433 protein-coding genes, 3 rRNA genes, 9 pseudogenes, 4 riboswitches and 1 other annotated feature (2 of these 450 only partly in view) are annotated in these 461,373 nt (G+C 47.8%); of the genes and pseudogenes, 364 read left to right on the top strand and 81 right to left on the bottom strand.

Annotated elements, in window-relative coordinates:
* Together ctaF and ctaG are read left to right on the top strand one after the other, a co-directional pair.
* A protein-coding gene (gene ctaF / locus OF158_RS06065; protein WP_017552180.1) for a cytochrome c oxidase subunit IVB crosses the window boundary here: on the top strand, positions 1 to 250 show its 3' portion. It extends 80 nt beyond the left edge of the window; only the last 250 of its 330 coding nucleotides appear in the window; the start codon falls outside the window, past its left edge; the stop codon is at positions 248 to 250.
* Positions 251 to 589: 339 nt separating this feature from the next.
* Complete coding sequence (gene ctaG, locus OF158_RS06070; RefSeq protein WP_080738139.1) at positions 590 to 1,561, top strand: cytochrome c oxidase assembly factor CtaG; 972 nt, start codon at positions 590 to 592, stop codon at positions 1,559 to 1,561.
* A gap of 55 nt (positions 1,562 to 1,616) precedes the next feature.
* Here the strand turns inward: ctaG and OF158_RS06075 are convergent, their stop codons facing one another.
* Entirely contained in the window at positions 1,617 to 1,976 is a 360-nt protein-coding gene (locus OF158_RS06075; RefSeq protein ID WP_017552182.1) for a YugN family protein, read from the bottom strand.
* A 260-nt stretch (positions 1,977 to 2,236) separates the two neighbouring features.
* Here OF158_RS06075 and OF158_RS06080 point away from each other — a divergent pair, with 260 nt between their 5' ends.
* On the top strand, positions 2,237 to 3,256 hold the full coding sequence (locus tag OF158_RS06080; RefSeq protein ID WP_017552183.1) for a CAP domain-containing protein: 1,020 nt from the start codon (positions 2,237 to 2,239) through the stop codon (positions 3,254 to 3,256).
* 100 nt (positions 3,257 to 3,356) lie between these two features.
* On the opposite strand, the gene OF158_RS06085 is transcribed toward OF158_RS06080, so the two are convergent.
* Positions 3,357 to 3,836, bottom strand: coding sequence for a PaaI family thioesterase (locus OF158_RS06085; protein ID WP_014095587.1), 480 nt, complete (start codon positions 3,834 to 3,836; stop codon positions 3,357 to 3,359).
* A 179-nt stretch (positions 3,837 to 4,015) separates the two neighbouring features.
* Between OF158_RS06085 and OF158_RS06090 the strand changes: the two genes are divergently transcribed.
* The 5 genes from OF158_RS06090 to OF158_RS06110 all read left to right on the top strand — a co-directional run bounded on the left by OF158_RS06090 (position 4,016) and on the right by OF158_RS06110 (position 5,984).
* Positions 4,016 to 4,408, top strand: coding sequence for a YlbD family protein (locus OF158_RS06090; protein ID WP_017552184.1), 393 nt, complete (start codon positions 4,016 to 4,018; stop codon positions 4,406 to 4,408).
* A gap of 15 nt (positions 4,409 to 4,423) precedes the next feature.
* Positions 4,424 to 4,663 (top strand): YlbE-like family protein, encoded by a 240-nt coding sequence (locus OF158_RS06095; protein ID WP_014095585.1) that lies wholly within the window; start codon positions 4,424 to 4,426, stop codon positions 4,661 to 4,663.
* Positions 4,664 to 4,736: 73 nt separating this feature from the next.
* Positions 4,737 to 5,114, top strand: coding sequence for a hypothetical protein (locus OF158_RS06100; RefSeq protein ID WP_017552185.1), 378 nt, complete (start codon positions 4,737 to 4,739; stop codon positions 5,112 to 5,114).
* 60 nt (positions 5,115 to 5,174) lie between these two features.
* Positions 5,175 to 5,615, top strand: coding sequence for a YlbF/YmcA family competence regulator (locus OF158_RS06105; protein ID WP_014095583.1), 441 nt, complete (start codon positions 5,175 to 5,177; stop codon positions 5,613 to 5,615).
* 93 nt (positions 5,616 to 5,708) lie between these two features.
* A complete protein-coding gene (locus tag OF158_RS06110; RefSeq protein ID WP_014095582.1) occupies positions 5,709 to 5,984 on the top strand; it encodes a YlbG family protein in 276 nt (91 codons plus the stop codon).
* 139 nt (positions 5,985 to 6,123) lie between these two features.
* On the opposite strand, the gene OF158_RS06115 is transcribed toward OF158_RS06110, so the two are convergent.
* Positions 6,124 to 6,513 (bottom strand): DUF7147 family protein, encoded by a 390-nt coding sequence (locus tag OF158_RS06115; RefSeq protein WP_014095581.1) that lies wholly within the window; start codon positions 6,511 to 6,513, stop codon positions 6,124 to 6,126.
* Positions 6,514 to 6,922: 409 nt separating this feature from the next.
* On the opposite strand from OF158_RS06115, the gene rsmD reads away from it, so the two are divergent.
* Entirely contained in the window at positions 6,923 to 7,519 is a 597-nt protein-coding gene (rsmD, locus tag OF158_RS06120) for a 16S rRNA (guanine(966)-N(2))-methyltransferase RsmD (RefSeq protein ID WP_017552186.1), read from the top strand.
* Positions 7,485 to 7,970 carry a pantetheine-phosphate adenylyltransferase gene (gene coaD, locus OF158_RS06125; protein WP_017552187.1) on the top strand — a complete coding sequence of 162 codons (486 nt, stop codon included), beginning with the start codon at positions 7,485 to 7,487 and terminating at the stop codon, positions 7,968 to 7,970. The genes rsmD and coaD overlap by 35 nt, the downstream gene beginning before the upstream one ends.
* A 276-nt stretch (positions 7,971 to 8,246) precedes the next feature.
* Here the strand turns inward: coaD and ylbJ are convergent, their stop codons facing one another.
* Positions 8,247 to 9,467, bottom strand: a complete 1,221-nt coding sequence (ylbJ, locus tag OF158_RS06130) for a sporulation integral membrane protein YlbJ (protein ID WP_035181928.1) — start codon at positions 9,465 to 9,467, stop codon at positions 8,247 to 8,249.
* 125 nt (positions 9,468 to 9,592) lie between these two features.
* Between ylbJ and OF158_RS06135 the strand changes: the two genes are divergently transcribed.
* Both OF158_RS06135 and OF158_RS06140 read left to right on the top strand, forming a co-directional pair.
* Positions 9,593 to 10,384 carry a patatin-like phospholipase family protein gene (locus OF158_RS06135; RefSeq protein WP_014095577.1) on the top strand — a complete coding sequence of 264 codons (792 nt, stop codon included), beginning with the start codon at positions 9,593 to 9,595 and terminating at the stop codon, positions 10,382 to 10,384.
* Positions 10,381 to 11,430 carry a SepM family pheromone-processing serine protease gene (locus OF158_RS06140; protein WP_017552189.1) on the top strand — a complete coding sequence of 350 codons (1,050 nt, stop codon included), beginning with the start codon at positions 10,381 to 10,383 and terminating at the stop codon, positions 11,428 to 11,430. The genes OF158_RS06135 and OF158_RS06140 overlap by 4 nt, the downstream gene beginning before the upstream one ends.
* A gap of 332 nt (positions 11,431 to 11,762) precedes the next feature.
* Here OF158_RS06140 and OF158_RS06145 read toward each other — a convergent pair whose 3' ends face one another.
* A complete protein-coding gene (locus tag OF158_RS06145; protein ID WP_035181957.1) occupies positions 11,763 to 12,989 on the bottom strand; it encodes a nucleotidyltransferase in 1,227 nt (408 codons plus the stop codon).
* A 283-nt stretch (positions 12,990 to 13,272) separates the two neighbouring features.
* On the opposite strand from OF158_RS06145, the gene OF158_RS06150 reads away from it, so the two are divergent.
* The 3 genes from OF158_RS06150 to OF158_RS06160 all read left to right on the top strand — a co-directional run bounded on the left by OF158_RS06150 (position 13,273) and on the right by OF158_RS06160 (position 14,717).
* Positions 13,273 to 13,818, top strand: coding sequence for a YceD family protein (locus OF158_RS06150; protein WP_017552192.1), 546 nt, complete (start codon positions 13,273 to 13,275; stop codon positions 13,816 to 13,818).
* 52 nt (positions 13,819 to 13,870) lie between these two features.
* The gene (gene rpmF / locus OF158_RS06155; RefSeq protein WP_014095573.1) at positions 13,871 to 14,044 is read left to right on the top strand and encodes a 50S ribosomal protein L32; all 174 of its coding nucleotides are present in this window, start codon (positions 13,871 to 13,873) and stop codon (positions 14,042 to 14,044) included.
* A 160-nt stretch (positions 14,045 to 14,204) separates the two neighbouring features.
* Positions 14,205 to 14,717, top strand: coding sequence for an RsfA family transcriptional regulator (locus OF158_RS06160; protein WP_035181925.1), 513 nt, complete (start codon positions 14,205 to 14,207; stop codon positions 14,715 to 14,717).
* 84 nt (positions 14,718 to 14,801) lie between these two features.
* On the opposite strand, the gene OF158_RS06165 is transcribed toward OF158_RS06160, so the two are convergent.
* Positions 14,802 to 15,302, bottom strand: a complete 501-nt coding sequence (locus OF158_RS06165) for an N-acetyltransferase (protein WP_013858962.1) — start codon at positions 15,300 to 15,302, stop codon at positions 14,802 to 14,804.
* Positions 15,303 to 15,515: 213 nt separating this feature from the next.
* Here OF158_RS06165 and OF158_RS06170 point away from each other — a divergent pair, with 213 nt between their 5' ends.
* The 17 genes from OF158_RS06170 to spoIIGA all read left to right on the top strand — a co-directional run bounded on the left by OF158_RS06170 (position 15,516) and on the right by spoIIGA (position 36,710).
* Positions 15,516 to 16,394 (top strand): 2-dehydropantoate 2-reductase, encoded by an 879-nt coding sequence (locus tag OF158_RS06170; protein WP_035181923.1) that lies wholly within the window; start codon positions 15,516 to 15,518, stop codon positions 16,392 to 16,394.
* A gap of 150 nt (positions 16,395 to 16,544) precedes the next feature.
* Positions 16,545 to 18,164: a bacillithiol biosynthesis cysteine-adding enzyme BshC gene (gene bshC / locus OF158_RS06175; protein ID WP_014095570.1), complete on the top strand. Its 1,620-nt coding sequence runs from the start codon at positions 16,545 to 16,547 to the stop codon at positions 18,162 to 18,164.
* A gap of 339 nt (positions 18,165 to 18,503) precedes the next feature.
* On the top strand, positions 18,504 to 18,935 hold the full coding sequence (mraZ, locus tag OF158_RS06180) for a division/cell wall cluster transcriptional repressor MraZ (protein ID WP_013858966.1): 432 nt from the start codon (positions 18,504 to 18,506) through the stop codon (positions 18,933 to 18,935).
* A 27-nt stretch (positions 18,936 to 18,962) separates the two neighbouring features.
* Positions 18,963 to 19,892 carry a 16S rRNA (cytosine(1402)-N(4))-methyltransferase RsmH gene (gene rsmH, locus OF158_RS06185; protein ID WP_035181920.1) on the top strand — a complete coding sequence of 310 codons (930 nt, stop codon included), beginning with the start codon at positions 18,963 to 18,965 and terminating at the stop codon, positions 19,890 to 19,892.
* Between the two features lie 21 nt (positions 19,893 to 19,913).
* Positions 19,914 to 20,273 (top strand): cell division protein FtsL, encoded by a 360-nt coding sequence (gene ftsL / locus OF158_RS06190; RefSeq protein WP_014095568.1) that lies wholly within the window; start codon positions 19,914 to 19,916, stop codon positions 20,271 to 20,273.
* Positions 20,270 to 22,411 (top strand): penicillin-binding protein, encoded by a 2,142-nt coding sequence (locus OF158_RS06195; protein ID WP_035181919.1) that lies wholly within the window; start codon positions 20,270 to 20,272, stop codon positions 22,409 to 22,411. Before ftsL ends, OF158_RS06195 begins: the two co-directional genes overlap by 4 nt.
* A gap of 240 nt (positions 22,412 to 22,651) precedes the next feature.
* Positions 22,652 to 24,568 (top strand): stage V sporulation protein D, encoded by a 1,917-nt coding sequence (locus tag OF158_RS06200; RefSeq protein WP_026684691.1) that lies wholly within the window; start codon positions 22,652 to 22,654, stop codon positions 24,566 to 24,568.
* 268 nt (positions 24,569 to 24,836) lie between these two features.
* Positions 24,837 to 26,294, top strand: a complete 1,458-nt coding sequence (locus OF158_RS06205; RefSeq protein ID WP_035181916.1) for a UDP-N-acetylmuramoyl-L-alanyl-D-glutamate--2,6-diaminopimelate ligase — start codon at positions 24,837 to 24,839, stop codon at positions 26,292 to 26,294.
* Positions 26,295 to 26,299: 5 nt separating this feature from the next.
* Positions 26,300 to 26,740 carry a hypothetical protein gene (locus OF158_RS06210; protein ID WP_014095564.1) on the top strand — a complete coding sequence of 147 codons (441 nt, stop codon included), beginning with the start codon at positions 26,300 to 26,302 and terminating at the stop codon, positions 26,738 to 26,740.
* Positions 26,737 to 27,711: a phospho-N-acetylmuramoyl-pentapeptide-transferase gene (gene mraY, locus OF158_RS06215; protein WP_014095563.1), complete on the top strand. Its 975-nt coding sequence runs from the start codon at positions 26,737 to 26,739 to the stop codon at positions 27,709 to 27,711. The genes OF158_RS06210 and mraY overlap by 4 nt, the downstream gene beginning before the upstream one ends.
* Position 27,712: 1 nt before the next feature.
* Entirely contained in the window at positions 27,713 to 29,068 is a 1,356-nt protein-coding gene (gene murD / locus OF158_RS06220; RefSeq protein ID WP_035181914.1) for a UDP-N-acetylmuramoyl-L-alanine--D-glutamate ligase, read from the top strand.
* A gap of 77 nt (positions 29,069 to 29,145) precedes the next feature.
* On the top strand, positions 29,146 to 30,246 hold the full coding sequence (spoVE, locus tag OF158_RS06225) for a stage V sporulation protein E (protein ID WP_026684687.1): 1,101 nt from the start codon (positions 29,146 to 29,148) through the stop codon (positions 30,244 to 30,246).
* Positions 30,247 to 30,427: 181 nt separating this feature from the next.
* Positions 30,428 to 31,531: an undecaprenyldiphospho-muramoylpentapeptide beta-N-acetylglucosaminyltransferase gene (gene murG / locus OF158_RS06230; RefSeq protein WP_014095560.1), complete on the top strand. Its 1,104-nt coding sequence runs from the start codon at positions 30,428 to 30,430 to the stop codon at positions 31,529 to 31,531.
* Between the two features lie 28 nt (positions 31,532 to 31,559).
* The gene (locus tag OF158_RS06235; protein WP_014095559.1) at positions 31,560 to 32,315 is read left to right on the top strand and encodes a cell division protein FtsQ/DivIB; all 756 of its coding nucleotides are present in this window, start codon (positions 31,560 to 31,562) and stop codon (positions 32,313 to 32,315) included.
* A 319-nt stretch (positions 32,316 to 32,634) separates the two neighbouring features.
* Positions 32,635 to 33,924: a cell division protein FtsA gene (ftsA, locus tag OF158_RS06240; protein ID WP_014095558.1), complete on the top strand. Its 1,290-nt coding sequence runs from the start codon at positions 32,635 to 32,637 to the stop codon at positions 33,922 to 33,924.
* Between the two features lie 88 nt (positions 33,925 to 34,012).
* Positions 34,013 to 35,146 carry a cell division protein FtsZ gene (ftsZ, locus tag OF158_RS06245; protein WP_014095557.1) on the top strand — a complete coding sequence of 378 codons (1,134 nt, stop codon included), beginning with the start codon at positions 34,013 to 34,015 and terminating at the stop codon, positions 35,144 to 35,146.
* A 637-nt stretch (positions 35,147 to 35,783) separates the two neighbouring features.
* Positions 35,784 to 36,710 (top strand): sigma-E processing peptidase SpoIIGA, encoded by a 927-nt coding sequence (spoIIGA, locus tag OF158_RS06250; RefSeq protein WP_080738138.1) that lies wholly within the window; start codon positions 35,784 to 35,786, stop codon positions 36,708 to 36,710.
* A 169-nt stretch (positions 36,711 to 36,879) separates the two neighbouring features.
* Here the strand turns inward: spoIIGA and OF158_RS06255 are convergent, their stop codons facing one another.
* A complete protein-coding gene (locus OF158_RS06255) occupies positions 36,880 to 38,103 on the bottom strand; it encodes an IS110 family RNA-guided transposase (protein WP_013858393.1) in 1,224 nt (407 codons plus the stop codon).
* A gap of 410 nt (positions 38,104 to 38,513) precedes the next feature.
* On the opposite strand from OF158_RS06255, the gene sigE reads away from it, so the two are divergent.
* From sigE to OF158_RS06270, 3 genes are all read left to right on the top strand, one after another.
* A complete protein-coding gene (gene sigE, locus OF158_RS06260; protein WP_035181906.1) occupies positions 38,514 to 39,233 on the top strand; it encodes an RNA polymerase sporulation sigma factor SigE in 720 nt (239 codons plus the stop codon).
* Between the two features lie 155 nt (positions 39,234 to 39,388).
* Positions 39,389 to 40,165 (top strand): RNA polymerase sporulation sigma factor SigG, encoded by a 777-nt coding sequence (sigG, locus tag OF158_RS06265; RefSeq protein ID WP_014095553.1) that lies wholly within the window; start codon positions 39,389 to 39,391, stop codon positions 40,163 to 40,165.
* A gap of 168 nt (positions 40,166 to 40,333) precedes the next feature.
* Complete coding sequence (locus tag OF158_RS06270; RefSeq protein ID WP_014095552.1) at positions 40,334 to 40,612, top strand: YlmC/YmxH family sporulation protein; 279 nt, start codon at positions 40,334 to 40,336, stop codon at positions 40,610 to 40,612.
* Between the two features lie 41 nt (positions 40,613 to 40,653).
* Here the strand turns inward: OF158_RS06270 and OF158_RS06275 are convergent, their stop codons facing one another.
* A complete protein-coding gene (locus tag OF158_RS06275; RefSeq protein WP_035181903.1) occupies positions 40,654 to 41,190 on the bottom strand; it encodes a 3D domain-containing protein in 537 nt (178 codons plus the stop codon).
* Positions 41,191 to 41,463: 273 nt separating this feature from the next.
* On the opposite strand from OF158_RS06275, the gene pgeF reads away from it, so the two are divergent.
* From pgeF to OF158_RS06385, 22 genes and pseudogenes are all read left to right on the top strand, one after another.
* Positions 41,464 to 42,288 (top strand): peptidoglycan editing factor PgeF, encoded by an 825-nt coding sequence (gene pgeF / locus OF158_RS06280; RefSeq protein WP_035181900.1) that lies wholly within the window; start codon positions 41,464 to 41,466, stop codon positions 42,286 to 42,288.
* Positions 42,285 to 42,962 carry a YggS family pyridoxal phosphate-dependent enzyme gene (locus OF158_RS06285; RefSeq protein WP_014095549.1) on the top strand — a complete coding sequence of 226 codons (678 nt, stop codon included), beginning with the start codon at positions 42,285 to 42,287 and terminating at the stop codon, positions 42,960 to 42,962. Before pgeF ends, OF158_RS06285 begins: the two co-directional genes overlap by 4 nt.
* Before the next feature lie 26 nt (positions 42,963 to 42,988).
* Positions 42,989 to 43,438: a cell division protein SepF gene (locus OF158_RS06290; protein ID WP_013858990.1), complete on the top strand. Its 450-nt coding sequence runs from the start codon at positions 42,989 to 42,991 to the stop codon at positions 43,436 to 43,438.
* 5 nt (positions 43,439 to 43,443) lie between these two features.
* Positions 43,444 to 43,716 (top strand): YggT family protein, encoded by a 273-nt coding sequence (locus tag OF158_RS06295; protein ID WP_014095548.1) that lies wholly within the window; start codon positions 43,444 to 43,446, stop codon positions 43,714 to 43,716.
* Positions 43,717 to 43,776: 60 nt separating this feature from the next.
* Positions 43,777 to 44,553 carry a YlmH family RNA-binding protein gene (locus OF158_RS06300; RefSeq protein WP_035181897.1) on the top strand — a complete coding sequence of 259 codons (777 nt, stop codon included), beginning with the start codon at positions 43,777 to 43,779 and terminating at the stop codon, positions 44,551 to 44,553.
* A gap of 107 nt (positions 44,554 to 44,660) precedes the next feature.
* Positions 44,661 to 45,176 carry a DivIVA domain-containing protein gene (locus OF158_RS06305; RefSeq protein WP_026685108.1) on the top strand — a complete coding sequence of 172 codons (516 nt, stop codon included), beginning with the start codon at positions 44,661 to 44,663 and terminating at the stop codon, positions 45,174 to 45,176.
* Positions 45,177 to 45,225: 49 nt separating this feature from the next.
* Positions 45,226 to 45,446, top strand: a binding site (T-box leader).
* 93 nt (positions 45,447 to 45,539) lie between these two features.
* Positions 45,540 to 48,308, top strand: a complete 2,769-nt coding sequence (gene ileS, locus OF158_RS06310) for an isoleucine--tRNA ligase (RefSeq protein ID WP_035181910.1) — start codon at positions 45,540 to 45,542, stop codon at positions 48,306 to 48,308.
* 201 nt (positions 48,309 to 48,509) lie between these two features.
* The gene (locus OF158_RS06315; RefSeq protein ID WP_035181895.1) at positions 48,510 to 48,758 is read left to right on the top strand and encodes a hypothetical protein; all 249 of its coding nucleotides are present in this window, start codon (positions 48,510 to 48,512) and stop codon (positions 48,756 to 48,758) included.
* A gap of 216 nt (positions 48,759 to 48,974) precedes the next feature.
* On the top strand, positions 48,975 to 49,472 hold the full coding sequence (lspA, locus tag OF158_RS06320; RefSeq protein ID WP_080738137.1) for a signal peptidase II: 498 nt from the start codon (positions 48,975 to 48,977) through the stop codon (positions 49,470 to 49,472).
* Positions 49,444 to 50,355 carry an RluA family pseudouridine synthase gene (locus tag OF158_RS06325; RefSeq protein ID WP_035181891.1) on the top strand — a complete coding sequence of 304 codons (912 nt, stop codon included), beginning with the start codon at positions 49,444 to 49,446 and terminating at the stop codon, positions 50,353 to 50,355. The genes lspA and OF158_RS06325 overlap by 29 nt, the downstream gene beginning before the upstream one ends.
* Positions 50,356 to 50,525: 170 nt before the next feature.
* Entirely contained in the window at positions 50,526 to 51,068 is a 543-nt protein-coding gene (gene pyrR / locus OF158_RS06330) for a bifunctional pyr operon transcriptional regulator/uracil phosphoribosyltransferase PyrR (RefSeq protein ID WP_035181890.1), read from the top strand.
* Positions 51,069 to 51,551: 483 nt separating this feature from the next.
* Positions 51,552 to 52,961: a group II intron reverse transcriptase/maturase gene (gene ltrA, locus OF158_RS06335; protein ID WP_048339776.1), complete on the top strand. Its 1,410-nt coding sequence runs from the start codon at positions 51,552 to 51,554 to the stop codon at positions 52,959 to 52,961.
* Positions 52,962 to 53,195: 234 nt separating this feature from the next.
* Positions 53,196 to 54,095 (top strand): aspartate carbamoyltransferase catalytic subunit, encoded by a 900-nt coding sequence (locus tag OF158_RS06340; protein WP_026685101.1) that lies wholly within the window; start codon positions 53,196 to 53,198, stop codon positions 54,093 to 54,095.
* A gap of 59 nt (positions 54,096 to 54,154) precedes the next feature.
* Complete coding sequence (locus tag OF158_RS06345; protein ID WP_035181881.1) at positions 54,155 to 55,441, top strand: dihydroorotase; 1,287 nt, start codon at positions 54,155 to 54,157, stop codon at positions 55,439 to 55,441.
* The gene (locus tag OF158_RS06350) at positions 55,438 to 56,535 is read left to right on the top strand and encodes a carbamoyl phosphate synthase small subunit (protein WP_035181880.1); all 1,098 of its coding nucleotides are present in this window, start codon (positions 55,438 to 55,440) and stop codon (positions 56,533 to 56,535) included. Before OF158_RS06345 ends, OF158_RS06350 begins: the two co-directional genes overlap by 4 nt.
* A complete protein-coding gene (carB, locus tag OF158_RS06355) occupies positions 56,519 to 59,719 on the top strand; it encodes a carbamoyl-phosphate synthase large subunit (RefSeq protein WP_035181879.1) in 3,201 nt (1,066 codons plus the stop codon). Before OF158_RS06350 ends, carB begins: the two co-directional genes overlap by 17 nt.
* Positions 59,716 to 60,492 (top strand): dihydroorotate dehydrogenase electron transfer subunit, encoded by a 777-nt coding sequence (locus tag OF158_RS06360; protein ID WP_014095536.1) that lies wholly within the window; start codon positions 59,716 to 59,718, stop codon positions 60,490 to 60,492. The genes carB and OF158_RS06360 overlap by 4 nt, the downstream gene beginning before the upstream one ends.
* 251 nt (positions 60,493 to 60,743) lie before the next feature.
* A complete protein-coding gene (locus OF158_RS06365) occupies positions 60,744 to 61,679 on the top strand; it encodes a dihydroorotate dehydrogenase (protein ID WP_264302955.1) in 936 nt (311 codons plus the stop codon).
* Positions 61,672 to 62,379, top strand: coding sequence for an orotidine-5'-phosphate decarboxylase (gene pyrF, locus OF158_RS06370; RefSeq protein ID WP_014095534.1), 708 nt, complete (start codon positions 61,672 to 61,674; stop codon positions 62,377 to 62,379). The genes OF158_RS06365 and pyrF overlap by 8 nt, the downstream gene beginning before the upstream one ends.
* Positions 62,379 to 63,014, top strand: coding sequence for an orotate phosphoribosyltransferase (pyrE, locus tag OF158_RS06375; RefSeq protein ID WP_035181877.1), 636 nt, complete (start codon positions 62,379 to 62,381; stop codon positions 63,012 to 63,014). Before pyrF ends, pyrE begins: the two co-directional genes overlap by 1 nt.
* Positions 62,990 to 63,334 (top strand): hypothetical protein, encoded by a 345-nt coding sequence (locus tag OF158_RS06380; protein ID WP_035181875.1) that lies wholly within the window; start codon positions 62,990 to 62,992, stop codon positions 63,332 to 63,334. Before pyrE ends, OF158_RS06380 begins: the two co-directional genes overlap by 25 nt.
* Positions 63,335 to 63,470: 136 nt before the next feature.
* Positions 63,471 to 64,946: pseudogene (locus tag OF158_RS06385) on the top strand (IS1182 family transposase); the annotation flags it as partial.
* 402 nt (positions 64,947 to 65,348) lie between these two features.
* Here the strand turns inward: OF158_RS06385 and OF158_RS06390 are convergent.
* Positions 65,349 to 66,253: pseudogene (locus tag OF158_RS06390) on the bottom strand (nuclease-related domain-containing protein).
* 88 nt (positions 66,254 to 66,341) lie between these two features.
* On the opposite strand from OF158_RS06390, the gene OF158_RS06395 reads away from it, so the two are divergent.
* The gene (locus OF158_RS06395; RefSeq protein WP_035181868.1) at positions 66,342 to 67,451 is read left to right on the top strand and encodes a hypothetical protein; all 1,110 of its coding nucleotides are present in this window, start codon (positions 66,342 to 66,344) and stop codon (positions 67,449 to 67,451) included.
* A 177-nt stretch (positions 67,452 to 67,628) separates the two neighbouring features.
* Here OF158_RS06395 and OF158_RS06400 read toward each other — a convergent pair whose 3' ends face one another.
* The gene (locus OF158_RS06400; RefSeq protein WP_019721979.1) at positions 67,629 to 68,489 is read right to left on the bottom strand and encodes a helix-turn-helix domain-containing protein; all 861 of its coding nucleotides are present in this window, start codon (positions 68,487 to 68,489) and stop codon (positions 67,629 to 67,631) included.
* Between the two features lie 212 nt (positions 68,490 to 68,701).
* Here OF158_RS06400 and rhaB point away from each other — a divergent pair, with 212 nt between their 5' ends.
* The 9 genes from rhaB to OF158_RS06445 all read left to right on the top strand — a co-directional run bounded on the left by rhaB (position 68,702) and on the right by OF158_RS06445 (position 76,169).
* The gene (gene rhaB, locus OF158_RS06405; protein ID WP_043052576.1) at positions 68,702 to 70,210 is read left to right on the top strand and encodes a rhamnulokinase; all 1,509 of its coding nucleotides are present in this window, start codon (positions 68,702 to 68,704) and stop codon (positions 70,208 to 70,210) included.
* Complete coding sequence (gene rhaA / locus OF158_RS06410) at positions 70,176 to 71,441, top strand: L-rhamnose isomerase (protein WP_035181866.1); 1,266 nt, start codon at positions 70,176 to 70,178, stop codon at positions 71,439 to 71,441. Before rhaB ends, rhaA begins: the two co-directional genes overlap by 35 nt.
* Before the next feature lie 18 nt (positions 71,442 to 71,459).
* Complete coding sequence (gene rhaD / locus OF158_RS06415; RefSeq protein ID WP_035181864.1) at positions 71,460 to 72,296, top strand: rhamnulose-1-phosphate aldolase; 837 nt, start codon at positions 71,460 to 71,462, stop codon at positions 72,294 to 72,296.
* A 333-nt stretch (positions 72,297 to 72,629) separates the two neighbouring features.
* Entirely contained in the window at positions 72,630 to 73,052 is a 423-nt protein-coding gene (mgsA, locus tag OF158_RS06420) for a methylglyoxal synthase (RefSeq protein WP_013859011.1), read from the top strand.
* A gap of 122 nt (positions 73,053 to 73,174) precedes the next feature.
* Complete coding sequence (locus tag OF158_RS06425) at positions 73,175 to 73,318, top strand: hypothetical protein (protein ID WP_164931347.1); 144 nt, start codon at positions 73,175 to 73,177, stop codon at positions 73,316 to 73,318.
* Positions 73,319 to 73,385: 67 nt separating this feature from the next.
* Positions 73,386 to 73,709, top strand: a complete 324-nt coding sequence (locus OF158_RS06430; RefSeq protein ID WP_035181861.1) for a hypothetical protein — start codon at positions 73,386 to 73,388, stop codon at positions 73,707 to 73,709.
* Between the two features lie 99 nt (positions 73,710 to 73,808).
* Positions 73,809 to 73,916, top strand: coding sequence for a hypothetical protein (locus tag OF158_RS06435; protein WP_110139056.1), 108 nt, complete (start codon positions 73,809 to 73,811; stop codon positions 73,914 to 73,916).
* Between the two features lie 289 nt (positions 73,917 to 74,205).
* Positions 74,206 to 74,832 (top strand): 5-formyltetrahydrofolate cyclo-ligase, encoded by a 627-nt coding sequence (locus OF158_RS06440; RefSeq protein WP_035181860.1) that lies wholly within the window; start codon positions 74,206 to 74,208, stop codon positions 74,830 to 74,832.
* Positions 74,829 to 76,169, top strand: coding sequence for an MFS transporter (locus OF158_RS06445; protein WP_035181859.1), 1,341 nt, complete (start codon positions 74,829 to 74,831; stop codon positions 76,167 to 76,169). The genes OF158_RS06440 and OF158_RS06445 overlap by 4 nt, the downstream gene beginning before the upstream one ends.
* Positions 76,170 to 76,365: 196 nt before the next feature.
* Here the strand turns inward: OF158_RS06445 and OF158_RS06450 are convergent, their stop codons facing one another.
* The 7 genes from OF158_RS06450 to OF158_RS06480 form a co-directional block, all read right to left on the bottom strand.
* Positions 76,366 to 77,787 (bottom strand): DHA2 family efflux MFS transporter permease subunit, encoded by a 1,422-nt coding sequence (locus OF158_RS06450; protein WP_164931361.1) that lies wholly within the window; start codon positions 77,785 to 77,787, stop codon positions 76,366 to 76,368.
* Positions 77,788 to 77,879: 92 nt separating this feature from the next.
* A complete protein-coding gene (locus tag OF158_RS06455; protein WP_035181856.1) occupies positions 77,880 to 78,440 on the bottom strand; it encodes a TetR/AcrR family transcriptional regulator in 561 nt (186 codons plus the stop codon).
* 269 nt (positions 78,441 to 78,709) lie between these two features.
* Entirely contained in the window at positions 78,710 to 79,654 is a 945-nt protein-coding gene (locus OF158_RS06460; RefSeq protein WP_035181854.1) for a TauD/TfdA dioxygenase family protein, read from the bottom strand.
* Between the two features lie 208 nt (positions 79,655 to 79,862).
* Positions 79,863 to 80,231, bottom strand: a complete 369-nt coding sequence (locus OF158_RS06465; RefSeq protein WP_035181852.1) for a DMT family transporter — start codon at positions 80,229 to 80,231, stop codon at positions 79,863 to 79,865.
* Between the two features lie 24 nt (positions 80,232 to 80,255).
* Positions 80,256 to 81,026 carry an ABC transporter ATP-binding protein gene (locus OF158_RS06470; protein ID WP_080738135.1) on the bottom strand — a complete coding sequence of 257 codons (771 nt, stop codon included), beginning with the start codon at positions 81,024 to 81,026 and terminating at the stop codon, positions 80,256 to 80,258.
* A 65-nt stretch (positions 81,027 to 81,091) separates the two neighbouring features.
* Positions 81,092 to 82,135, bottom strand: coding sequence for a taurine ABC transporter substrate-binding protein (locus OF158_RS06475; RefSeq protein WP_035181850.1), 1,044 nt, complete (start codon positions 82,133 to 82,135; stop codon positions 81,092 to 81,094).
* A 26-nt stretch (positions 82,136 to 82,161) separates the two neighbouring features.
* Positions 82,162 to 82,950 (bottom strand): ABC transporter permease, encoded by a 789-nt coding sequence (locus OF158_RS06480; RefSeq protein ID WP_035181848.1) that lies wholly within the window; start codon positions 82,948 to 82,950, stop codon positions 82,162 to 82,164.
* A gap of 416 nt (positions 82,951 to 83,366) precedes the next feature.
* Between OF158_RS06480 and OF158_RS06485 the strand changes: the two are divergent.
* The 5 genes and pseudogenes from OF158_RS06485 to OF158_RS06505 all read left to right on the top strand — a co-directional run.
* Positions 83,367 to 83,739 (top strand): annotated as a pseudogene (locus OF158_RS06485) (IS1595 family transposase); the annotation flags it as partial.
* 93 nt (positions 83,740 to 83,832) lie between these two features.
* On the top strand, positions 83,833 to 84,378 hold the full coding sequence (locus OF158_RS06490; protein WP_035181846.1) for a GNAT family N-acetyltransferase: 546 nt from the start codon (positions 83,833 to 83,835) through the stop codon (positions 84,376 to 84,378).
* A 173-nt stretch (positions 84,379 to 84,551) separates the two neighbouring features.
* Positions 84,552 to 85,685, top strand: a complete 1,134-nt coding sequence (locus tag OF158_RS06495; RefSeq protein WP_035181845.1) for an AI-2E family transporter — start codon at positions 84,552 to 84,554, stop codon at positions 85,683 to 85,685.
* A gap of 81 nt (positions 85,686 to 85,766) precedes the next feature.
* Positions 85,767 to 86,636: a Cof-type HAD-IIB family hydrolase gene (locus tag OF158_RS06500; RefSeq protein ID WP_035181843.1), complete on the top strand. Its 870-nt coding sequence runs from the start codon at positions 85,767 to 85,769 to the stop codon at positions 86,634 to 86,636.
* Between the two features lie 541 nt (positions 86,637 to 87,177).
* Positions 87,178 to 88,666, top strand: a pseudogene (locus tag OF158_RS06505) (FAD-binding dehydrogenase).
* Positions 88,667 to 88,983: 317 nt separating this feature from the next.
* Here OF158_RS06505 and OF158_RS06510 read toward each other — a convergent pair.
* Entirely contained in the window at positions 88,984 to 89,238 is a 255-nt protein-coding gene (locus OF158_RS06510) for a hypothetical protein (protein WP_035181841.1), read from the bottom strand.
* A 469-nt stretch (positions 89,239 to 89,707) separates the two neighbouring features.
* A complete protein-coding gene (locus OF158_RS06515; RefSeq protein WP_013858393.1) occupies positions 89,708 to 90,931 on the bottom strand; it encodes an IS110 family RNA-guided transposase in 1,224 nt (407 codons plus the stop codon).
* A gap of 411 nt (positions 90,932 to 91,342) precedes the next feature.
* Between OF158_RS06515 and OF158_RS06520 the strand changes: the two genes are divergently transcribed.
* A complete protein-coding gene (locus tag OF158_RS06520; RefSeq protein ID WP_043052504.1) occupies positions 91,343 to 92,740 on the top strand; it encodes an MFS transporter in 1,398 nt (465 codons plus the stop codon).
* A 281-nt stretch (positions 92,741 to 93,021) separates the two neighbouring features.
* On the opposite strand, the gene OF158_RS06525 is transcribed toward OF158_RS06520, so the two are convergent.
* Positions 93,022 to 93,432: a helix-turn-helix domain-containing protein gene (locus OF158_RS06525; RefSeq protein ID WP_014095515.1), complete on the bottom strand. Its 411-nt coding sequence runs from the start codon at positions 93,430 to 93,432 to the stop codon at positions 93,022 to 93,024.
* A 603-nt stretch (positions 93,433 to 94,035) separates the two neighbouring features.
* On the opposite strand from OF158_RS06525, the gene OF158_RS06530 reads away from it, so the two are divergent.
* The 3 genes from OF158_RS06530 (at position 94,036) to queE (ending at position 96,881) form a co-directional block, all read left to right on the top strand.
* The gene (locus OF158_RS06530; RefSeq protein WP_043052472.1) at positions 94,036 to 95,397 is read left to right on the top strand and encodes an IS4 family transposase; all 1,362 of its coding nucleotides are present in this window, start codon (positions 94,036 to 94,038) and stop codon (positions 95,395 to 95,397) included.
* A 277-nt stretch (positions 95,398 to 95,674) separates the two neighbouring features.
* Positions 95,675 to 96,166, top strand: coding sequence for a 6-carboxytetrahydropterin synthase QueD (queD, locus tag OF158_RS06535; protein ID WP_017551483.1), 492 nt, complete (start codon positions 95,675 to 95,677; stop codon positions 96,164 to 96,166).
* Positions 96,156 to 96,881: a 7-carboxy-7-deazaguanine synthase QueE gene (queE, locus tag OF158_RS06540; protein ID WP_017551482.1), complete on the top strand. Its 726-nt coding sequence runs from the start codon at positions 96,156 to 96,158 to the stop codon at positions 96,879 to 96,881. The genes queD and queE overlap by 11 nt, the downstream gene beginning before the upstream one ends.
* Before the next feature lie 700 nt (positions 96,882 to 97,581).
* Here queE and OF158_RS06545 read toward each other — a convergent pair.
* Positions 97,582 to 98,556 carry a bile acid:sodium symporter family protein gene (locus OF158_RS06545; RefSeq protein ID WP_035181829.1) on the bottom strand — a complete coding sequence of 325 codons (975 nt, stop codon included), beginning with the start codon at positions 98,554 to 98,556 and terminating at the stop codon, positions 97,582 to 97,584.
* Positions 98,557 to 98,728: 172 nt separating this feature from the next.
* Positions 98,729 to 100,447 carry an Rqc2 family fibronectin-binding protein gene (locus OF158_RS06550; protein WP_035181827.1) on the bottom strand — a complete coding sequence of 573 codons (1,719 nt, stop codon included), beginning with the start codon at positions 100,445 to 100,447 and terminating at the stop codon, positions 98,729 to 98,731.
* A 141-nt stretch (positions 100,448 to 100,588) separates the two neighbouring features.
* On the opposite strand from OF158_RS06550, the gene OF158_RS06555 reads away from it, so the two are divergent.
* The 16 genes from OF158_RS06555 (at position 100,589) to spoVM (ending at position 117,574) form a co-directional block, all read left to right on the top strand.
* Positions 100,589 to 103,270 (top strand): cation-translocating P-type ATPase, encoded by a 2,682-nt coding sequence (locus tag OF158_RS06555; protein WP_017551487.1) that lies wholly within the window; start codon positions 100,589 to 100,591, stop codon positions 103,268 to 103,270.
* Between the two features lie 221 nt (positions 103,271 to 103,491).
* A complete protein-coding gene (locus OF158_RS06560) occupies positions 103,492 to 104,367 on the top strand; it encodes a YicC/YloC family endoribonuclease (protein WP_014095507.1) in 876 nt (291 codons plus the stop codon).
* 35 nt (positions 104,368 to 104,402) lie between these two features.
* Positions 104,403 to 104,669, top strand: coding sequence for an extracellular matrix/biofilm regulator RemA (gene remA / locus OF158_RS06565; protein ID WP_172653430.1), 267 nt, complete (start codon positions 104,403 to 104,405; stop codon positions 104,667 to 104,669).
* A 2-nt stretch (positions 104,670 to 104,671) separates the two neighbouring features.
* Complete coding sequence (gene gmk / locus OF158_RS06570; RefSeq protein ID WP_014095505.1) at positions 104,672 to 105,286, top strand: guanylate kinase; 615 nt, start codon at positions 104,672 to 104,674, stop codon at positions 105,284 to 105,286.
* A gap of 1 nt (position 105,287) precedes the next feature.
* Entirely contained in the window at positions 105,288 to 105,494 is a 207-nt protein-coding gene (gene rpoZ / locus OF158_RS06575; protein WP_014095504.1) for a DNA-directed RNA polymerase subunit omega, read from the top strand.
* 135 nt (positions 105,495 to 105,629) lie between these two features.
* The gene (coaBC, locus tag OF158_RS06580) at positions 105,630 to 106,841 is read left to right on the top strand and encodes a bifunctional phosphopantothenoylcysteine decarboxylase/phosphopantothenate--cysteine ligase CoaBC (RefSeq protein WP_017551489.1); all 1,212 of its coding nucleotides are present in this window, start codon (positions 105,630 to 105,632) and stop codon (positions 106,839 to 106,841) included.
* Positions 106,838 to 109,243, top strand: a complete 2,406-nt coding sequence (gene priA, locus OF158_RS06585) for a primosomal protein N' (RefSeq protein WP_035181826.1) — start codon at positions 106,838 to 106,840, stop codon at positions 109,241 to 109,243. Before coaBC ends, priA begins: the two co-directional genes overlap by 4 nt.
* Positions 109,244 to 109,262: 19 nt before the next feature.
* Complete coding sequence (gene def / locus OF158_RS06590) at positions 109,263 to 109,748, top strand: peptide deformylase (protein ID WP_035181825.1); 486 nt, start codon at positions 109,263 to 109,265, stop codon at positions 109,746 to 109,748.
* The gene (fmt, locus tag OF158_RS06595) at positions 109,745 to 110,698 is read left to right on the top strand and encodes a methionyl-tRNA formyltransferase (RefSeq protein WP_035181823.1); all 954 of its coding nucleotides are present in this window, start codon (positions 109,745 to 109,747) and stop codon (positions 110,696 to 110,698) included. The genes def and fmt overlap by 4 nt, the downstream gene beginning before the upstream one ends.
* Positions 110,691 to 112,034 carry a 16S rRNA (cytosine(967)-C(5))-methyltransferase RsmB gene (gene rsmB, locus OF158_RS06600; RefSeq protein WP_017551493.1) on the top strand — a complete coding sequence of 448 codons (1,344 nt, stop codon included), beginning with the start codon at positions 110,691 to 110,693 and terminating at the stop codon, positions 112,032 to 112,034. Before fmt ends, rsmB begins: the two co-directional genes overlap by 8 nt.
* 47 nt (positions 112,035 to 112,081) lie before the next feature.
* On the top strand, positions 112,082 to 112,834 hold the full coding sequence (locus OF158_RS06605) for a Stp1/IreP family PP2C-type Ser/Thr phosphatase (RefSeq protein ID WP_014095498.1): 753 nt from the start codon (positions 112,082 to 112,084) through the stop codon (positions 112,832 to 112,834).
* Positions 112,834 to 114,930 carry a Stk1 family PASTA domain-containing Ser/Thr kinase gene (gene pknB / locus OF158_RS06610; protein ID WP_035181809.1) on the top strand — a complete coding sequence of 699 codons (2,097 nt, stop codon included), beginning with the start codon at positions 112,834 to 112,836 and terminating at the stop codon, positions 114,928 to 114,930. Before OF158_RS06605 ends, pknB begins: the two co-directional genes overlap by 1 nt.
* A gap of 165 nt (positions 114,931 to 115,095) precedes the next feature.
* Positions 115,096 to 115,983 carry a ribosome small subunit-dependent GTPase A gene (rsgA, locus tag OF158_RS06615; protein ID WP_019722004.1) on the top strand — a complete coding sequence of 296 codons (888 nt, stop codon included), beginning with the start codon at positions 115,096 to 115,098 and terminating at the stop codon, positions 115,981 to 115,983.
* A 2-nt stretch (positions 115,984 to 115,985) separates the two neighbouring features.
* Positions 115,986 to 116,636 carry a ribulose-phosphate 3-epimerase gene (gene rpe / locus OF158_RS06620; protein ID WP_014095495.1) on the top strand — a complete coding sequence of 217 codons (651 nt, stop codon included), beginning with the start codon at positions 115,986 to 115,988 and terminating at the stop codon, positions 116,634 to 116,636.
* A 104-nt stretch (positions 116,637 to 116,740) separates the two neighbouring features.
* Positions 116,741 to 117,397, top strand: a complete 657-nt coding sequence (locus OF158_RS06625; protein ID WP_014095494.1) for a thiamine diphosphokinase — start codon at positions 116,741 to 116,743, stop codon at positions 117,395 to 117,397.
* Positions 117,398 to 117,493: 96 nt separating this feature from the next.
* A complete protein-coding gene (gene spoVM / locus OF158_RS06630; RefSeq protein ID WP_017551496.1) occupies positions 117,494 to 117,574 on the top strand; it encodes a stage V sporulation protein SpoVM in 81 nt (26 codons plus the stop codon).
* A 127-nt stretch (positions 117,575 to 117,701) separates the two neighbouring features.
* Here the strand turns inward: spoVM and rpmB are convergent, their stop codons facing one another.
* Positions 117,702 to 117,890, bottom strand: a complete 189-nt coding sequence (gene rpmB, locus OF158_RS06635; protein ID WP_013859045.1) for a 50S ribosomal protein L28 — start codon at positions 117,888 to 117,890, stop codon at positions 117,702 to 117,704.
* 269 nt (positions 117,891 to 118,159) lie between these two features.
* Here rpmB and OF158_RS06640 point away from each other — a divergent pair, with 269 nt between their 5' ends.
* The 127 genes from OF158_RS06640 to OF158_RS07270 all read left to right on the top strand — a co-directional run bounded on the left by OF158_RS06640 (position 118,160) and on the right by OF158_RS07270 (position 251,087).
* The gene (locus tag OF158_RS06640; RefSeq protein WP_017551498.1) at positions 118,160 to 118,522 is read left to right on the top strand and encodes an Asp23/Gls24 family envelope stress response protein; all 363 of its coding nucleotides are present in this window, start codon (positions 118,160 to 118,162) and stop codon (positions 118,520 to 118,522) included.
* Between the two features lie 15 nt (positions 118,523 to 118,537).
* Entirely contained in the window at positions 118,538 to 120,223 is a 1,686-nt protein-coding gene (locus OF158_RS06645; RefSeq protein WP_017551499.1) for a DAK2 domain-containing protein, read from the top strand.
* A 278-nt stretch (positions 120,224 to 120,501) separates the two neighbouring features.
* Positions 120,502 to 121,164, top strand: a complete 663-nt coding sequence (gene sdaAB, locus OF158_RS06650) for an L-serine ammonia-lyase, iron-sulfur-dependent subunit beta (protein ID WP_035181806.1) — start codon at positions 120,502 to 120,504, stop codon at positions 121,162 to 121,164.
* A gap of 120 nt (positions 121,165 to 121,284) precedes the next feature.
* Positions 121,285 to 122,172, top strand: coding sequence for an L-serine ammonia-lyase, iron-sulfur-dependent, subunit alpha (sdaAA, locus tag OF158_RS06655; RefSeq protein WP_017551502.1), 888 nt, complete (start codon positions 121,285 to 121,287; stop codon positions 122,170 to 122,172).
* The gene (recG, locus tag OF158_RS06660; RefSeq protein ID WP_017551503.1) at positions 122,165 to 124,213 is read left to right on the top strand and encodes an ATP-dependent DNA helicase RecG; all 2,049 of its coding nucleotides are present in this window, start codon (positions 122,165 to 122,167) and stop codon (positions 124,211 to 124,213) included. The genes sdaAA and recG overlap by 8 nt, the downstream gene beginning before the upstream one ends.
* Positions 124,214 to 124,321: 108 nt before the next feature.
* On the top strand, positions 124,322 to 124,903 hold the full coding sequence (fapR, locus tag OF158_RS06665) for a transcription factor FapR (protein ID WP_035181804.1): 582 nt from the start codon (positions 124,322 to 124,324) through the stop codon (positions 124,901 to 124,903).
* 115 nt (positions 124,904 to 125,018) lie between these two features.
* Positions 125,019 to 126,011: a phosphate acyltransferase PlsX gene (gene plsX / locus OF158_RS06670; RefSeq protein ID WP_164931348.1), complete on the top strand. Its 993-nt coding sequence runs from the start codon at positions 125,019 to 125,021 to the stop codon at positions 126,009 to 126,011.
* Positions 126,012 to 126,027: 16 nt separating this feature from the next.
* A complete protein-coding gene (gene fabD, locus OF158_RS06675) occupies positions 126,028 to 126,966 on the top strand; it encodes an ACP S-malonyltransferase (RefSeq protein ID WP_017551506.1) in 939 nt (312 codons plus the stop codon).
* 16 nt (positions 126,967 to 126,982) lie between these two features.
* Positions 126,983 to 127,726 carry a 3-oxoacyl-[acyl-carrier-protein] reductase gene (fabG, locus tag OF158_RS06680; protein ID WP_017551507.1) on the top strand — a complete coding sequence of 248 codons (744 nt, stop codon included), beginning with the start codon at positions 126,983 to 126,985 and terminating at the stop codon, positions 127,724 to 127,726.
* Positions 127,727 to 127,809: 83 nt separating this feature from the next.
* A complete protein-coding gene (gene acpP / locus OF158_RS06685; protein WP_014095485.1) occupies positions 127,810 to 128,043 on the top strand; it encodes an acyl carrier protein in 234 nt (77 codons plus the stop codon).
* 221 nt (positions 128,044 to 128,264) lie between these two features.
* On the top strand, positions 128,265 to 129,005 hold the full coding sequence (gene rnc, locus OF158_RS06690) for a ribonuclease III (protein WP_035181800.1): 741 nt from the start codon (positions 128,265 to 128,267) through the stop codon (positions 129,003 to 129,005).
* A gap of 19 nt (positions 129,006 to 129,024) precedes the next feature.
* Positions 129,025 to 132,597, top strand: a complete 3,573-nt coding sequence (smc, locus tag OF158_RS06695) for a chromosome segregation protein SMC (RefSeq protein ID WP_017551509.1) — start codon at positions 129,025 to 129,027, stop codon at positions 132,595 to 132,597.
* A gap of 156 nt (positions 132,598 to 132,753) precedes the next feature.
* A complete protein-coding gene (gene ftsY, locus OF158_RS06700; RefSeq protein WP_017551511.1) occupies positions 132,754 to 133,752 on the top strand; it encodes a signal recognition particle-docking protein FtsY in 999 nt (332 codons plus the stop codon).
* A 165-nt stretch (positions 133,753 to 133,917) separates the two neighbouring features.
* Positions 133,918 to 134,244, top strand: a complete 327-nt coding sequence (locus OF158_RS06705; protein WP_014095481.1) for a putative DNA-binding protein — start codon at positions 133,918 to 133,920, stop codon at positions 134,242 to 134,244.
* Between the two features lie 11 nt (positions 134,245 to 134,255).
* The gene (gene ffh / locus OF158_RS06710; RefSeq protein ID WP_014095480.1) at positions 134,256 to 135,599 is read left to right on the top strand and encodes a signal recognition particle protein; all 1,344 of its coding nucleotides are present in this window, start codon (positions 134,256 to 134,258) and stop codon (positions 135,597 to 135,599) included.
* 95 nt (positions 135,600 to 135,694) lie between these two features.
* On the top strand, positions 135,695 to 135,967 hold the full coding sequence (gene rpsP, locus OF158_RS06715; protein ID WP_026104868.1) for a 30S ribosomal protein S16: 273 nt from the start codon (positions 135,695 to 135,697) through the stop codon (positions 135,965 to 135,967).
* Positions 135,967 to 136,215 (top strand): KH domain-containing protein, encoded by a 249-nt coding sequence (locus OF158_RS06720; RefSeq protein ID WP_284739724.1) that lies wholly within the window; start codon positions 135,967 to 135,969, stop codon positions 136,213 to 136,215. The genes rpsP and OF158_RS06720 overlap by 1 nt, the downstream gene beginning before the upstream one ends.
* A 156-nt stretch (positions 136,216 to 136,371) precedes the next feature.
* On the top strand, positions 136,372 to 136,764 hold the full coding sequence (locus OF158_RS06725) for a YlqD family protein (RefSeq protein ID WP_013859064.1): 393 nt from the start codon (positions 136,372 to 136,374) through the stop codon (positions 136,762 to 136,764).
* 4 nt (positions 136,765 to 136,768) lie between these two features.
* On the top strand, positions 136,769 to 137,287 hold the full coding sequence (gene rimM / locus OF158_RS06730; protein ID WP_035181787.1) for a ribosome maturation factor RimM: 519 nt from the start codon (positions 136,769 to 136,771) through the stop codon (positions 137,285 to 137,287).
* A complete protein-coding gene (gene trmD / locus OF158_RS06735) occupies positions 137,284 to 138,018 on the top strand; it encodes a tRNA (guanosine(37)-N1)-methyltransferase TrmD (RefSeq protein ID WP_014095475.1) in 735 nt (244 codons plus the stop codon). The genes rimM and trmD overlap by 4 nt, the downstream gene beginning before the upstream one ends.
* Before the next feature lie 139 nt (positions 138,019 to 138,157).
* The gene (gene rplS, locus OF158_RS06740) at positions 138,158 to 138,502 is read left to right on the top strand and encodes a 50S ribosomal protein L19 (RefSeq protein WP_014095474.1); all 345 of its coding nucleotides are present in this window, start codon (positions 138,158 to 138,160) and stop codon (positions 138,500 to 138,502) included.
* A 170-nt stretch (positions 138,503 to 138,672) separates the two neighbouring features.
* The gene (gene lepB, locus OF158_RS06745; protein WP_014095473.1) at positions 138,673 to 139,224 is read left to right on the top strand and encodes a signal peptidase I; all 552 of its coding nucleotides are present in this window, start codon (positions 138,673 to 138,675) and stop codon (positions 139,222 to 139,224) included.
* Between the two features lie 54 nt (positions 139,225 to 139,278).
* On the top strand, positions 139,279 to 140,118 hold the full coding sequence (ylqF, locus tag OF158_RS06750) for a ribosome biogenesis GTPase YlqF (protein WP_014095472.1): 840 nt from the start codon (positions 139,279 to 139,281) through the stop codon (positions 140,116 to 140,118).
* A gap of 53 nt (positions 140,119 to 140,171) precedes the next feature.
* Positions 140,172 to 140,933, top strand: coding sequence for a ribonuclease HII (locus OF158_RS06755; protein WP_225620984.1), 762 nt, complete (start codon positions 140,172 to 140,174; stop codon positions 140,931 to 140,933).
* A 36-nt stretch (positions 140,934 to 140,969) separates the two neighbouring features.
* Positions 140,970 to 142,214 carry a hypothetical protein gene (locus tag OF158_RS06760; protein WP_035181785.1) on the top strand — a complete coding sequence of 415 codons (1,245 nt, stop codon included), beginning with the start codon at positions 140,970 to 140,972 and terminating at the stop codon, positions 142,212 to 142,214.
* Complete coding sequence (locus OF158_RS06765; protein WP_014095469.1) at positions 142,211 to 142,501, top strand: EscU/YscU/HrcU family type III secretion system export apparatus switch protein; 291 nt, start codon at positions 142,211 to 142,213, stop codon at positions 142,499 to 142,501. The genes OF158_RS06760 and OF158_RS06765 overlap by 4 nt, the downstream gene beginning before the upstream one ends.
* A 213-nt stretch (positions 142,502 to 142,714) precedes the next feature.
* Entirely contained in the window at positions 142,715 to 143,875 is a 1,161-nt protein-coding gene (gene sucC, locus OF158_RS06770) for an ADP-forming succinate--CoA ligase subunit beta (protein WP_014095468.1), read from the top strand.
* A gap of 65 nt (positions 143,876 to 143,940) precedes the next feature.
* The gene (gene sucD, locus OF158_RS06775; RefSeq protein ID WP_014095467.1) at positions 143,941 to 144,843 is read left to right on the top strand and encodes a succinate--CoA ligase subunit alpha; all 903 of its coding nucleotides are present in this window, start codon (positions 143,941 to 143,943) and stop codon (positions 144,841 to 144,843) included.
* A gap of 145 nt (positions 144,844 to 144,988) precedes the next feature.
* Positions 144,989 to 145,867 carry a DNA-processing protein DprA gene (gene dprA, locus OF158_RS06780; protein WP_014095466.1) on the top strand — a complete coding sequence of 293 codons (879 nt, stop codon included), beginning with the start codon at positions 144,989 to 144,991 and terminating at the stop codon, positions 145,865 to 145,867.
* Between the two features lie 270 nt (positions 145,868 to 146,137).
* Entirely contained in the window at positions 146,138 to 148,213 is a 2,076-nt protein-coding gene (topA, locus tag OF158_RS06785; protein WP_035181783.1) for a type I DNA topoisomerase, read from the top strand.
* Positions 148,213 to 148,425, top strand: a complete 213-nt coding sequence (locus OF158_RS06790; RefSeq protein WP_014095463.1) for a hypothetical protein — start codon at positions 148,213 to 148,215, stop codon at positions 148,423 to 148,425. Before topA ends, OF158_RS06790 begins: the two co-directional genes overlap by 1 nt.
* Positions 148,426 to 148,786: 361 nt before the next feature.
* Complete coding sequence (gene xerC / locus OF158_RS06795; protein WP_014095461.1) at positions 148,787 to 149,689, top strand: tyrosine recombinase XerC; 903 nt, start codon at positions 148,787 to 148,789, stop codon at positions 149,687 to 149,689.
* A gap of 42 nt (positions 149,690 to 149,731) precedes the next feature.
* The gene (gene hslV, locus OF158_RS06800; RefSeq protein WP_014095460.1) at positions 149,732 to 150,274 is read left to right on the top strand and encodes an ATP-dependent protease subunit HslV; all 543 of its coding nucleotides are present in this window, start codon (positions 149,732 to 149,734) and stop codon (positions 150,272 to 150,274) included.
* Positions 150,275 to 150,321: 47 nt separating this feature from the next.
* Positions 150,322 to 151,740, top strand: coding sequence for an ATP-dependent protease ATPase subunit HslU (gene hslU, locus OF158_RS06805; protein WP_014095459.1), 1,419 nt, complete (start codon positions 150,322 to 150,324; stop codon positions 151,738 to 151,740).
* 114 nt (positions 151,741 to 151,854) lie between these two features.
* Positions 151,855 to 152,634, top strand: a complete 780-nt coding sequence (codY, locus tag OF158_RS06810) for a GTP-sensing pleiotropic transcriptional regulator CodY (RefSeq protein ID WP_014095458.1) — start codon at positions 151,855 to 151,857, stop codon at positions 152,632 to 152,634.
* A 389-nt stretch (positions 152,635 to 153,023) separates the two neighbouring features.
* Positions 153,024 to 153,413, top strand: coding sequence for a flagellar basal body rod protein FlgB (gene flgB, locus OF158_RS06815; protein ID WP_014095457.1), 390 nt, complete (start codon positions 153,024 to 153,026; stop codon positions 153,411 to 153,413).
* A 1-nt stretch (position 153,414) separates the two neighbouring features.
* The gene (flgC, locus tag OF158_RS06820; RefSeq protein WP_013859084.1) at positions 153,415 to 153,864 is read left to right on the top strand and encodes a flagellar basal body rod protein FlgC; all 450 of its coding nucleotides are present in this window, start codon (positions 153,415 to 153,417) and stop codon (positions 153,862 to 153,864) included.
* A gap of 36 nt (positions 153,865 to 153,900) precedes the next feature.
* Positions 153,901 to 154,212 (top strand): flagellar hook-basal body complex protein FliE, encoded by a 312-nt coding sequence (gene fliE, locus OF158_RS06825; protein WP_017551517.1) that lies wholly within the window; start codon positions 153,901 to 153,903, stop codon positions 154,210 to 154,212.
* 151 nt (positions 154,213 to 154,363) lie between these two features.
* Positions 154,364 to 155,953: a flagellar basal-body MS-ring/collar protein FliF gene (gene fliF, locus OF158_RS06830; RefSeq protein WP_014095455.1), complete on the top strand. Its 1,590-nt coding sequence runs from the start codon at positions 154,364 to 154,366 to the stop codon at positions 155,951 to 155,953.
* A 12-nt stretch (positions 155,954 to 155,965) separates the two neighbouring features.
* Positions 155,966 to 156,979: a flagellar motor switch protein FliG gene (fliG, locus tag OF158_RS06835; protein ID WP_013859088.1), complete on the top strand. Its 1,014-nt coding sequence runs from the start codon at positions 155,966 to 155,968 to the stop codon at positions 156,977 to 156,979.
* Between the two features lie 176 nt (positions 156,980 to 157,155).
* Positions 157,156 to 158,517 carry an IS4 family transposase gene (locus OF158_RS06840; RefSeq protein WP_043052472.1) on the top strand — a complete coding sequence of 454 codons (1,362 nt, stop codon included), beginning with the start codon at positions 157,156 to 157,158 and terminating at the stop codon, positions 158,515 to 158,517.
* Positions 158,518 to 158,520: 3 nt separating this feature from the next.
* Complete coding sequence (gene fliH, locus OF158_RS06845; RefSeq protein ID WP_225620985.1) at positions 158,521 to 159,261, top strand: flagellar assembly protein FliH; 741 nt, start codon at positions 158,521 to 158,523, stop codon at positions 159,259 to 159,261.
* Positions 159,258 to 160,583, top strand: coding sequence for a flagellar protein export ATPase FliI (gene fliI / locus OF158_RS06850; protein WP_014095452.1), 1,326 nt, complete (start codon positions 159,258 to 159,260; stop codon positions 160,581 to 160,583). The genes fliH and fliI overlap by 4 nt, the downstream gene beginning before the upstream one ends.
* Positions 160,580 to 161,014: a flagellar export protein FliJ gene (gene fliJ / locus OF158_RS06855; protein WP_013859091.1), complete on the top strand. Its 435-nt coding sequence runs from the start codon at positions 160,580 to 160,582 to the stop codon at positions 161,012 to 161,014. Before fliI ends, fliJ begins: the two co-directional genes overlap by 4 nt.
* A 22-nt stretch (positions 161,015 to 161,036) precedes the next feature.
* Positions 161,037 to 161,660 (top strand): MotE family protein, encoded by a 624-nt coding sequence (locus tag OF158_RS06860; protein WP_014095451.1) that lies wholly within the window; start codon positions 161,037 to 161,039, stop codon positions 161,658 to 161,660.
* 32 nt (positions 161,661 to 161,692) lie between these two features.
* Positions 161,693 to 163,810 (top strand): flagellar hook-length control protein FliK, encoded by a 2,118-nt coding sequence (locus OF158_RS06865; protein WP_035181767.1) that lies wholly within the window; start codon positions 161,693 to 161,695, stop codon positions 163,808 to 163,810.
* A gap of 9 nt (positions 163,811 to 163,819) precedes the next feature.
* A complete protein-coding gene (gene flgD / locus OF158_RS06870; RefSeq protein WP_035181765.1) occupies positions 163,820 to 164,458 on the top strand; it encodes a flagellar hook assembly protein FlgD in 639 nt (212 codons plus the stop codon).
* Between the two features lie 11 nt (positions 164,459 to 164,469).
* Entirely contained in the window at positions 164,470 to 164,925 is a 456-nt protein-coding gene (locus tag OF158_RS06875) for a TIGR02530 family flagellar biosynthesis protein (RefSeq protein WP_035181763.1), read from the top strand.
* A gap of 27 nt (positions 164,926 to 164,952) precedes the next feature.
* A complete protein-coding gene (gene flgG, locus OF158_RS06880; protein ID WP_035181761.1) occupies positions 164,953 to 165,717 on the top strand; it encodes a flagellar basal body rod protein FlgG in 765 nt (254 codons plus the stop codon).
* Positions 165,718 to 165,756: 39 nt separating this feature from the next.
* Positions 165,757 to 165,972 (top strand): flagellar FlbD family protein, encoded by a 216-nt coding sequence (locus tag OF158_RS06885; RefSeq protein WP_017554476.1) that lies wholly within the window; start codon positions 165,757 to 165,759, stop codon positions 165,970 to 165,972.
* Positions 165,969 to 166,391, top strand: a complete 423-nt coding sequence (gene fliL / locus OF158_RS06890) for a flagellar basal body-associated protein FliL (protein ID WP_013859098.1) — start codon at positions 165,969 to 165,971, stop codon at positions 166,389 to 166,391. The genes OF158_RS06885 and fliL overlap by 4 nt, the downstream gene beginning before the upstream one ends.
* A 105-nt stretch (positions 166,392 to 166,496) precedes the next feature.
* On the top strand, positions 166,497 to 167,498 hold the full coding sequence (gene fliM / locus OF158_RS06895) for a flagellar motor switch protein FliM (RefSeq protein ID WP_035181760.1): 1,002 nt from the start codon (positions 166,497 to 166,499) through the stop codon (positions 167,496 to 167,498).
* Entirely contained in the window at positions 167,488 to 168,606 is a 1,119-nt protein-coding gene (fliY, locus tag OF158_RS06900; protein WP_017551523.1) for a flagellar motor switch phosphatase FliY, read from the top strand. The genes fliM and fliY overlap by 11 nt, the downstream gene beginning before the upstream one ends.
* A gap of 15 nt (positions 168,607 to 168,621) precedes the next feature.
* On the top strand, positions 168,622 to 168,984 hold the full coding sequence (locus tag OF158_RS06905) for a response regulator (protein ID WP_014095443.1): 363 nt from the start codon (positions 168,622 to 168,624) through the stop codon (positions 168,982 to 168,984).
* Positions 168,985 to 169,008: 24 nt separating this feature from the next.
* Positions 169,009 to 169,692, top strand: a complete 684-nt coding sequence (locus OF158_RS06910; protein ID WP_035181759.1) for a flagellar biosynthetic protein FliO — start codon at positions 169,009 to 169,011, stop codon at positions 169,690 to 169,692.
* On the top strand, positions 169,685 to 170,350 hold the full coding sequence (gene fliP / locus OF158_RS06915) for a flagellar type III secretion system pore protein FliP (protein ID WP_014095441.1): 666 nt from the start codon (positions 169,685 to 169,687) through the stop codon (positions 170,348 to 170,350). Before OF158_RS06910 ends, fliP begins: the two co-directional genes overlap by 8 nt.
* Positions 170,351 to 170,364: 14 nt before the next feature.
* On the top strand, positions 170,365 to 170,634 hold the full coding sequence (fliQ, locus tag OF158_RS06920) for a flagellar biosynthesis protein FliQ (RefSeq protein WP_014095440.1): 270 nt from the start codon (positions 170,365 to 170,367) through the stop codon (positions 170,632 to 170,634).
* A 3-nt stretch (positions 170,635 to 170,637) separates the two neighbouring features.
* Complete coding sequence (gene fliR / locus OF158_RS06925; protein WP_017551524.1) at positions 170,638 to 171,417, top strand: flagellar biosynthetic protein FliR; 780 nt, start codon at positions 170,638 to 170,640, stop codon at positions 171,415 to 171,417.
* The gene (flhB, locus tag OF158_RS06930; RefSeq protein ID WP_017551525.1) at positions 171,414 to 172,496 is read left to right on the top strand and encodes a flagellar biosynthesis protein FlhB; all 1,083 of its coding nucleotides are present in this window, start codon (positions 171,414 to 171,416) and stop codon (positions 172,494 to 172,496) included. Before fliR ends, flhB begins: the two co-directional genes overlap by 4 nt.
* Before the next feature lie 31 nt (positions 172,497 to 172,527).
* The gene (flhA, locus tag OF158_RS06935; RefSeq protein ID WP_014095437.1) at positions 172,528 to 174,570 is read left to right on the top strand and encodes a flagellar biosynthesis protein FlhA; all 2,043 of its coding nucleotides are present in this window, start codon (positions 172,528 to 172,530) and stop codon (positions 174,568 to 174,570) included.
* On the top strand, positions 174,567 to 175,694 hold the full coding sequence (gene flhF, locus OF158_RS06940; RefSeq protein WP_035181758.1) for a flagellar biosynthesis GTPase FlhF: 1,128 nt from the start codon (positions 174,567 to 174,569) through the stop codon (positions 175,692 to 175,694). The genes flhA and flhF overlap by 4 nt, the downstream gene beginning before the upstream one ends.
* Complete coding sequence (locus OF158_RS06945) at positions 175,691 to 176,551, top strand: MinD/ParA family protein (protein ID WP_014095435.1); 861 nt, start codon at positions 175,691 to 175,693, stop codon at positions 176,549 to 176,551. Before flhF ends, OF158_RS06945 begins: the two co-directional genes overlap by 4 nt.
* 59 nt (positions 176,552 to 176,610) lie before the next feature.
* On the top strand, positions 176,611 to 177,270 hold the full coding sequence (locus tag OF158_RS06950) for a CheB methylesterase domain-containing protein (RefSeq protein WP_014095434.1): 660 nt from the start codon (positions 176,611 to 176,613) through the stop codon (positions 177,268 to 177,270).
* A gap of 12 nt (positions 177,271 to 177,282) precedes the next feature.
* A complete protein-coding gene (locus OF158_RS06955; protein ID WP_035181755.1) occupies positions 177,283 to 179,337 on the top strand; it encodes a chemotaxis protein CheA in 2,055 nt (684 codons plus the stop codon).
* A 52-nt stretch (positions 179,338 to 179,389) separates the two neighbouring features.
* A complete protein-coding gene (locus OF158_RS06960) occupies positions 179,390 to 179,818 on the top strand; it encodes a chemotaxis protein CheW (protein WP_017551531.1) in 429 nt (142 codons plus the stop codon).
* An 11-nt stretch (positions 179,819 to 179,829) separates the two neighbouring features.
* A complete protein-coding gene (locus OF158_RS06965) occupies positions 179,830 to 180,468 on the top strand; it encodes a chemotaxis protein CheC (RefSeq protein WP_014095431.1) in 639 nt (212 codons plus the stop codon).
* Positions 180,461 to 180,961 carry a chemotaxis protein CheD gene (locus OF158_RS06970; protein ID WP_035181752.1) on the top strand — a complete coding sequence of 167 codons (501 nt, stop codon included), beginning with the start codon at positions 180,461 to 180,463 and terminating at the stop codon, positions 180,959 to 180,961. The genes OF158_RS06965 and OF158_RS06970 overlap by 8 nt, the downstream gene beginning before the upstream one ends.
* A gap of 54 nt (positions 180,962 to 181,015) precedes the next feature.
* Positions 181,016 to 181,789 (top strand): FliA/WhiG family RNA polymerase sigma factor, encoded by a 774-nt coding sequence (locus OF158_RS06975; RefSeq protein WP_035181750.1) that lies wholly within the window; start codon positions 181,016 to 181,018, stop codon positions 181,787 to 181,789.
* A gap of 9 nt (positions 181,790 to 181,798) precedes the next feature.
* Positions 181,799 to 182,344 (top strand): hypothetical protein, encoded by a 546-nt coding sequence (locus OF158_RS06980; protein ID WP_035181742.1) that lies wholly within the window; start codon positions 181,799 to 181,801, stop codon positions 182,342 to 182,344.
* 144 nt (positions 182,345 to 182,488) lie between these two features.
* Positions 182,489 to 183,244: a 30S ribosomal protein S2 gene (rpsB, locus tag OF158_RS06985; protein ID WP_014095427.1), complete on the top strand. Its 756-nt coding sequence runs from the start codon at positions 182,489 to 182,491 to the stop codon at positions 183,242 to 183,244.
* Positions 183,245 to 183,375: 131 nt separating this feature from the next.
* Positions 183,376 to 184,260, top strand: a complete 885-nt coding sequence (gene tsf / locus OF158_RS06990) for a translation elongation factor Ts (protein WP_014095426.1) — start codon at positions 183,376 to 183,378, stop codon at positions 184,258 to 184,260.
* A gap of 130 nt (positions 184,261 to 184,390) precedes the next feature.
* Complete coding sequence (gene pyrH, locus OF158_RS06995; RefSeq protein ID WP_014095425.1) at positions 184,391 to 185,116, top strand: UMP kinase; 726 nt, start codon at positions 184,391 to 184,393, stop codon at positions 185,114 to 185,116.
* Positions 185,116 to 185,673, top strand: a complete 558-nt coding sequence (gene frr / locus OF158_RS07000; RefSeq protein WP_026104623.1) for a ribosome recycling factor — start codon at positions 185,116 to 185,118, stop codon at positions 185,671 to 185,673. The genes pyrH and frr overlap by 1 nt, the downstream gene beginning before the upstream one ends.
* Positions 185,674 to 186,035: 362 nt before the next feature.
* Entirely contained in the window at positions 186,036 to 186,830 is a 795-nt protein-coding gene (locus OF158_RS07005) for an undecaprenyl pyrophosphate synthase (protein WP_014095423.1), read from the top strand.
* Entirely contained in the window at positions 186,827 to 187,630 is an 804-nt protein-coding gene (locus OF158_RS07010; RefSeq protein WP_014095422.1) for a phosphatidate cytidylyltransferase, read from the top strand. Before OF158_RS07005 ends, OF158_RS07010 begins: the two co-directional genes overlap by 4 nt.
* Positions 187,631 to 187,648: 18 nt before the next feature.
* Entirely contained in the window at positions 187,649 to 188,794 is a 1,146-nt protein-coding gene (locus tag OF158_RS07015; RefSeq protein ID WP_014095421.1) for a 1-deoxy-D-xylulose-5-phosphate reductoisomerase, read from the top strand.
* A 63-nt stretch (positions 188,795 to 188,857) separates the two neighbouring features.
* Complete coding sequence (gene rseP / locus OF158_RS07020) at positions 188,858 to 190,117, top strand: RIP metalloprotease RseP (RefSeq protein WP_014095420.1); 1,260 nt, start codon at positions 188,858 to 188,860, stop codon at positions 190,115 to 190,117.
* A gap of 333 nt (positions 190,118 to 190,450) precedes the next feature.
* Positions 190,451 to 192,160, top strand: a complete 1,710-nt coding sequence (locus tag OF158_RS07025) for a proline--tRNA ligase (protein WP_014095419.1) — start codon at positions 190,451 to 190,453, stop codon at positions 192,158 to 192,160.
* A gap of 192 nt (positions 192,161 to 192,352) precedes the next feature.
* Complete coding sequence (locus OF158_RS07030; protein WP_035181738.1) at positions 192,353 to 196,681, top strand: PolC-type DNA polymerase III; 4,329 nt, start codon at positions 192,353 to 192,355, stop codon at positions 196,679 to 196,681.
* 146 nt (positions 196,682 to 196,827) lie between these two features.
* Positions 196,828 to 197,295 (top strand): ribosome maturation factor RimP, encoded by a 468-nt coding sequence (gene rimP, locus OF158_RS07035; protein WP_017551543.1) that lies wholly within the window; start codon positions 196,828 to 196,830, stop codon positions 197,293 to 197,295.
* Positions 197,296 to 197,337: 42 nt separating this feature from the next.
* Positions 197,338 to 198,537: a transcription termination factor NusA gene (gene nusA, locus OF158_RS07040; protein ID WP_017551544.1), complete on the top strand. Its 1,200-nt coding sequence runs from the start codon at positions 197,338 to 197,340 to the stop codon at positions 198,535 to 198,537.
* A 12-nt stretch (positions 198,538 to 198,549) separates the two neighbouring features.
* On the top strand, positions 198,550 to 198,843 hold the full coding sequence (locus OF158_RS07045; RefSeq protein ID WP_014095415.1) for an RNase P modulator RnpM: 294 nt from the start codon (positions 198,550 to 198,552) through the stop codon (positions 198,841 to 198,843).
* Entirely contained in the window at positions 198,840 to 199,148 is a 309-nt protein-coding gene (locus OF158_RS07050; RefSeq protein WP_014095414.1) for a YlxQ family RNA-binding protein, read from the top strand. Before OF158_RS07045 ends, OF158_RS07050 begins: the two co-directional genes overlap by 4 nt.
* Positions 199,149 to 199,162: 14 nt before the next feature.
* Positions 199,163 to 201,691 (top strand): translation initiation factor IF-2, encoded by a 2,529-nt coding sequence (gene infB / locus OF158_RS07055; RefSeq protein WP_014095413.1) that lies wholly within the window; start codon positions 199,163 to 199,165, stop codon positions 201,689 to 201,691.
* Positions 201,688 to 201,966 (top strand): DUF503 domain-containing protein, encoded by a 279-nt coding sequence (locus tag OF158_RS07060; RefSeq protein WP_014095412.1) that lies wholly within the window; start codon positions 201,688 to 201,690, stop codon positions 201,964 to 201,966. The genes infB and OF158_RS07060 overlap by 4 nt, the downstream gene beginning before the upstream one ends.
* A 14-nt stretch (positions 201,967 to 201,980) precedes the next feature.
* Entirely contained in the window at positions 201,981 to 202,328 is a 348-nt protein-coding gene (rbfA, locus tag OF158_RS07065) for a 30S ribosome-binding factor RbfA (RefSeq protein WP_014095411.1), read from the top strand.
* A gap of 92 nt (positions 202,329 to 202,420) precedes the next feature.
* The gene (gene truB, locus OF158_RS07070) at positions 202,421 to 203,323 is read left to right on the top strand and encodes a tRNA pseudouridine(55) synthase TruB (RefSeq protein WP_014095410.1); all 903 of its coding nucleotides are present in this window, start codon (positions 202,421 to 202,423) and stop codon (positions 203,321 to 203,323) included.
* A 68-nt stretch (positions 203,324 to 203,391) separates the two neighbouring features.
* Positions 203,392 to 204,354 carry a bifunctional riboflavin kinase/FAD synthetase gene (ribF, locus tag OF158_RS07075; RefSeq protein WP_014095409.1) on the top strand — a complete coding sequence of 321 codons (963 nt, stop codon included), beginning with the start codon at positions 203,392 to 203,394 and terminating at the stop codon, positions 204,352 to 204,354.
* 112 nt (positions 204,355 to 204,466) lie between these two features.
* Positions 204,467 to 204,736 carry a 30S ribosomal protein S15 gene (rpsO, locus tag OF158_RS07080; RefSeq protein WP_013859138.1) on the top strand — a complete coding sequence of 90 codons (270 nt, stop codon included), beginning with the start codon at positions 204,467 to 204,469 and terminating at the stop codon, positions 204,734 to 204,736.
* Between the two features lie 230 nt (positions 204,737 to 204,966).
* Positions 204,967 to 207,081 carry a polyribonucleotide nucleotidyltransferase gene (gene pnp / locus OF158_RS07085; protein WP_014095408.1) on the top strand — a complete coding sequence of 705 codons (2,115 nt, stop codon included), beginning with the start codon at positions 204,967 to 204,969 and terminating at the stop codon, positions 207,079 to 207,081.
* A complete protein-coding gene (locus tag OF158_RS07090) occupies positions 207,081 to 208,187 on the top strand; it encodes a polysaccharide deacetylase family protein (protein ID WP_014095407.1) in 1,107 nt (368 codons plus the stop codon). The genes pnp and OF158_RS07090 overlap by 1 nt, the downstream gene beginning before the upstream one ends.
* A 24-nt stretch (positions 208,188 to 208,211) precedes the next feature.
* A complete protein-coding gene (locus tag OF158_RS07095) occupies positions 208,212 to 209,450 on the top strand; it encodes a M16 family metallopeptidase (protein ID WP_035181733.1) in 1,239 nt (412 codons plus the stop codon).
* A gap of 66 nt (positions 209,451 to 209,516) precedes the next feature.
* Positions 209,517 to 209,762 carry a YlmC/YmxH family sporulation protein gene (locus OF158_RS07100; protein ID WP_014095405.1) on the top strand — a complete coding sequence of 82 codons (246 nt, stop codon included), beginning with the start codon at positions 209,517 to 209,519 and terminating at the stop codon, positions 209,760 to 209,762.
* Between the two features lie 119 nt (positions 209,763 to 209,881).
* The gene (dpaA, locus tag OF158_RS07105; protein ID WP_257737691.1) at positions 209,882 to 210,790 is read left to right on the top strand and encodes a dipicolinic acid synthetase subunit A; all 909 of its coding nucleotides are present in this window, start codon (positions 209,882 to 209,884) and stop codon (positions 210,788 to 210,790) included.
* Complete coding sequence (locus tag OF158_RS07110; protein ID WP_035181731.1) at positions 210,781 to 211,386, top strand: dipicolinate synthase subunit B; 606 nt, start codon at positions 210,781 to 210,783, stop codon at positions 211,384 to 211,386. Before dpaA ends, OF158_RS07110 begins: the two co-directional genes overlap by 10 nt.
* 104 nt (positions 211,387 to 211,490) lie before the next feature.
* A complete protein-coding gene (locus tag OF158_RS07115) occupies positions 211,491 to 212,537 on the top strand; it encodes an aspartate-semialdehyde dehydrogenase (protein WP_026104627.1) in 1,047 nt (348 codons plus the stop codon).
* Between the two features lie 267 nt (positions 212,538 to 212,804).
* A complete protein-coding gene (gene dapG / locus OF158_RS07120) occupies positions 212,805 to 214,049 on the top strand; it encodes an aspartate kinase (protein ID WP_017551547.1) in 1,245 nt (414 codons plus the stop codon).
* 72 nt (positions 214,050 to 214,121) lie between these two features.
* On the top strand, positions 214,122 to 214,994 hold the full coding sequence (gene dapA, locus OF158_RS07125) for a 4-hydroxy-tetrahydrodipicolinate synthase (RefSeq protein WP_017551548.1): 873 nt from the start codon (positions 214,122 to 214,124) through the stop codon (positions 214,992 to 214,994).
* A 478-nt stretch (positions 214,995 to 215,472) separates the two neighbouring features.
* Positions 215,473 to 217,143: a ribonuclease J gene (locus tag OF158_RS07130; protein WP_035181728.1), complete on the top strand. Its 1,671-nt coding sequence runs from the start codon at positions 215,473 to 215,475 to the stop codon at positions 217,141 to 217,143.
* Positions 217,144 to 217,356: 213 nt separating this feature from the next.
* Positions 217,357 to 218,094 (top strand): ClpP family protease, encoded by a 738-nt coding sequence (locus tag OF158_RS07135; protein WP_014098516.1) that lies wholly within the window; start codon positions 217,357 to 217,359, stop codon positions 218,092 to 218,094.
* Positions 218,091 to 218,306 (top strand): YlzJ-like family protein, encoded by a 216-nt coding sequence (locus tag OF158_RS07140; RefSeq protein WP_013859150.1) that lies wholly within the window; start codon positions 218,091 to 218,093, stop codon positions 218,304 to 218,306. The genes OF158_RS07135 and OF158_RS07140 overlap by 4 nt, the downstream gene beginning before the upstream one ends.
* A 121-nt stretch (positions 218,307 to 218,427) precedes the next feature.
* Positions 218,428 to 220,779, top strand: coding sequence for a DNA translocase FtsK (locus OF158_RS07145; RefSeq protein WP_035181725.1), 2,352 nt, complete (start codon positions 218,428 to 218,430; stop codon positions 220,777 to 220,779).
* 197 nt (positions 220,780 to 220,976) lie between these two features.
* The gene (locus OF158_RS07150; RefSeq protein ID WP_014098513.1) at positions 220,977 to 222,041 is read left to right on the top strand and encodes a BMP family lipoprotein; all 1,065 of its coding nucleotides are present in this window, start codon (positions 220,977 to 220,979) and stop codon (positions 222,039 to 222,041) included.
* 163 nt (positions 222,042 to 222,204) lie between these two features.
* A complete protein-coding gene (locus OF158_RS07155; RefSeq protein WP_014098512.1) occupies positions 222,205 to 223,740 on the top strand; it encodes an ABC transporter ATP-binding protein in 1,536 nt (511 codons plus the stop codon).
* Positions 223,733 to 224,776 (top strand): ABC transporter permease, encoded by a 1,044-nt coding sequence (locus OF158_RS07160; protein ID WP_014098511.1) that lies wholly within the window; start codon positions 223,733 to 223,735, stop codon positions 224,774 to 224,776. Before OF158_RS07155 ends, OF158_RS07160 begins: the two co-directional genes overlap by 8 nt.
* 1 nt (position 224,777) lies before the next feature.
* A complete protein-coding gene (locus tag OF158_RS07165) occupies positions 224,778 to 225,737 on the top strand; it encodes an ABC transporter permease (RefSeq protein WP_035185109.1) in 960 nt (319 codons plus the stop codon).
* A 182-nt stretch (positions 225,738 to 225,919) separates the two neighbouring features.
* Complete coding sequence (locus tag OF158_RS07170; protein WP_035185107.1) at positions 225,920 to 227,194, top strand: EF-P 5-aminopentanol modification-associated protein YfmF; 1,275 nt, start codon at positions 225,920 to 225,922, stop codon at positions 227,192 to 227,194.
* The gene (locus tag OF158_RS07175) at positions 227,195 to 228,481 is read left to right on the top strand and encodes an EF-P 5-aminopentanol modification-associated protein YfmH (RefSeq protein ID WP_026683672.1); all 1,287 of its coding nucleotides are present in this window, start codon (positions 227,195 to 227,197) and stop codon (positions 228,479 to 228,481) included.
* Between the two features lie 37 nt (positions 228,482 to 228,518).
* On the top strand, positions 228,519 to 229,241 hold the full coding sequence (locus OF158_RS07180; RefSeq protein WP_017551554.1) for an elongation factor P 5-aminopentanone reductase: 723 nt from the start codon (positions 228,519 to 228,521) through the stop codon (positions 229,239 to 229,241).
* 183 nt (positions 229,242 to 229,424) lie between these two features.
* On the top strand, positions 229,425 to 229,685 hold the full coding sequence (locus tag OF158_RS07185; protein WP_013859159.1) for a DUF3243 domain-containing protein: 261 nt from the start codon (positions 229,425 to 229,427) through the stop codon (positions 229,683 to 229,685).
* Positions 229,686 to 229,882: 197 nt separating this feature from the next.
* Entirely contained in the window at positions 229,883 to 230,674 is a 792-nt protein-coding gene (locus OF158_RS07190; RefSeq protein WP_014098506.1) for a DUF3388 domain-containing protein, read from the top strand.
* Between the two features lie 16 nt (positions 230,675 to 230,690).
* A complete protein-coding gene (locus OF158_RS07195; protein ID WP_035185115.1) occupies positions 230,691 to 231,596 on the top strand; it encodes a helix-turn-helix domain-containing protein in 906 nt (301 codons plus the stop codon).
* 56 nt (positions 231,597 to 231,652) lie between these two features.
* Complete coding sequence (pgsA, locus tag OF158_RS07200; protein WP_035185105.1) at positions 231,653 to 232,231, top strand: CDP-diacylglycerol--glycerol-3-phosphate 3-phosphatidyltransferase; 579 nt, start codon at positions 231,653 to 231,655, stop codon at positions 232,229 to 232,231.
* Between the two features lie 163 nt (positions 232,232 to 232,394).
* Positions 232,395 to 233,627, top strand: coding sequence for a competence/damage-inducible protein A (locus OF158_RS07205; RefSeq protein WP_035185112.1), 1,233 nt, complete (start codon positions 232,395 to 232,397; stop codon positions 233,625 to 233,627).
* 267 nt (positions 233,628 to 233,894) lie between these two features.
* The gene (recA, locus tag OF158_RS07210) at positions 233,895 to 234,962 is read left to right on the top strand and encodes a recombinase RecA (protein WP_014098502.1); all 1,068 of its coding nucleotides are present in this window, start codon (positions 233,895 to 233,897) and stop codon (positions 234,960 to 234,962) included.
* A gap of 482 nt (positions 234,963 to 235,444) precedes the next feature.
* Positions 235,445 to 237,007 carry a ribonuclease Y gene (rny, locus tag OF158_RS07215; RefSeq protein ID WP_014098501.1) on the top strand — a complete coding sequence of 521 codons (1,563 nt, stop codon included), beginning with the start codon at positions 235,445 to 235,447 and terminating at the stop codon, positions 237,005 to 237,007.
* 86 nt (positions 237,008 to 237,093) lie between these two features.
* On the top strand, positions 237,094 to 237,894 hold the full coding sequence (locus OF158_RS07220) for a TIGR00282 family metallophosphoesterase (protein WP_014098500.1): 801 nt from the start codon (positions 237,094 to 237,096) through the stop codon (positions 237,892 to 237,894).
* Positions 237,895 to 238,268: 374 nt separating this feature from the next.
* Positions 238,269 to 238,529, top strand: coding sequence for a stage V sporulation protein SpoVS (gene spoVS, locus OF158_RS07225; protein ID WP_014098499.1), 261 nt, complete (start codon positions 238,269 to 238,271; stop codon positions 238,527 to 238,529).
* Between the two features lie 189 nt (positions 238,530 to 238,718).
* Positions 238,719 to 239,630, top strand: a complete 912-nt coding sequence (locus OF158_RS07230; protein ID WP_035185090.1) for a peptidase U32 family protein — start codon at positions 238,719 to 238,721, stop codon at positions 239,628 to 239,630.
* Between the two features lie 10 nt (positions 239,631 to 239,640).
* Positions 239,641 to 240,912: a peptidase U32 family protein gene (locus OF158_RS07235; RefSeq protein WP_014098497.1), complete on the top strand. Its 1,272-nt coding sequence runs from the start codon at positions 239,641 to 239,643 to the stop codon at positions 240,910 to 240,912.
* A gap of 331 nt (positions 240,913 to 241,243) precedes the next feature.
* Positions 241,244 to 242,605 (top strand): APC family permease, encoded by a 1,362-nt coding sequence (locus tag OF158_RS07240; protein WP_172653414.1) that lies wholly within the window; start codon positions 241,244 to 241,246, stop codon positions 242,603 to 242,605.
* Positions 242,606 to 242,726: 121 nt separating this feature from the next.
* Positions 242,727 to 244,862, top strand: a complete 2,136-nt coding sequence (locus tag OF158_RS07245; protein WP_014098495.1) for a sigma 54-interacting transcriptional regulator — start codon at positions 242,727 to 242,729, stop codon at positions 244,860 to 244,862.
* A gap of 291 nt (positions 244,863 to 245,153) precedes the next feature.
* Positions 245,154 to 246,653 carry an aldehyde dehydrogenase family protein gene (locus OF158_RS07250; protein WP_014098494.1) on the top strand — a complete coding sequence of 500 codons (1,500 nt, stop codon included), beginning with the start codon at positions 245,154 to 245,156 and terminating at the stop codon, positions 246,651 to 246,653.
* 13 nt (positions 246,654 to 246,666) lie between these two features.
* Complete coding sequence (locus OF158_RS07255; RefSeq protein WP_014098493.1) at positions 246,667 to 248,040, top strand: putrescine aminotransferase; 1,374 nt, start codon at positions 246,667 to 246,669, stop codon at positions 248,038 to 248,040.
* Between the two features lie 342 nt (positions 248,041 to 248,382).
* Positions 248,383 to 249,930 carry a tRNA (N6-isopentenyl adenosine(37)-C2)-methylthiotransferase MiaB gene (gene miaB / locus OF158_RS07260; RefSeq protein WP_026683679.1) on the top strand — a complete coding sequence of 516 codons (1,548 nt, stop codon included), beginning with the start codon at positions 248,383 to 248,385 and terminating at the stop codon, positions 249,928 to 249,930.
* Positions 249,930 to 250,358: a regulatory iron-sulfur-containing complex subunit RicA gene (locus tag OF158_RS07265; RefSeq protein ID WP_014098491.1), complete on the top strand. Its 429-nt coding sequence runs from the start codon at positions 249,930 to 249,932 to the stop codon at positions 250,356 to 250,358. The genes miaB and OF158_RS07265 overlap by 1 nt, the downstream gene beginning before the upstream one ends.
* Positions 250,359 to 250,547: 189 nt before the next feature.
* Positions 250,548 to 251,087 carry an outer spore coat protein CotE gene (locus OF158_RS07270; protein WP_014098490.1) on the top strand — a complete coding sequence of 180 codons (540 nt, stop codon included), beginning with the start codon at positions 250,548 to 250,550 and terminating at the stop codon, positions 251,085 to 251,087.
* A gap of 244 nt (positions 251,088 to 251,331) precedes the next feature.
* Here the strand turns inward: OF158_RS07270 and OF158_RS07275 are convergent, their stop codons facing one another.
* Positions 251,332 to 252,693 carry an IS4 family transposase gene (locus OF158_RS07275; RefSeq protein ID WP_043052472.1) on the bottom strand — a complete coding sequence of 454 codons (1,362 nt, stop codon included), beginning with the start codon at positions 252,691 to 252,693 and terminating at the stop codon, positions 251,332 to 251,334.
* 189 nt (positions 252,694 to 252,882) lie between these two features.
* Between OF158_RS07275 and mutS the strand changes: the two genes are divergently transcribed.
* Together mutS and mutL are read left to right on the top strand one after the other, a co-directional pair.
* On the top strand, positions 252,883 to 255,510 hold the full coding sequence (mutS, locus tag OF158_RS07280) for a DNA mismatch repair protein MutS (RefSeq protein ID WP_043052501.1): 2,628 nt from the start codon (positions 252,883 to 252,885) through the stop codon (positions 255,508 to 255,510).
* Positions 255,511 to 255,525: 15 nt separating this feature from the next.
* Entirely contained in the window at positions 255,526 to 257,442 is a 1,917-nt protein-coding gene (mutL, locus tag OF158_RS07285) for a DNA mismatch repair endonuclease MutL (protein ID WP_014098488.1), read from the top strand.
* A gap of 272 nt (positions 257,443 to 257,714) precedes the next feature.
* On the opposite strand, the gene OF158_RS07290 is transcribed toward mutL, so the two are convergent.
* The 4 genes from OF158_RS07290 to OF158_RS07305 all read right to left on the bottom strand — a co-directional run bounded on the left by OF158_RS07290 (position 257,715) and on the right by OF158_RS07305 (position 259,477).
* A complete protein-coding gene (locus OF158_RS07290) occupies positions 257,715 to 257,981 on the bottom strand; it encodes an excalibur calcium-binding domain-containing protein (RefSeq protein ID WP_017551563.1) in 267 nt (88 codons plus the stop codon).
* A gap of 247 nt (positions 257,982 to 258,228) precedes the next feature.
* Positions 258,229 to 258,633 carry a hypothetical protein gene (locus tag OF158_RS07295; RefSeq protein ID WP_017551564.1) on the bottom strand — a complete coding sequence of 135 codons (405 nt, stop codon included), beginning with the start codon at positions 258,631 to 258,633 and terminating at the stop codon, positions 258,229 to 258,231.
* 362 nt (positions 258,634 to 258,995) lie between these two features.
* Positions 258,996 to 259,205: an aspartyl-phosphate phosphatase Spo0E family protein gene (locus OF158_RS07300; RefSeq protein ID WP_014098484.1), complete on the bottom strand. Its 210-nt coding sequence runs from the start codon at positions 259,203 to 259,205 to the stop codon at positions 258,996 to 258,998.
* Positions 259,206 to 259,294: 89 nt separating this feature from the next.
* Positions 259,295 to 259,477 (bottom strand): hypothetical protein, encoded by a 183-nt coding sequence (locus tag OF158_RS07305; RefSeq protein WP_014098483.1) that lies wholly within the window; start codon positions 259,475 to 259,477, stop codon positions 259,295 to 259,297.
* A 259-nt stretch (positions 259,478 to 259,736) separates the two neighbouring features.
* Between OF158_RS07305 and miaA the strand changes: the two genes are divergently transcribed.
* The 6 genes from miaA (at position 259,737) to OF158_RS07335 (ending at position 266,223) form a co-directional block, all read left to right on the top strand.
* On the top strand, positions 259,737 to 260,690 hold the full coding sequence (miaA, locus tag OF158_RS07310; protein WP_035185093.1) for a tRNA (adenosine(37)-N6)-dimethylallyltransferase MiaA: 954 nt from the start codon (positions 259,737 to 259,739) through the stop codon (positions 260,688 to 260,690).
* 174 nt (positions 260,691 to 260,864) lie between these two features.
* Positions 260,865 to 261,095 carry an RNA chaperone Hfq gene (hfq, locus tag OF158_RS07315; protein ID WP_013859183.1) on the top strand — a complete coding sequence of 77 codons (231 nt, stop codon included), beginning with the start codon at positions 260,865 to 260,867 and terminating at the stop codon, positions 261,093 to 261,095.
* Positions 261,096 to 261,364: 269 nt separating this feature from the next.
* Positions 261,365 to 262,306, top strand: coding sequence for a stage V sporulation protein K (gene spoVK / locus OF158_RS07320; protein WP_014098480.1), 942 nt, complete (start codon positions 261,365 to 261,367; stop codon positions 262,304 to 262,306).
* Between the two features lie 283 nt (positions 262,307 to 262,589).
* A complete protein-coding gene (gene hflX / locus OF158_RS07325) occupies positions 262,590 to 263,840 on the top strand; it encodes a GTPase HflX (protein WP_014098479.1) in 1,251 nt (416 codons plus the stop codon).
* Positions 263,841 to 263,913: 73 nt separating this feature from the next.
* The gene (locus OF158_RS07330; protein WP_014098478.1) at positions 263,914 to 265,185 is read left to right on the top strand and encodes a methionine gamma-lyase family protein; all 1,272 of its coding nucleotides are present in this window, start codon (positions 263,914 to 263,916) and stop codon (positions 265,183 to 265,185) included.
* 138 nt (positions 265,186 to 265,323) lie between these two features.
* Positions 265,324 to 266,223 carry a 5'-3' exonuclease gene (locus OF158_RS07335; protein ID WP_035185078.1) on the top strand — a complete coding sequence of 300 codons (900 nt, stop codon included), beginning with the start codon at positions 265,324 to 265,326 and terminating at the stop codon, positions 266,221 to 266,223.
* An 87-nt stretch (positions 266,224 to 266,310) separates the two neighbouring features.
* Here the strand turns inward: OF158_RS07335 and sspL are convergent, their stop codons facing one another.
* On the bottom strand, positions 266,311 to 266,451 hold the full coding sequence (sspL, locus tag OF158_RS07340) for a small, acid-soluble spore protein L (protein WP_013859188.1): 141 nt from the start codon (positions 266,449 to 266,451) through the stop codon (positions 266,311 to 266,313).
* A gap of 141 nt (positions 266,452 to 266,592) precedes the next feature.
* Here sspL and OF158_RS07345 point away from each other — a divergent pair, with 141 nt between their 5' ends.
* A complete protein-coding gene (locus OF158_RS07345; protein ID WP_014098476.1) occupies positions 266,593 to 266,769 on the top strand; it encodes a zinc-finger domain-containing protein in 177 nt (58 codons plus the stop codon).
* A 235-nt stretch (positions 266,770 to 267,004) separates the two neighbouring features.
* On the opposite strand, the gene cspD is transcribed toward OF158_RS07345, so the two are convergent.
* Positions 267,005 to 267,208: a cold-shock protein CspD gene (gene cspD / locus OF158_RS07350; protein WP_013859190.1), complete on the bottom strand. Its 204-nt coding sequence runs from the start codon at positions 267,206 to 267,208 to the stop codon at positions 267,005 to 267,007.
* A 313-nt stretch (positions 267,209 to 267,521) separates the two neighbouring features.
* On the opposite strand from cspD, the gene mntR reads away from it, so the two are divergent.
* The 10 genes from mntR to OF158_RS07400 all read left to right on the top strand — a co-directional run bounded on the left by mntR (position 267,522) and on the right by OF158_RS07400 (position 277,179).
* The gene (mntR, locus tag OF158_RS07355; RefSeq protein WP_014098475.1) at positions 267,522 to 267,941 is read left to right on the top strand and encodes a transcriptional regulator MntR; all 420 of its coding nucleotides are present in this window, start codon (positions 267,522 to 267,524) and stop codon (positions 267,939 to 267,941) included.
* Positions 267,942 to 268,253: 312 nt separating this feature from the next.
* Positions 268,254 to 269,939 carry a formate--tetrahydrofolate ligase gene (locus tag OF158_RS07360; RefSeq protein ID WP_035185072.1) on the top strand — a complete coding sequence of 562 codons (1,686 nt, stop codon included), beginning with the start codon at positions 268,254 to 268,256 and terminating at the stop codon, positions 269,937 to 269,939.
* 14 nt (positions 269,940 to 269,953) lie between these two features.
* Complete coding sequence (locus OF158_RS07365) at positions 269,954 to 270,454, top strand: hypothetical protein (protein ID WP_026683684.1); 501 nt, start codon at positions 269,954 to 269,956, stop codon at positions 270,452 to 270,454.
* An 83-nt stretch (positions 270,455 to 270,537) separates the two neighbouring features.
* Positions 270,538 to 271,188, top strand: coding sequence for an HD domain-containing protein (locus tag OF158_RS07370; RefSeq protein ID WP_035185082.1), 651 nt, complete (start codon positions 270,538 to 270,540; stop codon positions 271,186 to 271,188).
* Positions 271,185 to 273,068: an ABC-F family ATP-binding cassette domain-containing protein gene (locus tag OF158_RS07375; RefSeq protein WP_014098470.1), complete on the top strand. Its 1,884-nt coding sequence runs from the start codon at positions 271,185 to 271,187 to the stop codon at positions 273,066 to 273,068. Before OF158_RS07370 ends, OF158_RS07375 begins: the two co-directional genes overlap by 4 nt.
* A 251-nt stretch (positions 273,069 to 273,319) precedes the next feature.
* Positions 273,320 to 274,444 (top strand): conserved virulence factor C family protein, encoded by a 1,125-nt coding sequence (locus OF158_RS07380; protein ID WP_035185069.1) that lies wholly within the window; start codon positions 273,320 to 273,322, stop codon positions 274,442 to 274,444.
* Between the two features lie 18 nt (positions 274,445 to 274,462).
* Complete coding sequence (locus OF158_RS07385; RefSeq protein WP_017550772.1) at positions 274,463 to 274,900, top strand: BrxA/BrxB family bacilliredoxin; 438 nt, start codon at positions 274,463 to 274,465, stop codon at positions 274,898 to 274,900.
* Positions 274,901 to 275,010: 110 nt separating this feature from the next.
* Positions 275,011 to 275,589: a YpjP family protein gene (locus tag OF158_RS07390; RefSeq protein ID WP_017550773.1), complete on the top strand. Its 579-nt coding sequence runs from the start codon at positions 275,011 to 275,013 to the stop codon at positions 275,587 to 275,589.
* A gap of 310 nt (positions 275,590 to 275,899) precedes the next feature.
* Positions 275,900 to 276,694, top strand: coding sequence for a thymidylate synthase (locus OF158_RS07395; RefSeq protein ID WP_026104540.1), 795 nt, complete (start codon positions 275,900 to 275,902; stop codon positions 276,692 to 276,694).
* On the top strand, positions 276,691 to 277,179 hold the full coding sequence (locus tag OF158_RS07400) for a dihydrofolate reductase (protein ID WP_017550776.1): 489 nt from the start codon (positions 276,691 to 276,693) through the stop codon (positions 277,177 to 277,179). The genes OF158_RS07395 and OF158_RS07400 overlap by 4 nt, the downstream gene beginning before the upstream one ends.
* A gap of 39 nt (positions 277,180 to 277,218) precedes the next feature.
* Here OF158_RS07400 and OF158_RS07405 read toward each other — a convergent pair whose 3' ends face one another.
* Positions 277,219 to 277,857, bottom strand: coding sequence for a PAQR family membrane homeostasis protein TrhA (locus OF158_RS07405; protein WP_035185064.1), 639 nt, complete (start codon positions 277,855 to 277,857; stop codon positions 277,219 to 277,221).
* A 180-nt stretch (positions 277,858 to 278,037) separates the two neighbouring features.
* Between OF158_RS07405 and OF158_RS07410 the strand changes: the two genes are divergently transcribed.
* Together OF158_RS07410 and OF158_RS07415 are read left to right on the top strand one after the other, a co-directional pair.
* A complete protein-coding gene (locus tag OF158_RS07410) occupies positions 278,038 to 278,811 on the top strand; it encodes an SGNH/GDSL hydrolase family protein (protein WP_017550778.1) in 774 nt (257 codons plus the stop codon).
* A gap of 26 nt (positions 278,812 to 278,837) precedes the next feature.
* Positions 278,838 to 279,395, top strand: coding sequence for a YpmS family protein (locus tag OF158_RS07415; protein ID WP_035185060.1), 558 nt, complete (start codon positions 278,838 to 278,840; stop codon positions 279,393 to 279,395).
* A gap of 145 nt (positions 279,396 to 279,540) precedes the next feature.
* Here the strand turns inward: OF158_RS07415 and OF158_RS07420 are convergent, their stop codons facing one another.
* The gene (locus OF158_RS07420; RefSeq protein WP_035185057.1) at positions 279,541 to 280,917 is read right to left on the bottom strand and encodes an RsmF rRNA methyltransferase first C-terminal domain-containing protein; all 1,377 of its coding nucleotides are present in this window, start codon (positions 280,915 to 280,917) and stop codon (positions 279,541 to 279,543) included.
* A gap of 134 nt (positions 280,918 to 281,051) precedes the next feature.
* On the opposite strand from OF158_RS07420, the gene msrA (OF158_RS07425) reads away from it, so the two are divergent.
* The 3 genes from msrA (OF158_RS07425) to OF158_RS07435 all read left to right on the top strand — a co-directional run bounded on the left by msrA (OF158_RS07425) (position 281,052) and on the right by OF158_RS07435 (position 282,266).
* Positions 281,052 to 281,588, top strand: a complete 537-nt coding sequence (gene msrA, locus OF158_RS07425) for a peptide-methionine (S)-S-oxide reductase MsrA (RefSeq protein ID WP_035185054.1) — start codon at positions 281,052 to 281,054, stop codon at positions 281,586 to 281,588.
* On the top strand, positions 281,578 to 282,000 hold the full coding sequence (msrB, locus tag OF158_RS07430; RefSeq protein WP_017550782.1) for a peptide-methionine (R)-S-oxide reductase MsrB: 423 nt from the start codon (positions 281,578 to 281,580) through the stop codon (positions 281,998 to 282,000). Before msrA (OF158_RS07425) ends, msrB begins: the two co-directional genes overlap by 11 nt.
* Before the next feature lie 89 nt (positions 282,001 to 282,089).
* On the top strand, positions 282,090 to 282,266 hold the full coding sequence (locus OF158_RS07435; RefSeq protein WP_014098459.1) for a YjcZ family sporulation protein: 177 nt from the start codon (positions 282,090 to 282,092) through the stop codon (positions 282,264 to 282,266).
* Positions 282,267 to 282,315: 49 nt separating this feature from the next.
* Here OF158_RS07435 and OF158_RS07440 read toward each other — a convergent pair whose 3' ends face one another.
* Positions 282,316 to 284,112 carry a methyl-accepting chemotaxis protein gene (locus OF158_RS07440; RefSeq protein ID WP_014098458.1) on the bottom strand — a complete coding sequence of 599 codons (1,797 nt, stop codon included), beginning with the start codon at positions 284,110 to 284,112 and terminating at the stop codon, positions 282,316 to 282,318.
* Between the two features lie 178 nt (positions 284,113 to 284,290).
* Between OF158_RS07440 and OF158_RS07445 the strand changes: the two genes are divergently transcribed.
* The 7 genes from OF158_RS07445 to OF158_RS07475 all read left to right on the top strand — a co-directional run bounded on the left by OF158_RS07445 (position 284,291) and on the right by OF158_RS07475 (position 289,915).
* On the top strand, positions 284,291 to 284,509 hold the full coding sequence (locus OF158_RS07445) for a YozE family protein (protein ID WP_014098457.1): 219 nt from the start codon (positions 284,291 to 284,293) through the stop codon (positions 284,507 to 284,509).
* An 86-nt stretch (positions 284,510 to 284,595) separates the two neighbouring features.
* Positions 284,596 to 285,237, top strand: coding sequence for a hypothetical protein (locus OF158_RS07450; RefSeq protein WP_014098456.1), 642 nt, complete (start codon positions 284,596 to 284,598; stop codon positions 285,235 to 285,237).
* Positions 285,238 to 285,338: 101 nt separating this feature from the next.
* Positions 285,339 to 285,518, top strand: a complete 180-nt coding sequence (locus OF158_RS07455; protein WP_014098455.1) for a YozD family protein — start codon at positions 285,339 to 285,341, stop codon at positions 285,516 to 285,518.
* A gap of 375 nt (positions 285,519 to 285,893) precedes the next feature.
* Positions 285,894 to 286,688 carry a M15 family metallopeptidase gene (locus OF158_RS07460; RefSeq protein WP_014098453.1) on the top strand — a complete coding sequence of 265 codons (795 nt, stop codon included), beginning with the start codon at positions 285,894 to 285,896 and terminating at the stop codon, positions 286,686 to 286,688.
* A gap of 70 nt (positions 286,689 to 286,758) precedes the next feature.
* Positions 286,759 to 288,252, top strand: a complete 1,494-nt coding sequence (locus OF158_RS07465; protein WP_014098452.1) for a lmo1851 family serine protease — start codon at positions 286,759 to 286,761, stop codon at positions 288,250 to 288,252.
* A 108-nt stretch (positions 288,253 to 288,360) separates the two neighbouring features.
* Positions 288,361 to 288,798 carry a MarR family winged helix-turn-helix transcriptional regulator gene (locus OF158_RS07470; RefSeq protein WP_035185046.1) on the top strand — a complete coding sequence of 146 codons (438 nt, stop codon included), beginning with the start codon at positions 288,361 to 288,363 and terminating at the stop codon, positions 288,796 to 288,798.
* A 379-nt stretch (positions 288,799 to 289,177) separates the two neighbouring features.
* On the top strand, positions 289,178 to 289,915 hold the full coding sequence (locus OF158_RS07475) for a CAP domain-containing protein (protein WP_035185040.1): 738 nt from the start codon (positions 289,178 to 289,180) through the stop codon (positions 289,913 to 289,915).
* Positions 289,916 to 290,046: 131 nt separating this feature from the next.
* Here OF158_RS07475 and OF158_RS07480 read toward each other — a convergent pair whose 3' ends face one another.
* Positions 290,047 to 291,411 (bottom strand): MATE family efflux transporter, encoded by a 1,365-nt coding sequence (locus tag OF158_RS07480; protein WP_035185038.1) that lies wholly within the window; start codon positions 291,409 to 291,411, stop codon positions 290,047 to 290,049.
* Positions 291,412 to 291,595: 184 nt separating this feature from the next.
* On the opposite strand from OF158_RS07480, the gene OF158_RS07485 reads away from it, so the two are divergent.
* Positions 291,596 to 292,330, top strand: coding sequence for a hypothetical protein (locus tag OF158_RS07485; protein ID WP_014098448.1), 735 nt, complete (start codon positions 291,596 to 291,598; stop codon positions 292,328 to 292,330).
* 63 nt (positions 292,331 to 292,393) lie between these two features.
* On the top strand, positions 292,394 to 293,389 hold the full coding sequence (dapF, locus tag OF158_RS07490; RefSeq protein WP_014098447.1) for a diaminopimelate epimerase: 996 nt from the start codon (positions 292,394 to 292,396) through the stop codon (positions 293,387 to 293,389).
* A 58-nt stretch (positions 293,390 to 293,447) separates the two neighbouring features.
* Here dapF and OF158_RS07495 read toward each other — a convergent pair whose 3' ends face one another.
* On the bottom strand, positions 293,448 to 295,289 hold the full coding sequence (locus OF158_RS07495; protein WP_017550792.1) for a DNA ligase D: 1,842 nt from the start codon (positions 295,287 to 295,289) through the stop codon (positions 293,448 to 293,450).
* 90 nt (positions 295,290 to 295,379) lie between these two features.
* On the opposite strand from OF158_RS07495, the gene OF158_RS07500 reads away from it, so the two are divergent.
* The 3 genes from OF158_RS07500 to OF158_RS07510 all read left to right on the top strand — a co-directional run bounded on the left by OF158_RS07500 (position 295,380) and on the right by OF158_RS07510 (position 299,151).
* Complete coding sequence (locus OF158_RS07500) at positions 295,380 to 296,213, top strand: non-homologous end joining protein Ku (protein WP_014098445.1); 834 nt, start codon at positions 295,380 to 295,382, stop codon at positions 296,211 to 296,213.
* 91 nt (positions 296,214 to 296,304) lie between these two features.
* Complete coding sequence (locus tag OF158_RS07505) at positions 296,305 to 296,952, top strand: phosphatase PAP2 family protein (protein ID WP_017550793.1); 648 nt, start codon at positions 296,305 to 296,307, stop codon at positions 296,950 to 296,952.
* Positions 296,953 to 297,165: 213 nt separating this feature from the next.
* Entirely contained in the window at positions 297,166 to 299,151 is a 1,986-nt protein-coding gene (locus OF158_RS07510) for a lipoteichoic acid synthase (protein ID WP_035185033.1), read from the top strand.
* A gap of 114 nt (positions 299,152 to 299,265) precedes the next feature.
* On the opposite strand, the gene OF158_RS07515 is transcribed toward OF158_RS07510, so the two are convergent.
* Together OF158_RS07515 and OF158_RS07520 are read right to left on the bottom strand one after the other, a co-directional pair.
* Positions 299,266 to 301,335 carry a thioredoxin domain-containing protein gene (locus tag OF158_RS07515; RefSeq protein ID WP_035185031.1) on the bottom strand — a complete coding sequence of 690 codons (2,070 nt, stop codon included), beginning with the start codon at positions 301,333 to 301,335 and terminating at the stop codon, positions 299,266 to 299,268.
* A gap of 90 nt (positions 301,336 to 301,425) precedes the next feature.
* Positions 301,426 to 302,688: an MFS transporter gene (locus OF158_RS07520; RefSeq protein ID WP_035185028.1), complete on the bottom strand. Its 1,263-nt coding sequence runs from the start codon at positions 302,686 to 302,688 to the stop codon at positions 301,426 to 301,428.
* Between the two features lie 253 nt (positions 302,689 to 302,941).
* On the opposite strand from OF158_RS07520, the gene OF158_RS07525 reads away from it, so the two are divergent.
* Positions 302,942 to 303,625, top strand: a complete 684-nt coding sequence (locus OF158_RS07525) for a response regulator transcription factor (RefSeq protein WP_035185026.1) — start codon at positions 302,942 to 302,944, stop codon at positions 303,623 to 303,625.
* Entirely contained in the window at positions 303,622 to 305,052 is a 1,431-nt protein-coding gene (locus OF158_RS07530) for a HAMP domain-containing histidine kinase (RefSeq protein ID WP_017550799.1), read from the top strand. The genes OF158_RS07525 and OF158_RS07530 overlap by 4 nt, the downstream gene beginning before the upstream one ends.
* Before the next feature lie 147 nt (positions 305,053 to 305,199).
* Here the strand turns inward: OF158_RS07530 and OF158_RS07535 are convergent, their stop codons facing one another.
* Positions 305,200 to 305,649 (bottom strand): hypothetical protein, encoded by a 450-nt coding sequence (locus OF158_RS07535; protein WP_017550800.1) that lies wholly within the window; start codon positions 305,647 to 305,649, stop codon positions 305,200 to 305,202.
* Positions 305,650 to 305,947: 298 nt separating this feature from the next.
* On the opposite strand from OF158_RS07535, the gene OF158_RS07540 reads away from it, so the two are divergent.
* Both OF158_RS07540 and odhB read left to right on the top strand, forming a co-directional pair.
* Complete coding sequence (locus OF158_RS07540) at positions 305,948 to 308,782, top strand: 2-oxoglutarate dehydrogenase E1 component (RefSeq protein ID WP_035185023.1); 2,835 nt, start codon at positions 305,948 to 305,950, stop codon at positions 308,780 to 308,782.
* A 163-nt stretch (positions 308,783 to 308,945) separates the two neighbouring features.
* On the top strand, positions 308,946 to 310,253 hold the full coding sequence (odhB, locus tag OF158_RS07545) for a 2-oxoglutarate dehydrogenase complex dihydrolipoyllysine-residue succinyltransferase (RefSeq protein ID WP_026683484.1): 1,308 nt from the start codon (positions 308,946 to 308,948) through the stop codon (positions 310,251 to 310,253).
* 52 nt (positions 310,254 to 310,305) lie between these two features.
* On the opposite strand, the gene OF158_RS07550 is transcribed toward odhB, so the two are convergent.
* Positions 310,306 to 311,790: an aldehyde dehydrogenase family protein gene (locus OF158_RS07550; protein ID WP_017550804.1), complete on the bottom strand. Its 1,485-nt coding sequence runs from the start codon at positions 311,788 to 311,790 to the stop codon at positions 310,306 to 310,308.
* 304 nt (positions 311,791 to 312,094) lie between these two features.
* On the opposite strand from OF158_RS07550, the gene OF158_RS07555 reads away from it, so the two are divergent.
* Positions 312,095 to 312,649 carry a Rok-like winged helix domain-containing protein gene (locus OF158_RS07555; RefSeq protein WP_225620986.1) on the top strand — a complete coding sequence of 185 codons (555 nt, stop codon included), beginning with the start codon at positions 312,095 to 312,097 and terminating at the stop codon, positions 312,647 to 312,649.
* Positions 312,650 to 312,757: 108 nt separating this feature from the next.
* Here the strand turns inward: OF158_RS07555 and yidC are convergent, their stop codons facing one another.
* The 4 genes from yidC to OF158_RS07575 form a co-directional block, all read right to left on the bottom strand.
* Positions 312,758 to 313,534 carry a membrane protein insertase YidC gene (gene yidC, locus OF158_RS07560; protein WP_035185020.1) on the bottom strand — a complete coding sequence of 259 codons (777 nt, stop codon included), beginning with the start codon at positions 313,532 to 313,534 and terminating at the stop codon, positions 312,758 to 312,760.
* A 13-nt stretch (positions 313,535 to 313,547) separates the two neighbouring features.
* On the bottom strand, positions 313,548 to 313,856 hold the full coding sequence (locus OF158_RS07565) for a hypothetical protein (protein WP_014098428.1): 309 nt from the start codon (positions 313,854 to 313,856) through the stop codon (positions 313,548 to 313,550).
* A gap of 416 nt (positions 313,857 to 314,272) precedes the next feature.
* Positions 314,273 to 315,688 carry an ISLre2 family transposase gene (locus tag OF158_RS07570; protein ID WP_014095747.1) on the bottom strand — a complete coding sequence of 472 codons (1,416 nt, stop codon included), beginning with the start codon at positions 315,686 to 315,688 and terminating at the stop codon, positions 314,273 to 314,275.
* A 203-nt stretch (positions 315,689 to 315,891) separates the two neighbouring features.
* On the bottom strand, positions 315,892 to 316,782 hold the full coding sequence (locus OF158_RS07575; protein WP_014098427.1) for a YitT family protein: 891 nt from the start codon (positions 316,780 to 316,782) through the stop codon (positions 315,892 to 315,894).
* A gap of 360 nt (positions 316,783 to 317,142) precedes the next feature.
* Here OF158_RS07575 and OF158_RS07580 point away from each other — a divergent pair, with 360 nt between their 5' ends.
* A complete protein-coding gene (locus OF158_RS07580; protein WP_043052472.1) occupies positions 317,143 to 318,504 on the top strand; it encodes an IS4 family transposase in 1,362 nt (453 codons plus the stop codon).
* A gap of 181 nt (positions 318,505 to 318,685) precedes the next feature.
* On the opposite strand, the gene OF158_RS07585 is transcribed toward OF158_RS07580, so the two are convergent.
* Positions 318,686 to 320,773 (bottom strand): DNA topoisomerase III, encoded by a 2,088-nt coding sequence (locus OF158_RS07585; RefSeq protein WP_035185010.1) that lies wholly within the window; start codon positions 320,771 to 320,773, stop codon positions 318,686 to 318,688.
* A gap of 204 nt (positions 320,774 to 320,977) precedes the next feature.
* On the opposite strand from OF158_RS07585, the gene OF158_RS07590 reads away from it, so the two are divergent.
* The 8 genes from OF158_RS07590 to OF158_RS07625 all read left to right on the top strand — a co-directional run bounded on the left by OF158_RS07590 (position 320,978) and on the right by OF158_RS07625 (position 330,402).
* On the top strand, positions 320,978 to 321,952 hold the full coding sequence (locus OF158_RS07590; RefSeq protein WP_014098425.1) for an oxygen-dependent tRNA uridine(34) hydroxylase TrhO: 975 nt from the start codon (positions 320,978 to 320,980) through the stop codon (positions 321,950 to 321,952).
* Positions 321,953 to 322,332: 380 nt separating this feature from the next.
* Positions 322,333 to 323,007: an SOS response-associated peptidase gene (locus OF158_RS07595; RefSeq protein WP_014098424.1), complete on the top strand. Its 675-nt coding sequence runs from the start codon at positions 322,333 to 322,335 to the stop codon at positions 323,005 to 323,007.
* A gap of 57 nt (positions 323,008 to 323,064) precedes the next feature.
* Positions 323,065 to 323,165: riboswitch (TPP riboswitch) on the top strand.
* A 48-nt stretch (positions 323,166 to 323,213) separates the two neighbouring features.
* The gene (gene thiT, locus OF158_RS07600; protein WP_017550810.1) at positions 323,214 to 323,804 is read left to right on the top strand and encodes an energy-coupled thiamine transporter ThiT; all 591 of its coding nucleotides are present in this window, start codon (positions 323,214 to 323,216) and stop codon (positions 323,802 to 323,804) included.
* Between the two features lie 196 nt (positions 323,805 to 324,000).
* The gene (locus tag OF158_RS07605; protein ID WP_035185008.1) at positions 324,001 to 324,855 is read left to right on the top strand and encodes an MBL fold metallo-hydrolase; all 855 of its coding nucleotides are present in this window, start codon (positions 324,001 to 324,003) and stop codon (positions 324,853 to 324,855) included.
* 68 nt (positions 324,856 to 324,923) lie between these two features.
* Positions 324,924 to 325,394 (top strand): CBS domain-containing protein, encoded by a 471-nt coding sequence (locus tag OF158_RS07610; RefSeq protein WP_225620882.1) that lies wholly within the window; start codon positions 324,924 to 324,926, stop codon positions 325,392 to 325,394.
* 67 nt (positions 325,395 to 325,461) lie between these two features.
* The gene (locus tag OF158_RS07615; protein WP_017550812.1) at positions 325,462 to 326,991 is read left to right on the top strand and encodes an FAD-dependent oxidoreductase; all 1,530 of its coding nucleotides are present in this window, start codon (positions 325,462 to 325,464) and stop codon (positions 326,989 to 326,991) included.
* A 213-nt stretch (positions 326,992 to 327,204) separates the two neighbouring features.
* Positions 327,205 to 327,999 (top strand): 3D domain-containing protein, encoded by a 795-nt coding sequence (locus tag OF158_RS07620; protein WP_014098419.1) that lies wholly within the window; start codon positions 327,205 to 327,207, stop codon positions 327,997 to 327,999.
* A 237-nt stretch (positions 328,000 to 328,236) separates the two neighbouring features.
* Complete coding sequence (locus OF158_RS07625; RefSeq protein ID WP_035185002.1) at positions 328,237 to 330,402, top strand: DNA topoisomerase III; 2,166 nt, start codon at positions 328,237 to 328,239, stop codon at positions 330,400 to 330,402.
* Here OF158_RS07625 and OF158_RS07630 read toward each other — a convergent pair whose 3' ends face one another.
* Together OF158_RS07630 and OF158_RS07635 are read right to left on the bottom strand one after the other, a co-directional pair.
* Positions 330,403 to 331,764 carry an amino acid permease gene (locus OF158_RS07630; protein ID WP_035185000.1) on the bottom strand — a complete coding sequence of 454 codons (1,362 nt, stop codon included), beginning with the start codon at positions 331,762 to 331,764 and terminating at the stop codon, positions 330,403 to 330,405.
* 72 nt (positions 331,765 to 331,836) lie between these two features.
* Positions 331,837 to 332,469 carry a LysE family transporter gene (locus OF158_RS07635; protein WP_017550816.1) on the bottom strand — a complete coding sequence of 211 codons (633 nt, stop codon included), beginning with the start codon at positions 332,467 to 332,469 and terminating at the stop codon, positions 331,837 to 331,839.
* A gap of 191 nt (positions 332,470 to 332,660) precedes the next feature.
* On the opposite strand from OF158_RS07635, the gene OF158_RS07640 reads away from it, so the two are divergent.
* The 10 genes from OF158_RS07640 to hisIE all read left to right on the top strand — a co-directional run bounded on the left by OF158_RS07640 (position 332,661) and on the right by hisIE (position 341,197).
* Positions 332,661 to 333,608: a magnesium transporter CorA family protein gene (locus OF158_RS07640; protein ID WP_035184997.1), complete on the top strand. Its 948-nt coding sequence runs from the start codon at positions 332,661 to 332,663 to the stop codon at positions 333,606 to 333,608.
* An 809-nt stretch (positions 333,609 to 334,417) separates the two neighbouring features.
* On the top strand, positions 334,418 to 334,765 hold the full coding sequence (locus OF158_RS07645) for a CHY zinc finger protein (RefSeq protein ID WP_014098414.1): 348 nt from the start codon (positions 334,418 to 334,420) through the stop codon (positions 334,763 to 334,765).
* Positions 334,766 to 334,860: 95 nt separating this feature from the next.
* Entirely contained in the window at positions 334,861 to 335,985 is a 1,125-nt protein-coding gene (locus tag OF158_RS07650) for an ATP phosphoribosyltransferase regulatory subunit (RefSeq protein ID WP_035184995.1), read from the top strand.
* A complete protein-coding gene (hisG, locus tag OF158_RS07655) occupies positions 335,982 to 336,602 on the top strand; it encodes an ATP phosphoribosyltransferase (protein ID WP_014098412.1) in 621 nt (206 codons plus the stop codon). Before OF158_RS07650 ends, hisG begins: the two co-directional genes overlap by 4 nt.
* Positions 336,599 to 337,882 (top strand): histidinol dehydrogenase, encoded by a 1,284-nt coding sequence (gene hisD, locus OF158_RS07660; RefSeq protein WP_014098411.1) that lies wholly within the window; start codon positions 336,599 to 336,601, stop codon positions 337,880 to 337,882. Before hisG ends, hisD begins: the two co-directional genes overlap by 4 nt.
* A gap of 5 nt (positions 337,883 to 337,887) precedes the next feature.
* Positions 337,888 to 338,475: an imidazoleglycerol-phosphate dehydratase HisB gene (gene hisB, locus OF158_RS07665; RefSeq protein WP_035184993.1), complete on the top strand. Its 588-nt coding sequence runs from the start codon at positions 337,888 to 337,890 to the stop codon at positions 338,473 to 338,475.
* The gene (gene hisH, locus OF158_RS07670) at positions 338,472 to 339,083 is read left to right on the top strand and encodes an imidazole glycerol phosphate synthase subunit HisH (protein WP_014098409.1); all 612 of its coding nucleotides are present in this window, start codon (positions 338,472 to 338,474) and stop codon (positions 339,081 to 339,083) included. The genes hisB and hisH overlap by 4 nt, the downstream gene beginning before the upstream one ends.
* Positions 339,080 to 339,784, top strand: coding sequence for a 1-(5-phosphoribosyl)-5-[(5-phosphoribosylamino)methylideneamino]imidazole-4-carboxamide isomerase (gene hisA / locus OF158_RS07675; protein WP_035184991.1), 705 nt, complete (start codon positions 339,080 to 339,082; stop codon positions 339,782 to 339,784). Before hisH ends, hisA begins: the two co-directional genes overlap by 4 nt.
* Positions 339,781 to 340,542 carry an imidazole glycerol phosphate synthase subunit HisF gene (hisF, locus tag OF158_RS07680; protein WP_014098407.1) on the top strand — a complete coding sequence of 254 codons (762 nt, stop codon included), beginning with the start codon at positions 339,781 to 339,783 and terminating at the stop codon, positions 340,540 to 340,542. The genes hisA and hisF overlap by 4 nt, the downstream gene beginning before the upstream one ends.
* A complete protein-coding gene (gene hisIE / locus OF158_RS07685) occupies positions 340,532 to 341,197 on the top strand; it encodes a bifunctional phosphoribosyl-AMP cyclohydrolase/phosphoribosyl-ATP diphosphatase HisIE (RefSeq protein ID WP_026683473.1) in 666 nt (221 codons plus the stop codon). The genes hisF and hisIE overlap by 11 nt, the downstream gene beginning before the upstream one ends.
* Before the next feature lie 63 nt (positions 341,198 to 341,260).
* On the opposite strand, the gene yedF is transcribed toward hisIE, so the two are convergent.
* Positions 341,261 to 341,503, bottom strand: coding sequence for a sulfurtransferase-like selenium metabolism protein YedF (gene yedF / locus OF158_RS07690; RefSeq protein ID WP_014098405.1), 243 nt, complete (start codon positions 341,501 to 341,503; stop codon positions 341,261 to 341,263).
* A 16-nt stretch (positions 341,504 to 341,519) separates the two neighbouring features.
* Positions 341,520 to 342,755 carry a selenium metabolism membrane protein YedE/FdhT gene (gene yedE, locus OF158_RS07695; protein WP_026683472.1) on the bottom strand — a complete coding sequence of 412 codons (1,236 nt, stop codon included), beginning with the start codon at positions 342,753 to 342,755 and terminating at the stop codon, positions 341,520 to 341,522.
* Positions 342,756 to 342,954: 199 nt separating this feature from the next.
* On the opposite strand from yedE, the gene rarD reads away from it, so the two are divergent.
* The 3 genes from rarD (at position 342,955) to OF158_RS07710 (ending at position 346,066) form a co-directional block, all read left to right on the top strand.
* Entirely contained in the window at positions 342,955 to 343,866 is a 912-nt protein-coding gene (gene rarD, locus OF158_RS07700; protein ID WP_035184989.1) for an EamA family transporter RarD, read from the top strand.
* A 213-nt stretch (positions 343,867 to 344,079) separates the two neighbouring features.
* A complete protein-coding gene (locus OF158_RS07705) occupies positions 344,080 to 345,378 on the top strand; it encodes a TrkH family potassium uptake protein (RefSeq protein WP_035184987.1) in 1,299 nt (432 codons plus the stop codon).
* A 10-nt stretch (positions 345,379 to 345,388) separates the two neighbouring features.
* Positions 345,389 to 346,066, top strand: a complete 678-nt coding sequence (locus OF158_RS07710; protein WP_035184986.1) for a potassium channel family protein — start codon at positions 345,389 to 345,391, stop codon at positions 346,064 to 346,066.
* 137 nt (positions 346,067 to 346,203) lie between these two features.
* Here OF158_RS07710 and OF158_RS07715 read toward each other — a convergent pair whose 3' ends face one another.
* The gene (locus tag OF158_RS07715) at positions 346,204 to 346,956 is read right to left on the bottom strand and encodes a DUF1836 domain-containing protein (RefSeq protein WP_014098400.1); all 753 of its coding nucleotides are present in this window, start codon (positions 346,954 to 346,956) and stop codon (positions 346,204 to 346,206) included.
* A 473-nt stretch (positions 346,957 to 347,429) separates the two neighbouring features.
* Between OF158_RS07715 and OF158_RS07720 the strand changes: the two genes are divergently transcribed.
* The gene (locus OF158_RS07720; protein ID WP_225620883.1) at positions 347,430 to 347,885 is read left to right on the top strand and encodes a hypothetical protein; all 456 of its coding nucleotides are present in this window, start codon (positions 347,430 to 347,432) and stop codon (positions 347,883 to 347,885) included.
* Positions 347,873 to 348,166, top strand: coding sequence for a YxcD family protein (locus OF158_RS07725; protein ID WP_014098398.1), 294 nt, complete (start codon positions 347,873 to 347,875; stop codon positions 348,164 to 348,166). The genes OF158_RS07720 and OF158_RS07725 overlap by 13 nt, the downstream gene beginning before the upstream one ends.
* Positions 348,167 to 348,199: 33 nt before the next feature.
* Here OF158_RS07725 and OF158_RS07730 read toward each other — a convergent pair whose 3' ends face one another.
* The 4 genes from OF158_RS07730 to msrA (OF158_RS07745) form a co-directional block, all read right to left on the bottom strand.
* Positions 348,200 to 349,393, bottom strand: coding sequence for a CynX/NimT family MFS transporter (locus OF158_RS07730; protein ID WP_035184978.1), 1,194 nt, complete (start codon positions 349,391 to 349,393; stop codon positions 348,200 to 348,202).
* Positions 349,394 to 349,409: 16 nt separating this feature from the next.
* Positions 349,410 to 351,080, bottom strand: coding sequence for an ABC1 kinase family protein (locus OF158_RS07735; protein WP_035184975.1), 1,671 nt, complete (start codon positions 351,078 to 351,080; stop codon positions 349,410 to 349,412).
* 65 nt (positions 351,081 to 351,145) lie between these two features.
* Entirely contained in the window at positions 351,146 to 351,442 is a 297-nt protein-coding gene (locus tag OF158_RS07740; RefSeq protein WP_014098395.1) for a phasin family protein, read from the bottom strand.
* A gap of 96 nt (positions 351,443 to 351,538) precedes the next feature.
* Positions 351,539 to 352,069 (bottom strand): peptide-methionine (S)-S-oxide reductase MsrA, encoded by a 531-nt coding sequence (msrA, locus tag OF158_RS07745; RefSeq protein ID WP_035184972.1) that lies wholly within the window; start codon positions 352,067 to 352,069, stop codon positions 351,539 to 351,541.
* A 249-nt stretch (positions 352,070 to 352,318) separates the two neighbouring features.
* Between msrA (OF158_RS07745) and OF158_RS07750 the strand changes: the two genes are divergently transcribed.
* Positions 352,319 to 352,570 carry a hypothetical protein gene (locus OF158_RS07750; RefSeq protein WP_014098393.1) on the top strand — a complete coding sequence of 84 codons (252 nt, stop codon included), beginning with the start codon at positions 352,319 to 352,321 and terminating at the stop codon, positions 352,568 to 352,570.
* Between the two features lie 155 nt (positions 352,571 to 352,725).
* Here the strand turns inward: OF158_RS07750 and OF158_RS07755 are convergent, their stop codons facing one another.
* A complete protein-coding gene (locus OF158_RS07755) occupies positions 352,726 to 352,929 on the bottom strand; it encodes a cold-shock protein (protein ID WP_013859272.1) in 204 nt (67 codons plus the stop codon).
* 401 nt (positions 352,930 to 353,330) lie between these two features.
* On the opposite strand from OF158_RS07755, the gene folE reads away from it, so the two are divergent.
* Together folE and OF158_RS07765 are read left to right on the top strand one after the other, a co-directional pair.
* A complete protein-coding gene (gene folE, locus OF158_RS07760) occupies positions 353,331 to 353,978 on the top strand; it encodes a GTP cyclohydrolase I FolE (RefSeq protein ID WP_014098392.1) in 648 nt (215 codons plus the stop codon).
* Between the two features lie 17 nt (positions 353,979 to 353,995).
* On the top strand, positions 353,996 to 354,934 hold the full coding sequence (locus OF158_RS07765; protein ID WP_014098391.1) for an NAD(P)/FAD-dependent oxidoreductase: 939 nt from the start codon (positions 353,996 to 353,998) through the stop codon (positions 354,932 to 354,934).
* A gap of 152 nt (positions 354,935 to 355,086) precedes the next feature.
* Here OF158_RS07765 and OF158_RS07770 read toward each other — a convergent pair whose 3' ends face one another.
* A complete protein-coding gene (locus OF158_RS07770; protein ID WP_014098390.1) occupies positions 355,087 to 355,377 on the bottom strand; it encodes a DUF1292 domain-containing protein in 291 nt (96 codons plus the stop codon).
* A gap of 109 nt (positions 355,378 to 355,486) precedes the next feature.
* Between OF158_RS07770 and OF158_RS07775 the strand changes: the two genes are divergently transcribed.
* Positions 355,487 to 355,786, top strand: a complete 300-nt coding sequence (locus OF158_RS07775; protein WP_014098389.1) for a hypothetical protein — start codon at positions 355,487 to 355,489, stop codon at positions 355,784 to 355,786.
* Between the two features lie 95 nt (positions 355,787 to 355,881).
* Here the strand turns inward: OF158_RS07775 and OF158_RS07780 are convergent, their stop codons facing one another.
* From OF158_RS07780 to OF158_RS07795, 4 genes are all read right to left on the bottom strand, one after another.
* On the bottom strand, positions 355,882 to 357,825 hold the full coding sequence (locus OF158_RS07780; RefSeq protein ID WP_035184969.1) for an ABC transporter permease: 1,944 nt from the start codon (positions 357,823 to 357,825) through the stop codon (positions 355,882 to 355,884).
* Complete coding sequence (locus OF158_RS07785) at positions 357,815 to 358,576, bottom strand: ABC transporter ATP-binding protein (protein ID WP_088775938.1); 762 nt, start codon at positions 358,574 to 358,576, stop codon at positions 357,815 to 357,817. The genes OF158_RS07780 and OF158_RS07785 overlap by 11 nt, the downstream gene beginning before the upstream one ends.
* Positions 358,577 to 358,672: 96 nt before the next feature.
* A complete protein-coding gene (locus tag OF158_RS07790) occupies positions 358,673 to 359,677 on the bottom strand; it encodes a sensor histidine kinase (RefSeq protein WP_035184966.1) in 1,005 nt (334 codons plus the stop codon).
* Entirely contained in the window at positions 359,674 to 360,366 is a 693-nt protein-coding gene (locus tag OF158_RS07795; protein WP_035184963.1) for a response regulator transcription factor, read from the bottom strand. The genes OF158_RS07790 and OF158_RS07795 overlap by 4 nt, the downstream gene beginning before the upstream one ends.
* A 187-nt stretch (positions 360,367 to 360,553) precedes the next feature.
* Here OF158_RS07795 and OF158_RS07800 point away from each other — a divergent pair.
* The 10 genes and pseudogenes from OF158_RS07800 (at position 360,554) to OF158_RS07845 (ending at position 370,670) form a co-directional block, all read left to right on the top strand.
* Positions 360,554 to 361,471 (top strand): annotated as a pseudogene (locus tag OF158_RS07800) (ATP-binding cassette domain-containing protein).
* A gap of 53 nt (positions 361,472 to 361,524) precedes the next feature.
* A pseudogene (locus OF158_RS07805) lies at positions 361,525 to 362,219 on the top strand (ABC transporter permease).
* 11 nt (positions 362,220 to 362,230) lie between these two features.
* A pseudogene (locus OF158_RS07810) lies at positions 362,231 to 362,963 on the top strand (ABC transporter permease).
* Between the two features lie 365 nt (positions 362,964 to 363,328).
* On the top strand, positions 363,329 to 364,564 hold the full coding sequence (locus OF158_RS07815) for an IS256 family transposase (RefSeq protein ID WP_035184959.1): 1,236 nt from the start codon (positions 363,329 to 363,331) through the stop codon (positions 364,562 to 364,564).
* Between the two features lie 420 nt (positions 364,565 to 364,984).
* Positions 364,985 to 365,209, top strand: coding sequence for a DUF1672 family protein (locus OF158_RS07820; protein WP_128890955.1), 225 nt, complete (start codon positions 364,985 to 364,987; stop codon positions 365,207 to 365,209).
* Positions 365,210 to 365,734: 525 nt separating this feature from the next.
* Entirely contained in the window at positions 365,735 to 366,037 is a 303-nt protein-coding gene (locus OF158_RS07825) for an ArsR/SmtB family transcription factor (RefSeq protein ID WP_035184949.1), read from the top strand.
* Positions 366,038 to 366,168: 131 nt separating this feature from the next.
* The gene (locus tag OF158_RS07830) at positions 366,169 to 367,353 is read left to right on the top strand and encodes an MFS transporter (protein WP_014098378.1); all 1,185 of its coding nucleotides are present in this window, start codon (positions 366,169 to 366,171) and stop codon (positions 367,351 to 367,353) included.
* A 301-nt stretch (positions 367,354 to 367,654) separates the two neighbouring features.
* Positions 367,655 to 368,686 (top strand): polysaccharide pyruvyl transferase family protein, encoded by a 1,032-nt coding sequence (locus OF158_RS07835; protein WP_014098377.1) that lies wholly within the window; start codon positions 367,655 to 367,657, stop codon positions 368,684 to 368,686.
* A 194-nt stretch (positions 368,687 to 368,880) separates the two neighbouring features.
* Entirely contained in the window at positions 368,881 to 369,018 is a 138-nt protein-coding gene (locus tag OF158_RS07840; RefSeq protein WP_014098376.1) for a hypothetical protein, read from the top strand.
* A gap of 287 nt (positions 369,019 to 369,305) precedes the next feature.
* A complete protein-coding gene (locus OF158_RS07845; RefSeq protein WP_199772173.1) occupies positions 369,306 to 370,670 on the top strand; it encodes an amino acid permease in 1,365 nt (454 codons plus the stop codon).
* 27 nt (positions 370,671 to 370,697) lie between these two features.
* Here OF158_RS07845 and OF158_RS07850 read toward each other — a convergent pair whose 3' ends face one another.
* Positions 370,698 to 371,783 (bottom strand): DUF3900 domain-containing protein, encoded by a 1,086-nt coding sequence (locus OF158_RS07850; protein WP_026104549.1) that lies wholly within the window; start codon positions 371,781 to 371,783, stop codon positions 370,698 to 370,700.
* A 141-nt stretch (positions 371,784 to 371,924) separates the two neighbouring features.
* On the opposite strand from OF158_RS07850, the gene OF158_RS07855 reads away from it, so the two are divergent.
* Entirely contained in the window at positions 371,925 to 372,743 is an 819-nt protein-coding gene (locus tag OF158_RS07855) for a hypothetical protein (RefSeq protein WP_014098373.1), read from the top strand.
* An 840-nt stretch (positions 372,744 to 373,583) separates the two neighbouring features.
* Here OF158_RS07855 and OF158_RS07860 read toward each other — a convergent pair.
* Entirely contained in the window at positions 373,584 to 374,936 is a 1,353-nt protein-coding gene (locus tag OF158_RS07860) for an MFS transporter (protein WP_014098371.1), read from the bottom strand.
* A gap of 377 nt (positions 374,937 to 375,313) precedes the next feature.
* Here OF158_RS07860 and OF158_RS07865 point away from each other — a divergent pair, with 377 nt between their 5' ends.
* The 3 genes from OF158_RS07865 to OF158_RS07875 all read left to right on the top strand — a co-directional run bounded on the left by OF158_RS07865 (position 375,314) and on the right by OF158_RS07875 (position 379,563).
* A complete protein-coding gene (locus tag OF158_RS07865; protein WP_013859293.1) occupies positions 375,314 to 375,628 on the top strand; it encodes a heme biosynthesis protein HemY in 315 nt (104 codons plus the stop codon).
* Between the two features lie 165 nt (positions 375,629 to 375,793).
* Positions 375,794 to 377,545, top strand: coding sequence for an ABC transporter ATP-binding protein (locus OF158_RS07870; protein WP_014098370.1), 1,752 nt, complete (start codon positions 375,794 to 375,796; stop codon positions 377,543 to 377,545).
* Positions 377,545 to 379,563: an ABC transporter ATP-binding protein gene (locus OF158_RS07875; protein ID WP_014098369.1), complete on the top strand. Its 2,019-nt coding sequence runs from the start codon at positions 377,545 to 377,547 to the stop codon at positions 379,561 to 379,563. Before OF158_RS07870 ends, OF158_RS07875 begins: the two co-directional genes overlap by 1 nt.
* A 59-nt stretch (positions 379,564 to 379,622) precedes the next feature.
* On the opposite strand, the gene OF158_RS07880 is transcribed toward OF158_RS07875, so the two are convergent.
* Positions 379,623 to 379,898 carry an alpha/beta-type small acid-soluble spore protein gene (locus OF158_RS07880; protein WP_014098368.1) on the bottom strand — a complete coding sequence of 92 codons (276 nt, stop codon included), beginning with the start codon at positions 379,896 to 379,898 and terminating at the stop codon, positions 379,623 to 379,625.
* A 173-nt stretch (positions 379,899 to 380,071) separates the two neighbouring features.
* Here OF158_RS07880 and OF158_RS07885 point away from each other — a divergent pair, with 173 nt between their 5' ends.
* From OF158_RS07885 to OF158_RS07900, 4 genes are all read left to right on the top strand, one after another.
* The gene (locus OF158_RS07885; protein ID WP_014098367.1) at positions 380,072 to 380,467 is read left to right on the top strand and encodes a CidA/LrgA family protein; all 396 of its coding nucleotides are present in this window, start codon (positions 380,072 to 380,074) and stop codon (positions 380,465 to 380,467) included.
* Positions 380,436 to 381,116, top strand: coding sequence for an LrgB family protein (locus OF158_RS07890; RefSeq protein ID WP_035184945.1), 681 nt, complete (start codon positions 380,436 to 380,438; stop codon positions 381,114 to 381,116). The genes OF158_RS07885 and OF158_RS07890 overlap by 32 nt, the downstream gene beginning before the upstream one ends.
* 41 nt (positions 381,117 to 381,157) lie before the next feature.
* Entirely contained in the window at positions 381,158 to 382,777 is a 1,620-nt protein-coding gene (locus OF158_RS07895; RefSeq protein ID WP_035184942.1) for a long-chain fatty acid--CoA ligase, read from the top strand.
* Between the two features lie 104 nt (positions 382,778 to 382,881).
* Positions 382,882 to 383,490 carry a lytic transglycosylase domain-containing protein gene (locus OF158_RS07900; protein WP_014098364.1) on the top strand — a complete coding sequence of 203 codons (609 nt, stop codon included), beginning with the start codon at positions 382,882 to 382,884 and terminating at the stop codon, positions 383,488 to 383,490.
* Between the two features lie 32 nt (positions 383,491 to 383,522).
* On the opposite strand, the gene OF158_RS07905 is transcribed toward OF158_RS07900, so the two are convergent.
* Together OF158_RS07905 and OF158_RS07910 are read right to left on the bottom strand one after the other, a co-directional pair.
* Positions 383,523 to 383,774: a GlsB/YeaQ/YmgE family stress response membrane protein gene (locus tag OF158_RS07905; protein WP_013859301.1), complete on the bottom strand. Its 252-nt coding sequence runs from the start codon at positions 383,772 to 383,774 to the stop codon at positions 383,523 to 383,525.
* A 168-nt stretch (positions 383,775 to 383,942) separates the two neighbouring features.
* Complete coding sequence (locus OF158_RS07910; protein ID WP_014098363.1) at positions 383,943 to 384,089, bottom strand: small acid-soluble spore protein P; 147 nt, start codon at positions 384,087 to 384,089, stop codon at positions 383,943 to 383,945.
* Between the two features lie 98 nt (positions 384,090 to 384,187).
* Here OF158_RS07910 and OF158_RS07915 point away from each other — a divergent pair, with 98 nt between their 5' ends.
* Both OF158_RS07915 and OF158_RS07920 read left to right on the top strand, forming a co-directional pair.
* Positions 384,188 to 384,445 (top strand): hypothetical protein, encoded by a 258-nt coding sequence (locus tag OF158_RS07915; protein WP_014098362.1) that lies wholly within the window; start codon positions 384,188 to 384,190, stop codon positions 384,443 to 384,445.
* 125 nt (positions 384,446 to 384,570) lie between these two features.
* On the top strand, positions 384,571 to 385,815 hold the full coding sequence (locus OF158_RS07920; RefSeq protein ID WP_014098361.1) for an aminopeptidase: 1,245 nt from the start codon (positions 384,571 to 384,573) through the stop codon (positions 385,813 to 385,815).
* Positions 385,816 to 385,904: 89 nt separating this feature from the next.
* Here the strand turns inward: OF158_RS07920 and sspO are convergent, their stop codons facing one another.
* Positions 385,905 to 386,054 (bottom strand): small acid-soluble spore protein SspO, encoded by a 150-nt coding sequence (gene sspO / locus OF158_RS07925; protein ID WP_014098360.1) that lies wholly within the window; start codon positions 386,052 to 386,054, stop codon positions 385,905 to 385,907.
* Between the two features lie 244 nt (positions 386,055 to 386,298).
* On the opposite strand from sspO, the gene acnA reads away from it, so the two are divergent.
* From acnA to OF158_RS07955, 6 genes are all read left to right on the top strand, one after another.
* Positions 386,299 to 389,034, top strand: coding sequence for an aconitate hydratase AcnA (gene acnA / locus OF158_RS07930; protein ID WP_014098359.1), 2,736 nt, complete (start codon positions 386,299 to 386,301; stop codon positions 389,032 to 389,034).
* Between the two features lie 106 nt (positions 389,035 to 389,140).
* Complete coding sequence (locus OF158_RS07935) at positions 389,141 to 389,275, top strand: FbpB family small basic protein (RefSeq protein WP_014098358.1); 135 nt, start codon at positions 389,141 to 389,143, stop codon at positions 389,273 to 389,275.
* Between the two features lie 66 nt (positions 389,276 to 389,341).
* A complete protein-coding gene (locus OF158_RS07940; protein ID WP_014098357.1) occupies positions 389,342 to 389,485 on the top strand; it encodes an acid-soluble spore protein N in 144 nt (47 codons plus the stop codon).
* A gap of 27 nt (positions 389,486 to 389,512) precedes the next feature.
* Positions 389,513 to 389,743, top strand: a complete 231-nt coding sequence (gene tlp / locus OF158_RS07945; RefSeq protein WP_013859310.1) for a small acid-soluble spore protein Tlp — start codon at positions 389,513 to 389,515, stop codon at positions 389,741 to 389,743.
* 206 nt (positions 389,744 to 389,949) lie between these two features.
* Entirely contained in the window at positions 389,950 to 390,369 is a 420-nt protein-coding gene (locus OF158_RS07950) for an acyl-CoA thioesterase (protein WP_014098356.1), read from the top strand.
* 15 nt (positions 390,370 to 390,384) lie between these two features.
* Positions 390,385 to 390,687, top strand: a complete 303-nt coding sequence (locus OF158_RS07955; RefSeq protein WP_035184938.1) for a hypothetical protein — start codon at positions 390,385 to 390,387, stop codon at positions 390,685 to 390,687.
* Positions 390,688 to 390,740: 53 nt separating this feature from the next.
* Here the strand turns inward: OF158_RS07955 and OF158_RS07960 are convergent, their stop codons facing one another.
* The 3 genes from OF158_RS07960 to OF158_RS07970 form a co-directional block, all read right to left on the bottom strand.
* A complete protein-coding gene (locus OF158_RS07960; protein ID WP_014098354.1) occupies positions 390,741 to 391,034 on the bottom strand; it encodes a HesB/YadR/YfhF family protein in 294 nt (97 codons plus the stop codon).
* Positions 391,035 to 391,164: 130 nt separating this feature from the next.
* Positions 391,165 to 391,764 (bottom strand): glycerol-3-phosphate 1-O-acyltransferase PlsY, encoded by a 600-nt coding sequence (gene plsY / locus OF158_RS07965; protein WP_017550847.1) that lies wholly within the window; start codon positions 391,762 to 391,764, stop codon positions 391,165 to 391,167.
* A 317-nt stretch (positions 391,765 to 392,081) separates the two neighbouring features.
* Positions 392,082 to 393,305, bottom strand: a complete 1,224-nt coding sequence (locus tag OF158_RS07970; RefSeq protein WP_014095555.1) for an IS110 family RNA-guided transposase — start codon at positions 393,303 to 393,305, stop codon at positions 392,082 to 392,084.
* Positions 393,306 to 393,721: 416 nt separating this feature from the next.
* Between OF158_RS07970 and OF158_RS07975 the strand changes: the two genes are divergently transcribed.
* The 9 genes from OF158_RS07975 (at position 393,722) to OF158_RS08015 (ending at position 405,614) form a co-directional block, all read left to right on the top strand.
* On the top strand, positions 393,722 to 394,135 hold the full coding sequence (locus tag OF158_RS07975) for a CoA-binding protein (protein ID WP_014098352.1): 414 nt from the start codon (positions 393,722 to 393,724) through the stop codon (positions 394,133 to 394,135).
* Positions 394,136 to 394,392: 257 nt separating this feature from the next.
* Positions 394,393 to 396,372, top strand: a complete 1,980-nt coding sequence (parE, locus tag OF158_RS07980) for a DNA topoisomerase IV subunit B (protein WP_026683453.1) — start codon at positions 394,393 to 394,395, stop codon at positions 396,370 to 396,372.
* Complete coding sequence (parC, locus tag OF158_RS07985) at positions 396,369 to 398,816, top strand: DNA topoisomerase IV subunit A (RefSeq protein ID WP_014098350.1); 2,448 nt, start codon at positions 396,369 to 396,371, stop codon at positions 398,814 to 398,816. The genes parE and parC overlap by 4 nt, the downstream gene beginning before the upstream one ends.
* Before the next feature lie 108 nt (positions 398,817 to 398,924).
* Entirely contained in the window at positions 398,925 to 399,689 is a 765-nt protein-coding gene (locus OF158_RS07990) for a hypothetical protein (protein WP_151211036.1), read from the top strand.
* 113 nt (positions 399,690 to 399,802) lie between these two features.
* Complete coding sequence (locus tag OF158_RS07995) at positions 399,803 to 401,056, top strand: MFS transporter (RefSeq protein WP_014098348.1); 1,254 nt, start codon at positions 399,803 to 399,805, stop codon at positions 401,054 to 401,056.
* A gap of 228 nt (positions 401,057 to 401,284) precedes the next feature.
* Positions 401,285 to 402,106 carry a pyruvate, water dikinase regulatory protein gene (locus tag OF158_RS08000; protein ID WP_017550852.1) on the top strand — a complete coding sequence of 274 codons (822 nt, stop codon included), beginning with the start codon at positions 401,285 to 401,287 and terminating at the stop codon, positions 402,104 to 402,106.
* Positions 402,103 to 404,778 (top strand): pyruvate, phosphate dikinase, encoded by a 2,676-nt coding sequence (gene ppdK, locus OF158_RS08005; protein ID WP_014098346.1) that lies wholly within the window; start codon positions 402,103 to 402,105, stop codon positions 404,776 to 404,778. The genes OF158_RS08000 and ppdK overlap by 4 nt, the downstream gene beginning before the upstream one ends.
* 179 nt (positions 404,779 to 404,957) lie before the next feature.
* Positions 404,958 to 405,332 (top strand): VOC family protein, encoded by a 375-nt coding sequence (locus tag OF158_RS08010; protein WP_014098345.1) that lies wholly within the window; start codon positions 404,958 to 404,960, stop codon positions 405,330 to 405,332.
* Positions 405,333 to 405,494: 162 nt separating this feature from the next.
* The gene (locus OF158_RS08015) at positions 405,495 to 405,614 is read left to right on the top strand and encodes a DUF4023 family protein (protein ID WP_014098344.1); all 120 of its coding nucleotides are present in this window, start codon (positions 405,495 to 405,497) and stop codon (positions 405,612 to 405,614) included.
* 160 nt (positions 405,615 to 405,774) lie between these two features.
* Here OF158_RS08015 and OF158_RS08020 read toward each other — a convergent pair whose 3' ends face one another.
* Entirely contained in the window at positions 405,775 to 405,921 is a 147-nt protein-coding gene (locus OF158_RS08020; RefSeq protein WP_014098343.1) for a hypothetical protein, read from the bottom strand.
* A gap of 400 nt (positions 405,922 to 406,321) precedes the next feature.
* Here OF158_RS08020 and OF158_RS08025 point away from each other — a divergent pair, with 400 nt between their 5' ends.
* Together OF158_RS08025 and OF158_RS08030 are read left to right on the top strand one after the other, a co-directional pair.
* Positions 406,322 to 406,636, top strand: coding sequence for a YesK family protein (locus tag OF158_RS08025; RefSeq protein ID WP_205422006.1), 315 nt, complete (start codon positions 406,322 to 406,324; stop codon positions 406,634 to 406,636).
* 48 nt (positions 406,637 to 406,684) lie between these two features.
* Entirely contained in the window at positions 406,685 to 407,773 is a 1,089-nt protein-coding gene (locus tag OF158_RS08030; RefSeq protein ID WP_014098340.1) for an NAD(P)H-dependent flavin oxidoreductase, read from the top strand.
* Positions 407,774 to 408,535: 762 nt separating this feature from the next.
* Here the strand turns inward: OF158_RS08030 and OF158_RS08035 are convergent.
* The 4 genes and pseudogenes from OF158_RS08035 to OF158_RS08050 form a co-directional block, all read right to left on the bottom strand.
* A complete protein-coding gene (locus OF158_RS08035) occupies positions 408,536 to 409,084 on the bottom strand; it encodes a short-chain dehydrogenase (RefSeq protein WP_014098339.1) in 549 nt (182 codons plus the stop codon).
* Positions 409,085 to 409,146: 62 nt separating this feature from the next.
* Entirely contained in the window at positions 409,147 to 409,674 is a 528-nt protein-coding gene (gene lepB / locus OF158_RS08040; RefSeq protein WP_014098338.1) for a signal peptidase I, read from the bottom strand.
* 233 nt (positions 409,675 to 409,907) lie between these two features.
* Positions 409,908 to 410,993, bottom strand: a pseudogene (locus tag OF158_RS08045) (isocitrate/isopropylmalate dehydrogenase family protein).
* A 592-nt stretch (positions 410,994 to 411,585) separates the two neighbouring features.
* Complete coding sequence (locus OF158_RS08050) at positions 411,586 to 412,413, bottom strand: class I SAM-dependent methyltransferase (protein ID WP_014098335.1); 828 nt, start codon at positions 412,411 to 412,413, stop codon at positions 411,586 to 411,588.
* A 437-nt stretch (positions 412,414 to 412,850) separates the two neighbouring features.
* On the opposite strand from OF158_RS08050, the gene OF158_RS08055 reads away from it, so the two are divergent.
* Together OF158_RS08055 and OF158_RS08060 are read left to right on the top strand one after the other, a co-directional pair.
* Positions 412,851 to 413,081, top strand: a complete 231-nt coding sequence (locus tag OF158_RS08055; protein WP_035184928.1) for a hypothetical protein — start codon at positions 412,851 to 412,853, stop codon at positions 413,079 to 413,081.
* A 111-nt stretch (positions 413,082 to 413,192) separates the two neighbouring features.
* Positions 413,193 to 413,483 (top strand): hypothetical protein, encoded by a 291-nt coding sequence (locus OF158_RS08060; protein WP_014098333.1) that lies wholly within the window; start codon positions 413,193 to 413,195, stop codon positions 413,481 to 413,483.
* Positions 413,484 to 413,753: 270 nt separating this feature from the next.
* Here OF158_RS08060 and OF158_RS08065 read toward each other — a convergent pair whose 3' ends face one another.
* Both OF158_RS08065 and OF158_RS08070 read right to left on the bottom strand, forming a co-directional pair.
* Positions 413,754 to 413,936 carry a hypothetical protein gene (locus OF158_RS08065; protein WP_014098332.1) on the bottom strand — a complete coding sequence of 61 codons (183 nt, stop codon included), beginning with the start codon at positions 413,934 to 413,936 and terminating at the stop codon, positions 413,754 to 413,756.
* A gap of 20 nt (positions 413,937 to 413,956) precedes the next feature.
* Positions 413,957 to 414,700, bottom strand: a complete 744-nt coding sequence (locus tag OF158_RS08070; protein ID WP_017551306.1) for a type II toxin-antitoxin system SpoIISA family toxin — start codon at positions 414,698 to 414,700, stop codon at positions 413,957 to 413,959.
* 137 nt (positions 414,701 to 414,837) lie between these two features.
* Here OF158_RS08070 and OF158_RS08075 point away from each other — a divergent pair, with 137 nt between their 5' ends.
* The 14 genes and pseudogenes from OF158_RS08075 (at position 414,838) to OF158_RS17620 (ending at position 429,334) form a co-directional block, all read left to right on the top strand.
* Complete coding sequence (locus OF158_RS08075; protein WP_017551305.1) at positions 414,838 to 415,368, top strand: GNAT family N-acetyltransferase; 531 nt, start codon at positions 414,838 to 414,840, stop codon at positions 415,366 to 415,368.
* The gene (locus tag OF158_RS08080) at positions 415,368 to 415,862 is read left to right on the top strand and encodes a GNAT family N-acetyltransferase (RefSeq protein ID WP_017551304.1); all 495 of its coding nucleotides are present in this window, start codon (positions 415,368 to 415,370) and stop codon (positions 415,860 to 415,862) included. The genes OF158_RS08075 and OF158_RS08080 overlap by 1 nt, the downstream gene beginning before the upstream one ends.
* A complete protein-coding gene (locus OF158_RS08085; RefSeq protein WP_035184919.1) occupies positions 415,859 to 416,284 on the top strand; it encodes a GNAT family N-acetyltransferase in 426 nt (141 codons plus the stop codon). Before OF158_RS08080 ends, OF158_RS08085 begins: the two co-directional genes overlap by 4 nt.
* Positions 416,285 to 416,331: 47 nt before the next feature.
* Positions 416,332 to 416,443: riboswitch (TPP riboswitch) on the top strand.
* Positions 416,444 to 416,510: 67 nt separating this feature from the next.
* A complete protein-coding gene (locus OF158_RS08090; protein WP_014098324.1) occupies positions 416,511 to 417,272 on the top strand; it encodes a 3-oxoacyl-ACP reductase in 762 nt (253 codons plus the stop codon).
* A gap of 138 nt (positions 417,273 to 417,410) precedes the next feature.
* The gene (thiM, locus tag OF158_RS08095; protein ID WP_013859337.1) at positions 417,411 to 418,223 is read left to right on the top strand and encodes a hydroxyethylthiazole kinase; all 813 of its coding nucleotides are present in this window, start codon (positions 417,411 to 417,413) and stop codon (positions 418,221 to 418,223) included.
* 5 nt (positions 418,224 to 418,228) lie between these two features.
* Positions 418,229 to 419,035 carry a bifunctional hydroxymethylpyrimidine kinase/phosphomethylpyrimidine kinase gene (gene thiD, locus OF158_RS08100; RefSeq protein WP_017551863.1) on the top strand — a complete coding sequence of 269 codons (807 nt, stop codon included), beginning with the start codon at positions 418,229 to 418,231 and terminating at the stop codon, positions 419,033 to 419,035.
* On the top strand, positions 419,032 to 419,676 hold the full coding sequence (gene thiE / locus OF158_RS08105) for a thiamine phosphate synthase (protein WP_035184916.1): 645 nt from the start codon (positions 419,032 to 419,034) through the stop codon (positions 419,674 to 419,676). The genes thiD and thiE overlap by 4 nt, the downstream gene beginning before the upstream one ends.
* 353 nt (positions 419,677 to 420,029) lie before the next feature.
* Positions 420,030 to 420,686, top strand: coding sequence for an MOSC domain-containing protein (locus OF158_RS08110; protein WP_017551862.1), 657 nt, complete (start codon positions 420,030 to 420,032; stop codon positions 420,684 to 420,686).
* A gap of 400 nt (positions 420,687 to 421,086) precedes the next feature.
* Positions 421,087 to 422,640, top strand: a 16S ribosomal RNA gene (locus OF158_RS08115).
* A 165-nt stretch (positions 422,641 to 422,805) separates the two neighbouring features.
* A 23S ribosomal RNA gene (locus OF158_RS08120) occupies positions 422,806 to 425,738 on the top strand.
* 238 nt (positions 425,739 to 425,976) lie between these two features.
* Positions 425,977 to 426,092: ribosomal RNA gene (gene rrf / locus OF158_RS08125) — 5S ribosomal RNA — on the top strand.
* Together the 16S, 23S and 5S rRNA genes form the textbook arrangement of a ribosomal RNA operon.
* An 853-nt stretch (positions 426,093 to 426,945) precedes the next feature.
* On the top strand, positions 426,946 to 427,407 hold the full coding sequence (locus OF158_RS08130) for a GNAT family N-acetyltransferase (protein WP_017550364.1): 462 nt from the start codon (positions 426,946 to 426,948) through the stop codon (positions 427,405 to 427,407).
* Between the two features lie 211 nt (positions 427,408 to 427,618).
* Entirely contained in the window at positions 427,619 to 427,783 is a 165-nt protein-coding gene (locus tag OF158_RS08135; RefSeq protein ID WP_164931349.1) for a hypothetical protein, read from the top strand.
* Between the two features lie 438 nt (positions 427,784 to 428,221).
* Positions 428,222 to 429,334, top strand: a pseudogene (locus tag OF158_RS17620) (DUF6688 family protein).
* 36 nt (positions 429,335 to 429,370) lie between these two features.
* On the opposite strand, the gene OF158_RS08145 reads toward OF158_RS17620, so the two are convergent.
* Complete coding sequence (locus OF158_RS08145; RefSeq protein ID WP_014098317.1) at positions 429,371 to 430,018, bottom strand: TetR/AcrR family transcriptional regulator; 648 nt, start codon at positions 430,016 to 430,018, stop codon at positions 429,371 to 429,373.
* Positions 429,987 to 431,237: an MFS transporter gene (locus OF158_RS08150; protein WP_035184906.1), complete on the bottom strand. Its 1,251-nt coding sequence runs from the start codon at positions 431,235 to 431,237 to the stop codon at positions 429,987 to 429,989. Before OF158_RS08150 ends, OF158_RS08145 begins: the two co-directional genes overlap by 32 nt.
* A gap of 429 nt (positions 431,238 to 431,666) precedes the next feature.
* Positions 431,667 to 431,778, top strand: a riboswitch (TPP riboswitch).
* Positions 431,779 to 432,040: 262 nt separating this feature from the next.
* Here OF158_RS08150 and OF158_RS08155 point away from each other — a divergent pair.
* Both OF158_RS08155 and OF158_RS08160 read left to right on the top strand, forming a co-directional pair.
* Positions 432,041 to 432,805 (top strand): ABC transporter permease, encoded by a 765-nt coding sequence (locus tag OF158_RS08155; RefSeq protein ID WP_017550369.1) that lies wholly within the window; start codon positions 432,041 to 432,043, stop codon positions 432,803 to 432,805.
* An 11-nt stretch (positions 432,806 to 432,816) separates the two neighbouring features.
* On the top strand, positions 432,817 to 433,806 hold the full coding sequence (locus OF158_RS08160; protein WP_017550370.1) for an ABC transporter substrate-binding protein: 990 nt from the start codon (positions 432,817 to 432,819) through the stop codon (positions 433,804 to 433,806).
* Positions 433,807 to 434,101: 295 nt separating this feature from the next.
* Here OF158_RS08160 and OF158_RS08165 read toward each other — a convergent pair whose 3' ends face one another.
* Genes OF158_RS08165 through OF158_RS08175 form a run of 3 tightly spaced genes read right to left on the bottom strand, consistent with a single transcriptional unit; the run spans position 434,102 to position 435,957 of the window.
* Positions 434,102 to 434,500, bottom strand: coding sequence for a VOC family protein (locus OF158_RS08165; protein ID WP_017550371.1), 399 nt, complete (start codon positions 434,498 to 434,500; stop codon positions 434,102 to 434,104).
* Positions 434,484 to 435,269 (bottom strand): phosphosulfolactate synthase, encoded by a 786-nt coding sequence (locus OF158_RS08170; protein ID WP_017550372.1) that lies wholly within the window; start codon positions 435,267 to 435,269, stop codon positions 434,484 to 434,486. The genes OF158_RS08165 and OF158_RS08170 overlap by 17 nt, the downstream gene beginning before the upstream one ends.
* Positions 435,262 to 435,957 (bottom strand): 2-phosphosulfolactate phosphatase, encoded by a 696-nt coding sequence (locus OF158_RS08175; protein WP_017550373.1) that lies wholly within the window; start codon positions 435,955 to 435,957, stop codon positions 435,262 to 435,264. Before OF158_RS08175 ends, OF158_RS08170 begins: the two co-directional genes overlap by 8 nt.
* Before the next feature lie 173 nt (positions 435,958 to 436,130).
* Positions 436,131 to 436,231, top strand: a riboswitch (SAM riboswitch).
* Positions 436,232 to 436,351: 120 nt separating this feature from the next.
* Between OF158_RS08175 and OF158_RS08180 the strand changes: the two genes are divergently transcribed.
* The 15 genes from OF158_RS08180 (at position 436,352) to OF158_RS08250 (ending at position 454,760) form a co-directional block, all read left to right on the top strand.
* Complete coding sequence (locus tag OF158_RS08180; RefSeq protein ID WP_043052570.1) at positions 436,352 to 438,208, top strand: assimilatory sulfite reductase (NADPH) flavoprotein subunit; 1,857 nt, start codon at positions 436,352 to 436,354, stop codon at positions 438,206 to 438,208.
* A gap of 17 nt (positions 438,209 to 438,225) precedes the next feature.
* The gene (cysI, locus tag OF158_RS08185; RefSeq protein ID WP_017550375.1) at positions 438,226 to 439,938 is read left to right on the top strand and encodes an assimilatory sulfite reductase (NADPH) hemoprotein subunit; all 1,713 of its coding nucleotides are present in this window, start codon (positions 438,226 to 438,228) and stop codon (positions 439,936 to 439,938) included.
* A 197-nt stretch (positions 439,939 to 440,135) separates the two neighbouring features.
* Positions 440,136 to 440,654, top strand: a complete 519-nt coding sequence (locus OF158_RS08190) for a hypothetical protein (protein ID WP_225620885.1) — start codon at positions 440,136 to 440,138, stop codon at positions 440,652 to 440,654.
* A gap of 49 nt (positions 440,655 to 440,703) precedes the next feature.
* Positions 440,704 to 441,447, top strand: a complete 744-nt coding sequence (locus tag OF158_RS08195; RefSeq protein WP_017550377.1) for a MerR family transcriptional regulator — start codon at positions 440,704 to 440,706, stop codon at positions 441,445 to 441,447.
* 127 nt (positions 441,448 to 441,574) lie between these two features.
* Positions 441,575 to 442,954 (top strand): dipeptidase, encoded by a 1,380-nt coding sequence (locus tag OF158_RS08200; protein ID WP_017550378.1) that lies wholly within the window; start codon positions 441,575 to 441,577, stop codon positions 442,952 to 442,954.
* 63 nt (positions 442,955 to 443,017) lie between these two features.
* Entirely contained in the window at positions 443,018 to 444,004 is a 987-nt protein-coding gene (locus OF158_RS08205; RefSeq protein WP_017550379.1) for a DMT family transporter, read from the top strand.
* A gap of 159 nt (positions 444,005 to 444,163) precedes the next feature.
* Entirely contained in the window at positions 444,164 to 445,156 is a 993-nt protein-coding gene (locus OF158_RS08210; RefSeq protein ID WP_014098305.1) for a thiamine pyrophosphate-dependent dehydrogenase E1 component subunit alpha, read from the top strand.
* Between the two features lie 25 nt (positions 445,157 to 445,181).
* The gene (locus OF158_RS08215) at positions 445,182 to 446,210 is read left to right on the top strand and encodes an alpha-ketoacid dehydrogenase subunit beta (RefSeq protein WP_035184900.1); all 1,029 of its coding nucleotides are present in this window, start codon (positions 445,182 to 445,184) and stop codon (positions 446,208 to 446,210) included.
* A gap of 26 nt (positions 446,211 to 446,236) precedes the next feature.
* A complete protein-coding gene (locus tag OF158_RS08220; protein WP_014098303.1) occupies positions 446,237 to 447,448 on the top strand; it encodes a dihydrolipoamide acetyltransferase family protein in 1,212 nt (403 codons plus the stop codon).
* Positions 447,449 to 447,464: 16 nt separating this feature from the next.
* Positions 447,465 to 448,844, top strand: a complete 1,380-nt coding sequence (gene lpdA, locus OF158_RS08225) for a dihydrolipoyl dehydrogenase (RefSeq protein ID WP_035184897.1) — start codon at positions 447,465 to 447,467, stop codon at positions 448,842 to 448,844.
* Between the two features lie 150 nt (positions 448,845 to 448,994).
* A complete protein-coding gene (locus tag OF158_RS08230) occupies positions 448,995 to 450,827 on the top strand; it encodes a sigma-54-dependent Fis family transcriptional regulator (protein WP_014098301.1) in 1,833 nt (610 codons plus the stop codon).
* A gap of 57 nt (positions 450,828 to 450,884) precedes the next feature.
* Positions 450,885 to 451,943 (top strand): mechanosensitive ion channel family protein, encoded by a 1,059-nt coding sequence (locus OF158_RS08235; protein WP_225620886.1) that lies wholly within the window; start codon positions 450,885 to 450,887, stop codon positions 451,941 to 451,943.
* Positions 451,944 to 452,069: 126 nt separating this feature from the next.
* Positions 452,070 to 453,047 (top strand): MBL fold metallo-hydrolase, encoded by a 978-nt coding sequence (locus OF158_RS08240; RefSeq protein ID WP_225620887.1) that lies wholly within the window; start codon positions 452,070 to 452,072, stop codon positions 453,045 to 453,047.
* A 247-nt stretch (positions 453,048 to 453,294) separates the two neighbouring features.
* Positions 453,295 to 453,633 carry an SCP2 sterol-binding domain-containing protein gene (locus OF158_RS08245; protein WP_014098298.1) on the top strand — a complete coding sequence of 113 codons (339 nt, stop codon included), beginning with the start codon at positions 453,295 to 453,297 and terminating at the stop codon, positions 453,631 to 453,633.
* 221 nt (positions 453,634 to 453,854) lie between these two features.
* Positions 453,855 to 454,760 carry a R2-like ligand-binding oxidase gene (locus tag OF158_RS08250; protein ID WP_035184889.1) on the top strand — a complete coding sequence of 302 codons (906 nt, stop codon included), beginning with the start codon at positions 453,855 to 453,857 and terminating at the stop codon, positions 454,758 to 454,760.
* Positions 454,761 to 454,935: 175 nt separating this feature from the next.
* Here OF158_RS08250 and OF158_RS08255 read toward each other — a convergent pair whose 3' ends face one another.
* Positions 454,936 to 455,502: an O-acetyl-ADP-ribose deacetylase gene (locus OF158_RS08255; RefSeq protein WP_014098295.1), complete on the bottom strand. Its 567-nt coding sequence runs from the start codon at positions 455,500 to 455,502 to the stop codon at positions 454,936 to 454,938.
* A gap of 124 nt (positions 455,503 to 455,626) precedes the next feature.
* On the opposite strand from OF158_RS08255, the gene OF158_RS08260 reads away from it, so the two are divergent.
* From OF158_RS08260 to ltrA (OF158_RS08285), 6 genes are all read left to right on the top strand, one after another.
* On the top strand, positions 455,627 to 455,806 hold the full coding sequence (locus OF158_RS08260; protein ID WP_014098294.1) for an H-type small acid-soluble spore protein: 180 nt from the start codon (positions 455,627 to 455,629) through the stop codon (positions 455,804 to 455,806).
* A gap of 100 nt (positions 455,807 to 455,906) precedes the next feature.
* Positions 455,907 to 456,662 carry a 3-hydroxyacyl-CoA dehydrogenase gene (locus OF158_RS08265; RefSeq protein WP_035184886.1) on the top strand — a complete coding sequence of 252 codons (756 nt, stop codon included), beginning with the start codon at positions 455,907 to 455,909 and terminating at the stop codon, positions 456,660 to 456,662.
* Between the two features lie 250 nt (positions 456,663 to 456,912).
* Positions 456,913 to 458,064, top strand: a complete 1,152-nt coding sequence (locus OF158_RS08270; protein ID WP_035184884.1) for a thiolase family protein — start codon at positions 456,913 to 456,915, stop codon at positions 458,062 to 458,064.
* A 101-nt stretch (positions 458,065 to 458,165) separates the two neighbouring features.
* Positions 458,166 to 459,674 carry a class I adenylate-forming enzyme family protein gene (locus OF158_RS08275; protein ID WP_035184909.1) on the top strand — a complete coding sequence of 503 codons (1,509 nt, stop codon included), beginning with the start codon at positions 458,166 to 458,168 and terminating at the stop codon, positions 459,672 to 459,674.
* A 406-nt stretch (positions 459,675 to 460,080) separates the two neighbouring features.
* Positions 460,081 to 460,458 carry a replication termination protein gene (locus tag OF158_RS08280; RefSeq protein ID WP_014098290.1) on the top strand — a complete coding sequence of 126 codons (378 nt, stop codon included), beginning with the start codon at positions 460,081 to 460,083 and terminating at the stop codon, positions 460,456 to 460,458.
* A gap of 439 nt (positions 460,459 to 460,897) precedes the next feature.
* Positions 460,898 to 461,373, top strand: the beginning of a protein-coding gene (gene ltrA, locus OF158_RS08285; RefSeq protein ID WP_043052469.1) for a group II intron reverse transcriptase/maturase. 934 nt of this gene lie beyond the right edge of the window; the window shows 476 of its 1,410 coding nt (coding positions 1–476); it begins with the start codon at positions 460,898 to 460,900; its stop codon lies off the right edge, out of view.

Consider the following 461,373-nt stretch of genomic DNA (forward strand, 5'->3'; position numbering starts at 1 on the left):
CCAGGTCGTCAGTTTTATTTTGATGATGTTTTTGACTATTGTTGCATTCTGGGCCGTCCATGCCCATTTGTCCAAATGGTTTACCATTCCGGTTATCCTGCTTTTGGCTGCGATCCAGGTCGTATTTCAGCTGTTTTATTTCATGCATATGAACCATAAGCACCATGAAGGCCCGAAACTTTTCATCTTTGGCGGCACACTCGTCGCATTTGTCACAGTACTGGCATTCCTCACCATCATCTGGTGGTGAAAAGAAAAGCGGAGGGCGTTTGCCCGTCGGCGTATGAATTTCATAGTCCCCGAACTGAGATAAAGGAAACACGGCGAGGAACGAGCCGATGTTGACTTATCGTAGGGGAGGGGACTGGAAATTCACTAGCCGACAGCGCCCGGAGCTAGACAAAGAAAAGCGGAGGCGACTGCTTAGCCCCGACAGGCGAATGTTCCGGCCGGGATGAAGCCTTGGCTTCAGGACGGACGGGTTATTCGACCCGAGGGGCTAGGAGCCGCAGCTAGACAAAGAAAAGCGGAGGGCGTTTGATTATCGGCTGTTAGGAGCCAGAGCTAAAAGTAAAGCGGAGGGCGCTTCTTGGACGCCCCCGCTTTAAATCGATTTGCAATGGTGCGGAAAGGAGTGGTAATGGTGCCGCTTGAAATATTCGGATTTCGTGCACTGTGGAGCCCTTATTTTTTTATCACGATCTTACTGTTTGTTTTTCTTTATTTTCTGCTTGCGTCCTTATGCAAAAGGTCTTATTTGAACGCAATGCCGCCGAGTCCGGTGCAGTCTGTTTCTTTTTGTACAGCGATGGTATTGCTTTACATCGTCAAAGGCTCTCCTGTCGATCTTATCGGGCATATCCTGTTTTCCGTCCATATGCTGCAAATGTCTATCCTTTTTTTCATTGTCGCACCGCTGTTTTTGCGTGGGATGCCGGTGTGGATATTGGAAAAGGGGATGCAGCTTCCGGTTGTCGCGCCCGTTGTCCGGTTCTTTACAAATCCGGTGCTTGCCGTTATCACCTTTAATATCATTTTTTCCCTGTACCACATTCCGGCCGTTTTCGATCAGGTCAAGGTCACTCCGTTTCTCCACAGCATCTACACCATTGTGCTGTTTCTTTTAGCCATAGCGATGTGGTGGCCGATTTTGTCGCCATTGCCCGGGCAATATGCGCTGGGCGGCCTGAAAAAAATCGCTTATTTATTTGCAAGCGCCATGCTTTTAACCCCTGCATGCGCCTTAATCATGTTCGCCAATCATCCGGTTTACAGGAGCTTTTCCGACGGAACGATGTGGCTTTCGTCCATGCATTTATGTGTGCCTGCTGACATGCTCTCCGGAGTGGCGCGTTACGGCTCCCCGGCACTTTTCTCACCGCTTCCTGTACTGCAGGACCAGCAGCTTGGCGGTGTGGTGATGAAAATCATGCAGGAAATCGTCTACGGCATCATGCTTGCCCGCATTTTTTTCCAATGGGCAAGGACAGAACAGGAAGATGGCAGTACGGAAAAGAATCCGGTTGCCGGAGAACAGCGGAGGCTAATGGAACAGCATTAAAAAAAGGCCGCTCTCTATGGCCCACCGTTTTAAGGGGCCACAGGAGCGGCACATTTTATTCAGCAAATACAACCAAGTCTTCTTTAAGCGCTTCCAAAATTTTTCTGCAATACTTGACGAGATCATGCGGAAAATACTCGTCATCGCCGTATTCCACACCATGCGGATAATAATATTTTCCTAAAATAGGCGCCTTTAACTGAATCACGGCATCAAACGAATCCACATCCCCCTCGGTTGCAACTCCCTGCACGCGAAGATAATAGGTGCCTTCCTGAATCGTAAATTTTCTATCATATGTGACGCGTTCATAATCCCATTGCCCGGCACGTACCATCTTGTGCCGCTCCATTACATCATCCAGCCGCGTCAGATCCACTTTCATATTTTCCAAACCCGTGTCATCAAACCGCAAAAATACCCCTCCCGTCCGCGCAATTAAAATCTTTCAATTTTATCTTATCTGAATACAAACATTTATGCAATGCAAATGTTCATACCCGCAAAAAAACCGGCCGCACCGGCTGCCCTTCGAGGAGGTGATTGAAAAAATTGGTGCTTTTCTGCTTAAAACTGTAAAATATATAATAAAATGAATTAAAGGAGAAAAAATTTACGGAACATCAAGAGAGGTGAAGTCACCTGCGTACCTTTTTAAAAACAGCCGCGATCCTTGTGATCATATTTCTGATCGGACTTTATGTCCAGCTTCGTCCTGAAAACGGCGTACTGCAAAACCATTCCTCTAACAAGAAAATGGATAACAGTTCTGACATTCATGACCACAGCAAGGATCAAACGTACAGCCGTCCGGATCATGGCATGTCGGTATATATCGGGAAACCTGTGAAAACGTTGACCACACATTTCGGAAAACCACAAAGGGTGGATCCGTCTCCATATGGTTATGATTGGTGGATTTATAAGAAAAAATCGACCGGTTATTTTCAGGCCGGCGTGAAAAATGGCAAGGTTACGACCATTTACGCTGTCGGAACCCGTTTAGACGTAGCCCCGTTTGAGATTGGAGAAAATGTAGAAAAAATTTACAGTTCCATTTTAATGGATACGGATATGACGGTGCAAACAAATGAAGGCACATACCGCTTTGAATTGTCGGAAGAAGATTTGAATATCCGCCCGCTTGTCCGTCTTGGGGATATCTATGCCCAGCTGGCGCTTGATAAGTTCAGCGGCAAATTGCTGTTTATCCGTTTTATGGATAAAAACACACTGACGATGCTGCATCCATATGAAATGGTGTACCACGGAGAACTGCCCGAATCCGTTCCGGAGGATGATCCGAAATGGGTTGACGTAGAAAAGGCGAACGCCAGGCAAATTTTTGACCTTACAAACATTGTCAGGGCACGATTCGGTTTAAAAAAACTGGCCTGGAATACAGCTCTTTCCGAAGTGGCGTACAATCACAGCAAAGACATGGCTGACGACCATTATTTTTCGCATGTCTCCCCCAAATATGGAGACTTAAAAGAAAGATTAAAGAATGGGCATGTTTCTTATGCTGCGGCTGGGGAAAATATTGCCGCCCACTATACGGATGGTCCGGCTGCTGTGGAGGGATGGCTTAATTCAGAAGGCCACCGGAAAACATTGCTGGAGAAAGATTTCACCCATCTTGGCGTCGGGGTGTACCAGAAATACTATACCCAGGATTTCATGAAGGCACCATAGCCGGATACCGTTCCAGCCTAAGCTGGAGAGGGGTCCGGCTGATGTATGCATATAAGGCAGGCGGGCTGCCCGGGGCTTTTGAAAGGGTATTTCCGGCTTCTCATTTCAAAATGAAAAAAGAACCCGTGCAATGGGCGATCTTTGTCCCGTCATCCCGAAAGGCAGTTCCTTCCAGCACCATCGTTTGCGTGCCGCGGTGGATTACCTTTGCCTTCGCTTTTAAGCGGCTTCCCGTCCCCGGGGCAATATAATGAATGGTGAGATTGGATGTAACAGCCTGCTGACCCGCCGGCAACAGGCGATTTGCCATCACGCCCATTGCTGTATCAAGCAGGGTTGCCGTTACACCGCCGTGAACGATGGAAAAGTTATTGTAGAGTAACGGCGTAACTGGAATGGTCACCTCGCATTCTTCCCCATCGAAGTCCGCTTCCATCAAAAAGAGATCCTTGAAATATGTACGTTCGTTCCCGGCTTGTTTATTGGAAAGTCCATTTAACATTTGCTGCAATACGATTAAGTCTTCTTCCGTTGCCGCTTGGACCACTTTTTCAAAAGTATGGTGTATTTCTTCTTTCATCTCCTGATACCTCTTTTAACGCGTTTTTTTAAAAGCATACCCATATCGTATCAAAATTCACGGGAAATGAAAACCTTCACACCTGCTTACTGCCGGCATATGCTGGATATGAGGAAGGTATGTGAACGTAACAGAAAGCCAACGTTCGAAAAAAATGTTTTCTCGCGGGGTGAGCGGAAATGGGAACGAAAAAATTGCATCCTTCCGTAGAAAAGTTTAAAGCTTTTACAAAAACCCATCCTTTGATTTTAAAAGAAGTCCGGGGCGGAAAAAAGTCTTTACAGGATTTCTTTGAAGAATGGTATATACTGGGCGAAGACGACCCGGTCTGGGAAAAATACGCGGCAGAAGGCAGTGAAACGAAGGAAAAAACGGGCGGGAGAAGCAGCTGGCTGAACCAGCTCGGCGCGATGCTCGAGAACCTGGACCCAGCACAGGTCCAAGGCCACCTGCAGCATTTGACGGAAGCGATTACCGCCGTCCAAAATGTGATCACGCAGTTTACAGGGGGGCAGACGCCACAATCCCAGGCTCCCCAGCCGAAGGGCCCGTTTTCATTCAGAAAAGACTAGAGAGGGGCTGCACATATGCGGAACGAAGTAATGGAAGTCATCCGGCAGTCGAACGAATGGAAAACTTTTTTAAGGGAGCAGCCGGCGTGGTACCGGAAATTGTCAAGGCATCCCGAGGAACTGGAGCAATTTCAAATTGCCGCGCTCCATTATTACCAGAAAACGATCCCGCAGCGGGTTGAAAAGTTTGCAAACGGGTTGCAAATGGCACAAATGATGATGCATATGGTGCAGTCCATCTATGAACAAGGATGATTTCCGAAAAAATTTGCCTTTTTTGAGTAAATCAGCGCTTTCTTGCGGAAAATAACCGCAAGGAGTGATCGAAATGAAGATGGCTGCAGGATTCCTTGCTGTATGTTTGCTGTTTGCCGGCTGCAGCGGGCATATGCCGCGTAAAGAGCAGCGGGAAGCGGATGCTGCTTCCGCGGCAGAAAACCAGGCATCAGTCCGGTATTTTGTAAAAGATCGGGATTTGTTTGTGGAATGTATGATTCCAAGCGTCACCTTTTCAGGCAGCCGGCATGCCAAACCGGCAAAAATCAAAGTCTATGTGGATGGTGTATGGAAAGGCGAGTACAATACGGCTGCATTTGTTGTAAAAGGGCTTGATAAAGGGGTACATACAGTGCAGCTGGAAGTAGTGGACAAAAACACAGGCGCCCGCCTAGGCATTCACAGGCAGTTTTATATTTCTGTCAGCTGATCGGGCAAATTCGCAAAGCTTGCGGAAACATGGTAAAATCATCATGTGGAGGTGAGCTTTTTGCTTGCAACATTGGAAAGCGCGGAAATTTTGTCTGAAGCTGAAGCACTGGCGAAAATGGTCATTGCCTCGGATATTGCCGAAAATTACCGGGACTGCTATAACAGGATGTATCATGATCCAGCCACACAGCAGAAAATCCGGAAATTTGCACGCCTGAAAGAACAGTTTGAGGAAGTCCAGCGCTTTGGCAGGTATCACCCTGATTATAAACGCATCAACAAAGAAACAAGGGAAGCCAAGAGGGAAATGGATCTGGATGAGAACGTCGCAAGATTCAGGCGGGCGGAAAATGCCCTCCAGGATCTGCTCGACCAAATCAGCCTGATGATTGGCAAATCTGTTTCTGAACATATAAAAGTGCCGACCGGAAATCCGTTTTTTGATGCCTCTTGTTCCGGCGGCTGCGGAACCGGCGGCAGCTGCAGCTGTTCCGCATAAATCGTGATAAGGCCGCAATCCGCGGCCTTTCCTTATTGTTCCGTGAAAAAAGGTATGGTACACTCATTAAAAAAAGCACGAAGGGGAAACGCTATGTTATCAGATCGGCAGGGCCTCATCATTTGGCTGTATCAGATGAAGCATACGAAACATTTACGAAGATTTGGCAATGTCCATTATGCGTCAAAAAGGATGAAGTATGCCGTCCTTTATTGTGACCGCAAAGAGATAGAGCAGGTAAAAGCGAAAATTGAAAATCTTCCGTTTGTAAGGAAAGTGGATTATTCCATGAAGCCGTTTTTAAAAACGGAATATGAAAACGCAAAACCGGACAAAGCAAAAGAATACGATTATAAAATAGGGCTATAAAGGCGCCGGGTTTGCATGCTAGCATTCCCTGCGTGTGCATCACCGCAAATCCGCCGTGCCCAAAAAAGCGTTGCTGCCCGGAAGCTCCGTCCCGCGCATTTTAAATCAAGCACATCCGGCTGCACTCTGGCCGAAATATTTATTGCAGCGGCGGAATCAGCCGGTTCATTCTTAATATGCCGATTAAATATTGATAAAAAAGGTTTTTGTCGGAAAAAGACGAAGATGGCCGGACTTCGAGTTCCACAATGTCCGCTCCTAAAGCAGCTGCGGTTTCGGCAAACAGGCTGTACCGTTTGTTTGGCTGCACCCTCGGATCCGGAATCCCTTCAAGGCAAACGTATAACGCCTGAAATTCCCCCGGATCGGTCGGTTTTAAAATGAGCACGGGCGAAGTGACAGCTTGATCCGCAACGATGGTATGAAGGGCAAGCATGCCGTGCAGCCGGTGCCGGTTTGCTTTTGCCAGTTCGATCAGTTCAAATAAATCTGTATATCCGTTTCCTAGTTCAATAAATCTTTGTTGCATCTTCATTCCTCGCTTACAAACAAATTTGCTGCTTCTATTCTACTGCACTTCTTTTTATTCGGAAAGTATTTCTGCAAAATAAACCGGGGGAGATGCCGGCCGGCTTTTTGAAACGACGTGCCCGGCCTAGATGCGGAAAATAAAAAACCCTGCAGCCAATACTGCAGGGCCCTTCTATATCCTTATTCCGGACAGAAGGCAAAGGGAGAGGAGAAACCGGAGGAAGAACTTATGGGGAAACGTAAGTCTTCTCCGCGGTTGGCAGCAACATCTTTTGATGCTGCTGGTATCATTATGGCCAACTTTTCCTGAATTATACTTTTGCTTTAAATTTTGGTGAAAAACTTTTCCACCCGGCCGGAAAATATGGTAGGATAAGATGGAAATCTGATGATACGTGGTGACCAGCATGAGAGTCATTTCAGGCAGCCAAAAGGGCACTGTTTTAAAAGCCGTTCCGGGAATGGGAACGAGGCCTACGACAGATAAAGTAAAAGAAGCGATTTTTAATATGATCGGCCCGTATTTTGAAAAAGGCCTGGGCCTCGATTTATATGCAGGGAGCGGCGGGCTCGGGATCGAAGCCTTGAGCAGGGGTATGGAGAAAGTGATTTTCGTTGATAAGGAGATCCAGGCGCTGCAAACCGTCCGGGCCAACCTGGAAAAATGCGAATTTTTAGGCCGGAGTGAAGTATACCGGAACGATGCCGGCCGTGCATTGAAAGTGCTGGCGAAACGGGGGCTTGCCTTTGATACGGTATTTCTCGACCCGCCTTACAAAAAGCAAAAACTAACCGCGATGCTGAAATTTATCTCGGCAAACGGCCTTCTCCGTGAAAACGGTTACGCTGTTTGCGAGCACGACGCCGGACTGACCTTACCGGAAAAAGCGGGCAATCTTTTTACATATAAAACAGCACAGTACGGCATCACCGGCATCACGATTTACACGAAAAAGGGGGATGAAACCCGTGGGGAAGACCGCGATCTGCCCGGGCAGCTTTGATCCGATTACAAACGGGCATTTGGATATTATTAAAAGAGGGGCAAAAGTATTCGACAAAGTCTATGTGGCAGTGCTGAACAATATTTCAAAACAGCCGCTTTTCGATATTGAAGAAAGAAAAGCGCTGATCCGGGAAGTGACAAAAGAGATCCCGAATGTGGAAGTCGATTCCTTCCAGGGGCTTTTAATGGAATATGCAGAATCAAAAAAAGCGGATGTGATTATCCGGGGCTTACGGGCTGTTTCGGATTTTGAATATGAATTGCAGCTGACGTCCATGAACCGTGTGCTGAATGACAGAATTGAAACCTTTTTTATCATGACAAACAACCAGTATTCTTTTCTCAGCTCAAGCATTGTGAAAGAAATCGCCAAATACCACGGCAATATTGCGGAACTGGTACCACCAGTTGTGCATGAAGCATTGAAAAAGAAATTTCAGGGGCAATAGAAAAGCGGGCGGAACCGGACATTCCGGAAGAGCTGGACGAACACAGAAGTGTTGATACAATAGAAAAAGCAATGGGAACCGGACATACCGGCCGTACATAAAGTGCCGGAAAATCCCGGGCTGGGCCGGATGTACATTTTAAACCGGCTCCCCAAAACCGGACATGCCGTTTATACACCGCACTAAAAACTTTAAAAACAGGCCCGGTTTATTTATTGAAAAATTTGCGAAGGCATCAGAAAAAGCGGGAATGCTCCCCGCTTTTTTGCGCTTTTTTCAGGCCTGGTCCGCCCGGCAGGCACGATAATAAAGAAAAATGTACAGTACAAGACAGGACAGGGTAAACAACGGCCCGTAGATTTCAAGCCAATCTGTCACACGCGCGTACAAGCTGCGGCCTCCACCTGGCATACCAAAAGCTTCCTGCCACGCGCTTTTTTCAGCAAAAAAGCGTAAGTAGACCGGATTCCAAACGAGCCGGATGATCACAGCCGACAGAAAACCGTGCAGCAGGCGGGCAAGAAAAAACGGCCGGAAACGGATATCCGTCTGGGCAAGAATACTGGCCACCTGTGCCTGGATGCTGAATCCGCCAAACCCGAGGATGAAGCTCGCGGCGATGGCCTGCTGAAGCAGCGAGGATTCCTGCACTTCACTGATCATTTGGATTCCGAGCGTTACTTCGAAAAGGCCGGAAATGAGCGGGATGCTCAGCTTTTCCGAAAAATGCGCAAGGTGAAGCAGCTGGGAGACAAACATGCCGAATACGGACGTGACATGCATATACAGAAGCAATTTATTAAAGACTGAAAACAGGATGATAAATCCGCCGATCATCAGAAGCGTCTGGATGGCGGACATGACAGCGTCCCCGAGCAGCTTCCCGATCGGCTTGCTGTTTTTAATTCTTGTCGCATGCAAAACGAGAAGCGCTTCTTTTAAAAGAAAAGTATGTTTCTTTTTCGGCCCTCTTGTATCCTCGCCGGTTCCGTAAAAACGCATCACCAGGCCGACAATAATATTGCCCGCATAATGCGCCGCGGCAAACAGAAGGCCGAGAGAAGGATTATGGAAAAAGCCGACAGCGACCGCCCCGAAAATAAAAAGGGGGCTGGAAGAACTGGTGAACGCTACAAGCCGTTCTGCTTCAACCCGGTCAATCTGTTTTTCCTGACGGAGACGGGCGGTCAACTTCGCCCCTGAAGGATTGCCGGAAGCAAGCCCCATGGCCCAAGTAAACCCGCCAACACCGGGAACACGGAATAATGGCCGCATCAACGGCTCCAAGAGAACACCGACGAAGCGGACCACTCCGAAGCCGATCAGCAGTTCAGAAATGACAAAAAAAGGAAAAAGTGAGGGGAAAACGACTTCCCACCACATATTTAAACCTTGAATGGAGGCTTTAAAAGATTCATCCGGCAATACAATCATGGAAATCGCCATTATCGAAACGCTGAAGGCCAAAATGGCGCTTTTGAGTTTAGACTGGTACAATCTGTGTTCCTCCCCTGTCTTTCAATCCGCAGCACTTGCTCGCTTGTCCCTATAAATCAAATATACTCATAGGTCTGTAAATTAGACCATAAACTGTACGAAAGAAGGACACGAGGAGGGGGACAATGGCGGGTCGCCCAAAAATCGGATTGGCGCTCGGATCGGGAGGCGCCAGAGGCTTTGCGCATATCGGCGTATTGAAAGTTTTTGAAGAGGAAGGCATTCCGGTGGATATGATTTCCGGCAGCAGCATTGGGGCGCTGGTTGCGGCGCTGTACGGGGCGGGGCGGACTGTCCGCGAGATGGAGCTGCTTTCCGGTGCATTTAAACGCAAATATTATTTGGACTTTAAAATTGGCAAGATGGGCCTGATTTCGGGGAAAAGAATTGAAGATCTGATCCGTTTGCTCGTTCATGGGAAAAAACTTGAAGAATTGAACCCACCTGTTGCCGTTGTCGCCGCAAATCTTTCAAACGGCGAAAAAACGGTGTTCAAAAAAGGGCCGGTTCAAGAAGCGGTGCGCGCCAGCATTTCCATCCCTGGCATTTTTGTCCCGAAAAAAATTGGCGGCCATCTTTTTGTGGACGGCGGTGTGGTGGACCGCGTCCCGGTGTCCGTTGTAAAGGAAATGGGGGCGGAGCTTTTGATCGGGGTGGATGTTTCCGTCATGAAAAAAGAAGCGGAAATCCGCCATATTTATGATGTGATTATGCAAAGCATCGATATCATGCAGATGGAACTGGCCGAAAGCCGGAAAACGGAAGCCCATGTTTTGATCCGCCCCGATGTCTCAATGTACAGTTCAATGGCTTTTACAAATGCCGGACAAATCATTAAGATAGGGGAAGAAGCAGCAAAACAATCCGTAACTGAAATACAGCAATTGCTGGAAAAATGGAAGGAGCCCGACAAATGAAACACCGAAACATCCGGCGGCGCATATTGATTGTGGCAGTGCTGATTCTTGCCCTCCTGTCCTTTGTGCCGCTGCCTTATTATATTGAAATGCCGGGGAGTGCCATGCAGCTTGCCCCGCTGATCAAAGTAAAGGGCGGCTATCCTGAAAAAGGCCAATTGATGCTGACGACTGTCCGTATGGGCCGCGCGAATCCGTATACGTATCTTTGGGCAAAAATGAGAAAACACGAGGATGTCGTACCGGTTCGTGAAATTATGGATAAAAATATGACGGACGAGGAATACAATGTCTATCAGCTTTATTTAATGGAATCAGCAAAACATAATGCCATCCAGGCTGCTTTTAAGAAGGCAAAAAGGCCGTTCAGCTCCCATTACGAAGGGATTTATGTCCTGAATGTATATGACGGGATGCCGGCCGCAAAAGTGCTCAAAGCCGGGGACAGAATTACAAAAGTGGACGGCCATGCATTCAAGTCTTCCAAACAGTTTATGAACTATGTCGCAAAGAAAAAAGCCGGGGACAAAGTGAAATTGGACTATATGCGTCATAAAAAGGCGAAGATGGCAACCGTTGCACTTGCAAAATTCAAGGAAAACCATCATAAAACGGGAATCGGGATCAGCCTTGTCGATGACCGGACCGTCAAATCCGACCCGGCTGTGAAAATGGATACCGAAAAAATCGGTGGCCCTTCCGCCGGGCTGATGTTCACATTGGAAATCTACAACCAGCTGACCAAACAGGACATCACAAAAGGCTATAAAATTGCCGGAACCGGAACCATTTCGCCAAACGGGGAGGTCGGCCGCATCGGCGGGATTGATAAAAAAGTGATTGCAGCGGACAAAGCAGGGGCGGACATTTTCTTTGCTCCAGATGATACGATTACACCTGAAATGAAAAAAGCCGAGCCTGGCATCAAGCCGAATTACGAAGAGGCAAAAGCGGCGGCGAAAGAAATCGGGACGAACATGAAAATTGTACCGGTCAAAACACTGGATGATGCACTCGCCTATTTAAACGGCCTGAAACAAAAATAACCGGAAAGCCGCTTGTTTTAGCGGCTTTTCCCTGTAAAGAAGGGGGAAGGCTGTCACGCATCCCGGGCTTTTGCCTGCAAGTCTGAAATGTAATGTGGGTTCCGGTTTTCCGCCTGTAAAAAGCTGAAAATCATGCGTTTCATCGGTTTTTCGCTTGCAAAAAGGTGTTAGCCTGCATGCCTGCAGTTTTTTCGCTTGCAAAAAGGAGAACAGCCTAAGTATGCGGCTTTCTCGTCTGCAAAAAGCCGTTCTCATAAAATCATGCGTTTCATCCGGTTCTTCCCAGCCGCATGCCCGAAGCTTTTCCGCCTGTAAAAAGACAGCCTACGGATTCACGCGCCATCCGTTTTTTCGTCTGCAAAAAAAGGTGGCTTGCTGAATTCCCGGATCATTAAGTGTTCCCGTTCGTTTGCCGGAAGCGGGAGGGCATATATCCGCGCGGCTCTTATGTCCGGTGCAAGCGACGGGGCAGTTTGCAGCGAAAATTTTGAAATAATAGGAACCGGTACCGTTTTTTTCACGCTGTTCAAATAGCGCCTTCCCGTTTCGTTCATGGCGAGCAGCCGGATATACGCCGGCTTTGCCGCATGCTTTTTGATTTCTGCTTTTTTGGCATTGGTTAACAAATGGGTGCAAATTCGCTGCAGTCTTGTCCATGTGTATCGTTTTGTTTTCACTTTTTCCATGAAGTCGGGAAAACTGTTGGCAGATGCCGCGGCTTTTTTTAAACGGTATTCAATGCCTTCTTCCACTTCATAAATGGCGCGTAATTCTTCTTCAGATGAGGAAAGCAGCCGGTAGTGCAAAAAAGGCCAGTAAAGCGCCCAATGCAGGAAGTGCCCGTTGTTGTTGCGGTGCCGGCTCAGTACATGAAATGCTGGTTCCGGCAGCACCGGGCGGGCAGCGTGCAGATCTTCGGTTTGCAAGATGGTTTTTCTGATGGCGCTTGCACTTGCAATTTCACCGGTTATCGCGACGTCATGGTGCCCAGCCGCTTTTCTTTGGACGGTAAAAGCCTCCATCGCCGGGTTTTGCCTTGCTGCCGCGAGCATATAATGGAAGCCGAGAATATTATTGGGTGAGCTTAAATCGAGCGTACTGTCGCCTGGTGCGAGCTTCTGAAAGCTGTTTGATAGCGCTGCCGGATAGCTGATCCCTTTTTTGACCTCGCGCTTGACGGATGCGTTAAATGCCGCTTCGTTTTCAAGCAGGACGGCAGCCGCCTGGCGGAATGCTTCGATGTCGCCGGATTCGCTGCCGAAGCAGAAGCTTTTGCACTGCAAAGCGTCCAAAATGGCAATCCCGCCTGCCGCAAATTTTTCGGCGGGCTGGACGGCAAATGCATACGGCAGTTCGACAACGAGATCCGCGCCCGATAATACGGCCATCTCCGCCCGCGTCCATTTTGAAACAAGCGCCGGCTCGCCCCGCTGCATAAAATAGCCGCTCATTACGGCAATGATACACTCTGCGCCTGTCATCCGCCGCGTCTCGCGAAGATGGTGCAAATGGCCATTATGAAAAGGATTGTACTCCACAATGATGCCGGTACTTTTCAATTGTGATTCCCCTTTCCGGAAGATTTGGATGTTTAAAAGCACCCGTTTGGGATAAGTTATTTTTAACATAACCGGCAAAAAAAGCAATCCTGCCTGCTGCAAAATTTTTTTGAAAAAACGGGGAGTCTTGAAGATGAAAGCGTAAAAAGGACGCGTCTTAAACAAGCCCGGGCCGGTTTCTGGTTTGAAGAAAAATTTTCGTTTTGGACATCATGGTTGTAAAGCAAAAAATATTGACAAAAGGTATGAGGGAAGCTATAATTACCTTTGTTGTCTTGGGGTGATGAAAGTGAAATGGTCTGCCATTCAATTGCAAAAATTTCGGGACAAGCGCTTTGAGATAGATGAATCGGTTGATATTACAAAAGATTTAATGGAAACTGATTCCGAGATCCGCGGGGCTTCGCCTTTCCACGTAACGGGAACGGGGAGTGCTCAGCAGGGCAGGGTGACGTTTGATCTTCACATTGAAGGAACGCTTGTGCTGCCTTGTGCCCGGACGCTTGTTGATGTACATTACCCGGTAGACTTGAAATCGACAGAAACGTTTCTTCTTGAGCCTTCCGATTATGAAGGTGCTGAAGATGAAGAAGTGCATGTTGCCGAAAATGAGGTCATTGATTTGATCCCGGTTATGAAAGAATTGATTTTGCTCGACATTCCCATGCAGGTTTTCAGTGAGGAAGCCAAAAAAGGCGAACTGCCGCATACGGACAACTGGCAGGTGCTGACGGAGGACGAGTATTTGGAAATGGAGCAGAAGGCGGAAAAAGCGGTAGACCCGCGTATGGCCGACCTTGCGAAATTTTTTGACCAGGATTCTGAATAACCGCCATCTTCGGCTAAATGATATGCTGATCTCTTATAAGGAGGTGGGAAGAATGGCTGTACCTTTTAGAAGAACTTCTAAAACGGCAAAAAGAAAACGCCGCACACATTTTAAATTGCAAGTTCCCGGCATGATTGAATGCCCGCGATGCGGTGAAATGAAAATGGCACACCGCGTATGCCCATCTTGCGGTTATTACAAAAACAAAGTTGTGGTAAATAAATAATAAAAGAGCACGGCGCAAACCCGTGCTTTTTTATTTGCCTTCAAAACGCCATCCCTTTCCGCCAAAAGCTTCTCCCCGTTCCTCCTTTTTTTCTCGAAATTTCGTCTATCTTTTCTATCAACGGCATATGAATAGTATTAAAAAGGATGGGGGGAAAGATATGCCGGCAGTCAGACAGGATGCCTGGACACAGGAAGAAGATTTGCTGCTATCGGACATTGTGTTGCGCCATATTCGCGAAGGCAGCACGCAGCTCCGGGCGTTTGAAGAGGCAGGGAAGCGGATGAACCGGACCGCAGCGGCATGCGGGTTCAGGTGGAATTCTTATGTGAGAAAGCAGTACGCCTCAGAAATTGAAGCCGCAAAAAAAGAAAGAAAGGAAAGAAAGCAGCTCGTCCGAGATTCCGGGAGAGCACCGGCTGAAGAAGGGCAGCAGACAGAAGCAACGCTGTTTGATGCCATCCGTATCCTTCAGCAGCTTGCGGAAAAAAGCAGGCACGAGAGTGGGCAGTTGTCCGCATCCCGGCGCGGTACAGAGGAATGGAAAAGCAAATATGAGGCGCTGCTTCAAAAGTATCTTGAAGAAAAGGAAAAGCATGAGCAGCTGCAAAAAGAATACAGTGCGCTCCTTTCCATTATGGAAAAAGCACGGCAGTTGTCTGAGCAAGATTAAAACGGCGGCACATCCCCTGGACCTTAAAAGGCAGGGGACATTTTTTGTTCGTAAAAGGCAAAAAAAGAACCGGAATCCGGTTCTTTAAGAAGAGGTCGTTTTTTTATCCTGTTTTGCGTCTTTCAGCTTCACGCCGTGCGGCAACCAGACAAACGGGTTTTCACTCAAATCGCGTTCGACATTATAAGGAACAGGTTTGAACCCCATTTTTTCCCAAAATCCTCGCGACTTCAGGCGGGCGTTTGTTTTAATCGGCAGCCCGAAGCTTTTGGCAAAATCAACAAGCGCCCGGCCGTAATTCTTATATTGATAGTTCGGGAGCACTTCCAGCTTCCAAAGTTCCAAAAATGTTTGCGGGGGGTCAAAATAGAGATCGTATTTTGCATCCCGTTCGTAAAGGCTCATGCGCGCAACGAGTTTATCGGCAAAATAAATGCCGTAAAATGGCGAGTCGGCGTTGTCTTCAATAATATTGTCCTGCAAATCTTCAAGCATGGACAGTTCCTGCTGCCCGTACTCTTTAAACTGCTTGAATTCTTCGAGCGTTTTGTAGTTCACTTTCAGCCTTTCCACTTGATAAGCCATATCAATTCCCCCATCCCTCTTTATATGCTGTGTCGCAGCAGCATGGCGGCGATTCTTACATAAAACCGGTTGATATTATCATTATATAACAAACAATTGGAAGAATGAAAGAAATACGTGTAAACGGTCGCACACCATTTGTCTGGAATTTTCTTTTCCATTCCCTTATTGCCTGTTAAAATGGAGCAAAGAAAATGGAAAGGGGCGGGCAAAATGAAAATTGGGGTGATTGGCGCTGGTGCGATCGGTTTATTATACGGGGGTTGGCTTGGAAAGTTGCATGAAGTGACCTTGTTTCCAAATACGAAGGCGCAGGCCGTAGAGCTGAATGAAAAAGGGATTACCGTAAAAGACGGCGCATCTTCGTTCAGAACTTTCGTCAAAGCGGATGACACGTTCTCTTCGCTTTCCTCCCAGGATCTAGTCATTGTTGCCGTCAAGCAATATGACCTTCCTGCTGTGACAACCGTTTTAAAAAACGAAGATGGCGGGGTGCCGGTCTTGTTTTTGCAAAACGGCATGGGCCATCTTGTTCTTCTTGAAGAATTGCCGCAAAAAACGATCCTTGTCGGTACGGTAGAGCACGGCGCATCCCGGCTTGACGGCACAACGGTGAAGCATAATGGGCACGGCAAAACGAATATCGCCGTCTACCGCGGGAAATGGGATGAAAGCGTGCATTTGCATACGGATGCTTTCCCGTTCACGGTGCAGCCGGATTATGAGCTGATGCTTTTGCGCAAATGTTTTGCCAATGCCGTCATCAATCCGCTCACAGCCGTTTTAAAGGCAAAGAACGGGGAACTGGTCAAAAACCCGCATTATGCCCGTGTGTTCCGCGCCGTATTTGAAGAACTGGCGGCGCTTTTCCCGAAACTTTCGCGGGAAAAGATGTGGGAGGAAGTCACCGGCATTTGCAAAAATACGTGCGAAAATGAATCGTCCATGCTGAAAGATGTGAAAAAAGGAGCACGGACCGAGATTGACGCGATTCTCGGTTACATGCTGGAAACGGCTGCCCGTCAAAACAGCCAGGTTCCGCTTGCGTCCGCCCTTTATGAAATGGTGAAAGGGATGGAGGATAAGGGGTGAGGCACGTTCCGTGTGTTGCCGCCGTGCCCGCAGCGGCCGGAAACAAGGTTTCAGTTGTTGCAACGAGCAGGCAGGCTTTTTTTCTTTTTTTCACAAAAATGCTATACTCAATGAGAAAATCAATGAAAACGAGAAAGGAAGAATCATTTGATGGAACTGGAAAACTTTTCAATTCCAGCAACGAATCGGTTCGCTTCCCTCTATCTTGCGCAAAAATCTCCTGTAAAGGATTTTTTTCATTATGATATAACGGATGCTTCTGTTTTCCATAAAAGAGTGGAAGATTTAAAAAAACGGGCTTTTAACCGGGAAGGGCTGGCAGATTGTATCGGGCACTATATGGAAAAATTTGGAATCTCCCCGGAGACGGCCCATTCCTTGGAAAAATTAAGGCAGCCGAACGCTGCTGTTGTGATCGGTGGCCAGCAGGCAGGGCTATTAACAGGGCCGCTTTATACGATCCATAAACTGATTTCGATTATCCGGCTTGCCAGTGAGCAGGAAGAAGCCCTGCAAATTCCGGTTGTACCTGTTTTCTGGATCGCGGGCGAGGACCATGACTATTTGGAAGTGAACCATATTTATGCCGAACAGGAAAGGCGTTTAAAAAAATTTAGTTATGCTGAAGGGCCGCTTGAGAAAAAAATGATCTCTGATACCACACCGGATCCTGCCCATTTAAAAAAATGGATACATAAAGTTTTTGAAGCATTTGGCGAAACCGAACATACCAATGCCCTTCTTTCCAAGCTGGAGGCGTTTGCAGACAGGGCACAAAGCCTTTCTGACCTGTTTGCCTGCATGATTCACGATCTTTTCAAGGCATACGGGGTGCTGCTCATCGATTCGGCTGATGCACACTTGCGGAAGATCGAGGCGCCGTTTTTTGAACGGATGATCCAGGATTATGACAAGATTACGGAAGCGGTCCTCTGGCAGCAGCAGGAAATCGCGCAGTTTGAGTTTCCAAAAGCGATTGATATTTCCAGGCGGGCGCTGAATCTTTTTTATTATGACGGCAAGGAACGGATTTTGCTGGAGTACAGTCCGGAGCAAGGCGGATTTACCGGAAAAGGCGGCAGCCCCTTTTTTACAGAGGAAGCGTTGTGCGCGCTTTGTGCGAAAAGCCCTGAACGGCTGAGCAATAATGTTGTCACAAGGCCGCTTATGCAGGAATGGCTCTTCCCAACCCTTGCGTTTATCGGCGGGCCGGGCGAAATTGCGTACTGGGCCGAGCTGAAGCGGGTGTTTGAAGAAATGGGGATTCTGATGCCGCCTCTTGTGCCGCGACTCAATATCACGTTGCTTGAGAGAGCGGTCCAAAGGGATATCGAGGAACTGGAACTCGATATCGGGCATGTATTAAAATACGGGACCCGGAAAGAGCGGGAAAAATATTGGAATGACGCAAAAGATGAGAATATGGACGCGCTCATTGCAGAAACGGAAAACATGCTGAAAATGCAATACGATAAAATTTTTGCCGCAATTGGAAAGGGGTTGGAACCGCTTGCCCGCAAAAATCTCGATTTTCACCTGGGGCAGCTTGCGTTTTTGCAGCGGAAAGTGGATGAAGAGATTGCGGGAAAACATGAAAACATCCTTGAAAAATACGCGCGGGTCGAACGTGCCTTGCGCCCGGACGGCAATCCCCAGGAAAGGGTCTGGAACCTTTTTTATTTCCTTAACAAATATGGGGCGGACTTTATCCACACCCTTGCCGCCCTGCCGTTCACATTTGACGGCACACATAAACTCGTTAAAATTTAACCGGCTGACAGCGGCCGGCTTTTTTTATGCAAAAAAACAGGGGGTTTTGGTTCACGATGCTTTGTTGGAAAAATGAATTGTAAAGACGCTTCCCGCACGATACCGACGTGGTTTTGGTTCATGATGCTTTTTTGAAAAAATAATTGCAAAGCGAAAAAGCGGGTTGCCGGGACTCACCATGTTGGAACAAGGCTTTACGGCAGGCAAGTTTTAAATTGATTTTTTCTTGCAAAAAGCAGGAAAACGGAGCTGCGAGGAGAATATAAAAATTAAAGTGGTGAAAGGTGGGGGATTGTGGTAAATTATTAATATGAAGTGGGAAGCGGGGGGCACGCGCCAATGTTCATGGGAGAATACCGGCACAATATCGATGTAAAAGGCCGTTTGATTGTACCGGCCAAATTCCGTGAACAGCTTGGCGATACGTTTGTCATTACCCGCGGGCTTGACCGTTGCATTTTCGGTTACCCTGCGGATGAATGGAAACAGGTGGAAGAAAAACTGAAGTCCCTTCCGTTAACGAAAAAAGATGCCCGCGCATTCACACGATTTTTCTTTTCGGGGGCGACCGAATGCGAGTGGGACAAGCAAGGGCGCATTCTTATTCCCGCACCGCTCCTTTCCTATGCGAAACTCGAAAAAGAATGCGTGGTGCTCGGCGTTTCCAATCGAATTGAGATTTGGAGCAAAGATTTATGGGAAGAATATTTTCAGGAATCGGAGGCTTCTTTTGCTGATATTGCGGAAAACCTCATCGATTTTGACCTTTAACATGTTCGATTGGATAGGAGATTCAGTATGTTTCAACACAAGACCGTTTTGCTGAAAGAAACCGTTGACGGGCTACATATTAAACCGGACGGGATTTATGTTGACTGCACGCTCGGTGGCGGGGGCCACAGCGCCTATTTGCTTCAGCAGCTTACCGGCGGGCATTTATACGCTTTTGACCAGGATGAAACGGCGATTCAGCATGCCAAAGAAAAGTTTGCCCATGACCAAAACAGGATCACTTTTATTAAAAGCAATTTCCGGTATTTAAAATCAGAATTGAACGCGCGCGGTGTGCAGGCTGTCGACGGCATCTTGTATGATTTGGGCGTTTCCTCTCCCCAGCTTGATACACCGGAACGGGGATTCAGCTATCAGCATGATGCACCGCTCGATATGCGGATGGACCTCGATGCGCCGCTTACCGCTTATGAAGTCGTCAATGAATGGCCGTATGAAAAACTGGTCCGGATCTTTTTCCGGTACGGGGAAGAAAAATTTTCAAAACAAATTGCCCGCAAAATCGAGGCGTCCCGTGCCAAAAAACCGATCGAAACAACCGGTGAACTGGCCGATTTAATTAAAGAAGCGATTCCTGCACCCGCACGAAGAAAAGGCGGGCATCCGGCAAAAAGGGTCTTTCAGGCGATCCGGATTGCCGTGAACGATGAATTATCTGCTTTTGAAACGTCTTTAACGGATGCCATTTCGCTTTTAAAACCAGGCGGGCGGGTCTCTGTCATTACATTTCATTCCCTGGAAGACCGCATTTGTAAAAATATATTGAAAGAATACAGCAGTGCAGGAGATTTGCCGCATGGGCTGCCTGTCATCCCAAAAGAATACGAGCCCGTATTAAAACTCATTACGAGGAAACCCATTGTCCCGAATGATGAGGAAGTGGGCGAGAACAACCGGTCAAGGTCGGCTAAACTGCGCATTGCGGAAAAACGCTAAGAAAATAGAGGAGGGAGTTTTTTGAGTAATTTAGCAAGGCAGCCGAAACGTGCGCTGGAACAGCAACAACAGATTGAAAAAAGAGTAGCACCGGCCACAAGACGCGCGCAGATCACTTTAGGGGAAAAAATCATCGCAAGCCTTTTTGCTTTGTTCGTGTTGATTATGGCCGTGAAGATCGTATCGACGGAAGCTGCAATTTATAATGTCAACCGGTCGATTGAAGATACAAAAACCACGATCCAGAACAAAAACAAGGTGACCGATGATTTGAAAATGCAAGTAAGCGAATTGAGCCGCTACGACCGTATTTACGAAAAGGCAAAAAAACTCGGCTTGAAATTGGACGAGAATAATGTCAAGGTTGTTGAAAATAAATGAAGTCCAGAAAACTGAATACAAACAGGGGGGCAGCGATATTATTTATCATATTCGGTCTGTCCTTTTTTATTATCGCCGTAAGGTTTTTGACGATTGAAATCACAGGGCAGGCAGACGGGAAAGTGCTCGCGGCAAAAGCGGCGAAAAAATATTTGCGGACAAGCGCCATTCCCGCTTCCCGCGGCAATATTTACGATGCAAGCGGGGAAGTGATCGCCGAAAATGTTGTTTCGTACAATCTGGTCGCCGTTTTGGACCCGAAAGTCACGATTGATCCGGAACATCCGAAACATGTTGTCAACCCTCGAAAAACCGCCCAGGCCCTTGCGAAATATATTGACATGCCCGAATCAAAAATTTATTCGCTCCTGACACAAAAAGGGCGGTTTCAAGTGGAGTTCGGGAAGGCGGGGCAGGATATTCCGTATAACGTAAAAAATGAAATTCAAAAACAGAACTTGCCGGGCATCCAGTTCGAAGCCGTGCCGAAACGCACGTATCCGAACGGTTCGTTTGCCTCCCATCTGGTCGGCTATGCGCAGAAAAATGAGACAGGCGGCCAAATGGCAGGTGTAATGGGAATCGAAAAAAGCATGAATGCCGCTTTGGAAGGCAAAGACGGAAAAATCAGTTATGAAGGCGACTTTTGGGGATATATTTTGCCAAACGCGCATAAAAAAGTCACCAAACCGAAAAACGGGGAAAATGTCTATTTAACGATTGACAAGAAAATCCAGTCTTTCGTTGAAGATGCGCTTGGCAAAGTCCAGAAACAATACAATCCGAAAAAAGCGTTTGTTGTCGTGGCCGATCCGAAAACGGGTAAGATACTGGCAATGGGGCAGCGGCCGACATTTGATCCGGAAACGCGGAAAGGTTTGAGCGATGCTTGGCAGGACGATCCAGTCGAAACCGCTTATGAACCGGGCTCAACGATGAAAATTTTTACCTTGGCGGCGGCCGTCCAGGAAGGCGTTTTTCACCCGAATGCGACCTATAAGTCAGGAGAATTCCGGGTGAAAAATGTGCCAAACCCGATTAAAGACCATAATGGCGGGGTCGGCTGGGGCAGGATCACCTTTTTAGAAGGGCTGCAGCGTTCTTCTAATGTTGCATTTGCCACATTGCTGGATTATATTAAGCAGGATAAATTTAAGCAGTATTTGGAAGCGTTCGGGTTCGGGAAACAGACGAAAGTCGGCTTGCCGAATGAAGCTTCCGGCAAAATTTTATACGATTATCCGATTGAACGGTATACGTCGACATTCGGGCAGGGTACAACCGTTACCGCGATGCAGATGATTCAGGCGGCAACAGCTATTGCCAATGACGGGAAAATGATGAAACCGTATGTAGTCGAGAAAGTGGTCAATCCCGCAACCGGAAAAACGGAAAAAACAAAACCAACCGTTGCCGGCAACCCGATCAGCGCGGATACCGCGAAAAAAGTCCGGGATTATTTGCGGACGGTTGTGACGAATAAAAAAACCGGAACCGGCACGGCCTATAACATTCCGGGCTACGAGGTGACCGGCAAAACCGGTACCGCCCAGATCCCGAATCCGAACGGCGGCGGATATTTAACCGGTACCGATAATTATATCTTTTCTTTTCTCGGTATGGCGCCGAAAGACAATCCGAAATTAATCGTTTACGCCGTTGTCCAGCAGCCGCATTTAAAAGCCGGCGAGCTTGGCGGCGAACCGGTTAAAGCGCTGTTTAACCCGATTATGAAGAACAGCCTGCAATATTTAAACATTAAACCGGCAAAAGGAAAGACCGTACGCCTTGCCAAGCTTCCTGATTTTACGGGTGACAGCCGGTCAGAAGCGTCATCTGCCGTAAAAGCATTGGGCCTTACCCCTGTTGTGCTCGGCGATGGCGATGCCGTAACGGCCCAGGAACCCAGGGCACAGGGACAACTGCTGCCGGGCGCAAAAGTATTTTTGAAAACAAATGGCAATAAAGTAATGCCGGATATACGCGGCTTTTCGAAACGCGACGTGGCGGGCGCTGCCAAACTGCTCGGCCTCCGCCTGACCATAAGCGGGGAAGGTTATGCCGTATCCCAAAGCATTCCGGCAAAATCAAAAGTGAAATCCGGACAGGCCCTTACTGTAAAATTTAAAAACCCTTAGGCGGCCGGTAGAAGGAATACCGAAAAAAAGCAAGCACAAGGCTTGCTTTTTTTCATGCGTGTGAAAAGGTACTAGCCGGATGCGTACAAGCATATAAATGGGTATAAAGGCAACAAAGGGCATTTTATGCGCCCGGAGCGGATTTTTCAGGGTTAAAGGAAACCAAGAGAAGGCTGAAATCTTTCATCTTTCCTACCCAGGAATCTGCTGCTTTGAGATTTAAATGAAGGAGGCGCGCTCGTGAAACGTGTATCCAATGTTACGGTGAGAAAGCGGCTTGTTTTTATATTGCTTTGCGGGATTGTCATTTTCAGCATTATAGATGTGCGGCTCGGCTATGTCCAGTTCGGGCTCGGGGATATGCTGACGAACAGGGCAAAAGCGCTATGGAGCAGAAGCATCCCTTTTGAAGGGGAGCGGGGAAAAATCGAAGACAGAAACGGTGTGCCGATCGCCTCCAACCAAAGTGCCCCGACGATTTTTATCATTCCGAGGCAGGTCAAGGATCCGGCAAAAACGGCTGAAAAACTGGGGGACGCCCTTGATGCAGACAAAGAAAAGCTTTATAAAGAAATTACACAGGTCAGATCGATTGTCAGAATAAAAGAAGGGCGGAAAATCAGCAATGAAAAGGCAAATGCCGTACGCCGCCTTGGGCTTTCAGGGGTCTATATCGCGGAAGATTCCAAGCGGTATTATCCGTTCGGCCGTTACCTTTCGCATGTACTCGGATTCACTGGTGCCGACAATCAGGGGCTGACCGGGCTCGAACTGTATTATGATGATGCGCTGAGCGGAAAAAAAGGGGCAGTCGAGTTTTATACGGACGCAAAAGGGAAGAAAAAGATGAAGGATATGGCAGATGAATATGAACCGCCAAAAAACGGGCTTGACCTGAAACTAACGGTTGATACAAAAGTCCAGACGATTATTGAACGTGAACTCGATAATGCTGAAAAAAAATATCATCCGGACGGGCTGATTGCGATTGCCATGGACCCGGGCACCGGGGAAATTCTCGGGATGTCCAGCAGGCCGAGCTATACGCCTGACAATTATAAAAATGTGCCACAGGAAGTGTATAACCGGAACCTGCCGATCTGGAGCACATACGAACCGGGCTCGACATTTAAAATTATCACACTTGCCGCCGCCCTTGAAGAAAAGAAAGTGAATTTGACAAAAGACAAATTTTACGATTCCGGCGCGGTTGAAGTCGGAGGCTCGACGCTGCACTGCTGGAAAAGGGGCGGGCACGGCAGCGAAACGTTCCTTGAAGTCGTCCAAAATTCATGCAACCCGGGCTTTGTCGAACTTGGCGAAAGGCTCGGAAAAAATACATTATTCAAATACATCCGCAATTTCGGGTTTGGCACAAAAACGGGTGTGGATCTATCCGGCGAAGCTTCCGGCATTTTGTTCAACCTTGACCGCGTCGGGCCGGTTGAACTGGCGACAACGGCTTTCGGGCAGGGGGTTTCTGTTACGCCGATCCAGCAGGTGGCAGCGGTCTCGGCTGCCGTAAACGGCGGGATTCTTTACAAACCGTATATTGCAAAGGAACTCGTTGACCCTAAAACAGGGGAAACGGTCATGCGGAAAAACCCGGTTGCCAAAAGAAGGGTGATCTCGGAAAACACATCGAAACAAATCCGCCATGCGCTTGAAACAGTTGTCACACAAGGGAGCGGAAAAAATGCTTATGTGGACGGTTATCCGGTCGGCGGGAAAACCGGGACGGCGCAAAAAGCCAAAAACGGCCGCTATCTCGAAAACAATTATGTTTTATCCTTTATCGGTTTCGCCCCGGCCAATGATCCGAAAATCGTCGTCTACTTGGCGGTCGATAATCCGAAAAATACGATCCAATTCGGCGGCCAGGTGGCAGCCCCGATCGCGGGCACGATCATCGGCGACAGCCTGCGTGCCATGGGCGTCAAGCCGGTGAAAAACCAGGCGGAAAAAGAAAAAAGTTATTTTGAAACGCCAACGGTAAAAGTGCCGAATTTAATCGGAGAGACGAAAAAAGAGATGATGAACGATCAATATAATCTCAAACTTGATGTCAGCGGATCCGGAAACAAGGTGATCCGGCAGTCCCCTGAAGCAGGCGTGAAAGTGGAAGAGGGCTCAACGATCCGGGTTTACATGCAGTAAAATAGATTCACCAATTCCGGAATGGGCCCCGCTAGGCTCAACAATCCGGATTTGCATGCAGAAAAACAGGGCGGCGCCGTATGTCCGGCCGCCCGTGTTTTTGTTTCAAGAGGCATAAACAAGCTCTTTCGGCGTACATTTTAAAAATCAACAGGACTTCATAGCTTAATGGCCGTTTTTTTTGTACAATAGAAAAGGACTGTATTTACATGTATACACAAAGAAGATGCAGCAACAAGGGTTTGGAACAGGAAGGGTTGGAAGCAAAATGAAGTTACATACATTGTTAGAGGCATTACCATTTGTGAAAATGCCTGCAGTGAATCCGGAAATTACGGAACTTGTCCAGGATAACCGGCTTGTCACGAAAAACAGTCTGTTTATTTGTATCAAGGGCTATACGGTTGACGGGCATAAGTTTGCCGTTGATGCGGCCAAACGGGGTGCAGCAGCCATTTTAGCCGAAAAGCCGGTCGATGTGGATATACCAGTTATTATCGTCCGCAATACAAAACGGGCAATGGCGCTCCTTGCAGACCGGTTTTACGGGCAGCCGTCCCGCAAGTTTCGCCTTGTCGGAATTACCGGCACAAACGGAAAAACAACTACGAGCCATATTATCGAAAAAATATACCGGGATGCAGGCAGAACGACCGGCCTGATTGGCACGATGTATATGAAAATCGGCGATGAAACACTGGAAACGAAAAACACAACGCCGGACAGTCTGACATTGCAAAAAACATTCCATGAAATGAACGCGCGCGGTGTCACCGATTGTGTGATGGAAGTTTCTTCGCATTCGCTTGTTGAAGGCCGGGTGCACGGCTGCGACTATGATATTGCCGTTTTCACAAATCTCACGCAGGATCATCTCGATTATCATAAAACGATGGCGGAATACCGGCGCGCCAAAAGTTTATTGTTTTCGCAGCTCGGGAACTCCTGCCCGCAAGATAAGCCGAAATATGCCATCTTAAATGCAGATGACGCCGCATCAAAGGAATTTGAACAAGTAACCGCGGTGCCTGTCATTACGTACGGGATCGACCATGATGCGGATTTTATGGCCGAAAACATTGACATGCACGCCCGCGGGACAACATTCACGCTTGTGACGCCTTTTGAGAAACGGGAAGTTCGGCTCAAGCTCGCCGGGAAGTTCAGCGTCTATAATATGCTTGCAGCGATCGCAGCCGGAGTTGTTTCCGGGGTGCCGCTTGATTCGGTCATTAAAACGGCGGAAGCGATGGAAGGCGTACGCGGCCGGTTTGAACTCGTAAACGGCGGCCAGGATTTTTCCGTGATTGTCGATTACGCGCACACGCCCGACAGTCTGGAAAATGTCCTGAAAACGATCCGGCAGTTTGCCCGCAAAAAAATCTTTGTCGTTGTCGGCTGCGGCGGCGACCGCGATAAAACAAAGCGGCCGGTGATGGCGCAAATTGCTTGCAAATATGCGCATTATCCGATTTTTACATCGGATAATCCGCGCAGTGAAGATCCGCTTGCCATTTTGCGCGAGATGGAAAAAGGGGTAGAAGGTGAGCAATATGAATGCATCCCCGACCGGAGGGAAGCAATCAAAACAGCCATTTTCCGTGCAGAGGCGGGGGATGTTGTCCTGATTGCCGGAAAAGGCCATGAAACGTATCAAATCATTGGAAATGAAGTGCATCATTTTGATGACAGGGAAGTTGCACTGGAAATGATAAAGGAGCGGTGAAGCATATGTTATCATTCGGGGATACAGCCCGCCTTTTCAGTTTGGGCCGCGGCATGGAGATGGCGCTCGAATTTGCCACAGTCAGCGTGTTTGCGGATGTAAACCAGCCAAAGGGATTATACGTCCCTTTTTCTGAACCGGACATTAACCGGGCAATTGCACACGGGGCAATCGCGGCGCTTTGGAAAAACGATGCACCCGTGCCCCGCTATATACCGAATGATTTTCCACTGTTTATGGCAGAGGATGTTTCTGTTGCTTTTACACAACTGGTACAGTTTTATCTAAAAAAAATGGAAAGCAAGGATTTGGATATGAAGACAACTTTTATTTTTTACGGACCGGAATTGCGGGAAAAAAACCCTCATACATATGATTTGGCGGATGCGGAAAACAGGAAGCGGCTGCTTTGTGCATGCAGGCGCCACGGGAGGGAAAAAGCATGATCGAGCAAGTGATTTTTTTTACAACGCTGATGGCTTTTTTGATTTCCGTGCTGCTTTCGCCCGTTTTTATCCCTTTTTTAAGGAGATTGAAATTCGGCCAGAGCATCCGGGAAGAAGGCCCGAAATCGCACCAGAAAAAATCCGGGACGCCGACAATGGGCGGCTTGATTATTTTGGTATCGATCATTGCATCCACACTGATCATGGCCGGTAAATTCGCAGAACCGACTGTAAGAATTTACCTTTTGCTGCTTGTGACGATCGGATTCGGGCTGCTCGGATTTTTGGACGACTTTATTAAAGTGGTGATGAAGCGGAATCTTGGCCTTACATCAAAGCAGAAACTGCTCGGCCAGATTCTCGTTGCCATCATTTTTTATGTCGTTTTCCGCCACTTCCATTTATCTTCGGAAGTCTCGATTCCGTTTACGGACAAATCGGTCGATTTCGGCTGGTTTTACTTTGTTATCATTCTTCTCTGGCTTGTCGGGTTTTCCAATGCGGTCAATCTGACGGATGGGCTTGACGGCCTTGTATCCGGGACGGCAGCGATTGCTTTCGGGGCATTCGCCGTTTTGGCATGGAACCAGTCACAGGCGGATGTCGCCCTGTTTTCGGTTGCCGTTGTCGGGGCCGTGCTCGGTTTTCTCGTCTTTAATGCCCATCCGGCAAAAGTTTTCATGGGGGACACCGGCTCACTTGCATTGGGCGGAGCGATTGCCGCCATTTCGATTCTGACCAATCTTGAGATTCTTTTAATTGTGATTGGCGGCGTTTTTGTTATTGAGACTTTGTCTGTCATTCTCCAAGTGATATCATTTAAGACAACAGGAAAAAGAATTTTCAGGATGAGCCCGCTGCACCACCATTATGAGCTTTCGGGCTGGTCGGAATGGCGTGTTGTCGTGACGTTCTGGGCGGTAGGCCTTTTGTGTGCGATTTTAGGAATTTATATCGAGGTGTGGATGTAACATGAAAAATATCACGGAATATGAACATAAAAAAGTATTGGTACTCGGGCTGGCGAAAAGCGGGGTGAGCGCGGCCTCCCTGTTGCACCGGCTCGGGGCGTTTGTGACGGTGAATGATTATAAACCGCTTGAAGAGAACCCGGAGGCGCAGGGGCTTTTGGAACAGGGGATCAAAGTCATTTGTGGCAGCCATCCAATTGAACTATTGGATGAAGGCTTTGAACTGATTGTGAAAAATCCGGGCATCCCTTATTCGAACCCGCTTGTTGCGGGGGCGATTGAAAAAGGGATCCCGGTCATTACCGAAATCGAGCTGGCTTATAAAATTGCAGAATGCCCGATGGTCGGCATTACGGGAACGAACGGGAAAACGACGACTACCACGTTGATTTATGAAATTTTCCAGGCGGATCCGCATCTTGATCCGTTAATTGCCGGAAATATTGGCAAAGTGGCCTCCACGGTGGCGCAAAGAGCACGCGCGGACCAGCAGATGGTGGTGGAGTTGTCTTCTTTCCAGCTGATGGGCGTGCAAACATTCAGGCCGCATATTGCCATCATCACGAATATTTATGAAGCCCATCTCGATTATCACGGGACAAAAGAAGCTTATGCAAAAGCAAAATCAAATATTACCCGAAACCAGACAGAGGATGATTTCCTGATTCTGAACCATGCCCAGCCGGAACTGTGGGATCTGGTCTCCTTCACGAAAGCAAAAATTATTCCTTTTTCAACGAAGGAATATGTTGAAGACGGCGCATCGGTAAAAGACGGCAGCATCATGTGGAAAGGCGAAAAAATCATGGACCGCGCTGAAATTGTGCTGCCGGGAGACCATAACCTGGAAAATATTTTAGCCGCTGTCGCCGCTGCCAAGCTGATGGGAGCAAGTAATGATGCCATCCGCGGGGTGCTCGGAACGTTTAAAGGCGTTAAGCACCGGACGCAATATATCGGCGAAATCAAAGGACGGAAATTTTACAACGATTCAAAAGCGACCAATATCCTGGCCTGCAAAGCCGCACTCGCCGCTTTCCATCAGCCGGTCATTCTGCTTGCCGGCGGGCTTGACCGTGGCAACGGCTTTGATGAACTGATCCCGGCTTTGAAATATGTCAAAGCATTGATTACTTTCGGGGAAACAGCGCCGAAACTGGAAAGCACCGCGAAAAAAGCAGGCATTCCGGTCATCCGCACGGTGGAAAACGTGGAAGAAGCAGTCCCGGCCGCATGGGCATTATCCGAACCGGGCGATTGCATTTTGCTGTCGCCGGCATGCGCCAGCTGGGACCAGTACAAATCTTTTGAAATTCGTGGTGATATTTTCATCGACGCCGTGCATAAGTTAAGATAAGGGCTTGGACCGTTTTTGGCCGGCGCGGGTTGCCGGTTTTTGCGGGAAGCTCTAAATCTTTTCTGGGGTGGGCGCGGATGCCGTCGAAAAAAACGAATCCCGACTTTTTATTAATCATTGTGACCCTGGCGCTGCTTGCAACCGGGCTTCTGATGGTGTTCAGCGCGAGCGAGATCGTGGCGGAATACAAATTTAACGATGCATTTTATTTTTTGAAGCGGCAGCTGCTTTTTGCCGGGCTCGGCGTGGCAGCGATGTTTTTCGTGATGCGCATTGATTACTGGACGTGGCGGGCATGGGCGAAAACCATCCTGATCATCTGTTTTGTGCTGCTCGTTCTTGTTTTGATTCCCGGCATCGGGCTTGAACGGAACGGGTCGCGGAGCTGGATCGGGGTCGGCGCATTTTCCATCCAGCCTTCCGAATTCATTAAAATGGCGCTGATCGCGTATTTGGCAAAATTTTTATCGGAGAACCAGAAATACATTACGACTTTTAAAAAAGGCATGCTCCCGGCGCTGGCGCTCGTTTTTGTTGCTTTCGGGATGATTATGCTGCAGCCGGACCTTGGAACGGGAACGGTGATGCTTGGGACATGCATCATCATGATTTTTGTTTCCGGCGCCCGCATTGCCCATTTTGTCATGCTCGGGCTCCTTGGTGTGGGCGGTTTTGTCGCTCTTGTTTTATCGGCTCCATACCGGATCGCACGGATCACCTCTTTCCTTGATCCATGGTCCGATCCGCAGGGGAAAGGATTTCAAATTATCCAGTCGCTCCTTGCGATCGGTCCAGGCGGCCTGTTCGGCATGGGGCTTGGGGAGAGCAAACAAAAATTCCACTATCTGCCGGAACCGCAAAATGATTTTATCTTTGCCATTCTTTCCGAGGAGCTCGGTTTTATCGGCGGGACTTTTGTCCTGATTTTGTTTGCGCTATTGCTCTGGCGCGGCATCCGGATCGCACTTGGCGCACCCGATCTGTACGGAAGCCTGCTCGCAGTCGGCATTATTTCCATGATCGCGATCCAGGTGATGATCAATATCAGCGTTGTCATCGGCCTGATCCCGGTTACAGGCATTACGCTTCCGTTCATCAGTTACGGCGGCTCTTCTTTGACGTTGATGCTTGTCGCAGTCGGCGTGCTCTTAAACATCAGCCGCCATTCCCGGCTGTAACGGAAGGAGAACCTCATAAAGGGGTTCTTTTTTCGTTTGACAACAAGTTAACATTTTGGTAATAATCGTTTTACTGTGCACCCATTGTCGTTTAAAATATAGTAATATAGAAAAATGAATGTTTCAAACATCATATATTGATACCCGTGCAACCCAGCACGGCGTCCTGAGGTGGAAAAACATGAAAATCATTGTCAGCGGGGGCGGAACAGGCGGGCATATTTATCCGGCCCTGGCATTGATCAGAACGATCAAACAGAAACATCCTGACACGGAATGTTTGTATATTGGCACGGAAAAAGGGCTCGAATCCCGGCTTGTGCCGCGGGAAAACATTCCGTTCAAATCGATTCATATTACGGGGTTTAAACGCTCCCTTTCGTTTGAAAATGTCAAAACGGTTGTCCGCTTTCTAAAAGGGGTAAGCCGGTGCAAAAAAATCATCCGCGAATTCAAGCCGGATGTGGTCATCGGAACAGGCGGGTATGTATGCGGTCCGGTTGTCTACGCTGCCGCCAAACTGCACATCCCGACCATCATTCACGAACAAAACAGCGTGCCGGGGCTGACGAATAAATTTTTAAGCCGGTACGTTGACAAAGTGGCCATTTGCTTTGAATCTGCAAAATCTTTTTTTGATGAGAAAAAAGTGGTGCTGACCGGCAATCCGCGCGCATCGGAAGTGATCGGGGACAAAAGGCGCGGCGTCCTTTCCGGTTTCAACCTGAAAACAACGCTTCCAACCGTTCTCATTTTCGGCGGGAGCCGCGGGGCACGCCCGATTAATGAAGCGGTTGTGAAATCTTTTTCCAATTTTGCACAAAAAAATTACCAGGTCATTTATGCGACAGGGGATGTGCATTATGAGGCCGTCAAAAAAGAAATTGCATTGATCGGCGAAAAAGGAAATATCAAGGTGGTACCGTTTATCCACAATATGCCGGAAGTGTTGCGAGCGGTGGATCTTGTCGTCTCAAGGGCAGGGGCAACCACATTGGCCGAACTGACGGCGCTCGGTTTGCCAAGTATCTTAATCCCGAGCCCTTATGTGACAAACAATCACCAGGAAAAAAACGCGAAAACACTCGTGGAAAACGGCGCAGCTTTTATGCTGCTTGAAAAAGATTTATCTTCCGCAAAGCTCGTATCCTTGATTGATAAAATTTTGCTGGATCGGGAACAGATGGAGAAAATGCAGGCGGCCGCCCGCAAGCTCGGTATTCGTGACGCTTCATGGCGGCTTTATGAAGTGATGGAAAATCTGGCCGCAAAAGCCAAATCGTGATGCGGCAAATAAAAAAGGGAGGAACAAAATGGCGCGGTCTGACAAAAACATCGTTTCGCTGGAAGACCGGATCCCGAAATTAAAGCAGCAGCGCCGCCGAAAAACGAACCGGCGGCTCATCATGCTGCTGACGGTTTTTTTTATGCTGGTGATGCTGATCATCTACCTCGAGTCCCCGCTGAGCCGCGTCCACCGCATTCAGATAGAGGGAAATGAGGCGGTCAGCAAGCCGTACATTTTGAAAAAAAGCGGCATTGCCACGGGTGAGAATATATGGAATATCCGTAAAGACGCAGTCCGGAAAAGAATCGCATCCATCCCTGAAGTTGATTCGGTGAAAGTGGGCATTTCCTTGCCGAATACGCTTTACATAAAAGTGAAAGAGCATCAAAAAATCGGGTATTTACAGCAGAAAGGCGGTTTTTTGCCGGTTTTGGATAACGGTTCGGTCGTCAAAAGAACGGTGAAAGAAATTCCGGCCGCAAGCCTGATATTTACCGGTTTCAAACAGGATACGCATTTGCATGAAATGATCCGCCAGATGCAAAAATTGCCGGATTCGATCACAAATGCCATTTCGGAAGTCCGCTATACCCCTTCAAACGTTGACCGTGACCTTGTCACCCTGTACATGAATAACGGTTTTGAAGTGCGCGCAAGCATTCCGTCGTTCGCAGAAAAGATGGCGCATTACCCTTCGATCATCAGTCAGCTTGACCCGAAGAAAAAAGGTGTGATTGACCTCGAAGTCGGTTCGTATTTTAAAGCTTACGATTCGAAGTAGACATGAAAAAATTTCGCTTTTCTCCGTGTCCATCTTAGTGTAGACTTATGATGAAACCAAATTTTAGGAATTGCTATATTTTGAGACTGGAAATATTTTGATCACCAAAAGAAAATGAAAAAAGTCCGATTGAAAAAAAGGGAATTTGATTATGACGCAGAATACTTTGTTTATAATCACCTTTTTGAATGGAGGCTTCTGGCGGACTCACGGACGGAACGGCAAAAAGAGCCCGCCTCAGAAGAGACGAATTGGGAAAAATGGCGCTTTAACATAGGCGGATTGCGTTTGATCGAAAGGCAAAGGGAGGTGCCGCAGTATGAACAGCAGTGAAATATATGTGAGTCTTGACATCGGTACATCTGCCACGAAAGTCATCATTGCCGAAATGGGCAATGATTCATTAAATATTATTGGGGTTGGCAATGTCAGGTCCGAAGGCATTAAAAAAGGATCGATTGTAGATATAGATGAAACCGTCCTGTCCATCAGGCGGGCAATTGAACAAGCGGAAAGAATGGTCGGCATGAAAATTGACCACGTGATCGTCGGCATTGCCAGCAATCATGTGATGCTGCAGCCGTGCCACGGGGTGGTGGCGGTCCAGAGCGAGAACCGGGAAATTACGGATGGGGATGTACAAAGAGTGATGGATGCGGCGCAAGTGCTTTCTATTCCTCCCGAAAGAGAGATTGTGAATGTCATTCCGAAGCAATTCATTGTGGACGGTTTGGATGAAATACATGATCCTCGCGGGATGATCGGTGTCAGATTGGAAATGGAAGGCATCATTGTCACGACTTCCAAAACGATCTTACATAATACATTGCGCTGTGTTGAAAAGGCCGGCCTGACCATCGCGGAAATTGTTCTCATGCCGCTTGCAGCCGGTGCCATTGCGCTGTCAAAAGATGAAATGGAACTCGGGACGGCACTCGTTGACATCGGCGGCGGGTCGACGACGCTGGCTGTTTTTGAAAACGGCCATATCCGGACAACGAGCGTGCTGCCCGTCGGCGGGGACCATATCACAAAAGATTTGTCCATCTGTCTAAGGGCTTCAACGGAAGATGCGGAAAAAATCAAACTGAAGCACGGGCACGCGTTCAGCCAGGATGCGCTCGAAGACGATGTTTTTGATGTACAGATCATCGGCAGTGAACAAAAAGAACAATTTAACCAATTACAAATTTCTGATATTATAGAAGCTAGATTAGAAGAAATCTTTTTGTTTATCCAGCAGGAACTGAGGAAGATCGGCGTCCATGATTTGCCGGGCGGGATTGTGCTGACAGGGGGCACTGCAAATATGCCCGGTGTACCGGAGCTTGCAGAAACGGTCTTTCAAAACCGCGTAAGAGTTGCCATTCCGGATTATATCGGTGTCCGTGAGCCGCAATATACGACGGCGGTCGGCCTGATCCAGTACGCTGCGAAAAATGCGCGGCTGGAAGGGAAAAATGTCAGCTCCCGCCTGGTGGCAGCCGGAATGGAGTATGCGGAACCGAAACCGGCGAAAAAGCCGCAGTCCAAACCAAAACAAGCTTCCGGTCAGGAAGAAAAAATGTCATCGAAAATGAAAAAATTCTTTGGTTTGTTTTTCGAATAGCCTGCCGGCATCATGTGCGAAAAAACCGGAGCCCGTCCGGCAGCAGGACCGGGATAAGATACGCAATACGAATTAGGAGGATTAGTGAATGTTAGAGTTCGATACCAATGTAGACGCTTTGGCAACGATAAAAGTTATCGGCGTTGGCGGCGGCGGCAACAATGCCGTGAACCGTATGATTGAACATGATCTGCAGGGCGTTGAATTTATTGCCGTAAACACGGATGCCCAGGCATTAAACCTTTCCAAAGCTGAAATTAAAATGCAAATTGGCGCAAAATTAACGCGTGGCCTCGGTGCCGGCGCAAATCCGGAAGTCGGGCGGAAAGCGGCCGAAGAAAGCAAAGAACAAATTGAAGAAGCGTTAAAGGGTGCGGATATGGTGTTCGTGACAGCCGGGATGGGCGGCGGCACCGGAACAGGGGCGGCGCCGGTCATTGCCCATATCGCAAAGGAACTCGGGGCGCTGACGGTCGGTGTGGTTACAAGGCCGTTCACATTCGAAGGCCGCAAACGGGCAAACCAGGCGGCCGGCGGCATCAGTGCCATGAAAGAAGCGGTCGATACGCTGATCGTGATCCCGAATGACCGCCTGCTGGAAATTGTCGATAAAAGCACACCGATGCTAGAAGCATTCCGGGAAGCGGATAATGTGCTGCGCCAGGGCGTACAAGGGATTTCCGACCTGATCGCGGTACCGGGCCTGATCAACCTGGATTTTGCGGATGTCAAAACAATTATGACCAATAAAGGTTCAGCATTGATGGGAATCGGGATCGCTTCCGGGGAAAATCGTGCGACAGAGGCGGCAAAAAAAGCCATTTCGTCGCCGCTGCTTGAAACGTCTATTGACGGTGCACAAGGCGTGCTGATGAACATTACCGGCAGCGCAAATTTAAGTTTGTATGAAGTGCAGGAAGCGGCCGATATTGTCGCCTCCGCATCAGACCAGGAAGTCAATATGATTTTCGGGTCCGTTATCAATGAAAGCCTGAAGGACGAAATCGTGGTTACGGTCATTGCAACCGGCTTTAATGAAGAAGCGCAGACCCAGAGCAAGCAGCGCCCGTCGCTCGGACAATCAAGGCCGGCCTTGAACCAACAGGCAAAACGCGAAACAAAGCGTGAAGAACCCCAGTCTGAACCGCAACGCGCCGTTCAGTACAGTGAAGATACACTTGATATTCCGACTTTTTTGCGAAACCGGAACAGAAGAAAATAATGAAAGAGCCCGTCTCTGCTTTCCAGGCCATTGTCTGAAAGCAAAGACGGGCTTTTTTGCGTTTGAAAACACTTTTTAAACCCGTTTTGGATTGGCGAGATGTCGTCTGCATATTGAGAGCACCGCAGCTATGTTTATGTTGCTAAGTTGTTTTGAATTTGCGAGATGTTGTCTGTATATCCAGTCGGGGTTTTTTTCGGATGCATATCGGTGTGACAACAGAATCGAGCAAGCATGCTTGACACTTTTCGGCTAAAAAAATGAAAAGTTCTGTTTTTTTGCCAGCAGAAACTGACACACTTTAATGCTCCGCGTGCGTTATACTAGCCATAAATCTAATCAAAAGGACAGAAGCAGCAATCGGCAAAAGAGTTCGCCTGGAAGCCGGAAATTGGTTTGCACTATGTTCATTCACCGGATTGGCGTTCTTAAAGCCGCAGCAGATGCACCTTTCAGCAACAATCACCGGGTAAAGCCTTAGTCGATGTACCTTTCAACAACGTTACCGGGTTAGTATACGAAAACCGGCACAGGATGCATTGCGGCAAGCATTCCGCAGCCTCGGGCACGCGGCCCGGGCAAAAGCGGCCGTTTTGGCGGGACGGCTGCGGATTCATTTGAGGCGGAGACAGGGGGGATGCGTTTGGTTGTATATATGGATGCCATCTGGCTTTTGAATTTTCTTGCCGACAGCCTGCTGTTGTGGCTGACAAGCATTGCCTTAAAACGGCCGGCCCGCCTGCTCCGGATTCTTGCAGGCGGGCTCATCGGTTCAGCGATCATCATCATGGGCTTTATGCCGCAGCTTTCTTATTATGCCGGTAACCCGGTTGTAAAGCTGCTTTTTTCCGGCATCATGGTATTTGCAGTTTTCGGCTATAAGCGGTGGCGCTATTTTTTTTCAAATCTCCTAACCTTTTATTTTGCCACGTTTCTGATGGGCGGCATTTTAATGGGGGCCCACTACTTTTTAAGCTTTCACTTCGACATGCAGGTGAAAATGCTTAAAGCTGCGGCGGGGGGATTTGGCGACCCGGTCAGCTGGGCGTTTGTTGCGCTCGGTCTTCCGGCGGCATGGCTGTTTTCAAAGAACCGGATTCAGGGGCTTGAAATGGCGAAAATCAAGTATGACCAGCTTGTCGATGTTTATATTCGCATCGGGGAAAGTGATTTTACAGTAAAAGGGCTGGTGGATAGCGGCAACCAGTTATATGATCCGCTGACAAAGCTGCCAGTGATGATCCTTTCCATCCTGCCCGTCCGTGAGCATCTCCCCGAAGAAATTGCGGTGCTTGCGGAAGATGCGACCCGTCTTTTGGACGGAAGTGCTACACTTCCTGACGAATGGGCCGGCCGCGTCCGGTTCATCCCGGCAAAAACAGTCGGGAAACAATCGCTTCTTTTAGCGTACAAGCCGGATGAGGTACAACTGACGAGCGGAAACCGGACATGGCCTGTAAAAAAAGTGCTGATTTCTTTTTCGGCACAATGTTTATCCGGGGATGATGCATTCAGCTGCATTGTTCACCCGCAAATGATGGCAGAAGCTGCGCAATCCGCCTGATGGTGACTTTAAAGTCCTACGGTGTGATGTCAAGGGTTAAAAACAAGTGAATTGGAAATTTTGTTGGCTCTATGTCGTAAAAATGGCAATACTGAACTAAGCCTCCAGATAATTGGAATAATCTGGAAGTTTTCAAGTTCAGGCTATCGATGATGGTTACCTGGTTACCTCATCGCGTCACCTTCTTTTTCGGCGCATAAATTTGATCGTTGCGGAGCAGCGCATCGATCAGGCGCACCAGTTTTCTTGCCGTTAAGACGAGGGCGCGTTTGTGTGAGTGCTTATGCACCTCACGATATTTCTTTTGGTAAAAGGCGCGGTACTCAGGTTCGTGTCGCCGGACCAGATTGGCAGCCTCAACCAGGTAATACCGGAGATAACGATTGCCTGTACGCGCAAGCATTTTGTCATCAGCCTCAAAATCACCCGATTGGTGGCGGGGCCAGAACAATCCAGCAAATTTTGCGATCGCGGCTTGGTCGTCAAAGCGCTCAATGTCGCCGATTTCAGCGAGAATCCCAGCACAGCTCACCGGGCCTATTCCCGGAATGGTCTGGAGGGTATTCGGGATTCCATCAAGAACGCGGGCAATCGCCTTATCCAAATCCTTGATTTGGCGTTTAAGATGCCGGATGATCTCAATAGAACTGCCCAGGACCAAGTCAATCGAATCCTCCACACATTTAGAAAGCCGGTAAGAGGACCGGGCAGCTTTTTGGATGGATGCGGCCAAATCCTCGGGATCGCTAAAGCGGCCATGGCCTTTGGTCTGGAGATACATCGCTAAGTCCTCTAGAGGCATTTGGGCAATTTCATCGAGGCTATAGGCCTCAAGCAAAAATTCCGTTATGGCATGGCCGAAGACCGGTGTATCCACTTCAAGGTTAAAGGCACTGAATTTGAAAAACAGATGATTCAAAAATACCTGTTGTTCCCGGGTTAAACTTTGAATCAGGTGATAGCGCATCCGTGTTAACCGTTGAAGGGCAAGGTATTGTTCTGACTGAATCACGGATTTCGGCAATCTCCCGAAACGCAAGCGGTCCGCAATTACCCAGGCATCTTTGGGATCGGTCTTGTCCATCTCGGCATAAGCCTTTTTGAAATTTCTCACCAGCTTCGGATTCAGGGTAAACACCTTTGTACGACGCTGTTTCAGCTCGGGATCTTCATGGAAAAACATTGCCGGGTGCCAACTATACACAGATGTGGCCTCCATGGCGATCTGGATGGTGTCATCCGCCTCCGCATGTTGGAGGATGGCGTCTCTTAACTCAGAGGCACCGGGAAGATTGTTTGTCACCGTTTGGGTGGCCAACGTTTCCCCCATTCCATCCATCAGGCAGGCATCGAGGTTTTTGGAGCTCACGTCAATACCGACAAATAAGGGCATATGATTTCCTCCTCTCTGTATTGGGATCGATGGAATCGGACGCTTCGGGATATCCCCAGATGGCTTGCCGATCTGTCAGCCTCGCGTATGAGAACTCATCCGGGCCGTGGGCTGCCTGGAACTGCTCATTTCCAGCACGGAGATCCGGAGGAACGGCCTACGGGTTAGACGTTCAAGCAAGAACCTGGGGATGCAGACTTTTCGAGTAGTCAGGCTACAAGGAGGGGAAGCATTGACCCAAACGATCCTAAGACCATTATCCGGGAACATCGCGAAGCGTCCAAGTCCGAACTTGTATTCCGGGCGAGCCCGGAATACAAAATCTTATATTCACTTGTCAATGAGCAGCAGAATGAACTGGAAATTGACATCCACTTTGGATTTAAACTTATTATACGAGGAGGATGAATATGAAACATTTACGGTTAAAACTCTCTTATTTTTGGTACAAACTCCTATTCAAGCTCGGGCTGAAAGCGGATGAAATTTATTATATCGGCGGGAATGAAGCCCTGCCGCCCCCGCTTTCCAAAGAAGAAGAAGAAATGCTGTTAAAAAAACTGCCGGCAGGGGATAAGGCAGCACGTTCGATCCTTATCGAACGCAACTTGCGCCTTGTCGTTTACATTGCGCGCAAATTTGAAAACACCGGCATCAATATCGAAGACTTAATCAGCATCGGCACAATCGGCCTCATTAAAGCCGTGAATACGTTTAATCCGGAAAAGAAGATCAAACTGGCGACTTACGCTTCCCGCTGTATTGAAAATGAAATTTTGATGTATTTAAGGCGGAACAATAAGCTCCGGTCCGAAGTTTCGTTTGATGAACCGCTAAATATCGATTGGGACGGCAATGAACTGCTGCTTTCGGATGTGCTCGGCACGGATGATGATATCATTACAAGGGATCTTGAAGCGAACGTCGATAAAAAATTACTTTACAGCGCCCTGCACCGTTTGTCGGATCGGGAAAAGCAGATTATGGAATTGCGTTTCGGCCTTAAAGGGCAGGAAGAGAAAACACAAAAAGATGTTGCCGATATGCTTGGTATTTCCCAGTCCTATATTTCGCGGCTTGAAAAAAGAATTATTAAAAGATTGCGTAAAGAATTCAATAAAATGGTATAGCAGGAAAATTTGCAGGCGGGCGGGAAGCAGGAACGGCAATGTCCGGGCATCTTCCGCAGGCAATTCCCGCTTTTTGCGCAGTGCATAAATTTCCCACCCGGGGAGATACTGTTTTTTGAACAGCAGCTCCTGAAGTCCTGAAGGGGGGAAAAGATTTGAAGCGCAACAAAGTGGAAATTTGCGGGGTGGATACCTCCAAGCTTCCCGTTTTGAAAAATGAGGAAATGAGGGATCTTTTAAAGAAAATGCATGCCGGCGATGCGTCCGCAAGAGAAAAGCTGGTCAATGGCAATTTACGCCTTGTGCTGAGCGTCATTCAGCGCTTTAACAACCGAGGCGAATATGTGGACGACCTGTTTCAAGTCGGCTGTATCGGACTCATGAAATCCATTGATAATTTTGATCTGAATCAAAATGTCCGCTTTTCAACGTACGCCGTGCCGATGATTATTGGCGAAATCCGGCGTTATTTACGGGATAATAATCCGATCCGCGTATCGCGCTCCTTGAGGGATATTGCTTATAAAGCCCTGCAAGTAAGGGAAAAGCTGATGAGCGCCACTTCGAAAGAACCGACAACAGAAGAAATCGCCAGAGAGCTGGATGTTCCGCACGAAGACATTGTATTTGCACTTGATGCCATTCAGGATCCCGTATCACTGTTTGAACCGATTTATAACGACGGAGGGGATCCGATTTATGTCATGGACCAGGTGAGTGACGAAAAAAACAAAGATTCGCAATGGATTGAAGAAATCGCCTTGCAAGAAGGAATGCGGCGTCTGAACGAACGGGAGAAAATGATCATCCGCAAACGGTTTTTCCAAGGAAAAACACAGATGGAAGTCGCAGAAGAAATCGGCATCTCCCAAGCCCAAGTCTCCCGCCTCGAAAAAGCAGCCATCAAACAAATGAACAAAAATATACAGTAGTAAGAAAAGCGGAGGGCGCTTGCCCGTCGGCGTATGGATTTCCGCCCCTTTATTAAAGGGGGCTTTGAAATCCTTGTCCGGCAACGCCTCCGCTTTTCTATTCGTAAAATCCGCCCCCCGTGCATAAACTTGTATTACATGTCGGAAAGACAGCAGGGGGGAGAGCAGATGGTCCGAATTTCAGATTTTCAAGTGAAAGATGTTGTCAGCATATCGGACGGCAGAAAACTCGGAAACGTGGAAGATATTGATATCAATCTGGATAATGGCACAATTGAAAGCATCATTGTCGGCGGCTCGTCGGGGAAAATGTTCGGCTTATTTGGAAAAGAGGACGAAGTGGTCATCCCGTGGAGCAACATCGTCAAAATCGGCGCCGATGTGATCCTCGTCAGGTTTAAAGAGTCGGCCTATACCCAGCAGCAGCTGCAGGAACCGAGAAAATAAGCGCGGCCTGACAAAGAAAAAAACGGCCGCGCAGCCGTTTTTTACTTATACACTTTAATTGTCACCGTTTTTCGGCCCCACTGGAGGGCTTTCTTTTTACTTGAAATAAAGACATCAATTTTTTTCCCTTTGATAGCCCCGCCGGTATCACTGGCAACAGCCATCCCGTAACCCGGAACGTACACTTTCGAACCGAGCCGGATCACCTTTGGATCGACCGCAATCACTTTTGCGGAAGGATGTCTTTTTAAGTTGAAGCCGGTCGCCGTAATCCCGCCGCCGGAACCCGCTGTATAAGCCGTTGCTTTCACCGTTATCGTGCGGTAAGAAGAAGACGAAGATGAAACTTTTTTTGCAGGCGTTTTCGTCTGGATTTTCAGCTTCTGCTTCACCCGGATCATATTTGACCTCAAGTGGTTCCAGCTTTTTAACTGTGCCACAGTCACATGATATTTACCGGCAATTTTATATAATGAATCTCCCGGCTTCACCGTATATGTTGTTGTTGCTGCAAATGCATGGCCCGTCCCAATAGACAACATACAAACAGTCAGTAGTGATACTAAAGTTTTTTTCAAATTCATTCCCTCTGTTATGTAAGTTTTTGTTATTGATAGAATAGCAGTCTTATATAACAGAGAGGTAACAGCAGTTTATTAGTTGCGTTACAAACCTGTTACATCTGAGGAATTTCTGAATCATCCTCGTTTTTAAGCTAAAAAGTAGAGAATTTTGATGAAATTTGCTATAAATAAAATCAGTACGGAAAAAACGGATTGAATGCTAAAATCTATAGAAGACATATGGATAAAAAGGTATAATAGTACAAAAGAGAAACCGGGTGAGGCGAGATGAGAGAACCGTTTATAAAAACACAGGACGTGTATTATTCTGTCGGTGCCTGGCAAAAAAACGGGTTATGTGCCGGATTTACAGTGAAAAACGGCGGCACAAGCACAAATTTTCCCGGCACTTTAAACCTTGCTTTCCATGTGAACGATGACCCTGCAGCGGTGAAGAAAAACCGAGAGATCATTGCAAGTGCGGCCGGATTCCCTTTATCAAACTGGATCGGGGCCGAACAAACGCATGAAGACCATGTGCAACGGGTCACGCATAAAGATGCCGGCAAGGGGGCGGCTGATTATCGTTCCGCTTTTCCGCATACGGACGGATTGTATACCGATGAAAAAGACATATTGCTTGTGCTGGCGTTTGCGGACTGTGTGCCGGTTTTCTTTTTCGCACCGAAGTACGGGCGCGTCGGGATCGCACATGCCGGGTGGAAAGGAACCACCCGCGGGATTGCGGCTAAAATGGTTGAAAAATGGGTAAAGGATGGCGTACCGCTTGATGAAATAGAAGCCGTTATCGGGCCGTCCATTTGCGGCGAATGCTATCTTGTTGATGACCGTGTCATCCAGGCTGTCCGCCCTTGGACTGGCAAAGAAGAAAAATTACCGTACGTGGAAAAATCACCCGGCCAGTATGCACTTGATTTAAAGCAGTTAAACAAAATCATATTACAGCAGGCAGGCATTCCGGAAAGCCGGATCGCAATCAGCAGCCTGTGCACAAGCTGTTGTGAAGAAGACTTTTTTTCGCACCGGCGCGATCACGGCGCTACCGGGAGAATGCTTGGCTTTATTGGGATAAAAGGAGCACCGGAGAAATGAAAGTATCGGAAAACCTCGCGCGCATCAACGAAAAAATTGAAAAAGCGTGCCAAAGGGCAGGAAGAAGCCGCGGGGATGTGGAAATCATTGCAGTAACGAAATATGTCACAACAGAAAGAGCAAAAGAGGCACTGGAAGCAGGCATTCAGCATTTAGGCGAGAACCGCGATGACGGTCTTCTAAAAAAATACGAGGCGCTCGGAAACCGTCCCGTCTGGCATTTTATCGGGACGCTGCAGACAAGGAAAGTCAAAAACATTATTGATAAAGTCAGCTACATACACTCTTTGGACCGTCTGAGCCTTGCAGAGGAAATCGAAAAAAGGGCGGCAAAATTGGATAAAGAAATCAATTGCTTTATTCAGGTGAATGTTTCCGGGGAAGAATCGAAACACGGGATGGCGCCCGGGCAAGTGGTGGATTTTGTCCGCAAACTGAAGGATTTTCCGCATATTCGCGTTGCGGGTCTGATGACGATGGCGCCGCTTACGGAAGATGAGGACGTCATCCGGCGCACATTCCGCGGGCTGAAACAACTGCAGCAGGACATTGAATCACTGCATTTGGATTACGCTCCGTGCCGCGAATTGTCGATGGGGATGTCCAACGACTTTGAAATTGCAGTAGAAGAAGGGGCGACTTTTGTCAGAATCGGCACTGCGCTTGTCGGATAAGGGAAAACAAACGGAGGTGTAATGGAATGGGACTGAAAACGAAATTTAAGTCATTCTTTTTGCTTGATGATGAATACGAAGACCAGGAAGAAGAAATGATGGAAAAAGAGTATGAAGAACCCGAGCAGCCCGCTGAGAAACCGGTCCGGCATGCGCGGCAAAATGTGGTCAGCCTGCAAAGCGTCCAAAAGTCTTCAAAAGTCATTCTGGTGGAACCGCGGGTATATGCCGATGCACAGGAAATTGCCGACCATTTGAAAAACAGGCGCGCGGTGGTCGTCAATTTGCAAAGCATGCCGCATGACCAGGCGAAGCGGATTGTCGATTTTCTGAGCGGAACGGTGTATGCCATTGCAGGCGATATCCAGAGAGTCGGCAGCAATATTTTTCTTTGTACGCCGGATAACGTAGAAGTTTCCGGAAAAATTTCTGAATTCCTGCAGGGACAGGAATATGACGATACGAGGTGGCCATAAACCGGATGGATCCAATTTTATTTTCAATTTTAAAGATCATTCTGCTTCTCATGAGAATTTACTCTTACATTCTCCTGATTTATATCTTTATGTCGTGGTTTAATCTCAGGGACACCGACATCGGGCGTTTGTTTGCGCGCGTTTCGGAACCTTATCTCGACCCTTTCCGCAGAATCATTCCACCGATCGGCATGATTGATATTTCTCCGATCGTCGCTTTTTTTGTCCTGGATTTGGCAAGAGCCGGCATTGCGGAAATTTTTTCATGGTTCATGTAAAAAGAGCCATTTTCAGAAAAAGGGACTGTGCAGTTCCTTTTTTTAAAAGGAGTCAGACAAATGGAATCGATTTACCAGCATTTCCGGCCGGATGAAAAGGAATTTATTGACCAGGTGCTGACCTGGAAACAATACGTGAAAGATGCGTATGCCCCTGAACTGACGGATTTTTTGGATCCGCGCATGCAGCGGATTGTCAACACGGTGATCGGAAACCACGGCGCAGTCTCTGTCCGGGCTTTTGGCGGATACAGAGAGAGTGAGCGGAAAAGAATGCTGCTTTTTCCTGACTATTTTTCTCCGGATGAGGACGACTTCCATCTTGCCTTATTCGAAGTCCATTACCCTGCCAAATTTGTTTCCTTTGAACATAAACATGTGCTTGGTTCGCTGATGGCGCTCGGCCTGAAACGCGAAAAATTCGGGGATATTTTAATCGGGGAAGGGCGCATTCAGTTTTTCGTGGCAGCGGAACTTTCGGACTTTATTCAAATGGAATTCCGGCAAATTGGAAAAACGCCGGTTACCCTTACGAAAATGCAGTTGGGCGAGGCCATCGGGCAACAGCAACGCTGGCTTGAAAAACAGGCCACCGTCAGTTCGCTCCGCCTTGATGCGATTTTATCCGCCGTTTACAATATTTCAAGGCAAAAAACGCGGGCGCTGATTGAGCACGGGCTTGTAAAAGTGAACTGGAAAACAGTGGAAGATCCGGCATTCCAGTGCGAGGAAGGTGATACTTTTTCAGCTAGGGGGTACGGGAGAAGCCGGCTCATCCGCGTGGAAGGCAAAACGAAGAAAGAAAAGTGGCGAATGGTGGCAGGGATTTTAAAATAATTTGATGGATTAGCAGGATTTTCCCAAAAAATCGTCGAATTCCATTATAATATAAAAAAGAAGGGGAATCTTGCAATCGAAAGGCAAATTGAACAGGAGGTGGCCACATGCCTTTAACGCCTTTAGATATACATAATAAGGAGTTCAGCAAAGGGTTTCGCGGCTATGATGAAGATGAAGTAAATGAATTTCTTGACCAGCTGATCAAAGATTATGAAATGCTGATCCGCGAAAAGAAAAACCTGGAAGATAAGGTGGCATCATTAAACGAACGCCTGAGCCATTTTACTTCCATTGAGGAAACTTTAAATAAATCGATTGTTGTTGCCCAGGAAGCGGCGGAAGAAGTCAAGGGCAATGCCCAGAAAGAAGCGAAACTGATCATCCGCGAGGCGGAAAAAAATGCCGATCGGATTGTCAATGAAGCCCTTTCGAAAGCAAGAAAAATTGCGCTCGAAATCGAAGAGCTGAAAAAACAGTCGAAAGTCTTCCGGACGCGCTTTAAAATGCTGATTGAGGCGCAGCTTGACCTGATTGATAGCGACGATTGGGAAAAGCTGATGGAATTTGAAGTCGATGCCACGGACTTTGAGCTCGAAGAAGAAGAAGCAAACCAGACTTGACGAATCCGAAAAAGGTCAACTATAATGGAATACATTCAATACTGTATACGAAAAAACGATGACAGGGCAGTAGGGTTGTGAAAGCTTTCCAAGCGAGCCGGGGATAGTGCGAGCCCGGCAAAGCGCGCAGTCTGAACATCCCCCTTGAGTTCTTGCCTTGAACGCCGAAAAGGCCAGTAGAGTTAAGCGGGACCTTCCACGTTACGGATGTCGAGCGGGCATATGGAATGCCTACTAGGGTGGTACCGCGGGAACCTTCTCGTCCCTATTTTGGGGATGGGAAGGTTTTTTTATTGGATTTTTGGCAAGGCTGAACATAACGAAAAATTCAAAATACAATATGCAAAAGGCAGGAGGATCAGCATGGATTACAAAGATACACTTTTAATGCCGAAAACGGATTTCCCGATGCGTGGAAATTTGCCGAAAAAAGAGCCGCAAATCCAGGCAAAATGGGAAGAAATGGATATTTATCAAAAGGTGATGAAACGCACGGAAGGAAGGCCCTTGTTTGTGCTCCATGACGGGCCTCCGTATGCAAACGGCGATCTCCATATGGGCCACGCCCTGAATAAAACATTGAAAGACATCATCAACCGGTTCAAATCAATGACAGGTTACCATGCCCCTTATGTACCGGGCTGGGATACGCACGGGTTGCCTATAGAGCAGGAACTGACAAAAAAAGGCGTGGACCGGAAATCGATGTCGGTTGCCGAATTCAGGAAACTGTGCGAAAAATATGCCCATGAGCAAATCGACCGCCAGCGGACAGCGTTTAAACGGCTCGGCGTGCGTGGCGACTGGGGAAATCCGTATTTAACGCTCCGGCCCGCGTATGAAGCCGAGCAAATTAAAGTATTCGGGGAAATGGCGAAAAAAGGCTATATTTACAAAGGCCTGAAGCCGGTATACTGGTCCCCTTCCAGCGAATCCGCGCTTGCAGATGCGGAAATTGAGTACAAAGACATTAAATCGCCATCGATTTATGTTGCGTTCGACGTAAAAGACGGAAAAGGCGTGCTTGATACGGATACGAAAATCGTCATCTGGACAACGACACCTTGGACCATTCCGTCAAACCTCGGCATTGCCGTCAATCCGGAGATCAACTATGTTGTCGTAAAAGTGGACGGCAAGAAATACCTGATTGCCGAAGCCTTGCTCGAAGAAGTAAGCGGCGTTTTGGAATGGGAAAACGCGGAAGTCGTTCAAACGGTTCCGGGGAAAAAGCTGGAGTACATTGTCGCAAAACATCCGCTGTACGGCCGCGATTCGCTCGTCATGCTCGGCGACCACGTCACAACCGACAGCGGGACAGGATGCGTCCATACCTCACCTGGACACGGGGAAGATGACTTTCTCATCGGCAAAAAATACGGGCTTGATGTGATTTGTGCTGTAGATGACAAAGGCATGATGACAAAAGACGCGCCCGGTTTTGAAGGATTGTTTTACGACAAAGCCAACAAACCGATCTGTGAAGCACTGGATCAGGCAGGTGCGCTTTTAAAATTGAAATTTTTAACGCACTCGTACCCGCATGACTGGCGGACGAAAAAACCGGTAATTTTCCGGGCAACATCGCAATGGTTCGCATCGGTTGATATGTTCCGCGATGACATTTTGAAAGCCGTTGAAGAGGTCAAATGGACGCCTGTATGGGGCGAACTCCGGATGCATAACATGATCCGCGACCGTGGCGACTGGTGTATCTCCCGCCAGCGTGCATGGGGTGTGCCGATCCCTGTTTTTTACGCGGAAAACGGCGAAGCGATCATCACGGAAGAAACCATCCAGCATGTATCCGACCTGTTCCGCGAACACGGATCAAACGTCTGGTTTGAACGGGAAGCGAAAGACCTGCTTCCGGAAGGCTTTACGCATCCGGCGAGTCCAAACGGCGTATTTAAAAAAGAAACGGATATTATGGACGTCTGGTTCGATTCCGGTTCTTCCCATCAGGGCGTGCTGGCTGCACAGGAAGGCTTGAAACGGCCGGCTGATTTGTACCTTGAAGGTTCCGACCAGTACCGCGGCTGGTTTAACTCATCGCTTATTACCAGTGTGGCGGTAACAGGGCACGCTCCGTACGACGGCGTTTTAAGCCATGGGTTTGTGCTGGACGGCGAAGGCCGGAAGATGAGCAAATCGCTCGGCAATACGATTTTGCCTGGCAAAGTGGTTGAACAGCTGGGGGCTGACATTATCCGCTTGTGGGTCGCTTCCGTTGACTATCAGGCAGATGTCCGGGTTTCCAATGAAATTTTAAAACAAGTGTCCGAGGTCTATCGGAAAATCCGCAACACATTCCGCTTCATGCTCGGCAATCTGAACGACTTCGACCCTGCCCAGCACCAAGTTGCCTATGAAGATTTGCGCGAGGTCGACCGGTTTATGCTTGTCAAACTGAACAAGCTTGTAAAGGAAGTGCGGGAGGCTTATGAACGGTACGAATTTGCCACCATTTATCATGCGGTGAACAATTTCTGTGCCACAGACCTCAGTTCGTTCTATATGGATTTTGCAAAAGACGTGCTGTACATCGAACTTGCAGACAATCCGGAACGCCGTGCGATGCAAACCGTTTTGTATGAATGCCTTGTTGCCTTAACCAAGCTGTTGTCGCCAATTTTGCCGCATACAGCCGATGAAGTCTGGCAGTATATTCCGGGTGTGGCGGAAGAAAGCGTCCAGCTGACCGATATGCCGGAATATGTGGATTTGCCGGATGCTGCGGCGCTTGAGGAAAAATGGAATGCGTTTATGGCGCTCCGCGGAGACGTTTTGAAAGCATTGGAAGAAGCGCGGAACGCAAAAGTAATCGGAAAATCGCTAACGGCAAAAGTGACCTTGTATGTGAATGCGGAGACGAAAGCACTGCTTGACAGCATTTCGGAAAGCAAAAAGCAATTGTTCATTGTGTCGGGATTTGAAGTGGCAGGGGCCATTGAAGACGCACCGGAAAATGCGCTGAAGCTTGAGCACGCAGCCATTGTTGTCGAAAAAGCGGAAGGCGAAACATGCGAACGGTGCTGGGTTGTAACGCCGGAAGTCGGCCTGGACCATGACCATCCGACGCTCTGCCCGCGCTGTGCACAAGTTGTAAAAACATTGATGCGGGAAGTGTAAAGCTTTAAGCCGGGGCTTGCATGAAGACATGCAGCACCGGCTTTTTTAACGGATTTCAGCCCATTGCCGGCGCCGGATTTTAACTGGCAAAAACCGTTTGCTGCTGCATGATTTTGTTACTTTTAGAAATCGTTTTTCTGCAAACAAGCCTTGCCTGCGGGAATGCTATAACCAACAAAGACGCGGGGAGGCTGTTGGAAGATGCGTAAAGATCCGAAACTTTGGCTGCAATCGCTACAGGCTGAATTATCCGAGTACGAGGTGAAGCATGAACTCGTGCAACATCTGGTTCAGGAAGAATTGAAAGAGATTGAGGCGGCATTGGACGGGTTTCACGGCACCCGGAAAGTTGACCCGGGCCTTGCGGAAATCCCTGCCCTGTTGCCTGCGGACCGGCAAACCATCCTGTCATACGGCAAAGTAACCGTCCCGTACGATCTTATTCACTAGAAAAGGGCGAAAGAAATGTCAAAAAGGCATTGCTTTTGCGCAACTTCAATCAGCAAAAATGGTTTCCGCCTAAAAGAAGCTGGCAGGAACGGGCGGACCGGATCCAGCCGTCCGTTCTTTTCACTTCCTGCTGTTTATGCTAAAATGCAGGAAGAAATATATTCCGGACCAGGTGGCATTTTGCGCCTGCCGTAAACACAGGCGGAGGAAAAGCGATTGGTTATTTTTTATTATGTGGTTGCACTCATTGTGATCATCTTGGACCAGCTGGCAAAATGGCTCGTTTTAAAAGGGATGGCGCTCGGGGAAAGCATCGAAGTGATTCCGGGTTTCTTTTTTCTCACATCGACGCGCAACACAGGCGCTGCCTTCAGCATACTGGAAGGGCAGATGTGGCTATTTTATCTCATTACCCTAATTGTCATTGCCGGCATTCTTTATTACATACAAAAATATGCGAAAGATAGGGCGCTAGTCGGCATCAGCCTCGGCCTTATATTAGGAGGGGCAATCGGCAACTTTATTGACCGCCTGTTCCGCGGCGAAGTGGTTGATTTTGTCCATTTGCGTTTCGGCAGTTATGATTTTGCCATTTTTAACGTGGCGGATGCCAGTTTAACGATTGGCGTTGTATTGTTGCTGATTTCAATGCTTTTGGAAGACAGAAAGACAAAGGAGAAAACCGATGGAAAAAATGGATCACACCATTCTTGAACACGAAGCAAATGAACGGCTTGATAAAATGGTCTCTTCTATCCGGGAAGAATGGTCAAGATCACAAGTTCAGCAATGGATTAAAGATGGTGACATTACCGTAAACGGCAAAAAAGAAAAAGCAAATTACAGATTGCAAACAGGCGACTTGGTTGAAATTGAGGTGCCGGAGCCGGAATTGCCCGATATTGAACCGGAAGACTTGCATCTTGATATCTATTATGAAGATGCCGATGTGCTTGTCGTCAATAAACCAAAAGGCATGGTTGTCCATCCGTCGAATGGGCATTTTACAGGGACGCTTGTGAACGGCCTGATGTACCACTGCAAAGATCTATCGGGTATTAACGGCGTGCTCCGCCCCGGGATTGTCCACCGGATTGACAAGGACACATCCGGGCTGTTAATGGTGGCCAAAAACGATTACGCGCACGAAAAGCTGGCGGCGCAGCTCAGTGAAAAAACGGTAACCCGCAAATATTTTGCGCTTGTTCACGGCAATATTCCGCATGAAGCCGGCACCATTGACGCCCCGATCGGAAGGGACCCGGCTGACCGCCAGCGGATGGCCGTGGTCGATAACGGAAAAGACGCGGTGACCCATTTCCGCGTGCTGGAACGGTTTGACCGGTTTACGTTTATCGAATGCCGGCTTGAAACGGGGCGCACCCACCAGATCCGCGTCCATATGAAGTATATCGGCCATCCTTTGGCAGGCGACCCGAAATACGGGCCGAAAAAAACGATTGATTTCGGCGGCCAGGCGCTCCATGCTGGGGTACTCGGTTTCCGCCATCCGCGCACAGGAGAAACGCTCACATTTGAAGCACCGCTGCCGGATGATTTCGCGCATCTTTTAAACACACTCAGGCGTGGGTTGTGAGCATCATGATATAAAAAAGGATTGACAAACGGATGAAAAACGGGTAAGGTAAAAATAACTTCATAAGCCTTTTAAAGACAGTCCCGTGAGGCTGGCAAGGGAACGTTCATTTTACAAAGCCTTCCTGCCTTCGGTGCGGAAGGCTTTGATTTTTCTCGGGAGGAGACACCATGGCCCAAAAAGCGGTAGTAATGGATGAAATCATGATCCGCAGGGCGTTGACGCGGATCGCCCACGAAATCATTGAACGGAATAAAGGCATTGAAGATACGATGCTCATCGGGATTAAAACGCGCGGCATTTACCTTGCCGAGCGTCTGGCGGAAAGAATTGCGCAAATCGAAGGGCGCAAAGTCGAAGTCGGCGAGCTGGACATTACGCTGTACCGTGACGATTTATCGAAAAAAACGGCAAACGGCGAACCGGAAGTAAAAGGCGCGAACCTGCCATCTAGCATCACCGATAAAAACATCGTGCTTGTCGATGATGTGCTGTATACAGGCAGGACAGTGCGCGCGGCGATGGACGCGCTGATGGATATCGGCCGCCCGAGCCGGATCCAGCTCGCGGTGCTCGTTGACCGCGGCCACCGGGAATTGCCGATCCGCCCCGACTTTATCGGAAAAAATATCCCGATGAGCCAGTCGGAAAGAATCGTTGTACAATTGACGGATGTGGACGGGCGGGACCTGGTCACAATCCACGATGTGTAATCCTTTTAAGCAAGCCCTGTGAGGTTTGCAAAGGAGGTTTGAAAGCCCCTTTGTACCCTCACGGCAAAGGGGCTTTTTCAGTGCGCCGTGCATGGCGATTCGCTAGGCGGTGTAAGTCCGCTATGGGGGTAGGTAGCGACCAACCATTAGCCAAGAGCAAGGGTGTCCATCGTGAGATGGAATCTGAAGGAAGCTGGAGGCAAAATTCTGACCCGAGGAACACGAACATCATTAGGCGTACTCTCACAGGGTAAGGCTGCTGAACAAGTCAAAGCCCAAAAGCTATCCGGATGTGGAAACGTAAATGGTGCGGGTACATGGAATGAAAGTGAATCACCTTACCACGGGAGGTCTCACGGACAGGTGGAAACAGAGTATGAAACCTGGTTGAAACAAGATTTGCCGTGAGAAGTCAGCAGAGGCCATAGTACGGAGATGCCTGGAGCATCGAAGGAAGGGCTGAACTAAAGGAAGTGGAAGTCAATGAAAGTTACCGAAGAAACGAACAAATGCAGAAAACAGGAAGAAACCTGCTGTCAAAAAGATACTGCGGAACAGGAAGGATATGACAGAGGGCATAGTTTCAAGAGGATAACTGAAAACAACACCACTAACACCAACAGACAGAACGAATGGATGCTCGAACGAATCCTTTCAAGTAATAACCTGCACCGTGCCTATAAAAAGGTAAAGAAAAACAAAGGTGCGGGCGGTGTCGATGGAATGAAAACAGGTGAACTTTTGGCATACCTAACTGAACATCAGAGGGAGCTCGTCCTCTCCATTCGAAATGGGACATACAAGCCCCAACCCGTTAGAAGGGTAGAAATACCAAAAGACAACGGGAAAACAAGGAAACTTGGAATACCAACGGTAGTAGACCGAGTCATCCAACAAGCCATTTCGCAGGTCCTAGTCCCTATATATGAAAGAAAGTTCTCAGACAATAGCTATGGTTTCCGACCACATAGAAGTACAAATCAGGCACTTCTCAAGTGCCAAAAGAATGTAAATGAAGGATACCAGTATGTAGTAGACCTGGACTTAGAACAGTACTTTGACACGGTAAACCATAGTAAGCTTATCCAGATATTGAGTGAAACAATTCACGACGGACGTGTAATCTCCTTAATCCATAAATTCCTAAATGCAGGTGTTATGATCAAAGGAATAAGGACAACAAATGATTTCGGTGTTCCACAAGGAGGACCACTAAGTCCGCTTCTTGCCAATGTAATGTTAAACGAATTGGATAAAGAAATGGAAGCAAGAAATCACCGATTTGTCCGTTACGCTGATGATGTGATCATATTCTGTAAAAGCCGAAGAAGCTGCGAAAGAACATACCATAACATTCTCCCATTCATTGAGAGGAAATTGCGACTCAAAGTGAACCGAGAGAAGACGATGATCACACATATTAGAAACATCAAGTTCCTGAGTTATGGATTCTACCTTTATGAAGGAAAATGCAAATTCCGGGTACACCCGAAGGGTGTTCAAAAATTAAAGGAGAAAATTCGCAGAATCACAGGAAGAAGCAACGGATTAAGCGTAGAGGAAAGAAAGAAAAGGCTAAACGACACTGTCCGAGGATGGGTAAATTACTACAAGCTAGCGGATATGAAAAGTCTGGTAACCAGACTGGACCAATGGACACGAAGAAGAATGCGAATGGTAACTTGGAAAAGATGGAAGAGAGTACGCACAAGATTTTATTGGCTCAAGAAATTAGGGATCAATAAAAGAAAGGCGTGGGAATGGGCTAACACAAGAAAAGGCTACTGGAGAATCTCCGGCAGCCATATCTTAGCTAGAACCCTTACAAACGAACTCTTCCGAAGAGCAAGGTATATAAGTTTTCTGGATTACTATCTGTCTGTACGGTCGTAAACTTTAGAACCGCCGTGTACGGAACCGTACGCACGGTGGTGTGAGAGGTCGGCTAATCAAATAATGATTAGCCTCCTACTCGATTTGAAATGAATACGGAACACCTTTTAACTGCAAGTCCGGAGAGGCTTGGAAGGGTGCCGGCCGCGCAAGGCTTTTGACTTGCCGTGCCATTTCACGCACCCTGCCATAAGCAGGGTGCTTTTTTGGCTGAAAAACAAAGGAGGATGGAACATGCAGCATTTTCTGACGATATCCGATTTGGGCAATGAGGAAATTTTGGAACTTCTGGAAGAAGCCGATGCCTTTTCAAAAGGGGCCGTATGGAAAGCGCCGGAGCCGGTTTTTGCAGCCAATTTGTTTTACGAGCCGAGCACGCGGACAAAATGCAGCTTTGAAGTGGCAGAACGGCGGATTGGCCTTGAGCTGCTTCCGTTTGAAGTCGGGGCATCAAGCGTGCAAAAGGGTGAAACATTGTACGACACGGTGAAAACATTGCAGTCGATCGGCGTCAAAGTGGTGGTGATCCGCCACCAGGAAGATGAATATTACAGGCAGCTCGCAGGGTTGGCGCTTTCGATTGTCAATGCGGGAGACGGCAGCGGCCAGCATCCGTCCCAATGCCTGCTTGATCTTTTGACGATCAAACAGGAATTCGGCGGCTTCCGCGGCTTAAAGGTGTGTATCATCGGTGATATCGTCCACAGCCGTGTTGCCAGATCAAATGCCGAAGCATTGAAAAAGCTCGGTGCCACCGTCACATGTTCGGGGCCTGTAGAATGGTTTGATCCGACCATGCATCTCCCGTACGTTCCGATCGATGACGGCGTAGCGGAAGCAGATGTCGTCATGCTGCTCCGCATCCAACATGAACGCCATCAAGAAACCGCTCATCTGACAAAAGAAGCATACCACCGCGCATACGGGCTGACGGTGGAACGGGAACGGATGATGAAACCGGGCAGCATCATTATGCACCCGGCGCCGGTCAACCGCGATGTCGAGATTGCAACTAGCCTCGTGGAATGCAGCCGGTCGCGGATTTTTAAACAAATGGAAAACGGCGTGTTTGCACGGATGGCGATTTTAAAAACGATTTTACAGAAAGAAAAAGCGGTTTTCCAGACAGCTTGAAAAATGAAAATTGCTATGGATCGCGCTATTTTGACAAAACAGAAAAGGTGGTTTGCCAAGTGGACTGGTTAATTAAAGGCGGGATGGTTTTAGATGAAAAGGGAGAATCGGTAAAGCGGGATATCCGGATCAAAGATGGAAAAATTGCGGAAACCGGCTCGGAACTGAAAGAAGCGGGCGAACAGGTATATGATGCAACGGGGCTTACGGTTCTCCCCGGGTTTGTCGACTTGCATGTGCATTTGCGGGAACCGGGGTTCGAACAGAAGGAAACGATCCGCACCGGGACGATGGCCGCGGCAAAAGGCGGGTTTACAACGGTAGCGGCGATGCCAAACACCAAACCGGTTACCGACCGGCCGGCGCGCCTTTTGTCTCTAAAGGAAAAAATCAGCCGGGATGCAGTTGTGCGCGTGCTCCCTTATGCTGCCATCACCCTTGATGAAAAAGGCGGCGAACTCGTGGATTTTGCCGGTTTAAAAGCAGCAGGCGCCTTCGCGTTCACGGATGACGGCGTCGGCGTGCAGGAAGCGGGGCAGATGCTAGCTGCGATGGAACAGGCAAAAACACTCGGTATGGCGGTCGTCGCCCATTGTGAAGACAATTCGCTCATCCGGGGCGGCTGCGTGCATGACGGATCTTTCGCGGCGGCGCACGGGTTAAAAGGGATCCCTTCCGTATGCGAGTCGGTGCAGATCGCCCGCGACGTGTTGCTTGCAGAACATACAGGCTGCCATTATCATGTCTGCCATATCAGCACGAAAGAATCCGTCCGGGTTGTTCGTGACGCAAAACGGGCCGGCATTCCAGTGACAGCCGAAGTGACACCGCACCATTTGCTCCTTTCTGAAGACGACATCCCGGGCCCTGATGCCAACTGGAAAATGAACCCGCCGCTCCGGTCGAAAAGAGACCGCGACGCCCTTATTGAAGGCCTTTTGGATGGCACGATTGATTTTATCGCCACTGACCACGCTCCGCATACCGCGGAGGAAAAAGCAAAAGGCATTGAACAGGCGCCATTTGGCATCACCGGATTTGAAACAGCTTTTCCGCTTTTATATACACATTTTGTTGAAACCGGCATATTTACGCTAAAACAGCTTGTTGACTGGATGACAATAAAGCCGGCTAGCGTGTTCGGTCTTCCATACGGGACGCTGAAAACAGGGGCACCCGCCGATATCACGGCAGTTAACCTGGCAGAAGAAAAAACAATTGACCCGGATCGCTTTTTATCGAAAGGAAAAAATACCCCGTTTTTGGGGTGTGTATGCAAAGGCTTCCCGCAAGCCACATGGGGAAGCGGAAAACTGGTATGGGAAAAGGAGCTGGCATTGAAATGAAAAGGCAACTGCTCTTGGAAGACGGCACGGTTTTTAAAGGGGAAGGTTTTGGCAGTGAAAAAGCGGCTTACGGGGAAATCGTTTTTACAACCGGGATGACTGGTTACCAGGAGACATTAACCGACCCGTCTTTTTACGGCCAGATCGTCACGTTCACCTACCCGCTCATCGGGAACTACGGCATCAACTGGAACGATTTTGAAGCGGTAAAGCCGTATGTGAAGGGGGTCGTGGTGAAAGAAGCGGCTTCGTACCCGTCAAACTGGCGGAGCACCTTAACGCTCGATACCTTTTTAAAAGAAAAAGGCATCCCCGGTATATCCGGCATTGACACCCGGAAACTGACAAGAAAAATCCGCGCTTTCGGTACGCTCAGGGCCGCCCTTTGTGCCGAAGACGAAGATCCGGAAGCCGTGATCAAAAATCTTCAAGAGAAACGAGCTATTCATGATGCCGTTGCACAAGTATCCACAAAGAAGCGTTACGAAATGGAAGGGCCCGGCAAACATATTGCCCTTGTCGATTTCGGCGCGAAAAAAAGCATTTTAACCGAACTTTCAAAACGAAACTGCCGCGTTACCGTGTTGCCGTATGATACAACGGCGGCGGACATTTTACAGCTCCGGCCGGATGGGGTGATGTTGTCAAACGGTCCCGGCAACCCGAAAGATGTCGCTTGTGCGGTTGATATGGTAAAAGGCATACTCGGGAAAGTGCCGCTTTTCGGGATTTGTCTCGGGCACCAGCTGTTTGCGTTAGCGTGCGGCGCCGATACGTTCAAATTAAAATTCGGCCACCGCGGCGCGAATCATCCTGTCCAGGACATCGAAACAGGGAAAACGGTGATCACCTCGCAGAACCACGGCTATGCGGTCGATGAACATTCGCTTGCCGGAACAGACCTTATCGTAACGGAACGGGCATTGAACGACGGCACGATTGAAGGACTGGCACATCGCAAATACCCTGCTTTTACCGTCCAGTACCACCCGGAAGCATCGCCAGGCCCGCACGATTCGAACCCGTTATTCGACAAGTTTTTAACCATGGTTGAAAAACAAAAGGAGGAACAAACCTATGCCAAAACGCACTGATATCGAAAAAATTCTTGTGATCGGATCCGGCCCGATCGTGATCGGCCAGGCTGCAGAATTTGATTACGCCGGCACGCAGGCCTGCCTTGCTTTAAAAGAAGAAGGGTATCATGTCGTTTTGGTCAATTCCAATCCGGCAACGATTATGACCGATACGGAAATGGCGGATAAAATCTACATCGAACCGCTTACGCCGGCATTTGTCGCCCGCATCATCCGCAAAGAACGCCCGGATGCCCTCCTGCCGACGCTTGGTGGCCAGACCGGTCTCAACATTGCAATGGAACTGGCGAAATCCGGCATCCTTGACGAGTACGGCGTCGAAGTGCTCGGAACAAGACTGGGCGCCATCGAGCAGGCGGAAGACCGGGAAGCGTTCCGCGAACTGATGGGAAAACTTGGCGAGCCGGTGCCGGACAGCATGATCATCCATACACTCGAAGAAGCTTACCGTTTTATCGAAAAAGCGGGCTACCCGGTCATCGTCCGTCCGGCTTACACGCTGGGCGGAACGGGCGGCGGCATCTGCCGTAATGAAGAGGAGCTGATCGAAACCGTATCAGGCGGATTGCGCCAGAGCCCTGTCCACCAGTGCCTGCTCGAAAAAAGCATTGCCGGCTTTAAAGAAATCGAATACGAAGTGATGCGCGACAGCGAAGACCATGCCATCGTCGTCTGCAACATGGAAAACATTGACCCGGTCGGCGTCCATACCGGCGATTCGATTGTCGTCGCCCCAAGCCAGACGTTAAGCGACAAAGAATACCAGATGCTGCGCAATGTTTCATTGAAAATTATCCGCGCCCTCGGCATCGAAGGCGGCTGCAATGTACAGTTCGCGCTTGACCCGGACAGTTTTCAATATTATGTAATCGAAGTCAACCCGCGCGTCAGCCGTTCATCTGCGCTCGCTTCGAAAGCAACCGGATACCCGATTGCGAAACTGTCAGCGAAAATTGCAGTCGGGCTCACGCTGGCCGAGATGAAAAACCCGGTCACCGGCACTTCTTACGCCAATTTTGAACCGGCGCTTGATTATGTCGTCACAAAAATTCCGCGGTTCCCGTTCGATAAGTTTGAACAGGCATACCGCAGACTTGGCACGCAAATGAAAGCAACGGGCGAAGTAATGGCGATCGGCCGCACATTTGAAGAATCGCTGTTAAAAGCAGTACGGTCGCTTGAAATCGGCGTCCATCATTTGGAACTCGAGGAAGCATCCGGTATGGGCGTGATCGAAAAAAGGATCAAAAATGCCGGCGACGAACGCCTTTTTTACATCGCAGAAGCGCTAAGAAAGGGTGTCACGATCGGGCAGCTGCATGACTGGAGCAAAATCGACTTGTTTTTCCTTCATAAGCTGGAAAACATCATCCGCTTTGAAAACACGCTTCAGGAGGCGCAATGGGACAAAGAGGCGGCCCGGAAAGCAAAAGAAATGGGCTTTGCCGATCAGACGATTGCCGGGCTGTGGAAAACGACAGAAGAAAAAGTGTACGCATGGCGCAAAGAGAATGGCATTTTACCGGTCTATAAAATGGTCGATACATGTGCCGGCGAATTCGCATCAGAAACGCCGTATTTTTACGGTACATATGAAGAAGAAAACGAATCGGTTGTGACAAACAGAAAAAGCATCATTGTCCTCGGTTCCGGCCCGATCCGGATCGGCCAGGGAATCGAGTTTGACTATGCAACCGTCCATGCGGTGTGGGCAATCCAGGAAGCCGGGTACGAAGCGATCATCATTAACAACAACCCGGAAACCGTCTCCACCGATTTCAGCATCTCTGACAAGCTCTATTTTGAACCGCTGACGATTGAAGATGTCATGCATATCATCGATTTGGAACAGCCGGAAGGGGTTGTTGTCCAGTTCGGCGGCCAGACGGCGATCAATCTCGCGGAACAGCTCGCAAACCGCGGGGTGCGCATTCTCGGCACTTCGCTTGAAAATCTCGATCGTGCCGAAGACCGCGACAAATTCGACCATTTGTTAAACCGGCTCGGCATTAAACGCCCGCTTGGAAAAACCGGCACTTCGGCGGAAGAAGTCGTCCGAATTGCGGCCGAAATCGGCTATCCGGTGCTCGTGCGCCCGTCGTTTGTGCTCGGCGGACGGGCGATGGAAATCGTCTACCATGAAGAAGACTTGCGCCAGTATATGAAACACGCGGTGAAAGTCAGCCCGAACCAGCCGGTTTTGATTGACCGCTATGTGACAGGGCAGGAGTTTGAAGTCGATGTGATCGCGGACGGCCGGGATATTTTAATCCCGGGCATCGTGGAACATATTGAACGGGCCGGCGTCCACTCCGGCGACTCGATCGCAGTCTATCCGCCGCAGCGGCTTTCCGAGGCATTAAAAGCGGAAATGGTGGAGACGTGCCGCAAGCTTGCTTCAGAGCTTGAAATCAAAGGGTTAATGAACATCCAGTTTATCGTCTCGCACAATGAACTCTTTGTGATCGAAGTGAACCCGCGCTCAAGCCGGACGGTTCCGTTTTTAAGCAAAATTACCGATGTCCCGATGGCAAAACTCGCGATGAAAGTGATTTTAGGCGAATCGCTTGAAAATCTCGGCTATGGCACCGGCTTGAGGCCGGAAAAAGCGGAGGTGTTCGTGAAAGTGCCGGTCTTCTCTTTTGCAAAATTGAAGCGGGTGGAACCGACACTCGGACCGGAAATGAAATCGACGGGAGAAGTGATGGGTTGCGACCGTACATTTGAAAAAGCGCTGTACAAAGGGCTCGTTGCAGCAGGCATGAAGCTTTCGCCGGATGGCAGCATCCTGTTTACGGTTGCCGATAAAGACAAACCGGAAGCCCTGCCGCTTGCGAAACGCTTTGTCGAGATCGGTTTTACCTTAAAAGCAACGGCGGGAACGGCAAAATTTTTAAGGGAAAACGGCCTGGCTGTCGAAGAAGTGGAAAAAATTGGCGGCGAAGGGGCGACCGTGCTCGACTCGATCCAAAGGGGCGATGTGCAATTTGTCCTGAACACGATCACAAAAGGCCGGGAATACGAACGCGACGGCTTCCGGATCCGCAGGGAAGCAGTCGAATGCGGCATCCCGTGCCTGACTTCGCTTGATACAGCAGCAGCCATCGTATCCATTTTGGAATCGATAAGTTTTTCGATCATGCCGATGGTGCAGGGGGCAAAGCAGGCGGTGCACGCATGATCCAGGAATATATGATCGTGAAAAGCAACCGGCTCATTGCGCAGGATATTTGGGAAATGGTGCTTGCCGGCAGTTTGGTCCGGCAAATCGCCCGCCCCGGACAGTTTGTTCATGTGAAAGCGGGAAGCGGGTTTGATCCCCTGTTGCGCCGTCCGATCAGCATCGCGGCGGTGGACCGCAAAAACGGCGCGCTTACTTTGTTGTACCGGGTGCAGGGAAAAGGAACGCGCCTGATGGCAAACATGGCACCCGGCGCACGGCTCGATGTGCTCGGCCCCCTTGGCAACGGGTTCCCGGTGGACGCGCTTCGCCCCGGGCAAAAAGCGCTCCTTGTCGGCGGCGGCATCGGGGTCCCGCCGCTGTACGAGCTGTCCCGGCAGCTTAAAGCAGGCGGCGTTGAAGTCCGCCACGTGCTCGGGTTTGAATCGGCGGCCCACGCTTTTTACGTGGAGAAGTTTTCAACCCTTGCCCCGACATCCGTCGCAACGGTGGACGGTTCATGGGGGACGAAAGGGTTTGTAACGGATGTACTGGCGGCGGAGAATTGGGCATTTGACTGTTTGTACGCATGCGGCCCGGCTGCGATGCTGCGCGCATTGGAAGCGGCATACCCGGGGCAGCGCGGCTTTTTCTCGCTTGAAGAACGGATGGCGTGCGGAACCGGCGCTTGCTACGGGTGCGTCTGCCGCCCGAAAAATGACCCAACCGGCACCGCTTCGAAAAAAGTATGCAGCGACGGGCCTGTATTTGAAATGGGGGAGATCCTAATATGACCGAGTTACCTGAACACCATGATGAAAGACGGGAAGTAAAGCACCGCGTTCCCCCGGATTTGCCTGAACATCATGCTGCAAGACGGGAAATAGAGCACCGTGTTCTTCCAGATTTGCCTGAACATCATGCTGAAAGACGGGAAATAGAGCGCCGTGTTCCCCCGGATTTGTCTGAACATCATGCTGAAAGACGGGGAATAGAGTGTCGTGTTCCCCCGGATTCACCTAAAGACCATGCCGAAAGACGGGGAATAAAGCGCCGTGTTCTTCCGGATTTGCACGTCGAACTGCCGGGCTTGTCCTTGAAAAATCCGGTCATGCCGGCATCGGGCTGCTTCGGTTTCGGGCGTGAGTACAGCCGCTGGTATGATTTGAGCGAACTGGGCGCGATCATGATTAAAGCGACAACAACAGAACCGCGCTTCGGCAACCCGGTCCCGCGGATTGCGGAAACGGAAGCCGGCATGCTGAATGCAATCGGCCTGCAAAATCCGGGGCTGGAAAGTGTGCTTGTGGAAGAGCTCCCGTTTTTACAGTCATATGATGTTCCAATCATTGCGAATGTAGCGGGCTCCACTTTTGAAGATTATGTCTACGTGTCCACCCGCCTTTCAAAAACGCCGAATGTGCACGCGCTTGAACTCAATATTTCCTGCCCAAACGTGAAATCCGGCGGCATCGCATTCGGTACCGATCCGGAGATGGCGTTTGAACTGACACGGCAAGTAAAAGCTGTTTCGGAAGTGCCGGTGTATGTAAAACTTTCCCCGAATGTCACGGATATTGTGGCGATTGCCAAGGCAGCAGAAGCCGGCGGTGCCGACGGGCTCACGATGATTAACACACTCCTTGGCATGAAAATCGATTTGAAAACGGCGCGCCCGCTTCTCGCCAATGAAACAGGGGGGCTCTCGGGACCGGCCGTCAAACCGGTTGCTGTCCGGATGATTTACGAGGTGAGCCGGGAAGTGGATATCCCGATTATCGGCATGGGCGGTATTATGACGGCAGAAGATGCAGTGGAATTTTTATACGCCGGCGCCAGTGCAGTCGCAGTCGGTACCGCGAATTTTATTGATCCGCTCGCCTGCCCGCGCATCATCCGTGAACTGCCGGCTGTGATGGAACAGCTCGGCGCCGAAAGCATTCAAGACCTGATAGGAAGGAGCCACACGCAGCATGCATAAACCGATCATCGCCCTTGATTTTTCATCGGAAGAAGAAACGCTCGCTTTTTTACAGCAGTTTGGCGGCGAACCGCTCTATGTCAAAGTGGGAATGGAACTGTTTTACCAGACCGGCCCTTGTTTGATTGCTGCCCTCAAAGAAATGGGGCATGATATTTTTCTTGATTTAAAGCTGCATGACATTCCACATACAGTGGGGCGGGCAATGAAAGGGCTGGCACGGCTTGGAGTGGATATGGTGAACGTCCATGCCGCCGGCGGTTCGGACATGATGAAAGCCGCTTTGGCTGGTTTGGAAGCCGGCACCCCTGCAGGGAAAAAACGCCCGGCGATTCTCGCAGTAACACAGCTAACAAGCACCTCTGAAACGCAAATGCAAAAAGAACAGGGCATTTTAAAACCGCTGCGCGAATCAGTGCTGGATTACGCTGTGCTTGCTTATGATGCAGGGCTTGACGGTGTTGTCTGCTCCGCATTTGAAGCCCCTGATATTACGGCGCGGCTCGGCGGGGCGTTTTTGAAAGTGGTGCCGGGCATCCGGCTGGCCGGAGATGATGTTTCCGATCAGAAACGTGTCGTTACACCTGCGAAGGCAAGGGAACTCGGTTCGACCGCAATTGTCGTCGGGCGTTCGATTACGAAAGCGCCCGACCCGTACGAAGCTTATTTAAAAGTGAAACAACAATGGGGGAACGAATAATGGAAAAATACATTGCCGGACAATTGCTTGACATTGAAGCTGTTTTTTTAAAACCCGGTGAACCTTTTACATGGTCATCCGGAATCAAATCGCCAATTTACTGCGATAATCGCATTACATTGTCCTATCCGAACCTGCGGAAAGAAATCGCCATCGGACTGAAAAAGCTGATCGAAGCACACTTCCCGGAAACGGAAGTGGTGGCAGGCACGGCAACTGCCGGGATTGCCCACGCCGCTTTTGTCAGCGACCTGATGAATTTGCCAATGGTATACGTCCGTTCGAGTGCAAAAACACACGGCAAGGGCAACCAGATCGAAGGGCGGGTTTCCACCGGGCAAAAAGTTGTCGTTGTCGAAGATTTAATTTCAACCGGCGGTAGCGTGCTCACCGTTGTCCGCGCATTACGGGAAGCCGGCTGCGAAGTGCTCGGCGTTGTCTCGATTTTTACATATGAACTTCCGGCCGGAGCGGCAAATTTTGCAAAAGAAGGCATCACCGCTTACTCCTTATCGAATTACTCCACACTGCTTCAGGTTGGCGTAGAAAGGGGGCTGATCCGGGAAGAAGACTTGGCGACACTCGAGGAATGGCGGCGGGAACCGGAGAAATGGGGGAAATCCAAAAAGGGCTGAACAAGATACTTTGGTTTGCTATAAAATATGGCAAAAGTAAGCTTACTGTTGTTTCAGGGAGGCATTTAAAAACACAAATGAAATCGCGGGACCATAGCAAATTGTTTTTTTTGGAGTATTCAAGACAAAAAGGAGCCGCACCTAGGCCTGAAATGTTTTTTTCAAGCTGTCAAAAGGACAAAACACGCTGCATCCGGGCTCGAAATGTCTTTTTGAAGCTGCCAAAAGGACAAAACACGTTGCATCTGGGCTCGGAATGTCCTTTTGAAGCTGCCAAAAGGACAAAACGCGTTGCATCTGGGATCGGAATGTCCTTTTGAAGCAGTCGGGACCACTGAAAAAGTCAATCTGAAAATTCAAAATAATTATATGTACAATAAATTGAAAAAAAATGCCCCCAGTATTTGGTATAATAAAGTTATACTACAAACCAAAACCAAACTGGGGGTATCTATCATGCTTAAAGAAAAAGATAATCAATTAAGCATCTATTCCATATTATACGATAAAATTCCTGAAAATCATACACTTAAATTATTAAGAGATGAAGTGGATTTTAGTTTTATCAATAAAATGCTTGAAAAAACTTACTGTAAAGAATATGGAAGGCCAGCAAAAGAGCCCGAACTTATGGTTAAAATCTTGGTGTTACAAAAACTCTATGACTTATCTGATGAGAAAGTTATAGAAAATTGCTCATTAAACCTTGCATATATGTATTTTTTAGGAATCAATCCGGAAGACGACCTCCCTCACCCAAGTCTTTTGGCAAAATTTCGTAAAAGTAGATTAGAAGGCAATCTCACTATAGATGAAATTATTATTGAAATCATAAACCAATGCATTGAAAAAGGAATTTTACAAAAGGTTTCTGGTATAACGATTGATTCCACTCATACAGAAGCCAACACCAAAAAATATAGACCGGAACGAGTCATGAAACAATTAGCGAAAAAAATCTTTAAAACCGTTAAAGAAGAAAACGGAGAAATACCAAGTGAAATCAACCAAGAAATCCCTGATTATAAAGAAATAGAAAACCATGATGAAGCTAGAAAAACAATGAAGTCCTATCTTGAAGAAACGGTATCAAAGGTAGAAGAACTAGTTGAACTGGAGAAAGCACCTGAAACAAAAGCACTCGTTAATAATGCGAAAGAAATTTTAGCAGACCCGAAGTTTATGGAGCAAAAAGGGGTACGATCGATTGTCGACCAAGAAGCGAGAATAGGGTATAAAAGCAAAAATGATCCTTTCTTTGGTTATAAAACGGAATTTATGATGACAACAGAAGATCGAATGATTACAGCTGTTCATACTGGTAATGGAGCTTATGTGGATGGAACGAAGTTTGATGAATTATTAGAGTTAACCAAGAAAACGAGAATAAAAATGCCAGAAGTATATGGTGATAAAGCCTATTTTAAAAAGCCAATCTTAGACAAAATCTCTGAACTTAAAGCAAAGGCATACATCCCTGTAAGTGAAGCTGCATATCGCATAGACGAAGAAAGATTCAGTTATAACAAAGATTCTGACGAGTGGTTCTGTAGTCAAGGAAACAAAACAATCAAAAAGAAACACTATATAAGAAAATGTGGAAAAGAAACGTATAATTACTATTTTGACAGAGAACAATGTAGAAATTGCCCAATGCGAGAAGTTTGCATAACCGGAAAAACAGTCGGAAAAGTATTAGGGATCGGAATCAACACCCCAGAATTTTATGAGTATAGTCAACAACAGAAATCGGAGGGATTTAAAGAGAAGTATAAAAAAAGAGCATGCCAAGAAGGGAAAAATGGCGAAATGAAGAATTTCCACGGGTTAGATCGTGCCAAATGGTACGGTCTAAAAAGCATGGGCTTACAAGCCAAGCTAACAGCCTTGGCAGTAAATTTAAAGAGGATAGCCGCCATACTATCCTCTAAAAAGGCGAATTATAGCCAAACATTTGTCATTTTTACTAATTTCTATGGTAAAGAGTACCATTTACAGAAAATTTCTTACACTACACAGCAAATTTTACATAAAAAAATGGCTTTTTTCAGTGGTCACGAAGCAGTCAAAAGGACAAAAGGAGCCGTGAACTGAAACAAAATGTCCTTTTGAAGCTGTCAAAAGGACAAAAGGAGCCGTGGACCGGAGCAAATTGTTCTTTTGGAGCATCCAAAAGGACAAAAGGAGCCATTGACCGGAACAAAATGTCTTTTTGGAGTGTTCAAAAGGACAAAAATAACCGGGGAACTGAGCATATTTGGTCTTTTTGAAGTGTCAAAATACCAAATGCTTTTCCCCGGTAGAATTTGTAATTCATAAGTTTGTGATCATCAATTACTCATAGTAAGACCACCTTCCACCTCTGAACTTATTAAAATTTTTTGCCAGTATCCTGCTCACCCTTTTTTTCGATTCCACAATCCTGCACCAGTCAAAAATATCATTTGTTGTAATCTTCCGCTCTGGAAACAACATCCGAAATTCTCTGACACTGCGGAGGACCGCGGCCTCAACAGATTCAGCATGTCCACAATCCTCACAAATCATTGCATGCCCTTTTACCGCACAGGAAAAAAACCACAAGCGTCGCACACAATGCCTTTCCGCAATTGATCATACTCATATTTCGGCAAATGAAGAAAAGGCGATTCTTCTATATGCAGCGAAGATAGCTTTTCTGCCAGCCTTCTATGCTTTCCGCTCAGCTTTGCAGAAATTGCATTCAAATCTTTCATATACCGTTTTAACTGATTCGGGAAAATAAATGGCGCACTCAGGGGTGCCTGGTACAGGGTAAATTCGGGGTTTACAAAAACAACGGAAGCCGAGACCGGCATATTGAAACCGAGCGAGAGAATCAACTGCCGGAAAAGCGATTCGCAACGTTTGACCTGAAGCAGCGGATTGTTGATTTCAGACTTATTTTTTGTAAAAATTCTGTCCCGCTCGTAATAAAAATCGCCTTCATAATTTTTCACTTCAAACAGGTAAATGGTTTCGCCGGTAATCATGAGGGCATCAATCTGGAACGTAGCATTGTTGCAGGAAAGCCGCAAATCATTCAGTACAAAACAATCACATGTAAGTGCTGCTGTTAAAGAGTCAAAATACCGCTCGCCTTCGTCCCCTTTTTCCAAATTCCGGAGATACTGGATGTCTTTTTCATGGAGTTTCATCCGGTTGTTCAGCGACTTTAAAAGAGCACATTCAAGTGAAGTTTTTCTTTCCTTGAAAAGCATCGTTCACATCCTTTCTAAAATTCAGACTTCACACCCATTATAAGCTACTTTTTGTATAATATAAATATCAATTTTCGCAGGTGAGCAGATGAAAAATTTACGGATTGAGCAAACGAATGAAATGATATTGGATAAATTCGGAATGGGCATAGTAGAGTTCCTTATCAGCCAGACTCATCTCGCATCAAGGCTGAATAGCGCCAAGTCAGAAACCATTAAAAGGAATCCCGGCTATTCAAACGGGGACATCGCGAAGGCCTATATCGGGCTGCTTTGCCTTGGAAAAAATAAGTTTGCTGAAATTGAACCGTTACGGAGCGACTATGATTTCCGTACTTTTTTAAAATTGGAAAGGGTTCCCTCGCCGGCTGTTTTGGAGCACCGTCTGGACGAGGCAGCTTTATCAGAAGAATGGAAACAGATCATCCTTGAAGAGTCTCTTCACCTGCTTCGCAAGGCTGGTGCACCTATCAACCCGGTGACCATACAAGGCAAAAGTTTTATACCGGTGGATGTTGCAATGCCGTTTGCTTTTATTGGAAAGGAAGGGTACTGCCTTTCCTTTGGACAAGAAACGAGCGTGTCGGTCCGTGCGGCTGAACAATTGGCGGAAGGGGCTTTCCTTTGGCGGTTCGAGGCAAAAGAAGGATCCGAAATTGCGGCAAAACTGCTGGACCTTCACATCGATTTTGTGATGAAACTTCAGACAGATGCTGGCACTTGGGTAGAAACTGCACGGAAACACGGCACATGCTCATCCGAATGGGAAGGAAAAAACGTTTACTTTGGATCTGTTGCGGAAACCAACACGACAGCCGGGGCAAAAAAACCAGCCTATTATGTTTTTAAACTCACTGAAACAACCATTGATAAAAACGGGCAAATCCTTTTGATTCCAGAGTATGAAGCGGATGTGTACATGACAACGCTCGATATTCCGCCGGAAGCTGTGCCAAGGCTTTACGACGAACACCGGAAAGTCTGTAAATCGCTGAGACGGGAATTTATGTCTGATCTTGGTTTTAAACAGCTGCCTTCCCGGAATCAAAAAACGAATGAGCTTGCCCTGCATTTTGGCATATACGCTTACAATCTGCTTCGCTTTGCCGGTCAGGGAAAAGCCCGATTGAAACGAATACGTGAGACTATCAGGGATCTGCCAAAGATGGTGATTAAAGAAGTAGAGGCAGAAGAATAATATTGAACTTTAAATTTTTACATTGGGACAAATCGATCAATTTGCATACAGAATTTTCGCCCACCCGTAATACAGCCCAAACCGCAACCGAAGTATAACCCCGCCCTCGCTTGTGTGCCGGTAACCCTAACAGTAACGTCTTCTCTACGTTCCGGTAACGCAAACAGCATGGATTCGTCATCCATTCCGCCTGTACGCAAGCGGGGTCATCTCTGTTTTCCGCTTGAACAGTCGGTTGAAATAGGGAGGGTCCTCAATCCCGACGTCTAGGGCAATTTCTTTTACGCTTTTATTGGAGTAGCGGAGCAGTCTTTTCGCGGTGTTGATCCGAAAATGGATTAAGTACTCAATCGGGGGGATGCCGATGTAGTGCGTGAATTCCTTGCTGAGCTGGTACTTGTTCAGGCGGCACACCCGTTCCAAATCCTGCAGGGTAATTTTTTCTTTAAAATGGTCCTCCAAAAATTTTTTTGCTTCTATAATGTAACCGGGAATGTTTTCTTCCTCAAATGCAAGATCGTATTTCTGGATCAGCACTTCATTCAGCATTTCATGGATCAACAGCGAAATCCGGAACTCCGCCTTTGCATTCCGCGTTTCGACAAGCGCCATGATCTCATCAATGATTTGGGAAATGCGTCCGTTTTTTGCATGAAAAACATTGCTGCCGTTTTTCATAAATTCCCCGTAAAAAGCATCCGCATTCGGCCCGTAAAAATGGATCCAATCCATCTCCCACGGTTCATCGCTTATCGTGCTGTAATGCTGGTAATTCATGCAGTCGATGAAAAAAACATCCCCTTTTTCAAGCGTATATTCGCGCCCTTCATAAATCAATTTCCCCCTGCCGCCAAACGTATATTTTAACAAGTACGATTTCAAATGCTGCCTTTCTGTAAAATACGGTTTCATCGCTTTAAAATGGCCGATTTCCTGCACATAGTAAAACAGCTGGCGCGCCCGCTGCGACGGCGTGTTAAAACAGCGGATGGAGTCATCTGTCCAGGAATAGTCGGCTTTTTCCCAGTATTGTTCCATTTCGCTCCCTCTCTTCAAATTGATTATGCCATATCCTTCACAACCTTGCCAAGATCGTACAATGGTTTGCCAATAATGTTTCATGAAATCTTTTTTGATAACGTTTACGATAGGAATGTAAACGTTAAATTTTAATAGATGCAATGCTTCATAGAAGAAGCAGATGATGTAAAGATAATGCAATTTTGAAGGTGGAAAGGAGTGAGAAATTGATCCGGAATTACATCGCTATTGACATTGGCGCTTCAAGCGGACGGCTGATTGCAGGCACCTGCCGGCATCAAAAAATCGAAATCAAAGAAATTCACCGCTTCAAAAACGGTTTTACCAAACGGGACGGCCATGACCGTTGGGATATCGGCCGGCTGATTGAAGAAATTTTTACAGGCCTGGAAAAAGCCAAAAAGATGGGCATTGAAGCGTGTATGCTCGGCATTGATACGTGGGCGGTCGATTATGTGCTCGTTGACAAAAACGGCGACCGGCTCCAGGATCCGGTCAGCTACCGCGATCCACGGACGGTTGGCGCGATAGAAGCGCTGACGTCCAAATATTCAAAGCAATTCATCTATAAAAAGACCGGCATCCAGTTTCTTGAATTGAACACGCTGTACCAACTGTATGCCGAAGATAAAAATCTTTTGGAAAAAGCGGATAAAATTCTGCTCATCCCGGATTACATCGGGTATGTGCTGACGGGAAAGGCCGTTTCTGAAGTGACAAATTCTTCCACAACACAGATGCTGAACTTGCGTGACAAATTATTCGATAAAGACTTGCTCAACCATGTCCATGTCAGTGCCGATAAATTTGCCAAACTGGCCGATGCCGGCACGATTTTGGGCGAAATCAAACCAGAATGGTACCAAAAATACGATCTTCCGGCATGCCAGGTTGTCACGGTTGCAACCCATGATACCGCCTCCGCTGTCCTCGGTACGCCGGCAGAAGGCGATTCCTGGGCATTCTTAAGCAGCGGGACATGGTCGTTGCTCGGCATGGAATTGAATGTGCCTGTCACAAGCGAGGAAGCATTCAGGGAAAATTACACAAACGAGTGGGGCGCATATGGTACTTACCGCTTTTTGAAAAACATTATGGGCATGTGGATCATCCAGGAAATCGCCCGGCATTACGACTACCGTTATACCTATGCCGAAATGGCGGAACAGGCCGGAAAATGCAAGCCGTTTGCGCAATTTGTCCATGTCAACGACCCGCGCTTTAACAACCCGGAAAACATGGTAAAAGAGATCCAGGATTACTGCAGGGAAACCGACCAGGCGGTTCCGGAATCGATCGGGGAACTGACAAACTGCATTTACAGCAGTCTGGCGCTCTGTTACGCCGTCGAGCTGGAGAAACTCGCCGCGATCACGGGCCGGCCCATTGACCGCCTGTACATTGTCGGAGGCGGCAGCAATGTAAGCCTTCTGAACCAGCTGACGGCAAATCTCGCAAATGTCGAAGTGTCAGCCGGCCCCCAGGAAGCAACCGCTATCGGCAATCTCCTTGTGCAAATGATCGCCAAAGGGGACATCCGTGATATCCGTGAAGGAAGAAAAATCGTCCGGCAGTCGTTTGAAATCAAATCTTACAAGCCGCAGCAGGGCAATTGGAAAGCGGTAATCGGCCGTTACAAAAAGGCCTTGCTAAAAACGGCGAAAGGAAAGGGAGCGGAAAAGAATGGCAAAAAAAGAAGCGATCATCCGAAATTATGAAACCGCAAAACAGCGGTATGCCGAAATCGGCGTGGATACAGATGCGGCGCTTGAAAACTTGCAAAAGATTAAAATCTCGCTGCACTGCTGGCAGGGTGACGATGTCCGCGGCTTTTTAAATCCGGATGGCGACCTGACCGGCGGCATTATGGCAACCGGCAACTACCCGGGCGCCGCCCATACGCCTTCCGAGCTGCGCAAAGACCTGGAAAAAACATTTTCTCTGATACCGGGCAAGCATAAATTGAATCTGCATGCCATTTATGCGGACACGGATGAAAAAATCGACCTTGACACCATTGAACCGAAACATTTTGCTTCGTGGGTGGACTGGGCAAAAGAACAGGGGCTCGGCCTTGATTTTAACCCGACATTTTTCTCGCATCCGATGTATAAAGACGGTTTTACGCTCGCCTCTCCTGACAAAACAGTGCGGGATTTCTGGGTGGAACACGGGAAAAGGACGCGGAAAATTGCCGAGTATTTCGGAAAAGAAACAGGGCAAACGAGCATCAATAATTTCTGGATTCCGGACGGTTATAAAGACAATCCGGTAGATACGCTCGGTCCGCGCCGGCGTTTAATGGAAGCGCTCGATGAAATTTTTGCGGAACCGCTCAATCCGGCTTATACGGAAGATGCGGTGGAAAGCAAATTGTTCGGTCTCGGTGCGGAAGCCTATACAGCCGGTTCCCATGAGTTCTATATGGGCTATGGCATCTCAAGAAACAAACTGGTCTGCCTTGATGCCGGCCACTTCCATCCGACAGAAGTGATTTCCAATAAACTAAGCGCCCTTTCTCTCTTTAGCAAAGGGCTTATGCTCCATGTCAGCCGCCCGGTGCGCTGGGACAGTGACCATGTCGTCATCATGGATGATGAATTGGCGGCAATCGGCAGGGAACTTGTCCGCAACAACTTGCTTGAGAAAACGAATATTGGCCTTGATTTCTTTGATGCCACCATTAACCGGGTCGCAGCCTGGGTAGTGGGCGCCCGCAACACGCAAAAAGCTTTGCTGAAAGCGCTGCTTGAACCGACAGATTTTTTAAAACAAAAAGAACTGGAAGGCGATTTTACCACCCGCCTCGTCTATACAGAAGAACTGAAAGACTTCCCGTATGGCGATGTTTGGCACTATTTCTGCGAAACAAACGGTGTGCCGGCAGGGCTTGGCTGGCTGGAAGAAGTCCAAAAGTATGAAAAAGAAACGTTGCTTGTAAGGGCGTAAACAAGGAAGGGAAAGCACATGGCAAACATAAAGACGAAATGGGATATCATTGAAGCACCTTTTACACAAGAAATGATGAAAACGACCGCCAATTTGTACCGGCTTGGCTGGGACGAACGGAACGGCGGGAATATCAGCTATCTTCTAAAAGAAGAAGAAGTGGCGCCGTATCTCGATGTGAACGCCGTTATCCGGGCTATCCCGGTCCAATTCGACGCAAGGGCGCTTGCCGGCAAATATTTTATTGTCACCGGCTCGGGAAAATATTTTAAAAATGTGGCCGACAATCCTGCTGAAAACCTCGGTCTGATCCGTGTCGCACAGGACGGGCAGAATATTGAACTGCTTTGGGGGCTTGAAGGGGGCGGAATGCCGACAAGCGAGCTGCCGTCCCATTTTATGAGCCATATCGCAAGGCTTGAGGTTGATCCGGAAAACCGGATTGTTATGCACAACCATGCGACCCATTTGCTCGCAATGACATTTTCCCATCCGCTTGATGAAAAAGCTTTTACGCGCACGCTTTGGCAAATGTGCACGGAATGCCTCGTCGTATTCCCGGAAGGTGTCGGCATCATTCCATGGATCGTGCCGGGCACAAATGAAATCGGCGAAGCGACGGCAGCGAAAATGAAAGACTTTCGCCTTGTCATTTGGCCGCATCACGGCATTTACGGCGCCGGCCGCACGATGGATGAAACGTTCGGTCTGATTGAAACAGCGGAAAAAGCGGCGCAGGTTTACACCTATGTGCAGGCGCAGGGCGGCATAAAACAAACCATTACCGACCGGCAGCTGAAAGATTTGGCCGATGCATTCGGCGTCGTGCCGCGGGAAGGATTTTTGGGAGAATAACAGCCGGAATGGCACGGAAGTTTCGTGCCATTCTCTTAAAATTTTATATGATGAAATGAAAATGCCGGCATTCCAATTGCTTGATAACTCGGTGTCAAAGAAGAAGACATCCCGAATCTCGCAAAAGTTGTGTATGCAGATGTGTATACGGGCGGCAACCCGCGCGGCATAAGCGTGGAAGAAATCGAAGCATTGTACAAATCCATGCTGCATGATCCCAGTGAAAGCCTAGGGTAAAAAACGGGTGGTCCTGGAAAACGGGCCATTCGTTTTTTTTATAATATTATCGTATTATAGTAGTAACGTTATTTTTTGGAGAAGGGAGTTTTCCAGTTGAAAATTGCTTTTATTGCCCATGATAAAAAGAAAGAGGAAATTGTAAACTTTGCGGTTGCCTATGAGCCGGTATTCGACGGCCATGAATTGTACTCGACCGGCACAACCGGCAAGAGGATTATGGAAAAAACCAATTTGAAAATTACCCGCTTCAATTCTGGCCCGCTCGGCGGCGACCAGGAAATCGGCGCAATGATTGCAAAAAATGAAATGGATCTCGTTTTCTTTTTCCGTGATCCGCTCACGGCCCAGCCGCACGAACCGGACATTACCGCTTTACTCCGTCTTTGCGATGTCTATTCGATTCCGCTTGCCACCAACATGGGTACAGCTGAACTGCTCGTCCAGGGCTTAATGCGCGGCGATTTAAACTGGCGCATGATTGTGCATGAAAAGGAGAAGAAGAACAAGGGGGAATAAGAATTTCCGCCATATTCCATGCCAGCTTCCGGTGAAGGAAAATTAGGATTTCCGCATTTTGGGAATCCTTTTGGTTCCCCCGTCATTGGATTGGAATGCCAGGCACAGGCTGGGATAAATGGATGTTAGCCCCTGATGCGTTCCTGGATAGAGTGAAAGGGGGCTATCCGGGAACAGCAGGAAAGCGGTTCAGCAAGTACATTGAACGGAACCGCCGCGAATACTACGAAAATGCGGGCGGCAGAATGATGAGCGGGCCGTTCTAAGGGCAGGGTCAAATCGAAAAAACCTGCCGGCACCGAAAGAGGTTTCCCCGAACCGGAGAAATGGGCGATGAACGAGCAGGAAGTGCTTGACGCAATCAAAGAGTGGGAAAATTTAAGTGCCAATCGGGAAAACAAAGTATTGTACGAAGCCCGGCTGAAATTTTTGCGCGACCAGCTTGCGAATATCCGCGGGGAAAGAGAGGAAGGGCTCAAAGAAGGGATACAAAAAGGGATTGAAGAAGGCAGGCAAAAAGGAATCGAAGAAGGGGTACAAATAGCAATCAAAAAAATGCTGAGCAAAGGCACCGCACCCGAAACGATCGCAGATATGCTCGATTATCCGCTTGAAGAAATCAAAAAAATCCAGCGGGAAATAGAACGGGGCCATTAATGTTTCCCTGCAGTCCGGGTGGTGAAAAAAGGGGAGAAGTCAGGCATCAGTTTGCTGCAACTAGTCAACATTTGATCACAATGGCAATCCGGCTATTCTATGAAATTCGGCCTGATTGCCGTAAACCGAAAAACGCAGGAACGGATGATAAAGGAAAGCGGGCGCTATCTCGGAGAAATGGCACAACTAAATGCAGGAAAAAGATAAGAAAAAGCCCCCATGCCGTATGCAGCTTGGGGGCTTTTTCTGTTGCAGCAAAGGATGCTAAGCAACTGTCATTGCCAGCGGGGTTCAGGAGCTCCGGTATCCCGGAAAAGCTGCCTCTTGCACCCGTTGAAAGTGGAATTCAACAATAATCTCGAATCACTTTGGCGTGGATAACCGGGGAATTTTAAAAAGTAAAAAAAGTACTTGCCATTCCCAAGGGAGCGAATCAGAAAATCCCCTCTGGTCTCATACACCCGGGGGGCATTTTCGTTTCCACTTCAGCCCAAACATGGTAAGATGGAAAAGCGCAAATTTTGATGGGTGTTCCGAGGTGAAGAAAATGGACAAGGCGGAAATGCGAAGAGAAATGATCGGCTGGTTAAAGCGGCTGGATTTTAGCGAAAAGCAGGCCATAGAAGAAAAACTGCAACAAATTTTATTTTCCTCCGGTTTGTGGAAAAATGCCGGAACGGTTGGCGTGACGGTCTCCCAACATTTCGAATGGGATACGAAGCGGATCATTGAAACCGGGTGGGCGCAGGGGAAAACGATTTGTGTTCCAAAATGCGTGCCAAAAGAAAAAGAGCTCGTTTTTTACAGGCTGGATGATTTCGCGCAATTGGAAAAAAGCTTTTTTAACCTGCTCGAGCCGAAACCGGAAGAAACGGCAAAAATCGAAAAGCAGGCCATAGACCTGCTCATCGTTCCTGGCCTTGTTTTTGACAAAAAAGGTTTTCGTATCGGTTTTGGCGGCGGTTATTATGACCGGTTTCTTGCCGGTTTTCCCAATCAGACCGTGTCTTTGGTCCACTCGTACCAATTGAAGGAGCATGTCCCCAGCGAATCTTATGATATTCCGGTCCGGCAAATCGTGACGGAAACCGGAATGTTAAAAGGGAATGGAGGGATTTTATGAAGAGCAGAACGTTTGTCATGGTCAGTATTGTCCTGGCAATGCTTGTGTCATCGATTGACGCAACGATTATGAACACCACAATGCCTGTCATTGCAAAAGAACTCGGCCGCTTTGACTTGTACGCATGGGCATTTGCTTCCTATATGATCACCAGTACTATTTTATCCCCGGTTGCGGGCCGGTTGTCCGACTTGTTCGGGAGGAAAAAAGTGTTCGGGTCCGGGATCGTGCTTTTTTTCGCCGGGTCGCTTTTATGCGGCATGTCATCCGGGATGATTGAACTGATTGTCTTTCGGGCTATTCAGGGCATTGGGGCAGGTTTTATGGTCCCGTTCCCGGCCATTATCGCAGGAGATCTGTTTTCTGTTGAAAACCGCGGAAAAATCCAGGCATTGTTTACTGGCATGTGGGGATTATCCGCTGTCCTGGCGCCGCTTTTAGGCTCGTTTTTTGTAACGTATTTAACGTGGAGGTGGATTTTCTTTGTCAACCTGCCTGTCTGCCTCATTTCATTTTTAACGCTTTTGCCTTATAGCGAGCATTACGCGCCGAAAAAAGCGCGTGTCGATTACATAGGTGCTGCATTATTTGCGGTTGCGATCACACTCCTGCTTTTGGTCACGGTCGTACACCGCAACTACTGGTTGTTTGCGGCAGCCGGAATCCTTTTTCTTCTCCTTTTTTATTTTTATGAAAAAAGGCAGGATTCCCCGATTGTGCCGCTTTCCATGTTTAAAAATAAGACATTTGCCCGGATGAATGCCAACTCCTTTATCGGGACGGTGGCATTGTTTGGCGCTTCCAGCTATGTGCCGCTGTTTTTGCAGAAAGTAACAGGGCTGTCTCTGCTCATGAGCGGGGTTGCGCTGCTCGGGTCATCGATCGGCTGGATGGCCGCTGCAGTCCCCGCCGGAAAATGGATATTGCGGTACGGCTACCGGCGGCTGCTTTTAATCGGGAACGGGCTTTTGCTTGTTTCGGGTTTATGCTGGATCTTTTTAAATCCGGGCCACGGGTTCTGGTACGTCTTTCTCGTCATGATTGTCCATGGCGCTGCGTTCGGGCTGCTTTCGACGGTTGGAATTATCGGTTCCCAGCAAATGGTGAGCGCCCATGAAAAAGGAGTAGCCACTTCGTTTTTTATGTTTTGCCGGAACATGGGAACTGCGATCGGCGTGACTGTAATGGGCGCCTTTCTGACAAGCGGGTCTACTTATATGCAGGGCATTCACCATTTGTTCCTGTTCGGCTTTTGCGGCAGCATTTTGGCCTTTTTAACTTCTTTCCTGATTCATAATGATACGAGTGAAAGCGGAAAAACAGCAGCAAATCAATAGGGCTTGCTGAATCAGCCGGTGCCTGGCAGGGGATCTAGCAGCTCTGGGCGAACTTCACGTTTTACTCGAAAACAGGCTCTTTCGCAGATCCATGATTTGGTAATATTGAGGCAGAGCTTGCCGGCAAATCGGATTTAATCAGCAAACCTTAATAAACCCGTCTTAGCTTATCAGGCTAAAACGGGTTTTCTGCTCCTCAACAGGGGGAGTCCGTTTCTTTTTTTAACTGCATTTTCCTTTGCTGGTCCCGCGGCTTTTCCAATACACCAACGGTTTGGACGGTAAAGGAAAGGGCAAATCCGATGACTGCCAGGATGAGCGTGAACATAAAACCGTACTGGACGCCGTTTGTTAAGGCCGCTGCGGCACTTTGCCCGCCTGCCCCTGTATAAGCGTGTTCGCCTGCAGCCAGCAATGTGGCAGACAAGGCAGTGGCAATCGCGCCGCTCACTTGCTGGGCGGTATTCATAATCGCGCTGCCGTCAGGGGACATCTCTTTCGGCAATGCGTTCAGCCCGTTCGTTTGCGCCGGGGACATAACAAGCGGCGCGCCGACCATGAGCAAAAGATTCGCTGCAATCACAAAAAGAAAAGAAGATGTTGTTTGGACACAGATAAACATTGCACCAGCTGCGATGCAGATCAGAAACCCGATTCTGACAAGCCATTTTGCGCCGTATAGATCATAAAGCTTGCCCGAGACAGCCGACACAATCCCGTTTACAATTCCCCCTGGCAAAAGAAGGATGCCGGTAAGCGCGACAGCTACCAGTTTTCCGCTCTGCCAGTACATCGGCAGCAAAAGCATGGATGACATGATAATACTGAAGACGATCATAATCATCAGCGTGCCAATGGTGAACATTTTATGCTGGAAGGCACGCACATTCAGCATCGGCTTTTCCATTCGCAATTGCCGGATAGAAAAAATCGCCAGAGCCGCAACACCGATTGCAAGGGCCGCGATGACTTTTGCATTTCCCCAGCCTGCATCCCCCGCGGAACTGAAGCCGAAGACAATCCCGCCGAACCCGACCGTGGACAGCACGATAGAGAGCACATCGATTTTTGGCCGGGTGACTTCATTTACATTTTTACAAAAGATGGCGGAAATGATCAGGGCAGCAACCAAAAACGGCAGCATGACCCAGAAAATCCACTGCCATGTGAGTTTGCCCAAAATGAACCCGGCAGCGGTCGGGCCAATTGCCGGCGCAAACATAATGACAAGCCCGACAACGCCGAGTGCCGCGCCTCTTTTATGCGGCGGGAAAATTGCCATGACCGTATTAAAGATCAGCGGGATGAGAATGCCAGTTGCGATTCCCTGAACGAGCCTGCCGATGAGTAAAAAGGTGAAGGTATGGGACACGGCTGAAATGAGTGTGCCAATGATAAATGCGCTTAATGCGCTCAGCAGCAGCTGCCTTGTTGTAAACCATCTGATCATTAAGCCGGATACCGGCACCAGCACGCCGACAACAAGCAAATATCCGGTTGTAAGCCATTGGACGGTGGAAGCTGTAATGTGCAGATCTTTCATCAATGAAGTTAATGCAATATTTAAGGCTGTTTCGCTGAACATGCCGATAAAGCCGCCAATTAAAAGCCCGAGCATAATCGGAAATTTTTTAAAATCACTTTGCAATGGTAAAATCTCCCCTTTATTTTTAAGTAGACCGGTCAGTACAATTTGGAGAAAAAAGAACATCAAATGTTCTTTACTATTTTTGGGATTTGTTCTGCGACTAATTGAAAATAGGAAGCATCCTTGTATGTGATCGACATCGTCATCGCGCCTTCGATTAAGGTATGGAACAAAACAGCGGTTTGCCTTGCACTTTCCTTTGTGAAGCCTTTTTTTATCAGATAATCGGTATCGGTTGCGATCCATTCCTCATACGCATTTTTGCACGCTTCCCTGATATTTTCGTTAAGGCTTGCACTTTCCGAAGCGAGCAGGCCAATCCGGAAGTCCGGCTGATCGCCGAATATTTTTTCAGCGACATGTAAAAGCTGCGCCTGCATGGCTTCAATCGGATCGTCGCAACCGGCAAGCAACTGCTCCAGTTCCTGCCTCACTTCAACCTTGACACTGTCAATCGCGGCAATCGCAATTTCTTCTTTCCCGTTTGGAAAATGGTAATATAAAGAGCCTTTCGGTGCGCCGCTTTCCTCAATGATTTGATTGATGCCAGTCGCATGGTAACCCTGCACCTGGAAGAGCTGTTTTGCCGCCTGGATAATTGCTTCTCTTTTACTCTTTGCCATCTTATCTTATTCTCCTTAAATTGTACCGATCGGTCTATATATTATCATTAGCCGAGTAAATTTGTCAACAGAGCGGATTGCCTCAAATAGATGACTTTGCTTTTTTACGATATCCGTGGCCGCGTGGTTAAGCGGGGATAAGCAGAATTAATCTGATGGATGCGTAAGAGAGAAGGAAATTTCAGGATAAAATTATATCCCGCAGACCAAAACAGCTTACCGCGGGATATAAACGAAAAATGGAATCCATTTTTGGAGAAGTGGGACCGTTAGGATAAAGCTGTTTTAAAGATAGCCGGATCCAATATGGCCTTTTCTTTTTTCTTCATTTTACTTTTCTGGCCGTCTATACTGATCGGCACCTCTCCCTTTAGAGTGACTCGCCTCACAACGCGTTTCTGCTGACCATAATCGTTTACAGCATAATGCTGGGTTGCGCGATTGTCCCAAATGACAACATCTCCGGCAGACCATCTCCAGCGCACTGTATTTTCCAATTTTGTAATACGATCCTGCAGCAAGGAATAAAGATGGTTGGAGTCGGACAAAGAGAGTCCAAGCAACCTTTTTGTAAACTGTCCTAAAATCAGGGTGCGTTCCCCTGTTTCGGGATGGATGGCTACAACCGGGTGTGTTGTCTCATAAATGGTGGAAGTGAATACTTCTTCATGGTAACGTATATCTTCCTCACTGGCCTTTGAATGATAAGCACCATAATCATATTCGTTTGTGTGCAGCGCCCATAAATGGTCCGCAAGACTTTTCAATCCATCCGGCAGGTCCTGATAAGCAGCAGCTGTATTGGCCCAAACGGTATCACCGCCCGTTTCAGGAATCGTCACCCCACGGAGAATGGATATTTTCGGTATGGCGTCTATGAATGTGACATCAGTATGCCAGGCATCCGCTCGGCCACCGTGTGTCGAATCAAGTTCAAATATGCTGCCTGTTCCACTTCGTTTTGGTACAGTCGGGTGTGCGAAGAGCTCACCGAAAAGGCGGGCAAAAGCTTCTTGGCCTGCATCGTCCAGATGGGTCTGGTGACGGAAAAATAGCACTTTATACTTTAATAGAGCATTTTGTATGGCTGCCACTTCAGCAGGGCTCAAATCAGCAGACAACCGGATATCCTCAATTTCAGCGCCAATGCGCGCAGTAACCGGTTTAATGTTTAATACGGCATTTTTGGATTGCGTATGATTGTCGTAGCTCAATTTTGTTTCCTCCCTTTTTTGTAGTATTTTAGGAAAAGAAAGTTCAGAAAAATCAAAAAGGCCAGTCTACCGCGGGGGTAAACTGGCCTTCAGCTGACTGATCGGCACAAGTAAATTCCAAGTATTCTTATGAACTTTCTTTATTTAAGAACATTATAACGGTTTTTTATGGAAAGTCAACATTTAAAATTGCAGGGTAGATGACGTATTAGTTGTTTGGCCGTTGCATTTCCGGTACTTCAGATCCCTGCTCATGTTCGTTCCCGAAGCTGAAATTTAGGCCAATCACTCCTCCAATGATCATAAGAATGAAAAAAATTTTAGCAAATGTCATAGGCTCTTTGAAATAGTAGACAGAGACGGCTGTAATGAGTACAGTGCCAAGGCCTGACCAAACAGCATACGCAATGCTTACATCTATTTTTTTAAGCGATAATGTGACGAATGTAAGGCTGAGCCCATAAAAAAGAAATAAGAAGATAGAAGGCACCAATTTTGAAAAGCCGGCAGAGAATTTCATGGAAGTTGTACCGAGAATTTCAAAAAAGATCCCGAGTAAAAGAAAAATCCAACTCATCTGTACACCTGCTTTTGCTTGTTTTCATTTTTTTGTAAGTTTTTTAAAACTCCGAATGTCTGTCAGCAAACGTGCACTCCATTGATGGAAGTCACGGTCAGTTTTTATTTCCTCGATAGAGCGGTTTTCAGGTCGAAAAAGTGGGTTCGCAAAATCAGCTGAAAGGCTGCCGGGATTTGGTTTCATTAATATAATCCGTGTACCAAGCAGCAGAGCTTCTTCCACGTCATGAGTAATAAACAAAATGCATTTTTTCTCTTTTCTCCATATTTGAAGCAAATGGTTCTGCATAGATGCACGAGTCAATGCATCAAGCGCGCTGAATGGCTCATCCATCAAAATGACTTTTGGATTGGTTGCGAGTGTCCTTGCAATGGCTGCCCTTTGCTTCATTCCACCTGACAGCTGATACGGCAATTTTTTTGCAGCTGCCTCCAATCCGGTGAGTTGTAAATAATGTGCAATAAATTGTTTCCTTTCTTTTTTAACCATTTTTTTCATTTTTAATCCGAAAGCAATGTTATTTTCTATTGACAACCATGGGAATAAATTCGGTTGCTGAAAAACGACGCCAACATCCGGGCCCGGCTTGGCATGTCTGATGCCATCGATAATAACTTCCCCTGAATCCGGCGTCTGAAAACCGGCGATCACGTTCAGAAGGGAAGTTTTGCCGCAGCCGGAGGGCCCCAGTATACAAACAAAGTCATTTTCATAGATGTCAAGATTGATATGTTCCAAAATGTTCATCTCACGCGCGCCATACCGTAAAGAAAGATCTTTCACTTCAATCATTTTACGGGCTGAAGCAGGAATGTATGCAGATGGGTTTGGTTTTCCAGACATGTTGTTCCTTCTTTCTATTGATATAAATTGGTATACAACGCTTTCTGGTAAGTTTTTAAATCCGGGGCCGAAGGGATATTTTTTTGCTGAACCATATAATCTGCTGTATCTTTCAGGATCGAAGCTAGCTTCCCGGTTCGGCCCGCTGAACCGAAATATTCTTTTTGCTTTGCTTCATCAAGCCAAATGATTTGTTTCATTGTTTTTAAGCTCTCTTCCGGAGAAAGTCCGAGTTCTTTGGAGAGCAATTGTGCCGACTTTTCCGGATGGTTTTCATAATAATGTACAGACTGGTTCAATATTTTTACATATGCACGGATGACATTCGGATAATGCGCGGCAAACGTATTGCTTACAATTCCAAACTCCCCAGTGATGATTCCCTCTTTTGCAAGAAGTTTTGAATTAGTGATCATCTTTCCGCCGCTATTGATCAATTTTGTTTGAATGGGTTGCCAAATATAGGCAGCATCAATATCTTTTCTTTTCCAGGCGGCATAAATGTCCTGCGGCTGCATGTCAAGAATCGTAATGTTTTTTTTTTTCGGATCCATCTTTTCTTTTTCCAAAGCTTTTAACAAGCTGTAATGGGAAGTTGAGCTGAATGTTGTTGCAATTTTTTTCCCTTTTAAATCTGCTAATGTTTGAATGCCGGAATCTTTTTGTACAATCAATGCCTCACTTTCGCCGATAATATCATGCAAGTAATAGACTTTGTAAGGCAGTTTGTTGGCAATGCCGATGGATCCGGGGGGCGTGCCGACAAGGCCGAAATCTATGCTCCCGGACGCCATCGCATTGTTGACATCCCGCCCGGAATCAAATTTTATCCATTTGATTTTGACATCTGGATATTTTTTCTCAAGTAAGCCGAGGGCCTTTGCCAGCAGTTCACCGTTTGGGGAAACCTGGTAACCTAACCTGATTTCCTTTGGCAGCGCATGGCTTGGCCTAGAACTATTGGCTTCCCCTGTTCGGCTTCCAGAGCAGCCGGAAAGCAGTAATACAATCAGCAAAAGAAAAATTTCAATTTTAAAACATTTTTTTGTAAACAACATTTGTCATCCCCCTTTTTATTCGTTTCTCATTTTCCCACCCAAGAAAATTTTGCGTGCTGGAACCATCTGATTAGGCCATCCATAAGAATGGCGATCCCTGCCATAATGAAAATGCCGGCGAAGACAATGTCACTGCGCAGATATTTGCTGGCATCAAGTACCATCCAGCCTAATCCCGAAGTGGCAGCTACCATTTCCGCAGCGACCAGTGTGGCATACGTCACACCAATTGCGGTGCGAAGGCCGGTTACAATATCAGGAAGGGCAGAGGGCAGCATAATGTGGTACAACATTTTCCATTTCGATGCACCCAGTGTATATGCCGCATGAATACGGTCCTGCGGCACTTTTTTCACGCCTGAAACAGTGGCAAGAAAGAGGGGGGCAAAAGCGCTTAAATACAGCAATGCCACTTTCGAACGATCATCAATTCCCATCCATAAAACGAGCAGGGCATAGTAGGCCAATGGCGGAAGCGGCCTATAAAATTCAATGATTGGATCAAAAATAGCAAGTACGTATTTTGAATATCCACAAATTATCCCAAGCGGAACAGCTGTTAAAAAGGCAATTACTAAAGACGTGAATAGCCGGTATAAGCTAGCGGATATATGGGTTGTTAATGAGGACCCCTTATACCCGTCCCTTAAAAGCTCCATGAAAGTACTGAAAACACTTTGGGGGGCGGGAAGAAAAATAGGGTTGACCCACTTCAAACTCGTACTGACTTCCCAAAGAATAACCAAGAGCGCGATACTGATCACGGAAATGACTTTAGGGAGTAATACCTGCTGTAATTTTGTTTGGTTTTTCAAAATGATCCCTCCTTATATGTAAGAAAATGTAAAAAGGTTCCCATTTATTTTCTGTAGAAAATCAATGGGAACCTCCAGTAGACTGGTCGGATAGTATATTATTCACATCAACTTAGTAAGTATAATAGCAATGCTTTACATCTTTTGTCAACCTTTCATTTATCATTTTCCAACAGAAACACGTATAAAGCCGCAGCCCATGATTTTTGCTGGTAATAGCTAAGCTACCATTTATGATGAAATAAGGGCATATAATTGATTTGAGGGTCCATACAACACGGGTTGCACCCAATAAATCATGTTAATTTACTAAAATCAAACATTCTTCCTATAATAACAGTAAGGAGCAGGTCTGCGTTTTGGTTGCGAGGGATCGTCAAAACAAACCTTCTTTAACGTGATGAGGGTCGTATTTTAACCAAGCAATTGGTTCCAAGGTATCCGTTACGAATCCCCTTTTTACAGACGCCTGGAGAGCTTTCAAAGCCTATGCAAAAGAAAAAGGAATCGAACATTACCCGTTCAAATCCTGTGGAAAGGAACGGGTAAAAGGGCTTTACCATATCCAAAATGTTAATAACTATTACAGCCGCTTAAAGGGTTGGATGAACCGATTCAACGGCGGGGCAACCAAGTACCGCGACCATTATTTGAGCTGTTTTTGTATTTGAATACGATCCGCCTCCGAACGATTATCCAACTGTATGTAGGCTGATTGTCGACAGCTGCTTATTTCCGACAATGGCGACTTATGATAAATTGAGGTTATCTATATTCAGAGTTTCATAAGCATTATTCAACTATTGGGGCAGTCATGTTAAAGAGGGTAGGTATTTAGGCTTGTGCTAGAAAAATTCTTTTTCAGAATGGGAAGGTGCCAAAATGAATATTGCAGAAGAAATCATAATTTCTCCATTAAAGGATGAATTAATTGAGGACATCAATAAAACAAATGATTATTTCAACGTGTTTGGTAAGGTTGTACCCAGTCTTCAATCAGGAAAATGGTCTTTTGAAGAGATTCTATTTGATGAAACTAAAGAAATTCGTTTCCCAGATGATAAACTGGATTGGAGCCGTTATATAAACCGTGAAGATAAAGCTCTATTTTTAGCTTATAAGAATCATAATTGCATTGGGCAAATTAGAATAATTAAGGATTGGAATCGCTTCTGTTATATTGAAAATATCGCTACAAAAAAAGAATTTAGAGGATATGGAATCGGGAAGTTGCTTTTAACTAAAGCGGAAGAATGGGCAAAAAAAAGAAAACTTATCGGAATGTCTTTAGAAACGCAAGATGATAATCTTGGAGCGTGCAGGTTTTATGTGAAACAAGGATTCATACTAGGTGGAGTTGACACATTGAAACAGTCATATAATCCAAATATAGAAACCACTTTGTATTGGTATAAGCTATTCAAATAACGGGTGCTAATCTTCAATATGAATCTAAAACAGGGATCCCACATCGGGTCCTTGTTTTATGATCATTTATCCACAATATTATTTAACATAGCTTTTAAAATAAACCGGAAAAAAGTTTCCTTTTCAAGTATAATCAAGATAAGAAAATAAACAAAAAATGACGGAGTGGTTGGATGAAAGAAATGAAACTCGGTTTATGGGCTAAATACATACTGCTGGCGGTTGTGGCCGTGCTTGTTGTAAAATATTTCAGCACGATTCTGGGCGCGCTCGGGGCGGTTTGGCATGTTGCATTCCCGCTTGTGCTCGGGGCTGCGATTGCCTATGTGCTCAATATTTTAATGAAAAAAGTGGAACGCGTTTATTTTCCGAACGCGCAAAACAAATTCATCCGCGCAACACGGAGGGGCGTCAGCATTCTTTTTTCGTTTGTGGTGATTTTCGGCATTGTTTCCATTCTGGTTTTGATCATTGTGCCGCAATTGATCCAGGCTTTTACAGTGTTGATTGATGCCATTCCGCGCGTTTACACGAAAAGCTTGGACTATTTCCAGTCAAACAGCGGCAAGTACTCCAGTCTCGGAAAGTTCATCTCCAGCCTGCAGGTCGATCTGGATGCAGTCACAAAAAAATTGACCGCATCTCTTTCCAAAGTGGTGACCGGCATTTTGAATTCGACGTTTTCCATCGCCGGCGCCTTAACAAGCGGCGTAATGAACCTGGTCATTGCCATTATTTTTGCCATCTATATTTTGGCGGCAAAGGAGAAGCTGGCTATTCAGGCGGATAAAGTGGTCCGTGCTTTTTTGAAAAAGCAGACGGCGGACAGATTGTATTATGTGCTCAAGGTGGCAAACCGGACTTTTTCAAGCTTTATTGTCGGGCAATGTGTAGAGGCCGTGATTTTAGGCTGCTTATGTACGGCAGGCATGTTTCTTTTACATTTTCCATATGCTGCCATGGTCGGGGCATTTATCAGTGCAACGGCCTTGATTCCGGTTGTCGGCGCGTATTTGGGTGCCGCATTTGGCGCATTTATGATTTTAACGGTGGATCCGATGAAGGCGCTGTTCTTTCTGGTTTTCATTATTGTGCTTCAGCAAGTGGAAGGCAACATTATCTATCCGCGGGTAGTGGGTTCGTCGATCGGGTTGCCGGGTTTGTGGGTCCTGGCGGCGGTGATCATCGGGGGCGGCCTTGGCGGGATCGTTGGCATGCTTTTCGGTGTGCCGGTTGCCGCCACATTGTATAAGCTGCTAAGCGACCAGGTGGAGAAACGGCTGCAAACGCCACCAGGGAGTAGATGAAACAAACGGGGGCAGGATGTATAGAGACGGGAATACGCCTCTCGAAAAATTACCGTCCGGGTACAACAGGAAGGAGACAAAATGAAGCTGATTGCAATTGATTTTGACGGGACGTTATTATCTGATGACGGAACGATTAGCGAAGAAAATGCTGCAGCGATTCGGAAGGTACAGGAGCGGGGAGATATTGTGGCTGCCTGTTCGGGGCGTTCGCTTCATGATACGCGGCATATTCTTAAAAAGGCAGGCCTTGATTGCCCGGTGATAACGGGAAACGGCGCCATCCTCTTCTATTCGGATCAATGCATTTTAAAACTTGTAATTCCGGATAAAGTACTGGACGACATGCTTCCGGAACTGGAAGCGCAAGGATATTATTACGAGTTATATACCAACCAGGGCGTGTATTTGCTGCAAAAAGGGAGAAAGCGCCTTGAATCGGAAATGCGTTCCTTGCACGAAAAAGATGAAACATTTTCCTTGGAATGGGCTGCCGGCCAAATTGAGCTCCAGATGCGGCAGTACGGGATTCATTATTTCCGCCATTATGCTGAGCTGGACCTTGCGCGTTTGGAGGTTTATAAAATTTTTGTATTGTCCTTTCGTCCTGAACGGTTAAAGCAACTTCGCAGCCGGTTGGGCGGGAGGCAGGATCTTTCGATGACAACATCGGGACGCACGAAGTTGGAAATTGCCCATGCGGAAGCCAGCAAAGGCCATGCCCTTCAGTTTATGGCCCGCCATTTGAACATCCCGATGGAAAATACGGTCGCAATCGGTGACAATTTCAACGACCTGTCAATGTTCGAAGCAGCCGGCACCAGCATCGCGATGGGAAATGCGGAAGAAAAAGTGAAAGCACAGAGCACCTATGTCACAAAAGCCAATCATGAAAACGGCGTTGCGCATGCTTTGCGAAAGTACATATTGGGGGAAAACGAAGGGGAATAAAACCAAAAAAACAGCCACCGTTTGCTGCCCATCTCCTCATTTTGCGGCATGCTTTTTAAAACAGCCGTTAGAAAAATTGCGGGCATTCTCATCGGTGCCATCATCGAGCTTTTACAATTATCCTAGGGGTGATTGACATAAATGACGTGATTTTTAATTTTATCGGCACGATGGCTGGATATGGCTGTTTTATCGTTTTTTCAAAAATATTTAGGAGGATTGTAAATAAAAACAAGATACGGCTGAATCCTTTGTTGGAATACATTTATCACATAGCCAAGTAGACTTCTCTTACCTGGCTTCCCGGCCAGCGACGGGCGCGTTGGCCGGGAATTTTTTTATCTCCTGCTGTTTTTTCATCTCACTTAAAAAGGAAATTTCAATTTTTTGTCGAAATGTTAGCATACAATGTTATGCCGGCCGGGAGAAGAAAATGGTCTCCTTTTTGCCGGCTGCAGATACCCGCATCGTTGAAATACTTTACATAGGATATTTTCAATAATAGACATGGCCATGCTTTATGGAAAAGGGGGAGGGCTTGATGAAGTTCGATGCCATTGTCGTCGGGGCGGGGCTGGCCGGCTTGGTTGCAACCGCAGAAATGGCAGATGCCGGGAAAAAAGTGCTGCTTCTGGACCAGGAGCCGGAAAACAGTATGGGCGGCCAGGCCTGGTGGTCGTTTGGCGGGCTATTTTTAGTGGATTCTCCGGAACAAAGGCGGCTGGGGATAAAAGATTCCAGGGAACTGGCATGGCAGGACTGGCTTGGTACTGCCGGATTTGACCGGGAGGAGGATGAAGATTACTGGGGAAAAAAATGGGCTGAAGCTTACGTCGATTTTGCTGCCGGAGAAAAAAGAACGTGGCTGCACAAAATGGGCGTGCGCTTTTTCCCGGTTGTCGGTTGGGCTGAACGGGGCGGGCATTTAGCGACCGGCCACGGCAATTCCGTTCCCCGCTTTCATATTGTGTGGGGAACCGGGCCGGCACTGGTGGCGCCTTTTGAGAAAAAAGTTCGGGAATATATGAAAGCCGGTTTGGTCCAATATTTGCCCCGCCACCGGGTGGATCATCTTTTAAAAGAAAATGGCACTGTTGCAGGGGTAGCCGGTTCTGTTTTGATTCCCAGCACAAAGAAGCGGGGAGAGGATAGCGAAAGAGAGGTTATTGGCGATTTCGAATATAGGGCCGAAGCTGTATTAGTGGCCAGCGGGGGCATTGGCGGGAATCTTGATTTCGTTCGGAAAAATTGGCCGGAGCGGCTCGGAACGCCGCCTGCACATATGTTATCGGGCGTTCCTGCCCATGTGGACGGCAGAATGCTTGGCATTACGGAAGAAGCGGGCGGGCGGATTGTGAACCGCGACCGGATGTGGCATTATACGGAAGGCATAAAAAATTGGAACCCGATTTGGTCCAACCACGGTATCCGTATTTTACCCGGACCATCCTCCATTTGGCTTGATGCAGAAGGAAAGCACTTTCCCGTCCCTAATTTGCCGGGATTTGACACGCTCAGCACACTGGAAGCCATTCAAAAAACCGGCTATGGCTATTCGTGGTTTATTTTAACGCAAAAAATTATAGAAAAAGAGTTTGCGTTGTCTGGATCGGAGCAAAATCCGGATCTTACCGGCAAAAGTATCCGGAAAGTGCTGGGCAGAGCTTTGCCCGGCGCGCCTGAACCCGTCCAGGCCTTCATGGACAAGGGAGAAGATTTTATCATTGCCCATAACCTGGATCCGCGTTGCCCCGCCGCATAAAATCCTCGACCCTAAAAATGGCCCGCTCATCGCCGTGCGCCTTCATCTTTTAAGCAGAAAAACATTAGGCGGACTGCAAACCGATTTATCCGGGAGAGTATTGGATTCTGAAGGCCACACCATACCCGGTTTGTATGCGGCGGGTGAGGTTTCCGGATTTGGCGGCGGTGGTGTCCATGGCTACAGGGCCCTTGAAGGAACCTTTCTGGGCGGCTGCCTTTTCACCGGAAGAATGGCCGGCCGGGCGATCGCAGCGGCACGAAGTTAATTTGACAACATAACGGACCTCGTGATTTTTTCACTGGGTTCACATGCAAAATGCCGGTCCAGGCAGGATTCCGGGTGTTTAAACCTGGAATCCGGACTCTGAATGTCATACGAAACAGTCTGCTCTCTCGTATGCTGTCGCAACCTTCTATACGGCACCTAAATAGGGAATGGGCGAAAATGGCCCAGCATTACGGGGCAACCTTTACTTCAAACACAACCCACTCAGACATCAGCCGCCTCATCCCTTTATCTTCTTTGCGTGCATATACGTCAACGCTTTTTTCATTTATTTCGCCCACGGAATATTCCGCTCCGTCAGGCCTGATTCCTTGCATATCCGACAAATTTTGGTAGTTTTGCGCTCTTAGGAAGATTCTCAATAAAGCTGTAAGTTGTCTTATCGCCGGCAATTCTTTCTATTCTTGCTTTGTCTTTGTCATTGACCAGCTGGGACATTTGCGTTTCAATATCACTCGATGCTTTGTAAACGCTGGCGTAAATCCAGCCTGTGAAAATAAGGATCAAAGCAGCCGGCAAAAAAATCATGATTTTTCTTTTGGAAAAGTGCATCATTTTTCTCCCCTGAAAAAATAGTTGTCTTACAGATGCTTCCCAACCCATATTATGGCACAGACAAATGGTGAAAGCGAGGGCCAACTTTAACAAAATGGAGAAATAAAGATTATGAGAAAGCGCATGGGCATGTGCGCTTATTTTGATTGTTTGCGCTCGCATTCAAAACGGGTTATTTTGGCCGAAAATGCCCGCCAAACTTAATTTTTTTCGAAAAAAGATGGGGCCCGCATTCCTAAAAAATTATTTTGAAAAGAAAAAATGGAGATAAACAGGGTATATATGTTTTTACTTGGAAGATCATGAAAAAGTCCTACGGTGTGATGTCAAGGGTTAAAAACAAGTGAATTGGAAATTTTGTTGGCTCTATGTCGTAAAAATGGCAATACTGAACTAAGCCTCCAGATAATTAGAATAATCTGGAAGTTTTCAAGTTCAGGCTATCGATGATGGTTACCTGGTTACCTCATCGCGTCACCTTCTTTTTCGGCGCATAAATTTGATCGTTGCGGAGCAGCGCATCGATCAGGCGCACCAGTTTTCTTGCCGTTAAGACGAGGGCGCGTTTGTGTGAGTGCTTATGCACCTCACGATATTTCTTTTGGTAAAAGGCGCGGTACTCAGGTTCGTGTCGCCGGACCAGATTGGCAGCCTCAACCAGGTAATACCGGAGATAACGATTGCCTGTACGCGCAAGCATTTTGTCATCAGCCTCAAAATCACCCGATTGGTGGCGGGGCCAGAACAATCCAGCAAATTTTGCGATCGCGGCTTGGTCGTCAAAGCGCTCAATGTCGCCGATTTCAGCGAGAATCCCAGCACAGCTCACCGGGCCTATTCCCGGAATGGTCTGGAGGGTATTCGGGATTCCATCAAGAACGCGGGCAATCGCCTTATCCAAATCCTTGATTTGGCGTTTAAGATGCCGGATGATCTCAATAGAACTGCCCAGGACCAAGTCAATCGAATCCTCCACACATTTAGAAAGCCGGTAAGAGGACCGGGCAGCTTTTTGGATGGATGCGGCCAAATCCTCGGGATCGCTAAAGCGGCCATGGCCTTTGGTCTGGAGATACATCGCTAAGTCCTCCAGAGGCATTTGGGCAATTTCATCGAGGCTATAGGCCTCAAGCAAAAATTCCGTTATGGCATGGCCGAAGACCGGTGTATCCACTTCAAGGTTAAAGGCACTGAATTTGAAAAACAGATGATTCAAAAATACTTGTTGTTCCCGGGTTAAACTTTGAATCAGGTGATAGCGCATCCGTGTTAACCGTTGAAGGGCAAGGTATTGTTCTGACTGAATCACGGATTTCGGCAATCTCCCGAAACGCAAGCGGTCCGCAATTACCCAGGCATCTTTGGGATCGGTCTTGTCCATCTCGGCATAAGCCTTTTTGAAATTTCTCACCAGCTTCGGATTCAGGGTAAACACCTTTGTACGACGCTGTTTCAGCTCGGGATCTTCATGGAAAAACATTGCCGGGTGCCAACTATACACAGATGTGGCCTCCATGGCGATCTGGATGGTGTCATCCGCCTCCGCATGTTGGAGGATGGCGTCTCTTAACTCAGAGGCACCGGGAAGATTGTTTGTCACCGTTTGGGTGGCCAACGTTTCCCCCATTCCATCCATCAGGCAGGCATCGAGGTTTTTGGAGCTCACGTCAATACCGACAAATAAGGGCATATGATTTCCTCCTCTCTGTATTGGGATCGATGGAATCGGACGCTTCGGGATATCCCCAGATGGCTTGCCGATCTGTCAGCCTCGCGTATGAGAACTCATCCGGGCCGTGGGCTGCCTGGAACTGCTCATTTCCAGCACGGAGATCCGGAGGAACGGCCTACGGGTTAGACGTTCAAGCAAGAACCTGGGGATGCAGATTTTTCGAGTAGTCAGGCTACAAGGAGGGGAAGCATTGACCCAAACGATCCTAAGACCATTATCCGGGAACATCGCGAAGCGTCCAAGTCCGAACTTGTATTCCGGGCTCGCCCGGAATACAAAATCTTATATTCACTTGTCAATGAGCAGCAGAATGAACTGGAAATTGACATCCACTTTGGATTTAAACTTATTATACGAGGAGGTTTTTGCATGGATCATTATGCCAGCCGTTTGGAGGGCGATTATGCCGGGATCCAAAAGCCGGTAACGCAAACAGGAGAATTGCAACGAAAGGAAAAAATCGCATACGGCGCAGGGGATATCGGGTATAATTTTCTGTTTGACCTCGGGCAAATCTATTTGCTTAAGTTTTATACGGATACGCTCGGGCTTCCGGCTTCCATTGCAGGAATGGTATTTTTAGTGACAAAAATTTGGGACGCTTTTTCGGATTTTACGATTGGTACGGTTGTGGACCACCGGAAAAAAATCGGGCCAAAGGGGAAATTCCGCCCTTTCATTCTGTATACCGCAGTTCCGCTGGCGCTGATGACGGTGACGAATTTTCTTTCACCGGATTTTTCATTAAACGGAAAAGTGATTTGGGCCTTTGCTACATACATGGCTTTCGGCACCATCTACAGCATTTCCAGCATACCATACGGTTCAATGGCCCCGGCAATGACGAAAAAAGCCAATGAACGGGCTGAATTGTCCGCTTTCAGGCAAGCCGGCGCCAATCTTGGATTGCTCATTACAACAGTCAGTTTTATGCCGGTTGTCCTCCTGTTCGACAATCCGAAAATCGGATATCCGGTGGCGGCTGCGATTTTTGCAACGGCCGGTATATTGCTGCAAATCTATTCTTATAAGCATATAAAAGAGCGCCATGTCGAACTGGAACCGAAAAAAACAAACCACTCGGTTAAAGACAGCTACAAGGCGCTTGTCAAAAACGGCCCCCTTTTCATTGTCAGTCTGGTCAATTTATTTACCATTTCAGCCTACAATGTGAAACTGGCCGTCCAGGTGTATTACTGCCAGTATGTACTGCACAATGTCACCGTCGTTTCCTATATGGGATTTTTCAGCATGGGCTGCGCATTTTTCGGGATTGCCCTTGCCCCTTTTGCTCAGCGAAAAATCGGGAAAAAGTACACGTATATGTTCGGCTGTGCCATTTGGGCTGTTGCCGATCTGCTTGCTTTGTTTTTTGCCCATAATGCCGTCCTCTTTATTGTATTTGCCTGCCTCGCCTTTTTCGGAAACGCTTTTGTCAACAGCCTGAACTGGGCATTGATTTCCGACTGTGTGGAATACGGGGAATGGAAAACCGGAAAGCGGACGGAAGGCATTGTCTACTCTTTTTTTACATTCTTTCGCAAATTGTCGCAGGCTGTCGCCGGGTTTATTCCCGGGTTTGTGCTGGGCATTTCCGGATATGTGCCGAATGCCGTCCAGTCTGCAAGCGCCATTTTCGGTATCAAAGCGCTTATGTTCATCTATCCGGCAGCACTGTCCATTTTAACCATTGTTGTATTCGGCTTTTTCTACCGCCTGACGGAAAAGAAATATAAAGAAATCGTGGCGGAGATGAACAGCAGGTAATGCAGGTCAAGGGAGCAGTTTCAACAAGCAAACGTCCAATTTTGGAATGAACAAACAGGGAATTGGAAAGAAAAAATGCTGATTTGGAAAGAAAAATACAGATTTTGGAACAAAAAGGAAAGTCCGGAAAGCAAGATTTCAAGTTTAAATGAATTGTTCGGGAGGTAACAGGCACCCTCCCGAATTTGGAGTGAAAAGCCGCCTCTTTCCAATATACAACGCAAACTTTTCATCTGCAAAGTCTGCGTTGTATATTGGATAAAAATCACATAAAACTGTCGTCAATGAGACCGTTCTCCAGTTCCTTTTTCAACGCTGGAAAAGTGACTTCTTTGAACTCCTTGTTCGTCCGGATCAGCTTTTGCCAAAGTATACGTTGCCTTAGTGTAGCTGAATCCAAGCCTGTGTAACATCTTAGAAACACCCTTGGGAGTAAAAGACTGCTGAAACTCTTGTTGAATCCAGTCGGCAATTAATTGGAGCGTCCAAGTGTATTTTGCTTCGAAACCGACTTCTGCAGGTGTTTTATTCACGATGGTATCGGCCAACTGTTTCTGTTGTTCTTTACTTAACTTTTCGGGTTTACCTGTTGTTTTTTTCATTTGTAGCCCGGAAATTCCACCTTCTTCATAAGAATGAAAGTATGCCATAACCGTCTGCCGATTACGTCCTATAATCTTAGCGATATCCATATAAGTAGGGCTTGCTGAACGAATCCGGTTCTGAATTTGTACCCAATTTGTCTGCAAACTCCATCGCAAAATATATGCGAAAATGCGTGAGTTTGTCTTCTCCGGACGTTGAATCGGCTTTCGCGTGCAGGCATTTCCCTGGATTTGTTGTAAAACCTTTGCATTTAAATGGTTGCCAAAGCTGTCAGCATCCTTGCCAAATCTAGGAATTTCGCTTATTCAGCAAGCCCTAAGTATGGCCTTCTAGGTGTAATAGCACAGAAAGGTAACGCTCATAAAGACGTTTATCTTTTGTATTTTTCATTGCATTTCGTAAGGATTCAATTTCTTGTTTTACCATTTTTTCTCCATCCTTTTTGGTATCATTACAGACTTTATACCCGAAAAAGGACCAAAAAATTGAGCAAAGATGATTAGTTCATCTTATATAACTTAACTCAACTTTCGCACCTAGAAAATCATAATAAATTCAGTGCTGGCTAATGTCTATTACGTCTCAGATACAGCACTTGACAGTAAAATTAATATATGAAAAAACACCTCTACTTTTGGTATAGTTGATTTATCGAAAATCACTACCAAATAGAAGAGGTGTCTCCTACTATGATAGCGAAAAACAGCCTGAATAATCAACTACCAAATGAAATAAAATCAACATTTAAAGAGTTGAATATGTTGAAACACTTGCGAATCGCCGGTATTACGAAGTCCTTTGGTTTTTCTTGTGCCTACATTTTTCAATTGATTTTTTGTATGATCTTTGAAAACAAAAACTGGTTCAGGATGTTGGAAAGTAAGAAAGCTACAGACATTCCAGCCAAAGATACCGTTTATCGGTTTCTCAACCAATCAACGTTCAACTGGCGTCGTTTCCTCCTTTCACTGGTTGCCTCAGTGATTGGAAAAGTTTCGAAATTGACACGTCATGACCGTCCGAAAGTATTGATTTTAGATGATTCATCTTATGACCGGAACCGAAGCAAACACGTTGAGCTTCTGGCTCGCTGCTTTGATCATGCATCTCAAAAAATGCGTTTTTACAAAGGATTCCGCATGTTGACATTAGGATGGTCTGATGGCGCAACATTCCTACCCGTTGACTTCTCATTATTGAGTTCGAAAAAGAGCCAGATCAACGGCATATCCGAAAATATCGATAAACGCAGCTCCGGTTATAAGCGCCGAAAAGAAGCATTACAAACGGCACCAGAACAGATTCCTGGCATGATTGCCCGGGCGATGAATTCTGGTATCGATGCTTCCTATGTTCTAATGGATTCGTGGTTCACCCAACAACCTCTCATCAAGGAGATTACAGAACAAGGTCTTGACGTAATTGGTATGGTCAAAAAATTAAAACAACGCTATTTTGTCGATGGTAAGCGTGTTAGCCTAGATGAATTGTATCGTCTAGCTAAACCGACTAGTGGAAAGAAAGGAATCTTGCGTTCCATCCATACAACGCAGGCCAATGGCGTGCCAATTAAAGTTGTCTTTGTTCGCAACCGCAACAAGAAAAGCGACTGGTTGGCGATTTTGAGTACAGACTGTACACTGAGTGACCAGGAAATCATCCGTATTTACGGGATGCGTTGGGATATTGAGGTTTTCTTCAAAACAACAAAGTCCCTATTAAAACTACAAAAGGAATTCCAGAGTCGTTCATATGACGCGCTTATCAGCCACACGACCATTGTGTTTGCAAGGTATATTGTCTTGTCATGGCAAAACCGTTGCAGTGTAGATGACAGAACATTAGGTGGCATGTTTTATGAATTATGTGATGAAATAGATGACCTTGATTGGGCTGTTGCATTGCAGCAGTTAGTCGAGATTCTTGAAGATACTCTGGATAAAAGTAATAAGAAAATTCAACAACTGATCAAAAGTCAACTACAACAATGGATTGCGGGTCTGCCGAATTATATCAAGGTATACCTACCTGTTTCAGTCTGCGAAAGTTGAGTAACTTAAGTTTTATCAATGGACGGTTCAAAGAGAACTCGCTGTGGAAATTTCAACCGGAGTTTTAAAAGGCGCAGCATTTGGCCTATATGTTAAAAGCATTTCCGAGGAACAATGGGATATGCGAATGCCGGGCATTTTTTCATTTTAATGGATATAGACTAGTCTACGGTTTCCGAGTTTAGAAAAAGAAGAAGGTGAATTCCAAAATCTTTCTGGTTTTCCAGAATACCATTATAATAGAGAAATAAGCAATGATCAGGAGAGGATGTTAACGTTGAGTGAATATCACATTCCGGAGAAGGTCCAGATATTTGGAAAAGATATTCGGAAAGAGCAATTGAAGTATCATCATAAGAGAACAGCTGTAACAAAGGAATTTACTTTCGATGCTGCCCATCATTTGCATTTGTATGAAGGAAAATGCAAAAGCCTGCACGGCCATACATACAAAGTAAAAATAACATGCAGTGCGTACTTAAATGAAATTGGCATCAGCATAGACTTTGGCGATCTGAAAAAGATATTTCAGGAAGCGGTTGAGGAAAAACTGGATCACCAATATTTAAACAACGTTCTTCCGCCAATGAACACCACTGCGGAAAATATGGTGGTCTGGATGTGGGAAGAGATTGAAAACCGGCTTAACCAGCAAAAAGATTACAAAGACCGGGGAGCGAGATTGGAAGAACTGGTACTCTATGAAACACCAAAAAGTTATGCAACGATGAAACGGGAATGGATGGAGGAAGAAACAGATGGTAAGTAAAATTCCGGTGATCGAAATATTTGGTCCAACGATACAAGGGGAAGGTATGGTCATCGGAAAGAAAACCATGTTTGTCCGCACGGCCGGGTGTGATTATGCCTGCAGCTGGTGTGATTCTGCTTTTACCTGGAACGGGGAGGAAAAAGGCCGGATTGTGCTGATGACGGCAGAGGAGATCTTCCAGAAGCTGAAAGAAACAGGAGGAGAAAACTTTAGCCATGTCACGATTTCGGGAGGCAATCCACTTTTGTTGAAAGGCCTTGGTGAACTGGTTGATTTGCTTAAAACCCATCAAATCCGTACAGCAGTTGAGACACAGGGATCGCGCTGGCAAAATTGGCTTCCGGACGTTAATGATGTGACCATTTCGCCAAAGCCGCCGAGTTCCGGCATGCACACAGATTTTGAGACTTTGGATAGGATGATTGAACAGTTAACACTGGCGGGAAGCCATTTTTGCTTAAAAGTTGTCGTTTTCGACGAGAAGGATTTTGATTACGCCAAAAAGATCCATAAACGCTATCCTGCTGTTCCCTTCTATTTACAAGTCGGCAATCCGGATATTGCTTTGCCCGACCGGGATGCGTTAGCGAAAATGCTGATCGGAAGATACGAATGGCTGGTGAATCTAACCTTGCAGGCAGAAGAAATGAATGATGCTTATGTCCTTCCGCAGCTGCATGCATTGGTGTGGGGGAACAAGCGGGGCGTATAAAAAAGATGTTATTTTTATTATAGGATGCAAAAAAACGGTGAGACACGATTAATGGCGGTGTCTCGCCGTTTTTTTGTCAGCGGCTTCATTCAAATGTTAAGGAGTCGCGGAAAAAGAAAGTCCTTCCTTAACCTAGAGCCTGTCTACGTTAAGAAAGCAAGCAAAAACGAAGGCCTTCCTTAACATAAAATGCATCTATATTAAGTAAGCGTGAAAAAACGAAGTCCTTTCTTCACATAGAGGACGTCTACGTTAAGGAAGTGCGGAAAAAAGACGGCCTTTTTTCACCTAGAGCCCGTCTACGTTAAGGAAGCAAGCAAAAACAGAGTCCTTCCTTAACCTAGAGGACGTCTACGTTAAGGAAGCGCGGAAAAAAGAAGGTCTTCCTTCACATAGAAGGCGTCTACATTAAGAAAGCAAGAAAAAACAAAGTTCTTCCTTAACCTAGAGCGCGTCTACGTTAAGGAAGCGTGAAAAAACGAAGTCCTTTCTTCACCTAGAGCCCGTCTATGTTAAGGAAGCAAGTAAAAACGAAGGCCTTCCTTCACATAGCCCCCGCCTATGTTAAGAAACCGCGAAAAAACGAAGGTCCTTCTTAACATAGAACGCATCATCCTCTTCTTGTTGCTTTCGCTTTTCATCATGTGTCCTTGTCATCGGTATCACTTTACCTGTCTTCGCAGGCCGTCCCCTCTTTTTCTCACATATGCTGGCTTGCGGCCGGTTTTGTGTCGGGATTGACTGCCTTTTTGTCTTTCATCCGGCTGTAGATGTTTGCGAGCAACGAACCGGACAAATTGTGCCAGACGCTGAAAATCGCGCTCGGGACGGCGGCAAGCGGGGAAAAATGCGCGGTGGCCAGCGCAACGCCGAGCCCGGAATTTTGCATGCCGACTTCCATCGAAACCGCTTTTTGCTTGGCAAGGTCCATCCCGCACAAACGGGCGAAGAAAAAGCCGATGATAAAGCCAAGCAAGTTATGCAAAATAACGACAGCAAAAACGAGTAAAGCCGTTTGTGCGATTTTTTCGGCGCTTCCGGCGACCACTCCCGCTACAATCAGCACGATCGCCACAACCGAGACAAGCGGCATCGCCTTTGCACCGGCGCGCGCCTGTTTGCCGAAAAACCTTTTCACGATAAACCTGAGCAAAAGCGGCACAATGATTACTTGGACAACTGAAAGGAATAAAGACAATACACTGACATGCACCCATTTGCTGGCAAATAGCAAGATTAAAAGCGGTGTGACAATCGGCGCAAGAATCGTGGACACGGAAGCGATCGCAACAGCAAGCGCCACATTTCCACGCGCGAGAAACACCATCACGTTCGAAGCCGTGCCGCTCGGGCAGCAGCCGACAAGGATGACGCCGATTGCAATATCTTTCGGCAAGTTGAGCCCGACTGCAAGCAGAAAAGCGATAAGCGGCATGATGACAAAATGGCCGATCACGCCGAGCGCCACCTCGAGCGGTTTTTTAAAAACTTCTTTAAAATCTGATAATTCAAGCGTCAGCCCCATGCCAAACATGACAATTCCCAATAACGGTACGATATAATTCCCAATCCACGCAAAATGCTGGGGTAAAAAATAAGCGATGACTGCAAAAATCAGCACCCATACGGTGAACGTTTTTCCTGCAAACGCGCTGATTTTTTCTAAAGTTGCCATGTGAAGACCTCCAAATATAAATTGTTTTCTAAAATGATCTGACAAAATAAATTAAGGCAGTTATTTCAATATTTTGGGATTTATTTAGATCATTCACTCCCGAAAGCGTTTTTTTGCCAAAAAAAACAGCGCAGGCCCAGTCCTGCGCTGTTTACAACCTATTCCGTGTTTTTCATGCATCCTTCGTTTTTTTCATGGCCAGCACTTTGTCGACATCCGGTGTGACATAAACGGTTTGCTGGTTCTCGTAAATGACAAACCCGGGTTTTGCGCCGTTCGGTTTTTTCACGTAGCGCACTTTTGTATAATCGACCGGGACGGAAGCGGACTGGCGCGCTTTGCTGAAATAAGCGGCAAGTGTTGCGGCTTCCAAAATCGTTTCCGGCGCCGGGTTTTTGCTGCGGATGACAACATGCGACCCGGGAATGTCTTTTGTGTGAAGCCAGATTTCATCGCGGGCGGCGACCCGGTTTGTCAAATAATCGTTTTGCTTGTTGTTCTTTCCAACAAGCATTTCCGTACCATCCGATGCCTCGTATTTTTCGAGGGCGATTTTGTTTGCATTTTTCCGCCGGACGCGGATGTGCCGTTTTTTCAAATAACCTTCTTCTTCCAGCTCTTCGCGGATTTCCCCGATATCTTTCGGGGAGGCCGTTTCAAGCTGCTGGAGGAGGTTTTCAAAATACAGCACTTCATCCCGAGCCTTTTTGATCTGTTCACGCACGGCGACTTGTGCATGCTTTGCTTTCTGGTAGCGAGAAAAATAGCTTTGCGCATTTTCCGCAGGGGTTTTCAGCGGATCAAGCGGAATTTCAACCATTGCCCCGTCCTCATCGTAATAGTTTTGCACTTTCACTTTGTCCATGCCTTTTTTTACGGCGTACAAATTGGCTGTCAATAGTTCGCCGTACAGCTGGAACTGTTCGGCGTTTTGCGCTTCCGCAAGCGTGGCTTCCAGCTTTTTGATTTTGCTTTCGTTTTTCTCCAGTTCATTTTTCACATACCGCTCAAGATCGTGGCCTTTTTGCTTGACGCGGTCACGTTCGGCTTTACCGGCATAAAAACGGTCAAGCAGCGCGCTTAAAGTCGGAAAAGTTTTGACTTCGCCTTCAAGAGACGTAAGCGGGATCATGTAGAACGATTCTTTTTGCGTGCCAATGATCATCACTGGCTGGAGGTCAAACTTTTTAATCGGCTCCATAACAGACAAAAACGCGTCCGTGACTGCTTCCGGATTCGAAAACTTCGCCCGGTGCATGATTTCTTTCGCCAAAAGAGGAGAGACGCCGGCAAATTGCGCGACAATCTGCTTGTCCATTTTCCCGCTGTTCCAGTCAAGCGCTGCTGTGACATCCTCTTTTGCCGCTTCAAGTGGGTTCCGTTTGTGCTGCTCGGGGGGCATAACATATTCATGCCCGGGGAGAATCGTCCGGTACGTATTAACAGCCGGCGGGACATGTTTGATGCTGTCCATGATCAGGTTCCGCTCTTTGTCGACCAAGATGATATTGCTGTGGCGGCCCATGATTTCCACGTACAGCTGTTTAAAGGAAATATCCCCGATTTCGTTCCGGCTTTTGATGTCAAAGACAACAACACGGTCAAGGCCGGCCTGGTGAATATCCTCGATCACGGCACCTTCCAGATGTTTTCTTAAAAGCATGCAAAACATCGGCGGGTCCTGCGGGTTGTCAAACGGTTCATCCGTCAGCTGAATGCGCGCATAGGCCGGGTGTGCTGACAAAAGCAGCCGCCTGTTTTTTCCGTTTGCACGCACCACAAGGACCAGTTCATTCTGGTACGGCTGGTGGATTCTGTTAATCCGCCCACCTTTTATCGTATCAACAAGTTCTTTTACCATCGCTCTTGTAAATAATCCGTCAAATGACATATCGCATTCCTCAATTCTTTCGCGCATGCATAAAGCATTGCGTCAGTCGTTGGCATGTTAAATTATATCATTTTTTTGGACAGGGCTGAATATGTTGCTATTAAGACAATAATGGGCAGAAGCAGGGGAGAGTGTATTTTCATGATGTTTCACGAAATGAGTGAAAAAGAAGTAGAACAGGAATTCGGAACTGATCTGGAAAAAGGGCTCACCGAAAAAGAAGCGGAAAAAAGAATCAGGCAGTACGGCTTTAATGAACTGGAAGAGGCGGAAAAGGAATCTGCCCTTATGCTCTTTCTCAGCCAGTTTAAAGATTTTATGACGCTCGTCCTGCTTGCCGCAACCGTGATTTCCGGATTTTTAGGCGAATATGTCGACGCGGTCGCCATCATCGCCATTGTATTGATTAACGGGTTTCTCGGCTTTTTTCAGGAGCGGCGGGCCGAGAAATCGCTTGAAGCATTAAAAGAACTTTCCGCACCGCAAGTCAATGTACGAAGAAACGGGCGATGGGTAAAAATCCCTTCCAAAGAAGTGACGCTTGGTGATATTTTAAAATTTGAAAGCGGGGACCGGGTTGGCGCCGATGTCCGGATTGTAAAGGCCAATAATCTTGAAATTGAAGAGTCGGCGTTAACCGGAGAGTCCATCCCTTCCCAGAAATCAACGGAACCGATTCCTGTGGAAAATGCGGGCCTTGGCGATTTGCATAATATGGCGTTTATGGGGACAATGGTAACGCGCGGCAACGGCATCGGCATTGTCACCGGCATCGGGATGCAGACGGCAATGGGGGAAATTGCCGATATGATTCAAAACGCCGAAGCGATGGCGACCCCTTTGCAAAGAAGGCTCGAGCAACTGGGAAAAATTTTAATCGTGGTGGCGCTGCTTTTAACCCTCCTTGTTGTTCTTGTCGGCGTCTGGCACGGGCATGACTTGTATTCCATGTTTCTGGCGGGGGTTTCGCTCGCGGTTGCGGCGATTCCGGAAGGCCTGCCGGCGATTGTGACGATCGCATTATCGCTCGGTGTCCAGCGCATGATCCGGAAAAACGCGATCGTCCGGAAACTGCCGGCTGTGGAAACGCTTGGCTGTGCGTCTGTCATCTGCTCGGATAAAACCGGCACAATGACGCAAAACAAAATGACAGTCACTCATTTATGGAGCGGGGGAAAGACGTGGAAAGTGTCCGGGACGGGCTATGAGCCGAAAGGGATTTTTACGGACAATGGCGCGGAAATCCACCCGTTAAAGGAAAAAAGCGTCTACCAGCTGTTGACGTTCGGGCTATTATGCAACCATGCCGAATTGAAAGTGAAAAACAAAGAATATATCATAGACGGCGACCCGACGGAAGGCGCGCTCCTCGTTTCTGCCCTGAAGGCCGGTTTAACGAGGGAATTACTGCTGAAAGATTTTACGATTGAACAGGAATTTCCATTTGATTCAACGCGGAAAATGATGAGCATGGTGATCCGTGACAAACACGGCAAACGGTTTGTGATCACAAAAGGCGCGCCGGATGTGCTGCTCGGGGTAAGCCGGTCGGTGCTCTGGAACGGCAGGGAACAATCGTTTGATCCGGAAACACGGAGAAAAGTAGAGAAAGCGGTCGAATCTTTGGCTGCCCAGGCGCTCCGGACGATCGCCATCGCATTCAAGCCGCTTGCAGCAGGCGAAACGGCAAAAAACGAACAAGAGGCGGAGAAAAATTTGATTTTTCTCGGCGTCCAGGGAATGATCGATCCGCCGCGGCCGGAAGTCAGACAAGCCATTAAAGAATGTAAGGAAGCGGGCATCCGGACGGTGATGATTACGGGCGACCATGCTGTGACCGCAAAAGCAATTGCAAGACAGCTCGGGATTTTGCGCACAAGCCGTGAAAAAGTGGTGGACGGCGCGATGCTGAACGAACTGACGGTGGATGAGCTGGAAGACGTGATTGACGAAGTTTCCGTATTTGCACGTGTATCGCCGGATCATAAACTGAAAATCGTCAAAGCTTTCCAAAACCGCGGGGCAGTCGTCGCCATGACAGGAGACGGCATCAATGACGCACCGGCCATAAAAACGGCCGATATCGGCATCTCGATGGGCATAACCGGAACCGATGTCGCAAAAGAAGCGTCCTCGCTCATTTTGCTCGATGACAATTTTGCGACGATTAAAGCGGCGATCCAGGAAGGCCGCAATATTTACGAAAATATCCGGAAATTCATCCGTTACCTGCTCGCTTCCAATGTCGGCGAAATTCTGGTCATGCTGTTTGCGATGCTTTTGTCCCTGCCGCTTCCCGTCGTTCCCATCCAAATTCTGTGGGTCAATCTCGTAACGGATGGGCTGCCGGCGATGGCGCTCGGCCTCGACCAGCCGGAAGAAGATGTGATGAAGCGGAATCCGCGCCATCCGCGTGAAGGGGTGTTTGCGCGCGGGCTCGGCTGGAAAGTGATTTCGCGCGGTTTTCTGATCGGAATTGCGACATTGGCCGCTTTTGTGACCGTATATTACCAGCATCCTGACCGGCTTCCTTATGCCCAAACGATTGCATTTGCAACGCTTGTCCTTGCTCAGCTGATCCATGTGTTTGACTGCCGCAGCGAACGCTCGGTGCTTGCACGCAACCCGTTTGGAAACGTCTATCTTGTGCTTGCTGTTTTGTCATCGGTGTTGCTTATGCTTGCCGTGATTTATGTTCCGGCCCTCCAGCCGGTTTTCCATACGCTTCCGATTTTGCCGAAAGACTGGCTGCTCGTCCTCTGCATGAGTGCGATTCCGACATTTTTGCTTGCGGGGACCTATTATTTAAGAAAAAAACCTTAAATTATGCTATAATCTTAAAAGTAATAGGGGATCCTCTATTACTTTTTCTTTTGGCGAAGTTTCCCCCGGCGCTCCGGTTAAGATTTTCTTTCCTAATTGAACGGGGCGCGGTATAATCTCCGTAAAAGCTTTTTTGATTGAGCCAGGAAAAGGCGCGATGAAAGCCGTGAAGGTTAAAACCGGCGCGACGGTAGATGTAAGAAGAGATTGGGCGTGAGAAGATGGTCTTAAGCATGACGGGCTATGGCAGAGGCCGCCGAAAGACGCAGCAGTTCAGTGTGACAGTTGAGATCAAGTCTGTCAACCATCGCTTTTGCGAATATCAGATCAGGATGCCGAAGCAGCTTGTCAAAGTGGAAGAAGAGTTGAAAAAAATCATCGGGAACTATGTGCAGCGGGGTCGTATTGACGTGTTTGTCACCATTGCCGGTGAAGGGCTTGTCAAACGCAGGCTGCGGGTCGACTGGGATTTGCTGGACGAATACCACCGGTTTTTAAGCCGGATCCGTGAGCAATACGGAATTGAATCAGGTTTTGGCATTCGCGAGTTATTAAACCGCGAAGATTTAGTTACAATAGAAGAAATAGAGGAAGATAATGAAGAAATCCTCACCCTTGTCTTGGAAGCCTGCAAAGAGGCGGCCGGGCAGTTGCGGCTTATGCGCGAAAAAGAAGGTTCCCTGCTCAAAGCCGATTTGGAAAAACATCTCCAAACGATTTCAAAGCAGGTGGACGATATCAAAACAGAGGCGCAGTCGCTCGTTTCTACATACCGATTCAAACTTGAAAAGCGGATGCAGGAGCTATCAGGCGGCCGGCTGGATGAAGCGAGGCTCGTCCAGGAAGCGGCGCTGTTTGCCGACAAATCCGATATCCATGAAGAAGTAACAAGGCTTGAGAGCCACTTGATTCAATTTGGCGAAACGTTGGCGCTTGATGAGCCAATTGGCAGAAAACTGGATTTCATGATCCAGGAGATGAACAGGGAAGTGAACACGATCGGATCAAAAGCAAATGCTTCCGGTATTTCAACAGCCGTTGTTGAGCTCAAAACGGTCCTTGAGAAGATGCGCGAGCAAGTGCAGAATATAGAATGATTCGCGCGAAGTCAATTGTATGCGAGCGGGAGAGGATGCAGGTGGTAAAACTCATTAATATCGGCTTTGGCAATATCATTTCGGCAAACCGCATCATTTCCATTGTAAGCCCGGAATCAGCGCCGATTAAGCGGCTCATTCAGGATGCACGCGAGCGTGGCACTTTAATCGATGCGACATACGGCAGAAAAACCCGGGCAGTGGTAACGATGGACAGCGGCCATGTGATTCTCTCCGCAGTTCAGCCGGAAACAGTGGCGCACCGTGTTACGGACGGGGAAACAGATGGCGAGGAGGTATAGCGTTGAAGAAAAAAGGATTGCTCATTGTGTTATCCGGTCCGTCCGGTGTCGGGAAAGGGACCGTACGGAAAGCCATTTTTTCGCAGCCGGATACGAAATTTGAATATTCCATCTCAATGACGACGAGAAAACCGCGGGAAGGTGAAATCGACGGGGTGGATTATTTTTTCAAAGAACGCGAAGAATTTGAAGAACTGATCAGGCAGGGAAAACTGCTGGAGTACGCGGAATATGTCGGCAATTATTACGGGACACCTGTCGATTATGTGAAGGAAACATTGGAAGCGGGAAAAGATGTGTTTCTCGAAATTGAAGTGCAGGGCGCACGGCAGGTCCGCGAAAAATTTCCGGACGGCTTATTCATTTTTCTTGCGCCGCCAAGTTTGTCCGAACTGGAATTGAGGATTACGCAGCGCGGGACGGAAACAGCCGAAAGGATTCGCGACCGGATGGAAAAAGCCCGCAAAGAAATCGAAATGATGAATTTATATGATTACGTCGTGGAAAATGATACAATAGAAAACGCCTGCGAAAAAATCAAAGCCATTGTCGTCGCGGAACATTGCCGGACGACACGCGTTGCGAAGCTGTATAAAAAAATTCTGGAGGTTGAATAAGATGCTTTATCCTTCCATTGATGAACTATTGAAAATTATCGATTCAAAATATTCCCTTGTCACGATCGCGGCAAAACGCGCCCGCCAGCTGCAGGACGAGCATAACGAAGTACTTGAAAAATATGTTTCCGATAAAAATGTCGGCAAGGCGCTTGAAGAAATTTATGTCGGCGTCCTCCGGATCAAACACGATGGAACAGCTTCTTAAGGCATCCTGGCGCGATCATACGGAAAATCACAGAGCAGGGACTGGCGGATATGGCGTCAGCCCTTTTTCTTATATTTGCTTTTTTGTTAGAATGGTCGTAAGGAGTTTGACTGAGATTTTACAGGGGGCATATGGATGCTTGGAAAAAATATACTATTGTGCGTAACCGGCGGGATTGCCGTCTTTAAAGCGGCTGCGCTCACAAGCAAGCTGGCGCAGTCCGGCGCACATGTGAAAGTCATCATGACGGAATCCGCCTGCAAGTTTGTGGCGCCGTTAACGTTTCAGGCGCTTTCCCGGAATGAAGTGTACACCGATACATTTGATGAGAAACACCCGGAAAAAATTGCCCATATTGATCTTGCAGACTGGGCGGATCTTGTCCTCGTTGCGCCGGCCACCGCTAATATTATTGGAAAATTGGCGAACGGAATAGCGGATGATATGGTCTCGACCACGATTCTCGCCACGACCGCGCCGGTATGGGTGGCGCCGGCGATGAATGTCCATATGTATGGCCACCCGGCTGTCCGCCGGAACCTGGAAACGCTTGGAAGCTTCGGCTACCGGCTGATCGAGCCTGCGGATGGGCATCTCGCATGCGGCTATACCGGAAAAGGAAGATTGGAAGAACCGGAGAACATCGTGGCGCTTTTGAAAGATTTTTTCAGCGGTGGCGGACCAAAACCGTTGTCCGGGAAAACGGTTTTAGTGACAGCCGGCCCGACGATTGAAAAAATTGATCCTGTTCGCTTTCTTTCAAACCGTTCGTCCGGAAAAATGGGATTTGCGCTTGCCGAAGAAGCGGCCAATATGGGGGCAAACGTTTTGCTTGTCACAAGTGTGGACAATCTGACACCGCCCGCCGAAACGGAAATCATCAAAGCGGAGAGCGCAGAGGAGATGTATCATGCGGTTATGGGCCGCTACAAAGAAGCGGATATCATCATTAAAAGCGCAGCCGTGGCAGACTACACGCCGGTCCGTGTTTTTGATAAAAAAATGAAAAAACAGCCGGGCAACCTGACGCTGGAATTGAAACGGACAAAAGATATTTTAAAAGAACTCGGCGAAAGGCCGGACAAGCCTTTTCTCGTCGGCTTTGCCGCGGAAACCGATAATCTCGAAAACTATGCGCGCGACAAAATGGAACGGAAGCGTGCGGATATAATTGTTGCCAATGATGTGAGCCGGGAAGGCGCCGGCTTTGCCGGTGATACCAATATCGTGACCATTTTTAAACGCGACGGCTCGAAACGGGAACTCCCGCTGCTTTCCAAGCATGAGGCGGCAAGGGAAATTTTGCGCGAAATCTGCCGCGAGATCGAAAAGGGCGAAAAGAAATGAAGATTGCAAATGTGATTGTCGATATACCGGCAATGCAGACAGATAAATATTTTGATTACCGGATCCCGGAAAAATGGGAAACGGCCATTCAGCCGGGAATGCGCGTCATTGTCCCGTTCGGCCCGCGTACGATCCAGGGATTTGTTGCGGGCATAAAAGACCGTTCAGAAGTGAAGAACTTGCGTGAAATCATTGCGCCGCAGGATTTGGCCCCGGTTTTGAATGCGGAGCTGCTTGCGCTCGGGGACTGGCTTGCGAAGGAAACGCTTTGCCTGAAAATCTCCGCTTACCAGGCGATGCTGCCGGCTGCGATGAAGGCAAAATATGAAAAACGCATCAAAAGGCAGGACGGGGGCGCCAACCCTTTTCTTGACGAAGTGTTTAAGGGTCATGACGAAATCAGCTGGAAAGAAGCACAGCAAAAGGGCTTTCTGCCGTTTCTGCAAAAAGAAGCGAAAAACGGATCGGTGGAAGTCGTGTATGAAGTCAAAAGCAAAGCCAATAAGAAAACGGTCCGGCTTATTTTCTGCCCGCTGTCCAAAGACGAGCTTGAAAAACGGATGGAAGAAGTGCCGAAAAATGCACCGAAGCAAAAGCAGGTGCTGCAATTTTTCCTGGAAAATCCGGATGCTAAGATGGCTTCTCCCGAACTGGCAGAAACAGCCGGCGTATCGCGGGCGGTTATCAAAACATTGCTTGAAAAAGGATGGTTGGAAGAAAAACAGGAAGAATCGTACCGCGATCCGTATGCCGGCCGCCAATTTCAAAAGAGCGTGCCACATGCTTTAACTGCGGAGCAGAAGCAGGCAATCGGCCCGGTCCTTTCCGCTGTCCGCGAAAACAGAAATGAAACGTTTTTGCTTTTTGGCGTAACCGGTAGCGGAAAAACGGAAATTTATCTCCAGTCGATACAGGAAGTGCTGAACCAGGGAAAAGAGGCGATTGTCCTTGTGCCGGAAATTTCTCTTACGCCGCAAATGGTGAACCGTTTTAAAAGCCGTTTCGGCAAAGACGTGGCGGTTTTGCACAGCGGCTTATCGGTCGGCGAAAAATACGATGAATGGCGGAAAATTACCCGCAAAGAAGCGAAAGTGGTCGTCGGGGCGCGGTCGGCGATTTTTGCCCCGCTTGAAAATCTTGGCATCATTATTATTGATGAAGAACATGAAAACAGCTACAAACAGGAGGACAACCCGCGCTACCATGCGAGGGACGTCGCCCTTTTCCGGAGCAAAAACCACCATTGCCCGGTCATACTCGGCAGCGCCACCCCGTCGCTTGAATCATTTGCCCGCGCGCAAAAAGGGGTCTATACTTTGCTGAAAATGGGAAAACGGATGAACAACCACCCGCTTCCCGAAGTTTCAATTGTCGATATGCGCGAAGAATTGCGCGCAGGCAACCGTTCCATGTTCTCAAGAGAGCTTTTTGAAAAATTGAAAGACCGTCTGGAGAAAAAACAGCAAACTGTGCTGCTGCTGAATAAAAGGGGATACTCTTCCTTTGTCATGTGCCGGGACTGCGGGTATGTGCAGCAATGCCCGAACTGTGATATCTCGCTTACCTATCACCGCTCTACAAACGAAATGAAATGCCATTACTGCGGTTACGAGACGTTTGTGCCCGCAACATGCCCGGAATGCGGGAGTTCCCATATTCGTTATTTCGGAACAGGGACGCAGAAAGTGGAAGAGGAACTGGGGCGGCTGTTGCCCGAAGCACACGTGATCCGGATGGATGTCGATACAACCGGCCACAAAGGGGCACATGAACGGATGCTGCAAAGCTTTGCAAACGGGGAAGCCGATATTTTGCTCGGGACGCAGATGATTGCAAAAGGGCTCGATTTCCCAAATATTACGCTTGTCGGCGTGCTGAATGCGGACACGATGCTCCATTTGCCCGATTTCAGGGCGTCTGAAAAAACGTTTCAGCTTTTAACGCAAGTAAGCGGGCGCGCGGGGCGGCACCAGCTGGAAGGCGAGGTTGTTGTCCAAACCTATACCCCCGAACATTACAGCATCCAATTTGCAGGGGAACAGGACTATGAACGCTTTTACCGCCAGGAAATGAGAATGCGGAAAGTGGGCGCCTATCCTCCTTTTTACTATCTCACCCTGATTACGGTCAGCCATGAAAATGTGATGAAAGCCATGTCCGCAGCCGAAAAAATCGCAGGTTTTATGCGGAACCGGGTGTCGGGCGGAAGCGTGATTTTAGGCCCTTCGGCATGCCCGGTACCCCGTGTGAAAAATAGATATCGTTACCAATGTCTGATAAAATACAAACGGGAACCGCGGCTCAATGAAACATTATCTGTTTTGCTGGAACATTTCCAGCACCAGATTGCCTCGGAAGGATTAAGCATCGCGGTCGATGTCAATCCTAATATGATGATGTAACAGGAACGAGTGATTCGAAATGATGGAGATTGTAAAATATCCTGCCGCTATTTTGGAGGAAAAATGCAAACGGGTCACGGCATTCGGCCCGTCTTTAAAAGCGGTACTGGATGAAATGTATGAAACGATGCTTGAAGCGGACGGGGTCGGCCTTGCCGCCCCGCAAGTCGGCATCAACCAGCAAATCGCCGTTGTCGATACCGGGGATGAAACAGGCCGGATTGACCTCATCAATCCGAAAATCGTAACAAGGCGCGGGGAACAGACGGATGTCGAAGGCTGCCTGAGTTTTCCCGGCGTTTATGGGACGGTTTCGCGCGCCCATTATGTGAAAGTAAAAGCACAGGATGCAAACGGAAGGGCGTTCACCATTGAAGCGGAAGATTTCCTTGCCCGCGCTTTGCAGCATGAAATCGACCATCTGCACGGCGTTTTGTTTACGTCCAAAATCATTGATTATGTGGATGAGGAAGACTTGGTTTTTGAGGAGGCCGATGCCGAATGACGAAAGTGGTGTTTTTGGGAACGCCGGATTTTGCCGTGCCGGTTTTACAGACTTTGATCCGCGACGGGTACGAGGTCATTGGCGTTGTGACGCAGCCGGATAGGCCGGTTGGCAGAAAACAGGTTTTAACCCCTCCGCCTGTAAAACGGGAGACGGAAAAGCACGGCATTCCGGTTTTTCAGCCGGAAAAATTGCGCGAGCCGGAAAGCCTCGCCCGTATTTTGGCGCTCAAACCGGATGTTGTGGTTACATGCGCATACGGGCAGATTTTGCCGAAAGCATTGCTTGATGCGCCCCCGTTCGGCTGCATCAATGTCCATGCGTCACTGCTGCCGGAACTGCGTGGCGGGGCGCCGATCCATACGGCTATTTTACAAGGGAAGAAAAAGACCGGCGTCACCATTATGTACATGGCGGAAAAACTCGATGCCGGCGACATTTTCAGCCAGCGGGAAGTCGAAATTGAAGAAACCGATGATGCCGGCACCCTCCATGACAAGCTGAGCAAAGCGGGCGCTGTGCTTTTATCCGAAACGCTTCCGAAAATCTTGGCAAAAGAAGTGACGCCGGTGCCGCAGGATGAACAGAAGGCGACGTTTGCCCACAATATTACGCGCAGCCAGGAAAAAATCGATTGGAAAAAACCGGGGGAAGTCATTTACAACCAAATCAGGGGGCTGTGCCCGTGGCCGGTTGCCTACACCGTGCTTGGCGGAAAGACGTTTAAAATATGGAAAAGCGAAAAAGTGCCGCTTTCTGAGCAGGCGGAGCCGGGCACCATCGTCACGATAGAAAAAGACGGGATCGTGGTCGCAACGGGCAACACAACCGGCATTAAAGTGACGGAACTGCAACCTGCCGGGAAGAAACGGATGGCGGTTGCACAATTTTTAAACGGTTCAGCGGGCGGCCTTGCACCCGGAATGAAATTTGGAGATGAAGATGAGTAAAGATCGGAAAAATGTCCGTGAAGCGGCGCTTGAACTTTTGGAGGCAGTGGAGAAAAACGAGTCGTACAGCAATTTGCTGCTTGACCGCTATATTGAAAAATACCGGTTCCACGGTCCTGACCGGGCGCTGCTTACGGAAATCACTTATGGCACGTTGCAGAGAAAACAGACACTGGACTATTTTCTCGCCCCGTTTTTGCGCAAAAAAATTGAAAATTGGGTGCGGATTTTGTTGCGCTTGTCTTTATATCAAATGGTATACTTAGATAAAATCCCTGACCGCGCGATTATTTTTGAAGCGGTGGAGATCGCCAAAAAACGGGGCCACCGCGGGATTTCCGGAATGGTCAACGGCGTTTTGCGCGCCATCCAGCGCGGGGGGCTCAGAAGTTTAAAGGAAATAGAAGACCCGCTTGAAAGATTATCGGTGGCAACGAGCCATCCGCACTGGCTTGTGGCAAGATGGGCGGAAGCTTACGGCTATAAAACGACGAAAGAAATGTGTGAAGCAAACCTGATTCCGCCGTTACAGACAGCAAGGGTGAACCTGAACCGGGCATCCGTGGAAGAAGTCATCGAAAAACTGGAGCGGGAAGGGTTTACCGTTGAGCGGAGCCCGGTTATTCCGGAAGCTGTCCGCTCACGAAAAGGCAATCTTGCCCGCTCGGCATGCTTTAAAGAAGGGCTCTTCACCATCCAGGATGAAAGTTCGATGGCGGTTGCCTATGCGCTTTGCATCCAGGAAGGCCAGCGGATTCTGGACGCTTGTGCGGCACCGGGCGGAAAAACGACCCATATTGCGGAAAAGTTAGAAGGAACGGGAGAAGTTGTCGCGCTCGATCTCCATCCGCATAAAGTAAAACTGGTTCAGGAAAATGCAGAGAGGCTCGGTACCGGACAGGTCGAAGCGATTGCGATGGACAGCCGGGATGCAGGCGCCCGTTTTGAAAAAAATACTTTTGACCGCATTCTTGTCGACGCGCCGTGCACAGGTTTTGGCGTGCTGCGACGGAAACCGGATATCAAATATGCGAAAACCGTTGACGATATCCATGCGCTAAAGCAGGTCCAGCTTTCGATTTTATCGGGCGTGTCGGAACTGTTAAAACCGGACGGCATCCTTGTTTTCAGCACGTGCACCGTTGACCGGAAAGAAAACGAAGGGACGATTGAAACATTTTTGCAGGAACATCCGGAATTTGAACCGTATCCGCTGCACGTCCCGGAAGCAATGGAATCTTGCGTTGACGGATACCGGATGCAGATTTTTCCGCAGGACTTCGGCGGGGACGGATTTTTCATCGCCAGCATCCGCAAAAAGGCCGGTAAAGCATAGGTTTGCCTGATGATAAACACGTCAAAGAGTATGAAGGTGGGGGTATAATGGAATCTGTCTACAAAACGGACAAGGGCAGAGTAAGGCAGCATAACGAAGACAGTGGGGGAGTCTTTGAAAATGCCGGCGGTGATCTCCTTGCGATTGTTGCGGATGGCATGGGCGGCCATCGTGCGGGTGACATTGCGAGCGGCATGACGGTGCAATGTTTTAAAGAAGCGTTTGAAAAATTCGGCCCGGTTGCCGATGCGGAGTCCGCGGAGGCGTGGCTTTCCGAGACGATCGGCGAGGTGAATGCCCGTTTATTTGAACATGCCGCCCATCACCCTGAATGCGAAGGAATGGGCACCACACTGGTTGCAGCGGTCTGCACCGAAGGCTTTATTTCCATCGCCAATATCGGAGACAGCCGCGGCTATATTTTTAATGAAAACGGCTTCCAGCAGCTGACGGAAGATCATTCGCTGGTCAATGAACTGGTCAAAACCGGCCAGATTTCAAAAGAAGACGCCGAAAATCACCCACATAAAAATGTGATCCTGAAAGCGCTCGGGACGGAAGATTCGATCTCGCCCGACTTAAAAACGATTGTATTTGAAGAAAATGATACTTTGCTGCTTTGTTCAGACGGCCTGTCGAATAAAGTGCCGACGGAAGTGATGAAAGAAGTGCTGGAAAAAGATCTGCCGCTTGGGGAGAAAGCGGACATGCTCGTGGATTATGCCAATGAAAACGGTGGGGAAGACAATATTACGATTGTGCTTCTTTCGTCCGGCCGCAATAAAGGCGGGTGCCCTTAATGTTAATCGGAAGACGGATCAGCGGCCGCTATAAAGTCAAAAGCCTGATCGGCGGCGGCGGCACGGCAAACGTCTATCTGGCCCGCGATATGATTTTGGACCGTGATGTGGCCGTCAAAGTGCTGCGCCCGGATTTTGCAAATGAGCCGGAGTTTATCCAACGTTTTCACAGGGAGGCCCAATCGGCAACGAGCCTGGTCCATCCGAATATTGTCAGTATTTATGATGTTGGCGAAGAGGACGATTTAAATTATATCGTCATGGAAAATGTCGAGGGCATGACGTTAAAACAATACATACAGCAAAACGGCCCGGTTTCCGTTGAGAAAACGCTGGACATTATGGGACAGCTTGCAGCGGCGATCGCACATGCCCATGACAACCATATTATCCACCGTGACATTAAGCCGCAAAATATTTTAATCAGCCATGACGGCGTTGTGAAAATTACGGACTTCGGGATTGCCATGGCTTTATCCGCTACTTCAATCACCCGGACAAATGCCGTGCTCGGTTCGGTCCATTATCTTTCCCCCGAGCAGGCAAGGGGCGGTGTTGCCACATATAAATCGGATATATACGCACTCGGCATCGTGATGTTCGAGCTTTTAACGGGAAGGCTTCCTTTTTCCGGGGAATCTGCCGTTTCCATTGCTTTAAAACATTTGCAAAGCGAGACGCCGTCGCCGAAAAGGTGGAATCCCGATATTCCCCAAAGTGTTGAAAATATTGTTTTAAAAGCAACGGCGAAAGATCCGTTTTACCGTTATAACAGCACCGAAGAAATGGGGGAGGATATCCGCACCGCACTCCTGCCGGAAAGGCTGAATGAACCGAAATTTGTTATCCCGGAAGACGAAGATCAGACGAAAATTATGCCGGTGATTTCCGAAGTGGCTGCCGGCCCCGACCGGAATGAAGAAACCATTATCGCAAATCCGGCCGGAGAAAATGAAAAGGAAAAGAAACCGGACACAAAGCGGGACAAAAAAGAGAAAAAACGGCGGAAAAAATGGCCGTTCGTTGTCGGCACCCTTGCCTTTCTGGTCGTGCTTGCCGGCCTTGCCGCCTTGTTGCTGCCGTCCCTGCTCGGCCCGAAAACCGTCAGCGTCCCGTCAGTATCAGGCAAAACGGCGGATGCTGCTGCCGCCGTGCTTACGGCGCATGGTCTGAAAACCGGGGAGAAGATTAAAACAACAAGCGAAACGGTACCAAAGGGGCAGGTGATCAAAACGGATCCCGAAGCCGGGGAAAAAATCAAAGAGGGGACAAAAGTTTCCCTTTATATCAGCACGGGAAAAGAAACATTTACCCTGTCCGATTATACCGGCAGGCAGTTTGACGATGTCGTGAATTTATTGACTGGGGAACATTTTAAAGACATCGATAAAGAAGAAGTATACGATGACAGTGCGCAAGGGACCATTATATCACAGGATCCCGCGCCCGATAAAAAAGTGGTGCCCGAAAGCACGGTGCTTACCTTTACTGTAAGCAAAGGCCCGGAAATTTATGCAGTCGGGGATTTAACTGGATTTTCAAAAAAACAGCTGGACGCATATGAAAAAACATCCGGTTTTTCCATTGAATATGCCGGAAAAGATTATTCGGATACCGTGAAAAAGGACCATGTCATTTCGCAATCCCCGCAGCCGGGAACCGAGCTGAAAAAAGGCTCGGTCGTAAAAGTGACCATCAGCAAAGGACAGAAAGAAATGCCGCCAAAGACGGTCACAAAGGAAGTAACGATCCCGTATGAGCCGGACACGGATTCCGCCGGGAGCACAAATGAAAACAATAGCGAAAGTTCCGGGTCGGACGGAAACAGCCAGTCCGGTGACAGCAACAGCGAATCAAACGGAAACGATTCCGGCGGCAAAACAGATGCATCTGCACAAGAAAACCCGAAACAGGAAGTGCAAATTTTTATTGAAGACATGAACCATTCGATGTCCGCACCTGTTCAAACGTTTGAGATTACGAAAACGGTGAAAAAACAGCTGGAGTTCACGATTGAATACGGGAAAGAGGCGACATACAAAATCATGAGGGATGGCAAAGTCATCGCCGAAGAGACCGTTCCGTATCCAAATTAAGAAAACGCGGGCGTCCCATCCTTAGGCGAGAGCAGCGCCGTCGTTGCATTTATGCGTTAGGAAAGTAGAAATTGAAAAATTTATCCTTTCTTAACTGAGAAAGCGCCGGGCCGTAACCCGGCGCCTCCCCTGGTTTGAAAATGTCGGAGAGATGGAGGTGGATGTATGGCAGAAGGAAAAATCATCAAGGCTTTAAGCGGCTTTTACTATGTGAAAAATCGTGAAGACGGCGAAATTTACCAATGCAGGGGCAGAGGTGTCTTCCGGAAAAGGAAAATCACCCCGCTCGTCGGGGACCATGTCGAATTCCAAAAAGAAAACGGGCGGGAAGGTTATATTTTGGACATCGGCGAAAGAAAGAATGAACTCGTCCGTCCACCGATTGCCAATGTGGATCAGGCTGTTTTGGTTTTTTCCGCAAAAGAACCAGCCTTTTCTACGCTGCTTTTGGACCGTTTTTTAGTCCCAATTGAAAAGAACCTGATTCGGCCGCTTATTCTGATCACAAAATGCGATCTCTTGGGCGCGGATGAAAAAGAAAAGCTGCTCGAGACGCTTGCAGTATACCGGCAAATCGGTTACCCGGTTATTTTGTCGTCGGCGAAAGCAGGCGAAGGGGCAGATGCTTTGCTTTCGGCATTGAAAGGAAAAATCACCGTCTTTTGCGGCCAGTCCGGAGTGGGGAAAACGTCCATTCTCAACCGTCTGGACCCTGCTTTGGGTTTAAAAACAAATGAAATTTCCACGCATCTGGGCAGAGGGAAGCACACTACCCGCCATGTTGAACTATTGCCGGTCGGAGGCGGGCTCGTCGCGGATACGCCGGGTTTCAGCTCACTCGACTTCGCCGGCGTGGAATTCACGGAGCTCGGGGCCTATTTTCCGGAAATCAGTGAAAAATCGGCCGGCTGCAAGTTCCGTGGCTGTCTGCATGAAAACGAGCCGCATTGTGCGGTAAAAGCCGCTTTGGCCGAAGGGGAGATCGCTTCATTCCGGTACAGCCATTACATCCAGTTTCTTCAGGAAATTAAAAACAGAAAGCCGAGGTATTGACGATGGTAAAAATCGCACCTTCTATTTTGTCTGCAAATTTTGCAAAACTGGGAGAGGAAATTAAAGATGTGGAGGAAGGCGGGGCGGACTGGATCCATATTGATGTAATGGACGGCCATTTTGTGCCGAACATTACGATGGGGCCGCTCGTTGTTGGGGCGGTGCGGCCGGTCACAAAGCTTCCGCTCGACGTCCATTTAATGATTGAAAATCCGGACCAGTATTTGGAAGCTTTTGCGAAAGCAGGGGCGGATACAATTTCTGTCCATGTGGAAGCGTGCAGGCATCTCCACCGGACGATCCAGGAAATCCGGTCCCTTGGTGTAAATCCCGGCGTTGTCTTAAATCCCGCCACACCGGTCGAATGGATTGCGCCCATACTGGGGGATGTCGGCCTTGTATTGCTGATGACGGTCAATCCCGGGTTTGGCGGACAGGCTTTTATTGAATCCGTTGTCCCGAAAATTGAAAAACTGCACCGTTTAAAAAAAGAGCAGGGGCTTGCATTTGACATTGAAGTCGACGGCGGCATCCATCCGGAAACAGCGCAAAAATGCACACAGGCCGGTGCAACGGTGCTGGTTGCGGGCTCCAATATTTTTAAAAGCAAGAACCGGAAAAAAGCGATCCAGGCATTAAAATACGGGCAGTAAAACAACAGCCGGGGTTCATCCGGCTTTTTCTGCATGAAAAACCCGCGGGGAGTGGACAAAGCATCAGGTTGTCTTAAATCCGTCGTATAAAAGGGGAATGAGGCATGGAAAAGAAAATCTATATTTTAGCAGGCGGCCCGCCCGAAAATGTACCGGATCTTGCGCCATATGCGGAGGACAAACGAGCGGCATGGGCAGGTGTAGACAGGGGCGTGCTGCATTTGCTTAAACAAGGGATCATCCCGGAAATGGCCTTTGGCGACTTTGATTCTGTCAATCAGGAAGAATGGGACTGGATCAACCGGAAACTTGAGCATATTCGCAAATTCCAGCCCGAAAAAGATGAGACCGATATGGAGCTGGCCTTGATGTGGGCAATCAGCCAGGATCCGGATGTGATCCGCATTTTTGGTGCTACCGGCGGACGGCTCGATCATGCTTTTACCAATGTCCTTTTACTTGTACATGAAAAAGCTTTGCAATTTAAAGGAAAAATAGAAATGATCGACAGGCAGAATCTCGTGGAAATGTTTTTGCCCGGAACTTATACGATTGAAAAAATGGATGCGTATCCGTATGTTTCTTTTCTCCCGTTGACGGAAGAGGTAGAAGGGATCTTTTTAACCGGATTTAAGTATCCGCTTGAAAACCGGCATATTGTAAGGGGCACCACCCTTTGTGTCAGCAATGAACTAATCCGTGATTTTGGTACTTTTTCTTTTTCAAGCGGCATATTAATGATGGTAAGAAGCCATGATTAATGATATTTCATGAACAAGCAGGCTGTATCCTTTTCGCTTACGCATGAATATAATGTGCGGGAGACCCGGATTGTATTTGAATGGGGAGGGACATACATGAAATTTTATACGATTAAACTGCCTAAATTTTTGGGCGGTATTGTCAGGGCCATGCTGGGGACTTTTAAAAAAGGATAAGAGATAAAATGGACGCATGGCGGTTCGTGGGGCAGTTCATTCTACACAGCGGGAAAATCGGCGGCGCGCCGGTTTTTTTTGCCGCAAAAAAAACAGGAAACCGGATACCCGGTTTCCTGTTTTTGCATTATACACGTTCGACTTTCCCGGATTTCAAAGCGCGAGCGGAAACCCAGACGCGTTGCGGTTTGCCGTCCACCAGAATGCGCACTTTTTGCAAGTTCGCTTTCCAGGTGCGTTTGTTTGCGTTCATGGCGTGAGAACGTTTATTGCCGGATACCGTTTTACGTCCGGTAATTGCACATTTTTTTGGCATTGTATTCCCTCCTCCTGTTGCGAAGCAGAAATAGAACATATTTATGCTTTCATCTCTTCATTTTTCGTTAAAAATTCACTATAATAATTTATCATATTGGAAGACACAATGCAAGTCCTGCCGGTGAGTATACATGCAGAGCACCCTGTTTTGTGGTAAACTATAACAATGCAGTCCTGCTCTGCTTTCCATGTACCCTGTCTTATAGTACAATGGCGATAGCAGGTCAAATCCGGTTTGGAAACAGTGAAGATAAGGGGGAGCGATTTATGCCGATTGAAATAAATACGCATTACGGACAAATTGATATATCGAATGAAGTCGTCGCCACAATTGCAGGAGGTGCCGCCATTGACTGTTTCGGCATTGTCGGAATGGCCTCGAAAAATCAAATAAAAGACGGCATTACAGAAATCCTGCGCAAAGAAAACTTCTCGAGGGGCGTTATTGTGCGTCAACAGGATGAAAAAGTGGAAATTGACATGTATATTATTGTGGGCTACGGGACAAAAATTTCCGAAATCGCCCGCAACGTCCAGCAGAAAGTAAAATATACGCTGAATCAAACAGTCGGCTTATCAGTTGACGCCATTAATATTTACGTTCAGGGCGTGCGTGTCGCGAACCCGTAACGAGGAGGAAATTTTGTGGTTACATCACTGGATGGAAAGCGTTTTGCAGAAATGGTCATACAAGGGGCGAACCATCTTGCGGCAAATGCCAAAACGGTTGACGCCCTGAATGTATTCCCTGTCCCTGATGGCGATACGGGAACAAATATGAATTTAACGATGACTTCCGGTGCAAAGGAAGTGCAAAAAAATGTCCAGGCGCATATCGGGTCCGTTGCCGCAAGTTTTGCAAAAGGGCTGCTGATGGGCGCGCGGGGCAATTCGGGCGTGATTTTATCCCAGCTGTTCCGCGGCTTCTCCAAATCGATTGAAACAAAAGCGCATATTTCCGCAAAAGAGTTTGCAGCGGCTTTTCAGGCCGGGATCGAGAGCGCTTTTAAGGCGATCATGAAGCCGGTTGAAGGAACGATTCTCACCGTTGCAAGGGAAGCGGCCAAAAAAGGCGTGCAAACGGCGAAAACCGAAAAGGATCTGGCGGCAGTCATGGAAGCGATCCTCGGGGAAGCGAAAACGACGCTGAGCCGGACGCCGGACATGTTGCCGGTGTTAAAAGAAGTCGGCGTGGTCGACAGCGGCGGCCAGGGGCTTGTTTTTATTTATGAAGGCTTTCTTGCCGAGTTAAAAGGGGAAGAGCTGCCGGATACACCGTCCGTCATGCCGTCAATGGACGAGCTCGTAAACGCCGAACACCATAAGCATGTGCAGGACTTTATGCGTACGGAAGATATCAAATATGGGTACTGCACGGAAATCATGGTCAGGCTCGACCGCTCGAAACCGTCCGCCAAGACATTCTCGGAGGAGCGGTTCCGCAGTGATATGAGCCGTTTCGGGGATTCCCTCCTGGTCATTTCGGATGATGATATCGTGAAAGTCCATGTCCACACTGAGCGCCCGGGTGATGTTTTGAACTACGGCCAGCAATACGGCAGCCTCATTAAGTTAAAAGTGGACAATATGCGCGAGCAGCACAGCGCGATAGTGGGCGAAACGCATCATGCGCTTGTTGGCGAAAACGGAGCGGAACAGGAGAAAAAAGAAAAGAAAGATTACGGTGTGATTACGGTTGCCATGGGGGACGGAATCGCTGCGCTGTTTAAAAGCATCGGCGCCGATGTTGTCATTGAAGGCGGCCAGACGATGAACCCGAGCACCGAGGACATATTGAAAGCCATTGAAGAGGCAAACGCAAAACAAATCATCATTTTACCGAACAATAAAAATATTGTCATGGCAAGCGAGCAGGCAGCGGAACTAGCGGAAGAAAAAGTGGCTATTGTCCCGTCTAAAACCGTGCCGCAGGGAATGGCGGCGCTGCTCGCATTTAACCCCGGACAGCCGTTTGACAAAAACGTCCAAGCAATGGAAGAAGCGCTCGGCCGCGTGAAATCCGGCCAGGTTACCAATGCGGTCAGGGATACGAATATTGACGGCATCTCCATCAAAAAAGGGGATTATATGGGGATTTACGAAGGGAAAATCGTCAAAACGAGCCCTGCCCTGTTGGAAGCATCCGGGCAGCTGCTTTCGCACATGATCGGCGCGGAAGATGAAATTGCCACCGTCATATACGGAAAAGATGTCAGCAAGGAACAGGTAAACGAACTCGTTTCCTATATTGAAACCAACTGGCCGGAGATAGAAATCGAAGTCCATGAAGGCAGGCAGCCGTTATATTCCTTTATTTTGGCAGTGGAATAAGATTGCTTGCCCGCATATTATAAAAAGAGCTTGCTGAATACGAAAAAATGCACCATCCGCTGCTGTTTGTTTTCATCTGTTGCAGCGCTTTCAAGTGCAAAGCTTTCATCCATTCTTTTTTGGTAAAAAGGTTCCAGTTCGGGCGAGCCGGCCGAACCAACCCGGTTTTGCCCGGCAAACTTTAAAATCAGCACAACGGCGGGTGCGGCCTGAAAAACGGGGCGCACCCACCAAGATTGAAATCGCGAAAAAACACAATAATGTGGGTGTGATGCGCAATGAAATATAAAAGTGTTTTTGATATTATCGGCCCGGTGATGATCGGGCCCTCGAGCTCCCATACAGCAGGTGCCGCGCGCATCGGTCGGGTGGCGAGAAGCTTATTCGGCAGGCAGCCACAGTGGGCAGACATCCATTTTTACGGATCGTTCGCGACCACCTATAAAGGTCACGGCACAGACGTTGCCATTGTCGGCGGCCTGCTCGATTTTGACACGGATGATGAACGGATCAAATCTTCTCTTCAGATTGCGGAACAGCACGGACTTTCGGTAAAGTTTTTCGTGGAAAGCGCCGTCACGGATCACCCGAACACGGTAAAGATCCGGATGGGCGACGCATCGGGAGATATGGAACTGACCGGTATCTCAATCGGCGGCGGAAAAATTGAAGTGACAGAACTGAGCGGCTTTGAACTGCATTTATCCGGCCACCATCCGGCTGTGCTCGTCGTTCACCAGGATCGCTACGGGGCGATTGCGGCCGTATCCAATATTTTATCAGCACATGAAATCAATATCGGCCATATGGAAGTATCGCGCAAAGAAGCCGGAAAGATGGCCTTGATGGCTATCGAAGTGGACCAGAATCTCGATGACGCCGTCATTGAAGAGATGAAGCAGCTCCCGAATATTACCCAGGTTGCAAGAGTTGTAGATTAATAGTGAGAAAAAAGCGCAGCTGCTAAGCAGGTGGCGCTTTCTTTTGGCTGTCTTTAAAAAATGTGCGTGCATCCTTGCCTGTGCCAGGAGAAGCAGCATGGATATTGAAGGAGGGAAATTATGTTTCGGAATGTTGCTGAGCTTGTAGAACTGGCCGAACAGCAAAATAAAAAAATCTCGGAAATTATGATAGAGCAAGAAATGGAAGTAACCGGAAAATCGAGGGAAGCCATCATAAAAAAGATGGATGAAAATCTGGCTGTGATGGAAAAAGCAGTTGAAAAAGGGATTGCCGGCGTCCACTCCCACTCAGGGCTTACGGGCGGCGATGCCGTACTGCTGCAAAAATATATTGAAAAAGGCAATTTCTTATCCGGCGCCACCATTTTGGATGCCGTCAGCAAAGCCGTTGCGACAAATGAAGTGAACGCGGCAATGGGAACGATTTGCGCAACGCCGACAGCCGGTTCTGCCGGCGTCGTGCCGGGAACGTTCTTTGCGGTCAAAAACAAACTGCATCCGACGCGTGAAGAAATGGTCCGTTTCTTATTTACAGCCGGCGCATTCGGTTTTGTGGTGGCCAATAATGCGTTTATTTCCGGCGCAGCAGGCGGCTGCCAGGCAGAAGTCGGATCAGCCGCCGGGATGGCTGCCGCGGCTATCGTTGAGATGGCGGGCGGCACACCGGATCAATGTGCCCATGCGATGGCCATTACGTTGAAAAATATGATCGGCCTCGTATGCGATCCTGTTGCCGGTCTTGTGGAAGTACCATGCGTGAAACGGAATGCAATGGGGGCGGCCAATGCAATGGTTGCGGCAGATATGGCGCTTGCCGGCATTAAAAGCCGGATCCCTTGCGATGAAGTGATTGATGCGATGTACCGCGTCGGGCAGCAGATGCCGACTGCGCTCAAAGAAACAGCGCGGGGAGGCTTGGCGGATACGCCGACCGCCCGGAAACTGGAAGCCAAAATTTTCGGTATGCCGCTTGATCTGCATGAATAGCCCGCTTGATCTGCCGGTATCCGTTTTAAAAGGGATCGGCGAAGAAACGGAAGCAAGCCTCGGGCAGATGGGGATTTTTACCATCTATGACCTGCTTACTTATTTTCCTTTCCGGTATGAAGATGACCGGCTCAAAGATTTGCGTGAAGTCGGGCATGATGAACGGGTGACGGTGACGGGGAGGGTGCATAGCGAACCCTCCCTCATCTATTATTCAAAAAAACGGTCACGCCTGTCGATGAAAGTGTTCGCAGGCGATTTTCTCATTACGGTTGTCTGTTTTAACCAGCCGTATTTGAAAAAGAAAATCCATGTCCATGATGAGATTACGGTTACCGGAAAATGGGACATGCACCGGCAGACGATTACGGCCCAATCCGTAAAAACAGGCACGGCTGATCAAACGTCCGGATTCGGGCCCGTCTATGCGGTGAAAGGAAAAATGACGGTAAAAACGTTGCGCAAATACATTCAATCCGCCTTTCATGCTTATGGCAGTGAAATCGAAGAGGCGCTCCCGGCAGAAATGCTTGCAAAATATAAATTAATGCCGAAAAAGCAGGCCATGTTTGCGATGCACTTCCCAAAATCGGAACAAGAAGTGAAAATGGCGAGAAGGACCATTGTATACGAAGAGTTTTTGGCTTTTCAGCTGAAGATGCAGGCGTTAAGGAAATTCGAGCGCGAACATTCAAACGGCCGGGCCATCCGCTATGATGTGCGGAAATTAAGACATTTTATCGACTCCTTGCCGTTTTCATTGACGGCCGCCCAGAAAAGAGTGGTAAACGAAATTTGCGCGGACATGAAGTCGCCGTTCCGCATGAACCGTTTACTCCAGGGGGATGTCGGCTCCGGGAAGACGGTCGTTGCTGCGATTGCGCTATACGCTGCGGTGACGGCGGGATTTCAAGGGGCACTGATGGTCCCGACGGAAATTCTCGCCGAGCAGCATGCCGAATCGCTTTGCCAGCTGCTCGAACCGCACGGCGTCCAGGTCGCTTTACTGACGAGCACCGTAAAAGGGAAACGGCGAAAAGCGCTTTTGGAACAGCTTGGTACAGGCGGTATCGATATTTTAATCGGCACGCATGCTTTAATCCAGGAAGATGTGGCATTTTCCCGGCTCGGCCTTGTGATCACAGATGAACAGCACCGGTTCGGGGTTGAGCAAAGACGGATCCTTCGCGAAAAAGGGATGAATCCGGATGTGCTTTTTATGACGGCGACGCCCATTCCGCGGACGCTTGCCATCACCGTGTTCGGCGAAATGGATGTTTCTGTCATTGACCAGATGCCAGCTGGCCGGAAAAAGATTGAAACGTACTGGGTGAAAAACAATCTGTTCGAAAGGGTGCTCGGCTTTATCGAAAAAGAGCTCAAAAAAGGCAGACAGGCGTATGTCATTTGTCCGCTCATCGAGGAATCCGATAAGCTTGACGTCCAGAACGCGATTGATGTGTATGCCATTTTAAACCAATATTTTAATGGCAGGTATACAGCCGGGCTGATGCATGGCAGGCTGCCGGGTGACGAAAAGGAAGCAGTCATGAAAGCGTTCAGCCGCAACGAAATTCAAGTGCTTGTGTCGACAACGGTTGTCGAAGTCGGGGTCAATGTGCCGAATGCGACCATTATGGTCATTTATGATGCCGAACGGTTCGGCCTTGCCCAGCTTCACCAGTTGCGCGGCCGTGTTGGCAGAGGCGATGCGCAATCGTATTGTATTTTGCTCGCCGACCCGAAAACAGAAATCGGCAAAGAGCGGATGAAAATTATGACGGAAACGGACAACGGCTTTGTTTTGAGCGAAAAAGATCTCGAGCTTCGCGGACCCGGCGATTTTTTCGGAAAAAAACAAAGCGGGCTGCCGGAATTTAAAGTGGCCGATATGGTCCATGATTTCCGGGCGCTTGAAACAGCCAGGCAGGATGCGCAGCAATTGATCAGTTCCGATACATTCTGGCATGACCCGGCTTTTTCACACTTGCGGCGCCAGCTTGAAGCATCAGGTGTGCTCGAAGGGGAGAAACTGGACTAAAGGGAGTTTGCGTTTTGCCAGGGCAGCTTTGGCAATTCTTGCAAACTTCCTTTTCTTTCTATATACTACGATTAGTACCAAGTCCTAAAATTTCGGATGGTGTCACCCATGAAAATGAAAAAAAAGGACCGGCAGCAAAGTTTGCAGGAAACCATCAGGCAGAATCCTTTTATCACAGATGAAGAACTGGCGGAAAAATACCATGTCAGCGTGCAGACGATCCGCCTTGACCGGCTGGAGCTTTCCATTCCGGAACTGCGGGAAAGGATCAAAAACGTTGCTGAAAAGCGGTTCGCCAATGAAGTAAGGGCGCTGCCGATCGAAGAAGTCATCGGGGAAGTGATCGATATCGAATTGGATCGCAGCGCCATCTCTATTTTTGATGTCAAAAAAGAACATGTTTTTAAGCGAAACGCCATCGCCCGCGGGCATCATCTGTTTGCGCAGGCCAACTCGCTTGCCGTTGCCGTCATTGATGATGAACTGGCCCTCACGGCGAAAGCCACCATCCGGTTTTTGCGGTCCGCGAAAATCGGCGACCGCGTCATTGCCAAGGCAAAAGTGGCGAACGTCAATCAGGAAAACGGCAGAACGACTGTGCTTGTTGAAAGCTATGTTGGCCGTGACCTCGTCTTTAAAGGCGAATTTGAAATGTATCGGGATCATGCCGGAAAAGGCGGCAGTGCTTAACTATGCTTCGCGGACAGGTAAACCATTTTCCCGGGTACCGGCACCCCCGGTTGCGGCATGGCCGGGAAAACTTTCGCACGGGAAAAGCTTGATTTTAGAAACGGGGCTGAACAGAATGAGATTAGCAATTGATGCAATGGGCGGGGATTATGCCCCAAAAGAAATTGTACAAGGGATTAACCGGGCTGTAAACGCATTTCCGGACACGGCGTTTATCCTGTTCGGGGACGAAACGCAAATCAGGAAGGAACTGGAAACGTCTGACCGCGTTGCCGTTATCCATACCGATGAGGTAATATCTGGAACAGACGAACCTGTGCGGGCAGTTCGCCGCAAAAAAAATTCTTCCATGGTGCGTATGGCCCAAGCCGTGAAAGACGGGGAAGCGGACGCGTGCATCTCGGCCGGAAATACGGGCGCTCTAATGGCATCCGGTCTCTTTGTGGTTGGCAGGATTGAAGGTATTGAAAGGCCGGCCCTTGCCCCGGTGCTCCCGACAACGGACGGGCGCGGTTTTGTCATGCTCGATCTCGGCGCAAACGCGGAAGCCAAGCCGGAACATTTGCTGCAGTTTGCCATCATGGGCTCGCTGTATGCCGAAAAGGTAAGAGGCTTAAAAAATCCGCGCGTCGGCCTCTTAAATATCGGAACAGAAGAAAAGAAAGGCAATGAATTAACAAAAAAAGCATTTCAACTTTTAAAAGAAACTGATTTGAATTTTACCGGCAATGTTGAAGCCCGCGACTTGCTCGAGGGGGCGGCGGATGTCGTTGTCACAGACGGGTTTACCGGCAATATGGTGCTGAAAACGATTGAAGGTACGGCCGGATCCTTGTTTTCCATGATCAAAAAAGTGTTCATGCACAATCTGAAGACAAAACTGGCCGCTGCGATGATCAAATCAGAACTGTCAGGCCTGAAAAATATCATGGACTACTCGGAATACGGCGGATCGGGTTTAATGGGGCTGAATGCGCCCGTCATTAAAGCACACGGGTCATCAAACGCCAATGCAATTTACAATGCGGTGCGGCAGGCGCGTGAAATGGTACAGTCTGACGTCACCGGCAAAATCAAACACGCAATTCAACAACTTGAACAAAAGTAAGGATGGAGGAAAAGAGATGGGGAAAATAGCATTTGTTTTTCCGGGGCAGGGATCCCAGACGGTTGGCATGGGGCAGTCGGTTGCCGGTGCAAATGAAAAAGCGGCGGCTGTTTTTCAAAAAGCAGATGAAAAGCTTGGGATGGACTTATCCGGGCTCATTCAAAACGGCCCGCTGGACAAACTGACCCGTACCGAAAATGCCCAGCCGGCCCTTTTAACGGTAAGCACTGCGATTTTACAGGTGCTTCAGGAAGCGGGCATCCATGCAGATTTCACAGCCGGGCACAGCCTTGGCGAATATTCGGCGCTTGTGGCAGCTGGCGCTTTGTCTTTTGAAGATGCCGTATATGCGGTACGCAAACGTGGCGAATATATGGATGAAGCATTCCCGAACGGTGCCGGGGCAATGTCCGCCGTGCTCGGGCTTGACCGCGGCGTGCTAGAGGAAGTTGCAGATGAAGTGAGCCGTGAAGGGGAAACGGTCCAGCTCGCGAATTTGAACTGTCCCGGCCAGATAGTCATTTCCGGGACAGCTGCCGGAATTGAGAAAGCGGGCGCCCTTGCCAAGGAAAGAGGGGCGAAACGCGTCCTCCCGCTTCAGGTAAGCGGGCCTTTCCACTCCAAATTGATGGAGCCGGCAGCGGAAAAATATAAGGCGGTTCTTGACGAAATTGCTATCCGGGATGCGGCGGTTCCTGTGATCGCCAATGTTGATGCCGAAGTGGAAACGGGCGCTCAGGACATCAAAGCAAATTGTATCCGCCAGCTCTATTCCCCTGTTTTATGGGAAGATTCTGTCAAAAAAATGATCAGCCTCGGCGTTGATACCTTTATTGAAGTCGGGCCGGGCAAAGTGCTTTCCGGATTAATCCGGAAAATTGACCGCAGCGTAAAAACATATGCCGTCCAGGATATGGAAACCCTGGAAGCTGCGGTTGGCGCGTTGCAAAAATAATGGAGGAGGAGACCGAATGCTTTTAAAAGACAAAGTTGCGCTTGTGACCGGTGCGTCCCGCGGCATCGGCCACGAAATCGCGCTTGCGTTTGCCGCTTCCGGCGCGCATGTTGTGGTCAACTATGCAGGGAATGCTGAAAAAGCGGAAGAAGTGGTAAACGCCGTCCGTTCTTATGGTGTGGAATCCTTTGCCATCCGGGCTGATGTTTCGAATGAATCGGAAGTGCAGGAAATGTTCAGACAGGTGCTGGAAAAATTCGGCAAACTTGATATATTGGTGAATAACGCCGGCATCACCCGGGATAACCTTTTGATGAGGATGAAAGAAGCAGAATGGGATGCAGTCATCGATACCAATTTAAAAGGGGTCTTCCTGTGCACAAAAGCGGCGGCGCGGCCGATGATGAAGCAGCGGAGCGGCAAAATCATTAATATTGCCTCGGTTGTCGGCATCAGCGGCAACCCCGGTCAGGCCAATTATACCGCTGCCAAAGCCGGCGTCATTGGGCTTACAAAAACGGCGGCGCGTGAGCTGGCAAGCCGCGGTATTACTGTAAACGCCATTGCCCCGGGCATGATTGAAACGGATATGACCGATAAGCTGACGGAAGACATCAAAGAAGGCATGCTGGGCCAAATCCCACTTTCCCGTTTCGGCAAGCCGGAAGATGTGGCAAAGACTGCCCTGTTTTTGGCAAGCAGCAGTTCCGACTACATCACCGGGCAAACGATCCACGTCGATGGCGGAATGGTCATGTAACGGTTGCGGCAAAGCTTGTTTTTAAGTTTCACTTTATTAATTATAAAAAATCCTCTATAATACCTTGAGGGGAGGTGAACCGCATGGCAGACGTATTAGAGCGTGTGACAAAGATCATCGTTGACCGCCTTGGTGTCGAAGAATCCAAAGTTACACTGGAAGCGAAATTCAAAGAAGATCTTGGCGCTGATTCCCTTGATGTAGTGGAATTGGTGATGGAATTGGAAGATGAATTCGGAATGGAAATTTCTGACGAGGATGCTGAGAAAATTGTAACAGTGGGTGACGCTGTAAATTACATACAAAATCAGCAGTAATCGTCTTCATGTAAAATGTCCCGCCCCATAAAGCGGGACATTTTTCTCTAATCCGGCGTCAATCGTCTCCTGCCTGAGGATGGTAAATGGGCAAAAAAGCGCGATCCCTTTTTGCCTATTTACGACCGCCCGGGTCCTGGGAGATGCCTTTGCGTTCAGCAGTATTTTTCTATATATTTAAGTTAAGTTGAAACTATATCAAGATATCGGGTGGATGAACGATGGTAAAAAAAATAAAATCAGATGAAGAACATGTAGTAAACAAATTCGGCAAGCTGCAGGAACAACTCGGGATCCATTTTCAAGACGTAAACCTGCTGAAACAGGCTTTTACGCATTCCTCCTATGTGAACGAGCATCCGGAAAAGCGCAGGCACGACAATGAAAGGCTTGAATTTTTAGGCGACGCCGTCCTGGAACTGACCGTGTCCCATTATTTATTTAATCGGTTCCCGTCGATGAACGAAGGGGAAATGACGAAATTGCGGGCGTCCGTCGTCTGTGAGCCGTCGCTTGTCATTTTTGCCAATGAGCTGCATTTTGGCGAGTATATCCTGCTCGGTAAAGGCGAGGAAATGACCGGCGGCAGAACGCGCCCGGCTCTTTTAGCCGATGTGTTTGAAGCGTTTATCGGCGCGCTTTATTTGGACAAGGGGTTAAAGGCTGTTGTTTCCCTTCTTGAAAAAGTTGTATTCCCGAAAATAGACGAGGGGCTCTTCAGCAGCACGGCGGATTATAAAAGCAAGTTGCAGGAGTACGTCCAAAAAAGAACATCCGGTGTGTTGGAATACACGATTCTCGATGAACGCGGCCCTGCGCATGACAAGGAGTTCATCTCCAGCGTGTCGCTAAACAATAAAGCGCTCGGGACAGGAAAAGGCCGCTCCAAAAAAGAAGCGGAACAGCAGGCTGCGCAAACGGCTTTATCCAATTTGCAGAAAGAAGAAAAAAAGAAGCCGTAAAGAATGGAGGGGGAACGGATTGTTTCTGAAACGTCTCGATGTGATCGGATTTAAGTCATTTGCGGACCGGATTTCCTTTGAATTTGTTCCGGGCGTGACAGCGGTTGTCGGCCCGAACGGCAGCGGCAAAAGCAATGTGATCGACGCCGTCCGCTGGGTGCTCGGTGAACAATCAGCGAAAAGCCTGCGCGGTGGAAAGATGGAAGATGTTATATTTGCCGGCAGCGATACAAGAAAACCACTGAATTTTGCAGAAGTGACGTTAACGCTTGAAAACGAAGGCCGCGCCCTTCCAATTGATTACCAGGAAGTGAGCGTGACAAGGCGGGTGTACCGTTCAGGGGAAAGCGAGTTTTATATCAATAAACAGCAATGCCGGTTGAAGGATATTGTGGAATTGTTTATGGATTCCGGCCTTGGCAAAGAAGCTTTTTCCATTATCAGCCAGGGGAAAGTGGAAGAAATTTTAAACAGCAAAGCGGAAGAACGCCGCAGCATTTTTGAAGAGGCAGCCGGCGTTTTAAAATATAAGACGCGCAAGAAAAAGGCGGAAGTGAAGCTTGCCGAAACGCAGGATAACTTAAACCGTGTTAGCGACATTCTGTATGAACTGGAAAGCCAGCTTGAGCCGTTGAAAATGCAGGCATCGGTCGCAAAAGATTATCTGGAACAAAAGGAAGCATTGAAAAATTATGAAATTGCCGTTTTGGCGTATGAAATAGAATCATTGCATGGCGAGTGGGAATCGCTTAAATCGCAGCTTGAAGCACACCGGGATAAAGAAGCGGGGCTCTCTTCCGAAATCCGCAAACAGGAAGCACAGCTGGAAGAAAAGCGCAATCAGCTGGACGCGCTCGATGAATCGATTCAAGACTTGCAGAATGTGCTGCTTCAAGCGACAGAAGAGCTGGAAAAACTCGAAGGGCAAAAAGAAGTGCTGAAGGAACGCAAAAAGAACGCCAGCGAGAACAAAGCCCAGCTTGAGAAAAATATAAATGAAGCGGAGAACGCTTTAAAAGAACTGGAAGCCCAAAAGGAAAAGCTTTTGCAAACGGCGGCGGAAAATGAACAAGCCTTATCGTCCCTGAAAGAAAGCGTGAAAGAGAAGGAAGCGGGCCTTTTCCGCCTCAGCACGAATCTGGAGGGAAAAATTGAGTCTTTAAAAAGCGACTATATTGAACTGCTGAATGAGCAGGCAAGCGGAAAAAATGAAAAGCGCCTGCTTATGCAGCAGCTGCAAACGTCGTTAAACCGCCTCAGCCGGCTTGAAGCCGAAAACCGGAAATATGTCGAAGAACGGGAAAAAGTGCGGGAAAAGAAAAAAATGGCGACCGGCCGCCTTGCAAAAATCAAACAGGAGCTGGAAGCGGCAGCCGGTGCCTATATGGAAAAGCAAAGGCAGCTGGAATCCGTAAACAGTCGGTATCAAAAACAGGAGTCCAATCTGTATCAGGCATACCAATATTTGCAAAAAGCGAAATCACGGAAAGAAACGCTTGAAGAGATGGAAGAAGATTATACCGGCTTTTACCAAGGCGTGCGTGCAATTTTGAAAGCCCGCGGCAAACAGCTGGAAGGCATTGAAGGTGCTGTGGCTGAACTGGTCCGGGTGCCCGCGCCTTACGAAAAAGCGGTTGAAACAGCACTGGGTGCTTCGATGCAGCATATTGTGACAGAAACGGAACGGCATGCGCGGCACGCCATTGCATTTTTAAAAGAACGAAAGGCCGGGCGGGCGACTTTTTTGCCGCTCGATATTATTAAGCCGCGGGCCATTCCGGAAGCAAGCCTCAAACCGCTCCGCAATGAAGAGGCGTACGTCGGCGTGTGCGCGGAGCTTGTCCGCTTTGAAAGCCGCTACCAGTCCATTGTGTCCAATCTGCTCGGCCATGTCCTTGTAGTCCGTGATTTAAAAAGTGCAAACAAAATCGCCAAAATGCTCGGCTACCGCTACCGCATCGTGACGCTTGACGGGGATGTTGTTAATCCGGGCGGCTCGATGACAGGCGGGGCTTCGAAACAAAACAGTGTGTCACTCCTTTCGAGAAAAAGCGAACTGGAAGCATTAAAAGAAAAGCTTGCCGGCATGGAAAAAACAACGATGGCGCTTGAAACGGAAGTCAAAGCATTGAAAGCCGAAGCTTCCCGCATGCAACAGGAGCTGGATGAAGCGAGGAAAAACGGCGAAGCGCTGAGACTTGGAGAACAGCAGGCGAAAGCGGAACTGGAACGGCTTGCGGTTGAGGAAAAAAATCTGGATGAGCACCTGCTCGTCTACGATATGGAAAAACAAGAGGCGGAAAAGCAGCAGGATGAAGCCCGTAAACGGATCGGCGAACTGGAAGATATGCTGGCGCGTACCGGCGAAAAAGCGCAGCAACTGGAAGCGGAAATTGAAGCCCTGACCGTAAAGAAAAACGATGATTCGACGGCAAAAAGCAGGCTCCAGGGCGAACTGAGCGATTTAAAATCGACGCTTGCCGTAAAGATGGAACAGGCGGCGCGCGACCGCGAAGAGCTTGCGCGGCTCGACCGTGAAATAAAGGAGTGGGCGTCACGTAAAGCGCGTTACGATGAGCAGTACCACTTTCTTACGGACGAATCGAAGAAGCATCACATGTCGGAAAGCGAACTGGCAGAAGCGGCCGAACAAAAAGCGCGTGACAAAAACGATACGCTCGCCTTTATCGCCGTGCGCAGGGAAGAACGGGCCCGGCTGACAGCAGAGATGGAAGACCTGGAACGCGGCCTGAAGGAATGGAAACGGCAGCAAAAAGGGCTCCAGCAGGCCATTCAGGATGAAGAAGTCAAAGCAAACCGGCTGGATGTGGAACTTGAGAACCGGCTTCAAAGGCTCCGCGAAGAATACACGCTCACCTTTGAAGCCGCGAAAGAAGCCCGCCCGCTCAATGTTTCCCTGGAGGAAGCACGCAAAAAAGTGAAGCTGATCAAACTGTCGATTGATGAGCTTGGCGCCGTCAATCTCGGCGCGATCGAAGAATATGAGCGCGTATCGGAACGTTACCAGTTTTTAAAAGAACAGGAGACCGACCTGCTTGAAGCAAAAGACACCCTTGACCAGGTGATTACGGAAATGGACGGCGAAATGGTCCGCCGGTTCGATGAGACGTTTAACGCCATCCGGAACGAATTCGAACCCGTTTTCCGCGAGCTTTTTGGCGGTGGGAGAGCGGATTTGCGGCTGACGGATCCGAAAGATTTGCTTACGACAGGCGTGGAAATTTTCGCGCAGCCGCCGGGGAAAAAACTGCAAAATCTCGGGCTGCTTTCAGGCGGCGAAAGAGCGCTGACCGCGATCGCGCTTTTGTTTGCGATTTTGCGTGTGCGCCCGGTGCCGTTTTGCATTCTCGATGAAGTGGAAGCTGCGCTGGATGAAGCCAATGTATACCGGTTTAGCAAATATTTGAAACAATTCAGTGCGGAAACCCAGTTTATTGTCATCACCCACCGGAAAGGAACGATGGAGGAAGCGGACGTCCTCTACGGGGTTACGATGCAGGAATCCGGCGTATCGAAGCTTGTGTCGGTCAAACTGGAAGAATCAACCGACCTCGCTTTTCAAACGTCTTAAACAGGCGAATCAGCGCCGTGTTTAAAAAGAAGCGCCCGTGCCACAAGCGGGCCGGCAGGGATAAAAATCAGGCCGGCGATTTTTACGACTGCTCGTGCGGCTTTTATGCCGCACAAGCTGATACGCAAATTCAGGAAAGCCAAAGGAAGTGGACAAATGAGCTTTTTTAAAACATTAAAAGACAAATTCACCCGGCAAGCCGATACGGTAACCGATAAATTTAAAACCGGGCTTGCAAAAACGCGCGATAATTTCTCGAACAAAGTCAACAATCTTGTCGCGCGTTACCGGAAAATCGATGAAGACTTTTTCGAAGAACTGGAAGAAATTTTAATTCAGGCGGATGTCGGCTTCCAGACCGTGATGGAACTAATCGATGAATTAAAAATGGAAGTGAAACGGAAAAACATTAAAGACCCTTCTGAAGTCCAGTCCGTGATTTCCGAAAAACTGGTTGACATTTATTCGGCCGGCGAAGATGCCCCGAACCGGCTTAACATCCAGGACGGCGCCTTGACCGTTATTTTGTTTGTCGGCGTAAATGGCGTCGGCAAAACGACTACGATCGGTAAGCTCGCCCATATGCTGAAGCAGCAGGGGAAAAAAGTGATCATGGCAGCCGGCGATACATTCCGCGCCGGCGCGATTGAACAGCTTGAAGTCTGGGGAGAGAGGGTCGGCGTGGAAGTGATCAAACATTCGGAAGGATCCGATCCAGCCGCTGTCATGTTTGACGCCGTCCAGGCAGCGAAAGCAAGAAATGCAGATGTGCTGCTTTGTGATACGGCGGGCCGCCTGCAAAACAAGGTCAATTTGATGAAGGAACTGGAAAAAGTAAAGCGTGTCATCGAACGGGAAATCCCGGGCGCCCCGCATGAAGTGCTGCTCGTTTTGGATGCCACCACCGGGCAAAATGCGATGGTGCAGGCTAAGACGTTTAAAGAAGCAACAGACGTAACCGGGATTGTGCTGACAAAATTGGATGGCACGGCAAAAGGCGGGATTGTGCTCGCGATCCGGAACGAACTCCATATTCCCGTCAAATTCGTCGGCCTCGGCGAGAAAATGGATGACCTTCAGCCGTTTGATGCGGAAAAATATGTGTACGGGTTGTTTTCCGATCTGATCGATGAAGTGCCGGAAGAACAAGCCTGACCGTATGTGGGCCGTACTGCGAATCAGAAGGCCGCGGTATTAAAGCCCGCCGGGAGCGCTTCAAATCGGTTGTGGGGAAACGAACTTGTTTTCATTGACAAAAAACAGGAATCTTTGTATTCTGTGTTTATGTAAAGCATTTTCACTTAACAGGGGGAAGAAGCCATGCTGGAGAAAACAACGCGAATGAATGATTTGTACGATTTTTACCAATCGTTGTTGACTCCGAAGCAGCGCAGCTATATGTCCCTCTATTATCTCGACGACTTGTCGCTTGGCGAAATCGCCGAACAATACGGTGTGAGTCGTCAAGCGGTTTACGATAATATCAAACGCACCGAACAAACGCTTGAAGACTATGAAAAAAAGCTTGGTTTATTGGAAAAATTTCAAGCGCGCACACGCATTTTCCGGTCGATGCGCAATCTTTTGGCGCATGATGCCAATCCGGAACTGTTGCGGCTTGTCGATGCGCTCGAAAAATTGGAATAGGGGGCGGAAAAATGGCATTTGAAGGACTCGCAGAACGCCTGCAGGGCACGATGCAGAAAATCCGCGGAAAAGGCAAGGTCACGGAAAGCGACGTCAAAGAAATGATGCGGGAAGTCCGTCTTGCCCTTCTGGAAGCTGACGTCAACTTCAAAGTGGTAAAAGATTTTGTAAAAAAAGTGAGTGAACGTGCGGTTGGCCAGGATGTGCTGAAAAGCCTGACGCCCGGGCAGCAGGTCATCAAAATTGTCCAGGAAGAGCTGACCAACCTTATGGGCGGATCGCAGAGCAAGATTGCCGTTGCAAAGCGCCCGCCAACCGTCATCATGATGGTTGGCCTGCAGGGTGCCGGGAAAACGACGACATCCGGGAAACTGGCCAACCTGTTGCGAAAAAAATACAACCGGACCCCGCTGCTCGTTGCGGCCGATATTTACCGCCCCGCTGCAATCAAGCAGCTGGAAACGCTCGGCAAACAACTCGGCATGCCGGTGTTTTCGCTTGGCGACAAAATCAGCCCGGTGGAAATTGCCAGGCAAGCGATTGAAAAAGCAAAAGAAGAACATCACGATACCGTCATCATCGATACGGCCGGCCGCCTCCATATTGACAGCGAGCTGATGAATGAACTGAAGGAAATCAAGGAACTTGCGCATCCGGATGAAATTTTTCTTGTCGTCGATGCGATGACAGGCCAGGATGCCGTAAATGTCGCACAAAGTTTTAATGACCAGCTCGGCATCACTGGCGTCATCCTGACGAAGCTTGACGGCGACACGCGCGGCGGGGCGGCTTTATCGATCCGGGCCGTAACCGAAAAGCCGATTAAATTTGCCGGGATGGGCGAGAAAATGGATGCGCTCGAACCGTTTCACCCGGAAAGGATGGCCTCCCGTATTCTCGGCATGGGCGATATTCTGTCGCTGATTGAAAAAGCACAGGAAACTGTCGACGAAGAAAAAGCGCGCGCGCTCGAAAAGAAAATGCGGGACCAGTCATTTACGCTCGATGATTTCCTTGAACAGCTCGGCCAGGTCCGGAAAATGGGGCCGCTCGGCGACATTTTGAAAATGATCCCGGGGGCCAACCGGATGAAAGGGATGGATAATCTGCAAATTGATGAGAAACAAATTGCGCATGTTGAAGCGATTATCCAGTCGATGACAAAGCAGGAAAAAATCCGCCCGGACATCATCAATGCAAGCCGGAAAAAACGGATTGCGAAAGGTTCCGGCCGCCCGGTACAGGAAGTCAACCGGCTTTTGAAACAGTTTGAAGAAATGAAGAAAATGATGAAACAACTGCAGGGCATGAATCAAAAAGGCCGGAAAAAAGGCTTTAAATTCCCTTTTATGTAAAAAACGAGGGTGTTAAGAGAAAAGACTTTACACCATCATGATTTTCTGATATGATACAGTCTTGTGAGAAACTTTTTTGGAGGTGTATGATTAAAATGGCAGTAAAAATCCGCTTGAAACGCATGGGCACAAAAAAATCCCCGTTTTACCGCATTGTTGTGGCAGATTCCCGTTCACCGCGTGATGGACGTTTTATTGAAACAGTAGGAACTTACAATCCTGTTGTAGATCCTGCAGAAGTCAAAATCAACGAGGAAGCCGCGCTCCAATGGCTGAAAAACGGCGCCCAACCGTCTGACACGGTACGCAACTTGTTTTCAAAACAAGGCATTATGGAAAAATACCATAACGAAAAACACGGCAAATAATCATGGACCAACAGATGGATGATTTAATCCTTTCGATCGTCAAGCCGATTGTCGGCCATCCGGATGAGGTGCGAGTAGAGCGGGATGAACAAGAATCCGGAACGCTCTACCGCCTGATTATCCATCCGGATGATGCCGGCATGGTTATTGGCAAAAAAGGGCGTACCGCAAAGGCCATCCGTACGGTCGTATATGCTGCGGCCGGCGTGCACGGGCATAAAAAAATCCGTCTTGAAATTGCCGAATAACGGACAACGATGGATAGAACACCAGAGAAAGGGAGGCGCACACCTCCCTTTTTACATACATCTTTCGGGCTTTCCCCTCATCTTAACCGACATCCGCTTTTTCCGGCTTCTTTTATTTGGGTTGCTAATAAATGGCGAAAAGGAGGGCAGGGCATCTTGAAAATCCTTCAAAAAGTGACGGTCAAGCAAATCCTGACCGAAAAGAGCAAAGGGATGCTTTTGGATACATACCGGCAAAAGAAACAACAACTTCAAAAAGAATGTGAGCAGCTCCGGTTTGAAACGAAAAAACTGGAAAAACAAAAAAAGTTTTCGGGAACCAATTTAAAAATGCATTTTGAAAAAGAAATTGAAAGCCGGCAGGAGAAAATCAAACTGGTGGAGTTTCAAATTGAACAACTGCTTTTGCTTCCGATCGGGACGGAATTAAAAGAAAAAGAAATGCACGCTATTGTTGACGTCCGGGAAGGCGACGACTGGAGTGCGGTGACAAAAGAGAAATCGATTATTATAAAAGACGGCATCATCCATGAAATTCGCGAGAGGTGAGAATATGACACAATGGTTTAATGTCGGCAAAATCGTCAATACACACGGCATCCGCGGAGAAGTGCGGGTCATTTCCAAAACGGATTTCAAAGCGGAACGGTATAAACCGGGCAATACGCTTTACTTGTTTCTTCCCGGCTGCAATGAACCGGTTGCGCTTACGATTGAATCTCACCGGGTGCATAAGCAGTTTGATTTGCTGAAGTTTGAGGGCTTTGATTCGATTGAGGAAGCCGAGAAATGGAAAGGCGGCATGCTGAAAGTTTCCGAAGACCAGCTGGATGAACTTGGCGAAAATGAGTTTTATTTTCATGAAATCATCGGCTGCGAAGTCGTGACAACCGCAGGCGAGAAAGTCGGGACGGTAAAAGAGATTTTAACGCCCGGGGCAAATGACGTCTGGGTGGTGAAAACAGCGCAGCAGGAAGAGGCGCTAATCCCGTATATTGAAGACGTCGTCAAAAAAGTCGACAAAAAAGAAAAAAGAATTGTAATTGAACCGATGGAAGGGCTTTTGCCATGAAAATAGATATATTGACGCTGTTCCCGGAAATGTTTGAAGGCGTTCTCGGATCCTCCATTTTAAAAAAAGCAGAAGAAAAAGGGATCGTCCATTATCATCTGGTCAATTTCCGTGAATACAGCGACAACAAGCATAAAACCGTCGATGACTACCCGTACGGCGGCGGGGCGGGCATGGTGTTAAAGCCCCAGCCGGTGTTCGATGCTATCGAAGACCGGCTTGAGGGAAGCGAAAAAAAGCCGCGCATCATTTTGCTCTGCCCCCAGGGGGAAACGTATACGCAACAAAAAGCGGAAGCGTTTGCGGAAGAAGAACATCTGATCTTTATTTGCGGCCATTACGAAGGGTATGATGAACGGATCCGGACGCTTGTAACCGATGAAATCTCAATCGGAGACTATGTGTTAACGGGCGGCGAGCTGGGCGCAATGGTCATGATCGACAGCATCGTCCGCCTGCTTCCCGGTGTTTTGGGCAATGAAACCTCGCCTGTTACTGATTCTTTTTCGACCGGGCTGCTGGAACATCCGCATTATACGCGGCCGGCGGATTTTCGCGGAATGAAGGTGCCGGACGTGTTATTATCCGGAAATCACCGGCTGATTGAAGAATGGCGCGAAAAAGAGTCGCTGTACCGCACCTATACGAGAAGGCCGGATCTTTTACGCGGATATCCGCTCTCCGAAAAGCAAAAAGCGTGGCTGAAAGAATGGGAAGAAAAACGCGGATAGCTGTTGCAATCAGCATGCGTTTATGCTAAGATTGCTTTTGTGGTTTGCTTGAAAACAAGGCAGACCGCCGTAAAACGATGTTCCGCTGCAAATACGATGGAAGATTTGCAAGAGCATTTGTTGGAAGGAGTTGAATACGATGCACAATATTATTGACGAAATTACAAAAGATCAACTTCGCACTGATCTGCCTGCTTTCCGCCCGGGGGATACGGTCCGCGTCCATGTAAAAGTTATCGAAGGTTCACGCGAACGTATCCAGGTTTTTGAAGGTGTGGTCATTAAACGCCGCGGCGGCGGGATCAGCGAAACGTTTACAGTCCGGAAAGTTTCTTACGGTGTCGGCGTTGAACGTACATTCCCGCTCCATACACCAAAAATTGCGAAGCTTGAAGTCGTGCGTCGCGGTAAAGTTCGCCGTGCGAAACTTTACTACCTGCGTAATCTGCGCGGTAAAGCTGCCCGTATTAAAGAAATTCGCTAATTTGCTGCAACGGCTGTTCGAAAAGGGGCTATCATGGCCCCTTTTCTTCATACTTATACATAAATAACCCGGGTGTCTCTGAGGTTTTCAATCGGCAACCAATCCTGTTATAATGCAAAATATCAGGGAATATACGCTTATGGATACATGGAATGAGGCGGTGTAAATAAATGGCAAAACAGAAAAAACCAAAAAATGAACTGTTCGAATGGGTGAAAGCGCTGCTGATTGCTGTGGCACTGGCCGGCATTTTGCGCTACTTTTTCTTCGCCCCGATCGTGGTCGACGGCTCTTCCATGATGCCGACTTTGAAAAACGGCGACCGGATGATTGTGAATAAAATCGGGAGCCCGAAACGGTTCGACATCATCGTTTTCCACGCCCCGGAAGGCAAAGATTATATCAAAAGGGTCATCGGGCTGCCGGGCGACCGGATCGAGTATAAAAATGACATCCTGTATATTAACGGGAAAGCGTATAAAGAGCCTTATCTCGATAAATATAAAAAAGCCGTAGCCGACGGACCGCTTACGGAAGATTTTACCTTAAAAGACTATATCGGGCGCGACACGGTGCCAAAAGGGCAGATTTTTGTGATGGGCGATAACCGCCGGTACAGCAAAGACAGCCGCCAGATCGGGACGATTCCGCTCAGCAAGGTGGTCGGGGAGACAAACTTTGTATACTGGCCGGTGAAAGATGCCCATATGATCAATAAATAAGCGCCCGTTCGTTGCGCATTTTACGGAAAAAAGTAACCGTTATGGAGTTGACGCATGATGGCAATACAATGGTTTCCGGGCCATATGGCGAAGGCAAGGAGAGAAGTGACCGAAAAATTAAAACTGGTCGATATTGTTTTTGAATTGCTTGATGCAAGGATCCCGGTTTCCTCCGCCAATCCGATGCTGGATGAACTGATTCAGCAAAAGCCGCGGATCAAATTGCTGAACAAGGCCGATATGGCAGATCCGGCCGCTACAGCCCGCTGGCTTGAAAAATTGTCCGGCGGCAATACGCATGTCCTTGCCATTGACGCGCAAAGCGGAAAAGGGCTCGACAAAATGGTGAAACTGGCTGAACAGATTTTGGAGCCAAAATGGGAGAGGATGCGGGCAAAAGGCATCCGGCCGCGTGCGATCCGGGCCATGATTGTCGGAATTCCGAACGTCGGTAAATCGACGCTCATTAACCGGCTTGCCGGGAAAAATATCGCCAAAACCGGCAATACGCCGGGCGTGACAAAAGCGCAGGCATGGATAAAAGTCGGGAAAACGATGGAGCTCCTCGATACGCCTGGGATCCTTTGGCCGAAATTCGAAGACAAAGAAACCGGTTATAAGCTCGCTTTAACCGGTGCGATTAAAGACACGATCCTCAACCTGCAGGACGTTTCCGTATTTGGCCTGCGTTTTCTTGAAAAACATTATCCCGGCACATTAAAAGCCCGGTACAAGCTTGAGGATATCCCGGATATTGTCCCCCTTTTTGACCATATCGGTCGCCTGCGCGGCTGCTTGCGGGCGGGAGGGGAAATCGATTACGACAAAACGGCTGAAGTGATTATCCGTGATATCCGCGGCATGAAACTGGGGCCTCTGACATTTGATTTGTAATAAGCGCTCTCCGTAAGGGAGTGCTTATTTTTCGGGGAGGGGAAACATTGAAAATCAGTGAAATTGAAGCGCGTCTTCAGGAAATCACAAACCCGTCCGATCCGTTTATCCAGGCGCTAGGCCGGGACGAACGGAAAGGCGCACAAAAAGCGCTGGAAAAATGGATGAGAAAATTACAAAAAGAGCGTGAACAGCTTGAAAAATTCCGGGAGATGGGACGGTTTGAAGACGCCCTGCGCAGCCACGGCTGCCGCCTGATCGCCGGAATTGACGAGGCAGGCAGGGGGCCGCTTGCCGGGCCAGTTGTAGCCGCTGCCGTCATTCTTCCAGAAGATTTTTACCTGCCCGGCCTGAACGATTCCAAACAGCTTTCCGAAAAACAGCGGGAGGCCTTTTTTGCGCGGATCCAGGAAGAAACCCTTGTCGGCGTCGGCTTTGCCAGCGCAGAAGAAATTGACAGGATGAATATTTACGAGGCGGCCAAAAAGGCGATGCTTGCGGCTTTGGGCCATTTGCCTGCTGCTCCTGACCATTTGCTGATCGATGCGATGGAAATTCCCGCTTCGTACCCGCAAACTTCGATTGTAAAAGGGGATGCGAAAAGCATTTCAATTGCCGCGGCATCTGTGGTTGCAAAAGTAACGAGAGACCGGTATATGCAGGAAATGGATGAAAAATATCCCGGTTACGGTTTCGCCATACATAAGGGGTACGGGACGAAAAAACATCTGGAAGCGCTCATGAAGCTTGGCCCGTGCCCGATCCATCGAAAATCGTTTGCGCCGATTAAAGACAGACCGGCAATCCGCCGATAAATAAGCAAGAAGAAAGAAACAGGGCGGGGGAATAGCATGCAAATTTTTTTAGGCAAACAGCCATTTTCTATTGATGCCGGCTCAAATATCCGCACGTTTGCATTTCAAACGGGGCAGATTTTTTCCGGTGCCATCCAAAAACTGTTTCCAAATGACACCGCACTTGTCCAGGCAGGCGGGCGTACATTTGCCGCGAAACTCGAAGTGCCGCTTGAAGCCGGAAAAAACTACTGGTTTCAAACGGTTTTGGCCGACGGTGAAGTGCAGTTGAAAATGCTTTCGGAAGCCGATGCAAACGGCATGGCCGGGAAAGCTTTGCTCCCGCAAATGCAACTGCCGCCAGGAAAAACGTTCCAGTCCCTTGTTTCGTACTTGGCTGAACAGGAAATTCCGTTTACGAAAAATGACATTGCTGCGATCGGCGCATGGCTGAAGCATGTACCGGATCTGGCAAACGGGCTGGAAACGGCTGCCTTTATGCTCCAAGAAGGCTTTCCTGTGTCAGAGGGCGTGTTCACTTCGCTCCTTGCCGCAGGTCAAAACATACCGGCGGATCAGCTTTTAAACCGGTTGCAGCAGGCGCTCAAGCAGGGGGAACAGACGCCGGAAACGAGGCAATTGCTTGCACTTATCGGGGAGCTTGGGACAGGCAGCGAGCAGGTGACAGGAGAGGCGTTACGCCGGCAAATCAAAGAGAAGATTCAAAAAATGGGACTTTTTTATGAGGCGGGGCTTTTGCATGAGGACAAAGCCGCGGACAAGGACGGGCTGACTTTAAAAGCGCTGCTTGTTGATTTGCTGCAAAAAGGCGGGGGAACAAAAGCTGCCCGGGATGCAGCAGACGAAATCGTACAGAAACTGAACGGCCAGCAGCTGCTCGCGCTTTCCGGCGGGGTAGTGCAGCACATTTGGATGGAAATTCCGCTTTCATTCGCGCACTTTCAAACGAATGCCGTTGTACAATGGTCAGGCAGGCGGAAAAATGGCGGAAAAATAGACAGTAATTATTGTAAAATCATTTTTTACTTGAATCTTCAGTTTATGAAAGAAACATTGGTCGAGATGAATGTGCAAAACCGGATCGTTTCCATCCGCATTTCCAGTTTGAAAAAGGGTCTTCAGGAAGCCGTGAAGCCTTTTTTGCCGGCTTTAAAGGAAGGCCTTTCCAAAACCGGTTACACATTGTCTGACGTTCGGTTCGGGGAATTCCAGCCGGATGCTGTGCGTGCCACGCTCAGCCGGCCGGAGGTTTCCGGGAAAGGGGTTGATCTTAGGATATGAAGGATCCACAAAAGGACATAAAAGAAGCGGTCGCGCTCCAGTACAGCCCGGATGCGCATTCCGCCCCTGTCGTGAAGGCAAAAGGTAAAGGGGATGTGGCCAGGCGGATTATTGAAGAAGCAAAAAAAGCGAATGTTCCGATCCAGCAGGACCCGGATCTTGCCGCACTGCTCGGCCGGCTTGACATCAACGAAGCGATCCCGGAAGAACTGTATGCAGCTGTGGCCGAGGTGTTTGCCATGATTTACCGCCTCGACCAGTCGCTAAAAAACAAGGATAAAAAATGAACGAAAGCTGACCATTAAGCCTGGGCACCCATTTGCATAAAGGCTGCGGTGACAATAGGCCAACGACCAGTAAAATCACGTCCATTTTATACCGAAAAAAATATTCTTGAATAATAATAGCCATTTTAGTTCATTATGGTAGACATCTTTTCCGATGTTTATTAAAATGAAAGCGCAGTTAATTTTTTGAACAGTTTGATAGGAGGATGGAACATGAATATTCACGAGTATCAGGGCAAAGAGATCCTGAGAAAATACGGGGTCGCTGTGCCGAACGGGAAAGTGGCCTTCACCGTGGATGAAGCGGTGGAAGCAGCGAAATCGCTCGGTACACAAGTATGTGTGGTAAAAGCGCAAATTCATGCCGGCGGCCGCGGAAAAGCAGGCGGCGTCAAAGTGGCAAAAAATTTGGATGAGGTTCGTACATACGCACAGGAACTGCTTGGCAAAACGCTTGTGACGCATCAGACAGGCCCTGAAGGAAAAGAAGTGAAGCGCCTCTTGATCGAAGAAGGGTGCGACATTCAAAAAGAATACTATGTCGGCCTTGTTTTGGACCGTGCCACAAGCCGGGTTGTGCTGATGGCTTCTGAAGAAGGCGGCACGGAAATTGAAGAAGTGGCGGCGAAAACACCGGAAAAGATTTTTAAAGAAACCATTGACCCGGCAGTCGGGCTCTTGCCATTCCAGGCGCGCCGCATTGCGTTCAACATCAATATTCCTGCTAAACTTGTAAATCAGGCCGTTAAATTTATGACAGGCCTTTATCAAGTATTTGTGGAAAAAGACTGCTCGATCGCGGAAATCAATCCGCTTGTTGTAACCGGCGACGGAAAAGTAATGGCGCTCGATGCCAAATTGAATTTTGATTCGAACGGCTTGTTCCGCCAGCAGGATGTTCTGGCGTACCGCGATCTCGAAGAAGAAGATCCGAAAGAAATTGAAGCGTCGAAATACGATTTGAGCTATGTCGCCCTTGACGGCAATATCGGCTGCATGGTAAACGGCGCCGGCCTTGCGATGGCGACAATGGACATTATTAAATATTACGGCGGCGATCCGGCCAACTTCCTTGATGTCGGGGGTGGCGCAACGGAAGAAAAAGTAACGGAAGCGTTTAAAATCATTTTATCGGATGAAAAAGTCAAAGGCATTTTTGTCAACATTTTCGGCGGCATTATGAAGTGCGATGTCATTGCTTCCGGCGTCGTTGCAGCCACAAAACAAGTCGGACTCGACATCCCGCTCGTTGTCCGTCTTGAAGGGACCAATGTGGAACTTGGGAAGAAAATTTTAAACGAATCTGGGCTGAAAATTGTTGCCGCTGAATCGATGGCAGACGGCGCGCAAAAAATTGTCGAACTGGTCAGCTGACAGCAGCTGTTCATTCAGACAAAATGCGAACAAATATTCTTGAATGAAGAAGGCAGGGGAAAAAAGTGAGCATTTATGTAAATAAAGACACGAAAGTCATTGTCCAGGGGATTACCGGGAAAACGGCGCTTTTCCATACAAAACAATGCTTGGAATACGGGACGAAAATTGTCGGCGGCACAAGCCCTGGCAAAGGCGGGACTGAAGTAGAAGGCGTGCCGGTCTTTAATACGGTGAAAGAAGCCGTTGAAAAAACGGGCGCAACCGTTTCAGTTATCTATGTGCCGGCTCCGTTTGCGGCAGATGCGATTATGGAAGCGGTCGATGCAGAACTCGATCTTGTCATCTGTATTACGGAGCATATCCCGGTATTGGATATGGTCAAAGTGAAACGTTATATGGAAGGAAAGAAAACGCGCCTGATCGGGCCGAACTGCCCGGGCATCATCACGCCAGACGAATGCAAAATCGGCATTATGCCGGGTTATATTCATAAAAAAGGCCATGTCGGCGTTGTTTCCCGTTCCGGTACGCTGACTTATGAAGCCGTCCATCAGCTGACGCGCGCCGGCATCGGTCAGACAGGGGCGATCGGCATCGGCGGCGACCCTGTGAACGGCACCAATTTTATTGATGTATTAAAAGAATTTAACAATGATCCGGAAACGGAAGCGGTCATTATGATCGGTGAAATCGGCGGGACGGCGGAAGAAGAAGCCGCCAAATGGGTGCAGGCAAACATGAAGAAACCGGTTGTCGGATTTATCGGCGGTGTCACCGCGCCTCCTGGAAAACGGATGGGCCACGCCGGCGCCATCATTTCAGGCGGCAAAGGAACCGCAGCGGAAAAGATCCGCACGATGAACGAATGCGGCATCCAAGTAGCCGAAACGCCGGCTGTCATTGGGGAAACGCTCGTTCGTGTACTGAAGGAAAGAGGCCTTTACGAGAAATGTAAAAACCTTTAAGCGGCGGCACCGGCCGTCCCGGAACCCGCATTTTCCGGGACAGTCCGGTAAAACTGCCTGGATCCGGCTGCCATTTTTAAGCGTGCAGCCGGGTCCTAAATGTTTTTCTTTTTCAATGAAATACGGTTTGAAAGCGAGGCAAACAATGGAACCATTAAAAATCAAATACATTCATTTGGATCATTGCAGGGGAATTTCCCGCGTGCAAAAAATGAAAATCCTCGAATTTGATCCGCTGCTTGAAAAAATCTGCCGGATTCCCCCTGAAACACTGCGCGCCATGCTTCATATGCAAAAGGAAACATTTGAACGCTTTTATGAAGATCTTCTTCATCTTGACATCAAACCCTATTTAACCCTCTACCAGAAAAAACAGATCCGAATGACAGCCCGTTTTGAACCGGAATATCCGCCGCTTCTGAAAGAAACGTACCAGCCTCCTGCCGTACTCTATTCAATCGGAAATGTATCATTGCTGAAAAACCGTGCGCTGGCCGTTGTCGGGTCAAGAAAGGCCGGTTCCTATGCAGAAAAAGTCGCCGATCATTTGCTGCCACCCCTGATCGAAAAACAGTTTGCCATTGTCAGCGGGCTGGCGAGAGGGGCGGATTCGATTGCCCACCGTGCCGCCATGAAATACGGGGGGAAGACGATTGCGGTGCTCGGAAGTGGGTTTTTTCATATTTATCCGCGGGAAAATATACAAATGGCGGAAAAAATAAAACAGGGCCATTTACTGCTGTCGGAATATCCGCCGTTTACGCGCCCGGAAAAATGGCGTTTTCCGGAACGCAACCGGATCATCAGCGGCATTTCTGAAGGTGTGCTCGTGCTTCAGGCGGAAAAACGGAGCGGCTCCCTGATCACGGCAGATTACGCCCTCCAGGAAGGCCGGGAAGTTTTCAGCGTGCCGGGAAACGTGCTGGACAGCCTGTCGAAAGGAACAAACCATCTTATCCAGCAGGGCGCAAAATTGGTAACATGCAGCGGAGACATTTTGGAAGAACTGCTTCCGACAAGGTAAAAAATAGTTAGAGAAAATTCATAAATGGGCAGTGATTTTCCGATTTTGTGAAAAAACGCATGATTTTTGGATAAAATGGTTATAAAATAGAGAAAGAAAAGATAAAATTTTCAAAATGAAACCGCTTGCGATGTTGATTTTTCATCATTCGTGCTGTTACAATTGACAAATGCGGGCATCCATGCCCATAATTACAAATGATTTTGTTTGAAAAATGAAAGCAAAGTTGCTGCAAAGAGAGGGTATAAGCTCTCCAGGGAGGATTTTTGAATGTCAGACTACTTAGTGATTGTAGAATCACCTGCAAAAGCGAAAACGATTGAAAAATATTTGGGAAAAAAATATAGAGTGAAAGCTTCCATGGGGCATGTGCGCGACTTGCCGAAAAGCCAAATGGGGGTGGATGTGGACGACCATTTTAAGCCGAAGTACATTACAATCAGGGGCAAGGGGCCGGTCTTAAAAGATTTGAAAAACGCGGCCAAAAAAGCAAAAAAAGTCTATCTTGCCGCCGACCCTGACCGCGAAGGGGAAGCAATTGCCTGGCATCTCGCCAACAGCTTGAATCTGGATGTGCATTCGGACTGCCGCGTCGTGTTTAATGAAATTACAAAGGACGCGATTAAAGAATCATTTAAACATCCGCGCCCGATCAATATGGACCTTGTCGATGCCCAGCAGGCAAGACGGATTTTGGATCGTCTCGTCGGTTATAACATTAGCCCGCTTTTATGGAAGAAAGTGAAAAAAGGTTTGAGTGCGGGTAGGGTACAGTCCGTTGCCGTCCGCCTTATCATCGACCGGGAAAATGAAATTAAATCGTTTGTGCCGGAAGAGTACTGGACGATTGCCGGGTCCTTTAAAAAAGGGAAAGACACGTTCCAGGCATCTTTTTACGGTGTGGACGGGAAAAAAATGCAGCTGAAGTCAGAAGCGGATGTGAAAAAAATTACCGGCATGCTGAAAAGCGACAAGTTCCAGGTTTCTTCCGTCATGCACAAAGAGAAGAAACGGAATCCGGAACCGCCGTTTACGACTTCTTCCTTGCAACAAGAAGCCGCCCGGAAGCTGAACTTCAGGGCAAAGAAAACAATGATGGTGGCCCAGCAGCTGTATGAAGGCATCGACCTTGGAAAAGAAGGGACTATCGGGCTGATCACGTATATGAGAACAGACTCGACCCGGATTTCGGAAGTCGCAAAAACAGAAGCCAATCAATATATTCGGGAAAAATTCGGGGAAAACTATTTGCGCCAGGAAGAAAGAAAAGAGAAAAAACAGACAAATGCCCAGGATGCACACGAAGGGATCCGGCCAACAAGCATTTTCCGGGATCCGGGTTCGGTCAAGTCCTTTCTAAGCAGAGACCAGTATAAGCTGTACAAATTGATTTGGGAACGCTTTATGGCAAGCCAGATGGCCCCTGCGATACTGGATACGATGAGTGCCACGCTGGCAAACGGCACGGTTTTGTTCCGGGCGTCCGGGTCAAAAATCCAGTTTCCGGGTTTTATGAAAGTGTATGTGGAAGGTTCCGACGACCAGCAGGAAGAAGGCGAACGTTATTTGCCGCATCTCGAAGAAGGGGATGTTGTCCAATCTGAGTCGATCGAACCGAAACAGCATTTCACCCAGCCGCCGCCACGCTATACCGAAGCCCGGCTTGTCAAAACGCTGGAAGAACTTGGAATTGGGCGGCCGTCCACCTATGCGCCGACATTGGATACAATCCAAAAGCGCGGCTATGTGGCGCTTGAGAATAAGCGGTTTGTCCCGACAGAGCTCGGCGAAATCGTGCTCGAATTGATTCGGGAATTTTTCCCGGAAATCATAGATGTCGAATTCACCGCTGATATGGAAAAAGACCTGGACGAAATTGAAGAAGGAAAAGTACCATGGGTCCAAATCATTGATGCGTTTTATCAAAATTTTGAAGTCCGCCTGAAAAAAGCGGAAACCGAAATGGAAAAAATCGAGATCAAAGATGAAGAAACCGGGGAAATGTGCGAGCTGTGCGGAAGTCCGATGGTGTATAAAATGGGGCGTTATGGCAAGTTTATGGCTTGCAGCAATTTTCCTGATTGCCGCAATACGAAGCCAATCGTCAAAAAAATCGGCGTCACTTGCCCGAAATGTGGTAAAGGTGAAATCATTGAGCGGAAAACAAAGAAAAACCGCATTTTTTACGGGTGCGACCGTTATCCGGAATGTGATTTTGTCTCTTGGGATAAGCCGGTTGGCAGGAAGTGCCCGAAGTGCGGCGACATGCTCGTTGAGAAAAAGCTGAAAAAAGGGACGCAGATCCAATGTGTGCACTGTGACTATAAAGAGCAGTCGGTGAAGTAATGATCGACCTTGCCGGAACTTTGGCGGCCTTGCGTGGAGCGGGCGGCAAAGTTCCGGTTGATCAAAATGAATATTTACATTTTTACGAGAAAATGCATCTTATTCTTTTACTTCTTGGAGCAGCTGTTGTAAAATGCTTAAAGGACAGTTGCGACAAAAAACGACAGAATTCCCGAATCGTTGGCGGGCAGCGGCCAAAAGCTTTTCAATAAACGGCATTCCCGGCTTTTCACGGCAGGAAGCGCCAGTCAAAAGGACAATTCGAAAATTTATGAAAAATATGTAACATTCGTTGCAATCCGATCCGGAAATGTGTTATGATTTAACCGGATTTCCGAATGCCGTCCCTTGGCTTCGAAGCATATGAGCCGGCGGGAGACGGGGTTTCGGTTGGCGCAAGCCGGGGCTTACGGATACCCGGACCGGCGCAAAAAGCCCGGCTGGCGGGTTTGTCCGGGCCGTTTTACCGGCTGAAAAAAATGGCAATAACCCCGGAAAGCCTATTGTTGTCTATCAACGTGAAGAGTGGCGTAAAGCAGGCCCGTTTCCCCGCACATGTGAGGTGTTAAACAGATGAACGGCGAACTGTCCGGCTATTTGCTTTCTTTTATGGAATACATGCAAGTGGAGAAAAACTATTCCGCATACACAATCAAATTTTATCGCCTGGACCTGGAGGATTTTTTTGCGTTTTTAACCGCACAGGGGATTGCCTCGCTGGACGAGGTGGGGTATCCGGCAGGGAGACTGTATTTGACAATGTTGCATGAACACGGATACAGCCGCGCCACGGTAGCACGGAAAATATCCAGCATTCGCAGTTTTTTCAAATTCCTGATGCGGGAGAGAATCGTCAAAGAAAATCCCTTTGCACTTTTATCACAGCCGAAACAACATAAGCGCCTGCCCAAATTTTTTTATGAGGAAGAAATGGAGCAACTGTTTGCGGCATGTGAAGGCGATGATGCACTGTCCCGGCGCAACCGTGCTTTGCTCGAAATCCTGTATGCGACCGGCATCCGCGTGAGCGAATGCGTCAATATTCGGTTGCAGGATATTGATTTTGAATTCGAGACGATCCATGTAAAAGGGAAAGGAAAAAAAGAACGGATCGTGCTGTTCGGCCATTTTGCAGGGGAAGCCGTTTCGGATTATATGGCGCATGCACGGAAAACGTTGATGCGCGGTAAAGAAGACCATCCCTATTTATTTGTAAATGCACGCGGCGGCGCATTGACCGATAAAGGTGTCCGCTATATTTTAAATGAAATGATCAAAAAAGCGGCACTGACCGGAAAAATTCATCCCCACATGTTGCGGCATACATTTGCAACCCATTTGCTGAACCATGGGGCTGATTTGCGCACAGTACAGGACCTTCTTGGGCATGAAAGCTTGTCTTCCACGCAAGTCTACACACATGTAACCAAGGAGCATTTGCGGCAAACTTATATGGCTTACCACCCGAGAGCATAGCAATGCAAGGCGGTTCGCTTTGATTACATAGGAGGTGCTGATATGGGTGATTTTCACGCAACCACAATATTTGCCATCCGCCATAACGGAAAAAGTGCAATGGCTGGGGATGGGCAGGTGACGCTCGGAAACTCTGTCGTGATGAAAAATACGGCCAAAAAAGTCCGCCGGCTGTTTAACGGAAAAGTGCTGGCCGGTTTTGCCGGCTCGGTTGCGGATGCTTTTACGCTTTCCGAAATGTTTGAAGGAAAACTGCAGGAATATAACGGCAACCTGACGCGGGCAGCAGTGGAACTGGCCAAAATGTGGAGAAGCGATAAAGTGCTCCGAAAGCTCGAAGCGATGCTGATTGTCATGGATGAAAACAATTTGCTGCTTGTCTCGGGAACGGGGGAAGTCATTGAACCGGATGACGGCATCCTCGCTATCGGCTCGGGCGGCAATTACGCGCTCGCTGCCGGCCGTGCACTGAAACGGCATGCGGCAGAGAACTTCACCGCAAAAGAAATTGCGCGGGCTTCCCTTGAAATCGCATCTGAAATTTGTGTATTTACAAATTCAAACATTATCGTGGAAGAACTATAAGCGGAAAGGTTCCGGTACCGGTATATTTCCATAAAGGAGTGAGCGGATTGGCCAACACGTTTAGAAAAACAAACAGTTTGACACCAAGGCAGATTGTTGAGCGCCTGGACCAGTATATTGTCGGCCAGAAAGAAGCAAAGCGGGCTGTTGCCGTGGCGCTCAGGAACCGTTACAGAAGAAGCCTACTGTCTGAAAAAATGCGGGAAGAAATTATTCCGAAAAACATTTTGATGATCGGGCCGACCGGTGTCGGAAAGACGGAAATCGCAAGAAGAATGGCACGGCTTGTCGGTGCCCCGTTCGTCAAAGTAGAAGCCACGAAGTTTACGGAAGTCGGATATGTCGGCCGGGATGTGGAGTCGATGGTACGCGACCTTGTCGAGACGGCTGTCCGGCTTGTAAAAGAGGAAAAAATGAACGGCGTGCGCGATCAGGCGGAGAAAAATGCAAATGAACGCCTCGTCGATTTGCTTGTCCCGTCGCGGAAGAAGCAAGGGAATTTCAAAAACCCGTTTGAAATGATTTTTGGCGGCGGCGGGCAGCAGGACACGGCACCGGATGAAGAGGAGGAAGAATACTCCAAAAGGGAACAGAAACAGCGTATACGGGAAAAGCTCTTAAACGGTGAACTGGAAGATGAACCGGTTACCGTGGAAGTGGAAGAGCAGGCTTCGTCCATGTTTGATTTGTTCCAGGGTTCCGGCATGGAACAAATGGGCATGAGTGTGCAGGACGCGCTTGGCAATCTGCTACCGAAAAAAACAAAACGGCGGAAATTGCCGGTCAGGGAAGCAAGAAAAGTGCTTGCACAGGATGAGGCACAGAAACTGATCGACATGGACGAAGTGACCCAGGAAGCCATTTTCCGGGCAGAACAAACCGGCATTATCTTCATTGACGAAATTGACAAAATTGCCTCCAAAAACGGGAACGGGTCCCAAGCGGACGTATCGAGGGAAGGCGTCCAGCGGGATATTCTGCCGATTGTCGAAGGATCGACGGTTGTCACAAAATACGGCTCCATTAAAACGGATTATATTTTGTTTATTGCTGCCGGCGCTTTTCATATGGCAAAACCGTCCGATCTGATCCCCGAACTGCAGGGACGATTCCCGATCAGAGTGGAGCTTGAGAAACTGACCGTCAGCGATTTTGTCAAAATTCTTGTCGAGCCGGATAATGCCCTGGTAAAACAATATATTGCATTATTGGAAACAGAAGGTATACAAATAGAATTTTCTGACGAAGCTATTACCAGAATTGCTGAAATTGCTTTTGAAGTGAACCAAAATACCGATAATATCGGGGCGAGAAGACTTCATACCATCATGGAAAAACTGCTTGAAGATCTGTCTTTCGAAGCACCGGACATCCATTTGGAAAAAGTGTCCATCACCCCGCAGTATGTGGACGAAAAGCTCGGTGCGATTTCACAGAACAAAGATTTAAGCCAGTATATTTTATAACCGTTTTGAAAAATCGGATAAGGGTAGACGTGTAATGAAGGCTTTCTCTCTTTTGCGGCAGGTCCCGGCAATTCAATGCAGTTCAAATACCGAATCAATCTAGGAGGAATGGAAATGAGTTTGTTAGATAAAACAAGGAAAATTAATTCGATGTTGCAAAAAGCAGCCGGACGTCCGGTGAATTTTAAAGAAATGGCGGAAACGCTGAGCGATGTGATTGAGGCCAATATTTACATCGTCAGCCGCCGCGGGAAATTACTCGGTCTCGCCATCAACCAGAAAATTGAAAACGAGCGGATGAAACAAATGTTTGAAGACCGCCAGTTTCCGGAAGAATACACGAACAGCCTGTTTAACATTACGGAAACCTCATCCAATTTGACGATTGAAAGTGAGTACACGGCATTTCCGATTGAAAACAAAGACCTGTTTGAAAAAGGCCTGACAACGATTGTTCCGATCGTCGGCGGCGGGGAAAGAATCGGTACGTTGATTCTGGCTCGTCTTGAGCGGGAATTCGATGACGAAGATCTTGTTTTGGCAGAATACAGTGCGACGGTTGTCGGCATGGAAATCCTCCGCGAAAAAACAGAAGAAATTGAAGAAGAAGCGCGCAGCAAAGCGGTCGTGCAAATGGCCATCAGTTCTTTGTCCTACAGCGAGCTGGAAGCCATTGAGCATATTTTTGAAGAATTAAACGGGAAGGAAGGCCTGCTTGTCGCGTCCAAAATTGCGGACCGCGTTGGCATTACCCGCTCTGTCATCGTGAATGCGCTGCGTAAACTGGAGAGCGCAGGGGTCATTGAATCCCGTTCCCTTGGCATGAAAGGGACCTATATTAAAGTATTGAATAACAAATTCCTCGTTGAACTGGAAAAAGTCCGTTCTAACTAACGGATAAGCTTTACGGCAATTTGCGCCAAAAAAGGATACGATTCGTATCCTTTTTTTTATTGGTATTTAATTTACCATAAAAACACATAAATACCAATATATAGATACTGATAAAATTTAAGGAAATCCGACCTTCCAATAGTGTTTCCTAGTAATTGTAAATTTTTGTAATCCTAGGTGTATTAAGGTGCTTGAAAAATTTTTCGGCATCTTTTTCGCGGTGTGGGAGTAAGGGATTAATCCAAAAGTCCTACTATCAAAAAAATTTTTTTGTGATTTAAGAATATGTTCATTTACAGCCCGTTATGAAATAATTAAAATAAAAAATAGCAAACAATTTGTCGTATAAAAGAAAAAAATGTCAAGTTTATGTAATGAGGTGTCCATTGATGAGTCTCTCTTCCAATACGTTGCGGTCGCTTGAGCATGCATTGCAGTATGCTTCGCTCCGACAGAAAGTGATTTCAAACAATATTGCCAATGCGGATACACCGAATTATAAGGCGCAGGATGTCAGTTTTAAAAATGTGCTGGAGGATTCGGTCAATGCCATTTCAGCGACCCGGACCGACCCCCGGCACTTCCGTTTTTCTGCCGGGGATTCAAGTTCAGAAATCGTGACGGAATCCGGCACCACTTACAACAGCAATGGCAACAGTGTTGACATCGATACCGAAATGGCGAACCTTGCCAGCAACCAGATTTATTACGAGTCACTGATTGAGCTCGAAAAGGGAAAGCTCTCATCCTTATTAAATGTTGTGAGAGGAGGACAGTAAGATGTCCATGTTCACCGGAATGAACATTTCTTCTGAAGCCTTATCGGCACAGCGCCTGCGGATGGATGTCATCTCTTCCAATATTGCGAACGCTGATACAACAAGAGATACGTATGTAAATGGGAAATGGCAGCCATACCGCCGGAAAGAAGTGGTACTTGCTGCAGGAGGCGGTTCTTTTGCCTCCATATTTCGTTCGAAACTCGGAATGCAGGGTGCTGGGTCCGGCGTCCAGGTGGCCGGCATTGTCGAAGATAACAGCGATTTTAAAAAAGAATACAATCCGGATGATCCTGATGCGGATGCAAACGGATATGTGACAAAACCAAATGTGGATCTTTTAACGGAAATGACCGGTATGATCAGCGCCACCCGCTCGTATGAAGCCAATGTCACGGCGCTGAATGCTTCCAAAGCGATGCTGATGAAGACGCTCGAACTCGGCCAATAACAGAGAAAATTCCGCATATGAAAGGAGGGGAATGATGTGTCTGTTCAATCAATCAGTCAGACGCCGTTCGCAAGTTTGAGCGGGCTGTCGCCAAAATCAGCAGGCGCCGCTTCGTCCGCTAACGGCTCCGTTTCATTTTCGGACCTGCTGAAGCAGTCTGTCAATGAACTGAACAAACAGCAGAACCATTCCGACACCTTGATTACAAAACTATCGAACGGCGAAAATGTGGACCTGTACCAGGTAATGGTCGCCGTACAAAAAGCAAACCTTTCAATGCAGACGGCGCTCGAAGTCCGAAATAAAGCAGTCGAAGGCTATAAAGAAATGATGCAGATGCAAGTGTAACGTTCTGATCCGGCGTACATAAAAGCCGTTTCCCGGCCGTAACGCCCGGATCCTTTCCGTCTGCCCTAAAGGCGAAAAGGATGCCGGAACGTTTGCTGTCCGACTGTTCTATTGATGAAACACCGTGAATTTTTTATCCCGGGGGATAATGATGAATGAAAAGTTAAAACAATCTTTTCAAAACCTGAAGGGGTTTTGGAAAAGCAGGAGCAAGAAGCAGAAAACAATCGGCATATCCGCCGTTGCCCTTATGCTGGTACTTGCTGCCGGAATCACTTATTTTATGACAAAAACAAAATACGCGCCGCTCTACAGCGGGCTGGATGTCTCCGAAACAGGATCCATCAAGGACGAACTGGACCAGGAAGGCGTACCGTCCAAAATCACGGATGGTGGCAAAACGATCGAAGTGCCTGAAGACCAGGTGGACGATTTGAAAGTCACATTGGCTGCAAAAGGGCTGCCAAAGACCGGCAGCATCGACTATTCTTTTTTCAGCCAGAATGCAAAATTCGGGATGACAGACAATGAATTTAACGTCGTAAAGCTCGATGCGATGCAGACGGAACTGGAAAATCTGATTGAACAGATGGACGGCGTCGAAAAAGCAAAGGTGATGATCAATCTTCCGAACCAAAGCGTCTTCGTAGCCGACAGCCAGGCAAAAGCTTCCGCATCGGTTGTCCTGACGTTAAAACCCGGTTATGAATTGGACCAAAACCAGATAAAAGCCGTTTACAATCTTGTTTCAAAAAGCGTTCCGAATCTTCCTACCGATAATATCGTCATTATGAACCAGAATTTTGAGTACTATGACTTAAATTCTTCAAATTCTTCCGGAAATGCTTATACACAGCAGCAGGCGATCAAAAAACAAATTGAACGGGATATTCAGCAGCAGGTGCAAACGATGCTTTCCACACTGATGGGTGCAGGAAAAGCGGTTGTCACCGTTACAGCGGATATCGATTTTACGCAGGAAAAACGCGAGGAAGATCTCGTTGAACCGGTTGATAAGACGAATATGAAAGGCATTGAAATCAGCGCCAAAAAAATCCAGGAAACATACCAGGGTACAGGCGCAGCAGCCGGAACGCCATCTGGCAGTACAGATTCTGTCGGCTCTTCGTATGTATCCGGGTCGAACGGGAACGGGACGTATTCCAAAACAAGTGACACGATCAACTACGAAGTAAACCGGATTAAACGGAAAATTACAGAGAGCCCGTACAAAATCCGCGATCTCGGCATAGAAGTCATGGTCGAGCCGCCGGTCAGAACAAAACGGTCTTCCTTGCCCGCTTCCCGGTTAAAAGATATTAAATCGATGCTTTCTACGATTGTCAGAACGTCGATTGACAAGTCAAGCGGCACAAGGCTGACCAATCAAACGGTTGCCGATAAAATCGCAGTTTCCGTCCAGCCATTTGCAGCCAATGCGCCGGAGAAGGCGAAAAAAGCTTCGATTCCGTGGTGGGTATACGCGATTGGCGGAGGTTTGCTTCTCGTGATAGCCGGGCTCATCTTCTTCATGATCCGCAACAGAAGGCGGGCCGCTTCGGAGGCTGAAGAAGAGATGGCGGAAGAAACGCCGGAAAAACCGGCACCGCCCCGCATTCCGGACGTAAATGAGGAACAGGAAACCGACGCTTCAGCAAGGCGGAAACAGCTTGAAAAAATGGCAAAGGAAAAACCGGATGAGTTTGCGAAACTATTGCGGTCATGGCTTTCCGAAGAATAGGAGGGAAACAAGATGGCAAGTAAAGAAAAAACGTTATCCGGCAAAGAAAAAGCAGCCATTCTCTTGATTTCTCTCGGCCCGGACGTATCGGCATCCGTCTACAAACATTTAACAGAAGAAGAAATCGAAAAGCTGACGCTGGAAATCTCAGGCGTCAGAAAAGTCGACAATGAAACGAAGGAAAAAGTGCTGACCGAATTTCACCATATTGCTTTGGCACAGGACTATATTACCCAGGGCGGAATCGGTTATGCCAAAATGATTCTCGAAAAAGCACTCGGCCCGGAACAGGCGGCATCCATCATCAACCGGCTCACTTCATCGCTGCAGGTGCGCCCGTTTGATTTTGCTAGAAAAGCAGATGCGGCCCAGATTCTGAATTTTATCCAGGATGAACACCCGCAGACGATCGCCTTGATTCTGTCCTACCTGGATCCGGAAAAAGCCGGGCAGATTCTTTCCGAGCTTCCGCCTGAAATGCAGGGGGACATTGCCAGAAGAATTGCCTTAATGGAAGGCACATCCCCTGAAATTATCAGCGAAGTGGAAGCCATTTTGGAAAGAAAGCTGTCCGCGACGGTGACACAGGATTATACGCAGACAGGCGGGGTGGAATCCGTTGTCGAAGTGTTGAACGGGGTCGATCGTACGACAGAGAAAACGATCCTTGACTCGCTGGAACAGAAAGATCCCGAACTTGCCGAAGAAATCAAAAAACGAATGTTTGTATTTGAAGATATCGTCACCCTTGACAATCGTTCCATTCAGCGCGTCATCCGCGAATGCGAAAATGAAGACCTGCTTCTTGCACTGAAAGTCTCAAGCGACGAAGTAAAAGAAATTATTTTCCGCAATATGTCGCAACGGATGGCCGATTCCATGAAAGAAGAAATGGAATATATGGGCCCGGTGCGGCTGCGTGAAGTCGAAGAAGCCCAGTCGAGAATTGTGTCCATTATCCGCAGGCTGGAAGACAGCGGCGAAATCATTATCGCAAGGAACGGAGGCGACGACATCATTGTCTAATATTATTAACTCAACTTTCGCACCTAGAAAATCATAATAAATTCAGTGCTGGCTAATGTCTATTACGTCTCAGATACAGCACTTGACAGTAAAATTAATATATGAAAAAACACCTCTACTTTTGGTATAGTTGATTTATCGAAAATCACTACCAAATAGAAGAGGTGTCTCCTACTATGATAGCGAAAAACAGCCTGAATAATCAACTACCAAATGAAATAAAATCAACATTTAAAGAGTTGAATATGTTGAAACACTTGCGAATCGCCGGTATTACGAAGTCCTTTGGTTTTTCTTGTGCCTACATTTTTCAATTGATTTTTTGTATGATCTTTGAAAACAAAAACTGGTTCAGGATGTTGGAAAGTAAGAAAGCTACAGACATTCCAGCCAAAGATACCGTTTATCGGTTTCTCAACCAATCAACGTTCAACTGGCGTCGTTTCCTCCTTTCACTGGTTGCCTCAGTGATTGGAAAAGTTTCGAAATTGACACGTCATGACCGTCCGAAAGTATTGATTTTAGATGATTCATCTTATGACCGGAACCGAAGCAAACACGTTGAGCTTCTGGCTCGCTGCTTTGATCATGCATCTCAAAAAATGCGTTTTTACAAAGGATTCCGCATGTTGACATTAGGATGGTCTGATGGCGCAACATTCCTACCCGTTGACTTCTCATTATTGAGTTCGAAAAAGAGCCAGATCAACGGCATATCCGAAAATATCGATAAACGCAGCTCCGGTTATAAGCGCCGAAAAGAAGCATTACAAACGGCACCAGAACAGATTCCTGGCATGATTGCCCGGGCGATGAATTCTGGTATCGATGCTTCCTATGTTCTAATGGATTCGTGGTTCACCCAACAACCTCTCATCAAGGAGATTACAGAACAAGGTCTTGACGTAATTGGTATGGTCAAAAAATTAAAACAACGCTATTTTGTCGATGGTAAGCGTGTTAGCCTAGATGAATTGTATCGTCTAGCTAAACCGACTAGTGGAAAGAAAGGAATCTTGCGTTCCATCCATACAACGCAGGCCAATGGCGTGCCAATTAAAGTTGTCTTTGTTCGCAACCGCAACAAGAAAAGCGACTGGTTGGCGATTTTGAGTACAGACTGTACACTGAGTGACCAGGAAATCATCCGTATTTACGGGATGCGTTGGGATATTGAGGTTTTCTTCAAAACAACAAAGTCCCTATTAAAACTACAAAAGGAATTCCAGAGTCGTTCATATGACGCGCTTATCAGCCACACGACCATTGTGTTTGCAAGGTATATTGTCTTGTCATGGCAAAACCGTTGCAGTGTAGATGACAGAACATTAGGTGGCATGTTTTATGAATTATGTGATGAAATAGATGACCTTGATTGGGCTGTTGCATTGCAGCAGTTAGTCGAGATTCTTGAAGATACTCTGGATAAAAGTAATAAGAAAATTCAACAACTGATCAAAAGTCAACTACAACAATGGATTGCGGGTCTGCCGAATTATATCAAGGTATACCTACCTGTTTCAGTCTGCGAAAGTTGAGTTATTAAAACAAAGCAAGATGCAGGTGTTGTTTCCAAAATGCGCGTAATCAGCGTGCGCCGGCTCCCGGCTTTGCCCGAAGAAACGGGAGATGCAACCGCTGTGAAAGAGGATATTTTCGCAAAATATCAAACCGAGGCAGAGCGCCTGCTTTTAGACAGTCAAAAAGAAGCAGAAGCAGTACGCCGGCAAATTGCCGAAGAGAAAAAACAGTGGGAGCAGGAAAAAGCAAAGCTCACCGAACAAGCACAGCGCCAAGGGTTTGAAGCCGGTTATGCAGATGGCCGCAAGGAAGGGTTTGAAAGCATCCGCGACCATTTAAACGAGTCCATTGACATCGTCAACCGTTCCAAAGAGGCGTTCAAAAAACATTTAGAAGCATCGGAAAAAGATATTTTGGAAATTGCGATGAAAGCAGCGGGGAAAATTTTGCAAGACACACTTGAAACATCCCCCGAAAAAATGTTTGCCATCGTAAAAAACGTATTAAAAGAAGCGACTGGGTATAAAGAAGTCGATCTCCATATCCATCCGGGGCAGTACGCCTTCGTCATGGACAACAAGGAAGAACTGGATGCCCTCTTCCCGAACGATACAAAATGCTATGTCTACCCGGATGATTCGCTTGAACCGTACCAGGTCTATATTGAAAGCGGCAGCGGCAGGATTGATGCAAGCATTGACAGCCAGCTGTCTGAACTTAAGGCAAAGCTTTTGGAACTGATCGGGGAGGATGCGGAATGAAAGCAACCGATCTCTTAGACTATATACCCGAAATTGGGACGTTTAAACATTACGGAAAAGTAAAAAGAGTGATCGGCTTAATGATCGAATCACTCGGGCCGGAAAGCTCCATCGGTGACGTCTGTTATATTCATGTGGATAACAAAAAAAATACGAAAAAAATCATTGCCGAAGTTGTCGGGTTCCGTGACGGGAATGTTATTTTAATGCCTTATACGAACATCCAAGAAATTTCTCCCGGCAGCCTTGTGGAAGCAACAGGGAAACCGATGCGGGTGAAAGCAGGCCCACGGCTGTTGGGGAAAGTCATTGATCCTTTGGGCGTGCCGCTCGACCATTCCCCGCTTCCCGCCGGCCTAAAACCGATTCCGATCGACCGGACGCCCCCCAACCCGCTCAAGCGCCCGCCGATCAGGGAACCGATTGAGCTTGGCGTCCGCGCGATCGACAGTCTGCTGACGGTTGGAAAAGGCCAGCGGATCGGCATATTTGCTGGAAGCGGCGTCGGCAAAAGCACCCTGCTCGGCATGATTGCACGCAACACAAATGCCGATCTGAATGTGATCGCCCTAATCGGGGAGCGGGGCAGGGAAGTAAGGGAATTTATTGAACAAGATCTCGGCCCTGAAGGTTTAAAAAAGTCCATTGTTGTCGTGGCAACAAGCGACCAGCCGGCATTGATGCGGATTAAAGGCGCCTATACAGCAACAGCGATAGCGGAATATTTCAGGGACCAGGGGCTAAATGTCATGTTTATGATGGACTCGGTTACCCGGGTCGCGATGGCCCAGCGTGAAGTCGGACTGGCAACGGGGGAACCGCCGGCTACAAAAGGATATACCCCGTCCGTTTTCGCGATTTTGCCGAAACTTTTGGAAAGGACCGGAACAAATGAGTCCGGCACGATTACCGGGATCTACACCGTGCTTGTCGACGGGGATGATTTGAATGAACCGATTGCCGATACGGTGCGCGGCATTTTAGACGGGCATTTTGTTCTGGACAGGGATTTGGCAAATAAAGGGCAATACCCGGCTATCAATATTTTAAAAAGCGTTAGCCGACTGATGAGCCAACTTGCCAGTCCTGCACACAAAAAAGCCGCAGAAAAGATTCGCGAACAGTTAAGCACTTATTTGAATTCAGAGGACCTGATCAATATCGGCGCTTATAAACCGGGCGCATCAAAAGAAATTGATGAAGCGATCGAACGCTATCCGAAAATCGTTTCTTTTATCAAACAAAGCACCGACGAAACCTATAGTATGGAAAGCAGTATCCGGGCTTTAATCGGACTTGCGGAAACGGGTGAGTGGGCATGAATTATCATTATAAATTCGAGAAAATCCTTGATGTCAAAGAAAAGGAAAAAGACGAGGCGCTCAGTGCATACAAAAATGCGGTACAGGCATTTGAAAATGTGGCCCGGGAGCTGTACGCGCTTTTGAAAAAGAAAGAAGACCTGGAAGCCCACCAGGCTGAAAAAATGAAAGCGGGCCTTTCCGTCCAGGAAATCCGGCATTACCGGCGGTTTATTGATGATATTGAAAAATCAATCCATTATTATCAGAGCCTCGTCATGAATGCACGAAACCGGATGAACTGGCATCAGCAGAAACTGCAGGAGAAAAATATAGAAGTCAAAAAATACGAAAAACTGAAAGACAAAGATTATGGCCGTTTTCTGATGAAACTGAAAATACAGGAAGAAAAGCAGGCAGATGAAATTTCAACCCAGACTTTTTATCACTAAAGCCTGAAAACCGGGTGATGTTATGCGCAAACAAATGGAAGAAATCGAGACAGCAGCAGAAGAAAAAAAAGGCGGTAAACTGCAGTGGTTTTTTTACGTGATCCTGATTCCGCTACTGTTTGCCACCGCGATGGCGATCATTATCGCTACTATCTCGGGTGTCAATGTGATCAGTAAAGCATCGGGCCTCGCCCATCAGGTGACCGGGATATTTGGCACAGGCGGGAATGAAAAAGGGAAGAAGCAAAGCGGCACGTTCAGTGAAACACAGTATAAAAGCCAGATCCGTTCTTTACAAAAACAGGCGTCAGAAAAAGACAAAGAAATCAGCAAGCTGCAATCCGAACTGGACAAAAGCCAACAGAACAATTTGAAAATGAAACAAACCGTCTCTGATCTGAAGCAGCAATTGAAGAAAGCCCAGCAACAACAGGCAGCCAATCAGAAAAAATTAAAAGAAATCGCAAGCACCTATGAAAATATGAATCCGGAAAATGCGGCTGCCATTATTCAAAAAATGAGCGATCAGGAAGCAACGGGGATCCTTTCCCAGCTCAGTTCGGAAACATTGGCGAACGTCCTTGAAAAAATGAGTGCCGATAAAGCAGCAAAATACACCCAAATGCTCGGGCGTACAGGATCATAAGCCATCCATTAAACTTGAAAGGAGGTGAAAACATGAATGTAAATTCGGCTCTTCAGGCTGTACCATTTTCTCCGCCAAGTACGCAAACGGCTGGCGCACAGCTGCAGACGCAGCCATCCGGGTTTTTTCAGCAATTGAGCCTTGCCGGCCAGGACAGCGGCCGGATGCCGGAAAACGAGGAGGCAGTGGATGTTTGCCAAAAGCTTCAACAAAGGATTGTCGCGGTTTTAACGGAAAAGGCCGGGGCAACGGAACAGGCTAGAGAAGATGGAAGCCAGGAAGAAGGGGCTGATATGCAGACCATTTCCGCTCTTTTCAACCGGCTGGTGCGGTTTGCCGGCGCTGAAGACGAAAACAGCAAAAAAAAGATACAAGAAACAAAAACGGCCATCGAAACAGGCGATGCCGCAGCTGCCATCATGAATATGGCGCAAATGCTCGCCTCCATGCCAGTCCCGTCTTTAATAAAGCTCGGACTTGAAGATGCGGAAACATTGCTCAGGCAGGTGGGGGCTGTTCTAAAAACGTTTCCCGAAAATACAGCAGCAGGCATCAACATGATGCAGACAACGGAACAATTAGCCCAGTTGTCCGAAAAAATCGGCCGTTTTCTCAAGGCCATTTCAGCAGATGCGCTAAACGCGGGGCAGACGGTTTCAAGCGCGCCGCAACAGCCGGGCATTGCCGTAAAAGAAGAAATATTAAAAACTGCTTATTTGCATTTATCCGGCGGAAAGGCGGATCCATCGCTGTTTAAAAAAGCACCTGTTCTTCCTTTATCTCCAGCTGCCGCGGCTCTAGGAATGGCTTCCAATCCGGATCATGCCAACTCGGCGCAAAATGGACGGGAAAGTAACCAGGTATTGCTTCAAAACGGCCCAGTTTCTGCAAATGGGGCGATTCCGGAAATGAACGAAGCGGTATTGCCGGCAAATGAAAGAAGCGAACCGGCTGCTGCAGGCACGGGCACCACCGGAACAGCACTGCTACAAACAGACAACAATGAAGTGACGGAAGCCTTATCAAAGGATGGCCGCTCATCCCGGCAGGAAGGGGTGCCGTTTAGTCTGGCAGCAGAATCCGTCGCCGCGGATGAAAATGCTGGGAATCCGGCTGCAAAACCGCTGCAGGCGGGTACTTCAGGAGCGGACGCGCAAAATGGCAAAGCAGCGATTCGGGGCAATGCGCCAAGTGAAAGCAGGACAGGCGGGCCATTGCAAAATCAGGCGCCCAGTGTGCAAACGACCGCCCATCCAGAGGCAAATACCGGGCAGCCTGCAGATGGCAGCCAGCTCAAGGCACTAAAAGCAACGGCTGATGAGGTGCAGGCCACTGCAAGCCAGCATATTGAGCTCATGGAAGACGGGATACCGGGAAGCAACGGCAGGGTGAAGACGCAGGCAACAGCTGGTGAAAATGGCCGGATTGCTGTGCCAGGCCAAAATGCGGGTCCCCAGCAGGAAAACGGAAAACTAGAAGACAGCAGCCGGCATGCCGCATTGGATTTTTCCCGGGAAATCCAGCAGACAGGACAATCCGGAAACGATAGCACCGAAGATGGATTGGCAAACGGATGGGAAACCGGAAAAAGAAGCCCTGTTGCGCATAACAGCAGCCATCTTCAAGCAGCAGAAGAAATAAACGGGAACGGCAATACAGCCCCGGCATTTTCACTCTCGGGCAAAGTGGAACAGCTCGTCCTTTACACCGGCGAAAAACATAATCCGGTTTCGTACCGGCAGTTTGTCCAGGAATTCGCCAATATCATTCAAAAGGCGGCCTATTCCAGCCATAAAGGCGCAAACAGGCTGTTGATCCGGCTTGAACCTGAAAACCTCGGTTCTTTGCGCGTGGAATTGCTTGAGCAGGACGGAAAACTGGCAGCAAAGATACTGACAGACACTGGTGCGGCAAAAGATTTGCTTGATTCCCAGCTGCAGCAGCTTAAACATGCTTTGGCAGGCCAGCAGGTCCAGTTAACAAAAATGGATATTGAATACCGTGACACAGCGGCACAAACCGCCCACGGCCAGCCCGGGGACAGCGGGGGCCGCGAACAACGGCAACAGCAGCAAAAGCGGCGGGAAAACCCGGAAGCGGGACATTTTTCAGCCATGTTGGAAAACAATATGATTGATGCGGAAGCGTAGGTGAATGACATGACTTCTATTGACCCGAGCCTGCTGTTGAGCAATCAAAATACAGCTTCCGGCACGCGTACGGGAAGCAAGACGCTGGATAAAAATGCTTTTTTGAAAATATTGATTGCCCAGCTTCAAAACCAGGACCCGACCAACCCGATTGACGACACGCAATTTGTATCGCAAATGGCGCAGTTCTCCTCATTGGAGCAAATGACGAATTTGAAAGACGATATCGACAACCTGATCAAACTTTCGCAGCAATCGCAGCAAATTGCGTATACACAATATATCGGGAGAACGGTTTCCTGGAAAAAAACCGAAACAGCTGATGACGGGACGGCATCCGTTAAGTCGGGAACCGGGACGATTACCGGCATTTCATTCGGTGATGACAATGCGGCCACCTTCACCCTGGATGACGGGACGAAAATCAGTTTTTCCGATATGACAGGGATAGACAGCAGCACTTCAAATGAAGCAGCACTGATTCAGGCAAGCTATTTAATTGGGAAAAAAGTGACCTATACAAATGATGCAGGAGAAGAAGAAACAGCTTCGGTCAGTACCGTTGCCATCCAAAACGGCAGCCTGGTTTTTACACTTGACAACGGGAAAAAAGCCGCAAGCGGGCAGCTTACGAAAATTGCAAACTAGGAAGTGATTGAATGGATCAATCCTATCCGTCCATTCCATTGCAGCGAACCGCGCCTATGCGTTCTCTTAATGGAACGCAGAAATCCGGCCAAGGAAAAAACCAAACCGGCCATTTTTCGGATTATTTGCAGCAGGCATTGTCCGGGCAGTCTGAACCAGCCGCATTAAAAATCAGCAAACATGCCGGCGAAAGGCTGCAGGAACGGGGGATTGAACTGGACGATTCCACCTGGAAACAGATCAGCACAAAGGTGGCGGAGGCAAAGAAAAAAGGGCTGGATGAGACACTGGTCCTGGCAGATGATGCCGCGCTGATCGTCAGCGCAAAAAATGCAACAGTGATTACTGCAATGGACCGGAGTGAAGCCGGTTCCCAAATTTTCAGCAATATTAACGGCGCCATCATTTTAGAATCACCGGCCGGACCGGAAGGAAGGCCGCAGCTGCCGAATGACAGACGCAGCTGAAAACAAAAATGGAGAGGGGTTAATGCAATGTTACGTTCATTATATTCAGGTGTAAGCGGCATGAAAAACTTTCAAACAGAACTTGATACCATCGGAAACAACATCGCAAATGTGAATACTTACGGGTACAAAAAAGGGCGTGTGACATTTAAAGATGCAATCAGCCAGACGCTGGCCAGCGCTACGCCCGGCACAAGCGCCCAGCAGGTTGGCCTTGGGTCCCAAATCGGTTCAATTGATACCGTTGATACTTCAGGAAGCCCGGAATCAACGGGGCGTCCCCTTGACTTTGCGATTACAGGGGACGGATACTTCAGGGTACAGGATGGAAATGACACGTATTATACGCGTGCCGGCAATTTTTACTTTGATGATAACAGAAGGCTCGTTAATTCAGAAGGTTTTGCTGTGCTGGGCACAAATGGACAAGCAATCACCCTTGGAGCAAATGTAAAAAGCTTTTCAGTCGCAACGGATGGAACCATTTCCGATCAGAATGGCAATACAATCGGGACAATCAGCATTGCCACTTTCCAGAATCCTGCCGGGTTGACAAAAGCCGGCGGCAATTTATACACCACTGCGAATTCCAATGCGGGCCAGGTGACAGTAAGCCAGCCGGGACAGAACGGTGCAGGCACGATCAAATCCGGCTATCTTGAAATGTCCAATGTCGACCTGTCGGAAGAGTTGACGAATATGATCGTAGCAGAACGCGGGTTTCAGGCGAATACAAGAATTATCACGACATCCGATGAAATTCTGCAGGAACTTGTCAATCTGAAACGATAGGGGGAAGGGGGCCAGGGCTTTTCGCCCGGCCCGCACAATGTGATTGAAGTGACAAAATTAAACGGCAGGGCATTCTGGATTAACGCCATTCATATTGAAACGGTGGAAAGCATGCCGGATACAAGAATCATCCTGACAAACGGCCACGCCTATATTGTCAGGGAGTCGAGCAAAGAAATCGAGCAAAAAGTGACCGCCTTTTTCCGGGCTGTTTCTTTGCTTGGAAGAAATGCCGGGGAGGAGGGGCCGGAATGAATAAAATGGTGCGGATCATGCTTGTGATGATTTCCGTCATTTTACTGGCCGGCATCATCACCATTGTCGTCATTTATAAGTCGAACGAAGCAACAAACGCAACAGGGCCAAATATAGATGAAGTTGTCGACTCTTCCGTTGACATTGACACGATGACAACCAATCTGAAAGACAACCACATTGTCCAGATTGCCATCAAAATTGAAGGAAACGATAAGAAAGCAAAAGAAGAACTGACAAAAAGAGATTTCCAAATCAAAGACATCATGATTGACGAGCTGTCAAATATGAACATGCAGGATTTGCAATCTGAGCAGGGGAAGCAAAAGTTTAAAACAGACATAAAAAACCGGTTAAATAAAATGATGCAGGACGGCGAAGTTGTAAATGTATATATTACTTCCTTTGTTATCCAATAAAAGTATGCCGCCTGCCGGATCAAGGGCAGATTGCAGCAAAAAGGCAGTGCCGCAGCAGGCAGTCCGGCCCCTGTGCCTGTATGTATACAAAGGGGGTGGATAAAGTTGCCGGAAGATATTTTATCGCAGTCTGAAATTGATGCGCTGCTATCCGCCCTGTCAACGGGGGAAATGAATGCGGAGGAAATAAAAAAAGAGGAAACCCGGAAAGTCAAAGTATATGATTTCAAGCGGGCGCTCCGGTTTTCAAAAGACCAGATCAGAAGCCTGACAAGAATTCATGAAAACTTCTCAAGGATTCTCACAACCTTTTTATCTGCCCAGCTCCGGACTTACGTGCAGATTTCGGTTGCATCGGCTGACCAGATTCCGTATGAGGAATTTATCCGTTCGATACCGAAAATGACCCTTCTGACGGTTTATGAAGTTCCCCCGCTTGACGGGAATATTATTATGGAAATTAACCCGAACATTGCCTACACGATGATGGATCGAGTGCTGGGAGGGTACGGGGAAAGCATCAATAAAATTGACAAACTCACTGAGATTGAAAAGAAAATCATGACGAGAATTTTTGACCAGACCATCGACCAGTTAAAGGAAGCGTGGAGTGAGATCATCGAGATCAATCCCTTTCTGACTGAACTGGAAGTCAATCCGCAGTTTCTGCAGATGATTTCTCCGAATGAAACCGTGGTCGTTATTTCTCTCAACACGACAATCGGCGATACAAACGGCATGATCAATTTATGCCTGCCGCAAGTGGTGCTTGACCCGATGATGCCGAAATTGTCCGGGCATTATTGGATGCAGCACGCCGGAAAGGAACCGGATCCGGACAATATCCGCCTGCTCGAAGAAGGCATCAAGGAGGCAAAAGTGCCGCTCACCGCCGAACTGGGGACGGCAACGGTAAAAATTGAAGACTTTCTGAATTTAGAAATTGGCGACTGTATACGGCTGAACCAAACCATTGAAGAGCCGTTGGTTGTCAAGGTGGATAAAATTCCGAAATTCATCGGGCAGCCAGGCAAGCAAGGCACTAAAATGGCTGTCCAAATCCTTGATATCATAGAGGAAGGGGAAGAAGAACAGTATGAGCGATGATATGCTGTCGCAAGAAGAAATTGATGCCCTTCTTAACGGCACTGCAAATCTGGAAGACGCAAGCGCCAAAGATTCCCTCCGTGTGGAAGATTATCTCGATTCCATGGAAAGGGATGCGCTTGGGGAAATTGGTAACATTTCGTTCGGGAGCTCTGCGACGGCATTGTCCACCCTGCTTTCACAAAAAGTTGAAATTACAACGCCTGAGGTCAGCATTGTCCGGCACGACAAACTGGCGGATGAATTTCCGCATCCTTACGTGGCCATTCAGGTGAAATACACGGAGGGCTTTTCCGGCGTGAATGTGCTCGTCATTAAACAATCCGATGCCGCCATTATTGCCGACTTGATGCTGGGCGGAACCGGCGAAAATCCGAGCAGCGAACTGGATGAGATCCATTTGAGCGCGGTACAGGAAGCGATGAATCAGATGATGGGTTCTGCCGCTACCTCGATGTCTACGGTTTTTAATAAAAGAATCGATATTTCCCCGCCGGCCGTTTCACTTTTAAATATTTTGGAAGGCGAAGGCACGGACAAGCTTCCGGACCAGGATTTGCTTGTGAAAGTCTCGTTCCGGATTATGATCGGGTCATTAATCGATTCGCAGATCATGCAGCTGTTGCCGCTTTCGTTTGCGAAAAAACTGGCGCGCGATCTCATTCATCCTGAACAACCCGCCGAAGCTGAAAAAAAAGCAGAGGAAAAGCAGCCGGATCAAAATATGCGCGGCCATGCTGCGGAAAAACCGGCTGAGCCTGCTCAAAATGCAGCAAAACAGGAGATGTACCAAAATGTGCAGCCAGCTGTTTTTACGAGTTTTGAAGAAACAGCGCCGCGCGTTGAAACGAAAAATCTGGACATGCTCCTTGATATCCCGCTTGAAGTGACTGTTGAACTGGGCAGGACATCGAAAACAGTAAGGGAAATTCTTGAGATGGGCGCCGGCTCCATTGTGGAACTGGACAAGCTCGCCGGAGAACCCGTGGATATTCTCATCAACCATCAGTTAATTGCCATTGGGGAAGTGGTGGTGATTGATGAGAACTTCGGTGTGCGTGTGACAGATATCGTGAGCCAGAAAGACCGGCTGAAAAAACTGAGATAATGGGGGAAGATCCAAATGGCAAAGAAAATTTTGATTGTAGATGACGCTGCGTTTATGCGCATGATGATTAAAGACATTCTGACAAAAAACGGATATGACGTTGTCGCTGAAGCGGGAGACGGCGCACAAGCAATCGAAAAATATAAGGAACACCGGCCGGATCTTGTGACAATGGATATTACAATGCCGGAAGTGGACGGGATCAGCGCGCTGAAGGAAATTAAAAAAATCGACCCGGATGCAAAAGTCATCATGTGTTCGGCAATGGGCCAGCAGGCGATGGTCATTGATGCCATCCAGGCCGGTGCAAAAGACTTTATCGTCAAACCGTTCCAAGCTGACCGTGTAATTGAGGCCATCCAAAAAACGCTCGGCTGACGATGCCAGGAAGGTGACAATGATTTGCAAAGCCAAGTGACGAAGGGGCTTTTGCTGTTTGGGATTCTGCTGTGCCTGCTGTACGGGTTTTCGGCACCCGGCAATGCCCTCGCGGCTTCTTTTAACGGAAATGTGAAAGAATGTATCGACCATCCGAAACAGTGTCAAAAACAAACGGACGGAAAATCCGAAAGCCAGGCTACACAATCGGAAACGGCAAATCCGGCGGTAACCTTCGGGGATATTGCGCGGATGATCCTCGCACTTATTTTCGTGATTTGTTTACTATACTTTGTTTTAAAATTTGTCAACAAAAGAAGCCGTGCCTATCAAAGCAGTAAAATGATACAGAATTTCGGCGGCACGCCTTTGGGCGGAAATAAGTCGCTGCAAATTGTAAAAGCGGGCGACAGGATTCTTATTTTAGGTGTCGGGGACGATGTGCAGCTTGTCAAAGAAATTGATGACGAGGAAGAGGTCAGGCAGTTCGTTGACCAGTACAATCAAAAGCTCGAGGAGCAACTGGAACCGCGCGATATTGCGACAAGGCTCATAAAAGCGGTGAAAAACAGGGAAACTGGGGCAAAAACAGAAGCAACCCCGTTCGGGCATTTGCTGAAGTCGCAAATTAGCGCGATCAGGGAGGAGCGGGCGCAGGCGATGAAAGAACTGGAACAAAGGGAGAAGGAGAAACAGAACGATGAATGAGTTGTTGAATACATTAAGCAGCACATCCGGCGATACCGTTTCCCTTTCGGTCAAAATCCTTTTGCTTATGACCGTTCTTTCATTGGCACCGAGCATTTTAATCCTATTGACTTCTTTTACGCGGATTGTCATTGTCCTGTCTTTTGTCCGGACTTCGCTCGGCACGCAGACAGCCCCACCGAATCAGGTGATCGTAGGCCTTGCGCTGTTTCTGACGTTTTTTATCATGGCTCCGACGTTTCAACAGGTAAATAAACAGGCGCTCACGCCGTTGTTCCATGATAAACTGACGCTGGAAGAGGCTTATGACAAAGCCCAGAAGCCGTTTAAGGAATTTATGGCGAAAGAGACCCGGCAGAAAGACTTGCAGCTGTTTTTGGATTATGCCCATAAAAAGCAGCCTAAGTCGGTGCAGGATATTCCAATGACAACCCTTGTTCCGGCATTTACAATCAGCGAATTAAAGACGGCTTTTCAAATGGGCTTCATGATTTTCATTCCTTTTCTTGTCATCGATATGGTCGTGGCAAGTGTCCTGATGTCGATGGGAATGATGATGCTGCCGCCTGTGATGATCTCGCTGCCTTTTAAAATCTTACTGTTTGTGCTCGTGGACGGATGGTATCTTGTTGTGAAGTCGCTGCTTGAAAGTTTTTAAAGAAGGTGAATGGATTGAGTGAGGAAATGGTCATTTCACTGGCCGAAAAAGGCATCATGGTGACCTTTATGGTCTGCGGTCCGCTTTTATTGATTGCGCTTGTCGTCGGTATGATTGTCAGTATCTTCCAGGCTGCAACGCAAATCCAGGAACAGACGCTGGCATTTGTCCCGAAAATTGTTGCGGTGCTGCTCGGCCTTGTACTGCTTGGCCCGTGGATGCTAAGCCACATGCTTACATACACAAAAGAAATTTTATCCAATTTAACACAATATATAGGTTAACATATGGATGAACTGATTCCGTCATTCAGCATATTTTTACTCGTTTTCATTAGGGTCACCACTTTTTTTATCATGATGCCGTTATTTTCCCACAGGAGCGTACCGGCCCGGTTCCGGATCGGCCTTGGCTTCTTTTTGTCCGTCCTTGTGACATACACGATCCATGCCAAACCGTTCACCATGGATGGCGCCTATTTTATGCTGATGATTAAAGAAGCACTTGTCGGCCTGCTGCTTGGCTTTGTAGCCTATTTCATTTTGTCGGCCGTGCAATTGGCCGGTACGTTTATCGATTTTCAGGCAGGGTTTTCCATGGCCAATGTGATTGATCCGCAATCAGGGGCGCAAACGCCGCTTACCGGGGAATATTTGTACAGTTTTGCGCTGCTTTTATTGCTTTCCCTGAACGGGCACCACCTGCTTTTGGACGGGATTTATTACAGCTATTCGTTTATCCCGCTCGATCAGGCATGGGTCCATCTCGGGTCTTTCAATCTCGCAAAATATTTGGCAACCCTTTTGGCCCGTGTGTTTCTCGTCGCTTTTCAAATGTCGGCACCTGTTGTCGCCGTCCTGTTTTTAACGGACATTGCGCTTGGCATCATCGCCCGGACCGTACCGCAGCTTAATATTTTTGTGGTCGGCTTTCCGGTCAAAATTGCCGTTAGTTTGATCGCGCTGGCGGTGGCAATGGGCACGATTTATATCGCGGTTGAACATTTGTTTGAATGGATGTTTGTTGCGATGCGGAATTGTATGGCACTGTTGGGGGGATCCGTTTGAAGCACCTCTCACTCGATTTGCAGTTTTTCGCAGGGGAGAAAACAGAAAAGGCAACGCCGAAAAAGCGGCGTGATGCCCGCAAAAAGGGGCAGACAGCCAAAAGCCAGGATATCGTAACGGCTGTCATGCTTCTTGCGGTGTTTCTGTTCTTGTATTTCGGGGCCTCCTCGATCGGAAGCCCGATGATGGCACTCTTTCGCCAGGCTTTTTCAAAATATATGCTGCAGGATGTCACGGAGCAAAGCGTTGGCAAATTGATGACCGGCGTCATGAAACAGCTGGCTTCGATGCTTTTGCCGGTTATGGCCGTTGCCCTTTTGGCCGGCGTGGTCGGAAATGTGGCCCAAACCGGCCTCCTTTTTACCGGTGAAGGGCTGAAACCGAATATAAACAAAATCAATCCCGTCGCCGGATTAAAACGGATTTTTTCGATCCGGGCGCTTGTGGAATTGTTAAAATCCGTTTTAAAAATGGCGGTGGTCGGCGTTGTTGCTTTTTACGTCATTTGGGCCAATATCCAGGATATTTCAGGCCTGCCGTTTAAAAGCGCGGGCGATACGCTGGCTGCAGTCGGGCATCTCGCCGCCATAACCGGCATCAGCGCTTCTGTTGCCCTGTTTGTGCTCGCCGTTCTTGATTACTTGTACCAGCGTTTCGATTTTGAAAAAAATATCCGGATGTCCAAGCAGGAAATCAAGGAAGAATTTAAAAATATGGAAGGCGACCCGCTGATTAAATCAAAAATCAGGCAAAAGCAACGCGAAATGGCGATGCGGAGAATGATGCAGGAAGTGCCGAACGCCGATGTCGTCATTACGAACCCAACGCATTTTGCCGTCTGCCTCCGCTACGATGAAACAAAGAGCGATGCGCCCATCGTTGTGGCAAAAGGAGCGGACTTCCTTGCCCAAAAAATCAAATCGATCGCAAAAGAGCATGACATTGTCATGCTGGAAAACAGGCCGCTGGCAAGGGCGCTTTATGAGCAGGTGGAAGTTGGCGGACGCATTCCGGAACAGTTTTTTAAAGCAGTAGCGGAAATTTTGGCGTACGTATACAAAATCAAGCATAAAATTTAAGCTTTTTCATGCAAGTTAGGAGAGAAACCGTATGAGTGCAAGAGATTTGAGAGATATTCCCGTGATCGCAGGTGTCATTTTAATCGTCACTATGCTAATTATCCCTTTTCCGACATGGGCATTGAGCTTTTTAATTATATGTAATATTTCTCTTGCATTGATGGTACTTTTAATCTCAATGAATATGAAAGAGCCGCTTCAGTTTTCCGTCTTTCCGTCATTGCTGCTCATTTTAACCTTATTCCGGCTCGGGCTGAATATCTCAACCACCCGCTCGATCCTTTCCACCGGCAATGCCGGCGGGGTCATTGAGACGTTCGGATCGTTCGTTGTCGGCGGCAACATCGTCGTCGGGCTAGTCGTCTTTACGATTTTGATTATTATCCAATTTATTGTGATTACAAAAGGCGCTGAACGGGTGGCTGAAGTCGCGGCCCGGTTCACGCTCGATGCGATGCCGGGCAAGCAAATGAGCATTGATGCGGACTTGAATGCCGGCATGATATCCGATCAGGAGGCGCGCGCTCGCCGGGAAAAAGTCAGCCGGGAAGCAGACTTTTACGGCGCGATGGACGGTGCCAGCAAATTTGTCAAGGGCGATGCGATTGCCAGCATCATTATCGTTCTCATTAATCTTATCTTCGGGATCATTATCGGCATGACCCAGCTCGGCCTCTCCATTAGTGATGCCGCGAGCCAGTTTTCGCTGATGACCGTTGGCGACGGCATTGTCAGCCAGGTGCCGGCTCTGCTCATTTCGACAGCAACCGGGATCGTGGTCACGAGGGCGGCATCAGACGGCAATCTTGGCCAGGACGTAATGGCGCAGATGCTGTCCTATCCCAAAATGCTATATGTCGCGGGCGGCACGATCTTTCTGCTCGGCTTGTTTACGCCGATTAATGATTTTTTAACCATGACGGTGGCAGCGGCGCTGTTCATCGGCGGTTTCCGGCTCCAGCAAGTCCCGAAAAAGACGGAACAGGAAAGCGCGGAGAAAGCGGAAGAACTCCAGCCTGAGGAATTGAAAAGCCCGGAAAGCGTCATGAGCCTGCTCGATATTGACCCGATCGAATTCGAATTCGGCTACGGCCTGATCCCGCTTGTGGATGCCAACCAGGGGGGCGATTTGCTTGACAGGATTGTCATGATCCGCAGGCAGCTCGCCATCGAACTCGGCATTGTCATTCCGGTTGTCCGGATCCGCGATAATATCCAGCTTGAGCCGAATGAGTACCGGTTGAAAATTAACGGGAATGAACTTGCCAAAGGCGAGCTTCTTCTCGACCATTATTTAGCGATGGCGCCCGGCGAAGATGACGGCTCCGTTGAAGGTATTGAGACGGTCGAGCCGGCTTTCGGAATGCCGGCAAAATGGGTGACGGAAGAACAAAAAGAACAGGCGGAAATGATGGGCTATACGGTCGTGGACCCCCCGACGGTTGTCTCGACCCATATTACGGAAACGATCCGGCAAAACGCGTATATGCTGCTCGGAAGGCAGGAAACAAAAGCGTTGATTGACCATTTGAAAGAGTCGTACCCGGTGCTTGTGGAAGAGGTAACACCGAACCCGTTGTCCGTCGGCGAGATCCAAAAAGTGCTGGCGAATCTTTTGAAAGAAAATGTTTCCATCCGAAAACTGCCGATTATCTTTGAAACGTTAGCCGACTATGGTAAATTAACAACAGATACCGATTTGCTGACGGAATACGCCCGCCAAAGTCTCGCGCGGCAAATTACGGCGCAATATGCGCAAGACGGGCAATTAAAAGTCATCACCGTTTCGGGGAAAGTAGAGAAATTGATTGCGGATGGCATCCAGCGTACGGAACATGGCAATTATCTTTCCCTGGACCCGTCCGTGTCGCAAAAAATTGTGGAATCCGTTGCACAGCAGGTTGAGAGGGTATCGCTTACCGGCAGTTCCGCGGTCATCCTTTGTTCGCCTGCCATCCGCATGTATTTGCGGCAAATGATTGAACGGTTCTTTCCTCAGGTGCCGGTTCTTTCCTATAATGAACTGGAAGCAAACGTTGAGGTACAAAGCACAGGGCTGGTGAACATAGAATGAAAATTAAAAAGTTTATGGCGCCCAATATGTCTGAAGCAATGAAACAGATCCGGCTTGAGCTTGGGGACCAGGCCGTCATTTTAAATTCAAAAGTGGTCCAGCGCAAAGGCTTTCTTGGATTTATGAAAAAGCGGAACATCGAAGTAATTGCAGCCGTTGACCCGGATGCCGGGAAAAACAGCCCGGTACAAACGGCCCCTGCCCGTGGTGAAAAACCCGCGCGTGCGCCGGATGCCTCCGTCCGTTCAGAAAAAGAAAGCCTGCAAAAAGAAATCGCAGCGCTGAAAAAAGTGGTCCAAGAAGTGTCGAAACTTGCCAATCCCGCTTACCAAAAGTATCCGCTGCCGGTTCAAAAACGATTAAATGCTGGTTCGCAACAAGGGCTGGATGAATCGCTGTTGCTTGTGATCGGAGATGCCCTGTATGAAGAATGGGAGAAAGCAAACGGCAATCTGACGGAAGACGAAATTTTAAAGCAGGCGAAGGCACTGCTTCAAAAAAAGCTTTCTCGTTTTACATACGGGGGAAGCCGGAAAAAGTACGTGAACCTGATCGGGCCAACCGGTGTCGGCAAAACGACGACACTCGCCAAAATGGCTGCACAGGCCGTGCTCGAAAAAAAGGAAAAAATTGCTTTCATTACAACGGATACGTATCGGATTGCAGCGATTGAACAATTAAAAACGTATGCAAACCTGCTGAATGTGCCGCTCGAAGTGGTCTATAAATTGTCCGATTTCAAAAAAGCGATCGAAAAATTTTCCGATTTTGACCGTGTTTTTATCGATACCGCCGGCCGGAATTACAGGGAGCTGCAATATGTCCGCGAGCTTTCAGGACTCATCGATTTTCATGCGGAAATGGAAACCTTTCTGACGTTGTCGTTAACGATGAAAGAGAAAGATATGAAAGCCGTTTTTGACAGTTTTCAAAGCATCAGGATTGACCGGTTTATTTTCACCAAGCTGGATGAGACATCCACTTACGGCGCTGCGATCAATTTAATGGAACAGTATGGAAAAGGCTGTGCTTATGTGACAAACGGCCAGGATGTCCCTGATGATATGCTCGAGGCAACCCCCGGTATTTTTGCCGAATACGTATTTGGGGAGAACGACAAATGAGAGACCAGGCAGAACAGCTGCGCGCAAAGTTAAAAATGCAACACGGGATTCCGGCAAAAACGCTTGCAGTCGCAAGTGGAAAGGGCGGCGTCGGGAAGTCCAACATCTCGGTCAATTTGGCAATGGCACTTGCAGAAAGGGGAAAAAAAGTCCTTTTATTTGACCTGGATGTCGGCATGGGCAATATCCACGTCCTTCTCGGGCTTGACGCACCATACACGATCTCGGACTTTATCAACCGGAATATCCCACTTGCCCAAATGATATGCGACGGGCCGGCCGGTATTTCTTATATTTCTGCCGGCAACGGGTTTGCCCAGATTGTCGAGATGGAAGAAGCTGCTGTAACCAGGCTTGTCACAGAGCTCGAACTGCTCCAGTATGATTTTGATTACATCATTTTCGATATGGGTGCCGGCGCCGCGCCATCAAGCCTTAAAATTTTGCTTTCGGCTGATGATATTTTTATTGTCACAACACCTGAGCCGACAGCGATTACCGATGCTTATTCGATGATGAAATATATTTACATGCAGCAATTCAGCGCCCCCCTTTATTTAATTTGCAACCGGGCGGAAAAAGAAAAAGACGGGATGTTGACGTTAAACCGGCTTCAATTTACAGTTAAGAAATTTTTAGGGAAAGAAGTGAACATTCTCGGCGTTGTGCCGGAAGATGCGCATGTAAAAAAAGCTGTATCAAGGCAGCTGCCGTTTTACAGTGCATTTCCACATTCAGCGGCTGCAAGAAGAATCGATGAATTGCTTAACCGCTATGTATCCGGCAATTCGGACGGGCCCAGCCAGCGCGCACCGGTATTTATGCGGAAACTGAGGGGGCTTTTGTTGAAATCTTAAACATGCATGACAATAACAGGGCAATGAAATGACAGTTTTGAAAAACAGGGGGCAGATTTGTGAAATGGGAAAAACGTAAAGGAAGCGAACCGGAAAAAAACACGCAACCTTTGTCCGATCCTGTTCAAAGCGGACGGATAGCACAGAAAAAATTGGTTTGCATCGGAACATCGACCGGAGGCCCGCGCGCCCTGCAAACCGTTCTTTCTTCCCTGCCCGGGAATTTGGAAGCGCCCGTTCTGGTTGTCCAGCATATGCCAAGCGGATTTACAAAGTCGCTTGCCAACCGGCTGAATGCCATTTCAAACATCAGGGTGAAAGAAGCCGAGGATGGCGAAATGCTCAAGCCGGGGGCGGTTTATATTGCGCCCGGGGACTTCCATATGGGCGTGGAGGCGCACGGCGCACATCTCTTTATCCAGCTTGAGCAATCCGCGCCGGTTAACGGGCACAGGCCGGCTGTGGATAAAACATTTGAATCGGTGAGCATGCTAAAAAACTATGAAACACTTGCCATCATCATGACCGGGATGGGTTCAGACGGAACAAAAGGTTTGATCGCCTTAAAGAATCGCGGGCACGTAAGAGCGATTGCCGAAGCGGAAGAAAGCTGCATCGTTTACGGCATGCCGAGAAGTGCCATTGCCGCGAAAGTGGTGGATGAAGTTTTGCCGCTGGAAAAAATTGCGGAGGCAATCATGAAATTTATTAGTGATTAGGGTGTGGTATAGATGGAAATGAGCCAGTACTTGGAAGTGTTTATTGAAGAAAGCAGGGAACATATCCAGTCGTTAAACGAAAATGTGCTGCTACTTGAAAAAAGCCCGGATGACTTGCAAATTGTCAATGAAATTTTCCGCTCCGCCCACACATTGAAAGGGATGTCGGCAACAATGGGGTATGAAGATCTCGCCAATCTGACCCATAAAATGGAAAATGTGCTTGATGCCATCCGGAACGGGAAGCTGTCTGTAACCCCGGACATTATCGATGTGATTTTTACTGCGGTGGACCATCTGGAAGCGATGGTGGAATCGGTTGCAAACGGTGGGGACGGCAAATTGGATGTGAGCGGGACGATCGCCCGCCTCGAAGCGGTAGATCATGGTTCAGCCGGAGAGAAGAAGACGGAGAAAGAAACTTCAGCTGCGACAGCGGAAAAGGCGGAAACAGAGGAAGACGAATTTGACCAGTACGAACAGGCCGTGATTGTTCAATCGGAAGAACAAGGGTACAACTGTTACCAGTTCACGGTAAAATTGCGCAGCGACTGCCTATTAAAAGCGGCGCGGGTATTCATGGTCTTTGATATCCTTGAAAAATGCGGCGAGATCATCCATTCCGATCCGCCGGCCGACCAGCTGGAAGAAGAACAGTTTGACAATGAATTTAAAGTGACACTGATCTCAAAAGAAGACAGGGAAGAGATTCGCGAAAAAATCTGCAAGGTGTCAGAGATTGAAGATGTTAAAGCAAGCACCGTGACTCTCACAAAGCAGGATGGGCGCGGTCAACACCCGGAAACGGCAGAATCGGAGAAACCGGCAGAACCAGAGCAGAAAAAACAGGCAGCACCGGACGCAGCGGAAAAGCATCCGCAAAAACCGGCAAAAAAGCATCCGCAAAAACAGAAACATACAACCAAGACGATCCGTGTGAACATCGAGCGGCTGGATAATCTGCTGAATCTATTTGAAGAGCTGGTCATTGACCGCGGGCGCCTCGAACAAATTGCAAAAGAAGTGAACCATCCGGAGCTCAATGAAACCGTTGAAAGGATGTCCAGAATTTCCGGCGACTTGCAAACGATTATTTTGAACATGCGGATGGTGCCGGTCGAAACGGTGTTTAACCGTTTTCCGCGGCTTGTCCGCCAGCTGGCAAGAGAATTGCACAAAAAAATGGATCTCGACATTATCGGCGCCGAAACAGAACTGGACCGCACCGTCATTGATGAAATCGGCGACCCGCTTGTCCATCTGATCCGGAATTCGTGCGACCACGGCATTGAACAGTCGGAAGAAAGAAAGCGGGCAGGGAAGCCGGAAACAGGAACCATTACGTTAAAAGCTTATCACAGCGGCAACCATGTGTTTATAGAAATTGAAGACGACGGCGCCGGCATTAACCGTGAAAAAGTGTTGGAAAAAGCCATTGAAAAAGGCATTGTCAAAAAGGAAGAAGCCGGCAGTTTAACAGACAGCCAGATTTATAACCTGATTTTTGAATCCGGTTTTTCAACCGCTGACCATGTATCCGATATTTCCGGCCGGGGTGTCGGGCTGGATGTGGTGAAATCAACCATTCAATCATTGGGCGGCTCGATTTCTGTCCATTCCGCAGAAGGGCGCGGGTCCGTCTTTACGATTCAGCTGCCGCTTACCTTATCGATCATTTCCGTCATGCTTGTGGAAATCGGGACGGAAAAATATGCTGTTCCGTTATCCTCTATTGTAGAGACGGCCATTATTAAGAAGGGCGAAATATTAAAAGCGCATCACCAAAAAGTGATCGATTTCCGGGGCAAAGTGGTGCCGCTTGTCTTTTTGAATGAAATATTTGAAGTTCCGGATGCAAAGCAAAATGATGAATATGTCTCCGTACTGATTGTGCGAAAAGGGGAAAAACTGGCTGCATTTGTGGTGGACGCCTTTATCGGCCAGCAGGAAATCGTATTAAAATCTTTAGGAAATTATTTAACGAATGTATTTGCCATATCAGGCGCCACCATTCTTGGAAACGGCCAGGTTGCCCTTATCATCGACAGCAATGCGCTGATCAAATAGAAAACAAGGCGCTTGCCGCCCATTTCATTGCCCAGGAAAGAGGTTGAGATCGTTGGAGAAAGTGATCGTATTTCAGTTGAATGATAAAGAGTATGCCCTGCCGGTTACGCAGGTTTTGGCCATTGAAAAGCTGCAGCATATTACAAGAGTGCCGCTTACCGCTCCTTTTATACTTGGCGTGATGAATTTACGCGGTATCATTATTCCGGTCATTGATCTGAAAAAACGGTTTGGCATGGAGGATGACACGGACGCTGATAAGGAGGAACGCAAGCTGATCATCGTCCGGTTTGGAGAAATTGAAACGGGCCTGCTTGTGGACGAGGCGACGGATGTTCTGGATATCGACGAAAAAAAAGTGGAACCCGAGCCGGAAGTGGTAAACGCGGGCAAAGAGGACTTTATTTCCGGTGTGGCGAATATAAACCAGAGGCTTTTGCTGCTGCTTGATTTAGAAAAAACTTTAACGCCATTACAATAGGGGTATTTTAAATGGATATTAAAAATAAAATCACAAATCTTCACCTTGATGTCTTAAAAGAAATCGGGAATATCGGAGCGGGACATGCCGCAACGGCGCTTTCCAAATTGCTGCATAAAAAAATCAAAATGACGGTCCCGGATGTCCATATTGCCTCCTTTGAAGAAATTATGGAGCTGATCGGCGGCGCTGAGCTCGTTGTGGTGAGCGTGTTTTTGCGGATTGAAGGCGATGCGCCCGGCAATATTTTTTTCATCGTGCCGGTTGCCCAGGGCGAAAGATTCATTAAAGAAATGATCGAGGATCCGTCGTTCTCCTTTGAAAAGCCGCCATACCCGGAGCTCGGGCTGTCGGCGATGCTGGAACTGGGCAATATTTTGTCGGGGTCTTATTTAACGGCGCTTTCCGATTTTACGAAGCTGGATATGCTGCCTTCCGTCCCGGCACTCAGCATTGATATGTTCGGTTCCATTATCAGCTATGGTTTGATTGAACTGTCCCAGGTCAGCGATTATGCCATCGTGATTGATACAGTGCTGAGCGATGAGCAGGCGGAAAATTCCGATATGAAGGGGCATTTTTTCCTCTTTCCGGATCCGGATTCTTATGAAATCCTATTCCGTGCGCTAAGGGTTGAATTAGATGGATAGCGAAATGAACATTGTCAAAGTGGGCATTGCGGAAATGAAGATCGTCACTTCTCCCGGCCTGATCAGGACAATCGGGCTTGGCTCATGCGTTGGCGTCGTTTTGTACGATTTGCCGGCTAAAACAGCCGGGCTTGCCCATGTAATGCTGCCTTCATCCTTCATTGCGAAGAATGGAGAGCATATGAATAAAGCAAAATTTGCGGATACCGCTATTTTTGAACTGATCGGCATGCTGAAAAGCGCAGGCTGCCACCAGAGCAGACTGCTAGCAAAAATCGCCGGCGGAGCCGAAATGTTTTCTTTTTCTTCCATGAATGAAGCGATGCGGATCGGGCCGCGCAATGTCGAGGCTGTAAAACAGGAACTGAAAAAGTACCGCATTCAATTGGTGGCCGAAGATACCGGGGGAAAAAGCGGCCGCACGATTGAATTTAACCCGGGAAATGCCGTACTGACCGTGAGAACGGTCAACCAGGGTTCTGTCGAAATATGACGAGGCCGCCCCTTTGTTTTCGGGAAAAGCGATGGCAACAAGGAGGGATGCGATATGGCGGAGGAGCCAAAACAGGGTGAGGAGCAGAAAGATTGGGATTTGTGGCTTAAATCCCGTGATCCGGAAGCCGGGAATGCCCTTGTGAAAAGATATATGCCGCTTGTTTCTTTCCATGTCCAAAGAATTGCCGCCGGGCTTCCCCGCAACGTGTCAAAAGAGGATTTAAAAAGCCTTGGCATGTTCGGGCTTTTGGATTCATTAAACAAATTTGATCCGTCCCGCGAACTGAGATTTGATACATATGCTTCTTTTCGGATCCGCGGCGCGATTTTGGACGGCCTGCGGAAAGAAGACTGGCTGTCAAGAGGCACAAGGGAAAAAGCGAAAAAAATTGAAAGCGCCATTGAAAGTCTCGAGCAGAAATACTTGCGCACCGTTTCTCCAAAAGAAGTCGCTTTGGAGCTTGGCATGGAAGAAACGGAAGTCTGCACAACGATGAATGAACAGTTTTTTGCCAATGTCCTGTCGATTGAAGAAACGGGCACCGATAATGATGAACCGGAAGCAGCATCCCGGTTCGTGTCCGGGGACAGGAATGCCGGCCAGCCGGAATCCGAGCTGGAAAAAAAGGAAACCGTAAAGGAACTGGCGGAGGCCATCTGTGCCCTGTCGGAAAAAGAGCAGCTTGTGCTGAGCCTCTTTTATCAGGAAGAATGCACGCTGACAGAAATCGGCGAAGTGATGGGGCTTTCCACTTCCCGGATTTCCCAGATCCATTCGAAGGCCATTTACAAACTGCGGAATATTTTGGAAAAACGGCTGCTGTAATCAGAGGGGGTGAATCAAACGGTTATTTTTTTCCTCATTCTTTCTTTCCTATTTAATGTGCTCTCCATTTTTGCCATCATCCTGCTCTATTTACGGCAAAACCGCTTTGCCCGGGCAGAACAAAACGTCAATAAAATGGTGAAAGAAATTGAAGACATCTTTTCCGTATACCTGATGGAGTTAAAAGAAGAAAACGATGCTTTCATCAAAAAAATGAAAGCAGGCAGGATGAAAGAGGCAAGCCCGGCGGAAAAAGCAGGGCCGGAAACGGGACAGCCGGGTTCGGAAACAAAACAACCGCCTGAGACAGAAGAAACAGCGGAACTGAAGTCAGATGCGCTCATCCAGGTATCCGCAAACCGGGCGTACCGGAATGCGGCCCGGCAAATTTCAGGGGAACAAAGCGATGGGCAGCTTCAGGAAGAAAAAAGCCTTTTGCAAAAAGTGAATGATTTGCAACAAAACGGGTATACTGTTGATGAAATTGCCCAAAAATTAAATAAAGGCCGCACGGAAATCGAGCTGCTTCTCAAATTTCAGACAGGACGCGGATAATGCTTGATTCGCATTTTTTTTTATGGTATAGTAATCGTTGGTGTTATCACACACGCTTCATGATTTAAAGGACGGTGCTGCTTTTAAGCGGTCTCCTTTTGAAAAGGATTGGGGCGGAGGAAAAAAACCATAGGAGGAAATAAAATGTCAGTAATCTCAATGAAACAACTGCTCGAAGCCGGTGTCCATTTCGGCCACCAGACGCGCCGCTGGAACCCGAAAATGAAAAAATACATTTTCACGGAACGGAACGGCATCTATATTATTGACCTGCAAAAAACGGTCAAAAAAGTAGAAGAAGCTTATAACTTTGTAAAAGATCTTGCAGGCAACGGCGGAAATATTCTGTTCGTCGGCACGAAAAAACAGGCGCAGGAATCCGTTAAAGATGAAGCGGAACGTTCCGGCATGTTTTACGTGAACCACCGCTGGCTTGGCGGAACCTTAACCAACTTTGAAACGATCCAAAAACGGATTGACCGTTTGAAACAAATCGAAAAAATGGAAGAAGACGGCACATTTGATGTCCTTCCGAAAAAAGAAGTCGTCCAGTTGAAAAAAGAACACGACCGTTTGGTGAAATTCCTTGGCGGCATTAAAGATATGCGGAACCTGCCGGATGCATTGTTTGTAATCGATCCGCGCAAAGAACGCATCGCGGTAGCGGAAGCAAGAAAATTAAACATTCCGATTATCGGGATTGTGGATACAAACTGCGATCCGGATGAAATTGACTATGTCATTCCGGCAAACGATGATGCGATCCGTGCGGTCAAACTTTTGACCAGCAAAATGGCGGATGCTATTGTGGAAGCAAAACAGGGCGAAGAAGGTGCCGCTGAAGTTCCGGCCGAATCCGGCGAAGCAGCGGGCACGGAAGAAACGACTGTCGAAGCCTGATCCGTTTTCCGGCCGGGGTTTGACAGCGGCCGCACCTTACCCAAAATATCCCAATAAAAAAGGTGATAAGAAGGTTTGTGCTTATCACCTTTTTTTAGGGAGACGTACATAAACTTGAAGGAGGAAATCCGATGGCAATTACAGCTCAAATGGTGAAAGAACTTCGTGAAAAAACCGGCGCAGGCATGATGGATTGCAAAAAAGCGCTGACGGAAACGAACGGCGATATGGAAAAAGCGGTGGACTATCTTCGTGAAAAAGGGATCGCAAAAGCGGCGAAAAAGGCAGACCGCGTTGCTGCAGAAGGAACCACTTACGTATTAAGCGAAGGCAACCACGCCGTCATTCTCGAAGTCAATGCCGAAACAGACTTTGTTGCAAAAAATGCAGAATTCCAAAACCTTGTAAAAGAAATCGCTGAACATTTGCTTCAAAGCAAACCGGCCGATCTGGATGCCGCTTTACAATCAACAATGGCAAACGGATCGACTGTCAATGATTTTATTACACAGGCGATTTCCAAAATCGGTGAAAAAATTTCGCTCCGCCGTTTTGCCCTGAAAACGAAAACGGATAACGGTGCGTTCGGCGAATACCTCCACATGGGCGGCCGTATCGGTGTGCTCACTGTTCTTGAAGGCACAACCGATGCTTCTGTTGCAAAAGACGTTGCCCTTCATGTTGCAGCGATGAATCCGAAATACATCTCCCGCGACCAGGTTTCGGAAGAAGAAGTGGCCCATGAACGCGAAGTATTAAAACAACAGGCGCTGAACGAAGGCAAACCGGAAAAGATTGTGGAAAAAATGGTGGAAGGACGCTTGAAGAAATACTTCGAGGAAATTTGTGTGGCAGACCAGGCGTTTGTCAAAAATCCGGATCAAACGGTTGGGCAGTTCGTCGCTTCCCATAATGCAAAAGTGGCAGATTTTGTCCGTTATGAAGTCGGCGAAGGCATTGAAAAACGCCAGGAAAACTTTGCTGAAGAAGTCATGAATCAAGTGAAGAAAAACTAGTTTTAAAAGGGGAACACAGTGTGTTCCTCTTTTTAAAAGAAGGCAGGATTTTAACCTTGCAAAAAAAACGCCCCGTTTACCGGCAAAGATGGACCGGGGCAATTTTACATAACCATATTGGAGGTTCAAAATGGACACCCCTAAATATAAACGTGTCGTATTGAAATTAAGTGGTGAGGCATTGGCTGGAGAGCAGGGCTTTGGTATTCATCCGACGGTCATCCAGTCCGTCGCGCGGCAAGTAAAAGAAATTGTCGAGCTTGGCGTTGAAGTGGCGATTGTCGTCGGCGGCGGCAATATTTGGCGCGGCAAGATCGGCAGCCAGATGGGAATGGACAGGGCAACGGCTGATTATATGGGCATGCTCGCCACGGTCATGAATGCAATGGCCCTTCAGGACAGCCTGGAACAGAGCGACGTGGAAACACGCGTGCAGACTTCCATTGATATGCGCCAGGTGGCAGAACCTTATATCAGAAGGCGGGCCATCCGCCATCTGGAAAAGGGTCGTGTCGTTATTTTTGCCGCCGGTACGGGCAACCCGTTTTTCTCCACCGATACGACCGCCGCGCTGCGTGCAGCAGAAATTGAAGCCGATGTCATTTTAATGGCAAAAAATAATGTGGACGGTGTTTATTCTGCCGATCCGAAACTGGACAAAGATGCTGTGAAATATGAAGAGCTTTCATATCTGGATGTCATCAAAGACGGCCTCGCTGTCATGGACTCCACCGCGTCCTCTTTATGTATGGACAATGACATCCCGCTTATAGTATTCTCAATTATGGAGGAAGGAAACATCAAACGCGCCGTCTTGGGCGAAACCATTGGGACAATCGTTAGGGGGAAAATATGATGGCAAATCAGGTCATTGACACTGCAAAAGATAAAATGGCAAAAGCAATCCAGGCTTTTCAGCGCGAACTCGGCTCCATCCGTGCGGGGCGTGCAAACGCGGCCCTGCTCGATAAAATCACGATAGATTACTACGGCGCTAGGACACCTGTAAACCAGCTTGCGTCCATTTCCGTGCCGGAAGCGCGCCTGATGGTGATCCAGCCGTATGATAAAACGGTGCTGGGTGAAATTGAAAGGGCCATTTTAAAATCGGATCTCGGCCTTACGCCGAATAATGACGGTTCCGTAATCCGCCTTTCCATCCCGCCTTTAACGGAAGAACGTAGAAAAGAACTGGTGAAGCTCATCAAAAAAGAAGCGGAAGAAGCAAAAGTTGCCATCCGTAACGTGCGCCGTGATGCCAATGATGAACTGAAAAAGCAGGAGAAAAACGGTGAGATTACAGAAGATGAGCATCGTGGTTTCGCGGAAGACGTTCAGAAAATCACCGACCAGCACATTCAAAAAATCGATAAAATGACAAAAACAAAAGAGCAGGAAATTATGGAAGTCTGACTGCCGGACAAAAAACTTCCGTTGGCAAGCGGCCGATGGAAGTTTTTTATTATGTTATCAGTGCGCGCTTTTCCCGGGAGCATGGAATGTTCCGGTTCTAAAATCCTGTCATATTGCCGGAAAATGGGGCTACACACGCGTTTAAAAGGGGATACAAAGCCGGTTTTCCATACACCCCCAAACCAAATGGCCGGATCGTTTAAAAAACAGAACTACACAAACGCATCCATTTTCTCTATAATAGAGGTTGGCAAATGGAATACAAAGGTCATACCACTTTTGCCGGAAACGACTGAACACGTATGGCCGCGGTACCGTGCATAAAGTTGCAGGCGGATACCATTTGGAGGGCAAATGTGCATATGAATTTAAAAAGATGGAAATCTTTCGATAAAGAAGGCCGCGACACGACAACCCGCGGCGAAAAAGTGAAAGCTGCCGCCATCCCGGAACATGTCGCCATCATCATGGACGGCAACGGAAGATGGGCGAAAAAACGCCATTTGCCGCGGGTGGCCGGCCATCACGAAGGCATGAAAACCGTCCGGAAAATTACCCGTATCGCCAACCGGCTCGGAATCAAAGTATTGACGCTGTATGCTTTTTCAACAGAAAACTGGAAACGGCCAAAATTAGAAGTGGAATACTTAATGAAGCTGCCGGAAGAATTTTTATCCACTTATCTTCCCGAGCTGAAAGCGGAAAATGTGAAAGTGCAGATGATGGGGTGCAAAGAAAAAATCCCGCTTCATACTCAAAGGGCCATCAATAAAGCGATCAGTGAAACGGCGCAAAACGACGGGCTGATTCTCAATTTTGCGTTGAACTACGGGAGCAGGGATGAAATTATGCGCGCCGTGAGAAATATTTTAATGGATGTAAAAAATGGTATAATGAATGAAAACGAGCTGACCGAGGAAGTGTTCCACCAGTACTTAATGACGCACGGCCTGCAGGACCCCGACCTTTTAATCCGGACGAGCGGGGAAATCCGGCTCAGCAATTTTATGTTGTGGCAGCTGGCGTATACGGAGTTTGTGTTTACCGATGTGTTATGGCCGGATTTTAATGAGGAACATTTTTTAAGTGCGATTGAAGAATATCAAAAACGTTCCCGAAGATACGGCGGTTTAAAAAGTGAGGAGCAGTCTGAATGAAGCAAAGAATCATTACAGCCATCGTGGCAGCAGCTTTTTTTATTCCTTTTGTGATATACGGGAGATGGCCGTTTGCGCTGCTCGTGTATGCCATGGCGACCGTTGCGCTATACGAGCTGTTGCGGATGGGAAAACAGTCATTTTTTTCCTTTGGCGGCCTCCTTTCCGTCCTGCTGCTTTGGCTGATTTTATTTCCATCAAAGTATATGCATGTCATCGCACAAACAGGCTTTTCAAAGCTTGAATTGGTGTATATGATCGTGCTGCTTTTTCTTGCCTACATGGTGGTGACGAAAAACCGGTTTACATTTGAGCAGGCTGGTTTCCACATTTTGTCCGCCATCTACGTTGGCATCGGCTTTTATTATTTTATTGAAACAAGAAATGCGCCAGATGCGGGCATAACCTATATTTTTTACGCCCTGTTTCTCATTTGGGCAACGGATTCCGGCGCTTATTTCGTCGGACGGGCTTTTGGAAAGCATAAGCTGTGGCCAGAGATCAGCCCGAATAAAACGGTTGAAGGCGCGCTTGGCGGCGTACTGTGTGCGGTCATTGTTGCTGTGCTGTTTTTTTTCTATTCCAATATCGGCCTCGGGCTCGGGCGGCTCATGGTGTCCACGGTCGTCCTCTCCGTTTTCGGCCAGATCGGGGATTTGGTGGAATCCGCGTATAAACGGCATTACGGGGTAAAAGACGCAGGGAAAATCCTGCCCGGGCACGGCGGCATTTTGGACCGCTTTGACAGTTTATTGTTTGTCCTCCCGCTTATCCATTTTTTAAAAATGATGGCGGGATAGAAAAAGAGGTGGATAGCATTGAAGCAAATCAGCTTATTGGGGGCGACGGGCTCCATTGGTACACAAACGCTGGATGTGATCCGGAACCATCCGGAAGCATTCCGGCTCGCGGCCTTTTCAGCAGGGAGAAATCTCAATTTAACGAGGAAAATTATTTCGGAGTTTCATCCGGCGCTTGTCTCTGTCGCTGACAAAGAAGACTGTGCCCGGCTGAAAACCGAATTCGGGGACAGCCCGGTTGTGCTCTACGGGGAAAAAGGGATGGTCGAAACGGCGGTATATGCCGAATCGGATATTTTGGTCAATGCGGTGCTTGGCAGTGTCGGGCTGTTGCCGACTTTGGAGGCGATCCGGGCGGGGAAAACTGTTGCGATCGCCAATAAAGAAACGCTCGTCACAGCTGGCCACCTCGTGATGGATGCAGCAAGGCGCGCCGAAACTGAAATTCTTCCGATCGACAGCGAGCATTCCGCCATTTTTCAATGTTTGCAAGGGGAAAACCGGGATGAGATCGAACGGCTCATCATTACCGCATCCGGCGGCAGTTTCCGTGATTATACAAGGGAACAGCTTGAAACCGTCACCGTAAAAGATGCGCTGAACCACCCGAATTGGTCGATGGGCGCCAAAATCACGGTTGATTCGGCAACAATGATGAATAAAGGGCTCGAAGTCATTGAAGCACACTGGCTGTTCGGCCTTCCCTTTGAAAAAATTGATACTATCCTGCACCGCGAAAGCATCATCCACTCTCTCGTCGAATTCCGTGACAGCAGCGTAAAGGCGCAGCTCGGGATGCCCGATATGCGCATCCCGATTCAATATGCGCTCGGATTTCCAAAAAGGTTGCCGCTACCGGATGCAAAGCGGCTCGATTTGGCGGAAATCGGCCGGCTTCATTTTGAAAAAATGGATGAAGAACGCTTTTACTGCCTGAAACTTGCCTATGAAGCCGGAAAAGCCGGCGGATCGATGCCGGCCGTGCTGAATGCGGCCAATGAGGTGGCGGTCCATGCCTTTTTGCAGGAAAAAATTTCGTTTTTGCAAATTGATCAGTTGATTGAAAAGGCGCTTGCAAGGCATAATGTAATTATACACCCTGATTTGGAAACGATCTGGGCCGTTGACCGTGAGACGCGGGACTATGTGGCCTCGCTCATATAAGCGGGAGCTTGCCCGGAGTTCCTGAAAAAGGCGGAGACTATTTTAAAGTAAGGTGGTATTCATTTGACGACAGTTATAGCCTTTATTTTGATTTTTGGTTCACTTGTCATTTTCCATGAAGCCGGGCATTTCTTTGTTGCCAAAAAAGCCGGGATTTTATGCCGCGAATTTGCGATCGGATTCGGCCCGAAGATCCTTTCGTTTAAGAAAAACGAAACGCAGTATACCGTCCGCCTGCTTCCGATCGGCGGATACGTACGGATGGCGGGGGAAGACCCGGATATGCCGGAGTTGAAGCCAGGCCAGCGGGTTGGGCTGCTTTTCGATGAAAACGAAGCCGTTGAAAAAATCGTGGTGAACGGAAAAGACCGGTATACCGGATTGCGCATGATTGAAACGGAATCTGCAGATCTGGAACGTGCGCTTGTAATCAAAGGCTATGAAGAAGGCGATGATGAACACCTCCGGACGTTTAAAGTGAAAAGGGATGCCGTGCTTGTCGAAGACCGGATGGAAATGCAAATCGCGCCTTGGGACCGCCAGTTTGCCTCCAAATCGCTTGGGAAGCGGGCGCTCACGATTTTTGCGGGCCCGCTCATGAATTTCGTTCTGGCAGCCCTTGTCTTTACCCTTATGGCCGTGGTGCAGGGGGTGCCGATGACCGATCCGGTGCTCGGAACGGTTGTCAAGGACAGTGCTGCGGCAAAGGCCGGGCTGCATAAAGGGGATACAGTGATCAGCATTGACGGTGCCGAAATCTCGACGTGGAATGACATTGTCGACGTGATCCAAAAACACCCTGATGAAAAAATTACGTTTACAGTGGAACGGAACGGCAAAACAATGGACATTCCGGTGACGCCAAAAAGCATTTCAGAGGACGGGAAGACCATCGGGAGAATCGGCGTGACCAGCCCGGTTGACCATTCCCCGCTGAAAGTAGCCACGTACGGCATTACACAGACATACGTTTGGACGGTGGAAATTTTTAAACTGCTTGGCCACCTGATCAGCGGCGGCTTTTCCATTGATATGCTGTCAGGCCCTGTCGGCATTTACAAATCAACAGAGACCGTCGCCAAGTCGGGCATCATTTATTTGTTTAAATGGGCAGGATTGTTGAGCATCAACATCGGGATTATGAACCTGCTCCCGCTGCCGGCTTTAGATGGCGGCAGGCTGCTGTTTTTCGGCATCGAAGCATTGCGGGGCAAACCGATTGACCGGCAAAAAGAAGGCATCGTCCATTTTATCGGTTTTGCGCTCCTGATGCTGTTGATGATTATTGTCACCTGGAATGATATCCAAAGATTTTTCCTGTAAAGTTTCCGGTTTCGAGGGGGTTCCAGCGGGCCCTGTTGCAAAAGGGCCTGCTTCCTTACCTGCTTTACGGAGACGGTTATAAAATGGATTTGCATTTTTGATCCGCCATTAGCCCGGTTTGGCCCGCTCGTCTTCACAAGCAACGCCAAATCTTCGTATTTTTACCGTGCGGATCCCTTTTAAAATCTGCATTTCTAGCACCCTGGCCCGGCTTTTGATTTACAATCTCTTACCATCCAACCTTGGACCTGGTTTGCTGAATCGGGGGAATAGAAACGAAGGAACGTAATCAACGCGACTGATCTATAATAAATGAATACGGGAGTGCGATGTATGAAACAGAGCAAATTGTTTATTCCGACATTGCGGGACGTACCGGCAGAAGCCGAGGTGAAAAGCCATCAGCTGCTGCTCCGTGCCGGTTACATACGGCAAATTGCAAGCGGTGTTTATACGTATTTGCCGCTCGCGAAAAAAGTCTTACATAAAATTGAAGCGATTATCCGCGAAGAATTGGAAGCTATCGGTTCCATGGAATTGCTGATGCCGTCCCTCCAGCCGGCGGAATTGTGGCAGGAATCGGGGCGCTGGTATTCTTACGGGCCGGATTTGATGCGCCTTAAGGACCGGCATGAACGGGACTTTGCGCTCGGGCCGACGCATGAAGAAGTGATCACAAGTTTAATTCGGAACGAAGTAAAATCGTATAAACGCCTGCCGCTTTCTTTATACCAAATTCAAACGAAATTTCGGGATGAAAAGCGCCCGCGTTTCGGCTTGCTGCGCGGACGGGAATTCATCATGAAAGACGCGTATTCTTTCCATGCCAACAAAGAGAGCCTTGATGAGACGTATAAGGATATGTATCGGGCTTATACCAATATATTCTCGCGGTGCAAACTGGATTTCCGCGCCGTATTGGCGGACTCGGGCGCGATCGGCGGGAAAGATACGCAGGAGTTTATGGTGCTGTCTGAAATCGGGGAAGACACCATTGCGTATTCCGACTCATCCGATTATGCGGCAAATATTGAAATGGCGGAAGTGAAGACCGTTTACACAAAGCCGGATGAAGCGGAAAAACCGCTCGAAAAAATTCCGACCCCGGGGCAAAGAACGATCGCGCAAATTGCGGACTTTCTAAAGGCAGATCCTGAAAAATGCCTGAAGACCCTTGTGCTGAAAGCGGATGATGAATATGTCATTGTGCTGGTCAGGGGCGATCATGACGTAAATGAAGTCAAAGTCAAACATCTTCTCGGTTCTGAAACGATTGAAATGGCAGATCCGGAAGCCATCAAGTCGATCATGGGGGCGGATCCCGGTTCGCTCGGCCCTGTCGGCGCGCCGGAACAGATCCGGATTTTGGCCGATCACGCCGTCCGCTATGTAGTCAACGGCATTTGCGGTGCCAATGAGAATGACTTCCACTATGTGAATGCGAATCCGGAGAGGGATTACCGCGTCGATCTATACGGGGATCTCCGCAATATCCAGGAAGGCGACCCGTCACCGGACGGAAAGGGAACGATCCGGTTTGCACGCGGCATAGAGGTCGGGCATATTTTCAAACTCGGCACAAAATACAGTGAGGCCATGCACGCCGCCTTTTTAGACGAAAACGGCAGGGAGCAGGTCATGTTGATGGGGTGTTACGGGATTGGTGTCTCCCGCACTTTAACAGCAGTGTGCGAACAGCATAACGATGATAAAGGGCTTGTTTGGCCTGTCAATCTGGCGCCGTTTGACGTGCATCTCGTTCCGGTAAATATGAAGGATGCCCAACAATCCGCCCTTGCAGAATCGCTCCATGCGGAACTTGAAAAGCAGTTTACCGTCTTGATGGATGACAGAAACGAGCGCCCGGGTGTGAAATTTGCGGATTCCGACCTGATCGGCCTGCCTGTCCGGGTAACCGTCGGGAAAAAAGCGGCGGAAGGCATCGTCGAAGTGAAAATCAGAAAAACCGGGGAAGTGCTCGAAGTGAAAAAAGAGGATTTGGCCGAGACAATTTCTAATATTTTAGCACAACTTGCTTCATGACAGGGGCATCGGCTTACCGGCCGGTGCTTCTCTTCTTTTCCTGCAAAAAAGAGGCAGAAAATGTTTTGCCTGGAAAATTTCAACACCCGAACCTTTCAACACTACCGGGAAAAATTCCGGAAAGATTGCATTCGGGACGCTTGTTTTTTAAGATAAAGATAGATTGAATGAAAAAGGATGGGAGAGGACAAGATGATTGAAAATCCCGCCGGAAAGAAAGAAAGGTTCCAGATTTTGCTCCGGCAGCTGGAACTGCTTGATGACAGGTTTTACGAGCATTTTAAATACGGAGAAATTGAAAAACTAGTTGTGGAACGCCAGTCAAAGCGATGGCATTTTTATTTTTTGCTCGAAAAAATTCTCCCCTTTGAAGTGTACTTGACATTTACAACCCGTTTGCGCCAGGCTTTTCAGCATATTGCCGACGTCCGTTTTTCAATCCGGGCGAAAGACCCTTCTTTTGGGCCGGCGCTGATTGCCGATTACTGGAAAGCGTGCCTAGGAGAACTGGAAGGCATGTCGCCGATGCTTTTGTCCCTACTTGCGGAGCAGGTGCCGTCACTTTCCGGCAATAAGCTGGTGGTAACCGGCCGCAATGAACCGGAAGCAGCGACATTAAAACAAAAATACGGGGAATGGATCGTCCGTTTTTACGAACGGGCCGGTTTTCCGCAGCTGATGTTTGACACGGAAATTTCGGCGGCACCTGAAGCAAGTGAAGCATACGCCAAATTTATGGAAGAAAAGAAAAAAGAAGATGAGGAACGGGCAAAACAGGCCGTTCTCGAAATGCAGAAGCACGTGAATGAGCAACAGAGCGGGGAAGAAACGCACGACGCGGGACCGCTTATGATCGGGCTGAGAATCCCGCCCGATGATGATATCCGCCGCCTTTCCGAGATTGTTGATGAAGAACGGCGGATTACGGTGGAAGGCTATGTGTTTGACGTCGAAACGAAAGAACTGCGCAGCGGGCGGACGCTTTTGACGTTAAAAATCACCGATTATACGAGCTCCATTCTCGTGAAGATGTTTTCGCGGGATAAGGAAGATGCCGCACAATTTGCCCGCGTGAAGAAAGGGATGTGGCTGCGTGCGCGCGGCAGCATCCAGAACGATACGTTTGTCCGTGATCTGGTCATGATCGCCAACGATCTTTCTGAAGTAGCCCCGCGCGTCCGGAAAGACCATGCGCCGGAAAATGAGAAGCGGGTCGAACTCCATCTCCATACGCCGATGAGCCAGATGGATGCGGTCACTTCCGCGTCTACCCTTGTCGCCCAGGCAAAAAAATGGGGCCATCCGGCGATTGCGATCACAGACCACGCCGTCGCGCAAAGTTTTCCGGAAGCTTACAGCGCCGGCAAAAAGAACGGTATAAAAGTCATCTTCGGCGTTGAAGCCAATCTTGTCGACGACGGGGTGCCGATTGCCTATAATGATGCGCACGTCCACCTTGATGAAGCGACATATGTCGTCTTTGACGTTGAAACAACGGGATTATCTGCCGTTTATGATACGATCATCGAAATCGCTGCGGTGAAAATCCAAGACGGCGAAGTGGTCGATACGTTTGAACGGTTTGCCAATCCCGGACGTCCGCTGTCCAATACGATTATTGAGCTGACCCATATTACCGACGATATGTTAAAAGATGCGCCGGACATTTCCGAAGTGTTGAAAGAATACAATGAATGGATTGGCGACGCGGTGCTTGTAGCCCACAATGCTTCGTTCGACATCGGGTTTTTAAACGTTGGCCTGAAAAAAGCCGGGCTGCCGAAATCCAATAACCCCGTCATTGATACGCTCGAACTCGGACGGTTTTTATATCCGGATTTCAAAAACTACCGGCTGAACACGCTCGCGAAAAAATTCAATGTGGAACTGACCCAGCACCACCGCGCAATCTACGATACGGAAGCAACAGGACAAATCTTTTTAAAAATGCTGAAAGATGCCCGTAACCGGGGGATCACATACCATGACGAGCTGAACCAGTATATGGGGGAAGGCGGCGCGTACAAGCGGGCGCGCCCGTCGCACTGCACGCTGCTTGTCCGGACGCAGGAAGGCTTGAAAAATTTATTTAAACTGATTTCTCTTTCCCATATCGATTACTTTTACCGTGTGCCGCGTATTCCGCGTTCCGAGCTGCAAAAGTACCGGGAAGGCATTCTCGTCGGGTCCGGCTGTGACAAAGGCGAAGTATTTGAAGGCATGATGCAGAAAGATCCGGCGGAAGTAGAGGAGATCGCCCGCTTTTATGATTATCTTGAAGTCCATCCGAAAGAAGTGTACGCCCCGCTCATCGACCAGGAACTGATAAGGGATGAAAAGGCGCTTGAAGAAATCATCACGAAAATCGTCAGGCTCGGGGAAAAATTAAATCTGCCGGTTGTCGCAACAGGCAATGTCCATTATTTAAACCCCGAAGACAAAATTTACCGGAAAATCCTGATCAGCTCCCAGGGCGGTGCCAATCCGCTGAACCGGCACCGGCTGCCGGACGTGCATTTCCGCACGACGGATGAAATGCTTGCATGCTTCTCGTTTTTAGGCGAAGAAAAGGCAAAAGAAATCGTGGTTGACAACACGAATAAAATTGCCGGCTTAATCGAGGACGTCAAGCCGGTAAAAGATGAGTTGTACACGCCGAAAATTGAAGGGGCGGAAGAAGAAATCCGCGAGCAAAGCTATAAGCGCGCGAAAAGGATTTACGGGGATCCACTTCCCGAAATTGTCGAAGCACGGCTTGAAAAAGAGCTAAAAAGCATTATTGGTCACGGATTTGCGGTCATTTATCTGATTGCCCATAAACTTGTCAAGAAATCATTGAATGACGGTTACCTTGTCGGTTCGCGGGGGTCTGTCGGCTCTTCGCTTGTTGCAACGATGACGGAAATCACCGAAGTCAACCCGCTCCCGCCGCATTATGTGTGCCCGAACTGCAAGCATTCCGAGTTTTTCAATGACGGTTCGGTCGGTTCCGGTTTTGACCTGCCGGATAAAAACTGCCCGGCGTGCGGGGCAAAATACAAAAAAGACGGCCATGATATTCCGTTTGAAACGTTCCTTGGCTTTAAAGGGGACAAGGTACCGGATATTGACCTGAACTTTTCGGGCGATTACCAGCCGCGCGCCCACGCCTATACAAAAGTGTTGTTCGGCGAAGAGTATGTATACCGCGCCGGCACGATCGGCACGGTTGCGGAAAAAACGGCCTACGGCTATGTAAAAGGGTATGCCCAGGACCATAATCTGACATTCCGGAGCGCGGAAATTGACCGGCTTGTCCAGGGCTGCACCGGGGTGAAACGGACGACCGGCCAGCATCCGGGTGGCATTATCGTCGTCCCGGATTATATGGATATATACGATTTTACGCCGATCCAGTATCCGGCGGACGATCACAATTCGGAATGGCGGACAACGCATTTTGATTTCCACTCGATCCACGATAATATTTTGAAGCTTGATATACTCGGGCACGATGATCCGACCGTCATCCGCATGCTCCAGGACTTAAGCGGGATTGACCCGAAAACGATCCCGACCGATGACCCGGAAGTGATGAAAATTTTCAGCGGGCCGGAACCGCTCGGGGTTACGGAAGAGCAGATTATGTGCAAAACCGGCACGCTCGGCATTCCGGAATTTGGCACAAAGTTTGTGCGCCAAATGCTCGAAGATACAAAACCGACGACTTTTGCCGAACTGGTCCAGATTTCAGGGCTTTCGCACGGAACGGACGTATGGCTCGGCAACGCCCAGGAACTGATCCAAAACGGCACATGCACCCTGCCTGAAGTAATCGGCTGCCGGGACGATATTATGGTCTATTTAATCTATCAGGGCTTAGAGCCGTCCCTTGCTTTTAAAATTATGGAATCGGTACGGAAAGGGAAAGGGCTCACGCCTGAAATGGAAGAGGAAATGATCAAGCAAAACGTGCCAAATTGGTATATTGAATCGTGCAAAAAGATTAAATATATGTTCCCGAAAGCCCACGCCACCGCCTATGTGCTGATGGCGGTAAGGATCGCTTACTTCAAGGTGTACCATCCGCTGATCTACTATGCGACGTATTTTACGGTGCGCGCGGAGGATTTCGATCTCGATGTCATGATCCACGGCTCGAATTCCATCAAGGCAAAAATCAGTGAAATTAATGCAAAAGGGATGGACGCATCGGCGAAGGAGAAAAGTTTGCTGACCGTGCTCGAACTGGCGCTTGAAATGACGGCGCGCGGCTTCCGCTTCCAGCCGATTGATTTGTATCGATCGGAAGCAGACAAGTTTGTCATTGACGGCGATTCGCTCATTCCGCCGTTTAATGCGATTCCGGGTCTTGGTACAAACGCCGCGGTCAATATCGTAAAAGCGCGTGAAGAAGGTGAATTCCTTTCAAAAGAAGACTTGCAGCGCCGCGGAAAAGTCTCCAAAACGATTATGGAATACCTTGACGGGCACGGCTGCTTAGAGTCGCTGCCGGAGCAGAACCAGCTGTCGCTTTTCTAAATACGGGTTAAGGACCGCTGTTTGCTTTTTTTTGCCTGTTATGGTATAGTTTTTTATGGAAATACTACGGATAAACGCTCGTGCGAAAGAGTGGGGCCATCACCCCGCTCTTTCGTGTTTTAAATCGGATTTTTGAGGAGGTCAGCATGAGTAAAGTCGTTGAAGTGGTGGAACAACTGGCATCCCCGGTTGTGGAAGGGCTCGGCCTTGAACTTGTTGATATTGAATACGTCAAAGAAGGAAAAAACTGGTTTCTTCGTGTTTATATTGACAAAGAAAACGGGGTCGATATCGAAGAATGCGGGCTCGTCAGCGAACGGCTCGGGGAAAAGCTCGATGAAGCGGACCCGATTCCCCATAATTATTTCCTTGAGGTTTCCTCCCCGGGTGCGGAACGCCCGTTAAAAAAAGCGCGTGACTTTGAACGTGCTGTCGGCCGGACCGTCCTCGTGAAAACGTATGAACCGCTTGACGGGGAGAAAACGTTCCAGGGAAAATTGATTGCTTTTCACAACGGGTGCCTAACATTAGAATGTAAAGTGAAAACGAAGAAAATCGAGAAGGAAATTCCGTATGACAAAGTGGCCAACGCACGGCTTGCCGTTGAATTTTAAAAATGCATCATTTTTCAAAAAATGAAGGGGGATCCAATTTCCATGAGCTCAGAACTGGTAGATGCGCTTACGATACTTGAAGAAGAAAAAGGAATTTCGCGGGATGTGCTCGTTGAAGCCATCGAAGCCGCGCTTGTATCGGCATACCGCCGCAATTTTAACCAGGCACAGAATGTAAGGACGGATTTAAATCTGGCGAACGGGACGATCCGTGTGTTCGCGCGTAAAGACGTGGTTGAAGAAGTATTTGACCCGCGCCTTGAAATTTCGCTTGAAGATGCCCAGAAAATCAATCCGTCTTATGAAATCGGCGATGTTGTCGAATTGGAAGTCACGCCGAAAGATTTTGGCCGGATCGCCGCACAGACAGCAAAACAGGTTGTCACGCAGCGCGTCCGGGAAGCGGAACGGGGAATCATTTACAATCAATTTATCGACCGTGAAGACGAGGTCATGACCGGGATTGTGCAGCGGAAAGATCCGCGTTTTACGTATGTCAGCCTCGGAAAAACAGAAGCACTGCTGCCGCCGGGGGAACAATCCCCGAATGAAACGTACAACCCGCATGACCGGATTAAGGTCTACATTACAAAAGTCGAACGGACAACAAAGGGGCCGCAAATTTTTGTCTCGCGCACCCATCCCGGCCTTTTAAAACGGCTGTTTGAACTTGAAGTGCCGGAAATTTACGATGGCATCGTAGAAATCCGTTCGATCGCCCGCGAAGCAGGGGACCGTTCGAAAATTTCGGTTTACACCGACCGCCCGGAGGTTGATCCTGTCGGCGCATGCGTCGGGCCTAAAGGGCAGCGCGTCCAGGCGATTGTAAATGAACTTCACGGGGAAAAGATTGATATTGTAAAATGGTCGGACGACCCGGCTAAATTTGTAGCAAATGCGTTAAGCCCTGCAAAAGTGCTTGATGTGCTTGTTGACGAAAACAATAAGGCTACAACGGTCATCGTTCCGGATTACCAGCTGTCGCTTGCAATCGGGAAACGCGGCCAAAACGCCCGGCTTGCCGCGAAACTCACAGGCTGGAAAATTGATATTAAGAGCGAAACGGATGCAAGGGAGTCAGGCATTTATCCGCGTTCTGAAACCAATGATGACATAGACGGGGAAACACCGGGGCTTTTTGATGACGATGATGCCGGCCGCACTTCCGAAGCACTGGCCGTACCGGATGCGAAAGAAGCGGATCTGCCTGAAAACGGCGGGAAAGATGAAGAGATCGAATAAGGAGTGGGGCTGATGGCGACACGTAAGAAAATTCCGATGAGAAAATGCGTAGCAACGGGAGAAATGAAACCGAAAAAAGAAATGGTCCGTATCGTCCGTTCCAAGGAAGGCGATGTTTCGATTGACCCGACCGGGAAAAAGTCAGGAAGAGGCGCCTATCTTTCAAAAGACGAGGAAGCGGTGCTGTTGGCAAAGAAAAAAAATATTCTCTCATCCCATCTTGGTGCCGCTGTAGAAGATGCTTTTTACGATGAAATCATCGCGTTTATTCAAAAGGAAAAAAAGGAGAATAAACAAAAATCATGAACGGGAAGCAGGCAATGTCCCTTTTAGGCCTTGCGTTCAAGGCAGGAAAGATCGTTTCGGGAGAGGAGCCTGTCCTGAAAGAAATCCGGGCAGGCCAGGCAAAACTTGTATTGCTTTCAAAAGATGCCTCATCCAATACGTCAAAAAAATTGTTAGACAAATGCCGTTTCTATCATGTACCGGTACGGTGGATAGAGACGAGGGAAATGCTTGGAAAAGCCATTGGGAAAGAGGCGAGAGTCGCAGTGGCAGTAAGTGACCGCGGATTTGCGGAAAAACTTGCTGAACTGCTCGATGAATCATAGGTGGGGGTGACGACATGAGCAAAATACGTGTTTACGAATATGCGAAAGCTCATCATACATCAAGTAAGGAAATTATCACGAAACTAAAACAAATGAATATAGAGGTATCCAATCATATGTCAATGATCGATGGGGAAACAGTAAGGAAGCTGGATACGGTTTACAGCGGCAAAAATCAGCAGGATGGCAAGAAAAACGGGCAAAACGGGCCGACCAGAAATGAAAGAAGCACCAGGTCCGAAACCGGGGACCGACAAGGAAACAAACCCGAAAACCGCACCCGGCGCGAAAACCAGAAGCCGAATCACGGAAACGGCCAAAACAGCAAAAACCAAGGGGATAACGGAAACAGCAGAAACAATAACAATAACCGCTCTGGCGGCAGCAACCGCAGCGATGGGAAGAGCAGAACGGGCGGCAACAATCGGAATAACAGGAACGGCCAAACCGGCGGCAACAACCGGAGCAATGGAAACACCCAGGCCGCAAGCAACAACCGGAATAACGAAAAAAGCCAGGCTGCAAGTAACAACCGGAATAACGGAAACAGCCAGAACACAAGCAACAACCGGAGCAATGGAAACACCCAAGCCGCGGGCAACAACAGGAATAATCAAAACAGCGGGAACAGCCGGAACAACGGGAATAACCGCAACAGTGGCAATGGAAACCGTAGCAATAACGGAAACCGCGGCAACAACGGACGGCCGTTTAACAAACAAAAGAAAAATAACCGGAAAAATAAAAACTTCAAACCGCAGCCGCAGCCGGTCCAAAAGGTAAAAGAACTGCCTGAAAAAATTACGTTCACAGAATCGCTGACCGTTGCGGAACTTGCGAAGAAGCTCTACAGGGAACCTTCCGAAATTATTAAAAAACTGTTCCTGCTCGGCGTTGCGGCAACGATCAACCAGCAGCTTGACAAAGACGCCATTGAACTGATTGCTTCGGAATACGGCGTTGAAGTGGAAGAAAAAGTGATCGTTGACCAGACGGATCTGGAAACGTATTTTACGGAAGACCGTGAAGAAGACCTCGAAGTCCGCCCGCCGGTTGTCACCATTATGGGCCATGTTGACCATGGGAAAACGACAACGCTCGATTCCATCCGCCATACAAAAGTCACCGCCGGAGAAGCAGGCGGGATTACCCAGCATATCGGTGCATACCAGGTGAAAGTAGGCGGCAAAAAAATTACATTTTTAGACACGCCGGGGCATGAAGCCTTTACAACAATGCGTGCGCGGGGGGCGCAAGTGACGGACATTACCGTGCTTGTTGTTGCTGCCGATGACGGCGTGAAGCCGCAGACAGTGGAAGCCATTAACCACGCGAAAGCAGCCGGCGTTCCGATCATTGTTGCGGTCAATAAAATTGATAAACCGACAGCGAACCCCGAACGAGTCATGCAGGAACTGACGGAATACAATCTGGTTCCGGAAGACTGGGGCGGGGATACGATTTTTGTCCCGATTTCTGCTCTAACCGGTGAAGGGATTGACAATCTGCTTGAAATGATTTTGCTTGTCAGCGAAGTGGAAGAACTGAAAGCAAACCCGAACCGCCGCGCACTCGGTTCGGTTATTGAAGCGCGCCTTGATAAAGGCAGGGGCCCGGTTGCCACTTTGCTCGTACAAAACGGCACTTTGCGCATCGGCGACCCGATTGTAGTCGGTCACACTTACGGGCGCGTCCGTGCGATGGTCAATGATCTCGGCCGTCGCGTGAAAGAAGCAGGGCCGTCCACGCCTGTTGAAATTACCGGTTTAAATGATGTACCGGAAGCCGGCGACCGTTTTGTTGTCTTTGAAGATGAGAAAACAGCCCGCCAGGTCGGGGAAGCGCGGAAACAACAGGCTGTCCAGGCGCACCGTAACGAAACCGCGCGCGTCAGCCTTGACACGTTGTTTGAGCAAATGAAGCAAGGGGAAATGAAAGAATTAAATGTGATTGTCAAAGCGGATGTGCAAGGCTCTGTAGAAGCATTGACCGCCGCTTTGCAAAAGATTGATGTGGAGGGCGTCAACATTAACGTTATCCATACGGGCGTCGGCGCGATTAATGAATCCGATGTGACGCTTGCTTCCGCTTCGAATGCGATTATTATTGGCTTTAATGTCCGCCCGGATAATAACGCCAAACGCGCAGCCGAAACGGAAAAAGTGGATATCCGCCTGCACCGCATTATCTACAAAGCGATCGAAGAAATCGAATCTGCCATGAAAGGGATGCTTGATCCGGAATACAAAGAAAAAATCATCGGCCAGGTTGAAGTGCGGCAGACGTTTAAAGTATCACGGATCGGCACGATTGCGGGCGGCTATGTCACCGACGGAAAAATCACCCGTGACAGCGGCGTGCGCGTCATCCGTGACGGCGTGGTCATTTATGAAGGTGTAATTGATACGCTGAAACGCTATAAAGATGATGTGAAAGAAGTCAACCAGGGATATGAATGCGGGATTACGATTAAAAACTTTAATGACATCAAAGAAGGAGATGTCATCGAGTCCTTTATCATGGAGGAAATTGAAAGAGCATGATTGGGAGCGCCCGTTGCGAATTTCGCATTTATGATGCCCGTTCATTGAAAGAAAAAAGGGCAGTGCTGCAAAGAATATTGACGCGGCTAAAGCAAAAATATAATGTTGCAGCCGGTGAAATGGATTTCCAGGATGCCTGGCAGCGGACCCTCGTTGAAGTCGTGACCGTTGCTTCAAGCCGGGCGGCGGCTGAAAGAGAATTGCAGCGGGCAATTCTCTTTCTGGATTCCTTCCCTGAATGGGAGCGTCTTGAAACAAATATTGAATGGCTATAAATGAGGTGTGATTGATGAATCTTCGTGCAAATAGGGTTGGCGAGCAAATGAAAAAAGAGCTGAGCGACATTATCGGGCGAAAACTAAAAGATCCGCGTGTCGGCTTTGTCACTGTAACCGATGTGGAAGTAACAGGCGATCTTCAGCAGGCAAAAGTGTACCTCACCGTCCTCGGCGATGAGGTACAAAAGAAAGACACCCTTGACGGCCTGGAAAAAGCAAAAGGCTTTATCCGCTCGGAAGTTGGCAAAAGGATCCGGCTCCGCAAAACGCCTGAACTGATTTTTGAAATCGATGAATCCATCGAATACGGCAACCGCATTGAGACGCTGATCAAAAAAATCCATGACACGGATGAATGAATGTTTCAGGAAACTGATCGGAGCCGGAACACGGTTCGGTAAGTTTCCTTTTTTTGAGTGATTCTATTGGATTTGCGAAAGGAAGTGGCGCCATGGATGGCATTTTACCGCTCTGGAAACCGGCGGGGATGACTTCCCATGACTGTGTTTTTAAAATCCGGAAGCTTTTCGGCACAAAAAAAGCAGGCCATACCGGCACGCTTGATCCGGATGTGGAAGGGGTCCTCCCGGTTTGCATCGGGCGTGCGACAAAGATTGCCGAATACCTTCAGGATGCCGGCAAAACTTACGAAGGTGAAGCAACGATCGGGATTTCAACGACGACAGAAGATGCTTCCGGCGATATCATTGAAAAAAAGGAAATTAGCCGGCCGATCAGCCGGGAAGAAATTTTAGCCGCACTCGCTTCGTTTACCGGGCATATTACCCAGATCCCGCCGATGTTTTCCGCCGTCAAGGTGAACGGAAGAAGGTTGTATGAATATGCGCGGGCGGGCATCGAAGTGGAACGCCCTAAAAGGAATGTGCAAATTTACAGCCTTGAACTATTGGACGGGCGGGAATATTTTGAAGGGCCGGTTGTGTCGTTCCGTTTCCGCGCTTCATGCAGCAAAGGCACCTATATCCGCACGCTTGCTGTTATGATCGGAGAAAAGCTCGGCTATCCGGCACATATGTCCAATCTTACAAGAATTGAAGCAGGCGGTTTTTCAAAGGAACAATGCGCCACCTTTCAGGAGATTGAAAAAGCCGCGGAAACCGGCGACAGGGAAAGCCTGCTCTACCCGCTCGAGGCCGGGATCCGCCATTTGCCGAAATGGGAAATTAGTGATACATTAGCAGAGAAAGTAAAGAACGGTGCCGTGTTGAAAAAACCGGAGACCTGGCCGGAAACAGGAGACAGGCTTGCTGTCTTTTTCCGCGGAAAAATACTCGCGGTATACGTGGCGCATTCCGGCAGGCCCGGCTTTATCAAACCGGCGAAAGTGATATAAAAAGCCTTCCGGGTATAAAACAAGGAAGGCGGCTGCTTCAATTTGTAAAAGGGAAAAGGTGAGAAATTTTGAAAACAATAACGGTCCATCATCCCCATTCCTTTAAACCCGGCGATTTTCCGCCGCTTGCCATCGCATTGGGTTATTTTGACGGCATCCATCTCGGACATCAGAAAGTGATTAAAACAGCCCGCGGGATCGCTGAAAAAAACGGATGGAAAAGCGCCGTCATGACATTTGAACCCCATCCTTCTATTGTGCTGGGAAAGAAAAAGGATGGCATTGAACTGATTACACCGCTTGAAGACAAGATCAAGTTGATTGAAAAACTTGGTGTCGATTATCTGTTCGTCGTCCGTTTTACCTCCCGTTTTGCGTCTCTTTTGCCGCAGCAATTTGTCGACCAATATCTGGCCGCACTCGGTGTGAAACATGTTGTTGCTGGTTTTGATTATACATACGGCAAATTCGGGAAAGGCAATATGGAGAATCTCCCTGAATATGCAAACGGCAGGTTCGGGATTACGGTGATTGAAAAACTGGCCCTTGAAAATACCGGGGAAAAAGTCAGCTCCACCCTGATCCGGTCAAAAATCAGGGAAGGAAAAGTCGGGGAAGTGAAGCCGCTGCTCGGGCGCGATTATGAGATCAAAGGCATTGTCGTCCATGGGGAGAAGCGGGGACGACAGCTCGGGTTTCCAACGGCAAATCTAAAGCTTACCGCGTCGTATATGCTGCCGCCAAACGGGGTATACATTGTGCAAATGAAGGTCGCGGATACGTGGCATAACGGCTTATGCAGCATTGGCTACAATCCTACGTTTAAAAATCCGGAAGAATATGAAAAAACGACAGAAGTGTATCTGCTTGATTTTTCCGATACCATTTACGGGGAAGAAGCAGTTGTCAAATGGCTTGCGCGCATCCGCGAAGAGAAAAAGTTCGCCCGCGTGGAGGACTTGATTGAAGAAATGAAACGGGATGAAACGGCAGCAAGGCGTTACTTTGAAAAACAGGGAACTGCTACTTGAGTTTTGTGCGAAAAAGTAGTATTCTATTACAGTACCGGAACCTGTGCTTGGCAGCGCGACTCACCGACGCCTGCTCGGCAACAGGGGATAGGAAACAGAGGAGGTGAACAGGATGGCGATTTCAAAAGAACGTAAAAATGAAATCATCAACCAATTTAAAATCCACGAGAACGATACCGGTTCTCCGGAAGTGCAAATTGCTGTATTGACAGAAGAAATCAACAAATTGAACGATCATTTGCGTGTCCATAAAAAAGACCACCATTCACGCCGCGGCTTGATGAAAATGGTAGGGAGACGGCGTAATTTGTTGACCTATCTGCGCAATAAAGATGTGCATCGTTACCGTGAATTGATTAACCGGCTGGGCTTGCGCCGATAAAAAAATGCAGAATGCAAAAAGCGGGAGTATTCCCGCTTTTTTGCAATGTGTTTTTCCCCCCTTAATTTTGGGAACAGATGTATTTCAAATTGCCGCCGGGTTTTCGCACTGACCTGGCGCGGCTTGTACATACATAGCAAACGGTTGATTCGTTTTTGAATCATTACCCGTGCTTATCTTTGCATAAATGTGAAACAATATAGGCAAAAAGAAAGGAGATTTTCATCTGTATGGTACAGGATAAACATACCTATACGATAGATTGGGCCGGCCGCCCGCTCACCGTGGAGATCGGCCAGCTCGCAAAACAGGCAAACGGTGCTGCACTCGTCCGTTACGGCGAAACGGCTGTCCTCAGTACAGCAACCGCTTCTAAAGAACCGAAAAATGTGGACTTTTTTCCACTGACCGTAAATTATGAGGAACGGCTATATGCTGTCGGGAAAATTCCGGGCGGCTTTATCAAAAGAGAAGGGCGCCCGAGCGAAAAAGCCATTTTGTCAAGTCGGCTGATTGACAGGCCGATCCGCCCACTCTTTGCCGACGGCTTCCGCAATGAAGTGCAGGTCGTCAGCATGGTCATGAGCGTCGACCAGGACTGCACGCCGGAAATGGCAGCAATGCTCGGGTCTTCGCTCGCACTTTCCGTCTCCGATATTCCGTTTGAAGGCCCGATTGCCGGCGTCATCGTCGGAAGGGTGGACGGCAAGTTCCTCATCAACCCGACCGTGGAACAGATGGAAAAAAGCGACATCCATTTAACCGTTGCCGGCACAAAAGACGCCATTAATATGGTTGAAGCGGGTGCGAAAGAAGTGCCGGAAGAAGTGATGCTTGAAGCGATCATGTTCGGGCATGAGGAAATCAAGCGCCTGATTGCTTTCCAGGAAAAAATTGTGGCAGAAATCGGGAAAGAGAAAATGGCTGTCGAATTGTTCGAACTTGACGAAGAACTGGTGGAAAAAGTCAGCGGCATGTGCCGGAAAAAAATGATTGAAGCCATCCAGGTTCATGAGAAGAAAGCGCGCGAAGAAGCGATCAGAAAAGTGGGCGATGAGGTGCTTGCCCAATTTGAAGCAGAAGAAGCCGATGAAGAAACGGTCAAGCAGGTTAAACAAATTTTGCACGATATTGAAAAAGAAGAAGTCCGCAAGCTGATCACGGTCGATAAAATTCGCCCGGACGGCCGCAAAATCGATGAAATCCGGCCGCTTTCCTCCGAAGTCGGGGTTTTGCCGCGCACGCACGGTTCCGGGTTGTTTACCCGCGGGCAAACACAGGCTTTAAGCATTTGTACGTTAGGCGCTTTAGGCGACGTGCAAATTTTGGACGGGCTCGGCATTGAAGAGTCAAAACGGTTTATGCACCATTACAATTTCCCTTCATTCAGCGTCGGGGAAACCGGGCCAATGAGAGGGCCGGGCCGCCGCGAAATCGGGCACGGGGCACTGGGTGAACGTGCGCTGGAACCGGTCATTCCGGATGAAAAAGAATTTCCGTACACGATCCGGCTTGTATCCGAGGTGCTCGAATCGAACGGCTCCACTTCACAGGCAAGCATTTGCGCATCCACCCTTGCCATGATGGATGCCGGCATTCCGATTAAAGCGCCGGTTGCTGGGATTGCGATGGGGCTTGTGAAATCCGGCGAACATTATACGATTTTAACCGATATCCAGGGCATGGAAGACCATCTCGGCGATATGGACTTTAAAGTGGCCGGCACGTCGAAGGGCGTCACCGCGCTGCAAATGGATATTAAAATTGCAGGACTGTCAAGGGAGATACTGGAAGAAGCGTTGCAGCAGGCGAGAAAGGGCAGAATGCAGATTCTCGACCATATGATGTCGACGATTTCGAAAACACGTGACCATTTGTCCGTCTATGCGCCGAAGATTTTAACGATGACCATTCATCCGGATAAAATCCGCGACGTCATCGGGCCAAGCGGTAAACAAATCAATAAAATCATTGACGAAACCGGCGTGAAAATTGACATTGAACAGGATGGCACCATCTTTATTTCTTCGACGGACGAAGAGGCAAACAACAAAGCGAAGAAATTGATTGAGGATATTGTCCGGGAAGTCGAAGTCGGCAAGGTTTATCTCGGTAAAGTAAAACGGATCGAAAAATTTGGCGCTTTTGTGGAAATCTTTAACGGCAAAGACGGCCTTGTCCACATTTCCGAACTCGCCGAAGAACGCGTCCGGAAAGTCGAAGATGTTGTCAAAATCGGCGATGAAATTCTGGTCAAAGTGACGGATATTGACAGCCACGGGCGCATCAACCTTTCCCGCAAAGCTGTTTTAAAGGAGCAGCAAAAAAAAGAAAATAAATCGTGATGAAAGTCAGGGAGCCCTGGCTTTTTTTATTTGTCCCGCGCGCCCGTTCTATGCCCCTTTCCCTTTTCATACTTTTTTTAAAGAAGGGGGAAAATAACGTGAATAAAGCAAAACGCTTGATTGCGCTTGGCTTGATTGCTATTCTAGCATTGTTGCTTGCGGGAAATCCGCTTTCCACCCGGTATTTGCAGGAGCGGGCCGCCTTTAGCACAAAAGAGAACGAGCTTCAGGAAAAAATTGAACAGGCTGCAGAACGGTTTTACCGTCCGCCGGAAAATGCCAAGATTGACAGGGTTTGGAAGGCGATCCCCGGCTATAACGGGGTGGAAGTGGACAAAAAAGCTTCTTACTCGAAAATGAAACAGGACGGCCGTTACGACGAACGCAAACTGGTATTTAAACAAATTCCCCCTGCCGTCCACCTTAAAGATCTGGACCCGGCCCCCGTCTATACGGGAAATCCGGATAAACCAATGGTTGCTTTTTTAATCAATGTCGCATGGGGGAATGAATATTTGCCGGATATGCTAAAAACTTTAAAAAAGCATCATCTTCATGCTACCTTTTTCTTAGAGGGGCGATGGGCAAAAGAAAACCCTGAGCTTGCCCGCATGATTGTAAGCGGCGGGCATGAAACCGGGAACCATTCCTATACCCACCCCGATTTTAGCACTTTGCCGGAATCAAAGATCAAAAGCCAGCTGGTGAAGACAAACCGGGTGCTTGAAGCGATTACGGAAGAAAAAGTGAAGTGGTTTGCCCCGCCAAGCGGCAGTTACCGGGATGAAGCGGTAAGCATCGCAAAATCAATGGGAATGGAAACGATCATGTGGACGGTCGATACGGTCGACTGGCAGAACCCCTCCCCGGAGACGATTGTAGAGCGCGTGACTGCGAAAGCACAGGGCGGTTCGCTTATTTTAATGCATCCGACCGCTTCTACAGCGAAAGCGTTGGAACCGTTGATTGCCAGGCTGGAAAAGAAAAATTTACAAGTCGGAACCGTTTCAAAATTGCTCGATGAGGAAAGAATCATTAAAAATGAGGACGGAACATTTTTAAACAGCGAAAAGGATCCCGCTGATACAAAAGACGGCACAGAGTGAAATGAGACTGCGAGGAGGCACAACATGATACAAAAATATACTTGCCATAACGGCTTGAGGATTGTACTGGAAGAAATTCCAACTGTCCGTTCGGTTGCGATCGGCATTTGGATCGGCACCGGTTCGAGAAATGAAAATGAAAAAAACAATGGCATTTCCCATTTTCTTGAGCATATGTTTTTCAAAGGGACGGAAAAAAGGAGCGCAAAAGACATTGCCGAGGCCTTTGATGCCATTGGCGGCCAGGTGAATGCTTTTACGTCGAAAGAATATACATGCTTTTATGCGAAAGTGCTCGACACGCATGCACCGCTCGCGCTTGAAATTCTGTCGGACATGTTTTTCCACTCCACTTTTTCAGAAGATGAAATGGAACGCGAAAAAAGCGTTGTCAATGAAGAAATCAAAATGTATGAAGATACGCCGGACGATATTGTCCACGATTTGCTTGGCAAGGCCATTTATGAAAACCATCCGCTCGGCTATCCGATTTTAGGGACGGAAGAAACGCTTGCATCGTTTACGAGCGACGATCTCCATCAATATGTATATGATATGTATACCCCTGACCGCGTTGTCGTCTCCGTTGCCGGCAATGTGCCGCCGTCTTTCGTAAAGGAGATTGAAGCGTTGTTCGGTTCCTATGAAGGCGGGAAGGAAGAGACAGGCGGTGAAACGGCCGTTTTTCATACGAATGACCTTGCGCGCAAAAAAGAAACAGAACAGGCCCATCTCTGCCTCGGCTTTGAGGGAAAGAAAATCGGCAGTGACGATATTTATGAGCTGATTGTCCTGAATAATATATTAGGTGGCAGCATGTCCTCCCGCCTTTTCCAAAATGTACGGGAACAGCGGGGGCTTGCCTATTCGGTGTATTCCTACCATACCGCCTATAAGGACAGCGGCATTTTAACGATTTACGGCGGAACGGGCGCCTCCCAATTGGACGAGCTGTTTGAGACGGTGCAGGAGACGCTGCAGACGCTGAAAGCAAAAGGGGTAACAGAAAAAGAAGTACGAAACTGTAAAGAACAGTTAAAAGGGAGCCTCATGCTCAGCTTGGAGAGCACGAACAGCCGCATGAGCCGGAACGGAAAGAACGAACTGTTATTAAAGAAGCACCGTTCGCTTGATGAAATGCTCGAGGAAATCGACCGTGTCACCGTGGAAAAAGTCAATGCTTGTGCGAGGGAGATTTTCTCCAAACCGTATTCGGCATCTTTAATCAGCCCGGACGGAAAATTGCCGGAGCGGCTGTCTTAAAGACGGCATATCTTTTCCATCCCCCGCATAAAATGGAATCAGTCCATGAGAGAAAGAAGGGGGAATATGCGGCTCAGCGAACTCAGCGGAAAAGAAATGGTCGATTTTAAAAAAGCGGAACGGCTCGGGGTATTGGGCGCAACGGACCTTGAAATTGATGAAGCGAGCGGAAAAGTGGAGGCCCTGATCATCCCGGTCGGAAGGCGGTTTAAAAAACAAGCGAACGAGATCCGCGTCCCGTGGAACCGGATCAGAACGATTGGTGCCGATATGATGATTTTGGAAGTGCCTGAAAACCAGTACAGCTATTAAAAAGGCAAAGAAGCATGCCGGGTGTTCCGGCATTTTTCTTTGCCTTTTTTCACAAAAAACATGCCGCCGCCATAAGATATGGGGAATCCCCCATGCACATGGAAAAGAAGGTGAGGCATTTGTTGACCGGCGTCCAAATTGCCATCATAGGCGGAGATGCGCGCCAACTGGAAGTGATCCGGAAACTTGCGGATCTCGATGCGAAAATTTCATTGATCGGATTTGAACAGCTTGATTTTGTGTATTCCGGCGTCACGAAAGAAAAATTTAAAGATATCCGATTTTCGGAAATGGATTGCGTCATTTTGCCGATTACCGGGACAGCGGACGACGGGAAAATCGATTTGATTTTTTCAAACGAAGAAGTTGTGCTGACCGGTGATATGCTGGCTGAAACGCCGCCTTATTTTACAATCTATACCGGCATCAGTAATCCTTATTTGGAACAAATTGTGAAAAAAGCGGGCCGCCGCCTTGTGAAACTATTCGAACGGGACGATGTGGCCATCTATAATTCGATTCCGACCGTCGAAGGAACGATCATGATGGCCATCCAGAACACGGAATTTACGATTCACGGCTCAAACGTTGCCGTCCTCGGCCTTGGCAGGGTCGGAATGAGCGTTGCCCGTGCTTTCCACTATCTCGGTGCGAAGGTGAAAGTCGGCGCGAGAAAAAGCGAACATCTTGCGAGGATAACGGAGATGGGGCTTGCGCCTTTTCATTTAAACGATCTTGAACAGGAAGTAAAAGACATTGACATCTGCATTAATACGGTTCCACACTTGATCGTCAATGCATCCGTTATCCAAAAGATGCCTTCGCATACGCTCATTCTGGATATTGCCTCCAAACCGGGCGGGACGGATTTCCGCTATGCCGAAAAGCGCGGCATTAAAGCGATGCTGGCACCGAGCCTGCCCGGCATTGTCGCGCCAAAAACAGCTGGGCGGATACTCGGGAATGTGCTCGGCCGGCTGATTGAAGAAGACGTTTTAAAAAGAAAGGGGTCATCGCCATGGATGTAAAGGGTAAAAGAATCGGCTTCGGCTTAACCGGCTCCCATTGCACTTACGCGGCTGTTTTTCCTGAAATTGAAAAGCTCGTGGCATCGGGAGCAGAAGTCATCCCGGTTGTCACGCACACGGTGAAAACGACGGATACAAGATTCGGCAAAGGCTCGGAATGGGTGGAGAAAATCGAAAAATGCACCGGGCAAAAAGCGATTGATTCGATTGTTGAAGCCGAGCCGCTCGGGCCAACCTTGCCGCTTGACTGCATGGTGATTGCGCCCCTGACCGGATTTACGATGAGCAAGCTAGCTAATGCACTCACTGATTCCCCAGTGCTAATGGCGGCAAAAGCGACGCTCCGCAATTTGAAACCGGTTGTGCTCGGCATTTCGACCAATGATGCGCTCGGATTAAACGGCGTGAATTTGATGCGGCTGATGGCAACGAAAAACATCTATTTTATTCCGTACGGGCAGGACGACCCGGTCAACAAACCGAATTCAATGGTGGCGAGAATGACTGCCCTTGTCGATACGGTTTCGCTTGCACTCGAGGGGAAACAAATCCAGCCTGTCATTGTCGAACGTTTCCGCAACGGAAAATCAAATTGAAACCGATTTAAAATTAAAAAAATACACACGGTGCCGGAAGACTTGTGATACAATAATAGCTATAAAAATGAATTTGGTTTTGGAATTGGAAGGGGAATACGCCAATGGCAAACACATCAGGTTATCACGTAGCTGTTGTCGGGGCAACCGGCGCTGTCGGCCAGCAAATGATTAAAACTTTGGTAAACCGCAAATTTCCGTATAACAAATTGACGCTGCTGTCATCTTCGCGTTCCGCCGGCAAAAAAATAACGGTAAACGGGGAAGAAATTACGGTCCAAGAAGCGGTGCCGGAAAGCTTTGAAGGAGTGGATATCGCCCTTTTCAGCGCAGGCGGGAGCGTGTCGAAAAAGTTTGCGCCGGAAGCGGTGAAACGCGGGGCAATTGTCATTGACAATACGAGCGCCTTCCGCATGGACCCAGAAGTGCCGCTTGTGGTCCCGGAAGTAAACGAAGAAGACATTCAAAAACATAACGGCATCATCGCCAATCCGAACTGCTCGACGATCCAGATGGTTGTTGCGTTGGAACCCGTCCGCAAAAATTTCGGCCTGAAGCGGGTGCTCGTTTCCACGTACCAGGCTGTCTCCGGTTCGGGCGCGGCTGCCATCCAGGAGCTGAACGACGAGACGAAGGCGTTGCTTGAAGGGCAGACTTACGAGCCGCATGTACTGCCGGTAAAAGGTGACAAAAAGCATTACCAGATTGCGTTTAATGCCATCCCGCAAATCGATGTGTTTACGGACAACGGCTTTACATTTGAAGAAATGAAAATGATCAACGAAACGAAAAAAATCATGCATATGCCGGAATTAAAAGTTTCCGCCACATGCGTTCGGATTCCGGTTGCAACCGGCCACTCGGAATCGGTTTATTTTGAAACCGAAAAGGACGGCATAAATGCTGGGCAGATCCGGGAAGTGCTCGCGTCTGCACCTGGTGTTGTACTGGAAGACCGCCCCGAAGAACAGATTTACCCGATGGCCGTCAATGCGGTCGGCAAGTATGACACATTTGTCGGGCGGATCCGCAAAGACCCGGATGAAGACAACGGATTCCATATGTGGGTTGTTTCCGACAATTTGCTGAAAGGCGCTGCCTCAAATTCCATCCAGATTGCGGAAAGCCTGATCAGGATGGGGCTCATCTGATTTGTGGACAATTTAGGCTGACCTTTTTGCAATATTGGTGATAAGATATAGGGAAAGAAAAGTTATGCCGGAATCCGGTATCGGAGAGGGTTCCATTTCCTGATATATTTTATGGACACGTATGCCGTTTCCTTTCCGGCCGGGAAGGAAACGGTTTAAAAACGGCCGGCCCTTAAAACGGCCTTTGACAAAAAAACGGCCGGCAAAGCCCGCACGTTACCGGAATCACTGTTCTTATTTATCAGTTCATAACAGAGGTGTTCTTCATTGAAAATCGTTGTCCAAAAATTCGGCGGCACATCCGTACGGGATCATGATGCAAGAATGCATGCCAAACATCATGTAGAAAAAGCGCTGGAAGAAGGCTATAAGGTGGTTGCCGTCGTTTCGGCGATGGGTCGCAAAGGGGAACCGTATGCAACAGATACGCTCCTGTCACTCGTTGGCGGATCCGACACCTGTTTAAGCAGGCGTGAGCAGGATTTACTGTTGTCAACCGGCGAAATCATCTCCAGCCTTGTGTTTGCCAATATGTTAAACGCACACGGCATCAGTGCGTGTGCCCTGACCGGTGCGCAAGCCGGTTTCCACACGAACGCGGAGCATACCAATGCGAAAATCACGGACATGAAGTGCGACCGTGTCCTGCGTGAACTGAAACTGCACGATGTTGTCGTCGTTGCAGGATTTCAAGGAGCCGCAAAAAACGGGGACGTCACCACGCTCGGACGCGGGGGCAGTGACACATCCGCTGCGGCGCTCGGTGCTGCGCTTCAGGCGGAGTGGATTGATATTTTTACCGATGTGGAAGGCATCATGACAGCTGACCCGCGGATTGCTGAAAATGCGCGGAAGCTTCAGGTTGTCACGTATAACGAGGTCTGCAATATGGCTTACCAGGGCGCAAAAGTGATCCATCCGCGCGCCGTTGAAATCGCGATGCAGTCGAAAGTGCCGATCCGCATCCGGTCCACTTATTCCGACGATATCGGTACGCTTGTCACATCTTTAAGCCACCGTCAGAAACTCGGGACCGATATAAAAGAACGCACTGTTACCGGAATTGCGCATGTACCGAATGTTTCACAGATCAAAGTATATGCAAAAGACGGGCAGTATGATTTGCAGACGGTTGTGTTTAAAGCGATGGCTGCTGAAAATATCAGTGTCGATTTTATCAATATTTCCCCGACAAGCGTTGTCTACACGGTTTCAGGAGAGGTGGCAAACCGGGCTGAAGCGGTGCTGAAAAAACTGGGGCATGAACCGGTAATTGAACGGAACTGCGCCAAAGTATCGATTGTCGGCGCCGGGATTGCGGGCGTGCCGGGTATCACGTATAAAATCGTGTCGGCGCTTTCCGAAAAAGGGATCCGGATTTTACAGTCTGCTGACAGCCATACAACCATCTGGGTGCTGGTGAAGCAGGAAGATCTGGTTACAGCGGTCAATGCCCTTCATGATGCCTTTAATTTAGAAAGCGAAACGGAAACGTATGAAATTCATGCGTAAAAAATGAAAGATTTTCTGCCGGGTGTTTTCACCTTGCAACTTGCAAAACCTGGCAGGATGAGGAGTGTAAGTATGAGTCGTTTCGGAAAAGTTTCAACGGCAATGGTGACGCCTTTTGACCATAAAGGGAATCTGGATTTGCAAAAGGCGGCAAAGCTGGTTGATTATTTAATTGAAAACGGAACAGAATCTTTGGTTGTTGCGGGAACAACGGGGGAATCCCCGACACTTTCGCCTGAGGAAAAAACTGCGCTGTTCAAGCAGGTTGTGAAAACGTCAGACGGGCGGGTGCCGGTCATTGCCGGAACAGGGAGCAACAATACGTATGCTTCGATCGAATTGACGAAGCGTGCGGAATCATGCGGCGTTGATGCCGTCATGGCTGTTGGCCCGTATTATAACAAACCGAACCAGGCCGGCATGTATGCCCATTTCAAAGCGATTGCGGAATCCACCAGCCTCCCGGTTGTCATTTACAATATCCCTGGCCGGTCGGCTGTCAATATTGAACCGGAAACGATCATCGAACTTTCCAAAATCCCGAATATCGTTGCAGTAAAAGAAGCAAGCGGGAATTTGGATGCGATGGCGCAAATTATTGCCCGTACGCCGGATGATTTTGAATTGTACAGCGGGGATGACGGCCTGACAATTCCCGTGCTTTCAATCGGCGGGGCGGGTGTGATTTCGGTTGCTTCCCATGTTGCCGGCCCGGCCCTACAGGAAATGGTGCAAGCCTTTTTTGCCGGGGATGTAACAAAAGCGGCAAAACTGCATCAAAAGCTGCTTCCATTGATGCGCGGCCTGTTTATGGCGCCTAATCCGGCACCGGTCAAAACCGCTTTGCAATTAAAAGGGATGGATGTCGGCGGCGTCCGCCTCCCGCTCGTTCCGTTAACAAAAGAAGAACGGGAAAACATTCACCGCCTGCTTGGCGATCTTTAAGCAAAAAAACGGCCCTTCCGGAAAAACGGACAGGGCCGTTTTCTTTTGCTTAAGTGATCCCATACCGGCTTCGGGAAAGGAAAACAGGCCCCGTTTCCGCTAATCTTCCGGCAAACAGCAGATTAGCGGAAATGGGCAGCATTTGTCGATAGAAATATCACACGCTCTTCATTGACCGGATATACCCTTTTCGGTTAAGCTATACATAAGAGAAAGGATCGGACAGCAATTTATTTTTACGGGCTCAGAAAGTCTTTTTCGATAGAACCGGAACGGTGCAAGTGATCGTGCGGGCGCCTCATGCCAGGTATGACGTTTTTAAAGGGATGCGGCGGGAGAGCCGGCCGCTTATTTTTATGCCGGAAACTTGAATATGCGCAAAGCCGTATCGGACGGAATCCGGCAACCCTTTGCGATCTATCAAAAAGAAACGTGATTCCTGCTCTAGAATTTCAGACAACACGGGAGGAAAAGAATTTTGCGTAAGGAAAAAAACGAAACCATTAAGGTCATTCCTTTAGGAGGAATTGGTGAAATCGGAAAGAATATGTACGTGGTGGAAACCGGAGAGGATCTGTTTGTGCTCGATGCCGGGCTGATGCTACCGGAAGACGAAATGCTCGGGATCGATATCGTCATCCCGGATTTTACTTATTTAATGGAAAACAGGCAGCGGATAAAAGGGATTTTCCTGACACACGGGCATGAGGATGCGATTGGTGCCCTGCCGTATATCCTGATGAAATTGAACGTGCCGGTGTATGCCACAAAGTTTACCGTCGCGCTGGCGAAAGAAAAATTGAAGGAACTAAAAGTGAAAAAGCATATCCGCTTTACGGAAATCGACGCTGACACAGTTCTCCATTTTGAGGCTTGCGATATTCGCTTTTTCAAAACAACGCACAGCATTCCCGACTCGGTCGGCATTTGCATTTCCACATCGAAAGGCAATATTGTGTATACCGGCGATTTTAAATTTGACCAGGAACTGGGCGGGCATTATCGTTCAGAAATCGGAAAAATGTCGAAAATCGGTGAAGAAGGCGTGCTGCTGTTACTATCCGACAGCACGGAAGCGGAACATCCAGGCTACACGACCCATGAGTCTGTTGTGGCGGAAGAAATAACGGATGCTTTCTACGATGCGAAGGGCCGGATTATTATCGCAAGCTTTGCCTCGAATTTAATCAGGGTGCAGCAAGTGCTCGATGCGGCTTCTGCTACCGGCCGCAAAGTTGCGTTTGTCGGAAATTATCTTGAAAAAATATATAAAATTGCATTAAAATTGGGATACTTGCAGGCTCGGACAGAGGATCTCATCATCCCGCTGCAACAAATTTCAAAATACCGGGACGAAGAACTGGCGATTTTGACAACAGGGAGCCAGGGGGAACCGTTTCTCGTCCTCCAGAAAATGGCGAAAAAGAACCATAAGCAGGTCAATATTCAAAAAGGGGATACGGTTATCCTTGCCACAACGCCGTCTCCGGGGCTGGAACTGTTCATGGCGAAAACGATCGACATGCTGTACCGTGCAGGAGCCGATGTTTACGCGGGCGACCGGAAAATTCATGTGACCGGCCACGGCTGCCAGGAAGATTTAAAGCTGATGCTTGATTTAATGAGGCCTAAATACTTTGTCCCGATCCAGGGGGAATACAGGAGCCTGTATGCCCATGCAAAACTGGCGTACAAAACGGGGATGCCGAAAGAGTCAGTCATCATCTCCAGCAACGGGGAAGTATTGGAATACAAGCACGGCAAATTCCAAGCGAGCAGCCGGGTTGCTTCCGGCAATATTCTCATTGACGGAATCGGCGTTGGCGATGTCGGCAATATTGTATTGCGGGATCGAAAACTTTTAAGCCAGGACGGGATATTGGTTGTCGTCGTCACGCTTGATAAAAAGCATAAAAAACTGGCTGCTGGCCCTGAAATTATCTCGCGCGGGTTCGTCTATGTACGCGAATCCGAAAAGCTGATCAGCCATTCGTCCAACATCGTAAAAGAAGTGGTGGAGCAGAACACGTCACAGGAAGCTTTTGACTGGACGAGTATTAAACAGGGGATCCGCGACCATCTCAGCTCCTTTTTATATGAGCAGACGAAAAGGCGCCCGATGATCCTGCCAATTATTATGGAAGTTTGATGCTTAAACGACAGAGGGCGGGGCGGGGGTTCCCGCGTGCCCGCGCTCATTGCGGCACAAGGCCCGCCTGGTGCACCATTAAAAATGCAAAGCAAAGCCCCGCTTCCGGTTCCGGAAACCGCGGGGCTTCCGTATGAAAACCCCTTCCATGCAAATAATAAGGCGTAAAGGCGTCACGCCCTTACATTACAGGCAAAAAGGGGTTTTAGAAAAATGAGCGACCAGCAACCGAATAAAGAAGAACCGAAAGAAGGAAATGCGGCATCCGCGCTTGTAGAGAAAATCCAGCAGCTCGGCCAGACAAATGTGCCGCAGCTCGGGCAGGACTCCAATATCCACTGCCTGGCCATCGTCGGCCAGATTGAAGGACATCTGCAGCTGCCGCCCCAAAATAAAACGACAAAGTATGAGCATATGATCCCCCAGCTTGTAGCGATTGAACAAAATCCGAAAATTGAAGGGGTGCTCGTCATTCTGAACACGGTCGGAGGGGACGTGGAGGCCGGGCTTGCCATTTCCGAAATGCTTGCTTCCCTTTCCAAACCCACTGTTTCGATTGTGCTCGGCGGGGGGCATTCCATCGGCGTGCCGATCGCTGTATCCTGTTCGTATTCCTTTATTGCTGAAACCGCGACGATGACGATTCATCCGATCCGGCTCACAGGCCTTGTCATTGGCGTCCCGCAAACGTTTGAATATCTGGATAAAATGCAGGAACGGGTGATCAAGTTTGTGACGCGGCATTCGCATGTGGAAGAAGAGGTTTTTAAAGACTTAATGTTTGCGAAAGGGAATTTGACAAGGGATATCGGCACCAATATTGTCGGTCAGGAAGCCGTCCAGTACGGTTTGATTGATGAAGTGGGCGGGATTGGCAAAGCGCTTGGCAAATTAAACAGCCTCATTGAAAAATACCGGGATGAAAAAGGGAAAGAGGGGCTGATCCAATGATTCTCTATACGATGATGCCGCAGGAGTTGATTTTTCCTGAAGATGCAAACGCCTGGAATAAAATTGAAATGTTAAACGTAAAAGGCGTGCCGGTACTGGCAGAGCAGCTTGATGAAGGATACCGGATTACCCGCATTCTCAGCTCCAATCCTTTCGACTATCTGAATCCGGAGCTTGCACCCGGAAATGTGATCCGCCATTTCGGACCGTAAACCACCCGGGCCGCAAATATGCTATAATATGTTAAAACAAGCAGCCACACAGGCTGCTTTCTTGCATCCCGTTCCGGCAGGCAAGACTGAAAAATACGTTTTCACTATCGAAGGTGGTTATATGGCGAAAAAAAAGCGGCGCAGAAGAAAAAAAGCTGCTGAACAAATCAAGATAGATTTAAAGTTTGAGTTGCTCGGTATTATCCTGCTTACGCTCGGCATTTTTACCCTTTACCATATTGGCAAAACGGGCACAACCCTGATTCTGTTCTTCCGGTTTTTCTTCGGCCGGCTGTACTGGGTTGCGGTTGCCTCTCTGGTCGTGCTCAGCGTTTTTCTCATGATTAAACGGGCATGGCCTGCATTTTTCACTATCCGCATGACCGGATTTTATCTTTTATTTGCGAGCGCCCTCCTTTACTGCCATGAGCGGCTTATCGGGTCATTGGCAAATGCGCATGAATTGTCCGGCAACAGCGCGGTCGAAAATACGATCAGGATCTGGCATCAGGAAGAGCAGATCTGGTGGAAGCTTGTGCTCGGCGGGGATGTGCACGGCAATATTTTCAGTACGCAGATCGGCGGCGGCATGGCAGGTGCCATTTTATATGCGGCCTCCCATTTCTTATTTGACTCGGTGGGTACGAAAATCATTTGCGTTTTACTCGCGCTCATCGCTCTGATGCTTTTAACGGGCAAGCCTATAAGCCCGTATGTGGAAAAGGCATTGGAAGGGCTCTGGCTGTTTTTAAAAAAGCAATGGAACCAGATGAAAACAGAATTCCAGGCATGGCGGGAAGCCAAAAAAGAAAAACAGGAAAAGAAACGGCAGAAAGCGCCGTCGCAGCCGCAATCCGCCTCCGCAGACGGGGAAGTCAGCGACGGGGATGCCGGACCGGCAGGCGAGGAAACGCCTCCCCCGATTATTTCCAGCTTTACGGAGCAGTATGCCGGCACGGCTCCGCAAGCGGAAGAAGCGCAGCCGGAAACGCCGGATACAGAAGCGGAAGAGGACCATACGCCTCCGATTCAGTTTACGGAGTATGAAAATGAAGACTATCAATTGCCACCCCTGACGCTGTTAAATAGGCCGCGGGCAGCGGACCAGAGCAGCGAATATAAAGCGATCCATGCCAATGCGGCAAAACTTGAACGGACTTTCCAAAGCTTCGGGGTCAAGGCGCGTGTAACACAGGTGCATTTAGGGCCTGCCGTTACAAAATACGAAGTGCACCCTGATGTCGGCGTGAAAGTCAGCAAGATTGTCAGTTTAAGTGACGACATTGCCCTTGCGCTGGCGGCGAAAGATATTCGGATGGAAGCGCCGATCCCGGGAAAATCAGCGATCGGCATCGAAGTCCCGAATAAGGAAATCGCGGTCGTATCGCTCAGGGAAGTGCTTGAAGGAAAGGAAAATAACCCGCAGGCAAAACTGCAGATCGGGCTGGGCCGGGATATTACAGGGCAGGCGGTACTCGCAGAGCTGAATAAAATGCCTCACCTGCTTGTGGCCGGCGCAACGGGGAGCGGGAAAAGCGTGTGCATTAACGGGATCATTACGAGCATCTTAATGCGCGCCAAACCGCATGAAGTGAAAATGATGATGATTGACCCGAAAATGGTCGAATTGAATGTTTATAACGGTGTCCCGCATTTGCTTGCACCGGTTGTGACCAATCCGAAAAAAGCTTCCCAGGCGCTGAAAAAAGTCGTGAATGAGATGGAGCGGAGGTATGAGCTTTTTTCCCATACCGGCACACGCAACATCGAAGGATACAACGATCATATTAAAAAAAGCAACATCGAAACAGGGGACAAGCAGCCGCTTTTGCCTTATATCGTTGTCATTATCGATGAGCTTGCCGATTTAATGATGGTGGCAAGCGGCGATGTGGAAGATTCCATTACGCGGCTGTCGCAAATGGCGCGGGCGGCAGGTATTCATCTGATTATTGCCACGCAACGGCCGTCTGTTGATGTCATTACCGGTGTCATTAAAGCGAACATCCCGTCAAGAATCGCTTTTGCCGTGTCTTCGGCGACTGACTCGAGAACGATTTTGGATACGGGTGGCGCGGAAAAACTGCTTGGCCGCGGGGACATGCTGTTTTTGCCGGTTGGGGCTTCCAAACCGGTACGCGTCCAGGGCGCTTATCTTTCCGATGAAGAAGTTGAAGAAGTTGTTGATTTCGTCATTTCCCAGCAAAAAGCACAGTACCAGGAAGAGATGATTCCGGAAGAGCCTCAGGACCAGCCGGATTTCGACGATGAATTATATGATGAAGCGGTTCTCTTAATCTCGGAAATGCAGACCGCTTCCGTCTCCATGTTGCAGCGCCGTTTCCGGATTGGCTATACAAGGGCGGCGCGGCTGATTGATGCAATGGAGGCAAGAGGGGTTGTCGGGCCGTATGAAGGCAGCAAGCCGCGTGCGGTTTTAATCCCGAAACCTTCAGAAGAACAGAGCTCATAGCACGCCAAAGAAAAAACCTGCGCGCACCTTAGCGGCCACAAAACGCCGCGGTGCGCGCAGGTTTTACTATTTTCGACAAAAATATAAATTTATGTTTCTTTCGCAATTAAAAAATGATATATTTATGTCGGTAAGCAGGATAATAGGCTGTTTCTAAAGACTGTTATCCAAAAATAACTTTCCCGGGGGGAACAAAAGTGAAAAAACGTAAATTTGGTTTGGCTCTTGCCGCTGTCCTGGCAGCAGGGACGCTTCTCGGCGCATGCGGCACAAAGAGCGACAATTCCGCAAGCAAAGGTAAGGACAAGTTCACCGTTGCACTCGTAACCGATACGGGCGGAATTGACGATCGTTCTTTTAACCAGTCGGCATGGGAAGGCTTACAGCAGTTCGGGAAGGACAATCACTTATCAAAAGGTAAAGGCGGCTTTGACTATTTGCAATCCAAATCGGATGCAGATTACACAACAAATCTGAACACGGCCGTCCGGAACCAGTTTGACCTCGTTTACGGCGTCGGCTATAAGCTGAAGCCGGCCATTGAAAAAATTGCGGATCAGCGTAAAAATACCAATTTCGCAATCATTGACGATGTCATTACCGGAAAGAAAAATGTGGCAAGCATTACGTTTAAAGAACAAGAAGGTTCCTTCCTTGTCGGGGTCGTGGCAGGCCTGGCGACAAAAACCAATAAAATCGGATTTATCGGCGGGACAGACAGCGATTTGATCAACAAATTCGCAGCCGGGTTCCGTGCGGGCGTCAAAGCTGCCAATCCGAAAGCAAATGTGCAAATTCAATATGTCGGCTCGTTTGATGATGCAAGCAAAGGACAGTCGATGGCTTCAGCAATGTATAAATCTGGCATCGACGTGATTTACCATGCAGCCGGTGGCAGCGGGAAAGGCGTCTTTACAGAAGCGAAAAATATAAAACAGAATGATCCGAACAAAAACGTCTGGGTGATCGGTGTGGACCGCGACCAGGCAGATGAAGGAAAGGTAACGGTTAAAGGAAAGGAATACAATGTGACACTGACTTCAATGGTCAAACGGGTTGATAAGGCAGTCATCGATTTATCGACCAGAGCGAAAGACGGCAAATTTCCGGGCGGGAAAAATATTGTTTACGGCTTGAAAGAAGATGCCATCGGGATTGCGCCGACACAGGACAATTTAACGCCTGAAATGAAATCGGCCGTGAAAGACTGGAAACAAAAGATCATTAACGGGAAAGTGAACATTCCATCAAAATTGAAGTAATCGATCCATCTCACGGGACTGGTTTTTGCCGGTCCCGTGTTAAAAATGTTTAAAAAATGAAACAATTTCAGCCAAAAAGGCAGGGCGGATTCCCCGAAGCTGCTGTCTAAAGACGCCATGACGATTGCTTTCTTTATACCCCAATGTTAAGGAGTGATAAAGGGTGGACTACGTAATTGAAATGCTCCATATTCGCAAAGAATTTCCGGGAATTGTTGCGAACGATGACATCACCCTGCAGGTAAAAAAAGGAGAAATCCACGCGCTGCTTGGAGAAAACGGCGCCGGAAAGTCGACGTTAATGAATGTACTTTTCGGGTTGTATCAGCCGGAAAAGGGAGAAATCCGTGTAAACGGCCAGAAAGTGAACATTACCGATCCGAATGTCGCAAATGATCTCGGCATCGGCATGGTTCATCAGCATTTTATGCTCATTGATAAGTTTACGGTGACTGAAAATATTATCCTCGGCAAGGAACCGAAAAAATCCTTTACCATCGATATCAAAAAAGCGGAACAGCAAGTCCGGGAAATTTCCGACCGTTACGGGCTGGATGTGGATCCGCAAGCGAAAATTTCAGATATTTCCGTCGGTATGCAGCAGCGGGTGGAAATTTTAAAAACGCTGTACCGGGGCGCAGAAATCCTTATTTTTGACGAACCAACGGCCGTGCTTACGCCACAGGAGATCCATGAACTGATCGGCATCATGAAGACGCTGATCCAGGAAGGAAAATCCATCATTTTAATTACCCACAAATTGAAAGAAATTATGGAAGTATGCGACAGGGTTACCGTCATCCGCAAAGGGAAGGGCATCGGGACGCTCAATGTCCAAGATACAAACCCGCAGGAGCTCGCCCATTTAATGGTCGGGCGAGATGTCCTTTTCAAGACGGAAAAAACGGAGGGCCGCCCGGGACAAAATGTGCTTGAAATCGAGCAATTGCATGTGAAAGATTCACGCGGGGTGGAAGCGGTCAGAGGGCTGGATTTAACGGTCAGGGCCGGCGAAATTGTCGGTATTGCCGGTGTGGACGGTAACGGGCAGTCAGAGCTGATTGAAGCGATTACAGGGCTCAGAAAAGCAGACAGCGGCACGGTCCGCCTGAACGGTAAAAACATTACGAACTTAAGGCCGCGCAAAGTAACGGAAGCGGGCGTCTCCCATATTCCCGAGGACAGGCATAAATACGGGCTTGTACTCGATTATACGATCGGGGAAAACATGGTGCTGCAAACGTATTACAAAAACCCAATGTCCCGTAACGGTATCTTAAATTACAAAGAAATTTATAAAAAGGCAAAATCGATTATTGCAGAATTCGATGTCCGTACCCCAAGCGAATTTACAAAAGCGCGGGCGCTCTCAGGGGGAAACCAGCAGAAAGCGATCATCGGGCGTGAAGTGGACCGCGATCCGGACCTTTTGATTGCGGCACAGCCGACCCGCGGGCTTGATGTCGGGGCAATTGAGTTTATCCACAGGCGGCTGATTGAACAGCGAGACCACGGAAAGGCTGTCCTGCTTGTATCGTTTGAACTGGATGAAATTATGAACTTAAGTGACCGGATTGCCGTCATCTACGAAGGAGCCATCATTGATATTGTCGATCCGAAGCAGACGACAGAACAGGAGCTCGGGCTCTTGATGGCCGGTTCCAAAAAAGAAAGGGAAGGTGAACAAACCAATGTCTAACCGAACATTGAACCTTCTGATCCCTGTCGTGTCTGTCATTCTCGGACTTTTGGCAGGCGCATTGATTATGCTTGTCAGCGGCTATAACCCGGTGGATGGATATATTGCACTCTGGAACGGCGCTTTCGGCCAGGCTTTTTACGTCGGCGAAACGCTGCGGCTTGCAACGCCTTATATTTTTGCGGGGCTTGCCATTGCCTTTGCGTTCCGGACCGGGCTGTTTAATATCGGGGCTGAAGGCCAGCTGATCGTCGGGTGGATTGCGGCTGTCTGGGTCGGCGTTGCTTTTGATCTGCCAAAAGTGATCCACTTGCCGCTCGCGATACTTGCCGCCTGCTGCGCCGGGGCATTTTGGGGATTCATTCCCGGCCTTTTGAAAGCGCGGCTCAGGGTGCACGAAGTGATTGTGACCATTATGATGAATTATATTGCGCTGCACACATCCAACTATTTAATCCGGAATGTGCTTTCAAAACAGCAGGATACGACACCGCATATTCATCATTCGGCATCGCTTTCGTCTCCGTTTTTTCAGAAGATTACTGACTTTTCCACTTTGCACAATGGCATTTACCTTTCTTTGGTTGCTGTTGTGGTGATGTGGTTTATCATTGAAAAGACCACGCTCGGCTTTGAACTGAAATCGGTCGGGTTTAACCAGAGCGCATCCGAATACGCTGGCATGAGTGTGAATCGCAGCATTATCCTTTCTATGGTCATCTCCGGTGCTTTTGCCGGGCTCGGCGGCGCAATGGAAGGGCTCGGGAATTACGGCTTTGCCTTTTTGCAATCTAACTTCTCCGGCATCGGGTTTGACGGTATTGCAGTGGCGCTGCTCGGCGGGAATACAGCGCCCGGCGTTTTAATCGCAGCTGTTTTATTCGGCGCTTTAAAAGTCGGCTCGCTGAACATGCCGGTCGATGCCAACGTGCCGAATGAGCTGGTCAACATTGTCATTGCTTTGATTATTCTTTTTGTCGCATCCGGCTATATCATCAAATGGTCCCTGGCCCGTTTGAAAAGGGAGGCGAAATAAAATGCATTTTATGACCGCTTTGGAAATCATTATTTCGGCGTCTTTACTATCTGCAGCACCGCTTATTTTTACTGCTTTGGGGGGCGTTTTCTCCGAACGTTCCGGCGTGGTGAACATCGGCCTTGAAGGGTTAATGATCATGGGGGCTTTTATATCGATTGTCTTTAATTTAACGTTTTCTCATGCCCTGGGCGCCTGGACGCCGTGGATCGCGGTGCTGGTGGCGATGCTTGTCGGCGGATTATTTGCCTTGATCCATGCGGCTGCATCCATTTCTTTCCGCGCCGACCAGACAGTCAGCGGCGTTGCGATTAACTTCCTTGCGCTCGGCGTCGCGATGTTTCTCATCAAAAACATTTACGGGAAAGGCCAGACCAATACGATCAGCGAATATTTCCAGCAGGTGGATGTTCCCGGCCTCAGCCATATTCCCGGGATCGGCAAACTGTTTTTCCAGGGGATTACATACCCTTCTTACATTGCCATCCTGATTGCGATTCTCGTCTGGTTTATCCTTTACAAAACGCCGTTCGGCCTACGCCTCCGTTCGGTCGGGGAACATCCGATGGCGGCCGATACGATGGGCATCAATGTTGTAAAAATGCGCTACTTTGCCGTCTTTTTATCCGGTGTATTCGGCGGAATCGGCGGGGCCGTGTACGCACAGTCGATCACCCTGAATTTCAGTTCTTCGACGATTTCAGGGCAAGGGTATATGGCGCTGGCTGCGATGATTTTCGGCAAATGGAATCCGCTCGGCGCGATGGGGGCCGCTTTATTTTTCGGATTTGCACAGAGCCTCAGCATCGTTGGCAACAGCATTCCGTATTTGAAAGAAATCCCGAGCGTTTATTTGCTCATTGCGCCGTATGTCCTGACCATTCTGGCACTCGCCGGATTCATCGGGCGTGCGGAAGCCCCGAAAGCAGACGGCGTCCCTTATATCAAGGGTGAACGCTAGGTTATTCCATCCGGCATCAGGCTGCTTTTCCCGCCTGGTGCCGGTTTCTTTATGTGCCGTAAAACTTGCCGGGACACCTGTCTCCCTTGTATAGTAAAATTAATGCATTTACAGGTTAAACAACCCCCTAGTCAGGCATACTTTTACTATTGCACGAAGCTCGTTGAAAAAGGAGGATCCATATGGCCATTTCAAAAGAGACGGTTCGCAAAATGAAAGGGTACACACTACATACCATCAAAACGGACAAATACAAAACGAATACGCTTGTATGGAAAATGAAAGCACCGCTTGAAAAAGACACGGTTACGCTGCGGGCCCTGCTCCCGAATGTGCTTCAAAGCAGCACGAAGCGTTTGAATACGACCGCAAAATTAAGGGCGTATCTCGATGATTTGTACGGCGCTCATTTTTATGTCGATACGGCCAAAAAAGGGGAATACCATATTCTAACCTTTACGATTGAAATTGCGAACGAAAAGTTTTTGCAGGATGCAGAACCGCTGCTCCAACGGGGGGTTGAATTTTTGGCGGAAGTTTTGCTGAACCCGCATGCAGACGGCGGGCAGTTTGACAGCCAAACGGTGGAAAAGGAAAAACGGGTGCTGAAACAGCGGATCCAGTCTGTATACGATGATAAAATGCGGTATGCAAGCATGCGGCTGATTGAAGAAATGTGCAAAGGAGAGCCGTACGCACTGCAGGTAAACGGTGTTCTTGATGATGTGGACGCCATCACGCCTGCCGATCTTTATCAATATTATCAAAAAGCCATCCGGGAAGATGAACTGGACTTATTTGTGACAGGTGATGTCGATGAAGACCGGCTTGCGGCCATTTGCGAATGCCTGCGTTTTCCGGACCGCGAGCCGACACGCGCTGCCGCAAGAACGCTTCAAAAGGTCTCCAGCGTCAAAAAAATCAAAGAATCGCAGGATATCCGCCAGGGCAAGCTGAATATCGGCTACCGCACCAATATTACGTTCGGAGACAGCGATTATTTTCCGCTCCAGATGTTTAACGGCATTTTCGGCGGTTTTTCCCACTCCAAGCTTTTCCTGAATGTACGGGAGAAAGAAAGCCTTTGCTATTATGTCGCGAGCCAGATCGAGAGCCATAAAGGGCTCATGATGGTGATGAGCGGCATCGAATCCGCGAATTTTGACAAGGCCGTCTCCATTATTGAAAAACAGCTGGAAGCAATGAAAAACGGCGATTTCAGTGAGCAGGAAATCGGGCAAACGAAAGCCGTTATCCGCAACCAGCTGCTTGAGTCAACGGATACATCCCGCGGCCTCGTTGAAATTTTGTACCATAACGTCATTGCCGGCACCAAGACCGGCGTGGAAGACTGGATAAGGGAAATCAAGGCAGTCGGAAAAGGGGAGATTGTGAAAGTGGCGGCAAAAATTGAACCCGATACGATCTACTTCTTGTCCGGAATGGAGGGGAAATAAATGGAAACCCAACAATTCAGCCAGCTTGGCGAAACGCTTTACGGTGAAACACTTGATAACGGATTAAAAGTCTATGTGCTCCCGAAGCGCGGGTTTAACAAAACATTTGTCACGTTTACGACAAAATACGGTTCTGTTGACAACACGTTTGTCCCGCTTGGAAAAAGCGATTTTGTGCGGGTCCCGGACGGCATTGCCCATTTTCTCGAACATAAAATGTTTGAAAAAGAAGACGGGGATGTGTTTCAGCAATTCAGCCGGCAGGGCGCATCCGCCAATGCTTTTACAAGTTTTAACCGGACGGCCTATCTGTTTTCAAGCACCGATCAGGTGATGAAAAACCTGGAAACGCTGGTCGATATGGTGCAAACGCCGTATTTTACCGCACAGACGGTTGAAAAAGAAAAGGGAATTATCGGCCAGGAAATCATGATGTACAATGACAACCCGGACTGGCGGCTGTATTACGGCCTGATTGAAAATTTATATGCAAACCACCCGGTAAAAATTGACATTGCCGGCACGGTTGACTCGATCGCAAAAATCACCGCGGAGCAATTGTACGAGTGTTACCATACATTTTATCATCCGAGCAATATGCTGCTGTTTGCCGTCGGAAATGTATCGCCGGATGAGGTTCTTTCTTTTATGAGAGAAAACCAGGCGAAGAAAAAGTACGAAAAAGCACCGGAGATTAAAAGGCGTTTTCCGGAAGAACCAGCACAGGCGGCCGAAAAAGAGCAGAAATTGCATATGAATGTGCAGATTCCAAAATGCCTTGTTGGCGTTAAGGCGCTTCATACGAGCCAGCGCGGCGCTGAAATGCAAAAGAACGAACTTGTGGTCAATCTTCTCCTTGACATGCTGTTCGGGCGCAGTTCAGATGCGTACAATGCGTTGTACAATGACGGCCTGATCGACACCAGTTTTTCTTTTGACTATTCCCAGGAGCAGGGATTTGGATTTGCGATGGCCGGAGGGGATACGAAAGATCCGGACCTTTTGGCAAAACGGCTGAAAGAGGTGATGATTGCGGCAAAAGAAGGAAAAGGTTTGGCGGAAGAAGCGCTTGAACGGACGAAAAAGAAAAAAATTGGGGGATTCCTGCGCCAGCTGAATTCACCTGAATTTATCGCCAACCAGTTTACAAGATATGCGTTTAATGATATGAATTTATTTGACGTCGTCCCTGCGCTTGAACAAATCCGGTTCAGTGATGTGCTGGAAACGGCGGAAGCTTTTTTTGAAGAAGAACGGTTTACCGTTTGCCAAGTTTTACCGAAATAACCCGGGACTCTCCCGGGTTTTTAAGTGGGGGAGAAAATTGAAAAAGTTTGCGTTGATTACGGGTGCGAGTGGCGGCATCGGGAAGGCAACAGCTGAAATGCTGGCAAAAGAAGGATGGAATTTGTATTTGCATTACCATCAAAATGAAGCGGCCATCAAAGAACTGCTTTCCATTTGCCGGCATTTCGGGGCGGAAGCGATCCCGATCCGCGCCGATCTTGCAACGGACGGCACCGTAAAAACGATTGCAGAAAATGTTTTTCATCTCGATGCGATCATCCATGCGGCCGGCATTTCCCACTACGGGCTGCTTTCGGATATCGATGAGGCAGCCATTGACAAGCTTTACCGGATTCATGTGAAGGCGCCGCTTCTGATCATCAGGCAGCTGTTGCCCAAATTGCGGCAAAATGCGGTTTCACACATTGTGCTTGTCAGTTCAATCTGGGGACAGGCAGGCGCGGCGTGCGAAGCCGTATATTCGGCGATGAAAGGCGCACAGATCGCATTTGTAAAAGCGCTCGCCAAAGAAACGGCAAGAAGCGGCGTACGGGTGAATGCGGTCGCGCCCGGGGCGGTTGGCACCAATATGCTTTCAAGGTTTGCGCCGGAAGAAATTTCGGATCTCGAAGCGGACATCCCGCTCGGCCGGCTTGCCAAACCGGAAGAAATTGCCGGCGCGGTTTCTTTCCTGCTCTCGGAAAAAAGCAATTACATCACCGGCCAGACGATTGGCGTCAATGGGGGCTGGTATATGTAGTCCCGCCTGGAGAAAGTTGCAAAGGAATCCTCTTTGTTTTTTCGCGGATTAACCAAAAAAGGGCAACAGCACACCGTTTTGCCCGGCTGGTGCCTTGAAAGAAGCACGGGTTCCATTTTCCATGCATAGCCTTCCACGCCGGGTCACAAACTAAGGTTGAACAACTTGAAAGGAGGCTGTGACATGAACGTATTCGAAAACTGGGACCAATGGAAAAACTTTTTGGGGGACCGCCTCAACCAGGCAAAGCAACAGGGGATGCCCCAGGAAACGATTAACAAACTTGCTGAGCAGGTCGGCGATTATTTGGCCGCACAAGTAGATCCGAAAAATGAACAGGAACGCGTTCTTGCTGACTTATGGTCAGTGGCATCGCAGGAAGAACAGCAAGCCATTGCCAATGTAATGGTAAAACTCGTTCAAAATAACGGTACCCAGTCATAAAGAAATACCGGCGCATCATGATAACAATTGGCTGCTTTTTTACAAGAAAAGCCGGTTGTTTGGCTGATGCCGCCGGTTTTTTCATGTCACGACAAAATTCACGATTTTTAGAGCTTTCGCTTCCTTATTGATGTAAAATCATATATCATATAACCTAGATATGTTCGTTTGGATCCGGATTTCGGGAGGGGTTATGGGTGGATGACAGGAAAGAGTGGTACTTGGAATATGAAATCACGATCAACCGGCCGGGGCTGTTGGGTGATATTTCCTCTCTCTTGGGCATGTTAGCGATCAATATCAGAAGCATTAACGGCGTTGACCATAAAAAACGAGGCCTGCTGCTGTTTGTCAAAAATGAAGAACAGATCGGCCGGCTCGAATCGATATTGCGAACAGTGGAAACGATAAAAGTAACGAAAATCAGGGAATCCAAGCTCAGAGACAGGCTTGCAGTCCGGCACGGAAGGTATATTCAGCGCGATCATGACGACCGGAAAACATTCCGTTTTGTGCGCGATGATCTCGGGATTCTGGTCGATTTTATGGCCGAGCATTTTAAACAGGAAGGCCATAAGCTGATTGGCATTCGCGGGATGCCGCGCGTCGGAAAAACAGAATCGATTGTGGCTGCAAGCGTGTGCGCCAATAAAAAGTGGATTTTTCTCTCCTCCACGATGATCAAGCAGACGGTGAGAAGCAGCTTGATTGAGGATGAATACAATGCAAACAATATTTTTATCCTGGATGGTGTCGTATCCGCCGAGAGGGGAAACGAACGGCACTGGCAGCTGATCCGTGAAATCATGCGGCTCCCGGCTGTTAAAGTGGTGGAACACCCGGATATTTTCGTGCAGCGTTCGGAATACACGCTCGATGACTTTGACTACATTATTGAGTTGAGAGAAGACCCGTCACAAGAAATTACATACGACTTGCTCCAGCAAAACCGGATGTTTCAAGGCGAATTTGGAGGATTTGATTACTAGATTGGCAGGTGTTACCATGACGGAATTAGGGAATCGTTTAAAAGAAGCAAGGAAAGAAAAGGGCATCAGCCTGGATGATTTGCAGGAGATGACCAAGATCCAAAAAAGATATTTAAAAAACATTGAAGAAGGAAATTATGATTCAATGCCTGGAAAATTTTACGTCCGGGCATTTATTAAGCAGTATGCCGAGGCAGTCGGGCTTGATCCGGAAACTTTATTTGAAGAGTACCAGAGTGACATCCCCCGTACGGAACAGGAAGAATTTCCCGAGCAACTTTCGCGGGTGCAGACGTCCTCCAAAAGGGCCGCACCGGATACCTTCAAGATGATGAACGTGCTGCCAAGGATCCTTGTGGTCGCCGCCATCATCGCGATTTTATTTTTGCTTTGGTTTGTTGTATATAAGCTTGCCGGCCACAACACAAAGGAAAAATTAAACAGCGGGACTTCCGGCAATGTGAGCGTACAAAAAGATAACGTCAAATCGGCTGAAAAGGTGTCATCCGGCAAAAACACCGGCAGCTCTTCCGAAAAAAATGCGGCGAAAGCGCCAAAAAAACCGGAAGCGAAAACGAAGAAAACAACCCAAAAACTGGAAACCGTATCTTCAAGCGGGTACACGACCACCTATAAACTGGCCGGCACCAACCAGTTCAAACTTGAACTGAAAGCAAACGGCGGACGGTCATGGGTACAGGTGAAAAACAGCGACGGTTCAACGAACTTTCAACAATTGCTGAATGACGGGGACAGCCGGACAGCGGATCTGTCAAAACAAAAACAAGTCACGATCACGGTCGGAAACACCGTCAATACGGAAGTGTATATCAATGGCAAAAAACTAAAATACAATATTCCGGCATCCAAAGAAGTACGCCAGGATATGATCGTCCAGTTTAACGGGTCACAAACGAAATAAGCCTTGTTTTAAGGCTTTTTCTTTGGAAAATATATAGACAGTTGGAGGAAAAGCCAGTGAATTTGCCGAATAAAATTACTGTATCACGTGTATGTTTAATCCCTGTTTTTTTACTCATCATGGCGGTGCCGTTCGATTGGGGCACCTTTGAATGGCTGGGAGCCAAAATTCCGGTCACCCATTTTGTCGGTGCGGTGATTTTTGCCATTGCCTCTATGACAGACTGGATCGACGGCCACTATGCCCGCAAATACAATCTCGTTACCAACTTCGGGAAATTTCTCGATCCGCTTGCGGACAAACTGCTTGTTTCAACGGCGTTTATTTTGCTCGTTGGGCTCAAGCTGGCGCCGGCATGGATTGTTGTCGTAATCATTGCCCGCGAGTTTGCCGTGACAGGCTTGCGACTGATTTTAGCAGAGGGCGGGGAAGTAGCAGCAGCCAATATGCTTGGGAAAATCAAAACATGGACGCAAATCATTGCCATCCTTTTATTGCTGTTGCATAACTTTCCGTTTTCGGCGCTCTCTTTTCGCTTGGATCTGATCGCTTTGTGGGTAGCGCTCATCTTTACCATCTGGTCAGGCGCTGATTATTTCTATTTAAACCGGGGCGTATTTGCCCGCTCGAAATAACCATGCAGTGAAAGGCAGCCTTTCACTGCTTTTTTGCCCGCCAGTGGCTTGTGCTAATCCGGCACGGGAGAAAAAGGCAGCCATTGCTTCGGGTGGATTGGCGGCCTGGATTGCGCCGTCATGTGTTCGTTTTTTTGCTTTAAAAGAAAGGGAGGAATGGAAAGTGAATGCCGAAATTATTGCAGTCGGTTCGGAACTTTTGCTTGGCCAGATCACCAATACAAATGCCACATTTATTGCCGCACAATTGGCGGAGATCGGCGTGGATGTGTACTACCAGACCGTTGTCGGCGATAACGCAGAGCGGCTCGAAGCGGCAATCCGGACAGCGGAGGGCCGCGCCGATCTATTGATTTTTACTGGTGGGCTCGGTCCGACAAAGGATGATTTAACAAAAGAAACGATTGCATCGCACATCGAAAAAAAACTGGTGACAAACGAAGATGCCATGCGCTCCATCGAACAGTTTTTTATCCGTACAAAACGAAAAATGACGGAAAACAACAAAAAGCAGGCACTGGTCATCGAAGGTTCAAAAGTGTTTCCGAATGACCACGGTATGGCGCCGGGCATGCTGGCCAAAAGCGGAAACCATTATTATATGCTGCTGCCCGGCCCGCCGCATGAACTGGAACCGATGTTTATCCATTACGCCAGCCCCGCAATCCAGGAAGAACTGGAAACGATCGAAAAAATCGAATCGCGCGTTCTCCGCTTCTTCGGGATCGGCGAATCCCAGCTGGAAACAGAAATCCGCCATATATTGGATAGCCAAACCAATCCGACTGTCGCTCCGCTTGCGAAAGAAGGGGAAGTGACACTTAGGATTACGGCGAAACACCAGTCGGCGGAAACGGCGAACGAAATGATCGATCAAGTGGAAAAAGAGATTATGCAAATTGCCGGATCGTATTTTTACGGTTATAATGATATGACATTAATGGAGGCCCTGCTCGAAAAGCTTTCGAAAAAACAGCTGACGCTTGCCTGCGCGGAAAGCCTGACTGCCGGCAAATTTGCAGCGGAAATGGCGTCCATCCAGGGTGTCAGCACAATGTTGAAAGGCGGCGTTGTCGTCTATTCAAACGAAGCGAAGATGAAGCTCGCCAAAGTGAAAAAAGAAACGCTTGACAAGTACGGCGCCGTCAGCAGCCAGTGTGCAAAAGAACTGGCGGAAAATATCCGTAGCATTATGGATGCCGACATTGGCATCAGTTTTACAGGCGTGGCTGGCCCGGACTCCCTTGAAGGCCATCCGCCGGGAACCGTGTGGATCGGCATTGCGATAAAAGGGAAAGAAACTGCCACTTATCTGTTGGAACTTCCCGGATCCCGCAACAACGTCCGCACGCGATCGGTGAAATACGGCTGCTGGCATTTGCTGAAACTGCTTTAGGTCGAAAGCCGCTTCTGCTCATGGCAAGTGACGGAAGCGGCCTTTTTATAAAAAAATTTGTTTGCCAAAAATTCAATTTTCGGCTCTTTTTGCCGGGGGAATTTTCATTTTTACAAGGGGAAAACCCCATTTTTTTGCCGGATTTTTGCAAAAAAGAGACGAATGAGCGTTCGAGATTTTGCTTGGCAAACAGAGAAAAAACGGGTATAGTATAGATATAGATTCATTGCTTTCGAGAGTTTGGAATGAATAAAAGGAGGAAATTTTGTGAATGATCGTCAAGAAGCCTTAGACAAGGCTCTGAAACAAATAGAAAAGCAATTTGGTAAGGGTTCCATTATGCGGTTGGGCGAGCAGACCGACCGGGTTGTCTCCACGATCCCGACCGGTTCGCTTGCGCTTGATATTGCCCTTGGTGTCGGCGGTTACCCGCGCGGCCGCGTCATTGAAATATACGGCCCTGAAAGTTCTGGTAAAACAACGGTTGCCCTGCATGCGATTGCGGAAGTCCAGGCACAGGGTGGACAAGCGGCGTTTATTGATGCGGAACATGCACTTGACCCGGTTTATGCCCAAAAGCTCGGTGTCAATATTGATGAGCTGCTCCTGTCCCAGCCGGATACGGGCGAACAGGCGCTGGAAATTGCGGAAGCGCTCGTCCGCAGCGGCGCAGTGGATATTGTGGTCGTTGACTCCGTTGCTGCGCTTGTGCCGAGAGCGGAAATTGAAGGGGAAATGGGCGATTCCCACGTCGGCCTCCAGGCACGGCTGATGTCCCAGGCGCTGCGGAAATTATCGGGTGCAATCAACAAATCGAACACGATTGCGATTTTCATTAACCAAATCCGGGAAAAAGTCGGCGTAATGTTCGGTAATCCTGAAGTCACACCGGGCGGCCGTGCGCTCAAATTCTACTCATCCGTGCGCCTTGAAGTGCGCCGTGCCGAACAGATCAAACAAGGGAGCGACATTGTCGGCAACAAAACGAAAATCAAGGTTGTCAAAAACAAAGTAGCGCCTCCGTTTAAAACGGCAGAAGTGGATATTATGTACGGCGAGGGGATCTCAAAAGAAGGCGAGATCGTCGATATGGGAAGCGACCTTGACATCATCCAAAAAAGCGGGGCCTGGTATGCTTATAACGGCGAGCGGCTCGGCCAGGGGCGTGAAAATGCGAAGCAATTTTTAAAGGAAAATGCGGATCTGAAAAACGAGATTGCCGCAAAAATCCGGGAACATTACGACCTGACAGAAGATGCCGGTTCCCATGAAACCGAGAAAGCTATAGATGAACAAGAAGCTGTGGAAGGACAGGAAGAATTAAATTTGGAGTAACCGGTGTATAAGCGCCTGAAATGCTGACCGCATCCAGGCGCTTTTTGCCGTCCATTTACCGCACTTTTTTGCGCCACAAAATCTGCATGGCGGAGAGGAATCAACACAAATTTACAATGGCAATCTTTCCGCTTCACTTGACAATAAAAATTCCCACCTTTAAAATTAATATGTATATTTTATTTTTCTAAAAATGACTTTCTCCTGTACGGAAAGCAAATCCTCCCGGAAGTTTCCGGAAGGGGGGCCGGTTTTTTCATCCGGCGGCTTTTCCGCATGCGGCTGATGGAACCATCCTTGTCTTCAGCCGGACCGGGACGAAACGCATGATTGGGTTTTCATGCATATACACCGGAGGGGCTTGCCCCGGGATCAACGTTTTACTTTTTAAGCCAGGCGCTGTATACTGTAAACCTAAGGATTAATGTAACAGCCGACATTTTTAACGTAGAAGAAGTTCATAGCAAGAGGAGGTGAGATTGATGGAGTCTCTCATATGGATCATCTCCCTTTTGCTTGTCCTTATCGTCGGTGTAGTTGTTGGCTATTTCATCCGGAGATCAATTTATGAAGCGAAAATTGCAGGGGCGAAAAATGCGGCAGATCAGATCGTTGATGAAGCAAAACGCGAAGCTGATCGCCTGAAAAAAGAAGCCCTGCTTGAAGCGAAGGATGAAAATCATAAACTTCGTACGGATATGGAACGGGAATTGCGTGAACGAAGAAATGAATTGCAAAGACAGGAAAACCGCTTATTGCAAAAGGAAGAGAACCTCGATCGCAAAGATGAATCGCTCGATAAGCGTGAATCGATGCTTGAAAAGAAAGAGGATTCTTTAAACCTGAGACAACAACATATTGAAGAGATGGAAAGCAAATTGGAGGAGATGGTTAACGAGCAGGAGTCTGAGCTGGAAAGAATCTCGGGCCTCAATCGCGAACAGGCGAAAGCCATCATTATTGAAAAACTGGAAAACGAGCTTTCCCATGACATTGCCGTTAAGGTAAAGGAAGCGGAAACAAGGGCAAAAGAAGAAGCCGATAAAAAGGCGAAAAGCATTCTTTCGCTGGCCATTCAGCGGTGTGCAGCCGAGCATGTTGCTGAAACAACGGTATCGGTTGTCAACCTGCCGAATGATGAAATGAAAGGCCGCATCATCGGAAGGGAAGGCCGCAATATCCGGACACTTGAAACGCTGACCGGGATTGACCTGATCATCGATGATACGCCGGAAGCGGTGATTCTTTCGGGATTCGATCCAGTGCGCCGGGAAACGGCACGCATTGCACTGGAAAAACTGGTTCAAGACGGCCGCATCCATCCGGCCCGCATTGAAGAAATGGTTGAAAAAGCAAGGCGGGAAGTGGATGAACATATACGCGAAGTGGGGGAACAAACCACTTTTGAAGTTGGTGTCCATGGCCTCCATCCGGACTTAATCAAAATTCTTGGCCGGTTAAAATTCCGCACGAGCTACGGGCAAAATGTCCTCAAGCACTCGATAGAAGTCGCATTCCTTTCCGGATTGCTGGCTGCCGAACTCGGGGAAGATGAAATCCTTGCCCGCCGTGCCGGTCTGCTTCATGATATCGGAAAAGCGGTAGACCATGAAGTAGAAGGAAGCCATGTGCAAATTGGCGTCGAACTCGCAACCAAATACAAAGAACATCCGGTGGTCATTAACAGTATTGCTTCTCACCATGGCGATACGGAACCGACCTCTGTTATCGCGGTGCTTGTCGCTGCCGCTGATGCTTTATCCGCTGCACGGCCTGGGGCGCGCAGCGAAACGCTTGAGCATTACATCAGACGGCTTGAAAAGCTGGAGGAAATCGCCGAATCGTATGACGGTGTTGAAAAATCGTTCGCGATCCAGGCGGGGAGAGAAGTACGCATTATGGTGAAACCGGAACAGATCGACGACCTGGAAGCTCATCGCCTGGCACGTGATATCCGCAAAAAAATTGAAAATGAGCTGGATTATCCGGGCCATATTAAAGTAACGGTTATTCGGGAAACGCGGGCTGTTGAATATGCAAAATAAGCGGTGACGTGTTCACCGCTTATTTTCTTTAACGTTTTGAAAAGAAAATAAAGATTGTTTTACAAAGCATAGAAAGGATTTATTGCATGAAGATTTTATTTATAGGGGATGTTGTAGGGTCATTAGGGCGTGAGATGGTGAATGAATATTTGCCGAAGTTAAAGGCGAAATACAGGCCGCATTTGACCATCGTAAACGGGGAAAATGCAGCCGGCGGGCGTGGGATTACCAAAAATATTTACCGCGGCCTGCTGGATGCAGGTGCGGATATCATCACGCTCGGAAACCATGCATGGGACAACAAAGAGATTTTCGACTTTATTGAGGATGCAAAATGGATGGTGCGCCCGGCCAATTTTCCGGACGGGACCCCGGGAAAAGGGATGGCGTTGATCAAAGCGGAAGGAACGGAGTTTGCAGTCATCAACCTGCAGGGCAGAACGTTTATGAACGCGCTCGATGACCCGTTCCGGAAAGCAGAAGAGATGGTGGCACTGGCAAGAAAAAGAACTCATTTTATCTTTGTTGATTTTCATGCCGAAACGACAAGCGAAAAGCAGGCGATGGGCTGGTTTCTCGACGGCAAAGTGTCTGCCGTGATCGGGACGCATACGCATGTGCAAACCGCGGATGCAAGAATTTTGCCAAACGGTACAGCCTATCTGACCGATGCCGGCATGACCGGGCCGTACGATGCCATTCTCGGCATGGACAAAGAAGCGGTAATGAAAAAATTCCTGACTTCGCTTCCTGTCCGTTTTGAAGTGCCGAAATCGGGAAGGAAAATATTAAGCGGATGCATCATCAGCCTTGATAAAAAAACAGGCAAAGCCGCAACGATCCAGAACATTTTAATTAATGAAGACCACCCGTTTATCTCTGAATAAACGGGTTTTTTCTTTTTCCGGATGGGTGCCGGGCAGGACAGCGCCTCTTTTTATGTACCGGTGCTTATGAAGGATGGCATAACTCGCAGAACAAAGGAATATAGTAGCAGTGAAATGATTTTTCCCGCTGTGCGGGGGGCAGCTCCCCGGAGTTTTTTTGAGCAAGAGACGTTCACGAAAGCCCGCACGACAAGCAGGAAAATCAGTAGCCTATATGCGGGGCGGCTGCCGGATTGTTTCGGACAGCCGCCCCGTTTCCAGCGAAGCCGGGAAAAGGCCGGGCTGGAAACGGGCAAGAGATACTTCACGTTCGAACATGAATCGTCACTCTGAACGGACATTCGGTTAACGGAAGGAGACAAGGAGGAGAAGGAATGGAAATATTAAAAGTTTCAGCAAAATCTAATCCTAATTCTGTAGCTGGTGCACTTGCCGGTGTTCTTCGTGAAAGAGGGGGGGCGGAAATCCAGGCGATCGGGGCGGGCGCCATTAATCAGGCTGTAAAAGCCGTTGCCATCGCAAGAGGGTTTGTGGCCCCGAGCGGTGTGGATTTAATTTGCATCCCGGCTTTCACGGATATTCAGATTGAAGGAGAAGAAAGAACCGCTATTAAACTCATCATTGAACCCCGCTGATATAGATTGAAAAGAAACGCTGTTTGCAGAAGCAGACAGCTTTTTTTTGTATGGAAAAAAGGTTTGCGGAAACTGTCATACTTTATCAGCAAAAAGAACCCGTCCACGTGATAAAGTAAAATCGTGGCGCGCTTTATCTTTGCGCCTTTTTTACTGCAGCCTGAAAAGTGGCTGAAGGAGGGGTGGAAGTTGATCCATATCATTGCTACTGCTGAATCGTCCAGGCAGGCTGAAGCGCTGATTGCGGCCGGAGTGGATACCCTCTATATCGGGGGGAACCGTTTCGGCTTGCGCATGCCCGGCCATATCACGCTTGAAGACATAGGCGACATTACAAAGTTTGCACACCGGCAGAATAGAAAAGTGTATACAGCCGTTAACGGATTGATGCATAACGGCCATATAGAGGCGCTTCCGGAATATTTGTTATCACTTGAAAAAGCGGGAGTGGATGCGATTACTGCCGGGGATCCGGGCGTGATACAGCTCTTAAAAGAAATGAAACTGAATCTGCCTTATATTTACGATGCACAGACGCTTGTCACATCGGCAAACCAGATAAAGTTCTGGCTCAAACGCGGGGCAATAGGGGCCGTGGCGGCGCGCGAATGTACTTTTATTGAATTAAAAGAGATACAGGCGCAAATCAAGCAACCCGTCGAGGTACAAGTATACGGCCCGACATGCATCCACCACTCGAAGCGCCGCTTGCTTTCGAATTACACCCAATTTGCGCATCTTAATGCCGGCACAACTGTCCGTGACAGGCTCAGCATCAGCGAGAAAAAAGACAGGGAAAATCAGTATCCGCTTTTTGAGGATGAAAATGGCACCCATATTTTTTCCGCAGAAGACATTGCGCTCATTCGGTATTTGCCGGATCTGCACAGGGCGGGGCTGGATACGTGGAAACTCGACGGCATTTTGGCCGAAGGGGAAACCTTTACGGATATTGCCGCCCTTTATGTCCGGGCAAAAGAAGCGGTGCTGTCCGGCACTTTTGATGCGGCGCGTTTTTCAGCTGAGCTTTTGCAATTGCAGCCGGAAACGCGGAAGCTTGGCACGGGGTTTTTCCTGCGGCAGCCGGATGAAGTACAGTAGGAGGGAGAATATGCGAAACATCATCAAAAAACCGGAAGTGCTTGCGCCGGCCGGAAATCTTGAAAAACTGGAAATCGCCGTCCGCTATGGCGCGGATGCCGTATATATTGGCGGACAGGCTTACGGCTTGCGTTCAAGAGCCGGCAATTTTACGTATGACGAAATGAAGGAAGGGGTCCGCTTTGCGCATGCCCGCGGCGCAAAAGTGTATGTAGCTGCAAATATGGTCGGCCATGAAGGCGATGATGAAGGGGCAGGGGATTTTTTCCGCACATTAAAGGAGATCGGGATTGACGCTGTCATCATCTCCGACCCGGGTTTTATCACCATTTGTATGGAAGAGGCGCCCGGCCTTGCCGTCCATTTGTCGACCCAGGCTTCTGCAACAAATTACAAAGCGCTTCAGTTCTGGGAGCAGGAAGGGGTCGAAAGGGTGGTCCTGGCCCGCGAAGTCAGCCTTGAAGAAATCCGCGAAATCCGGAAAAATACCGGTATGGAAATAGAGGCGTTTGTACAGGGGGCGATGTGCATTTCGTATTCCGGGCGTTGCGTACTGTCCAATCATATGGCGAACCGCGATGCAAACCGCGGCGGATGCGCCCAGTCATGCCGTTGGAAATATGACTTGTTTGAAAATGAAGGAGCCGACATCTTAACAGCTGGCGGCGAGCCGTTTTCCATGAGTGCGGTGGACCTTACGATGATCCATCACGTGCCGGAATTGATTGAAGCGGGTGTGGGAAGTTTTAAAATTGAAGGCAGAATGAAGTCGATCCACTATGTTTCGACTGTGGCGAATGTGTACCGGGCGATTGTCGATGCCTATTGTGAAGATCCGGACCATTTTGTTTTTGACCCGGCGTGGGAGGAAGAAATTTGGAAAGTGGCACAACGGGAACTGGCCACCGGTTTTTACTTTGGGGAACCGGATGCCCACCAGCAACTGTTCGGGCGCCCCCGCAAAATTCCGAAATATACTTTCGCTGCCCGTGTTTTGGATTACGATCCGGCTACAAAAATCGCCACGCTTGAACAGCGCAACCATTTTACGACAGGGGAAGAAGTGGAGTTTTACGGGCCGGGATTTGCCCGTTTCACCCAAACCATCCGCAAGCTTTGGGATGAAGACGGCAAGTGCATTGAACGTGCCCCGAATGCGATGATGACCGTGAAAACAATCGTCGACCATCCTGTAAAACCTTATGATTTGATGCGGATACGCAAAATGCCGGTGAGTACGGCACGCTTTTCAAACTTTCCTGGACAGGCTCCAAGTGAATGAAAATTTACCTCAAAACGGCGGGATACAAAAATACGTTCCCGCCGTTTTTGCATCCCCGGCTTTCGTCAATTTGCCTTCCAATGGTATGCAAAACAGGTGAAACTATGCAATATTGCATAAGAAACTTTCCGTTTTTCCCCCTACCCCTCCGAACTCCCGCGACTGCTTTTCCTGAATTCTGAGTTTTTCAAATCCTCCTCTTGTTTTTCTAATAATTGGTATGAAAATTGCAAAGATGTAGAATAATAGGCCTTCACATGGATGGAAGCGGAGCAGCCTTATTAGCGTACCAAAAAGCAAACATCTTTGATTCGTGGAAGAGAGAGGGAGGATGATAAAATTGGAGAATGCGACATTAAAGCGTTCACTCGGTTTATGGGCCATCGTCGGACTTGGATTAGGGTATATGACGCCTACCATTGTGTTTGATACTTTTGGCATCGTATCAAAGGAAACCAACGGGGTGGTGCCGCTTGCCTATATCACTGCGTTGATTGTCATGCTGTTTACCGCCATCAGTTACGGGAAGATGGTAAAAGTTTTCCCGAACGCCGGATCTGCCTACACGTATACAAGGGAAACGATGAACCCCCATCTCGGTTTCCTTGTCGGGTGGGCGGCGTTGCTCGACTATTTGCTGTTGCCCATGGTGAATGCTTTAATTATCCGGATTTATATGGTATCCGTCTTTCCAAACGTGCCCGCCTGGATCTGGGTGGTGACGTATGTAGCCGCCGTGACGGGCATCAATGTATGGAGCATGGGGAAAACGTCCAATATGAACACCATTCTTGTCGTTTTTGAACTCGTGCTAATCGGTGCTTTTCTTGTGCTGGCCGTTGTACAATTTTCGCACGGAATGGGAAAAGGTACGGTTTTCACTTTCGATCCGCTTTACCACTCCAATGTCCGTTTGAGCGCGGTCCTGACCGGAGCGACAGTCGTATGCTTCTCGTTTATCGGCTTTGATGCGGTAACGATGTATGCGGAGGAAGCGAAAGATCCCAAAATCATGCCGAGAGCGATCATGCTAACGGTTTTTATCGGCGGTGCGGTCTTCTTTATCGCCAGTTATTTCGCGCAAGCCTTGTTTCCGGACGTTTCCCATTTTAAAAACACGGATGACACATTGCCCGAAATCGGATTGTATGTGGGCGGAACGCTGTTTAAATTATTGTTTATTTCCGGTGCATTTGCCGCCACGGTTGCGTCCGGCCTTGCTTCCCATGCCAGTGTTTCGCGGCTGTTATATGTGATGGGGAGAAACGGCGTCCTGCCGAAGCGATGGTTCGGGTACGTGCATCCGAAATTCCGGACCCCCGCATGGAATGTAATCCTTGTCGGCCTGGTGTCGCTGCTTGCGATCACGCCCAGCCTGGAACTCATTTCCTCGTTTATCAACTTTGGCGCCCTGATTGCTTTTACATTCGTCAATTTATCTGTTATTGCCTTCTTTGTCTTCCGGAAAAAGCGCTATAAAACGGCAAAAGATGTGTTTTCCTACCTGGTGATGCCTTTAGCCGGGGCAGGGCTGACGGGCGTTTTATGGTCCAACTTGCAAAAAGACGCCCTCATTTTCGGCATTATCTGGTCAGGCATCGGATTTATTTATATGGCGATCCAAACGAAATTTTTCCGCAAGCAGGTCATCGATTTTCAATTGGATGAAGCAGAAAAAACTTCTATTCTTTAAGATAAAAAGCAATGGTTACATGGCAGAAGATGTGCAGGCATCTTCTTTTTTTGTGCCGGACTATTTCCAATATTAAAATATAGTGATACTATATTTTTAGAAGGTGCAAGGAGGAATCGCAATGCCGGCAATTGCAAAAGAAAAAATAAAGCCGATCATCCCCTTTTCGGTTGACGGTGAAGAAGATTTAAGGCTGGCGTTACAAAAGCATAAAGGGCCTTTTCTGTTTTTAAAGAAGGACGGAGAATTATTTGCCTATGCCTTGCTGAATCATCAACTGCTGGAAAAGCTTAAAAAAGGCAACTTTTCAAAAGAAACCCTGCTTCGCCACGCAAAACCGCTTGACGGGATCAGCCGTCTCGATGACCATATTTCCATTACGAGCTTGTTCCAAATCATTGGTGAACCATTTGCGCTTGTGAGAAGCGAAGATGGCCGCCCGTCCGGCTACATCCAAAGAGAGGACATGCTGGCGGAGCTCTTTAAACAGGAAAACGAAAGCGCCCACTTTCTGAAAATCTTGCTCGCATCGATCCCAATGGGCATTTTTGTGCTCAACAGGGAAAAACGGATCATCCATTGTAACGAAGCAGGTTTACGAATGATTAAATTGCCGCACGAAGCGGTGCTGAATGCCCCTGGTAAAAGTATTTTCAGCCATGACCATATCGCAAAAGCGTTTGAAACCGGGAAAACGTATCTGAACCATCTTGAATTCGCAAACGGGGTCGGGGTTTTGGCCGACTACAGCCCGATTCAAAATTTCGCCGGTGAAGTTGAAGGCCTGATCATTGTCGTTCAGGATTTGCCGATGGTAGAAGAAATGGCACTTGAAATCGAATATATAAAAGACTTAAATAAAGACTTGAATGCGATTCTGTCGACGATTTATGACGAAATTCTTGTCGTCAATGCAAAGGGCGAACTGCTTCGCTACGGGGAGAACATCATTGAAGATTTCTGGCAGGTGGACGTAAAAACGCTGATCGGGAAAAATATCCTCGATTTTGAAGACCAGGGCTTATTCACCCCGTCGGTTATAAGGCTCGTGATGGAAAAACGGAAAAAAGTATCCGTTGTGCAGGAAACGCGGACGGGAAGAAAAATTCTGGCCGTCGGGAACCCGGTTTTTAATGAAAAAGGCGCGCTTGACCGGATCATTATTGCATCGCGGGACATAACCGAGACGACCCGGTTAAAAACCGAACTGAAAGAGATGAAAGAAATTTCAGCCCGGTACAAAAAAGAGCTCGACCAGTTCAAAAACAAAGACCGGTTTTTGAAAAAAATGATTTACTGCAGCCCGAAAATGGAAAAAATCATGCACCAGGTAAAGAAAATCGCCGAATTTTCGTCCACTGTTTTACTGTCCGGCGAATCGGGCGTCGGAAAAGAAGTCATTGCCCAGGCGATCCACCAATTCGGGAAAAGGTCGGAAAAACCGTTTTTAAAACTGAACTGCGGTGCGATTCCGGAAACTTTGCTGGAAAGCGAATTGTTCGGATATGTCAAAGGCGCCTTTACAGGTGCGGAAAAAAACGGAAAAGAAGGATACTTTAAGCAGGCGGACGGCGGCATTTTGTTCCTTGATGAAATCGGCGAATTGCCGGTGCACCTGCAGGTCAAATTGCTGCGGGTGCTGCAGGAACAGGAAGTGATCCCGATCGGCAGCACAACCCCCATTAAAATCGATGTCCAGATCATTGCGGCGACAAATCAAAACCTGGCAAAAATGGTGGAAGAGGGCCGGTTCCGGGAAGATTTATATTACCGATTGAACGTCATTCCGATCCGGATCCCGCCGCTCCGGGAACGGCCGGAAGATATATCGCTGCTTGCCTTCCACTTTTTGCAGCAATTAAACGAAAAATACGGCCGGAAGTTTTATTTAACGCCTGATGCGATCAATGTGCTGGAATGTTACCCGTGGCCGGGAAATGTAAGGGAACTGCAAAATATTATTGAAAGGCTGGTCGTCACTGCGGACCATGCTGCCATCGATGGCGGGTTTGTCAGCCAGTTTTTAACATTCGGCTCTGAAAGGAAAAAAATGAAGCCGGTCGTCACAAGAATCATGCCGTTGCAGGAGGCGATGGAGTCCGTCGAGGAGCAGCTCATTTTGCTGGCCATGAACCAGTACAAAACGACAACAAAAGCGGCGAAAGCACTGGGCATCAGCCAGTCTTCCGTCAGCCGCAAATACCAAAAAATATTAAACAAGAAAAACAGGAAAACAGAGGATGCCGTTTTCAAGTAAAGCTTCTTCTAAAAACCCCTGCTGCCGCAAACAAAGCCTAAAAAACGGCGGGACGCTACCATTCACAGTGTCCCGCCGTTTTTTTGCAGCCTGCAACTTGTTTCAGTGCCTCCCGGTGTAAACGCGCCGGTTTTCTTTTTTACTTTCCCCGCTCCGTTTCCATGCAGAAAAAAATAGCATTATGCAAAACTGCATAATGCTGTGCGTGCGAAACCGCATAAATCAGGCTGAAAATTAATTGGCACCCTTCTTGCAAGATTATTCGTCGAAGAGAATAAAGGAGGATGAAAAATGGTCGGGGTACAACAATCCGTCATCAACCTGAAAATGTATATTAACGGCGAATGGATCGATGCAGATAACCGGGAAACGCGTGCCATAAAAAATCCTGCGAACGGTGAAACCATCGCCATTGCCCCGGAAGGCACCACCCGTGATGCCCATGAAGCAGTGGATGCAGCTCGAAAAGCTTTTGAATCGGGGATATGGTCCGGCATTCCTGCACAGGAAAGGGCAGCGTATTTATTTCAAGTTGCCGATAAAATCGACGAAAACGCGAAGGCTTTAACCAGGCTTGAAACGTTGGACAACGGGAAACCGTTAAGAGAAGCAAGCTATGATATTGCCGATGCGGCTGCCTGTTTCCGTTACTACGCCGGCTTAATTACGAAGCCTGACGGGTTTACCTACCATGTCGCAGATCCGATGCAGGCAATGGTTGTCCGGGAACCCGTCGGGGTATGCGGCCTTATCGTGCCATGGAATTATCCGCTTTTAATGAGCGTCTGGAAAATCGCGCCGGCACTGGCAGCCGGAAATACGATCGTTTTTAAACCGTCCGAGGTGACGCCGGTGACAGCCATGAAGCTCTTTGAAATCTTTGAAGAAATCGGCTTGCCGAAAGGTGTCGCCAATATGGTCATGGGCGCGGGGCCGGTAGTAGGCGAGGAGATCGTCACCCATCCGGAAGTGGATATGATTTCCTTTACCGGCGGCACGAAAACCGGGAAACATCTGATGCGGCAGGCGGCCGATACGTTGAAAAAAGTTTCCCTTGAACTCGGCGGGAAATCTCCGAATATTATTTTTGCCGATGCAGATTTTGAAACGGCCGTTGATTACGCCTTGTACGGCATTTTCAGCGGGGCCGGCCAGGTATGTTCCGCCGGCTCGAGAATCCTTGTTGAAGAAAGCTTGTACGAAAGATTTGTCTCCCATTTTGTGGAAAGAGCCGCCAAAATTAAAGTCGGGCCGGGGGATGATCCGGATACGGAAATGGGCCCGCTTGTCAGCGAAGAACATATGAAAAAAGTGCTTTCTTATATTGAAATCGGCAAGCAGGAAGGCGCCACCTTAGCGCTTGGCGGCAACCGCCTATTGGAAAACGGGCTGGATAAAGGGTATTTTGTCGGGCCGGCCGTGTTTGTGGATGTTAAACAAAACATGCGGATTGTCCAGGAGGAAATTTTCGGCCCTGTCGTTGTTATTCAAAAATTCAAGGATGAGGCGGAAGCTGTAAAATTGGCCAATGACACGGTATACGGGCTGGCCGGTGCGGTTTTCTCCAATGACGGGGCCAAGGCGTTAAGGGTCATTAAAAAGATCCGGTCCGGCATTACGTGGATCAATTCCTATCATCCTACTTATAACGAAGCGCCGTGGGGCGGCTATAAGCAAAGCGGAATCGGGCGCAGCCTCGGCACATTCGGGCTCGAAGAATTTCAGGAAATCAAACAAATCAACATCAATTTACAAGTGGAACCAACCGGCTGGTTTTCACATGAAAAATAAGGAGAGATCATAAATGGGGATAGATATCAAACAAGAGAAGAAAAACAGCGAAGAACAAGCGGTACTCGGTTATATTCATAAAGTGCTGAATTTAATTGAAAAACAGGAAGTCACGCAGGAAGAAGCGGAATGGATTACGAAGGAAACGGTGGACGGATTCCGCGAATATGTGAATCCGGGCTTTCTGGAATACCGGAAAACCGTGACGGAAGGCGGCCAGTTTGCGGCAGTCGAATGGTCCGACAGCGGCGCCTGTTTTAAAGATGTAAACGGCAAAGAATATATCGACTGTCTGGGCGGTTTCGGAATCTACAATGTCGGGCACCGTAATCCGAAAGTCGTAAAAGCTGTGACCGACCAGCTGAAACGCCAGGCGCTCCACAGCCAGGATTTGCTTGACCCGCTTCGGGCCATGCTTGCAAAAATATTGGCGGATATCACGCCCGGCGATTTAAAATATGCGTTTTTCACAAACAGCGGAACGGAAAGCGTGGAAGCGGCATTGAAACTCGCAAAAATGTACAGCGACCGGACAACCATCATTTCGACTACCCGTGCTTTTCATGGGAAAAGCCTCGGTTCATTGTCCGGGACGGCGAAAGGCATGTTCCGCAAACCATTCCTTCCGCTTGTTCCGGGCTTCCGCCATATCCCGTACGGCGACATTGACATGATGCGAAAAACGTTTGAAACATGCGCCCTTGTCGGAGAAGATGTTGCAGCCGTCATGCTGGAGCCGATCCAAGGGGAAGGCGGCATTATTCTCCCGCCGGAGGGCTACTTGCAACAAGTCCGTGAACTTTGCGATGCGTTTGGCGCGCTGCTCATTTTTGATGAAGTGCAGACCGGCATGGGCCGTACCGGAAAAATGTTCGCGGCGGAACTTTACGGCGTCGTCCCGGATATTCTCTGTCTCGCGAAAGCTTTTGGCGGCGGTGTGATGCCTGCCGGCGCGGTGGTCGCGAAAGAAGAAGTGTTCAAAAGCTGGTTCCCGAATCCGTTCATGCATACTACCACTTTCGGCGGAAATCCGCTTGCCTGTGCTGCGGCAATTGCAACGATCGGTGTCCTCATCGAGGAAAAGCTGCCGGAACGCGCAGCTGTTGCCGGGGATTATTTCCTGAACGGCTTAAAAGAGGCGGCAAAAGGCCACGAAGACATTGTCCAGGAAGTCCGCGGGAAAGGGTTAATGATCGGGATAGAATTCCATTCGGATGAACTCGGTTATGAAGTGGCAAAAGGCATGTTTGACGGGGGCGTGCTTGTCGCAGGCACATTGATTAATTCGAAAACTTTGCGCTTTGAACCGGCACTTACAATCAGCTATGAAGAAATCGACCAGGTTATCCGTACGTTCAAACACGTTTTATCGCAAGTGAAGGCATAAAATGTAAAACGGAAGAGAAACGCAAAAAGCCTCTGCCTGAAACAGGAAGGGGCTTTTTGCGCCGGGCACGAAGGTAACGGCTTCTTTTTTCCCGGTAAAGCGCACAGCCCGGTGTTTTGCCAATGTGACACCGGCACAAACCGCGAATGAATCCGCGTTAAATGGTTAAACAAACGGCTTTTGAAGTCCGGATGTTCCGGGAATCGTGAAAAACTTGACACATACCGGGAACGGGGGTTTGTTGTAATAGGAGAAAAAACCATTTATACTGGTTATACGCATGATTTTTATATGGTTGCCGCAAATTGAGCGCGGCATGGTGCAAACAGAAAGGGGATTGCCATGAACGAGAAACAACGTTTGGAACAGCAGCAAGTGAACCCTGTAGAGCCTGCGGACAAAAAATCCGAAAAGGACTACAGCAAATATTTCCAATCGGTTTATATTCCGCCGAATTTAAAAGAAGCAAGAAAACGGAGCCGGAAACCAGTCCAGTATTTTAAAGACTTCGAAATCGATGAAGACTTAAAAGGCATGGGCGACGGATTGAAATTTTACATCCGGACTTACGGCTGCCAAATGAACGAACATGACACGGAAGTGATGGCCGGCATTTTTATGCAGCTTGGTTACACACCGACCGAAACGGTGGAAGATGCGGATGTGGTTCTGCTAAATACATGCGCCATCCGTGAAAATGCCGAAAATAAAGTGTTTGGCGAAATCGGCCACCTGAAACCGTTGAAAACGGAAAAACCGGACATGCTGATCGGGGTTTGCGGCTGTATGTCGCAGGAAGAATCCGTCGTCAATAAAATTTTGCAAAAACACCCGCATGTCGATATGGTTTTCGGCACCCACAACATTCACCGCCTGCCGCACATTTTAAAAGAAGCGTATATGTCCAAGGCAATGGTTGTGGAAGTATGGTCCAAAGAAGGCGACGTGATCGAAAGCCTGCCGAAAGTGCGCAAAGGCAACATCAAGGCATGGGTAAACATCATGTACGGATGCGATAAGTTCTGCACGTATTGTATCGTGCCGTATACGCGCGGAAAAGAGCGGTCAAGGCGTCCGGAAGACATCATCCAGGAAGTGCGTGAACTGGCAGCCAAAGGCTACAAGGAAATCACGCTGCTCGGCCAGAACGTCAATGCCTACGGAAAAGATTTTGATGACCTTGAATACGGACTTGGCGATTTGATGGATGATCTGCGCAAAATCAACATCCCGCGCATCCGCTTTACCACGAGCCATCCGCGCGATTTCGACGACCGTCTGATCGAAGTGCTGGCGAAAAAAGGAAACCTTGTCGAGCATATCCATCTTCCTGTCCAGTCTGGTTCAAGCGAAATTTTAAAAATTATGGGCCGCAAATATACGCGGGAACAATATTTGGAACTCGTCAGAAAAATCAAAGCCGCGATTCCGAATGTGGCGCTGTCTACCGATATTATTGTCGGTTTCCCAAACGAAACCGAAGAGCAGTTTGAAGAAACCTTGTCCCTGTATAAAGAAGTCGGGTTCGAAACGGCCTATACGTTTATTTATTCCCCGCGCGAAGGCACGCCGGCAGCCAGAATGAAAGATAATATCCCGATGGAAGTGAAAAAGGAAAGGCTGCAGCGCCTGAATGAACTCGTCAATGCCTATTCAAAAGCGGCCATGGAAAAATACGAAGGCCAGGTTGTGGAAGTGCTTGTAGAAGGCGAAAGCAAAAACAATCCGGAAATTTTAGCCGGTTACACACGCAAAAACAAACTCGTCAACTTCAAGGGGCCGAAATCAGCAATTGGAAAACTTGTGCAGGTAAAAATTACGAAGGCGAAAACATGGTCACTGGACGGGGAAATGGTGGCCGTGCCTGATCCGGCCGGGGTGGAAGCGTGATGCAGAAGTTTACAAAAGATGATATCGTCGCAAAAGCTGCCGAACTTGCGAAAATGATTGCGGAAACGGAAGAGGTCGATTTTTTTAAGCGGGCGGAAGCGCAAATCAATGAAAATGAGAGAGTCCGCAATTTAATTGCCAATATTAAAGCTTTGCAAAAGCAGGCTGTCAACTTGCAGCATTATGGAAAAAAAGAAGCATTAAAACAAGTAGAAGCCAAAATAGATAAACTGGAGGAAGAACTGGACGGCATCCCGGTCGTTCAGGAATTCAAGCAGTCACAGGTGGACGTAAACGACCTGCTCCAGATTGTCACAAATACCATTTCCAATACGGTCACGGATGAAATCATCAAATCGACCGGCGGCGATCTTTTAAAAGGCCAAACCGGATCCCAGGTGAAATATTCTTCCGGCACCCTCCACTGAAAAAAACGGTGTGCATCTGTGCACACCGTTTTTTTGGTGCGCAGCACAAGGCAAATCCATTGTACGGGCACCCTCCTATTGTCGCGGCATATGTTAGGATTACCCGGAGGTGGCGAGAAAAAGAATTGGCACACCGGCCTGGGTAAAAGCATAGGATGAATTGAAAATAGATGAGGAGGGTTCGCTCGAATGGCAGAATATAGAGAAATCATTACAAAAGCAGTCGTTGCGAAAGGGCGCAAATTTACGCAGTCCAATCATACGATTTGCCCGCCGCAGCATCCTTCGAGCATTTTAGGCTGCTGGATTATCAACCATAAGTACGAAGCCAGGAAAATAGATAAAGAAGTTAAAATCCGCGGCTCTTATGATGTGAACATCTGGTATTCCCATAATGACAATACGAAGACATCGGTCATGACGGAAAAAGTCGAGTATACCGATACCGTTAAATTGCATTACAGGGATCCGGATTGCCTGGACGACAAAGAAGTCATCGCAAGCGTCCTGCAGCAGCCGAATTGCATTGAAGCGGTCATTTCGCCAAACGGCAATAAAATCATTGTCAGTGTTGAAAGAGAGTTTCTCGTGGAAGTCATCGGAGAAACAAAGGTTTGTGTTGCCATCTCGCCTGAAGGATGCAGCGATGACGATGAATGGGAAGAAGAAAGCAGCGACGAGTTTGAAGAATTAAACCCTGACTTTTTAGTGGGAAGTGAAGAAGAATAGAAGCCACAAACTAGGAGACATGCACTCCTAGTTTTTTTCTGGGCATCCGGCGGTAAAAGCGCGGCCATTTGCCCCACCAAAACGCATGCTTAGAATGCACGCGAAATCCTGTAATGGGTTTTGACACAGGCAGAAAAAACCTGGCATCCCTGGAGGAGACATTGAAAATCAACAGACAAGGCCCGGCTTTGTAAAATGATCCGTATTTCAATTTATGAAGGCCTTCATGCAAATATGTTATAACTCAACTTTCGCAGACTGAAACAGGTAGGTATACCTTGATATAATTCGGCAGACCCGCAATCCATTGTTGTAGTTGACTTTTGATCAGTTGTTGAATTTTCTTATTACTTTTATCCAGAGTATCTTCAAGAATCTCGACTAACTGCTGCAATGCAACAGCCCAATCAAGGTCATCTATTTCATCACATAATTCATAAAACATGCCACCTAATGTTCTGTCATCTACACTGCAACGGTTTTGCCATGACAAGACAATATACCTTGCAAACACAATGGTCGTGTGGCTGATAAGCGCGTCATATGAACGACTCTGGAATTCCTTTTGTAGTTTTAATAGGGACTTTGTTGTTTTGAAGAAAACCTCAATATCCCAACGCATCCCGTAAATACGGATGATTTCCTGGTCACTCAGTGTACAGTCTGTACTCAAAATCGCCAACCAGTCGCTTTTCTTGTTGCGGTTGCGAACAAAGACAACTTTAATTGGCACGCCATTGGCCTGCGTTGTATGGATGGAACGCAAGATTCCTTTCTTTCCACTAGTCGGTTTAGCTAGACGATACAATTCATCTAGGCTAACACGCTTACCATCGACAAAATAGCGTTGTTTTAATTTTTTGACCATACCAATTACGTCAAGACCTTGTTCTGTAATCTCCTTGATGAGAGGTTGTTGGGTGAACCACGAATCCATTAGAACATAGGAAGCATCGATACCAGAATTCATCGCCCGGGCAATCATGCCAGGAATCTGTTCTGGTGCCGTTTGTAATGCTTCTTTTCGGCGCTTATAACCGGAGCTGCGTTTATCGATATTTTCGGATATGCCGTTGATCTGGCTCTTTTTCGAACTCAATAATGAGAAGTCAACGGGTAGGAATGTTGCGCCATCAGACCATCCTAATGTCAACATGCGGAATCCTTTGTAAAAACGCATTTTTTGAGATGCATGATCAAAGCAGCGAGCCAGAAGCTCAACGTGTTTGCTTCGGTTCCGGTCATAAGATGAATCATCTAAAATCAATACTTTCGGACGGTCATGACGTGTCAATTTCGAAACTTTTCCAATCACTGAGGCAACCAGTGAAAGGAGGAAACGACGCCAGTTGAACGTTGATTGGTTGAGAAACCGATAAACGGTATCTTTGGCTGGAATGTCTGTAGCTTTCTTACTTTCCAACATCCTGAACCAGTTTTTGTTTTCAAAGATCATACAAAAAATCAATTGAAAAATGTAGGCACAAGAAAAACCAAAGGACTTCGTAATACCGGCGATTCGCAAGTGTTTCAACATATTCAACTCTTTAAATGTTGATTTTATTTCATTTGGTAGTTGATTATTCAGGCTGTTTTTCGCTATCATAGTAGGAGACACCTCTTCTATTTGGTAGTGATTTTCGATAAATCAACTATACCAAAAGTAGAGGTGTTTTTTCATATATTAATTTTACTGTCAAGTGCTGTATCTGAGACGTAATAGACATTAGCCAGCACTGAATTTATTATGATTTTCTAGGTGCGAAAGTTGAGTTATAATAAACAGGATTGAAGAATGATTGAAAAGCAGGAAAGGAATTTGGTAAGAATGGCTGCGTATACCCCAATGATCCAGCAATATTTGCAAGTGAAGGCGGAATATCAGGATGCCTTTTTATTTTTCCGTCTCGGCGATTTTTATGAAATGTTCTTCGAAGATGCCATTAAAGCGTCCCAGGAACTGGAAATTACATTAACGAGCAGGGACGGCGGCGGCGACGAGAAAATCCCGATGTGCGGGGTACCGTACCATTCCGCCAGCACTTATATTGAACAGCTGATTGATAAAGGCTATAAAGTGGCGATATGTGAACAGATGGAAGACCCGAAACTGGCAAAGGGTGTTGTCAAGCGGGAAGTCATCCAGCTGATTACCCCTGGCACCTTGATGGAGGGCAAATCGCTCGCGGAAAAAGAAAACCACTATATTGCGTCTGTTGCATCCCCGGCGGACGGGAATTTCGCGATTGCCTATATAGATTTGTCAACAGGGGAGGGCAGGGCTTGTCTTTTGGAAGGCCCGTTTGAAGAAGTACTGAACGAACTGGCGTCGATCGGCGCAAAAGAAGCTGTGGTAGATCCGGAATTTCCGGATGAATACGCGCGGCTAATGAAAAATACAGGAAATATCACCATTTCGTTTGAAACGGATACGGCTGTAAAGGAAGGCTTTGAAAGGCTTCTGCCCCAGTTGGAACCGGAGCTTTTGCGGCTGGCTGCAGCAAGACTGTTAAACTATTTATTCCGCACGCAGAAAAGGAGCCTCGATCATCTGCAGCCGGTTGAAATGTATGAAGTCCGCCGGTTTTTAAATATTGATTATTACTCCAAGCGTAATCTCGAACTGACTGAGACGATCCGCGGGCAAGGCAAAAAAGGATCGCTTTTATGGCTGCTCGATGAAACGATGACAGCCATGGGCGGCAGGCTTTTAAAACAGTGGATCGGCCGGCCGCTGCTTAAGCAGGAAAAAATAGAAGCACGGCTTCAAATGGTGGAAACCTTTTTAAACCATTACTTTGAGCGGGAGGATATCCGCGAGCGCCTGAAGGAAGTATACGACCTGGAAAGGCTTGCCGGCCGGGTGGCATTTGGCAATGTGAATGCACGTGACCTCATCCAGCTGAAATGCTCGCTACAGCAAATTCCGGGTATCCGGGCGGTCATGGAAAGCTTGGAAAGCCCGGAAAGCAAAAAATTGGCGGCGCTTCTTGACCCGTGTGAAGAACTGACAGATTTGCTCGAACGCGCGATTGAGGACAATCCCCCGGTTTCCGTGAAGGAAGGCGGGATGATCCGCGACGGCTATAACGAAGAGCTGGACCGCTACCGCGACGCGAGCAAAAACGGCAAGCAGTGGATTGCAAGCCTCGAACGCGACGAGCGCGAGCGGACCGGAATCAAGTCGCTGAAAGTCGGATACAACCGCGTGTTCGGCTACTATATTGAAGTGACGAAGGCGAACCTCCACCTGCTCGAAGAAGGCCGCTATGAACGGAAACAGACGTTGGCGAACGCCGAGCGGTTCATCACACCGGAATTGAAAGAAAAAGAAGCGCTTATTTTACAGGCGGAAGAAAGAATGATCGATCTGGAATACGAGCTGTTTACGGAAATCCGGGCACATGTAAAAGAATTTATTCCCAGGCTGCAGCGCCTCGCAAAAGCGGTCAGCACGATTGATGTGCTGCAAAGCTTTGCCGTCGTAAGCGAAAAACGCCACTACACAAAGCCGGTATTCCGGGAAGACGGCGTGCTGAAGATTACGGAAGGGCGCCATCCGGTCGTGGAAAAAGTACTCGATTCGCAAAGCTATGTGCCAAACGACTGCCTGATGGATGAAAACCGAGAGATTCTGCTGATTACCGGGCCGAACATGTCCGGGAAAAGCACGTATATGCGGCAAATTGCGCTGACGGTAATCCTTGCGCAAATCGGCTGCTTTGTGCCGGCACGCGAGGCGGAGCTGCCGGTTTTTGACAGGATTTTTACACGGATTGGCGCAGCCGATGATCTCATTTCTGGCCAGAGTACGTTCATGGTCGAAATGCTTGAAGCGAAAAACGCGATTGCAAACGCAACGGAACGAAGCCTGATTTTATTTGATGAAATCGGGCGCGGAACGTCTACATATGACGGGATGGCACTCGCCCAGGCGATGATCGAATACATCCATGATGAAATCGGGGCCAAAACGCTTTTTTCCACCCATTATCATGAGCTGACGGCGCTTTCTGCGGAACTGGGCAAGCTGCAAAACGTCCATGTCAGCGCCATGGAGCAAAACGGCAAAGTGGTTTTCCTCCATAAAATCAAAGAAGGCCCTGCAGATAAAAGTTACGGGATCCATGTGGCAAAGCTGGCCGGCCTGCCGGAACAAGTGATTCGCCGCGCCGAAAAAATTCTCCATGCGCTTGAAAACCAGGATAACGGCGAAACGCAGATGAACCCCCCGGAGGCGGCTGCTGCCACAGAGCCCGCGCAACTGTCCTTTTTTGAAGAGCCGGAAACGCCGCGTCAGAAAACGGTTGAAGCAAAGGAAAGAAAGGTGCTCAAGCAAATTAGGGAACTCGATTTGCTCGAGATGACGCCGCTTGCGGCCATGAATGCACTCTATGAGATTCAGAAAAAATTAAAAAAATAGGTGGTGTTGTCCGCGATGGGAAAAATTGCACAACTGGACGAGTTGCTTTCTAACAGGATTGCAGCCGGTGAAGTGGTCGAACGGCCGGCATCTGTCGTGAAGGAACTGGCTGAAAATGCCATCGACGCGGAAAGCACAGTTATCGAAATTGATGTCTGGGAAGCCGGTATGGAAAAAATCCGTATGATTGATAATGGAACCGGCATCGAGCCTGACGATGTTGAGCTTGCTTTCTCACGCCACGCCACAAGCAAAATCAAAAACGAACATGATCTGTTCCGGATTCGTTCGCTCGGTTTTCGCGGCGAAGCGCTCCCGAGCATTGCTGCTGTTTCCCGTGTTGAAATCGTCACCTCAACCGGAAACGGGCCCGGGACAAAAGCGGTCATTGAAGGCGGGAAATGGGTGGCCCGCGAACAGGCGCCGAGCCGGAGAGGAACGGAAATTACGGTCACCGATTTATTTTTTAACACGCCTGCGCGGTTAAAGTATATGAAGTCGATCCATACCGAGCTCGGCAATATTACCGATGTGGTGAACCGCCTCGCGCTCAGCCACCCCGAGGTGTCTTTCCGCCTCCGCCACGGCGGAAAGATGCTGCTTCAGACAAGCGGGAACGGCGATGTGCGTCAGGTGCTTGCCGCCATTTACGGCGTGAACATTGCCAAAAAAATGATTCCGGTACAAAGTCAAACACTTGATTTTGAAATCAACGGGTTTATCGCTTTGCCGGAAATTACGCGGGCTTCACGCAATTATATTTCCACGATGGTAAACGGCCGGTTTATCAAAAATTATGCGCTTGTAAAGGCCATATTAGAAGGTTATCATACACTGCTCCCGATCGGCCGCTACCCGATTGTGTTGATGTCGCTAAAAATGGATCCGGTTTTAGTCGATGCGAATGTTCACCCGGCCAAGCTTGAAGTGCGGTTCAGCAAAGAAAAGGAGCTGTGCCGGGCGATTACGGGCGCGATTAAAGCTGCTTTCAAAAAGCAGGAATTGATTCCGTCCGGCATGGTGCGGCAAGCAGAAAAACCAAAACAGGAACAGGTGTCGTTCCAGCTTGACCATTTGCCGGGAAAAACGGAACCGGAAACTCCGAAAGCTTTCTCCGCGCCTGTTGCGCCGCACCCATCGCCCCGGCCGGAGGAAACGGAAATGGGGCAGCACGATAAAAGCCCGGATGCAGAACCCCATCTCAGCGTGGAACAGCCGGCCGCAGATTTCCCGGCATTTTCAGGGGAAAATCTGGATTCTGTTTTTCCAGATGAAATCCATGAACCGGCGCGCGATGGATTTGATGTTGAAGAGGCAAGAGGGCAGGACGCGGCACAGCAGCCGGCATCCCGCATCCCGCCGATGTATCCGATCGGCCAGATGCACGGCACGTATATTTTTGCCCAAAATGAAAACGGCTTGTATATCATTGATCAGCACGCCGCCCAGGAGCGGGTCAAGTATGAATTTTTCCGCGAAAAAGTCGGCGAAGTGAAAAAAGAAGTGCAGGAAATGCTTGTGCCGCTGACTTTAGAATACGCAACGGACGAAGCCATTAAAATTCAGGAGAACCTCGATGCGCTGAAAGAGGTCGGCGTTTTCCTTGAACCATTCGGGCACAACAGCTTCATTGTCCGTTCCCATCCGACATGGTTTCCGAAAAATGAGGAAAAAGAGGTCATTGAGGAAATGATCGAGCATGTCCTTTCTATAAAAAAAGTCGATATTAAAAAATTGCGTGAAAAAGCGGCGATTATGATGAGCTGCAGAGGGTCCATCAAGGCGAACCGGCATTTGCGCAATGACGAAATCCAGGCACTGCTCGATGCGCTCCGAATGGCATCCGACCCGTTTACATGCCCGCACGGCCGTCCAATCATCATCCATTATTCGGTGTACGAACTCGAAAAAATGTTTAAACGGGTCATGTAACTCCCGGATCGCGAAACCCCTTGATGATCAAGGGGTTTCAATCTTTTTAACGGGTGTTTGACCACAATTTGACCACATTTCAAACATGTTTGAGATCGTTGTATTGTTCAACCTTTTACTAGCGTATCGATACCATCTTCCACTAAAGGCCCATCAGCCCGTTAACGATAAGTGCTTTGGGTGAAATATGGGAGTTGGTACAGTTTTTGTTCTGGTTCTTTTTGGTTTTTGTCATTCATTGTGATTCTAAGAAAAAGCCTAGGGGGCCTTTACTATCTTTCACAAGCGATATTATCATGGTCCCTGTCTTTTTCTTTATTGTTGTCATACAAGGCTTTTGAAACGTATGGCTTATAATGCGTTTTTCCACCTTTGTTTTTTGCGCTTTTACTTCTTGCAACACCGCCTTTGTAATCTTTATTCAAGGCTTTACAGTTGGCATAAATCTTTGTTTTTGCCGCATCAACATCATGAGAAGTAGCAAATGATACCCCGAAAATTAGGCCGGAAGCCACTGCAACTGAAATGATTTTTCTCACTATAATTCTCCTCCAAGTTCACTTAAATGATTTTATATAGTCACAAATGAAAAGGATGTTATAACTTCCATATATACCTAATTCTTGTAGTGGACGGAACAACTTCGGTATGAGCAATTGGACACCATCGTGTTAAAGAATATAGAATACATATCTATCAAGTAGACTGAGGTTTCGATGCATTCATCCGATTTTCATCTGCAAATGACTTTACAGACGGGCAATTTCCTTGACCTATCCGATTTGGTCATTGATTTTTACTTTGCTTCATCATATTAATTTCGAGTTCTGCGTCTGCAACTTTTCTATTTACAAAAATGACACCATTCCGAAGATCTTTGATTTCCTCTTTGACGCCTGCAATCTCACCGTGGAGATGGTGGACATCCATTGATAGGGCATCAATTTTTGTTGCAGTTGTTTCTTCTGAACGGTCGCGTATGGCTCTGACAATTTGTCCCAGTTCTTTTTGGCCTGATCCCATAACTTCCAATCTTTGTTTCATTTCTTTTTGACCCGATTCTAGGACTTCAAACTTATTGTTCAGCTCTTTTTGGCCGGATTCTAAGGCTTCAAACTTTTGGTTCAGCTCTTTTTGACCCGATTCCAGTGAGCTTAGCTTCTTAAGGATAAGTTCCAGCTTCTGATCCATTATCAATCTCCTTTCAAATGGTTTTGATGAGCTTCTTCTTCGGGGTGAATTTCTATCACCATCCATTATATATTGCATTTTTAATCCAATCCATAGGAATTCATCTCTGTCCTGAAAATATGCGCCGGCTGATTCTCATCTTCCGCTGGCATTCAATACGGCATCGGCATCTTATTTGTTTTGCAAGGCGCAGATTGCTTTCAATCACGGGCCGTACAAGTCCTTTTGTTTCCTCGTCGATTGCAAGCGCCACGCCGGAGGCCACTTTTCCAGGATGCAACGGCTGACGGGCCACCATCACGACGACGTGCAGAAAAGCAGCGACTGGTCTTTGTTTTAAGGTATTGGGCGGATGGAAGGAATTAATCATGGAAAGAGCCGTCTTTGCTTTGTGCGAGCATTACCAGCTGGTATTCATAAATCAGTTTGTCCAATAATTGGCTTTGGCGGATTGTTTCCGGGTGGTTCATGCCGTTTTGTTTGGCACACTGCATCAATTGTTCGCGGAGGATGAAAATATTGCGGGACAGATGGGCAGAGGCAAGTATGAGATACTGATTCGTTTTTTCCATGCAAACATCCCTTTCGGAGAAAAATAAGAAGATTAGAAAAACAGTTTTGAAGAAAAGGCAGCATGAGCGTGTTTTGGAGGCGGTTGTGCTTAAGATGGTTTTTTTGCGGAGCTGGCAGGCATATCGTTTGAATCAGGGTCAATGGCATGCCTGAGCAAAACGATATCTTCATATATGCTTTTTTTCACAGCCTCATACGGGCATTTGTGGTATTCATCTAAAAGCCGCCCTAATTCAATGATGAAAATGATGCGTTCGTCATTTTTAACCATACGAAAAAACCTGCCTTACATAGATCATAATGATTATCCTTATTATATAGTATAAATGGACCGGATGTGAAGCAGGACTTTAGCCCTATACACACTTTTTTAAATATTTTTTCGTAAGTGAATTTTCAAGGATGAATAAAATCCCGAAAAAAGGGAAACTGTATAGATGTTCTGTTTGCTGTTTTATGGTACGATAGAGACGGAAAAATCCGGGGATTTAAAGAATGCTGCAATCTCCGGCATAAAAGGTAGGGTACGAATGGCAAAACAAAAACTGATCGTACTGATCGGCCCGACAGCATCAGGAAAAACGGCACTTAGCATCCGCCTCGCGAAAAAATTCAATGCTGAAATCATCAGCGGCGATTCGATGCAAGTATACAGAGGCATGGATATCGGCACAGCAAAAATTACGCAGGCTGAAATGGAAGGGATTCCCCATCACCTGATCGACATTAAAAATCCGGATGAGTCTTTTTCGGTTGCTGAATTCCAGCAACTGGTACGGGAAAAAATAAGCGATATTGCTTCCCGCGGCAAGTTGCCCATGATCGTCGGCGGCACAGGGCTTTACATACAATCTGTCTTATACGATTACCGTTTTTCGGACATTGCCGGAGATCCGGCATACCGCGCGGAACTTGAAAAGATTGCAAGGCGGGAAGGGCCCGGCCTGCTTTATAAATTACTGGAAAAAACCGATCCGGAAAGTGCCGCAAAGATTCATCCACATAATGTCAGAAGGGTGATCCGGGCGTTGGAAGTAGGCCATTTTTCCGGTAGGACGATGCAAGACTACAAGAAACAGCAACAGGATGAACCGCTTTATTGTGCGGCGCTCATTGGGCTTGTGATGGAGAGGGAGAAGCTGTATCAACGCATTAACGAACGGGTCGATCAAATGATGGAACGCGGTTTAATCGAGGAAGTGAGAAAGTTGTATGACAAAAATTTGCGCGGTGTCCAGTCCATCCAGGCGATCGGCTACAAAGAGCTTTACGATTACTTTGACGGGCGCATGACCCTTGACGAGGCTGTTTCCCGCTTAAAACAAAATACAAGGCGTTTTGCCAAAAGACAGCTTACCTGGTTCCGCAATAAGATGGAAATTGAGTGGTTTGACATGACAAAAGAGGAAGAAAAGGAAAAAAAATTTGAAGAAATTTCCGCTTTCATAGCAGGAAAGCTACAATTAAAATCGAATAGTTTATAATATAGAGTATAGCCAGGAACACGCGTGACTTCAGTCATGAGATGCTCCGGGCACCGAACCGCAGAAACTGCGGGGGCTGCCTGCTAAAATCACCGGAGATCCACCGGCGTTTGCAGGAATCTCGCGGCTTTAGTCATGAGCAGGTTAAAATAGAGAGAAAGAGGAGGATTCGCAATGAACAAAGCCATCAATATTCAGGACCAGTACTTAAACCAATTGCGGAAAGACGGTACGGTTGTCACAGTCTTTTTGATGAACGGCTTTCAGCTTCGCGGCCAGGTAAAAGGCTTTGATAACTTCACCGTGCTGATTGAAACAGACGGCAAACAGCAACTCGTTTTCAAACATGCGATTTCAACGTTCCAGCCGCAAAAAAATGTTCAAATCAATTTCGAGGAAAATTAAAACAAAATGTCCGGCAGCTTGCCGGGCATTTTAAATATGTGTACTGTTATCCGCTTCTGAAACATAAACTGATACAGATCATTATTTCTCGGGAAAGCGCAAAAACCGACAATTTCCCCCGCCATTTTGGATGGTGCTGATTTTCGACCGGTGCGGATTTGAAAAACAACCGGTTTTCTTATGCCGGACAACAAGTTTTTGTACGTGGGCATTTGTCACACTCCCGGCCCAATCCGCGTATATTGTCTGTAGAATGCGAGGTGGCGGTGATGGATCAACCGATTCGTATGAAAAATAACGGCCAGATCAATATTGTCCTCCATGCGGGCCAAAGGGAGGCCGTTATTCCCCAGCCGAAAATAGAAACCGGCAAAAAAGATTTATCAGCAGAACATGAAATTTTAAAAGAAATTGAAGATGAACTTGGCACGCTCGTCGGAATGGAAGAAATCAAAAAAATGGTTAAAGAAGTTTATGCCTGGATCTATATTAACAAGAAAAGGGAAGCCGCCGGGTTAAAAACGGGAAAGCAGGCCCTTCATATGATGTTTAAAGGCAATCCCGGAACCGGCAAAACAACTGTCGCCCGATTGATCGGGAAATTGTTCCATAAAATGAATGTATTGTCAAAAGGCCACTTGATTGAGGCGGAAAGGGCCGATCTGGTTGGCGAATACATCGGCCATACGGCGCAAAAGACAAGAGATTTGATTAAAAAAGCGATCGGCGGCATTTTATTTATTGATGAAGCGTACTCTCTCGGCCGCGGCGGCGAGAAAGATTTCGGGAAAGAAGCAATCGATACGCTTGTAAAGCATATGGAAGACAAACAGCACGAATTTATTTTAATTTTGGCCGGCTATTCAAACGAAATGGATTATTTCCTGAGCCTGAATCCGGGACTGTATTCCCGGTTTCCGATCGTGTTCAACTTTCCTGATTACTCGGTAGAGGAACTCATGGATATCGGGAAAAGGATGCTGACGGAAAAAGAGTATACGCTCAGTTTGGATGCAGAACGGAAGCTTCGCGATCATCTGGCTTTTGTCAAAACAACGAGCACCCCTGCCAGTTTTTCAAACGGCCGGTATGTGCGGAATGTAATTGAAAAGTCAGTGCGCGCCCAGGCCATGCGGCTGTTAATGCAGGCTTGCTATGACCGCCATGAGCTGGTCACGCTGCGCAGCAGTGACCTTGTTTTTCCGGACTGACGCCTGCATCCTATGCAGTTTGCAGCAGGCGCTTATTTTCCGTAGGGAAGCTTAAATCGGCTTTTTCGGCCAGATGTTTCGCACGGAAAATAAGCAGCCCGGGAAGACATTTTTAAGAAAGGTAAGCCCGGGCATAACAGCGCCCGGGCTTTTTTAATGGGGGCGGTAAAAAAGCGATATCGCATGAAGCCATGCCCTGTTTCCCAAAAAAAGCGCCTCGACATGTTATACTTGGGCGTTTTTTGGTAAGATAACAGGTATACTGGACGGAACAGGTGATGAAATGGAAAATAAAAAAGAAAGAGCAATTCTTGTCGGATGCGAATGGAGCGGCATCAGCCACAGCCGTTTTGCCTATTCAATGGAGGAGCTGAAGCGGCTTGTCGAAACGGCGCAGGGGGAAGCGGTGCTTGAAGTCGTACAAAAACGGGACAGGGTAGATGCTGCTACGTATATCGGAAAAGGCAAGGTAGCGGAACTAAGGGCGCTTGTTTCAGAACTGCAAGCTGATCTGATTGTTTTTAACGCGGAACTTTCGCCGAGCCAGCTCCGCAATCTCCAGGCCGCGGTGGATTGCCGCGTGCTGGACAGGACACAGCTCATCCTTGATATTTTTGCGACGCGTGCCCGCTCAAAAGAAGGGAAGCTCCAGGTGGAACTGGCGCAACTTGAGTATTTGCTGCCGCGTCTTGGCGGGCGCGGGACGGAGCTGTCGCGGCTCGGGGGCGGAATCGGCACGAGGGGGCCGGGGGAAACCCAGCTTGAAACGGACCGCCGCCATATCCGCCGCCGCATTTCTGAAATCAAGGCGCAGCTTGAAACGGTTGTCCACCACCGGGAGCGGTACCGCGAAAGGCGGAAAAAGAACCATGTGTTTCAAATTGCGCTTGTCGGCTATACCAATGCCGGAAAATCGACATTGTTTAACCGCCTGTCTGCCGCAAATTCTTATGAAGAAAACCAGCTGTTTGCCACGCTTGATCCGATGACAAGAAAAGTTGTGTTGCCAAGCGGTTATACGGCTTTGTTGACGGATACGGTCGGATTTATCCAGGACTTGCCGACGACACTGATTGCGGCGTTCCGCTCGACCTTAGAAGAAGTGCGGGAAGCCGATTTGCTTTTGCATGTCATTGACAGTTCCAACCCGGATTATGACAACCATCAAAAAACGGTGCAGCGCCTGCTTTCCGAACTGGAAATGAACCATCTACCGCAGCTTGCCGTTTACAATAAAATGGATATAAAAGACAGCCATTTCGTGCCCAATGCACAAAACAGCATCATGATCAGCGCGAAAGACGAAAAAGACATCCACCGGCTGCTGTTGGAAATTGAAAAACAAGTGTTGGCCGAAATGGTGCCGTATCGCGCGCTTGTCCCGCAAACAGAAGGAAAGCTGCTTTCAGTTTTAAAAAGTGATACCATTTTAAGAGAACTAATTTTTAAAGAAGAAAATGAGGCATACCAGTGCAAGGGATATGCGCTTCCAGGCCATCCGGTTCTGGGCGCGATACAACAATATGCTGAATAAAAACCTTGCGCGCGGGTGCATGCAGCGGGTTGCCTTGCATGCACCCCATATTTTGAACGGAAAGGTGTAGAAGATGTACCAGTATTTGACTCATGGTGCCAAACTCAGGCAAATGGCAGAAGAGGCCGAGCGTCAAATTCGCCCGGTCCACAGCGCAATAGAAAAACGGGCGGAAGCGAACCAGTTCCGCGTTTTGCAAAGTTTTCAAAAGTATAAAGTGAGCGAGTCGCATTTTTATCCGTCGACCGGATACGGCTATGATGACGCCGGCAGGGAAACACTTGAGAACATATATGCCGATGTTTTCGGCGCGGAAGCCGGGCTCGTCCGCCCGCAAATCATTTCCGGGACACATGCGATTACGATTGCGCTTTTCGGCGTCCTCCGCCCGGGGGATGAATTGCTATACATAACCGGAAAGCCGTACGATACGCTTGATGAAATTACAGGGGTGCACGGTAGTGGCAACGGTTCGCTGCAGGAGTTTAACATAACCTATAATTATGTAAACTTGAAGGAAGACGGCACGGTCGATTTTGAAGCGGTAAGAAAAGCGATCCATCCCCATACAAAAATGGTTGCGATCCAGCGCTCAAAAGGATATGCGTCAAGACCTTCGTTTACAGTGGATGAGATCGGGGAAATGATCCGCTTTGTAAAAGAAATCAAGCCGGATGCAGTTGTGTTTGTCGACAACTGCTACGGCGAATTTGTAGAGGAGAAGGAGCCATGCCATGTTGGCGCGGATTTAATGGCCGGTTCGCTTATCAAAAATCCGGGCGGCGGGCTTGCGAAAACGGGCGGCTATATTGTCGGGAAGAAAAAATGGGTGGAAAGCTGCGCTTACAGGATGACATCTCCCGGAATTGGCGCGGAAGCAGGAGCATCGCTTTACAGCCTTCTTGAGATGTACCAGGGCTTCTTTCTGGCGCCGCATGTGGTGGCAGAGGCATTAAAAGGTGCGGTGTTTACATCGGCAATCTTGGAAAAATCCGGGATGAATACGTATCCGAAATGGGATGCGCCGAGGACGGACCTCATCCAGTCCGTTGAATTTGGCGACCCGGACAGCATGGTCGCCTTTTGCCAGGCGATTCAGTTTGCTTCACCGGTGAATTCTTATGTGACGCCATATCCGAGTGATATGCCCGGTTATGCGGACGATGTCATCATGGCAGCTGGCACGTTTATCCAGGGGGCAAGCATCGAGCTTTCCGCCGACGGCCCGCTCCGCCCGCCATACACCGCCTATGTTCAGGGCGGCCTTACGTATGCGCATGTCAAAATGGCCGTCCTGCTCGCGCTCGACCGGTTGATGGAAGAAAATCTTGTAGATCCCAGTTGAATTTTTCCCTGCTTTGATCTACGGTCGGCTGGATTTCAACCGGGCACAATGGTTCGCCCGTTTAGAACCGCCTTTTTTCAATGCGGCCAGTTGCTGGTTGTGTTATAATAACAGGATGATATTTGATGAGGTGATCGCATGAATAAGAGGCCGCATTTGCTTTTAATTGACGGGATGGCGCTCCTTTTCCGGGCTTTTTATGCCACTGCCGTGACGGGGCAGTTTATGGTGAATTCTAAAGGGATGCCGACAAACGGCGTGCAGGGCTTTTTGCGCCATTTGCTTTTGGCGGCTGAGAACAAAAAACCGACGCATGTGGCCGTTTGCTGGGATATGGGGAGCAAAACGTTCCGCAACGACCTGTACGGTGAATATAAAGCAAACCGGGACGTCCCGCCGGTTGAGATGATTCCGCAATTTGACCTGGCGAAAGAAACAGTGGAAGCTTTTGAAATTCCAAATGTCGGAGTGGCCGGGTATGAAGCGGACGACTGTCTTGGCACCCTTAGCAGCCGGTTCAAAGACGAGGCGGATATTTCCATTTTGACCGGCGACCGCGACATCTTGCAGCTTTTGGATGACCATGTGGAAGTCCATCTCCTCCAAAAAGGGTTCGGAAATTATAAAACCTATACAAAGGCGGCGTTTATGGACGAATACGGGGTGACGCCGCGGCAGTTTATCGATGTAAAAGCGCTGATGGGTGATACAAGCGACGGGTATCCGGGTGTGAAGGGGATCGGTGAAAAAACAGCGTTTAAGCTCGTCAGCCGGTTTGGAAACATCGGCGGCATTTTGGAACATCTCGGGGAGCTCACCCCGTCACAGCAGAAAAAAATCGAAGCGGGATTGGAGATGCTGCACCTGAGCAGAAAACTTGCTGAAATCCGTTGTGATGTGCCTGTGGCTTTTTCTTTGGAAGAAGCGCGGTTTGGCCAGATTCCTGAAACGTTTATGGAACTGATGGAGGAACTGGAATTAAAAATGGTAAAACGCCATTTAGTTACAGCGCGGATAAACGCAAGCTTCATTTCTTAACCACTTTGCCCGGTTTAATTGGGGACGGAAAGTGGAAAAACAGCATTCAGGACAAGAATGCTGTTTTTCTTCTCCGTTTTGCGATTGTCAGATTTTTGTATTGGACTTTTTCGCGCGGTTTTCAAGGGTTGTCTTTGGGTCCGGCGCGAATGCCGCATCCTGTGCGATTCCTTGCGGCGTAACGGAATTTGCCGCTTTACCGCGGTTTGTATTGTCTTTTTTAGCCATCCTGATCACCTCTTGTTATAGCATGCCCAAATTCGGGGAAATTTTGATAAAGGGATCCCCGGGAAAGTCCGGCGTGCCGCAATGGATAAATGCACGCGCAATGCGGATGGGAAAGCTGGCGGAAAGAAAGAAGGGATAAAGATGGAAAGAAAACAACTCATCCGGGAAGTGGATGAAATATTGAAGACGTATTGTGAAGGCTGTTTTTTAAAATCGCATTTCCGGAAAACACGTGGGAAAAAATATGCCCACCAGTTTTGCATCCGGCAATGCACGGTAGGCGAAAAGCTGAAAAAATACGGCGACCGGTTATCGTGACGGGTATTACAAAATGCGGGAAACAGGCGGCACCCGAAAACGGTTGCCCGTCTTGCCGTATTAAATCGAACAAAGTCGGCTCAGACAACAGGCGTGGCGGAAGACATCGCAGACTTGTAAACAGTATACTGATGCAACAACCGGAAAAATGCCACAATCCGGTATTGTGAGGACTTACACAAATGCAGAAAAATAAAAGGCTGGCATAAAAGCCAGCCTCGTTGCATTCTATGATTTATGAAAGTTTTGTTACATTCGCTGCCTGAGGTCCGCGGTTGCCTTCAACGATGTCGAAAGAAACAGCTTGGCCTTCTTCCAATGTTTTGAATCCTTCACCTTGAATAGCGGTGAAATGAACGAAAACATCGTCTCCACCTTCAACTTCAATGAACCCGTAGCCTTTTTCGTTATTGAACCATTTTACTTTACCGTTTTGCATTTCTTAATCCTCCTAAATCAAAAGCACGTTCGTGCCAAAAAATGTTGCATTAAACAGATGAAAAACCGCCATCAAGGTCTGGGAAATCACTTGTTTAATGTTATAATTAATATACTCCATCCGGTATGGATAGTCAAGACAAACGAATCAAAAATGAGGGAAAATTGTTGTGAATTCTTAAATTTGCAAGCGGTTTAAAACTGGCGCAGCTTTTTTCAGGAATTCTTGTACATCATCCGTGATTATAGTAAACTGATGGTATTGTTATTGTACCGGCAGACTCAATATTTGTTGTAAGAATGGGGGCCCGTGGATGCCGACACCTAGTATGGAAGACTACATTGAACAGATTTTTATTCTGATTGAAAGCAAAGGATATGCGCGTGTTTCTGATATTGCAGAAGCGCTTTCCGTTCATCCTTCATCCGTCACGAAAATGGTACAGAAGCTGGATAAGGATGATTATCTTGTTTATGAAAAATACCGCGGACTGGTCCTCACCCCTAAAGGCAAAAAAATTGGAAAACGGCTCGTCGACCGCCATCATTTGCTTGAACAGTTTTTAAGGATCATCGGGGTCGACGAAGAAAATATTTATAGAGATGTAGAAGGAATTGAACATCACCTGAGCTGGAATTCCATTGACCGGATCGGAGACCTTGTCCAATACTTTGAGGAAGATCCGGGCCGGGTGAACGACCTGAAGCGGCTTCAGGCACAAAACGAGGATTGAATTTTCCGGCCTCCCTGCCCTTGAAATGGGTGCTGGTTCCTTTTTATGCACCGGATGATGGGGCATGTTGCCTAAAAGGCTGTCTGCCGGCACGCATCAGGATTTAGAACCCTCCCTGCTTGATGCAAGCAGGGCTCTTTCCCGCCAGCCGGAAAACAAACTTCGCATGGCGCCTTTATGCAGAAAATTAGGGCTAGAGCCAAACGATTTTCCGGTATGGGTGAAAAAATCCTTTTTTCAGGTGCAATGGGCTACAGGGGTATGTAGAATAGAAGATGGAAGCAGATTTTTGATGAAGCGGAGGATTTGACATTGCCAAGCCATTCGATTGGAAAGACGGATATTGATATTGCACAGCATGCTTCGCTGAAACCGATCAAAGAAATTGCGGAAACCGTGCAGCTTGCAGAAGAAGACCTTGAATATTACGGGAAATACAAGGCGAAAATTACATATGAAAAAATCAAGCAGCTTAAAACCAAAAAAGACGGAAAATTATTTCTTGTCACTTCCATCAATCCGACGCCGGCTGGGGAAGGCAAGTCAACCGTCACAATCGGACTCGGCGATGCATTAAAACAGCTGGGCCATAAAACCGTGATTGCCTTAAGGGAGCCATCACTCGGACCGGTCATGGGGCTGAAAGGGGGCGCAACGGGCGGCGGTTATGCACAAGTCTTGCCGATGGAAGAGATCAATCTTCATTTCACAGGCGATTTTCATGCGATTACCGCTGCCAATAATGCCATTTCCGCTTTGCTGGACAATCATATCCACCAGGGAAATCGATTGCAGATTGACCAGCGCCGCATTGTCTGGAAGCGGGCGGTCGATTTAAATGACCGGGCGCTGCGCCATGTGGTCGTCGGTCTCGGCGGTCCCGGCCAGGGCGTGCCCCGTGAAGACGGATTTGACATTACGGTGGCTTCTGAACTGATGGCCGTTTTATGCCTGGCGGAAGATCTCGAAGATTTAAAAAGGCGGATTGCGAACATCGTTGTAGCCTACAATTACGAAAAGAAACCCGTGACCGTCGGTGACCTCGGAATCGAAGGCGCGATTGCCTTATTGCTGAAAGATGCTTTGAAACCGAATCTTGTCCAGACGATCGAACATACACCGGCGCTTGTCCACGGTGGCCCGTTTGCCAATATTGCGCACGGCTGCAACAGCGTGATGGCGACCAAAACCGCTTTGAAACTGGCCGATTATGTCGTCACGGAAGCCGGCTTTGGTGCCGATCTCGGTGCTGAAAAATTCCTCGACATTAAAGCGCGGGCAGCCGGCTTGAAACCGGACGGCGTTGTGATTGTCGCCACCATCCGCGCATTAAAAATGCACGGCGGGGTGCGCAAGGAAGATTTGGCGGCAGAAAATATTGCAGCTCTTGAAGCCGGGCTTTTAAACCTGCAAAAACATGTTGAAACGATCGCTTCATTCGGTCTGCCGTTTGTCGTTGCCATCAACCGGTTTATATCGGACAGTGATGCGGAAATTGCTGTCTTAGAAAATTGGTGCAGTGAACGTGGCATTCCTGTGTCGCTTACGGAAGTGTGGGAAAAAGGGGGCGCAGGTGGCATAGATCTTGCGGCCAAACTGCTGGAAGCCGCCAAACAGCCACATACATTCAGGCCGGTTTACCCGCTTGAATCAACCATTGAAGAGAAGATAGAGGCGATTGTGCGTCAGGTGTATGGCGGCCGCGGTGCCGAATTTTCCGCGAAGGCGCAAAAACAAATCCGCGAATTTGAACAATTCGGATGGGGACATCTTCCTGTTTGTATTGCAAAAACGCAGTATTCCTTATCCGATGACCCGCACAAAACGTGCCGTCCGTATGATTTTGCGATCCATGTCCGCGAACTTGTCCCGAAGCTTGGCGCCGGGTTTATCGTTGCCCTGACAGGAGACGTTCTGACCATGCCGGGTCTTCCGAAAGAACCGGCCGCTTACCGGATGGATGTTGATGCGGACGGCCGCGCATCCGGGCTCTTTTAAACGGGGGACAGGCGATGTTTGACCCAACTGCTTTTGAAAATATGAAGACTGTATTCGAAGGTGCTGCCTATGAGCTTGATTTACGAGGGGAAGCATCCATCACCGGAAGAAAAGACCTGGTCGACCTGGCGGAAATGTCCCGGGAATACCGCATTACGCTTCAGCTTCCGGAATGGCAGGAAGCAAGCGTAACGATCTGTCTTTCGGCTTCGCTCGGGCAGCTGGCGGCGGAAATACTGGATCTCGCGTCCGGCGCCAAAGCGGGTGCCAGTGCGGCCGTAACTTTTTCCTGGAAAAACAGAGACCGATCCGCTGATTATAAACAGATTATCTTTTCCGCATGGGGAAACGGCAACCGGCGCCGCATCGAGGAAAGGACTGTCCGCTCATCACGCTCGGGTGTAACCGAAGAAGTTGCCATCGATTTTGCCCGGCTGATAACGGAAGATTTAATGGATGATTTGCTTAAGATGCCCGCAGATGCCGTGAAGACTTTGCGCCGGATGAGGGTCTAACAAAAGCTGCATGCTCTGTCGTGCAGCTTTTGGCTTGCTTGCCCAAAAAACATGATAAAATGAAGGCAAAGAAAGGGGCATTTATGTATAAACATCCGGTTCTTTTACAGATTGAACTGTTCGCCCGCGCTTTCCACAGCGGAGATGCTTCCGGTCATGACTGGCACCACATTAGGCGTGTCCGCGGGCTTGCACTCTATATTGCGGAAAAAGAGGAAAAAGGTGATCGATTTATCATTGAAGCTAGCGCCCTTTTGCACGATATTCCGGACGTAAAGCTGAACGCGGACAACCAGAAAGGGGCGAAAAAACTGAAGGCCTTTTTAAACAGCCTGCCGCTAGCGGAATATCAAAAAGAGCAAATTCAAAATATCGTTGCAAGCATTTCTTTTAAAGGCGGCAATGAAACAGAACTGTTGCATTTTGAGGCAATGGCTGTCCGTGATGCCGACCGGTTGGATGCAATCGGGGCAATTGGGATCGCTCGCGCATTCGCATACGGCGGAAAAAAGGGTCAGCCGCTCTATGACCCGGAACTGCCAGTGAGAAAACAAATGACTGAAGAAGAATATCGAAACGGGAAAACTTCCTCGATCCATCATTTTTATGAAAAGCTATTACTTTTAAAAGATAGGCTGTACACTGAGACGGCGAAAAAACTTGCAGAAGAACGCCACTACTTTATGGAGCAGTTTTTACAGGAATTTTTCAAAGAATGGAATGTTGAACGATGAAAATATTTCAAGCTCAGGGACTGACAAAATCTTACGGGGAAAAAGTGCTGTTTGGTGATCTTTCTTTCCACATTGGGGAACAGGAACGGATCGGCCTTGTCGGCGTCAATGGCACCGGAAAATCGAGCCTGCTGAAAATCATTGCGGGACAGGATGAAGCGGATAGCGGGGAACTGAGCACGCCGAACGATTATACCATTGGTTATTTGCCGCAGGAGCCTGAACTGAATCCGGCCTTCACGGTCCTTGAACAGGTATATAAAAGCGAGTCTCCAATTATGGCGCTTTTACGTTCCTATGAAGAGGCGCTGCTTGAAGTCGGGAAGGATCCGGGAAATGCAGACAAACAGGATCGATTGTTCCGGCTGCAAAAAGAAATGGATGCCGGCGGTGCATGGGAAGCCGGCGCCAATGCACAGACGGTCCTTTCAAAACTTGGCATCCGCGATTTGGACAGAAAAATTTCGGGATTGTCAGGCGGACAGAAAAAGCGGGTCGCCCTTGCCCGGGTATTAATGGAAACACCCGATTTGTTGATTTTGGATGAGCCGACCAACCATCTCGACTATCCGGCTGTCAAGTGGCTGGAAGCATTTATTGCAAAATATCCCCGTTCTGTCCTGTTTGTGACACATGACCGCTATTTCCTCGACCGGGCGGCAAACCGGATTTTCGAGCTTAATGGTGGAAAACTGTACAGCTACAAAGGGAATTACCAGGATTTTATGGAAGCAAAAGCGCAGCGGGAAGAAGCGCAACTGCAGCAGGAAGAAAAACGGAAAAATTTGTACAGGCGGGAGCTTGCCTGGATGAAGCGCGGGGCAAAGGCGCGTTCGACAAAACAAAAAGCAAGGATCGGGCGTTTTGAAGAACTGGAATCCAGCCTCGGTAAAAGCCCCCGGCAGCAGGAAGCCGATATCGCTTTGTCCGGCAGCCGCCTCGGCAAACAGGTTTTTGAACTGCAGCATGCTAATAAAGCGTTCGGTTCAGAGACGATTCTAAAGGATTTCAACCTGCTCGTAAAGCCGGGTGACCGGATCGGCATCGTCGGGAAAAATGGAAGCGGAAAATCAACTTTGATGAACATTCTCGCTGGCAGGATTCCGCTCGATTCCGGGGAACGCCTCACCGGGCAGACCGTTAAAATCGCGTATTACCGTCAGGAAACGCCAGGCATGAATGAAGATAAGCGGATGATCGAGTATATACGGGAAGCGGGGGATACGGTGACAACAAAAGACGGGGAAACGATTTCCGCCGCGCAAATGCTGGAAAGATTTCTTTTTGACATGCACACGCACGGCACCCCGGTCAGAAAACTGTCGGGCGGCGAAAAGCGCAGGCTGTATTTGCTCAGGCTTCTGATGTCGCGGCCAAATGTGCTGCTTTTGGACGAACCGACGAATGATCTCGATACGGAGACGCTTACCGTGCTTGAAGATTATATCGGAGAGTTTCCGGGCGTCGTCATCTCGGTTTCACACGACCGCTATTTTCTTGATAAAACCGCGGAGCAGCTGCTTATTTTTGAAGGCGGCGGCAAAATCAGCCGCTTTTTCGGCCGTTACAGCGACTACCTCGAAATCGCGCATGAAACGCCGGCACAGGAGGAAAAAACGGATGTGCCAAAGCCTAAACGGGAACCGAAACGAAAAAAATGGTCTTATCATGAACAACGGGAATGGGAAGAGATAGACGAAAAGATTGAAGCATGCGAGCAAACCATTGCCGAACTGAACGAACAATTGGAACAAGCCGGCTCCGATTTTGTCAAAGCTCAGGAAATTTCAACAGCGCTCGAAGAAGAAAACGAACGGCTGGAAGGCCTTATTGAACGCTGGAGCTATCTTTCCGAACTGCAGGAAAAAAACGACAACTAATTCTGAGGAAGGCGACCCGTTTTTTGCCGGAAAAGCGTGACAGTTGGTCCGTCGCTTTCCGGGCTGGAGGAATAGGTGGTAGCCGGGAACATGCTTTTTGAAAGGAAAAAAGGGTGAGCCTACGAACGCGCAAAAGATGTTTTCCATTTTCAAGATACGCTTGATATTTCCGAAAAGAATCAACTCATTCGTGTATCCACTGTGATTATGTTAAAATGCAAGTAGACTGGAATGGGAAAGGCGGTGTGGAAATGAAAATTAAAGCGATTGAACCAACGCCGAGCCCGAATACGATGAAAGTCGTATTGACGGAAGCACTGCCGGACGGCGCCCGCAGCAATTATAAGAAAGGGCAGGAAGAAGGGGTGCCGCCTGTGATCCGCCGTATTCTTGATATCGAAGGCGTGAAAGGCGTATACCATGTTGCGGATTTTCTCGCGGTGGAGCGGCATGGTAAAACGGACTGGCAGGACATTTTGCCGAAAGTGCGTGAGGTGTTCGGGGAGGCGGAAACAGAAACCGGAAACAGCCCTCGTGCCAATGAGCATTTCGGGGAAGTTCAGGTGTTTGTCCAGATGTTTAAAGGCATTCCACTCCAGGTAAAACTGACGGACGGGGAACAGGAAAAACGTTTCGGGCTGCCGGCTTATTTTGCCGAGGCGCTGGCCGCTGCGCAACTGGAAGGCGACAATTATGTTTTCTTGCGGAAATGGAAAGACTTCGGCGTGCGGTACGGAGAGATGCAAGAGATCGGTGCGGAAGTCACAGAAGAAATCATTGCCGCTTATCCGAAAGAAAGGCTAAACCGGCTTGTAAATGAAGCGCAGCATCCGGAACAGGTTCCCGCTGCCAAAAAAAGATTGAAATTAACGCCCGGCATGCTGGAAACGGATGACTGGCGCAAAAGGTACCGGCTCCTTGAACAAATGGAAGACCCTGATCTTTCCGACTTGCCTGTTCTTGAAAAAGCCTTGGGAGATGAAAAGCCATCGATCAGGCGGCTTGCCGTTGTGTATTTGGGCATGGTGAAAGACAAGCGGGTACTGCCGCTTTTATACCGCGGTCTGCATGATGCGAATGCAAGCGTGCGGCGGACGGCAGGCGACTGTCTTAGCGATCTCGGGTTCAAAGAGGCATGCGGGGAAATGGCAAAAGCGCTCAAAGACAAAAGCAAAATTGTCAGGTGGCGCGCCGCCATGTTTTTATACGAAGCGGGTGACGAAGCTTCTCTACCGGCTTTAAGGGAAGCGGAAAACGACCCTGAATTTGAAGTCAGGCTCCAGGTCAGAATGGCGATTGAGCGGATTACAAAAGGCGAAGAAGCAAAAGGCTCGGTCTGGAAGCAGATGACAGAAGCAAGGCAAATCCAGCCATAATTAAAGGAGGACATCAACATGTCAATGGCATATGAAGAATACATGCGGGCGCTTATTACCCCGATGAGGGAAGAATTGACGGCAAACGGGTTTACGGAACTGCGTACACCGGAAGAAGTAGAGGCCTATATGGAAAAAGCGGAAGGCACCACGCTGGTTGTCGTGAACTCGGTGTGCGGCTGCGCAGCCGGGCTTGCGCGTCCGGCAATTGTTGAGGCAATCCGGACGGCTGAAAAGAAGCCGGACCATCTTGTTACGGTATTTGCCGGCCAGGACAAAGAAGCAACGGCAAAAATGCGTGAGTATTTTACCGGCATCGAACCCTCCTCCCCTTCTGTGGCGCTGCTTCAAGGGAAAGAAGTGGCCCATTTTATCCCGAGAAGCGATATCGAAGGGCATGAAGTCGAAGAAATCATCGAAAATCTGCATGCTGCTTTTGACCAACACTGCGCATAAAATTGCGGCCCCGTTTGCATCATTCCGGTTGCAAAATGGGGCCTGTTTTTTCTGTGTAAATATTATATAATAAATACATATTCGAACTGTTGGGATATGGAGGGGATCACGTGAAAAACTGGCTGAAAAAATCAATGGTTATCCTTGTTTCTGTTTTAACATTCGGCCTTGTCCCCCCTTCCCATGCAATCTGGAATCATCTCTATAAAACTGGCAATGAAACGGCGGAAACGACTTCTGCTTATTCCAATCGGACGGCTGCCACAAGCCGCAAGATTGACAGTGCCGCGCTTGCTCGGTCATTCGTTGAAGATGCAGAAAAACGGGCTTATCTGAAATTCGGGGAAAGGATCAGGCCTGTTATTGAAGACGAGTTCCGTGCTGCCGTTTTGCCAAACATTCAAACCGCCATCGCGGAAACGCTGCAGGAATACCCGCAGGACAAACTACCGCTGCTCGCTGTTTCAGACCAGCCGAGTGCGGGAACCGGTGAAAAAATGTTTCATATTTACAATACGGAAACAAATAAAGACATCATCCGTTTCCATGTCCGGCGCGACCATCCGCCCGGCGACGGCTACTATTTTAATTTCCATTACCATGTAGCCTTTGACCATTTCCAAACGCACCGCCACCTTGGCACCATTTACTGGGGCAAAAACATGCCGCCGCAATGGATGAAAGGATAAAGGCGGGTTGAAGAACGCTTGTCGCGGCAGCAGCTGACAGCGCTGCAACGGATAAAAGACTAAAGCGGTGTGGAAGACGGACACCTCATCCAGTCGAACATTTCATGCGCTTTTTGCAAACGCAGTGAATACAGCACCGGCAGAAGGATGTAAAATGAGCGAAACATGGCTTCTTTGTTGCCGGCCGCAAAAAGGAATAATTATGCAAATGGATGGTTTTGCCCCATTGTAAAAACTGGATTTCAATTTATATAACGCAATTTTCCAGGATAGAAACCCGGATATTTGAATGACAAAGGATGGAATCATGATGAAACAATATTTAGATCTTTGCCGCGAAGTGCTTGAAAACGGCGTCAAAAAAGATGACCGGACCGGTACCGGAACGATCAGCGTTTTCGGCCATCAAATGCGGTTTCATCTGGAGGACGGTTTTCCGCTTCTGACAACTAAGAAACTGCATTTGAAATCGATTATTTATGAACTGCTCTGGATGCTTGAAGGAGATACGAATGTAAAATACCTCCAGGAAAACGGCGTCCGCATTTGGAATGAGTGGGCAGATGAAAACGGCGACCTCGGCCCGGTTTACGGGAAACAATGGCGTTCATGGCAAACCCGGGACGGGCGGACGATCGACCAGATCACCCAGGTCATTGAACAAATCAAAACCAATCCGGATTCCAGGCGCCTGATCGTTAACGCATGGAATGTTGGGGAGATTGACAGGATGGCCCTGCCGCCGTGCCATTGCTTTTTCCAGTTTTATGTGGCAAACGGCAAGCTGTCATGCCAGCTGTACCAGCGTTCGGCCGATATTTTCCTCGGCGTGCCGTTTAACATTGCTTCTTACGCGCTGCTTACGATGATGATTGCGCAGGTTACGGGGCTGGAACCGGGGGACTTTGTCCATACGCTTGGCGATGCCCATATTTACTTGAACCATATCGAACAAGTGAAGCTGCAGCTGACACGGGAGCCCCGCAAGCTGCCGAAAATGGTTTTGAATCCTGAAGTAAAAGACATTTTCTCCTTCCGGTACGAAGATTTTACATTAAAAGATTACAATCCGTATCCGCACATCCCGGGGAAGGTGAGTGTATGATTTCCTTTTTATGGGCGGAAGATGAAAAAGGCGTGATTGGAAAGAACAATGCGCTTCCGTGGCATCTTCCCGAAGACTTGAAGTATTTTAAAAACATAACAATGGGTCATCCGGTTGTCATGGGAAGGCGGACGTTTGAATCGATCGGAAAGCCGCTTCCCGGCAGAACGAATATTGTGATGACGAGAGACCCGGATTTTAAGGCCCAAGACTGCGTCGTTGTCGCAGGCAAAACAGAACTGTTAAAATGGGCGGATGCACATGGCGGTGAGATTTTTGTCACGGGCGGCGCGGAGATTTTTGCCCTGCTGCTTGAGGAAGCGGAAAAATTGTACCGGACGAAAATACATGCTGACATGGAAGGCGATACCTATTTTCCGCCTGTTGACTGGGAGGAGTGGGAAATGGCTTCCAGCACAAAAGGGATAAAAAACGAAAAAAATCCTTATGACTACGAATTTCAAGTATTTGTACGGAAAAGGTAAAAAACCATGGAAACACTCCCATGGTTTTTCTCTGTGCCATCAGACATAAAATAAAATCGTGAAGTACATAAACGCGCTTCCGGCAATGACAAAGATATGCCAGATCGCATGGGAATAAGGAAGGTTTTTCCATGTGTAGAACACGGCGCCTACCGAGTAGCAGATCCCGCCTGAAAAAAGGAGCCAGAATCCCGGAGCCGTAAGCCCTTTATACAAAGGCTCAATGGCAATGAGGATCAGCCAGCCCATGATTAAGTAAAGCATCGTGGACAATAATTTAAAGCGGTGAATGAGAAAACATTTTCCGGAAATGCCAATGGCAGACACTCCCCATACGACCGAAAACAATACCCATCCCAAAGTGCCATGCAGCGTAATCAGCACAATCGGCGTATACGTTCCGGCAATTAACAAGTAAATGGCAGAATGGTCCAGAATCGCGAGAAATGTTTTCACTTTCGTCCAGTAAAAGCTGTGCAGCAGTGTGGAAAACAAATACAAAAGCAGCATGGAAACCCCGAAAACAAGAAAACTTCCTAGATAGAGCGGGTTATTCTTTTCTGCGGCGAAAACGACGAGTATAACCATCGCCGGAATGCTGAGCAGAAAACCGATGCCATGCGTAACGGCATTGGCCAGTTCCTGTTTCCAGGATGAAAGCAGTGTTGAAGTTGTCAAAAATTTAAACCACCTTCGTCTTTAAGCTTCTTTTTATTATAGGGTTTTGCGGGGCAATCTGCAATGGAAACAACTTGCGTCTTTAGCGGGTGCAATTTTATGCATTCATCAGCAGAAGATCCCGTTTTTCATGTTATAATGGGTACATTGTAAATTCAGAAAGGCTAAGTGGTGACAAAAATGAAAAAATGGTTCATTCCTCTTCTCGCTTCCGTTGCGCTTGCTTTATCGGGCTGTTCACACGGCATAACCGGCCTGTTGTTTAAACCGGCAAGCAACGAAAAAAAGATGGTGCCCGTTCCGCTGCACATCGTCTCGATCGGGGACTCCCTGACTGAAGGCGTAGGCGACAGCAAAGGGCGCGGCGGTTACACCTATTACTTGAAAAATGAACTGGACGCCTTAAAGGGTGTGAAAAAAACCACCATTGCCAATTATGGCGTAAAAGGGAACCGGACCGACCAATTGCTTGCCCGGCTCCAGGATGAAAAAATTCGGAAGTCCATCAAGGATTCAGATGTTGTTATGATTACCATCGGCGGCAATGATATGATGAAAGTGCTCCGTGAAAATATTTCCAATTTAAACAAGCAGGAGTTTGAGGCGGCCATTCCAGGGTACAAACAACGGCTCGATCAAATTTTCCGCCGCATCCGCGCGATCAATCCGGATGTAAAGATTGCGCTCGTCGGGCTCTATAACCCTTTTTCGAAGTGGCTGACCGATATAAAAGAAGTGGACCAAATGCTTGCAGCCTGGAATGATGCCAGCAAAGAGGTGGCATCGCGCTATAAAAATACCATTTTTATCCCAGTTGCAGATATTTTTGAGAACAACGAAGATGAATTGCTTTATGACGATCATTTCCATCCGAACGATGAAGGGTATAAACGGATGTCGAAACGGATTTACCGGTATCTCCTGAAAGGGAATTTTTTGGGGATTCCAAAATAGCAAAGTGGTAAAGGAATGATGCTTGCGTGAAAAGAAACCCATGGAAAATCGCTTTTTTTGCACTGGCTTCAGTGGTTGTGGCCTTTGTACTCGTGCTTTCCTTCTTTCTTTTTGTGCCGGATGGCCGCGTGCCCAAACCGGAAAAAACCGGAAAAACGATTGATTTGCGGGTAGAGACGAACAAGGCGGACTTAACAGCGCTCATTAACCGTTATTTGCGGGAAGAAAAAATAAAAGGGAAAGTGCTTTTAAATGATGAAGTCGTCTACTATGGAACTGTCGGGGTCTTTTCCGAAAAAATGCAGTATAAGATGACGTTTAAGCCGAAAGCGTTAAAGAATGGGGATCTCGTTTTAAAGCAAAAATCTGTATCCCTCGGTTCCATCCATCTCCCGGTATCCTATATTTTAAAATTCGTCAAAACGACTTACCACCTGCCGAAATGGGTGATCATCCAGCCGGGCGAAAAACTAGTGTATGTCCAGCTGCAAAATATGAAGCTGGAAAACGGCGCCAAAGTAAAAGTCAACGAATTTGATTTGCAGCATGATGACATCTCGTTTACACTTGGATTTCCAAAATAACGCAAAAAGCCGGCCTTTAAAAGCCGGCTTTTCAATATGCCACAGAAGGTTTCGCCGCCGCCTGTGTACATGATACGGATTTTAAACGATCTTGACGCGGACGTAAACGGCACCAAAACACTTGTCTGGGCGCATTACACGGGTTTTAAACGATCCTTAACCCTTTCGGATAAAAGTTTTTCAAAATGCCGCCCGCTTCTTTGCTCCAGCCGAGCGGAAAACCGTCCACCGTGATCAGGACCCAGCCGCGATTCTCGCTTGTTCCCGGCAGTGTCTCCCCTTTTAAATAGCGGATGCATTCACTGCTTCCGGCGCTAAGGTCCATCCGATGTTTGCATTGTCCGGCTTTCAGGGAAAGCGCGAGCGCGTGATTCGGTTCAAACCGGTTTTTTTTGAAAGCGCCGAGATGCAGGCCGCACCGGACAAGGCGGAGCCCCTTTAACTGCGGGCAGTTAAAGGGCAGCAGGAAAAGTTCGTCTTTATACAGAAAAAAGGAGCGCCTGCCTGGATCAAAACGCTGGAGGGTGTTTTTGGCAAAGGTTGTCCAGTCTTTTTCCTGTTGCTTTGAAAGCTTCATGCCCTTTTCAAGCGGCACCTTTTGCCCCGTTTCCCCCGGGTGTTTGCGCATTTTTGCAGCAAAATGTCCTTCGCCTTTTAAGCGGTGCGGCCATAAACGCGCCGCATTGGACAAATCTTTCCGCTTTTCTGTTGCCCATTCCGGCTTTCCCGGTCCAACGCCGTGTTCATGGGGAATCGGCACCAGTGCCATGTCTTCATGCCGCGCCAAAAAAGCTTCAATTGTCTGTTCGTTTTCTTCCGGAGAAAAGGTGCAGGTCGAATAAACAAGGGTGCCGCCGGGCTTTAGCATCTTCCAGGCATGCTCCAAGATCGTGCGTTGTTTTTGCGCGCACGCTTCGACATGTTCCTGGCTCCAGAAACGCGCGGCTTCGGGATCTTTTCTGAACATGCCTTCCCCGGAGCAGGGGGCGTCAACCAAAATTTTATCGAAATAGTTTTCGAAATGCCGGCTCAGTTTTTCAGGCGTTTCGTTTGTCACAACGGTATTGGAGAACCCAAGCCGTTCAATATTTTCAGAAAGCGCGCGCACCCGCTTCGGATGGATTTCATTTGCAAGCAGAAATCCGTTTTCGCCGATTCCAGATGCAATTTGCGTCGATTTGCCCCCCGGCGCGGCGCATAAATCAAGCACTTTATCGCCTTTTTCAAGTCCGAGCTGCCCTGCGATAAACATCGCGCTCGGCTCCTGGATATAATAGAGCCCGGCGGCATGGTACGGGTGTTTTCCAGGCTTGTCTTTTTCTTCATCAAAATAATAACCGGAGGCAAAAGGAATTTTTTCCAAATGGAAAGGGTTGTGCGCATGCCATTCCGTTTCGCTCACTTTTGTCGGATTCAGGCGCAATCCGGACGCCCGCGGTTTTTCATAGGAGCGGAAAAAATCATCGGCTTCCTTTCCAAGCAGCTTCCCCATCTTTTCCATAAAGGTTTCAGGTAATTCCAATCATGAGACCCCTTTCCGTTAAAATCGCCGCTATGATCCATTATAATGAAATCGGGGCTTGCAGTCACGAAACTGGATGAAAACAACATCAACAGGTAAAATAAAAAATAATCTTTTATAAAGGGGGGAGCCGCATGGCAGAGGAAACCGCGATTTTTGCCGGCGGATGCTTCTGGTGCATGGTCCATCCTTTTGACCAATTGCCCGGCATTCAAAAAGTCGTTTCCGGGTACACAGGCGGAACAAAACCGAACCCGACATATGAGGAAGTGTGCTCCGGTGCGACCGGGCATACGGAAGCTGTTGAAATTACGTTTGATCCGGAAATTTTTCCTTACGAAAAGCTGCTTGACATTTACTGGCAGCAAATTGACCCGACAGATGCAGGCGGGCAGTTTTACGACAGGGGGACCTCTTACCGGCCCGTTATTTTCTATCAAAACGAAGCCCAAAAGCAGGCGGCGGAAGCTTCAAAAAAACGGCTAGAAGAGAGCGGGCGGTTTAAAAAGCCGATTGCTGTCACAATTGAACCGGCTTCCGCCTTTTATCCGGCGGAAAGTTACCATCAGGATTATTACCGGAAAAATCCGACCCATTACGAGGCTTACCGGCAAGGTTCAGGCAGGGCCGCATTTATCCGCAACCATTGGAGGGATGAACATGAAGGATGAAAAACTGACGCCTTTGCAATATGAAGTGACGCGGAAAAACGGAACGGAACCGCCGTTTCAAAATGAATACTGGAACGAGTTTCGCGACGGGATTTATGTCGATGTTATTTCCGGAAAACCGCTGTTCAGTTCAAAAGATAAATATGATGCAGGCTGCGGCTGGCCGAGTTTTACAAAACCGATCGATGCCGGCCAACTTACCGAACGGCTTGATACGAGCCACGGCATGATTCGTACGGAAGTGAGAAGCAAGGCGTCTGACGCGCATTTGGGCCATGTGTTTCCGGATGGGCCAGGCCCTGCGCATCTTCGGTACTGCATGAATTCAGCCGCGATGCGTTTTATTCCGAAAGAAAAGCTTGAGGAAGAAGGATATGGGGAGTATCTTGCGCTCTTTGAAGAAAAAGAATAAGCCGGCTGGGCGGATGCACATACAAAACGGGCCCGTATCCCATACGATGCACTGTACAGAAAAACAGTTTTTTTTGAGGAGTGAATGGGATGTATTACGGCCATGAAGGTGCTTACCCTGCATATGATCCCTGCTGCGGCTACGGATACGGTTATGGGTCCGGTTACGGCTGGGGCTTTGCAGGACACAGAAACGGCTTTGCTTTAATTGTTGTGCTGTTTATTTTGCTGATCATTATCGGCGCATGCTGGATCGGCCCCAATTAAAAAACGGAAAAGGCCCGGGGCATAGCCCTGGGCTTTTTCAGTGTGTCTTTTATATTTTAAAGTTTCCGATCAGCTTGCGCAGGTTTTCTGCCTGTTTTGACAACTCCGAGGCTGCGGCTGTGACTTCTTCCATCGATGCAGACCCTTCCTCGGTACTTGCTGCGGTCATTTCCGTATTTGCCGCGGTATTCATGGCAATCTTGCTGACGGCATCGAACGAATCGGCGACATCGACAGAAAGTTTTTGCGTTTTTTCAATTTGGGCGGCCATGTCAATAATGACATTTGTCGTTTCATTCGTTTGTTTTTGAATGACTTCGAGCGAGTGCATCGTTTCATTGGAAATTTGCACGCCGGAAGTAACCGCCTCTACCCCTTCCTGATTCTGGCCGATAATGGTGCTAATTTCTTTTTGGATCGAACGCACAATATTCGTGACTTCCTGGGCGGCAGACTGGGATTGTTCGGCCAGTTTTCTGACTTCATCTGCTACGACGGCAAAGCCGCGCCCGTGCTCCCCGGCCCTGGCTGCCTCGATTGCCGCATTCAATGCAAGCAAATTGGTTTGTTTGGCAATCCCGGTGATCGTCATAATGATCTTTGTAATATCATCCGACTTTTCACCGAGCGCCTCTACCGTTTTGCTCGTATTTGTCATGATCGCTTCAATGCTCTTCATTTTGCCGGACGTTTCCATAATGGACCGGCTGCCTTTTTCTGCCGATTCTTTCATATGGAGCGAAGCCTGTTTTACCGTTTCCGCCTGCCGGAAAAGCGTATCGACCACTTCTTCAAGCGACTTCATTTTCGATAAGGATGTATCCATCTTGGAAGAAGTTTGTTCGCTGTCTGCCGCGATTTCATTGGCTGTTTCCGCAATCGACTGGATCGTTTTCGATGTTTCTTCAGAAGAAGCGAGCAGTTCTTCGCTTGAGGCAGAGACACTTTCCGCCATCGCGGATACTTCTTTTACAAGCCGGGCAATGCCGTCTATCAGCTGGTTTGTATCTCTTGCCAGTTTTGCCAGTTCGTCATTGGACGTCACTTCAATCCGCCTTGTCAAATCCCCGCCGGCATCTGCGATTCCCAAAATCGACCGGCTGATTTTTCTCGTGCTCGATTTGATGTTTTTCGTTAGGCTGATGCTGAGCATGACAGCCAGCACGATGGCAAGCAAGGAAAGGGTGACGGTTACGATCCGCGCAATCAGGACGGAACGATGCAAGTCGCCGATCCGGCTTTCTGATGCCTGTGTGGTGCTTATCAGCAAATCATGGATGCTGCTTTTCAAATTTTTCATGTAGTCGGATGCCTGGGAATCCTTCACTTGTGCAACCGCTTCTTGTTCCGACCCGTACTGCCTTGCTTCGACAACCCGGTCAACTGTTCCTACCCAGAAATTATAGGCTTCCGAAATTTTTTCGAGTTTTTGGCTCTGCAACCGGTCATCTTTCAGCATTTTTTGCAAGCGGCTTAACGTGCTGCTGGCTTCCTGTTTCCCCTGGTCATACGGCCGTAACGCAGCTTCATTTCCGGAAATGGCGTAATTCAGGGCGCCCGTTTCAATTTCGCCGGTCTGATTGAGCAGGCTTTGGACACGATCGTGCACGGCGAGGTCATGCTGGACAACATGATTGATTTCATTCTCCAGCTCGCGCATGTTTATGTATGAAGTGACGGTTAATACAATGAGCAAGACGGTTAAAACCCCGAATGAAATCACAATTTTTCCCCTGATCGTCTGCAAATAATAAAGGGGAAGCCGATGCAGCTGGCGGTTCGGACGGGAATTTTTCCGTTTCTCGCTTTTTTGCTTTCTTATTGCAAAAATGTTCCTTTTATTCAATCAAAAGCCCCTCCTTTTTACCCTGTGAACCGCAAATCATCATCTATATTTTAAACATGTTTTCTATCTTTTTCTAGTTTTTTGTAAAAACTTCCTCTTCCCGTAATGCCACCCTTTCTACTTTACGCGGGGGAGACGATCCGCTATATTGGAGTAAAAATCATTTTGGGGGATACTTATGAAATCTTTTTACCAGTTTTTAATGAGATATAGGGATCCGCATCTCCGTGACGAGTTGACGGTTTTTGCCAATGGGGCATACAATGATCACAGTTTTCCGAAACATTCAACCAACTATCATGAAATCAGTTCCTATCTCGAATTAAACGGGCATTATATCCCGTCAATGTCGGTTTTTGATCGGGCATGGGAGATTTATAAAGGCGAAAGCAAATAACCGGCCGAAAATTGTGCTGTTCGCTTTTTCCGGAGCGCATGCATAGAATGAAGTAAAACGTGTTTCGTTTTCAAGGAGCATGAAAAATGGATGCAAAAGCGCCGAAGTTTCAAGTTGGAGATACAGTGGTCGTAAAAGTATACGGGACGGTGGGAAAAATTACGGCTGTGAGACAGCTGGAAGGAGGGTATTTCTATGTGGTCAATGACCGGGAAGGCCTCCTAGCCGAACAAAGCCTCGCCCGCCTGGAAGAATATGACGGGATTCTGTATAAGAAAGAGGAAGTCAATATAGAATTGAAATTTTTTATCGGGGATATTGTAAAAGTAAAAGGCTATGGCGGCGTTCTTTTTAAAATTGTTGGTTTCCGCACGGAGATTTGGCGGTATGCAGAAGATGCATGGGAAGATGTGATTTATGAAATGGTCAGCATTCCAAAGGGCGAATGGCTTGAAGCGGATGAAGAAGAACTTTTGTTAATCGCCGATGCCGGGCAGGCCGATTCGTTTGTCAGCCGTTATCAATTTTTTTACCCGATGAAAAGCAGCCCCCTGTATCAGCTTGTCACTTCCGACTTGAAAACGCAGGAAAAAATCGACCGCCTGCTCGATATGTATAATGATTATGCGCTACTGTTAAACCTGTTTGGTGATGAGGCATACAGGGCCATGCTTGAGGCGGTCAAAATGCAAATCCAGGTTCTTTCGGCGCACGGCGGCCCGGATTAGTTTAGCGGGTTTGGCATATCAGGCCGTACGGGGTCATATTTATATCAACAAACAGAACAAAACGCGGGGTGGCTGCGGGATGAAAAAAGGGGGCGTTTTTAATGGAGAATATGGATGTTTATATTGATACAGAGGAAATCGCCGCATTCTTTTTTAAAGAGCTCGTGAAAAGGGGATTTGCGCCCCGTGAAGAAGAACTGGACGAAATTGCCGATATCACTTTTGAATACTTGCTTGCAAAAAGCATCATAGACGAAGAATATGAAGACGATTCCATATGAGGCGATCTGTTTGCAGGCCGTACAGGGAAAGGTGCAGCATCGGTATCCGGGACAGCCTTTTTCGGTCCCGCACGAAATAGCACTTGATGTCCCGTTGAATTTGCCTTAAAATAAAAAGAGAAATCGCAGGGGGAGAAACCTGCGATTTTTTTTGGCAAAGGAGCGGGATGCGGACGGTTGTGCGCTTAACGGGAATGTGCTTGCTTTTTCCATCGCAGAAAGATCCGGATGGGGCATTCATGCCGCTTCTTTTGCAGTTCCGGCTCAAAATGGGGGCGAGCATCCATTTTGGGACAGAAGCCCATGCCGCAGTGAACGCGGTACCGGTAGAAGGATCAAAAGCACAAATTTTTTAGGATAGAGAAAGGTGACAACATGAGAAAATATGTATATACCGGCCTTGCCGCGATTTTTTTGGCCGGCTGCAGTGTAACAAACGGAAACCAGCCGGAAACGGGCGCCCATAAAAGTACCGCGCCGGCGAAACCGGCCCACACGGATACCGCGAAAAAAACCGGTTCCGGTTTGGTGCTTGATGCAAAATATTTTAACAAAATCAAAACGGTTAACGGGAAAAAAGTGATCCAGAATCCGGACAATATTTTGGCGCTTGTCAATAAAAACTATATTCTCGGGGATTACAAACCGAAAGACCTCGTCCGGCCGAATGTCCGCTTTTCATTTGGCGACGAAAGAATCGAAAAAAGCTATATGCGGAAAGAAGCAGCCGCGGCGCTTGAAAAAATGTTTGCCGCCGCCGAGAAGGACGGCATTGAATTATATGCCGCTTCCGCATACCGGTCGTATAACCGCCAGAAAGCTGTGTATGCGGCAGAAGTGCAAAGTTCGGGGGAAGAACATGCAGAACAGGCGGTTGCCATCCCGGGGTCGAGCGAACATCAGACCGGTCTCGCCGTTGATATTACAAGCCAGACCGCCCATTTCCTTCTCTCACAGCAAATGGGGAAGCAGAAGGAAGGCATCTGGCTTGCAAAACATGCACATGAATACGGGTTTATTTTAAGGTATCCGAAAAACAAAGAAAACATTACGAAATATGAGTACGAGCCCTGGCATTTCCGGTATGTCGGAAAAGAGGCGGCAGCCGTCATTTACAAGCACGGCTGGACGCTTGAAGAGTATTTCGAACATGTACATAAGGCTGAATAAATCCTGGGCTCTTTTATTAAAAAGAAAAAGCTGGTAGAATAAAGAAGTTAGAAATCGGGAGCTATGACTTTTGGAAAACGGCATGAAAGTGGTGAAGCCTTTGGACGATGAGAAAAAACAGACGGAATCCGGCCAGGAAGAACAAACCGGTTATATCCGTATGAAAAAATTTAAATTTGTCATGCTTTTGTTTTTCGTGATTTTCATAACAGCCGGCATTACGACCGCTGCCTTTGCGTTCGGCGACCAAAAAGCCGTCAACGTGACGACTGTCAACCGGCCGGAGTTTGACAAACTATATAAAGCATATGACAGCATCCAGAAAAAATATTACACAAAAGTAAAACAGAAGACGCTTGTCGACGGGGCCATTAACGGAATGGTGGAATCGCTCAATGACCCGTATTCTGATTATATGTCAAAAACCGAAGCATCAGACTTCAATAACACCATTTCTTCTTCTTTTGAAGGAATCGGTGCGGAAGTGGAAGAAAAAGACGGCTATATTGTGATTGTTTCGCCGATTAAAGGTTCCCCGGCCGAAAAAGCCGGCCTGAAGCCGAACGATAAAATACTCGCGGTTGACGGCAAAAGCGTCCATGGCATGAGCGCCAATGAAGCGGTCATGTTGATCAGGGGCAAAAAAGGGACAAAGGTGACACTCACGATCCAGCATGTCGGATCGAAAGACGAAACGAAAGTGACCTTGACACGCGACACGATCCCGGTCAATACGGTTTATGCGAAGATGTTGAAAAACGGGGTTGCCCATATCCAGATTACGACATTCTCAGACGGCACATATAAAGAATTCAAGGCGGCCGTTGAGAACATGAAAAAGCAAGGAATGAAGTCGATGATTGTCGATGTGCGTCAGGACCCGGGCGGATTGCTTGACCAGGCTATTAAAATTGCGAATATGTTTGTGCCGGAAGGGCGTACGATCCTGCAAACGGAAGACCGGAACGGCTCCCGGGAGAAATATGTGGCAGAAAGTGGCACGAAAATAACGGTCCCGGCGGTTGTGATGATCGACGGCGGCAGCGCGAGCGCTTCTGAAATTTTGGCGGCCGCACTGAACGAATCGGCAGGCATTCCGCTTGTCGGCGAAAAATCATACGGCAAAGGCACCGTGCAGTCTGCTGAAAAATTCAACGACGGATCGATTTTAAAATTCACCGTCCAAAAATGGCTGACACCAAATGGCAGCTGGATCCATAAAAAAGGGATTGAGCCGGATGAGAAAGTGTCGCTTCCGGATTATGCCAAACTTCCGGTGATCGGAACAGATGCAGAATTGAAACTGTATTCGGTCTCGGAAGATGTAAAGACGGCGGAAAAAATGCTAAAAGCACTCGGTTACAATCCGGGCAGGGTTGACGGGTACTTCGACTGGAATACAAAAACGGCTGTCGAAGCTTTCCAAATGCATGAAAAAATGCAGCCGACAGGCATCATCAATGGCGATACGGCAACAAAACTGATGTCTGAAATCAGCAATCTTATTACGCGGCATGATACGCAGCTCAAAAAAGCCGAAGAAGTTGTCCAAAAAGAAAAATAGCAAAATAAGCCGGGAGCAAATCTCCCGGCTTATTTTATGCAATCCCATGCACGAAAAATGATATAATAAAGTCAGGAGATTCGCTGTCCCATATGAGAAAGGAAAGGAATGGGAGTGTTGGAGACAAAAGATACAGTTGATCTGGAATTCATCTTCCGTAGAATATACCGAAAAATTAAAGAAGAACTGCATAGCTTGTTAAAAGAGCATGTGACGCTTAACGAATTTATGGTGTTAAAACTTTTATCGGAATCTTCGATGCGTTCATCCGATTTGTCGAAAATACTGCAAGTTTCCGCCAGCCATATTACTTCTGTAACCGATTCACTCGTGGAAAAAGGGCTGATTGAGCGGAAAAGATCCAATAAAGACAGACGTGTGGTCGATTTAATTTTAACGGAAAAAGGAAAATCGTTAATCAGTCAGTTGAAAGAAACCAAATCTCAGTTTCTAAAAGACCAGCTGAACGTTTTTACGGAAGAAGAACGGGAAACATTGTACAGGCTGTTCCGGAAGTTTGAAGATCGCCTCAATCAAATGCACTGATATGAAAACGCGCCCATATACACAAAAAGCGCCCTGAAGCCGCAAGCCCGGCTTCGGGGCGCTTTTTTTAAATGAATGTGGCAGCATGCAACATTTAAGAAAAAAATGTAACAATACCCGCCCGTTTTCCGCCTTGTCAACCCTGAAATCCTTCCATCTTTTGGATATTTAAAAAGACGGTGCCAATGTGTGAAATGATAGGAAATTCGCACGATGCATGGAAACCTTTGATACAGCTGGCTTTTTCATTTTCAGTTTGCAAGCAGGCCCCTGCTTTGCTGCTTGTTCTATTTTCTCCCAGAAATATTACAAAAATCGTATGTTATGATTCTATTGTGTACGAGAGAGAAACCAACGAAAACGAGGGAGGACATCATTGATGAAAAAGGCCATGTTCACAACAGCAGCAGCACTTGCACTGATCCTTGCACCGGCAGTTTCCGGCAAGGCGGGGGCAGCCTCAAACGAAACAAACTGCAGCCCGAAAACGGTTGTTCAACATGAATACAAGTTTCATAGCATGCAGGAATTGGAGAACTGGTTAAAGCAGCATAACATCCGTTTTTCTTTTAAACCGGCAACCAATCAAACGGCTTCAAACAACGCAGGCAAAACGAACCAGACAACGGCAGCACCAAAGCAATCGGCACCGGAACAAACAGCAGCACCAAAGCAATCGGCATCAAAACAAACTTCAACGCAACCGGCAGGCAGCACGCAGTCCCAGGCTGCCAACACGTTAAACGCCTATGAAAAACAAGTGGTGACCCTTGTAAACGAAGAACGGGCGAAAAACGGCCTTGGCGCGCTGAAAATTGATACGGCTTTGAGCAAAATGGCACGCGTCAAATCGAATGATATGGCAACCCATAAATATTTTGACCATACAAGCCCGACTTACGGATCTCCGTTCGATATGATGAAGCAATTCGGGATCTCGTATCAATATGCCGGTGAAAACATCGCAATGGGCCAGCAAACACCGCAGGAAGTCATGAATGCATGGATGAACAGCGAAGGCCACAGGGCGAATATTTTAAATAAAAACTTCACCCATATCGGCGTGGGCTATGTTGAAAACGGCCATTACTGGACACAAGAGTTTATTGGAAAATAAATTGCTTATCGCAGCCTCTTTTACGGGGGCTGCTTTTTTGTACGCACTTTTTGAAACGTCACTTGCGGAAAACGGGTCCACTTTCCTGCAAGCTGGTCCATCTGCCGGATGTGCCCCGCTTGCGCCAAACCTTATCCATTCTTTTTCAGCAAATCTCCGGCTTTTTGCTGGATATAATGCAAGCGCCCTAAAAGTGTTACCGCACCTACAGCAAGGCCTGTGATCAGTCCGATCCAGTAGGCAAACGGGCCGAGGGCGGTGACGGCATCCAGCAAATATCCGAGCGGAAGCCCAATAACCCAATATGAAACAAACGTCATAATGGTCGTAATCCGGACATCTTTATACCCTCGAAGCGCACCTTGCACCGGCGCCTGAACCGCATCTGACCATTGGAAAAAGATGGCATACAGCAAAAAATGTCCGGTTAACCGGATGACAGCCGGATCATCACTGTAAAACGCTGCAACTTGTTCATGGAATAAGTAGAGCAACAGCCCGGTCAAGGTGGCGATCACAACAGCGGTTATAAGCCCGATTGTGCTGTACTGGCGGGCGTCTTGAAATCTTCCGGCCCCTGCTTCAAAACTGACAAGAATCGTCATTGCAAGCGAAATGCTGAGCGGAAGCATGTACAAAAGCGATTCAAAATTCATGGCGGCCTGATGGGAAGCGATTGTGTCAGTGCCAAATTTGCTCATGAACAATGTCACAACCGAAAAAATGCTTGATTCAAAAAAAGTCGACAACCCCATCGGGATCCCAAGCGCCAACAGCGCTTTCCAGCTGCGGAACGAAACCGGGTAAAACGTGCGGAACAGCCGCATTTCAGCAAAACGTGGCAAACGCATAAGCACAAGGATTGCAATCAACAAGATAAGCCAGTAGGTGATGGCACTCGCAACGCCGGCACCTGCCCCGCCAAGCTGCGGAAATCCGGCATGCCCGAAGATGAACAGAACATTCAATCCAATATTGATGGGCAGCGCCAACAGTGTGATCAACATTGATATTTTTGTCAGCCCGGTTGCATCAATCAGCGAGCGGCAAACCTGGTAACAGAACAACGGAATCAGCCCGAAAGACAGGGCAAATAAAAACCGATGCGCGACCCTCTCCACATGCGGCGCTAAATCCATCCGGCCAAGGACCGGCCCGATCGATAGCCCGCCTGCAAACAGCACCAGTACGGCCATACAGACGGCGACGTAAAGGCTCTGGATAAATGTACGGGGGATTTCATCCGTGTTTTTGCTGCCGATCAAATGGGAAATGATCGGGGTAACCGCCTGTAAAACCGTTCCAAGCCCGGTTGAAACGGGGAACCAGAGGGATGCGCCGATCGCAACACCGGCCAGATCGGCTTTGGAAAAATGGCCGGACATCGTTGTATCGAAAAAATTCATGAGCAGCATCGCAAGCTGGGTGATGAGAATCGGCAGAAATAAATGCCAAAGCTGTGCGATTTTTTCTTTTAAGGTAAAGGTTTGTTTCATGTTCATTCCCCCAACTTTTCCACGGACTCCAAAAAATTATAACATATTCATTTTTCGGGCCGCCATGGATAGCCTGCCATGAAGATGGAAATGCCCGGCGAAAGATTTGCAAACCCGTAAAACCATCATGATTTATAAAAAGTCTCATATAATAGAGTGACCAGACAAAAACGGGAGAGTCTGTATGGAGCTGAAAAAAACCTATTCGACGTTGTCTCACATGTACCTGTGTCAAACCGTTATTCTTGCATGCGGCCTTTCCGCATTTTGTCTCACGCTGATGTATATCGGGCGCGGCGGCATGTTCAACTGGCTGATTTTGGCCGTCTGGCTGTTCATTCTCTACTTTGCTGCGCGCTATTTCTACTATCAAAAGATAGAAGAAAACATATCCGGAGAAAAAGGGGAGGAAGAAAGACAAGCGGACAGCGGGCAGTACTTGATCCAGTTTCCGCCCGGTGCAAAACTCTCGGTGCAGCTTTATGATGGAAGCGGCCGCTTAGGGTGGCTGCTTGAGGAAAAAGCTTTCAGACAACAAATCCGGTATTTCCGCCTTGAACGGGGAGCGGGCGCCACATTTAGCGCCACGGTCCGCAAACGGCAAAATTGGGAAATCAGCATCGGGTTTCCGGCATATGAACGGTTCTTTTCATTAAAAAGAGCAAAGGGAAAAGAAATGATATTTGAAAACGGCAGCCGGACTTGTGCGATCCGGAAAAATGGAAACCATGATTTGGAATTTTACCGGGACGAACAACTTTTAGCAGTGGTGTCACGCGGCGTGATGCCGGTAAGCTGGCAGCAGAAGTTTCCGCTTAATGCACCGGTACTTACTTTTATACGGGGGACGGAAGAAGACGAAGTACTCGTCATCGCACTGCTCGCCTTTTTTTACAGGCATAATAAATATTTCGTGTAAAAAAAAAGAAGAAATGATACAATTTTTGTAAGAATAAAGAAAGAAAAAGAGAGGAAATCCATCATGCATGTGAAACTGATTAAATGCCACGGCTCAGGCAACGATTTTTTGCTGATCGATGAAACGGAAATCTCTGCGCCATTAACGGACGACATCCGCAAAAAAATGGCTCTGTCATTTTGCCGGCGCGATGCCGGGCTCGGGGCGGACGGCCTGCTCTTTGTGTCGGAAAGCCAGCAGGCAGACGCAAAAATGCGGGTATTCAATGCGGACGGTTCCGAGGCGTCCATGTGCGGGAACGGCCTGCGCTGTGTTGCGCGGTACGTATCCGAAAAACGCGGGAAAGACGATCTGTTAATTGAAACGATGAAAGCAAATCTATATGCCCGCAAAGCAGAGCCCCTATTGGACGGCATCCCAACGTTCCGGGTCGAAATCTCGCCTGTCTCCTTTGACTTGAACAAACTGCCGATGCATATTGATAAAGAAGTGCTCATCAATGAACCGGTTAAGGCCTTGTCGGAAGATTTGTCGTTTACAGCAGTTGCGGTGCCGAATCCGCATCTGATCGCCTTTGTCGAAAATGAAGGATTCCGGTCTGATACGCAAAAAACATTGTCCGAGTATGTGAACGGACCAAATGATATCTTTCCGGACGGCGTGAATGTCAGCTTTGCCAAACCGATTGGTGAAAATGGCTTATACGTCCGCACGTTTGAACGCGGCGTCGGTTTTACAAATGCGTGCGGAACGGCGATGTCCGCTTCAAGCCTTGTGGCCTGCCTGTTAAGATTGCGCCCGTTCGGTGAAATGATCGACGTGTTCAATAATGGCGGTAAAGTACGGTGCTTTGTCCAAAAAATTGAAAAAGAAGGGGAACCGGCATACACGATTGACCTGATCGGTAATGCCACCTATTTATACGAAACCGCTGTTTCTTTTGACGATGGGCACCCGGAACAGTTCCGGATTGCAGAAAAAAAGGATTTCGGCGAACAGAAGCTGTATCAAAAGCTCGAAACCCATGCAAAAGAAACGGTAGAGAAAGCATTGGCTTAAAATTTTCGTCTCCTGTAAAAGGGAGGCGTATTTTTTTCGATTGGAAAGCTGCGCCAAACTATATGGGGCGCCCTTTGTTCTGCTTTAAAAATGCAAGTACCGGGGCAAAAGGCTGGCCGCTTTTGCAGGCAAAGAATCGCGCAAACGGGCAGCCGTACCGGTTCACACGCGAAAGGACCGTTTCAATGGTAAAGTCATACGGCGAAAGCGACGCGTTTACTTCTTCCCAGAAAAGCGGCGCCGCCACAAGCGCATCCTCATGCCCGCGCATCGAATAAGGTGCAATGATCGTTTTTCCTTCCGCATGCTGGACGAAATCAACATATAATTTTCCGCCCCGTTTTTTCTTCATCCGTTCGATTGTAAAATGTTCAGGCGATTTCGAAATGAAATAAGCAGCCATAAATTCCGTGAACAGCCTTGTATCTTCCCATGAGAACTGCCTGTCCGGCAATGGAATGTAGACTTGCAGCCCTTTATTTCCAGAAATTTTGACAAAGCTCTCCAAATGAAGGGCATCCGTCACCTGTTTTAACAGCAAAGCCGCTTCTACTGCAAGTTGAAACGCATCCCGGGAAGGGGGGTCAAAATCAAATACAATCTCACTGACGAAACGGCTGTTTACGGTCTGAAACGGGATATGGTATTCCACCGCTAGCTGGTTTGCGAGCCACATCAGTGTTTTTAAATCGTTGCAGACAATATACCGGATGTCTTCATGCATAGCCGTATCCACAAAAGCGGGCGCATAATCGGGGCAGTTTTTCTGGTAAAATGCCTCGCCGAAGACGCCGTGCGGGTAACGGATGACGGTCAAAAGCCTGTCCGAAAGAAACGGCAGCATAAAAGGAGAAATTTCCCGCATATAGGCAAGAAAGTCGAGCTTTGTCACATGGCGCTTTTTCCATAGCGGTTTATCCGGATGCGTCACTTCCACTTCTTCCGGAATGGCGGCGTTACGGAGCCTGAAATCTTCAAACGTGCAGGCATCCGGCGAAAGGTCAAAGCGGAAGCGGTGGAAATGCGGTTCCCGCAGATTGGCGCCGTCCCATTCCAAATAAAATATCTCGACGCAAATCGAAGGATCGATCGTGTAGACGCCGTTTTCATTGTTTGTGGCATTTTTCCTGACCGCTTCTGTGAGGATTTGTTTTTCGTCCGGATTCATGCTGAAAAGAAACTGGCCGATTGGAAAAATGTCGCCATCTTTAAACACTGCGACATCGAAATACCCGTTTTTCTCGTCGTAAGCCGTAATAAAGCAGGCGGCTGTCTTCCAATTTTTCACTTTTATCCATGTTTCAACTCGTTTTCCCGCTTCCCACTTGCTGTCCGTTTGTTTTGCGACAATGCCTTCACTGTTAAAATTTTTCACCGTCTCTTTTAAGACGGATGCGTCACGGGTGAACGGGATTTGCTGAACCCGTGCCGTTTCGCCCGGGGCGGGGGAGAGCGGCAGCGCGAGCGTTTCACATAAGTTTTCCAATGCTTTTTTTCGCTGCAAATACGGTTTGCCGGCCATATCCTCTCCACCAAGCATGAGCAAATCAAATACGAGATAATGGGCGGGGCGCATTTTCGCCTGCTCTGCAGCTGCTTCAGCTTTCATCCGCCCGCGGCGTTGCAGCTCCCCAAAGCCAGCTTTATACGGATTTTCAAGCAGCACAAGTTCGCCGTCAAGCCGTAACGGAAGCTGCCCTTTTACACGGCCTTCAAGCGTTTGCAAAAAGGTGCGGATTTCCGGAAACCGGGGCAGCAAATCTTTTTCGTTGCGGCTCCATAACCGCATGCCGTCTTCTGTCCAGTCGAGGATCGCGCGATAACCGTCATATTTAATTTCGTATACCCACTTTCCTGTATCTGGCAGAGACCATTTTAAAACCGGCAACATCGGTTTCATTTCGAGCACCCTTTCTTTTTCCAAAAGTTGAAGTACATAGCGGGGTGGATTCGTACATATATTATCTTCAAAAAGCGAGGCGTTTCATTCATGCATACGATGTGGAAAGGCACGATCAGTTTCGGACTCGTCAATATCCCGATTAAACTGCATGCCGCAACGGAAGATAAAGATATCAAATTGCGTTCCCTTCATAAAAAATGCCATTCCCCGATCCGGTATGAAAAGGTTTGTCCGGTGTGCGAGGAAGAATTGGACGCAAAAGAAATCGTAAAAGGATACGAAATCGCGAAAGGAAAGTTTGTCGTACTGGAAGAGGAAGAACTGGAAGAACTGCGCAAACAGACAGAAGAAAAAGCAGTGGAAATTATGGATTTTCTTGATATGCGGGAGATCGACCCGGTCTATTTTAACCGGAGTTATTACATGTCCCCGAATGAAGGGGGCGTAAAAGCTTACGGCTTGTTGCGGAAAGCGCTGACCGAATCAGAGAAAGTCGGACTTGCCCGGATTGTTATGCGTTCAAAGGAGCAGCTCGCCGTTATCCGCGTGTATGAAAACACGCTTTTGATGGAAACGATCCATTACCCGGATGAAGTCCGGAAAGCATCTGACGTTCCGAATGTGCCGCAAGATGATGAAGTCTCGAAAAAAGAAATTGAGACGGCAATTTTGCTGATTGATCAGTTAACGACATCGTTTGAGCCTGAAAAATATACGGATGCATACCGGTCAAACCTGATGGCTTTAATTGAATCGAAACGGACCGGAAAAAAACTCGTCACGGCAAAAGTAAAAGAACCGGAAAACAATGTGACCGACCTGATGGCGGCGCTCCAGGCTTCCATTGACAGGGCAAAGCCGGCAAAAAAACCGGCAAAAAAACCAAAAAAAGCGGCCAAAACAAAGGCAAAAGAAGCGTAAAAACCGGGCGGTACCGGATAGCACGGGGAATGCCGGAAAATTTGCCGGAAAGCCTCCAATATGGTAAATTATTTCATATTGGAGGTTGATGATGAAAAGGCAGACGATTGTGCAATGGCTGTTCGTTTTACTGGTGCTTTCCTTCTGCACCTGGATTTTTTTTGAAATCGCCGGTCACTTCAACCAGGCGGAGATCCGGCATTTTGACCTTCCGATTATCTCATTTGTCCAGGGGAATATTTCCGGCCGGCTAACGAGCGTGATGCTGGCTGTTACCTTTCTCGGATCTGTAAAAGGGGCGGCGGCGGTCACCCTCTTTCTTTCCCTTGTGCTCTGGATCAAAAAATACCGTACACTAAGCCTTTATCTCGCTGTATCTGTCGCGCTTGGAGCCGGGGTTTTTAACACCATATTAAAATACATATTCAAGCGCCAGCGTCCCGATATTATGCGTGTCGTCCAGGAAACGGGTTACAGCTTCCCAAGCGGGCATTCGATGGGATCCATGATTTTATACGGCTGCCTCGTATTGATCCTGTTCCGCATTGCGAAACGCCGGTGGGTGAAGGTCGCGGGGACGCTGTTTGCCCTTTTATTGGTGCTTGCCATCGGCATTAGCCGCATCTATTTAGGGGTCCACTACCCGAGCGACGTTGCCGGAGGATATGCGGCCGGCCTTGTTTGGGTCATTTTATCTGCGCTTGCGTTGAACTTGTTTGAAAGAAAATTGAAATTGTAATAAAATATGGTGGAAATAAAAATATTTGGCGGTGGGTATGCGGAATTCCGGCGCGGACAGCCCCGCTTGGCCGGAAAGGGCTGCCCAGGGGCTGGAAAAGCCGTTGATGAGCGCTTGCTTTTTTTTAAAATTGTATTACAATATGTTGGTATGAATAAATGAAGCGTCCTGAAATTGTTGCCGGAGAGTTTGGCAATTGGGAGGGAATACTGAATGAAGATCTCGTTTAACCAGATTAAAAGTTTGCTAAATAAAAAATACGCCCTGTACTTTCTCATGGTTTTATTGTTCTGGGTAAAAACTTATATTGTCTATAAAGCGGAATTCAATCTGGATCTGCAAAACGGCATGCAGAAATTTTTGCTTGCCATCAATCCCATCAGCTCGGCACTGTTCTTCTTTGCGCTTGCGCTTTTCTTTAAGGGACGCGGCCGGATCATTGCAATGACTGTGATTGACGTGCTTTTGTCTGTTTTGCTGTACGCGAATGTATGCTATTACCGTTTCTTCAATGACTTCATTACGCTGCCGGTTTTGTCGCAGACGAAAAACTTCGGCGACCTCGGCGGGAGTGCAGCTGCATTAATGAAGCCTTATGATATTTTTTACTTTTTTGATACGATCATCCTCATTGCCTTGATTGCAACGAAAACCGTCAGGGCCAACGCAGGGAAAATCAACCGCCGCTCGCTTGCCGGGCTGATGATTGCCGCGATTGCATTTTTCATTTTTAATCTCGGGCTTGCCGAAGCGGACCGCCCGCAGCTTTTAACGCGGACTTTTGACCGTAGCTATATCGTGAAATATCTCGGTATGTACAATTACACGCTTTATGATGCGATCCAGACAACAAAATCGTCTGCACAGCGGGCGATGGCTGACAGCAGTGACGTGAGCGATGTGGAAAACTATGTGAAAGCGAACTATACCGAGCCGGACAGCAAATATTTCGGCGCGGCAAAGGGTATGAATGTCATTTACGTTTCACTTGAGTCGTTCCAGAACTTTTTGATCAATTACAAATTGGACGGCAAAGAAGTCACACCGTTTTTAAACTCGCTGACAAAGGATAAAAACACCTTTTATTTCGATAACTTTTTCCACCAGACAGGCCAGGGGAAAACGTCTGATGCCGAATTTATGATGGAAAACTCGCTGTTCCCGCTGCCGACGGGGTCTGTATTTACGACGAAAGCACAAAATACGTACCAGGCAGCACCTGCCATTCTTGGCCAGAAAGGCTATACATCGGCTGTTTTCCACGGAAACTATAAGACTTTCTGGAACCGTGACGAAATGTACAAATCGTTCGGCTATGACCGTTTCTTTGACGCCAAGTATTACGATATGAGCGACAAAAATACGTTAAACTACGGGATGAAGGACAAACCTTGGTTTAATGAATCGATGCAGTATTTGACCAAATTGCCGCAGCCTTTCTATACGAAGTTTATTACGCTTTCAAACCACTTCCCGTTTCCATTGGATGAAGAGGATGCTGACTTCCCGAAAGGCAATTTCGGTGATAAAACCGTTGATAACTATTTCCAAACCGCCCATTATCTGGATGAAGCGATGCAGCAGTTCTTTACCTATTTGAAGGAATCCGGGCTTTATGACCATACCGTGATTGTCATGTACGGCGACCATTACGGCATTTCGGAAAATCACAATGCGGCAATGGCGAAAGTGCTCGGTGTCCCTGAAATTACGCCATATTTGAACGCGCAGCTGCAAAGGGTGCCGCTGTTTATCCATGTTCCGGGCGTAAAAGGCGGGATCAAGCATACGTACGGCGGTGAAGTCGATGTAATGCCGACGGTGATGCATTTGCTTGGCGTTGATACAAAAGACTACATCCAGTTCGGGTCTGATCTTTTGTCCAGCCAGCATCGCCAAGTTGTTCCGTTCCGTAACGGCGATTTTGTCACCAATAAGTACACGCAAGTATCCGGAACGCTTTACGACAATGCGACCGGTGAAAAAGTCAATCCAAAACTTGGCAAAAATGATGAAAAGATTGCAAAAGAGATGCTGAATCTGTCTGATAAAGTGGTATACGACGACCTGCTCCGTTTCTACACACCAAAAGGTTTTACGCCGGTGAACCGGAACAAGTATGACTATTCCTTTGACCAGACGGATATGGCCGGGTTGCCGAAAACCTCCATTCCGGATTCAGCCAAAAAGAATAAATAAAGAAAACAAACCCCGGTGGAATGCAACCGGGGTTTGTTTTTTGTGCCAGGAAAAAGCATATCGTGAATGCATCATTCCGGCTTCTTTTATGGTTTTCAACAGGCATGTTTTCAATCATTTTTTAAAGAGCAAATCCCTGGCAGTTTGAAAATCATTTGTCGGTTGATTGCAGCTGAAGTTTTCACAGACATAAATGGTTGGTTGCCCGTTTATCATGGCATAATCTTCAATAAAAGGGGCGATTTTGGAGAGTTTCTTCTTTTCGCGCCTTTTTACTGCCATGAAGGAAATTTCGGGGTGAAAATTCTCCTGAATATGGCGGATAAAATCAACAGCTTTTTCTGTTTCATCATCCATAACGATCACCACTTCCTTCGTTGCCTGCTGTGCGTACATCACTGCCTGCATCATCATGGCGTGGGCATTGGGATCATCATGGATAACCTTGCTGAAGGCCTGAAACATTTGCTGGACTTTTTCTTCCAACGTAAAATCCCCGGTCAGTTTCGCCAGCCTTAACAATTGGCAGGCTGCGACACTGTTCCCGGAAGGCAGTGCCCCGTCATAAGACTCCTTTTGCCTGACGAGCAATGGCTCATCGTCGTTTCCGCTAAAGAAAAAGCCTCCTCCATGTCCGTCCCAAAATAAATCAATCATATTGCCGGCCAGTCTTTTTGCTTCCGCCAAATAAAAAGGGGCAAAAGTGGACTCATACAGTTCCATATATCCCCACAGGAGAAAGGCATATTCGTCTATAAAACCTTTGTTTTTTACTTCGCCATCGCGGTATCTTACCATTACCCGGCCATTTTGGATCAAGTTGTCCCTTATAAAAGAAACCGCTTTTTCTGCAGCCTGCACATAAGATGGTTGATAAAAAACACGCCCCGCTTTTGCGAGTGCTGCAATCATTAAGCCGTTCCATGCCGTTAAAATTTTATCATCGCGGAACGGGCGCACCCGTTTTTCCCGGTGCTGGAACAAGCTTTGCCGTGCCGTTTCTAATTTTTCCGCCAGCGCTGCAGGAGAAAACCCTTCCTTTTTTGCAATTGTTTCCAAATGGGTTGTAATCTGGTTCGGAATATTTTTTCCTTCGAAATTTCCCTGCCCGGTAATGCCGTATGCCTGGCAAAAGAGCGTGCCCAACTGTTCCCCCAGCACATCTTTTACTTCTTTAGGCGTCCACACATAAAACTTTCCTTCCTCGCCTTCCGAGTCGGCATCTTCCGCGGAATAGAATCCGCCATCCGGATGGGCCATATCACGCAGCACATACTTGATGATTTCTTCCGTTATTTTTTTGTACCGGGCATTTTTCGTCATCCGGAAAGCATCGGTATAGGCCAGTGCAAGCAGCGCATTGTCATAAAGCATTTTTTCAAAGTGGGGCACCAAAAATTTTTCATCAACGGAATAGCGGGAAAAACCGTAACCAATATGGTCATAAATTCCCCCGCGCGCCAGCCCGTCCAATGTTTTTGTTGCCATCGCAAGCGCATCCCGGTTTTCATAAAATTTGGCATACATGAGTAAAAATACAAGTGAATGCGGCATTGGAAATTTCGGCGCCTTGCCAAAACCGCCGTAGCGGGGATCAAAAGCCTGCTTGTAAGTTTGGAAAGCGCGCCCGGTCGTTTCTTTCGTTAAAGCCGTTTGTTCTCCTTTTTCCCGGCTTGCCTCGAGCGCCTGTTTGACTTGTGCCCCCACATCCTTGATCCGGTCCGGATTTTCGGTGTATTGTTGGGATAAATAATGCAACACTTCTTTAAAACCGGGCATCCCATACCGGCTTTCCCGCGGAAAATAGGTTCCGGCATAAAAAGGGACCTTCTCCGGCGTCAAAAATACGCTCAACGGCCAGCCGCCCTGCCCGGTCATCATTTGGCAAACAAGCATATAAATGGCATCAATATCCGGCCGCTCTTCCCTGTCCACCTTAATCGCCACAAATTTCTCATTCAGGATCCGCGCCACCTCTTCATTTTCAAAAGACTCCCGCTCCATCACATGGCACCAGTGGCAGGTCGAATAGCCGATGGAAACAAAAACCGGCTTGTTTTCCCGCTTCGCTTTCGCAAAAGCGTCTTCGCCCCACGGATACCAGTCAACCGGATTACGGGCGTGCTGCAGCAAATAAGGCGATTTTTCATGAATTAACCGATTGAATGGTCTGTTTTCACCCAAGACATTCCCTTCTTTCTTTCAATTCCTTTGTCATCAGTTTACCTGAAACAAAAAGGCGCTACAAATGCTTGAAATCGCACGGCTCCGCAATTAAGCAGGGGAAGAGGCTTCAGCACGTGATTTGTCCGGTTTCACCGCCGCAAATGTAAGCCCTGCCGCCACCAGGCAGAAACCGGCCATGATCACCATGCTGATCTCAACTCGCCCTTTCATAAAATTGGCCATAAATAACGGGCCTGCCGCCACGCCGATATAGCGCATCGAACTGTAAATGGCGCTGATCGTCCCGCGGACTTCTTTTTCAATCGACTGGTTAATCAGCGCATCCAACGGCGTAAGAGAGGCACCGATTCCGATTCCGCAAATGAGAAAGGTCCCCATTAAATAGAAAAAACGGTCCGAAAAGGAGATCTCGAGCACGGAGGCTCCGGTAATAAGCACACTGGAGAAAATAATCCATTTCATCAGTACCATGTTTTCTTTAATGATTTTCCCTGTTATAAAGGAAGAAAGGCACAGCGCCGCAAGCGGGACGGCCAAAATAAACCCTTTCTTCACGCCGTGGTAGCCGTACTGGTCTTCCAGATTGGACGACAAATAAAACAGCACCGCAAACAAAATAAACATCACGATGGCCCCGATCGCAAATACGGACGCCAGCCAGCGCCAGTGCTGGCGGAACACCTTTTTCGTATTCGATATAAATGCTTTGATTCCCGGACCCTGTTTTTCTTGTGCCGGCCTTTTGACAAGAAACAAAACAGACAGGATAGAGATCAGGCAAAAGACCGGGATGGCCGCAAAAGGCAAAAACCAGATCAACCCTGCCAGAAAGGATCCGAGAATCGGGCTCAATACTTTTCCAAATGTATTGGCCGTTTCAATAATGCCGAGGGTGGTGCTCACATCCCGGTTGCGGCGGAACATATCGCCGACAAGCGGCAATACGATCGGTGCCGCGCCGGCCGTCCCGACGCCCTGCAAAGTCCGGCCGACCAAAATAAGGGAATACGGGTGATCGAGTTGCCAGGCAGCATATGCCGAAATCGCCCCTCCGGCAGCCGTAATCGCAAGTGACGGGATAATGACCATTTTTCGGCCGTATCTGTCCGATAAAAATCCGGCAACCGGAATAAGGAAAATGGCGACAATTGAATAAAAGGTGATAATATAGCTGGATTGGACTTTGGTGATGCCCAGTTTGTCCTCCATGAGGGGAAGGACCGGAATCAACATTGAATTCCCCAGTGTCATAATCAGGGGAATGGACGATAATGCAACAATCGCCCATCTTTTTTGATGGATTTCATTGTTTTTATCGGATAAAGGTGTGTTCGTTGTCAAATGATCCATTGTCTGTATTTTCCTTTCTTCTTCTCAATGTCAGCACTCTTCTTTACTATCTGCCCAACCGAAGACATTTATGAATGGAAAAAACGGGTTTTCTTTCTCATCATTTTTTAACAAACCATTCATATCTTTTTCTTTTCATTCGGTTAGCATATAAGAAAAAGCGGATTCTCCTTGATCATGCGCTGTCCGGAGCTATAATAAGGGCAGCGGAAAAGAAAGAGTTCCGGCAAAAGAACTTCGAGGGGGAATCATCATGAAACGGATATTACTGGTAGAAGATGAAAAAAATCTGGCCCGTTTTATTGAGCTGGAGTTAAGGCATGAAGGATACGAAGTGAAAGTGGCGTATGACGGACGGGAAGGGCTGCAGTCGGCTTTGGAGGAGGACTGGGATGTGATTCTCCTTGATTTAATGCTGCCGAAACTGAACGGCCTTGAAGTATGCCGCCGCTTACGACAGGAAAAAGAAACACCGGTCATCATGATTACCGCCCGGGACAGCATTATGGACCGGGTATCCGGGCTTGACCACGGGGCGGATGATTATATTGTCAAACCATTTGCGATTGAAGAATTGCTCGCGAGGCTAAGGGCCATTTTCAGAAGGATGGAGTACGCCGAGCCCCAAAAAGCGGCGCTAACAACGTACAAGTTCCGTGACCTTGTGCTGGAAAAAGAAAGCCGGCTTGTTAAAAAGGCAGGAAAAACGATTGAATTGACAAAACGGGAATACGACTTGCTGCTTACGCTTTTGGAAAATAAAAATATTGTCATGACCCGTGAAGCACTCCTGAACAAAGTATGGGGATATGAAACCGAGGTCGAAACGAATGTTGTCGATGTGTATATCCGGTACTTGCGCAATAAAATTGATACAGAAGGCGAAGACAGCTATATACAGACAGTGCGGGGGACAGGATATGTGATGCGCGAATGAGAGCGGTAAAACACTGGCTGCAAAAAAGTTCCTTGAAAGTAAAATGGTCCGTTGGCGCAAGTATTGCGATCTTTTTAACGTTTCTGATTTTCGGTTTTTTCCAGTATACGCTGATCAGCAGATGGCTTTTGCATGAAGAGGCGACTTCGGTGTCCGAGGCGCTGGATGATTTGAACAACAAGGGGGAAAACATCGATGACATTTTATCGAACCGGACGCTCTTTCAGCAGGTGCTGGAAAAAGACCAGTCGATCCGGATTATCAATGCGGACGGAAAGGAAATGCTTGTCGTAAAAAGCATTCATTCCACCGATGCAAAAGTGCCGTTTGTGCCGGTGAACGAAAAACGGGTCAGCCTGATCCGCGCGGGCAATCATCAAATTTTAGTCGGAAGGAGCCCGTTCCGCTCCCAATCGTTCAACGGCTATATTGAAGTGATCTATCCTTTATACCGGTATGAAAATTTAATGCGGAATGTTCTGTTTGTCATGATGGTCGCCGGATGCGTGGGCTTGCTTTTGAGTGCTTTTCTCGGGTTTATGATGGCAAAAAATTTCCTCAAACCGCTGAAAAAGCTCTCTTCCACGATGCAAAGCATCCGCAAAAAAGGATTCCAAGAACGGATGGAGCCGAGCGCCTCTAAAGACGAAATGGGGGAATTGACCAATATTTTTAACGATATGATGGACCAAATTGAACAGTCGTTCCGGCAGCAGAAACGGTTTGTCGAGGATGCTTCCCATGAATTAAGGACCCCCGTCCAAGTGATGGAAGGGCACTTAAATTTGTTAAACCGGTGGGGGAAAAATGACCCTGCGATTCTTGAAGAGTCGCTCCAGGCTTCGCTGCAGGAATTAAGCAGAATGAAAAAACTGGTGGAGGAACTGCTCGATCTTTCGCGGGCGGAAGAAGCCAAAATATTGGCCAATGAGGAAAAAGCAGATCTTTTGGCGGTCACAGAAAGGGTGATCCGCAATTTTAAAATGATCCATCAGCAGTTCGACTTCAATTTTCAATATGATCCCAATCAGGCCTATGACATCCAAATGAGCGAGAACCATCTTGAGCAGGTGCTGATCATTGTATTTGATAATGCGATAAAATATTCCGACCGCATTTATAAAGTCGATATCCGCCTCAAGCAGGAAAAGGGGAGGGCCATGTTAACGGTAAAAGATTACGGCATCGGGATCCCGAAAGAAGATTTGCCGCAAATTTTCCACCGCTTTTACCGGGTGGATAAAGCAAGGAGCCGCGCAAAAGGCGGGAACGGACTCGGGCTCGCCATTGCCAAACAACTGACTGAAGGATATTCCGGCACGATAGAAGCAGCGAGCGAGGTTGGTAAAGGGACCGAGATCCGGTTTACATTCCCCCTTGTCGCAAAACAAAAAACAGGTGGAAAAGAGGGCGTTTCGAAAAAATGAAACGTTCTTTTTTCTTTTTAAAGAAAAGGTGCAGGGCCGTGTCTGGCAAGGTGCCCGCCTTTCGCCCGTGATGGGTAAGTCTTTTGATACGCAAAAAAACGGGAACTGTCAGAACCAACTGTAAGTTTTATCGAGAAGGCAGAGCCGTTAAAAATCAATGCCGACTTCTGTCATTTCATGTTCGCTTTTTTTCAGGAGCCGGATTTCCAGGATGCCATCCCGGTATTTTGCGGTCGTCCCTTTCCTGCGTACCGGGGAAGGCAGCCGTATCACCTGTTCCGAGTCCGGTTTTGGAAATGATTTTAACATGACTTGAAGGGAAGTGTGGAAGATTTTTAAGCCTGTGAGCATGCTTTCCTCCTGGATAGGGACGCGGATAAAAATAAAATCCAGTGTTTCAAATATTTCTATAGACGGGGCGCCCGTATCCGGGGAAGAGGGAGCCGGATCATCGGCCCCGTCCCCCTTTTTGAACGCGGCGCCCCATTCGTCCCATTGAGAAAGGGCTTGGTTGATATGTTCCTGTACAGGCGGAAACGGCATATTCATCATCTTGAAGATCTCTTCGGTGAACGGAAACGTTTTCCATGGGAACATTTTTCTGCTCCTTTCTGCAACGGGGATATAATAAAATATGCGGTTTTGAACAATCAGGTGAGGCAAATGCAGCATCACTTTCCGGGAAAAAAACAGAATGAATCACTATTCATGCAAATTTTTAAAAATAAGAGTTTTTAACTTTATCTATTACGCTTACAGTGCTAAAATTGAGTTTGTAAGCGTTACAGCTTTCAAAATTCTTTATCGTTACATAATTTCATGGTTCCGTTTTGGTATCCGCCAGACGAAATCATACGAAAGTGAATAAGGGACGAAGGGCTGGAGGTTTTTCAAAATGAATGCAACTACACCAAAGGGATTTTGGGAAAGTTTTTCCGGGCCTAATCTTGGGTATGTCATGGATTTATATGAACAATACCTGGAAGATCCGGAGAGCATCGACGAAGAGGCGAGAAAAGTATTTGACCAGTGGGGCGCGCCCGCTGTTTCCGAAGGCGGGAGCCCGACACAGGGGCAGGCGGATATTTCTTTCCAATTGCCGGCAAACCCGACGATTTTCAGCAAAATGGTCGCTGCCGTCAAATTGGCGGACAATATCCGGACTTTTGGCCATCTCGCAGCGGATATCAACCCGCTCCAAAAACCTGTTGGGGATGTCAGAAGAATTGAACTGGGAGAATTTGATTTAACCGAAGAAGATTTGAAAAAAGTGCCGGCATCCTTTATTTGCCCGGATGCACCTAAAAGGGTCAAAAACGGGCTTGATGCCATCAATTATTTAAAAGAAGTGTACACCCAAAAAGTTGCCTTTGAGTTTGACCATATTCACGACATGGAAGAAAAGCACTGGCTGCAACGGACTGTTGAATCGGGCAGCTTTTTCCGCGAACTCAGCCGGGAACAGAAAATCGGCATTTTAAAACGCCTTTCCGATGTGGAAGGATTTGAAAAATTTATCCACCGGACATTTGTCGGGCAAAAGCGTTTTTCCATTGAAGGGCTTGATGCGCTCGTTCCGCTGATGGAACAAATGATTATTGAAGCGGTAAAAACAGGTGTGAAAACCGTTAATATCGGCATGGCGCACAGAGGCCGCCTCAATGTGCTTGCCCATATTCTTGAAAAACCGTATGAGCTCATTTTTGCAGAATTCAAGCATGCTTCCAATAAAGATTTAATCCCTTCCGAAGGATCGATCGGCATTACGTACGGATGGACCGGCGACGTTAAATACCATCTCGGTGCGGACAGAAAAGGGCAAAACGGCGGACCGATCGGCGCGCGCATCGTACTTGCCAACAATCCGAGCCATTTGGAAGTTGCCGATCCTGTTGTCGAAGGGTATACACGCGCCGCGCAGGATAACCGGAACAAAACGGGCTATCCGGACCGCGATCCGGACCGCGCCTTTGCGATTCTTGTCCACGGGGATGCCGCATTTGCGGGGCAGGGCATTGTCGCAGAAACGCTGAACATGAGCAAACTGAACGGATACGGGACAGGCGGGACGATCCATATCATCGCCAATAACAATATCGGGTTTACGACCGAAACGTATGACTCGCGGTCAACGAAATATGCTTCCGATCCGGCAAAAGGTTATGAAGTGCCGATCCTCCATGTGAATGCGGATGATCCGGAAGCATGCGTACAGGCGGCGCTGTTTGCGTATGCTTACCGCGAAAAATTCCATAAAGATTTTGTGATCGACCTAGTCGGCTATCGTCGCTATGGCCATAACGAAATGGATGAACCGATGGTAACCAACCCGGTAATGTACCATGCAGTGCACAATCATCCGACGGTCAGGGCCATTTACGGTGAACAGCTTGCAAAAGAAGGCGTCCTGACAGCCGAAGAGGTCAAAACCATCGATGAAGCCGTCCAGAAAAAACTGCAGGCGGCTTACGAAAAAGTGCCGGACGGCGAAGCGGAACCCGATACGGCCATGGAACCCCCTGAAAATGTGAAAAAAGGTTATTTGAGCATGGAAACAGGGGTGCCGGAACAGGAACTGCGGGCTTGGAACGCTGAATTGCTCGCCTGGCCTGAAAACTTCCATGTCTTTAAAAAACTGGCGCGGATTTTGAAACGCCGCGAACACGTCTTTGACGGCAAGGGAAAAATTGACTGGGCCCATGCGGAAGCGCTCGCGTTTGCAGCCATTTTAAAAGATGGCGTGCCGATCCGGTTTACCGGCCAGGATACACAGCGCGGCACGTTCGCTCAGCGCAATCTCGTCCTGCACGACGAACAGACGGGGGAAGAATACATTCCGCACCATCATCTGTCCGGCGTTCAAACTTCATTTGCCATTTATAACAGTCCGCTGACTGAAGCTGGCGTCGTTGGCTTTGAATACGGCTATAACGTCTTTTCGCCAGATACGCTCGTCATTTGGGAAGCCCAGTTCGGCGATTTTGCAAACATGGCGCAAGTGATGTTTGACCAGTTCATTTCATCTGGCAGGGCAAAATGGGGGCAAAAATCAGGGCTTGTCATGATGCTGCCGCACGGATACGAAGGACAGGGTCCGGAACATTCAAGCGGCAGGGTGGAACGCTTCCTGCAACTGGCAGCGGAAAACAACTGGACAGTGGCAAATGTTTCGACAGCCGGCCAATACTTCCATATTTTAAGAAGGCAGGCAAAATGGCTGGCAAAAGAAGAAATCCGCCCGCTCATTCTCATGACGCCAAAAAGCCTGCTTCGCCACCCGCTGGCATCTGTAGAGCCGTCTGTACTGACGGACGGAAAATTCCACACCGTGCTGGAAGGCCCGGGTACGAAAAATACGGATGCAGTCGAAAGAATCCTGCTTTGCAGCGGGAAAGTGGCTGTAGACTTGGAAGAAAAGCTGAACAGTGCGGAAAATACCAGCTGGCTGCATACGGTAAGGGTTGAGCAAATTTATCCTTTCCCTGAACAGGAATTAAAGGAAATGTTCGCGCGCTTTAAAAACGCGAAAGAAATTGTATGGATGCAAGAGGAGCCGAAAAATATGGGTTCCTGGTCTTTCGTTGAAGCGTATTTAAGAAAGCTGGCGCCTCAGGGAGCGGAAATCCGGTACATCGGCCGGCCGAGAAGATCAAGCCCGTCGGAAGGCGACCCGGTCGTCCATAAAAAGGAACAAAACAGAATTCTGACTGAAGCCATTACCCGCCCTTAAACGGCGGCCCGCTCCTTCCAAAGGGGCGGGGGCTTCAATATGCGCAAAATAACCGCTGCTTTGCCCGCTTCATCCTGCAGCCCGCACATGCCGCGCTGCTCGGAAGATGAAGGAGGAGGCTTTGATATAAAAAAAGTGATACTTTTAAGGGAGGACAAGTGTTGTGGCTGAAATTAAAGTGCCTGAACTGGCAGAATCCATCACGGAAGGAACCATTGCACAATGGTTGAAACATCCGGGGGACCATGTGGACAAAGGTGAATATATTGTAGAACTTGAGACAGATAAAGTAAATGTAGAAGTCATTTCGGAAGAAGAGGGTGTCGTCCAGTCCCTCCTTTTTGAAGAAGGGGACACAGTACAAGTTGGCGATGTCATTGCAATTGTCGGCGAAGGAACAGGGGAAAACAGTGCAACGCCATCCGCGCCGCAAAAAGAAGCGGAAGCACCACAACCGGCACAAGCAGAGGCGCCGGCACAAACACAAGCTTTTGCTGCGGAACAGCAAAAGCCGGCGCAAACACAAGCGTCTGCTCCGGAACAACAAAAGCCGGCTCAGGAAGAAAGCGAAAGCCGCCCGATTGCTTCTCCGGCTGCCCGCAAACTGGCACGCGAAAAAGGCATTGACTTATCGCAAGTGCCGGCAGTGGATCCGCTTGGCAGGGTAAGGAAACAAGATGTGGAAACTTTCAATCCGCAAGCTGCGGCAAAAGCGCCGGCAGCACCGGAAAAACCTGCAGCTGGAAAAGTTGTGCCGGAAGAAGCCGGCAAACCGATTGAAAGAATCCGCATGTCACGCCGCCGCCAGACGATCGCAAAACGGCTCGTTGAAGTGACACAGACAACGGCGATGCTGACGACATTCAACGAAATTGATATGACAGCTGTCATGGATTTAAGAAAGCGGAAAAAAGAACAGTTCGTTAAAGATCATGACATCCGTCTCGGTTTTATGTCGTTCTTTACAAAAGCCGTGGTTGCGGGATTGAAGAAATATCCGTATGTTAATGCGGAGATTCAGGGCAATGAGCTGCTGCTGAAAAAATATTATGATATCGGCATTGCAGTATCCACAGAAGAAGGGCTTGTCGTACCGGTTGTCCGGGATTGCGACCGGAAATCGTTCGCGGAAATTGAAGCGGATATTGCTGCATTTGCCCAAAAAGCACGCGATAATAAACTTGCATTAAGCGATCTGCAGGGGGGAACCTTTACGATTACAAACGGCGGTGTCTTCGGCTCGTTGTTCTCGACACCGATTATCAACGGGACACAGGTTGGTATCCTCGGCATGCACACCATACAAAAACGCCCGGTTGCAGTCGATGGAGACCGAATTGAGATCCGCCCGATGATGTACGTGGCGCTTTCCTATGACCACCGCGTCATTGACGGAAAGGATGCTGTCGGTTTCTTGAAAACGGTGAAGACATTAATTGAAAACCCTGAAGATTTGCTGCTGGAATCTTAATAGTATGAAAGAAAAGCATCGGTTTTGCCGATGCTTTTCTTTTTGGTGCCCTTTAAGGGTTGGCAATCCAGACGCTTTTGACTTCCGTATAGTTTTGGAGTGCGTAAGAACCCATTTCACGTCCAATGCCGGATTGTTTATAACCGCCAAACGGGGAAGCGGCATCAAACACATTGTAGCAGTTGACCCAAACTGTGCCCGCACGGAGACGGTTTGCAATATAGTGCGCATTGGCCACATTTTCCGTCCAAACCCCTGCCGCAAGCCCGTACTCGCTGCTGTTGGCGCGGCTGATTACTTCATCAAGGGATTCATATGGCATGGCCGCAATAACAGGACCGAAAATTTCCTCTTTGGCGATCGTCATCTCATCACGGACATCTGCAAAAATCGTCGGTTCAACAAAGAAGCCTTCTTCACGCGGTTTTTTCCCGCCTGTTACAATTTCCGCTCCTTCATCGAGTCCTTTTTCAATGTAATTCAAAACGCGCGCTTGCTGCTCATCTGAAACAAGCGGCCCCATTTCCGTATCTTTATTGAGCCCGAAGCCCTGCTTAATCGACTGGGCGTGGGAGGCCATATCGGCAATGACATTATCAAAATGTTTCTTTTGAATGAACACGCGCGAACCGGCACAGCATACTTGCCCCTGGTTGAACATGACACCGTTTAAGGCGCCAGGAATCGCTTTCGACAAGTCGGCATCTGGCAAAATAATATTCGGGGATTTTCCGCCAAGTTCGAGCGTCACCCGTTTTAACGTTTTCGAGGCATTGGCCATAATCAGTTTTCCGACTTCAGTAGAACCGGTAAAGGCAATTTTATCTACAAGCGGGTGGTCGACAAGGGCGGCTCCGGCAGTTTCCCCAAAGCCTGGCACAATATTGACAACGCCGTCCGGGAAGCCAGCCTCGCTTACCAGCTGCGCCAAGTAAAGGGCGGAAAGCGGCGTTTGTTCAGCCGGTTTTAAGATAATCGTGCAGCCGGTCGCAAGCGCGGCACCCATTTTCCACATTGCCATTAAAAGAGGGAAGTTCCAAGGGATAATTTGCCCGACAACCCCGACCGGTTCATGGCGGGTATAGTTAAAGTAAGGGCCGTTTACGGGAATGGTCTGGCCGGTGATTTTCGTTGTCCAGCCGGCATAATACCGCATATGTTCGATGGCAAGCGGAATATCGGCATTTGCCGTTTCACGGATCGGTTTCCCGTTGTCGAGCGTTTCGAGCTGCGCCAGCGCTTCCCGGTGCTCTTCCATCAGATCCGCCAATTTATACATTAACCGGCTTCTATCGGCAGGGTTCATCCGCGGCCACGGGCCTTCGTCAAATGCTTTTCTGGCTGCTTGTACGGCACGGTCGATATCTTGTTTATCCCCTTCATAGATCGTAGCCAGCGTTTCGCCGGTAGCCGGATTCGGCGTATCAAATGTTTTTCCGGATGCACTTTCAACAAATTGCCCGTTGATGAACATTTTCTTTTTGCCCTGAAGGAAATGCTGAACCCTTTCATCCAACTGCACGGTTAATTGTTCCATTCCAACCCCTCCATTTATGTTAATTTCAAGGAGACAAGCCTCCTTATATACTTGCTTTGTGCGCCAGCCTGTCAGCGCTTACATCCATATTCTACTAAATATCAAAAATAGACGCAATAGAAATCATTCGAATAATTTGAACATAATCTGCGGAAAATCGCAAAAATTCGACATACCCCTTTATGAATAATTATTCGCTACTAATTTTCTAATAAAAAATAATTATTTTATCTTTTTATTTTACTAGTTTCATATTATAATCTATATATACATATATTTTAAGAAACGAGGGATAAAATTGACAATGAATGAGAGAATGGCACTAAAAATCCGCCTGGAGCAGCTGGAAGACGCTGAGATTCGGGTTATACAGGAATTCCAAAAAGAACGGGAAAATATTTTTAAAAGATTAAGGGAGCTGGATGAAAATGAAGGCCAGCAGGTAAAAGCATCCGGCAAACCGGAATATGTATCTTTTAATGCACTTGCGTCCGTCTCGCCGGAAACCTCAGGCGGCGAAGCCCTTACGAATGAAAGAAAGGTGCGGAAATCGCGGTCGTCAAAAAAGGGCAGGTCGGGCAAGATGAGAGAAGAGGCTATCCAAATACTAAAAAACGTTTCGGAACCGATCAGAGGGGCTGAACTGCAGCGGATGATCGAAGAAAAAACCGGCTATAAAATCGCTAATATGACCTCTTTCATGAAATCCGTCGAAAAACTCGATCCGCGTATCCGCAAACCGGACCGTGGGTTGTACGAATTTGTGAATGATACAGCAAATACGGAAGAACCGCATCAGGAAATGGAGCAAAATGAGAACTTGCCGGAGGAAAACGAGGCAGTTACTGAACAGAAGTAAACCTGTATAAAAAATCCCCGGAAACCCGGGGCTGTAAACAACATAAAAGCGGCGGGAACACATCAACTGTGACCCGCCGCTTTTTTATATTTTGATGATCAGATACAATTATGAATTGGATTCTTCCTTCGGCGGATGGGACTGATAAAATTTTTTCTGAATCAGTGTTTGTCCGATCATAAAGAGCCCGCTCACTGTCCAGTACAGCGGCAGAACCGCCGGAGCTGAAAAAGAAACAAAAAGGATCATGATCGGCGACATGAGCATCATATATTTCATTTGTTTCTTCTGTTCCTCAGGAATACCGATCAGTGAAATTTGGGCTTGGATAAAATAAATGACACCAGCGAGAATGGCCATCGGAATATCTGTTTGTCCGAGATTAAACCATAAAAAGGAGTGGGTGGCGATTTCTTTCGAGCCGCGGATCGCATAATAAAACCCCATTAAAATCGGCATTTGGATGATAATCGGCAGGCAGCCCATATTCAGCGGGTTAACGCCGTGTTTTTGATACAACCCCATCATTTCCTGCTGCAGCTTTGCCTGTTCTTCTTTCGTTTTGGCCGCTTTGATTTTTGTCTGCAGCTTATCCATTTCCGGCTTCAAAACTTTCATTTTATCCTGCATGATTTGCTGTTTTTTGAATGTATGCAGCATAAAAGGCATGAGAATCAGCCGGATGATTAACGTCAAAACAATAATGGCAATCCCGTAATCACCATGAAGCAGCTGGGCCGTTGCTTTAATGACAACTGAAAACGGGGAAACAAAATAATGATGGAAAAATCCAACGCTGTGCGTGCTGTTTGTTGAATTTGAACATGCGCTTAAAACGAACAGCAAACTGCTTAAAACCAATGTAAAACTGAAAAATCTTTTCATGAAATATCCTCCTTTAGTATATTGCACAAATCCTGTCCTTTCTGACCGGTCTTAAATCCGGTTCCGAATCAGGATCTTCAGAAGGATATGTCCGTATTCTGACGCAACTTAAAATCCAAATCGTAAAGAAATTGCACCGGCATTCCGCAGCCGGGCGGGTGTGTACAGTAAAATCCTGCATGACGGCGGCAGGCCTTGCTTCAACAAACGCTGCCGGCCTGATCACAAACCGGCTCAAATAAAGAAAACCTGCTGCCAGTACGTAAAATGACAGCGTGCAGACGGCCGGGTCATTTACAAAATCGATGATGTTTTGAATCAAAGCTATTCACTCACTTTAAAGAGATCAGTACAAAGTATACTTTAATTTTGTCTGTTTTACAATCGTAATCATCATTTTACCATACACTGCGAAAGAATCCTAATTTAAGGGAGGGGGAGGTATGTGTCAAGTTTTTCTCGACAAGGTTTAAATATCGGGTATTCCAAGACACTCTTTTTGTACACTTTCGGCTACCGTGCTTTACTTGCTCGGTGTAATTTTCGGAAAAGATGTAATATTTCCGTATAAAGATGGATAACGGGGATGTTGAGGCGCGCGAAATTCACTCGCTTTCCGCGGGCGGCCGGCGAGCCTCCTCGCTCGTACCTCGCTGCGGGGTCTCTCCTGGCTCGCTTTTCCCGCAGGAGTCTCGTAAATTTCGCGCGCCTCAACGATCAGTCCCCACTGAGCCAGGCTTAAAACGAAAGCTCTAATATTTTGCTTAAATGTCCCATTGCCGATGAACTGCTTGAATGCAGGGCAACTGATCCGTGCTTTACGCCCACTGACGGGCGTACAGGCTGCTTGAGTAGTTGAGACATCCTGATGGATTGTTTCAAGTTCCGTTGCTTTCTCTCGCTTCTTGAACGGTGTTTCAGATAGGCTTCTCTCAATGTCCCATTGAGCATGCCTTGTTTGATTTTCACCATGGCTTCTGCGCCAAGTTCACTCCAATGCATGCCCCTTTTTTTCATCCTGAAGGAGATATGCCTTTGGTTCGATTCCATCGCTCCTAGGCCTCTCGCACCTTCCGGCACGTTTTTCACCCTGTCCCTCCAGTCAAAAATGCGGTCCCAGTTTTTCAAGATATACGAACGGAATTCCTTGATTTTCTTGAGAGCCTTTTTATCCGTCAAGGTGCTTTCGTGCGTATCCAAATATAACGTGAATTGGTCCAGGTTATGCGTTCTAATCGCTTTTCTAATTTGCTCCTTGATCTCGCTCTTTCCGCCCCCAAATGTCCTTATGATGGCTTGTGCAACGTGGTAGGTATCCAGCTGGTTGAGCACCGGAAATTCCGACTGTGAGAATGCTGTTTGAAACCGTTCAGCTGTGTACCCAGCACCTCCATCACTGTTTGTAATGACTTGCGCTTTTTCGAGGGAATAGGTGTTGGCAGCTGTGGCTTGGACTTCATCCCAAAATGTCTGAATGTCTTCCGTCGTCATGATGACTGTGGGCTGACGCAGGGAGACCCTTTTTCCATTGGTTTCCCAACCTTCATAGAGAATGGCATGGCGGACTTCCATACCCTGTTTCTTTTCCAGTCCCCGGATGAATACGCCATCTGCTTCGGAAAACAGGTAGTCTACCTTCTTCCCATCAGGCAGTGAAGCAGCTATTTCCATCTCTTCTACAAGGGCCTTGTCGGCTTCCACCTGCGTTTTTCCTACGCGTTTCACCATTTCCCCTACAGTTGTATGACTAAGACTCACGGCTGTCCATTCTTTTAAAATATTCGCCACCTCCCGATAGGTGTTCTCACTTGCCAACTCTGCCACCTTTAATTCCACTAACGGGCTATATCTCCGGTGGGGTACCAGCCCCAAGCATTCATCCAAGGGATAATGTGAGTTCCCTCTCTTATCACGCATTAATGAACGTTTAAAAGTCACACTTCCAAATAGAAACTGAACGCTTCTGTTATCACTACGGCAGTACTCCCAGCCTTCCTCCAACTTCTTTTGTTTAATTGTTTTATCTAACTCCTCAAATACATCCCCAACCCATTGTGTAAAAGCCTTCTGCATCAGAAGTTTAAGCTGTTCTTCAAATTCGATAAGACTCTTTGTATCCTTTAATAATCCAGCAATTATTGATATAATATCCATGGGAAGACCTCTCTCTCTAGATGTTCATCTTGAAGTGTACAATTAGATGATAGAGCGTCTTCCCATTTTTTTCCACTCATTTGCCCCTTCGAGTAAAATTTTACACATACGAGGGGGAGTATGCCCGGGCAGCATGAAAATGGAAAAATTTTTACGCGCATATAAAACGGGACTGCCCGGATGGACAGTCCTCAGTTACGCTGTTAGTGAATGTCTTTCTTCTTAAATCTGCCGCCGCGCACTTCTGATATGTTTCCAACCGCGATAAAGGCGCTTTTGTCAAATTCTTCTACAATCGATTTCAATTTTGCTTCCTCAAGGCGGGTGATGACGCAGAAAATGACTTTTTTATTGTCTCCGGTATAAGCGCCTTCCCCGTTTAGATAGGTTACCCCGCGGCCGAGGCGGGCCATGATCGCATCACCGATGTCATACATCTCGTCGCTGATGATCCATACCGATTTGGATTCATCCAGCCCCTGTACAACCACGTCGATTGCTTTTGTGGCGATAAAATAGGTAATGACCGAATACATAGCATATTTCCAGCTGAACACAAAGCCGGCACAGGTAAAAATGAAGAGATTGAGACCGAGTATGATTTCACCGACAGAGAAAGGAAGCTTTTTGTTTAATAGAATGGCAAGCGCTTCTGTTCCGTCAAGGCAGCCACCCCAGCGGATGACAAGGCCGACGCCGATGCCAAGGATAATACCGCCAAAAACCGTACACAGCAGCAAATCATCCGTAAACACTTTTACAGGGGTCAGCAGGATGGTTGTCACCGACATGATGGAGATGCCGTAAAGGGTGGTCAAGGCAAAAGTTTTCCCGATTTGCTTGTACCCGATATAAAAGAATGGGAGATTTAAGATGAAAATAACTGGCCCCAGTTTCCAGCCGGCAAGGTGGGAAAGGATAATCGAGATGCCGGTGATGCCGCCGTCCAGAATCTGGTTCGGGACAAGGAACAGCTCGAGGGCAACCCCCATAATCATCGCGCCGAGGCTGACAAAGATAAAACGCTGGCCAAGTACCGCCCACTTATTTTTCTTCTGCCTGAATTGGGCATATGTTTTTGCCGTTTCTTCCATATTTTATCCCCTTTCCAAATGTTTTTGTGAAAAAATGTACATTTTACGCATACATAAGCCGTTCCTTTAAGAGCGGGGTTTTCCAAAGCCAAGGATTTTTCCCTGAACCGGAGAACGAAAAAATATTTACAATGAAGGACGCTCCCGATCAAACAGATGAGAAAAAGCGGTATAAATATCTATAATATAATTACTCAACTTTCGCACCTAGAAAATCATAATAAATTCAGTGCTGGCTAATGTCTATTACGTCTCAGATACAGCACTTGACAGTAAAATTAATATATGAAAAAACACCTCTACTTTTGGTATAGTTGATTTATCGAAAATCACTACCAAATAGAAGAGGTGTCTCCTACTATGATAGCGAAAAACAGCCTGAATAATCAACTACCAAATGAAATAAAATCAACATTTAAAGAGTTGAATATGTTGAAACACTTGCGAATCGCCGGTATTACGAAGTCCTTTGGTTTTTCTTGTGCCTACATTTTTCAATTGATTTTTTGTATGATCTTTGAAAACAAAAACTGGTTCAGGATGTTGGAAAGTAAGAAAGCTACAGACATTCCAGCCAAAGATACCGTTTATCGGTTTCTCAACCAATCAACGTTCAACTGGCGTCGTTTCCTCCTTTCACTGGTTGCCTCAGTGATTGGAAAAGTTTCGAAATTGACACGTCATGACCGTCCGAAAGTATTGATTTTAGATGATTCATCTTATGACCGGAACCGAAGCAAACACGTTGAGCTTCTGGCTCGCTGCTTTGATCATGCATCTCAAAAAATGCGTTTTTACAAAGGATTCCGCATGTTGACATTAGGATGGTCTGATGGCGCAACATTCCTACCCGTTGACTTCTCATTATTGAGTTCGAAAAAGAGCCAGATCAACGGCATATCCGAAAATATCGATAAACGCAGCTCCGGTTATAAGCGCCGAAAAGAAGCATTACAAACGGCACCAGAACAGATTCCTGGCATGATTGCCCGGGCGATGAATTCTGGTATCGATGCTTCCTATGTTCTAATGGATTCGTGGTTCACCCAACAACCTCTCATCAAGGAGATTACAGAACAAGGTCTTGACGTAATTGGTATGGTCAAAAAATTAAAACAACGCTATTTTGTCGATGGTAAGCGTGTTAGCCTAGATGAATTGTATCGTCTAGCTAAACCGACTAGTGGAAAGAAAGGAATCTTGCGTTCCATCCATACAACGCAGGCCAATGGCGTGCCAATTAAAGTTGTCTTTGTTCGCAACCGCAACAAGAAAAGCGACTGGTTGGCGATTTTGAGTACAGACTGTACACTGAGTGACCAGGAAATCATCCGTATTTACGGGATGCGTTGGGATATTGAGGTTTTCTTCAAAACAACAAAGTCCCTATTAAAACTACAAAAGGAATTCCAGAGTCGTTCATATGACGCGCTTATCAGCCACACGACCATTGTGTTTGCAAGGTATATTGTCTTGTCATGGCAAAACCGTTGCAGTGTAGATGACAGAACATTAGGTGGCATGTTTTATGAATTATGTGATGAAATAGATGACCTTGATTGGGCTGTTGCATTGCAGCAGTTAGTCGAGATTCTTGAAGATACTCTGGATAAAAGTAATAAGAAAATTCAACAACTGATCAAAAGTCAACTACAACAATGGATTGCGGGTCTGCCGAATTATATCAAGGTATACCTACCTGTTTCAGTCTGCGAAAGTTGAGTAATTATATTATAAGAAAGTTAAAAAGTGAATGAATATGCATTTCCATGTTGTTTAAATTTTTCCCGGCCGTTTTGAATCATGGGGAAGGGCGCGCTTTTAGGGGCCCAAATTGCCCGTATTGACCGCGAAAATGTTTATAAAAAAAGCCCGGCTCGGCCGGGCTTTTCAAATATCCAATCTATTCTTTTTCCAAGGCGGCTTTTAAAGCATCTGCCAGGCTGTTGCCGAAACTTTCCTCTTTCTTTGTGTATTTTTGCAGCAATTTCTTTTCTTCATGTTTTGACAAAGTTTTTTTCTTTTCGTCTGCTTTTTGGACAATATTGCAGTGGCGGCACTGGAAATAGACGCCGGATTTGCCGTGATGAATCTCCATCTTTTTATGGCAGGTCGGGCAGCGCCTATTTGATAGTTTCGGGCTTTTCCGCTTTGTAAACCGGCATTCCCGGTTTGAACAGACAAGCTTTTTCCCGTCTTTTCCGTTTACTTCTTTCATAAGGGAACCGCATTCCGGGCATTTTGTTCCCGTTAAATTGTGGGCGCGGTATTTTTTGTCACTCGTCCGGATTTCACGGACGAGGCGTACGGTTTCCCGGCGGATGGTTTCCAAAAACTGCTTCGGGTTGCCTTTTCCGCGGGCAATTGCTTCAAGCTGTTCTTCCCATTTGGCGGTGAGTTCCGGCGATTTTAGCTCGTCATTGACAAGGTCGATCAGTTGCTTGCCTTTCGGGGTCGGCACAAGGCGGCCGGACTCACGGCTGATCGTTTCGGAGGAGACGAGCCGTTCAATGATATCGGCGCGTGTTGCCGGCGTCCCGAGTCCGTATTTTTCCATTCTCGAAAGAATATCCGCTTCGGAATACCGTTTCGGTGCTTCGGTTAAATGCTGGCTGAGCCGGATTTGTTCCAGCTTAAATTTTTTTCCTTCTTTGATCGAAAGCAGCGTCGTATTTTCCCGCTCCTGTTCATGGTGCAAAACAGCGGTAAAACCGGCATTTTTCACGGCCATTGTCCGCCCGGTCATGGTTTTTCCGCCTGCTTGAAGTTTAAATTGGACGGTTTCATATTCATAAACCAGATAGAATAGCGCAAGGAACCGTTTTACGATCAGATCATAGATTTTCCGTTCATCGGCAGACAAATCTGATAAGGCCGGGCGTTCATCTGTTGGAATAATCGCATGGTGGTCCGTCACCTTCGCATCATTGATGACACGTTTGGCCAGTATTTTACCTTTCCGGGAAAGGACCGGCTGAACTTCTTCTTTGTATGCATCTTTCACCGCAAGCAGCCGGTCGTACATCGTATTTTCCATATCTTTCGTCAAATATTTCGAATCGGTGCGCGGGTAGGTAACGAGTTTATGCTGTTCATATAAGTTTTGCAGCACGTTCAATGTTTTTTTTGCTGTAAAACCAAAACGGTGGTTGGCATCGCGTTGCAGTTCCGTCAAATCGTAAGGGAGCGGCTGCTGCTCTTGCTTCTGTTTGCGGATCACCTCTGTCACGACGGCAGTCTGCCCGGATAAAGCCGCATGTATGGCATTTGCTTTTTGCTCGTCAAATATCCGTTTTTCGCCATGCTGGTCATACGATACTTCGAGTTTTCCGGCGAGCGCTTCAATGGTCCAGTATTTTTTCGGCACAAAAGACTGGATTTCCCGTTCGCGCTCGAGCACCATCGCCAATGTCGGCGTCTGCACGCGCCCGGCGGAGAGCGGATCGTTGTATTTCACGGTTAAAGCACGGGAGACGTTCAATCCGATCAGCCAGTCTGCTTCGCTGCGGCAAACGGCGGAGTGGTACAGATTGTCATACTGCTTTGCCGGTTTTAACTGTTTGAATCCGTCTTTAATCGCTTTATCGGTCTGGGAAGAAATCCATAACCGTTTCACCGGTTTTTTCCAGCGCATTTTTTCCAGAATCCAGCGTGCGACAAGTTCGCCTTCGCGCCCGGCATCGGTTGCGATAATGCAGTCTTTGATGTCGCTTCTTTTGCCAAGCTGTTCGATCGCTTTATATTGCGGATAGGTCTGCCGGATTGTTTTAATTTCCATTTTATCCGGAAGAATCGGCAGGTCTTCCATACGCCATTCTTTATATTTCGGATGATAATCTTCCGGCATTTTCAGTTCGATCAAATGGCCGAGCGCCCATGTCACGATATAGCGCGGCCCCTCAATATAACGTTTTTTATTTTCCGTGCAGCCGAGGACGCGCGCAAGTTCGCGCCCGACGCTCGGCTTTTCGGCGAGTACAAGCGATTTCATTGCATAACACCTTTCTTTTATTCCTGTCTGAACAAGTATAACGCATCAAACAGGATTGATAAATCATTTCGTTTCTTCTGTTTTCACAGTGAAAATTTTGAAATACAAACGGGCTTTTGGTAAAATTGTGGTTTGTAAGAGACAGTGTAACCTGAAAGCCTGCATTATATCTTGCAAATATAATTGGATAGGTGGTTATCAATAATGGAACAAACAAAGCCGTACAGAGTCTTATTGTATTACAAGTATGTTGAAATTGAAAATCCGGAAGCCTTTGCAGCCGAGCATTTGCAGTTCTGCAAAGAGACCGGTTTAAAGGGGCGTATCCTCGTTGCCAAAGAAGGGATCAATGGCACCGTTTCCGGAACGGTTGAACAAACAACCAAATATAAAGAAAAGATGCACGCCGATCCCCGGTTCCGGGACATGGTCTTTAAAGAAGATGAAGCAGATGGCCATGCGTTTAAAAAAATGCACGTCCGCCCGCGCAAGGAACTTGTTACGCTGCGGCTTGAAAAAGATATCAATCCGAATGAAAAAACGGGAAAATATTTATCCCCGAAAGAATTTCGCGAGGCGCTGCTGGCTGAAGATACCGTTGTACTGGATGCGCGCAATGATTATGAGTATGATCTCGGCCATTTCCGCGGAGCATTGCGTCCGGATATCCGCACTTTCCGCGAACTGCCGGGATGGGTGCGCGAACATAAAGATCAATTAAAAGGCAAAAGAATTGTGACGTATTGCACAGGCGGCATCCGCTGTGAAAAATTTTCGGGCTGGCTTTTGGAAGAAGGGTTTGAAGATGTCGGCCAACTGCACGGCGGGATTGTAACATACGGAAAGGATCCGGAAGTGCAGGGCGAGCTGTGGGACGGCAAACTGTATGTATTCGACGAACGGATTTCCGTTCCGGTCAATCGAAAAGAACATGTCGTTGTCGGCCGGGATTATTTTACGGGGGAACCGTGCGAACGTTATGTCAACTGCGCCAACCCGGCCTGCAACAAGCAAATTTTATGCTCGGAAGAAAATGAACATAAATATATGCGGAGCTGCTCGCATGAATGCCGTACCGTACCAAATAACTTATATGTAAAAGAACACGGCCTTACACCGGAAGAAGTGGCTGAACGGCTGCGCCGGATCGAAGAAGAAGACGCGGCGTTAAACCGGTAAACGGTGCGGCTTTTAACCTTACTATCCGAAAAGCGGATGGTGAAAAAGGGCATGGAAACCGTGCTCGCTCCCTGCCGGAACGATTCCTTGCTTCGGAAACGGCATTTTCTTGAAAGAAACAAGGCCTAAAGAGCGGAATGTGAAAAAGAGAAGAAAAACCGGGAACTGCTGCAAACATCCCAGCTCGGGGGCAGGGTTAACAAGCGGTGCGTTCCGGAACAGAGAAAGGATTTGGTGCAACTGGGCCAAATCCTTTTTATCTGCCTGTTTTTTGTGTAAAATGGGGAAAAATGGGCATCTTTGCCGCTTCATACGCGGTATGGCAGAGGATGAAAATCAGCGGGCAATATTTTCAGGATAGAAAGAAAGGCGGGATTTGGATGTGCGGGAGGTACACGTTAACGGCATCTGTAAATGAATTGGAAGAAAGGTTCCATGCCAAAGCTTCTTTTTCAAGCAGTGAATATGCCAAAAGTTATAATGTCGCGCCTTCGCAAATGGTGGCTGCCGTGATCAGCGCCCATGGGCAGTACAGACTCGGTTTTTTAAAATGGGGCTTGATTCCTTCCTGGGCAAAAGATCCGAAAATCGGGCATAAGATGATCAATGCCAGAAGCGAAACCGTATTTCAGAAACCGGGTTTCCGGGAGGCAGTGAAAAGGCGGCGCTGCCTCATTCCGGCCGATTCTTTTTTTGAGTGGAACCGAAAAGACGGCACCCGGGAGCCGATGCGGATCAGGCTTAAGAACAGGGGCATTTTTGCGATGGCCGGGCTTTGGGAAAAATGGATGGACCAGGAAGGGAATCCGGTCTTTACTTGCACGATTTTAACGACAAAGGCGAACAGGATGATGGCAAAAATTCACGACCGGATGCCGGTGATTTTACGCAGGGAAGATGAAGAAAAATGGCTGGACACATCGGTCACTGAGGCGGGCCGGCTGTTGCCACTCCTTTCGCAGTATGATGCAGACCTAATGGAAATGTATGCCGTATCTGAACGCGTCAATTCGCCGAAAAACAATTTTCCGGAGCTGTTATTGCCAAAAGATTAAATTTTTTGTTGAAATGTTGTGGCAAAAAGTTTATCATAAAGGTGACAATTTCATGAACGTAACCACAGGGGGAGCGTTAAGCTGAGAGTGAACGCCATGTTCTGACCCTTTGAACCTGTCCGGTTAATGCCGGCGTAGGGATGTGGAATTTCTTTTGTCCTCCCATGGTTCGTTATGTTCATGCATACCAAAAGGGGGATTTTTTTATGGGCAAATTAAGTTTACAGGCTATGATTGAAGCGGCTATTTTTGCGGCGTTCGCGCTCGTGTTGGACTTATTGCCGTCCATTAAGGTGACGTCCGCGATTTCTCTGTCGTTTGCCATGCTGCCGATTTTTGTGGTCGCTTTTCGCTGGGGATTTAAAGCAAGTGTTGCTTCCGGATTTATTTGGAGCCTGCTGCAGATCGTCACCGGTGATGCTAATGATATTCTTAACCCGCTTCAGGGCATCATGGAATATCCGGTCGCTTTTTCGTTCATCGGGTTTTCCGGGCTTTTCCGGCCGCTTGTCGAAAGAAGCTGTCGTCACGATAAAAAGGGCACGATGACTTTTTGGATATGCCTTTCCGTTCTTACCGGAAGTTTTGCCCGCTATTTCTGGCATTTCGTAGCCGGCGTGATTTTTTGGGGTTCCTATGCGCCTAAAGGACAGTCGGCGTTTCTCTATTCTCTCATCATGAACGGCGGCACGATGATTGGGAATGCGATTTTATGCGCAGCTGTTGCGGCGATTCTCTTGAATGCCGCCCCGCAGCTGCTGACAAAATACCGCAATCCGCACAGGCATGCGGCATAAAAGCAACTTGAAAACGGCAAGGCCAACTGCGCCTTGCCGTTTTCGCTGAAGGAAAGAGGCTTCATGGTAACAGGCGCCTTGTAAAGCCGGTAGTCCGGTTTTTACTGCTTTTTCGGTTGATGATAGGAGGCTACGGGTAAGGCTTTCGAGAAACGGGAAAAGATAAATAGAAGGAAAATGAAAGAAAGGGGATTTTATGGACAAAGACATTCATCACCCGTTTGGCCACCGGGTCATCCCGATGACTTCGATTGAGAGCGGAACAGGCAGGGAATTGCTGCCGGATATCTATTGCCTTACCATCCAAATTGTCAATGTGTGCCTGATCGGCAGGGCCGGAACCGATGCATTTGTCCTCGTGGATGCCGGCATGCCGGGTTCTGCCGAAGCGATATTTTCAGCCGTGCGGGCACGCTTCGGGGAAAAGGCAAAACCAAAAGCGGTTTTACTGACGCTCGGCCATTTTGACCATGTCGGAGCGATTGCGCCATTATTGGAAAAGTGGGACGTGCCGGTTTTTGCACATCGATTGGAGTTGCCCTATTTAACCGGGCGTGAAACGTATCCGGATCCCGATCCGTCCGTTGAAGGCGGCCTGCTGGCGAAGATTTCCATGATTTATCCGAATGAACCGGTTGATCTTGGCCATGCTGTCCAGCCCCTTCCCGAAGACGGGACGGTCCCGTTTTTGCCGGGCTGGAAATGGATCCATACGCCCGGCCATTCGAGAGGGCATGTGTCGTTCTTCAGGGAAGCAGACAGCGTGTTGATCATGGGGGACGCATTTATCACCGTCAGGCAGGATGAATTTTGGAAAGTGCTGGTGCAAAGGCAGGAAGTAAACGGGCCGCCGCGCTATTTTACAAATGACTGGAAAGCGGCCAAACGCTCAGTTGAAAAATTAGCTGCTTTAAAGCCGGAAACTGCTGTTTGCGGCCACGGGATCCCGATGTCTGGCTCCGGCTTGCGGAAAGGGCTTGAGGACCTTGCATCCAGATTTGATGAAATCGCGCTCCCGGATCACGGGAAATACGTAGATGGCACACAATAGGCGGTTTGTTCATTGCTTCCTTCCCCGCAAAGGTTTACAATAATTTGTAAATGGATGGATATAAAGGGGTGAGAAAATTGGAAGTCAAAGATTTTATGATCCGGGATGTTATTACGGTAAAAAAAGAGACAACGATCCGGGAACTGTTAAAGGTGCTTGCCCACCACCGGATCGGCGGCGTACCGGTCGTGGACGCGGAAGGAAAGCTACTCGGTATGATCAGCGACGGGGATGTCATCCGCTTTTTGCAGCCAAAAGCACGGACCGTTTACGATTTTTATATTACGATCGTGGTAAATGAGCAGGAAGACTTTAATGAAAAATTGGTGCACAGCCTGGACTTCCCGGTGGAAAAGATTATGAAACGGCGGGAACTGTATACGGTAAGGCCTGAAGACGATTTTGAAAATGCGCTCAGGATTCTGGTAAAACACCATTTTAAAAAGCTTCCGGTCGTCAATCAGGCAGGGCGTGTTGTCGGCGTCATCTCAAGAGGCGATATCATGCGCCAGATTACGGATAAATTGCTCAACAGCTAAATCGCAATGTTTAGACCGGCCTCCCCGGGGAAGACTATACATAACAGTCTTTCGGGGAGGTCAAATCATGAACGGAACTTCAATGCCGCAATCTCCTGAACCGTTGTGGCGCAAAACGGTCACGATGCCGCAATTTCCATCGTTAACGCAGGATATGGAAGCCGATGTGGCCGTTGTGGGTGCCGGAATGGCCGGGATTGTAACTACCTATTTGCTGGCAAACGAAGGGTATAAAACGATCCTGTTTGATGCCGGATCCATTGCAAATGGCACAAGCGGGCATACGACGGCAAAAATCACCGCACAGCACGGGCTCATTTATGATGAATTGATCCAGCATATAGGAAAAGAAAAAGCATCCCTTTATTACAAAGCAAACGAAACAGCTGCATCGTTCATTGAACAAACGATCCTGAAGCACGGGATCCGCTGTGATTTTTCGCGGCAGGATGCCTTTCTCTATACCAATTCCGATGCATATATTGAAAAACTGGAAAAAGAAATGCAGGCGTATGAAACCCTCGGCATCCCGGGAGAATGGATCGGTTCGCTGCCGGACGGGATTCCCGGGAAAAAAGCGGTGAAAATGGCCGGGCAGGCACAGTTCCATCCGCTTTCGTACTTAAAAGCACTGATTGAATATTTAATGGACAAAAATGTCCCGATTTTTGAACAAACCACTGCGAAAGATATCGATTTTGGCAGCCCATTAAAAATCAAAACGGAAAAAGGGCATACCATGACGTGCAAATACATTTGCATCTGTACACACTATCCTTTTTACAATGCGAAAGGCTTGTATTTCTCAAGAATGTATCCGGAACGTTCGTACTTGCTTGCCGTGAAACCTGTAAAACCTTTTCCGGGCGGCATGTACATTAATGCGGAGCAGCCGTCGCGTTCATTCCGGGAAGCGGAAGGAGCCGGGGAAAAACTGCTTTTGGTCGGCGGAGAGAACCATAAAACCGGCCATGGGGAACCGGAGATCCGCCACTATGAAGCATTGCAGCAATTTGCAGAAGAAACATTCGGAATAGGGGCATTCTGCTGTCGCTGGTCAGCCCAGGATATGACCACATTAGATAAAATCCCTTATATCGGCCCCATTACCAAAAATGAAGAAAGGGTCATGGTCGCAACAGGGTTCCGCAAATGGGGGATGACCGGCACCCATCTCGCCGCCATGCTGATGCGGGACCGGATTATGCAAAAAGAAAATCCTTATGCCGGTATCTTTTCCCCGCAGCGTTTTGAAGCGGATCCGATGGTCAAAAAATTTATCTCGGCAAATGTCGATGTTGCCGGGCAGCTCGTCAAAGGAAAACTTGACATGCGGAATCAATCTTTAGATGCGTTAAAAAATGACGAAGGGGCCGTTGTCCGTATCAATGGAAAGCGGGCAGGCGCCTACAAAGACCAGGACGGGAACATCTATCTGCTTGATACGACGTGTACCCATATGGGCTGTGAAGTGAAATGGAACTCGGGAGACCGCACATGGGACTGCCCGTGCCACGGTTCGCGGTTTGCTTGTACAGGCGAAGTGGTAGAAGGGCCGGCGAAAGAACCGCTGAAAAAAATCGATCAACAGGACTAAAGTGCTGCAAACACCGCCGCAATTCGACGGTGTTTTTCTGCTTCTATGCGCGAATTCGTGACTTTATGCCTATGTTACAAATTTTTCACGGGATTACAAAGAAGCGTTTTTGTGTAACCAAATCAACATTTTGCCGTTATCCGCCTGTTAAATCCGTGTGTTAGGATTTACGGTGTTGGCACAAAAGCCGGCAAAAAGAGGAGGTTACAATTTATGAAAAAAGCAGTATCAGCACTTGCAGCTGCGGTGACAATCACAAGCGTAATGGCTGTCAATGCACAAGCCGCAGCGCCGGATACTTATACCGTAAAACCGGGGGATACACTTTGGGGGATCTCTCAAAAATACAATACATCCGTTAAAACATTAAAACAAAATAACCAACTTTCCACCGAAATGATTTATCCTTCACAAAAGTTAACCATTTCCCCGAAAAACGTTTATGTCATTAAAGCCGGTGACACGCTGTCGGATATCTCGAAAAAATACGGCGTGCCGGTTGAACAAATAAAAGAATGGAACGATCTGTCATCGGATGTCATTTTCCCGCATGATCAAATCGTGATTCGTTCCAATCCGAACAGCAAAGTGACAGTAAAAGAACGTGCAGCGGAAGTTTCCGTCCAGCCGCAAACAAACACGGAAAATGCAAAAGTGGACGTGAAAAAGCCGACCGTGCACGTGGAATCTTCCAAAGAGGCGGCTCCAAAACCGCAGGGAAAAACGATGACCGTCACCGCGACCGCTTATACAGCCAATGATCCGGGCTGCTCCGGCGTTACAGCGACCGGCATCAATGTTAAAAATAATCCAAACGCAAAAGTGATTGCCGTCGATCCGAACGTGATTCCGCTCGGTTCAAAAGTATATGTCGAAGGGTACGGGACCGCTGTTGCAGGTGATACGGGCGGCGCCATTAAAGGAAACCGTATCGATGTCCTCGTCCCGGATTCAGGAAAAGCCGCCAACTGGGGGCGCCGTACGATCCAAATCACCGTGCTGAATTAATGGGCGCACGGATGGTGATCCGGTACTTGCACCCGAAACATTCAACAGGCACAGCAAAACAGAAAACAACCATTTAGGAAGTGACAATGAACGATGGGGGAAATACCGCATTTTGAAACACCGCCCGGCCGCGTAAATCCAGTGGAAAAGGATTTACCCGGCCGGGCGTTTATTTTTTCTTGGCAGCGTGTGAAAAACATTGTAAAGTAGAGCTAGAAAAAGAAAGGAGTGATCTGTTTGTCTTTTCCTTTGATCATCGCTGAAAAACCTGACCAGGGGCGCACCCTTTGTTCGGTTTTTCCGCATGTGAAACGGGAGGGGTATATTGAAATCCGGCCGAATGAGATCTTCCCGGAAGGCGCTTTCTGCACATGGGCGATCGGCCATTTAACCCAGCTCGTCCCGCCGGAACATTACAATCCCGCCTGGGAGCAGTGGAAACTGGAAACGCTGCCGATTCTCCCGGAAACATTCAAATATGAAGTGGCAAAGTCAAAATACAATCAATTTCAAATCGTCAAAAAACTGGTAAAAGACGCGCGTGTAACAAATATTATTCATGCAGGCGATGCCGGCCGCGAAGGGGAACTGATCATCCGCAACATCCTTCATTTGTGCGGCGCCAAAAAACCGCTCCGGCGTCTATGGATCTCGTCTTTAACCCCGCAGTCGATCCGGGAAGGGTTCCGCCATTTATTACATGATGAAGACACCCGCCCTTTGTATGATGAAGCATACGCCCGCGCTTGTGCAGACTGGCTGGTTGGCATGAACGCCTCCCGTGTCTACAGCCTGCTTTTAAGGCAAAAAGGCATGCGCGATGTCTTTTCGGTCGGTCGCGTCCAGACACCTACGCTCGCTTTAATCGTAAAAAGGGAGCTGGAAATTGAACATTTTAAACCCGAACCGTTTTGGGAAGTCACCGCAATGTTTCAATTTGATGACAAACAATACGAAGGCAAATGGGTGAAAGATGGCGAATCGCGTTTGAATGACCCGGCCATGGCAGCACGGATTGCCGCATTTTGCCGCCAAAAACCGGCGGAAGTTGCAGAATTGAAAAAAGAAAAAAAGGAATTCCAGCCTCCGCTGTTGTTTAACTTGTCATCTTTGCAGGCAGCCGCGAACAGGGCTTTTCAATTTCCACCGAAAAAAACGCTTGATCTTGTCCAATCCCTCTACCAAAAAGGGATCGTTTCCTATCCCCGTTCCGATTCCCAATACGTGACAAAAGGGGAAGCCGAAACTTTTCCCGGTATTTTGGAAAAACTATCCGCCTGCCCGGAATATGCTCCGTATTTCCCGCTTCCAAAGCGTTCCATCCTTCAAAATAAGCGTTATGTAAATGAGAAAAAGGTTTCCGACCACTACGCGATAATTCCGACCGAACAGGTTGTGGCACCAGGCAGTCTTCCGGACGGTGAGAAAAAAATTTATGATATGATCGTCCGCCGCCTTATTGCTGCCCATTACGGCAATGCCGTTTTTCATTACACGACGGTGAAAACGGTCGTGGATAGCCGTGCAACATTTCTTTCCAAGGGCACGCAAATGGAAGCGGAAGGCTGGCGCAAAGTCATTTTTTCGAAAGAAAAGGAAAAAGATGGAATTTTGCCGGATGTAAAGCAGGGGGAAAAAGGGGTTGTCATCGATACAAACGTCAAAGAAGGCAAAACGCAGCCGCCGAAACGGTACACGGAAGGCCAGCTCATCACGCTGATGAAAACGGCCGGAAAATATATTGAGGATAGGGAACTAGAAAAAGTCATGGCGGAAGTGGAAGGGCTCGGTACGGAAGCAACAAGGGCCGGCGTCATCACCATTTTAAAAGACCGGAAGTATATTGAGGTGAAAAAGAATCAGGTCTATGCCACTGATAAAGCGAAAGTGCTCATCCGTGCCATTGGCGGCAAAATTCTGGCTTCTCCGGAAATGACTGCAAAATGGGAAAAACGGCTCCGCGAAATCGGGAGGGGGGCGGCAGAAGCAGCCGCTTTTATGGAACAGACGAAAAAGCTGTCCAGAAAAATTGTGCAAGATGCTGTTCAGGCAGCGGCCGAATGGGATTTTTCCGGCTTAAAAACGGATGACATTAAAAGGCCGGAATCAAAATATACCATCGGGAAAAAAGCCGGCAAATGCCCGGTATGCGGCGGCGTCATTGTGGACAAGGGCGATTTTTACGGTTGCAGTGCCTATCGGAAATCAGGCTGCACCTTTACGCTGTCAAAATCGATCCTTGGCAAGAAAATCAGCCTGGCCAATGTAAGGAAACTGCTGGCCGGTGAAGAAACAAACATGATCAAGGGATTCCGAAAAAATGGCAAAATCTTTGATGCAAAATTGAAATGGGAGGACGGGAAACTCCGGTTTATTTTTGCAAAGCAACAAACCGGCCGTTGATTATTCAGGGGCCGGTTTGTGCGAAGCTTGTTTTTTCTTTCGGCTCACGAAAACGGCAATGGCAATGATGATCACCATGACGATGAAACTGGCATAAAACCCGGGGCGAATTTCTTTTTCCGCCAGTGTCCCGCTGATCGCAAGCAGCAGGAAAAGGATACCGGCTATGGCCGTGATTTTTCCGCCGCCGTTTAGTTTTAAGACGCGAAAAGCCGAAAGGATAATAAATAGCCAGTTCATCAGCAGCAAAATCCCGGCTGCTGTTGTAATGTATTCATAAATTTTCCCCGGCAGCAAAAGGGCTGTAATAATGGAAAGAACCAGGCCGCAAGCCGCAAGCCCGAGCGAAGGAAGCGGAAGGTTTTTCCATTTTTTTATTTTTTTGCCGAACCATTTTGGCGCATCCCCGTCATTCGACAAGGTTACGAGCAAATTGGTAACCCCGAACAGCGCGGCCGTCATCGTCGAAAATCCGGCAATGATAATGGCGCCGTTAAAGACGTGGGGGAAAAAGGTGAGATGATAGTCCGCCATTGCCTTGACAAACGGACTTTCTTTATCATTAAAAGCCGTATAGTGTTCCATTGTGACGGCAAGCCCGAGCGAGACCACGTAAATCATCGTTAGAACGACTAGCATGATCGATCCGGCTTTCGGCGCATCTTCTTTGTTTTTCAATTGCATCGCCATCAGCCCGATCACTTCAATGCCGCCAAACGCATAAAACGCATAAATGAGCGAAGCCCAAAAGCCTAACGCGCCATGGGGAAAATAGCCGTGGAGACCATTAGGGAGGAACCCGCCCGTTCCCCGCCCGCCGTCAATCCAACCAAAAAGGGCACAAAAGGCAAGCAAAATAAACATGATGATGGCGGCCGTTTTGATGACAGCGAGAATATTTTCCACCTTATCAAAACCTTTTGTGCCAAGCAGGACAACAACAATGGAAAGGGCTGCGTAAATGGCGGCCAGTATCCATAACGGCACCGTATGAAACCAGAATTTTGTTAAAATGGACAATGCGGTCAGCTGGCTCCCCATAATAAGCACATTCGAACACCAGTAATTCCAGCCGCAGCTGAATCCTGCCCAGTTGCCGTAAGCTTTTTTTGCATAATAACAAAACGAGCCTTCGTGTGGGTCGCGTGCCGTCATTTTCGCAAGCGCGCGGAAAACAATATATGTACCGGCGGCCGCAATCAGGAATGACAACACGAAAGAAGGGCCTGTCGTTTTGATCCCGATACCCGATCCGAGAAAATAGCCGGTTCCGATCGTACAGCCGACACCGACAAGCGAAAGCTGCCACCATGTCAGGTTGCCGTTTTTTGTCGCTTTAGATGGTTGCTTCTGGTTGCCCATCCCGGTTCCCTCCTTTACCTTACATACTGTTTGATAAAGCAGGCCGGTTTATGTACAAGTCCTTGATGCTTCTTAAGACAGAAGCGTTTTGATCCCCTGCACGCCGAAATACAGGCCGAATCCGATTAAAGACGCGCCGGAAGCGAGGGAAATGATTTGCAGTGTCCGGTGATTGAAATAGCGCCGGAATCCGCCCGTCAAACCGGCGATGAACACATCCCAGATGGCAAGTCCCACAAAAATCATGCTGCTGTATGCCAGCAACATGCCCGTCCCGTAATGGCCGGCGGTTTTGGCAAGGACAGACCCGTATATGCCAAGCCAGAACAAAATGGATAAAGGACTTGTGATCGACATGATAAATCCTGTTAAAAAGCATGCGGCAAGCGGATCTTTCTTCCGGTATAAATCAACGGTGATCGTTTTTGAGCTGATTACACTTTCCACGCCGGTATAAATGAGGATAAATCCGCCAAACAGCCAGAGAAAGACCTGCACCATTTCAATATTTAAAAACCGGACAAGCCCCAAGTACACTGCCGCCATAAAAATGCCGTCCGCGATCATCGACCCGGTCCCGACCATCCACGCATGCCAAAAACCGTTTTTAATGCCTTTGTCAATGCGCGCGGAATTGACCGGCCCGATCGGCGCAGCCAAAGAAAGCCCGAGAAACACATAGCCGGCAAAAAGGCCGATGTCCACATCCCCCACTCCTCCCGAGGAAAACTTGTACATTTTATGCACGGGCTTGCCTTTTCATGTATGCCATGCCTTGACAAAGCGTGTTACCCGTTCGCTTTTCCGCCACCAACAGTGAAAACCTAAAAGGAAGAGAAACGTTTGATACAGCAGGCAAGCGGGAATAAAAAAGGGAAGAGAAAGGGGGAAGACGTTTGTTACATCTGTATAAAAACAAGGAAAACAACTGGAAATGGTATCAGCTGGAAAGTGCGGATGAGAAAGAAATCGCACGGATTATTGATGAAAACGAGGAATGCAAAACATGGATTAAAAATATAAAAAATGATGATACAAACACTTTAAAGATTGATACAACCCAAAATGACCGGCCGTTTGTCGAAGGCTCGCTTATTTTTGACCAGCACACGATCAACCGTGAGGAACATGATATGTTTCACTTTTACATCACCGAAAAAACGCTGTTGACGGTAGATCTTGATTTTTCCAAGCTGAAAAATACGGAAATCGAAAAAGTCATCGGGCAGATGGCCTATTCCCGCAATGCCATTGAGGCATTTTTTATTATCATCGGCGCGATCGTAAATAATTACCTAGATAAAATAGACGAATTTGAAATTAAATTAAACGAACTGATCTGGGAGATCCAAAAAAGGAACAATATTGACACGCTCGATAAAATATACGAACGCCGCCACGAACTGCTCGTCTGCCGGAATTTGATGATCCCGGTGAAAGAGATATTATACGGCATGCAGGAAGGATTTGGCACTGATATTTTGGAATACCCGCAAGTCCGGCAAAGGGTCATGAAAATCGAAAGATGCCTTGCGCTTTTGCAGGATTACCAACAGGAAATCGATACGCTGCTCAAAGTGGAAGAAGTGGTTTCAGGCCACAGGGGAAATTCGATTATGAAAACTCTGACCGTTTTAATGACGCTGTTTACCCCGATTTCCGCCTGGAGCGCCTTATGGGGCATGAACTTTAAAAACATGCCGGAACTCTCCTGGCGCTACGGCTATATTGCAGCGCTCGGCCTGATTGTCGTAAATACCATCCTGCTTTATATCTATTTGTACCGGAAAGGATGGACAGGCGATATTTTAAAAGGGAATAAGAAAAAATCATTATTTAAATAGCCCTTGCTGAACGAATCCGATTCTGAGTTTGTACCCAATTTGTCAGTAAGTTCTAGAAGAATCCATCTTTAAAAATACGATTCTGTCTTCTCTATACATTGAATCAGCTTTCAAGTGCAAGCTTTTCTCTGGATTTTTATAACACCCTTGCATCTAAATTTTTGCCAAAGCTGTCAGCATCCTTGCCAGATCTAGGAATTTTGGTTATTTTTGCAAGCCCTATGTTAAGAAAGCCTGGAAAATTGACGGCCTTTCTTCACATAGGACTCGTCTACGTTAAGGAAGCAAGCAAAAACGAGGCTCTTCCTTGACATAGAGCCCGTCTATGTTAAGGAAGCGTGGAAAATTGGTGGCCTTCCTTAACATAGGGCGCATCTACGTTAAGGAAGCACGAAAAAACGAGGCTCTTCCTTCACATAGAGCGCGTATATGTTAAGGAAGCGCGAAAAATTGACGGCCTTTCTTCACATAGAGCGCGTCTACGTTAAGAAAGCGTGAAAAAACGAGGGTTTTCCTTCATATAGAGCCTGTCTACGTTAAGGAAGCGTGGAAAATTGGTGGCCTTCCTTAACATAGGGTGCGTTTCAAGTGCAAGCTTTTCCCTGTATTCTTTATAAAACCCTTGTATTAAATTTATGCCAAAGCTGTCAGCATCCTTGCCAAATCTAGGAATTTTGCTAATTCAGCAAGCCCTAAATAGCCCTTTTCCGGCTCGGGACCGCCAGCTTTTTTGCGCCCGTTTCATTGATGTGAAAGCCAAATTCCTGTATGTTAAAAACAAAGAAAAAATTTCAAAAGGAGCGTTTCCAATGAAAGTGTACGGCCCGGTGGTAGATGATGAGACGCGCTGCATCCATTATGCTTCTCCGTTGGATGTCGTAGCCATCCGTTTTAAATGCTGCGGAAAGTATTATCCGTGTTATCAATGCCATGAGGAAGCGGAAGCCCATCCGATCGAGCGGTGGGAAAAACGGGAATGGGATACAAAAGCGGTTCTTTGCGGTGTCTGCAAGCATGAAATGACGATCCGGGAATATATGGGGGCAAGCGCTTGCCCGCATTGCGGCGCGCCATTTAACCCCGGATGCGCCGCCCATTATCCGCTCTATTTCCAAATCGACCGGGACAAGCCGGCTTGTCAAAAATTTTCACCTTGACCGCTTTTCTGAAATATGGTATCTTAAATGCAATCAAATCCTTTAGTGTATTAGAGTACTAACATAATAAAGAGAAAGTACAGGATGTGAAACCGATGTTTTTACCGGAAGGCAGCCAGGATGAAATGGGCACGGTTGTCAAAAACCGCGCAACCGTGTTTGAAATGTTCCGTCGCACGGCGGAGAAGCGGAATTATACGGAAATCTCGACACCGCTTGTTGAGTACGCGGATACGTTTACAAATGAAAAGGTTGGCATGAAGCTTCAAAATATGCTGAAATGGTTTGATGGCCGCGGCCAGATTGAAGTTTTGCGCCCGGACTGGACCACCTCCATCGCAAGGGCGCTTTCGCAAAAACCGTTCCGGGCGTGTAAATGGGCTTACCAGGGTTCAGTGTTCAGAATGGATACCCCCGGCCTTGAGAACCGCCAGGTCGGGATCGAAATGGTGGACCTGCCGGAACTTTTAGGCGAAGGCGAATGCCTGTTTTTTGCCCATGACTTTTTTAACAGGCTTGGCGTTACCGGGGTGATGGTGGAGCTTGGTCACGCCGGTATTTTTGAGGAACTGGTCGCACGCCTGAACCTGGAAGACGGTCAGGTTGACCGGTTAAGGGGGGCCATGCACGATAAACGAAAAGATGAAGTATTCGAGATTGCAAGTTTAAGCGGCAATGCAAAAATTGCCGCGGAACTGGCGGGACTTGTGGATGCGTACGGCTCGTTCGAAATGATCCGGACATTTCAGGAAAGATGGAAAACGGAACCGGCACTTTCGGATATGCTTATTCATATCGAAAAGCTTGGCAAAATTTGCATGGCTGTCGGAATGGAAGACATCATGATTGACCTTGGCCGGGTGAAAAATCTGCCCTATTATACCGGCATTTTGTTCCGGGGATTTTTAAAACAAACCGGCGCTTCCTGCTTTTCTGGCGGGCGGTACGACATGCTGTACGAACAGTTTCACCGCCAAACAACAGCTGTCGGCATTGCTTTTGATGCCGATATGCTGGCAGAGGAACTGGCTCAGGAAGAAAAACCGGAAAAAATCTGCATCATTGCCGGGGAAGAAACGCTTGCGGAAGCAGAAAAGCTGCGAGCTGCATACGGCGGAAAAATCGTGGATATCCGTTTCGCGCCGCCTGCAGAAGGCGAATTCAATAAGGTTCTCAAGTTTAAAAACGTGAGCGGCCATTGGGAGGCGGAAGAAATTTGACGATCAGCATTGCCCTTACAAAAGGGAGAGTGGAAAAACAATTTTTGCAATATTTAAAGTCGCGCGGCTTTCATGTTGAACCGCTCGTTGAAAAAGGGAGAAAACTCCTCGTTGAAACGGATGCATTCACCTGCATTTTCGTAAAAGGCTTTGATGTTGCAACATATGTAGAGTACGGCATTTGCGATCTTGGCATTGTCGGGGAGGACATTTTGGCGGAAACGCATCCCGATGTTTTCGATTTAATGCCGCTTCCGTTCGGGAAATGCCGGTTTGCCCTTGCAGGTAAACCGGAGGCTGTCCGCCATCAGCGGAAACGCCGGATCGCAACCAAATACCCAAATGTGACCGAGCAATTTTTCCGCGAAAAAGGGGAATCTGTGGACATCGTGAAACTCGAAGGCTCCGTTGAACTCGCGCCGATCGTTGGCCTTGCTGATGCAATTGTCGACATCGTGGAAACGGGTAACACATTGAGAGAAAACGGGCTTACCGTCATAGAGGAGATTCAGCCGGTCACAGCGCGGCTGATCGCCAACCGGTCGGCGTTAAAAATAAAAAAGCAGGCAATCTGGCCGTTTATTGAAAAACTACAGGGAGAAGGGGTCGCAAAATGATACGGGAATACACAAAAGAAGCATTTGCCGAAACGTTTTTGCAATCGAAAAACAAGAGCGGCGTGCATGATGAAGGCGTGCTGCGCACCGCGAAGGAAGTGCTGGAAGACATTCGCTTAAATGGGGATGCCGCCGTGAAAAAATATACCGCCAAATTTGACGGGGAAGTGCCGGAATCGTGGGAAGTTTTACCGGAAGAACGCAAACAGGCATGGCACGAAGTCCCGCAAGATGTGATTTCCGCCTTGCAAAAAGCAGCGGAAAATATTCGCCGTTTCCACGCGAAACAGCTGCAAAACTCCCGGATCATGGAAATGAATGAAAACATCATTTCAGGCCAGCTGTTTCGGCCAGTGGAAAAAGCCGGGATTTATGTGCCGGGCGGGACTGCCTGCTATCCGTCATCCGTTCTCATGAACGCAATCCCAGCTGTCCTTGCCGGCGTGGAAGAAGTGATCATGGCGACACCGGCGAGAAACGGCACGAAAATTGCACCGGTTTTATCCGTAGCGGCCGATATTGCCGGTGTCGGGACCATTTACAAACTTGGCGGCATCCAGGCGATCGGGGCGCTTGCATACGGCACGGAAACGATTCCTAAAGTCGATAAAATTGTTGGCCCTGGGAACGCATATGTCGCTGCCGCCAAATCGCTCGTATATGGCACGGTCGGCATCGACATGATCGCAGGCCCGTCGGAAGTCGCCATCATTGCCGATGAAAATGCTAATCCAGTATATATAGCAGCCGATCTGATCGCCCAGGCCGAACACGACGAACGTGCAAGAACGTTTTTGTTCACCACCTCACAGAAACTGATCAATGAAACAAAGTCGGCACTTGAAAAACAGCTTGTTGTCCTCCCACGCCGCGACATCGGGGAAGTGTCCATCAAGATGCAAAGTGCAGCCGTGCTTGTTGAATCGATAGATGAAGCCTTTGCACTTTCGAACCGGCTTGCGCCAGAACATTTGGAAATCCAGGTGGAAAATCCGCTCTTGCAGCTCTCAAAAGTGAAAAATGCCGGCTCCGTTTTTCTCGGAGAAAACACGCCGGAAGCCATCGGCGATTATTACGGCGGCCCGAACCACATCCTGCCGACATCGGGAACGGCGCGGTTTTCTTCCGGTTTGTCTGTTGACGATTTTTATAAAAAAATTACGTATTTATATTATGGTGAAAAAGCTTTACAGCAAGCGGCGCCGGATGTGATGGCGATTGCTACGGAAGAGCAGCTCGCCGGGCATGCGCGGGCGGTCCAAAAACGGGTGAAAGGGTGAGTGCGTTGCGGAAAGCGGCAAAAAGCAGAAAAACAAATGAAACATGTATTGAGATTGCCGTCAATCTGGACGATCCGGCGGAAGTGAAAGTGGAGACGGGTGTTGGATTTTTTGACCATATGCTCGAACTGTTCGCGCGGCACGGGCGCATCGGACTTGTTGTAAAAGCGGAAGGCGATTTGCATATTGACAGCCACCATACCGTCGAAGACACAGGGATTGTGCTCGGCCAGCTGGTACGTGAAGCGCTCGGCGATAAAAAAGGCATCACCCGTTACGGCTCCGCTTATGTCCCGATGGATGAAGCGCTCGGCTTTGTCGCCCTCGACATCAGCGGCCGGCCTTTCCTGCATTTTGAAGCGGAATTTGAAAACCCGAAACTCGGCAATTTTGACACAGAACTTGTGCGCGAATTTTTCCAGGCGTTTGCGTTCCAGGCGGCAGTTACTCTTCACGCCAGGGTGCTGTACGGCGAAAACACCCATCACAAAATCGAATCGCTGTTTAAGGCGTTGGGACGGGCGCTTCACCAGGCAGTGGAAGTTGACCCGGAAATCAAAGGCGTCAATTCGACAAAGGGGCTGATAGAATGATCGCAATTGTCGACTACGGCATGGGCAATATTGCAAGCGCCTCGAACGCTTTCCGTACGCTTGGGCTTGAGGTTGCCGTAACGGACGACCCGGAAAAACTCGCTGCCGCCACCCACATCATCCTGCCCGGCGTCGGCGCATTTAAAGCAGCAGTGGACGAAATTGAAAAGCGCGGGCTGCGGCCGGTTTTAACGGAGCTTGGGAAGAAAAAGCCGTTTCTCGGCATTTGCCTCGGGATGCAGCTGTTATTTGAAACAGGATTTGAAAATGGTGTTGCGGAAGGGCTCGGCTTTATTCCGGGGACGGTGGAACGGATTCAGACGAATGAAATTTTACCGCATATCGGCTGGAATACGCTCGATGTGAAACCGGGTTTTCCGGCTTTTGCGCCGTTTCAGCATCAACATGTGTATTTCGTTCACTCCTACCAGGCGAAAACAGAGGCGCCGTATATTGTGGCTTCAACCGATTACGGGGCGGAAATTCCGGCCATTGTCAAAAACGGGAATGTGTATGGGATGCAGTTTCATCCCGAAAAAAGCGGCAAAACCGGCATGGCACTGTTAAAAATATTTTTGCAGGAAAGCAGTTTGGAGGTACAGGCATGAGAATTATCCCGGCTATCGATTTAATTGGCGGAAAATGCGTAAGGCTTTACCAGGGGGATTTTAACCAAACGACAGAAGTGTCACCCGACCCGGTGGCACAGCTGGAACGCTTTATTGAAATGGGGGCGGAAATGGTCCATATTGTCGATTTGGACGGCGCAAAGACAGGCCGGCCGGCACAGTTTGAACTGATTGCCTCTTTATGCAAGACTGCCGCCGTTCCAGTCGAGGTAGGCGGCGGCATCCGCAATTTGGACACAGTCCATCAATATGCGGAAATAGGCGTTTCCCGGATTGTGCTCGGAACGGCCGCAATCGAAAACCGGGATTTTTTAAAAGCGGCGGTCGCCGAATATCCGGAGAAAATCGTCGCCGGCATTGATGCAAAAAACGGGAAAGTCGCGGCACACGGCTGGCTTGCTGTTACCGAAATGGATTACATCGGTTTTGCAAAAGAAATAGAAAGCCTGGGCGTTTCGCGCATCGTCTTTACCGATATATCGAGGGATGGCACGATGAAAGGCCCGAACCTTGATGCGTTAAAAGCGCTCATTGAAGCGGTCAGCTGTGACATCATTGCTTCCGGCGGCATCACAAGCGAACAAGACGTGAAAAACCTGGATGCAATCGGCGTCAAGGAAGGCATTGTTGGCAAAGCGATTTACGAAGGCAAAATCCGGCTCAAGGGGGCGGCACGATGATCGCAAAACGGATTATTCCGTGCCTCGATGTGAAAGACGGGCAGGTTGTAAAAGGAACAAATTTTGTCGGGCTCCGCAATGTCGGCGATCCCGTTGAGCTTGCAACATTTTATTCGGAAAGCGGTGCTGATGAACTGGTTTTTCTTGATATTACCGCAACCCACGAACAGCGCGATACGGTCATCAATATGGTGGAAAGGACAGCTGAAAATGTGTTTATCCCGTTTACGGTCGGCGGCGGCGTGCGGACGATTTTCGACGTGACCCGCCTGTTAAAGGCCGGCGCCGATAAAGTGTCGGTGAACTCGGCGGCGATCAAAAACCCGGACCTGATCCGAAAGGCGTCCGACCGGTTTGGTGCGCAGTGTGTCGTCGTGGCGATTGATGCCAAAAAAACTGCGGAGGGGAAATGGACTTGTGTCGTAAACGGTGGCCGCATCGATACCGGAATCGATGCGATTGAATGGGCGAAGGAAGCAGAACGGCTCGGTGCCGGGGAAATTTTACTGACGAGCGTTGATACCGACGGGGTAAAAGACGGCTTTGACCTGGCGCTGACAAAAGCGGTCGCCGGTGCCGTCAAAATTCCAGTGATCGCATCGGGCGGTTGTGGCAAACCGGAACATTTTGCCGAAGTGTTGAAAGAAACAGGCGCTTCTGCAGCCCTTGCCGCCTCCATTTTTCACGATGGCACGTTTACCATCCGGGAAGTAAAAGACATTTGCAGCAAAGAAGGGGTGAACATCCGTGAAGCTTGATTTTTCGAAAGGGCTGATTCCGGCCATTGTGGTCGACGATGCGACGGGGGATGTGCTCATGCTCGCTTATATGAATGAAGAAGCGTACGAAAAAACGCTTGAAACGAAAGAAACATGGTTTTATTCCCGGTCCCGCGGCAGCCTTTGGCATAAAGGCGAAACGAGTGGAAACACGCAAAAAGTAAAATCGCTCCAGGTGGATTGTGATGCCGACACGCTTTTAATCCGTGTTGACCCGGAAGGCCCTGCCTGCCACACGGGGGAAAGGACATGCTTTTATACAAGGCTAGATGAAAAAGGGGAAGCGGTGGAAGCGGAAATTCCCTCCAACCGGCGCATCTTTGACATGCTGGAAGAGGAGATGGAAAGCCGGAAAATCAAGCCGGTTGAAAATTCCTATACCAATTATTTGTTTGAGAAGGGCATCGATAAAATCGCAAAAAAATTTATTGAAGAAGCGGGCGAGGTCATCATCGCTGCCAAAAACAACAGCAAATCAGAACTCATTTACGAAACAGCGGATTTGTTGTTTCATACCTTTGTCCTTCTGTCTAACCAGAATGTCAAACTATCGGAAGTGGAAGCCGAACTGCAGGCCCGTTCTGCCAAAAAAGGCAACAGCAAAGGCGACCGGAAAAAAATCGAAAAATGGTAATGAAAAAAGGATGTCCGGATAAGGGACATCCTTTTTTCATTACTTGATGCCAGCACGGCAGGGTTATTTACAAACGCGGATGTAATAATACAACGTCGTTCCGTCTTTCACTTTCGAGAGCACTTCATGCCCATGCCGTTTGCACGACGCCGGCACGTTAATAAAAGATTGCGGGCAGTCGGCGATCACTTCCAATATTTTCCCGTCTTCTAATTTTTCGATGGCCTCAAGCGTATAAAGCTCCGGATACGGGCATGATTCGCCACGGACATCCAGTGTTGCATCCACAGTAAAATTTTCCGCCATTTTTACCGCCTCCTGATTACGCAGACGTTTTCTTTTCGAATAACGTGCGTTTTGCGTTTATTTTTTTCGTATACCAATTTTCCCGCCATACGATAAGAAGATAAAGGGCCAGCAGAAAAGCGCCCGTACCGAAAAGCGCCCCGCCCCATCCGAATGACGTGACAATATTGACTTCCGGCCATCCTTTGACAAACACATCGAAAATGCCCCAATGATCCCATCCGTATGCCAGGAGGGTTGCCCCAACGATATTGCCGGCGCCGACTGCAAAAAATTGCACTTGCCCCTCTGTAATGCGGTACATCCACCCTGTTTCACAACCTCCGGCAATGACAATGCCAATGCCAAACAGGACGCCGCCGACAAGAGCACCAGGGCTTGCCCAGTGGATAACAGGGGCTTCGCCTTTAAATATGAAAATAGCGGTGCCTGCCGTCTGGATCGCCATTCCCACAATGATCGCTTTTCCGAGCGTTCCCCGCCCGGTCAGCCATAAATCCCTGAGCCCGGAAGTAAAGCAAATTTGGCCGCGCTGGATCAGTATCCCAAATGCCGCCCCGAACAGTGCGGCAAGCCCCAGCATTATTTTACCGGATATGAGATACCAGGCGGCAATCAGCGCAATAAAAAGCAAAACCAAAACAGCAGCATAAAGCTGGTAGTTCCCGTGTTGCGGATCCGGCTGTGTGCTTTTGGCAGCATGCCGGCTGAACGATATTTTTGGTTTTCCTTTAAAAATGGGCAATACGGCAAGTTTGACGCCAAAATAAGTACCGATCGCGGTGCCGACAATAAAGAACCAGGCGTGGAGAGAAAATTGCGGCAGTCCCGTAAAAAACGCAGCCAAATTGCAGCCCATCGCAAGGCGCGTTCCGAATCCGGCAATGATGCCGCCAATAAAACCCCACACCCAGCGCCGTTTCTGGCGGGGAACTTTCCATTTAAAATTCTTGCTGGCAAGGGCACTGAACAAACTGCCAAGCAGCATGCCGATGACCAGCCATCCGTCTGTCCGGTCCTGCGGCTCTCCGATCAGTTTGATCGCTTTAAAATACGCCCAATCAGCCGTATCGACGCCGAACAGCTGAAGCAAATTCCCTCCCCAGCGGGTAAATTCGCCTGTGACGGCCCAGAGCGTTCCGGTCAGCCCAAAATAAAAAGCAGCAAACACGCCTGCCAACAGTAAGACAATAAAAGGATTCCAAAACCCGCTGAAGTACTTTTCATGGGCTTTTTCCAACCATATACGCATGCCTTTCCGGCCTCCTTCATGAAAAATCATACATTCCCTATTATAGCAGAGTTTTCCGTCGGCACATTGATAAAAGTAAAGGTTGTAAAGCGGTTTGCTTTTTCAAATCTGAAAATAATGGTAAAATAATGAAACATATCATGGGGAAAGGGGGGAGATGGCCCGGGGACGGCGTATACCTGGACCAGCGAAGCAACAAATGGGAAACAATCAAAAAAGCGGGGTGTTATACACCTTTTTTGCTTATTTTTTGTGGGGGCTTTTTCCGATTTACTGGAAAATGATTGAGCAGGTGCCTGCTATTGAAATTCTCGCACACCGCATTTTCTGGTCTTTTATTTTTATGATCATACTTTTAGCCTTTTTAAGGAAAATGGGTGATTTAAAAACGAGCATAAAAGAAGGGGTCCGCCACCCGCGCACGCCGCTTTTATTGCTTCTCGCGTCCGTGCTTGTGAGCGGGAACTGGTTTATCTACATATGGGCGGTCAACAACGGGCATGTCATTGAAACAAGTATGGGATATTACATCAACCCACTTGTCAGCATCCTGCTCGGGATGGTCTTTTTGAAAGAAAAACTGAACCGATGGCAATGTCTTGCTTTTCTGCTGGCAGCGTGCGGCGTCGCGATCCAGACGTTCAGCTACGGGCATATTCCCTGGATCGCCATCGGCCTTGCCCTCACATTTGGGTTTTACGGCCTTGTGAAAAAGAAAGTGGACATTGATGCTTTTATCGGCCTGACATTCGAAACATTCTTTGTGATGCCGGTTGCGCTCCTCTACTTACTGGTGATCCAGGTAAAAGGCACGGCATCTTTTGCAACGGTTTCACCGGGATTAACCGTATTGTTAATTGGCACAGGCGTTGTGACGGCAATCCCGCTCATTTGCTTTGCACAGGGGGCAAGAAGCATTTCCCTGACAATGATCGGCTTTTTCCAATACTTGACGCCGACGATGACGCTGATCATGGGCATTGCCTTTTTCAAGGAACCTTTTACGCATGTGCAGCTTTTGTCCTTTGCTTTTATCTGGCTGGCGCTTATCGTGTTTTCCGTTTCCGGTTTTTTGCCGAAGAAGAAAATCCATGTGGAAGAAGTTGCCTGAGGTTGCCATGCCGGAACGGGTTTACTGGAAAAGTTTTTAAATGCATACAAAAAAGCGGCGGGAACCCACCTGGTTTGTCCCGCCGCTTTTATATATGCGGCAACTTGTCTGCTAAAAAAGGTATTTTAACAAATGATCTTTTCGGCCGGCTTTTTTTTAACGGGAAATTTCAGGTATAATAGGGAAGATCGAAGTCACAAGGGAGATTGGTTTATGTCCAGGTTCCAGTTCCGCCCGGCAACGTTTAAAATGGTTTTTTTCATGTATTTGCTGGGCACGGTTATTTTTGCCATTTTGTATTTGCTGCCGGTTTCACACAAACAGCCGTTGCTGCCGGTAGATGCTTTTTTCCTGTCCGCAAGCGCCATTAGTGCAACAGGGCTGTCCACTGTTACCGTTGCGCAAGAACTTACAACGGCTGGAAAAATCATCCTGCTCATCCAGATGGAAATCGGCGGGATCGGCGTCATGGCCTTGGTCGGTGCGCTTTTAATTGCATTGCGGACGAACGCGCCTGTTCCGTCTCAAACATTGATGATTTTTGACCAGAACCAGAACAGCAGCCGTTCGATATCCAAACTGATGGCCTTTATTGTAAAATACACATTAATCGTCGAGACGGCAGGCTTTCTGCTGATTCTGCCGTCTGCACTACAGCACGGCAGCCATGCTTTTGCCGCTTTTTTTCTTTCGGTGTCGACATTTACAAACGCCGGCTTTGAAATTTCGGGAAACGGGCTTGATAATTTTAAAGGCGAACCGTTCGTGCTTGCCGTTTTAAGCTGTATGATCATTCTGGGCGTCCTCGGGTTTGCCGTCGTCATGGAGTTTTTGCAGTCGCGCCGGAAAAAGAAAAGCCTTTATTTCAAAGTAAATGTTTTGATGCACGGCATTTTGCTTTTGGCCGGCTTTCTTTTCTTCTTTTTTGTCGATTTTATACATATGCCGGGGCTTTCTTTTACAGAAAAAATTATCCAGTCCCTTTTCTTCAGTGCGGCGCCGAGAAGCGGGGGGCTGGCATCACTCGATTTGCACGTTTTTTCTTTCCCGTCTCTGCTGTTTATGATCATGCTCATGTTTATCGGCGGGTCGCCAAGCAGCTGCGCCGGCGGAATCCGGACGACCACATTCGCCGTCATTCTTGCCAAATTGTGGTCTGTCATCCGCGGTTCAAATGAGACGCATATGTTCAGAAAGACGCTGTTTGCCGAAGACGTAAACAAAGCCTTTCTCGTCTTTTTCGCTTTTCTTTTTTTGTTCTTTTTCTCTTTTTTTGTATTGTCTTTTACGGAAAAAGCAGCACCGTTTCCGCTTGCATTTGAAATTATGTCGGCGCTGTCGACATGCGGCTTTTCACTCGGGATCACGGCCGGCCTGACGGTGTTCGGCAAAATTTGGCTGGCTTTCCTTATGCTGATTGGCCGTCTCGGGGTGATTATTTTGATCTATACTTTTATGAATCAAAAAAAATCCACAATCAAATATGCAAAAGAATCCATTTTAATCGGTTAGGGGTGGGATTGTGAAACATTTAAAAGAAAGTTTTCTAGTGCTCGGGCTCGGCCGCTTCGGGTCAAGTGTGCTGAAAGAATTGGCGAGGCTCGGATACGATGTTGTCGGCGCCGATAAAAATGAAAAGGTACTTCAGGATGAGGAACTGCAGGACGCTGCATCGTACCTTGCAGAAGGCGATGTGACCAGCACCGCTTTTTTGGAAGAACTAAATGTGACCAATTTCGATGCGGTGGTCGTCAGCATGGGAGATGATTTTGAGTCCGCCATTTTAACGGTGCTTGCTTTAAAAGATCTTGGCTGTGAAACGGTTTATGCGAAGGCGAATGATCAAAAGCGGGGGAGAGGCTTGAAAGGGGCCGGTGCGACGGACGTGTTTTTTCCCGAAGAAGATACGGGGCGCCGGGTTGCCTACCATATTGCAAACCCGGGCATTTTGCAGTATATCCGCCTGTCACCGTATTGCTCCGGCCTTGAGATGACAGTGCCGGAAGATTTTATCGGAAAGTCTCTGACAGAACTCGATTTCCGCAACAGGTATAAAGCCCTTGTTGTCATGGTCACTTCCCAGACTGAAGAAACGCCGGTTGTCTCGCCGGCGCCGGATTATATTTTTCAGCCAGGGGACACCATTTTCACAGTCGGTGCGGAAAAAGATTTGGAAAGACTGCGCCGGAAATTTTACTAGAAAGGTGAGGTATTTTCCGGCTGCGTTGAATTGAACTGCAGGAGCTGCCGTTTTTCCGGCCTGGGAATTCCCATTCGGGGCGTCGGCACGGGAGCCGGAAAAACTTATCCGCCGGGGGATAAGTCTCCTGGCCCCTACTACATATTTTGCAGAAAAATCGTTGCGGTTAAATACCGCCTTGCGAGCATTTGAAAATAAGCCGTAAAAACGGAAAGGGTCGCGATGACGATGGTGTTGCGGATGGCTTCTTTTTTCGGGTCGTCCGGCGATATGTATTTCGATATCATCTCTTCCGCTTTTTCAGTAACCATACCTTCCATTGCCGAAATCATATGTTCATGTTTTTCGGCCGGGAACCGCCCGACTTCCCGCATGGAATTCAGCTCCTCGAAAAGCTGGGAATAAGTGGCATACAGCTGTACCGGATTAATCAAATCATCATGCTCATCTTCGGGGTCATTGACGATCAATTGCAACAGCTTACGGATGGAATCGAAATCGAGCGCCGTTTTCAAGTCTTCCACCAGAAACAGTAGCGCCATCTGGTCAATCGAATATTTTTTCCCTTTTTCCGGCGCCACGATCATTTCTTTAATATCGCGCTTGACCCAGTTTTGAATCGCGGTCAGTGTAAAATTTGTATTTTCAATCTGGCTTCCGAGCGCCACGATTTCATTTAACGAAAATCCGAAGTCATCCGTGTTCTTCTTCAGTATTTTTGTAAAGATGGGGGGCATTACAGCAGCTGCAAAGGGGTGATGCGGGTCTTTGCCACCGTTTTTCTTTGCCCATAAGCCTTGTAAAAACGTTGCAGGCGTCATGGGGCCTGCTCCCTTCAGCGCAAGTAGCAGATCTGCCATTTCCCTGCGTGTCATTTGGAATAGTTCCATTAACAGCACCTCCCAAACATTGGCATGCTACTTTTTATCGTAAGATTGATGGATGGAAAAGTCAATGATGATGATAAGACTCTTTGTATCCTTTCATCATCCAGCAATTCGTGATATTATATCTATGGGAAGACCTCTCTATAGATGTTTATTTTACGGTGTACATTTAGATAATAGAGTGTCTTCCCATTTTTTCTCCTCATCTGCCCCTTCGAGAAAAATTTTTACACATACGGCGTGACAAGATTTCTCCGGTGTCCCGGAATGCCAAGGATGCCTTATTCTTTCAGGTGAAACAATCCGCACTTTTAGGAAGAAAATTACACCTGTCTCGGTTTGAAAACGTTTAATGTCGGCATTTCAGGGAAAATAAAAACCGGGAATGCAATCTTTTGTCAAAAAAGCTTGCATTTTGATTGATAAGTTCATATAATAAGTTCATAGGAACCTAATATAAAAATAGAAAAGGGGAAATGAAGTTGAAGAAATTTTTTGCGCTGCTCCTGGCATTTACGTTTGCCTTTTCAGTTGTCGGGATTCACTTTTCAAACCCGGTTGATGCAAGGGGATACCGTTCTGTAAAACGGTCTTACCAGACGGTGCCAAAGACAACAACACCATCGTCAAAACAACAGTCCCATTACCAGTCGAAAACGAACCAAAATACAAATTCGGTTTCCGGCAATAAAGCCAATACAGCGTCGTCTTCATCGAGAGGCAGCTTTGTAAAGGGGATGCTGCTCGGCGGTCTTGGCGGCATGCTGTTCGGATCGATGTTCAGCCATCTCGGCGGTTTGGGAACGGCTTTGACGGCAATGGTCAATATTTTAATCTTTATTGCGCTGATTCTCATCGTCATCAAATTGTTCCAATCCGTATTCGGCAACAGGAAAAAAGATCGTGAGGCTTATGACAGATGGAAGAATTAAAACTGTCAGAGCAAGATTTGATTAACGCGGTTTGCACGTTTGTGGCAGATCAGCATTATGCTTATCCGGAAAATGTGATGGCGATGCTCACATACGATGATGATACCGGCTACGGCGCAGATGTCGAACTGAACGGTAAAGATCTCGAGCCGCTGACTGAGCCGAAACTGATTCAGGCCATCCGCAAATATTTAGAAGAAGAATACAGCATTGACCCGTTTGCCGTCAGTATCCGACTGGAAATTGAAGATCAAGATGGCATGGTGGCATACGTAGATTAAGAAACAGCCCGGCAAATGCCGGGCTGTTTTACACTATTTTGATACATATTTGTTTCGTCCTGCGCCGGCTCCTGCGGCAAGCATGAGAATGCCACAGATAATCATGACCACAACCGGCATATGCCAGTTATGCGCCCGGTCATACAACCAGCCGATCAAAAACGGGCCGGCTGCCGCCACGAGATAACCAGCAGACTGGCTCATGCCGGACAAATTGGCAGCTTCAGTGGCCGTTTTCGAACGGAGGCCGATAAACGCAAGCGCGAGGCTGATGCTGGCACCCTGGGCGATGCCGATCAAAATGATACAAATCCACATCCACAACATATGCCCGCCGTACAAAAGGCCTGTAAGCCCGCACAAATAAAAAATCGTAATCCCGAAAACAAGGGGAATCTGGTTTTTCATCCGCTCCGCCCAAATCGGCGTCATAAAAGTGGCGGGCAGGCTGACGAACTGCATGATTGACACCATCCAGCCGGCCGCTACGAGGCTTGCCCCATGGCTGACCATAATTTCCGCAAGCCAGGCGATGGTGCTGTAAAATAGAAACGACTGCAGGCCGAGAAAAAGCGTCACCTGCCAGGCGAGCGAAGACAGCCAGACCGATCTTCCGGGAGTTTCCTGATGGGTGGAAAACTTTACTTTGGCGTGCTCACGCAATTGGGGGAGCCACACCAAAGCAGCCAGGATAGAGAAGATGCCCCAGAAAAGCAGCCCCCATTTCCACCCGAGCCCAAGGCCGTTCACAATCGGGACGCTGACGCCGGAAGCGAGCGCGGCAAATCCGCCCATAACGGTTGTATAAATACTCGTCATCAACCCGAGTTTTGCAGGCACCCGGTGTTTAATGAGGCTTGGCAGCAGCACATTCCCGATGGCAATGCCTGTTCCGATAAAAGCCGTGCCAATATAAAGCATGGCGGCATTCCCGGCCGTACGCGCCAAAATGCCGATAAATAATATGACGATCCCAAGAAGCAATGTCAACTCCTGGCCAATCCGGCTTGCCAGTTTTGGCGCAAGCGGTGAAATCAGTGCGAAGGCAAGAAGCGGGAGCGTCGTAATAAATCCCGCTTGTGCATTTGACATATGAAGGCTGTGGCGGATCGTGCCGATTACGGGCCCGACGGAAGTGATTGCCGGCCTGAGATTTGCTGCAATACAGATAACGCCTGCCACAAGCAGCCCGGATAATACTTTTTCTTTTTCTTTCTGATCACCCATCTTTTTCTAAACTCCTTTAAAACTTTCCTGATTTAAAAATGGACAGCAACAGCCATAAAAGCATCAATGTTGCGACACCAAATCCGATCTCAATGATCGGGTTTTTCCAGATCACCGTCGATTGGCCGCTGATGGACGTGCCGATCATCAGCCCGACCATCAGGATACTAAAGGCGAGCAGGACGATCGCGAAGGAAAGCCGGTTGCTGATCCTGTCCAGTTTTTCCAAAAATAAATACAAATCCGGTATGACGACTTCCATCCTGAATTTGCCTTTCCGCATCGTTTTGGAAATATCGCGCAAATTTTTCGGAAGCTCGAGCAAAATTTCCGCCTGGTCCAAAAACGTTTTCCATCCTTTCCGTGCGACCCTGCCCGGCCGCAAACGGTCCCGAAGCAGCCTTTCCCCAAACGGGCGCGCAGCTTCGATCAGGCTGAATTCCGGGTCAAGCGATTCCACGACACCCTCCACCGTAATCAGCGATTTGCCGAGTATCGTCAGATCGGCAGGGAAGCGGATATGGTATTTGAACGCGAGATGGTATAAATCATTGATGGCTTCCCGCAAGCTTAACTGGCTGAGCGGCAGATCATAATATTTTTCGCGGAGAACTTCGACATCTTCCTTTAGCAGATGAAGATCGGTTTCTTCCGGAATTTCCGCAAGCGCATCGACCGACTTCATAATGGCATTCGTATCCGCCCGCATCAGCGCAATGACAAGTGAGGCGCAATGGTACTTGGTCTCTTCCGTAAGCCGGCCGACCATGCCGAAATCCATATAACAAATCACATCGCCGGGCAAAACGACAATGTTTCCCGGATGCGGATCGCCGTGAAAAAATCCCTCCACAAAAATCTGCTGCAGCATCGAATGGATCAGCCGTTCAGAAATGGCTTTTTTTCGGTATCCGGGGACTGTTTCACTGAAAAATTCGCTGATTTTCCTGCCCTTTATGTATTCCATGGTCAGGACTCTTTTTGTGGAAAAGTCCCAGTAAATTTTCGGAATCCGGATGTTTTCATCGCCTTCAAATTGTTTGGCGATCCGTTCCGCATTCCGGCCTTCATGGTAGTAATCTAGCTCGGACAACAGCGCCTGGGAAAATTCTTCGACAATGTCCCGCAATTGGTATGCCCTTGCCCATTCAAAACGGGACTCTAGGGAGAGGGACAGGCTTTCCAATATTTCAAGATCGGTTTCAATGACTGGGCGGATATTCGGGCGCTGGATTTTGATCGCAACCGGCTCTTCCGTATGCAATTTGGCTTTATGCACTTGTCCGATCGATGCGGTTGCGAGCGGCTCCGGATCGAATTCGGCAAAAAGCTCCTCAACGCCCGCTCCAAATTCGTCCCTGATAATCTTTTTTACTTCTTCAAACGGAAACGGCGTGGCCTTATCCTGTAATTTTTCCAGGTCAGCAATAATCGATTCCGGCAAAATATCACGGCGGGAGCTGGCAAGCTGCCCGAGTTTAATAAAGGTCGGGCCCAATTCCTCTAAAAACAGCCGGATCCTTTCCCCGGTGCTGCGGTGGGGGGTGCGGGGAGCCGCTTTTTTCGAGGGAAAAGGAAGTAAATCCGAAAGGCCCCAATCGCTGATTAAATAACCGAGGCCATTTTTAATCAGGGCGCCGGCAATTTCCTGGTATCTTTTTCCGTGCTTCATTTTTCTGGAAAGCAAGCAACCACCCCCGGTTTTGTTTTATGCAAAAAAACAGCCGGCCCCGGGCAAAAGGGCCAACCGGTTTACGGATTCAACCGTTCTTCAAGCTGCTGGATGCGAAGTTCCAGCGCCTTGATTTCATCTTTTGTCGCAACATTCATTTCAGAAAGGATCTCGTTGACCCGGTCTTTCAAGGCCTGATTCAGTTCTTGTTTGGATTGTTCCCCTTTTTCCAGCAGTTCATCAATCAATTGTGTCGATTCCGCTTTTGTCAGGTTGCCTTTTTCCACGAGGCGGTTGACTGCTTTTTCCACTTGTTCTTTGCTGAGCACCGCCATGCCAAGGCCGAGTGATAACAATTGGTTCACTTTATCGCGCATTCCAATTCCTTCCTTTCTCCTCTATCTTAATGTAATCATAGCCCAATCCGGCCGGGATCACAAACGGAAAGGTGTGAAAAATGGCCAATGAACGGACTACTTTCCCCAGTGGGAAGCAATAAACGTGTCGCGGCCCGATTTCGCCCGGTCTTCATGATAGGCATTCGGGTTTTTCTTATAAAAATCCTGGTGGTAATCTTCGGCGGGATAAAAAGGCTTCGCCGGCAAAATTTCTGTCACAATCGGCTTTTTGAATTTGCCGCTTTCTGCAAGCTGCTTTTTTGAAGCTTCTGCCAGCCGCTTTTGCTCTTCATTATGGTAAAAAATAGCCGTCCGATAGTTGGAGCCGCGATCCTGGAACTGGCCGCCGGCATCGGTCGGATCGATTTGCTGCCAAAAGATTTCGAGCAGTTTTTCGTACGGAAAAACTGCCGGATCATATGTAATTTGGACGGCTTCGTAATGGCCGGTCGTTCCGGTTTTTACTTGCTCATACGAAGGATTTTCAACCGTTCCCCCCGTGTACCCGGAAACGACTTTTTCAATGCCGTCCCACTGGTCGAAAGGTTTGACCATGCACCAAAAACAGCCGCCGGCAAAAGTTGCTTTCTGAAATTGTTCCGCCATTTCTTCTCCTCCAAAGGTGATACTTTTTCTAAATCGTAACATTTCCTGCGCATCACGACAAGAAAGAATGCCCGGTCTGCTGCGGAAAAATCAAAAAATTCCGGCTGTATTTGCCCGGTTTTGGATTTTAGAACATATCTTTTTTGTGTTGTCCACTAAAGTGCAAAAAATTTTTAAAAAAATGTGTTTAAAATTTGAACATTTTGTGAACATAAAGTAATATAATATACAAAAGGGAGGGGTTGTGAAATGAAGGAATTTAAGGGGTACTATCTGCTTGCAACCGCTGAGCTGATCATGAGTGTGGTTTTTCTTGCCATTCACTTCATTGTAAGCGCTCACACAACGGACTGGTCTTTGATTTTGTTTTGGGGTTTCCTGCTAGGAGGAATGATTACCTATGGGCTCGGAATGGCATACTTGATGATGCTTTGCGCGTCAGGGAAAGAATTGCCGCATGAATATCCGGAAGGCGATCCGTCATACAGAAAAGCTGGATAATCGTTCGCACAGCATGAACCCTGTATACACGGGGTTTCTTTTTTTGGTGGGGAAGTGGGCACCGATCCAATCGGATTTACGATGGCTGAAAAAATTTAAGTGGCGGGAAATGCGGCCTTTTTCATGCAAAAAAAACGATGCCGCAAAGGGCACCGTTAGTCTTCTTTTTGAACATTTGCCGCCTGCGGGCCGCGTGATCCTTCTTCCACATCAAACGATACTTTCTGGCCTTCTTCGAGCGTTTTATAGCCTTCACCCTGGATGGCTGAGAAATGGACAAACACGTCGTCTCCGCCTTCCCGTTCAATAAAACCATAGCCTTTTTCACTGTTAAACCATTTTACTGTACCATGTTCCACGTTTAATGCCTCCTAATTTTTAACCTTTCTTGCTTTTAATATATCCAGAATCCCGGGTTTTAAACGCCATTTCTCATTTGCAGGTAAAATTTGCGGCTTTTTTTGCTTTATCTTTATAAAAAAAACTTCAGTTTTTCGTGACAAAATCAATTGTGATCGCGACAGACATCGCTTCTGGCAACACATACAGAAGTAGTAATCCAACTTATATGTCCTGAAAATATGCGCCGGCCGGTTTTTACCCCCCGTTGGTGCCCGCATTCATCCCAGGCGTGGACTTCCATTTGGAAAAAAGCTTGGTACACTTTGCGGCATCAACATTGATATAATCGGGCAGCCGTTGTACACTTTTAAATAGCCGGATAGTGAAAACTTCATTGCAAAAGGAGCTGTACCCATTCATGATTGTTTCCGGACAAAAGGAACATCAACTCATAGAAGAAACTTTTAAAGATCAAATAGATCATCACACTGTGATCAGCAAAAAACTCGAACAGTCAGGCCAATTTATGGAAGCCGTCCGCAGTCTGATTGACTTATGCGGTGATGATCCGGACCGCGACGGATTGCAGGAAACGCCTTACCGGGTGCTGAAGGCATTTTTGGAATATACAGAAGGGTACCGGGAAGACCCGAAATTGCATTTGGCAAAAACATTTGATGTCGATCACGATCACAAGGAGCTTGTACTCGTAAAAGATATTGAATTTTATTCCATATGCGAGCACCACTTCGCGCCATTTTTCGGCGTCGCTCATGTCGCCTATTTTCCAAATGAAAAAATCACCGGCCTGTCGAAAATTGCGCGCATGGTCGACGGCTACGCCAGGCGTTTTCAAGTTCAGGAACGGCTGACAAAACAAATTGCGGATGCGGTGGAAGAAGTGCTTGAACCGCAGGGCACGATGGTGGTTTTAGAGGCCAAGCATATGTGCATGTGCGGGCGGGGCGTGAAAAAGTCGGATGCGTCCACGACAACGATGTCTTACCGCGGTATTTTTGAAGGGCGGGCGGATTTGCGCGCCGAATTTTTGTCCTTACTCAAATAGAAAAAAGGATGGTGCTTATGCTGGATGCGGACATATTGATCATCGGGGGCGGCCCTGCCGGCATTTCAGCAGCGATCTGGTGCAGCCGGCTTGGCATGGACCATCTGCTCGTTGAGGAACAGCAGATGCTTGGCGGGCAGCTCGGGCTGATCCATAATCGCATTATTGATTATCCCGGCCTGCAAGCGGAAAACGGGGAGGAAATGCGCCGCTATTTTGTTCGGCATGCCGAGTCGTTGCAATGCCGGTACCGGGTGAATACGCGTGCCGTAAAGATAGATGCCAAAAGAAAAGTTGCGGTGGCGGAAACAGGCGGGCTTAAGACCCAAATCGGTTTTCGCTACTTGATTTATGCTGCCGGTGCCGTCCGGAGAAAGCTCGGCGTGCCGGGGGAAAAAGAGATGTTCTCCCGCGGGGAAACTTATTCGGCTACGAAGGACAGTCATTTGTTTAAAGGGAAATCTGTTGCAGTTGTCGGCGGCGGCGACCGTGCTTTTGAGGGGGCTTGTTTGCTTGCCGAAGCAGGGGCGCACGTCTATCTTATTCACCGCTCGGAACGTTTCAGGGCCAGGCAGGCATATCTCAGTCGGGCCCAATCATATAGGAACATTCGGATTTTGCCGAATATGCGTGTGAAAACCATTATCGGGGAAAACCAAACCGAAGCGGTGGAACTCATCCATTCAAGCGGTGAATCCTGTTTTTTGCCGGTATCCGCAGTTTTCGTCCGGATTGGGATGGAACCGAACAGCGGTCTCGTTCAGGATGTTGCCGGGACGGATGCGGACGGGTACATTGTTTCGGACGGTTACGGGAAAACCGAATGTGAATGGCTGTATGCAATCGGAGACAACTGCCTTGGCCCGCTTTATTCCAGTATTGCAGGGGCGGCCGGGCAGGGGGCTGCTGCAGCAAAGCATATTGCCTCCCGTTTGGCGGGAGTACCCGCCCGGTAAAATAAACGATCTACCGGCTTCACGGCCCTGCGCACGCCGGCATAAGGCCGGGCAATGCGTTCCGGCGAGAAGATGGGGCGTTTTTCGGAAAAAGCAACGAAAGTGTACAGAGGCGATGGTCTGTAAAACATTTTGCCCCGTGCCTTTCTGTTTTAATCCCGGCCGCCAGTTTGTGGGGCATCTTCCCCGCCCAGCACCCGGCTGAATGCGGCAGAAACTTTTTCATATTCTTCGTCCGAATGGAGGGCGTCCAGGTCGCCTTCTTCGTCTGTTTTCAAGAAAAACACATCTAAGTCCCGGCCTGTCTGTTCCTCTAAATCTTCAACAAAAGAAACGGCGGCATATTCTGTTCCTTCCAGCGACAATACGCCGATGATTTCCACTTCCTGCTCATGCCCGTTTTCCGTAATTGTAAACACTTCACCCTGTTCAATATTTGCCATCGGGTCTCCTCCTTCGCTTCTTGTTCGGTATTGTATACAAAAACGGAAAAAACATGCCGAAAAAATACGCTTATGATCGCAGCCGACTATCGGAAAGGAGTGTTTATATATGGATAAAAAAGACATGGAAGAAAAAATCATTCAGCAATACAAAATGGATGAGAAAATGATGGCACTCATTTTTGCCCAGTGGTGCGTGAACAATGGGCTTGATCCGGAAGAACTTTACAGCAGGGCATATCCGCAACAAGAAAAAAATGGCTTGCTGGAAGAAGCGCTTGCCCTAACGGTACCGAAAGAAGAAGCGGGAGAAATCAGCACCGGGACTGTATTGAATGTATTATCCTTATTTGGCAATGACGATTTGGCTTTCGTTGTGTCGGAAGAAAACGCCAAGTTAAAACGGTGAGTCCAGAAACAAACCTGCGTGGAGACGACCCATAATGGTGTTTTTTCAATTCCGGAAATGACAAAATCACCCCTTGGATGCCCAAGGGGTGATCATTATAAGGAATCGCGTATCGCCTTTTTAAATCCTTCGACAGAGAGCAGGGCAAAAACCGAATAAAGCAACGTATATAGGCCCATCACGATCAGCATCGGTGTCCACAGTTCGGACCCGAAAAAGAACCAGCCGGATTTTACTGCAAAGTAGCTGTGCGCAAGACCGAGCAAAAGTGGAATGCCGAAATTGTAAAGCTGCTTGATCCGGATCCCTGTTGTTAAATCCTGCATGGTAAAGCCAAGCTTGCGCAAAATGGTGTAGGCCGGTTTTTCTTCTTCGCTTTCTTCCATTTGTTTGAAATACAAAATGCAGCCGGATGTGACCAGGAAAGTGAGTCCAAGAAATCCGACAATAAACATCATAACCCCCATGTTTTCTTTTTGCATTTTGATGATTTCAGGACTGGAGTAGGCAAAGGAATCCGAAGGGAAATGCAGACTTTGGAACAACCGGTTTGCTTTGCCAAGATCTTCATCCTTTTTCAGATTGATGCCGGTAAAAAGATTCGAGTCCAATTGAATTTTTGGGTCCGTATCCTTTTTTAACGCCTGGAATAATGCATCATCCGTTACCAGAACGGGCATGCTGCCTGAAAAATAATTGGAAAGAACCTGGTCTTTTCGAAGGGCAACGGTGCGCAGTCTGGCTGTTTTCCGCTTGCCCGTTAAGTCAATCATCCCTTCCGATTTCATCGGCATAAATCTGGCTAAAGCATCGGAATAGCCGGAAAAAACCGCCTGCCCGGGTTTTACATCCATTCCTTTTACTGCCGCATCGCTTACGACCGCTATCGGTACAGCTTTGGAGTCGAACTTCAGATCTTTTGACTTTTTATCGAACAGGCTGCTTAAATCGGCTGTAACCCTTACGACTTCAATTTCTTCTTTTTCATAGGCGATGTTGTTTTCATTTAAACGTTCTGTAAATTGTTTTGCCTCATTCGTCTTGATAAATGAAAAGTCCGCAGCTGTCATATTATGGGCTGTTTCTTCAGCAGAATAAAAGGTAATGTAGCTTAATGACAATAAGCCGATCGCAAGCGCCGACACGGTTGTGATAATGGTCAGCAGCACTGCGTTCGAACGGATCCGGAACATGATGGCGGATAGTGACATGACATCCCGGATATTCAGATACCCGCCTTTCTTTTTCCGGATAAGGTAAAAGACAAACCGGACAGAAGTCTTATAAAATAGATAGGTCCCGAAAATAACAAGGGCTAAAATGCTAATCATTGCCGTATACAGAGCACGCACTGTTACAAAGTCTCCATTGAACAATTCTGATGAAATATAGTATCCTGCCCCGATGCATACAAATCCGATGACCCCGAGCAGCAATCCCGCTTTGGAGATTCGTCCGGCCCGGTCTTCCGTGGAGGAAACGGTACGGAAAAGGGAAAGGATCGTCTGCCGTTTGATAAAGATGCTGTTGATCAGCAGGACCAGGATGAAAATAATGGTAAAGACAAGGAGCGTCTGCCCGAAAGCCTTCATCGAAAAATAAAGGGAAACCTTTGTTTCCACTTGAATGATCCGGAGCAGCAGCATCATCAGCAGCTTGGATGCCGCAAACCCGAAAAAGATGCCGGCAAAGAGTGAGCCGTAGTAGAGCAAAAAATTCTCCGTCCCTAAAATCCGGAACACTTCTTTTTTCGTCATGCCGACAAGCTGGAAAAGCCCGATTTCCTTGCTCCGCCTTTTCATAAACAAATGGTTGGCATAAAAGAGAAACACCGCCACAATGACGATCAGCAAAACCGACGCCACCTTCAGCGCGGCCAGCCCTTTTACGGAAGATTTTACTTCGACGAGAGAAGGGGCGTATTGCAGTGTCACAAACGCAAAGTATAATGCAGCACTGAAGGCGAGTGCGAAAATATACAGCGCATAATGCGGAAGGTTCTTTTTAAAATTGCGGTAAATCAAACCGTTAATCGTCATGCTGCACACCTCCCAGCACGGCCTGTGTTTTCAGGATGGCCTGATAGAAATCCTGTCTTGATTCGGTGCCTTTATGCAGTTGGGAATAAATCTGCCCGTCTTTAATGAAAATGACCCTGCCCGAATAGCTGGCTGCGGCCGCATCATGGGTGACCATTAAGATGGTTGCTTTTCTTTTTTCGTTCAGGCGGCTTAATTTATTCAAAAGGTCGGATGCCGACTTTGAATCGAGCGCACCTGTTGGTTCGTCGGCAAAAATAAGACCCGGTTCATGGACAAACGCCCGCGCTGCCGATGTCCGCTGCTTCTGCCCGCCGGATATTTCATTCGGATACTTGTCCTGAATATCCATAATGCCAAGTTCTTCCGCAACCGCATGGAATTTTTCGTCCGCCTCGCGTTTTGAAACTTTTTTCACAGACAGCGGCAGCAATATATTTTCCTTCACCGTTAACGTATCAAGCAAATGGTATTCCTGGAAAATAAAGCCTAAATGCCTTTTCCGGAACTCCGCCAGCTGCTTGTCTTTCATTTTCGTCAACGCCTTGCCTTCGATTTCAATGGAACCGCGGCTGGGCCGGTCAATAGAGGATAAAACATTTAACAATGTCGTTTTTCCGGAACCGGACGGCCCCATAATGCTCGTGAATTCTCCTTTTTCAACATTTAAATCAATCCCTTTTAAAACTTCTTGTTTGTTCCACTTGTTGCCGTACGTTTTATAAACATTTTTTGCTTCAAGGATCATGATTGGCTCCCCCTTTCTGATATGATTTCATTATAGAAAAGCCGGCATGCTTCTTCCTTCGTTTCAGCTAACAATACAGAAAAGCATATGACAGTTTTGTCACATGCCTGTAATTTGCTGCAAGCTATTTCTTTCCGGGAAGATGAGCGTAAAGGTCGAACCGGCGCCGGGAACCGACTGGACAGTAAGCAGGATATTTAATTTTTCCGCCGCCCTTTTGGCAAGATACAGGCCGAGGCCGGTTGCCCCCCTGTTTTGGCTGCGGTCAGAAGAGGTAAATCCCTTTTCAAAAATGCGCGGCAAATCTTTCGGGTCAATGCCGCGCCCCTTGTCTGCCACCGATAATTGGAAGCGGCCGTCTGCTATTTTTCCGGAAATGGAGATGTCTGTCCCGCAACTGTACTGGACCGCATTTACCAGCAATTGCCGGAGGATAAACGACAGCCATTTTGCATCTGTAACCATTGCCGGAACCCCCGGTGAGACGTCAAAACCGATGCCTTTTTGAATGCACCATGGCTGAATCGCTTTGATTTCCTGGAAGATCAGGCGTTTCAGGTCAACATTTTCCATATAAACGTCATTTTCCATATTGCCGATCCGTTTTTCATGAAGCTGTTTGTCAAGCAGGTGGTGGATGCGCAGCCATTCATAATTGAGCGACACTTTTGCTTCTTCATCTTGAAGCCGGTCAATGATGAGCTGCATGGCGGTCATCGGCGTTTTGACCTCATGTACCCATGCTGTTAATTCATCTTGTTCTTCTTGCACCGTGGATGCGTTCCGGTCGGTTTCCGCCCGTAGATGTTCCGCCTGCGCTTGTACGGCCTGATGCACGATCTGTTCAAAAGGGGTTCTGGGGCGGGTGATCTCGCTCGTATCAAGATCCCCATCCCATTCTGAAAGGCTTTGATAAAATTTCACTTCTTTCCGGGCGCGGAAGAAAAGGAAAAGAAGAAAAGCAATCGTTTCTAAAAAAACGATATAAAGAACGGATGAAAGCGCGATTTGCGGATCAAGCCAGGCAATGAAAAGCAGCATCAGCTGGCAGGCGGCAAAAAATATTACCCAGCTTTTTCGTTCAACAAGAAACATCCGGATCATAGGCCGGCATCCTTTTCAAGCGCCATATAGCCCTGGCCCACTTTTGTTTCGATACAGTCACCGAGCCCGATCGTGGAAAGTTTTTTCCGCAGGCGGTTGACGTTCACGGTCAATGTATTATCGCTCACAAACCTTTCATCGTCCCATAAACATTCGATCAGATGCGTGCGGCTCACAATCCGGTTTTTCATGTCCACCAATATTTTTAAAATAAACATTTCGTTTTTTGACAGTTCAATGCATCCATGTTCATTTTCGACCGTGTTTTTCTGCAAATCGATTGTGGCCCCGCACCATGTTTTTAAAACCGTCTGCTCGCTCGTGTAGGCATATACCCGGCGCAAAATGGCCTGGATTTTGGCGATTAACACGTCGATATGAAAAGGCTTTTGCACATAATCGTCCGCGCCGAGCTGCATCGCCATCACCATATCTGTCGGATGGTCGCGGGAAGAAAGAAAAAGGATCGGGACATGGGAGTGCGCGCGAATTTGTCGGCACCAGTGGAACCCGTCAAATTTCGGTAGCTGGATGTCAATGACTACCAGATCAGGCCGGAATTCCGTAAATTCCTCCATCACCTGTCCAAAATCGCGGATCCCCGCAACTTCAAATGACCACTGCGAAAGTCTTTCTTTCACTTCACGAAACAGCGTCACATCGTCTTCAATGATTAGAATTTTTATCAACCGGACCACTCTTTCTATTTTTGCTACCCTCCATTTTACAAGAAAAGGCGAAAGCAGGCTACAGGTGCAGATTTTCTTTTATTTAAGGTTGCTGTAAGGTTTTCTTTAGATTGGGGAAAGGTAGCATCCTTATCGTTAAAATTGGAAAGAAAAACTCTAATCATAATGGAAATGGGCTTATTATCTAGTGGCTGCTTCTGCTATTGTACAAACACACAATCTGACCAAAACGTATGAGGGCATTCATCGTGTAGACCAAGTTCATCTTCAAGTAGAGGAAGGGGAAATCTATGGATTTCTCGGACCAAACGGGGCTGGAAAAACAACTACGTTAAAAATGTTGCTTGGACTTGTGAAACCTTCTAAAGGGGACATCGAAATTTTTGGTAAAAGTTTGAAAAGGCATCGATCAACCATTCTGCAACGCACAGGGTCACTCATTGAATCTCCTTCTTACTATGGACATTTGACCGGTCTCGAAAACATGAAGGTCATGCAGCGGCTGCGAAATGTTCCGGATCAGAATGTGGAGGAGGCGCTTCGAATCGTACGGCTTGAGAATCAGAAAAATAAAAAAGCTGAACAATATTCACTCGGAATGAAGCAACGGTTGGGGATTGCGATGTCGCTTCTTGCTTTTCCCAAGCTGCTGATCCTTGATGAGCCTACGAACGGTCTTGATCCCGCGGGAATAGGTGGAATCCGGGAACTTATTAAATCGCTGCCTAAGCGTTATGGCATGACCGTTTTGATCTCAAGCCATCTTTTATCAGAGATAGATCAGATCGCTACGTCAGTAGGTATCATCAGTGAAGGAAAATTATTGTTTTAAGGCAGTATGGCAAGTCTTCGGAAAAAAGGCAATACCTCGATCTATATAAAAACCGGAGACAATGCAAAAGCCGAACAATTATTTCTTTCCAAAGGATATCGTTCTGTTCAAGACGGAAGCAGGCTGAAGGTAGGATATCTTGATGATACAGAAATTGCAGAAATGAACCGGTTACTTGTCGAACATCATATTCCTGTTACCCGGATTGAGGAGCATAAGAAAAGTGTTGAGGATATTTTTCTGGAGTTAACGGGAAGGGAGCGAAGTTTGTAATGATATTACTCAGTTTGGAATTTTTCAAAATACGGCGCAAAAAAATTGGGGTGATGATTGTATTTTTCCTTTTAGTTGAGATGATGTTGGCGTTTATCACTACAAGTATTTCGATCGCGAATCACCCTGACCAAGCCGTCTGGGAATCCATCATTTTCAATATAGTTACTATGAATGGCCTTTTTATGCCGATCCTTTCTGCTGTGGTCGTTTCCAGGATTTGTGATATGGAGCATAAAGGGGGGACCTGGAAAATGCTTGTTGCTACCAATGTGAGCCGTGCACGTCTTTATGCAGCGAAATATATATGCGCCAATAGTTTGCTTTTGTTTTGTATTTTTGTACAAACGGTCATCAGGTTGTGATTGGACTGGTCAAGCACTTTACTGGTGAACCTCCAATCGCTTATTTTATTTGGTTTATCGGGGGTGCCTTGTTGACAACGCTTGCTGTAACAGCGCTTCAACAATGGGTTTCTCTAGCCATTAAAAACCAAGCCTTTGCATTGGTGTTGGGCATGCTTGGTGCTTTCATCGGAATGACTGCAGGTTTGTTCCCAGCTGCTGCCCGGCATATTTTTATCTGGTCTTATTATTTGGATCTTAGCCCCGTTACCTTTAAATACACCGGGTCTTCAGGCGCCTATACAGCTCAACCTGTTGATATCGGGCTGGTAATCGCTGCGTTCGTTATGACTGTTGTATTCTATATTGCCGGAAATATCAATGTTAACCAGCAAGAAATTTAGGAGGGATGTTGATGCTACGAAGTATTTCTGCCGAGTTTTTAAAATTACGGTATTCCCGGATTGGACTTGTATTGATTGTCCTTCCAATCATAAGCCTGTTGATCGGATGTGCGAATTTTTATTTGAATCAAGGTGTCCTGCATAATGGCTGGTACAGCTTGTGGACGCAGGTTAGCCTATTTTACGGTGAGTTTTTCCTTCCAATCTTAATCGCCATTTGCTGTGCTTATGTATGCAGGTTGGAGCATCAGAACCGGAATTGGAATACGATCATGGCCTCTCCTGTTCCCGTTGCAAGTCTCTTTTTTGCCAAAATGATTGTCGTTAGTATGCTAATTTTAATCGTGCAGGCGCTGTTTCTCTGCCTTTACTGGTTTGCAGGCACTCTTTTTTCTTTACCTAGATCTCTTGCCTATGGAGACTTTAAGTTGGACCTTACGCGGCTGGTACGCGTCTTTATCCATATGTGCGTTTCAGTTATGTCTGTCGCTATGGATTCTTAGCTTTGCTACGCCGATTGGTATGAGTCTGTGTGCCGTTTTTATCGTTTTAGGTATATATGTTATGAAACTGGGTATCTTTTTTCCCATTTTCGCTTCTGACCATTGGAATGAGGGCGTTGAGTCAGGAAAGGCTTAACGGGATCCAGAACATTCTATTTTGGATTATGAATATGCTTATATGATCATTTTTGTGATGATCTCTATTCGTCGGTTGAAAAATAAGGATGTTGTATCATCCTGAATGGTTGAGGTGGGATGTTTAATGAAAAAAATAGTATTAGTTTAACGCTCATACTGGGGAACAGCCTCTTTCTAGGCGCATGCAGTTCACTGGAACCCGATAATCCAAAGGGAAAAACGATGTATTATACAGAGATAAAGTTAAGTCCATATAATTGTGTAAAAAGGGTTATCTGAATATGAGGGAATATGGAGTATAGGGGCTGTTTTTCTGGAGGGGGCTGGCCAGCCCCCTCCAGAAAAACAGCGGGATTTCATTTCTCTTGCCGTCTCTATCATTTTTTTATAGAAAATGAGCCAGAGCCCATCATCTCAGTTAGAATAGAGTTAACCAAAAAACTAAATTTCTAAAGGAGAGATTCAGGGATGGCTCAATTACAGATTACTCTAGATGAACAACTTTTGCATCAATTATTTCTTGGCGATTCAAAAGAATCGGGTATAAATGCCCTTTTGGAGGCGATTTTGAATCAAGTTCTGGAGGCACAGGCCAGCGAACAGCTGAAAGCCGAAAAATATGAACGTAATGAAGCTAGAATTGATTACCGAAACGGCTCCTACCCCCGCCAACTAAAAACCCGCGTGGGAAAGCTCTCTTTGTACGTTCCCAGGCTGCGCAACGGTCATTTTTCAACTGATCTCTTTCAGCGTTATCAGCGTAGTGAACAAGCACTGGTCCTGTCTTTGATGGAAATGGTGATTAATGGTGTTTCTACGCGCCGTGTCAGTCAAATCACCGAAGAGCTCTGTGGTTCAGACTTCTCGAAGTCGACCGTGTCGAATCTTTGTGGGCAGCTGGATCCCGTGGTTACGGGCTGGAATAACCGTCCCCTAGAGGGCAGCTATCCGTTTCTGTTTGTGGATGCAATTTATACAAAGGTGCGTGAAAATGGCCGTGTCCGTTCCCGGGGTGTATTGATTAGCTATGGTGTCAACGAGAAAGGCTATCGATCGATTCTTGGCCTAAAAGTCGATGACAGTGAAAGCACAGAGGCTTGGAAGAATTATTTTGATTGGCTAAAATCTCGTGGACTAAAGGGCGTAGATGTAATCGTTAGCGATGATCATGGCGGTTTAGTCAGCGCTGTTCAAAAAGCGTTTCAGGGAGCAACGTGGCAAAGATGTCAAGCTCATTTTCTGCGTAACGTACACGATCGGCTTCCAAAACATTTAGAGAGCGAAGGAACTGAACAAGTGAAAGCCATTCTCCACGCTCCAGACATTGAAACAGCACACACACTACTTCAGTCCTTTCTGAATACTTATCAGGATAAAGCGCCTAAAGTGACTGAAATGGTAGAGGAAGCCTTTGACGATGTCACTGCAGCACTCTCACTTCCGGAGCCGTATCATCGTCGCCTGAGGACGACAAACGGCATGGAACGACTCAATGAAGAATTTCGCCGTCGGGAACAGGTTATCCGTATTTTTCCTAACTGGGATTCCGTAATCCGGCTAATGGGTTCTGTTCTCATGGAAAAGGATGAAAAATGGACAGAAGGACGCCGCTATTTGAAGATGGAAGACTATTTTGAATGGAAAGCCAAACAACCGAAATCGTCTGACCAATCCAACAAAGCGACAGACATTTATTCGGGTTAATTACTCTACCCCGACTGAGAGGAATTTACACACAAAAAAAAGACTTGACCCTTAGTAAGAGCTAGACAACAGGATGACACGGAGAAGCTGGCACTATTTTTTCCATTCGACCTCGAGTCCCTATAGGAGCTTCGCTAGCCTCTGCCTTATGACTAGACCGAACGAAGGAATGTAGGCACACAGATGCCCAGGGACATGGGAGGGTACGTCATCATAAGTTACGCAGAGAACCATTGTGCATCGTATAATTTCCTATCACTACTTCCCATTATTATCCAATAGTGACCGCGTAGCGTACCCGTATGTTGGAATAGTTTCACATAATATAAAAATTTTGTTAGGAAGCGTGCCAAAAAATATTTTTTGACATCCCACTAACGGCTTAAACCGTTGATACATCAACATCTATAGAGGGAGGGAATGATGACTACGCTCACATTTTTTATGGAGAAAAAACATAGTCTCCCAGATAAATCGATAGCCAAAGGAGTGATTGATAAATTAAAGAAATCAAACGGCTTACCACCGGGGAATTATGCTGTTTATATCAAAAGCAACGAAATATTAAAAAGAACAGGAACGGCGAAAAAGCAGGAAGGTACAACATCAGGGATAGATGATATCATCTTGGAACCTAGTAAATGAGGTGTGGTTAATGAGCATTTTAAAACAAAATGATAATACTTCTGATCGAGATCTTATTAAGTTGTGTGGTTTTAATATTTATCAACAGTCTAAAAATAAGGGAACACGCTGCCAATGTCAAACGATCCTTTCCTCACGTCCTTTATAGACGGAACCTGTCCGCGCGATACGCTTTTAAATAGGGCTTGCTGAACGAATCCGGTTCTGAATTTGTGCCCAATTTGTCTGCAAACTCCATCGCAAAATATATGCGAAAATGCGTGAGTTTGTCTTCTCCATACGTTGAATCGGCTTTCGCGTGCAGGCATTTCCCTGGATTTGTTGTAAAACCTTTGCATTTAAATGGTTGCCAAAGCTGTCAGCATCTTTGCCAAATCTAGGAATAAGGATCTGTTATGGCTGAAAAAGATGGAGGGTGCAGATCTTGAATTTAAAGCACGCACGATGGACCTGATGGAACCCTTTTTGGATTTTGATTTAAAATCATGTGTTGACATATCGTTATTTTTCGATATAATGATTTGTATGGAACTCATTGAAGTCTTTAAAGCCTTATCCAATGAATCAAGATTGCAAATTTTAAAATGGCTGAAAGAACCGGATCGTCATTTTACGCCCCACGAAGGGATTGATATGAATACTACAGGGGTATGTGTTAGTCAAATAACAGATAAATTGAAAATGACGCAATCCACAGTATCTCAATACCTTTCCATACTGCAACGAGCTGGGTTAATTACGGCAGAACGTATTGGTAAATATACTTACTACAAAAGAGATGAAGAAGCCATAAAAAAAATTGCCACTCTCTTTGAAAAGAATATTTAAAAAATGAAACTGAATCCTGATTATGAATACAGTTTCATTTCCTTAAACATATCGACATATCACGATATGTGTTTTTGTCGATACAAAACGTTCAACCCTGATATATTTTGATGATGAAGGAGTGATTTATTTTGTCAAACACTGGTAAGATCTATATCTTAGCGATCGTAAGTTTTTTAGTTGGAACTTCACAGTATATCATTTCCGGAATTTTGGATAATATTTCGGAATCATTAGGCATTACTCTCGCAGCAGCTGGTCAGTTAATAACCATTTTTTCGCTTGTATATGCTATTTTCACACCTGTATTAATGGCTATCACCTCCAGAATGGATAAACGTAAGTTAATGATATATTCACTTGGTCTATTTGTTATTGGAAATATTCTTGCATTCATCCTTCCTGGTTATGGATTCTTTATTGTCTCAAGGATTATTATGGCCTTTGGTGCAGGAATGGTTGTAGTGACAGCCTTAACGATTGCGGAGAAAATTGCTCCAAAAGGGAAGAAAGCTAGCGCCATTGCCACTGTCATTATGGGATTGACAGCATCATTAATCATTGGCGTTCCACTTGGAAGAATGACGAGTGAGGTACTGGGTTGGAAGGCTGTTTTTGGAGGGATTGCCTTACTTGGATTAGTTGCGATGGTTATTATTTCGCTTACCATTCCAAAAATTCAGGTGGAAAAATTGACACCTTTAAATCAGCAACTCGCTTTATTAAAAAAACCAAAAGTGGTACTCGGATTAGCCATCACTTTTTTCTGGCTTGGCGGATATTCCATTGTTTATACCTACTTATCCCCTTACCTGCTAAATATTTCAGGTGTAAGTGACAAATTGCTTAGCGGCGTTCTCCTTATATTTGGTATTGCCAGTCTAGTTGGATCAAAGTTTGGCGGATTTAGTACCGATCGGTGGGGTGTGCGGTTCACACTCATTGGTGGCATGATCTTACATATCACCATGCTCGTTCTGTTATCAATCGTTACCCACTCTTACGTGGGCGTGTTGGTCATATTAATATTATGGTCCTTTGCAGCATGGTCTACTGGCCCGACTCAACAATATCACCTAGCTACAATAGAGCCGGAATCATCTAGTGTATTGCTCGGTCTCAATCAATCAATGATGCAGTTGGCCATGGCGGCAGGGGCAGGCATTGGGGGTATCTTTGTAGAGAGAATTTCCCTCACTTCCATTACCTGGTTAGCCGCTTTAGGCGTTACAATTGCAATTGGATTAACAATATTGACTTCACGTTCTCCTTCTAAAAAGACCTCAGTCGACTGCAACGTCGTGAAGTCGCAATAAATTGTTAGAATCGTACCTTGTTGTCAAATTAGTGAATTGAAAGTTCAAAGCAAGGAACGAATACCAAGTAAGAATTCCTGCACATGCTCAGATTGTAGACAAATAGGGGTTCAGAACTTGTCCCTAAGTTCTGAACCCCATTATGATGCTCATCTTCAAACTCGTAAATAGAATATAAAAAATATACTAAAATAACAAATTTTAGGTTTTGTTCGCTCATCCAAGTGTATTGCCCCTTATAAATGGGTACAAGAAATTATCCGGCAAGCATAATCACGTAACGATGACGGAGGGATAATGTATGAGTGAACAAATCCGAAATGGTCAAAAACCGGCAAAGGGGATTGCCCCAAATGTGGAACCCGATGCCTTATACAATGATAAAAGAAAAGTTTTCCTCTTTGGTTCCCCAAGCTACACAAATATCGGGGACCAGGCCATTGCCTATGCAGAGGAAAAATTTATCCGTAACCATTTTCCTTATTACGAATACATCGAAATAATGGATTATGCGACGGATGAGGGAATTGATTTTGTGAAAAAGATCATTGGGAAAGAGGACATCGTCTGCTTTACGGGCGGCGGTAATCTCGGCAGTCTCTACCTGGACATTGAAGAAGACCGTCGAAAAGTAATCTCGGCTTTTAAAGATTATAAAACCATCTCTATGCCGCAATCCGTTTATTTTGAACCTACCGAAAAAGGACAGCGGGAGAAAAGGAAATCGCAGGAAGCCTATGGCAGTAATCCAAATCTCACCATATGTGTCCGCGAATCACAAAGCCTGGAATTCGTCAAGGAGACCTTCAACGCAAATGTATTGTACACCCCGGATATGGTTCTGTCGTTAAAAATTGAACCGCAGGATCTAAAAAGGGATGGCGTGCTTTTTGTATTAAGGGCGGATAAAGAAAAAGTGACAGATGAAAATTTTGTCTCCGAACTCATGGAAAGAGCTGCGAACATCGGGCCTGTTGACCGCACGGATACCGTTTTATCGGAAGTGGACACGATCGATTATGCGGACAGGGAAACCTATTTTATGAAAATGCTGCACCGGATCGGCTCGCGCAAACTTGTCATTACCGACCGGTTGCACGCGATGATTTTTTCAATTATCACCAGAACGCCGTGCCTCGTATTCGGCAATAGCTACGGGAAAGCTAAACATTCCTATACCGACTGGCTTTCCGGATTGAATTTTATCCAGTATACGGACAAGCAGGATCCGGATGAACTGGAACCGTTGATTGCCCGCTTGCTCCAGACGGAACCGAATGAAATAGATTTGTCGGAAGATTTCCAGGTACTGCGGGATTATTTTAAATCTTAAAATGGTGCACGTCTATCCGATGTCGGCCGTATTAAACCCACTTTTATGTTCAGCTTGTATCCGCCGGGCTTTTTTAACAAGGCGTGCATGTTTACCACTTGCCTGCAAATAGTAAAACAAGGGCGCAAAATTAGGCGGGGCAGCCTGACGCGCGGTCCCGGCTGAACGTGAATCAACAACAAAGGAGAATGCACATGAAGAAAAAAGATCGATTTTTGGAAGGCGCGAAAGTCACGAAAGACAATCAAATATTCGGGACACCGAACAGCAAAGCAAAAGATGGAACTGGAAACTCACCGAACGATGATGTAAGAGAAAGAAACAACCGGTAGCGGGCCCGATGCACTGTTTAAAAAGACTGCTCCTCTTTGGGGACAGTCTTTTTTAAAAACAAATAAAAAAAGGAATGTTTAAATTATTCTATGATAATAAAATACTTGTTCCTTGTATATAAACAATTGTATTTCGGGTAAAAACATATTACAATGAAAAAGTAATTTGTTATAAAGACTGACAATGCTATTTTTCTATTTTTTAAGCATGTTTGAAAAAAACAGCGGGAGTGAATGGCGTGGAAGAAAGAGAGTTAAACAGAGGCTTGCATGCGCGGCATATTCAAATGATTGCGATTGGCGGTACAATCGGTGTCGGGTTGTTTATGGGGTCTGCCAGCACCATTAAGTGGACAGGGCCGTCCGTGTTGCTGGCGTATGCGATTGCCGGGATTTTTATCTTTTTTATTATGCGTGCAATGGGAGAAATGCTCTACGTTGAGCCAAGCACGGGCTCCTTTGCCACATTCGGCCATCAGTACATTCATCCGCTCGCAGGTTTTCTCACAGCCTGGAGCAACTGGTTCCAGTGGGTGATTGTCGGTATGTCGGAAATCATTGCCGTTGGATCTTACATGCAATTTTGGTTTCCGCACTTGCCGGCATGGATTCCGGGGCTTGTAGCCATGGTGATCCTCGGAACGGCCAACCTCGTATCTGTAAAATCGTTTGGCGAGTTTGAGTTCTGGTTTGCGATGATTAAAGTGGTAACGATTATTTTTATGATTATAGCCGGGCTTGCCATCATTTTATTCGGGATCGGCAACGGGGGGCATGCCGTCGGGTTTTCCAATCTGTGGGAGCATGGCGGTTTCTTTACCGGCGGGCTGAAAGGTTTCTTCTTTGCCTTATCTTTGGTCGTAGCAGCCTACCAGGGTGTTGAACTGATCGGCATTACGGCAGGCGAAGCAAAAAACCCCAGCCATACATTGAAAAATGCGATCCAAAATATCATTTGGCGCATATTGATCTTCTATATTGGCGCCATTTTCGTCATTGTTACGCTTTATCCGTGGAATGAACTTGATTCCATCGGCAGCCCGTTTGTGGCGACTTTTGCAAAAATCGGCATTACGGCCGCAGCCGGCATCATTAATTTTGTTGTCGTTACCGCCGCATTATCCGGTTGCAACAGCGGTATCTACAGTGCCGGCCGGATGCTGTATACGCTCGGCGTGAACGGCCAGGCACCGAAAATTTTCACGAAAGTATCAAGCAATGGCGTTCCACTTTTAGGTACAATCGGTGTTCTTGTCGGCCTTGTGATTGGTGTAGTGTTAAGCTATATCGCACCGAAAAATCTGTTCGTATATGTATACAGTGCAAGCGTCCTGCCGGGGATGGTGCCATGGTTTGTCATTTTAATCAGTCAGATCCGGTTTAGAAAGATGAAAAAGGCTGAAATGAAAAACCATCCGTTTAAAATGCCGTTTGCACCGGTTTCCAACTATGTAACCATTGCATTTTTAATCGCTGTCCTGATCGGCATGTGGTTTAATGATGAAACAAGGATGTCACTTGTTGCGGGCATTGTCTTTCTTGGCCTTGTCACGGTCTGTTACTTTGTTTTCGGCATTGGCCGTGCAAGTTCAAAAAATGCGAAAGTGCAAGCATCCAAAGGGAAAAAGATACTGGATCACCCCCAATCATGAACAAAAATAGCGTGCGAATGGAGCACGCTATTTTTGTTCATTTACGATGGCCCCGGCTTTCTTCTTCAACCGTTCAAGCACATGATCCAGTTCGTCCGGCTGCAGAAATTCAACGGGGGAAAACCCTTTTTCAAAGAGGATGGATTCAGACTCGACGATCGTGACATACCGGTCTCCGATTTTGGCGAGATGGACCGTTTCGCCAAAATCGGAAAGGAGGGCATTCACCGAAATATGGTCCAGTTTCATTCGCAAATCGGCCTCCGGGGCAGTTTCGACAATCTGGGCCGCGGCTTCGATAACCTGTTCCGCCGGCAATCGTTCCTGTAACGTCCGCTTGGGGCTTGCTTCCCAAATCTCAAGTTCTTTTTCGAATTGCTCGTATTCGATGCTGTCTTCATGCAGCACTTCCTGAAAATGTTCTTCCACCATCGTCTTCACTTGCGCTTTCATGATTTCCGGCATCGATTCGCCGTATTCCACATACTTTAAAAATTCTTCGAAATAACGGGCGTGAGATGCCTGGTGAATTTTCAGCTCTGATTCTTCAATCATGCCTTCTTCCGGCATATGCGGATACTGGATGGATTTCATGCCTTTTGTGGTAATCGCCATTTCCACTTTTTTCAACAATGTGGATTCATCGGCAATCGTGGCGACTTTCGGTTCGAAATCGCATTTCAACAAAAAAACAAACGGTTCATCGAAGTATTTCCGCATCGTTGCATTTGCGATCAGAAACGCGCCGTCCCTGACAGCATTGGTGTCCAGATAGGCGGCGAGAAAGGCTTCGCTTGCTTTTTGAAACTCACCAATCGTGCCGGCCATACGCGCACGGTTAAACAAATTGAAGTTCGGGTTGGAGTCAAGGCCGTAGCCCGGTTCCACAATAAAGCGGCCGATTTTCGTCGGTACTTGTTCGGACTTCGGATGCTTATCCACTTTCCTTTTTACGATTTTTTCAAGTTCGCCATCGAGAAAGTCTTTTACGTTACTTATCTCATAATTTTCGCGATCTAAAGTTTGAAAGTGCCTGAACTGTTTTCTCGTTTGTTCGCCTTCCCCGTCTGTCTGGATGACATAGAAGGAAAGGAAATTGATGTTAAAATCCAATCGTTTCACCCGGTTTCTCTTTTTTCACTGAGCACTATTTTACTTGAAAAAACGGGTTTCCACAATGTGCTTGCTGGACGCGGATGATTTGCGGGATTAAAATGGATAGGAAAACGGATTTTTGAAAAAAGAGGTGGAGATTTGCAAACCTTTTTACATATTCTGCTTTTAAGTACGGTTGAACTTTTCAACCTGCTTGGAACGATCATTGTGGTCGGGTTTGTGCTCGGTTTTTTGGAAAAGCGGGCAACGGCCTTCATTTACCACGTTTTCGGGTGGAAGGGGATTGCGGTGACGGCATGGCTCGGTACGCCGGTCCATGAATTTAGCCATGCCTTGATGTGCGGCATTTTTAGGCATGAAATTGTCGAGATCAAATGGCTCCAGCTGAAAAGCGGTGATGGCACGCTTGGGTATGTAAGCCACCAATACAACCCGGACAGCGTTTACCAAAAAATCGGAAATTTTTTCATTGGAACTGCCCCGGTGTATATCGGCATTTTGATTTTGTCGCTAGGCATGTATGTGCTATTGCCGGATACATACCGGCCGTTCATGCAGGCAATCAGGGCAGGTCTTCATCCGTATTCCGGCCTCGAAAGTTTCTTTGCATTTTTTGGCCATTCCATCGGCGCACTCGCTAGTCATCTTTTTTCAATCGAAAACTTAATGAACCCCCGTTTTTGGATTTTTGCTATTGCCGGCATTTGCATTTCCGCGCATATTTCGTTGAGCACCGCGGATTTAAAAGGGGCATGGAACGGCTGCCTGTCAATTTTTGGTTTTCTTGTTTTCCTGAATGTGGCCGGTTTTCTCTTCGGATTCCGGACAAACGGCCTGATTGCGCGCATCTCGGCTTATAATTTATATATTTTAGCGTTTTCGGGCATTGCGTTCCTGTTTTCTCTTGTTTGGATGAGCATTGGGTTGCTTTCTGTATGGGCAAAAAAGATCCGATAACGAAAAAGCGTGGCATGCTTCCTTTTGCCGCGCTTTTTCCGTTACCCCTCGTGCACACGCAGTTTTCTTCTTGAAGGTTGTAAAAGGAACATCGATGCCTCGAATCATCTCTTTTTTGATAGGCTTCATTTTCGTAGTTGAATGACGCTTAAATGCCCGAAGTAATTGCAACCAAAAGAAAGCTGTTAATCAAAATACTCAACACAATGAGGATGATGGTTAGAATCGGAACAAATTTCAAGTGTTTCGATGATTTGGATTTAGCCAGTTTTATATATCCAATGAACAGATAGATAATACTCACGATTGCCAATATATAAGGTATCGAAAAGGAAATAATCGGATTGTGTATGATCGTAAGTAGGTCTTGTACACCTGCTGATAAAAAAAACGAAAACAAGGAAAAAATCAATGAAACCACAAAGAAATTCGTCTTTTTTGATGACAAAATGATCACCTCTATTCGACTCTACAGTTATACTCCATTATATACCATTACAATAAATAAGGGCTTGCTGAACGAATCCAATTTTGACTTTGTCTCAATATATAGAAGAATGGTGTATCTGTGAAAATGCGTCAAGCTGCCTTCTCTATACATTGAATCAGCTTTCGAGTGCAAGCTTTTTCTGGATTCCATTGAAAACGATATCCAGTGGGTGAAAGAAAAAGCTGGAAAGGCGGAATCAGATGCTTAGAGAAAAAGGCCAGGCGTATGACACCCCTGACCTCATCCGTAAAATAAAATTTGACAAAGAAAAGCAGCATTTGGATGCATAATACATTAGTAAGTTGTATGCTTTGATGACGGGGTCTCAAAAGCCGTTACCTTCCTCTATTTTATACCGCCCGGGCACGCGCAGTTTTTAAGCTGAGGAGAAAGAAAAATGCGCTCACTGCAACTAAAACAGCTGACAGGATAAGAAAACGGGCTGTTGACATGCCGCTTGCGAACACAACGCCGAGCACGACCGATGACAGGATCGAGCCTAAATACCGGCATGTTTGGAAAAGGCCGGAGCTTGTGCCAACCATGGCTTCAGGCGATTCGTTCAGCATTGCCGCCTGCAGCGCAACATTGCCGATCCCGTAACCGATACCGAGGATAAACAGGATCACACCCATCAGCCAGACCGAGGCATGGATAAAGAAAACGGCCATGAAAACGGCGCCGGCAATCATAGTCAAAGCACTGATCCGGATCGGTCCGGCGGTTCCGGCACGGTCAATCCATTTACCCGAAACGAGGGAAATGAGGATGCTTGCGCCGGACATAAAGAGCATCATGAACCCGCTTGTGTGCACGCTGAAATGAAGCCCGTCCTGGTAGAAGCTCGGCAGTCCGAAGAATAAGCAGTAATTAAATAAATTCAGCACGATGAATTGCAAATACACAACAGAAAGGGAACGGTGCTTGGATAAAAAGCGGACATCAATAAACGGGCGGCCTGTTCTGGCTTCATAGATCACAAATAGGACAAGCAGCACAATGCCTGCCACACCCGTCCAAATATGGACAGCCGACTCCAGTTCCAACAGAAAATACAGAAGCAGTACAAGCCCGGCCGCAAATAAGAAAATGCCGGTCCAGTCGAGCTCGTGCACAACATCTTTGAAAGAAGCATGTCTGTTCTCCGGATCTTTCGGGAAGATAAACCAGCCAAGTAGAAAACTAATCACGATAAAAGGGAAGTTCACGAGAAAAATCGACGGCCAGCCGCCAATCCCGATTAAAATTCCGCCGGCAGTCGGTCCGAGCGCCGTCATGGCAGACGCAAAAATGGACAAAACAGCAAGCGCAGAGGCTTGGTTTTCATGAATATGGGTACGAATCAGTGCGACACCGGACGGATAAATAGCACTGGAACCGATCGATTGGAAAAGCCGCATGAGCAGCAGCACGAAAAAGGCCGGGGCAAGCGGCGCACCGATTGCCGAAACGGCAACAAGCAAAAGCCCTGCAAGAAACATTTTTTTGCGCCCGATCATATCGCCGATTTTTCCGGTCACAGGCTGGGCGACCGCGCTTGCCAAATAAAAGGATGAAATGAGCCACGACACAGTTGAAAAACTCAAATGGAAATCTTTTTGAATGCTGTGAAGGGCGAGCGAGATCATCGATGAATTCAGCGGGTTCAGCATCGTACCAGATGCAATGGCTGTTAAAAAAACCGTTCTTTTCGATAAAGGCATCACAATCCTCCTCGCTTCAGATGAAAGCCTTCTTTCTAGAGCATATCTTTTACCTTGTCTTCCACGTCCATTCAAAACAGAAGTATCATACAACAAATATTTCGGGGGTGCAAATATTATGTCAGTGAAGGTCCGCTTTTCTAAGCCCGCCTTTTTCGTGCAGCTGAAACAAGCCATCCTGAGTGCTCTCCCAAGCCGCAAAACCAGCCAAAACTGCCGGAAAGCACCTGCTTAGTAAACTTGAACCCCAGCAATGAAACAAAAGCGGTTTGTCCTGTAAGAATGCTTCAACCCTTTACGTGAAGCATTCCAGTTTGCGATTTCCGTTTTTTCTGTCATAATAAAGAAACAAAAACAAGAAGAATTGAGGTAGGAACATGAACGTTAAAATCAATCGGAATGCCGCAAAAATGTTTAAAAAAATATTGGAGGAGGAAGATGCGGAAGGAAAAATGATCCGCGTCTTTGTGACCGAGATGCACGGCGACCATGCCCATTACGACATCACGCTGGATACACCGGGAGAACATGATGAAATTGTCAAAACGGATAAGGGCATTGATATTTTACTTGATTCACGCGAGCCGTATTTGGACGGCATCTGGATCCAGTATTTTTACGTGCCGCAGGAAGAATTCGTCATTACAAACCCGAGGATTGAACGCGAACACGGTCATCACCATCATCATTGATTTTTTTTATGTTGAAAGGCAGTGCTTTTTAAATTGGCCAGCCATCAGGCGATGCACATTTTGAAAAAGGGGATGAACAAGATGAAGCATCATCCGGTTTTACTGTTGTCTTACGGAGAGAAAGAAGGCGGATAGAGACAGAAATGACGGGAGGAGGACGACGGTTTGTTTAGTGTATTGGGGAAATTAGGGTGGTTTTTTAAAGCCTATTGGAAAAGATATGCGATTGCAGTGCTTGCGCTTTCAATTGTTAACTTGTTGGAAGTGCTCCCGCCGATGATTCTCGGCGATTCCATTGATAAAATATTCACCGGGGAAATGACAGCACACATTTTTTCCCTCTACATCGGCGTCATGCTGGCGATTGCAGCTGCCCTTTACGGCCTGACCTATATATGGCAGTATAACTTGTTTGGCGGGGCGTTTATCGTGGAAAAAATGCTGCGGTCCCGGTTAATGAATCATTTTTTAAAAATGGCGCCTCCTTTTTTTGAGCGGAATCGTACGGGCGACTTAATGGCGCGGGCGACGAATGACTTGCGGGCGGTGTCCCAGACAGCGGGTTTCGGGATTCTGACGCTTGTTGATTCAACCATGTATATGCTGACCATTATTCTGACCATGGCCGTGCTGATCTCCTGGAAGTTAACGCTTGTTTCGATCTTGCCGCTTCCGTTTCTGGCAGCCGGCATTAAAGTGCTGGGAGAGAAAATTCATAGACGTTTTACTGTTGCCCAGGACGCCTTTGGGGATTTAAATAACCGGGTGCTGGAATCGGTTGCCGGTGTCCGCGTCATCCGTGCCTATAACCAGGAAATAGCGGACGAAACAAGATTCCAGTCGATGACGGAAGACGTTTATCAAAAAAACATTGCGGTCGAAAAAATTGACGCGCTTTTTAATCCGCTGACAAAAATCATTACCGGGATGAGTTACACGATCGGCCTTGCTTACGGCACTTATCTCGTTTTTCACCAGCAAATTACACTCGGAAATCTTGTTTCCTTTAATGTCTATTTGGGCATGCTGACATGGCCGATGTTTGCGATTGGGGAATTGATGAATGTCATGCAGCGCGGCAATGCTTCACTTGACCGTGTAAATGAAACGTTGCGGCATGTGGAAGATGTAAAAGACCCGGAAGCCCCGAAAACGGTTGAACAGCCGGATATCATAGAATTTGCCGATTATACTTTCCGCTATCCAAAATCGCGGGAAGAGAACCTGAAGCATATTCATTTAAAGATCAAAAAAGGGGAGACGATCGGGATCACCGGTAAAACCGGCAGCGGGAAAACAACGCTGATCAAACAACTGTTGCGCGAATATCCGCTTGGAAGCGGCCGGCTGCTTGTCTCCGGTGTTCCAATTGAACAATTGACCAAAGAGGAAGTATTAAGCTGGATCGGGTATGTGCCGCAGGACCATGTGCTTTTTTCCAGAACGGTGAAAGAAAACATCCTGTTCGGTACCGATTCGGCCGGGGAAGCGGAACTGCAAAAAGCGATCCGGACTGCATCACTTGAAAAAGATATCGAGATGCTCCCGGACGGACTTGAAACGCTTGTCGGTGAAAAAGGGGTCGCTTTATCAGGCGGGCAGAAACAGCGGATCTCGATTGCACGGGCGGTCATAAAAGATCCGGAAATTTTGATCCTGGATGACGCGCTGTCCGCTGTGGATGCTAAAACCGAGGCGGCCATTATTTCGAACATCCGAAAAGAGCGGAAAAACAAAACGACCATCATCGCGACCCATCGGCTGTCGGCGATTGAACACGCCCAGTGGATTGTCGTCCTCGATAACGGCCGGATCACGGAGGAAGGGGCGCACGAACAGCTGTTGAAAAACAAGGGCTGGTATTACGAACAGTATATGCGCCAACAGCTCATGTCCCGTGAGGAGGTGGAAGCATAATGGTTGCAAAACGGCTTTTCCGCTATGCGATGAACTTTAAACGTTCCATTTTGATTGCGCTCGCGGCCCTTATGGTTGCCGTTGGGGCGGATGTGTTCAGCCCGATCGTGGCAAAAACGATGATTGACCGCCATATCACCGGCATTGAAAGCGTATGGGTGGAGACCCATGATGCCCGCCAGGCGGTTTCTTATCACGGCCGCCATTACAAACGGCTTGTTTATGCTTCCGCTGAGGAGAAAAAAGGGAAGAAGCGGACGATTGTCCAGGCAGGAAGAAACTTTTATTTCGTAAAAGGCCGTGTTGAAACCGGCGGGAAAAATACGTACCGGGACGGAAAACTGTATATGACCTATAATGGCAAAACGGCTTCTTACCGGGCGGAAAAGATATCCTATGCGGGCGTGCTCCGCTTTTACAGCCCGGAAATCCCGTATATTTTGAAACTGTTAATCTTGTATTTCGGCCTTTATGTTGTGTCGGGATTCGGCCAGTTTACGCAATATTTTTATTTGCAAAAAGCTGCAAACCGGATTATCCAGAAAATGCGGAATGACCTTTTTATCCACTTGCAAAAATTGCCGATCCCATTTTTTGACAACCTGCCGGCCGGAAAGATTGTCTCGCGCATCACCAATGATACGGAAGCCATCCACGAATTGTATGTGGCTGTGCTGTCAAACTTTTTCAGCGGCCTGGTTTATATTGCCGGCATTTATATTGCAATGTTTTTGCTCGACTGGAAACTTGCGCTTGTCTGCCTGTTGTTAATGCCAATTTTATGGCTGTGGATGCGGGTATACCGGAAGTTTGCCCAGCAGTACAACCGGATGATCCGTTCGAAAGTGAGCGAAATGAATGCCATGATCAATGAGTCGATCCAGGGCATGCCGGTCATCCAGGCTTTCCGGCGCGAAAAGCAAACGAAGGAAACCTTTGAACAGCTGAATCGGACGCATTTTAAATACCAGAACAAAATGCTGGTGTTAAACGCCTTGTCGGCCCATAATTTAACCGGCATTTTAAAAAATCTCGTGCTTGTGGCGTTTCTCTGGTATTTCGGGCACAGCGCCCTTTCCGGTTTGTCAGCCGGGCTCTCCGTCGGCCTTTTGTATGCCTATGTGGACTATATTAACCGGCTGTTTAACCCGATCAGCAATATTGTCAACCAGTTCAGCAATCTTGAGCAGGCGCTTGTTGCCGGGGAACGGGTTTTCAGGCTGCTGGATGAAAAAGGCGAGGATGTGGGGACAAAATCCGTACCGCGCTTTAAAGGGCATGTGGAGTTTCGCCACGTCTATTTCGGCTACAAAGAAAACGAATATGTGCTGAAAGACATTGACTTTGAGGCAAAGCCGGGTGAAACGGTCGCGCTTGTCGGCCATACCGGATCCGGAAAAAGTTCGATTATGAATGTGCTGTTCCGTTTTTACGACTGCAATGAAGGAGAAATCCGGATTGACGGGACGGATATCCGGTCGCTTCCGCGGCAGTCCGTCCGTGAACATATGGCGATCGTGCTGCAGGACCCGTATTTGTTTACCGGCACGATTTATTCAAATGTCAGCCTCGGGGACCCGCGCATTACAAAAGAAAAAGCGGCTGCCGTGTTAAAAGCGGTCGGCGCCGATCAAGTGCTCGGAAATCTGGAAGAAGGGCTTGATGAACCGGTCTTTGAAAAGGGGAGCACTTTATCGAGCGGGCAGCGCCAGCTCATTTCGTTTGCCCGTGCACTTGCTTTTGACCCGGCCATCTTAATTCTTGATGAAGCGACATCCAATATTGATACGGAAACGGAATTGGCCATCCAGCATGCCATGGATGTCCTGAAAAAAGGAAGGACCACTTTTATCATTGCCCACCGGCTTTCCACCATCAAAAATGCCGACCAGATTTTGGTGCTGGACCGTGGCCAGATTGTGGAACGCGGCAGCCATGAAGAGCTGATGGAAAGAAAAGGAAAGTATTATCAAATGTACCAAATGCAACATTCAGGCGGAACGGAAGCAGCCGGGTAAATCGGCATGCGAAGCGAATCTGTACTATAACAAACGGGCAGGGAAATTCTCTGCCCGTTTTACTGTTTCTTTAATTGTTCCTGCGCCATCCGGACCAGTTCTTTCACCATGTTTCCGCCGATCGGCCCGCCAATTTTTCCGGCCTGTTCAGCCGTCAGTTTGCCATTATAGCCCTTTTGAAGCGGAATGCCGCGTTCACTGGCTACCTCGTATTTGATATCGTCAGGTTGATCCGTATCAGTACGATACCCTTCTTTGGCCATGACTTCGGTTTTGAACCGGTCAAGCGCGCTTCTTGATTCTGCGATAAGCGGTTTTCTTTTTCGTTTTGGCATGCGGATTCCCTCCCTTTATAGGATGCGGACGGCCCGCTGCCTTTATACACCGGGGAGAAAAAGCGAAAAATGATTTTTTTTAAAAAAATCATACAGGATATTTAAAATCTGTATGGAATATTTGTATAATAAGAACTGTAATAATACAGCAAATCAAAAAGGGAGTATGCAACGTGAAAAAAGCAGTTATTGGTGCATTGCAGATCGGTTTGCTCTGGGTCATTTACGAATTCGGGCTGGAAGCGGTCAAAATCCTGCATTTGCCGGTTCCGGGGAATGTATTTGGCATGTTGGTTCTGTTTCTTTTATTGATCACGGGCATTTTGAAGCTGCAGTGGATCGATACGGGCGCAACGTGGATTTTAAAACATTTATCATTCTTTTTTATTCCGATTTCCGTCGGGCTGATGTCGCTCGGTTCATTTTTCCTCCATAATGGCGTGGTGCTGATCGTAATACTAGCTGTCAGCGCGGTTGCCGGCATTGTAGGGACAGGGATGTCCGCCCAACTTTTGGCAAGGGGGCGTGAGGCAAGCCATGAGCAGCAGTTACGCCGTGACACTTTATAGCATTTTCATCACCGTTTTCGTTTACCTGTTGTCGTTGCGGTTATCGAGAAGGTTTCCTTCCCCGTTTACAACGCCTGTATTTTTCAGCACGGCCGTATTGATCGTGTTACTAATCGCAACCCATGTATCCTATAAAGCGTATCTTCCCGCAAAAGGGGTCATGACCTATTTTCTCGGTCCGGCCACCGTCGCGCTGGCTGTGCCGCTTTATAAAAACAGGGGGATTCTTGCCCGCTATTTCCTGCCGGTTGTCGGCGGCATTCTTTCAGGCAGCATGCTGACTGTCGGGACCGCCCTCGCCCTGGCCAAAATTTTTCAGCTGTCGCACAATATTTTTGCTTCCCTTGCCGTGAAATCTGTCACCGTACCGGTTGCAAGCGAGGTAGCAAAAATCATCGGCGGCAATGAGGTGCTGGTCGCCGGGTTTGTGATGATTACCGGGATGATCGGCGCCATGTTCGGCCTGAAGCTCTTATCTTTGGCGCGCGTCCACGACCCGGTATCGCGGGGCCTTGCGCTCGGCACGATTTCCCATGGGATTGGAACGGGGGAAGCCGTGAAGGAAGGGGAGCTGCAAGGTGCCGTATCAGGGGTGGCAATGGGGATGGCCGCCATTTTAACTTCTTTTATCCTGCCATGGTTGTTCTAAACCGGGATAAATATATATTACAGCTAAAGGGGTAGATACTGATGATGAAGACGCCGCTTCTGCTTTCTTCCATGATCGAGAGGGCTGAACGCTATTTTCCCGAAAAATATGTTATTTCACGGACACACACCGGGATTCAGCGGATTCCGTATCGTGAAATTGCAAAACGGACACGCCGGCTTGCCAGTGCGCTGGAAAAACTCGGGATGAAAAAAGGAGACCGGGTTGGTACGTTTGCATGGAACCACCACCGCCATTTGGAGGCCTATTTTGCCGTGCCATGCCGCGGGGCTGTCCTTCATATGGTTAACATCCGTTTGTCAGAAGACCACCTCACCCATGTCATTAACCATGCGGAAGATAAAATTTTGCTGATCGATGTAGATCTCGTCCCGGTGATTGAAAAAATCCGGGATCGCCTGAAAACGGTCGAGCATTTTATCATTATGAGCGATGAGAAGGCGATTCCGGAAACTACCTTGTTTCCTGTCTCCTCTTATGAAGCCATCCTGGAAGAAGGCGACGAGCGTTATCCGTTTTTACACGACCTTGATGAACATGCGCCAGCCGCGATGTGCTACACGTCGGCAACGACCGGCTATCCGAAAGGGGTTGTCTATTCCCACCGCGGCCTTTATTTGCACAGCATGGCGCTCGGGCTTAGTGACCAGCTCAGCGTTCAGGAACGCGACATCGCCATGACGGTCGTTCCGATGTTTCATGTCAATGCCTGGGGGCTTCCCTATGCAGCCACCTGGTTCGGGGCAACCCAGGTGCTGCCGGGGCCTTCTTTTACACCGGAAATTCTCGCACAGCTCATTGAAAAAGAAAAAGTCACGATGACAGCAGGCGTCCCGACGATTTGGATCGGCATGCTGAAAGTGCTGCAGGAAAAGCCGTATGATATCAGCAGCCTGCGCCTGATCGTAAGCGGGGGTGCGGCATCGCCTAAGGGATTGATCCGTGCTTACGAGGAAACGTACAAAGTGCCGTTTATGACCGGCTACGGGATGACGGAAACGACCCCGGTTGTTTCGTTGGCCACGTTAAAAAGCAGCATGGATCATTTTACCGTGGACGAAATGGTGGATGTGAGAGGAAAAACCGGGCTGCCTGTTCCCGGCGTTGAAGTGAAAGTCGTCAATGAGAACGGAGAAGTACCGTGGGACGGAAAAACAATGGGGGAACTGATCGTAAGAGGGCCGTGGATTGCGGATGAATATTACAATGACGAGCGTACGCAGGAAGCATTCAGGGATGGCTGGCTGTATACCGGAGATATTGCAGTCGTGGATCAGGAAGGGTACCTAAAGATTACCGACCGGACAAAAGACCTGATTAAAAGCGGCGGCGAGTGGATTTCTTCCGTCGAACTTGAAAACGCTCTCATGTCGCACGAAGCGGTCTTTGAAGCAGCCGTCATTGCCGTTCCCCACCCGAAATGGCAGGAACGCCCGCTCGGCTGTGTGGTTTTAAAAAGCGAATATGAAAACAAAATCACGGCTGCGGAACTAAAAGATTATTTAAAAACACAATTTGCCTCATGGTGGGTCCCTGACGACATTTTGTTTATGAAAGAAATCCCGAAAACGTCTGTCGGCAAGTTTTTAAAACGGGCATTGCGTGAACAGCTGCAAGACCATTATGCAGGCGTGCAGTAATGCATGCGGGAAAAAGCCGGAATCTTTCTATGGATTTCGGCTTTTTCATTCGATAATATAAAGGGGAGAGGTTTTAACGGAAAGACGAAAGGATTCAAACGGAAATGCCCAAAACATGGAAGAAAAAGAAGCGGAACCGGGGTAAAACGTGGATCGTCCTGCTTATTCCGGTCATCGTGTTAAGCGCCTATTTTATTTTCGAAGAGAACATCCAGAAAAAAACGGATCCCCAAATCCCTGAAAAATATTTGTCCATCTATTTGGAAGCAGAGAAAATATACGGGGTTCCCTGGTATGTGCTTGCCGCTCATCACCGGGTGGAAACCAGGTTTTCAACGATGAAGCCGATGGTCTCGCCGGCCGGCGCCCAAGGCCCGATGCAATTTATGCCGTGCACATTTGTCGGCTGGAAACATCCGTCATGCAGCGGCCTTGGAAAAGGAGACATCCCGAAAAATGAAGAAACGAACCCGGCTGTCATAAAAAAATACGGAGGATATGGCGTCGATGCGGACGGGGACGGGAAAGCAGACCCGTTTAACGATAAAGATGCGATTTTCAGCGCGGCAAATTATTTGTCGAAAAACGGGGCGGCAAACGGGCAGATTCAAAAAGCGGTTTTTGCGTATAACCACAGCCGTAAATACGTGTCCGAAGTGATGCATTATGTACACCTTTATCAAAAAGAAGGTTTAGAAAAAGCAAGCAAGTAAAAAAGGGCGGTTCTGGCCGCCCTTTTTTACTGTTATGCTTTTCTTGCTATTCTTAAAATGAAGCTTAACACAAAGACGAGAATGATGGCCCCGATTAAAGCAGGTATGATGGCCATCCCTGCAATATGCGGCCCCCAATTCCCGAAAATTGCGCCGCCAAGCCATGCACCGACAATCCCAGCAATAATATTTCCGATAATTCCGCCTGGGATGTCCCGGCCCATGATCAATCCTGCAAGCCATCCGATAATCCCACCTACGATTAAATATAGAATAAACGACATTTTCACATTCCTCCTGTTAACTTAAGTTTCATGTCTTTTTATCGAACTTGGTGTACTTATTACCTTTTTTGTACCAGACTAAACATGCGCAGGCGTATTCTAAAACGTCTAAAATGACAAATATGCGGAACTTTTCAGGGGAAAGCGGGAAATCCTCTGGTTTGAAGTTTATAGATCATGCCCGGGATTGTGCTTTTGCCTTGAATGATTCCGGTTTTTAACCTTTTTTGAGCCGCTTAACGGTTCCGGCTGCCCGCTGTTGTTTGCTTTTGGCTGGTTTCTGCGTATATCATTTCCGTCGTTTTTATTTACCATTTTCATCCCTCCAACTATACAATTTGCTTTTTGTAAAGCGGTTATACAGCATACCATGAAAAAAATTGAACATACTATCGTTTGAAGGAGAGATGACAATGCCTTACCATAAAGACAAACAGCAGGCGTTCCAAGCGGCCGAGCAGCACATGGCCTTGACGGAAGACATCTTGCAGAATGTAGAGATGGGAAGTGAAGACGCCGGGCACCAGCTCGCCCATTTGAAAGAAGAAATCAACGAAACGTACCAAGAGATCGAAAATGCACTCGAAGTGGCGAGCGAAACGCAACGGGTGCAATTGGAACAGTTCCGGCGCGATTTGGATACAATCGTAAAACATACAGATTTGCATTAAAGCGGGGAGGAGGATCCCTGCTTTTTTTCATCTGCGCCCGGATCTGGTATAATATAGAATGGTATCAAGCCTGCGACCGGGCGGGGTTCATACATATGAAAAATAATAAACAGGAGGGAATCGAAATGGCTTTGCCAAATTTTGAACAGAATTTACAAAAATATGCGAAATTGCTCGTGACAAAGGGCATCAATGTAAAGCAGGGCGACTGGGTAAAAGTATATATTGCAGTCGACCAGGCAAAACTTGCGCGCCTTGTCGTAAAAGAAGCGTATGCACTAGGCGCGGAAAAAGTAATCGTCGAATGGTCGGATGATGAAATTACAAAACAGCATTATCTGAATCAGCCGCAGGAAGTGCTGACACATATTCCGGATTACAAAATTGCCGAGACGGAAGACCATGTGCTTAACCATAAAGTGAGCCGGCTGTCTATTCTTTCAAGCGATCCCGGCCTGCTCAATGATGTCGATCCGCACAAAGTGGCCGCTTATCAAAATACAGCAGCGAAAGCTTTCAAAGCGCAGCGGGTTGCCACGCAAAATGACGATATCAAATGGACGGTTGCTGCAGCGGCGGGGGCCGGATGGGCAAAAGCAGTATTCCCGGATTTAGAAACCGAAGAAGCACAAGTCGATGCGCTTTGGGATCAGATTTTTAAAACATGCCGTGTCTACGCGGACGACCCGGTTGCCGCCTGGGAACAGCATAAACAGACGTTAAATGAAAAAGCGGCGAAGTTAAACGACATTCAATTCGATGCCCTTCATTATACGGCGCCGGGGACGGACCTTACACTCGGCCTTCCGAAAAACCATATTTGGGCCAGTGCGGGCAGCGTGAACCCGAAAGGCGAAGAATTCATTGCCAATATGCCAACGGAGGAAGTGTTTACTGCACCGGATACGCACAGGATGGAAGGCGTCGTGCGCAGCACAAAACCATTAAGTTATGCAGGCACTTTAATCGAAGGCATTGTTGTCCACTTTAAAGACGGGAAAATCGTCGATATTTCTGCTGAAAAAGGCGAAGAAGCGATCAAAAAACTCGTGTTTGAAAACGAGGGTGCAACAGGGCTCGGGGAAGTTGCGCTTGTACCGGATCCGTCGCCGATTTCACAGTCCGGCATTACATTTTTCAATACATTGTTTGACGAGAATGCCTCGAACCACCTGGCCATTGGTGCAGCCTATCCGACAACGATCCAGGGCGGCACGAAAATGAGCGAAGAAGAACTGTTAAAACACGGCATGAATGTCTCCAATGTCCACGTTGACTTCATGATCGGCTCTGCTGATATGAATATTGACGGCATCAAGCAGGATGGAACCGTTGTGCCGGTATTCCGCAATGGGGACTGGGCCATCTAAAGAAAAACATTAATATTATATTGATAAAGATTCTCAATGGCCAAAACAAAGAAATCAGCCCATAAAGCTGATTTCTTTGCCATCCCATGCTACTGGTTTTTCTTGCGTTTTTTGTTAAACTGTCTTTCTTTTTCCGTTAAAGGCTCGTTTGAAAATTCTTCATTGTATCCGGCGCCTTTCCCTTGCGCTTTTGCCGTATTCATGCCCGGCCGGATATGGTTTGCTTTCTGTCTTGTCACAAGGCTCACCTCCCTGGCCACAGTTTCAGTATGTTGAATAAAGGAAAAATCATACCTTGCCGATAAATTTTTTGCAAACCAAACGACAGGTGATATAATTAAAACTTATCACACACAATAATATTATTGTTATTTACTTATGTCATTTCTTGTAATAAGATGAAACTGTGAGGCGTTTTTTACGAATCATTCTGTTAATCTTTTAAATGATGAAAATATGAATCTTGACAAAGGGGGAAAAGACATGTCCAATGATGTCTTTAAAGCGCGTTCCATTTTTGAAGTAAATGGGAAACGCTATCACTATTACCGCCTAACAGCGCTGCAAGACGCAGGAATCGCCAATGTGTCGCGCCTGCCTTATTCGATTAAAGTGCTGCTTGAATCGGTGCTCCGCCAAATGGACGGCCGCGCGATTACGAAAGAACATGTTGAAGATTTGGCAAAATGGGGATCGGATGAAGTAAAGGACAAAGAAGTCCCGTTTAAGCCGTCACGCGTTATTTTGCAGGATTTTACCGGTGTTCCAGTTGTTGTCGATCTTGCATCGCTCCGCAAAGCGATGGCTGATTTGGGCGGAAACGCGGATAAAATCAATCCGGAAGTACCGGTTGACCTTGTGATCGACCACTCGGTTCAGGTTGATAAATACGGTGCGCCGGATGCCCTTCAGGTGAATATGGATTTTGAATTCAAACGCAATGCCGAACGCTATAAATTTTTAAACTGGGCCCAAAAAGCGTTTGACAATTACCGTGCCGTTCCGCCTGCAACGGGGATTGTCCACCAGGTAAACCTTGAGTATCTGGCAAGTGTCGTCCATGAAAAAGAACTGGAAAACGGCGAATATGAAACGTATCCGGATACCCTCGTCGGGACCGATTCCCATACGACAATGGTCAATGGACTCGGGGTGCTCGGATGGGGTGTCGGCGGTATCGAAGCGGAAGCCGGCATGCTCGGCCAGCCTTCGTATTTCCCAATTCCGGAAGTTATCGGCGTAAAAATGACCGGATCGCTTCCGAACGGGGCAACCGCAACCGACCTTGCGTTAAAAGTCACCCAGCTTTTGCGCCAAAAAGGCGTGGTCGGCAAATTTGTCGAATTCTTTGGCCCGGGCGTCTCAACGCTGCCGCTTGCAGACCGTGCGACGATTGCAAACATGGCGCCTGAATACGGGGCAACTTGCGGTTTCTTCCCGGTTGACGATGAGTCGCTTGCCTATTTGCGCTTAACCGGCCGCAGCGAAGAACATGTAAAAGTGGTGGAAACTTACTTGAAAGAAAACGGCATGTTCTTTACGCCGGACAAAGAAGACCCGGTTTATACGGATGTGCTTGAACTGAACCTTTCTGAAATTGAAGCCAACCTTTCCGGCCCGAAACGCCCGCAGGATTTGATTCCGTTATCGCAAATGCAGTCCGCTTTCCAAAAAGCGATTACGGCGCCTGCCGGCAACCAAGGTTTCGGACTGGATGAAAAAGAGCTCGATAAAGAAGCTGTGATCCATTTTAACAACGGCGAAACAGCTGCGATAAAAACCGGCGCAGTCGCCATTGCAGCGATTACGAGCTGCACAAACACTTCAAACCCTTACGTTATGCTCGGGGCCGGCCTGCTTGCGAAAAAAGCGGTTGAAAAAGGGCTGGAAGTGCCGAAATATGTGAAAACATCGCTCGCGCCGGGATCAAAAGTCGTGACCGGCTACTTAAAAGACTCCGGTTTAATGCCGTACCTCGAACAACTCGGCTTTAACCTGGTCGGTTACGGTTGTACAACCTGTATCGGAAACTCCGGCCCGTTGAAGGAAGAAATTGAAAAAACCATTATGGACAATGATTTGCTCGTAACGAGTGTCCTTTCCGGGAACCGGAATTTTGAAGGCCGGATCCATCCGCTTGTCAAAGCCAACTATCTGGCTTCGCCGCCGCTTGTCGTTGCTTATGCGCTCGCAGGAACGGTGAATATCGATTTAAACCATGACCCGATCGGCAAAGACAAAGACGGCCAAGACGTCTACCTGAAGGATATTTGGCCGCAAGCGGATGAAATCAAAGAAAATGTTCAAAAAGTCGTCACGCCGGAACTGTTCCGCAAACAATATGAAAACGTCTTTACCGACAATGAACGGTGGAATGCGATCGAAACGAGCGACGAACCGTTGTATACATGGGATGCAGAATCGACTTACATTCAAAATCCGCCGTTCTTTGAAAATCTCTCGCCTGAACCGGGCGAAGTACAGCCGCTGTCGAGCCTGCGCGTCATCGGCAAATTCGGCGATTCGGTGACAACGGACCATATTTCGCCTGCAGGTGCGATCGGCAAAGACACCCCTGCCGGAAAATACCTGTTGTCAAAAGGAGTCGAACCGCGTGACTTTAACTCTTATGGTTCCCGTCGCGGCAACCATGAAGTCATGATGCGCGGAACATTTGCCAACATCCGCATCCGCAACCAAATTGCACCGGGTACGGAAGGCGGCTACACGACTTACTGGCCGACGAATGAAGTGACGTCGATTTATGATGCAGCCATGCGTTATAAAGAAAACGGCACCGGCCTTGTGGTTCTTGCCGGCAAAGATTACGGCATGGGCTCATCGCGCGACTGGGCGGCAAAAGGCACATACCTGCTTGGCATTAAAACCGTGATTGCGGAAAGCTTTGAACGGATCCACCGTTCCAACCTCGTTCTCATGGGCGTGCTGCCGCTGCAGTTCAAAAAAGGGGAAAATGCCGACACACTCGGCTTATCCGGCAAAGAAACATTTGATGTCCATATTGACGAAAATGTTAAACCGCATGACTGGATAAAAGTGACGGCTACCGACGAAAACGGGAAGAAAACGGAATTTGAAGCGCTTGTCCGTTTCGATTCCGATGTAGAAATTGACTATTACCGCCACGGCGGCATCCTGCAAATGGTGCTGCGCGAAAAACTACAGCAGTCCAAAAATGAAGTGAAATCAAAATCATAATGTTTAAAAAAGCTGCGGCCAAAGCCGCAGCTTTTTTTGAATCAAATTTATAATTTTTCCCATAATTGCCCATACTAAGTAAAAATACTTGTAAGGAGTGGCAAATATGAGAAAAACCCATAAAAAGACCCTTTCGGATCTTGTTGCCGAAAATAAACAGGAACTGTTGCGCGACAGGGATGCGCTGATGCGGATAGAAGAACGGCTGGACCGGAAACACGAGATGAAATTAGCAGAATAAGCCACTGTTTGTGAATCATAATCCGCTTTCCTCCTGGGGAAAATGTATAAGGAGGGGGGAGATATGATGGGCAACCCAAACAAGAAAAGCAAATATTTCGTTCCCGATCATCTTGGCACGCAGCCGCGCGGATTTTCCGGCAATAAGGGGAAGAAGATGCAGGACCGTTCGGGACAGCACGCCCAGGTGATACAGACAAAAGGGGAGTAGCTTTCACAGCCGAAGGAGGAGAACACAATGGCGCATAACCGACCGAAACCGGACGACCGCAGCGATAATGTGGAAAAACTGCAAAACATGATCCACAATACGATCGAAAACATGGAAAGCGCGGAAGAATCGCTTGCCGTTACAAGCGATGAAACGCAAATCCAACAAATAAAGGAAAAAAATGAGCGGCGCCGTGAAAGCCTCGAAGCGATGAGAACCGAGGTAAAAGACGAAGCCGCATACAAACAGCAGCAATAAACGAAAACGGCCTTTCGACGGAAAACAGCAGCGTTTCTTTGGAACCACGCCTTTTCCCTCTCGGAAAGGCCGTTTTTTCTCTCCTTTTGCTGCGACCATGCGTGCATCCGAAGTTTTCCCGGCCCCGTATCAGGCATCCTTTTAGGAGGGGGAATTTTCTTTATGCTAAAATAAAATTGACTGTACATATGAAAGAGGTGTCCGGGATGTTTGTATCAGAAACAGAAGTCAAAGTGCGGTATGCAGAAACAGACCAAATGGGGGTTGTGTACCACGCCAATTACCTGATTTGGATGGAAGTGGGGCGGACGAAATTAATCGAAGACCTTGGCTTCCGTTATGCGGATATGGAAAAAGACGGGATTTTGTCGCCGGTCATCGATATTCAAATTTCATACAAAAAACCGGCCCGTTACGGGGAAACAGTGACCGTAAAAACATGGGTCGATGCATATGACGGGCTGCGCGTAACGTACGGCTATGAGATTTACACAGAAACCGGCGACCTTGCCGTGGCCGCGAGTTCAACACATGTCTGCGTAAAGAAAGACAGCTTCCGACCGGTTTCGTTCCGCCGCCTCTACCCAAAATGGCATGAAGCATATGAAAAAGCAAAAAAATCATAAAGCGGGGGGATGGATTTGGCTTTTGGCATACACCGCAACCAGCTTAAAGCGTGGAAAGCGGCGATTGACCGCGGGGAGATTGCGTTTTTAACGCATTTTTGGCTGGACGACCGTTTCCCCGGCGCAAAATCGGTCACAAAAGTCGGCTGTAAAGATCTGGAGAAACTCGCTGCATGGGGAGCACGCTACCAGCTGAAAAAAGAATGGATTCATGTCCGTAAAGACGGTTACAGCCATTTCGACCTGCTTGGCAGGAAGCAGCGAGAAATTTTGCAAAAAGAAGGGCGCCTTGCGGAAGTAAAAAAATTTTTAAAATGAAAAACCGGCATCACTGGCAGCAAAAAAGCAAAAGCTGCCGGATGATCCCGGTTTTAACCTTTTTTATATTCATATACCGGTTCATCCCGTTTCGGGTCATACCCGATATACAAATCATGGCCGTCAAAATACCATTCGTCCGTGCCTTCAATGAAAAAAGCATGGCCGTTCCGTTCAACGGCCGCCACCGGATCGTCGGGAACGTCTTTTTGAACACCAAGTGAAAACCCGTGTTGGACAGGCGTGGAGCCGCCGTATTTGGCAAAAAAACGGACGGACTCGCCGTCGTCCAGTTCCAGTTCCCTTTTAAACCAGTTTACTGCCTCATCTGTAATGTGCATTTTCATGCCGCCACTTCCTTCCAACTGCCTTTTACATTTTCATTATAGACCAAAGCACGTTTTTTTCCCTAACCTTTTGCCTTCGTTTACCGGCCCCGGGTTATAGGAAACATCAGATTTAGAAACAATGGCTGCCTTACAGCCACTTGACTTTTGGCTCGGTCTTATTTTTAATCCGCTTAATATTGGCTTTATGGCGGTAAATAATGAAAGAGGCAAGCGCCAGAACGATGACGAACAGCGGCCAGTCATGTGTTACAATCATATAAATGAGCGTATACAGGATGCCAAAAACAGCCGCCATGATAGAAGAAAGCGAAACGTATTTGCTCCATTTTAATGTAATCAAAAAAACGATGATGACCATGACAAACAATGGCCATTGATAGGCAAGAACAACGCCGGCGGAAGTTGCCACCGCTTTGCCGCCTTTAAATTTGGCAAATACCGGAAGCATATGGCCGATAACAGCGATCATCCCGATTAAAAGCGGGTGCACCGTATGCTCCAGGCCAAAAAAGTGGGGCAATAAGGTGGCGATTGTCCCTTTCAGAATATCCACCACTGTTACGACACTGCCGGCTTTGAACCCGAGCACACGGAACGTATTGGTCGCACCGAGATTTCCGCTGCCGTGTTCGCGGATGTCTATACCGTAAAAAAGCTTACCAACGATCAGGCCTGTCGGGATTGAGCCGAGCAGGTAAGCCAAAAGGATCATCAGGACAATATTCATGTACAAAACTCCTTGGAAAAAATCTATGCTTATTGTAGCATGTTCTTAAAGGAAAGAGGAATATTTTTTGCCGATTCCGTGCAGATTTTCTAACCGAGCAGGAATTGGAAAAGATCAAGCGAATGTTTAAGTTGGGATCAGACTGGCGAAAGTACAAGAAAGTCCTACGGTGTGATGTCAAGGGTTAAAAACAAGTGAATTGGAAATTTTGTTGGCTCTATGTCGTAAAAATGGCAATACTGAACTAAGCCTCCAGATAATTGGAATAATCTGGAAGTTTTCAAGTTCAGGCTATCGATGATGGTTACCTGGTTACCTCATCGCGTCACCTTCTTTTTCGGCGCATAAATTTGATCGTTGCGGAGCAGCGCATCGATCAGGCGCACCAGTTTTCTTGCCGTTAAGACGAGGGCGCGTTTGTGTGAGTGCTTATGCACCTCACGATATTTCTTTTGGTAAAAGGCGCGGTACTCAGGTTCGTGTCGCCGGACCAGATTGGCAGCCTCAACCAGGTAATACCGGAGATAACGATTGCCTGTACGCGCAAGCATTTTGTCATCAGCCTCAAAATCACCCGATTGGTGGCGGGGCCAGAACAATCCAGCAAATTTTGCGATCGCGGCTTGGTCGTCAAAGCGCTCAATGTCGCCGATTTCAGCGAGAATCCCAGCACAGCTCACCGGGCCTATTCCCGGAATGGTCTGGAGGGTATTCGGGATTCCATCAAGAACGCGGGCAATCGCCTTATCCAAATCCTTGATTTGGCGTTTAAGATGCCGGATGATCTCAATAGAACTGCCCAGGACCAAGTCAATCGAATCCTCCACACATTTAGAAAGCCGGTAAGAGGACCGGGCAGCTTTTTGGATGGATGCGGCCAAATCCTTGGGATCGCTAAAGCGGCCATGGCCTTTGGTCTGGAGATACATCGCTAAGTCCTCCAGAGGCATTTGGGCAATTTCATCGAGGCTATAGGCCTCAAGCAAAAATTCCGTTATGGCATGGCCGAAGACCGGTGTATCCACTTCAAGGTTAAAGGCACTGAATTTGAAAAACAGATGATTCAAAAATACCTGTTGTTCCCGGGTTAAACTTTGAATCAGGTGATAGCGCATCCGTGTTAACCGTTGAAGGGCAAGGTATTGTTCTGACTGAATCACGGATTTCGGCAATCTCCCGAAACGCAAGCGGTCCGCAATTACCCAGGCATCTTTGGGATCGGTCTTGTCCATCTCGGCATAAGCCTTTTTGAAATTTCTCACCAGCTTCGGATTCAGGGTAAACACCTTTGTACGACGCTGTTTCAGCTCGGGATCTTCATGGAAAAACATTGCCGGGTGCCAACTATACACAGATGTGGCCTCCATGGCGATCTGGATGGTGTCATCCGCCTCCGCATGTTGGAGGATGGCGTCTCTTAACTCAGAGGCACCGGGAAGATTGTTTGTCACCGTTTGGGTGGCCAACGTTTCCCCCATTCCATCCATCAGGCAGGCATCGAGGTTTTTGGAGCTCACGTCAATACCGACAAATAAGGGCATATGATTTCCTCCTCTCTGTATTGGGATCGATGGAATCGGACGCTTCGGGATATCCCCAGATGGCTTGCCGATCTGTCAGCCTCGCGTATGAGAACTCATCCGGGCCGTGGGCTGCCTGGAACTGCTCATTTCCAGCACGGAGATCCGGAGGAACGGCCTACGGGTTAGACGTTCAAGCAAGAACCTGGGGATGCAGACTTTTCGAGTAGTCAGGCTACAAGGAGGGGAAGCATTGACCCAAACGATCCTAAGACCATTATCCGGGAACATCGCGAAGCGTCCAAGTCCGAACTTGTATTCCGGGCGAGCCCGGAATACAAAATCTTATATTCACTTGTCAATGAGCAGCAGAATGAACTGGAAATTGACATCCACTTTGGATTTAAACTTATTATACGAGGAGAGGTGTTGATCAAATGGCAATCGAAAATCCGAGCAGGGAAGAAATCAGGGAAATTTTACAAAAAGCAAAACGAATTGCAGTGGTTGGCTTGAGCAATAACCCGGAAAAAACATCTTATACGGTAGCCAAAGCCATGCAGGATGCCGGCTATGAGATTATTCCGGTCAATCCGAAAGCAACGGAAATTCTCGGGGAAAAGGCTGTCCCGAGCTTAAAAGATATCGAAGGCCATGTGGACATTGTGGATATTTTCAGGCGGCCCGAATATTTGCCGGAGCTGGCACGGGAGTTTGATGAAATCGATGCGGACGTTTTCTGGGCGCAGCTCGGCATCGAAAACGAGGAAGCATACCGGTTTTTAAAAGAAAAAGGCTATACCGTTGTGATGAACCGCTGCATTAAAGTGGAACATGCCCTGACAAAATAGGCTTTTTCAAGCAGGCGCCAGCTTAAAGGGCGCTTGCTTTCTTTATATTTTCCCAATAAAACGGCCGTTTACTGGAGAAGTTTTTATAACCGTTGCTTTGCCCCTCCCGTTCCCGTCATTTCCGCATGCCCTTTTACAAATTCCGTTTTATCGTTAAAATGAGTATGATAAAAACGGCAAATGATGTTATAATGAGAACGAATATTTGTTCTTATGAACGCCGGTGCACGTGCTTTGCAATTGAAAGGGGAATAGATGTGGCGAAGAAACAAAATATATTGGAATATAATGATGATGCAATCCAGGTGCTGGAAGGGCTGGAGGCCGTAAGGAAAAGGCCGGGCATGTACATCGGGTCGACCGATGCGCGCGGTTTGCACCATCTTGTCTATGAAATCGTCGACAATGCGGTGGATGAGGCGTTGTCCGGGTACGGAAACCATATCATCGTCAACATTCACAAAGATAACAGCATCAGCGTCCAGGACTTCGGGCGCGGCATGCCGGTCGGGATGCACAAGCTCGGTAAGCCGACGACAGAAGTGATCTTGACGATTTTGCACGCCGGCGGAAAATTTGGGCAGGGCGGCTATAAAACGAGCGGCGGCCTGCACGGTGTCGGCGCGTCCGTCGTCAATGCCCTGTCGGAATGGCTTGTTGTTACCATACATCGCGACGGTTACGTGTATGAACAGCGTTTCCGTGACGGCGGCAAACCGGAAACAACGCTCGAGAAAACCGGGAAAACCAATAAGACCGGCACAACGATCCATTTTAAACCCGACCCGTCCATTTTTAGCACCATCACTTTTAACTACGATACATTATGCGAACGGCTGCGCGAATCGGCCTTTCTTTTAAAAGGGTTAAAAATTGAAATCACTGATGAACGTTTCGGGCGGCATGATCTGTTCCACTACGAAAACGGCATTGAAGCCTTTGTCCAGTACTTGAACGAAGGAAAAGAAGTGCTCCATCCGGTTGTGTTTATCGAGGGGGAAACAAACGGAATCGAAGCGGAATTTGCGTTTCAGTTTAACGACGGCTTTTCGGAAAACATTTTATCTTTCGTGAACAACGTGCGCACGAAAGACGGCGGCACGCACGAAGCCGGGGCAAAAACGGCATTGACGCGCGTCGTGAACGATTATGCAAGAAAAACCGGGCTGTTAAAAGAAAAAGATAAAAACTTAGAAGGGACGGATATCCGCGAAGGGCTGTCCGCCATTATTTCCGTCCGCATTCCGGAAGAACTGCTCCAATTTGAAGGACAAACGAAAGGGAAACTTGGCACAAGTGAAGCCCGCTCTGCAGTTGATACGATTGTTTCGGAACACCTTTCTTATTTTCTTGAAGAAAACCCGGATACGAGCAATCTTTTAATCCGGAAAGCCATCAAGGCGTCGCAGGCAAGGGAAGCAGCGAGGAAAGCACGGGAAGAAGCGAGAAGTGGCAAAAAGCGGAAGAAATCGGAAACGACTTTGTCCGGAAAGCTGACGCCGGCGCAAAGCCGCAATCCGCAGCGGAACGAACTGTATCTCGTTGAAGGGGATTCCGCGGGCGGTTCTGCGAAACAGGGGCGCGACCGGAAATTCCAGGCTGTTTTGCCGCTGCGCGGAAAAGTCATCAATACGGAAAAAGCAAAGCTTGCGGATATTTTTAAAAATGAAGAAATCAATACCATTATTTATACGATTGGTGCCGGCGTCGGCCCTGAATTCAATTTGGAAGACGTCAATTACGACAAAGTCATTATTATGACCGATGCCGACACGGACGGTGCCCACATCCAGGTGCTGCTTCTTACGTTCTTTTACCGCTATATGCGGCCTTTGATTGAAGCGGGAAAAGTGTACATCGCGCTGCCACCGCTTTATAAAGTCAGCAAAGGCACCGGCAGGAAAGAAATCGTGGAATATGCTTGGACCGAAAAAGAACTGGATGAAACGATCAAAAAAGTCGGGCGTGGCTATATCCTGCAGCGTTATAAAGGGCTCGGTGAAATGAACGCCGACCAGCTTTGGGAAACGACGATGAATCCGGAAACGCGGACTTTGATCCGTGTCCGTATTGATGATGCGGCCCGGGCTGAACGGCGGGTGACCACGCTTATGGGCGATAAGGTCGAACCGCGTCGGCAATGGATTGAAAGCCATGTGGAATTCGGGCTTGAAGACGACACCAATATTTTAGACAATGAGAATTTGATGATTGAGGAAGGGGACATGAACGGATGAAGACGGCTGAACGTTTTCAAGATTTGCCTTTGGAAGAGGTGCTGGGCGACCGCTTCGGCCGGTACAGCAAATATATTATCCAGGATCGTGCCCTTCCGGATGCGCGGGACGGCCTGAAGCCGGTGCAGCGGCGGATTCTTTATGCGATGCATGTAGAGGGCAACACTGCTGACAAGCATTTCCGGAAATCGGCAAAAACGGTCGGCAACGTCATCGGCAATTACCATCCGCACGGGGATTCTTCCGTTTATGAAGCGATGGTGCGGATGAGCCAGGACTGGAAGCTGCGAAACGTGCTCATCGAGATGCACGGCAATAACGGGAGCATTGACGGCGACCCGGCCGCGGCTATGCGGTATACAGAAGCAAGGCTCGCTCCGATTGCATCCGAACTCCTTCATGATATTGATAAAGAAACGGTTAAATTTATCCCGAATTTCGATGATACCGCAAATGAGCCGGTTGTGCTGCCCGCCCGGTTTCCCAACCTGCTCGTGAACGGATCGACCGGCATCTCGGCTGGATATGCAACTGAAATTCCGCCGCATCACCTCGGGGAAATCATTGACGGGGCCATCATGCGGATGGAAAACCCGGACTGTACGGTAGAAGATTTGATGACGGTCATAAAAGGCCCTGATTTTCCAACAGGCGGCATTGTCCAGGGAATTGACGGAATTAAAAAAGCGTATGAAACCGGAAAAGGCAAAATGGTCGTAAGAGGCAGGACATCGATCGAAGAGATCCGCGGCGGGCGAAAGCAGATTGTCATCGCAGAGATTCCTTATGAAGTCAATAAAGCCAATCTTGTCAAAAAAATCGACGAGCTCCGGATTGACCGGAAAGTGGAAGGCATATCTGAAGTCCGCGATGAAACCGACCGGACCGGGCTCCGGATTGTGATCGAACTGAAAAAAGATGCGGATGCAGATAGCGTCCTGAATTATTTATTCAAAAACACCGATCTCCAGGTATCATACAATTTCAACATGGTGGCCATCCATAACCGTCGGCCGCAGCTGATGGGCCTCCGTGAACTGCTCGATGCTTATATTGAACACCAGAAAGAAGTGGTCACAAAAAGGACGGAATTCGATCTCAAAAAAGCGCGTGACCGCAAGCATATTGTTGACGGCCTGATGAAGGCACTTTCCATCCTGGATGAAGTCATTGCGGCGATTCGGGCATCCAAAGATAAAAAAGATGCAAAAGCGAACTTAATCGCAAAGTTTGCTTTTACCGAACCCCAGGCTGAAGCGATTGTCACGCTGCAGCTCTACCGCCTGACCAATACGGATATTACGACGCTGGAGAATGAAGCGGCAGACCTTGAGAAAAAAATTGAGACCTATCTCGCGATTTTATCCAGTGAGAAAAAACTGTTTACGGTGATCAAAAAAGAACTGAGAGATATCCGGAAAAAATACGCGGATAACAGAAGGACAACGATTGAAGCGGAAATACAGGAATTAAAAATCAATCTGGAAGCGATGATCCCGAATGAAGATGTGATGGTCACCATTACAAAAGACGGTTATATCAAACGGACAAGCCTCCGTTCATATACCGCTTCAAACGGCCGGGACCTTGCTATTAAAGATAGCGACCGCCTGCTCTTTAAACAGCAGCTCAATACCGTCCAGACGGTGCTGCTTTTCACAAATAAAGGGAGCTATATCTATTTGCCGGTCCATGAACTGCCGGATATCCGCTGGAAAGATCTCGGGCAGCATGTTTCCAATCTTGTGACGCTTGAACGCGATGAAGGCATCATCAAAGTGCTCCCGATTGAAGATTTCAACCAGCCGCAGTTTATTTTGTTTTTCACGAAAAACGGCATGGCGAAGAAAACGGAATTGCAGCAATACCAGGCACAGCGCTATTCGAAAGCCCTCGTTGCAATCAACTTAAAGGGCGATGATGAAGTGCTCGATGTTCACCTGACAGACGGCTCGAAAGAAGTCTTCCTCGCTTCCCGCCTCGGTTACGGGCTCCGGTTTGATGAAGCGGAAATCAGCGTTGTCGGCCAGCGGGCAGCAGGGGTAAAAGGCATGAACCTAAAAGAAGGCGACAGGCTCGTTAGCGGGAAAATCATTGAAGATCCGGAAAAAGACAAAGTATTTATTGCCACCCAAAGAGGAGCCGTCAAGAAGATGAAAGTGTCCGAATTTGACAAAACAAGCCGGGCCAAACGCGGTGTCATCATGCTGCGCGAATTAAAAGCCCATCCGCACCGGATCGCCGGAGCCGTGATTGCAGGCGACGATGAAACCGTCTCGGTCATCACGGAAAAAGGGCATCAGGAAGACATTCGGCTCCATGATTTGCGCGACCATGACCGTTATTCAAATGGCTCATTTGCCATTGATGAAGAAGAGAACGGGACAGTGGCAGAAGTATGGAAGCAGGAACCGGAAGAGGGTGCTGCGGAAGAAAACGATTGAAAAAAGTGTTTGCCGTTTTCGGCAAACACTTTTTTCATCTTCAGGCAAGTTTTACATAATTCTATTCTTGCGGCGTATCCTAAAGGAAAACGGATGCGGGGTGAGAAGATGAAAAAAGAATACATGCTTGCACTGCTCGCATTATGGTTTATGGCAGCCGGCACGGTTGTGATCGCGGACGCGGGCGGGAAGACGAAAGCCGGCAAAACGGTGATTCACCGGTACGAGGCGGATGTAACCGGCGACGGAAAAAAGGATGCGATTGTATTGGAAGGCATCCCGTTTGCAGCCGGCAGCCCGTATATGAAAAAAATTTGGGCGCGGATTGCCACGTCGGAAGGAAAGAAATATAAATTGCCGTATGAGCCTGGGTATGAACCGGAAATCCAGTTCATCGATCTCAACCATGACGGCGTAAAGGACATGCTTGGATCAAGCAACAGCGGCGGAAGCGGGGGCATAAACCAGTACCGCCTCGATACGCTGAAAGGCGGCATTTTAAAACATTTGCCGATGCCGCCCGTGTTAAAGCTTAGCGGCAAATTTGAAAATGCATTGTCGGCCAGGCTCAACATTGAAAATACGAACGAAACATTTTTGATTGATTTAAGAAAACGGAAAAAAGATTATATCCGGCTCGGTATTTACCGAAAGGACGGAATGCTCAATGAGCCGTTTGAACTGATGATCGATCCGGCGGCGGTTTACAAACCGGTGAAAATAAAAGGCAAAAAAGGCGTCGGGCTCGAAGGTTTCCAGCAAGTAAGCGGTGCCTACCATGCAGATAGACTGGGTGATGTAAAGGCAACATGGTATTTTAAAGACGGAAAATGGATCCTGGTTCGTGCCAAATGGCAGCCTACAAACGCATAAAAAAACTCCCGGCGGGGGAGTTTTTTTATTGCGGATTCGAAAATTGAAAATGTTTTTGCGCAAAAATAGATTATAATAGTAATAAATTACAAACAAAACAGGGGTAGAGCAGATTGGACAGACAAAAAAGCAAGTACAGATGGGTTGTTTTTTTCGCGGTGCTGTTTTCCTACATGGTGATTGTCAGCCAGCGAACGGCGCCAGGCTTGATTTCGGATAAACTGATGAGCGAGTTTCATATGACAGCGTCCGTCATCGGTTTATTGACAGGTGCGCAGTTTCTCGCTTATGCGGGGCTGCAAATTCCGATTGGGATTTTTTCCGACCGGTTCGGGCCGAACGTTTTTTTGGTCACAGGCACTTTATTCAGTGGCATCGGCACGTTCTTATACAGCATTTCGCCGAATGAAGCCTGTTTGCTCGTATCCCGGGTGCTTGCCGGCATGGGAGATGCGACCATTTGGATTAATCTTGTCTTGATTTTAAGTCAGTGGTTTTATGCGAAAGAGTTTGTCGGGCTGATCGGTTATGCCGGCATGGCCGGAAGCGTGGGTTCTTTGCTCGCAACCGTTCCGCTAACGGCCTGGATTTCAGCTTCGGGATGGCGCCAGCCGTTTTTTGTAACCGGTATTCTGCTCCTCGCAAGTACGGTGATGCTGTATGTCGTGCTGATCCGACTCCCGCAAAAGCGGGAAGGGGGAACGCATGCGAATACAAAAGTCCGCCATGAAAAAATGCTTTTGGTTCTAAAGCGGATCTTGAAAAGCAGGCAGGCGTGGGCTGCATTTTTATGCCATTTCGGCCTTGTCGGCACATATGTTGGTTTTATTGGTACATGGGCTGTGCCGTACGGGATGCATATTTTCGGCATGAACCGCCCGGAAGCGAGCCAGCTGGTCATGACAGGATTAATCGGAGCAATTATCGGCGCGCCGGTTACCGGATGGATCGCAAGCAGACTCGGTTCAAGGAAGAAGCCATATTTGCTGATTCAAACCCTGATTTTTCTGGCATGGACGGTTTTCTTTTTGAGCGGGGGCAAACCGCCGTTATTTTTCGCGGTGCTGTTAATGTTTGTCATCGGATATGGTAATGGTGCAAGCGCGCTGACGTTTGCGGTCGTCCGCCACTCCTTTGACGTAAGGGAAGTCGGATCGGTTTCCGGATTTGCCAATACCGGCGGCTTTTTAAGCGCGGTGCTTTTGCCGAGCTTGTTTGGAAAAGTGCTGGACCATTTTCATGCTGAAGCGAGTGTGGTCGGTTATCATTACGGCTTTTTAATCCCGGCGTTCTTTTCGCTTTTTGGCGTGCTCGGGACGGTGATGATCCGGGAGAAAATCCGCGCCGGAGAGAATCAGGCAGCATAAAAATTTTTAAACGGTGCACAGCAGTTGCCTGTTTTACATGAAATAAAAATTTTTTAAAAAAACCGGTAAAATGGTTCACGCATCCTTTTAAATGTGTTATACTAATGAACGATAAGTATAACACATTTGTCAAACAGTGCATATACTGATGGCATACGGGAGGGGCAGTGAAAAGAAACCATATACATACGGAGCCATTTTCCGGTTCGAAAAGGATGGGAACCATACATGGAACAAAAAGAAATTGTGCATATCATCTCGGACTCGGTCGGAGAAACGGCTGAATTTGTTGTAAAAGCGGTTGCTGCGCAGTTTAACGGCGGACACATCGAAATCAGGCGGCATCCGCATGTGGAAGAAACAGACGATATCGAACCGGTGATTGAGACGGCAAAAAAACAAAATGCCATCATTGCTTACACGATCGTCGTTACCCCTTTGAAAGCATACATTGACCGCCGTGCCAGCGAAGAAGGGATCATTGCGGTCGACCTGATGAATCCGTTGATGGAAGCTTTTATGAAAAAGTTTCACAAGGAGCCGTACCACCGTCCGAAGTTAATGCGCAAGCTGGATCAGGAATATTTTAAAAAAATTGAAGCAATTGAGTTTGCCGTGAAATATGATGACGGGCGCGATCCAACCGGACTGAAAAAGGCGGACATTGTCCTACTCGGCGTCTCCCGGACGTCGAAAACACCGTTGTCGATGTATTTGGCACATCACAGCTTTAAGGTGGCAAATGTTCCGATCGTGCCGGAAATCGCGCCGCCTGATGAGTTGTTTTCCATCCCACGGGAAAAATGCGTCGGGCTGATGATATCGCCTGAAAAACTGAATGAAATCCGAAGAGAACGGATCAAAGCAATGGGTTTAAAATCGGACGCCAATTATGCGAGCTTTGAACGGATTTATGAAGAACTTGTATACGCGGAAAATTTGATGCGGAAACTCAGATGCCCGATCATTGATGTTTCGAACAAAGCGGTGGAAGAAACAGCAAGCCTTATTATTGAAATGTTCAAAAACAGGGAGGAGCTGCTCAAATGACAAAATTTGTCTACTTGTTCAACGAAGGGAACAGCCATATGCGTGACCTGCTTGGCGGCAAAGGAGCCAATCTGGCGGAAATGACAAACATCGGCCTGCCGGTGCCGTTCGGATTCACGATTACAACCGAGGCATGCAATGACTATTATTCAAACGGCAAAAAAATTTCAGATGCAGTCGAAACACAAATGGAAGAAGCGCTTTTGAAACTGGAAGAAAAAACCGGCAAAAAACTGGGCGGGAACGAGAACCCGCTGCTCGTCTCCGTCCGTTCCGGCTCTGTATTTTCGATGCCGGGGATGATGGATACGGTACTGAACCTCGGCATGAACGATGAGACCGTGGAAGCCGTTGCGAAACTGACCGGCAATCCGCGCTTTGCCTATGATTCGTACCGCCGGTTTATCCAAATGTTTTCTGACGTGGTGCTCGGGATCGAGGTATACCATTTCGAACATTTGCTTGAACAAACCCGGGAACAAAAAGGGTATACAGCTGATCCGGAAATGACTGCGGAAGACTGGAAAGACATCATTGCCGGCTATAAAAAGATCGTTAAAAAACATACGAAACAGGATTTTCCGCAAGACCCGAAAACGCAACTGTACCTTGCCGTAAATGCCGTTTTTGATTCGTGGAATAACCAGCGTGCCATTGTATACCGCCGCCTGAATAAAATTCCGGACCATCTTGGGACCGCTGTCAATATCCAAAGCATGGTATTCGGAAATATGGGGGATGATTCCGGAACCGGCGTCGCTTTTACACGGAACCCGTCAACAGGCGAACGCGTGCTGTACGGCGAATATTTAATCAATGCCCAAGGCGAAGATGTCGTTGCCGGTATCCGCACCCCGCAGCCGATCCAGGTACTGGCAAAAGACATGCCGGAAGTGTACCGCCAGTTTGTAAAAACAAGCAAATTATTGGAAGAACATTACCAAGATATGCAGGATATTGAATTTACGGTGGAACGCGGCAAACTGTACCTGCTACAAACCCGGAACGGCAAACGGACGGCGCAGGCTGCGATCCGCATCGCCGTTGAAATGGTGAAGGAAGGCATTCTCGATAAAAAGACAGCGCTTTTAAGAGTCGATCCGGATCAGATGAACCAGCTCTTGCACCGCCGCATTGATGGTTCCGCGACTAAAAACCATCTTGCAAAAGGGCTGCCGGCATCCCCTGGAGCTGCAACCGGCACCGTTGTGTTTGATGCTGATGAAGCGGAACGGCTCGGCAAGGAAGGGGAAAAAGTGATTTTGGTCCGCCCCGAAACGACACCGGATGATATTCACGGCATTGTTGCATCCCAGGCGGTTGTGACAAGCCGCGGCGGGATGACGAGCCATGCGGCGGTTGTCGCGCGCGGGATGGGGAAAGCGTGCATCTGCGGCTGCGAATCTATGAAAATCGATTTGAAAGCAAAACAATTTACGGTCGGTGACACCGTTGTCCGTTATGGGGATGTCATCACGATTGACGGTTCGACAGGTGAAGTGATGCTCGGCGAAGTCCCGATGATTGACCCTGAGCTTTCCGGCGAATTCAAAACGCTGCTTGAATGGGCGGATGAGGTGCGCGATCTCGGCGTGCGCGCCAATGCTGACAACCCAACGGATGCGAAAAAATCGCTCGAATTCGGTGCAGACGGCATCGGCCTTTGCCGGACGGAGCATATGTTCATGGATATTAAGCGCGTGCCGATCGTTCAGGAAATGATCCTCGCCGAGACTTTGGAAGAACGCGAAAAAGCTTTAGATAAACTGCTTCCGATGCAGCAGGGCGATTTTGAAGGCATCTTTGAGGAAATGGCCGGCCATCCGGTGACAATCCGCCTGCTCGATCCGCCAATGCACGAATTTTTGCCGGATAAGGAAGAACTGCTCGTAGAAGTAACAAAACTGCAGCTTACGGCACCAGAATCAAAAGAACTGGAAGAAAAAGAATACTTGCTGAAAAAAGTCCAGCATCTTGCTGAATTCAATCCGATGCTCGGCCACCGCGGCTGCCGGCTCGGCGTGATTTTCCCTGAAATCTACGAAATGCAGGTCAAGGCGATTTTTTACGCTGCCGCTGCCGTTCTGCAAAAAGGGATAAAAGTTCAGCCGGAAATTATGATTCCACTTGTCGGCCATGTGAATGAGCTGAAACGGATGCGCGCGCTTGTGACGGACATGGCGAATCAGGTCATGGAGGAAAAAGGCTTGAAATTCGATTATACGGTCGGCACGATGATCGAAATTCCGCGCGCCGCCCTCACCGCAGACCAAATTGCAGAAGAAGCGGATTTCTTCTCGTTTGGTACGAATGACTTGACGCAAACGACGTTCGGCTTTAGCCGTGACGATGCGGAAGGAAAATTCTTGCAACAGTACATCGAGCAAAAAGTGCTGCCGGAAAATCCGTTTGCCGTCCTTGATCAGGAAGGCGTCGGCAAACTTGTCGAAACCGGTGTCAAACTCGGCCGTCAGACAAAACCGGGCTTAAAAACCGGCATTTGCGGCGAACACGGCGGGGAAAAAAGCTCGATCGAATTCTGCTACAAAACCGGCCTGAACTACGTCAGCTGTTCGCCTTACCGCGTACCGCTCGCAAGGCTCGCCGCTGCACAGGCCACCATCCGGAACAAAAAAGAAGACACCGACAAAGTGACAGTCGCTGCAAAATAAATCATTTTCCTTAAGGCACACGGTGGATTGCCCCCGTGTGCTTTTTTCTGCGCAAGTCCATGAAATAGGCATGCCGGGGGTGTAAAGAAGCCATAAGCAAATCTTATCAAATGAGTTGTCAAAGCCATTATTTAAATGACAAAAGAATGAATGTAAGATGAATGTAAGGAGGGATGAGATTGGCATTTAATTTTATCGCAATCGACCATGTTCAGCTTGCTGCTCCACGTGGCAGTGAGCAGACAGCAAAAAAGTTTTACGCAGAAATCCTCGGATTTACGGAAATTGAAAAACCAGCAGAATTGAAAAAACGCGGCGGCTGCTGGTTTCAAAACGGAAAAATACAAATCCACATCGGCATTGAAGAGCCTTTTTCACCCGCCAAAAAAGCGCATCCTGCATTTGAAGTCAGAAATCTCGAAAGCTTGAAAGAAAGGTTTACCCACTATCAAATGAAGTGGACAGAAGACGGTAAACTACCAGGGGCAGCGCGCATTTACGCAACAGATCCATTCGGAAACAGGCTGGAATTTTTAGAATGGAAGAGCAAGTAAAAAAACGTGCGAAATGGTGAAATGAGAAATTGGCAGGGGGTGGAATATGGCTGTAAATTGCACAATGATGAAAGCGAATCTCCCGTCCGGAAATCCAAAATGCATGCATGCCTGACCGGGTCTTGGTTAAAGTAACAATGACGGGCGGAAAGGAGGCACGACATGGACAATACGCATGGATTTGTGCAGAAGCTGAATGAACAGCAAAAGAAACAGGAACAAAACAAAAAACGGCAGGGGAACGGAAACCCAAGTGAAAAGCTGCCGACAAACCGGCATTAAAAAAATGGCGTGTGGGATACACGCCATTTTTCAAAAGAACGGGACAGCCACGCTCTAAAAACGGGAATTGGTTTACATAATAATATTATAAAAAACCACACATTTCTTTTCCGCTGTTGGGAAGATGTCTGTTTATCCTGAAAATGGAAAAGGCAGCCAATCAGATGGCTGACTGGTTGCCCATGTTTTCTTCCATTTTCATGCTTCGCGCGATTTGTTGTGCATGGCGCTTCGCTTCTTTCACGGACTTTCCTTTTACCGTAATCAATCGTCCGTCAATAATGAAGTTGAAAATTCTGGTTCTCATATGCTATCACCTCTTCTTTGTTTACCCATTGTTCTTTTTTTAAAACATATGCTTCTTTCGGAAAGTTTTTCAGAAGTTGAAGATGCAGTGAGTAGAAAAATATTGCAGCGGGCAGTTTCATGTTATCCGTCGTGCGCAGGGATTTTTTGCGGAACTCGGGCTTTACATTTATAGAATTATAACAGATAAACGAAAAAAATACAACATATTGATATGGAAAGAGTTTTTCTGCCCATATTTTGAAAAGCGCTGCATTCATTTGGACGGGCAACAGGAGAGGGTTTTCACTATTTTTAAAATGTTTAAAATAAATCAGAATCCTGTTATAATGGGATAAAGGCGAATGGGGAGGCATATGGCCACTTTTGTGATGGATGTCGTGAGTTGAACACTCGTCATTTTGCTTGTTTGCTATATTTTTAGGCATATTGTAGAGCTTCCGGTATATGTCATTCCGGTATTCAGTGCGGTATGCAGCATTGTGCTCTTGTTCAGCAGCTTTTTCAAAGGAGGATGGGGCGGAATGGGGCTGGGTGCAATAGGGCTTGTGCTGTTGCTCGCATCCGTCCTGCCTTTTATGCTATCCGCGTTATTTTTAAGGCCGATGGTGGAAAAAAATCGTGAGCTGTCCGGAAAACGGCGGCACATGGCATGCTGCTATCAGAAAAACGGAACGCGAAGATCAGTAACAAGCATTTTACAAGCAGGACTGTAAGCGCTATGATCAGAAAAAAGGTAGAATGGTTTTGAGGGAGGAATTTGGATGTTGAAAAACGTTTTGACCGAACGGCTGAAAATACGGTACCCGATGATTCAGGCTCCGATGGCAGGGGGCATCACCAAACCGGCATTGGTGGCTGCGGTCTCAAACGCCGGCGGGCTGGGCATGATCGGGGCGGGGTACTTAACCGCTGCTCAAACAAAAGAACAAATCCGGGAAATCAAACAGTTAACCGGAAAACCTTTTGGCATCAATCTTTTTGTTCCCGGCGAGTTTGAAGTAGATGAAAAAGTAACAGCCGCAAATGGCATTTTAAATCGGGTCCGCAAACAGTTAAAAATAGAGGCAAAAGCGGAAATAGAAGTTCCTGATTTACATAGCGTACAAGATCAATTTTTGGCACAGGTGCAAGTGGCCATCGAAGAGAAAGTGCCTGTTTGTTCATTCACTTTTGGAATACCTTCCAGGGAAGTGATCGAAAAGCTGAAACAAAACGGGATCCTCCTCATTGGAACGGCAACAACCGTTGATGAAGCGATCGAAGTGGAGCAAGCCGGAATGGATATGGTGGTTGCACAAGGCAGTGAAGCGGGAGGCCATCGCGGGAATTTTTTGAAAGAACATGAGGAAAGTATGATTGGCCTGATGTCACTAATTCCCCAGGTTGCCGACAATGTCCGGATTCCCGTCATTGCGGCAGGCGGTATTATGGATGGCAGGGGGCTTGCAGCAGCGCTTTGCTTAGGGGCAAAAGGCGTGCAAATGGGAACTGCCTTCCTGGCCTGTGCGGAAAGCGGCGCACCTCAGTCCCATAAGGAAGCCGTTCTCCATGCGAAAGAAGATGAGCTTGTCCTCACCCGGTCATTTTCCGGAAAATGGGCAAGAGGCGTAAAAAATGCATTCATCTCGGAAATGAAGCCGCATGAAGCGCTTTTTCCGGATTATCCCGTGCAAAATACGCTCACACAGGATATCAGAAAGGCTGCCGGAAAGCAGAACAACCGTGAGTTTATGTCACTTTGGGCCGGCCAAAGCCCGCGACTCGCAAAACATCAAACGGCAAAAGCATTGATAGGCCATGTCATAAAAGAAGCTGAAGAAATCATGGGCAAAATGCCTGAAACTCTATAATTTTTCGCCGGCAATGAAACAAGGCATCAAGGCACACGAGAGGGTGAATCATTTTCATGACAGGTTTTCTTGCCGTGTTTTAGGTGGCGTGGAAATCTACGTGAAGGAAGCAGGCGCAAAAGATGATGTTTCTTAATGTAGAGTGCGTCTCCGTTAAGGAAGCGCGTGGAAAAAACGATGTTTCTTAACGTAGAGTGCGTCTAGGTGAAGGAAGCTGGGGCAAAAGTCGGTATTTCTTAACGTAGAAGGCGTCTACGTGAAAGAAGCGCGGAAAAAAGACGATGTTCCTTAAAATAGAGTGCGTCTACGTTAAGAAAGCAGGCGCAAAAGACGATGTTTCTTAACGTAGAAGGTGTCTACGTTAAGGAAACGCGTGGAAAAAACGATGTTTCTTAACGTAGAGTGCGTCTATGTTAAGGAAGGGAGCGAAAAAATTGATGTTTCTTAACGTAAAAGGCGTCTACGTTAAGGAAGCGCAGAAAAATGCTGGTCTTTCTTAACATAACCCGCAAAGTGAAGGAAATGTGAAAAAATATCAGCAGGATCTGCTAAGATTGAAGGAATAGTTGTTATCTATAATTTTATTATGTTAACTAAAAATATGACCATATCAAATGATCCTCCTATTATTGTCTGCATTGTAAGCCGAAATAAGCAGGACAAACCCGGACTGAAGACGAATCATAGCGTAAATAGCTGTGAAGTGTGCCAAAGCCATAACAGGTTTGTCCCCCTTTCCCTTTCGCAATTTCTCGGACCACCTTACGGGCGTTTGTCCCACGGTTCCAGTTGCCCGACAATATGCCTTTTTTTGCCTGACTGGATGGCTTCGATGACGCCGTCCGAAATTTCTTCATTTGTCAGCCATCTTGACTGATGATTTTCGAGAATAAACCCAAGCTGGATTTGATGGTAATTGCAATTTTCCAAACCGGCAAGCTCGTTCAAAAGTTCATCCGGATTCCGGGTGCTTCCGAGGACGTGATACAGTTCCCATTGGCGGCTGTTCTGTGAAAAAACATTTGAAATCGTTACAAGTGCTTGATCTGCATAAGAATGGATCCAGGCTACTGCAAGGTCAACCGGTCCGTGCTGCCCAATCAGTTTATCTAAATGTTCACGCAGTGCACTCGAATCAGCGTAATCCGTTAAAACAGGGGTAATCCGGCTCCGGTCAGCGGCCCGGGAAATGCATGCATCCATTTTTTCGGGATTGCGCGCAATAATGGAAACATGGTCAGCCTGTCCGGCGAGCCACAGAGATACATTGCATAGCATGCCGGTTCCGCCGACGACTAAAGCGTGTTTCAAGGAAGTTCCCCCCTGCTTTTTATGAATAGATATCCTAAGCTCTCTGCTGCCCGCAAGGAAAGTTAATGGACTTCCCGAATTTGCGAGAGCGGGTAAAATACCGCTTCGGTTTTTCCCACGAGTTCTTTCTTCGGAATAAGGCCGAGCCCGTTTCTGCTGTCTTCGCTGTACAACCGGTTATCGCCCATTACGAAATATTTATTTCTTGGTACGGTGAGAGGCCCGAAGTTATTCGTCAACTTGCTGCCTTTTTTACGTGCTGCTTTCAGGTTTTTTGCAAGGTAAGGCTCTTTGTGCAACTTCCCATTAATGTAGAGATGGTCATTTTTGACTAGAATGGTATCTCCGGGAAGGCCGATAATCCGCTTTACATAGTTTTCCGTTTCTCCCTTGATGATGATGATATCGCCTCTTTGGTAATCGGCAGCAGAATGGACTTTATAAACGAGAATTTTATCGTGGTTATGAAGTGTCGGCTCCATTGATTCCCCTTCAACCATATAAGGGGCAATGAAAAATCCCCTGATGACCGCAACAAGCAGAATGGCAAATATGAATGATTTTAACAAGGTTTTTATCCCTTTGCTCATTTGACCAGCTCCCATGCATATCTTCATCGTATTCTATTCTTCCAGAAAGACAGGAAATCCTTTATATTGTTTAATAATATGCAACATTTCCATGTTATAAACATAAGAGATGGGGCACAGGAGCGATTTGTGCCATTCAAGGCGGCGGGAAATTGCGGAATCATCCGCCGTCCGCGGGATCTCGGAAAGCTGTAAAAATGCCCGTTCAACAGTCTTTAGGCAATTCGCACAAATCATGAGAGCTGGTAAATTTTTTTGATCACAGCATCTGTAAAAGCTGTTGTGGAAGCAGAGCCCCCCAAATCATGGGTAACGGTCCCATCTGCAATGGTACCCAAACATGCATCTTCCATTTTTTTCGCAATTTCATTCAGGCGGGGATCGCGGTGATGTGCACTTAATCATTGCAACAGCATGACAGCTGACAGCAGCATGCTTGTTGGATTTGCAAGATCCTGTCCGGCAATGTCCGGTGCTGAACCGTGTGCCGCCTGGGCCATTGCCTGTTTCCCGTTTGTGTTTAAGGAAGGGGATAATCCCAAGCTTCCCGCCAATTCACCGGCCAGGTCCGACAAGATATCACCGAATAAGTTTTCTGTCACAATGACATCAAAGTCACCGGCCCTGCGCACGAGGCGTGCTGCCATTGCATCAATAAGGACATCTTCCACTTTGACTTCAGGATAATATTTTTTGCCGGTTTCATAGCAAATATCGCGGAATAACCCGAATGCCAATCTAATGACATTGGCTTTGTGGACAATCGTGACCTTCTTTCTCCGGGACATAGCCAGCTTAAATGCTTCATGGGCAATTCTTTCAATTGATTTTCTGGTAAAAACGCCGGTTACAAGTGCTACATCCGGTGTAACCATACACTCTCCGGTACCGATGTACATATTCCGATCGGATAAAAAGCCTTCGGAGTTTTCGCGTAAAATTATCAGGTCGCTAAACCCGGCGACACTTTTTGTCCCGGGAAAAGTCCGACTTGGGCGAATATTGGCAAATAAATCAAAGCAATGCCGTAACTCGCCGCTTGGATTTCTTTTGAATAAACGGTGTTCATCCGGATATGCGGAGGAATCATGCGGCCCCATCAACCAGCCATCGGTTTCTTTCAGCCCTTGTTTTGTCACGTCCGGCATAGGATCATTGTATTTTTTAATTCCTTCCCAGCCCATTGGAAGCTCTATGAAAACAAATTCGGTTCCGTTTGCTGCTTTTGAAGCTGCAGCTTTCAACACTTTAACAGTAGCGCTTACAATCTCAGGCCCGATCCCGTCGCCATATAATACACCTAATTTATACGTTGTCATCTTTCAAACTCCTCTCAACTGTTTTAAAAAATCGAAGGGGGTGCCTGGTGATCATCTTGACTTACAGGAAGGACAGCCGTATTGGGGAAGTGTTCAATGGATCATCGGGGCTGAATTTCTAAAATTACTTTGTCCCTTTTCTATTATTTTAGCATTTTATAAAAATCAGATAAAGGTTTAAAATATTGTTGCCAAAGATCAAGCAGTCCCACTTCCGGCGGAAAAATGCCCTGATTTCTCATGGCCAGAGGCCGGGCGTGAGAAAAGGGGAAGGAAGAGATCAACCGGAGACTGCAATCTGCCAGCAGGGGTTATTTGGAAACCTTTTGGATTAAACAAAATAAACGTCTGGCATTTTGGACAAACCCAACCGGATCCATTTCTGATCCGGTTCCTTCTTCATTTTGAAAAATGGCGTTGATAATAGAAATTATTGCAGGGATGATGATAAAGCCAAGCCGGATACCCACCCAGTAATCCCTTTGGGCGCGCCGCCTAATTGAAAGTTTTTTTGTACCATAATCCGCCGCTTTGTATTTTGACGTAATCCTCAATAGGCGAGAATAATTTTGTCTCTATTTTCGACCATCTGTTATTGATCTTCCGGCTTTTGCGATTCATGGTACTTGCTCATCTTTCCTCCCCATGTAAGTGCAGATGGTTTGATTCCAATCACCCGGATGCGTTTATAGTCTGCGATCCAGTGCCCGTTTTTCCACAAACTGCCTTTCAGTTGTTTTTCTGTATTCGCAATGATCATTTCTGTTTCCTGTTCCGGGATGCCTTCCAGCAACTGCGTACAAAACATTCGGATCCAGTTTTTCAGGCCGTCTTCTCCCTCCAACGGTGTCGGCCGGTCAAAATGCATAGCGAACGTAACATAAAATCCGGCTTTTTCCATCAAAGCGGTATACTCGCCAATGCTGGGATAGTACCAGGGAAACTGTTCCGGAGAGAACTCGAACCCGGTTTCTGTGATTTGCTGGATGAGCGAAGACGTGATCAATTCTACATTACCTTTGCCGCCAAATTCTGCGACAAATCGGCCGCCTTGTTTCAGGCTCCGGAACACACCTTCCAATGCGGCGCCCGGTTCCTTGATCCAATGGAGGACAGCATTTGAAAAAACAGCATCAAATTGGTTCGTATAGGGCAGTTTTGCCGCATTCTGTACATCAAAAGCGATGTCTGGATATTTGCTTGAAGCCTGCCGGATCATATTTTCCGACTGATCGATGCCAACAATATGTGCGCCGCTTTCCCCGATTTTATAAGATAAATCGCCGGTTCCGCAGCCGAGGTCGAGAATGTTTTCGCTGGGTTGCGGAGAGAGCAGCCCGATCAGGCTGTTTCCGTATTCCGATACAAATTTGTGTTTGGTATCATACAATTCGGCATTCCAATTGTCTGCTGGCTTCATTACGGATTCTCCTTCTCTATTTTGCTGAAAAGTAAAAATAATATGGGTTTAAATAAAATATATCATACATCAAAAGGAAATGAGGATTGTAAAATTTTATTTTTCCGGATTGCGGTTGCTGCCCGGCACATGAATTCGTTTCCAAGAGCAGATCCCGCGTGATAAAATGGTTGTAATACCCGAGGAAAATAAATGCCCTGGTTTTAACCGTGGCGCTGGTGGGATTGTTATTTTCGTATTACTGAAAAAAGCCTTAACACCGGTTTGCCTGCTTTTGATCCGGTTATCAATGTCCGGCTTCTCTGCTTTGCCATATTGGAGATTATCATTTTGCTACAAATGAAAATATTCAATTTACAAGAAGGAATTTTGCATGTGTGCCCACAATAGTTAATATTAGATGTATCGCTTGCAGACAGGGGATGATTTTTTTGAAAATGGCTGGCGTGATTTTTGTGGTTATCGGTGTGATTCTTCTTCCGTTTGGCATTTTGCAGTTTAAAAAAGAATGGAAAGCCTACCGGAAATTTTCCCCGAAAACCCAAAAGGTATTTGTGCTGATTGAAATATTCGATGTATTATCGGGTGTCCCCATCCTGTCAACCTGGTTGATGTACCTTTCAGCATTCTGTATTGTGATGGGTGTCATCATGATCACAACGCATTAAGAAAGATGATGAAAAACGCGAAAAGATGGCGTCCTGCGGTTGTTTTGAGCCGAATGGGGAGTACATCGCCAAGTTGACATAAAAAAGCGCTGGAGATGAGGGGGCAACTGGATGTTAAAAAAATGCTTATTGGTGCTGACTGTATTTTTACTGGCTGCTGATGCTACTATTTTGTATATATGGCTTGCCAAATGGCAAAAACTTGCAACGATTCCCGGTATGGTGGGCTGGGGAATAGCCTTTTTGTCAGGATTGCTTTTATATATGATCTTAAAAAAGTTGAGTTCCGGAGAAAAAATGGTGATGGTCTTCAGCCGGCTTGCACTCGGTTCCGCTGTCCTGCTTTGCGGTTTAGCGGTTTTGACGGTTCTCATTACCCTTACTGTCCGCTCAATGCCGTAAGAGAGGTATGTTACATATCCCATTTGCAAGAACAAAAAATCTGCGGGTGCTAATCTGATTTCATGTTGCCCGCTTATTTTTCAGCTTATCAATAAAGCTGAGGAGTTCCACTGTCTGTTTTTTTCTGTTTTTTTCCATTGGGGAAGGAGAAGGGGGCGGAGAGTAAACGCTTGTTTCTTTATGGAACTTTTTCACATGATCACCTCTGCTGATTATCTGCAATAGTGTATGTAGAGTTGTTAAAAAGTATGAAGGGCAATAACCAGTTTGTTATTGCCCTTGAGAAGATTTTTTGCCGTACTTTTTCAGGATCTGTTCGTTTTCTTCCATGATTTTTAAAGTCGTCGGGCTGATGCCCACTGAAGGAACACGGACTCTTGATTTTCTTCTGAAAGTTCCCCGAATATTTCCGGTTTCATTTCTCTGTGCCAGGAGTGCACTGCTTTTTTTCATTTTTGTCACCGCCTTGTTTTTCAATCCATGTCGTCCGGCGGAGCCGCAAAATCATAAACATGGGCCATGATGACAAACAGGATACAATCCATTTCTGTAATGGCTCTGGAACCGGATATTTTTAATAGATACAATTCGTCATGAAAAAGATAAATCGGATGGAGCGCATCGTTTCCATCGACATGATACACCGTCTCCAGCCTGTCCAATTTTGCGCGGACGGAACCGGGATTTTTGTAACGATACAATGCCTGATCTTTCTCTAACGGTGTTGTAAACGGCAAAATATTAACGCTCATATCCGCTTTTTCCGCATAAGATGACAGTACTTCTTTTAAACCTAACAGATATCCTTCTTTACTACCATAATACCCTACGATGCCCTCGTTATTCAAGATGTCGAGCATATTTTTAGCCATTGACAGATTGTCCTGAAGCAAAGACTCGTTTGCAGAAACGGTTTTCGTAAATCTCTCCAATTCATATTTTCCGGCTTTACGGAAATACATATTTAAAAAAATAAAACCGTCGATTGCTGCAAAAATAAGCGCGGTGATGGCATAGTTTTTAAAATCCGTGAAAATGCTCGCCGGATGGATCGTCCAGTAAACCAGCGCGCCAAATAAATAAACCAAATACCAGATTTTCCGGATCAGAAAAACTTTTGCATCCATCTTTTCTTCATTTTTTCCATACAGGTAAGTGTATATCACGAGACCGGCAAAACAAAGCCAAACAAAAGTTTTAAAAAACAGCGTTTCCAAATCTCCGCCCCCCTATATTCCAGAAAAGTACTGTCTGCCATTATTTTATCATAAAAAGGGGAACTATTGTTTGGCTTTCTTCATAAAAGGCAGAATTGATGAAATGTTCCTAGGATGATAGACGGATAAAGAGAGATATGTTAGAATTTAACAAAATATGGGGGGAGCTGGCAGTTTTGGAAGCAAAAAACGCGTTAAACATCCGACAACTGGGAAACAAGGAAAAACTGCCGATGGATTTACTGCTGCTTGCCGACCCGTCACGCGAAATGGTGATGGCCTATGCCAAACGCGGGGAATGCTATGTGGCGGAAATCGAAGGAAAAGTGATCGGGGTTTACATCCTGCTAGCGGCAAGGCCGGGAATCGTGGAATTGGCGAATGTGGCGGTTTCAAAAGAACATCACGGAAAAGGATTTGGAAAACGGCTTGTGCTGGATGCCATCCAGAGGGCAGGAAGAAAAGGATTTAAATCGATCGAAGTGGGTACCGGTAATTCCAGCATCAGCCAGCTGGCCTTGTATCAAAAATGCGGTTTTCGGATCTCCGGGGTGGACAGAGACTTTTTCGTCAGGCATTATGATGAAGCGATTTATGAAAACGGGATTCACTGCCGGGATATGGTACGGTTATCACTCGATTTGGAAGAAACGACATGTAAGGGGTAATGGAATTGGAACTGGTCTTTTACAATGATGATTTAAAGCAACAATTGGACAACTATACGATAACGGATGATCAGCTCCGTTTTACGGGGCATCCAAATGAAGCCATTGCCCTTGCAAAAGAGGATCCGGAACGGCACCCTGTTGTTGCAGTCCGCCATAACATGATCACAAACTTTTTTGTGCTTCATGAAAAAAATGGCGCCAGGCTCTATACAAATCATCCGCATGCCATATTGCTGCGGACTTTTTCAACCGATTTCCACCAGCAGGGAAAAGGATACGCCAGGCAATGTTTAAAACAGCTGCCCCATTTTGTCTGTACCCATTTTCCGGAAATAGAGCAAATGGTCCTTGGGGTGAATGCGGAAAATCTTGCTGCCCAAAATTTATACAGACAAGCCGGGTTTGTGGATGAAGGGGACAGGATGATGGGGAAAAAGGGCGAATTGATCATTATGCATTACCATTTAGACAAAGAAGGGGTATACAGGTGAAAATAAAAGAACTTACAACCCGGGAAGAGTGGAAAGCGGCGTTTCCGGTGATGAAACAGCTGCGGAAACATTTGGACGAAGAAAACGATCTCCAGCTGGTGGAGGCGGCGGCAAAGACATCGGATTACAAGATGGCCGCTGTAATAGATGGCGGAAACATTGTGGCGGTAACCGGGTATATGCCGATGATTACTTTGTACAACGGGCGGTTCATTTGGGTATACGACCTGGTGACGGATGAAGTGCACCGATCAAAAGGATACGGCGCCAGGCTTTTGGCGTATGTGGAAAAACAGGCTGGCGAAAACGGATACGGCATTGTATCTCTGTCATCCGGCCTGCAAAGAAAAGATGCCCACCGGTTTTATGAAGAAAAAATGGATTATGATAAAGTCAGTTATGTTTTTTTAAAAAGATTGTAAACTTTACATCTTCATTGAAAAAGGATATAATAGCTAAAAATAATCTTTCAAACTACTAGGGGTGCCCGGATTTGGCGGGCTGAGAGAAAAACCGGCGTTTTTCAACCCTTTGGACCTGATCCGGATCATACCGGCGTAGGAAAGTAGGAATTTGTAAAAAAATTTCTTGCTGATGAAGTCAGGTCTTTTCGGGCCTGGCTTTTTTGCATGGGAAGGGGTGGGACAAATGAAACTGGATGAGCAGGTGGTTGTCGTCACAGGCGGAAGCAGGGGGTTAGGCAAAGCAGTTGTAAAAGCTTTTGCAAGAGAAGGGGCGGGCGTTGTCATCAACTATTTTGAGAGTGAGGGGAAGGCAAAGGATCTTCAGAATATTTTAGGAGAAAAAGCGGTTGCCCTGAAGGCGGATGTAAGGGATCCGGCGCAGGTAAGAAAGATGTTCCGGCAGGCCGAAGCTTATTTTTCCAGGCCTGTCACGACAATTGTAAATAATGCCCTCGTGCATTTCCGCTTTGATCCGGAATCCCGGCACGATGCTTCCCGAATTTCGTGGGAGGAATACAGCTTGCAGATGGAAGGTGCGGTTCGCGGCGCATTAAATACCATACAGGCCGGCCTTGCGGAAATGAAACGGCTGCATTTCGGCAGGGTGATCAATATTGGCACAAACCTGTTTCAAAATCCGGTTGTCGCCTACCATGATTACAATACGAGCAAGGCAGCGCTCCTCGGCTTCACCCGGAGCATGGCGAAAGATCTGGGGCAATATGGCATTACCGTTAATATGGTATCCGGCGGCCTTCTGAAAACGACGGATGCAAGTGCAGCCACATCTGAAGCGGTTTTTCAATTGATTCAGGAAACTACTCCGCTGCAAAAGGTGACAGAACCGGAAGACGTTGCGGATGCCGTGTTGTTTTTTGCATCGCCATGGGCGAGGGCGGTAACCGGACAAAATCTCGTCGTTGACGGCGGACTTGTAATGGATTAGGCGGATGGACCTTACCCTGCAAGAAAATCCCCATTTAGAGGTATGACAACGATTAGGTGTAAATCAAATGCCTGTGAAATTTGGAGAATACGCGAGTAAATGAGAGACAATTGTACTTTATTGAAGGAGGGAATGGAAATGGAAAAAGAAAAACCAATTGAACTGCTTGAAAAAATCAGGGAAGCCAATCCGCTTATCCATAATATCACGAATATTGTGGTGGCTAATTTTACAGCAAACGGGCTGTTGGCACTTGGCGCATCTCCGGTAATGGCCGATGCGGTGGAAGAAGTTGCCGATATGGCGAAAGCGGCAAATGCGGTCGTGTTAAATATCGGCACTTTGAACGAAAAAGCCGTCGAAGCAATGATTTTGGCGGGAAAGTCTGCAAATGAAAATGGCGTTCCGGTCGTCCTTGATCCGGTAGCTGCCGGTTCAACCCGTTACCGGACAGAAACGGCAAAAAAATTGCTGAAAGAAATCCGCTTCACATCCATCAGGGGAAATGCCGGAGAAATCGCCAATCTGATCGGAATAGATGCCAAAGTAAAAGGCGTCGATGCAGGAGATACCGGCCTGGATACGGGCGAACTCGCTTTAAAAGCGGCAAAAACGCTTCATACTACGATCGTGGTAAGTGGCAAGACGGATGCGGTGTCAAACGGTACAAACCTTTATCTCGTACATAACGGCCACCCGCTTTTAACAAAAGTCACCGGGACAGGCTGCCTTTTGTCCGCGGTTTGCGGCGCTTTTCTCGCTGTTGAGAAAGATCCGGTCCAGGCATCTGTTTCGGCGCTTGCGATTTACGGCGCTGCTGCGGAAATCGCAAGAGAAAAAACAGGCGGGGATTTGCCGGGCAGTTTTCAAATGGCGTTTTTAGACCAGCTGGCAGAAATAGGAGCTGAAGAAATCCAAAAATATGCCTCTTTTGAAAAGAAAGAAGGGTGAACATCATGAAAAAAGCACTCACGATTGCCGGTTCTGATTCCGGGGGCGGTGCCGGCATCCAGGCGGACTTGAAAACATTTCAGGAATTAGAAGTATACGGCATGTCCGTGATTACCGCGGTGACGGCACAAAATACACGCGGGGTCCAGGGGGTATTTCCGCTTGGTCCCGAAGCAGTCTCCCGCCAATTGGCGTCCATTGCCGAAGATATGGGGACAGATGCACTAAAAACCGGCATGTTGTTTGATTCCGGCATCATCGAAGTGGTCGCGGAAAAAATCAAAGCCTACCACTGGGAAAAACTCGTTGTAGACCCGGTGATCATTGCAAAGGGCGGGGAAACCCTTTTGCAAAAGGAAGCGGTTAAAGCCTTAAAAAGCCAGCTGCTTCCGCTCGCCTTCATTGTGACGCCGAATCTTCCGGAAGCGGAGAAACTGGCAGGAATGCCCATCCGAAATACTGATGATATGAAGGAAGCGGCACGCATCATTGCGGATTGCGGTCCCCGGTATTGTCTCATTAAAGGCGGACATCATGAGTCTTCCCCAGTTTCGAGCGACTTGCTTTTTGACGGGGCGAACTTTTACGAATATACAGCGAAAAGATACGTAACTAAAAATACGCACGGCACCGGCTGTACGTTTTCTTCGGCGATTACGGCAGAATTGGCAAAAGGCGCGGATATATTTGCTGCTGTGTCGACAGCAAAAGCATTCATTACCGCGGCGATCGAAGACGGCATTCAAATTGGACATGGGCACGGGCCGACGAACCATTGGGCCTACCAAAAAAGGAGAATGAATAACCGATGACAGGCGAACATTTGCGTGACGCATTGAAACTGTATTTTATTATGGGCAGCCCGAACTGCACGCTGCCGCCGGAACAAGTGCTGGAAAACGCCATCAGAGGCGGCGTCACCCTTTTTCAATACCGCGAAAAAGGAAAAGGTGCACGAAAAGGCGAAGAAAAGAAAGTGCTTGGTGAAAAATTGAAGTGGGTATGCCAAAAAAACGGGATTCCTTTTCTTGTAAATGATGACATTGCACTTGCTTTGGAACTGGATGCTGACGGTGTGCATGTCGGGCAGGAAGATGAACCGCTGGCATCCGTACGGGAAAAGTTGGGGGATAAGATTATTGGCGTCTCGGCCTATACGTTGGAGGAAGCCAGGCAGGCAGCAAACGGAGGCGCGAATTATCTTGGCGTTGGCCCCATTTTTCCGACGAAATCGAAAGAAGATGCGAAAGCGGCGAAAGGGACAACCGTCATTCGCGAAATCCGCCAAAATGGCATCCGGATTCCAATTGTCGGAATTGGCGGCATAGGGCCGGGCAATGCAAAAAGCGTCATAGAAGCAGGGGCAGACGGCGTTTCCGTCATTTCTTCCATTGCAGGCGCGGAAGATGCGGAAGCGGCAGCTGCCCTGTTGAAAAGGGAACTCACTTTATAATGAAGGCGTAAACCCCCCTGCGCCTTTTGACAGTTTAAAAATGGAATCAAGATAAGCCGGGTGTAGGAGCCTGGCTTTTTTGGTGCCAAGCAGGCTGAATGGCGGTGAATTTTTTGCGAGAATTTTTCAATATCTTGATTGATAAAACTTTTGTTCTTGTGATAAAATACAAACAAACATTCTGATAAAATAATGAAGCGATAAAAATTTTAGAAACCTTTCTGCAAAAGGATTGAAAACAGCGAATTCGGAAAGCTGAACGGGAGACCCGCGGGATTTTCTTAAAATGTTTTTCAAAATTTACGCAAAGGATGGTAAAATTTAGATAGCAATTTGGGGAAGGAGCGAACGTGATGGCGGACGGTGTTGTTGTTTCGGTAAATACAGGCAAACCAAAGGCGCTTACCTATAAACAGAAAGTGGTGCAGAGCGGCATTTTTAAAATACCGCAGGAGGGCCCGGTATATCTGGCAAAAGAAAATTTTGAAGGGGACAAGCAGGCGGACCTTGTTCATCATGGCGGAGCGGATAAAGCAGTCTGCGTGTATGTTGGTGATCATTTTCCAGTATGGGGGGAGAAATTTAACCGAACTTTTGAGCCGGGGGCATTTGGCGAAAATATTACGCTCTCGGGATGCTCGGAAGCAGATATCCATATCGGTGATGTTTTTCAAATGGGGGAAGCGATTGTGCAGGTATCACAGCCGCGGGAGCCTTGTTATAAAATTGCTGCGAAACATGGATTGGACAGTTTTCCTGCCGACATTGTTGAAACCGGTTGGTCCGGCTTCTATATGCGTGTGCTTGAGGAAGGCTTTGTCCGGAAAAATGACAGCTTTATCCTGCTTGAAAAAGGGGAAAAACAGCTTTCCATTCTGCATATCAATAAAATCAGATACCATGATAGAACAAATTTTGATGCGATAGAAGAAATTTTAAGTGTAAAGGCACTTGCCGGCGACTGGCAAAAAGCATTCCGAAAATTATGGATGAAAAAAGGGAATGGATAAAAGAAGCGGCAGCTGTGACAGCTTTCTCCAATGTAAACATACGAAGGAGTACTGCGGTTCCCTGAAAATGACCGGTACGTATGTAACTGAGGAAGTTCAATGCCGTTCCGCCATCTTAACTCGCAGCATAGATCCCTGTTTCTTCATTATATTATGGAGCAGGGATCTAAAAAAAGATGGAAAACATTACCTTGCTCTATCATATTGACTTAAGTTACGAATAAGTGATATGATATATGAGCTGGCCCGTTAGATGATTAAAAAACGGGTTTAAAAAAAGATGTTGACAGCGAATTGATATTTTGGTATAATAATTGATTCGCTGAAAAACAAAGCGATTGTTCCTTGAAAACTGGACAAAACGAAACGTCAAATTCTTTTTGAGCTTTTATCAAACATCTTTACTGAGAGTTTGATCCTGGCTCAGGACGAACGCTGGCGGCGTGCCTAATACATGCAAGTCGTGCGGACTTTTTAAAAGCTTGCTTTTAAAAGGTTAGCGGCGGACGGGTGAGTAACACGTGGGCAACCTGCCTGTAAGATCGGGATAACGCCGGGAAACCGGGGCTAATACCGGATATTTTTTTCCTCCGCATGGAGGAAAAAGGAAAGACGGCTTCGGCTGTCACTTACAGATGGGCCCGCGGCGCATTAGCTAGTTGGTGGGGTAACGGCTCACCAAGGCAACGATGCGTAGCCGACCTGAGAGGGTGATCGGCCACATTGGGACTGAGACACGGCCCAAACTCCTACGGGAGGCAGCAGTAGGGAATCTTCCGCAATGGACGAAAGTCTGACGGAGCAACGCCGCGTGAGTGAAGAAGGCCTTCGGGTCGTAAAACTCTGTTGCCGGGGAAGAACAAGTGCCGTTCGAACAGGGCGGCGCCTTGACGGTACCCGGCCAGAAAGCCACGGCTAACTACGTGCCAGCAGCCGCGGTAATACGTAGGTGGCAAGCGTTGTCCGGAATTATTGGGCGTAAAGCGCGCGCAGGCGGCTTCTTAAGTCTGATGTGAAATCTTGCGGCTCAACCGCAAGCGGTCATTGGAAACTGGGAGGCTTGAGTGCAGAAGAGGAGAGTGGAATTCCACGTGTAGCGGTGAAATGCGTAGAGATGTGGAGGAACACCAGTGGCGAAGGCGGTTCTCTGGTCTGTAACTGACGCTGAGGCGCGAAAGCGTGGGGAGCAAACAGGATTAGATACCCTGGTAGTCCACGCCGTAAACGATGAGTGCTAAGTGTTAGAGGGTTTCCGCCCTTTAGTGCTGCAGCTAACGCATTAAGCACTCCGCCTGGGGAGTACGGCCGCAAGGCTGAAACTCAAAGGAATTGACGGGGGCCCGCACAAGCGGTGGAGCATGTGGTTTAATTCGAAGCAACGCGAAGAACCTTACCAGGTCTTGACATCCTCTGACCTCCCTGGAGACAGGGCCTTCCCCTTCGGGGGACAGAGTGACAGGTGGTGCATGGTTGTCGTCAGCTCGTGTCGTGAGATGTTGGGTTAAGTCCCGCAACGAGCGCAACCCTTGACCTTAGTTGCCAGCATTCAGTTGGGCACTCTAAGGTGACTGCCGGTGACAAACCGGAGGAAGGTGGGGATGACGTCAAATCATCATGCCCCTTATGACCTGGGCTACACACGTGCTACAATGGATGGTACAAAGGGCTGCGAGACCGCGAGGTTAAGCCAATCCCAGAAAACCATTCCCAGTTCGGATTGCAGGCTGCAACCCGCCTGCATGAAGCCGGAATCGCTAGTAATCGCGGATCAGCATGCCGCGGTGAATACGTTCCCGGGCCTTGTACACACCGCCCGTCACACCACGAGAGTTTGTAACACCCGAAGTCGGTGAGGTAACCTTTACGGAGCCAGCCGCCGAAGGTGGGACAGATGATTGGGGTGAAGTCGTAACAAGGTAGCCGTATCGGAAGGTGCGGCTGGATCACCTCCTTTCTAAGGAAATTAAGGAAAACTTCGTTTTCCACAATTAAGTTTGACGTTTCCGTTTTGTTCAGTTTTGAAGGTTCAATCCTTCAGTATGTGTTCTTTGAAAACCGGATAGGAGAAACAAACCAAGTAAACCGAGAATCGCTTATTTTTGGATTTAAACTTTTTTATGGTTAAGTTAGAAAGGGCGCACGGTGAATGCCTTGGCACTAGGAGCCGATGAAGGACGGTACAAACACCGATATGCTCCGGGGAGCTATACGTAAGCTTTGATCCGGAGATTTCCGAATGGGGAAACCCCCTGTCTTTAATCGGACAGGATTCCTGCCTGAATCCATAGGGCAGGAAGGGCACACCCGGGGAACTGAAACATCTCAGTACCCGGAGGAAGAGAAAGCAATTGCGATTTCCCAAGTAGCGGCGAGCGAACAGGAAACAGCCCAAACCGGAAGGCTTGCCTTCCGGGGTTGTAGGACACTCATATGGGAGTTACAAAAGAACAGGTTAAGTGAAGCGGCCTGGAAAGGCCTGCCGGAGAAGGTAAAAGCCCTGTAACTGACACTTCGTTCTCTCCCGAGTGGATCCTGAGTACGGCGGGACACGAGGAATCCCGCCGGAATCCGGGAGGACCATCTCCCAAGGCTAAATACTCCCTAGTGACCGATAGTGAACCAGTACCGTGAGGGAAAGGTGAAAAGCACCCCGGGAGGGGAGTGAAAGAGATCCTGAAACCGTGTGCCTACAAGTAGTCAGAGCCCGTTAATGGGTGATGGCGTGCCTTTTGTAGAATGAACCGGCGAGTTACGGTCTCATGCAAGGTTAAGCTGAAGAAGCGGAGCCGCAGCGAAAGCGAGTCTGAACAGGGCGAAAGAGTATGAGGCCGCAGACCCGAAACCAGGTGATCTACCCATGTCCAGGGTGAAGGCAAGGTAACACTTGCTGGAGGCCCGAACCCACGCACGTTGAAAAGTGCGGGGATGAGGTGTGGGTAGCGGAGAAATTCCAATCGAACTTGGAGATAGCTGGTTCTCTCCGAAATAGCTTTAGGGCTAGCCTCAAGCGAAGAGTTTTGGAGGTAGAGCACTGTTTGGACGAGGGGCCCTCATCGGGTTACCGAATTCAGACAAACTCCGAATGCCAAAAACTTATGCTTGGGAGTCAGACTGTGAGTGATAAGATCCATGGTCGAAAGGGAAACAGCCCAGACCGCCAGCTAAGGTCCCAAAGTATACGTTAAGTGGAAAAGGATGTGGCGTTGCTTAGACAACCAGGATGTTGGCTTAGAAGCAGCCATCATTCAAAGAGTGCGTAATAGCTCACTGGTCGAGTGACGCTGCGCCGAAAATGTACCGGGGCTAAACGTATCACCGAAGCTGCGGATGGACACCGTATGGTGTCCGTGGTAGGAGAGCGTTCTAAGGGCGTTGAAGCCGGACCGGAAGGACCGGTGGAGCGCTTAGAAGTGAGAATGCCGGTATGAGTAGCGAAAGAAGGGTGAGAATCCCTTCCACCGAATGCCTAAGGTTTCCTGAGGAAGGCTCGTCCGCTCAGGGTTAGTCGGGGCCTAAGCCGAGGCCGAAAGGCGTAGGCGATGGACAACAGGTTGATATTCCTGTACCGCCTCTTCACCGTTTGAACGATGGGGGGACGCAGGAGGATAGGGCAAGCGCGACACTGGTTGATCGCGTCCAAGCAGTTAGGCCGGTGCGGAGGCAAATCCTTCGCGCCAAGGCGGAGCTGTGATGGCGAGGGAAATTTTAGTACCGAAGTTCCTGATTCCACACTGCCAAGAAAAGCCTCTAGTGAGGTGAAAGGCGCCCGTACCGCAAACCGACACAGGTAGGCGAGGAGAGAATCCTAAGGTGAGCGAGAGAACTCTCGTTAAGGAACTCGGCAAAATGACCCCGTAACTTCGGGAGAAGGGGTGCTTTTTGGGGTGTATGCCCCGGGAAGCCGCAGTGAATAGGCCCAGGCGACTGTTTAGCAAAAACACAGGTCTCTGCGAAGCCGCAAGGCGAAGTATAGGGGCTGACACCTGCCCGGTGCTGGAAGGTTAAGGAGAGGGGTTAGCCGTAAGGCGAAGCTCTGAACTGAAGCCCCAGTAAACGGCGGCCGTAACTATAACGGTCCTAAGGTAGCGAAATTCCTTGTCAGGTAAGTTCTGACCCGCACGAAAGGTGTAACGATCTGGGCACTGTCTCAACGAGAGACTCGGTGAAATTATAGTACCTGTGAAGATGCAGGTTACCCGCGACAGGACGGAAAGACCCCATGGAGCTTTACTGCAGCCTGATATTGAATTTTGGTACAGCTTGTACAGGATAGGTAGGAGCCTTGGAAACCGGAGCGCCAGCTTCGGCGGAGGCATCGGTGGGATACTACCCTGGCTGTATTGAAATTCTAACCCGCACCCCTTACCGGGGTGGGAGACAGTGTCAGGCAGGCAGTTTGACTGGGGCGGTCGCCTCCTAAAAGGTAACGGAGGCGCCCAAAGGTTCCCTCAGAATGGTTGGAAATCATTCGCAGAGTGTAAAGGCATAAGGGAGCTTGACTGCGAGACTTACAAGTCGGGCAGGGACGAAAGTCGGGCTTAGTGATCCGGTGGTTCCGCATGGAAGGGCCATCGCTCAACGGATAAAAGCTACCCTGGGGATAACAGGCTGATCTCCCCCAAGAGTCCACATCGACGGGGAGGTTTGGCACCTCGATGTCGGCTCATCGCATCCTGGGGCTGTAGTCGGTCCCAAGGGTTGGGCTGTTCGCCCATTAAAGCGGTACGCGAGCTGGGTTCAGAACGTCGTGAGACAGTTCGGTCCCTATCCGTCGCGGGCGCAGGAAATTTGAGAGGAGCTGTCCTTAGTACGAGAGGACCGGGATGGACGCACCGCTGGTGTACCAGTTGTCTTGCCAAAGGCATCGCTGGGTAGCTATGTGCGGAAGGGATAAGTGCTGAAAGCATCTAAGCATGAAGCCCCCCTCAAGATGAGATTTCCCACAGTTTATACTGGTAAGATCCCTGAAAGATGATCAGGTTGATAGGTCCGGGGTGGAAGCGCGGCGACGCGTGGAGCTGACGGATACTAATCGATCGAGGACTTAACCACGAAAAGCGGAAGCGCCTCGCTCATCGGCGTACGGATTTCGGAGCTTTCGACTGAGATAAAGGAAACACGGCGAGCCCCTAAAGGCGAGCCGATGTTGACTTATCGTAGGGAGAAAGCGTAGAAATACGCTAGCCGATAGGCGCTGGAGCTAGACAATTCTCAAAGTTAGAAACGCATTCTCCGTTTACAGTTTTTTCTCCCATCCGGTTTTCAGGGAACACATCCCAAATTATACAGGTCCGGTGATGATGGCGGAAAGGTCACACCCGAACACATCCCGAACTCGGAAGTTAAGCTTTCCAGCGCCGATGGTAGTTGGGGGTCTCCCCCTGCGAGAGTAGGACGTTGCCGGGCCAAAGCAAGCCGCAGATTACGATCTGCGGTTTTTTCATGCACTTTATAAATCTGGTAGTTGGTCTTCGTTTAAATGGAACGCTCACATCAAATGAAGTAGTTGTTCTTTTAAATGGCTGCAGTTATGATATCCGGAAAAACAGATCGGCTTCAGTTTCATGTACGTCATCAAACATTCCGGTTTCCTCCTTTAGTGTCCAAATAGATCATATTTTCTAACAAGGTGAACTGAACCAAGCCGGCTGGGTTATTTGTTTTTCGCCTTTTTAATTTTATGATCAATGACGGAAATTCCGGTAAACTCTATCAATAAAATAAGAGGAATGACAAGACTGTTTACGGTTTTAAAATATAATACTACTATAAGAAACAGGAATAAAATGGCAGCACTAAAAATATATCTCAATTTCAGGAAGCGAACGATCTGTTTATTGGGTATGTTATTCATATGATGGGATTCTTTTATAAAAAAGGAATCGATTTTAGACAGTTTCTTCGTTTTCATAAGAACGAGATACCGGTAAAGCAAAAAAAGTATAAGAATGATCATAGCAAAACCTAACACAGTATTTATCACTGTATCAAACATTTCGGAGCCCCCATTTCCGCATCCTTTACAGTCTCAACATAACATATTGCTTCAAAAATGACTATCCATAATTGACCGTTGATTCACGCTGAAAAAGTAAACGGACAATGTAAAAGAAGGAAATCCGCAGTTCTTGTGCTACAATAAATGACGATAAGAAAATAGAGAATTGTGCCAACCGATTGATAAATGGATTTCAGCTGCCGGGGCGAAAAGAAATGATAAAGGGCTGGCAAAGGAGGAAACAAGAGAGGAGGTTAATAAATGGATTTTATTCCCATTCAAGTTAGGCAGCATCTCCAGTATATTCTCCCGTTCCGCAGGGATTCTTTTATCGTAAGCTTCGGAACGGATGCAAATTTCAATGCAAGAGAGTACCTTGAATGGCTTGAAATGCAGCAAGTACGATTTCCGGAAGGTTTTATGCTTGCGATTGAAAATGGAGTTCCAATTGGACAGCTTGAGGTGACACGTAAAGATTTTGTAGGCAAATCGATTGGCTATGTCAACTTGTACTATCTTATTCCGGAAAAACGCGGCTTGGGTCTTGGTGCTGAGCTGCATGCGTATGCGATGAGCGTTTTCAAAAAACATCAATTGGAGGAATACCATCTCAGAGTATCCCCGACAAACAAGCAGGCCATTTCGTTCTATGAGAAAATGGGGATGAAATGGCTAAAGCCTGAAATGGACGGGAAAGTGTTCCGGATGGCAGGGAAGGTTTAGAACCTTTAACGATAAATAAAAAGCGGATAGAAGAGGAGCAAATGCATATCCGTATTTTACATGAGTCTGATGCTGACGCGTACCGGAAACTTTGATGCGTGCACTGCAATCAACCCCGGAGGAATTTGTCCTATCATAAAGAGAGAAGTCAAATTCACAACCGAAACTGTTAAAAAACCACTGGCTTCGACTGAGGAGGAGGCAACTTAAAATGAGAAATCATCCATACGAAGAATATGAAAATACTGATTTATGGAATACCATTTGGATGGCGATTGACGATCTTGTCAAAAACCAAGACCTTAAAGAAAGGACGCCCCGGGCATATATCGTTGGTTATTTATGTGAAAAGATATTGAAAGACGGCACACTGTGAAATATGGATGATCATCCGTAATCCATTAACTCAATTCCACTCCTCCTATATATTTTCCTATTGTTAAGGGAACTATCTTCATCTTCCTTTGAGGGGAGTACAGTACAGCATTCTTTTCGACCAAACTTACTTCAAATCCGCCTTTTTACGGGACTTTTGTAGAAAGGGGGTGGGGGGCACTTTAAAAAACGAATAAGCATAGCGAAAGAAACCAAAGGCCTGGAACAAATCAATTTAACTGTTATCCGGAAATACAATCGCAAAGAAGCGCCAGAAGCGCGGGCGCATTTTTGAAAATATTCATTTAGCATAGGGGGGACTGCATTGAAAAACAACAGAGCGCCAATTGTAATCATAAGTTTAATTGCAGTCGTGCTTTTGTTCCTGGTAGCGGCATACATCCTAGGATTTGGCTATCATATTCTATCCGTATTTTTTGTGTTTTTAGCCCTATTTGTTCTCTGTATTCCTGTGTATGTGATTGCCAGATTCCTATCCAGCTTTAAAAAGGGAACACAAGTAGCCCCATCCATCAAAGTCAAAACAATGGATACGGTGAATGCAGCCGTGCTTATTTGCCTGTTGATCGTGGGGTGTTATCTGAACGCTTATGGTGCAAGGGCAGGCGAACAGCTGCACGTTTATGAAATCGGAGGGCGGGCGGACGGCTATGCTTCATTGGCTCCTAATCATATCCTTTCAGCGATTGTGTTGGTTGTATTGGGCCTGGTTGGGTTCCTGATATTGAATTTTTATCCCGGCCAGGTTTCACCGGTTATCTATGTCGTGAGCAGTATGATACTGGTTCCAAATATTGGGTTTGCTGCTGTTTATTTTACACATACGCTATTCTCAAAACTGGGGGATATGTATTCCGTCCGAGCATTTCAATATAGCTTATTTTGCCTTGCTTTACTGTATATCACCAAGTTAAAAGATTCACTGAATGAGTTTTCAATAAAAATGAGGAAAGAGACTGTACAGTATAAGGGATTTCTTCTTTTACTCTTTAAAATTTCCGTACGGTGTAGTAAAATGCCTCGATTGTGGGCGATTTGTTTTTTTCCTGTTTTGCTTATTGTTTAAATGGTCCTCATATTATTTGGTCAGCGGCCGGACAGCTTTATCCGTTTGTTTTTAGATACAAGTTCTTTCACCTATTCCAGGATACCCAATCCCCCTCCGGAAATGTTAAAAGGAGACGAACACTATTTATGTTCTGTGGCAGCGAGGGGGCACACAAAAGTCGTTAAGCCGGTAAGGGCAGGGCTCCGGCACGGCAAAAGAATTCCTGTGAATCGCCAGTTGCTCGTTGCGAATGCCTTCGAACATCTTCTTGAAGAATACATGCCGCGTATGCATCACTTCATCCGCTATATTTATGATAAATACGGTTATCCTCTCAGCAGGCATATCCGTACAAAGTGGTCAGCGGACCTTGTCTATCTTTTCATGAAACCTTTGGAATGGTTTTTTCTGTTTATCTTATATACAGTGGATCAAAAACCGGAAAACAGGATTCAGATTCAATATAGCGAATTGCGTAAATAACGATCATCATCGTTTTATATCTGAACCCGGTTCGTATCAACCGGGTTCAATCTTGGTGTCCAAATGCCAGTCTGCATTTTCATCGGGACGCAAAGCCTGAATTAAGTATAAATTTAACGCCTCAAGCTGTCCGCCTACTGCCACTCTTTCTGGTTCTTCCACTTGAGCCATTAAAATCAGGCCGTCCCATATGTTCACCATAAAATTGACAATCGTTTCAAGCGGCTGTACCGGATGAAATTCACCCTGTTTTACGCCCTCTTCCAGAAGCGCTAAAAAGCTTTTCATGGCCCGGGTATACCTTTTTTGGAAAAATGCCTTTCTTTCCGGATTGCGCCACCTGGTGACAGAGTATTCATACATTACGATCCCGTAAGGATTTGGCAAACTTTGGCAAACCACTTTCTGATAGGCTTGAATGGCATCCCATATTTTTTCGTGGCTGCCTGCCAGGTCTTGAATATACGTATAAAATGAATCGTCATTTTTTTCAATAACCGCCTGCATGATTTCTTCTGTGTTGGAAAAATACTGATACAGATTTCCTCTGCTAATGCCGGCTTCTTTTACGATATCCTGCATGGTAACAGGTTCATAGCCTTTTCGTTCAAACACCCGCTTCGCAGCATCCAATATATGATTTTTTCTTTCTTCAAGATGTTGTTTTGATACCCTCGGCGACATGAATTTCCTTCCTTTCTGCTTTTTTCATTGCGATTGCGGAAACGGCAGCAAGCAGGCAAGTGGTTCCGCCAGAGATCAGGAATGCGAGACTGACGCCAAACCACTCTGAAAGCGAGCCTCCAAGTAATATGCCAACAAGCACAGCGAGTGTAGAAAGGCTGTTGATGGTACCGAACACTCTTCCGGTATGCGTTTCAGGCGTTTTCTTTTGGACGAGCACATCGAAAGGAATGGCAGCCATTGTAAAAGAAAAACCCATCAGAAAAAAGACGCAAGGGTAAACGGCTTCAATGATGCCGATCGGCCAGCCGGTACCCGTACTTACCATGATACAACCCAAACCAAGTATGGCGGGGCTGATTTTTAAAGTGATTAATTTCTCCCCTAACTTTATTTTCGTAAACAGCACGGAAGCAGTAAGCATGCCAAAACCGCTTGCCGCAATACACCAGCTCGCAAAATGGACCGTTGCGTTCTTGATATCCCTTATTAATATCATGGCCTGGGAATCAGAAATTTGCAAGGCCAGTATCATGGTACAAAAAACGATCAGACCCATTTTTAACACGGGAAAACCGGAGAGAAAGCGAAATCCTTCAGTTAGCGCGACCTTTTCCCGATGTTCTAGATCACTTTTTACCGGGCTCTGTAATGTTGGCGCCTTGATTCCAAACAGCAGGAGGGCGGAGAGGAAGAAAGAAATGGCATCAAGATAAAAAGCGCCTTTGATTCCGGTCAGGCTGATCAATGCGCCGCCTGCTACCGGCCCGATGATTTTGGCGCTGTTATTGATCATCTCGCTTGTGCCGATTGCCGCCTGTATTTGGTTTTCACCAACAACTTGGCGAAGCAGGCCGCTTTCTGCAGGGGTGAAGACGGCTGAGAAAAAGCCCAAAAAAAATAGAAAGATATAAACTTGCCAAAGCGAAACGGAAAAAGCAATCCCGAGCACACAACCGCAGCGGGCGAAATCCGAGAAGCTCATCAGCATTTTACGGTTAAACCGGTCTGCCAGCCAGCCGGCAGGGGATCCAAATAAAATTGACGGCAGCACCATGCATAATGTAATGCCTGCCATTGCAATCGGGTCGGCGTGCCACTTAAATGCCACTAATGCAAACAATGCAACAAGATGCAGCCAGTCCCCAAGATTTGAAATGGTTTGCGCACTGATTAAGAACAGAAAGGAATGATTTTTAAAAAGCGGATTTTCATTTATGCTCCTCCTTAAATGACATTTGTGTCGTTTTTATTATTATAAGCGACATGAATGTCATTTAACAAGATGATTTTAAAATTTTTCATAAAATTGGGTGCTTTTTGTGAGTTACAAGCACGGGAAGAGGGGGCGATGTGGTTGTTTCCGTCAGCACTTACAACCGCAGCCGTTGCCATATAAATAATGGTTAAGCAAAATAACATATCTGAATGGCTGTCTATTCAATTTACGATGACGGAATGAAGCGGTAAATGAGCTTATATATCGTGAGTATCATCATGATTGAAAATTTTTGCGGTTTTTTTCGGGATTTTTGGAAAAACAGGAGACCTGACTTGGAGCCGATAATTGAACCAATCACCATAGAAAAAAGCCTGCACCACTTTACACAAGCAAATAGAAAGCCTATAATGGAAAAAAGTGAATATTTCAGACTACTAGGGGTGCCCGGATTGGCGGGCTGAGAGAAAAACAGTTGGTTTTTCAACCCTTTGGACCTGATCCGGATCATGCCGGCGTAGGAAAGTAGGGATTTGTGAAAATTTTCTTGCTTATTAAAGTCAGGTCTTTTACAGGCCTGGCTTTTTTCTGTTGGAAGGGAGGGGAAAATAGCTGTTTTTAGAGCGGTAACCTGGAAAAGCTCGCCAATGAAGACGGACTTGTGAGGAAAAGGGAAGAAATGAAGATGAAAAGAACTTGCCGGAAAACTGTTTTAGCAGCAAAAAATCTAAATAGTTGAACGGGCTTTGGAACGGTTTGCAGCTTGTACATATTGGAAGTTTGGATGAAAGGAGGTTTCCTAAATGAAGTGGCGAAAATGGCTGGGGGATTACGGACTTTTTTGCGTTACGATGCTGGTCTTGATAGCCGGCTGGCAGTGGGTCATACAGAAAGGGATGATCCCGTCTTTCATTTTGCCGTCCCCTACCCAAATCTATGCATCTTTCATAGAAAATCACAGGCAATTAATAAATGTGCATTTGCCAGCGACAGTGGAGGAAGTCGGCATCGGTTTTCTTTTATCCGTTGCGGGCGGAGTGATGATCGGTGTCATCATGTATGTTTCCAAAACGGCTGAAAAAATCTTTTATCCGTTTCTTGTTATTTCGCAAACGATCCCGCTTGTCGCCGTATCACCTGTTTTTATGATGTGGTTCGGTTATTCAGTTTGGAGCAAGGTAGCGATCATTGTGTTAACGGCTATCTTTCCGATTGTAATCAGCACTTTTGACGGATTAAAAACCGTTGATCCCGCCTATTTGAATTTGTTTCGGACAATGGGCGCCAGCCGCTGGGATATTTTTCGAAAACTTTCTGTCCCGATGGCCCTTCCCCAATTTTTATCCGGCTTGAAATTATCGGTTGTATATTGTGTCAGCGGGGCAGCGATCGGAGAGTGGCTTGGCGCAACTGCGGGGCTTGGCTTTTTTAGCAAGCGAATGTCCGGATATTTGCAGTCGGGCGCTGTTTTTTCGGCTGTTTTTCTATTGGCTGCACTCGGCATGGGATTATTTTTGCTTATTTATGGGATGGAAAAAAGCTTATTGAAAAACAGAACAAAAATTTAGGGGGATTTTCAATGAAGAAACGATGGATAATGGTCGCTGTGCTCGCATGTTTCCTAGGTGCCTGCAGCAATCATTCGCAGCAAGCAACGAAACATGTGCAAAAAGTAACGATCATGCTGGATTGGTATCCAAATGCGGTTCATTCTTTTCTTTATGTAGCCCAGGAAAAAGGCTATTTTAAAGCGCAGGGCCTTGATGTCAGCATCAAAATGCCTTCTGACACAAATGACCCGTTAAAACTTGCGGCTGCGAATCGAATTGATATTGCATTAAGTTATCAACCCCAAGTGTTAATCGCGCGCGATGAGAAGATTCCGGTCCAATCTTTTGGCACCGTCGTCCGCCATACGCTGAACCGTGTGATGGTGCCGGCTTCAAGCGGCATCCGCTCACCGAAAGACCTGGCGGGCAAAACGGTCGGCTACTCTTCCATTCCGCTGGAAGAAGCAGCCGTGCGGACAATGGTCAAAGCAGACGGGGGCGATCCGGACAAGGTGAAAACAGTGGATGTTGGCTATGATTTAATCCCTGCTCTGACAGCCCATAAAACTGATGCGATCGTCGGCGGTTTTGTCAATCATGAACAGCTGCTGCTGGAAAAGGAGGGCGTACCCGTTAGAGCGTTCAATCCGGCAAAATACGGCGTTCCGGATTATGACGAACTCGTTTTCATCGCAAACGAAAATAAGCTGAAACAGCAGCCAGACATTTTTAAAAAATTTCTTGCTGCTGCCGAAAAAGGCCAGCAATATGTCAAAAAACATCCGGAAAAGGCGCTTGCCATTTTGTTAAAACATGAAGATGCCTCCTCACCGCTGGATAAAAATGTGGAAACGAAGAGCCTGCACATTTTACTGCCGAAGATGGACGAGAAAAATAAAACTATTGCCGATCAGGACCCAAAAAAATGGCAAGACGTTTCGGATTGGCTGTACCAGGCAAAAATCACAAAAACACATGTCAATCCCGAAAAGGCTTTTGTCAACTTAGAAAATCAATAAGAAACCAAAATGACCGGAAGTGAAGACAACATTTACTTCCAGTAGCGTTTGAATACGAGGAATCCGGGTGAATGGGGCGGTAAATGTTGACGTTTGTTAACAACTTCCGGTCTATTCCCGAATTTCAAGCACCGCTCCTTCCTGTAAGAATTCGAAAACATCAGCCGCCTTTTGCTGAGGCAGATTAGGAGTAGAGACCGCTGCACCCAGAGCATGCCTGGGAAGCCGATAAAATGTGGTCGCTTTCCAGGAAAAGCCGGCGCATGGCCCGGCCTTGAGCAATGAATGGGACTGGTTAATACACCATGCTTTCATCATGATAATATTTAAATTCGAGCAAGTTGTTAGAGGGGTCTTGGAGGAAAAATGTCCAATGTTCCTCTTGCTTGCCTCCAAACCGGACCATTTTATCCTGGAAAAATGGTAAATGGTTTTTCTTTGCAGATTGAAGGGTTTCCTCAAATGCTGCTTTATCCAAAAAAGTAATGCCGAAATGGCGGGGATACATTTTCGGGTTGGGATCTATTTTTTCAGGGCTCAGATGGCAGACAACCTGGTCCCCGAAAAAATTGAAAGTGACCCGGTCATCATACCGGCGCGCTACCTTGCAGCCTAATTTTTGATAGAAATCGGCTGTTTCATCAAGATCTTTGCACGGAATCGCCAAATGAAAAATTTTATCCGTTTCTCTCATGGGAATCTCCTCCAATAAAAAAAGTATCTGATCGCAAACCGAGCCTTAATGTTTCAAGCGCAAGGGCATCCGAAAAAGGGATGTTGGCCAAATTGGCATCCGGACCGAGATGGTGGATAAAAAAAGCCTGGAGCTGCTTGTTGGGCGCTTCGAAAATGAAAGAATCGCGGGGAATCCCCGAGTCCAGGATGGCCGCAAACATCTCCTCCCGTATTTCCCCGTCCCCGTTGTAAATGCCGCTTGTGCCGCTTTCCCTTGCCTCTGTCATCACTTTATATGCGCCTGCTTCTAAATCTTGACTAATCGATTCCAACCATAATGCTGGCGTATCGGCCATTGATTTGGCAGTATCTTTTGAGCCGACTTCACTTAACACTTTAAAATCCTTTGAAAACTCCGCAATATAGCGGCATTTTTCCGGATTGGACAGCGGCAGGGTGCCATTTGAGATTTCAACATATTCGCATTCAAACCGCCGGCAGTATTGAACGTACCGATCCGTTTTTCCCTGGCTGGCAAACTTTTCAAATAAAGTGCCGCCGAAAAAGAAGGCAATGCCGTTTTGCCTCAGGTGATCTATTTTTTCTTCCAAATGGCGTGAAACGACCGATGTTCCCCGGCCGAATTTGACGAAATCAATATAAGGGGCTGCACTGTTCACGGTATCTTTAAAAAAGTTCAGCGGAATGCCATTGTCAATTAAGATGGTGATCCCGCAATCCCGCGGTTTCTCATTGCGTAAAGGCAGTGTCAAACCATGGTCATTCATCTTCAACCCTCACGATCGTTGGAAATTCTCCCGTTGGATCCATTTTCATCACAAACTCGCAGTCTCTTTCTTTGATACAATATTCCAGGTCAGCCGGGTTAAATGCAGGCTGGCCGGGATCAAGAAATTTCTTTGCGACACTGGCATTTACAATCTCCTTGATCACTGATTCCGGCTTTATCGTGCCCGAGCCGGTGAGGATGCTTTCCATGTATAATGCGCATGCCAGGTCATCTTCCCCTGTCGGATGGGAAGCGATCATGTTGATGCGGGCGTTGTCTTTGTCTTTCCATTTGCGCCGGATCCATTTTGCCGTCGTTTTTGCATTCGAAAAGCCGGTAACATAGACTTCCTTTGCATGAAGGGCGCGAAAAACTGCTTTTACCCCGTTTGTCGATGTTTGCACCAACGTTTTGCCGGCTAACGGCTGTTTGGCGATGGCGGCCGGTGAATGGCCCAAATCAAATCCCGGGATCGGAAGGCCGTTCCTTTCGCCCGTGAGCAAAACATGCGGGTATTTGTTTTTGATACGAAAAGCCGTTTCTATTGAGTCAGCCAACCAAATCTCTTTTACGCCGCCCAAAAAGGCATGGTGGGCAACCGTAAACGCGCGGATTACATCGATCACAATATTGGCGTCCCCGTCTTCCGGCGTCATCTCATTCCCCTGGTAAATGCGGATATTCATCCATTCCCCCCTCATTCTGTGCAAAAGATACATAAAGTATATTGGGGGGACGCTTGATGCGGAACTTGCCACCCTTTTCCTTTTTTAAATGTCCCATCTGTTCAAAAAAGAATTGACTGTACCTGCATTTGATTGTATAATGTTTTCAATGATTTCTAAATAATGATTCGTGCTTCTTATCCAGAGAGGTGGAGGGAAAGGCCCTTTGAAGCCTCGGCAACAGGTTGAAAAACACTGTGCCAATTCCTGCAGACAATCGTCTGAAAGATAAGAGAAGTTGACCATTGTGCGCCGGCTCTTCTTATCTTTGTAAGGAGAGCTTTTTTCGAAGGCGCTTCTCATGGAAAGAAGCGGATTAAAATCCAAGTAAACTTCTATGTATATTTGGATTAGGATGTCATACATAAATAAACAAATGAAAAGTGCATGCAAACATTGCGAGGTGGAAGATTTGCCGTTAAGTGTACAAAACAGCCCGTTTAGTAAAGAACAGGCGGAAAAGTTAAATGAACTGCTGCAACTATTAACGGATCAGCAAAAATTATGGCTAAGCGGATATTTAACCTATCCGTTTGCCGAACAAGGAACGAATCCCCCGGGAAGTACAGCTGTTGCTGAAAAACCGGTACAGACGGCAACCAAAACGGTTACGCTGCTGTTTGGTTCCGAGACAGGCAATGCCCAGGCGCTTGCCGAAGCATTCGCCGCCAGATTAAAAGAAATGCAGTTTACCGTATCTTTTTCGGCACTCGATGCAGCCAAGCCGAAAGATTTAAAAAATGCAGGGTATCTGCTCATCATTACAAGTACACAAGGGGAAGGGGATCCGCCTGACAACGCATTGTCTTTCTATGAGCTGATCCACAGCAGAAAAGCCCCGAAACTGGACGGGGTCCAATTTTCCGTTTTGGCGCTTGGGGACCAGACATATGAGTTTTTTTGCAAGGTCGGAAAAGAGATCGACAAGAGGCTGGAAGAGTTGGGCGGGGAACGGCTCTATCCGCGGGTGGATTGCGATGTGGATTATGAAGAAGACGCCCAGGAATGGTTTGAAGGGGTTACAGGCGTGCTCCAGTCATCTGCCTTGCCGCCTTCAACCGCAGCAGATGCCACCCGGCCCGCAAACACCGATTATTCCAAATCCAACCCGTTCCAGGCGGAAGTGCTGGAAAATATCAATTTGAACTGGGAAGGGTCCAATAAAGAAACGCACCATATCGAACTATCCCTTGAAGGTTCCGGTTTTACATTTGAACCGGGGGACAGCATCGGGATTTACCCGGAAAATGACCCGGAACTCGTGGAACGTCTGATCGAAAAGCTCGGCTGGGATCCAAAAGAACCGGTTCCGATCAATAAAAAAGGGGAAGTGCTGCCGGCCAGGGAAGCATTGCTCAGACATTATGAAATTACGAGATTAACAAAACCGCTGCTTCAGCAGGCAGCCGTGCTTTTCGGAAACAAAGGGCTTACGGCTTTGCTTGAAAATGAAGCGGAGGCAAAGGCATACCTTGAAGGGCGGGGCCTGATCGATCTTGTCGAGGAGTATCCGCCGGAAAAAGTGGAAGTGCAAGCTTTTGTACAAATGCTCCGGAAAATGCCGCCGCGGCTTTATTCGATCGCAAGCAGCTGGAAAGCGAACCCCGATGAAGTCCATCTTATCATTGCACTGGACTGCTATACAGCAAACGGAAGGGTGTGCGAAGGGGTTTGCTCCGGACAAATCGCAGGCAGGATAAAACCAGGAGACAAGCTGCCGGTTTATGTCCACCGCAATCCGAATTTCAAACTTCCGGCTGATCCGGATGTGCCGGTGATCATGATCGGGCCGGGAACAGGCGTGGCGCCGTTCCGTTCTTTCCTGGAAGAAAGGGAAGCGGAAGGGATCACCGGCCGTACATGGCTGTTTTACGGGGACCAGCATTTTGCGACGGATTTTCTGTATCAGCTTGACTGGCAAAACTGGCTGAAAAATGGCGTGCTCGAACGAATGGATGTGGCTTTTTCGCGCGACCAGGCAGAAAAAATATACGTCCAGCACCGGATGCTTGAAAAAAGTAAAGATTTTTATGCATGGCTTGAAAAAGGCGCCTGTGTGTATGTGTGCGGCGATGAAAAGCAGATGGCCCGCGACGTCCAAGAAACGCTGCTTCACATTCTTGAAACAGAAGGCAACATGACGAGGGAAGAGGCAGAGGGCTATTTGCAGGAAATGCGCCAAGAAAAACGTTACCAGCGTGATGTGTATTAACAGAGAGGGGCAGGAAGATGGTTGATAAAAAACTTGATCCGCTTGAAACGATAAAAGAAAAAAGCCGGTTTCTAAGAGGAACGATTGCGGAAGGGCTCAAAGATCCGCTGACCGGCGCGATATCCGAGGACGATAATAAACTGTTGAAATTTCATGGCAGCTACCAGCAGGACGACCGGGATATCCGCAACGAGCGGCGCAAAAAGAAACTGGAGCCGGCTTACCAGTTTATGGTGCGTGTCCGCATTCCGGGCGGCGTTGCGACCCCGGAACAGTGGCTTGTGATGGATGAACTGGCGCAAAAATACGGGAACGGAACGCTGCGTATGACGACCCGGCAGACGTTCCAGATGCATGGCATTTTAAAATGGAATTTAAAGCAGGCCATCCGCGAAATGAACGATGCGCTCATGACGACGCTTGCTGCGTGCGGGGATGTGAACCGGAATGTGATGTGCAACCCGAACCCGTACCAGTCGGGTGTGCATGCCGAGGTATATGAATGGGCGAAAAAAACGAGCGACCACTTGTTGCCGCGGACTTCCGCGTATCATGAAATCTGGCTGGAAGATGAAAAAATCATTGATACAAAAGAGCAGGAAGATTCCGAACCGCTGTACGGCCCGAAGTATTTGCCGCGGAAGTTTAAAATCGGGTTTGCTGTGCCGCCTTCCAATGATGTCGATATTTTTTCACAGGATTTAGGGTTTATCGCCATTTTGAATGAAGGGAAGCTTGAAGGGTTTAATGTCGCGGTCGGCGGCGGGATGGGCATGACCCATGGCGATCCGAAGACATATCCGCAGCTTGCCCGGATCATCGGTTTTTGCACCCCGAACCAGGTGATTGAAGTGGCGGAAAAAGTGGTGTCGATCCAGCGCGACTACGGCAACCGCGCGAACCGGAAAAATGCGCGTTTCAAGTACACCATTGACGCACGGGGGCTCGACTGGATCAAGTCGGAATTGAATGAACGGCTCGGCTGGGATCTCGGGGAAGCCCGCCCGTTCCATTTTGACCATAACGGCGACCGTTACGGCTGGATCCAAGGCGATGGCAAATGGCATTTAACGTTATTTGTCCAAAGCGGCAGGATTAAAGATATTGACGGCTATCCTTTGATGACCGGGCTGCGTGAAATTGCAAAAATCCATCAAGGCGAGTTCCGCCTCACCCCCAACCAGAATGTCATCATTTCCAATGTAACCGAGGAAATGAAAGGAAAGATTGACGAACTGGTTGAAAAATACCATCTGACGGACGGCAAGCATGCTTCCGCCCTCAGAAGAAACTCGATGTCCTGTGTCGCATTCCCGACTTGCGGCCTTGCGATGGCGGAAGCAGAACGGTACTTGCCGGAACTGCTCGGAAAAATCGAAGAGATTTTGGATGAAGCGGGGTTGCGCGAAGAAGAAATCGTCATCCGGATGTCAGGCTGCCCGAACGGCTGCTCAAGGCCGGCGCTTGCGGAAATGGCTTTTATCGGGAAAGGCCCCGGAAAATACAATTTGTATTTGGGCGGCAGCTTCACTGGCGACAGGCTCGCTTGCCTTTATAAGGAAAATATCGGGGAAGAAGAGATCCTCGCTTCCCTGCGCCCGATTCTTTTGCAATATGCAAAAGAACGGCAGGAAGGCGAACATTTCGGGGATTTCGTCATCCGCGCCGGAATTGTAGAAGCGATCCGTGACGGACGTGATTTTCATAAACCGGCAGCGGTGAATAAATAATTTTACAAACTGTGCCTAGAAGGATTTTATTCTCCGGGCACAGTTTTTTGTTTCTTTACAAAAGCTTCCAATTGGGACATACTGTTTAGCAGAATACCTCATAAAGGATGGTTGCCATGCTGGGAAAAAATTTAAAAACATATATCGAAAACCAAAAGGATACTATAATAATATTATGTAAACAAGAAATAGCGTATTTGGAGCGCTATAAGGATTTTTTCAAAGATGCTGTCAGGGAAAAAGAAATTGTTGAAAAAGAGGGTACCGCCCGTTTTGCCGATGCATCTATTGAACGGTGCAGCAAGGAAGCCGATGAGACCCTTGCGGTGGAAACGGCGGCGTTTTTAAATGAACCTGTCATCTATTTGAAAAAGCATAGGAAAGAATATGTTTACATCGTGTCAGACTGGTTTGGCATCATCGGCGTCGACGGGATTGCCCTTGAGCTGGATGATGTCTTCGGCCATTACAATTGCATGCTCGGGCTCAAAGTGCAGAAGAAATACGGGCCGGCGATTCAAACGGGATTGTCTGAACTGCTCGAAGGAGACGGGAAGGGGGAAATCCTTTTTGATGGCAATGAAGGCATCTGGGATGTGAACTTTCCGTTGAACGATGTGCCCGGTTTCAGGGAAGAGATGCCACTCATGGAAGCTTTCGTGAAAATATACGAAGTGCTGTTTGCCTTGCAGGAAAAACTCGAAAAAATGTCTTGACCCTCACGCTGCGTCACCCCTTACAGTAAAGAAGAAAGGGGGCTGCATGATGAGAATTAAAGAAGTTGCAGAGCTCGCCGGGGTAAGCATCCGGACATTGCGCCACTATGACGAAATCGGGCTACTTAAACCGGCCGAAGTTTCACCGTCCGGCTACAGGCACTATTCGGAAGAAAACTTGAAAACGCTCCAGCAAATCTTATTTTTCAAGGAATTGGGCTTCCCTTTGCAAAAGATCAAGGAAATCATGGAAAGCCCTTCGTTTGACAGGCTCGGGGCGCTCGAGCTGCAGCGCCATTTGCTGATTGAAAAACAGAATCGGCTCGGGAACATGATTGCCTTGATCGAAAAAACAATCCAATCGGAGAAAGAGGGAATGAAAATGTCCAGTGAAGAAAAATTTGCCGGTTTCCGCTTTGACAGCAATCCGTATGCGCGTGAGGCACGCGAAAAATGGGGGGATCAGGCAGTAGATGCAGCGGAAGCGAAAATGGCGAGACTTGACGGAGATGAAAAATTGGCTTTGGCTGATGAGATGAACGAAATTTACCGTGAACTTGCTGCCATCCGCCACAAGGACCCGCGCGCACAAGAAGCGCAAACAGCGATCCGGAAATGGTTTGATTTTTTAAACCGCCATTTCGGGGATTATACGCCGGAAGCCTTTAAAGGGCTTGGCCAAATGTATATAGAAGACAGCCGGTTTACAAAAAACATTGATCAATTTGGCCCAGGGCTTGCGGCGTTCATGGCCGCAGCCATGGCGGAATTTGCGAATCAAACGCATCAATAAAAAATGCGGGGAGCTGCCAAAAGGGGGCTCCTGCTTTCTTTTTTTCATTTGCCACCTTGCAAATGAATTGGAAAAATAATGAAACTTGTCTTACAATAAAGAGAAAGCATGACGAGGAGGTATAGGCATGTCACAAACGTATCAGCAATATTTAAAGGAACACCATGAACAGCACTTAGAAGAACTGTTTGATTTTCTCCAAATCCCGAGTATCAGTTCCCTATCCGAACATCAACCAGATGTCAGAAAAGCAGCGGAATGGCTGAAAGCAGAGCTTGGGAAAACAGGCCTCGAACATACCGCAGTGATGGAAACGAAAGGCAACCCGGTTGTATACGGTGACTGGCTTCACGCAGACGGGAAGCCGACCGTCCTGATTTACGGGCATTACGACGTCCAGCCGGTTGATCCGCTGAACCTCTGGAAAAGCGATCCGTTTAAACCGGAGATCCGCGATGGCAAAATTTTTGCCCGCGGCGTGAGTGATGATAAAGGACAGGTGTTTATGCATATCAAAGCGATCGAAGCATTGATGGAAACGGAAGGGGAACTGCCTGTCAATATCAAAGTGCTGTTTGAAGGAGAAGAGGAAATCGGCAGCCCGCATCTCGCACCATTTGTAGAAGCACATCAGGAACTTTTAAAAGCGGATTTGATCGTCGTTTCCGATACCGGCATGCCGGAGTTGGGAAAACCGACGATCTGCTACGGGCTGCGCGGCTTATGCGGCCTTGAAATCCATGTAAAAGGCGCATCAAGCGACCTTCATTCCGGCGAATATGGCGGCGGGGTGCAAAATGCTGCCACTGCGCTGGTTGAATTGCTGGCGTCCTTCCACGACCAGGACGGCAGGGTTTTGGTGGAAGGCTTCTATGACAAAGTGGAAGCAAGCACGCCGGAAGAAAAAGAAGCGTTCGCAAAACAGGCGGCAGATGAAGGCCAAATACAGGCGCAGCTTGGCGTACCGGCATTGTTCGGGGAAAAAGGCTACTCGTACGCGGAAAGAACATCCGTCCGGCCGACGCTTGAGATCAACGGCTTACAAAGCGGTTTCACCGGAGAAGGCCTGAAAACCGTTTTGCCGTCTGAAGCCTTTGCGAAAGTGACCTGCCGCCTTGTGCCAAACCAGGACCCGTACGAAATTCTGTCGTTACTGAAAAAACATATTGAAGCCCATGCCCCAAAAGGCGTAACCGTTTCTGTAACCGAATTTGACAAAGGTTACCCGTATGTCACGCCGCGCAAGCATCCTGCCATCCAGCTTTGCGGAAAAGCGTATGAAAAAGTGTACGGCGTGCCGGTTACCTATACAAGGGGCGGCGGGTCGATTCCGATTGTTGCAGAATTTGACCGCATTTTAAACATACCGGTCGTGCTGATGGGGTTTGCCCTTTCGTCGGAAAATGCCCATGCGCCGAACGAGCATTTCCATCTTGAAAATTTTGATAAAGGTATCCAGACCATTTGCACGTATTGGAACGAGCTCAAAACATTGCCGCTTTCATAAGATAAGGAGGAATGCCCCGTATGCGGGGTTTCATTCCAAAACGCTATAAAAAGGATGTGGGAGATGTTGCGTCCGGTCTTATTAGGGGTATGTGCCGCCTTCTTTTTCGCGGTGACATTTGTTTTAAACCGGTCGATGGAACTGTCGGGCGGCAGCTGGATTTGGAGCGCCTCCCTCCGGTACATTTTGATGGTTCCGTTTTTGCTTGTGATCGTGCTTGTCAGGAAAAATTTTCAAGCCTTATGGGCGGAAATGAAAAAGCATCCAGCCGGGTGGTTATTGTGGAGCTTTACCGGTTTTGTTCTTTTTTATGCGCCGTTATGTTTTTCGGCAGCCTATGCGCCCGGATGGCTCGTGGCCGGCACTTGGCAGATCACGATTTTATCCGGTTCACTGCTTGCCCCGTTCTTTTTTAAAACGGTGGAGACGCCGAAGGGCCTGCTGAAAATCCGGGAACCCATCCCGTTCCGCGGCTTGCGCTGGTCGCTTGTGATTTTGCTCGGCGTTTTGATGATGCAGCTTGAGCAGGCCGGCCGGATCAGCTTCCGGGAAATGATGCTGGGTGTCCTTCCCGTCATTGTGGCGACTTTTGCTTATCCTTTGGGCAACCGGAAAATGATGGAATTGTGCGAAGGCCGGCTCGATACATTTCAGCGTGTGCTCGGCATGACACTTGCCAGCCTGCCCTTTTGGTTTATTCTGTCATTGTACGGTTTAAAAGCGTCCGGCCCGCCGTCCGGAAACCAAATCGTGCAATCAGGCGTGGTTGCGGTCTTTTCCGGGGTGATTGCCACGGTATTGTTTTTCCGGGCAACCGATCTTGTCCGCGGCGACATGCAAAAATTATCGCTTGTGGAAGCGACCCAGTCATTGGAAGTGCTGTTTGCGCTGTTCGGGGAGATGGCCATTTTACCGGTTGCGGCGCCATCGCTGTTGTCCTGGTTCGGCATCATCACAGTTGCAGCCGGTATGGTGCTGCACAGCCTGATGTCACGAAAACCCGTTGCACCGGCTGCATGGAAAATGAAAAAGTCAGAAATCAGCGGATAAGAAAATATGGGAAAAAATGAGACAAAATGAGACAGCTGTCCCGGTTTGTCTCATTTTTTTATGTGCCGGGCAGACGAAGCAGGATGAAAGCGGGGTTTTCAGTTGGCACGCTTTTTGCTTGTTTACCAAGTGAAAGACGACGATAAGGAGGATGGATAAATGGAGACAGTAAAAGCGGGCGAACTGCAGTTAACGAAGGAAAAAGCGCAGTGGATGTTGCAAAAAATGTTTGAAATCCGCAAGTTTGAAGACAAAGTGCATGAAGTGTTTGCGACCGGCATTTTACCGGGCTTCGTCCACTTATATGCCGGTGAGGAAGCGGTTGCAGTCGGCGTTTGCGCCCATCTGAACGATCAGGATATGATCACAAGCACACACCGCGGCCACGGCCACTGTATCGCGAAAGGCTGCGATTTAAAAGGGATGATGGCGGAAATCTACGGGAAAGCGACAGGTCTGTGCAAAGGAAAAGGCGGTTCCATGCATATTGCCGACCTCGACAAAGGCATGCTCGGTGCAAACGGGATTGTCGGCGGCGGGTTCCCGCTGGCATGCGGCGCAGCATTGACGGCGAAAGTTAAAAAGACGAGTAATGTAAGCGTTTGCTTCTTTGGGGACGGCGCGAATAACCACGGTACGTTTCACGAAGGCATCAACTTGGCAGCCGTATGGAAGCTTCCGGTCATTTTTGTGGCGGAAAATAACGGCTATGGGGAAGCGACGCCATTCCATTATGCGTCAAGCTGTAAAACGATTGCCGACCGTGCCGTTGCCTACGACATTCCGGGTGTTCGTGTCGACGGGAAAGATATCGTCGCCGTGTACCAGGCGGCAAAAGAAGCGGTGGAACGCGCCCGCAACGGGGAAGGCCCGTCGCTGATTGAATGCGTGACGTACCGAAACTACGGGCATTTTGAAGGGGATGCCCAAACTTATAAAGCAGAAGCAGAAAAGGCGAAACAGCTGAATGAAAAAGATGCGATCGTCCAATTTAAAAAATTTGTGCTTGAACAAAACCTGTTCAGCGAAGCAGACATCAACAGCCTGGAACAAAAAGTGGAACAGGAGATCGAAGAAGCTGTGAAATTCAGCGAAGAAAGCCCGTATCCGGACCCTTCCGAACTTTTGAAAGATGTCTATGTATCCTACTAATCTATGAAAAAAGGAGGCCTTTCCAATGGGAAGACAAATTTCTTTTTCGCAGGCCATTAACGAAGCGATGAAACTGGCGATGAGAAGAGATGAAAATGTAATTTTGATGGGGGAAGATGTTGCCGGCGGTGCGGAAGTTGATCACCTGCAGGATGAAGAAGCATGGGGTGGCGTGCTTGGCGTGACGAAAGGCCTTGTCCAGGAATTCGGCCGCGGGCGGATTTTGGATACGCCGATTACGGAAGCGGGCTATATGGGGGCTGCGATGGCTGCTGCTTCAACAGGATTGCGGCCGATTGCAGAGCTCATGTTCAACGATTTTATCGGCAGCTGTCTGGACGAAGTGCTCAACCAGGGTGCGAAATTCCGGTACATGTTCGGCGGCAAGGCGCAAGTGCCGGTGACGGTCCGGACGATGCACGGCGCCGGTTTCCGGGCGGCGGCCCAGCACTCGCAAAGCCTGTATGCGCTGTTTACGTCGATACCGGGCTTAAAAGTCGTCGTGCCGTCAACGCCATATGATGCGAAAGGGCTGCTTTTGGCTGCGATCGAAGACAATGACCCGGTTATCTTTTTTGAAGATAAAACGCTTTACAACATAAAAGGGGAAGTGCCCGAAGATTACTATACGATTCCGCTCGGTAAGGCGGACAGGAAACGTGAAGGAAGCGACATCACCATTGTTGCAATTGGCAAACAGGTGCAGACGGCGCTTGAAGCGGCAGAACGGCTTGCCAAAGACGGCATCGAAGCGGAAGTGATTGATCCGCGCAGTTTATCGCCGCTCGATGAAGGGGCGATTCTCCAGTCGGTCGCAAAAACAAACCGGCTCATTGTGGTCGATGAAGCGAACCCGCGGTGCAATGTGGCAACCGATATTGCGGCACTTGTTGCCGATAAAGGGTTTGATGATCTGGATGCCCCGATCAAACGGATCACGGCACCGCACACGCCGGTTCCGTTCTCGCCGCCGCTTGAAGATTTGTATTTGCCGTCCGCCGGGAAAATTGTGCAGGCGGTATCAGAGCTGTTGGGGGAACCGGTCGGGCAATAACAGACAGATAGAAAGGAGTGGTTGGCATGCCGGTTGAAGTTATTATGCCCAAACTTGGGATGGCGATGAAAGAAGGAACCGTTTCACAGTGGAATAAAACAGAAGGAGAAGCCGTTAAAAAAGGCGACCCGATCGCTAGCATCAGTTCGGAAAAAATAGAGATGGAAATCGAGTCCCCTGCGGACGGCAATGTATTAAAAATCAATGTGCCGGAAGGAAAGGGCGTACCGCCGGGAACGGTGATTTGCTATATTGGAAACCCGGATGAAGAAGTGGCGGCAACAGCAGCCCCGGTGCAGGAAGAAAAAGGACAAAAAGAAGAAATAAAGGCGGCCCGTCCCGCACCGCTCCCGAAAAAACCGGGGAAAGTGCGCGTGAAAATTTCCCCGGTCGCGCGGAAAATGGCGGAAGCAGCAGGCATCAAACCGGAAGATATAAAAGGGACCGGGCCAGGGGGCAGGATTACAAAAGAAGATGTGGAACAGGCAATTGCGTCAAAGAAAGAAAGCCGCAAACAGGACAGCCTCATCCAGGCGCCGGCAGGAAAAGAACCGAAGCACACACCGGTATCCGGCATGCGCAAAGTGATCGCAGAACGCATGCATGCCAGCCTGCAATCGGCTGCACAGCTGACGATCACGATGAAAGCGGATGTCACGGAACTATTGGCGCTAAAAACGCAAGTGAAAGAGACAATCACAAAACGGTACGACAGCAAACTGACGATCACGGATTTTATAGCAAGAGCTGCCATCCTTGCCCTCGAAAACCATCCGGAAATGAACAGTGCGTTTATGGATAACACAATTGTCACTTACCCGGAAATCCATTTGGGCATCGCAACGGCGGTTGAAAAAGGGCTGATTGTCCCGGTCATCCGCAACGCCGACAGCAAATCGCTGATCGACTTGGCAAAAGAAATCAAAGAAAAAACAGCGGCAGCAAGATCCGGGAAACTGCCGGCAGATGAGATGCAAGGGTCCACTTTTACCATTTCAAGCCTGGGTGCAAGCGGCGTCGAATTTTTTACGCCTATTTTGAACCCGCCGGAAGCCGGAATATTGGGTGTCGGTGTCGTTTCGGATGAAGCTGTTTTTATCGGGGACAAAATTGAAAAAAGGAGCCGGCTGCCGCTCAGCCTGACGTTTGACCACCGCGTGCTCGACGGGGCGCCGGCAGCGGCCTTCCTGCAAACGGTCAAGCAATATTTGGAAGAACCGGTTACGATGCTTTTGTAGGAAAGAAGGGATCAGGATGGAAACCATCGGGATTTTAGGCGGCGGGCCTGCGGGCTACGTCGCTGCCATTACAGCAGCACAGCAGGGTGCGGATGTCATTTTATTTGAACAGGCGACACTCGGCGGTACATGCTTAAATGAAGGGTGCATGCCGACCAAGACGCTTTTGGAAAGTGCAGGGCGCTACCGGGACATCCGGGAAGCGGACAAATTCGGGATCCGGGTGAACAAGGAAGCGGTGTCCATTGACTGGTCCTCCCTGCTTGAAAGGAAAAATGCGATCGTTTCCCGGCTTGTACAGGGCATTCAATACTTAATGAAGAAAAACAAAATCAAAATCGTGCAGGGAAAAGCGGCATTCCAGTCACCCCATGTTGTTCTTGCAGAAACAGCAAACGGCACGGTTGAAATAAAAGCGGACCAGTTCATCATCGCAACAGGGTCTGAACCGAGCTCCCTCCCGTTTGCGCCGTTTGATGGCAACTGGATCATCGACAGCACGCAGGCCATGTCTCTTCCCGGCCTGCCTCCATCGCTCGTAATTGTCGGCGGCGGGGTAATCGGTTGCGAGTTTGCGAGCATTTACAGCCGGCTTGGGACAAAAGTGTCGATCATAGAGATGGCCCCACATATTTTGCCGGGGGAAGATGCGGATATCGCGAATATTTTAAAAGAGCAGCTTGAAAAAGACGGGGTGGACATTTATACATCTGCTGCCGTAAAAAAACTGGACCGTGATAAGAAATGCGCGCTGATTGAGCAGGAAGGGGAAACGCGCGAGATTTACGGGGAATACGTGCTTGTTTCAATCGGCCGGAAACCGTCTGTCAACGGGATCGGCCTCGAAAATGCCGGGGTGGCGTATGAAAAATCGGGCATAAAAGTCAATGAAAAGATGCAGACGAACATCCCCCATATTTATGCCTGCGGCGATTGTATTGGCGGCATCCAACTTGCACATGTCGCTTTTCATGAAGGAAAAGTGGCCGCGCTCAATGCATGCGGAATGGAGGCAAGTGCGGATTACAAAGCCGTTCCCCGCTGCATTTATACGTTTCCGGAAATTGCCGGCACCGGCCTCACCGAAAAGCAGGCGAAAGAAATGTACGGCGCTGTTCGGATCGGCGAATTTCCGTTTTCGGCAAACGGAAAAGCGATGATCAGCGGGGAACAGGTTGGGAAAGTGAAAGTCATCATCGAGCCGGAATACGAAGAGGTGGTCGGCTTGTCCATTTGCGGCCCGCATGCAACAGAACTGGTCGGGCAGGGGGTATTGATGCTGAACGGGGAAATGACGGCTGATTTGCTTGAGCGCTTGATTGCCGCTCATCCGACCGTCTCAGAAGCCATCCATGAAGCCGTTTTAAATGCACAGGGGCATCCGGTGCACGTATAATCATTCCCGGCAGTCTCTCAGACTGCCGGGAATATTCATAAGCCCTGTCTACATATTGAAGACGCTTTCCGTATTCGATTATAATAGAAAAGAACATCACGACTTTCTTCCTGATGCGCAATTTTCTATGATGAGTCGGAGGGATGAAAGATGGCTGTATGTTATTGGAATACGTGGAAAAAGTTTGTGCAGGAAGGGACATTGGATCCCGAGAGAATCAACAACCGAATCGCTGAATCGTGGTACCGCTGTAAAAAACGGGATGTGAACCCGTATTTGCGGAAAGGGCAGCATATCCTGCCTGTTGAAAAACTATTGGCACACCGGGAAAGGCATAAAGATTTTTTAAATATTGCCGAACGCCATGTGAAAAAGATGGAGCCTGTGTTTCAGGAAGCCGGCATGATGGCGCTCCTGATTGATCCTTGCGGGCATGTGCTGTCCGTATCAGGAAACCGGAAAACCATTTTTGAAGCGCAAAAAATTAATTTTGTCGAAGGGGTTTGCTGGACGGAAGAGCGGGTCGGCACGAATGCGATCGGCACTACGCTTGAGACAGGGGAAGCCGTGATGGTGAACGGCCCTGAGCATTTTTCGGTTGCCTCCCACCAGTGGAGCTGTGCAGCCGCGCCGGTTTACGACAGCCAAAGGAATCTTGTTGGCGTCATGGACTTAACATGTCCATATACCGAATCCCACCCTTTCATGCTCGCCATGGTTTCATCGCTGGCTTATACAGTAGAGCAGGAAATCGTACGCATGGCAAAAAGCCGGCATGAACGTTTCATCCAAAAAGCTGTTGAACTTTCGGACCAGTACGGGGACCGGTTACTCGTCATTACGGATGAAGAAGGAAAAGCCGTTGCGGCAAGCCGGCCGCTTCGGAAGAAAATGCCGGATTATTTTGGTAGAACGATTGAAGAAATGACCTCCCAAACGGATACCATTGTGAACCAATCCATTCCATTGCCTTCCAGCCGGGAAAAAATCGGCACCTGTTTCTTTTTGTCTGAAAATAAAAATCTTTCCGGCACCCTTCTTCAAAAAGAAAAGTTCGTCTTCCGTGGCGTCACCGGTATAAGTAGAAGTTTTCAGGAAACGTTGCGCAAAGCCCGGATTGCTTCCCTTTCCGATACCACTTGTTTTATCACGGGTGAGACCGGAACTGGAAAGGAGCTGGTCGCACGAGCCATCCATGAAAACAGCAGCCGGAAAAACGGCCCGTTTATTGCCGTCAATTGCGGGGCTGTGCCGAAAGAATTAATGGAAAGCGAGTTTTTCGGTTATGCCGACGGGGCTTTTACCGGCGCAAAACGGGGCGGCCATAAAGGAAAATTCGAGCAGGCCCATGGCGGCACCTTATTTCTTGACGAAGTGGCCGAGCTGCCGTCTGCCATGCAAACGGCGTTGCTCCGCGTCCTGCAGGAAAGAAAAGTCGTGCCGGTCGGTTCTGCAAAAGAAGTAAGTGTGGACGTCCGGATTATTGCCGCGACCCACAAGGATTTACCGAAGCTCGTCAAAGAAGGGAAGTTCCGTGAAGATTTGTTTTACCGCCTGTATGTTTTTCCCGTCCGCCTTCCTGCTTTGCGCGAAAGAAAAGAAGACTTGCCTGCTTTGATTCAGTATATCAGCAGAAAGAAAAATCAAGACGTCGAAATCCCGCCGGCGGTTATGAAGAAAATGCAGGATTATCATTGGCCCGGCAATATCCGTGAACTGATGAATGTGATTGAAAACGTCCGACTGCTTGCTGTGGCCGGTGAAGAAGAAGCGGAACGGTATGTGGACGAATATGTTTCCGGAGAGACCGGGCTTAACGGCATGGAAAAACAGGTCACGACGCTGAACCCGCGGGAAGCGATTGAGCGCGATATGATACTGGAAGCTTTGAAACATACGAAAGGAAATGCGGCGGCAGCGGCGAAAATGCTGGATATTCCGCGCAGCACATTTTACAGAAAACTGCGGAAATACGGCTTGTAACGATTGAATGCCCGGTTTCAGGGTATAGAAAAAATATCATCTTGGAACCGGGTGGTTATGTTGTTGGATACAGTATGGAAAGAATTCTCGGACATTCATCTTTTTCGTTTTGCGCTTGATACGGTCGTTTTGCTTGTTGCCGGCAAGCTGTTGAAGTGGACGGTATCCGTGCTTGCAAAAAGGAACCGCCGGCTGCAAAAAACGGTCGTGCCGGCGGTTTATTCAATTACAAACTGGGCTTGTTTATACGGTGTACTTTTGATCTTCCTGTTTGATTTCTCCGATAACAGGTGGTTGTTTTACCCGCTTTATTCCAAAGGCGGGCTCGATGTCACGCCGTTTTTGCTGATTGTTGCTTTAATGATTGTCACGCTCGCGCACAGGCTTGTGAAGCTTCTGACAAAATATGTGCTTTCAACCGTTTATGACCATTATCACGTTGACCGCGGACTCGGGTATACGTTTAACCGCCTCATTTATTATACCGTCATGATTGCTGCACTTTGTATCAGCTTTACAACGGTCGGCCTTGACCTGTCTGCACTTGGGGCGGTTTTAAGCGTAATCGGGATCGGGCTCGGCTTTGGCATGCGCAACATCGCGGCAAACTTCGTATCCGGGATCATCATTTTATTTGAACGCCCGATTGAAGTCGGTGAAACGGTTGAAATCAATGAGGAAACCGGCAGAGTGGAGAAAATCAATCTCCGCTCTACAACGGTCCGGCTCGATAAAAGCGGTACGCTGATTGTTCCAAATCAATATTTTATTGAACAGGTCATTAAAAACCGGACGACGGAAAAGCCTTCTGCTTCTATTCAGGTCAGCGTCAGTTCCGAAATGGATACAAAAAAGGTGGAAAAGCTATTGCACGAGGCTTTTGAAACAGTAAAAGAAGCAGATCATGGTCTCGCACCGGATACGATAGCGTCTGTAAAGTTGATCCGGTTGCGGAACCATAGCTTTGATTTTCTTGTAGAGATCCCGCTTTTGCCGGGCAACCAGAAAGATGAGATTGAAAATGAAATGCGCCATGTGATCGTCCGGCTGTTCCGCGAAAACGGCATTGAATTTGCAAAAGAACCGATCGAACAGGTGATTTTGCGGGACAGTTGAGCCCAGCCCAAAAAGGCAGGTACTTATGGCACCATCTGCCTGATTGGCGGCATCATGCATACGATTAAAAAAAGTGAAAAAGTTTGCCCCAGTTCCTCCGAAAAGTTATGCTTATGGTAGGAGGGGATGGATTTGGCAAGTTTTACAGAGAAAAAGGATTCATGCGACTTCACGAAAGTGGCGGAAAATGTATGGAAACTGGTCGTCCGTTTTCCATTCGGCATGCGGGAGGTCAATTGCTATCTTTTTAAAGGAAAAAAAGGGTACACGATTGTGGATACCGGGGACTTCCATGAAACGGCGAAGGAAACATGGAACAAAGTGCTGGCATCGGTTTTTCCCATTGAAAAAATTGTGCTGACACATTCGCATCCCGACCATCTCGGGCTTGCGAAATGGCTGAAAGAAAAATACAGTGTACCTGTTTTCATGTCCGATTTAAGCTTTCAGACCATGCAGGAAACAAAGGCCCGTTTTGCCGTTTCACATGATAAATACGAAGCGGTTTTGCAAAAGCATGGCGGGCCGACTTTGCCGAAACGGAATTTTGCACGGGAGATCCCGAAATATGATTTTGAACCGGACGGCCTTTTTAAAAATGGCGAACAGGTTCTGCTCGGTGATGATCCTTACGAAGCGATCCGGACGCCTGGCCATGCGCCGGACCATTTTTGTTTTTACAATCGCAAAAAGCAAATTCTGGTGCTCGGAGACCATGTGTTAAAAGACTTGTCCCCCATTGTTGCCGCCTGGTCTGAGAACGACAAAAACCCGCTTGGGGATTATTTTGATTCGCTTGACCGGATTAAAGACCTGCCTGTCAAAGTGGCGCTTCCGGGGCACGGCGGGCTAATTGAGGATGTAAAGGCGCGGGCGGAGAGCATCCGGATGCGCCATGAGCATAGACTCAAGCAAATTGTCATGTCGCTTCAAGAAGGAGAGAAAACAGCGGCGCAAATCTGCCGGGATACTTATGGGGATATGGCAATAAAGCAATTTTTCGCTCCGTTTATGGCAACAATTACAAGATGTCTTTATCTGGAATTTGCCGGAAAAATATCGAGCCGACTGGTGAATGGACAAATTTTATATTTTTTGCCCTGATCAGCTCGCATCTGCTTCAGCTTAAGAGGCAGATGATTTTTTTGCGCCGAAGGAAAAGACGTGCAGCCGGTAAACCAAAAACCGGTTGTTCAAGTTTGCGCAGAAGGTATGGCTTTAGACGGGCGATAAATATAGGGCAAGCAGAAAACCGGGCTTCCGATTTCCCTACATATATAGGAATTGGCCTTGAAAGGTTCGGAATATATAATTAGTTGTGAAAGCCACTTTTACAACAAGGAGGAACCGCATGGAAACCGTTGACGAAATTTTTCAAACAATTGATGCTGCCTTAAAGAAAGATCCTTCCCGGTCACAAGGAATGAATGCGGTATACCAGTTTAATTTAAGTGGGGAAGAAGAAGGGACTTACCATGTCGTTATGCGTCCGGAAGGCAGTTACGCTGGGGCGGGGGAAGCGGAGGATCCGAATTGTACGCTCTCCATGTCATCCGCTGACTTTAAAAAACTGGTGCAAGGCAAAATGAACGGCACGACGGCTTTTTTAACCGGCAAACTCCGGCTGAAAGGGGATATGGGGCTGGCTTTGCGGTTGCAGGACGTTTTGTCAGCATATAACGCTTCCTGATGGAAACAAAAGAAGCGAAAGCCCTTTACAACACCGCTCCTGGGATCCGTTTTGAAAAAGGGAAACCCTGGTGTGGCAAGGGATTCCCGCTCGCTTGGGTGTGCCGGCACAGAAGTTGACCGGATTTTTTGGCGGAAGCTGATAAACCGAGCACCATGCCTGCCGGTTAGAGGCACGACAGGACCGTTCCGGCATGGCGCACCTGACAAGGAGATGAAAAGATGGCGCATGAACGTTTTCAAACCGTTGAGGGTCAAATCAACTGGAATGACCCGATGTATAAGCTTTATGAAAAAGCAAAGCGGAACGGCGGGTGGAATCCGGCTGACATTGATTTCAGCCAAGACCGGGAAGATTTTCTCCAATTAAGGGAGGAAGAGAGGATAGCATCGTTACCGCTTATTTCCTCTTTTTCAGCCGGGGAAGAAGCGGTTACGCTCGATATTTTGCCGATGCTCCATGCGATGGCAAGACAGGGCCGGCTTGAAGACACGATGTTTTTGACCACCTTTTTGCACGATGAAGCCAAACATACGGAAATGTTTTCGCGCTGGCAGCAGGCAGTGGGCGTCGGCGATCTTGATTTATCGGCCTACCATAATGACAGCTACAAGCGGATTTTTTACGAAGCGCTGCCCGAAGCAATGGAGCGCCTGTATACAGACGATTCGCCTGAAGAGGTCATCCGTGCGGCGACGGTTTACAATATGATTGTGGAAGGCGTGCTTGCGGAATCCGGTTATTATTCGTTCAGGCAGATTTATAAAAAATCCGGCTTGTTCCCGGGCATTTTACAGGGCATTGATTATTTAAATATGGATGAAGGCAGGCATATCCAGTTTGGCATTTATACGATACAGCGGCTTGTAGTTGGAAATGAGGAAAGGTTTAAATTGTTCCATGACTATATGGATGAGTTGTGGATGCATGCTTACGGCGTTGTCGAATACCTTGTCGGACTGGCGGTTTTACAACGGGAACAGTCAAATTTTGAATCGCAGATTGTATTCGAGCCGGATATAATGCGGCAATACGCTGTTAAACAGTTTCATATTCGAAAAAGCAAGATCGACCGGGCCAGAAAATACAAGAACCTTACCGAATTGGAAGCTGCTGCAGATTCCTAAAACAGAAGACCCCGGGCCCGGGGATCCAGCGGGAGGACAAAGTAAGTTTCCCGGTGAAGCGGCATGGATGTGGAAAAACGGCGGCAGCTGCGAAACATCTGTAAAAATGTCTCTGCTTCCCGGTTTTCCAGCACGTACCGGCCCGGGCAAAAAAGCCGGCATGCTGTGCGAAACCTCAATTTACCAGGATTGTCACTTTATTGCCCGATTTTTCGCTATCATATGAAATGCTTTTCCATTCTGTTGCTGCTTTTTCGTACGCTTGTTTTGTCCGCTCGTCAAAACACACCATCCACACTTCCTGCACCGAGTCGGAAGTTTCAAGGAATGTACAAATGGTGCGGACAGCGATCCGGGCAGCCGCATCCAGCGGGAAATGGTATACACCGGTGCTGATGGAAGGAAAAGCAACCGTTCGCAGTCCTTTCGATTCAGCGAGGCGCAGGCTGTTTTGGTAACTGTTTTCCAATAATTCGGCTTCATGATGGCCGCCTCCCTGCCAGACGGGGCCGGGCGTATGAATGACGTATTTTGCCGGCAGCCGGTATCCTTTCGTCATTTTTGCTTCGCCGGTCGGGCATCCGTTCAATTTCCGGCATTCCTCAAGGAGCTCGGGCCCTGCTGCTCTATGGATGGCCCCGTCCACACCACCGCCGCCGAGCAGTGTTGTATTCGCCGCATTTACGATGGCATCCGTTTTGACTTTTGTAATATCGCCAAGTACGATTTTAAAAGACTTCATCTCCATCATCTCCGTTTCTGTTCTTTGTTTTATTTTAACAGGAAGGGGTGGATGTTTAAATACCGGTATAGTTTCACACTCCCCTATCCATACTTTAATTGTAAAAAGAAACGGAGGTTTTGGTATGGATGCAAGACGTGCGCAGGAAATTATGAATGTGCCAGAAATGGTGACGGTCACTTTGAACGGGGAAAGGATTTACATCGAGCATGTTGACCGGCAGGAAGAAACAGCAACGGTGCATACCCTTGATCATCCGGATAAAAAGATGAGCGTTCCCGTCAACCTTTTGCTGGAACATTAAAACCGCTTTTTGAGCGGTTTTTTTTCGGTTGACAGTGAAAATACAAACATTTAGAATTTTAGATACGGAACAGATCTTCATGGGAGAGGGGTTTAGTCAAATGAATCTGGAAAACAGCACAGCCATTGTAACCGGCGGGGCATCAGGGCTCGGGGAAGCAACGGTAAGGAAATTGGTGGAAACGGGCGCGAAGGCGGTTGTTTTTGACCTTCAACAGGAAAAAGGAGCAAAATTGGAGCAGGAACTAAAAGGGCGGGTTCGTTTTTTCAAAACGGATGTAACGGATGAGAAAAGTGTTCAAGATGCGCTAGAACAAATTGAAAGCGTTAACATACTGGTAAATTGTGCCGGCATCGGAGCGGCGAAAAAAACATACGGCAAAAGCGGCGTACATGATCTTGCCTCTTTTCGGAAAGTGATTGAGGTGAATCTGATTGGCACGTTTAATGTGATCCGGCTTACCGCTGAAAAAATGGCACATAACAGCCCGAACGAAGAAGGGGAAAGAGGAGTGATCATTAATACAGCCTCGGTTGCCGCTTTTGAAGGGCAGATCGGGCAGGCAGCCTACAGCGCGTCAAAAGGCGGCATTGTCGGGATGACGCTTCCGGTTGCCAGGGATCTTGCCAGCCTTGGCATTCGTGTTGTCACGATTGCACCGGGTGTATTTGAAACGCCGCTTTTCGCTTCTTTGCCAGAAAAAGCAAGGGATGCGCTTGGCAAGATGACACCGTTTCCTCCCCGTCTCGGACGGCCGGCAGAGTATGCGCAGCTTGTCCAAAGTATTGTCTTGAATCCGATGCTGAACGGGGAAACGATCCGACTTGACGGTGCGATCCGGATGCAGCCGAAGTAATGTGAAGCTGATGATGGAAAAATCCGCCTGGCAGGCAGGCACGGGAAACATCTCAAAATCGCACGCGCAAGGCGGATTGGGCCGGTTGCTTAACGGGTCGATAAAAACAGTCCGGGCCGGGCACCATTTTCAAAAGAGTCCCGTGCAAATGCGAGACTAAGACAGGAAATACGGGTTTACAAGCGGAATCGCAGTTTAAAAACGCAGGGTATAAGATGAATGGAATATTTTTATGGTGAGGGGAATGCGGATGCGGGAAGCGGTCATTATAGAAGCGGTTCGGACACCCGTTGGAAAGCGGAATGGATTATTAAGCGGGATCCGGGCAGAAGAGCTGGCGGCGAAAGTTTTACAGGAAGTGGTCGAACGGGCGGGGATATCTCCGGATATGGTGGAAGATGTGATCATGGGCTGTGTTTCCCAGGTCGGGGAACAGGCGTCTGATATTGCGCGGCAGGCAACGTTGATCGCAGGATTTCCGATTGAAGTGCCCGGCGTTACCATTGACCGCCAGTGCGGATCCAGTCAGCAGGCGGTGCATTTTGCAGCTCAGGCGGTTCTCTCCGGCGATATGGATGTGGTGATTGCAGGCGGGGTTGAGAGCATGTCGCGCGTTCCGATCGGCTCCAACAGGAACGGCGCCGCATTCAGCAAGTTGCTCACTGCAAAATACAACATGATCCATCAGGGGCTGTCCGCAGACTTGATTGCGGAAAAGTGGGGCATTAGCCGTGAAAAGATGGACCACTATGCGCTTGAAAGCCACAGGCGTGCATTGCAGGCGCAAAAAGAAGGGCGTTTTGACAGGGAGATCATGCCGGTTGAAGCGGAACAGCCTGATGGCAAGACCGTGACAGTTGTGAAAGATGAAGGCCCGCGTTCAGATACATCGATTCAGAAATTGTCCGCGCTGAAACCGGCTTTTCAGGAAGACGGGCGTATCACGGCAGGTAATGCGAGCCAGATTAGCGACGGGGCAGCTGCCGTTTTAATCATGTCCCGCACAAAAGCAGAGGCACTTGGCCTGAAGCCGCGGTTCCGAATTCTCGCCCGGACCGTTGTTGGGTCTGATCCGACACTGATGCTGACAGGGGTGATCCCGGCTACGGAAAAAGTGTTATGTCAGGCGGGGCTTTCGATTGATGACATCGATGTATTTGAAGTGAACGAGGCATTTGCTTCCGTACCGCTTGCCTGGCTTTTAGAAACCGGCGCCAGTCCGGAAAAACTGAACCCGAACGGCGGTGCGATTGCGCTTGGCCATCCGCTTGGCGCAAGCGGGGCGCGGCTCATGACAACGCTAATACACGAGCTGGAACGAACAAACGGTCGTTACGGCTTGCAAACGATGTGCGAAGGTTACGGTATGGCAAACGCGACGATCATTGAAAGATTGGATTAAAAAACATGTTGTTTCCGGCTGGGGAAAGGAGCGTATCACCGCAGCCGGCGCTTTACTGCGGCAAACGGAAAAACCGGGTTTTTCGAACAGGAGGAGTAAAAATGTTTGTTGGGCAACAGCTCAAATGGCATGCCATTCATCAACCGGACCATATCATTACGTCTTACCGGGGAAAGAAAATGACTTATGCTCAATTTTACCGGGAGGCGATAAATGTCGCCGGCTTTTTCCAAAAAAAGGGGTACAAAAAGGGAGACATTATTGCCCTTTTTCTTCATAATTCCGATGTGCTGCTCATTGCCTATTATGCCTGCCAACTGGGCGGTTTCACAGCCATGCCTGTCAATACAAAATTGGCACCACCCGAAGTGCAGTATATTTTTCATCACTCAGAAGCAAAAGCCCTCATCTATGATACCCGTCTGCTCCATATATTGCATGAAATTCCGCGCGAGTTTCATCAATTCCAAGACCGCCTGATGGTCGGCGGGGAAGACACATTCCGGGCTATTGCCGGAGAAAATACGGATGCTTTTATGCCTCCCCAAATAGAGGCAGATGATACTGCTGTGATTTTTTATACATCCGGCACAACCGGCAGGCCAAAAGGCGTCATGCTGTCTGCCGCAAATGTCCGGGCAGCGGCACAAATCTGGGCTGAGGCAATGGATTTAAGCAGGGAAGACCGTGTGCATATTGTCACCCCATTATTCCATTGCGCGGCATGCCATGTCTTTAGCATTCCGGCCATCTACCGTGGTGGCACCATGATCATAGAAGAACAATTTTCCCCTGAGAAAACGCTTGAAACAATGGAAAAAGAAAAAGTTACTGTTTTCTTCGGGGTGCCGGCAATGTACAGTATCCTTCTCAATACGCCGAAAATGGCTGAAGTTGACCTGTCTTATTTGCGATTGTTCTGTTATGGTGCGTCTCCGATGCCGTATGAACGTGTGCGCCAGTTAAAAACGCGTTTTCCGACAGTAAAAGTACAAAATTTATACGGCCAGACCGAAAATGCGCCGGCAGCTTCAACATTAACTGACCGTTTTGCTATGGAAAAGGCAGGTTCGGTTGGCCAAGCATTGCCGCAAACGGAAATTCAAGTGGTAGATGCGGGCGGTTCACCTGTTCCCGCCGGGGAAGTAGGCGAAATCATCGTTAAAGGGCCGCAAGTCATGAAAGGATATTTGAAAAATGAAGAAGAAACGCGGAGGGTATTGCAAAACGGTTGGCTTTACAGCGGAGATTTGGGCTATTTCGATGAAGCCGGCTTTCTGTATTTAGTTGACCGTAAAAAAGATATGTTAATACGTGGAGGCGAAAATGTTTATCCGGTGGAAGTAGAGGAAGTGCTGTATGAAATGCCGGAAATTTTGGAAGCGGCAGTAGTCGGAATTCCGCATGAAATATACGGGGAAGTGCCAAAAGCCTATATTGTCGTGAAAAAAGGCGAAACATTGACAGAAGAAAAAGTGTTTGCCTATTGTTCGGGAAAACTTGCAAAATATAAATGGCCGGCCGAAATTGAATTTTTACAGACGCTTCCACGAAATGCGAGCGGGAAAGTTTTAAAACACGTTTTGCGAAAACAAATTTCCGGGGTGTAAGGCAAACAGCACGGCAGCAAAAAATACCCATTTTGAGAAAGGGCGCCCGTGCCGTTTGGGAAAAGCGTAATGCCGGCAATGCGCCGGTATTTTTTTGTTTAATTTGGTTTAATAACACTATGTGCTAAAAGATAAATAATATTTGACCAAATGTTTGCACGATAAAAATGAACGAATTTTTACCATTCTTTTGCCGGCTTAGCCGGATGCACGGTTGATATAAAACGCGACTCCATTTTATAGAAATGAAAGGGTTTCAGAGCAGATTTTATAAAAATTACACAATGTGCTAAAAACATAATAAAAAACAAAAAACCTACACAGCTAAAATAACATACGTTCGAGTGTTAATTTTTGTGTGCTGCCGGCACATTTTACTATAATGGAAGAAAAAGGGGTGAGTAGCATGGCGGAAAAACGGCAAAGGGAGAGTACCGGCTTTTTAATCAAACAGCGCGCCTTTTTAAAACTTTATATTATCACCAATATTGAAAACGGACGGTGGTACGGGCTGCAGCTTTTGGATGAATTGAAAAAAGAATTTAAGCCGCTCGGTTTCGAACCGCAGCATTCCGAAATCTACCGGGCGCTTCATGAACTGGAAGATGAGGAGCAAATTTTGACCAAAATAAAAGTAAAACCGGACGGGGCAAAAAGAAAAGAGGTTGTGGTATACAAAATCAAAGACATGGAAAAAGCAAAAGCGTACAAAAAACTTGTCAAGGCTGACTTGGAACGGTGCGAGCAGCTTTTGCGAAAAGCGCTTCAGGATAACTTTTCATAAAAAAAGCCGGGTGTGCCGGCTCTTTTTTATTTATCAGTGCGCCGTGCATGGCGATTCGCTAGGCGGTGTAAGTCCGCTATGGGGGTAGGTAGCGACCAACCATTAGCCAAGAGCAAGGGTGTCCATCGTGAGATGGAATCTGAAGGAAGCTGGAGGCAAAATTCTGACCCGAGGAACACGAACATCATTAGGCGTACTCTCACAGGGTAAGGCTGCTGAACAAGTCAAAGCCCAAAAGCTATCCGGATGTGGAAACGTAAATGGTGCGGGTACATGGAATGAAAGCAAATCACCTTACCACGGGAGGTCTCACGGACAGGTGGAAACAGAGTATGAAACCTGGTTGAAACAAGATTTGCCGTGAGAAGTCAGCAGAAGCCATAGTACGGAGATGCCTGGAGCATCGAAGGAAGGGCTGAACTAAAGGAAGTGGAAGTCAATGAAAGTTACCGAAGAAACGAACAAATGCAGAAAACAGGAAGAAACCTGCTGTCAAAAAGATACTGCGGAACAGGAAGGATATGGCAGAGGGCATAGTTTCAAGAGGATAACTGAAAACAACACCACTAACACCAACAGACAGAACGAATGGATGCTCGAACGAATCCTTTCAAGTAATAACCTGCACCGTGCCTATAAAAAGGTAAAGAAAAACAAAGGTGCGGGCGGTGTCGATGGAATGAAAACAGGTGAACTTTTGGCATACCTAACTGAACATCAGAGGGAACTCGTCCTCTCCATTCGAAATGGGACATACAAGCCCCAACCCGTTAGAAGGGTAGAAATTCCAAAAGACAACGGGAAAACAAGGAAACTTGGAATACCAACGGTAGTAGACCGAGTCATCCAACAAGCCATTTCGCAGGTCCTAGTCCCTATATATGAAAGAAAGTTCTCAGACAATAGCTATGGTTT

Origin of the sequence: Weizmannia sp. WK01 (genome assembly GCF_025905465.1) — a bacterium.
GTDB classification, from domain to species: Bacteria; Bacillota; Bacilli; order Bacillales; family Bacillaceae_C; genus Weizmannia; species Weizmannia faecalis.

What these genes read in the sequence shown, in the direction of transcription:
- OF158_RS06085 (WP_014095587.1), bottom strand. Translation starts at nt 3,836, where the DNA reads ATGAAAGAAGAAATACACCATACTTTTGAAAAAGTGGTCCAAGCGGCA.
- OF158_RS06090 (WP_017552184.1), top strand. Translation starts at nt 4,016, where the DNA reads ATGGGAACGAAAAAATTGCATCCTTCCGTAGAAAAGTTTAAAGCTTTT.
- OF158_RS06095 (WP_014095585.1), top strand. Translation starts at nt 4,424, where the DNA reads ATGCGGAACGAAGTAATGGAAGTCATCCGGCAGTCGAACGAATGGAAA.
- OF158_RS06100 (WP_017552185.1), top strand. Translation starts at nt 4,737, where the DNA reads ATGAAGATGGCTGCAGGATTCCTTGCTGTATGTTTGCTGTTTGCCGGC.
- OF158_RS06110 (WP_014095582.1), top strand. Translation starts at nt 5,709, where the DNA reads ATGTTATCAGATCGGCAGGGCCTCATCATTTGGCTGTATCAGATGAAG.
- OF158_RS06115 (WP_014095581.1), bottom strand. Translation starts at nt 6,513, where the DNA reads ATGCAACAAAGATTTATTGAACTAGGAAACGGATATACAGATTTATTT.
- rsmD (WP_017552186.1), top strand. Translation starts at nt 6,923, where the DNA reads ATGAGAGTCATTTCAGGCAGCCAAAAGGGCACTGTTTTAAAAGCCGTT.
- OF158_RS06135 (WP_014095577.1), top strand. Translation starts at nt 9,593, where the DNA reads ATGGCGGGTCGCCCAAAAATCGGATTGGCGCTCGGATCGGGAGGCGCC.
- OF158_RS06140 (WP_017552189.1), top strand. Translation starts at nt 10,381, where the DNA reads ATGAAACACCGAAACATCCGGCGGCGCATATTGATTGTGGCAGTGCTG.
- OF158_RS06150 (WP_017552192.1), top strand. Translation starts at nt 13,273, where the DNA reads ATGAAAGTGAAATGGTCTGCCATTCAATTGCAAAAATTTCGGGACAAG.
- rpmF (WP_014095573.1), top strand. Translation starts at nt 13,871, where the DNA reads ATGGCTGTACCTTTTAGAAGAACTTCTAAAACGGCAAAAAGAAAACGC.
- OF158_RS06160 (WP_035181925.1), top strand. Translation starts at nt 14,205, where the DNA reads ATGCCGGCAGTCAGACAGGATGCCTGGACACAGGAAGAAGATTTGCTG.
- OF158_RS06165 (WP_013858962.1), bottom strand. Translation starts at nt 15,302, where the DNA reads ATGGCTTATCAAGTGGAAAGGCTGAAAGTGAACTACAAAACGCTCGAA.
- OF158_RS06170 (WP_035181923.1), top strand. Translation starts at nt 15,516, where the DNA reads ATGAAAATTGGGGTGATTGGCGCTGGTGCGATCGGTTTATTATACGGG.
- bshC (WP_014095570.1), top strand. Translation starts at nt 16,545, where the DNA reads ATGGAACTGGAAAACTTTTCAATTCCAGCAACGAATCGGTTCGCTTCC.
- mraZ (WP_013858966.1), top strand. Translation starts at nt 18,504, where the DNA reads ATGTTCATGGGAGAATACCGGCACAATATCGATGTAAAAGGCCGTTTG.
- rsmH (WP_035181920.1), top strand. Translation starts at nt 18,963, where the DNA reads ATGTTTCAACACAAGACCGTTTTGCTGAAAGAAACCGTTGACGGGCTA.
- OF158_RS06195 (WP_035181919.1), top strand. Translation starts at nt 20,270, where the DNA reads ATGAAGTCCAGAAAACTGAATACAAACAGGGGGGCAGCGATATTATTT.
- OF158_RS06205 (WP_035181916.1), top strand. Translation starts at nt 24,837, where the DNA reads ATGAAGTTACATACATTGTTAGAGGCATTACCATTTGTGAAAATGCCT.
- OF158_RS06210 (WP_014095564.1), top strand. Translation starts at nt 26,300, where the DNA reads ATGTTATCATTCGGGGATACAGCCCGCCTTTTCAGTTTGGGCCGCGGC.
- mraY (WP_014095563.1), top strand. Translation starts at nt 26,737, where the DNA reads ATGATCGAGCAAGTGATTTTTTTTACAACGCTGATGGCTTTTTTGATT.
- murD (WP_035181914.1), top strand. Translation starts at nt 27,713, where the DNA reads ATGAAAAATATCACGGAATATGAACATAAAAAAGTATTGGTACTCGGG.
- spoVE (WP_026684687.1), top strand. Translation starts at nt 29,146, where the DNA reads ATGCCGTCGAAAAAAACGAATCCCGACTTTTTATTAATCATTGTGACC.
- murG (WP_014095560.1), top strand. Translation starts at nt 30,428, where the DNA reads ATGAAAATCATTGTCAGCGGGGGCGGAACAGGCGGGCATATTTATCCG.
- OF158_RS06235 (WP_014095559.1), top strand. Translation starts at nt 31,560, where the DNA reads ATGGCGCGGTCTGACAAAAACATCGTTTCGCTGGAAGACCGGATCCCG.
- ftsA (WP_014095558.1), top strand. Translation starts at nt 32,635, where the DNA reads ATGAACAGCAGTGAAATATATGTGAGTCTTGACATCGGTACATCTGCC.
- ftsZ (WP_014095557.1), top strand. Translation starts at nt 34,013, where the DNA reads ATGTTAGAGTTCGATACCAATGTAGACGCTTTGGCAACGATAAAAGTT.
- spoIIGA (WP_080738138.1), top strand. Translation starts at nt 35,784, where the DNA reads ATGCGTTTGGTTGTATATATGGATGCCATCTGGCTTTTGAATTTTCTT.
- OF158_RS06255 (WP_013858393.1), bottom strand. Translation starts at nt 38,103, where the DNA reads ATGCCCTTATTTGTCGGTATTGACGTGAGCTCCAAAAACCTCGATGCC.
- sigE (WP_035181906.1), top strand. Translation starts at nt 38,514, where the DNA reads ATGAAACATTTACGGTTAAAACTCTCTTATTTTTGGTACAAACTCCTA.
- OF158_RS06270 (WP_014095552.1), top strand. Translation starts at nt 40,334, where the DNA reads ATGGTCCGAATTTCAGATTTTCAAGTGAAAGATGTTGTCAGCATATCG.
- pgeF (WP_035181900.1), top strand. Translation starts at nt 41,464, where the DNA reads ATGAGAGAACCGTTTATAAAAACACAGGACGTGTATTATTCTGTCGGT.
- OF158_RS06285 (WP_014095549.1), top strand. Translation starts at nt 42,285, where the DNA reads ATGAAAGTATCGGAAAACCTCGCGCGCATCAACGAAAAAATTGAAAAA.
- OF158_RS06290 (WP_013858990.1), top strand. Translation starts at nt 42,989, where the DNA reads ATGGGACTGAAAACGAAATTTAAGTCATTCTTTTTGCTTGATGATGAA.
- OF158_RS06295 (WP_014095548.1), top strand. Translation starts at nt 43,444, where the DNA reads ATGGATCCAATTTTATTTTCAATTTTAAAGATCATTCTGCTTCTCATG.
- OF158_RS06300 (WP_035181897.1), top strand. Translation starts at nt 43,777, where the DNA reads ATGGAATCGATTTACCAGCATTTCCGGCCGGATGAAAAGGAATTTATT.
- OF158_RS06305 (WP_026685108.1), top strand. Translation starts at nt 44,661, where the DNA reads ATGCCTTTAACGCCTTTAGATATACATAATAAGGAGTTCAGCAAAGGG.
- ileS (WP_035181910.1), top strand. Translation starts at nt 45,540, where the DNA reads ATGGATTACAAAGATACACTTTTAATGCCGAAAACGGATTTCCCGATG.
- OF158_RS06315 (WP_035181895.1), top strand. Translation starts at nt 48,510, where the DNA reads ATGCGTAAAGATCCGAAACTTTGGCTGCAATCGCTACAGGCTGAATTA.
- OF158_RS06325 (WP_035181891.1), top strand. Translation starts at nt 49,444, where the DNA reads ATGGAAAAAATGGATCACACCATTCTTGAACACGAAGCAAATGAACGG.
- pyrR (WP_035181890.1), top strand. Translation starts at nt 50,526, where the DNA reads ATGGCCCAAAAAGCGGTAGTAATGGATGAAATCATGATCCGCAGGGCG.
- ltrA (WP_048339776.1), top strand. Translation starts at nt 51,552, where the DNA reads ATGAAAGTTACCGAAGAAACGAACAAATGCAGAAAACAGGAAGAAACC.
- OF158_RS06340 (WP_026685101.1), top strand. Translation starts at nt 53,196, where the DNA reads ATGCAGCATTTTCTGACGATATCCGATTTGGGCAATGAGGAAATTTTG.
- OF158_RS06350 (WP_035181880.1), top strand. Translation starts at nt 55,438, where the DNA reads ATGAAAAGGCAACTGCTCTTGGAAGACGGCACGGTTTTTAAAGGGGAA.
- carB (WP_035181879.1), top strand. Translation starts at nt 56,519, where the DNA reads ATGCCAAAACGCACTGATATCGAAAAAATTCTTGTGATCGGATCCGGC.
- OF158_RS06360 (WP_014095536.1), top strand. Translation starts at nt 59,716, where the DNA reads ATGATCCAGGAATATATGATCGTGAAAAGCAACCGGCTCATTGCGCAG.
- pyrF (WP_014095534.1), top strand. Translation starts at nt 61,672, where the DNA reads ATGCATAAACCGATCATCGCCCTTGATTTTTCATCGGAAGAAGAAACG.
- pyrE (WP_035181877.1), top strand. Translation starts at nt 62,379, where the DNA reads ATGGAAAAATACATTGCCGGACAATTGCTTGACATTGAAGCTGTTTTT.
- OF158_RS06380 (WP_035181875.1), top strand. Translation starts at nt 62,990, where the DNA reads ATGGGGGAAATCCAAAAAGGGCTGAACAAGATACTTTGGTTTGCTATA.
- OF158_RS06395 (WP_035181868.1), top strand. Translation starts at nt 66,342, where the DNA reads ATGAAAAATTTACGGATTGAGCAAACGAATGAAATGATATTGGATAAA.
- OF158_RS06400 (WP_019721979.1), bottom strand. Translation starts at nt 68,489, where the DNA reads ATGGAACAATACTGGGAAAAAGCCGACTATTCCTGGACAGATGACTCC.
- rhaA (WP_035181866.1), top strand. Translation starts at nt 70,176, where the DNA reads ATGGCAAAAAAAGAAGCGATCATCCGAAATTATGAAACCGCAAAACAG.
- rhaD (WP_035181864.1), top strand. Translation starts at nt 71,460, where the DNA reads ATGGCAAACATAAAGACGAAATGGGATATCATTGAAGCACCTTTTACA.
- OF158_RS06425 (WP_164931347.1), top strand. Translation starts at nt 73,175, where the DNA reads ATGTTAGCCCCTGATGCGTTCCTGGATAGAGTGAAAGGGGGCTATCCG.
- OF158_RS06430 (WP_035181861.1), top strand. Translation starts at nt 73,386, where the DNA reads ATGAACGAGCAGGAAGTGCTTGACGCAATCAAAGAGTGGGAAAATTTA.
- OF158_RS06435 (WP_110139056.1), top strand. Translation starts at nt 73,809, where the DNA reads ATGAAATTCGGCCTGATTGCCGTAAACCGAAAAACGCAGGAACGGATG.
- OF158_RS06440 (WP_035181860.1), top strand. Translation starts at nt 74,206, where the DNA reads ATGGTAAGATGGAAAAGCGCAAATTTTGATGGGTGTTCCGAGGTGAAG.
- OF158_RS06445 (WP_035181859.1), top strand. Translation starts at nt 74,829, where the DNA reads ATGAAGAGCAGAACGTTTGTCATGGTCAGTATTGTCCTGGCAATGCTT.
- OF158_RS06450 (WP_164931361.1), bottom strand. Translation starts at nt 77,787, where the DNA reads ATGCTCGGGCTTTTAATTGGCGGCTTTATCGGCATGTTCAGCGAAACA.
- OF158_RS06455 (WP_035181856.1), bottom strand. Translation starts at nt 78,440, where the DNA reads ATGGCAAAGAGTAAAAGAGAAGCAATTATCCAGGCGGCAAAACAGCTC.
- OF158_RS06465 (WP_035181852.1), bottom strand. Translation starts at nt 80,231, where the DNA reads ATGAGTTGGATTTTTCTTTTACTCGGGATCTTTTTTGAAATTCTCGGT.
- OF158_RS06470 (WP_080738135.1), bottom strand. Translation starts at nt 81,026, where the DNA reads ATGATTGAAGTGAAAGATCTTTCTTTACGGTATGGCGCGCGTGAGATG.
- OF158_RS06475 (WP_035181850.1), bottom strand. Translation starts at nt 82,135, where the DNA reads ATGTTGTTTACAAAAAAATGTTTTAAAATTGAAATTTTTCTTTTGCTG.
- OF158_RS06490 (WP_035181846.1), top strand. Translation starts at nt 83,833, where the DNA reads ATGAATATTGCAGAAGAAATCATAATTTCTCCATTAAAGGATGAATTA.
- OF158_RS06495 (WP_035181845.1), top strand. Translation starts at nt 84,552, where the DNA reads ATGAAAGAAATGAAACTCGGTTTATGGGCTAAATACATACTGCTGGCG.
- OF158_RS06500 (WP_035181843.1), top strand. Translation starts at nt 85,767, where the DNA reads ATGAAGCTGATTGCAATTGATTTTGACGGGACGTTATTATCTGATGAC.
- OF158_RS06510 (WP_035181841.1), bottom strand. Translation starts at nt 89,238, where the DNA reads ATGCACTTTTCCAAAAGAAAAATCATGATTTTTTTGCCGGCTGCTTTG.
- OF158_RS06515 (WP_013858393.1), bottom strand. Translation starts at nt 90,931, where the DNA reads ATGCCCTTATTTGTCGGTATTGACGTGAGCTCCAAAAACCTCGATGCC.
- OF158_RS06520 (WP_043052504.1), top strand. Translation starts at nt 91,343, where the DNA reads ATGGATCATTATGCCAGCCGTTTGGAGGGCGATTATGCCGGGATCCAA.
- OF158_RS06525 (WP_014095515.1), bottom strand. Translation starts at nt 93,432, where the DNA reads ATGGATATCGCTAAGATTATAGGACGTAATCGGCAGACGGTTATGGCA.
- OF158_RS06530 (WP_043052472.1), top strand. Translation starts at nt 94,036, where the DNA reads ATGATAGCGAAAAACAGCCTGAATAATCAACTACCAAATGAAATAAAA.
- queE (WP_017551482.1), top strand. Translation starts at nt 96,156, where the DNA reads ATGGTAAGTAAAATTCCGGTGATCGAAATATTTGGTCCAACGATACAA.
- OF158_RS06545 (WP_035181829.1), bottom strand. Translation starts at nt 98,556, where the DNA reads ATGGCAACTTTAGAAAAAATCAGCGCGTTTGCAGGAAAAACGTTCACC.
- OF158_RS06550 (WP_035181827.1), bottom strand. Translation starts at nt 100,447, where the DNA reads ATGTCATTTGACGGATTATTTACAAGAGCGATGGTAAAAGAACTTGTT.
- OF158_RS06555 (WP_017551487.1), top strand. Translation starts at nt 100,589, where the DNA reads ATGATGTTTCACGAAATGAGTGAAAAAGAAGTAGAACAGGAATTCGGA.
- OF158_RS06560 (WP_014095507.1), top strand. Translation starts at nt 103,492, where the DNA reads ATGGTCTTAAGCATGACGGGCTATGGCAGAGGCCGCCGAAAGACGCAG.
- remA (WP_172653430.1), top strand. Translation starts at nt 104,403, where the DNA reads ATGCAGGTGGTAAAACTCATTAATATCGGCTTTGGCAATATCATTTCG.
- rpoZ (WP_014095504.1), top strand. Translation starts at nt 105,288, where the DNA reads ATGCTTTATCCTTCCATTGATGAACTATTGAAAATTATCGATTCAAAA.
- coaBC (WP_017551489.1), top strand. Translation starts at nt 105,630, where the DNA reads ATGCTTGGAAAAAATATACTATTGTGCGTAACCGGCGGGATTGCCGTC.
- priA (WP_035181826.1), top strand. Translation starts at nt 106,838, where the DNA reads ATGAAGATTGCAAATGTGATTGTCGATATACCGGCAATGCAGACAGAT.
- def (WP_035181825.1), top strand. Translation starts at nt 109,263, where the DNA reads ATGATGGAGATTGTAAAATATCCTGCCGCTATTTTGGAGGAAAAATGC.
- fmt (WP_035181823.1), top strand. Translation starts at nt 109,745, where the DNA reads ATGACGAAAGTGGTGTTTTTGGGAACGCCGGATTTTGCCGTGCCGGTT.
- rsmB (WP_017551493.1), top strand. Translation starts at nt 110,691, where the DNA reads ATGAGTAAAGATCGGAAAAATGTCCGTGAAGCGGCGCTTGAACTTTTG.
- OF158_RS06605 (WP_014095498.1), top strand. Translation starts at nt 112,082, where the DNA reads ATGGAATCTGTCTACAAAACGGACAAGGGCAGAGTAAGGCAGCATAAC.
- pknB (WP_035181809.1), top strand. Translation starts at nt 112,834, where the DNA reads ATGTTAATCGGAAGACGGATCAGCGGCCGCTATAAAGTCAAAAGCCTG.
- rsgA (WP_019722004.1), top strand. Translation starts at nt 115,096, where the DNA reads ATGGCAGAAGGAAAAATCATCAAGGCTTTAAGCGGCTTTTACTATGTG.
- rpe (WP_014095495.1), top strand. Translation starts at nt 115,986, where the DNA reads ATGGTAAAAATCGCACCTTCTATTTTGTCTGCAAATTTTGCAAAACTG.
- OF158_RS06625 (WP_014095494.1), top strand. Translation starts at nt 116,741, where the DNA reads ATGGAAAAGAAAATCTATATTTTAGCAGGCGGCCCGCCCGAAAATGTA.
- spoVM (WP_017551496.1), top strand. Translation starts at nt 117,494, where the DNA reads ATGAAATTTTATACGATTAAACTGCCTAAATTTTTGGGCGGTATTGTC.
- rpmB (WP_013859045.1), bottom strand. Translation starts at nt 117,890, where the DNA reads ATGCCAAAAAAATGTGCAATTACCGGACGTAAAACGGTATCCGGCAAT.
- OF158_RS06640 (WP_017551498.1), top strand. Translation starts at nt 118,160, where the DNA reads ATGCCGATTGAAATAAATACGCATTACGGACAAATTGATATATCGAAT.
- sdaAB (WP_035181806.1), top strand. Translation starts at nt 120,502, where the DNA reads ATGAAATATAAAAGTGTTTTTGATATTATCGGCCCGGTGATGATCGGG.
- sdaAA (WP_017551502.1), top strand. Translation starts at nt 121,285, where the DNA reads ATGTTTCGGAATGTTGCTGAGCTTGTAGAACTGGCCGAACAGCAAAAT.
- recG (WP_017551503.1), top strand. Translation starts at nt 122,165, where the DNA reads ATGAATAGCCCGCTTGATCTGCCGGTATCCGTTTTAAAAGGGATCGGC.
- fapR (WP_035181804.1), top strand. Translation starts at nt 124,322, where the DNA reads ATGAAAATGAAAAAAAAGGACCGGCAGCAAAGTTTGCAGGAAACCATC.
- plsX (WP_164931348.1), top strand. Translation starts at nt 125,019, where the DNA reads ATGAGATTAGCAATTGATGCAATGGGCGGGGATTATGCCCCAAAAGAA.
- fabD (WP_017551506.1), top strand. Translation starts at nt 126,028, where the DNA reads ATGGGGAAAATAGCATTTGTTTTTCCGGGGCAGGGATCCCAGACGGTT.
- fabG (WP_017551507.1), top strand. Translation starts at nt 126,983, where the DNA reads ATGCTTTTAAAAGACAAAGTTGCGCTTGTGACCGGTGCGTCCCGCGGC.
- acpP (WP_014095485.1), top strand. Translation starts at nt 127,810, where the DNA reads ATGGCAGACGTATTAGAGCGTGTGACAAAGATCATCGTTGACCGCCTT.
- rnc (WP_035181800.1), top strand. Translation starts at nt 128,265, where the DNA reads ATGGTAAAAAAAATAAAATCAGATGAAGAACATGTAGTAAACAAATTC.
- ftsY (WP_017551511.1), top strand. Translation starts at nt 132,754, where the DNA reads ATGAGCTTTTTTAAAACATTAAAAGACAAATTCACCCGGCAAGCCGAT.
- OF158_RS06705 (WP_014095481.1), top strand. Translation starts at nt 133,918, where the DNA reads ATGCTGGAGAAAACAACGCGAATGAATGATTTGTACGATTTTTACCAA.
- ffh (WP_014095480.1), top strand. Translation starts at nt 134,256, where the DNA reads ATGGCATTTGAAGGACTCGCAGAACGCCTGCAGGGCACGATGCAGAAA.
- rpsP (WP_026104868.1), top strand. Translation starts at nt 135,695, where the DNA reads ATGGCAGTAAAAATCCGCTTGAAACGCATGGGCACAAAAAAATCCCCG.
- rimM (WP_035181787.1), top strand. Translation starts at nt 136,769, where the DNA reads ATGACACAATGGTTTAATGTCGGCAAAATCGTCAATACACACGGCATC.
- trmD (WP_014095475.1), top strand. Translation starts at nt 137,284, where the DNA reads ATGAAAATAGATATATTGACGCTGTTCCCGGAAATGTTTGAAGGCGTT.
- rplS (WP_014095474.1), top strand. Translation starts at nt 138,158, where the DNA reads ATGCACAATATTATTGACGAAATTACAAAAGATCAACTTCGCACTGAT.
- lepB (WP_014095473.1), top strand. Translation starts at nt 138,673, where the DNA reads ATGGCAAAACAGAAAAAACCAAAAAATGAACTGTTCGAATGGGTGAAA.
- ylqF (WP_014095472.1), top strand. Translation starts at nt 139,279, where the DNA reads ATGATGGCAATACAATGGTTTCCGGGCCATATGGCGAAGGCAAGGAGA.
- OF158_RS06760 (WP_035181785.1), top strand. Translation starts at nt 140,970, where the DNA reads ATGCAAATTTTTTTAGGCAAACAGCCATTTTCTATTGATGCCGGCTCA.
- OF158_RS06765 (WP_014095469.1), top strand. Translation starts at nt 142,211, where the DNA reads ATGAAGGATCCACAAAAGGACATAAAAGAAGCGGTCGCGCTCCAGTAC.
- sucC (WP_014095468.1), top strand. Translation starts at nt 142,715, where the DNA reads ATGAATATTCACGAGTATCAGGGCAAAGAGATCCTGAGAAAATACGGG.
- dprA (WP_014095466.1), top strand. Translation starts at nt 144,989, where the DNA reads ATGGAACCATTAAAAATCAAATACATTCATTTGGATCATTGCAGGGGA.
- topA (WP_035181783.1), top strand. Translation starts at nt 146,138, where the DNA reads ATGTCAGACTACTTAGTGATTGTAGAATCACCTGCAAAAGCGAAAACG.
- OF158_RS06790 (WP_014095463.1), top strand. Translation starts at nt 148,213, where the DNA reads ATGATCGACCTTGCCGGAACTTTGGCGGCCTTGCGTGGAGCGGGCGGC.
- xerC (WP_014095461.1), top strand. Translation starts at nt 148,787, where the DNA reads ATGAACGGCGAACTGTCCGGCTATTTGCTTTCTTTTATGGAATACATG.
- hslV (WP_014095460.1), top strand. Translation starts at nt 149,732, where the DNA reads ATGGGTGATTTTCACGCAACCACAATATTTGCCATCCGCCATAACGGA.
- codY (WP_014095458.1), top strand. Translation starts at nt 151,855, where the DNA reads ATGAGTTTGTTAGATAAAACAAGGAAAATTAATTCGATGTTGCAAAAA.
- flgB (WP_014095457.1), top strand. Translation starts at nt 153,024, where the DNA reads ATGAGTCTCTCTTCCAATACGTTGCGGTCGCTTGAGCATGCATTGCAG.
- flgC (WP_013859084.1), top strand. Translation starts at nt 153,415, where the DNA reads ATGTCCATGTTCACCGGAATGAACATTTCTTCTGAAGCCTTATCGGCA.
- fliF (WP_014095455.1), top strand. Translation starts at nt 154,364, where the DNA reads ATGAATGAAAAGTTAAAACAATCTTTTCAAAACCTGAAGGGGTTTTGG.
- fliG (WP_013859088.1), top strand. Translation starts at nt 155,966, where the DNA reads ATGGCAAGTAAAGAAAAAACGTTATCCGGCAAAGAAAAAGCAGCCATT.
- OF158_RS06840 (WP_043052472.1), top strand. Translation starts at nt 157,156, where the DNA reads ATGATAGCGAAAAACAGCCTGAATAATCAACTACCAAATGAAATAAAA.
- fliI (WP_014095452.1), top strand. Translation starts at nt 159,258, where the DNA reads ATGAAAGCAACCGATCTCTTAGACTATATACCCGAAATTGGGACGTTT.
- fliJ (WP_013859091.1), top strand. Translation starts at nt 160,580, where the DNA reads ATGAATTATCATTATAAATTCGAGAAAATCCTTGATGTCAAAGAAAAG.
- OF158_RS06860 (WP_014095451.1), top strand. Translation starts at nt 161,037, where the DNA reads ATGCGCAAACAAATGGAAGAAATCGAGACAGCAGCAGAAGAAAAAAAA.
- OF158_RS06865 (WP_035181767.1), top strand. Translation starts at nt 161,693, where the DNA reads ATGAATGTAAATTCGGCTCTTCAGGCTGTACCATTTTCTCCGCCAAGT.
- flgD (WP_035181765.1), top strand. Translation starts at nt 163,820, where the DNA reads ATGACTTCTATTGACCCGAGCCTGCTGTTGAGCAATCAAAATACAGCT.
- OF158_RS06875 (WP_035181763.1), top strand. Translation starts at nt 164,470, where the DNA reads ATGGATCAATCCTATCCGTCCATTCCATTGCAGCGAACCGCGCCTATG.
- flgG (WP_035181761.1), top strand. Translation starts at nt 164,953, where the DNA reads ATGTTACGTTCATTATATTCAGGTGTAAGCGGCATGAAAAACTTTCAA.
- fliL (WP_013859098.1), top strand. Translation starts at nt 165,969, where the DNA reads ATGAATAAAATGGTGCGGATCATGCTTGTGATGATTTCCGTCATTTTA.
- fliY (WP_017551523.1), top strand. Translation starts at nt 167,488, where the DNA reads ATGAGCGATGATATGCTGTCGCAAGAAGAAATTGATGCCCTTCTTAAC.
- OF158_RS06905 (WP_014095443.1), top strand. Translation starts at nt 168,622, where the DNA reads ATGGCAAAGAAAATTTTGATTGTAGATGACGCTGCGTTTATGCGCATG.
- fliP (WP_014095441.1), top strand. Translation starts at nt 169,685, where the DNA reads ATGAATGAGTTGTTGAATACATTAAGCAGCACATCCGGCGATACCGTT.
- fliR (WP_017551524.1), top strand. Translation starts at nt 170,638, where the DNA reads ATGGATGAACTGATTCCGTCATTCAGCATATTTTTACTCGTTTTCATT.
- flhA (WP_014095437.1), top strand. Translation starts at nt 172,528, where the DNA reads ATGAGTGCAAGAGATTTGAGAGATATTCCCGTGATCGCAGGTGTCATT.
- flhF (WP_035181758.1), top strand. Translation starts at nt 174,567, where the DNA reads ATGAAAATTAAAAAGTTTATGGCGCCCAATATGTCTGAAGCAATGAAA.
- OF158_RS06945 (WP_014095435.1), top strand. Translation starts at nt 175,691, where the DNA reads ATGAGAGACCAGGCAGAACAGCTGCGCGCAAAGTTAAAAATGCAACAC.
- OF158_RS06955 (WP_035181755.1), top strand. Translation starts at nt 177,283, where the DNA reads ATGGAAATGAGCCAGTACTTGGAAGTGTTTATTGAAGAAAGCAGGGAA.
- OF158_RS06965 (WP_014095431.1), top strand. Translation starts at nt 179,830, where the DNA reads ATGGATATTAAAAATAAAATCACAAATCTTCACCTTGATGTCTTAAAA.
- OF158_RS06970 (WP_035181752.1), top strand. Translation starts at nt 180,461, where the DNA reads ATGGATAGCGAAATGAACATTGTCAAAGTGGGCATTGCGGAAATGAAG.
- OF158_RS06975 (WP_035181750.1), top strand. Translation starts at nt 181,016, where the DNA reads ATGGCGGAGGAGCCAAAACAGGGTGAGGAGCAGAAAGATTGGGATTTG.
- rpsB (WP_014095427.1), top strand. Translation starts at nt 182,489, where the DNA reads ATGTCAGTAATCTCAATGAAACAACTGCTCGAAGCCGGTGTCCATTTC.
- tsf (WP_014095426.1), top strand. Translation starts at nt 183,376, where the DNA reads ATGGCAATTACAGCTCAAATGGTGAAAGAACTTCGTGAAAAAACCGGC.
- pyrH (WP_014095425.1), top strand. Translation starts at nt 184,391, where the DNA reads ATGGACACCCCTAAATATAAACGTGTCGTATTGAAATTAAGTGGTGAG.
- frr (WP_026104623.1), top strand. Translation starts at nt 185,116, where the DNA reads ATGGCAAATCAGGTCATTGACACTGCAAAAGATAAAATGGCAAAAGCA.
- OF158_RS07005 (WP_014095423.1), top strand. Translation starts at nt 186,036, where the DNA reads ATGAATTTAAAAAGATGGAAATCTTTCGATAAAGAAGGCCGCGACACG.
- OF158_RS07010 (WP_014095422.1), top strand. Translation starts at nt 186,827, where the DNA reads ATGAAGCAAAGAATCATTACAGCCATCGTGGCAGCAGCTTTTTTTATT.
- OF158_RS07025 (WP_014095419.1), top strand. Translation starts at nt 190,451, where the DNA reads ATGAAACAGAGCAAATTGTTTATTCCGACATTGCGGGACGTACCGGCA.
- OF158_RS07030 (WP_035181738.1), top strand. Translation starts at nt 192,353, where the DNA reads ATGATTGAAAATCCCGCCGGAAAGAAAGAAAGGTTCCAGATTTTGCTC.
- rimP (WP_017551543.1), top strand. Translation starts at nt 196,828, where the DNA reads ATGAGTAAAGTCGTTGAAGTGGTGGAACAACTGGCATCCCCGGTTGTG.
- nusA (WP_017551544.1), top strand. Translation starts at nt 197,338, where the DNA reads ATGAGCTCAGAACTGGTAGATGCGCTTACGATACTTGAAGAAGAAAAA.
- OF158_RS07045 (WP_014095415.1), top strand. Translation starts at nt 198,550, where the DNA reads ATGGCGACACGTAAGAAAATTCCGATGAGAAAATGCGTAGCAACGGGA.
- OF158_RS07050 (WP_014095414.1), top strand. Translation starts at nt 198,840, where the DNA reads ATGAACGGGAAGCAGGCAATGTCCCTTTTAGGCCTTGCGTTCAAGGCA.
- infB (WP_014095413.1), top strand. Translation starts at nt 199,163, where the DNA reads ATGAGCAAAATACGTGTTTACGAATATGCGAAAGCTCATCATACATCA.
- OF158_RS07060 (WP_014095412.1), top strand. Translation starts at nt 201,688, where the DNA reads ATGATTGGGAGCGCCCGTTGCGAATTTCGCATTTATGATGCCCGTTCA.
- rbfA (WP_014095411.1), top strand. Translation starts at nt 201,981, where the DNA reads ATGAATCTTCGTGCAAATAGGGTTGGCGAGCAAATGAAAAAAGAGCTG.
- truB (WP_014095410.1), top strand. Translation starts at nt 202,421, where the DNA reads ATGGATGGCATTTTACCGCTCTGGAAACCGGCGGGGATGACTTCCCAT.
- rpsO (WP_013859138.1), top strand. Translation starts at nt 204,467, where the DNA reads ATGGCGATTTCAAAAGAACGTAAAAATGAAATCATCAACCAATTTAAA.
- pnp (WP_014095408.1), top strand. Translation starts at nt 204,967, where the DNA reads ATGGTACAGGATAAACATACCTATACGATAGATTGGGCCGGCCGCCCG.
- OF158_RS07090 (WP_014095407.1), top strand. Translation starts at nt 207,081, where the DNA reads ATGAAAGTCAGGGAGCCCTGGCTTTTTTTATTTGTCCCGCGCGCCCGT.
- OF158_RS07095 (WP_035181733.1), top strand. Translation starts at nt 208,212, where the DNA reads ATGATACAAAAATATACTTGCCATAACGGCTTGAGGATTGTACTGGAA.
- OF158_RS07100 (WP_014095405.1), top strand. Translation starts at nt 209,517, where the DNA reads ATGCGGCTCAGCGAACTCAGCGGAAAAGAAATGGTCGATTTTAAAAAA.
- OF158_RS07110 (WP_035181731.1), top strand. Translation starts at nt 210,781, where the DNA reads ATGGATGTAAAGGGTAAAAGAATCGGCTTCGGCTTAACCGGCTCCCAT.
- OF158_RS07115 (WP_026104627.1), top strand. Translation starts at nt 211,491, where the DNA reads ATGGCAAACACATCAGGTTATCACGTAGCTGTTGTCGGGGCAACCGGC.
- dapA (WP_017551548.1), top strand. Translation starts at nt 214,122, where the DNA reads ATGAGTCGTTTCGGAAAAGTTTCAACGGCAATGGTGACGCCTTTTGAC.
- OF158_RS07135 (WP_014098516.1), top strand. Translation starts at nt 217,357, where the DNA reads ATGAGCGACCAGCAACCGAATAAAGAAGAACCGAAAGAAGGAAATGCG.
- OF158_RS07140 (WP_013859150.1), top strand. Translation starts at nt 218,091, where the DNA reads ATGATTCTCTATACGATGATGCCGCAGGAGTTGATTTTTCCTGAAGAT.
- OF158_RS07145 (WP_035181725.1), top strand. Translation starts at nt 218,428, where the DNA reads ATGGCGAAAAAAAAGCGGCGCAGAAGAAAAAAAGCTGCTGAACAAATC.
- OF158_RS07160 (WP_014098511.1), top strand. Translation starts at nt 223,733, where the DNA reads ATGTCTAACCGAACATTGAACCTTCTGATCCCTGTCGTGTCTGTCATT.
- OF158_RS07165 (WP_035185109.1), top strand. Translation starts at nt 224,778, where the DNA reads ATGCATTTTATGACCGCTTTGGAAATCATTATTTCGGCGTCTTTACTA.
- OF158_RS07170 (WP_035185107.1), top strand. Translation starts at nt 225,920, where the DNA reads ATGGCCATTTCAAAAGAGACGGTTCGCAAAATGAAAGGGTACACACTA.
- OF158_RS07175 (WP_026683672.1), top strand. Translation starts at nt 227,195, where the DNA reads ATGGAAACCCAACAATTCAGCCAGCTTGGCGAAACGCTTTACGGTGAA.
- OF158_RS07185 (WP_013859159.1), top strand. Translation starts at nt 229,425, where the DNA reads ATGAACGTATTCGAAAACTGGGACCAATGGAAAAACTTTTTGGGGGAC.
- OF158_RS07195 (WP_035185115.1), top strand. Translation starts at nt 230,691, where the DNA reads ATGACGGAATTAGGGAATCGTTTAAAAGAAGCAAGGAAAGAAAAGGGC.
- rny (WP_014098501.1), top strand. Translation starts at nt 235,445, where the DNA reads ATGGAGTCTCTCATATGGATCATCTCCCTTTTGCTTGTCCTTATCGTC.
- OF158_RS07220 (WP_014098500.1), top strand. Translation starts at nt 237,094, where the DNA reads ATGAAGATTTTATTTATAGGGGATGTTGTAGGGTCATTAGGGCGTGAG.
- spoVS (WP_014098499.1), top strand. Translation starts at nt 238,269, where the DNA reads ATGGAAATATTAAAAGTTTCAGCAAAATCTAATCCTAATTCTGTAGCT.
- OF158_RS07235 (WP_014098497.1), top strand. Translation starts at nt 239,641, where the DNA reads ATGCGAAACATCATCAAAAAACCGGAAGTGCTTGCGCCGGCCGGAAAT.
- OF158_RS07240 (WP_172653414.1), top strand. Translation starts at nt 241,244, where the DNA reads ATGATAAAATTGGAGAATGCGACATTAAAGCGTTCACTCGGTTTATGG.
- OF158_RS07245 (WP_014098495.1), top strand. Translation starts at nt 242,727, where the DNA reads ATGCCGGCAATTGCAAAAGAAAAAATAAAGCCGATCATCCCCTTTTCG.
- OF158_RS07250 (WP_014098494.1), top strand. Translation starts at nt 245,154, where the DNA reads ATGGTCGGGGTACAACAATCCGTCATCAACCTGAAAATGTATATTAAC.
- OF158_RS07255 (WP_014098493.1), top strand. Translation starts at nt 246,667, where the DNA reads ATGGGGATAGATATCAAACAAGAGAAGAAAAACAGCGAAGAACAAGCG.
- miaB (WP_026683679.1), top strand. Translation starts at nt 248,383, where the DNA reads ATGAACGAGAAACAACGTTTGGAACAGCAGCAAGTGAACCCTGTAGAG.
- OF158_RS07265 (WP_014098491.1), top strand. Translation starts at nt 249,930, where the DNA reads ATGCAGAAGTTTACAAAAGATGATATCGTCGCAAAAGCTGCCGAACTT.
- OF158_RS07270 (WP_014098490.1), top strand. Translation starts at nt 250,548, where the DNA reads ATGGCAGAATATAGAGAAATCATTACAAAAGCAGTCGTTGCGAAAGGG.
- OF158_RS07275 (WP_043052472.1), bottom strand. Translation starts at nt 252,693, where the DNA reads ATGATAGCGAAAAACAGCCTGAATAATCAACTACCAAATGAAATAAAA.
- mutS (WP_043052501.1), top strand. Translation starts at nt 252,883, where the DNA reads ATGATTGAAAAGCAGGAAAGGAATTTGGTAAGAATGGCTGCGTATACC.
- mutL (WP_014098488.1), top strand. Translation starts at nt 255,526, where the DNA reads ATGGGAAAAATTGCACAACTGGACGAGTTGCTTTCTAACAGGATTGCA.
- OF158_RS07295 (WP_017551564.1), bottom strand. Translation starts at nt 258,633, where the DNA reads ATGGATCAGAAGCTGGAACTTATCCTTAAGAAGCTAAGCTCACTGGAA.
- OF158_RS07300 (WP_014098484.1), bottom strand. Translation starts at nt 259,205, where the DNA reads ATGGAAAAAACGAATCAGTATCTCATACTTGCCTCTGCCCATCTGTCC.
- OF158_RS07305 (WP_014098483.1), bottom strand. Translation starts at nt 259,477, where the DNA reads ATGGTTAAAAATGACGAACGCATCATTTTCATCATTGAATTAGGGCGG.
- miaA (WP_035185093.1), top strand. Translation starts at nt 259,737, where the DNA reads ATGGCAAAACAAAAACTGATCGTACTGATCGGCCCGACAGCATCAGGA.
- hfq (WP_013859183.1), top strand. Translation starts at nt 260,865, where the DNA reads ATGAACAAAGCCATCAATATTCAGGACCAGTACTTAAACCAATTGCGG.
- spoVK (WP_014098480.1), top strand. Translation starts at nt 261,365, where the DNA reads ATGGATCAACCGATTCGTATGAAAAATAACGGCCAGATCAATATTGTC.
- hflX (WP_014098479.1), top strand. Translation starts at nt 262,590, where the DNA reads ATGGAAAATAAAAAAGAAAGAGCAATTCTTGTCGGATGCGAATGGAGC.
- OF158_RS07330 (WP_014098478.1), top strand. Translation starts at nt 263,914, where the DNA reads ATGTACCAGTATTTGACTCATGGTGCCAAACTCAGGCAAATGGCAGAA.
- OF158_RS07335 (WP_035185078.1), top strand. Translation starts at nt 265,324, where the DNA reads ATGAATAAGAGGCCGCATTTGCTTTTAATTGACGGGATGGCGCTCCTT.
- sspL (WP_013859188.1), bottom strand. Translation starts at nt 266,451, where the DNA reads ATGGCTAAAAAAGACAATACAAACCGCGGTAAAGCGGCAAATTCCGTT.
- OF158_RS07345 (WP_014098476.1), top strand. Translation starts at nt 266,593, where the DNA reads ATGGAAAGAAAACAACTCATCCGGGAAGTGGATGAAATATTGAAGACG.
- cspD (WP_013859190.1), bottom strand. Translation starts at nt 267,208, where the DNA reads ATGCAAAACGGTAAAGTAAAATGGTTCAATAACGAAAAAGGCTACGGG.
- mntR (WP_014098475.1), top strand. Translation starts at nt 267,522, where the DNA reads ATGCCGACACCTAGTATGGAAGACTACATTGAACAGATTTTTATTCTG.
- OF158_RS07365 (WP_026683684.1), top strand. Translation starts at nt 269,954, where the DNA reads ATGTTTGACCCAACTGCTTTTGAAAATATGAAGACTGTATTCGAAGGT.
- OF158_RS07370 (WP_035185082.1), top strand. Translation starts at nt 270,538, where the DNA reads ATGTATAAACATCCGGTTCTTTTACAGATTGAACTGTTCGCCCGCGCT.
- OF158_RS07375 (WP_014098470.1), top strand. Translation starts at nt 271,185, where the DNA reads ATGAAAATATTTCAAGCTCAGGGACTGACAAAATCTTACGGGGAAAAA.
- OF158_RS07380 (WP_035185069.1), top strand. Translation starts at nt 273,320, where the DNA reads ATGAAAATTAAAGCGATTGAACCAACGCCGAGCCCGAATACGATGAAA.
- OF158_RS07385 (WP_017550772.1), top strand. Translation starts at nt 274,463, where the DNA reads ATGTCAATGGCATATGAAGAATACATGCGGGCGCTTATTACCCCGATG.
- OF158_RS07395 (WP_026104540.1), top strand. Translation starts at nt 275,900, where the DNA reads ATGAAACAATATTTAGATCTTTGCCGCGAAGTGCTTGAAAACGGCGTC.
- OF158_RS07400 (WP_017550776.1), top strand. Translation starts at nt 276,691, where the DNA reads ATGATTTCCTTTTTATGGGCGGAAGATGAAAAAGGCGTGATTGGAAAG.
- OF158_RS07410 (WP_017550778.1), top strand. Translation starts at nt 278,038, where the DNA reads ATGAAAAAATGGTTCATTCCTCTTCTCGCTTCCGTTGCGCTTGCTTTA.
- msrA (WP_035185054.1), top strand. Translation starts at nt 281,052, where the DNA reads ATGGCAGAGGAAACCGCGATTTTTGCCGGCGGATGCTTCTGGTGCATG.
- msrB (WP_017550782.1), top strand. Translation starts at nt 281,578, where the DNA reads ATGAAGGATGAAAAACTGACGCCTTTGCAATATGAAGTGACGCGGAAA.
- OF158_RS07435 (WP_014098459.1), top strand. Translation starts at nt 282,090, where the DNA reads ATGTATTACGGCCATGAAGGTGCTTACCCTGCATATGATCCCTGCTGC.
- OF158_RS07445 (WP_014098457.1), top strand. Translation starts at nt 284,291, where the DNA reads ATGAAATCTTTTTACCAGTTTTTAATGAGATATAGGGATCCGCATCTC.
- OF158_RS07450 (WP_014098456.1), top strand. Translation starts at nt 284,596, where the DNA reads ATGGATGCAAAAGCGCCGAAGTTTCAAGTTGGAGATACAGTGGTCGTA.
- OF158_RS07455 (WP_014098455.1), top strand. Translation starts at nt 285,339, where the DNA reads ATGGAGAATATGGATGTTTATATTGATACAGAGGAAATCGCCGCATTC.
- OF158_RS07460 (WP_014098453.1), top strand. Translation starts at nt 285,894, where the DNA reads ATGAGAAAATATGTATATACCGGCCTTGCCGCGATTTTTTTGGCCGGC.
- OF158_RS07470 (WP_035185046.1), top strand. Translation starts at nt 288,361, where the DNA reads ATGGGAGTGTTGGAGACAAAAGATACAGTTGATCTGGAATTCATCTTC.
- OF158_RS07475 (WP_035185040.1), top strand. Translation starts at nt 289,178, where the DNA reads ATGAAAAAGGCCATGTTCACAACAGCAGCAGCACTTGCACTGATCCTT.
- OF158_RS07480 (WP_035185038.1), bottom strand. Translation starts at nt 291,411, where the DNA reads ATGAAACAAACCTTTACCTTAAAAGAAAAAATCGCACAGCTTTGGCAT.
- OF158_RS07485 (WP_014098448.1), top strand. Translation starts at nt 291,596, where the DNA reads ATGGAGCTGAAAAAAACCTATTCGACGTTGTCTCACATGTACCTGTGT.
- dapF (WP_014098447.1), top strand. Translation starts at nt 292,394, where the DNA reads ATGCATGTGAAACTGATTAAATGCCACGGCTCAGGCAACGATTTTTTG.
- OF158_RS07495 (WP_017550792.1), bottom strand. Translation starts at nt 295,289, where the DNA reads ATGAAACCGATGTTGCCGGTTTTAAAATGGTCTCTGCCAGATACAGGA.
- OF158_RS07500 (WP_014098445.1), top strand. Translation starts at nt 295,380, where the DNA reads ATGCATACGATGTGGAAAGGCACGATCAGTTTCGGACTCGTCAATATC.
- OF158_RS07505 (WP_017550793.1), top strand. Translation starts at nt 296,305, where the DNA reads ATGAAAAGGCAGACGATTGTGCAATGGCTGTTCGTTTTACTGGTGCTT.
- OF158_RS07510 (WP_035185033.1), top strand. Translation starts at nt 297,166, where the DNA reads ATGAAGATCTCGTTTAACCAGATTAAAAGTTTGCTAAATAAAAAATAC.
- OF158_RS07520 (WP_035185028.1), bottom strand. Translation starts at nt 302,688, where the DNA reads ATGGATCATTTGACAACGAACACACCTTTATCCGATAAAAACAATGAA.
- OF158_RS07525 (WP_035185026.1), top strand. Translation starts at nt 302,942, where the DNA reads ATGAAACGGATATTACTGGTAGAAGATGAAAAAAATCTGGCCCGTTTT.
- OF158_RS07530 (WP_017550799.1), top strand. Translation starts at nt 303,622, where the DNA reads ATGAGAGCGGTAAAACACTGGCTGCAAAAAAGTTCCTTGAAAGTAAAA.
- OF158_RS07535 (WP_017550800.1), bottom strand. Translation starts at nt 305,649, where the DNA reads ATGTTCCCATGGAAAACGTTTCCGTTCACCGAAGAGATCTTCAAGATG.
- OF158_RS07540 (WP_035185023.1), top strand. Translation starts at nt 305,948, where the DNA reads ATGAATGCAACTACACCAAAGGGATTTTGGGAAAGTTTTTCCGGGCCT.
- OF158_RS07550 (WP_017550804.1), bottom strand. Translation starts at nt 311,790, where the DNA reads ATGGAACAATTAACCGTGCAGTTGGATGAAAGGGTTCAGCATTTCCTT.
- OF158_RS07555 (WP_225620986.1), top strand. Translation starts at nt 312,095, where the DNA reads ATGAATGAGAGAATGGCACTAAAAATCCGCCTGGAGCAGCTGGAAGAC.
- yidC (WP_035185020.1), bottom strand. Translation starts at nt 313,534, where the DNA reads ATGAAAAGATTTTTCAGTTTTACATTGGTTTTAAGCAGTTTGCTGTTC.
- OF158_RS07570 (WP_014095747.1), bottom strand. Translation starts at nt 315,688, where the DNA reads ATGGATATTATATCAATAATTGCTGGATTATTAAAGGATACAAAGAGT.
- OF158_RS07575 (WP_014098427.1), bottom strand. Translation starts at nt 316,782, where the DNA reads ATGGAAGAAACGGCAAAAACATATGCCCAATTCAGGCAGAAGAAAAAT.
- OF158_RS07580 (WP_043052472.1), top strand. Translation starts at nt 317,143, where the DNA reads ATGATAGCGAAAAACAGCCTGAATAATCAACTACCAAATGAAATAAAA.
- OF158_RS07585 (WP_035185010.1), bottom strand. Translation starts at nt 320,773, where the DNA reads ATGAAATCGCTTGTACTCGCCGAAAAGCCGAGCGTCGGGCGCGAACTT.
- OF158_RS07590 (WP_014098425.1), top strand. Translation starts at nt 320,978, where the DNA reads ATGGAACAAACAAAGCCGTACAGAGTCTTATTGTATTACAAGTATGTT.
- OF158_RS07595 (WP_014098424.1), top strand. Translation starts at nt 322,333, where the DNA reads ATGTGCGGGAGGTACACGTTAACGGCATCTGTAAATGAATTGGAAGAA.
- thiT (WP_017550810.1), top strand. Translation starts at nt 323,214, where the DNA reads ATGGGCAAATTAAGTTTACAGGCTATGATTGAAGCGGCTATTTTTGCG.
- OF158_RS07605 (WP_035185008.1), top strand. Translation starts at nt 324,001, where the DNA reads ATGGACAAAGACATTCATCACCCGTTTGGCCACCGGGTCATCCCGATG.
- OF158_RS07615 (WP_017550812.1), top strand. Translation starts at nt 325,462, where the DNA reads ATGAACGGAACTTCAATGCCGCAATCTCCTGAACCGTTGTGGCGCAAA.
- OF158_RS07620 (WP_014098419.1), top strand. Translation starts at nt 327,205, where the DNA reads ATGAAAAAAGCAGTATCAGCACTTGCAGCTGCGGTGACAATCACAAGC.
- OF158_RS07630 (WP_035185000.1), bottom strand. Translation starts at nt 331,764, where the DNA reads ATGGGCAACCAGAAGCAACCATCTAAAGCGACAAAAAACGGCAACCTG.
- OF158_RS07645 (WP_014098414.1), top strand. Translation starts at nt 334,418, where the DNA reads ATGAAAGTGTACGGCCCGGTGGTAGATGATGAGACGCGCTGCATCCAT.
- OF158_RS07650 (WP_035184995.1), top strand. Translation starts at nt 334,861, where the DNA reads ATGTTTTTACCGGAAGGCAGCCAGGATGAAATGGGCACGGTTGTCAAA.
- hisD (WP_014098411.1), top strand. Translation starts at nt 336,599, where the DNA reads ATGATACGGGAATACACAAAAGAAGCATTTGCCGAAACGTTTTTGCAA.
- hisH (WP_014098409.1), top strand. Translation starts at nt 338,472, where the DNA reads ATGATCGCAATTGTCGACTACGGCATGGGCAATATTGCAAGCGCCTCG.
- hisA (WP_035184991.1), top strand. Translation starts at nt 339,080, where the DNA reads ATGAGAATTATCCCGGCTATCGATTTAATTGGCGGAAAATGCGTAAGG.
- hisF (WP_014098407.1), top strand. Translation starts at nt 339,781, where the DNA reads ATGATCGCAAAACGGATTATTCCGTGCCTCGATGTGAAAGACGGGCAG.
- yedF (WP_014098405.1), bottom strand. Translation starts at nt 341,503, where the DNA reads ATGGCGGAAAATTTTACTGTGGATGCAACACTGGATGTCCGTGGCGAA.
- yedE (WP_026683472.1), bottom strand. Translation starts at nt 342,755, where the DNA reads ATGCGTATATGGTTGGAAAAAGCCCATGAAAAGTACTTCAGCGGGTTT.
- rarD (WP_035184989.1), top strand. Translation starts at nt 342,955, where the DNA reads ATGGGAAACAATCAAAAAAGCGGGGTGTTATACACCTTTTTTGCTTAT.
- OF158_RS07705 (WP_035184987.1), top strand. Translation starts at nt 344,080, where the DNA reads ATGTCCAGGTTCCAGTTCCGCCCGGCAACGTTTAAAATGGTTTTTTTC.
- OF158_RS07715 (WP_014098400.1), bottom strand. Translation starts at nt 346,956, where the DNA reads ATGGAACTATTCCAAATGACACGCAGGGAAATGGCAGATCTGCTACTT.
- OF158_RS07720 (WP_225620883.1), top strand. Translation starts at nt 347,430, where the DNA reads ATGAAGTTGAAGAAATTTTTTGCGCTGCTCCTGGCATTTACGTTTGCC.
- OF158_RS07725 (WP_014098398.1), top strand. Translation starts at nt 347,873, where the DNA reads ATGGAAGAATTAAAACTGTCAGAGCAAGATTTGATTAACGCGGTTTGC.
- OF158_RS07730 (WP_035184978.1), bottom strand. Translation starts at nt 349,393, where the DNA reads ATGGGTGATCAGAAAGAAAAAGAAAAAGTATTATCCGGGCTGCTTGTG.
- OF158_RS07740 (WP_014098395.1), bottom strand. Translation starts at nt 351,442, where the DNA reads ATGCGCGATAAAGTGAACCAATTGTTATCACTCGGCCTTGGCATGGCG.
- msrA (WP_035184972.1), bottom strand. Translation starts at nt 352,069, where the DNA reads ATGGCGGAACAATTTCAGAAAGCAACTTTTGCCGGCGGCTGTTTTTGG.
- OF158_RS07750 (WP_014098393.1), top strand. Translation starts at nt 352,319, where the DNA reads ATGAAGGAATTTAAGGGGTACTATCTGCTTGCAACCGCTGAGCTGATC.
- folE (WP_014098392.1), top strand. Translation starts at nt 353,331, where the DNA reads ATGATTGTTTCCGGACAAAAGGAACATCAACTCATAGAAGAAACTTTT.
- OF158_RS07765 (WP_014098391.1), top strand. Translation starts at nt 353,996, where the DNA reads ATGCTGGATGCGGACATATTGATCATCGGGGGCGGCCCTGCCGGCATT.
- OF158_RS07770 (WP_014098390.1), bottom strand. Translation starts at nt 355,377, where the DNA reads ATGGCAAATATTGAACAGGGTGAAGTGTTTACAATTACGGAAAACGGG.
- OF158_RS07775 (WP_014098389.1), top strand. Translation starts at nt 355,487, where the DNA reads ATGGATAAAAAAGACATGGAAGAAAAAATCATTCAGCAATACAAAATG.
- OF158_RS07780 (WP_035184969.1), bottom strand. Translation starts at nt 357,825, where the DNA reads ATGACGATTAACGGTTTGATTTACCGCAATTTTAAAAAGAACCTTCCG.
- OF158_RS07790 (WP_035184966.1), bottom strand. Translation starts at nt 359,677, where the DNA reads ATGATCCGGATGTTTCTTGTTGAACGAAAAAGCTGGGTAATATTTTTT.
- OF158_RS07815 (WP_035184959.1), top strand. Translation starts at nt 363,329, where the DNA reads ATGGCTCAATTACAGATTACTCTAGATGAACAACTTTTGCATCAATTA.
- OF158_RS07820 (WP_128890955.1), top strand. Translation starts at nt 364,985, where the DNA reads ATGATGACTACGCTCACATTTTTTATGGAGAAAAAACATAGTCTCCCA.
- OF158_RS07825 (WP_035184949.1), top strand. Translation starts at nt 365,735, where the DNA reads ATGGAACTCATTGAAGTCTTTAAAGCCTTATCCAATGAATCAAGATTG.
- OF158_RS07835 (WP_014098377.1), top strand. Translation starts at nt 367,655, where the DNA reads ATGAGTGAACAAATCCGAAATGGTCAAAAACCGGCAAAGGGGATTGCC.
- OF158_RS07840 (WP_014098376.1), top strand. Translation starts at nt 368,881, where the DNA reads ATGAAGAAAAAAGATCGATTTTTGGAAGGCGCGAAAGTCACGAAAGAC.
- OF158_RS07845 (WP_199772173.1), top strand. Translation starts at nt 369,306, where the DNA reads ATGATTGCGATTGGCGGTACAATCGGTGTCGGGTTGTTTATGGGGTCT.
- OF158_RS07860 (WP_014098371.1), bottom strand. Translation starts at nt 374,936, where the DNA reads ATGCCTTTATCGAAAAGAACGGTTTTTTTAACAGCCATTGCATCTGGT.
- OF158_RS07865 (WP_013859293.1), top strand. Translation starts at nt 375,314, where the DNA reads ATGAACGTTAAAATCAATCGGAATGCCGCAAAAATGTTTAAAAAAATA.
- OF158_RS07875 (WP_014098369.1), top strand. Translation starts at nt 377,545, where the DNA reads ATGGTTGCAAAACGGCTTTTCCGCTATGCGATGAACTTTAAACGTTCC.
- OF158_RS07880 (WP_014098368.1), bottom strand. Translation starts at nt 379,898, where the DNA reads ATGCCAAAACGAAAAAGAAAACCGCTTATCGCAGAATCAAGAAGCGCG.
- OF158_RS07890 (WP_035184945.1), top strand. Translation starts at nt 380,436, where the DNA reads ATGAGCAGCAGTTACGCCGTGACACTTTATAGCATTTTCATCACCGTT.
- OF158_RS07895 (WP_035184942.1), top strand. Translation starts at nt 381,158, where the DNA reads ATGATGAAGACGCCGCTTCTGCTTTCTTCCATGATCGAGAGGGCTGAA.
- OF158_RS07900 (WP_014098364.1), top strand. Translation starts at nt 382,882, where the DNA reads ATGCCCAAAACATGGAAGAAAAAGAAGCGGAACCGGGGTAAAACGTGG.
- OF158_RS07905 (WP_013859301.1), bottom strand. Translation starts at nt 383,774, where the DNA reads ATGTCGTTTATTCTATATTTAATCGTAGGTGGGATTATCGGATGGCTT.
- OF158_RS07910 (WP_014098363.1), bottom strand. Translation starts at nt 384,089, where the DNA reads ATGGTAAATAAAAACGACGGAAATGATATACGCAGAAACCAGCCAAAA.
- OF158_RS07915 (WP_014098362.1), top strand. Translation starts at nt 384,188, where the DNA reads ATGCCTTACCATAAAGACAAACAGCAGGCGTTCCAAGCGGCCGAGCAG.
- OF158_RS07920 (WP_014098361.1), top strand. Translation starts at nt 384,571, where the DNA reads ATGGCTTTGCCAAATTTTGAACAGAATTTACAAAAATATGCGAAATTG.
- acnA (WP_014098359.1), top strand. Translation starts at nt 386,299, where the DNA reads ATGTCCAATGATGTCTTTAAAGCGCGTTCCATTTTTGAAGTAAATGGG.
- OF158_RS07935 (WP_014098358.1), top strand. Translation starts at nt 389,141, where the DNA reads ATGAGAAAAACCCATAAAAAGACCCTTTCGGATCTTGTTGCCGAAAAT.
- OF158_RS07940 (WP_014098357.1), top strand. Translation starts at nt 389,342, where the DNA reads ATGGGCAACCCAAACAAGAAAAGCAAATATTTCGTTCCCGATCATCTT.
- tlp (WP_013859310.1), top strand. Translation starts at nt 389,513, where the DNA reads ATGGCGCATAACCGACCGAAACCGGACGACCGCAGCGATAATGTGGAA.
- OF158_RS07950 (WP_014098356.1), top strand. Translation starts at nt 389,950, where the DNA reads ATGTTTGTATCAGAAACAGAAGTCAAAGTGCGGTATGCAGAAACAGAC.
- OF158_RS07960 (WP_014098354.1), bottom strand. Translation starts at nt 391,034, where the DNA reads ATGAAAATGCACATTACAGATGAGGCAGTAAACTGGTTTAAAAGGGAA.
- plsY (WP_017550847.1), bottom strand. Translation starts at nt 391,764, where the DNA reads ATGAATATTGTCCTGATGATCCTTTTGGCTTACCTGCTCGGCTCAATC.
- OF158_RS07970 (WP_014095555.1), bottom strand. Translation starts at nt 393,305, where the DNA reads ATGCCCTTATTTGTCGGTATTGACGTGAGCTCCAAAAACCTCGATGCC.
- OF158_RS07975 (WP_014098352.1), top strand. Translation starts at nt 393,722, where the DNA reads ATGGCAATCGAAAATCCGAGCAGGGAAGAAATCAGGGAAATTTTACAA.
- parC (WP_014098350.1), top strand. Translation starts at nt 396,369, where the DNA reads ATGAAGACGGCTGAACGTTTTCAAGATTTGCCTTTGGAAGAGGTGCTG.
- OF158_RS07990 (WP_151211036.1), top strand. Translation starts at nt 398,925, where the DNA reads ATGAAAAAAGAATACATGCTTGCACTGCTCGCATTATGGTTTATGGCA.
- OF158_RS08000 (WP_017550852.1), top strand. Translation starts at nt 401,285, where the DNA reads ATGGAACAAAAAGAAATTGTGCATATCATCTCGGACTCGGTCGGAGAA.
- ppdK (WP_014098346.1), top strand. Translation starts at nt 402,103, where the DNA reads ATGACAAAATTTGTCTACTTGTTCAACGAAGGGAACAGCCATATGCGT.
- OF158_RS08015 (WP_014098344.1), top strand. Translation starts at nt 405,495, where the DNA reads ATGGACAATACGCATGGATTTGTGCAGAAGCTGAATGAACAGCAAAAG.
- OF158_RS08020 (WP_014098343.1), bottom strand. Translation starts at nt 405,921, where the DNA reads ATGAGAACCAGAATTTTCAACTTCATTATTGACGGACGATTGATTACG.
- OF158_RS08030 (WP_014098340.1), top strand. Translation starts at nt 406,685, where the DNA reads ATGTTGAAAAACGTTTTGACCGAACGGCTGAAAATACGGTACCCGATG.
- lepB (WP_014098338.1), bottom strand. Translation starts at nt 409,674, where the DNA reads ATGAGCAAAGGGATAAAAACCTTGTTAAAATCATTCATATTTGCCATT.
- OF158_RS08050 (WP_014098335.1), bottom strand. Translation starts at nt 412,413, where the DNA reads ATGAAGCCAGCAGACAATTGGAATGCCGAATTGTATGATACCAAACAC.
- OF158_RS08055 (WP_035184928.1), top strand. Translation starts at nt 412,851, where the DNA reads ATGGCTGGCGTGATTTTTGTGGTTATCGGTGTGATTCTTCTTCCGTTT.
- OF158_RS08060 (WP_014098333.1), top strand. Translation starts at nt 413,193, where the DNA reads ATGTTAAAAAAATGCTTATTGGTGCTGACTGTATTTTTACTGGCTGCT.
- OF158_RS08065 (WP_014098332.1), bottom strand. Translation starts at nt 413,936, where the DNA reads ATGAAAAAAAGCAGTGCACTCCTGGCACAGAGAAATGAAACCGGAAAT.
- OF158_RS08075 (WP_017551305.1), top strand. Translation starts at nt 414,838, where the DNA reads ATGTTAGAATTTAACAAAATATGGGGGGAGCTGGCAGTTTTGGAAGCA.
- OF158_RS08080 (WP_017551304.1), top strand. Translation starts at nt 415,368, where the DNA reads ATGGAATTGGAACTGGTCTTTTACAATGATGATTTAAAGCAACAATTG.
- OF158_RS08090 (WP_014098324.1), top strand. Translation starts at nt 416,511, where the DNA reads ATGAAACTGGATGAGCAGGTGGTTGTCGTCACAGGCGGAAGCAGGGGG.
- thiM (WP_013859337.1), top strand. Translation starts at nt 417,411, where the DNA reads ATGGAAAAAGAAAAACCAATTGAACTGCTTGAAAAAATCAGGGAAGCC.
- thiD (WP_017551863.1), top strand. Translation starts at nt 418,229, where the DNA reads ATGAAAAAAGCACTCACGATTGCCGGTTCTGATTCCGGGGGCGGTGCC.
- thiE (WP_035184916.1), top strand. Translation starts at nt 419,032, where the DNA reads ATGACAGGCGAACATTTGCGTGACGCATTGAAACTGTATTTTATTATG.
- OF158_RS08110 (WP_017551862.1), top strand. Translation starts at nt 420,030, where the DNA reads ATGGCGGACGGTGTTGTTGTTTCGGTAAATACAGGCAAACCAAAGGCG.
- OF158_RS08130 (WP_017550364.1), top strand. Translation starts at nt 426,946, where the DNA reads ATGGATTTTATTCCCATTCAAGTTAGGCAGCATCTCCAGTATATTCTC.
- OF158_RS08135 (WP_164931349.1), top strand. Translation starts at nt 427,619, where the DNA reads ATGAGAAATCATCCATACGAAGAATATGAAAATACTGATTTATGGAAT.
- OF158_RS08145 (WP_014098317.1), bottom strand. Translation starts at nt 430,018, where the DNA reads ATGTCGCCGAGGGTATCAAAACAACATCTTGAAGAAAGAAAAAATCAT.
- OF158_RS08155 (WP_017550369.1), top strand. Translation starts at nt 432,041, where the DNA reads ATGAAGTGGCGAAAATGGCTGGGGGATTACGGACTTTTTTGCGTTACG.
- OF158_RS08160 (WP_017550370.1), top strand. Translation starts at nt 432,817, where the DNA reads ATGAAGAAACGATGGATAATGGTCGCTGTGCTCGCATGTTTCCTAGGT.
- OF158_RS08165 (WP_017550371.1), bottom strand. Translation starts at nt 434,500, where the DNA reads ATGAGAGAAACGGATAAAATTTTTCATTTGGCGATTCCGTGCAAAGAT.
- OF158_RS08170 (WP_017550372.1), bottom strand. Translation starts at nt 435,269, where the DNA reads ATGAATGACCATGGTTTGACACTGCCTTTACGCAATGAGAAACCGCGG.
- OF158_RS08175 (WP_017550373.1), bottom strand. Translation starts at nt 435,957, where the DNA reads ATGAATATCCGCATTTACCAGGGGAATGAGATGACGCCGGAAGACGGG.
- OF158_RS08180 (WP_043052570.1), top strand. Translation starts at nt 436,352, where the DNA reads ATGTCATACATAAATAAACAAATGAAAAGTGCATGCAAACATTGCGAG.
- cysI (WP_017550375.1), top strand. Translation starts at nt 438,226, where the DNA reads ATGGTTGATAAAAAACTTGATCCGCTTGAAACGATAAAAGAAAAAAGC.
- OF158_RS08195 (WP_017550377.1), top strand. Translation starts at nt 440,704, where the DNA reads ATGAGAATTAAAGAAGTTGCAGAGCTCGCCGGGGTAAGCATCCGGACA.
- OF158_RS08200 (WP_017550378.1), top strand. Translation starts at nt 441,575, where the DNA reads ATGTCACAAACGTATCAGCAATATTTAAAGGAACACCATGAACAGCAC.
- OF158_RS08205 (WP_017550379.1), top strand. Translation starts at nt 443,018, where the DNA reads ATGTTGCGTCCGGTCTTATTAGGGGTATGTGCCGCCTTCTTTTTCGCG.
- OF158_RS08210 (WP_014098305.1), top strand. Translation starts at nt 444,164, where the DNA reads ATGGAGACAGTAAAAGCGGGCGAACTGCAGTTAACGAAGGAAAAAGCG.
- OF158_RS08215 (WP_035184900.1), top strand. Translation starts at nt 445,182, where the DNA reads ATGGGAAGACAAATTTCTTTTTCGCAGGCCATTAACGAAGCGATGAAA.
- OF158_RS08220 (WP_014098303.1), top strand. Translation starts at nt 446,237, where the DNA reads ATGCCGGTTGAAGTTATTATGCCCAAACTTGGGATGGCGATGAAAGAA.
- lpdA (WP_035184897.1), top strand. Translation starts at nt 447,465, where the DNA reads ATGGAAACCATCGGGATTTTAGGCGGCGGGCCTGCGGGCTACGTCGCT.
- OF158_RS08230 (WP_014098301.1), top strand. Translation starts at nt 448,995, where the DNA reads ATGGCTGTATGTTATTGGAATACGTGGAAAAAGTTTGTGCAGGAAGGG.
- OF158_RS08235 (WP_225620886.1), top strand. Translation starts at nt 450,885, where the DNA reads ATGTTGTTGGATACAGTATGGAAAGAATTCTCGGACATTCATCTTTTT.
- OF158_RS08240 (WP_225620887.1), top strand. Translation starts at nt 452,070, where the DNA reads ATGGATTTGGCAAGTTTTACAGAGAAAAAGGATTCATGCGACTTCACG.
- OF158_RS08245 (WP_014098298.1), top strand. Translation starts at nt 453,295, where the DNA reads ATGGAAACCGTTGACGAAATTTTTCAAACAATTGATGCTGCCTTAAAG.
- OF158_RS08250 (WP_035184889.1), top strand. Translation starts at nt 453,855, where the DNA reads ATGGCGCATGAACGTTTTCAAACCGTTGAGGGTCAAATCAACTGGAAT.
- OF158_RS08255 (WP_014098295.1), bottom strand. Translation starts at nt 455,502, where the DNA reads ATGAAGTCTTTTAAAATCGTACTTGGCGATATTACAAAAGTCAAAACG.
- OF158_RS08260 (WP_014098294.1), top strand. Translation starts at nt 455,627, where the DNA reads ATGGATGCAAGACGTGCGCAGGAAATTATGAATGTGCCAGAAATGGTG.
- OF158_RS08265 (WP_035184886.1), top strand. Translation starts at nt 455,907, where the DNA reads ATGAATCTGGAAAACAGCACAGCCATTGTAACCGGCGGGGCATCAGGG.
- OF158_RS08270 (WP_035184884.1), top strand. Translation starts at nt 456,913, where the DNA reads ATGCGGGAAGCGGTCATTATAGAAGCGGTTCGGACACCCGTTGGAAAG.
- OF158_RS08275 (WP_035184909.1), top strand. Translation starts at nt 458,166, where the DNA reads ATGTTTGTTGGGCAACAGCTCAAATGGCATGCCATTCATCAACCGGAC.
- OF158_RS08280 (WP_014098290.1), top strand. Translation starts at nt 460,081, where the DNA reads ATGGCGGAAAAACGGCAAAGGGAGAGTACCGGCTTTTTAATCAAACAG.